331 protein-coding genes, 8 tRNA genes, 1 rRNA gene, 1 other RNA gene, 1 pseudogene and 1 riboswitch are annotated in these 453,008 nt (G+C 54.6%); of the genes and pseudogenes, 200 read left to right on the forward strand and 142 right to left on the reverse strand.

Going from position 1 to position 453,008, the window contains the following annotated elements:
* Positions 1-50: 50 nt before the first annotated feature.
* From IEX77_RS01845 to IEX77_RS01865, 5 genes are all read right to left on the reverse strand, one after another.
* Complete coding sequence (locus IEX77_RS01845; RefSeq protein ID WP_188807448.1) at positions 51-1,373, reverse strand: V-type ATP synthase subunit B; 1,323 nt, start codon at positions 1,371-1,373, stop codon at positions 51-53.
* 7 nt (positions 1,374-1,380) lie between these two features.
* Positions 1,381-3,138, reverse strand: a complete 1,758-nt coding sequence (locus tag IEX77_RS01850) for a V-type ATP synthase subunit A (protein ID WP_188807449.1) — start codon at positions 3,136-3,138, stop codon at positions 1,381-1,383.
* Positions 3,139-3,221: 83 nt separating this feature from the next.
* Positions 3,222-4,202: a DUF2764 family protein gene (locus IEX77_RS01855; protein WP_188807450.1), complete on the reverse strand. Its 981-nt coding sequence runs from the start codon at positions 4,200-4,202 to the stop codon at positions 3,222-3,224.
* Positions 4,203-4,230: 28 nt separating this feature from the next.
* Positions 4,231-4,821, reverse strand: a complete 591-nt coding sequence (locus IEX77_RS01860) for a hypothetical protein (RefSeq protein ID WP_009433042.1) — start codon at positions 4,819-4,821, stop codon at positions 4,231-4,233.
* 315 nt (positions 4,822-5,136) lie between these two features.
* Positions 5,137-7,293 (reverse strand): S46 family peptidase, encoded by a 2,157-nt coding sequence (locus IEX77_RS01865; protein ID WP_188807451.1) that lies wholly within the window; start codon positions 7,291-7,293, stop codon positions 5,137-5,139.
* An 895-nt stretch (positions 7,294-8,188) separates the two neighbouring features.
* Here IEX77_RS01865 and IEX77_RS01870 point away from each other — a divergent pair.
* The 11 genes from IEX77_RS01870 to tilS all read left to right on the forward strand — a co-directional run bounded on the left by IEX77_RS01870 (position 8,189) and on the right by tilS (position 21,149).
* Positions 8,189-10,246, forward strand: a complete 2,058-nt coding sequence (locus IEX77_RS01870; protein ID WP_188807452.1) for a M13 family metallopeptidase — start codon at positions 8,189-8,191, stop codon at positions 10,244-10,246.
* Between the two features lie 135 nt (positions 10,247-10,381).
* On the forward strand, positions 10,382-10,963 hold the full coding sequence (locus IEX77_RS01875; protein ID WP_188807453.1) for a chromate transporter: 582 nt from the start codon (positions 10,382-10,384) through the stop codon (positions 10,961-10,963).
* Between the two features lie 19 nt (positions 10,964-10,982).
* The gene (locus IEX77_RS01880) at positions 10,983-11,570 is read left to right on the forward strand and encodes a chromate transporter (RefSeq protein WP_188807454.1); all 588 of its coding nucleotides are present in this window, start codon (positions 10,983-10,985) and stop codon (positions 11,568-11,570) included.
* An 18-nt stretch (positions 11,571-11,588) separates the two neighbouring features.
* On the forward strand, positions 11,589-12,431 hold the full coding sequence (gene murI / locus IEX77_RS01885; RefSeq protein WP_188807455.1) for a glutamate racemase: 843 nt from the start codon (positions 11,589-11,591) through the stop codon (positions 12,429-12,431).
* Positions 12,432-13,625: an exo-beta-N-acetylmuramidase NamZ family protein gene (locus IEX77_RS01890; RefSeq protein WP_188807456.1), complete on the forward strand. Its 1,194-nt coding sequence runs from the start codon at positions 12,432-12,434 to the stop codon at positions 13,623-13,625.
* A gap of 422 nt (positions 13,626-14,047) precedes the next feature.
* Positions 14,048-15,043, forward strand: coding sequence for a D-alanine--D-alanine ligase (locus IEX77_RS01895; protein ID WP_188807457.1), 996 nt, complete (start codon positions 14,048-14,050; stop codon positions 15,041-15,043).
* A 24-nt stretch (positions 15,044-15,067) separates the two neighbouring features.
* The gene (locus tag IEX77_RS01900) at positions 15,068-16,249 is read left to right on the forward strand and encodes a 1-acyl-sn-glycerol-3-phosphate acyltransferase (protein ID WP_188807458.1); all 1,182 of its coding nucleotides are present in this window, start codon (positions 15,068-15,070) and stop codon (positions 16,247-16,249) included.
* Position 16,250: 1 nt separating this feature from the next.
* Positions 16,251-17,813, forward strand: a complete 1,563-nt coding sequence (locus IEX77_RS01905; RefSeq protein ID WP_188807459.1) for a PepSY-associated TM helix domain-containing protein — start codon at positions 16,251-16,253, stop codon at positions 17,811-17,813.
* Positions 17,810-18,916: a Nif3-like dinuclear metal center hexameric protein gene (locus IEX77_RS01910; RefSeq protein ID WP_188807460.1), complete on the forward strand. Its 1,107-nt coding sequence runs from the start codon at positions 17,810-17,812 to the stop codon at positions 18,914-18,916. Before IEX77_RS01905 ends, IEX77_RS01910 begins: the two co-directional genes overlap by 4 nt.
* Positions 18,916-19,779 carry a zinc ribbon domain-containing protein gene (locus tag IEX77_RS01915; protein WP_229770771.1) on the forward strand — a complete coding sequence of 288 codons (864 nt, stop codon included), beginning with the start codon at positions 18,916-18,918 and terminating at the stop codon, positions 19,777-19,779. Before IEX77_RS01910 ends, IEX77_RS01915 begins: the two co-directional genes overlap by 1 nt.
* 8 nt (positions 19,780-19,787) lie before the next feature.
* Positions 19,788-21,149: a tRNA lysidine(34) synthetase TilS gene (gene tilS / locus IEX77_RS01920; protein WP_188807461.1), complete on the forward strand. Its 1,362-nt coding sequence runs from the start codon at positions 19,788-19,790 to the stop codon at positions 21,147-21,149.
* A gap of 78 nt (positions 21,150-21,227) precedes the next feature.
* Here tilS and IEX77_RS01925 read toward each other — a convergent pair whose 3' ends face one another.
* Both IEX77_RS01925 and IEX77_RS01930 read right to left on the reverse strand, forming a co-directional pair.
* Positions 21,228-21,974 (reverse strand): WGR domain-containing protein, encoded by a 747-nt coding sequence (locus IEX77_RS01925; RefSeq protein WP_188807462.1) that lies wholly within the window; start codon positions 21,972-21,974, stop codon positions 21,228-21,230.
* A gap of 288 nt (positions 21,975-22,262) precedes the next feature.
* Positions 22,263-23,567: an acetyl-CoA hydrolase/transferase family protein gene (locus tag IEX77_RS01930; protein WP_188807463.1), complete on the reverse strand. Its 1,305-nt coding sequence runs from the start codon at positions 23,565-23,567 to the stop codon at positions 22,263-22,265.
* Between the two features lie 428 nt (positions 23,568-23,995).
* On the opposite strand from IEX77_RS01930, the gene IEX77_RS01935 reads away from it, so the two are divergent.
* The 8 genes from IEX77_RS01935 to IEX77_RS01970 all read left to right on the forward strand — a co-directional run bounded on the left by IEX77_RS01935 (position 23,996) and on the right by IEX77_RS01970 (position 35,922).
* Positions 23,996-24,709 carry a hypothetical protein gene (locus IEX77_RS01935; protein ID WP_188807464.1) on the forward strand — a complete coding sequence of 238 codons (714 nt, stop codon included), beginning with the start codon at positions 23,996-23,998 and terminating at the stop codon, positions 24,707-24,709.
* Entirely contained in the window at positions 24,706-27,021 is a 2,316-nt protein-coding gene (locus IEX77_RS01940; RefSeq protein WP_188807465.1) for a TonB-dependent receptor, read from the forward strand. Before IEX77_RS01935 ends, IEX77_RS01940 begins: the two co-directional genes overlap by 4 nt.
* A gap of 578 nt (positions 27,022-27,599) precedes the next feature.
* On the forward strand, positions 27,600-30,329 hold the full coding sequence (locus tag IEX77_RS01945; RefSeq protein ID WP_188807747.1) for a TonB-dependent receptor: 2,730 nt from the start codon (positions 27,600-27,602) through the stop codon (positions 30,327-30,329).
* Positions 30,330-30,518: 189 nt separating this feature from the next.
* Positions 30,519-30,971 carry a tRNA (adenosine(37)-N6)-threonylcarbamoyltransferase complex ATPase subunit type 1 TsaE gene (gene tsaE / locus IEX77_RS01950; RefSeq protein WP_188807466.1) on the forward strand — a complete coding sequence of 151 codons (453 nt, stop codon included), beginning with the start codon at positions 30,519-30,521 and terminating at the stop codon, positions 30,969-30,971.
* Positions 30,971-31,561, forward strand: a complete 591-nt coding sequence (locus IEX77_RS01955) for a thymidine kinase (RefSeq protein ID WP_188807467.1) — start codon at positions 30,971-30,973, stop codon at positions 31,559-31,561. The genes tsaE and IEX77_RS01955 overlap by 1 nt, the downstream gene beginning before the upstream one ends.
* A gap of 13 nt (positions 31,562-31,574) precedes the next feature.
* The gene (locus tag IEX77_RS01960) at positions 31,575-32,438 is read left to right on the forward strand and encodes a 5'-nucleotidase, lipoprotein e(P4) family (protein WP_188807468.1); all 864 of its coding nucleotides are present in this window, start codon (positions 31,575-31,577) and stop codon (positions 32,436-32,438) included.
* A 44-nt stretch (positions 32,439-32,482) separates the two neighbouring features.
* Positions 32,483-33,808, forward strand: coding sequence for an L-cysteine desulfidase family protein (locus IEX77_RS01965; protein WP_188807469.1), 1,326 nt, complete (start codon positions 32,483-32,485; stop codon positions 33,806-33,808).
* Positions 33,809-33,873: 65 nt separating this feature from the next.
* Positions 33,874-35,922: an Ig-like domain-containing domain gene (locus IEX77_RS01970; RefSeq protein ID WP_229770772.1), complete on the forward strand. Its 2,049-nt coding sequence runs from the start codon at positions 33,874-33,876 to the stop codon at positions 35,920-35,922.
* Positions 35,923-36,021: 99 nt separating this feature from the next.
* Here IEX77_RS01970 and IEX77_RS01975 read toward each other — a convergent pair whose 3' ends face one another.
* A complete protein-coding gene (locus IEX77_RS01975; RefSeq protein ID WP_188807470.1) occupies positions 36,022-37,044 on the reverse strand; it encodes an AbiH family protein in 1,023 nt (340 codons plus the stop codon).
* A 466-nt stretch (positions 37,045-37,510) separates the two neighbouring features.
* Here IEX77_RS01975 and msrB point away from each other — a divergent pair, with 466 nt between their 5' ends.
* The gene (gene msrB / locus IEX77_RS01980) at positions 37,511-38,521 is read left to right on the forward strand and encodes a peptide-methionine (R)-S-oxide reductase MsrB (RefSeq protein WP_229770785.1); all 1,011 of its coding nucleotides are present in this window, start codon (positions 37,511-37,513) and stop codon (positions 38,519-38,521) included.
* Positions 38,522-38,841: 320 nt separating this feature from the next.
* Here the strand turns inward: msrB and IEX77_RS01985 are convergent, their stop codons facing one another.
* Positions 38,842-39,339 carry a nucleotide-binding domain-containing protein gene (locus IEX77_RS01985; RefSeq protein ID WP_188807472.1) on the reverse strand — a complete coding sequence of 166 codons (498 nt, stop codon included), beginning with the start codon at positions 39,337-39,339 and terminating at the stop codon, positions 38,842-38,844.
* Positions 39,340-39,513: 174 nt separating this feature from the next.
* Between IEX77_RS01985 and IEX77_RS01990 the strand changes: the two are divergent.
* From IEX77_RS01990 to IEX77_RS02005, 4 genes and pseudogenes are all read left to right on the forward strand, one after another.
* Positions 39,514-40,614: pseudogene (locus IEX77_RS01990) on the forward strand (ISAs1 family transposase).
* Between the two features lie 400 nt (positions 40,615-41,014).
* Positions 41,015-44,968 (forward strand): NACHT domain-containing protein, encoded by a 3,954-nt coding sequence (locus tag IEX77_RS01995; RefSeq protein WP_188807473.1) that lies wholly within the window; start codon positions 41,015-41,017, stop codon positions 44,966-44,968.
* Positions 44,961-45,473 (forward strand): hypothetical protein, encoded by a 513-nt coding sequence (locus IEX77_RS02000; RefSeq protein WP_188807474.1) that lies wholly within the window; start codon positions 44,961-44,963, stop codon positions 45,471-45,473. Before IEX77_RS01995 ends, IEX77_RS02000 begins: the two co-directional genes overlap by 8 nt.
* A complete protein-coding gene (locus IEX77_RS02005; RefSeq protein WP_188807475.1) occupies positions 45,457-46,173 on the forward strand; it encodes a toll/interleukin-1 receptor domain-containing protein in 717 nt (238 codons plus the stop codon). Before IEX77_RS02000 ends, IEX77_RS02005 begins: the two co-directional genes overlap by 17 nt.
* A gap of 115 nt (positions 46,174-46,288) precedes the next feature.
* Here the strand turns inward: IEX77_RS02005 and IEX77_RS02010 are convergent, their stop codons facing one another.
* From IEX77_RS02010 to IEX77_RS02065, 12 genes are all read right to left on the reverse strand, one after another.
* Entirely contained in the window at positions 46,289-47,425 is a 1,137-nt protein-coding gene (locus IEX77_RS02010) for a phospholipase D family protein (RefSeq protein ID WP_188807476.1), read from the reverse strand.
* A gap of 292 nt (positions 47,426-47,717) precedes the next feature.
* Positions 47,718-48,584, reverse strand: a complete 867-nt coding sequence (locus IEX77_RS02015) for a hypothetical protein (protein WP_188807477.1) — start codon at positions 48,582-48,584, stop codon at positions 47,718-47,720.
* The gene (locus IEX77_RS02020) at positions 48,572-49,144 is read right to left on the reverse strand and encodes a KwaA family protein (protein WP_188807478.1); all 573 of its coding nucleotides are present in this window, start codon (positions 49,142-49,144) and stop codon (positions 48,572-48,574) included. Before IEX77_RS02020 ends, IEX77_RS02015 begins: the two co-directional genes overlap by 13 nt.
* 10 nt (positions 49,145-49,154) lie before the next feature.
* A complete protein-coding gene (locus IEX77_RS02025) occupies positions 49,155-49,640 on the reverse strand; it encodes an HU family DNA-binding protein (protein WP_188807479.1) in 486 nt (161 codons plus the stop codon).
* 354 nt (positions 49,641-49,994) lie between these two features.
* Entirely contained in the window at positions 49,995-50,837 is an 843-nt protein-coding gene (locus IEX77_RS02030; protein ID WP_188807480.1) for a TIR domain-containing protein, read from the reverse strand.
* Between the two features lie 89 nt (positions 50,838-50,926).
* Positions 50,927-52,363 (reverse strand): tRNA uridine-5-carboxymethylaminomethyl(34) synthesis GTPase MnmE, encoded by a 1,437-nt coding sequence (mnmE, locus tag IEX77_RS02035; RefSeq protein WP_188807481.1) that lies wholly within the window; start codon positions 52,361-52,363, stop codon positions 50,927-50,929.
* A 39-nt stretch (positions 52,364-52,402) separates the two neighbouring features.
* Positions 52,403-53,053: a uridine kinase gene (gene udk, locus IEX77_RS02040; protein WP_009432959.1), complete on the reverse strand. Its 651-nt coding sequence runs from the start codon at positions 53,051-53,053 to the stop codon at positions 52,403-52,405.
* A 29-nt stretch (positions 53,054-53,082) separates the two neighbouring features.
* Positions 53,083-54,486, reverse strand: coding sequence for a serine hydrolase domain-containing protein (locus tag IEX77_RS02045; RefSeq protein WP_188807482.1), 1,404 nt, complete (start codon positions 54,484-54,486; stop codon positions 53,083-53,085).
* A gap of 11 nt (positions 54,487-54,497) precedes the next feature.
* Positions 54,498-55,829: a glycoside hydrolase family 3 protein gene (locus IEX77_RS02050; RefSeq protein WP_188807483.1), complete on the reverse strand. Its 1,332-nt coding sequence runs from the start codon at positions 55,827-55,829 to the stop codon at positions 54,498-54,500.
* A gap of 21 nt (positions 55,830-55,850) precedes the next feature.
* The gene (locus tag IEX77_RS02055) at positions 55,851-56,270 is read right to left on the reverse strand and encodes a GtrA family protein (protein ID WP_188807484.1); all 420 of its coding nucleotides are present in this window, start codon (positions 56,268-56,270) and stop codon (positions 55,851-55,853) included.
* Between the two features lie 13 nt (positions 56,271-56,283).
* Positions 56,284-56,964, reverse strand: a complete 681-nt coding sequence (locus IEX77_RS02060) for a CDP-alcohol phosphatidyltransferase family protein (RefSeq protein ID WP_188807485.1) — start codon at positions 56,962-56,964, stop codon at positions 56,284-56,286.
* 394 nt (positions 56,965-57,358) lie between these two features.
* A tRNA-Val gene (locus tag IEX77_RS02065) sits at positions 57,359-57,433 on the reverse strand.
* A gap of 611 nt (positions 57,434-58,044) precedes the next feature.
* Between IEX77_RS02065 and IEX77_RS02070 the strand changes: the two genes are divergently transcribed.
* Positions 58,045-58,365 carry a hypothetical protein gene (locus IEX77_RS02070; RefSeq protein ID WP_188807486.1) on the forward strand — a complete coding sequence of 107 codons (321 nt, stop codon included), beginning with the start codon at positions 58,045-58,047 and terminating at the stop codon, positions 58,363-58,365.
* A 103-nt stretch (positions 58,366-58,468) separates the two neighbouring features.
* Here the strand turns inward: IEX77_RS02070 and IEX77_RS02075 are convergent, their stop codons facing one another.
* On the reverse strand, positions 58,469-60,415 hold the full coding sequence (locus IEX77_RS02075) for a DNA topoisomerase IV subunit B (RefSeq protein WP_188807487.1): 1,947 nt from the start codon (positions 60,413-60,415) through the stop codon (positions 58,469-58,471).
* An 849-nt stretch (positions 60,416-61,264) separates the two neighbouring features.
* On the opposite strand from IEX77_RS02075, the gene IEX77_RS02080 reads away from it, so the two are divergent.
* Positions 61,265-61,337: transfer RNA gene (locus IEX77_RS02080), tRNA-Lys, on the forward strand.
* Between the two features lie 105 nt (positions 61,338-61,442).
* Here IEX77_RS02080 and IEX77_RS02085 read toward each other — a convergent pair.
* The 13 genes from IEX77_RS02085 to pflB all read right to left on the reverse strand — a co-directional run bounded on the left by IEX77_RS02085 (position 61,443) and on the right by pflB (position 81,154).
* Positions 61,443-61,958, reverse strand: a complete 516-nt coding sequence (locus IEX77_RS02085; RefSeq protein WP_188807749.1) for a pyridoxamine 5'-phosphate oxidase family protein — start codon at positions 61,956-61,958, stop codon at positions 61,443-61,445.
* Positions 61,959-62,042: 84 nt separating this feature from the next.
* Positions 62,043-67,739, reverse strand: a complete 5,697-nt coding sequence (proA, locus tag IEX77_RS02090; RefSeq protein ID WP_188807488.1) for an anti-phage protein ProA — start codon at positions 67,737-67,739, stop codon at positions 62,043-62,045.
* Between the two features lie 526 nt (positions 67,740-68,265).
* Positions 68,266-69,987: a dihydrolipoyl dehydrogenase gene (gene lpdA, locus IEX77_RS02095; RefSeq protein WP_188807489.1), complete on the reverse strand. Its 1,722-nt coding sequence runs from the start codon at positions 69,985-69,987 to the stop codon at positions 68,266-68,268.
* 39 nt (positions 69,988-70,026) lie between these two features.
* The gene (locus IEX77_RS02100; RefSeq protein ID WP_188807490.1) at positions 70,027-71,154 is read right to left on the reverse strand and encodes a 2-oxo acid dehydrogenase subunit E2; all 1,128 of its coding nucleotides are present in this window, start codon (positions 71,152-71,154) and stop codon (positions 70,027-70,029) included.
* 84 nt (positions 71,155-71,238) lie between these two features.
* Positions 71,239-72,243: an alpha-ketoacid dehydrogenase subunit beta gene (locus IEX77_RS02105; RefSeq protein ID WP_188807491.1), complete on the reverse strand. Its 1,005-nt coding sequence runs from the start codon at positions 72,241-72,243 to the stop codon at positions 71,239-71,241.
* Positions 72,244-72,285: 42 nt separating this feature from the next.
* Positions 72,286-73,254, reverse strand: a complete 969-nt coding sequence (locus IEX77_RS02110) for a thiamine pyrophosphate-dependent dehydrogenase E1 component subunit alpha (protein WP_044114448.1) — start codon at positions 73,252-73,254, stop codon at positions 72,286-72,288.
* Positions 73,255-73,885: 631 nt separating this feature from the next.
* The gene (locus IEX77_RS02115) at positions 73,886-74,290 is read right to left on the reverse strand and encodes a DUF5606 family protein (protein ID WP_188807492.1); all 405 of its coding nucleotides are present in this window, start codon (positions 74,288-74,290) and stop codon (positions 73,886-73,888) included.
* 87 nt (positions 74,291-74,377) lie between these two features.
* Positions 74,378-75,022 carry a dephospho-CoA kinase gene (coaE, locus tag IEX77_RS02120; protein ID WP_188807493.1) on the reverse strand — a complete coding sequence of 215 codons (645 nt, stop codon included), beginning with the start codon at positions 75,020-75,022 and terminating at the stop codon, positions 74,378-74,380.
* Entirely contained in the window at positions 75,000-76,022 is a 1,023-nt protein-coding gene (locus IEX77_RS02125; RefSeq protein ID WP_188807494.1) for a CdaR family protein, read from the reverse strand. The genes coaE and IEX77_RS02125 overlap by 23 nt, the downstream gene beginning before the upstream one ends.
* Positions 76,023-76,128: 106 nt before the next feature.
* Positions 76,129-76,443: a preprotein translocase subunit YajC gene (gene yajC, locus IEX77_RS02130; protein WP_188807495.1), complete on the reverse strand. Its 315-nt coding sequence runs from the start codon at positions 76,441-76,443 to the stop codon at positions 76,129-76,131.
* Between the two features lie 57 nt (positions 76,444-76,500).
* Positions 76,501-77,553, reverse strand: a complete 1,053-nt coding sequence (nusB, locus tag IEX77_RS02135) for a transcription antitermination factor NusB (protein ID WP_188807496.1) — start codon at positions 77,551-77,553, stop codon at positions 76,501-76,503.
* A 552-nt stretch (positions 77,554-78,105) separates the two neighbouring features.
* Entirely contained in the window at positions 78,106-78,834 is a 729-nt protein-coding gene (pflA, locus tag IEX77_RS02140) for a pyruvate formate-lyase-activating protein (protein WP_188807497.1), read from the reverse strand.
* A gap of 85 nt (positions 78,835-78,919) precedes the next feature.
* Positions 78,920-81,154: a formate C-acetyltransferase gene (pflB, locus tag IEX77_RS02145; RefSeq protein WP_188807498.1), complete on the reverse strand. Its 2,235-nt coding sequence runs from the start codon at positions 81,152-81,154 to the stop codon at positions 78,920-78,922.
* Positions 81,155-81,888: 734 nt separating this feature from the next.
* Between pflB and feoB the strand changes: the two genes are divergently transcribed.
* From feoB to IEX77_RS02165, 4 genes are read left to right on the forward strand one after another with little or no spacing between them, the layout of a single operon-like run.
* Positions 81,889-84,423, forward strand: coding sequence for a ferrous iron transport protein B (gene feoB / locus IEX77_RS02150; RefSeq protein ID WP_188807499.1), 2,535 nt, complete (start codon positions 81,889-81,891; stop codon positions 84,421-84,423).
* A gap of 11 nt (positions 84,424-84,434) precedes the next feature.
* Positions 84,435-84,578: a FeoB-associated Cys-rich membrane protein gene (locus tag IEX77_RS02155; protein ID WP_044114456.1), complete on the forward strand. Its 144-nt coding sequence runs from the start codon at positions 84,435-84,437 to the stop codon at positions 84,576-84,578.
* Between the two features lie 44 nt (positions 84,579-84,622).
* The gene (locus tag IEX77_RS02160) at positions 84,623-85,597 is read left to right on the forward strand and encodes a calcium/sodium antiporter (RefSeq protein WP_188807500.1); all 975 of its coding nucleotides are present in this window, start codon (positions 84,623-84,625) and stop codon (positions 85,595-85,597) included.
* A gap of 29 nt (positions 85,598-85,626) precedes the next feature.
* Positions 85,627-87,906 (forward strand): RelA/SpoT family protein, encoded by a 2,280-nt coding sequence (locus tag IEX77_RS02165; RefSeq protein WP_188807501.1) that lies wholly within the window; start codon positions 85,627-85,629, stop codon positions 87,904-87,906.
* 110 nt (positions 87,907-88,016) lie between these two features.
* Here IEX77_RS02165 and IEX77_RS02170 read toward each other — a convergent pair whose 3' ends face one another.
* On the reverse strand, positions 88,017-88,940 hold the full coding sequence (locus IEX77_RS02170) for a magnesium transporter CorA family protein (RefSeq protein ID WP_060935812.1): 924 nt from the start codon (positions 88,938-88,940) through the stop codon (positions 88,017-88,019).
* A 1,515-nt stretch (positions 88,941-90,455) separates the two neighbouring features.
* Here IEX77_RS02170 and IEX77_RS02175 point away from each other — a divergent pair.
* The 20 genes from IEX77_RS02175 to IEX77_RS02270 all read left to right on the forward strand — a co-directional run bounded on the left by IEX77_RS02175 (position 90,456) and on the right by IEX77_RS02270 (position 116,917).
* Positions 90,456-91,355 carry a DUF4919 domain-containing protein gene (locus tag IEX77_RS02175; protein WP_188807502.1) on the forward strand — a complete coding sequence of 300 codons (900 nt, stop codon included), beginning with the start codon at positions 90,456-90,458 and terminating at the stop codon, positions 91,353-91,355.
* 24 nt (positions 91,356-91,379) lie between these two features.
* Positions 91,380-93,149: a single-stranded-DNA-specific exonuclease RecJ gene (gene recJ, locus IEX77_RS02180; RefSeq protein ID WP_188807503.1), complete on the forward strand. Its 1,770-nt coding sequence runs from the start codon at positions 91,380-91,382 to the stop codon at positions 93,147-93,149.
* An 18-nt stretch (positions 93,150-93,167) separates the two neighbouring features.
* The gene (locus IEX77_RS02185) at positions 93,168-95,252 is read left to right on the forward strand and encodes a RecQ family ATP-dependent DNA helicase (protein WP_188807504.1); all 2,085 of its coding nucleotides are present in this window, start codon (positions 93,168-93,170) and stop codon (positions 95,250-95,252) included.
* Positions 95,253-95,300: 48 nt separating this feature from the next.
* Positions 95,301-95,954, forward strand: coding sequence for an MBL fold metallo-hydrolase (locus IEX77_RS02190; RefSeq protein WP_188807505.1), 654 nt, complete (start codon positions 95,301-95,303; stop codon positions 95,952-95,954).
* A gap of 169 nt (positions 95,955-96,123) precedes the next feature.
* Entirely contained in the window at positions 96,124-97,338 is a 1,215-nt protein-coding gene (locus IEX77_RS02195; RefSeq protein ID WP_188807506.1) for a C1 family peptidase, read from the forward strand.
* A 423-nt stretch (positions 97,339-97,761) separates the two neighbouring features.
* The gene (locus tag IEX77_RS02200) at positions 97,762-98,655 is read left to right on the forward strand and encodes a sirohydrochlorin cobaltochelatase (protein ID WP_188807507.1); all 894 of its coding nucleotides are present in this window, start codon (positions 97,762-97,764) and stop codon (positions 98,653-98,655) included.
* A 109-nt stretch (positions 98,656-98,764) separates the two neighbouring features.
* The gene (locus tag IEX77_RS02205; protein WP_229770773.1) at positions 98,765-99,742 is read left to right on the forward strand and encodes an energy-coupling factor ABC transporter permease; all 978 of its coding nucleotides are present in this window, start codon (positions 98,765-98,767) and stop codon (positions 99,740-99,742) included.
* Positions 99,742-101,817, forward strand: a complete 2,076-nt coding sequence (locus tag IEX77_RS02210) for an ATP-binding cassette domain-containing protein (protein WP_188807508.1) — start codon at positions 99,742-99,744, stop codon at positions 101,815-101,817. The genes IEX77_RS02205 and IEX77_RS02210 overlap by 1 nt, the downstream gene beginning before the upstream one ends.
* Positions 101,801-103,072, forward strand: a complete 1,272-nt coding sequence (gene hemA, locus IEX77_RS02215; protein WP_188807509.1) for a glutamyl-tRNA reductase — start codon at positions 101,801-101,803, stop codon at positions 103,070-103,072. The genes IEX77_RS02210 and hemA overlap by 17 nt, the downstream gene beginning before the upstream one ends.
* The gene (gene hemC, locus IEX77_RS02220; protein ID WP_188807510.1) at positions 103,062-103,958 is read left to right on the forward strand and encodes a hydroxymethylbilane synthase; all 897 of its coding nucleotides are present in this window, start codon (positions 103,062-103,064) and stop codon (positions 103,956-103,958) included. The genes hemA and hemC overlap by 11 nt, the downstream gene beginning before the upstream one ends.
* A complete protein-coding gene (cobA, locus tag IEX77_RS02225) occupies positions 103,955-105,460 on the forward strand; it encodes a uroporphyrinogen-III C-methyltransferase (protein WP_188807511.1) in 1,506 nt (501 codons plus the stop codon). Before hemC ends, cobA begins: the two co-directional genes overlap by 4 nt.
* 579 nt (positions 105,461-106,039) lie before the next feature.
* Positions 106,040-107,332 (forward strand): adenylosuccinate synthase, encoded by a 1,293-nt coding sequence (locus IEX77_RS02230; RefSeq protein ID WP_188807512.1) that lies wholly within the window; start codon positions 106,040-106,042, stop codon positions 107,330-107,332.
* 10 nt (positions 107,333-107,342) lie between these two features.
* On the forward strand, positions 107,343-108,650 hold the full coding sequence (locus IEX77_RS02235) for a bifunctional folylpolyglutamate synthase/dihydrofolate synthase (RefSeq protein WP_188807513.1): 1,308 nt from the start codon (positions 107,343-107,345) through the stop codon (positions 108,648-108,650).
* A 17-nt stretch (positions 108,651-108,667) separates the two neighbouring features.
* Positions 108,668-110,080, forward strand: coding sequence for an MFS transporter (locus IEX77_RS02240; RefSeq protein ID WP_188807514.1), 1,413 nt, complete (start codon positions 108,668-108,670; stop codon positions 110,078-110,080).
* A gap of 674 nt (positions 110,081-110,754) precedes the next feature.
* Complete coding sequence (locus IEX77_RS02245) at positions 110,755-111,882, forward strand: GNAT family N-acetyltransferase (RefSeq protein ID WP_188807515.1); 1,128 nt, start codon at positions 110,755-110,757, stop codon at positions 111,880-111,882.
* A gap of 5 nt (positions 111,883-111,887) precedes the next feature.
* Entirely contained in the window at positions 111,888-112,238 is a 351-nt protein-coding gene (panD, locus tag IEX77_RS02250) for an aspartate 1-decarboxylase (RefSeq protein ID WP_009432887.1), read from the forward strand.
* 2 nt (positions 112,239-112,240) lie between these two features.
* Entirely contained in the window at positions 112,241-113,590 is a 1,350-nt protein-coding gene (ffh, locus tag IEX77_RS02255) for a signal recognition particle protein (protein WP_060935798.1), read from the forward strand.
* 152 nt (positions 113,591-113,742) lie between these two features.
* Positions 113,743-116,052: a GH92 family glycosyl hydrolase gene (locus IEX77_RS02260; protein ID WP_188807516.1), complete on the forward strand. Its 2,310-nt coding sequence runs from the start codon at positions 113,743-113,745 to the stop codon at positions 116,050-116,052.
* Between the two features lie 181 nt (positions 116,053-116,233).
* Positions 116,234-116,527, forward strand: coding sequence for an HU family DNA-binding protein (locus tag IEX77_RS02265; protein ID WP_009433000.1), 294 nt, complete (start codon positions 116,234-116,236; stop codon positions 116,525-116,527).
* 96 nt (positions 116,528-116,623) lie between these two features.
* Positions 116,624-116,917 (forward strand): GNAT family N-acetyltransferase, encoded by a 294-nt coding sequence (locus IEX77_RS02270; RefSeq protein WP_188807517.1) that lies wholly within the window; start codon positions 116,624-116,626, stop codon positions 116,915-116,917.
* A gap of 490 nt (positions 116,918-117,407) precedes the next feature.
* Here IEX77_RS02270 and IEX77_RS02275 read toward each other — a convergent pair whose 3' ends face one another.
* The 12 genes from IEX77_RS02275 to IEX77_RS02330 all read right to left on the reverse strand — a co-directional run bounded on the left by IEX77_RS02275 (position 117,408) and on the right by IEX77_RS02330 (position 129,096).
* Positions 117,408-118,079, reverse strand: coding sequence for a YceI family protein (locus IEX77_RS02275; RefSeq protein WP_229770774.1), 672 nt, complete (start codon positions 118,077-118,079; stop codon positions 117,408-117,410).
* A gap of 207 nt (positions 118,080-118,286) precedes the next feature.
* Positions 118,287-119,441, reverse strand: a complete 1,155-nt coding sequence (locus IEX77_RS02280) for a sodium ion-translocating decarboxylase subunit beta (protein WP_188807519.1) — start codon at positions 119,439-119,441, stop codon at positions 118,287-118,289.
* A gap of 4 nt (positions 119,442-119,445) precedes the next feature.
* Positions 119,446-119,931 carry an acyl-CoA carboxylase biotin carboxyl carrier protein subunit gene (locus IEX77_RS02285; protein ID WP_009433045.1) on the reverse strand — a complete coding sequence of 162 codons (486 nt, stop codon included), beginning with the start codon at positions 119,929-119,931 and terminating at the stop codon, positions 119,446-119,448.
* A 30-nt stretch (positions 119,932-119,961) separates the two neighbouring features.
* The gene (locus IEX77_RS02290) at positions 119,962-120,144 is read right to left on the reverse strand and encodes a hypothetical protein (RefSeq protein WP_009433217.1); all 183 of its coding nucleotides are present in this window, start codon (positions 120,142-120,144) and stop codon (positions 119,962-119,964) included.
* 22 nt (positions 120,145-120,166) lie between these two features.
* Positions 120,167-120,664, reverse strand: coding sequence for an OadG family protein (locus IEX77_RS02295; protein WP_229770775.1), 498 nt, complete (start codon positions 120,662-120,664; stop codon positions 120,167-120,169).
* A gap of 43 nt (positions 120,665-120,707) precedes the next feature.
* Entirely contained in the window at positions 120,708-122,261 is a 1,554-nt protein-coding gene (locus IEX77_RS02300) for an acyl-CoA carboxylase subunit beta (RefSeq protein WP_188807520.1), read from the reverse strand.
* Positions 122,262-122,387: 126 nt separating this feature from the next.
* A complete protein-coding gene (gene mce, locus IEX77_RS02305; RefSeq protein WP_188807521.1) occupies positions 122,388-122,801 on the reverse strand; it encodes a methylmalonyl-CoA epimerase in 414 nt (137 codons plus the stop codon).
* A gap of 599 nt (positions 122,802-123,400) precedes the next feature.
* On the reverse strand, positions 123,401-125,500 hold the full coding sequence (locus IEX77_RS02310; protein ID WP_188807522.1) for a S9 family peptidase: 2,100 nt from the start codon (positions 125,498-125,500) through the stop codon (positions 123,401-123,403).
* Between the two features lie 45 nt (positions 125,501-125,545).
* Complete coding sequence (locus tag IEX77_RS02315) at positions 125,546-126,208, reverse strand: WbqC family protein (protein WP_188807523.1); 663 nt, start codon at positions 126,206-126,208, stop codon at positions 125,546-125,548.
* Positions 126,205-126,873 carry a signal peptidase I gene (lepB, locus tag IEX77_RS02320; protein WP_188807524.1) on the reverse strand — a complete coding sequence of 223 codons (669 nt, stop codon included), beginning with the start codon at positions 126,871-126,873 and terminating at the stop codon, positions 126,205-126,207. Before lepB ends, IEX77_RS02315 begins: the two co-directional genes overlap by 4 nt.
* Positions 126,863-128,323 carry a S26 family signal peptidase gene (locus IEX77_RS02325; RefSeq protein ID WP_188807525.1) on the reverse strand — a complete coding sequence of 487 codons (1,461 nt, stop codon included), beginning with the start codon at positions 128,321-128,323 and terminating at the stop codon, positions 126,863-126,865. The genes lepB and IEX77_RS02325 overlap by 11 nt, the downstream gene beginning before the upstream one ends.
* Positions 128,324-128,376: 53 nt before the next feature.
* On the reverse strand, positions 128,377-129,096 hold the full coding sequence (locus IEX77_RS02330; RefSeq protein ID WP_188807752.1) for a 4-hydroxy-tetrahydrodipicolinate reductase: 720 nt from the start codon (positions 129,094-129,096) through the stop codon (positions 128,377-128,379).
* Between the two features lie 898 nt (positions 129,097-129,994).
* Between IEX77_RS02330 and leuS the strand changes: the two genes are divergently transcribed.
* The 6 genes from leuS (at position 129,995) to IEX77_RS02360 (ending at position 137,758) form a co-directional block, all read left to right on the forward strand.
* On the forward strand, positions 129,995-132,778 hold the full coding sequence (leuS, locus tag IEX77_RS02335) for a leucine--tRNA ligase (protein ID WP_188807526.1): 2,784 nt from the start codon (positions 129,995-129,997) through the stop codon (positions 132,776-132,778).
* Positions 132,779-132,823: 45 nt separating this feature from the next.
* Positions 132,824-133,822 (forward strand): YitT family protein, encoded by a 999-nt coding sequence (locus IEX77_RS02340; protein WP_188807527.1) that lies wholly within the window; start codon positions 132,824-132,826, stop codon positions 133,820-133,822.
* Positions 133,823-133,981: 159 nt separating this feature from the next.
* On the forward strand, positions 133,982-135,169 hold the full coding sequence (gene pncB / locus IEX77_RS02345) for a nicotinate phosphoribosyltransferase (protein WP_188807528.1): 1,188 nt from the start codon (positions 133,982-133,984) through the stop codon (positions 135,167-135,169).
* A gap of 5 nt (positions 135,170-135,174) precedes the next feature.
* Positions 135,175-135,786 carry a nicotinate-nicotinamide nucleotide adenylyltransferase gene (locus tag IEX77_RS02350; RefSeq protein ID WP_188807529.1) on the forward strand — a complete coding sequence of 204 codons (612 nt, stop codon included), beginning with the start codon at positions 135,175-135,177 and terminating at the stop codon, positions 135,784-135,786.
* An 11-nt stretch (positions 135,787-135,797) separates the two neighbouring features.
* Positions 135,798-136,862 (forward strand): agmatine deiminase family protein, encoded by a 1,065-nt coding sequence (locus IEX77_RS02355; RefSeq protein WP_188807530.1) that lies wholly within the window; start codon positions 135,798-135,800, stop codon positions 136,860-136,862.
* A gap of 5 nt (positions 136,863-136,867) precedes the next feature.
* Positions 136,868-137,758 (forward strand): carbon-nitrogen hydrolase, encoded by an 891-nt coding sequence (locus IEX77_RS02360; protein WP_188807531.1) that lies wholly within the window; start codon positions 136,868-136,870, stop codon positions 137,756-137,758.
* Positions 137,759-138,113: 355 nt separating this feature from the next.
* Here the strand turns inward: IEX77_RS02360 and IEX77_RS02365 are convergent, their stop codons facing one another.
* From IEX77_RS02365 to IEX77_RS02400, 8 genes are all read right to left on the reverse strand, one after another.
* Complete coding sequence (locus tag IEX77_RS02365; protein ID WP_188807532.1) at positions 138,114-139,715, reverse strand: sialidase family protein; 1,602 nt, start codon at positions 139,713-139,715, stop codon at positions 138,114-138,116.
* A 6-nt stretch (positions 139,716-139,721) separates the two neighbouring features.
* Positions 139,722-142,454, reverse strand: a complete 2,733-nt coding sequence (locus tag IEX77_RS02370) for a dipeptidyl-peptidase 3 family protein (RefSeq protein ID WP_188807533.1) — start codon at positions 142,452-142,454, stop codon at positions 139,722-139,724.
* A 502-nt stretch (positions 142,455-142,956) separates the two neighbouring features.
* Positions 142,957-143,478 (reverse strand): NAD(P)H-dependent oxidoreductase, encoded by a 522-nt coding sequence (locus IEX77_RS02375; protein ID WP_188807534.1) that lies wholly within the window; start codon positions 143,476-143,478, stop codon positions 142,957-142,959.
* A gap of 171 nt (positions 143,479-143,649) precedes the next feature.
* Entirely contained in the window at positions 143,650-145,047 is a 1,398-nt protein-coding gene (gene asnS / locus IEX77_RS02380) for an asparagine--tRNA ligase (RefSeq protein ID WP_188807535.1), read from the reverse strand.
* Positions 145,048-145,097: 50 nt separating this feature from the next.
* The gene (locus IEX77_RS02385) at positions 145,098-146,339 is read right to left on the reverse strand and encodes a pseudouridine synthase (RefSeq protein ID WP_188807536.1); all 1,242 of its coding nucleotides are present in this window, start codon (positions 146,337-146,339) and stop codon (positions 145,098-145,100) included.
* A gap of 275 nt (positions 146,340-146,614) precedes the next feature.
* Positions 146,615-147,613, reverse strand: a complete 999-nt coding sequence (locus IEX77_RS02390; protein ID WP_009433021.1) for a glycoside hydrolase family 130 protein — start codon at positions 147,611-147,613, stop codon at positions 146,615-146,617.
* Positions 147,614-147,648: 35 nt separating this feature from the next.
* Positions 147,649-148,953: an MFS transporter gene (locus IEX77_RS02395; RefSeq protein WP_188807537.1), complete on the reverse strand. Its 1,305-nt coding sequence runs from the start codon at positions 148,951-148,953 to the stop codon at positions 147,649-147,651.
* A 992-nt stretch (positions 148,954-149,945) separates the two neighbouring features.
* A complete protein-coding gene (locus IEX77_RS02400; protein ID WP_188807538.1) occupies positions 149,946-151,385 on the reverse strand; it encodes an ATP-dependent DNA helicase in 1,440 nt (479 codons plus the stop codon).
* A 116-nt stretch (positions 151,386-151,501) separates the two neighbouring features.
* On the opposite strand from IEX77_RS02400, the gene IEX77_RS02405 reads away from it, so the two are divergent.
* The 4 genes from IEX77_RS02405 to IEX77_RS02420 are packed head-to-tail and all read left to right on the forward strand — an operon-like array spanning position 151,502 to position 154,465.
* Complete coding sequence (locus IEX77_RS02405) at positions 151,502-152,140, forward strand: hypothetical protein (RefSeq protein ID WP_188807539.1); 639 nt, start codon at positions 151,502-151,504, stop codon at positions 152,138-152,140.
* Complete coding sequence (locus IEX77_RS02410; RefSeq protein WP_188807540.1) at positions 152,140-153,021, forward strand: DUF3822 family protein; 882 nt, start codon at positions 152,140-152,142, stop codon at positions 153,019-153,021. Before IEX77_RS02405 ends, IEX77_RS02410 begins: the two co-directional genes overlap by 1 nt.
* Before the next feature lie 6 nt (positions 153,022-153,027).
* Entirely contained in the window at positions 153,028-153,606 is a 579-nt protein-coding gene (gene rsmD, locus IEX77_RS02415) for a 16S rRNA (guanine(966)-N(2))-methyltransferase RsmD (RefSeq protein WP_044114490.1), read from the forward strand.
* A 7-nt stretch (positions 153,607-153,613) separates the two neighbouring features.
* Positions 153,614-154,465, forward strand: coding sequence for a DNA-processing protein DprA (locus IEX77_RS02420; RefSeq protein ID WP_188807541.1), 852 nt, complete (start codon positions 153,614-153,616; stop codon positions 154,463-154,465).
* A 317-nt stretch (positions 154,466-154,782) separates the two neighbouring features.
* Here IEX77_RS02420 and IEX77_RS02425 read toward each other — a convergent pair whose 3' ends face one another.
* Positions 154,783-156,039 carry a phosphoglycerate kinase gene (locus tag IEX77_RS02425; protein WP_188807542.1) on the reverse strand — a complete coding sequence of 419 codons (1,257 nt, stop codon included), beginning with the start codon at positions 156,037-156,039 and terminating at the stop codon, positions 154,783-154,785.
* Positions 156,040-156,152: 113 nt separating this feature from the next.
* Here IEX77_RS02425 and IEX77_RS02430 point away from each other — a divergent pair, with 113 nt between their 5' ends.
* The 3 genes from IEX77_RS02430 to IEX77_RS02440 all read left to right on the forward strand — a co-directional run bounded on the left by IEX77_RS02430 (position 156,153) and on the right by IEX77_RS02440 (position 159,590).
* Positions 156,153-157,109, forward strand: coding sequence for an HU domain-containing protein (locus tag IEX77_RS02430; protein ID WP_188807543.1), 957 nt, complete (start codon positions 156,153-156,155; stop codon positions 157,107-157,109).
* Positions 157,110-157,153: 44 nt separating this feature from the next.
* Positions 157,154-158,179: a tRNA epoxyqueuosine(34) reductase QueG gene (queG, locus tag IEX77_RS02435; protein WP_188807544.1), complete on the forward strand. Its 1,026-nt coding sequence runs from the start codon at positions 157,154-157,156 to the stop codon at positions 158,177-158,179.
* Between the two features lie 643 nt (positions 158,180-158,822).
* Complete coding sequence (locus IEX77_RS02440; protein WP_188807545.1) at positions 158,823-159,590, forward strand: DUF5020 family protein; 768 nt, start codon at positions 158,823-158,825, stop codon at positions 159,588-159,590.
* A 74-nt stretch (positions 159,591-159,664) separates the two neighbouring features.
* Here the strand turns inward: IEX77_RS02440 and dprA are convergent, their stop codons facing one another.
* The 5 genes from dprA to IEX77_RS02465 form a co-directional block, all read right to left on the reverse strand.
* A complete protein-coding gene (gene dprA / locus IEX77_RS02445) occupies positions 159,665-160,819 on the reverse strand; it encodes a DNA-processing protein DprA (protein ID WP_188807546.1) in 1,155 nt (384 codons plus the stop codon).
* Between the two features lie 108 nt (positions 160,820-160,927).
* Positions 160,928-163,336 carry a family 20 glycosylhydrolase gene (locus IEX77_RS02450; protein WP_188807547.1) on the reverse strand — a complete coding sequence of 803 codons (2,409 nt, stop codon included), beginning with the start codon at positions 163,334-163,336 and terminating at the stop codon, positions 160,928-160,930.
* 194 nt (positions 163,337-163,530) lie between these two features.
* A complete protein-coding gene (gene glyA / locus IEX77_RS02455) occupies positions 163,531-164,808 on the reverse strand; it encodes a serine hydroxymethyltransferase (protein WP_044114497.1) in 1,278 nt (425 codons plus the stop codon).
* Between the two features lie 519 nt (positions 164,809-165,327).
* A complete protein-coding gene (gcvP, locus tag IEX77_RS02460; protein WP_188807548.1) occupies positions 165,328-168,213 on the reverse strand; it encodes an aminomethyl-transferring glycine dehydrogenase in 2,886 nt (961 codons plus the stop codon).
* 291 nt (positions 168,214-168,504) lie between these two features.
* Positions 168,505-168,581 (reverse strand) — tRNA-Asp (locus IEX77_RS02465).
* Positions 168,582-169,482: 901 nt separating this feature from the next.
* Here IEX77_RS02465 and IEX77_RS02470 point away from each other — a divergent pair.
* The 11 genes from IEX77_RS02470 to dnaG all read left to right on the forward strand — a co-directional run bounded on the left by IEX77_RS02470 (position 169,483) and on the right by dnaG (position 186,966).
* Positions 169,483-172,164, forward strand: coding sequence for a calcium-translocating P-type ATPase, PMCA-type (locus IEX77_RS02470; protein WP_188807549.1), 2,682 nt, complete (start codon positions 169,483-169,485; stop codon positions 172,162-172,164).
* Between the two features lie 26 nt (positions 172,165-172,190).
* Positions 172,191-173,084, forward strand: coding sequence for a metal ABC transporter solute-binding protein, Zn/Mn family (locus tag IEX77_RS02475; RefSeq protein WP_188807550.1), 894 nt, complete (start codon positions 172,191-172,193; stop codon positions 173,082-173,084).
* An 8-nt stretch (positions 173,085-173,092) separates the two neighbouring features.
* On the forward strand, positions 173,093-173,728 hold the full coding sequence (locus IEX77_RS02480; RefSeq protein ID WP_188807551.1) for a metal ABC transporter ATP-binding protein: 636 nt from the start codon (positions 173,093-173,095) through the stop codon (positions 173,726-173,728).
* A gap of 5 nt (positions 173,729-173,733) precedes the next feature.
* Complete coding sequence (locus IEX77_RS02485; RefSeq protein ID WP_188807552.1) at positions 173,734-175,002, forward strand: phosphatase PAP2 family protein; 1,269 nt, start codon at positions 173,734-173,736, stop codon at positions 175,000-175,002.
* Positions 175,003-175,042: 40 nt separating this feature from the next.
* Positions 175,043-176,434: a sodium:proton antiporter NhaD gene (nhaD, locus tag IEX77_RS02490; RefSeq protein WP_188807553.1), complete on the forward strand. Its 1,392-nt coding sequence runs from the start codon at positions 175,043-175,045 to the stop codon at positions 176,432-176,434.
* 218 nt (positions 176,435-176,652) lie between these two features.
* Positions 176,653-177,069, forward strand: a complete 417-nt coding sequence (locus IEX77_RS02495) for a hypothetical protein (protein WP_188807554.1) — start codon at positions 176,653-176,655, stop codon at positions 177,067-177,069.
* A 669-nt stretch (positions 177,070-177,738) separates the two neighbouring features.
* Complete coding sequence (gene metK / locus IEX77_RS02500; protein ID WP_188807555.1) at positions 177,739-179,031, forward strand: methionine adenosyltransferase; 1,293 nt, start codon at positions 177,739-177,741, stop codon at positions 179,029-179,031.
* 282 nt (positions 179,032-179,313) lie between these two features.
* Positions 179,314-180,387 carry a glutamine-hydrolyzing carbamoyl-phosphate synthase small subunit gene (gene carA, locus IEX77_RS02505; protein WP_188807556.1) on the forward strand — a complete coding sequence of 358 codons (1,074 nt, stop codon included), beginning with the start codon at positions 179,314-179,316 and terminating at the stop codon, positions 180,385-180,387.
* A 25-nt stretch (positions 180,388-180,412) separates the two neighbouring features.
* Complete coding sequence (gene carB / locus IEX77_RS02510; protein ID WP_188807557.1) at positions 180,413-183,652, forward strand: carbamoyl-phosphate synthase (glutamine-hydrolyzing) large subunit; 3,240 nt, start codon at positions 180,413-180,415, stop codon at positions 183,650-183,652.
* Between the two features lie 435 nt (positions 183,653-184,087).
* The gene (gene kdsB, locus IEX77_RS02515) at positions 184,088-184,822 is read left to right on the forward strand and encodes a 3-deoxy-manno-octulosonate cytidylyltransferase (RefSeq protein ID WP_188807753.1); all 735 of its coding nucleotides are present in this window, start codon (positions 184,088-184,090) and stop codon (positions 184,820-184,822) included.
* 26 nt (positions 184,823-184,848) lie between these two features.
* Positions 184,849-186,966 carry a DNA primase gene (gene dnaG / locus IEX77_RS02520; RefSeq protein WP_188807558.1) on the forward strand — a complete coding sequence of 706 codons (2,118 nt, stop codon included), beginning with the start codon at positions 184,849-184,851 and terminating at the stop codon, positions 186,964-186,966.
* An 80-nt stretch (positions 186,967-187,046) separates the two neighbouring features.
* Here the strand turns inward: dnaG and priA are convergent, their stop codons facing one another.
* The 8 genes from priA to IEX77_RS02560 form a co-directional block, all read right to left on the reverse strand.
* Positions 187,047-189,548: a replication restart helicase PriA gene (gene priA / locus IEX77_RS02525; protein ID WP_188807559.1), complete on the reverse strand. Its 2,502-nt coding sequence runs from the start codon at positions 189,546-189,548 to the stop codon at positions 187,047-187,049.
* Entirely contained in the window at positions 189,545-190,585 is a 1,041-nt protein-coding gene (locus tag IEX77_RS02530; RefSeq protein WP_188807560.1) for an aminotransferase class I/II-fold pyridoxal phosphate-dependent enzyme, read from the reverse strand. The genes priA and IEX77_RS02530 overlap by 4 nt, the downstream gene beginning before the upstream one ends.
* Positions 190,582-192,081 carry a cobyric acid synthase gene (locus tag IEX77_RS02535; RefSeq protein ID WP_188807561.1) on the reverse strand — a complete coding sequence of 500 codons (1,500 nt, stop codon included), beginning with the start codon at positions 192,079-192,081 and terminating at the stop codon, positions 190,582-190,584. Before IEX77_RS02535 ends, IEX77_RS02530 begins: the two co-directional genes overlap by 4 nt.
* Entirely contained in the window at positions 192,081-192,671 is a 591-nt protein-coding gene (locus IEX77_RS02540) for a cob(I)yrinic acid a,c-diamide adenosyltransferase (RefSeq protein ID WP_188807562.1), read from the reverse strand. Before IEX77_RS02540 ends, IEX77_RS02535 begins: the two co-directional genes overlap by 1 nt.
* Before the next feature lie 602 nt (positions 192,672-193,273).
* Complete coding sequence (locus IEX77_RS02545) at positions 193,274-194,419, reverse strand: BT_3987 domain-containing protein (RefSeq protein ID WP_188807563.1); 1,146 nt, start codon at positions 194,417-194,419, stop codon at positions 193,274-193,276.
* A 26-nt stretch (positions 194,420-194,445) separates the two neighbouring features.
* Entirely contained in the window at positions 194,446-195,642 is a 1,197-nt protein-coding gene (locus tag IEX77_RS02550) for a glycoside hydrolase family 18 (protein WP_188807564.1), read from the reverse strand.
* Between the two features lie 18 nt (positions 195,643-195,660).
* Positions 195,661-197,313, reverse strand: coding sequence for a RagB/SusD family nutrient uptake outer membrane protein (locus IEX77_RS02555; protein ID WP_188807565.1), 1,653 nt, complete (start codon positions 197,311-197,313; stop codon positions 195,661-195,663).
* A gap of 37 nt (positions 197,314-197,350) precedes the next feature.
* The gene (locus tag IEX77_RS02560; protein WP_188807566.1) at positions 197,351-200,380 is read right to left on the reverse strand and encodes a SusC/RagA family TonB-linked outer membrane protein; all 3,030 of its coding nucleotides are present in this window, start codon (positions 200,378-200,380) and stop codon (positions 197,351-197,353) included.
* A 997-nt stretch (positions 200,381-201,377) separates the two neighbouring features.
* Here IEX77_RS02560 and IEX77_RS02565 point away from each other — a divergent pair.
* From IEX77_RS02565 to IEX77_RS02575, 3 genes are read left to right on the forward strand one after another with little or no spacing between them, the layout of a single operon-like run.
* Complete coding sequence (locus IEX77_RS02565) at positions 201,378-202,232, forward strand: ABC transporter ATP-binding protein (RefSeq protein WP_188807567.1); 855 nt, start codon at positions 201,378-201,380, stop codon at positions 202,230-202,232.
* 8 nt (positions 202,233-202,240) lie between these two features.
* A complete protein-coding gene (locus IEX77_RS02570; protein WP_188807568.1) occupies positions 202,241-203,029 on the forward strand; it encodes a hypothetical protein in 789 nt (262 codons plus the stop codon).
* A 5-nt stretch (positions 203,030-203,034) separates the two neighbouring features.
* Positions 203,035-203,379, forward strand: a complete 345-nt coding sequence (locus IEX77_RS02575; protein ID WP_060936025.1) for a GntR family transcriptional regulator — start codon at positions 203,035-203,037, stop codon at positions 203,377-203,379.
* A 340-nt stretch (positions 203,380-203,719) separates the two neighbouring features.
* Here IEX77_RS02575 and IEX77_RS02580 read toward each other — a convergent pair whose 3' ends face one another.
* From IEX77_RS02580 to lysS, 6 genes are all read right to left on the reverse strand, one after another.
* The gene (locus IEX77_RS02580; RefSeq protein WP_188807569.1) at positions 203,720-204,925 is read right to left on the reverse strand and encodes a glycosyltransferase family 87 protein; all 1,206 of its coding nucleotides are present in this window, start codon (positions 204,923-204,925) and stop codon (positions 203,720-203,722) included.
* Positions 204,918-205,868, reverse strand: a complete 951-nt coding sequence (locus IEX77_RS02585) for a glycosyltransferase family 2 protein (protein WP_188807754.1) — start codon at positions 205,866-205,868, stop codon at positions 204,918-204,920. The genes IEX77_RS02580 and IEX77_RS02585 overlap by 8 nt, the downstream gene beginning before the upstream one ends.
* 56 nt (positions 205,869-205,924) lie before the next feature.
* The gene (locus IEX77_RS02590) at positions 205,925-206,671 is read right to left on the reverse strand and encodes an SIMPL domain-containing protein (RefSeq protein WP_188807570.1); all 747 of its coding nucleotides are present in this window, start codon (positions 206,669-206,671) and stop codon (positions 205,925-205,927) included.
* A gap of 12 nt (positions 206,672-206,683) precedes the next feature.
* On the reverse strand, positions 206,684-207,484 hold the full coding sequence (locus tag IEX77_RS02595) for a polysaccharide deacetylase family protein (protein WP_188807571.1): 801 nt from the start codon (positions 207,482-207,484) through the stop codon (positions 206,684-206,686).
* Positions 207,485-207,500: 16 nt separating this feature from the next.
* Positions 207,501-208,523: an NAD(P)H-dependent glycerol-3-phosphate dehydrogenase gene (locus IEX77_RS02600; protein ID WP_009433078.1), complete on the reverse strand. Its 1,023-nt coding sequence runs from the start codon at positions 208,521-208,523 to the stop codon at positions 207,501-207,503.
* 69 nt (positions 208,524-208,592) lie between these two features.
* The gene (lysS, locus tag IEX77_RS02605; RefSeq protein ID WP_060936031.1) at positions 208,593-210,329 is read right to left on the reverse strand and encodes a lysine--tRNA ligase; all 1,737 of its coding nucleotides are present in this window, start codon (positions 210,327-210,329) and stop codon (positions 208,593-208,595) included.
* A 267-nt stretch (positions 210,330-210,596) separates the two neighbouring features.
* Here lysS and IEX77_RS02610 point away from each other — a divergent pair, with 267 nt between their 5' ends.
* The 4 genes from IEX77_RS02610 to IEX77_RS02625 all read left to right on the forward strand — a co-directional run bounded on the left by IEX77_RS02610 (position 210,597) and on the right by IEX77_RS02625 (position 212,959).
* Positions 210,597-211,184 carry an NAD(P)H-dependent oxidoreductase gene (locus tag IEX77_RS02610; RefSeq protein WP_188807572.1) on the forward strand — a complete coding sequence of 196 codons (588 nt, stop codon included), beginning with the start codon at positions 210,597-210,599 and terminating at the stop codon, positions 211,182-211,184.
* Between the two features lie 358 nt (positions 211,185-211,542).
* Positions 211,543-211,746 carry a winged helix-turn-helix domain-containing protein gene (locus IEX77_RS02615; protein WP_009432916.1) on the forward strand — a complete coding sequence of 68 codons (204 nt, stop codon included), beginning with the start codon at positions 211,543-211,545 and terminating at the stop codon, positions 211,744-211,746.
* Between the two features lie 99 nt (positions 211,747-211,845).
* Positions 211,846-212,364 (forward strand): acyltransferase family protein, encoded by a 519-nt coding sequence (locus tag IEX77_RS02620; RefSeq protein ID WP_188807573.1) that lies wholly within the window; start codon positions 211,846-211,848, stop codon positions 212,362-212,364.
* Positions 212,273-212,959: an acyltransferase family protein gene (locus tag IEX77_RS02625; protein WP_188807574.1), complete on the forward strand. Its 687-nt coding sequence runs from the start codon at positions 212,273-212,275 to the stop codon at positions 212,957-212,959. The genes IEX77_RS02620 and IEX77_RS02625 overlap by 92 nt, the downstream gene beginning before the upstream one ends.
* Here IEX77_RS02625 and xseA read toward each other — a convergent pair.
* From xseA to IEX77_RS02680, 11 genes are all read right to left on the reverse strand, one after another.
* On the reverse strand, positions 212,956-214,347 hold the full coding sequence (xseA, locus tag IEX77_RS02630) for an exodeoxyribonuclease VII large subunit (protein ID WP_188807575.1): 1,392 nt from the start codon (positions 214,345-214,347) through the stop codon (positions 212,956-212,958). The two genes, IEX77_RS02625 and xseA, sit on opposite strands and share 4 nt — an antisense overlap.
* 9 nt (positions 214,348-214,356) lie before the next feature.
* Positions 214,357-214,827 carry an Lrp/AsnC family transcriptional regulator gene (locus IEX77_RS02635; RefSeq protein ID WP_009433161.1) on the reverse strand — a complete coding sequence of 157 codons (471 nt, stop codon included), beginning with the start codon at positions 214,825-214,827 and terminating at the stop codon, positions 214,357-214,359.
* A gap of 103 nt (positions 214,828-214,930) precedes the next feature.
* Positions 214,931-215,677 (reverse strand): DNA repair protein RecO, encoded by a 747-nt coding sequence (gene recO, locus IEX77_RS02640; RefSeq protein ID WP_188807576.1) that lies wholly within the window; start codon positions 215,675-215,677, stop codon positions 214,931-214,933.
* Between the two features lie 126 nt (positions 215,678-215,803).
* Positions 215,804-216,658, reverse strand: coding sequence for a Cbp1 family collagen-binding glycoprotein adhesin (locus tag IEX77_RS02645; protein WP_009433110.1), 855 nt, complete (start codon positions 216,656-216,658; stop codon positions 215,804-215,806).
* Between the two features lie 13 nt (positions 216,659-216,671).
* Positions 216,672-217,439, reverse strand: coding sequence for a 16S rRNA (cytidine(1402)-2'-O)-methyltransferase (gene rsmI / locus IEX77_RS02650; protein ID WP_188807577.1), 768 nt, complete (start codon positions 217,437-217,439; stop codon positions 216,672-216,674).
* An 8-nt stretch (positions 217,440-217,447) separates the two neighbouring features.
* Positions 217,448-218,569 carry a glycosyltransferase family 4 protein gene (locus tag IEX77_RS02655; RefSeq protein ID WP_188807578.1) on the reverse strand — a complete coding sequence of 374 codons (1,122 nt, stop codon included), beginning with the start codon at positions 218,567-218,569 and terminating at the stop codon, positions 217,448-217,450.
* Positions 218,570-218,577: 8 nt separating this feature from the next.
* Positions 218,578-219,711: a glycosyltransferase family 4 protein gene (locus IEX77_RS02660; protein WP_188807579.1), complete on the reverse strand. Its 1,134-nt coding sequence runs from the start codon at positions 219,709-219,711 to the stop codon at positions 218,578-218,580.
* Positions 219,712-219,777: 66 nt separating this feature from the next.
* Positions 219,778-221,853 (reverse strand): tetratricopeptide repeat protein, encoded by a 2,076-nt coding sequence (locus IEX77_RS02665; RefSeq protein ID WP_188807580.1) that lies wholly within the window; start codon positions 221,851-221,853, stop codon positions 219,778-219,780.
* Positions 221,854-221,916: 63 nt separating this feature from the next.
* Entirely contained in the window at positions 221,917-222,483 is a 567-nt protein-coding gene (def, locus tag IEX77_RS02670) for a peptide deformylase (RefSeq protein ID WP_188807581.1), read from the reverse strand.
* 21 nt (positions 222,484-222,504) lie between these two features.
* Positions 222,505-222,951 (reverse strand): Holliday junction resolvase RuvX, encoded by a 447-nt coding sequence (gene ruvX / locus IEX77_RS02675; RefSeq protein ID WP_188807582.1) that lies wholly within the window; start codon positions 222,949-222,951, stop codon positions 222,505-222,507.
* 126 nt (positions 222,952-223,077) lie between these two features.
* The gene (locus IEX77_RS02680; RefSeq protein ID WP_188807583.1) at positions 223,078-225,477 is read right to left on the reverse strand and encodes a hypothetical protein; all 2,400 of its coding nucleotides are present in this window, start codon (positions 225,475-225,477) and stop codon (positions 223,078-223,080) included.
* A gap of 791 nt (positions 225,478-226,268) precedes the next feature.
* Here IEX77_RS02680 and IEX77_RS02685 point away from each other — a divergent pair.
* From IEX77_RS02685 to IEX77_RS02715, 7 genes are all read left to right on the forward strand, one after another.
* Complete coding sequence (locus tag IEX77_RS02685) at positions 226,269-226,895, forward strand: SIS domain-containing protein (protein ID WP_188807584.1); 627 nt, start codon at positions 226,269-226,271, stop codon at positions 226,893-226,895.
* Between the two features lie 196 nt (positions 226,896-227,091).
* Positions 227,092-228,912: a DEAD/DEAH box helicase gene (locus tag IEX77_RS02690; RefSeq protein WP_188807585.1), complete on the forward strand. Its 1,821-nt coding sequence runs from the start codon at positions 227,092-227,094 to the stop codon at positions 228,910-228,912.
* 94 nt (positions 228,913-229,006) lie between these two features.
* Positions 229,007-229,594, forward strand: coding sequence for an outer membrane beta-barrel protein (locus IEX77_RS02695; protein ID WP_188807586.1), 588 nt, complete (start codon positions 229,007-229,009; stop codon positions 229,592-229,594).
* 147 nt (positions 229,595-229,741) lie between these two features.
* Complete coding sequence (locus IEX77_RS02700; RefSeq protein ID WP_188807587.1) at positions 229,742-229,963, forward strand: hypothetical protein; 222 nt, start codon at positions 229,742-229,744, stop codon at positions 229,961-229,963.
* Positions 229,964-230,008: 45 nt separating this feature from the next.
* On the forward strand, positions 230,009-230,707 hold the full coding sequence (locus IEX77_RS02705; RefSeq protein WP_188807588.1) for a YjjG family noncanonical pyrimidine nucleotidase: 699 nt from the start codon (positions 230,009-230,011) through the stop codon (positions 230,705-230,707).
* Positions 230,708-230,950: 243 nt separating this feature from the next.
* Positions 230,951-231,024 (forward strand) — tRNA-Arg (locus tag IEX77_RS02710).
* A 106-nt stretch (positions 231,025-231,130) separates the two neighbouring features.
* Positions 231,131-231,215, forward strand: a tRNA-Ser gene (locus tag IEX77_RS02715).
* A gap of 68 nt (positions 231,216-231,283) precedes the next feature.
* Here the strand turns inward: IEX77_RS02715 and IEX77_RS02720 are convergent.
* The 4 genes from IEX77_RS02720 to IEX77_RS02735 all read right to left on the reverse strand — a co-directional run bounded on the left by IEX77_RS02720 (position 231,284) and on the right by IEX77_RS02735 (position 240,365).
* A complete protein-coding gene (locus tag IEX77_RS02720) occupies positions 231,284-231,877 on the reverse strand; it encodes a hypothetical protein (protein ID WP_188807589.1) in 594 nt (197 codons plus the stop codon).
* 198 nt (positions 231,878-232,075) lie between these two features.
* Positions 232,076-234,793 (reverse strand): DEAD/DEAH box helicase, encoded by a 2,718-nt coding sequence (locus tag IEX77_RS02725; protein WP_188807590.1) that lies wholly within the window; start codon positions 234,791-234,793, stop codon positions 232,076-232,078.
* A gap of 505 nt (positions 234,794-235,298) precedes the next feature.
* Positions 235,299-237,707 carry a TonB-dependent receptor gene (locus IEX77_RS02730; protein ID WP_229770776.1) on the reverse strand — a complete coding sequence of 803 codons (2,409 nt, stop codon included), beginning with the start codon at positions 237,705-237,707 and terminating at the stop codon, positions 235,299-235,301.
* 252 nt (positions 237,708-237,959) lie between these two features.
* Positions 237,960-240,365: a TonB-dependent receptor family protein gene (locus IEX77_RS02735; protein WP_229770777.1), complete on the reverse strand. Its 2,406-nt coding sequence runs from the start codon at positions 240,363-240,365 to the stop codon at positions 237,960-237,962.
* Positions 240,366-241,113: 748 nt separating this feature from the next.
* Here IEX77_RS02735 and IEX77_RS02740 point away from each other — a divergent pair.
* The 9 genes from IEX77_RS02740 (at position 241,114) to IEX77_RS02780 (ending at position 258,035) form a co-directional block, all read left to right on the forward strand.
* A complete protein-coding gene (locus IEX77_RS02740) occupies positions 241,114-242,421 on the forward strand; it encodes a lipoprotein N-acyltransferase Lnb domain-containing protein (RefSeq protein WP_188807591.1) in 1,308 nt (435 codons plus the stop codon).
* On the forward strand, positions 242,393-243,973 hold the full coding sequence (locus IEX77_RS02745; RefSeq protein WP_229770778.1) for an alkaline phosphatase family protein: 1,581 nt from the start codon (positions 242,393-242,395) through the stop codon (positions 243,971-243,973). The genes IEX77_RS02740 and IEX77_RS02745 overlap by 29 nt, the downstream gene beginning before the upstream one ends.
* 136 nt (positions 243,974-244,109) lie before the next feature.
* Entirely contained in the window at positions 244,110-247,412 is a 3,303-nt protein-coding gene (gene secA / locus IEX77_RS02750) for a preprotein translocase subunit SecA (RefSeq protein ID WP_188807592.1), read from the forward strand.
* 197 nt (positions 247,413-247,609) lie between these two features.
* Positions 247,610-248,968, forward strand: coding sequence for a dihydrolipoyl dehydrogenase (lpdA, locus tag IEX77_RS02755; protein ID WP_188807593.1), 1,359 nt, complete (start codon positions 247,610-247,612; stop codon positions 248,966-248,968).
* Between the two features lie 54 nt (positions 248,969-249,022).
* Complete coding sequence (locus tag IEX77_RS02760; RefSeq protein WP_188807594.1) at positions 249,023-250,330, forward strand: dihydrolipoamide acetyltransferase family protein; 1,308 nt, start codon at positions 249,023-249,025, stop codon at positions 250,328-250,330.
* 2 nt (positions 250,331-250,332) lie between these two features.
* Positions 250,333-252,378, forward strand: coding sequence for an alpha-ketoacid dehydrogenase subunit alpha/beta (locus IEX77_RS02765; protein WP_188807595.1), 2,046 nt, complete (start codon positions 250,333-250,335; stop codon positions 252,376-252,378).
* Between the two features lie 19 nt (positions 252,379-252,397).
* Entirely contained in the window at positions 252,398-252,907 is a 510-nt protein-coding gene (locus tag IEX77_RS02770; protein ID WP_188807596.1) for a flavodoxin, read from the forward strand.
* Positions 252,908-253,729: 822 nt separating this feature from the next.
* Positions 253,730-256,303 carry a hypothetical protein gene (locus IEX77_RS02775; protein ID WP_188807597.1) on the forward strand — a complete coding sequence of 858 codons (2,574 nt, stop codon included), beginning with the start codon at positions 253,730-253,732 and terminating at the stop codon, positions 256,301-256,303.
* Between the two features lie 28 nt (positions 256,304-256,331).
* Positions 256,332-258,035, forward strand: a complete 1,704-nt coding sequence (locus tag IEX77_RS02780; protein WP_188807598.1) for a tetratricopeptide repeat protein — start codon at positions 256,332-256,334, stop codon at positions 258,033-258,035.
* 123 nt (positions 258,036-258,158) lie between these two features.
* On the opposite strand, the gene fmt is transcribed toward IEX77_RS02780, so the two are convergent.
* Entirely contained in the window at positions 258,159-259,115 is a 957-nt protein-coding gene (gene fmt, locus IEX77_RS02785) for a methionyl-tRNA formyltransferase (protein WP_009433818.1), read from the reverse strand.
* Between the two features lie 256 nt (positions 259,116-259,371).
* Between fmt and IEX77_RS02790 the strand changes: the two genes are divergently transcribed.
* The 4 genes from IEX77_RS02790 to ispF all read left to right on the forward strand — a co-directional run bounded on the left by IEX77_RS02790 (position 259,372) and on the right by ispF (position 263,390).
* Positions 259,372-259,947 carry a 50S ribosomal protein L25/general stress protein Ctc gene (locus IEX77_RS02790; protein WP_188807599.1) on the forward strand — a complete coding sequence of 192 codons (576 nt, stop codon included), beginning with the start codon at positions 259,372-259,374 and terminating at the stop codon, positions 259,945-259,947.
* 141 nt (positions 259,948-260,088) lie between these two features.
* The gene (dacB, locus tag IEX77_RS02795; RefSeq protein ID WP_188807600.1) at positions 260,089-261,630 is read left to right on the forward strand and encodes a D-alanyl-D-alanine carboxypeptidase/D-alanyl-D-alanine endopeptidase; all 1,542 of its coding nucleotides are present in this window, start codon (positions 260,089-260,091) and stop codon (positions 261,628-261,630) included.
* A gap of 111 nt (positions 261,631-261,741) precedes the next feature.
* A complete protein-coding gene (porV, locus tag IEX77_RS02800) occupies positions 261,742-262,887 on the forward strand; it encodes a type IX secretion system outer membrane channel protein PorV (protein ID WP_188807601.1) in 1,146 nt (381 codons plus the stop codon).
* 5 nt (positions 262,888-262,892) lie between these two features.
* Positions 262,893-263,390 (forward strand): 2-C-methyl-D-erythritol 2,4-cyclodiphosphate synthase, encoded by a 498-nt coding sequence (gene ispF / locus IEX77_RS02805; RefSeq protein ID WP_188807602.1) that lies wholly within the window; start codon positions 262,893-262,895, stop codon positions 263,388-263,390.
* Between the two features lie 88 nt (positions 263,391-263,478).
* Here the strand turns inward: ispF and IEX77_RS02810 are convergent, their stop codons facing one another.
* The 6 genes from IEX77_RS02810 to IEX77_RS02835 form a co-directional block, all read right to left on the reverse strand.
* Positions 263,479-264,567: a mannose-1-phosphate guanylyltransferase gene (locus IEX77_RS02810; protein WP_188807603.1), complete on the reverse strand. Its 1,089-nt coding sequence runs from the start codon at positions 264,565-264,567 to the stop codon at positions 263,479-263,481.
* 379 nt (positions 264,568-264,946) lie between these two features.
* Positions 264,947-265,240, reverse strand: a complete 294-nt coding sequence (locus IEX77_RS02815) for a DUF1294 domain-containing protein (RefSeq protein WP_188807604.1) — start codon at positions 265,238-265,240, stop codon at positions 264,947-264,949.
* Positions 265,237-265,635, reverse strand: coding sequence for a BamJ family beta-barrel-assembly machinery protein (bamJ, locus tag IEX77_RS02820; RefSeq protein WP_188807605.1), 399 nt, complete (start codon positions 265,633-265,635; stop codon positions 265,237-265,239). Before bamJ ends, IEX77_RS02815 begins: the two co-directional genes overlap by 4 nt.
* Positions 265,636-265,738: 103 nt before the next feature.
* On the reverse strand, positions 265,739-266,683 hold the full coding sequence (locus IEX77_RS02825) for a ribose-phosphate pyrophosphokinase (RefSeq protein WP_188807606.1): 945 nt from the start codon (positions 266,681-266,683) through the stop codon (positions 265,739-265,741).
* Between the two features lie 43 nt (positions 266,684-266,726).
* Positions 266,727-268,754, reverse strand: a complete 2,028-nt coding sequence (locus IEX77_RS02830; protein ID WP_188807607.1) for an alpha amylase C-terminal domain-containing protein — start codon at positions 268,752-268,754, stop codon at positions 266,727-266,729.
* 51 nt (positions 268,755-268,805) lie between these two features.
* Positions 268,806-271,064 carry a cation:proton antiporter gene (locus IEX77_RS02835; RefSeq protein WP_188807608.1) on the reverse strand — a complete coding sequence of 753 codons (2,259 nt, stop codon included), beginning with the start codon at positions 271,062-271,064 and terminating at the stop codon, positions 268,806-268,808.
* A gap of 308 nt (positions 271,065-271,372) precedes the next feature.
* On the opposite strand from IEX77_RS02835, the gene mscL reads away from it, so the two are divergent.
* From mscL to purB, 14 genes are all read left to right on the forward strand, one after another.
* Complete coding sequence (mscL, locus tag IEX77_RS02840; RefSeq protein WP_188807609.1) at positions 271,373-271,795, forward strand: large-conductance mechanosensitive channel protein MscL; 423 nt, start codon at positions 271,373-271,375, stop codon at positions 271,793-271,795.
* A 1,085-nt stretch (positions 271,796-272,880) separates the two neighbouring features.
* Complete coding sequence (locus IEX77_RS02845; RefSeq protein WP_188807610.1) at positions 272,881-273,759, forward strand: nucleoside phosphorylase; 879 nt, start codon at positions 272,881-272,883, stop codon at positions 273,757-273,759.
* 19 nt (positions 273,760-273,778) lie between these two features.
* Positions 273,779-274,168: a fluoride efflux transporter CrcB gene (gene crcB / locus IEX77_RS02850; RefSeq protein ID WP_188807611.1), complete on the forward strand. Its 390-nt coding sequence runs from the start codon at positions 273,779-273,781 to the stop codon at positions 274,166-274,168.
* 20 nt (positions 274,169-274,188) lie between these two features.
* Positions 274,189-277,023, forward strand: coding sequence for a C10 family peptidase (locus IEX77_RS02855; protein ID WP_188807612.1), 2,835 nt, complete (start codon positions 274,189-274,191; stop codon positions 277,021-277,023).
* Between the two features lie 92 nt (positions 277,024-277,115).
* A tRNA-Leu gene (locus IEX77_RS02860) sits at positions 277,116-277,197 on the forward strand.
* 116 nt (positions 277,198-277,313) lie between these two features.
* Positions 277,314-277,416: riboswitch (TPP riboswitch) on the forward strand.
* A gap of 52 nt (positions 277,417-277,468) precedes the next feature.
* Positions 277,469-279,760, forward strand: coding sequence for a TonB-dependent receptor (locus tag IEX77_RS02865; RefSeq protein ID WP_229770779.1), 2,292 nt, complete (start codon positions 277,469-277,471; stop codon positions 279,758-279,760).
* An 18-nt stretch (positions 279,761-279,778) separates the two neighbouring features.
* Positions 279,779-280,390, forward strand: a complete 612-nt coding sequence (gene pnuC / locus IEX77_RS02870) for a nicotinamide riboside transporter PnuC (RefSeq protein WP_188807614.1) — start codon at positions 279,779-279,781, stop codon at positions 280,388-280,390.
* A gap of 16 nt (positions 280,391-280,406) precedes the next feature.
* Positions 280,407-281,078: a thiamine diphosphokinase gene (locus IEX77_RS02875; protein ID WP_188807615.1), complete on the forward strand. Its 672-nt coding sequence runs from the start codon at positions 280,407-280,409 to the stop codon at positions 281,076-281,078.
* On the forward strand, positions 281,071-281,835 hold the full coding sequence (locus IEX77_RS02880) for a methylated-DNA--[protein]-cysteine S-methyltransferase (protein ID WP_188807616.1): 765 nt from the start codon (positions 281,071-281,073) through the stop codon (positions 281,833-281,835). The genes IEX77_RS02875 and IEX77_RS02880 overlap by 8 nt, the downstream gene beginning before the upstream one ends.
* A gap of 176 nt (positions 281,836-282,011) precedes the next feature.
* On the forward strand, positions 282,012-283,346 hold the full coding sequence (locus IEX77_RS02885) for an NAD(P)/FAD-dependent oxidoreductase (RefSeq protein WP_188807617.1): 1,335 nt from the start codon (positions 282,012-282,014) through the stop codon (positions 283,344-283,346).
* Between the two features lie 740 nt (positions 283,347-284,086).
* Complete coding sequence (locus tag IEX77_RS02890; RefSeq protein ID WP_044123896.1) at positions 284,087-284,893, forward strand: outer membrane protein assembly factor BamD; 807 nt, start codon at positions 284,087-284,089, stop codon at positions 284,891-284,893.
* Between the two features lie 33 nt (positions 284,894-284,926).
* The gene (locus IEX77_RS02895; RefSeq protein ID WP_009432420.1) at positions 284,927-285,253 is read left to right on the forward strand and encodes a DNA-directed RNA polymerase subunit omega; all 327 of its coding nucleotides are present in this window, start codon (positions 284,927-284,929) and stop codon (positions 285,251-285,253) included.
* Between the two features lie 23 nt (positions 285,254-285,276).
* On the forward strand, positions 285,277-285,735 hold the full coding sequence (locus IEX77_RS02900) for a DUF4293 domain-containing protein (RefSeq protein WP_188807618.1): 459 nt from the start codon (positions 285,277-285,279) through the stop codon (positions 285,733-285,735).
* Between the two features lie 99 nt (positions 285,736-285,834).
* Positions 285,835-287,175 (forward strand): adenylosuccinate lyase, encoded by a 1,341-nt coding sequence (gene purB / locus IEX77_RS02905; RefSeq protein WP_188807619.1) that lies wholly within the window; start codon positions 285,835-285,837, stop codon positions 287,173-287,175.
* Between the two features lie 604 nt (positions 287,176-287,779).
* Here the strand turns inward: purB and IEX77_RS02910 are convergent.
* Positions 287,780-287,863 (reverse strand) — tRNA-Leu (locus tag IEX77_RS02910).
* Between the two features lie 428 nt (positions 287,864-288,291).
* On the opposite strand from IEX77_RS02910, the gene IEX77_RS02915 reads away from it, so the two are divergent.
* Positions 288,292-289,065, forward strand: coding sequence for a tetratricopeptide repeat protein (locus IEX77_RS02915; RefSeq protein ID WP_188807620.1), 774 nt, complete (start codon positions 288,292-288,294; stop codon positions 289,063-289,065).
* A gap of 116 nt (positions 289,066-289,181) precedes the next feature.
* Here IEX77_RS02915 and thiL read toward each other — a convergent pair whose 3' ends face one another.
* The 7 genes from thiL to IEX77_RS02950 form a co-directional block, all read right to left on the reverse strand.
* Complete coding sequence (gene thiL, locus IEX77_RS02920) at positions 289,182-290,237, reverse strand: thiamine-phosphate kinase (RefSeq protein WP_188807621.1); 1,056 nt, start codon at positions 290,235-290,237, stop codon at positions 289,182-289,184.
* A 66-nt stretch (positions 290,238-290,303) separates the two neighbouring features.
* Positions 290,304-291,407, reverse strand: a complete 1,104-nt coding sequence (lpxK, locus tag IEX77_RS02925; RefSeq protein ID WP_188807622.1) for a tetraacyldisaccharide 4'-kinase — start codon at positions 291,405-291,407, stop codon at positions 290,304-290,306.
* A 54-nt stretch (positions 291,408-291,461) separates the two neighbouring features.
* Positions 291,462-293,294: a signal peptide peptidase SppA gene (gene sppA / locus IEX77_RS02930; protein ID WP_188807623.1), complete on the reverse strand. Its 1,833-nt coding sequence runs from the start codon at positions 293,292-293,294 to the stop codon at positions 291,462-291,464.
* Between the two features lie 233 nt (positions 293,295-293,527).
* Positions 293,528-295,543 (reverse strand): lamin tail domain-containing protein, encoded by a 2,016-nt coding sequence (locus IEX77_RS02935; RefSeq protein WP_188807624.1) that lies wholly within the window; start codon positions 295,541-295,543, stop codon positions 293,528-293,530.
* A 26-nt stretch (positions 295,544-295,569) separates the two neighbouring features.
* On the reverse strand, positions 295,570-295,731 hold the full coding sequence (locus IEX77_RS02940; RefSeq protein ID WP_188807625.1) for a hypothetical protein: 162 nt from the start codon (positions 295,729-295,731) through the stop codon (positions 295,570-295,572).
* Between the two features lie 975 nt (positions 295,732-296,706).
* Complete coding sequence (locus IEX77_RS02945; RefSeq protein ID WP_188807626.1) at positions 296,707-298,719, reverse strand: hypothetical protein; 2,013 nt, start codon at positions 298,717-298,719, stop codon at positions 296,707-296,709.
* Positions 298,720-298,747: 28 nt separating this feature from the next.
* Entirely contained in the window at positions 298,748-298,909 is a 162-nt protein-coding gene (locus IEX77_RS02950; RefSeq protein ID WP_156429965.1) for a hypothetical protein, read from the reverse strand.
* 409 nt (positions 298,910-299,318) lie between these two features.
* Between IEX77_RS02950 and IEX77_RS02955 the strand changes: the two genes are divergently transcribed.
* The 9 genes from IEX77_RS02955 (at position 299,319) to IEX77_RS02995 (ending at position 311,106) form a co-directional block, all read left to right on the forward strand.
* On the forward strand, positions 299,319-301,004 hold the full coding sequence (locus tag IEX77_RS02955; RefSeq protein ID WP_188807627.1) for a putative transporter: 1,686 nt from the start codon (positions 299,319-299,321) through the stop codon (positions 301,002-301,004).
* Positions 301,005-301,014: 10 nt separating this feature from the next.
* A complete protein-coding gene (gene queC, locus IEX77_RS02960; protein ID WP_188807628.1) occupies positions 301,015-301,674 on the forward strand; it encodes a 7-cyano-7-deazaguanine synthase QueC in 660 nt (219 codons plus the stop codon).
* A 21-nt stretch (positions 301,675-301,695) separates the two neighbouring features.
* On the forward strand, positions 301,696-302,448 hold the full coding sequence (locus tag IEX77_RS02965) for an exodeoxyribonuclease III (RefSeq protein ID WP_188807629.1): 753 nt from the start codon (positions 301,696-301,698) through the stop codon (positions 302,446-302,448).
* Between the two features lie 29 nt (positions 302,449-302,477).
* Positions 302,478-303,176, forward strand: coding sequence for a tRNA (adenosine(37)-N6)-threonylcarbamoyltransferase complex dimerization subunit type 1 TsaB (gene tsaB / locus IEX77_RS02970; RefSeq protein ID WP_188807630.1), 699 nt, complete (start codon positions 302,478-302,480; stop codon positions 303,174-303,176).
* A gap of 6 nt (positions 303,177-303,182) precedes the next feature.
* A complete protein-coding gene (locus IEX77_RS02975) occupies positions 303,183-303,617 on the forward strand; it encodes a single-stranded DNA-binding protein (protein WP_188807631.1) in 435 nt (144 codons plus the stop codon).
* 610 nt (positions 303,618-304,227) lie between these two features.
* Entirely contained in the window at positions 304,228-307,302 is a 3,075-nt protein-coding gene (locus IEX77_RS02980; RefSeq protein ID WP_229770780.1) for a carboxypeptidase-like regulatory domain-containing protein, read from the forward strand.
* A 21-nt stretch (positions 307,303-307,323) separates the two neighbouring features.
* A complete protein-coding gene (locus IEX77_RS02985) occupies positions 307,324-308,910 on the forward strand; it encodes a RagB/SusD family nutrient uptake outer membrane protein (protein ID WP_060935296.1) in 1,587 nt (528 codons plus the stop codon).
* A gap of 13 nt (positions 308,911-308,923) precedes the next feature.
* A complete protein-coding gene (locus IEX77_RS02990; RefSeq protein ID WP_188807633.1) occupies positions 308,924-309,841 on the forward strand; it encodes a substrate import-associated zinc metallohydrolase lipoprotein in 918 nt (305 codons plus the stop codon).
* A 2-nt stretch (positions 309,842-309,843) separates the two neighbouring features.
* Positions 309,844-311,106 carry a DUF4302 domain-containing protein gene (locus IEX77_RS02995; protein ID WP_188807634.1) on the forward strand — a complete coding sequence of 421 codons (1,263 nt, stop codon included), beginning with the start codon at positions 309,844-309,846 and terminating at the stop codon, positions 311,104-311,106.
* Positions 311,107-311,193: 87 nt separating this feature from the next.
* On the opposite strand, the gene IEX77_RS03000 is transcribed toward IEX77_RS02995, so the two are convergent.
* From IEX77_RS03000 to IEX77_RS03010, 3 genes are all read right to left on the reverse strand, one after another.
* A complete protein-coding gene (locus tag IEX77_RS03000; protein ID WP_229770781.1) occupies positions 311,194-311,808 on the reverse strand; it encodes a DUF1266 domain-containing protein in 615 nt (204 codons plus the stop codon).
* 279 nt (positions 311,809-312,087) lie between these two features.
* On the reverse strand, positions 312,088-312,702 hold the full coding sequence (locus IEX77_RS03005) for a DUF1266 domain-containing protein (protein WP_188807636.1): 615 nt from the start codon (positions 312,700-312,702) through the stop codon (positions 312,088-312,090).
* Positions 312,703-312,935: 233 nt separating this feature from the next.
* On the reverse strand, positions 312,936-314,555 hold the full coding sequence (locus IEX77_RS03010) for an ABC-F family ATP-binding cassette domain-containing protein (RefSeq protein WP_188807637.1): 1,620 nt from the start codon (positions 314,553-314,555) through the stop codon (positions 312,936-312,938).
* Between the two features lie 804 nt (positions 314,556-315,359).
* Here IEX77_RS03010 and IEX77_RS03015 point away from each other — a divergent pair.
* From IEX77_RS03015 to IEX77_RS03025, 3 genes are all read left to right on the forward strand, one after another.
* Positions 315,360-319,850, forward strand: a complete 4,491-nt coding sequence (locus IEX77_RS03015; RefSeq protein ID WP_188807638.1) for a translocation/assembly module TamB domain-containing protein — start codon at positions 315,360-315,362, stop codon at positions 319,848-319,850.
* Between the two features lie 140 nt (positions 319,851-319,990).
* The gene (locus tag IEX77_RS03020; protein ID WP_188807639.1) at positions 319,991-320,992 is read left to right on the forward strand and encodes a malate dehydrogenase; all 1,002 of its coding nucleotides are present in this window, start codon (positions 319,991-319,993) and stop codon (positions 320,990-320,992) included.
* A gap of 109 nt (positions 320,993-321,101) precedes the next feature.
* Positions 321,102-322,169 carry an endonuclease/exonuclease/phosphatase family protein gene (locus IEX77_RS03025; RefSeq protein ID WP_188807640.1) on the forward strand — a complete coding sequence of 356 codons (1,068 nt, stop codon included), beginning with the start codon at positions 321,102-321,104 and terminating at the stop codon, positions 322,167-322,169.
* Positions 322,170-322,241: 72 nt separating this feature from the next.
* Here IEX77_RS03025 and IEX77_RS03030 read toward each other — a convergent pair.
* Positions 322,242-322,314 (reverse strand) — tRNA-Thr (locus IEX77_RS03030).
* A gap of 47 nt (positions 322,315-322,361) precedes the next feature.
* The gene (locus IEX77_RS03035) at positions 322,362-322,817 is read right to left on the reverse strand and encodes a hypothetical protein (RefSeq protein ID WP_009432506.1); all 456 of its coding nucleotides are present in this window, start codon (positions 322,815-322,817) and stop codon (positions 322,362-322,364) included.
* A 551-nt stretch (positions 322,818-323,368) separates the two neighbouring features.
* Between IEX77_RS03035 and IEX77_RS03040 the strand changes: the two genes are divergently transcribed.
* The 17 genes from IEX77_RS03040 (at position 323,369) to IEX77_RS03120 (ending at position 340,583) form a co-directional block, all read left to right on the forward strand.
* Positions 323,369-324,133 carry a hypothetical protein gene (locus tag IEX77_RS03040; protein ID WP_188807641.1) on the forward strand — a complete coding sequence of 255 codons (765 nt, stop codon included), beginning with the start codon at positions 323,369-323,371 and terminating at the stop codon, positions 324,131-324,133.
* Positions 324,134-324,260: 127 nt separating this feature from the next.
* Positions 324,261-324,992, forward strand: a complete 732-nt coding sequence (locus tag IEX77_RS03045; protein ID WP_188807642.1) for a hypothetical protein — start codon at positions 324,261-324,263, stop codon at positions 324,990-324,992.
* Positions 324,993-325,115: 123 nt separating this feature from the next.
* Positions 325,116-325,865, forward strand: a complete 750-nt coding sequence (locus IEX77_RS03050) for a hypothetical protein (protein ID WP_188807643.1) — start codon at positions 325,116-325,118, stop codon at positions 325,863-325,865.
* A 125-nt stretch (positions 325,866-325,990) separates the two neighbouring features.
* Positions 325,991-326,719: a hypothetical protein gene (locus tag IEX77_RS03055; RefSeq protein ID WP_188807644.1), complete on the forward strand. Its 729-nt coding sequence runs from the start codon at positions 325,991-325,993 to the stop codon at positions 326,717-326,719.
* Positions 326,720-326,864: 145 nt separating this feature from the next.
* Positions 326,865-327,617, forward strand: coding sequence for a hypothetical protein (locus tag IEX77_RS03060; protein ID WP_188807645.1), 753 nt, complete (start codon positions 326,865-326,867; stop codon positions 327,615-327,617).
* A 63-nt stretch (positions 327,618-327,680) separates the two neighbouring features.
* Positions 327,681-327,932: a YtxH domain-containing protein gene (locus IEX77_RS03065; RefSeq protein ID WP_188807646.1), complete on the forward strand. Its 252-nt coding sequence runs from the start codon at positions 327,681-327,683 to the stop codon at positions 327,930-327,932.
* 135 nt (positions 327,933-328,067) lie between these two features.
* The gene (locus IEX77_RS03070; RefSeq protein ID WP_188807647.1) at positions 328,068-328,919 is read left to right on the forward strand and encodes a hypothetical protein; all 852 of its coding nucleotides are present in this window, start codon (positions 328,068-328,070) and stop codon (positions 328,917-328,919) included.
* Between the two features lie 57 nt (positions 328,920-328,976).
* Complete coding sequence (locus tag IEX77_RS03075; RefSeq protein WP_188807648.1) at positions 328,977-329,858, forward strand: carbohydrate kinase family protein; 882 nt, start codon at positions 328,977-328,979, stop codon at positions 329,856-329,858.
* A gap of 291 nt (positions 329,859-330,149) precedes the next feature.
* The gene (locus tag IEX77_RS03080) at positions 330,150-330,869 is read left to right on the forward strand and encodes a hemerythrin domain-containing protein (RefSeq protein WP_060935311.1); all 720 of its coding nucleotides are present in this window, start codon (positions 330,150-330,152) and stop codon (positions 330,867-330,869) included.
* Between the two features lie 90 nt (positions 330,870-330,959).
* The gene (locus IEX77_RS03085) at positions 330,960-331,571 is read left to right on the forward strand and encodes a helix-turn-helix transcriptional regulator (RefSeq protein WP_188807649.1); all 612 of its coding nucleotides are present in this window, start codon (positions 330,960-330,962) and stop codon (positions 331,569-331,571) included.
* Between the two features lie 571 nt (positions 331,572-332,142).
* Entirely contained in the window at positions 332,143-333,282 is a 1,140-nt protein-coding gene (gene dnaN, locus IEX77_RS03090; protein ID WP_009432475.1) for a DNA polymerase III subunit beta, read from the forward strand.
* Between the two features lie 30 nt (positions 333,283-333,312).
* Positions 333,313-334,083 (forward strand): 3'-5' exonuclease, encoded by a 771-nt coding sequence (locus IEX77_RS03095; protein ID WP_188807650.1) that lies wholly within the window; start codon positions 333,313-333,315, stop codon positions 334,081-334,083.
* Positions 334,083-335,291, forward strand: a complete 1,209-nt coding sequence (coaBC, locus tag IEX77_RS03100) for a bifunctional phosphopantothenoylcysteine decarboxylase/phosphopantothenate--cysteine ligase CoaBC (RefSeq protein WP_188807651.1) — start codon at positions 334,083-334,085, stop codon at positions 335,289-335,291. The genes IEX77_RS03095 and coaBC overlap by 1 nt, the downstream gene beginning before the upstream one ends.
* Positions 335,292-335,326: 35 nt before the next feature.
* Positions 335,327-336,223, forward strand: coding sequence for a type IX secretion system protein PorD (gene porD, locus IEX77_RS03105; protein ID WP_188807652.1), 897 nt, complete (start codon positions 335,327-335,329; stop codon positions 336,221-336,223).
* An 18-nt stretch (positions 336,224-336,241) separates the two neighbouring features.
* Complete coding sequence (recN, locus tag IEX77_RS03110; protein WP_188807653.1) at positions 336,242-337,909, forward strand: DNA repair protein RecN; 1,668 nt, start codon at positions 336,242-336,244, stop codon at positions 337,907-337,909.
* A gap of 757 nt (positions 337,910-338,666) precedes the next feature.
* Entirely contained in the window at positions 338,667-339,263 is a 597-nt protein-coding gene (locus tag IEX77_RS03115) for a LemA family protein (protein WP_188807654.1), read from the forward strand.
* A gap of 18 nt (positions 339,264-339,281) precedes the next feature.
* Positions 339,282-340,583 carry a TPM domain-containing protein gene (locus IEX77_RS03120; RefSeq protein ID WP_188807655.1) on the forward strand — a complete coding sequence of 434 codons (1,302 nt, stop codon included), beginning with the start codon at positions 339,282-339,284 and terminating at the stop codon, positions 340,581-340,583.
* Between the two features lie 89 nt (positions 340,584-340,672).
* Here IEX77_RS03120 and IEX77_RS03125 read toward each other — a convergent pair whose 3' ends face one another.
* From IEX77_RS03125 to uvrA, 5 genes are all read right to left on the reverse strand, one after another.
* Complete coding sequence (locus tag IEX77_RS03125; protein ID WP_188807656.1) at positions 340,673-342,289, reverse strand: RagB/SusD family nutrient uptake outer membrane protein; 1,617 nt, start codon at positions 342,287-342,289, stop codon at positions 340,673-340,675.
* Between the two features lie 15 nt (positions 342,290-342,304).
* Positions 342,305-345,532, reverse strand: a complete 3,228-nt coding sequence (locus tag IEX77_RS03130; RefSeq protein ID WP_188807657.1) for a SusC/RagA family TonB-linked outer membrane protein — start codon at positions 345,530-345,532, stop codon at positions 342,305-342,307.
* Between the two features lie 471 nt (positions 345,533-346,003).
* Positions 346,004-347,374, reverse strand: a complete 1,371-nt coding sequence (gene tig / locus IEX77_RS03135; protein ID WP_188807658.1) for a trigger factor — start codon at positions 347,372-347,374, stop codon at positions 346,004-346,006.
* Between the two features lie 134 nt (positions 347,375-347,508).
* Positions 347,509-348,909: an SWIM zinc finger family protein gene (locus IEX77_RS03140; RefSeq protein WP_229770782.1), complete on the reverse strand. Its 1,401-nt coding sequence runs from the start codon at positions 348,907-348,909 to the stop codon at positions 347,509-347,511.
* Positions 348,910-348,959: 50 nt separating this feature from the next.
* Positions 348,960-351,809 carry an excinuclease ABC subunit UvrA gene (uvrA, locus tag IEX77_RS03145; RefSeq protein WP_188807659.1) on the reverse strand — a complete coding sequence of 950 codons (2,850 nt, stop codon included), beginning with the start codon at positions 351,807-351,809 and terminating at the stop codon, positions 348,960-348,962.
* 511 nt (positions 351,810-352,320) lie between these two features.
* Here uvrA and IEX77_RS03150 point away from each other — a divergent pair.
* The 8 genes from IEX77_RS03150 to galK all read left to right on the forward strand — a co-directional run bounded on the left by IEX77_RS03150 (position 352,321) and on the right by galK (position 363,270).
* The gene (locus IEX77_RS03150; protein WP_188807660.1) at positions 352,321-352,533 is read left to right on the forward strand and encodes a hypothetical protein; all 213 of its coding nucleotides are present in this window, start codon (positions 352,321-352,323) and stop codon (positions 352,531-352,533) included.
* A gap of 189 nt (positions 352,534-352,722) precedes the next feature.
* Complete coding sequence (locus IEX77_RS03155; RefSeq protein WP_188807661.1) at positions 352,723-355,041, forward strand: ATP-dependent helicase; 2,319 nt, start codon at positions 352,723-352,725, stop codon at positions 355,039-355,041.
* A gap of 189 nt (positions 355,042-355,230) precedes the next feature.
* Positions 355,231-357,504, forward strand: a complete 2,274-nt coding sequence (locus IEX77_RS03160; RefSeq protein ID WP_188807662.1) for a TonB-dependent receptor — start codon at positions 355,231-355,233, stop codon at positions 357,502-357,504.
* A 378-nt stretch (positions 357,505-357,882) separates the two neighbouring features.
* Complete coding sequence (locus IEX77_RS03165) at positions 357,883-358,755, forward strand: YitT family protein (protein ID WP_060935251.1); 873 nt, start codon at positions 357,883-357,885, stop codon at positions 358,753-358,755.
* Between the two features lie 20 nt (positions 358,756-358,775).
* The gene (locus tag IEX77_RS03170; protein WP_188807663.1) at positions 358,776-359,459 is read left to right on the forward strand and encodes a peptidylprolyl isomerase; all 684 of its coding nucleotides are present in this window, start codon (positions 358,776-358,778) and stop codon (positions 359,457-359,459) included.
* Between the two features lie 190 nt (positions 359,460-359,649).
* Entirely contained in the window at positions 359,650-360,717 is a 1,068-nt protein-coding gene (locus IEX77_RS03175; protein WP_188807664.1) for an aldose epimerase family protein, read from the forward strand.
* A 40-nt stretch (positions 360,718-360,757) separates the two neighbouring features.
* Positions 360,758-362,032, forward strand: coding sequence for an MFS transporter (locus IEX77_RS03180; protein ID WP_188807665.1), 1,275 nt, complete (start codon positions 360,758-360,760; stop codon positions 362,030-362,032).
* A 92-nt stretch (positions 362,033-362,124) separates the two neighbouring features.
* A complete protein-coding gene (gene galK / locus IEX77_RS03185; RefSeq protein ID WP_188807666.1) occupies positions 362,125-363,270 on the forward strand; it encodes a galactokinase in 1,146 nt (381 codons plus the stop codon).
* 105 nt (positions 363,271-363,375) lie between these two features.
* Here galK and IEX77_RS03190 read toward each other — a convergent pair whose 3' ends face one another.
* From IEX77_RS03190 to IEX77_RS03200, 3 genes are all read right to left on the reverse strand, one after another.
* On the reverse strand, positions 363,376-364,209 hold the full coding sequence (locus IEX77_RS03190; protein WP_188807667.1) for a DUF4595 domain-containing protein: 834 nt from the start codon (positions 364,207-364,209) through the stop codon (positions 363,376-363,378).
* A gap of 19 nt (positions 364,210-364,228) precedes the next feature.
* The gene (locus IEX77_RS03195; protein WP_188807668.1) at positions 364,229-365,440 is read right to left on the reverse strand and encodes a copper resistance protein NlpE N-terminal domain-containing protein; all 1,212 of its coding nucleotides are present in this window, start codon (positions 365,438-365,440) and stop codon (positions 364,229-364,231) included.
* Between the two features lie 197 nt (positions 365,441-365,637).
* Positions 365,638-366,537 (reverse strand): DUF4595 domain-containing protein, encoded by a 900-nt coding sequence (locus IEX77_RS03200; protein WP_188807669.1) that lies wholly within the window; start codon positions 366,535-366,537, stop codon positions 365,638-365,640.
* Positions 366,538-367,003: 466 nt separating this feature from the next.
* On the opposite strand from IEX77_RS03200, the gene IEX77_RS03205 reads away from it, so the two are divergent.
* The 15 genes from IEX77_RS03205 (at position 367,004) to IEX77_RS03275 (ending at position 385,181) form a co-directional block, all read left to right on the forward strand.
* Positions 367,004-367,423 carry an HU family DNA-binding protein gene (locus tag IEX77_RS03205; RefSeq protein ID WP_188807670.1) on the forward strand — a complete coding sequence of 140 codons (420 nt, stop codon included), beginning with the start codon at positions 367,004-367,006 and terminating at the stop codon, positions 367,421-367,423.
* A gap of 110 nt (positions 367,424-367,533) precedes the next feature.
* A complete protein-coding gene (locus IEX77_RS03210; protein ID WP_188807671.1) occupies positions 367,534-368,898 on the forward strand; it encodes a dipeptidase in 1,365 nt (454 codons plus the stop codon).
* 24 nt (positions 368,899-368,922) lie between these two features.
* The gene (locus IEX77_RS03215; RefSeq protein ID WP_188807672.1) at positions 368,923-370,194 is read left to right on the forward strand and encodes an amidohydrolase family protein; all 1,272 of its coding nucleotides are present in this window, start codon (positions 368,923-368,925) and stop codon (positions 370,192-370,194) included.
* Positions 370,195-371,979, forward strand: coding sequence for a phosphoethanolamine transferase family protein (locus IEX77_RS03220; protein WP_188807673.1), 1,785 nt, complete (start codon positions 370,195-370,197; stop codon positions 371,977-371,979).
* A gap of 164 nt (positions 371,980-372,143) precedes the next feature.
* Positions 372,144-372,926, forward strand: coding sequence for a DUF481 domain-containing protein (locus IEX77_RS03225; RefSeq protein WP_188807674.1), 783 nt, complete (start codon positions 372,144-372,146; stop codon positions 372,924-372,926).
* A 35-nt stretch (positions 372,927-372,961) separates the two neighbouring features.
* A complete protein-coding gene (locus IEX77_RS03230; RefSeq protein WP_060935241.1) occupies positions 372,962-373,645 on the forward strand; it encodes a DUF421 domain-containing protein in 684 nt (227 codons plus the stop codon).
* 95 nt (positions 373,646-373,740) lie between these two features.
* The gene (locus tag IEX77_RS03235) at positions 373,741-374,556 is read left to right on the forward strand and encodes a purine nucleoside phosphorylase I, inosine and guanosine-specific (protein ID WP_044114621.1); all 816 of its coding nucleotides are present in this window, start codon (positions 373,741-373,743) and stop codon (positions 374,554-374,556) included.
* A 364-nt stretch (positions 374,557-374,920) separates the two neighbouring features.
* Entirely contained in the window at positions 374,921-376,012 is a 1,092-nt protein-coding gene (locus tag IEX77_RS03240) for an acyltransferase family protein (RefSeq protein WP_188807675.1), read from the forward strand.
* A 208-nt stretch (positions 376,013-376,220) separates the two neighbouring features.
* Positions 376,221-377,330, forward strand: a complete 1,110-nt coding sequence (gene meaB / locus IEX77_RS03245) for a methylmalonyl Co-A mutase-associated GTPase MeaB (RefSeq protein ID WP_188807676.1) — start codon at positions 376,221-376,223, stop codon at positions 377,328-377,330.
* A gap of 157 nt (positions 377,331-377,487) precedes the next feature.
* The gene (locus IEX77_RS03250) at positions 377,488-377,760 is read left to right on the forward strand and encodes an HU family DNA-binding protein (protein ID WP_009432465.1); all 273 of its coding nucleotides are present in this window, start codon (positions 377,488-377,490) and stop codon (positions 377,758-377,760) included.
* Between the two features lie 243 nt (positions 377,761-378,003).
* Positions 378,004-379,566 (forward strand): Rne/Rng family ribonuclease, encoded by a 1,563-nt coding sequence (locus IEX77_RS03255; protein WP_009432449.1) that lies wholly within the window; start codon positions 378,004-378,006, stop codon positions 379,564-379,566.
* Between the two features lie 102 nt (positions 379,567-379,668).
* Positions 379,669-380,289 (forward strand): recombination mediator RecR, encoded by a 621-nt coding sequence (recR, locus tag IEX77_RS03260; protein ID WP_009432452.1) that lies wholly within the window; start codon positions 379,669-379,671, stop codon positions 380,287-380,289.
* A 4-nt stretch (positions 380,290-380,293) separates the two neighbouring features.
* Positions 380,294-380,830: a GNAT family N-acetyltransferase gene (locus IEX77_RS03265; protein ID WP_188807677.1), complete on the forward strand. Its 537-nt coding sequence runs from the start codon at positions 380,294-380,296 to the stop codon at positions 380,828-380,830.
* The gene (gene ligA, locus IEX77_RS03270; RefSeq protein WP_188807678.1) at positions 380,818-382,905 is read left to right on the forward strand and encodes an NAD-dependent DNA ligase LigA; all 2,088 of its coding nucleotides are present in this window, start codon (positions 380,818-380,820) and stop codon (positions 382,903-382,905) included. The genes IEX77_RS03265 and ligA overlap by 13 nt, the downstream gene beginning before the upstream one ends.
* Before the next feature lie 35 nt (positions 382,906-382,940).
* Positions 382,941-385,181: an inorganic phosphate transporter gene (locus IEX77_RS03275; RefSeq protein WP_188807679.1), complete on the forward strand. Its 2,241-nt coding sequence runs from the start codon at positions 382,941-382,943 to the stop codon at positions 385,179-385,181.
* 237 nt (positions 385,182-385,418) lie between these two features.
* Here the strand turns inward: IEX77_RS03275 and tyrS are convergent, their stop codons facing one another.
* Complete coding sequence (gene tyrS, locus IEX77_RS03280; RefSeq protein WP_188807759.1) at positions 385,419-386,711, reverse strand: tyrosine--tRNA ligase; 1,293 nt, start codon at positions 386,709-386,711, stop codon at positions 385,419-385,421.
* Positions 386,712-387,356: 645 nt separating this feature from the next.
* Between tyrS and IEX77_RS03285 the strand changes: the two genes are divergently transcribed.
* From IEX77_RS03285 to IEX77_RS03370, 18 genes are all read left to right on the forward strand, one after another.
* On the forward strand, positions 387,357-387,710 hold the full coding sequence (locus IEX77_RS03285) for a hypothetical protein (protein ID WP_188807680.1): 354 nt from the start codon (positions 387,357-387,359) through the stop codon (positions 387,708-387,710).
* A 128-nt stretch (positions 387,711-387,838) separates the two neighbouring features.
* Positions 387,839-388,297, forward strand: coding sequence for a hypothetical protein (locus tag IEX77_RS03290; RefSeq protein WP_188807681.1), 459 nt, complete (start codon positions 387,839-387,841; stop codon positions 388,295-388,297).
* Between the two features lie 39 nt (positions 388,298-388,336).
* Positions 388,337-389,218 carry a GLPGLI family protein gene (locus IEX77_RS03295; RefSeq protein ID WP_188807682.1) on the forward strand — a complete coding sequence of 294 codons (882 nt, stop codon included), beginning with the start codon at positions 388,337-388,339 and terminating at the stop codon, positions 389,216-389,218.
* Between the two features lie 17 nt (positions 389,219-389,235).
* Positions 389,236-390,117: a GLPGLI family protein gene (locus IEX77_RS03300; protein ID WP_188807683.1), complete on the forward strand. Its 882-nt coding sequence runs from the start codon at positions 389,236-389,238 to the stop codon at positions 390,115-390,117.
* Positions 390,118-390,145: 28 nt separating this feature from the next.
* A complete protein-coding gene (locus IEX77_RS03305; RefSeq protein ID WP_188807684.1) occupies positions 390,146-391,039 on the forward strand; it encodes a GLPGLI family protein in 894 nt (297 codons plus the stop codon).
* A 29-nt stretch (positions 391,040-391,068) separates the two neighbouring features.
* Positions 391,069-393,684 carry a carboxypeptidase regulatory-like domain-containing protein gene (locus IEX77_RS03310; protein ID WP_188807685.1) on the forward strand — a complete coding sequence of 872 codons (2,616 nt, stop codon included), beginning with the start codon at positions 391,069-391,071 and terminating at the stop codon, positions 393,682-393,684.
* A 250-nt stretch (positions 393,685-393,934) separates the two neighbouring features.
* Positions 393,935-395,215 carry a phosphopyruvate hydratase gene (gene eno, locus IEX77_RS03315; RefSeq protein ID WP_009432153.1) on the forward strand — a complete coding sequence of 427 codons (1,281 nt, stop codon included), beginning with the start codon at positions 393,935-393,937 and terminating at the stop codon, positions 395,213-395,215.
* Positions 395,216-395,443: 228 nt separating this feature from the next.
* The gene (locus IEX77_RS03320; RefSeq protein WP_044123807.1) at positions 395,444-396,133 is read left to right on the forward strand and encodes a rhomboid family intramembrane serine protease; all 690 of its coding nucleotides are present in this window, start codon (positions 395,444-395,446) and stop codon (positions 396,131-396,133) included.
* 7 nt (positions 396,134-396,140) lie between these two features.
* Complete coding sequence (locus IEX77_RS03325) at positions 396,141-396,920, forward strand: rhomboid family intramembrane serine protease (RefSeq protein WP_188807686.1); 780 nt, start codon at positions 396,141-396,143, stop codon at positions 396,918-396,920.
* A gap of 22 nt (positions 396,921-396,942) precedes the next feature.
* Positions 396,943-398,067, forward strand: coding sequence for an endonuclease/exonuclease/phosphatase family protein (locus IEX77_RS03330; RefSeq protein ID WP_188807687.1), 1,125 nt, complete (start codon positions 396,943-396,945; stop codon positions 398,065-398,067).
* Positions 398,068-398,077: 10 nt separating this feature from the next.
* Positions 398,078-399,451 carry a UDP-2,3-diacetamido-2,3-dideoxy-alpha-D-glucuronate deacetylase VimE gene (gene vimE / locus IEX77_RS03335; protein ID WP_188807688.1) on the forward strand — a complete coding sequence of 458 codons (1,374 nt, stop codon included), beginning with the start codon at positions 398,078-398,080 and terminating at the stop codon, positions 399,449-399,451.
* Between the two features lie 24 nt (positions 399,452-399,475).
* Positions 399,476-400,546, forward strand: a complete 1,071-nt coding sequence (locus tag IEX77_RS03340) for a bifunctional 3-deoxy-7-phosphoheptulonate synthase/chorismate mutase type II (RefSeq protein WP_188807689.1) — start codon at positions 399,476-399,478, stop codon at positions 400,544-400,546.
* Positions 400,547-400,548: 2 nt separating this feature from the next.
* Complete coding sequence (locus IEX77_RS03345) at positions 400,549-400,956, forward strand: 2-amino-4-hydroxy-6-hydroxymethyldihydropteridine diphosphokinase (RefSeq protein WP_188807690.1); 408 nt, start codon at positions 400,549-400,551, stop codon at positions 400,954-400,956.
* A 304-nt stretch (positions 400,957-401,260) separates the two neighbouring features.
* Positions 401,261-402,052 carry a hypothetical protein gene (locus IEX77_RS03350; protein ID WP_188807691.1) on the forward strand — a complete coding sequence of 264 codons (792 nt, stop codon included), beginning with the start codon at positions 401,261-401,263 and terminating at the stop codon, positions 402,050-402,052.
* A gap of 50 nt (positions 402,053-402,102) precedes the next feature.
* A complete protein-coding gene (locus IEX77_RS03355; protein WP_188807692.1) occupies positions 402,103-402,897 on the forward strand; it encodes a DUF3575 domain-containing protein in 795 nt (264 codons plus the stop codon).
* A 549-nt stretch (positions 402,898-403,446) separates the two neighbouring features.
* The gene (gene pyrG / locus IEX77_RS03360) at positions 403,447-405,069 is read left to right on the forward strand and encodes a CTP synthase (protein WP_188807760.1); all 1,623 of its coding nucleotides are present in this window, start codon (positions 403,447-403,449) and stop codon (positions 405,067-405,069) included.
* Between the two features lie 70 nt (positions 405,070-405,139).
* Positions 405,140-406,993, forward strand: a complete 1,854-nt coding sequence (gene yidC / locus IEX77_RS03365; protein WP_188807693.1) for a membrane protein insertase YidC — start codon at positions 405,140-405,142, stop codon at positions 406,991-406,993.
* Between the two features lie 123 nt (positions 406,994-407,116).
* Positions 407,117-409,000, forward strand: a complete 1,884-nt coding sequence (locus tag IEX77_RS03370) for an amidophosphoribosyltransferase (protein ID WP_188807694.1) — start codon at positions 407,117-407,119, stop codon at positions 408,998-409,000.
* 107 nt (positions 409,001-409,107) lie between these two features.
* Here IEX77_RS03370 and IEX77_RS03375 read toward each other — a convergent pair whose 3' ends face one another.
* The 3 genes from IEX77_RS03375 to IEX77_RS03385 form a co-directional block, all read right to left on the reverse strand.
* Positions 409,108-409,569, reverse strand: coding sequence for a MarR family winged helix-turn-helix transcriptional regulator (locus IEX77_RS03375; RefSeq protein WP_188807695.1), 462 nt, complete (start codon positions 409,567-409,569; stop codon positions 409,108-409,110).
* A gap of 104 nt (positions 409,570-409,673) precedes the next feature.
* A complete protein-coding gene (locus IEX77_RS03380; RefSeq protein ID WP_229770783.1) occupies positions 409,674-410,102 on the reverse strand; it encodes a DoxX family protein in 429 nt (142 codons plus the stop codon).
* Positions 410,099-410,518 carry an organic hydroperoxide resistance protein gene (locus tag IEX77_RS03385; RefSeq protein WP_188807696.1) on the reverse strand — a complete coding sequence of 140 codons (420 nt, stop codon included), beginning with the start codon at positions 410,516-410,518 and terminating at the stop codon, positions 410,099-410,101. Before IEX77_RS03385 ends, IEX77_RS03380 begins: the two co-directional genes overlap by 4 nt.
* Positions 410,519-411,618: 1,100 nt before the next feature.
* Between IEX77_RS03385 and IEX77_RS03390 the strand changes: the two genes are divergently transcribed.
* From IEX77_RS03390 to IEX77_RS03420, 7 genes are all read left to right on the forward strand, one after another.
* Complete coding sequence (locus IEX77_RS03390) at positions 411,619-412,014, forward strand: HU family DNA-binding protein (protein ID WP_009432149.1); 396 nt, start codon at positions 411,619-411,621, stop codon at positions 412,012-412,014.
* A 22-nt stretch (positions 412,015-412,036) separates the two neighbouring features.
* Positions 412,037-413,407, forward strand: a complete 1,371-nt coding sequence (locus IEX77_RS03395) for a TolC family protein (protein ID WP_188807697.1) — start codon at positions 412,037-412,039, stop codon at positions 413,405-413,407.
* A gap of 4 nt (positions 413,408-413,411) precedes the next feature.
* Positions 413,412-414,449: an HlyD family secretion protein gene (locus tag IEX77_RS03400; RefSeq protein WP_188807698.1), complete on the forward strand. Its 1,038-nt coding sequence runs from the start codon at positions 413,412-413,414 to the stop codon at positions 414,447-414,449.
* Position 414,450: 1 nt separating this feature from the next.
* Positions 414,451-415,623 (forward strand): ABC transporter permease, encoded by a 1,173-nt coding sequence (locus IEX77_RS03405; protein ID WP_188807699.1) that lies wholly within the window; start codon positions 414,451-414,453, stop codon positions 415,621-415,623.
* A 7-nt stretch (positions 415,624-415,630) separates the two neighbouring features.
* Entirely contained in the window at positions 415,631-416,815 is a 1,185-nt protein-coding gene (locus IEX77_RS03410; protein WP_188807700.1) for an ABC transporter permease, read from the forward strand.
* A 529-nt stretch (positions 416,816-417,344) separates the two neighbouring features.
* Entirely contained in the window at positions 417,345-417,989 is a 645-nt protein-coding gene (locus IEX77_RS03415) for an ATP-binding cassette domain-containing protein (protein ID WP_188807701.1), read from the forward strand.
* 4 nt (positions 417,990-417,993) lie between these two features.
* Positions 417,994-419,193, forward strand: coding sequence for a transporter (locus IEX77_RS03420; protein ID WP_188807702.1), 1,200 nt, complete (start codon positions 417,994-417,996; stop codon positions 419,191-419,193).
* A 100-nt stretch (positions 419,194-419,293) separates the two neighbouring features.
* On the opposite strand, the gene IEX77_RS03425 is transcribed toward IEX77_RS03420, so the two are convergent.
* The 3 genes from IEX77_RS03425 to dgt all read right to left on the reverse strand — a co-directional run bounded on the left by IEX77_RS03425 (position 419,294) and on the right by dgt (position 422,079).
* A complete protein-coding gene (locus IEX77_RS03425; RefSeq protein WP_060935211.1) occupies positions 419,294-419,614 on the reverse strand; it encodes a MerR family transcriptional regulator in 321 nt (106 codons plus the stop codon).
* A gap of 12 nt (positions 419,615-419,626) precedes the next feature.
* Positions 419,627-420,622: a type I phosphomannose isomerase catalytic subunit gene (locus IEX77_RS03430; protein WP_188807703.1), complete on the reverse strand. Its 996-nt coding sequence runs from the start codon at positions 420,620-420,622 to the stop codon at positions 419,627-419,629.
* A gap of 116 nt (positions 420,623-420,738) precedes the next feature.
* On the reverse strand, positions 420,739-422,079 hold the full coding sequence (gene dgt / locus IEX77_RS03435) for a dGTP triphosphohydrolase (RefSeq protein ID WP_188807704.1): 1,341 nt from the start codon (positions 422,077-422,079) through the stop codon (positions 420,739-420,741).
* Positions 422,080-422,931: 852 nt separating this feature from the next.
* On the opposite strand from dgt, the gene IEX77_RS03440 reads away from it, so the two are divergent.
* From IEX77_RS03440 to cobM, 5 genes are all read left to right on the forward strand, one after another.
* On the forward strand, positions 422,932-424,599 hold the full coding sequence (locus IEX77_RS03440) for a DUF4836 family protein (protein ID WP_188807705.1): 1,668 nt from the start codon (positions 422,932-422,934) through the stop codon (positions 424,597-424,599).
* A 187-nt stretch (positions 424,600-424,786) separates the two neighbouring features.
* A complete protein-coding gene (locus IEX77_RS03445) occupies positions 424,787-426,094 on the forward strand; it encodes a Na+/H+ antiporter NhaC family protein (protein ID WP_188807706.1) in 1,308 nt (435 codons plus the stop codon).
* Between the two features lie 6 nt (positions 426,095-426,100).
* The gene (locus IEX77_RS03450; RefSeq protein ID WP_188807707.1) at positions 426,101-426,646 is read left to right on the forward strand and encodes a GNAT family N-acetyltransferase; all 546 of its coding nucleotides are present in this window, start codon (positions 426,101-426,103) and stop codon (positions 426,644-426,646) included.
* Positions 426,647-426,670: 24 nt separating this feature from the next.
* The gene (locus IEX77_RS03455) at positions 426,671-427,819 is read left to right on the forward strand and encodes an iron-containing alcohol dehydrogenase (protein WP_188807708.1); all 1,149 of its coding nucleotides are present in this window, start codon (positions 426,671-426,673) and stop codon (positions 427,817-427,819) included.
* A gap of 30 nt (positions 427,820-427,849) precedes the next feature.
* A complete protein-coding gene (cobM, locus tag IEX77_RS03460) occupies positions 427,850-429,670 on the forward strand; it encodes a precorrin-4 C(11)-methyltransferase (protein WP_188807709.1) in 1,821 nt (606 codons plus the stop codon).
* Between the two features lie 563 nt (positions 429,671-430,233).
* Here the strand turns inward: cobM and IEX77_RS03465 are convergent.
* From IEX77_RS03465 to IEX77_RS03535, 15 genes are all read right to left on the reverse strand, one after another.
* A complete protein-coding gene (locus IEX77_RS03465; RefSeq protein WP_188807710.1) occupies positions 430,234-432,810 on the reverse strand; it encodes a TonB-dependent receptor in 2,577 nt (858 codons plus the stop codon).
* A 338-nt stretch (positions 432,811-433,148) separates the two neighbouring features.
* Positions 433,149-433,394 carry a hypothetical protein gene (locus IEX77_RS03470; protein WP_044114657.1) on the reverse strand — a complete coding sequence of 82 codons (246 nt, stop codon included), beginning with the start codon at positions 433,392-433,394 and terminating at the stop codon, positions 433,149-433,151.
* Between the two features lie 21 nt (positions 433,395-433,415).
* The gene (locus tag IEX77_RS03475; RefSeq protein ID WP_188807711.1) at positions 433,416-434,471 is read right to left on the reverse strand and encodes an SPFH domain-containing protein; all 1,056 of its coding nucleotides are present in this window, start codon (positions 434,469-434,471) and stop codon (positions 433,416-433,418) included.
* A gap of 49 nt (positions 434,472-434,520) precedes the next feature.
* Positions 434,521-435,909, reverse strand: a complete 1,389-nt coding sequence (locus tag IEX77_RS03480) for a hypothetical protein (protein WP_188807712.1) — start codon at positions 435,907-435,909, stop codon at positions 434,521-434,523.
* A gap of 119 nt (positions 435,910-436,028) precedes the next feature.
* The gene (locus tag IEX77_RS03485; protein WP_188807713.1) at positions 436,029-437,339 is read right to left on the reverse strand and encodes a hypothetical protein; all 1,311 of its coding nucleotides are present in this window, start codon (positions 437,337-437,339) and stop codon (positions 436,029-436,031) included.
* Between the two features lie 76 nt (positions 437,340-437,415).
* Entirely contained in the window at positions 437,416-438,717 is a 1,302-nt protein-coding gene (locus IEX77_RS03490) for a hypothetical protein (RefSeq protein WP_188807714.1), read from the reverse strand.
* Positions 438,718-438,855: 138 nt separating this feature from the next.
* Positions 438,856-439,491 (reverse strand): nitroreductase family protein, encoded by a 636-nt coding sequence (locus tag IEX77_RS03495; RefSeq protein ID WP_188807715.1) that lies wholly within the window; start codon positions 439,489-439,491, stop codon positions 438,856-438,858.
* A gap of 632 nt (positions 439,492-440,123) precedes the next feature.
* The gene (locus IEX77_RS03500; RefSeq protein ID WP_188807716.1) at positions 440,124-442,370 is read right to left on the reverse strand and encodes a nitric-oxide reductase large subunit; all 2,247 of its coding nucleotides are present in this window, start codon (positions 442,368-442,370) and stop codon (positions 440,124-440,126) included.
* Positions 442,371-442,647: 277 nt separating this feature from the next.
* On the reverse strand, positions 442,648-443,355 hold the full coding sequence (locus IEX77_RS03505; RefSeq protein ID WP_188807717.1) for an LrgB family protein: 708 nt from the start codon (positions 443,353-443,355) through the stop codon (positions 442,648-442,650).
* A gap of 2 nt (positions 443,356-443,357) precedes the next feature.
* Positions 443,358-443,705, reverse strand: coding sequence for a CidA/LrgA family protein (locus IEX77_RS03510; protein WP_188807718.1), 348 nt, complete (start codon positions 443,703-443,705; stop codon positions 443,358-443,360).
* Positions 443,706-443,767: 62 nt separating this feature from the next.
* Positions 443,768-445,117 (reverse strand): YihY/virulence factor BrkB family protein, encoded by a 1,350-nt coding sequence (locus IEX77_RS03515; protein WP_188807719.1) that lies wholly within the window; start codon positions 445,115-445,117, stop codon positions 443,768-443,770.
* A 108-nt stretch (positions 445,118-445,225) separates the two neighbouring features.
* Positions 445,226-445,620: RNase P RNA component class A (gene rnpB, locus IEX77_RS03520), an RNA gene on the reverse strand.
* 16 nt (positions 445,621-445,636) lie between these two features.
* On the reverse strand, positions 445,637-446,749 hold the full coding sequence (locus IEX77_RS03525) for an Mrp/NBP35 family ATP-binding protein (RefSeq protein WP_188807720.1): 1,113 nt from the start codon (positions 446,747-446,749) through the stop codon (positions 445,637-445,639).
* A gap of 10 nt (positions 446,750-446,759) precedes the next feature.
* Positions 446,760-447,506, reverse strand: coding sequence for a tRNA (guanosine(46)-N7)-methyltransferase TrmB (gene trmB / locus IEX77_RS03530; RefSeq protein WP_188807721.1), 747 nt, complete (start codon positions 447,504-447,506; stop codon positions 446,760-446,762).
* Positions 447,507-447,512: 6 nt separating this feature from the next.
* The gene (locus IEX77_RS03535) at positions 447,513-447,842 is read right to left on the reverse strand and encodes a hypothetical protein (RefSeq protein WP_188807722.1); all 330 of its coding nucleotides are present in this window, start codon (positions 447,840-447,842) and stop codon (positions 447,513-447,515) included.
* Positions 447,843-448,360: 518 nt separating this feature from the next.
* On the opposite strand from IEX77_RS03535, the gene IEX77_RS03540 reads away from it, so the two are divergent.
* Entirely contained in the window at positions 448,361-449,227 is an 867-nt protein-coding gene (locus IEX77_RS03540) for a tetratricopeptide repeat protein (RefSeq protein ID WP_188807723.1), read from the forward strand.
* The gene (locus tag IEX77_RS03545; protein WP_188807724.1) at positions 449,227-452,295 is read left to right on the forward strand and encodes a PD-(D/E)XK nuclease family protein; all 3,069 of its coding nucleotides are present in this window, start codon (positions 449,227-449,229) and stop codon (positions 452,293-452,295) included. The genes IEX77_RS03540 and IEX77_RS03545 overlap by 1 nt, the downstream gene beginning before the upstream one ends.
* 449 nt (positions 452,296-452,744) lie before the next feature.
* Here the strand turns inward: IEX77_RS03545 and rrf are convergent.
* Positions 452,745-452,854: ribosomal RNA gene (gene rrf, locus IEX77_RS03550) — 5S ribosomal RNA — on the reverse strand.
* Between the last annotated feature and the right edge of the window lie 154 nt (positions 452,855-453,008).

A 453,008-nucleotide genomic window follows, 5' to 3' on the forward strand; every position in this document is an offset into this window, starting at 1 on the left:
CCTATAGGGAGTGATGGCTCCCCATGGGCAAACATATTATCGCGAGCTTTTTAGGCTTTAGGCCAGTAAGTATCGATGAGTGATTGCTTGATATTGACTTCTGCAGGGCGGAAGTACTTACCGAAGAGTCCCCATGCAGTGTCGAGCATTCCTTCGATATCGACGTTGACGTCGATGGCAAGGAGCTCACGCGAATAGTCCGCAGCGAAGCGAAGTGTACGCTCGTCGTAGTCCGTTAGGTCGAAACCATTCTCCATCTTCGTCTGAGCACCTGCGGCATCGGAGAAAAGACGGACAGCGGCATTCATCACCTGTGGGTGATCCTCACGTGTCTTCTTCCCGATGACAAGCTGCTTGAGTCGAGAGAGCGAGCGGAAGGGGTCAATGATGACCTTACCCACATTGGAGTCACGACGCAGGTAGAGCTGACCTTCGGTAATGTACCCCGTATTGTCAGGTACAGCATGTGTGATATCACCTCCAGAGAGCGTCGTCACAGCAATGATTGTGATCGAACCTCCATCGGGGAACTGCACAGCCTTCTCATAAATCTTAGCAAGGTCTGAGTACAGCGAACCTGGCATTGAGTCCTTAGAGGGGATCTGGTCCATACGGTTGGAGACGATAGCCAAGGCGTCGGCATAGTTTGTCATGTCCGTCAGAAGTACCAGGACCTTCTCCTTCTTTTCAACCGAGAAGTACTCAGCAGCCGTCAGAGCCATATCTGGAATGAGGAGGCGCTCAACGGAGGGGTCTTCAGTCGTATTGATAAAGCTGATAATACGGTCCAAAGCACCTGCATTGCTGAAGGTATTCTTGAAGAAGAGGTAGTCGTCATTCGTCATACCCATCCCCCCGAGAATAATCTTATCGCTCTTAGCTCGGAGTGCCACCATCGCCATGACCTCATTAAAGGGCTGGTCAGGGTCAGCAAAGAAGGGGATCTTCTGACCGGTGACGAGAGTATTATTGAGGTCAATCCCTGCAATACCCGTAGCGATCAGCTCAGAGGGTTGCTCACGACGCACGGGGTTCACTGATGGACCACCAATTTCCACCTCACGCCCCGTGACTGCGGGACCACCATCAATAGGCTCACCATAGGCATTGAAGAAGCGTCCGATGAGCTGATCTCCGACCTGGAGCGAAGGGGCCTTCCCGAGGAAGATCACTTCAGCATTGGTAGGGATCCCTTCTGTACCACCGAAGACCTGCAGTGTTACCTCATCTCCCATGATGCGGACGACCTGTGCCAGACGGCCACCAATGGTAGCCAGCTCTTCATTACCTACTCCCGTAGCACGAAGCATACAGGTAGCCTTGGTGATGTTTTCTATCTTGGTATAAATCTTTTGAAATGCTTTTGCTGCCATAGCGCTGTTAGTTTTTAGCACGTTGGGATACCAGTTCATCGGCCTTAGCCTGCTGCTTGCGGAATTCGTCACTATCGAACTCTGCATAGTTCATCTGTCGGAAGGCATTGATCAGCTCCTTGAAGAAGTCACCAACCTCGACGAAGCCCTCGAATGAGAATTCAGTATGGCAGACCTGCATAACACGACGCACCATGAATTCCTGACGCTCGAGTGAGCAGTTGCAGTCAATGCTATCAAAAGCATCCTGCTGGCAGATGATGAAGTCGATAAGTTCAGACTTCCAGAAGGTCACGTGATAATCAAGAGGCACACCGTCGTCCCCAAGAATATTGATCTGCTCTGAGATCTCCTTACCGCGGATGAGCCACTGCTTGAGTTCGCTCACTTGATCAATCCATCCAGCCCCTACTCGCTCAGCGACATAGTCTGCGAACTCAGGGTATTCGAGATATTTTGAATAGCTATCGATTGGGTTGATAGCGGGATAGCGTTTGCGGTCGGCACGCTCCTGCTCTAGTGCATAGAAGCAGCGTGCTACCTTCTTAGTGTTTTCCGTCACAGGCTCCTTGAGGTTACCCCCTGCAGGAGAAACTGTACCGATGAAGGTTACGGACCCCGTCTGACCGTTCTTCAGATGAACGAAGCCTGCACGTGCATAGAAGTTTGCGACGATTGCCGAAAGGTCCATTGGGAAAGCGTCAGGACCAGGAAGTTCCTCGAGACGGTTGGACATTTCACGAAGAGCCTGTGCCCAGCGGGAAGTTGAGTCAGCCATCAGAAGGACCTTAAGCCCCATGCTACGATAATACTCTGCGATAGTCATCGCCGTGTATACCGAAGCTTCACGGGCTGCCACAGGCATATTAGAGGTATTAGCGATGATGATCGTACGCTCCATCAAAGGACGCCCTGTGTTGGGGTCAAGAAGCTCAGGGAACTCCTTGAAGACTTCTACAACCTCGTTAGCACGTTCACCACAAGCAGCGATGATCACGATGTCAGCTTCAGCCTGCTTACTGATGGCATGCTGTAGGACGGTCTTACCCGTACCGAAAGGACCAGGGATAAAGCCCGTACCACCTTCGACGATGGGGTTCATCGTATCGATCATTCGAACCCCTGTTTCGAGTAGCTTATGAGGACGTGGCTTGTCTGCGTAGCAGGTGATAGGACGCTTGACGGGCCACTTCTGCTTCATCGTGATGGGGTGCTCTACACCAGACTCATCGACGAGGACTGCGATATTGTCTTCGACAGTATACTTACCCGCAGGTTGTAGACTCTTAAGCGTGTAGATACCCTCAAAGGTAAAGGGTACCATGACCTTGATTGACTGGAAGTTCTCTTCGACTTCACCAAGCCAAGCTCCCGCAGTGACGCGATCACCAACCGTAGCTAAAGGCTTGAAGTCCCAGAGCTTCTCCTCATCCAAGGCGTAAGTATAGGAGCCTCGCTTGAGGAATACTCCATCCATCTTATCGAGGTCATTCTGCAGACCATCATAGTTCTTTGAGAGCATCCCTGGGCCGAGTGTAACCTCAAGCATGTGCCCCTCGAAGGTGACGGGGTCTCCGATGCGCATACCACGGGTCGACTCGAAGACCTGAGCATAAGCGTTCTTACCATTGACACGGATGACTTCGCTCATCAGTGGCACACCACCGACGGTGATGTAGCATATTTCGTTCTGGGCGACAGGACCGTCAGCCTCGATGGTCACGAGGTTCGAGACGATACCTTTTACACTACCTTTTGTTGCCATGTATCCCTTATTATTTTGCATGCGTCCCCTCACTGGTGAGGCAAGGCGCTTCATATGATTATTCTGTTTTCTGAGTATGTAGCTTAGCGTCTCTGAGCCTTCTTGAAGTCCTGGAGTACCTGAGCACTTTCACCCTTAAGCGAATGGACGATATTACGGAAAGTTGCTTCTCCCTTCGTCTCATTGAGGTTGGCCCAGCGCTCGAGGATTCCAAGTCGGAGATAGTAGCAGAGTACATTGTCAATATCAAAGACTCGTACAAAGGTCCACTCATCCATCCACTGCCACTTTAGTAGGTCGATCAAGCGTTCTCGGCGTGCGATATCTCGCTCTTCTGCGATCTGAAGGACCTTAGGCAGGTAGGGAAGTTTCTCTCCAAGATCAAAGTCCTTAGCCTTCGACTGCAAGAGCTGTGTTTCCACCTCACCCTTCCCGACTAGATAACGCTGAGGATCCCAGCCTAATCGGCGACAAGTGAAGACAGCTAAGATATTGCGGATATTCTTATTCAAGGCAAACCATTCTGTGAGGAAGGTGCTACTTGAATCAGCGATCGAATCATAGTAGTAGCTGGCGATCAAGTCTTCCAATGCTAAGCGATCACTACCGATCTCATCGAAGAGGCGTGGTGCTACAGCTTCAGAGCTATCTTGTTCATCGCTCTTCACCTCACGGTGATAGAGATCATAGACGAAGCGAGAGATATAGTCTGGGACCACCTTGGGGCGCGGATTACGCTTACCTTGGTTAGCCGCCGCAGACACAGACTGTAGAGCTTGCAGGCGAATTATCTCTGGGCTCAATGCCTCCGCGGACTCCCCTGAGTAGTCCACCTCATAGCTTTGCTCAGGCTCTTGCTCTGGTGGGGTAAGCTCTCCTGCGACGATCCAATTAAGAAGCTCTTTATTCAGTGCTTCTTGACGCAGGACTTCCAGCAACTGGAGATCTTGCTTCGTGAGGATAGGGAGGAGTTCTTCGTAGAAGCTTGCAGTAGTGAACGGAGGCTTGGGGCTATCTACCGTGATATTGGGTAGTCCAGCGATTAGTGCATAATACTTAGCCATGAATGCTCTCCTTAATTTATAGCGTAGGTTAGAAGAGCATCTGGTTCATCTCGGGGCGGAGGAAGCTCTTGAAAAGCTCAATAAATTCAGCCTCGCCAAACTGTACCTTGAAGCTACCATCCTTGGGAGCGATAGAGAAGTCTGTAGGCTTACCAGCTACAGAGCGAATCGAAACGCCCGACTCAAGCAGAGACTTAGCGTGGGAGGTGAAGTAGGAGCGGAGGCCTTCTGCATCAGCGGTGGAGATCTCTACGCCACGAGTGAGATCAAAGCGTTCTGCGATCTTAAGGATGAAGCTTCGGATGAAGGCGGGGTCAGATGACAGTGCCTGTACGCTACTCTTAGCGACCTCGCCTTGGATCTGATCGGAGATACTACTCTTGAGGGAATCGACGAGCTGTGCCGTATAGAGGCGAAGCTCTGACTCTGTGTTTTTCTTTAGCTCGCTGGCTCGGCGCTCAGCAGACTTGATGATTTCTTCGGCGCGGGCTGTGGCATCTGCCTCTATCTTTCCAGCGCGTGTCTCAGCCTCAGCGATAAGGCGATCTGCTTCGGCTTGGCCTTGCTTGACGCCTTCGTTGTAGATCTTCTCGGTCAGTTCTTGAATCTTAGCATCCATATCTGATTGTGTTTACTTTGTCTACTGGTGCTATGGGTGAAGGGTCCTTCACTCGTGCATAGCAAAGTTAAGGAATTTATTTAGATAACAAAGGCCTTTTAAAGCCCGTACAAAACAAAGATCAAACGCCCTAAATATGCGGGATCTCAACTCCATTTCTATACCGCTCTAATTACCACATTTTAGCCAATTAACCAGACATATTGCAAGGCTGCGAGATTAAAATGAGTTAAGTTCGCTAATACAGCAAAGAGGCGCCCCTACCAAGTGGTAAGAGGCGCCTCTTTTATATTTATAGTTGTAGTACCCGTGGGACTACTTGATCGTCATCTCATCGATCAGACGGGAGCACTTGCCCCACTTATCGATGGTGAAGAGGACGTAGCGAATGTCGACTACGATCGTACGCTGGAGGTTGGGCTCGAACTCGATATCACCGCTCATAGCTTCCCAGTTTCCGTCGAAGGCCAGACCGAATACGCGACCATTCTTGTCGAAGACAGGGCTACCGGAGTTACCGCCTGTGATGTCGTTCGTCGAGATAAAGGCTACGTGGAGCTTACCATCCTTCTTGTCTGCCCAACGGCCCCAATCACCCTTCTTAATCAGCTCAAGGAAGGAGGGGAAGACGTTGAACTCCGTAGACTCGGGGTTATTCTTCTCGAGGATACCACGGCTAGTGGTGAAGTAGTCATACTCTACAGCGTCAGCGGGACTATAACCCTTGATCGTACCATAGCTCATACGCATCGTAGAGTTAGCGTCACTGGGCATAGGCTTGGAGGGGTTCTGCTCACGACGGCCAGCGAAGTAGAGACGGTTGCCACGATCAATAGGTTCGTAGAGAGGCTTCAGCTCGTTAGAGAAGGCCGTATAGATCTCCCACACCTTATTCGAAAGCAGGACAGCGGGATCCTTGCTTAGGATTTCGGCTGCATTGGGCTGCTGAAGGGTCGCAAGAAGCTTATCCTTGTAGGGGACGACACTATTAGCGAAGAGCGCATCAGCATAAGCCTTCGTATCGCCACCATACTCCTTATTAATAAGGTCAAAGATCGGAGCTACGCGATTAGCATCGACGCGCTGACGTACGATGTCAAGCATAGCAGGCAGGACCTTCTGGTCAAGTGCAGGCACATAGTCCTTGTAGAGATCATTGATCATCTGAGCGAGCTGCTCCTTAGGCTGAGAAGCGAGCTTCTTGACCTTGGCGGGATCACCCAGACCACGTGCAGCAGAGACGATCTCCGTACCACCGATGAGGGCTTCGCGCAGATACATAGACTGGCGCTCGATGTTACCAAGCTTCTTGTATGCACCTTCCATTTCGGAGAGAATGCCCTTGTAGGCCTGAGCCTTCTTGCCCGAAGCAGCTACCCACTCTTCGAAGGAAGCTTCTTCAGCGCGCTTCTGATCGAGGACGCCAAGCTTGACGAGCGCCTTGTTCATCCCGATAGAGTTCTTCCAATAGTTGGAGCTACGGGCGTACTTAGAGGCATACTTGATGCGGGTAGCCTGATCAGCATTCATCGCTGCACGCCAGATATCCTGCTTGATGCCGCGTACCTCGATGCGAGGATCGTTCTGATCCCTCATACGGTTCTCTACAGCGAAGGAAGGGATGTAGCGCGAGGTCGAGCCAGGGAAGCCGATAGTCATCGCGTAGTCATTCTTCTCGTGGCCTTCGGTAGATACGGTAGCGTGGTACTTGGGCTTGTAGGGGACGTTATCCTTGCTGTAGTTGGCTGGAGCATTGTCCTTGTTCGCATAGACACGGAAGACAGAGAAGTCACCTGTGTGTCGGGGCCACATCCAGTTGTCCGTATCACCGCCGAACTTACCTACAGATCCTGGAGGAGCGAAGACGAGACGTACGTCGCTGAAGACATCGTAGGTAATGAGATAGTACTTGTTGTTAGCATAGTAGGGGCGTACCTGTACACGCTTATGCTCGCTCTTGAGGCGCTTGTTCTCAGCGGCCTCAAGGCTCTGACAGATCTTCTGGATCTGCGAGAGGCGCTCGATTTCATTCTTAGGCTTCTTGAGCTGAGCCAGGATCTCCTTCGTGACGTCACGGATAGAGGAGAGGTAGCTCACGGTGAGCCCTTCGATGGGGAGCTCTGCAGAGAAGCTCTGCGAGACAAAGCCGTCACGGAGATAGTCGTGGTCGACGGTGCTCTGCGACTGGATAGCGTCGAAGCCGCAGTGATGGTTGGTGAAGATAAGACCTTGGCTGGAGACAGTGACCCCGGTACAGCCACGACCGAAGATTACAACGGAGTTGGCCACGCTGGGCTTGTCCAGGTTGTAAAGGGAGTCAATGGGGAGGCGGAAGCCCAGTTCCTTCATCTGAGCGACGTTCTCTCGCGTGAGCTCGTTGAGCAGCCACATCCCCTTATCAGCCTTTGCTTGGTAGCCGATAGAGAGGGCGGCGGTCGCCAGCACGAGCCCCTTCTTTAGAAATTGATTCATAGACTTACGATCTGTAATATCTGTAGGACTTTAATACTGCACGCTACAGGTGTGCGGTGTAAAGATACAAATTATAATGGGCGACCCTACATAGAAAGGTGCTCTCACAGTATGATGTACGGCCTTCACAAGGTCCAAGGGAAGGACCTCCTCCCACCATAGGAAGAGCCGCAAGCGACCCACACGAAGGGCAGAAGCGAAGTTGCTCCTTCTCCTCTTCTATTCCGTTAAAGTAACGCGACTAAGCACCGTGGTCTGAGGAGGCGAATTCGGCACCTAACCAAGACGTATACGTTTCGTGCCTGAAACGTATACGTTCTGCTCCGAGAGCCCATACCGAGTCCTCCCTCCCCTTGCCCTAAGCCCCTCCAGCGAGATGCCGTGCAAAGGTCTCATATAGCTTTCTCTTCATTCCTATATAGCTTTGTTAAGTGACCTATGTTAAGATTGTTGCTCTGCGTAGGGATAAAAGTTGTGGCCGAGTGACAGATAAGTTTGGACTACGTACGTAGCTCTAATATCTACGTGCGTGGATATTTGGATTTACGTGCCTGGTCTTTAAGACTACGTACATAGATAGAAGAATACCACTGCGTGAAGACGCTTTTTCCTTCACGAGAATGGCACTTTTCCCTCCGCTGGATAAGAGGAATACTCGCGATAAGGCGAAGGGCTTGCGTGTCGCTTCGGAGAGGCGTATCGTGGGGCTGGGCGTGCGATGCCTTAGCACAATAATAAATAGAGAGCAAGGGCTCCGCGCAACATCCTCATACGAATACAACACCAAGCCCCGTATAACACGTAGCGAAAAGGTGTACCTTTGCAGAGGCACACAGCGGTGCTGCCCCTCACACACGGGGCTTCTCTCGCACGACCACTACAATTAATATCCATTATGCAGATCAAAAAGCAACTCATCACGCTTGGTCTCAGCGCACTCTTAGCACAGGGACTCCTTCCCGCCAGCCTCAGTGCTCAGCAGACCAAGACCGAGAAGGTCCCAGGCATCAACCTCTCCGACATGGACCGAAAGGTACGCCCTCAGGACAACTTCTACCTCTACAGCAACGGAGGCTGGATACGCAAGAATCCCCTCAAGCCTGCCTACAGCCGCTTCGGCACCTTCGACATTCTCCGCGACACGGCCACTTCGCAGATCCGCCACATCGTAGAGGAGCTGATCGCTAAGCCTCAGACTAAGGGCACGAACGACTATCGTGTCGCCGTCCTCTACAAGCAGTCTCTGGACAGCGCTGAGCGCAATCGTCAGGGCTACAAGCCCCTTATCCCCGAGCTCCAAGCCCTTCAGGGAATCCAAACCAAGGAAGACCTCCTCAAGCATATCGCTCAGCAGGATCAGGTCTATGGTCAAGGTTGCCTCTTCGGCACGGGCGTCGCAGCTGACGAGAAGAATAGTACCATGAACATCTTCCTCTTCACGCAGACGTCGCTTGGCCTCGGCTCGCGCGACTACTACGTCGAGTCTACCCCCGAAGCCAAGCAGATCCTCGCTGGCTACGAGGCCTACCTCATCCGCATCCTCAAGCTCTCGGGCTACTCTGACGCCGAAGCCAGCCGCATCGCCAAGGCTACCATCCGTATCGAGACGGAGCTGGCTCAGTTCTCTTACTCCAATACGGAGCTACGTGACTCACAGAAGAACTACAACATCGTGACGATCGCTGACTTCGCTCGTGACAATAAGGGCTTTGACTGGAGCGGCTACCTTCGTCTGCGTGGCCTTGACATCGCTACGGCGAACTTTATGCAGCTGAACTTCTTCAAGGCCTTCGACAAGTGGTACTCCTCAGCTAAGGTCGAGGATCTTCGTGACTTCCTCACAGGGCATACCATCAGCGGTGCTGCCAATTCGCTGAGTGATGACTTCGTCCAAGCTCACTTCGACTTCTTTGGCAAGCAGCTCAGCGGCCGCAAGGAGATGCACCCACGCTGGAGACGTAGCGTCGATGTCGTGCAGAACGTCCTCGGTGAAGCTCTCGGTGAAGTATACGTCAAGCGCTACTTCTCTCCCGAAGCTAAGGAGCGAATGATCGACCTTGTGCACAACCTGCAGAAGGCACTCGGCCAGCGCGTCGAAGCCCTCAGCTGGATGAGCCCTGAGACGAAAAAGCGCGCACAGGAGAAGCTAAGCAGCTTCGTCATCAAGATCGGTTACCCCGACAAGTGGATGGACTACAGCGCCCTCGACATCGATGAGAGCAAGACGTACTATCAGAACCTCGAAGCAGCTACACGCTTCATGCAGGCAGACAACCTCAAGGATCTCGGCAAGCCCGTTGACCGTACGAAGTGGCTCATGAGCCCTCAGGAGGTCAATGCCTACTACATGCCCACGACCAACGAGATCTGCTTCCCCGCAGGTATCCTGCAGCCTCCCTTCTTCAATATGGATGCGGATGACGCAGTGAACTACGGCGCGATCGGCGTCGTCATCGGTCACGAGATGACTCACGGCTTCGATGACGAAGGATCTAACTTTGATAAGGATGGGAACATGAACAACTGGTGGACACCCGAAGACCGTAAGAAGTTCGAAGCCACCACGCAGCGTCTCGCTAAGCAGTTCTCTGCTGTCACGGTTGCCCCAGGTCTCAAGGCCAATGGGGAGCTCACGCTCGGAGAGAACATCGCTGACCAGGGCGGTCTCACCATCGCTTACCTCGCTCTGCAGATGGCCAACGAAGGCAAGCAGGTCGCCAAGATCGACGGCTTCACTCCCGCTCAGCGCTTCTACATCGCCTATGCTCGCCTTTGGGGGCAGAACATCACGGAGGCCGAAATCCGTCGCCTCACGAAGCTTGACCCTCACAGCCTCGGTCTGCTTCGCGTGAACCAGGCCCTGAAGAATATTGATCCTTTCTACAAGGCATTCAATATCCGTCCAACGGACAAGATGTACATCGCTCCTAAGGATCGTGTCGTCGTCTGGTAGCAAGGCTTAGGGGAACTCGCTTCCCCACCCTACCTTGTATATAAATAGTGCCCTCGCACGAGAGTGAATCTCTCCTGCGGGGGCACTTGTCTTAACATCCTCTTCCGTCATAAGGTCGTATCTTTGTGCCGAAAAATGAGTACAACAAACAGACTGACCCGCCAAGAGCTATCGCAGCTCTTCAGCATCTTCTTCAAGATAGGCATCACGACTATCGGTGGAGGGTACGCTATGATCCCGATGATGGAGCACGAGATCGTCAAGCGTACAGGATGGCTCACACAAGAGGAGTTCCTCGACATCCTGGCAGTAGCACAGGCTACCCCAGGGATCTTCGCAGTCGACATGGCTGGACATATCGGGCATAAGCTCGGTGGGCTACGTGGCGCCATCATCGCATCGGTGGCTAACGTCCTCCCCTCGTTCGTCATCATCCTCATCCTCGCGACGGTCTTCCAGCAGTTCAAGGAGCTTCCACTCGTACAATATGCCTTCCGTGCGATACGACCCGTAGTGGTAGCACTCATTGCGGCTCCCGTCTTCTCGATGGCACGCTCCGCATCACTCTCCCGCTATACGATATGGATCCCTCTCGTAGCAGCCATCCTCATCTATTTCTTCGACGTCTCTCCAGTCTACATCATCCTCATCGCGGGGATCGCAGGGTGGATCTATGGTTACCTGCAGAGACGACGCTCTAACACAGATGCCCAATGAGCTCTAACACAGATGCCCAATGATCTTCCTCCAGCTCTTCCTCATCTTCTCTAAGATCGGTATCGTCGGCTTCGGTGGAGGGTATGCTATGCTCTCCCTCATCCAGGACGACGTCGTCACGAAAGAGGGTTGGCTAAGCGCAGCTGAGTTCACCGACATCGTCGCCGTGAGCCAGATGACCCCTGGGCCTCTAGGCATCAATATGGCCACCTACGTAGGCTACACCTCGGTACTCAACGCGGGGTATCCACCCGCCATGGCTTTCTTAGGCTCGCTCCTCGCGACCTTCTCCATCCTCTGGCTGCCCTTCATCCTGATGATGCTCGTCAGCCGCTTCCTTCTGAAGCATAAGGATAGTCCCTTGCTGAAGAGCGTCTTCGGTGCACTTCGTCCTACAGTCGTTGGGCTCGTCTCAGCAGCGGCTATGGTGCTGATGACAGCAGAGAACTTTGGTACACCCGACACATCGCTCACACAGTTCATCGTCAGTCTCTCGCTCTTCGCTATAGCCTTCATCGCCGTCTTCCGCTTCCGTGTCAGTCCCTTGCTCATCTTGGCATTGGCTGGATGCTTCGGCATGGTCTTCTATAGCTTCGTCCCAGCTTAACACCCGATACCTCTCTATATGTCTCATCCTACGACACCCGCTCCTATTGGAGTCTTTGACTCGGGCTACGGCGGGCTCACCATACTCTCTGAGATCTGCCGACAGCTCCCTCAGTACGACTACATCTACCTCGGGGACAATGCACGATCGCCCTACGGCACACGCTCCTTCGACGTCATCAATGACTTCACGCTCCAGGCCGTGAAGTATCTCTTCGACGCTGGCTGTCCGCTGGTCATCTTAGCTTGCAACACGGCTTCGGCCAAGGCACTTCGTGAGATCCAGCAGCACTACCTGCCCTACTCCGAAGATCCTACCCGTCGTGTCCTCGGCGTCATCCGCCCTACCGTAGAGGCGATCTCTCGCTTCACGAAGAGTCGTCATGTCGGTGTCGTCGCCACACCAGGTACGGTCTCCTCACACTCTTATGCGACCGAGATCGGGAAGCTCTTCCCCGAAGTCACCGTAGAGGAGCAAGCCTGCCCCATGTGGGTGCCCCTGGTCGAGTACGGAGAGAGCAATGCCCCTGGTGCAGACTACTTCGTAGAGAAGTACACCAATGAACTCATGCAGCGTGACCCGAAGATCGATACCATCATCTTAGGCTGCACGCACTACCCGCTCCTGCGTCCGAAGATCAGAGAAGCCCTTCCCGAGTCCGTCGAGCTCATCTCTCAGGGCGAACTCGTAGCCTCTTCGCTGGCAGACTACCTTCTCCGACATCCCGAGATGGAGCATCGCCTGAGCCAAGGGGGAGAGATATCCTACCGCACGACCGAGTGCCCCGAGAAGTTCGAAGAATTAGCCTCCATCTTCACGGGAACAGAGGTCCGTGCCACCCGTGTCAAGATCACTGGATAGATGATGACAAAGAAAACCTTTGCTCTCCTCCTTGCAGGTACCCTTTCTTGGGCAGCCTCTGCTCATGCACAAAAGCTCCCCACTCCTGTCACCGTGGGTGCTGAGCGCATGGAGCTCCTCCTCCCCACCCTCCAGGGTAAGCGCGTCGCGATGATGGTCAATCAGAGTTCGCTCGTCGGCAGCACGGGCACGCATCTTGTAGATACCCTCCTCTCCCAAGGCATCAATATCGTACGCCTCTTCGTCCCCGAGCATGGTCTTCGAGGCAAGGTCGATGCAGGGAAGAATGTACGTAGCGGCGTGGACGAGAAGACGGGACTTCCCGTGGTGAGCCTCTACGGACAGCGCAAGCGCCCTACCCCCGAGATGCTCGCCGATATTGACCTCCTTGTCTTCGACCTGCAGGATGTCGGTACGCGCTTCTATACCTATATCTCCTCGATGCACTACCTCATGGAGGCTTGTGCCGAGGAGGGGAAGACCTTCGTCGTATGTGATCGTCCCAACCCCAATGACTTCATTGATGGGCCGATACTGGAGCCCGACTGTCGCTCCTTCATTGGCGTAGATCCACTGCCTGTAGCCCATGGGATGACCGTCGGAGAGCTGGCTCTGATGATCGATGGGGAGCGTTGGCTAAGAGGAGGGAATACCTGCCACGTGAAGGTCATCCCCATGGCAGGCTGGTCTCATGGCGACCCTTACGAATTGCCCGTACGACCGAGTCCGAATCTCCCCAATAGTCGCTCCATCGAGCTCTACCCTTCGCTCTGCTTCTTCGAGGCAACTATCATGAGTGTGGGGCGTGGTACATCGAAGCCCTTCCAAGCCATCGGCTACCCCGACAAGCGCTTCGGGAGCATCGTCTATACCCCTCAGATCAAGATCGGTGAGGACAGCAACCCTCGGCACAAGGGCAAGCTATGCTATGGCACTGACTATACTTCGGTCAGCCTACCCAAGCGGCAGATCGCACTCAGCCCGCTCCTTGACTATTACCGCAAGGCTGATAGCCTGGGGCTTCAGCTGATCAATCAGCGCCAACTCTTCGACCTCTTAGCTGGGACAAAGAAGCTCCGACAGCAGCTAAGCTCTGGCCTTAGCGAAGAGGAAATACGTGCCTCATGGCAAGCAGGTCTCAAAGCTTTCCAAGCCAAGCGCGCTCGCTACCTTCTCTACACCGATTACCGCTAAGGCCTTTCTCCCTAAATAAATAGCCCCGACATACGTGCTGTGTGTCGGGGCTTTCTTATGAAGTAAAATGCCATCTACGAGCGATTTAGAGCAAGACGTATACCTTCCACAAGCGAGACGTATACGTTTCGCAGACAAAACGTATACGTCTTACGGTGAAAACGTATACGTTTCGAGCTTAAAACGTATACGTCTTGGGCATGAAACGTATACGCTTTGCCCAGACAAGGTATACGTATCACTCATCCCTATAGCCTCACGCATGCTTAAAGCCATACTGCTTCCCCGTAGAAACCCAGAGCATCATTATGCAGAGAAGAGCTACGTCACCACACCACGGGGTGGGTTTTCAGCTGTGAAAGCTGTATTTTTGTCTTTGCATAATTATTCATTCATATACGACCAAGTTGCCCATACACCCTATGGAACGATATAATATCGCCGTTATCGCTGGCGGTTTCTCTGGCGAATACGCCGTATCTCTGCGCAGTGCTGCAGGCCTTCTCTCGTGGATTGATCGCAGCCGATTTACCCCATACCTCATCGTCATCGAGCGCGATGGATGGTATGTACGACCCGATGGCGAAGAGACGAAGGAGCCTATCCTCGTCGATAAGTGCGACTTCAGCTTTACCCTCCGAGGTGAGCATATCAAGCTCGACTATGCTCTGATCACCGTACACGGCACGCCCGGAGAAAATGGGCTCCTGCAGGGTTACCTTGACCTCGTCGGCGTCCCCTACAATACGGGTGGCACGCTCACCGAAGCACTGACCTTCAATAAATACTACTGCAACCGCTACCTCTCCACCTACCCGAACCTGCGTGTAGCAGACTCCGTACGCCTGCTGCGCAATAGCGCTCGCCCCTCCTCTGAGGAGCTTATCAAGCGCCTCGGCCTTCCTCTCTTTGCGAAGCCCAATGCTGGAGGCTCCAGTGTAGCGACCTCTAAGGTTGAGAGCCTTGAGGCACTGGACAAGGCCGTTGCCCTCGCCTTTGACGAATGCGATGAGGTCCTCCTCGAGCGCTTCATTGCGGGCACAGAGGTGACCTGCGGATGCTACCGTATTGGTGACACCATCACGGCTCTCCCCGTGACAGAAGTCGTGCCCAAGAATAGCTTCTTTGACTTCGAGGCGAAGTACAACGGTGCAGTCGAGGAGATCACCCCCGCACGCATTAGCCCCGAGCTCACGGCGCTGATACAAGAGCTCACCCGTGAGATCTATCAGCACGTCGATGCCCGCGGTATCATCCGTGTCGACTACATCATCGAAGCCGATGGTCGCCCAACCCTCCTCGAGGTCAATACCACCCCAGGCATGACCCCCACGAGCTTCATCCCCCAGCAGGTCAAGGCTGCAGGACTAACGATGCAGGACCTGCTGACCGACCTTATCCAGGATCATCTCTCCTAACCCTCACCAAGCACACCATCCACTATGGATCTCAAGAAATACGAAAGCATCCGCCCGCTGGCACCCGAAGAGGTACAGATAGCGATCCAGCATCTGACGAGTCTCGAGCCTCTTCGTGCCGTCTACGAGAGTCTACAGCTCGAGCAGTCGTGGGATGAATTGGTCGATGTGCTCAGCGCCTGCCGTAGCGTCGAAGACTTCAAGCGTGCTGCGAGCTATCACTGGGTCAAGCATATTATGCGCAAGTGCTGTAGCTCTGTCGAGCTTACGGGTACCGACCACATCACGAAGGATGGCGCCTACACCTATATCTCCAATCACCGAGATATCATCCTCGACTCAGCTTTCCTCAATGTCCTTGTAGCAGATATCGATGCGAAGTTCCCCGAGATAGCTATCGGTGACAACCTCATGCTCTATCCTTGGATTGAGACCTTGGTTAAGCTCAATGGGAGCTTCCTCGTGCGACGCAACCTCCAAGGGCGCGAAGTCCTACTGGCTGCTCGCCTACTCTCCGAGTACATGCACGATGCCATCGCCGAAGGGAAGAGCCTTTGGATCGCACAGCGTGAAGGTCGCTCAAAGGACTCCACCGACAAGACGCAGCCTGCACTGCTGAAGATGCTTGCCCTCGGTGCAAAGAGCCGCCAGCCTCTTGAAGCCCTTGCGCCACTAAACATTGTCCCCGTGACCTGCAGCTATGAGTATGACCCTTGCGACTACCTCAAGGCGCAGGAGATGCAGCTCAAGCGCGACGTCGAGGGCTTCAAGAAGAGCCCAGCTGACGACGGCATCAATATGCGTACGGGAATCTTCGGCTGGAAGGGTGAGGTCTCCTTCCACATCGGCCGTCCTCTCAATGAGCTGATCGCCTCACGAGGCGAGACGGCAGAGCATTACAGCACTCCCGAAGCCATCGCTCTGCTCATTGACTCTGAGATCCACAGCCACTACAAGCTCTACCCCATCAACTACATCGCCCTCGATAGCCTCGAGGGCGGCAAGCGGGGCCTCTATGACTATAGTGCTGAGGACGAAGCCAAGGCCCTCAAGTACATTGAGAGCCGCATCGATCTGATCAAGCTCCCCGATGGGCTTGCCCTCGACCGCACCTTCCTCCGCCACTGCCTGCTCACCATGTACGCTAACCCCGTACGAAGCATGCTTCAGGCACGGCAGGGTGGCATAGCTAACTCAGGAGCATAGGATGAAGGCAAAGAAGATACACAAATATCTGGGGATCCCACTCTGCTTTCTACTCTTCTTGGCAGCCCTCTCTGGGATCATCCTCAACCACCGAGACCTACTACAGAGCATAGACATTCCCCGTGCAGTCCTCCCCAGCGACTATAAGTTCGAGAAGTGGAATAATGGGGCTGTGCGAGGTGTACTCCGCGCCGACAGCTTAGCCTATATCTATGGGAGCGTAGGCGTGTGGGTGACCGACAGTAGCCTACGACGCGAGGCACGACCACTGCATGCGGGCTTTGTCCGTGGCGGTGACGAAGCTAAGATCATGTCTATGGCGCGAGATACAACGGGCGGGATATGGGTCGCCTCGCAGTATCGCCTCTATCGCCTGGCTCCTCAGCGTGACCGATGGATCGAGCAACCCTTACCGAGCTCTGTACGTGGGCGCTTGGCTGATCTACAGATCACGGGCGACTCCGTGCTGCTCCTGAGCCGCTCCCTACTCTACCGCCGTTCGCTTAGTGATCCCAGCTGGACGACCTACGAGCTAAAGAAGCCCGATGGATATACGGGGAAGATCCTACTCTTCCAGATCCTGTGGATGCTCCATAGCGGAGAGTACTTCGGTCTCACGGGACGAATCATCGTCGACATCATAGGGCTCTTCGTCATACTCCTCTCCATCACGGGGATCTTCTACACTATCTTCAGCCACCGTCTGATGGCGAAGAAGAACAAGCACGGGACGAAGGAGGCCACCGAGAAGAAGCGACAACTCTCGCGCAAGCTCTCCATCCACTTCAAGTGGCATAAGGTCATCGGCCTTCACCTCTACTATATCCTCCTCTTCGTCTTCATCACGGGATGGGTACTCCGTCCTCCGCTGATGATTCCCTTCATCCTCACGAAGGCGCGTCCGAATACCTTCAGTACCCTCTATAGCGAGAACCCTTGGTTCGACCGTCTGCGTGGTATTCGCGAGGATCACAAAAATGGCGGGTGGCTACTCTCGACGAGCGAGGGATTCTTCAAGCTCCGAGACTTCTCGGCTAAGCCGGAGAAGTGGGAGCTCCAGCCCGAGGTCAGCCCGATGGGAGTCAATGGCTTTGCTCAGCGTCCTGATGGGAGCTGGCTCATCGGCTCCTTTGCTGGGCTCTTTGAGGTCTACCCTGGGGAGAAGGATCCTATACGCAACTACTTCACGGGTGAGGTCATCCGTGAGGTAAAGATGGGGCCTCCTATAAGTGACTACCTGGTCTCGGGACTTCTCGCAGGAGACACTCCCAGTGAGGACTACGTCTTCCTTCACTACCGAGGTGCCGTACGTAGAGCCTCTGACCACAAGACGGGAGCACAAGACCTCCCCTTCGTCCACCAGCCTGAGGCGCTCAATGAGATGCCTTATTCCCTCTGGCAGGCAGCTCTCGAGCTCCATGCTGGACGCCTCTATCGTCCTTTCCTCGGCAAGTGGGGGACGGATCTATTCATCTTCTTCTTCGGCCTCGTCTCTGTCATCGTCCTCATCACAGGACAGAGGAACCGACGTAAGAAAAAGAAACAAGCTAAGCACGACCGATGACACCTATATATAAGGTATGGGAAGCCCTCACAGAGAAGCTCCCTACAGCACTACAAGAGAGCTACGACAACTGTGGCTTACAAGTCGGCGATCCTTCGCAGATAGCTACGGGCGTACTCTGCTGCGTTGACATCACCGAGGCGGTCCTCCAAGAGGCTATCGCCAAGGGATGCAACATGATCATCGCCCACCACCCCCTCCTCTTCAAGGGGCTAAAGCAGGTCGGCACCTCCAGCTATATCGAGCGCTGCGTATGCCTGGCGATACGTCACGATCTCACGATCTATGCAGCTCACACCAATGCCGACAATGCGGACGGCGGGCTGAACGACCTCTTAGCCGAGGAGCTGGGACTGGAGTCCGTCACAGCCTTAGCACCAATGTCCGACACGCTCATGGAGCTAGTGACCTTCGTCCCAGCGAAGGAGCTGAACCAAGTAGCAGAAGCACTTTGGGCCGCAGGTGCAGGCTCGATCGGGGCATACGACAGCTGTAGCTATCGCTGCTCTGGGCAGGGGACGTTCCGTGCTCTTGACGGAGCTCATCCCTTCGTAGGCGAGGTCGGGCAGCTCCATGTAGAGCCTGAGGAGCGACTAAGCCTCACCTTCCCAGCCTACCGACAGCGTCAAGTGGAGCAAGCCTTGCTAGCCAGCCATCCTTACGAGACACCCGCCTACAGCATTACCCGACTGCAGAACGTCCATCCACGTATCGGTGCGGGCGTCATCGGAGAACTCCCCGAAGCAGAGCCCATAGAGAGCTTCCTACGCAGAGTAGCAGTCTATTTCAAGACTGAGCAGCTTCGCTACAGCGTGACTGAGAAGACCGTCATCAAGCGTGTCGCTATCTGTGGCGGAGCTGGTGCCTTTCTCTGGAAGCAGGCGAAGCAAGCAGGCGCCGATATCCTCATTACAGGCGAAGCCAAGTACAACGATTACTTTGACTGCGAAGGAGCTCTCATCCTCTGTACGGTGGGGCACTACGAGAGCGAAAGCATTGCGACTCAGCTCTTCGCACAGATCATCTCAGATAAAATGCCTAACTTTGCGGTCTATCAAAGCGAGTTAGACTCCAATCCTATAAAAGCGTTACAGCATCCATAATGGCGAAAGAAACAACGACAAAGAAGACGACCACCAAGAAGTCAACCAAGGCTAAGGAAGTAGCTACCCCAGAGGTGGCTACGACAGTAGCAAGCCCTGAAGCTAACGTTAGCTCTGCCGACCGGACGGTAGCAGACAAGCTCATCGCCCTGAGTCGCCTACAGGAGACCTTCACCAAGATCGACCATATCAAGACCCTCCGTGGTGAACTCCCCCTCGAAGTACAGGACCTCGAAGATGAGATCGAAGGTATGGAGACGCGCCTCAAGCACCTCGAAGAGGACAACAAGCGCCAGGTGCAGGCTGTAGCTACTGAGAAGGCTAAGATCCAGAAGGCTGAAGAGCGCATCGAGGAATATAAGGAGCAGCTCAATAACGTCAAGAACAACCGCGAGTACGACAACCTCTCCAAGGAAATCGAATTCCAAGGCCTCGAGATCGAGCTCTCCCAGAAGCGCATCGCTGAAGGGACGACCGAGATCCAGCACCGCAAGGAGCGTATCGCTACCCTCAAGGAAACTATCGGTGAGCGCCGTGTAGACCTGGAGGCTAAGCAGGAGGAGCTGGCACGTATCAAGGGGGAAACAAAGCAGGAAGAAGAATCTCTCCGTGCTGAGGCTATCCGTTTGGAAGAAGGTATCGAGGAGCGTCTTCTCCACGCCTTCACTCGTATCCGCGAAGGAGCCCGCAATGGCCTTGCTGTCGTACCCATCGATCGTGATGCTTGCGGTGGTTGCTTCAACAAGATCCCACCCCAGCGCCAGGTAGATCTGAAGCTTCATAAGAAGATCATCGTCTGCGAATACTGCGGTCGTATCCTCGTCGATCCCGAACTCGTAGAGGAAGCTCACCAGCACAACTAAGAAGGGAGATGCGCTCTCTTCTCGAAGCTCAGGTCGCCACGACCATCCAAGAGCATCGACTCATAGATAGCGCTACCCAGCGTATATACATAGCCATCAGCGGAGGGGCCGACTCGGTCGCTCTGCTGATGGCTATGCTTGCTTTAGACTATGGCGAAAGACTCGAAGCACTCCACTGCAACTTCACACTACGTGGCGAAGAGAGCGACTGCGATGAAGCCTTCGTGCGGGAGCTATGCACGAAGCTCAGCGTTCCCTTGCAAATCAAGCGCTTCGATACTCGAAGACATGCCGAGGAGAAGGGCATATCTATCGAGATGGCAGCACGTGAGCTACGCTACCAGTGGTTTTGCTCCTTTACTGAAGGTAGTGAAGGCAGGAAGGTCGTAGCCGTTGCCCACAATGCTGATGACCAAGTAGAGACCCTACTACTCAACCTCTCTATGGGTACAGGCATCCGTGGACTCAGTGGTATGCCGTTCATCAAGCAGGCAGAAGGTATCATCCGCCCCCTACAAGCAACTCCCCGTGCACTCATACTTGACTATCTGAGTGCCCTTGGGCAAAGCTATCGTGAGGATAGCTCAAATAGCGATACCCGCTATAAGCGCAATCTGATTCGCCATCAGCTCATCCCCCTCTTTGAGGAGCTTAATCCTTCCTTTCGAGCGACGACCTATCGCACGATAGAGCACCTGCGCTCGACGGAGGCCCTCTATATGGAGACGATCGAGTGCTACCGAGCCGAACTGCTATCCCCCAATGGCTTGGAGTATAAGCCCCTTGCCACTCATCCCGAGCGAACGACCATTCTCTTCGAGCTCTTACGCCCCTATGGCTTCCAGCGCCCCGTCGTCGAGGAACTCAGTAAGCATCTCGCAGAGGGGACGGCTGGAGCAAAGTTCTACTCCCCCACCCACCTACTCATCCATGGTGTACAGCTGCTGGAGTTACTCCCACGTGAGGAGGGAGCAGCAGTATCCCTATCCATTGACATCAGCCAAGACGGGCAGTGCGCACTTCCCTTCGGAGGAGAACTACACTGGGAGCTCCTTTCCCCTAGTGCTCTAAAGGGTGGCTACCGCACACCTCGAGAGGTCGCAGTCTTTGACTACGATAGGTTAGAGTCCCAAAGGCTTACCATCCGCTCACGGCGTGAGGGCGACACCCTCCGCCCCTTCGGTATGTCGGGGAAGAAGCTACTCAGACGCATACTCATTGACGGGAAGTTCTCTCACCGCGCACGCCGTGAAGCCCTTTTGTTATGTCGAGAGGAAGCCCCCATCTGGCTCATCGGTCATGTGGCTGACCGCACCTTCGCACTCTCAGATACGACGCAGACTGTACTACGCTTCACCTACCACAAGTAGCTTCCATACAAATGAAGTCGCCCGCTTGGCATGAGGACCAAGCGGGCGACTTCTTTATTTATGAACGATTATGAGCAACTAATTAAGACCGACTTCACGAGCATAGATCTCCAGATCATCACGCTCTTGCAGGAGGAGTTCGACTGAGCAGCGGACAGGTGCTCCGAGACTCTTGAGTTTGACGAGGCGATCGAGAGAGCGTAGTGCCAAAGCATAGAGTGCCTTGGAGAGGCTACCCGTGATCTTCACCTGCGCAAGAGCCAGCGCCACGATGACACGATCCGTACGGCGGAGCTGCTCCAGCAGTGGGCGTCCCTCCAGAGTGAGGTTGCGCTGGGCTTCCAGTTCCTCATAGGTCTCTCCCTTAGGCGGGCAAAAGGGTAGATGATAGAGCTTGGATATCAATGAGGCTGGGTAATGTGTAAGGTCGGCCTTTGGTCGACGACGTAGGAGGTCACTGAGCTCCCATAGGGCATCACTCCCCTCATCATTTCCGAAGGGTGCCGCATCTTGGATACTGGAGTAATAGACCTCTGAGCCGAAGTACTTGCGGAAGGTCGGGTGGCTGGTCAGGGGATGTAGCCCCATCTCATCATCGTCATAGTAGAAGGACTGCATCGGATCAAAGCCAGGGAAGTCCTGGAAGCCTGCCTTTAGCTTTGCGTCGACCAACTGCTGGGCGCGCTCTTCGCACTCCGCGGCGTCGGCAAACGACTTGACCTCATAGCGCCCTGATGTAGATACCTTACCCCAGTTCGTCATAAGGTCCCCCCCCAGCGTCTCTACACGCCAGTAGCGGTCGGCCTGATGATCTGACAAACGCATTACTCTATTCATACTCATGCGATCAATTGGTTGGTAGGAGCGCGCTGTATTGTGGGGTTACGATGGTAAGGCTTCCGGCGACGATGCTCCCTTATGTGGTAGACAAATGTAGTCATTTATAATACAAAAACCTATTTTACCACAAATTTGATCTCTCCTCTTAAAAAATATGGGTAGCCACACCCTCCCCCTCCTAAAGCGAGCGAGAGCAAGGAGACCCTTCGTAGGGCTATTCCTTGCTCTCTTCTATATTGTCTGGAGGTATTTCAGCCGACTTGATCAAACGGGCTACTCACCGAAGCGCTCACGGATGACCTCCATGAGTCCAGGGCGGAAGTCAGGGTGAGCGATACTCGCCAAAGCCAGGGCACGCTCACGAAGGGTCAGACCACGGAGACGCACCACGCCGTATTCGGTAGCGATGTAGTCTACCTCATTGCGCCCTGAGGTCACGGTGGCTCCCGATGGCAAGACTGGGACAATGCGCGAGCAAGTGCCATCCTTTGCCGTAGAGGTGAAGGCTAAGATGGAGCGACCGCCACGCGAGCGCTTTGCCCCACGCAGGTAGTCGACCTGCCCACCCGTGCCACTATATTGGTTGAGTCCGATAGCTTCGGATGCTACCTGCCCGTAGAGATCTATCTCCAGGCAGGAGTTGATAGAGACCATATTGTCATTCTGCCCGACCATATAGGGGTCATTCGTATGATCGACGGGGTACATCTCGATCATATCATTCTTATTGACGAAGTCATAAAGTGCCTTCGTACCCATGATGATGGAGCTGACGACCTTGCGTGGATGCAGGGTCTTCTTCTCGCCCGTCACATTACCAGAGTTGATCATATGCATGACGCCGTCGGTGAACATCTCCGTGTGCAAGCCCAGATCTTTCCGCTCTTGTAGGCTCTGAAGCACGGCATCGGGGATCGCCCCGATACCGATCTGAAGCGTATCTCCGTCGTGGATGAGTTCGGCACACAGCTCACCGATGCGCTCTTCGACAGGCCCGATAGGAGCAAGAGGGAGCTCCACCAAGGGGCGGTCAACGGGGACGATATAGTCCAGCTTCGTCACATGGATGAGGTTGTCCCCTCCGATGAAGGGCATCTGCTTATTGATTTCTGCGATGACGATCCGCGCAGCCTCTGCGGCGGGCTTGGTATAGTCACACGATACCCCGAAGGAGCAATAGCCCTCTTCATTGGGCTCGCTCACCGAGATCAATGCGACATCGACAGGATAGATACCATTCCTAAAGAAGTCTGGGAGTTCATGGAAGTGACAAGGGAGATAGTCGACTCGCTTATCCAGGTAAGCGGGGCGGCTATTCTTGTCAAGGAAGTTAAGGACGGGATGTACATGCCCCACCATCTCTGGGCGGAGGTGCCAAGGCTCGGCAAAGTACAGCATGTGGAAGGCTTTCACGTCCGTGAGGCGCTCGCGATCATCGTAGAGGGCTTTGGAGAGGCTGCTGGGGGCTGCCACAGCATGGCCAAAGACCAAGAAGTCCCCGCTCTTTACTGCCGATCGCACGGCTTCGAGGGCGGTCGTAGTATGGCGAGCAATGTGCTCTTTCCAGGTAGTGCTCATTGATTTAGCTCTTATATGAAAAAGGGCTCCTGTGTAGTATTAGGAGGGCCATCTTCCCAAGAGACGTAGGCTAACGACCCCAGCACCCTGAGGTACAAAGCTGCGACTCCGATGAAGAAGCCTATCAAAGGTAAGTATTCTACTTTTCCCCAACAATACCCCCCCCTTCCACTCTTCACCAAAGCTGGCACACAACCGCATACCTTAGTTGGAGTCGAGCGTGCTTCATCCGTCACATTTTGACGATAAGTTGAATACATCTAACTTTATCGCAGATATAAGCATTGTGCATTCCGTACATAAGTACTATAAGGAGCTTAACATCTCCAAGAGAAAACGCATCACCATCCACCCAACGCAGGGAAGCTACCCAAGGATCGCTTCAAAGAACGAACACAGATATCCCACCCATCTTAATTCAAATCAATATGAAATCACTAACGACCCTACTTATTGCCGTGAGCATGCTACTCTCGAGCTTCGCTCTGCATGCTCAGAGAACAACAGAGTTCTTTTATCTCGGCAACGTGTACTGCAAGGCTAAGTCCGGAGTCGAGCAACGCTTCCCCTATCTACCGGTCTACCTCTCCCTCCAAGATAAGCCCAATGACATCATCGCAGTCACGATGACGAATGCTAACGGAGAGGCTTCATTCAAGGGCGTCCCGATAGACCCCTACAAGTACCATATCCTCTCGGTACATCTACCGAGTGGTACGTACCGCTTTCTCCGAACCCCTATCGAAAAGAACCCAGGCTTCAAAGACTACATCAGCACGCATATCCAGCTTGATGCCATGGAGAAGTACCTCACAGTCTCTACGATTGTTCCCAAGAAGGAGGATAGTGATAAGCTGGCACTTGACCTGGCGACGAGCGCCATCAAGGGTGCCCATCGGAAGGGGGTGACGATCTCCGATGCAGAAGGGCTTAACTACAAGCTCTTCGTCTCAGGGCGCATAGTGCAGGACAAGAAGCTGGCTGATGTACTCCTCAAGATAACGGGAGAGATGCTCGATAAGATCGTCATCACACACCCGACACAGGCGAATGACTACTATGCGGGGTCTATAGACTTCATGATTCGAGACATACCCATTCAGAAGGTTGGTCCCACGACCTTTACCTTAGAGCGCCTATGAGCAGATCATTCCTAATCGCTCTCCTCTTATTGATTGCCCCCCTTCGTCTCCTCGCTCAGATCGAGGTGCGGGGGCAGGTGGAGGATGCAAAGACTAAGGAGCCTATCGCCCTTGCCTCCGTCACGCTCGTGAGTGAGCGAGACTCGACACTCGTCCTCAGAGGGGCTACAGACCTGCAAGGGGGCTATCTCTTTAATGAGGTCAAGGTCGGGCGCTATCTTCTACGTATTAGCTTCCTCGGCTACAAGCCTCTGGAGCGACGGCTTCGTATCGTGATGCCCAGCCAAGGCTTCACGGTGGAGCTTCTCGATCAGCTACAGCAAGATAGTCAGGTGCTGGAGGATGTGGTGGTACAGGCTAAGGCTACGCATCAGCGAGCCGACCGTAGGGTGATCACCTTTGCACCGAAGGATGTCCGAAAGGCCCTACACAGCTATGACCTGCTCAAGACCCTACCCTCAGTCAGCTTCGATGTGATGAACGACCGCCTCAAGGGGACTATGGGAGGGGAGGTACAGCTTCTGATCAATGGGATTCGCTCCACAAAGACGGATGTACTTATGCTGCCCAAAGAGAAGATCAAGCGAGTAGAGGTATATGATATCCCGCCTGCTCAATATCGAGCTGTAGAGTGTGTGATCAATATCATCGTCTCCGGACTAGACGACGGCTACATCGCAGGTGGCTCGCTCAATCATGCCTTCACTACAGGCTTCGGAAATGATGAGGCCTATGCCTCCCTGATCAGTGGACGGCATAAGCTGAGCCTTGAGTACACACTGAACTATCGTGACTATCGTGACCGAGAGTCACTTGCACAGTATAGCTATAGTCTCAATCAGCAGGCACTACAGCTCACCTACTCAGACCATGATGCTTTTGGCTATACGACACACAGCCCCGCCCTCAAGTACGCCTACGTAGTGGATGAACGCTACCTATGGGAGGCTCGTCTACAGCCGAGAGCTGAGCGACGCTTCTCTGACAATATCGGTGCGGGTCTCTACACTGTAGACGGCGTCGCTGGAGAGAAGCTGACTACCACGGGTAGGGATAGGACCCAGCAGTTCAACCCTTCGCTTGACCTCTACCATTGGCGTAAGCTTGGAGAGAAAGATGAGCTGAGCCTTAACCTTGTAGGGACGCTCTTCTCCACCAAGAGAGAGACCAAGACCCGAGAGCAAGGTGTCGCTACAGGACTCACAAGCTACGAGGACTTCATGAAGCTGGACAATAGTAAGCGCTCGCTCATCCTCGAGCTAGCACACACCCGAGAGACGGGACGCTTACGGATCAGTTCGGGCTACAGGGGAGAGGTCTCCTTCCTACATTCACAGGTAGACAATCACTTCGGTGCCCTTGACTATACCAGCCGTACGTGGCAGCACTATGGCTACAGTGAGATCTCGGGGCGTAAGGGGAGACTACTGTATCGTGTGAGCCTAGGCTTGACCCACACGCACAATCATTCAAGCTACCGCTCCTACAGTAGCCTCGCCTTCACCCCGAAGGTCGTACTCGGCTATACCCTCGGTGGAGGTAGTGACCTGCGCTTGATGTACGATGACAAGCCCATCCTGCCTAGTCTGGATCAGCTCAGTAGCAACCGAAGACGAGCTACCCGTGATATCACTAGCGTAGGTAATCCCCAGCTAGAGAATGCGCATATGCGCCAGCTGACCGCTATGTATACGTATGCTAAGGGGATCTTTGATATCAAGTTGGTAGGTCTCTATATCCACACACATCGCCCGCATATCCAGGCTATGAAGCGTGAGGGGGCAGGGATCACGTTCGCTCCGATCAATGGAGCATGGAGTGACGAACTTGTTACGGCTGCTAGGGTGGTCGTCAAGCCCTTTGGTGACAATACCCTGAGCCTAGATACGTACCTCATACCTACGTATAGTCGACTTCGCTCATCGGAGATTAGTTATGATCGTAGTTCGCTCTATGGTGAGTTTTCGCTGACGGCCCAGCATAAGGGGCTACAGCTCTACTACAAGTACGCCCTCCCGACTTATACCTATGATTCGGGCTATGCCTCTCGTATGGAGCCAGAGCATACGGCTTCGCTCTCCTATCGATTAGGGAATTGGAAGTTCTCTGCCTCCATGCTATTCATCGGGACGCCGGCCTATTATCATGACTATACGCTCGGAGAACGCCTCGTCCAGTGGAGTAGTGAGACGTGGATACACGATAATAAGAATATGATCCTGCTTGGGGTGGCCTATCACTTCTCGCGAGGCAAGGACAAGACCTACTCAAAGAACCTTCAGAACGAAGATACCTCATCTCCTACGCTATAAGTAGCCGAGATACCCTCACCCCTGCGGGCCCATCTCTATAGAGCCCCCCTGTATGCTCCTTTTAAGGCGTATGCAGGGGGCTTTCTTTTCGGCAAATGCTACGAAGCATAGAGAAAGCGCTCCCGATCCTATGCATACCACAAGATCAAATAGCTATTGTAAGTAGCTGGATACGCATACAGATAGAGTCGCAGATCTACAGAAAAGAAGTCCTGCACCAGTAGCTGTAATCCGCTATCTACGTGGGTAGTCCTAAAGTCTACGTGCATAGATGACAAGTTCTCTGTACATAGATTTTAAATCCACGTACGTAGATATAACTTTTCTCGTAGAGCTATGAAGGAAATGCTGCTTAAGGATGGAGGAAATGCACCTCGACTTGATATGCTTAATCAATGCTCCAGCACCCATTATTAGGTATATAATAGAGGTACTTACATCTACCCTATACCTACATCTATGTATTTTGCAAAGGAGTAAGAGGAGGGGGCTATGAATGGCGTATTTTTGCTCACGCGATATAGCAACTTTACTCACTATAAATCATAGTAATAACCATGCGTAAGCTTTACGCCTTCATGCTCTCACTGCAGATCCTTCTGGTCTCGGCCATCGGTCTCAGCGGTGAGCTGGCAGCACAAGAGCGGCCGACCGATGCCAACATTATTGGGCACGTCACAGATGCGAAGACTGGCGAACACCTCTCAGGTATCACCATCGCTATCAAGGGGACGACCTTCGGTACGGCTACCGATGCCACGGGGCACTACTTCCTCAAGAACCTTAAGCAGAAGAGCGTGACATTGGTCATGCGCGGTCTCGGCTACCTCAGCCAGGAGCGTGTCGTAGAGATCAATCCAGACAAGGTCGTCGAAGTGAACTTCGACGCAGAGCCAGACAACATCCGTATCGATGAGGTCGTCGTCTCCTCCAACCGTCAGGCTACCCTACGCCGTCTCGCTCCGACGCTCGTCACCGTGCTTGACACCAAGCTCTTCGAGAGTACCAATGCTACGAACCTCGCCCAAGGGCTGATCTTCCAGCCTGGTGTGCGTGTCGAGAATAACTGCCAGAACTGCGGCTTCAACCAAGTACGTATCAACGGCCTCGACGGTCGCTACTCACAGATCCTCATCGACAGCCGTCCCATCATGAGTGCGCTGGCAGGGGTCTATGGTCTGGAGCAGATCCCCACGAACATGATCGAGCGTGTCGAGGTCGTACGTGGCGGTGGCTCTGCCCTCTTCGGCTCCTCTGCTATCGCAGGGGTGATCAACATCATCACGAAGGAGCCTCAGCGCAATAGCTTCTCCTTCAATGAGAGCCTTGGCTTCTCGGGCTTCAAGGATCTGGACAATAACCTGAGCTTCAATGGCTCACTCGTCAGCGACGACAACCGCGCTGGAGCTATGGTCTTCGCACAGGCTCGCTACCGCAAGGAGCACGACGTCAATGGCGATGGCTACAGCGAGCTTGGTCGTCTTGACTCCCGCTCGCTCGGCTTCCGTGGCTACCTCCGCCCCACGGACTACACGCGTCTGACCGGCGAAGTCCATACCTTCAGCGAAGCCCGTCGCGGTGGTGACCACATCGACTGGCCCGAGCAGGTAGCTGGTGTAGCTGAGTCCATTCGCCACTCCGTATATAGCGGGAACCTGAAGTTCGACGGCTACAGCGAAGACTACAAGCACCACTTCCAGCTCTACGGCTCCGCTCAGCACGTCACCCGTAACAGCTACTACGGTGGTATCGGTGAGACGAAGCTCCGCAACAAGGCCGGCGACAAGTACATTGATAAGGATGGCAACGAGACCACAGATGAGGGCAAGGCAGTGAAGGCAGGCTCTATCGGTCGCCCCATCCACACCTCTGACTATGGGAAGAACTTCGGTATCACCCGTGGGATGACGTGGGTCGGTGGTGCACAGTACACCTATGACTTCGACCACTTCCTCTTCATGCCTGCTCAGCTCCTCGCTGGTGCTGAATACAGCTATGACCGCCTCGAGGACAAAATGCCTCTGAGAGAATGGGAGACCGAGAAGACCGTCAGTGATGGCTTCGACCTCAGCGCTAACCCCATCTCCCTCTCCCCTGCCCTGCGTCAGGTCATCCGCAACGCCAGCCAGTTCGCCCAGATCGAATGGAGGAACGACCGCTGGAGCGTCCTACTCGGCACGCGTCTCGATGAGAACTCCGCCGTCAAGAAGGCTATCTTCAGCCCCCGCGCTACCCTGCGCTACAACCCCACGAAGAATATCAACATCCGCGCTACCTATGCCAAGGGCTTCCGTGCACCTCAGGTCTTTGACGAAGACCTTCACGTCGGGGTCGTCGGTGGTGAGGCACAGCGTGTGACCAATGCTGAGGACCTTCGTCCTGAGATCTCCCACTCCTTCAGCCTGAGCAACGACATGTACTTCACCCTCGGTGGTGCACAGGTCAATGTCCTTGTCGAAGGCTTCTACACCCGTCTGCTTGACGTCTTCACGAACTATAAGGACAAGTCTGAGAACGGGATCTCCTACTACACGCGCCACAACTATGGGATCGATGACAATGGTCATCAGGTCTCCTCGGGCGCCAAGGTCCTCGGGCTGAACCTCGAGGGTAAGATCGCCTATCGCTGGCTCTCCCTCCAGGCTGGCCTCACGCTCACCAGCAACAAGTACGACGTCAACCAGGAATGGGGCGTACGTCAGAAGGTCCAGGGTGACCACGATGCGGCCTACTACGAGTCCTTCGTGCCTAAGGCTGACGGCTCTGACTTCGACAATGTCGCTGTAGACAATGAGCCTCAGACCATCTCGATGACCTCCAAGGAGATCACTCGCACGCCCTCTACCTACGGCTACTTCACGATCGGCATCAACCCCGTCCGCCCGCTGAACATTGCTCTCACGGGTACCTTCACGGGCTCAATGTACGTCCCTCACGTCGTCAAGTGGGGGCAGAACTCCGCAGTCACCGACCGTACGGCTATCGCTGCTGGTCTGCGCACCGAAGGCTATAAGCTCCCTCTCGTAGATGCTACAGGTGCTGCTATTCTCGAGGATGGCGCACAGAAGGAGGTAGATGTCGAGTGGAACGAGCTGGTCAAGACCAAGAGCTTCTTTGACCTCGGCGCTAAGATCACCTATGACCTGCGCCTCTTCTCTAAGAGCAACGTCCAGCTCTACTGTGGTATCAACAACCTCTTCAATGCCTTCCAGAGCGACTACGACTTCGGTCCAGACCGTGACAGCGGCTATATCTACGGCCCCACGATCCCTCGCTCAGGCTACTTCGGGGTGAAGTTCACCTTCTAATCCCGCCCCCATCGCCCGAGGACAAGACGTCCCGAGTGCGACACGATTTAGAGGCTGCCCCTACCTTCTCCTATAGAAGTGTAGGGGCAGCCTCTATATATAGGTATATAGACTATGCACCGAATATCTTAAATTTGCGGGTGAGTATATGCTGGGGCACGTACGCTCTGGCACAATCAAGACAAGCGAATGGACACTGAGACCACCTACCTCTTAGCCTCCCCAGACACACTGGAGCCCGTAGCGCTCCAGTTCATCGAGGAGGTCCTCCCCTGGGGGGATATCTTCGCCTTCTATGCCCCCATGGGGACTGGCAAGACGACCTTCATCAAGACCCTCTGCGAAGCCCTCGGCGTGCAGGATGTCATCAATAGCCCGACCTTCTCTATTATCAATGAATATCGCGCTGAGCCCTCGGGAGAACTCATCTACCACTTTGACTGCTACCGCCTGGAGAAGCTCAATGATGCGCTGAACCTCGGAGCCGAAGATTACCTCCAGAGTGGCGCACTCTGCTTCATTGAGTGGCCAGAGGTCATGGAGGACATCCTACCAGCTGACACGGTACGCGTTACTATAGAGGAGATCGAAGGCGGGGCACGACGCCTCACCGCACGCTATAATAAGACGGAGGACAAGTAATGCTTAATCCATTTGAGACGGGTCAGGCCCGTGTACGCGGTAGCATCGAGGTGATCTGCGGCTCGATGTTCAGCGGTAAGACAGAGGAGCTCCTTCGTCGCCTGCGCCGCGCCAAGATCGCGGGGCTACGCGTAGAGATCTTCAAGCCCTCAGTAGACACCCGCTATGATGAGACCGAGGTCGTCTCCCACGACCGCAATGCTATCGCCTCTACGCCGATAGATAATTCGTCGAACCTTCTCCTCTTAGCTTCGGACGTCGATGTCATCGGAATCGACGAGGCACAGTTCTTCGATGAGCACCTTCCCGAGGTCGTCGAGCAGCTGGCAGACCAGGGGATCCGCATCATCCTCGCTGGACTAGATATGGACTTCCGTCGCCAGCCTTTCGGCCCTATGGCGCAGCTCTGTGCTATAGCAGACTCGGTAGACAAGATCCACGCGATCTGCGTAGGCTGTGGGAGCTGGGCGAACTACTCCTACCGCCTCGTCTCTGGTGAGCAGCAGGTCATGCTCGGCGAAGCCAAGGAGTACAGCCCGCTATGCCGTACCTGCTACCTCAAGCACACACAAACCCACAAGGAATCCTAACCCCACGACGATAATGAATACCAATAAACTCCTCACTCTCGGAGCTTCTACCGCACTATCACTCACGCTCCTCTCGAGCTGCGTCATCGCTATTGGCTCAAACAAAGAGCAGAATACGACCTACTCTCCAAGTGGGAAGGTAGCTTATGCGATGAGCCCTACCCTCGGTGGTAAGCTCTTCTCGGCAGCCTGGATCCAGCGCTCTGCCGAGTACAAGGCACTCTGCCAGCAGGCCTACAATATCGCGACCGAGCGTCTCGTAGCAGCGACATCAACTCCCTTAGCCTCGGGCGAAAAGCGCTGGGCTATCGTCACCGACATCGATGAGACCATCGTCGACAACACAGCGAACTCCGTCTACCAAGCACTCAAGGGCGAGGACTACTCCCAGCCTTCGTGGGACCGCTGGTGCGATCAAGCTGATGCCGTAGCTCTGCAGGGCGCTGTCGAGTTCTTCCGCAAGGCCGATGCCCTCGGTGTGGACATCTACTACATCTCCAACCGTGATGAGGTCAATCGTGCTGGTACGAAGAAGAACCTACGTGATCTGGGCTTCCCACAGGTAGAGGATAGCCACTTCATGTTCAAGGACAAGTCCTCCGACAAGACCTCTCGTCGCAATGAAGTCCTCAAGACACACAACATCCTGATGCTCCTCGGTGACAACCTGGGTGACTTCGACCACTTCTTCGATGTACGTAACGAGGCCGTGCGTGATCAGGGCGTCTTACGCTTCGCCGCTGAGTTCGGCAAGCGCTTCATCGTCCTACCCAACCCCAACTACGGTGCTTGGGAGCCTGCGATGAACGGAGGCTATCCCGACCTCAAGACCAAGGACGGCAAGCTCACTACCATCCTTCGCACTCAGAGTAAATAACACACTCCCCTACTACACTACTTACCTTAGACCATCAGAACCCCATGCTTACACCCACACAGATACGACAGATCACTGCTCTCATGCACCGTGAAGTCGTACCCGCTACAGGCTGTACCGAACCTGCAGCCGTAGCCCTCGCCGTAGCCTATGCTGCGGCACAGACGACCGCTGAGCCCCGCTCGATAGAAGTCCTACTCAGCGGCAATATGCTCAAGAACGCTATGGGCGTCGGTATACCCGGCACGGGAACCTTTGGTATCCCCATCGCGATCGCTCTCGGTGCTATCTTAGCAGCACCCGAGAAGCAGCTGGAGCTCCTCGACACCTTCACTGATGAGGAGCTTCATCAGGCCCAGAAGCTTGTAGCAAGCGGCTGCATCCAGATCGGGCTGAAGGAAGGTGACGACGTCGACCGCCTCTACGTCGAAGTACTACTGACCGATACAGAGGGCCGTCTATCGACTGCCATCATCCAGGCTACTCATACAGGGCTCACAGCGCTCACCTATGATGGTGAAGACCGCTTCGTGCCACGTACCGCCGACACGCCCTGCACGAAGTGTCCCGAGAGTAAGGACGAAGAGGAGACGATCGCCTTGAACTTCGACCTCGTCTATGAGTATGCTCTGTATGGCCCGCTGGAGGAGCTTGACTTCATCTACGAGGCCGCACTGCAGAATAAGCGTGCCAGCGAGTTCTCCTTCACTCACAGCTATGGGCATAGCCTCGGCAAGCTCATCAATAGCGATATGGGACGTCGCTACCTCGGCAATACGCCCCTTACGCAGATGCTGGCCTATACCAGCTCTGCCTGCGACGCCCGTATGGATGGTGCACCCATCACGGTGATGAGCAACTCGGGTAGCGGCAATCAGGGGATCTCCTCAATGCTCCCCGTCCTGACCTTCGCCGAAGAGCAAGGCGCAAGTCGTGAGGTCGCCACTCGAGCTATCATGCTCAGTAGCCTCCTCGTTGTCTATATCAAGCAGCTCTTAGGTCGCCTCTCCTGCCTCTGCGGGATGGTTGTCTCAGGGATTGGCTCCGCCTGTGCTATCACCTACCTCATGGGTGGCACGAAGGAGCAGTCTATCGGAGCTGTGAAGAATATGATCGGCAACGTCTCGGGGATGATCTGTGACGGTGCTAAGCCCAGCTGTAGCCTCAAGGCTTCGACGGGCGTGAGTTCTGCACTCATCTCCGCTATGCTCTCTATGCAGGGACACGTCGTCACCGCTACCGAAGGTATCGTAGACGATGATATCGACGTCTGCATCCGCAACCTCGCAGACCTCGGTCGTGATGGCATGGCCCAGACCGACCTCAAGGTCCTCAAGATCATGACGAGCAAGGGCAAGCGTAATGCTTAGTCCCCGCTATTTGGGTTCACCGATAGTGTCCCGCTCGTCTCACATATGTAATCAGCTACTATTGGATGAACCCAAATAGAACGATGCACTTTGCGCTCAGCTTCCTGGCAGGATCCCTCCTGCTATGGGGCTGTGCGAACCAAGGTACACCCGAAGGTGGCCCCTTTGATACGGAGCCACCTCGCCTCCTCCAGGCCTCACCTGCGGTGAAGGCTACGGGAGTCAATACACGCCACTTCACCCTGACCTTCGATGAGAATGTCAAGCTCTCCAGCCAGACGGACAAGATCATCGTATCCCCACCCCAGCGTGAGGCAGCACGTATCACGGCCAACGGGCGGCACGTCTCCATCGTACTCTCCGACACCCTGCGCCCTAATACGACCTACAGCTTCTACTTCGATGATGTCATCGTAGACAACAACGAGGACAACCCACTTGAGGACTTCAGCTACCTCATCTCCACAGGTGGGCAGATTGACTCGATGCAGCTGGCTGGTCGCGTCATCGATGCCTTGACCTTCGAGCCTGTCGAAGGGCTCATCGTAGGGGCTTATCCCGCCACAGACATCAATGACAGTACGCTCCGTAAGCGCCCTTTCCCCTTTGTCAGTAAGACCAATAAGCTGGGCTTCTTCACCATGCGTGGACTTCCCAATAGTACCTACAAGGTCTTTGCGACGAAGGACAACGACGCCAACTATCAGTACAGCGACCGTAGCGAAGGTCTTGCCTTCTCTCGCGAGAACTTCCAGACGACGCTGCGTGACAGCATGCGTACTGACACGATACGCATCGACTCCATCGTGCGCCGTGACACGCTTCACCGCGACTCGCTCGTCACCTATCCCTTCACCTACTACTTCCCTCGCGACATCGCCCTACGCTATTCGGTAGCTAAGGTGCAGCAGTACGGCCTCGAGCGCCACAGCCGTCCCGATAGCTTGATCTGCCGACTGGAGTTCCTCGCTGAGCCCAAGAAGCTTCCTCGCCTTCGCTCGCTGGACAAGCCAACCGCACCAGCCGAATCCCTCTACTGGGCTACGGCTAAGGGCAAGGTCGTCGACCTATGGCTACGAGACAAGGAGCTCCTTGCACGCGACTCGGTGCGCTTCGCTCTCACCTACGAGAAGACCGACTCACTACTCCGTCTGCAAGAGAAGACCGACACGCTCGTCTTCATCAAGCCACAGGCACGAGCTAAGAAGCACGACAAGTCTGCTGAAAGAGAGAAGTCTCCTCTACAGATTACACTTACCGGAGCTTCGGGGGCTTTTGCTGGTACCCCAAGTGATAGCCTCTATGTGACGGCCTCACGTCCCCTTGCAGCCCTCCCCACCTCTGCGATTCGCCTGGAGGTACAGGAGGACTCACTCTACAAGCCTCTGGACTTCACCGTCGTACAGGACTCACTAGATCACCTGCGCTATACGCTCCGCTTCCCACGTGCCTATGGCAAGAGCTATCGGGCGCGCATTGATTCGGCTGCCGTACGTGACATCTATGGCGCTGCCTGCGACTCTGTCGCCTTCACGCAGCAGATACAGAAGGAGGACGAGTTCGGTCAGCTCACCATCACCCTCCAGGGTATCCGCTCTCACGCCCTCGTCCAACTCATAGACAAGAGCGATGCTGTCCTCCAGCAGTTCTATGGACATGAGGTCAAGGCGGACACGACGCAGAAAGCACAGCCCACAGCAGCATCTGCCGAAGGCGATAAGGTGCTCGCCGAGCTACTCTCTAAGCAAGCTCCTCAAGCCGCTAAGGCCGATAGCCTCCCCGAAGCAAAGACTCCCACAGAGTCCTGTCAAGTCTCCTTCCACGACCTGAAGCCTGGTGAGTACTTCGTCCGACTCATCGTCGATACGGACGACAACGCCGCCTTCACGCCTGGAGACTACCCTGATCGTGCCCCCGAGGAGGTCTATTACTACCCGCAGGAGATCTCCATCAAGAAGGGCTTCACCTCCGAAGAGCGCTGGGACATCCGCACGCAGTCACCTCTGGGCAGCAAGCCCGATGCCCTGCGCAAGGTCAAGCCTGACGAGGCGAAGAAGAAGCGCGAGGATAAGAACATCGAGTACTACAAGCGCTGGGGACGCAAGCGTCGCTAACCCCTCGCCTCTCCACCCAAAACAGAAGCGGTACAACTCCCATCGGGAGCTGTACCGCTTCTGCTATTATACCACTATACTATGGTAGGCTGTTTACATCTATCGCTTGGGGAACATATCCGAGTTAATCGCTACGAAGATCCGGTCATCATACTCCTTTTGATTTCCCTCCAAGCCAAGAGCTTTGATAAGGTGCTGACGCGCTCGTCTCTCCTTCCGCCTATCAAACTTCAATGCAGAATCGGCAGCTGGATCATAATGGAAGTAGAGCAAGATGACCTCTGGATTATCAAGAAAACGCTTCTTGATAGCCGTCCACCACATATGATCTGTAGGCCCAAGGGATAAGCCAAAGAGGCAAATCACATCAGCCCCAGCAATGAGACTAAGGCACTCCTCATCGACAAGCGTTCCACGACCCTCATTGGCTTGTGGCTTAAGTAAGAGGTCTGCAACATCATCACACCGCCTGCACTGCTCACTTCCGATTTGCTCGCCATGATCTACACCAAGCAGAATTCCACCCTGACCTAATGATCCATGCACATGCTTCACTCCTTGATATATCACGGGGTGACCTTCATGCCCTTCCGCATAGGTGTACTCTCCGACCAACAAAGCATCCTGGCAGAGGCATTCAAATGATGAAGTATAGTTGAAGGAGATGACGTCAATATACCATGCCTGAGCAATAGCCAGAGCACGAAGCTCTTTCTCCTCTCTCGGCTTGAAGTAGCGATAAGGGTAGGTCAGGTCTTCACGGAACTTCTCAACCTCCTCGGGAGTAGGCTCAAAACTATTGCACTGCGACAGATAGGCCTCTAAGGAGCGATTCATATCCTCGTAGAAGTCACAGAACCCATCAGCATCATCACCAAAGGCTGTAGTAAACTCACCAAGAGCTATCTCTAAGTCCTTCCACTGCTCTTCGCCACGCCCCTCTCGCTCCGCCATCTCGGCAAAGAAGCGCTCCTTATACTTTTTGATAGCCTCCTCTTGCTGTATGCGATCAGTATCAAGCTTCGGGGTTTGCCCCTTATAGAACTCTAAAAAGTCTGCATAGCGAGTAGGTAGCCCAAGTCTCAGGTCAAAGCCATTACCTATAAGGTAGAGGACATTCATAGCGATTCTATCTGTAGAGGGTCAGCGTGATGAGGTATACTGTGGTAGGCACCATCCCGAGGGAAATGTGCGCATAAAGGTACTAAGAATGTGTGCACGCATAGCGAAATGAGAGTGAACCAATAGTGGTAGGTGGTATAAACCTATATTGGTCACTGAGCGAACCTATATTGGTCACTGAGCGAACCTATATTGGTCGACGCGTGAACCTATATTGGTCTGTACGTGAACCAATAGTGGTCGGAGCACGAACCAATATAGGTTTGCACCCCTACCCGATATTGACTCAAACTATACCCCGATATTGGGCGGCTCATAACTATCGTCAGGCCTACGCTGTTAGTAAGTCGGTAAACTACCATCAACCTCTACACAGTCTAAAAGAACAGGCATTATGAAACGGAACAGTCTCCGTACACTGACCCTTCTGCTACTACTTGCAGCTGGAGCCTTAGGACTTCGAGCTATGCGCATGCAGACACACCCTTCACCCAACACTCCATCCACTTCACCTATGAAAGAGATCTATTTGGCCGGCGGTTGCTTCTGGGGCACCGAGCACTTCTTCAAGCAAGTACGTGGCGTCATCTCCACAGAGGTCGGCTACGCCAATGGCCATACCTCCCGCCCCAGCTACGAGGAAGTGTGTAGCCACACGACAGGCTTTGCCGAAGCTGTACACATCACCTACGCTCCCGATCAGGTAAGCCTCAGCAAGCTCCTTGAGCTCTACTTCCTGACGATTGACCCGACGTCGCTCAATAAGCAAGGCGGCGACGTGGGCGATCAGTACCGCACAGGCATCTATTACACCGACACCGCAGACCTACCGACGATCAAGAAGGCGATCGAGATGCTACAGCGTGAGCACACACAGCCCATCGTCATCGAGGTAGAGCCCCTCCGCAACTTCTACGATGCAGAGACTTACCATCAGGACTATTTGGACAAGAACCCATCGGGCTACTGCCATATCCGCCCCGAACTCTTCCAGATCGCTCGCGAGGCCAATGCCTATGTCAAGCCTTCGGACGAAGAGCTGCGCCGTCGGCTCACCCCCACTCAGTACGCTGTCACGCAGCATGCCGCCACGGAGCATCCCTTTGACAACGACTATTGGGACGAGAAGCGCGAAGGCATCTATGTCGATATCACGACGGGCGAACCGCTCTTCATCTCCACGGATAAGTTCGACTCGGGCTGCGGATGGCCCAGCTTCTCCCACCCAATTGACTCCACCCTCATCAGCGAGCATCAGGATGACTCCCACGGCATGAAGCGTATCGAGGTGCGTAGCAAGACGGGGAAGGCTCATCTCGGCCACGTCTTCGAAGACGGCCCGCAGGAGCTGGGTGGCCTACGCTACTGCATCAATAGCGCGGCCCTGCGCTTCATTCCCCGCGAAGAGATGAAGCAAGCCGGCTACGCCAAGTACCTCCCCCTCCTCGAGAAGAAGCAGAGCAAGAAGGGGAAGTAAGGTAAGCTACCACAACTCTACACACAACGATCCCATCGGAGAAGGCTCATTCACCTCCGATGGGATCGCTGTATCTACGGTCATTTATCTCTAAGCACAGCAAACGCCTCATATCCCATCGGGGGAAAGGTGCTTGCACAGTGCCGCACAAAAAAATATCAAGTGAAGGAGAGCGCATGGCCTCCTTCACTTGATAGATTACGGAGATATGGGATCGGGTACTAAGGGGATAAGATGACTCCTATCACTTCGCAGGCATCAGATCCCTACATGCCCGTCTCCGGAAATCAATGTGAGCAACGTTCCCTTGTTCAGATTGATTAAATGATTGGTACATCTATTCTGTCACGTGCAACTACAACATCATTTTTGATGATGTAGCACTCTACATGATGAGACCCTCTGAAGTTTGAGGTTTCATGCCGTTTATCATCAGCCTTATTTAATCTCAGTATTTCTCCGCGCAGACAGTTTCTCCGTTTTGCTTCATCTCCAACGTTTCTAACTTTCCAGAATACTTTATATGACTTTTCTACGGTAGTGCTCTCTATGAAAAAATCTAATGACCGTATCATATTGATTCTTTCAAACCTCCTCAATATGTCTCGCAAATAGGCAGATTTGAATCCATTGGCTGTAATCCAACAGTTGATTATAAGTTCTTCGGTGATGTTAATCAAAATACATGTCCTCAATAAACAGCTCTGAATCTTGATATAAAACAAAAAAACATTTACTTTCAAGTATACCCACTGACTCTCCTTTGGGAAAGGCATTGCCAAAGACATTACGCCAAATATCATGACGCTTTCTTTCATCCTTTTCTGCAATCGCAGCTCGGGCCCAAAAACAAGCGTTACTAGCTTTTGCCTTGAAAGGATACTTCACATACACATGCTGGTTGCTGCCCAAAGCGGCATAGTGTTCTTGTCAGGGCTCCCGTATCAAAATCGGCTTCAGTAGTATTCTCTTCACACAAATACCCACATACAATGGAAACCGCCCCTTACTTCTCATCCGTCCATGACCCTCGCGTCGTCGGACGTTGCAAGCACAAACTCAGCGACATCCTTATGGTCGCACTCATCACCTACCTTTGTGGAGGAGAGGATTATAGCGACATGTATCAGCTATGCCGCTTCCGTGGTAAAGAGTTCAAACCGCTACTTGAGCTACCCAATGGTTGCCCGAGCGAAGACACCTTTGAGCGCGTCATGCAAGCCGTGCACCCCGAAGAGATAGCTGCTTGTCTCGAGGTCTATACTTCGCAGATCATCAAGGATTTATCGGGCATACACATTGCCATAGACGGCAAGAAGATGCGCGGGACGAATCCTCGGGGACACGGCGAGAGTAGCTATATCCTCTCGGCTTGGGTCAACGAAGACTCTTTAAGCATTGCTCAAGAAGCAGTGGGAGAGAAGACGAACGAGATTACGTGTGTGCCCAAACTCCTTGATAAGCTTGCCCTTGAAGGAGCCATCGTCACGATGGATGCTATGGGTACGCAGGTAGAAATAGCCGAACAGGTGGTCAAGAAGAAGGCAGATTTTGTCCTCGCTCTCAAGGGAAATCAGCGCCATCTCTTCGAGGACACTACCGATGCTTTCTCCACGCGACAGCCACACAAGCGACACCTTGAGCAGGAGAAGGGGCATGGGCGTATAGACAAAAGGAGCTACAAAGTGCTCCCAGCAGAGGGCAATCTTACCGATGAAGTTGCTCGACGCTGACCGATGGTACGTAGCTTGGTGCGGGTCGAACATGAGATTACCAAGCCCACTGCATAACCAACGAAGGAAACGCGCTACTACATCTCAAGCTTGGACTTCAACAAGGCCTCTGCTAAGGAGATAGCCTACTATATAAGGGAGCATTGGGGAATTGAGAACCGCCTACATTGGCAGCTGGATGTGACCTTTCGGGAAGATGCTTACCGTGCACGAAAGAACTTTTCGGCGCGCAATCTGAATCTCATCCGCAAGTTCGCTTTAGCTATTCTGCGCCAGCAGCATGACACGCTCTCGCTTAAGGCCAGACGTTGGAAATGCAGCCTGCGCATCGACTACCTCAAGCAGGTACTCGGATTTTGATGCGGGAGCCTAGGAGAAAGGGGAAATACCTCCTATTCATTATATTTGCCACTGATAAGGTATATAATTGTATATATGGTGATATGCCTTGAGTATGTATCCCTAAAAGATAAAACGGCGGATACATATCCAGAGTGTGCGACTCCAAATAATTGACATAAGGTGATAGCGAGCCAATCATGGCACTGCACGTGAAAGAAATGCGCAAGAAATATAAACTGATACAGACAGACCTCTCTGAGAAAGCAGGGGAGGGCTACGCTTTGCGAGATTTAGGGATGATCAAGACTACAATTGGACTTGACCAATAAAGTCTTTGAACTTTTCACTTCATAGTGTGGTCCTATACCTATGAAACAAGAAGAATAAATAGACTCACTATTCAATCCAATAGCAATAAATGCAAGAGAATATTATCAATCAATTAGGAGACAGATCTCTTTATATAGAGAGAAATCACGGCAACATATATTTGGCGAATAACTATACGAGAGACCCAGCTTCGGCTTTCGCTAGAGGCTCAGATGAGTTGCTGGGATATACGCCTGCTATTTGTCCTGAGATTCCGCGTCAAGAGGTTGATTTGATTCAAGAGTGGATAGAAAGCAAGAGTGACACTACCGATAGCTCGGCTCGATTAGCCCTACTATATGGCAAGGCAGGCATAGGCAAGTCCATTGTGATGCACAAGCTCCTAGAGCATTTACAAGGACGAGAAGATTATCTAGTACTTGGAATTAAATCTGACCTTGTAGAGTTTGCAAATATGGATGATTTGCGGGGGAAGCTTCACTTGGCAAGACCTATAGAAGATGTCATTCGTGAAGAAGCATCAAAGTGCAAGAGGGTAGTGCTCCTTGTAGATCAAATTGATGCCCTATCACTATCTCTCTCAGCCAATCGTGCCCCATTACGCTCTCTACTCAGTCTAATCAGGAGGCTAGCAAACATCCCCCATGTCAGGGTCGTGATCTCTTGTCGCCCCTATGATTTGGAGTATGATCCTGAATTACAGAATCTGAAGATAAAGAATCGATGGGAACTAAAGGAGCTTAGTGAAGAGCAGGTTTTGCAGACCCTACGAAGTAATGGCCACAATGAAAGCATGGATGATAGGTTAATTAGCTTCTTAGCTAATCCGCTACATCTGTACCTATTCTTAAAAGTAAGGCCTGAAGAGCGATTGACAGATCCTCTGTCTACAAACTTACTCTATCATCAACTGTGGAGCAAGTGTATCAATAATGCGAGTACTTACCCAGTCAGCAAAGCTAGTCTTTTATCCCTGCTTGATACTCTCGTGGATACTATGTATCAGCGTCAAGAACTCTCTATTCATATAAGAGAGTTTGAGACTCAATATGAGCAAGAACTTAGGTATTTACTGACCAATGATTTATTGATTGAATCTAGAAATAGGCAGATCCAATTCTTTCATCAGACGCTTTTTGACTATGTATATGCTCGTAGATTTCTAGAAAAAGGCAAGAGCTTATTGGATGAGCTGAAAGGACAACATCAGGGATTATTTATCCGAGCCGCAGTAAAAAGCATATTGATGTTTTTGAGAGAGCAGAAACCGAAAGAGTATATATATACACTAGACCAATTATTATATAGCCAGGAGGACAATGGACGAAGTACATTTCGATTCCATCTAAAGTCCCTTGCTCTACAGACACTAGCCAACTTTGAAACGCCATTACGAAGTGAGTTAGATTTAATATCTCGAAAGATTTACCCCAATCCTGTGTATATGGAGCTAGTCTTTAACTCGGTCTATACCTTAAACTGGTTTCATGCTATCTGGGAGATTATAGACAACAAGGGAGGCTGGAAAGAACTATCTAAAACTTATCGAGAGCTAGCCATAACAATGTGCCGTAGGCTTCTTGGGAGGGATGTAGACTCTGTGCTTGATAAATTAAGCACAGAGCTAAACTTTGATGACGAAGAGGATCGCAAACATCTAGAGAATGTATTGAATTTCTATGAATTGGACTATAGCGGTGATAAGTTCGTAGAATTGTATTCGAAGCTTGTTGAGGGACGTAATCCTCTTCAATATATAAATCTACTGAACAGTAGTATCCAAGGAAATCCAACCTTCGTCTGTGCTGAGCTGAAAGAGAATATCAGACTGCAACTCCAAGAAAATAAAGAAACTTTCCTTCCCAATATCAGTGTATCTTATGATGTGGGTGAGCTTTATAAAAAGCTACTCAAGAAGCATTATAGCCTCGCTATTGATTTCTTGTTTGATGTACTTACTCTAATTTATGAAACCATCTCTTATGAGATAGGAGAAGCAGAAGCAGAAGATAATATACATCACTCCTATTCCTTTTGGAGTTTTCATAGAAGGATAAAGGGTGGCTTTGATTACAACTTCGTGGAGGATGTAACGAATATTCTTATAGATACCCTACTTGAGCATATTGATGACAAGGAGACCTGCCAATATCTACTTCAGTTAAGTAGAAGTAGATATGGAGGATTTGTATTTATAGCCTTATATATCTACACTTCACATCCAAAGGTATTCAAGGATAATCTTTGCGAACTCATCTGCCAGCGCGAAGTGTTAGCCAATGCTCCAAGCTGGGTGGAATACCAAGCTGTTGAAGCCTTGAAGGCTTCTTTTGTACATCTCGACGAAATGCAAAAGAGGTCTATCATTGATAGGATCCTTACTATTCATGACCAAAGCGAGTACAGACTAGACAAAGAGAAGGTGAAGTGGTGCAAAAAGTTTGGGCATCCTTTCCTCGATATAGATTTGCACCGAGGAATTGCACTGAAGTCTATCCCTCTAACGGAACTAAGAAGAATTTCATGGAAAGCTTACCAAGAACGTCAGAGGATTGAGCGCAAATTTAACCCTAAGCGATTGGAGAATTGTCAGCCAAGCAGAATATCAACTCGCTTGGGTGACCCCTCTCTGACTCAAGAGCAAGGGCAAAAGATGAGCCCAAAGGCTTGGCTAAACTCGATGCGTAAATATGTTAATGAGAGGGAGTCTGCTAACTGGGAGGTACCTACCTTGAGAGGACAATGTATTCTGTTTCGAGAGGTCGTGATTCAAGCCCCTGATAAGTTCACCGATTTGATTAAGCAAATAGCTTATGATGAGCTAATCCCTCTGGCATACGCACAAGCAGGGTTAGAAGGACTAATCCAGGCTGGCAGGATAGATGATGCAGTATGTGTCTTAGAGCATATGCTTATAGCAGTTAATCACGATATAAACTCAGACCACCGAGGATTCTGTATTCGCACCCTGCTTTTTGCTCTTGATAATATTGTTAAGCAAGACCACATACCCAAGCTAGTCGTTCAGTTGCTCTGCCAAGCCTTACTTGTGGCTGAAGAGTCAAAGTTAGAAGAGTATCAAAAAGATCAGGATACTCTTACGATTGGGATTAATCAGCCTCGTGGGCAAGCAGGGCACCTATTGGTAAGATGTGCTAGAGAAGATAGTGAATATAAAGAGGATATATTCAGTGCCATAGAAGCCGTCGCAGGTACCGCCTCTGTATATACTAGGGCTGCGATATTGGCAGAGATGGCTTATCTCAATTTCTTAGATCAAGATAGGAATGTGCGTTTATTTAAGAATTTGATGTGCGATTATGATCCAAGGCTTATGGCTTTGCCTATCCACAACTACAACCCCCTTGTATATTTTGTTAATTATGCTCTGGAGGAGCTTATGGAATTCTTTCGTCATGCAGTAGAATGCCCCAATTGCTATCCGCAACAGGTAATCATCTTATTTTTAGCATGGTCGCACAACAACCGGGATGAGCGTATCAAAGAGATGCTTGATACCATGTGTAATGCTAGTCAAGAGGCAAGACTGTCACTACTTCGCTTCCTCAGCTCTCTTGATGAAAGTATAAATGAAGATGCTCTACTCTACATCCAAAGCTTGATGAAGTCTCAGTTTGAATCTCTTGAACTAGGCAAAGCCTTTGACCAGATGTTCTATCACATAGATCAATGGCCACGAGAGTATCAGGAAAAGATTATAGATACGTACATGAATACTCTTTTCTTTAGATATGAAACTCGCGGACTTATTCACTTTTTGGCAGGCTACGCGATTAAATATCCAGAGCAGACTTTGAGATGGTTGGAGAAGATACTAGAGATCCCACCCTCTAGTAAAGCCTATGTATGGAACCAGATTATAGAAGTGATTATTCAGGCTTATAATGGCATCAAGGCATTTAATCAACCTGATTACCAAGATGCGTTGGAATATGCTATGGACTTGATAGATATGATTATGCAGCATCCGAGTAATAGGTATATGATTTCCGCCTTCATGAATAAACTCGACAATGAATAAGGAATATCAACTAGATCAGCTTATGAGGGTGTTGCAAAGCTCTCAGCTCCAGTCTGGTTTGTATTTACTCGACACAGATCTGAATGACGATGAGTTGGGAACTTTCTTGAAAAGTATCAACGATTGCCATTATATCAAAGAAGTCTTACCCCCCACGACAAAAGGTAATGAATTGGAGCTGTTTTTAGTAGGTCTATATTCTAGCTACGATAGAAACTGGGATGCTTTATTCAATCAACTCTTTACCCTAGAGGACGAAGGGAAAGATACTCTCCTTTATAAGCTCCTCTTTGATGTTTTGAAAGGAATTTGTCGTAAAAGTATAAATGTAATTCATATATGTGGAGAAGTAGATTTATCGTCTGTTTGTTCAGCAGACTTACACAAACTTCATGCAGCCCTATTTCATAACATCGAAACAACCCAGGTAATAGGTCGACAACAAAGTGAGATATTTGGGGTGCATACTTATTATAAAGAGAATATTAATGAAAGGAAAGATTAGAATGTCTATGGAATTAAGCAAGGTATATATATCGTACAAGCACGATAGTAAATACGACGGAGAACTAGATAGCATCAAGAAAGGGCTTCAGAATAATGGTATTGGGTTCTCAATTGACCAGACGAGTCTTGGATATAAAGACGATATTGAAGAGTACGAAAAGGAAATAGGTCAGGCTGACAGGGTTATTATGATTATAACTCCAGGTTACTTCAAGTCGCTAGCCTGTATGTTTGAAATGACCCAAATATTCAAACATGGAAGAGTGGAAGAGCGGGTTTTCCCAATTGTAGATATGGGATACATCCCAAGAAATGGAGATGGATTGAGCCAGATAAAAAAGTTTTGGCAAAGCGAAAAGAAGAAAAAAGCTCAGGAGCTAGCAAAAGAGTCTGGCAATTCAAGATTTCGGATAACCGAGATAAAGAAAATCGATAATATCATATGCCAGCTAGATGACTTATGGCAGTTTATCGTTCACGTTAATACGGGAAGTATAGATGAGCTAACAAAGGACGATGCTGCCATGCTGATCGTGGCTCTAAAAAAGTCTTTGCCTACGCCCTTAGTTGATAGAGAGATGAATGGATCATCACTTATGTCAGCAGATACAAAGCCAACTACTCCTCGAGCAGTTAGCCAATATGGAGATAAGTCTATCTATATAGAGAACAATTCAGGAGATATAATAATAAACTAATGGATCTATCCTCAAAGAGTGAAATCAACAGAGCAGGTACATAAGAGAAGAGGCTACCAAGCGAATCTCTCGCTTGATAGCCTCTCGAATGAATTAGGGCAAGACCGTGCCTCAACTAGATAGTGTATCCGAAGAATCTCATACCACTCTCAGAGTTGCGATTGATCATAGGATACTTCTCAGGGTAATACCAAGCAATGAGTTCGCAGGCAGAAGACCTTCCAAAGTACTTGATCTCCCCAATGACCTCTTCAATAAGTTGGGAATTGATAGAGGGGGCCTGGATAAGTCGATTCCATGCCTTAGCGATGGTTCGTGGATCGTTCTCAGCAAGGATGTTGGGCTTATTCCATCCATAGCTGTGTAGGCAGTGTAGACAATCTAAAACTTCCCTTATCTCCTTCTTTTTAGGCGACTGGATTTCAAAGGGAAGGATTTCTTGGATGCGATCCCTCCGCTCTAAGCGCCACATTCCACTTCCAGGCTCATAGGACATGATCTTAAAGTAGCGACGAATCTCTTGCTTCACCTCTCTTGAAGTTAATGATCGTACCACCTTATTATACCCTTTAGAGGGCATGTCAGGATGATCATGGTAGAGGAAGTTAAAGAAGTAGTCGACCTCTTCATACAGAGTGAACCCATCTCGGACCATCTGTTGATTACGTCCTGTGATGGATTCGTATAGAGAGGCAAACTCCTTAAACTGATCGCATTTTTTTAGGAACTGGTCACTTGCCCCAGAGGTGTACTTAGGTAGCTTATAGAGTACCTTATATTTGTTTGAGTCCTCTTTATCTGTAATAGTTTTGGAAGGAGACTTGGGCACCGATGAGACCGCCTGAGCCTTCCTCCACCATTGGTCAAAGAGCTTGACCACCTGCTCTAGACCAGACACCACCTGCCCGACTTCGTGCCTAGCACTGAACGCCATGCCTGTAAGATTCGCAGAGGTCAAGAGACACCAATCATCGATGAGGTAGATTTTTGCGTGCAAACTTAACAGACTGCGAATTTCGGTGTTGGGGCTTTCCTTAAACTGGGCATAAGTGTCACAACGAATAAAGCCAGATTCGACATCAGTTAGTACCCGAAAATCTATGTGGCTACGCATCCAGTTACCACCAATGATCTTCTGTACATCTTTGAAGGTCCCAATATAGGGAGAAGCTATCCAGATGCGTTCTTTCGCTTGGTCGCAATGCTCTCTAAGCATATCGACGAGGCTTTGACCTGATAGTATAGTATTCATTCTCTTATATTTAACAGTTGTGATCGCTTCGAGCAGCATAATCTTCCAGTTTTAGACTATGCACGAGATCGAAGCCACAGTGAAGGATAAGGCCATTCCCCATTGGTCTGATACTTACATTCAAGCACACGAGTCAAATTAGAGCCCCATCAACTCTCCTTAGCGGGGCTTAAGCATATCTCCCACATATAGCACCGCGAAGCATAAGTAGGCGCATATTGGCTAATGAAACTTGGAACACTAATCAAGGAGAATGGGTTCGTAAGAATAGTTTGCCTTCTTCTCCGTACACTCAAGCCTTTGTAAATGCTGTAATTTTTCGGCTCTCGCTGTATACCTCAGAGTGTACAAATCGCTGGTCAAGTAGAGCAAGGTAGCTACTAAGATCTTTGGGTTTAGCTATGATGATCTTCCCATCCTCTCCCTTGTGAAGCCCCGCTTCCGTTAGATGAGTATCTATGTAGGTTACAAGTGCGGCTTTTGCCTCACTGGATAATGTACTAATCTTGTCTCCCAGTCTTGCGATTTCTTTTCTATTTCTTATACCGATCTTATCTCTAGAGATCGAGATCGTAGTTTCCTCTCTGCTGGACAGGAAGTCTGTTATCTCTTCATCCGTTGCCTCTCTGTACAGATTAATCAGATCCTTATATATTTCCTTAGCTCTAGATAAGTCCCTAAAGAGAAGTCTGTCATCATGAGAATCATAAATGATGTCAGGGAATTCCCTACGCACTTCCACAGAGTTACTCATCTCCTTGATCTTTGGATCACCTACAACAAACATGAGTATAGTTCTATTCTCAATTCTACTTGAGGGCAACACTTTTTGAAAGTAGTAGCACTCTCCTTGTTGCGTTATCAGCCACTTTATACCAGGATAATCGGTCGACTGGAATTCAGTAAACTCAGTGAGTCGCTCAAATAGTTCTCCTATCTTCAAGTCTACCCCTCCAATCTTAGCTATGGGGGTATTGCGATCAGAGTTGCTAAAGTTCTCTATATAGAACCATTCGTTTTCATCTCGATCTAACTGATGCGTGGGTGTATACGGTATTTGGTTCTCTGTATTTGCATTGTAGACAGCTTCCTCTGTCGATAATACAAGCTTAATCGCTGTATCTCTTTTATAGGCTAAGATGTAGTTTAGTCTTTCCATTGAATGAATACATATTCGTTAATCTTTCTTACTTGTACGATCTCTCTCTTTTTCCCTCCATCTTCTTTCTGATCTTCTTTACTAGAAAACGGAAGTATATCTTCGGGCTTCTTTACTGTTTGTTTTGTAATAAGGACGATTCGTGTTTTAAGATTCGTGGTGATGATGTAGAACTTATATCCAAAGACCAAGAAGGCCGGATTGAAGTACGATACATTAGACTTGAAGACTAAGTAAAGTAGGAATAGGAAGACTAACACTAGGGTTACATAGTCATTCATATCTGTTGCAATAAGAAAAAAACCGATGTAATTGACTAGATAGTTGTCATTCGCCGTCTCAATGGATTCTATATTCTGAATATCTAATCTCATTGGCTTGAAATAAGAACATAAGAGTAATCCGATATATCCCAGCAGAAGAGCTGTTCCCATCAAGAGGAAGGCTCCTACGAACTGTTGCCAAGAAATATCTAGTGAAGGAGAACTCATAGCCTCCTTCACTAGATAAATGACTATGAAGTAGGATAGAGAGAAAAGGGTTAGGAAGAATCGCTTCACTTTCTAAGAATTATATTCCTACATACCCGCCTCCAGGGGTGTCATTCGAAGAGCCTCCTCCAGCATCTGGTTTGGCTTTCTTTGCCTTCTTCACGCGGGGAGTGACCCGCTCGAAGCTGACATCGTCCAGACGGAAGTACTCGGAATTGGGACGCAGGAGCACGCGAGCCTCGGTGATGTGCAGGCTCGCATTGAATTCCTGCCCCTTAGGCACGACCTTACTCTTGAAGCTGGGTTTCAGTTTGCCCAGACGCCCGAACTCGACCATATCGCCGTTAGCGACGAGCTTTCTCGCCATATCGGCAGCCAGATTGAGCACGGAAGCGACCTCCATATAGTTGAAAGTGGTTTGGTCAGCGACCATTTCGCAGAAGTGGTCGAAGGAAACGCTACGTCGGTCTGTGGGCGAAGCTACTTGTACGATCTGCCCTTTGAGCTTGCCGATGCTCATCTTTCTTTCGCGTAGCACATAGGCTAAAGGCTTGTTTTTTCCCATGGGATTCAAATGGTATTAAGCTGTTAGTAATAATGTGTTTATGTGTGTCACTTGGTACACATTGCGAAGTTAAGCATTTCTCTTCAAAATATTCCTATATAGCACACGTTACAAAGCTATATAGTAATCGAGCCAATACTATATAGTAATCACCCAAAAGCTATATAGTAATCAGATGAAAGCTATATAGTAATCACATCAATACTATATAGTAATCAGGTGAAAGCTATATAGGAATACGACGAAAGCTATATAGCAATCGGAGCGATCCTATATAGGAATCAGTCCAAAGCTATATAGCTTTCGCTGGGATACTTTGCTTGAGGCTCCTCGTTCTCTGAGTAGACTAGGGAGTTACTCCAGCAATTTGCTTGGGTCAAACTCGTAGCCACAAGCCTTCATTTCCTTGGCAACGTGATATTTCCAAGCCTCACTCTCGTCCATCTTGATGTAGACGACACCTGATATATCATTGGGGGTCTCGATGTTCCCTTTGACGAGAGCACAGACATTCTTTCGTCCAATCTTCCCGATGAGATAGCCGTGTTCGAAGACAACATTCTGTCTTGCTCGAGGTTTCAGCTGGTCTTTCTCCTCTTTGGATGCACCCACGTCACAAGCAGTATAGAGCACAATGGCAAAGCCTACATTAGAGTTCGCTTCGATCTTTTCGATGATGGTGTTCCCAGAACTCGCTTGCTCATGCAGGATAATAGCCTCAAGACCGATCTTCTCTACGAAGCGAGCAACCGCTTCCTTTGCAGCATTATCATGACCATGCACGATGAAGACTTTTGATTTGTCCATAGGGGCTTTAGGTTGGGTCACTATTGGTGCTTCTGATTCAGACGTAGCTTCCTGAATTTGGCGTTCACACGCCATGAGGACACGGTTAGTAATATTTCTGGTGTAGTCACTACTTTCAATAATATCTCTTGGTAAAATAGCCATGATAAGATTAGGGGGCAGCTCCTCTTGCTTTAGTTTAGCATATTCTTTTGATGAGCAATCTGACACTTTAATGAGGATACGTTTAATCTTCGTTTCATCAAGGACATATCCATCAAATGTAAATTGCTCCTTCTTTACGTAGGGAATAACTATCTCCTCTTCGATTTCAGATAGGTCCGTCTTGTCCAGTTCATAATACTTCTCGCTGGGATTTTTGGTCTCAATGAGTACGTGGAAGTATGGCATAAGCTCTTGTGCTATTTGAGTGTATTATCGGACAAAGATAAGAAATAGAAGTAAGGAGAGGGCGAAGTGAAGCGCTACGAAAAGCCGACTTATTTGCCGATGCAGAAGTGAGCGAAGATATTGTGCAGGACGGAGTCACTTGTGATGTCGGCTCCGGTGACTTCACCTATGGCCGTGATAGCACCACGAAGGTCGGGCGTCAAGAGGTCTGTGGGAAGGCCATCCGTTAGCCCCGTACGCACGGTCCTTAGGCTGTGGAGTGCCGTCGTGAGGAGTGCATGGTGGCGGGCATTACTTACCACAAGGTCGGTAGATTTGAGTTCGGGCAGCGCCAAGGCATTGATCAGTGCAGTACGAAGTTCATCCAAGCCGTCCCCTCGTTGGGCCGATATGGGTAGGATCGAAGGCGCTTCACCCGAAGGCAAATACTCGGTAAGTAGCGACGAAAGATCCGTTAGTACGGCTTGCGTGGTCTGAGGATCGATGGCATCGACCTTGTTGAGCAAGACGAGGAAGGGCTTATTCTCCAGGCGAGGAAGGAGCTGGAGGAGCGTCGCACGATAGTCTTCATCGGTGATGCGCAGGGCATCAACGAGGAGCAGGACAAGGCTCGCCTTATCGATCTTATCGTAGCTGCGGTCAATACCCAGCGCCTCGATCGTGTCATCCGTCGAGCGTAAGCCCGCCGTATCGATGAAGCGGAAGAGGACACCATCGATATTCAGCACGTCCTCGATGGTGTCACGGGTCGTACCATGGATATCACTGACGATAGCGCGCTCTTCGCCTAAGAGAGCATTGAGCAGGGTACTCTTCCCCACGTTCGTCGCACCAGCGATAGCCACTGGGATACCACGCTTGATCGCATTACCAAGGCGGAAGCTCTCGGTCAGACGCTCGATCTTCGCCGTTAGTTCGTCGAGAAGCTCAAGAAGCTGCGTACGGTCAGCGAAGGTCACATCCTCCTCGCTGAAGTCCAGCTCCAGCTCCATAAGGCTGGTCAGCTGTAGAAGTCGTTCACGTAGCTGGGCGAACTCCGCGCTATAGCCCCCACGCATCTGAGTAAGTGCCATGCGGTGCTGCGCCTCCGATTCGGATGCGATGAGGTCAGCGACGGCCTCAGCACGACTTAGATCCATCTTACCATGGAGATAAGCACGACGCGTGAACTCGCCCGGGGCTGCCATACGACAGCCCTGATCGGTGAGGGCTTCGAGGAGTGCCTGCTGGATGAATACCGAGCCGTGGCACGAGATCTCTACGACATCTTCACCCGTGTAGGAGCGTGGCGCACGGAAGCAAGTGACCAGACCTTCGTCGATCGTCTTGTCCTCGTGAGAGAAGCGACCAAAGTAAGCCATTCGATCCTTAGCACGCTCGAGCGTACGGACGTCACGACAGGAGAAGATCTGATCGACGATGCCGACGGCTTCAGAGCCCGACACACGGATAATAGCGATACCACCCGTACCAGGCGCAGTAGCCACAGCACAGATCGTATCACTGCCGATAAGCGATGATATCATGAGATAGTAGGAAGGTAAAGGTAGGAAGGAGAGAAGCGCTTATTCCTCAAGCTGACCACGCTTCAAGATTGAATGGATATTCTCAACGAGCAGCGAGAGTGCGACGGAGTTCATCCCCCCTTCTGGAATGATGATATCAGCGTAGCGCTTGGAGGGCTCGACGAAGTCACGATGCATGGGCTTCACCGTAGAGAAGTATTGCTTGAGCACCGAGTTCATATCACGTCCGCGCTCCTGGACATCACGCACGAGGCGACGAGCCAAGCGCACGTCATCATCGGTATCAACGAAGACCTTGACGTCCATCAGTTCGCGGAGTTCCTTATTCTCAAGGATCAAGATACCATCAAGGATCAGGACCTTCGCGGGCTGGACACATACCGTCTGGGGCAGGCGGTTGTGGTCGGTGAAGGAGTAGACGGGGCGCTGGATACTCTGCCCCTGCTTGAGCTGGCGGATATGCTCGATCATCATATCCGTGTCGAAGGAGTGCGGGTGGTCATAGTTGAGCTTGGAGCGCTCCTCGAGACTGAGATCATCGTGCGCCTTGTAGTAGAAGTCGTGGCAGAGCGTCGTGACGTGCTCATCGGCGAAGGCCTCCTGGAGCTTGCGCACGAGGGTTGACTTACCTGAGGCAGAGCCACCAGCGACGCCGATGATCGTGGTGGATGTAGTATTTGCTTGGCTCATAGCTGTAGCGAGATGATAAGGGGTCAAGTTTATCTGGGCGTGGTGGCTCCGACAGCCTCGTAGACCAAGTCCTGGAGGCGCTGACGGAGACGCTCACGTATGAGGGTCGTATTCTGACGTGTCGGGTAGGTGCGGTTGGAGAGGAAGATAAAGATGAGGTCATACTTGGGGTCTACCCAGAAGCACGTCCCCGTGAAGCCCTGGTGTCCGTAGGTCGCTGATGAGGCATAGATACCCGTAGGGCCACCCGAAGAGCGGGGCTTATCAAAGCCAAGAGCTCTGATGCCTGATGCACTCGTCGTCTCAGTGAAGAGACGAACGGTAGAGCTGGGAATGACCTGCTTCTTCCCCCATGCTCCGTGCTGGAGGAGGAGTTGGCAGACCTTAGCGAGCTCTTCAGCCGCACCGAAGAGTCCTGCATTACCCGATACACCACCGAGACAGGCTGCAGCTTCATCATCGACCGTACCACGCAAGATCTCCCCACGCAGGAAGGTATCATGCTGGGCGGGGGCGATCTGCTGAATCTTCACTCCATGCTCCAAGGGATTGAAGTACAGACGCGCTTGGATAGGGCGATAGATATGCTTCGTGACGAACTCATCTAAAGGCTCTCCAGAGACACGCTCGATGACCTGCTGGAGGAGGATGAAGTTCAGATCACTATAGCGGTAGCTCTTATCCGATGAGACACGAGCCGAGAGGAGGCGCTCCATCATCCGAGTCTTGAAAGAGGGCGATAGATACTTCTTTGAGCCAAAGCGCAAGGTATGCTCTTCGGTCGCCTTATCGGAGATATACTTATCGAGAAAGCGGAAGTTCGGGTTACCCCAAGCCTTTCCTACAAGAGGCACACCGCCAGCAAAGGACTTATAGCGAATGAGCGAGCCTTCATAACTCGTATCATCAATAAGGTCGGTATAGAAGTTGATCCCTGCAGGTAGCCCAGACTGATGGAGGAGGAGCTGACGAATGGTGACCATCCCAAGTAGCGTCTCCTTGGTCTCTGGGAGGTAGCTCAGCAATGGAGAGTTAAGATTGATCTTCTTCTCCCCGACGAGGAGCATCAGAGCAGGTGTCGTAGCAGCAGCCTTCGTGATAGAAGCCAAGTCATAGATACTCTGTGGCGTAGCAGGCTCCCCTTGTCGTCCCTTGAGACTCGTAAGCGATCCATAGGCTTTGTTCACAAGCACCTCACCTTGGTAGAAGGCAAAGATCTGACACCCAGGATAAGCTCCCATGCGAAGCCCAGCCTCAGCTAAGCTATCAATACGAGCTAAGGCTTTGGAGGATACAGATTCGGGAGCAAGGATATGCTCAGTAGCAGCTGGCAGGCTGTCTACCTGCAGACTATCAGGCTGCTGAGGCGTCTGCCCATAGAGCGTACCCAGCTGAAGAAGCGAGAGGAGAGCGACGAGAGGACGGGAGCGCATAGACGTATGGTTTAGCGACGAGTCTTCGAGGTAGACTGAATAGCCTTGGTCTTTGCCGTGGGATCTTCCCCTTCACCAGCAGATACATTAGCTTGCCAGAGGCGGCTGCGAAGCGCAGCTTCTTCGGGAGTCCAGATCTGCTTCTTGACCTCAGCGGCAGAGGCCTCGGGCGACTTCTTCTTGATGATCAGAGCATACTTGAAGGCTAAGATACGGCGGCACTTCTCTTCTACTTCGGCTTCACTCACCTCACCCGATCGAAGTGCTTGGATGATTGCATTACGAGCTTCTAAAGGCTGTGAGGGGCCGAGGAGGATATCATTACCTGCTTTCAGGGCTTCAACTGCTACCGAGCTCACGCCATTAGCCTGAGCACCTCGCATCTCCAGAGCATCCGTAATGACAAGTCCCTTGAAGCCCATATCGTGGCGTAGGAGATCCGTCGTGATCTTACGGCTAAGGGAGGCAGCACGTCCCGTGGCATCATAGGCAGGTACACGCAAGTGGGCAGTCATCACGCCCCCCAGTCCCGCATCACGATAGGCACGGAAGGGATAGAGCTCGACACGCTGCATACGCTCACATGAAGCTGATACCGTAGGAAGTGTCTTATGGGAGTCTTCGGAGGTGTCACCATGCCCAGGGAAGTGCTTAGCAACAGAGAGGACACCACCCTCTTCGAGCCCCTGACCATAGGCAACAGCACAGCGAGCTACGAGCTCAGGGCTATCGCCAAAGCTGCGCGTACCGATGACGGGATTTTTCGGATTGATATTCACATCCACCACGGGAGCGAAATTAATGTGGATCCCCATCAGCTGGCACTGACGAGCTACCTCAGCACCATAGGCTTTGATAAGCTCCATATCTCCCTTGATACCCAGCCCCTTACTACGAGGATAGCGTGGTGCATCCTTGAGACGCATATAGAGTCCCCACTCCCCATCGAGAGCAATGAGCATGGGCACAGTACTAGCCTCTTGCAGAGTCTGTGTCAAGTCTCGCTGATCGGCAAGGAAGCCCTTTTGGAAGAGTATCCCACCCCACTTCTCCTGCTTCATGCGCTTCAGCAAAGCAGACTTTTCCTCTGGACGTGGGTAGATAATCGGCATGATCAACTGCCCCACACGTCCTTCTAAGTCGAGATTCTTATAGACGCTATCGACCCAGCGCTGCTGTGCTGTAGGATCAATACCACGGAAGACGAGGAGGGCTTCTTGTCGTGGCTCTGTCTTCTTGGGAGTCTTGCTCTCCCGCGGTGCAGAGAAGGCATCAAAGCTAAGAGTACAGCACAGAGCAAGGCCCAGTAAATATCGAGAGGGTTGGAAGGTGATGGTAGCCATTGAGGTATATAAATAAAGCGCCTAGGGCTTCTGCTTACGGAAGACCCAAAAGCGCTGTAGCGTATAATTGAAGAGTACGGAGACAAAGAGGTCGCTGATAAGCTTCCCTATCTTATAGTCAATCCCAGCATAGTGCTCAAGAGCGTATGTGCCAAGATACTTTAGGAGGATACTACCTGCTACAGTCGTAGCAAACTTGAGGATCTGACCACCCAGACCACTATCATAAGCCACCCTCTTATCTCGGAAGGTCCAGTAGCGATTGAGGGAGAAGTTAACGACAGCCCCTACTACCCCACCACAAGCGAGTGCCCAGAAGAGTTCCCAGCCGAAGACTTCGACGCCAAGGATCATCAGTCCATAGTCCACGACAGAGCCAGCTCCAGCGGATATCTGGGCTTGGGTAAAGTTCAGGACAAGACGTCGAAGGCGCTGAAGCAAGGGAAAGATAGCCTTAGTTGGAAGCCTGCTGCTCGCGACGAAGGGCTATATCGCGCTCATCTGCTGCAGCCAGGAGCTTACGGAAGTCTGAGATGAAGGAGAAGAAGAGGATGATCGAGATCACGAGACCGAACCACTGCATGCTCCCAGGGAAGAAGAATTCCGAGCAGAAGAGCAAAGCTAAGATGATACGGACCTCCGTCGGACCGAGGATACCCGAGTCAATCGAATACTTATCGGTGACCTTATAGCGGAGCTGTGAGATAATCATCTCGGCACCATAGAGGACAACGAAAATGAACCCAACGACCTTCCATGCAGGCTGTACGTAGGCATAATAGCCCAAGCCGATAGCCACGATACCTATCCAGTCAACTACGATATCCAGGCAGAAGCCAAACCACTTACGGGGCTTCTTACGGTAGTAAGCAAGACGCCCATCAAGGGAATCTCCGAACCAGTTGATAAAGAATGCGATGGGAGTGAATAGCAGGAGCCAGGAGCCCCAAACTGTAGCTAAGCACATGAGCACCGCTACAAGTAGATTACCGCAAAGTCCCAGCGAGGTAAGCATATTAGACGTCACCCAGCGAGGCATACGCTCTACGAGGTAGGCGATGAGAGCAAGCTCCTGATCATGAAGGATATTCGTTCGCTTACGATCTTGACTTATCGCCTTTTTAGTTTCAGACATAACTCTGTATTATTCTATTGACTGGGTCCTCTGGGCTCAGCCTATCTACCGTTGTCAAATGAGAGACGGGACTTCCATCCTAATGTTTGGAGGTCATACCACCCGAGTACCGACAGCAAGTCGGTGTCTCTACCACAAAGTTAACCTATATTTTCATATAGTACTCCGCCTTGGCACATGGCCTTGCTTATCATTTTACACACCAAGTCGAAATCGCAGCTCAAGCACATTCTTCCCACCTCTGGATTGAGATGGAGAATAAGCTTATCACCCCGGCACATACAAAAAAAGAGGAGCTTTCGCTCCTCTTCTCTGTTGTCTCATAAGGACTCGAACCTTAACAAACAGGACCAGAATCTGTTGTGCTACCATTACACCATGAGACAATACTCGGTGAACCTTGGCGGACTCGAACCGCCGACCCCTACCCTGTCAAGGTAGTGCTCTAAACCAACTGAGCTAAAGATTCATGTCGTTTTTGACACTGCAAAGGTAGGCAAATATTCCGAACTACCAAACATTCGGCGAAAAAAAATCTCTCTACACCACCTATTGTATAGTGCCATTATATCAGGGGCTTCATTTCTATCGGGCAACATCATTCCCCTTTTGAGAGTCATTAAAAAGACTGTAGCTTAGGATGTAGGGTGAGTGAAACTATCGTGACAGAACTAAAGCAATAGCCATTCGTCCCCAGACCTGTAGTTGTCCCGTATGTGAACAACTATTCGTTCGCAGGTAGAACGAGTAGTAGATTAAACCCAAAACCAATAGTCGTTTGCGCATGGACCAGTAGGTGTTTTGAAATCGACTTAGCTTATCTCATCTACGAATAGCTATCAAATGAGAGCAGCAAGTGAGAAGCTACAAGGCACTTCAAGGAGAGAGATTCCTGAGCAAAGAATTAGCTTCGTGTTAATAGTTGCCGACTCAATATGATCCTGAGATCTTGAAAAAGAGAGCACGGCAAAGCGCTGGCAGTATGATTCCAATTACCTTTTATTACCTCTGCTCACAAGAAGTCGGTCCCGAGACCACTCCAATAGTCTTTATTTACTATCTCTAAACTGTAAAGCGAATATGAAGAAGTTCATCCTCGCCGCAGCGTGCCTCTTCGCGCTCGACACAAATATCTCGGCTCGGAACCCTGAAAAGAAGGAACCCGTAAAAAAGGAATGTTCCAAGAACGATGCTAAGTCCTGCGATAAGAAGGACGCCAAGACTTGCGATAAGAAAGATGGCAAGGCTTGCGACCAGAAGGCAGACAAGTCCGCTCAGGAAGCAGGCAAGAAGGACTGCTGTAAGAAGGATGCCAAGTCTAAGGACAGTGCAAAGAAGGACTGCTGCAAGAAGGACGCCAAGGATAAGCAGCAGGATTGCTGCAAGAAGCAGAAGAAATAATCCCTTCTCTAACCTATAGCAAAGGCCCCGCTACTCAATGATTGAGTAGCGGGGCCTTTGCATTTTATACAGCCGTATTACTAACGGCATCTATAGTGCGTGATCATTCATCGACGACGAGATTATCGATGATGAAGTTCTGACGCTCGGGAGTATTCTTACCCATATAGAACATGAGGAGGTTGCTTAGATTATCCTCCTTACGGATACGGATAGGATCCAGCTTGATATTCTCCTCGCTGATCCAGTCCTTGAACTGCTCTGGAGAGATCTCTCCAAGCCCCTTGAATCGCGTGACCAGTGCTCGCTTGCCCAGCTTCTTCAGTGCAGCCTGCTTCTGAGCCTCATTGTAGCAGTAGATGTTTGTCACAAGTTCTTCGGCAGGTGTCTCCTCTGCAGTCTTCTTGGTACGGCCCTTCTTCTTAGCAGGAGTGCTTGTCATAAAGTTGTCTGACTTCTTGTGCTCCTTGGGCAAGAAGACGCGGAAGAGCGGAGTCTCAAGGATGAAGACATGCCCACGACGCACCAGCTCGGGGAAGAACTGCAGGAAGAAAGTAATCAGCAGTAGACGGATATGCATCCCATCGTCATCAGCATCGGTCGCGATGATGATACGATTGTAGCGTAGCCCGTCGAGACCATCCTCGATATTGAGAGCAGCCTGAAGAAGGTTAAACTCCTCATTCTCATACACCACCTTCTTACTCTGGCCATAGCAGTTGAGGGGCTTACCTCGGAGGCTGAAGACAGCTTGATACTTGGGGTCACGACACGTGGTGATGGAGCCACTTGCAGAGTTACCCTCCGTGATGAAGAGGCTGGTACGCTCGGGCTCCTTGGCCTTAGGGTCATTGAAGTGAATGGTACAGTCGCGAAGCTTCTTGTTGTGCAGGCTGGCCTTCTTAGCTCGCTCGCGTGCAAGCTTCGCTACACCACTGAGAGACTTACGCTCACGCTCACTCTCCTGGATCTTCTGCAGCATGATGGCAGCATCCTCGGGATGGATATGGAGATAGTTATCAAGCTCCTTACCAAGGAAGTCATTGAGGAACTTCTGGATACTTCGCCCATCAGGCTCCATATCCTTTGACCCAAGCTTCGTCTTAGTCTGGCTCTCAAAGACGGGCTCCTCGATCTTAATGCTGATGGCAGCTGCCATTCCATAGCGGATGTCGCGGTAGTCGAAGTTCTTCCCAAAGAAGTCCTTGATGACACGAGCTACGGCTTCCTTGAAGGCCGAGAGGTGCGTACCACCCTGTGTAGTATTCTGTCCGTTGACAAAGCTATAGAAGTCCTCCCCTACCTGCGAGGTATGGGTCACGACGATCTCGACGTCATCCTCCTTGAGATGGATGATAGGATACAGGGGCTCCTCGGTAATGTTCTCCTCGAGGAGGTCTGCTAAGCCACGCTTCGAGAGATAGCGCTTGCCATTATAGATGAGAGCAAGACCAGCATTGAGGAAGGAGTAGTTCTTCACCATCGTCTCGACGAACTCATCCTTGTACTCGTAGTCACGGAAGAGGTCAGCATCGGGACGGAAGACGACTCGCGTGCCCGACGGCTCATCGGAGGGAACGGCCTCGGTCTCCTCTAAAAGCTTGGCATGGGAATAGCGAACAGTCTTCGTCAGACCTTCACGCCAGACGGTGATCTCACAGTGAATGGAGAGAGCATTAACAGCCTTGATACCGACACCATTAAGCCCGACAGACTTCTTGAAGGCCTTAGAATCAATCTTCCCTCCAGTGTTCATCTTGCTCGTAGCATCGATGAGCTTACCGAGAGGGATACCACGCCCGTAGTCACGCACAGTCACCTGACCGTCACGGATAGTGATCTCGACCTTCTTACCAGCCCCCATGACATACTCGTCGATCGAGTTGTCAAGGACTTCCTTCAACAGGACATAGATACCGTCATCGGAATGGGAGCCATCTCCAAGCTTCCCGATATACATCCCTGGACGGCGACGAATATGCTCGTCCCACTCCAGGGTCTTGATGTCACTGTCGTTGTAGTCTACTGTCGTCTGTTCTAAAAGAGTCATGTGGTTGTAACGTCCGTCGTTGTTTTGCAGGTCAAAGATAGCAAAAAGCCCGCAGGAAACCGCCTGCAAGCTTATATAATACCCTCTAATATAGCCCTATGTCAACATACTCTCCACGACCTTCCCATAGCCTACCCATTCAGGGGTAACTGCGCTACGTATAGCCTTGGAAGGCTGGTGCTGCTTCGCAGACCGACCGCACGCTCTATCCGATCTCCGCTGACGGCATCCAGGTGCTCCCCAACTACCTCACCCCACACGGGCGATCCATATAGAAGGCTTCCCTTGAGCTCCCACTGTGGAGCTCGAGGGCAAGCGGTTCTATATCATCTTCTTGCATGTCGATGTGTGGTTGCCTATGGAAGGGAGTGGTATGAACCTATATTGGTCATCGGGCTGACCTATATAGGTTGCCTTTCCGAGCAATATAGGTCACGACGCGAACCTATATAGGTTGACTCAGCGACCAATATAGGTCGGTAGCACCTCTCCTTTCTCGTATATGCCATACAGGGTAAGACTGCCCTCTCTTAGTGAAGCGGGATCCAAACGACTACTGGTCTGTATGCGAAACAACTATTCGTTTGGGGGGCAAACTACTATTGGTTCACTATCCAAACTACTATTGGTTCGAGCGCGGAGCACTACTGATTTGAGTGCGAACAACTATTGCTCTATGCTTGACATCTCTATTGCTTCGCGTCTTGGTCTTGAAAAAGTAAGGCTTGCGCCTTGGTGTGGGAGCGCTACACACCCACGGCATAGATATTGGATGTATCACCGATATTGCTTACCTTTGCAGCGCTTTAGAGTGCCTCCTGCAATATGGACACGCTAAAAGCTTAGGTAGAATCAGTAGCTCAGTCGGTAGAGCACATCCCTTTTAAGGATGGGGTCCTGGGTTCGAACCCCAGCTGATTCACGGTGGGGATGTCGCAAGGCATCCCCACACTCTTTTATAAAGCATGCGCCCCGCAAGACCTCTGTATAGGTCTTGCGGGGCGCATGCTTCATCGGAGAGAGAATATCAGTCTCCGGCATGTAAAGCTCCTGTCTGTGGGACGTACTTACGCTTACCACTATACTCCGTAATGTCAATACGAATGATCTCCGTCCGATGGAAGGACTTCTCTACATATGCCTTTCCCAGCTCCATATCATTAGGCGATAGCTTCTCCAAGAGAAGATGAAGCGCATGCCGGCGCTCCTCCTCGCTGAGATCAATATGTGCAGTCCCTCGGAGGATGACACTCTCATACTCGGTAGTAAACTTACTCGGAAGGAGATTCACACGCCCGACGATACAGAGGGAGACCTCAGCATGACCAGCACGTATAGCACGGAGCTTCTTCCCCTCGGGGGCACAGTGGACATAGATGCAGTCTCCACCATCCCAGATATGATTGATGGGGAAGCCGTAGGGCTTACCCTCTTCATCGATCATCGAGAGGACACAGTACTCGCTCTCACGGAGTAGCTCCAGAGCACGCTCTTCATCAAGCAGGCGATCACGACGCCGTACATCAGCATTATTATACTTCATCATCAGATATATAGTTGGGTACAGATTATAGAGACGACTGGAGAGTGGAGGCACCCTACTCTACCCTCTCAGATTTGCGAAAAACTATCTCGACAGTATCAGCTTCCCTTCATTCTCCAAGAGCAAACCTCTCTGTAGCAATTGCTCAAGAGCGTAGGAGAAGGCAGCATCAACATTAGCTCCACGGCGAGAGAATCCCATGCGCTTCGCAGCAATAAGGGTCGCTGCATCAGGGGCGATCGACACATTCTGCTTCACCACTTCGAGGAGGACCTCCATCAGTTCGACCGAAGGGATCTCTTCTATTGAACGCTTTGCGATCGCAGTATTGGGGCGGTAGCCCTTCCACTGCTCACCATCTTTCTGTGTAAGCCAAAGAGTCCGACCATCACGGTCAGAGACAGTGAAGAACATGGGCAGTAGGGCATCCACGATCCCCGTAATCGTCGAGCTCACTCGCGCAAAAGACTTGAAGGCCGCCACACGCTTTGAGAGGAGCGAATAGGTAATAGGCTGCTCTCTGGCTACGACCTCACGGACGAAGTCCTCCAGCGAAGTGCTGGTGTAGCTATCAGTAGCGGGGTACTCCAGCGCCTCAGAAGAGCTTATCGGCTCAGCGATCAGATCTGCCTCAGTGATAGCGAAGGGAGAAGATACAGCTGTAGACTGCGGCTTCAGAGGGCGCTCTGGGAGCGACTTCAGTCGGGCAAGGATGCGCTCTATGACGAGGTCAGGCTGGCGGAACCAGTCCGGACTCCATACACGCATCACCTCCCAGTCGAGGCTCCCGAGTACGCTCGGCTGCACGACCTCACGATCTCGAGTCGTCTGAGTACGTCGGTAGGCTTCTCCATCGATCAAGATCCCTAAGCGATAGCAATCTGGTGCACTGGGCAAGGCTACAGCAAGGTTGACCTTGAAGTTCGAGCGTCCCAGCTGAGTCATCGCAGGATAGCCAGCCTTCTGTAAGCGATTAGCTATCTGCTCGGCGATGATGCGGTCGGCAGAGTCCATATCTGGCTGAGGGCGACGTACGAGCGTCTGTCGCTCAGCATACTCAAGGAAGTGCTTCAAGCCCTCTACGCCCTTAGCCTTCGTGCGGCGCAGATCGATCTGATCACTGGTCATCGTCGAGAAGACCAGCATTTCACAGCGAGCGCGACTGACGGCTACATTGAGGCGACGCTCACCCCCTGCCTTATTCAACGGGCCAAAGTTCATACTGACCTGCCCCGTAGCATCTGCACCATAGCCGATAGAGAAGAGGATGACATCACGCTCATCACCCTGCACATTCTCAAGGTTCTTGATGAAGATAGGCTCATAGAGCTGGTCGGCCAACTCTTGTAGCAAGGTATCACGAGTCATACGCTCGGTCAGCGTATCTTCAATAAGATTCTGCTGTGCGGCACTGAAAGCCACTATACCCATACTCTCCCCTCTCAAGCTATCATCACGCAGACGACGGCATACCTCATGGACGATCGCCTCAGCTTCGGCCTTATTCTGTCGGGTCTTCCCCTTGTCATAGGTCCCCTTAATGTGAATGAATCGCACCTTCGTCGCTTGATCATCCACAGAGGGGAAGGTAATGAGCTCCCCATCATAGTACTCATGGTTACTGAAGGCGATAAGGCTCTCGTGGCGGGAGCGGTAGTGCCAATTCAGCTGTAGCGAAGGTAGACTGAGAGCCTGGCAGTCCTGCAGGATGCTCTCCAAGTCATCGATGCTCTCCTCCTCTTCCTCGACGGAGTTCGTACTGAAGAAACTCGTTGGAGGCATCTGCTTGGGGTCTCCTACCACGATGAGGGCATTCCCTCGAGCTATAGCTCCTACAGCTTCACTGGTCGGCATCTGAGAGGCTTCGTCAAAGACCACTAAGTCGAACTTCTCCGCCCCTAAGTCTATATACTGTGCCACCGACATTGGGCTCATCAGCATACAAGGGCAGAGGCGCGGTAGAAGGTTAGGGATATCATCCAGCAGCTGGCGAATTGAAGTACCTCGCCCTCCATTGGCTATATTACGATTGAGGCGCCCGATCTCCGAGCTATTATCTATGTCCTCGTAGACATGGGGAAGCTGATTGGACAAGCGAGCATAGAGCATCTTCTTCGACAGCTCTTGGAACTCTGCAGTCAACTCCTTGTAGCGCTGCACCTGCTGGTCAAAAAGCTCACCCTCAAACGTGCAAAGGAGCTCGCTCCGAGCTATCTTCTGCTCGGCTAAGGCGCGATAAAGTCCCTTAAAGAAGGCTTGCATAAGCTGCGCTGCATCTACTCGCTTCGCCTCCACTTCGCGAATGACGATATCAAGGCTCTGCGAAGAAAGTTCGCCTCGCAACTGTATCCAGCTATACCACTTCCCGACCAGCCCCTGATGAGTCTGCCAGCGAGAGAAGCACGAAGAAAGCGCCACAGAGAAGGAGCGATCGGAAGGGAACTGATACGACACCCAGGGCTCTGCCTCCTTTATATACTGCGACCACTCACCGGAGAGAGCATCGAGCCCTCGGAGCTGATGCTTTAGCTCTTCAGTGAAAGCAGGCTTAATGGACTCTCGGGTAGCGGAGACTGAGAGCTGTAGCCCCTCAGCAAAAGCCGCTACAGCCTTCACCAAACGAGGGAGGTAATCCAAGAGGCTTCCCAGCTCCGTAGTAGAGAGGCTACGTCCCAAAAGCTGGTGTATCCCTCCGCTCTCTCCCGCACAGTGCTTAACTTCCTTCTGATACTCAAGCACACGCTCCAGATACCCTGCTACTGTCTGAGCTTGTAGCTTCTCACTGTAGAAGCGCATCTTCTTGAGGTAGCTACGAGAGGCAAAGAAGCGAGGTAAGAACCAAGAGTCTTCAATTGCCTTCCACTCCTGCAGGAGGCTCAGTGCATCTATCTCTAAGAACTCCTCCCGGCAGTCAGCCGTGAGCGTGGCACGGAGTTCATCACGATGCTTCATATGCTCCCAGATCGAGCGCAACTGGGCTCCCTGATGCTCATCAAATGCAATAGCGGCGACAGATGAGTGCATCAGTGGAGAGGCTGAGATCTCTGAGAGGAGGTCTATACCAAGACGTAGACTTTGCTCACTATCCTCCAGATCTGCGCCAAAGATCTCCGTAAGGAGAATATGCGCACGCTGTATGCGTCCTGTAAGAGTCACACCTTCGTCAAGGAGACGTGCTAAGGTCTGCGGCTCTTGGATGCAGGCAAGTGTGGGCCATAGTCCGACCAGCGGATGCTCCGAGGGCTGCCCTACGACATTGAGTACTGCGGGCAGTTTGCTACCGAGTAGCTCTTCGCAGTGCGTGATAAATTCCCCATCAAGATGTGCCAGCTGCTCGTTCAATGCGACCTCAAGAGGCTCTACCTCATACGACTCATATCGCGATATACATTCGTAGAGGGAGAGCTTGGCTCCCTCGCGATCCTCATGAAGACTCTCCATATACTGGATCAGCAGCGTACGACGCTCGTAGAGCTTCTGGGCTATGGAGTCATATTCCTCTGGCTCTCGGATCTTCGCCGCATGTAGAGCTTTATCCAGCTGCTCCAAGACATGCTTCTTTGTCACCTTGTTGGAGTGAAGCTCAAGGCAGAAGGGATCAAGACCGATCTTCTCAAGTCGGCTCTGCACCACGCTGAGAGCAGCCATCTTCTCTGCGACGAAGAGCACTCGCCGCCCCTGGTAAAGTGCGTTGGCGATGAGGTTCGTGATCGTCTGTGACTTCCCCGTACCCGGAGGACCATAGAGTATGAAGGAGGAGCCACGCCCGGCCTCCAAGACAGCAGATAGCTGTGACGAGTCTACGGGGACAGGTAGAGCAATGCTCCCAGGAGTCAGATGCTTATCCTCCTCTGCCAAGTTCGTCTGCAGAGGCTGAGGTTGCCACTGGAGCGAACCACTGACGAGGCTGGCGACGACAGGATGCGAGAGAAGCTCCTCGCGATGATTATGAATATCGTGCCACATCAGGTACTTATTGAAGGAGAATGCCCCAAGGACACACTCCTCCTCGACATCCCACTTACTCTGCTCTCGGAGAGCGTCTCGGACTTGCGCAAAGATGAGAGGCACATCGACACCATGCTCATCACGGGGAAGGGGATCAATCCCCTTGATGCGTATGCCGTAGGTCTGGCGGATATATTCGATGAGGGTGATATTGAGTGAGATCTCCTCATCTCGCTTGCGGATATAGTAGCGCCCACGCTTGTAGATGAGATCCACGGGTAGGAGAAGAAGTGGAGCATAGCGTGCTCGAGGGCTATTCTTCTTCTCATACCAGCGAAGGAGACCAATCGCCAGATAGAGCGGATTAGCCCCCGTCTCTTCCCTCGTGGTACGAGCATGACGATAGATATTCTTGAGGATCAACTGTGTCTCATCCTCAGCGTAGTAGGTATGTAAGAGCTTCTGTCTCGTGATATCATTTAGGATAAGCGGCTCCAGAGAGCTAATCATACTGGAGCGAAGTAAGCGCTCTTCTCTATCTACTCGTACGACTCCCTCAGGAATAGGATGGATGCAGTACTCCGTATTCTCCTGCAAGTAGTCCTCTATGGAAGCGACATCGAAGGAGATGAACTGTATGGCACGGCTACGGACAGAGAGATTGAGGAAATTGTTGCGCAGAGAGAAGTCCAAGAGCTTTCGCTCCCAGATATCAAGCTTATTGACCTCCGTCTTATCGTCATAGGCACGATCCAAATCATATCGAGTGCGATGGGTAGCCTCGATGGCACAGGCCGTATGCTTAGGAGCTTCCTCTGGAGCCAACTTCCACTTACCACCCTCACTGAGGCGGGTTGGTAGCGAGATAATACCCTCCAAGCGACAGCGAGCTAGGTCAATGAACATCTGAAACTCATTATCCCTCTTGAGATGCTGCCGAGCGATCTCCTGTGCATGCTCAAAGGAAGCATAGTCCTTAGTAAGCTCCGTACACTCAAGTACAAGCATCTCGGAGATCCCCTCAGAGCATGCCTTCTCTAAGAAAGATGCATCATCACAGATGCTCTGACGGTAGCACACTTCGCTGAGCCACACACCGAGGAAGGCATGCCCACGCATGATCACTACCCCACTATTGATCCCAACCGCCTCCAGCACAGAGGCCATCAAGAGGGTCAGCTCAATACAGTTCCCCTGATGACTCTCAAGGACCTGATCTGCGAGCGTGATGCGCTGCCCGATAGCCTCATAGCTGGCCGGTACTGCGCGGTAGATAATCCCCTCTTGATGGAGTGCAGCAAAGATGGCACTAACTTGCTCAACGACCGTATTGGGGTCTCCATCTTGATACTCAACAAAGGCACTTGCCCCTGTCATCTGCTTGAGGAGAGCTGATGCCTTGACGACCATCCGCCCTACAGCAGGCTGATTGGGCACCACAAAAGAGGCCAGACACTGTGGAAGGATCTGCGTCCCCAGCCATTGATCAAATGCCATCAACTCCAGGTCATACTCCCGCGAAAGCAAGACTTCTTCCCCGCTATAGATCTGTACAGTGAAGGAGGAGATGACGCGCTCTGAGAGCTCAAGCAAAGCATCAGCCTTGGGGAGAACAGCGACATCAGAGATACGTACCGTGCTCCCACGATCAATGCGGCTATATATAGCAGAGCGCTGCTCTTGGACAAAGCGCCCCCCAATAGAGACACTGATATCCAGCAGATCTTCCTCACCGACATTCGCGAGCTCTATACTGCTGCAGACTGGGATATGGTTGTGTAGGAGTGCGTAATTGACATTCTTGATATAGTCAATATGTAGCTCTATCATCATTGTAGGGGTCGTTAGTCAGGTAGATATGGGAAGGCAAAAGATAATGCCTCTCACCGCTATAACACTCAAAGGTAGCTATATTTCAGAAGGTAGATGCATAGGGGAATCCCCGTCTTTCCTCCAAGAAGAAGCCTTCCCTAAGAAGTGCAGTAGCTGAGAGAAATACCTCAGCAGAAAGCACTACTATGAAGTCGGGAAAGTAACCAGTACTGGTCCGAGAGGTGACCAGTACTGCTCCACTCGCTGACCAGTACTGGTCGATATACCCAACCAGTACTGCTCACTTCAGCGACCAGTACTGGTCGCAAAAGGAACTAGCAGAGGGAGGGTCATCGCACTGCATCATACTCCCTATTTATCCATCAGATAATCAGCCAGCTATCTCCATAGCCCACTTCATAGCAGCACCTAAGAAAGATACTTTTCCCTACCCTCGAAAAAAAGAAGCCTCCCCACCGCTTCATATAAAAGCAGTGGGGAGGCTTGTCTTATCAGAGCATAGAGCTACAAAGAGCTCTACGAGAAGTTACTTCTTCTTAGCGGGAAGGTGAATAGCCAGACCCAGAGCGTCAGCTATAGCTTCATAGAGAGCTTCGGAGTAGGTGGGGTGCCCGTAGATCGTAGCGATGACTTCCTCAGCGGTAGCTTCCATCTCCATGATCAGCGAAGCCTGGCTGATCATTTCAGCAGCCATAGCACCGATGATGTGGATACCAAGGATCTCACCGTACTTATTATCGAGGACAACCTTGACGAAGCCTTCCGTTTCACCAGAAGCGAGTGCACGACCGTTAGCTGCGAAGGCGAACTTACCGATGCGGACATCTCCATACTTCTCACGTGCCTGGTCTTCGGTCAGACCGACCATAGCAACCTCGGGGCGCGTATAGACTACAGAAGGAGCGGAGAGCATCTTGAGTGCACGTTCGTTGCCCTGCAGAGCGTTCTCAGCAGCGACCTCACCCATACGGAATGCCGTGTGAGCAAGCATCTTCAGACCGTTGACATCACCAGGAGCATAGATGCCCTTGACGCTGGTCTCCATGAACTTGTCGACCTTGATGCGACCGCGCTCGATTTCGAATTCGATCTCACCGACCCCTTCGAGGTCAGGCACACGACCGATAGAGAGCAGAGCCTTTTCAGCTTCGATAGCCGTACCATCCTTGAGGATAGCAGCGAGCTTGCCCGAGCGGTCTTCGATCTTTTCGATAGCAGCACCAGTCAGGATCTTGATACCACGCTTTTCGAGTTCGCTACGGAGCGTCTTAGAGACTTCCTTATCAAGAGCAGGGATGATGTAGTCAGCCATCTCGATGATCGTCACCTTCGTACCGAGGGAGACGAGGGCTTCAGCCATTTCGACACCGATGACACCACCGCCGATGACGACGAGGCTTTCTGGACGTTCTTCGAGGCTGAGGATATCGTCACTGGTCAGGACTGCAGGATGATCGAGACCAGGGATAGGCAGACGACCTACCTTAGAGCCACCAGCGAGGATGATCTTGTCAGCCTTGATGATGTCCTTACCATCGACGACGACGTCCTTGTCACGGTTGATCTTACCGACACCGCGGAAGACTTCGACACCGTTGCTCTTGAGCAGCGAGTAGACACCGCCCGTGAGCTTCTTCACTACGCTGTTCTTGTAAGAGACAAGCTTCTTCATATCGACAGAGAAGCTGGTGTCAGCGAAGTTGATACCACGAGCTGCAGCCTGTGCTACACCGTCGAGGATCTCAGCGTTGCGGAGGAACGTCTTGGTAGGGATACAGCCCTTGTTGAGGCAGGTACCACCGAACTCAGCCTTCTCAACGATAGCGACCTTAGCACCGAGCTGTGCAGCACGGATAGCAGCTACGTAGCCAGCAGGGCCACCACCGATGACGCAGAGGTGGTAGGAGCCTTCGAGATGTACCAGAGGAAGTGCAGCACCTTCGTGCTTAGGACCTTCCTGCTTTTCAGGTACGATCTCATCCTTGGTGCGGACGGTCTCAAGGCTTTCGCCAGCTTCACCGATGTAACCAATAACTTCAGCGATGGGTACCGTCTCACCAGCCTGGTGAGTAATCTTGAGGAGCACACCCGAAGCTTCAGCTTCGAGCTCCATGCTCGTCTTGTCGGTCATGATTTCGAGGAGGACTTCACCAGCCTGTACGGGGTCTCCCTCGTTCTTGCGCCAGCTGACGATCTCACCTTCGGTCATATCTAAGCCCGTCTTGGGCATGATGATCTCTGTTGCCATATCTATTTAGGATCTTCTTTTGTGGTTCGAGTGGTTGATTTAAACGAGGAGAGGGAGTGGAGACTCCAGGGTAGCCTTCAGCTCCTGCATGAACTTAGCTGCGCCAAGACCATTGATGACACGGTGGTCGCTGGTCAAGCTCATCTTCATAATGGGACGGATGACGACCTCGCCGTTGCGTACGACGGGCATTTCCTTAGTCCCTGCTATGGAGAGGATAGCGGAGTTAGGCTGGTTGATGATCGAGGTGAAGGACTCGACACCATACATACCCAGGTTGGAGATGGTGAAGGTGCTACCTTCCTGATCCTGTGGGGTAAGCTTCTTGCCAACAGCACGCTCGGTGATGTCCTTGAGACGGAGCATCAAGTCTACGAGGCCAAGCTTCTCTGCCCCATGAACTACAGGCACCAGAAGGCCTTCATCCATACCGACTGCCATAGCGAGGTTCACATAGTTGTGAAGCTCGATCTGTGAGCCATCAGCAGAGAGTGAAGCATTGATATAGGGGTGATTCATCAGCGTGCGCACAACAGCGATGGAGATGATATCCGTGACAGTGAGCTTTTTGCCCGTCTTCTCCTTGATAGGCTCAAGGAGCTGCTTGCGTAGCTTCGTAGCTTCGTACATATCCACCTCATAGTTCAGGACGAAGGTAGGAGCAGAGAAGTAGCTATCGGCCATACGCTTAGCGATGACGCGACGCATCATGTTCATTGGTACGATCTCGACTTCACCTGGAGCTGCAGCAATTGAAGAGGCGGCAGATGCAGGAGCCTGAGCAGAAGCAGCGGGAGTGGCTGCAGGTGCAGCAGGTGCAGCAGCTGGAGCAGCGGCAGGAGCAGCAGGCTTATCCAGCGTAAAGGGATCGATGATCCCCTCGAGGTTGGGGTAATAGCGATCTCCAAGGACAGCAGCTACATCAGATCGCGTGATCTTCCCACGGAAGCCCGTCCCCTTAATCGTAGAGGTATCAATGCCAAAGGCATCAGCGATCTTCTTAGCCAGAGGAGTGATGCCACCTGCCTTCTCGTAGCTGAATTCAGCTACGTCCTCAGCGTGGATACGCCCCTTGTAGCCAGAGCCTGCGATCGCATTCAGGTCGACTCCCATGCGGTGAGCCAATGAGCGAGCTGCAGGTGTGGCTCTTAGTTTATCATTTCCCATATTCAGATTATTCTTATGACGTATAGCCCTCACCTGTGATTGGGGTAGAGGGCTATACGCGGATAGTATCTTCGTGTGCGACGATTAGCGCTTGTCGTAGAGGCGCTCGATATACTTCAGGATGCGATCAACATCGGGGAGCATAGCGACCTCGAGAGAGTGGTTGTAAGGCGTGGGGATATCCTCAGCAGCCAGACGCAGGATGCGGCTATCGAGATAGTCGAAGGCACCGCTCTCAGCGATAGAAGCTGCGATCTCACCGAGGAAACCACCCGTCTTGTGAGCATCGTTTACGAGGAGTACACGACCTGTCTTGCGGACAGACTCAATGATCGTCTCACGATCCAGCGGAGCCAGCGTCATGAGGTCAACCACTTCGACCTCGATACCCTTCTCAGCAGCCTTGTCAGCAGCCTTGAGGACGCGCTCCAGCATACGGCCATAGGTAACCACAGTGACATCCTTACCGACACGCTTGATATCAGCCTTGCCAATGGGCAGGACAAAGTCAGGAGAGGTAGGTACCTCACCCTTCATGTTGTACTGAGCCTTGTACTCAAGGAAGATCACAGGGTTGTTGTCACGGATAGCGGCCTTCAGCAGCCCCTTGACATCTGCAGGGGTACCTGGAGCTACGACCTTGAGACCAGGGATGTGGCAGAACCATGATTCGAGACTCTGAGAGTGCTGAGCAGCAGAGCCCAGACCCGAGCCAGCAGCGCAGCGGAAGACAACGGGCACTGAACCCTTACCACCATACATATAGCGGGTCTTAGCAGCCTGGTTCACGATGTTGTCCATCATATACACGACGAAGTCCATGAAGGTCACGTCGACGATAGGACGCATCCCCGTCAGAGCAGCACCGACAGCACAACCCGAGATAGCGTTCTCGGAGATAGGCGTGTCACGTACACGCTCACTGCCGAATTCCTCCAGCATACCTACTGAGGTACCGAAGTCACCACCATAGACGCCGACATCTTCACCCATAAGGAAGACGTTCTCATCGCGACGCATCTCTTCGCTCATCGCTTCGATGATGGCGTCACGCACGGACATCACCTTTGTTTCTTGTCCTTCTATCATAATAGTTTATTCTTTTTCTTAGGGTTAGTGAAGAGCAGTGGCCTATTCGGTGAAGATATCTTCGAAGGCCGACTCAGGAGAGGGCTCGGGACCCTTGCGACCGTACTCTACGGCAGCGTCAATGGCCTTGTGGCTTGCAGCTTCGATAGCATCGAGCTCCTCAGCCTTAGCAAGCTTCTTATCAAGCAGGTAGTTACGGAACTTGAGGATAGGATCCTTCTTCTTCCACTCGTCTACCTCTTCCTTCGTACGATACTTACCAGGGTCAGAGGTCGAGTGACCGTACCAGCGGTAGGAGATAGCTTCGACGAGGACAGGCCCCTTGCCAGCGCGCACATCCTTGATCACCTTGTCCATCGTCTCACGTACAGCTAAGAGGTCATTACCATCTTCGATGAAGACGCCAGGGACACCATAGGCTGCAGCACGCTCATAGACGTGCTTCGTACGCATCACAGAGCTGATAGGCGTAGAGATACCATAGCCGTTGTTGATACAATAGAAGATTACGGGGAGATTCCAGATGGCTGCCATGTTCAGCGTTTCATGGAAAGAACCTTCATTAGTAGCGCCGTCACCGAAGCAGCATACGACGATCTTACCCGTGTTCTTCATCTTCTGAGTGAGGGCTGCACCGATAGCGATACCCATACCGCCACCGACGATCCCATTGGCACCGAGGTTACCGGCATCGACATCTGCGATGTGCATCGAGCCACCCTTACCCTTACAGACACCATTTGCCTTACCCATGATCTCAGCCATCATACCATTCAGGTCAATGCCCATAGCAATACTCTGACCGTGGCCACGGTGGTTGGAGGTAATGAGGTCTCCCTTCTCCAGACCAGCGATAGCACCGACATTAGCGGCTTCTTCGCCCACGGAAAAGTGCGTCATACCAGGGACTTCCCCACGACGCACCAGCTGGTTGACCTTGTTGTCGAAGTTGCGGATGTCCTCCATCTTGCGGTACATCTCCAGCAGTTCTTCTTTCTTGAGTTTAGCCATAACTGTATTCTATTTAGATACTTATTTGATCTTCTATTTCTGCAATGCCTCGGCAGATACCTCCGTCTTAGCGTTCAAGAGGAGCACTACTACAGGCTCATACGTCGTGATTCAGGAGCATCTCTATGCTCTAATAAGGGAAAATAATCCGCATTAACCCTCTGTATTGTCATATTGACTATGCAAAGATATGCATTACGCATAAATCCCATCACACCGCAGCCCCTTCAGACGAGTTTTCACCGCTCCTCGGACCCTATTTTAAGAGAATTTGCATCTTATTTTGAGGCCCAAACGAGGCTTTTAGCAAGTCAATCAAGAGTCAGAAATGCGACTTTCAATTATAAAACATAAAGAGAATCAGATGGTTCACTCCTCCACCGCGCATTTTAATAACCTGGAGCTATCCCTTCATTTATCCTATCAATAGCTGCTACCTATAAACAGGTGATTTAGCGAGAATATCACTCTTTTGATAGGCAAAATGAATAGATCCACCCTACTCCATGTTATCTATCTTAGATATATCAAGTAGAGTATGATGTCGTTAAGGATGGATATAAAAAGCCACCGCACACAGCTGGGATAGCTGCGTGCGGTGACACAATGATTCTTTCAGATAGCCGAGAGCTTACTCTGCTTCGTCCTGGTCTGCAAAGTCCGTGATACCGGCCTCGATGAGGATGTTGTACCAAGTATAAAGCTTCTTGATGTCCGAGGTGTAGACACGCTCGCGGTCAAAGTTAGGAATCACTTCACCGAACGAGTTGCGTAGCGCATCGCTATCCTTGAGGAGTTCTTCAGACACTGCTACACCAGCCTGCTTCTCATGGAGACGCGTGAGGACTTCCGAGAGAGCAATATCTTCGCCGTCAGTGAACATGGAGATATCACCAAGCGATACCACACGGTCCTTGGGCAGAACGGGGATACGCTTCTTAGTCTGGAGAGACTCGACGATGAGCGTATTCTTGCCGGAGGAGAGGAGACGATAGAGTCCAGGCTTGCCTGAGATAGAGAGAATAGTCTTCAACATATAGGATCTTATTTGAGCGGAAGGCTGGCTGCCTCCCTTGATGGGTGCAAAAATAGGGATATTTGAGTGAATAGCCACTGAGAGAGTTCAGTCGAGGAGCTTATCAAAGAGACTATCAAGTTGGGGGATGAGAGGATGAGCCTCATCATTATATATCAGGTAGTCTGCACGCTGAGCTAATTCCTCCTGAGACATCTGATGCTGCATGCGAGCACGGACAGCTTCCTCACCTACACCATCACGCATCATAGCTCGCTGCAAACGAAGCGTATCATCAGCAAGGACAGCCAAGACACCATCGGTATAGGCATCAAGGCCAGCATCCAGAAGCAAGGCACTCTCTAAGGCACACAAGCGTTTCCCTTCTGCGCTGAGTCCTTCACGCCAAGCGACAAAGTCGCGACGCACAGCGGGATGTACGAGGGCATTGACTTGCTCCAGAAGAGAGCGATCGGTGAAGATCAGTGATGCTAGCGCCTTCCGATCCAGTAATCCCGAAGGAGCATAGATACCTGCACCGCAAAGGGCAATCATCGCGTCTCGGAGCTCTCCATCAGTATCGTAGAGGGCCTTAGCACGGCTATCGGTATCATAGACGGGGATGCCACGCTCCTCAAGTAGGCGAGCTATGTAACTTTTTCCGCTACCTATCCCCCCTGCGACCCCCAGCGTGTAGATGCCATGAGAGGTACGAGCTGAATGCAGAGGACTACTTGCGCTCTTCGATGACATACTGCACACGGTCAGGAGTCAAGCGATAGTGCTTGAGCCAATCAGGCTTCTGCACAAGGGAGATGGGGAGCTGACGAGGAGTTTCCCCAGAAGCATTGCCAGCCGTCACGAGATCGGGATAAGCTACAGCGATCTTCAGCTCCTCAGGCTTAATATCCTTGTAGCGAGAGCGAGGTAGCGTGAGCTGGATCGTAGCTACTCGAGGTAAGGGCAGAAGAACGAATCCCTCTGGAGCACCTGTCACCTCGACGGGGAGTGTGAAGGTCTGCTCCGTAAGTTGCTCTACGGGGACATGGACCTGCACTACATTGGTCGAGGCATATACTCCATCGGGGAGGAGAAGGCGTACCTTCGTCGTCGTCGTCGCCTTCAGCATATGCTCCTCAAAGGGAGCTGTAAGAATCGTTGTCAACGTGTCTAAGGCCTTCCCCGAAGCAAATACGGTGATCTCCGTTGGGGTAAGCTCAATATCACCGATGGCATAGCCCGTAGCGACCTGCGGCAAACTTCCCAACGTGATCGGAAGCACCTTACGATGACGACGGTAAGCCGTCGCATTAATTGAAGCGGGCGAGATGGAGATGACACGAGCTGATGTAGCGAGTCGGCTCCGCACTTCACCCGAGAGGGCAGAAGCCGAAAGCGAGAAGCCCGCGATGATCTGATGATCACGCTGCAGACGAAGGCGGATAGGCGCCAGTCCACGAGTCGTATACTCCAAGAGATGCCCCCCTTCATCCTCTAAGCTGACCTCAATGTACTCAGGTAGCTTCGTCTGCATACCCACCTCAGGTGGGATGGAATCATATACCACGGGGATATGCAGCGTATAGGTAAAGCGACGCTGAAGGCTCTGCACGAACCAGAAGGTAGCAGAGAGCAAGACAAAGACGAGGAAGATAAAGAGCTCCCTACTCCTACGACGCTTGGGCGGAGAGGAGTTCAGCTTTCGGGCTGATAATGGGACTCTCGGAGGGGAGTTCTTCAGATCTAATCGCATAGCTCGTAGACATTGGTCCGCACGATCACACGGCGGATATGAAGAGAGGCTGCCCGCACACTTGTAGCAGGCAGCCTCTTATATTTATGAGACCGTAGGCTGTAGGCTACTTGGCAGCTGCCTCGGGATCCCCTGCAGGGAAGACAGAGCCCTTATCGACACGGACACGTACTCCATCGGCGATCTCGACGACAAACTCGGTCTGCTTGATATCCTTGATCACCCCATAGAGGCCACCAGAGGTCACGATACGATCGTTGATGCCGAGTGCATCACGCTTCTGCTGCAGTTCCTTCTGACGCTTCTGCTGGGGACGGATCATAAAAAGCCAGAGAATCAAGCCGATCGCAACCACCATGATGACAGAAGAGAAGGGGCTGCCACCATTTTGTCCTGCGGCCTGGAGGAGAATCATTTCCATTCGTTATGTGTATTAAGTATTGGGTGAATATTCTGCGTTACTATGGAGGACTATATACTACTTGAGTATCTTCCCTTCCTCCTTCAGCTTTCGTGCCAAGGCGTCAAGGACACCATTGACGAAGGAGGCGCTATGGTTCGTCGAGTAGTGCTTTGCCAGCTCGACATACTCATTGATCGTGATCTGAGTAGGGATAAGAGGGAAGTAGAGGAACTCCGTCACAGCGAGATTGAGCAGCAGAGCATCAATATCTGCCAGACGCTCACTACTCCACCCTGCACTCAGCACAGGCTCGATGAGCTTCATCTGATCATTGTACTTCAGCAGGGTCTGACGGAAGAGCAGACGAGCAAAGCGCTCATCATCCTCATCCTTGAAGGCCGGACGGATATCATCGTCAATGGCAGTATCCTCTTCGCTCTTGCGCAGAGTCTTCTCGACGAAGTCCTTCACGACTTCTACAGGACCATTCTCCAAGCGAGCACTCTGATAAGCACCCGCCTCGCGAGCCTCATTGAGGGCAGCCTGTAGCGCTTCATCTTCCGTAGCGGGACGATCTTCGACCTCAGCCTTCTCGACTTCTCTCAAGTCATCCTGCCAGTAGATCGAATGCTGCTCCAGCCATTCGGCGAGCATCTCATCTGTCGTAATGATCTGTGTAAAGACATCGACCCAGAAGGCACGATCCTCTTCAAAGCCTACCTCAGTAGCCTTGAGATAATTTGCATAGATATCCGAAGCTTCGATGCGACGGAGGAGGTGGCGCAGGAGTGCTTCATCTTCCTCCCAGCGGAGGCTAAAGCCCTCATACCACGCATTCAGCTTCTCTGATACCGCAAGCTTAGCAGCCAAGCGATTCTCCAGAAGGCGCAGATTGGGGCTACGCTCTGCCTTAGTCGCAAGATGCTTATTCTTACGGATCTCAAGCACCTCACGGTAGAACTCCGTGAAGGAAGGGATAAGCTGTAGGAGGAAGAGGTAAAGGTCGTACGTGCGATGGAGACTGAGCAAGAGATCCTGCTCAGCAGCGGTCAGCTTCAGCTCACCACGATGCAGGTGAGCATAAGCCACCTGAAGTACACGGGTGCGTATTAGTACTCTATTGATCATAATTTCAAGTCGCTTACTCCTCTTCTGTGGCCTTACTCATAGCCCAGAGGACTCAGGGAAGTAGGACAAAGAACGCACAGATACTCAAGAAGTAGTACACAAAGATACGAGGATTTCACCAAATAGCCACTCCATACCTGCACAACGGCTCATGATCCCCCACATCCACAGACAAAGTCTTATAGAAAGGAATATAGTGCCGCCTTTCCATGCTGTAGTCCCCATCTAAGGAATCTCTTTCATCGCTTTCTCCTCTATGCCGAAAGCTACACCTCCCAAGAAGGCAAACCAGCCCCACAGATGAGGGAGATACCAACCTATATTGGTCGTTGGGTGAACCTATATTGGTCACGGCACTGACCTATATAGCTCGTCAGGACAACCTATATAGGTTCACCCAACGACCAATATAGGTTGATGAAGCTCCTACAAGAGGTCGCCCTTGAGGCGATCGTTTTCGCCCAATACCTAAACAGCAAATAGGGAGGATGAACCTCTATCGGCTCATCCTCCCTATCCTATTCTGATAACAATACCTATGGCCTGCTCCTGCTACTGAGTCCAGACTACTGGGAAGTACTGCTCAAGGATCTCCCGAGCAGCATACACCTCCCCTGGTGTAGGCTCATGGATATGCTCTAATGGGTACTCCCGTCCCAGCGTCTCATACTTATGCTTACCATAGGTATGGTAGGGCAAGAGCTCCAGACGCTCGATGTTCTCATAGCTACCGAAGCGCTCTCCAAGAGCATGGAGCGCCTCGGGCTGATCGCTATAGCCTGGTACAAGCACATAGCGCATACGCACGGGCTTCCCCATCTGTCGAAGCTGCTCCGCCGTAGCAAATGTATTCGTGTTGGACTGAGTCGTCAGGCGACGATGCCCTTCGGGTAAGACGTGCTTGCAGTCAAGCAAGACTATATCGACGATCGAGAGGAGCTCGTCCACATAAGCATTGCGGATGCTACCCTGAGTGTCGAGGCAGATATGTATCCCCTCTTCCTTGAGCTGGCGACAGAGAGGGATGAGTGCCTGCGCCTGCACGGTGGGTTCTCCTCCGCTGAAGGTAATCCCCCCACGCTTCCCAAAGAAAGGGCGCTCACTAATAGCCCGTCGTAGGACCTCAGCCTCCTCAATGAGCTTTCCTCCCTTCCCAATAGGGATGGTATCAGGATTGGCACAATAGAGGCACTGGAAGTTGCATCCCTGGAGGAATACCACTAAGCGAAGCCCTGGACCATCGAAGGTCCCCATGGATTCAAAGGAGTGGATACGTAGCATAGCGAGCTATAAAAAGAGCGGGCGAAGGGTCGACACTGATCCTTCGCCCGCTACTATTTAATAGGTAATCGGAGAACTCCCCGCCTTAGCGCATGCGCTTGTGGAAGGAGCGCGAAATGACCTCGAGCTGGTGCTCACGGCTGAGCTTGACGAAGTTCACAGCATAGCCAGAGACACGGATCGTCAGCTGAGGATAGTTCTCAGGGTGTACCATAGCATCCTCGAGCATCTCACGATTCAGGACGTTCACATTGAGGTGGTGTGCACCCTTGGTGAAGTAGCCGTCCATCATCGAGATGAGGTTCTCATTCTGCTCGCTCTTGCTGGAGCCGAGAGAGTGAGGGATGATGCTGAAGGTGTTACTAATACCGTCGGCAGCATCGGTGTAGTCGAGCTTAGCTACTGAGCTGAGCGAAGCGATAGCACCGTGGTTGTCACGACCGTGCATGGGGTTAGCACCTGGAGCGAAGGCAACACCCTTACCACGACCGTCAGGCGTAGCACCCGTCTTCTTACCGTACATCACGTTAGAGGTGATCGTCAGGACAGAGAGCGTAGGCTCAGCGTTCTTGTACACGGGAAGCTCCTTGAGGAGACCAGAGAAGATGTGGGTGATGTCGTAAGCGATCGTATCGGCACGATCGTCGTCGTTACCGTAGCAGGGGAACTCACCTTCGATCTTGAAGTCTTCGGTCAGACCCTGTTCGTTGCGGATAGGCGTCACCTTAGCATAACGGATAGCCGAGAGTGAGTCAGCTGCGATCGAGAGACCAGCGACACCATAAGCGAGGTTGATCTTAGGATCGGTATCGATGAATGCCATCTGTGCAGCCTCGTAGTAATACTTGTCGTGCATATAGTGGATGATATTCATCGAGTCGTTGTAGACGCGAGCGATGACCTTGAGGACCTTGAGGTAGTTATCCCAGACCTGGTTGAAGTCAAGGACGTCACCCTTGAGTTCGGGGATCCCTTCGACCATGAGCGTACCAGAGATTTCGCAGCGACCACCATTGACAGCCAGGAGCAGAGCCTTAGCGAGGTTGGTACGTGCACCGAAGAACTGGATCTGCTTACCGATCTCCTGATAAGATACGCAGCAAGCGATACCATAGTCATCAGAGTGGCGGGTAGAGCGCATCAGGTCGTCGTTCTCATACTGGATAGAAGACGTATCGATAGACACCTGAGCAGCGAACTCCTTGAAGCCTTCGGGGAGCGAGGGGCTCCAGAGGACCGTGAGGTTGGGCTCGGGGCTTGGGCCGAGGTTGTAGAGAGTCTGGAGGAAACGGAAGCTCGTCTTCGTGACCTTGTGACGGCCGTCGAAGAGGCGACCACCGATAGACTCAGTTACCCACGTGGGGTCACCAGCGAAGATCTCGTTGTATGAGTCCATACGCAGGTGGCGAACCATACGGAGCTTGATGACGAACTGGTCGATCAGCTCCTGAGCGAGCTCTTCGGTCAGCGTGCCGTGGTCGAGGTCATACTGGATGTAGATATCAAGGAAGCTCGATACGTTCCCGAGAGACATAGCAGCACCGTCCTGATCCTTGATAGCAGCGAGGTAAGCGAAGTAAACCCACTGTACAGCTTCAGCTGCGGTGTAAGCGGGACGACGAACATCGAAGCCATAGCCAGCGGCCATCTCTACGATCTTCTTCAGAGCGCGGATCTGCTCAGCGACTTCTTCGCGCAGACGGATCGTGTGCTCGGTCATAGGACCGTGGATGCCAGCGAGGTCTTCCTTCTTCCAAGCGATGAGACGATCAGCCCCATAGAGAGCCAGACGGCGGTAGTCACCGATGATACGGCCACGAGCATAGTTGTCAGGCAGCCCCGTGAGGAAGCTGTTACTACGGAAGGAGCGGATCTCGTCGGTATATACATCGAAGACACCATCATTGTGGGTCTTGCGGTAGTGGGTGAAGATATCGGTAACGCGGGGGTCCACTTCGAGACCATTCTCATGGACGGCCTTCTCGACGACCTTGTACCCACCGAAGGGCTTCATGGCACGACGAAGGACCTGGTCAGTCTGCAGACCAACGATAACTTCGTTATCCTTATCAATATAGCCTGGAGCGAACGCCGTGATACCAGAAACCGTGCTGGTATCGATAGAGCGTACACCATGTGGGTTTTCGCGCTCTTCCTTAAGAGCCTGGAGGCAGTGCTCCCAGACGCGCTTGGTCTTCTCCGTAGGGCCGGAGAGGAAGGAGGAGTCACCATCATAAGGGGTGACATTCTGAGAAACGAAGTCGCGGACGTTGAGTTCGACTTCCCACACGCCTGACTTAAATTGGGGCTGTTCTTGCATAACGCTAAAGAGGTTAGTTAAATGTAGTCTATACTACTATGGTGTAGGCTAAAGAGAGTGGTAGTGCATCGCCTTAGACCACTCATCTCATCGCTTTCGATGCAAAGATATAATAAACATTCGAATTGCAAACTACTAAGCGCAATATTCACACTTAGCACACTCTCCGCGCACCTGTGCAACCTTTAACATTCTCCACCAAGAGACACAAGCATCTCCTACATATATAATATAAGGTATAGGGGCGTCCCGTCATCACGTACCACACCTAAGAGAAGCAGCTCCCAGGAATCCACTCACCTCAGCCCAAGCATCAGGCTGATGATATCCAGACCTATATTATATAGGGTATCAGAGATACGTACATACAGTGACTTTCAGAAGTCACAAAAAGAACCAGTACTGGTCAGCGAAGCGAGCAGTACTGGTCGCACTGCGGACCAGTACTGGTAACTATCATCAACCAGTACTGGTCGGACGAGTGACCAGTACTGGTTCACATCATCCACCGATAGAACAATCCCCGCAAACCCTATATACATCTCACTATCGAAGAGCATACCAATCTCCCTTTCACTATACGATCAGGAGACGTAGCGACAAATTCTCCCCTCTCGAAAAGAAGGCCCCATAATTATAGTAAAGCTGAGGGGGGAGCAGAGAGCAAAAGCAAGACCTTTTCTTCAGCAGGTCCCTCTCGAGATGAGTACGGCTTTTTGCATAACTTTGTAGACATGAACTTAGCTCAACTACAGACCGGGCAGAAGGCGGTCATCCTACGAGTCGGTGGATCTGGTGCTTTCCGCAAGCGCATCCTTGAGATGGGCTTCGTGCAAGGCAAGGAGATTATGGCCGTGCACAATGCTCCCCTTCGAGATCCTATATACTACAAGATCCTGGACTATAATGTCTCGCTCCGACACTGCGATGCAGAGCGCATTGAGGTCCGTCTTCTCGAGCCTTTCGAGGAGCAGACTGATACCGTTGATGCCCCGCAAGAGCTACTTCCAGATCCCGAGCTGCACAGCCTCCACCGTATGGAGCTGGGACATATCAAGACCCGCGAGCTCCCCACCCTACGCATCGCCCTCCTCGGCAACCCCAACTGCGGGAAGACCTCCCTCTTCAACCAAGCCAGTGGTGCCCACGAGCACGTGGGGAACTACAGCGGTGTAACCATCGAGGCTAAGAGTGGGTACATATACTATGGAGGCTACCGTATCGAGCTCATCGACCTACCAGGTTCCTACTCCCTCTCCCCTTATAGCCCCGAAGAGGTCTACATCCGTAACTATCTTACGGGTAAGGAGCGCCCCGATCTGGTGCTCAACGTCGTAGATACCTGCAATATCGAGCGCAACCTCTACCTCACGCTTCAGATCAAGGAGCTTGGACTACCTGTCGTCGTCGCACTGAATATGTTCGACGAGTTCATGCAGCGCAAGGAGTACTTCGACTACCCTCGCCTCTCGCGTCTTCTCGGTGTCCCGATGATCCCGACGATCTGTCGCACGGGTCTGGGGCTGGAAGCTCTATTTGATGAGATTATTAGCTTGGCAAAGGGACTGAAGGAAGGTGATGAGCAGCTGGTCGACATAGAGACTGGTAAGCTCCGCCCCCTACGCATCCCCTATGGCTCACTCCTCGAGCCTCTCATCAGCGAGCTGGAGAAGAAGATCAGAGAGCATACCGATATCACTGATCCTATCGTCGCACGCTCCACTGCCGTCAAGCTCCTCGAGCGCGACAGCGAGGTCGAGAAGCAACTCCTCTCACGCTACCCTCGTGGGGGCTTCCTCCTATCCGCTCGTGACTTTGCCCTGCGCAAGCTCTATGAGCAGACAGAGGAAGAGGCTGAATCACTGATCACAGATGCCCGCTATGGCTTCATCTCGGGCGCACTCAAGGAGACCTACTTCCCTAAGCATACCGGCAAGCGAACACTCACCGACCGCATTGATGACATCGTCACCAGCCGTCTGTGGGGCTTCCCACTCTTCCTCCTACTGATGGGGCTGATGTTCTTCTTCACCTTCACCCTCGGGCAGTACCCGATGGACCTGATTGATGCTGGGGTAAATGCCCTCGGTGAATGGGTCGGTGGAGTAATGAGTGAAGGTCCGCTGCGCGATCTCATCGTCGATGGTATCATCGCTGGTGTCGGGGGCGTAATCGTCTTCCTCCCGCAGATCGTCATCCTCTACCTCTTCATCTCACTCCTAGAGGATAGTGGGTACATGGCCCGTGCTGCCTTCATCATGGACAAGCTTATGCACCGTATGGGCCTACATGGCAAGTCATTCATCCCGCTGATCATGGGCTTTGGCTGTAATGTACCAGCCGTGATGAGTACCCGTATGATCGAGAGTCGCAAGAGCAGACTGATCACGATGCTCGTCCTCCCATTCATGAGTTGCTCGGCACGCCTACCAGTCTATCTGCTCTTAGCTGGCGCCTTCTTCCCCATCCCTTGGCAGGCTACCTTGGTACTCTTCTCGCTCTACCTCATCGGTGTACTGATGGCGGTCATATCAGCCCGACTACTAAAGAGCGCTGTCTTCAAGGGAGAGGATATCCCCTTCGTCATGGAGCTTCCTCCCTACCGTCGCCCGACAGTGCGCTCGGTAGCCATCCACGTGTGGATGCGCTCCAAGCAGTACCTTCAGAAGATGGGTACGGTGATCTTGGCAGCCTCCATCATCGTGTGGTTCATGAGCTACTATCCTCGTCAGAATGAGCTACGCGAGCAGAAGGACCAGCAGGTCGAAGCACTCACCCAGTCTACCCTCCCCGAGGAGATCAAGCAGTCTCGCATTGATTCACTTGAGCATAGCTTCGCCACCTACCACCAAGAGCAGTCTATCATCGGGCGTATCGGGCACCTCAGTGAACCCGTGATCCGCCCCTTGGGCTTCGACTGGAAGATGGGCGTAAGCATCGTATCAGGTCTCATGGCTAAGGAGGTCGTCGTCAGCACAATGGGTGTCATCTATACGGGTAATGGAGAGGGTGGCGACGAAGCCCTCTCACAGCTCTCCACGCGTATGAAGCAGGAGGTCCGTGCTGATGGCTCGCCCTCCTTCACCCCCATCATCGCCTATACCTTCATGCTCTTTGTCCTGCTTTACTTCCCTTGTGTTGCGACCCTCATCGCAATCGGCCGTGAGGCTGGTCACTGGAAGTGGGGACTCTTCTCCGCGCTCTACTCCTGCGGGATAGCGTGGCTCATCTGCTTCATCGTCTATCAGACCGCTCACCTCTTAGGCTAAGCAATATCCCTATGGCTCAAGAAATAGCTGTACTCATCATCCTTGCTATCGTAGTCTTCTTCATCGGACGCGCACTCTACCGTATGCTTCGCCCGAAGAAGGAAGACGACAAGAACAATGGGGGCTGCTCGGGTTGCTCGGGCTGCTGTCACTAACTCCCCTATCTTCACGTCCACACCACTCTATCACCTCTGTATATATGCTTGTAGATATCCTACTCTTCCTACTTGGGATCGTCCTGATTATAGTCGGGGCTAACTACCTCACCGAAGGAGCTTCGACCTTAGCACGTCGCATGGGGCTCTCGCCTCTGGTCGTGGGCCTCACGATCGTAGCCTTCGGCACCTCTGCACCTGAGCTCATCGTCAGCCTCATGTCCGCACTCAAGGGCAATGCTGATATCGCTATGGGGAACGTCGTCGGCTCCAATATCTTCAACCTCCTCGCTATCGGTGGGGTGACAGCAGTAGTAGCTCCGATCACCATCACCCAGAGTACCATCCGACGTGAGATACCTCTGATGCTCCTCTCCTTCTTGGTGCTCTTCTTCCTCTCCTACGATACGATCTTTGCTGGTACGGGAGCGACGGAGAACATCCTCTCACGAGGAGAAGGGCTTACCCTGCTGGGCTTCTTCCTCATCTTCCTTACCTACACCTTCGCCATCGCCAAGGATAGCCCCAATGACCCCCACGCAGACAACACGCCCCTCAAGCCTTATCCCATCTTGCTCCTCATCGTCTTCATCGTCGGTGGGCTCGCTGCACTGGTCTATGGTGGTGACCTCTTCGTCACCTCAGCATCAAGCATTGCACGTACCTTCGGTATGAGCGAGAGCTTCATCGGCCTAACTATCGTAGCTGCTGGCACATCACTCCCCGAGCTGGCTACGTCCGTCGCAGCTGCCCTCAAGAAGCAGCCCGAGATAGCCGTAGGAAATATCGTCGGGTCAAATATCTTCAACGTCTTCCTTATCCTCGGTGTCAGCTCCAGCATCACCCCGATCCGCATCGGTGGCGTCACACCTCTGGACTTCCTCGTCATGATAGCTGCAGGCATCATGCTCTATATCTTCGCAGTCCTCTTCGGTCAGCGGGTAGTCAAGCGTGGCGAAGGTGCGATCCTTGCCCTTGGCTTCATAGCCTACACCGTCTACTTGATCATGCAGCTCTAATCCCCTAACCTTCCGGTATACCTCTACCCATGGCACAGATTAGCCTCAGCTTTTCCCCCGAGGAAGAAGCCCTCATCGACCAAGAGTATCAAGCCCTCATAGCGGACTATATAGCGTCGCCTCACCGACAGAAGACTGAGATCATCGACCAGGCCTTCCGCCTGGCTCGTCATGCCCATGGGCTGGTACGCCGGCGCAGCGGAGAGCCCTACATCCTCCACCCCATCGCAGTGGCTCGTATCGTATGCAAGGAGATCGGCCTCGGGTCTACCTCGATCTGCTGCGCCCTCCTGCACGATGTCGTAGAGGATACTGAGTACACCGTAGAGGATATTCGCCGAGGCTTCGGGGATAAGATCGCACAGATCGTAGAAGGCCTTACGAAGATCTCCACCGAGCAGGTACCGCAGAACATCGACAGCCTGCAGGCACAGAATATCCGAAAGCTCCTACTGACTATCGGCGATGATGCCCGTGTGATCCTCATCAAGATCGCCGACCGCCTGCACAACATGCGCACGCTCGGCTCGATGAAGCCCGACAAGCAGCTTAAGATCGCAGGCGAAACCTCCTTCTTCTACGCACCGCTGGCCGACCGCCTCGGGCTCTTCTCCATCAAAACCGAACTGGAGGACCTCAGCTTCCGCTACGAGCACCCTGAGGCCTACGCAGAGATCAAGCGCAAGGTCAAGGAGAGCGAAGCTGGTCGTGAGGATCTCTTCCATCGCTTCGCTGCACCACTGAAGGCACGCTTTGACTCTATGGGCCTCAGCTACGAGATGAAGACGCGTGTCAAGGGATGCTTCTCTATCTGGCGTAAGATGCAGATTAAGGGGATTCCCTTTGAGGAGGTCTATGACCTCTTTGCCGTGCGTATCATCTTTGATAGTCAAGATGGGTACCCAGAGAAGAACCGCTGCTGGGACATCTACACGGCTATTACAGAGATCTACCGCAATCGCCCCGACCGCCTGCGTGACTGGCTCTCCACACCTAAGGGGAATGGCTACCAAGCTCTACACCTAACCGTGCTGGGCCCTGATGCGCAGTGGGTCGAAGTACAGATCCGTAGTCGTCGGATGGATGAGATCGCCGAGCAGGGGCTCGCTGCCCACTGGCGCTACAAGAGAGATGTAGTCGAAGAAGACCACGAGCTGGAGATCTGGCTGGATACCATCCGCGAAGTCCTCAATCACCCCGACTCGAAGGGGATGGAGTTCCTCGACACGGTACATCTCAGTCTCTACGCCCACGACATCACCGTCTTCACCCCCAAGGGACGCCCCATCACCCTACCACTTGATGCCTCCGTCTTGGACTTCGCCTATGCTGTCCACACCGATCTCGGAGACACCTGTATCGGGGCGAAGGTCAATCACAAGGTGCTCCCTCTCTCCTACCGCCTCTCCAATGGAGATCAAGTCGAGATCTTGACGAGTAAGATGGTACAGCCCGAGCCTGGATGGCTCAACTTCGTGGCGACCGCTTATGCGAAGGTCAAGATCGAGACAGCACTTCGTAGACGCCAACGCGAAGCCATCGCACAGGGTGAAGCCCTCCTCGCAGAGCGCCTCAAGAGCCAGGGAGAGCAGCTTACCTCCTCGCTCCTCAACCGCCTCACCCACCTCTACCGCTACGACAAGCCTGATACCTTCCTCCGACACATCGGTGATGGGACCTTCGAGTTCCCCGAAGACTTTGATCGTGTCGTCCAAGGGAAGACACCCAAGAGTGGCGGTAATCGCGTCACGCGTGTCTTCTCTTCGCTCTTCTCCAGCAAGGAACGCGAAGGTCAGACCCTTAGCGGTACGATCGTACAACGCCCTACAATTGATAAGTCTCATCCCTATGAGCTCATCGAGCAAGACGGCTTACTCAACTATAAGATAGCGCCCTGCTGCCATCCCATCCCTGGCGATGACGCCCTCGGTATCATCAGCGACGAGGGCGAAGTCATCGTACATAAATGCTCCTGCCCCGAGGCGACACGATACAAGACAGTGCAGGGCGACCGCCTGCTCTCGGTACACTGGAGCACACATCACACTCCACTCTTCGAGACGACACTCGTCATCCGAGGGATCGACTCTAAAGGACTGCTCAACGCTATATCGCAGATCTTCTTAGAAGACTTCAAGGTCAGCATCACAGCTATTGACTTGAAGGCACACGATGGAGTGTTCCAGGGGACGATCTCTGTGAAGGTATTAGACACGCGCCAGATCGAAGCTATCTGCCAGATCCTACGCCGCAACCCTGCCATCCACGAGGTCTACCGCCTCTCGGAGCTGGATGCAGGGCGTAGCTAATCACCGCCTAGCACTCTCCCTCATACAAAGACAGCCGCCCCCTCGCACGATGAGATGCGAGGGGGCGGCTGTCTTTATTTCGAATTGTATCTACGTGTCTACGTGGACTCCTAGAACCACTTAATCTTACGGAAGAGATAGAAGGCTAAGCCTGAGATCGTCACTGACACGCCGAAGATCGCGAGGAATGCCCAGTACCATTCGCCAAGGTAGACGTTGACGTTCATCCCGAAGAAGCTCGAGATCATCGTCGGCACCGTCAGCACAATGGAGATACTCGTCATACGCTTCATGATCGTATTCACATTGTTGGAGATGATATTGGCCGAGGCATCCATCATACTCGTGACGATATCGGTGTAGATATTGATCGTATTGTAAGCCTGACGAAGCTCAATGCTCACGTCTTCGAAGAGATCTGGATCGACGCTCGAAGCACGTGAGGTTGTGCGCAGACGCCCAAGCATAGCTTCATTACCTCGTATAGAGGTACTGAAGTAAACGAGTGATCGCTGCAGACGCATGATGCGGAGGAGGTCCTCATTACGAATGCTAAGCTCCAGCTCTTTCTCCGCACGATTGATCTCGAGATACATCAGCTTCAGGTACTTCAGGAACCATACCGCTGACGAGTAAATCATACGCGTGACGAACTCGGTCTGGTTGGCAATACCGATATTCTTTCGTCGGATATGATTGATGAAGTCGGGTAAGAGCTGCGTACGTCTGTAGCAAACAGAGACCGTAGCGCGATGCCCTGTGATGATCCCCAGAGGGACGGTCTGATAAGGCATACCTGGTCCGCCTCCATCCATCGGAATGCGGAGAATGGTCAGGAGCCAATCATCCTCGCGCTCTGCACGTGGACGCTCATCAATATCGGCTATGTCGGATAGGAATTCTCTTGGTATCCCCAGCTCCTTCGTCAGGAACATGAAGTCATCTTCATCGGGGCACTCGACGTGCACCCAGCAGTGGGGGGCGAACTCTTCCAGCTCGGGTACACCCGGCTCGAAGGTGAGGTAGCTCTTCATTATATCGCTTAGCTGTATATGGTGGGACTATTGCACTCCGAGCACTTCAGTACTTACGGAGTGGATCCTGTCGGCTCACCTCATACAGCTTCCACCTCAGAGGCGGAGAAGTCCGTAGGGCAAGACGACGGAGCGAGAGGCGCTTACACAGCGCTCATTCGGCGGGAGGGAATCGTCCATCTGTCTTATCTTCCTTAGCGGTTATACTTAACTATAAAGCTCTCTATAGGGGCTATTCGCAGCACCTTCACAAAAAAGCTTCGTGCAAAGGTAAGAAAAAGCGCCCAGCTGAAGCGCCTGCCTAGCGAGAAAGCGAGGGAAACACACCAAAGGATAAGTAGCTGATGCTCAATATAACTCCACAATCCATTCCCCGTTTGAGGGCTATCGAGAGGATAATCGCTTAGTAATCAGGAGACCATTGCGCAAGGCCATCTCTTCACTGCTTGCACTTTCCTCCTTCGAACTTCTCAGCCTAAAGACTCCGATTTTCAAGGGAAGAAGGTATGAGTAATGAAGAGGTGGTCTTGCGCAATGGTCTCAATAGGTATATGGATGTGTGAGGTAGAGCTATATAGGATGGCGAAGAAAGCTATATAGCTTTGAATCGATTCCTATATAGCTTTGGACTGATTACTATATAGCTTTGCACTGATTCCTATATAGCTTTGCATCGATTACTATATAGCTTTGCACCGATTACTATATAGCTTTGCACTGATTACTATATAGCTTTGCACCGATTACTATATAGCTTTGCACTGATTACTATATAGCTTTGAGAAGTGACCTCTATTAGGTTATTGCTCCGCGTAGGGATAAAAATTGTGGACGAGTAGCAGATAAGTTTGGACTACGTACGTGGCTCTAATATCTACGTACGTGGATATTTGGATTTACGTGCCTGATCTTTAAGACTACGTGCATAGATGGGGGAAAACCACTACGTGAAGGCGCTTTTTTCTTCATGAGAACTATGCTTTACCCTCCGCTGGATAAGAAGAATACTCGCAATAAAGCGAAGTGCTTTCTGATGTGAGCGGTACTGGTTCATTTATCCCTCCTTATACGGATCCCAATGAATAGCCATTATAGGACCGCACCTTGTCACCCACAATAATCTAATTTACAAACAGATAACAAGCTACCCCATACGACCATCATAGGACTTCTAACATTCCACTCTTGTTGTGCTCCCCATCAAGGCTGTAGCAGGAGTACCCTATGCAACCCCCTGCACAAGGAAGTAGTCATTAATTATGAGTTAGCCCCTGAAATGTGGCTTTTTGTATACCTTTTCTTAGGAAAGAAGAGCGGATAGGCATAGGTAATCCGAGCCGTTTCCGTTATCTTTGTCTAAGTGACGGGGGCTCCCTCCTCTATACTGAGGCACAGATTGACCTCGTTCCTTCTAAGCGACACTCAGTGATCACCCTCCGAGCTTGCCGTGGGGCAGTAGCGAAGAGCTTCTCTCCTGCCTCAATGAGTATCGGAGACGACTAACAAGAAACAACTATGCGACCTATCCATTCGAAGATAACCCTCCTGCTGGCTGCCCTCAGCCTCTCCCTATCCGTCCCATCGATAGGAGAAGCACGTAGCCGCAAGAAGCCTACGACCTCTACGAGTAAGAAGGCCTCCTCTAAGTCATCCAAGAGTAAGAGCTCGGCGAAGAGCAGTCACAGCTCCTCACGTCGCGGCCGCCACTCCTATAATATACGTTCGCGCGCACGTGGCCGCTACTATGCAGCCCAAGCTCCCAGTGAGGAGCAACTTGAGATGATGCGTCAGGACAGCATTCGCCTGCGTACGGGGGGGACAGCACCTGTACAGAAGGTAAGCGAAAAGAGTGCACAGTCCAATGAGCTCTTGACGACACGCTTCCGTCGCGCAGACTCTACGCTCAGTCGCGCAGATATCAGAGAGCTATACTTCTCAGTAGATGGACGTGAAGACACAGCGCCCTTCCTCAGCAAGATAGAGGCTGAGGCCGATCGCCTTATCGAGGGGAAGAACTTCACTGAGGCACTCAAGACCGTCCAACAAGGGCTGTGGCGTACCCCCACGCATATTGGGCTCATCAAGCGCGCCTGCGACCTCTCGCTTCACCTCAAGAGCTCACGATTCAATACCTACATGTACCAGCTCGTCGAGCTTCTCAGCATGATCGCCCACACGGGTGATGGCTCGAGCTTTGATAAGGCCATTCAAGTGCGCTCACTTGACGATGCTCTTCTCTTTGAGCAGCATTGGAATGAAACACCTCGCGAGGAAATCCTCGCCAACCGTGAGCAAACGAACAAAGGCAAGGACTATGTCGTTGTAGAGATACAAGGCTCCGGGAAGGGTAAGACACAGCAACATTACTATCTGATCCAGCCTACCCTGACGCCCAGCGCCACCACAAAGAAGTAGTAGCAATAGCAAGGAGATATAAGCATGTCCCAAAGCTGGGAGATAAGACAATATACCACAGATGAGGAGACCCAAGCTTGTGAATTAGCCACACGCTTGGGGCTCTTCCCTGCTATGGGGCGCCTCCTGGTAGCAAGAGGTATACGTACTTATGAGGAGGCACAGAGCTTTTTCTCTCCACGCCTTGAGGAGCTACATGATCCCTTCGCTATGGAGGATATGCTGGTCGCTGTCGAGCGGCTGAATAGAGCTATTGAGCAGCGGGAGCATATCTTGATCTACGGAGACTATGATGTCGATGGCACCACAGCCGTAGCCCTACTCTACCGCTATCTGCGAGCACAATGCTTGCCCGAGGAATACCTCCACTACTATATTCCAGATCGCTATGACGATGGCTATGGTATCACGTTGCAGGGCATAGACTATGCACGGCAGTTAGGTGTCAGCCTCATCATATCGGTAGACACGGGGATCAAGGCGTTTGAGGAAATCACCTACGCTCGAGAGCATGGGATGGACTTCATCGTCTGCGACCACCACACGCCCGATGATAGCCTTCCTCCAGCTACTGCTATCCTCAACCCGAAGCGTCACGACAACCACTACCCCTTCACCGAGCTCTCGGGCTGTGGGGTAGCTTTCAAGCTTGTACAAGGGCTTGCCTCCCATCGAAACCTCCCTTTTGAATCTCTTTTTCCCTTGCTGGAGCTTCTCGTCCTAAGTATCGCTCAGGACCGTGTTTCTATACTTGGGGAGAACCGTATCTTCATATCTCACGGCCTGCAGCAGATCAATAGCCACCCCTCGGTAGCTATCACCTATCTCATGCGCTTAGGGAAGATCCAGCCTGGTCGCGTCGATATGGCGAGCATCTACTACGAGCTCGGACCACGTATCAATGCCGCAGGGCGTATGGCACACGGCGCTGAGTCTGTCAAGCTCCTCATTGCCGAGGATGCTGCTACAGCGGAGGTACAGAGCCAGATACTCGACGAATACAATCGCCAGCGTCAAGAGCTCGATCAGCAGGTCACACGTGAGGCCATTGCCCTCGTCGAGAGTGACCCACAGCTCCAGAAGCAGCGACTCATCATCCTCTACCGCCCAGAGTGGAACAAGGGAGTCATGGGCATCGTAGCAGCACGACTGGCCGATCGCTTCCACCGCCCTGTGCTCATCCTCTCCCATAGTACAGGTGACTTCCTCGCCGGATCAGGACGCTCTGCAGGAGGCTTTGACTTATACCAAGCCATCCAAGCTTGCAGTGACTGCTTGGAGAACTTCGGCGGACACATCTTTGCCGCAGGGCTGACAATCCGTGAGGACCGCCTCCCTGAGTTTATGCGACGCATACAGGAGTATGCTGATAGTGTGGAGCAAATCACCTCGCAACCATTCACTCCGACCCTCCAAATCGATGCAGAGCTCAAGCCTTCCGAGGTGTCACGCACGCTCCTCCGTCAGGTAGAGATGCTCTATCCCTTCGGCACGGACAACGAGCGTCCCATCTTCATGACTCGTAACATGCGAGATGCCGGTGGCACACGTGCTGTAGGCAAGGCACTTCAGCATCTGAGCCTACGTATGACCGACAGCTATCAGCGCATCCGTCCCCTTCATGGCTTCGCTCTGGGGCTGGCTCGCTATGCTCCCGAGATCACACGTCACAACGCCTTTGCCCTGTGCTTTGAGCTCGAGGAAAACAACTTCTATCCGCAAAGCTTCCTACAGCTACGTGTCAAGGATCTCTGCCTCGAAAGCGAGCTGCCAGAGCGACTCACCGACCGATAGATCACGCTGGATGCCACCATGAGACCGACCTCTACCGAAGACATTGAGGAGCTCTTAGGTCCAGATCCAAGTGCCGATGATCCGATCATTGAGCATCATGAACTCTGGCCTGAAGACCTATTCGATGAAGATCCCCTCTCCATCTCCCCCGTCACACCTGGGCATGATCCTCGACCAGGAGTAGCCGACAGCGACCTCTCCCCGGAAGAAGTCCTGGAGCGCTACTGGGGATACTCTACCTTCCGACCTCTACAGAGAGAGATCGTACAAGCAGCACTGGACGGACGAGATACCTTAGGTCTTATGCCGACTGGAGGGGGAAAGAGCATCACCTTCCAAGTACCAGGACTCATCCTCCCAGGGCTGACACTTGTCATCACGCCCCTCATCTCTCTGATGAAGGACCAGGTAGACCATCTGCGTGCCCGAGGGATACGTGCCACAGCGATCCACTCAGGCATGTCACAAGAGAAGGTACAGACGGCTCTGGATAATTGCCTCTTCGGAAAGTACAAGTTCCTCTATGTCTCTCCTGAGCGTGTAGGTAGTGAGCGCTTCCAAGCGTGGCTTCATGCCCTGACTGTCTCACTCATTGTCATCGACGAATGTCACTGCGTGTGTCAGTGGGGATATGACTTCCGCCCCTCCTACCTTGAGCTACCGAAGCTCCGTGAGCAGCTTCCCGAGGTACCCATCTTGGCTCTTACAGCAACAGCGACGAGTGAGGTCGTCGAGGATATCAAGCGTGTCCTTCACTTCCGCCCAGGCTATGCCTTCTATCAGAAGAGCTTCCTTCGCCCCAACATCTCCTATTCGATACGTCGTAGCGATGACAAGCCTGCGATGATGCGCTTCATACTCTCCCGAGTAGAAGGAGCTGCCATCATCTACTGCCGCAATAGACAGCTCTGTCAGACGGTCTCCGAAGCTCTCCTTGCCGAAGGAATTAGTGCAACCTACTATCATGCAGGGCTAACCTATACCGAGCGTGAGATGCGCCAAGGGCGATGGATGCGAGGAGAAGTGCGTGTCATGGTCGCAACGAATGCCTTCGGTATGGGCATCGATAAGCCCGATGTGCGCCTGGTCATCCATCTCACCATGCCCTCTTCCCTCGAGGAATACTATCAGGAGGCAGGGCGTGCAGGGCGTGATGGTGAGCACTCCTACGCTGTGGCTATCGTCGGTAGCCAGGACTCCAGGATGCTACATCGGCGCCTGCAGGATACTTTCCCCGAGAAGGAATACATCCGCGAAGTATATGATCAGATCTGCAACTTCCTCGCTATCGGAGAAGGAGAGGGGCTGGATCGCACGTATGACTTTGACATCGAGCTCTTCATACGACGCTTCCATATGCGTCCCGTGCAGACCCGTCACGCTATCGAGATCATGCAGCTGGCGAAGTGGCTGGAGTACCACGATGATGACAGCCGCTCAATGCTCCGCTTCCTTATCCCGAGTAAGGAGCTTTACCAACCCCATATCGGTCCCGACCGCCTCATCCGCACGATACTGCGTAGCTATACGGGGCTCTTCTCTGACTACGTGTGCATCAACGAGCGCGACCTATCTACCCTCTCGGGCTACAGCGAAGATGAGGTCTACACCTTCCTTGTAGTATTATCTCGCCAAGGCGTCCTGCACTACATCCCGAAGAAGGATATCCCTCGCCTACACTTCCTCATCCGACGTGAAGACAGCCAGTATCTCCGTATACCCTATGCCGCCTATCAGGAGCGTCGCGACAAGATGAGTGACCGCATCGGGGCTGTACGTACCTACATAGAAGAGGAAGAGACCTGCCGCTCTCGTATGCTTCTCGCTTACTTTGGAGAGACTGAGAGTACCCCCTGTGGAGCATGTGATGTTTGTCTTCGCAAGCATCCTTCGGGACTACATCAATATATCATCGATGCCGTAGGCGAGGAGCTTGAGCGCTCCTTCCTCGGTACCACCGCAGAGAGCTATCCCGTCGAAAAAATCATCGCAGCCCTCCCCTACCATCCTCTGGACACCATGGCTGCTATACGCTATTGGGCAGGAGAGCTCAGCGAAGGGCTGGAGATCGATGGCTCCCACCTACGACGCCAAATGCCTTAAAGGCTGATGGCACTATTTCCCCTCTAAGACTATCATCATTATCATCCTATGCTTAAGATTCACCAGTTTACCTTCGGGCCTGTACAAGAGAATACCTACGTCCTCTACGATGAAGAGAGCCATGAGGCTGCCATCGTTGACCCAGGCTGCATGCGCCACTCTGAGGAAGAGAAGCTTCGTGACTTCATCACGGAGCGAGGACTTACACCAACCCTTATGCTCTGTACCCATCAGCACTTCGATCATGTATGGGGAGCCGCGTACGTCCTCAAGGAATGGCCTCATATCACAGCCTATGCCAACGCTATTGACTTCGAGAAGCTACCCCTGCCCTCTGAGCAACTCAAGGGCTATGCTATTCCACTACCACTGGAAGATATCCCAGCAGAGCGCTATACGATGGTAGGGCAGGATGATCTCATTCGCCTCGGCAGTGAAGAGCTTCAAGTTCTCTTTGTCCCTGGACATGCACCAGGTCACCTCGCTTACTATGCACCTGAGTCCGGGATTCTACTCTCTGGGGATACCCTACTCCAGGGGACAATTGGTCGCACGGACTTCTGGTATGGGAGCTATGATCAGCTTGTTGAGTCAATACGCACACAGTATCTCCCGCTACCCGATGAGACGATTGTCTTCAGTGGTCACGGGCCAGAGACCACTATCGGATACGAGCGTCGTAAGAATCCCTTCCTCCAATAGTTTTGCCTCCCCTCCCAGAGGCAACCTACTCCCGAGCCACAGCTTTGCGGCTGTCTGACTACGAGCTGACGAAGCGAATTATTGTGTATCTTTGGATACCCTTGTGGCAAATACCCATGGGGAATAGGCACTTGATGTAACTCGTAACTATTACATATACCCATCAAAGATGAAGAAACTTATCGCTATCATGGCCATCGCAGGGATGACTTCTTCCCTGGCACTGGCACAAACACCCACTCAGTCTAAGGACGCTGGACAGCCTAACGTCTTCACGACCGTCAAGGACGCACGCATCACCTCGATCAAGAATCAGGCAAACTCAGGTACTTGCTGGGCTTACTCAGGTCAGAGCTTCCTGGAAGATGAGCTGATCCGCATCGGTAAGGGTGAGTATGACCTCTCTGAGATGTTCGTAGTCAGCCACTCCTACCGCGACAAGGGACGTAAGTATGTCCGTCTGCACGGCAAGCTGAACTTCGCACAGGGTGGATCTTTCTACGATGTACTCTATGTACTCAAGGAGTATGGTGCTGTTCCCCAGTCAGTCCTCCCTGGTCTTAACTATGGGACGACTAAGAATCAGCACGGAGAAATGGAAGCTGCCCTCAAGGGCTTCCTTGATGCTATCGTCAGCAACCCTAACGGCAAGCTCTCTCCAGCATGGTATCCCGCCTTTGAATCTATCATAGACCAATACCTCGGCAAGCTCCCCGAGAGCTTCACGTTCAATGGCAAGAAGTACACGCCTAAGAGCTACGCTCAGGAAATGGGTCTGAATGCTGACGACTATGTCTCACTGACCTCCTTCACTCATCACCCCTTCTATAGCAAGTTTGCCCTCGAAATCGAAGACAACTGGCGTTGGGCTGAGTCCTATAACCTCCCCATCGATGAATTCATGCGCACCATGGAGTATGCCATCGATAAGGGCTACACGATCGCTTGGGGCTCTGACGTGAGTGAAAAGGGCTTCACCCGTGACGGTATTGCTGTCCTCCCCGACGTGGAAGAAATCGAAACGAAGGGTTCTGACCAGGCTCGCTGGATCGGTCTGAACTCCTCAGATAAGCAGCGCCTGCTGAATCAGCTCATCCACACGGCTGATGTACCCGAAATCGAACCCACCCAGGAGTATCGTCAGAAGGGCTTCGACAACTACGAGCTCACCGACGACCATGGTATGGTGATCTACGGTATCGCAAAGAACCAGATTGGCCGCAAGTTCTTCATGGTAAAGAACTCATGGGGTGAAGCTGGGACCTACAAGGGACACTGGTATGCTTCTTACAACTTCGTAAAGGGTAAGACGATGAACATCGTACTTCATCGCTCAGCTATCCCTGAAGACATCGCCAAGAAGCTCGGCATCAAGACTAAGTAAGAGCTTCTGATCTCCAACATTAAATAGGCCCTCAGGATATCCTGAGGGCCTATTTTTTTATCCATCTATCAGCAGCAAACAGATATTTCCTCCCTTGTATGAAAGTTCTCACATCGCAGGAATACTCTATCCAACAGCGACATACGAATATAAAGTAAATAAAGATCAAGAAATATTTGGAGGACCTAAATTATTTAACGTATATTTGCAGTGTGTTTTTCATGGTATTAGATTTAAGGTTAACGAAGGGTGTTGGCTGTCGGGAGGCAGTCAACACTCGTTTTATAGCCCCTGCTCATCTGGTCGAATAGCATATCAATCTCCTCCTCTTCTTCCTTTAGAATCTGTTAGATAAAGAGTAACTTTGTGCAATCCTCATTAGGTGAAGTATCGCTATGAGGCCAATGCACAGGAGTAATCACTATGGAACAGAGCAACCAAAACCCACTGATCGCCCGTGTCTGCGCAGAGAAGCGACATGAGCGAGCCCTGCTATTAGTCACTTTTGGAAGTACCTACGAAGGGCCACACAAAACCTTTGCAACATTGCGCAATGCCTTTGCTGAGAGTTTCCCAGATAGAGATATCTATATGGCCTTCACCTCCAAGTTCTGCATCCGTAAATGGCTTGAGAAAACAGGCGAAGAATACTATACCACAGATAAGTGGCTCGAAGCCATTGGTGAAGCTGGCTATAAGGCTGTAAGTATCCAGTCTCTACACGTCATTCCTGGTCTGGAGTACTCATTCATTGATGACCGCTACGTTCCGCAGTTCCATCGTCTCTATCCTCAGATACCGACTACAGTCGGCGTACCCCTACTTTGGAGCCAAGCTGATATTGAGCGTGTAGGAGATTGTATCTATTCACTCTTCCGCGAGCGTCTGGAGAAAGGGGAAGCTCTCATCCTCATGGGACATGGTAACAATACAGATAAGCATCCCGAAGCCAATGGTCGCTATCGCCGCCTACATGACTACCTGCAGGGGCGCTGCTCGCGTATACTCATCGGGACGGTAGACTTTGAAGATATGCTCTTTGAGGACGTCGCTGAGCGATTAGCTGAGGTATGTCCTGTTGGCTCAATACTTAACCTCCTCCCCCTCATGTCTGTAGCGGGTGACCATGCTCTCAATGATATGGCGGGTGACGAAGAAGAGGATACCCCATTGGAAGAGCAAAGCTGGAAGATCCGCTTCAAGGCCCTTGGCTACAAGATTGAAGAAGAAAATTGCCACCTTCACGGGCTGGCAGACTACGCCTCCCTCCGTCAGGTATGGCTTGATCATCTGATGGCAGCAGAGCGTGAGCAGTAATTGCGATCGGCCCTACATATCCATATATACATCGACAACCTCAACTATGAATAAGCGTATCTATCTACTGCTCCTCATGCTCGCTTTGGGACTAGAGCCACTTGGAGCTATGCACATCATGGAAGGATTCATTCCCCTGAAGTGGTGCATCATTTGGTATCTCATAGCTCTCCCCTTTGTGGTCTTCAGCTATCGCTTTGTAGCCCGTCAGATCAAGGCTTCTCCTCGCATGAAGAGTTCCTTCGCCTTGGCAGCTGCTTATACGTTCATTCTCTCAGCTCTAAAGATGCCCTCTGTCGCGGGGAGTAGCTCCCACCTTACAGGGACCACATTAGGTACGCTTACGATTGGTCCCATGGCAATGCCCTTAGTCGGAGCTATTGTGCTTCTCTTCCAAGCTCTACTATTAGCTCACGGAGGTATCAGCACACTGGGGGCAAATATCTTCTCGCTATCTATTGCAGGCCCTTTTGTTGCCTACGCACTCTATCGCCTTCTAACCTCTGCTCGCTTACCAAAGAGTCTGGTCATCTTCATCGCAACCTTCTGCGGATCGATGGCAACCTATATCGTCACCTCTTTCCAGCTTGCTGTTGTCTACCCCGATACTGTCACAGGCGTTATGGGAGCTGCATGGAAGTTCCTCGGAATCTTTGCCATCACGCAAGTGCCACTCTCTATTATTGAAGGTATCTTGACAGTCATTGTACTTCGCCTCCTTGAAAAGAGCCAAGCTAAAACGACTACCAGCGTAGAAGCGTCCAGCACACAGTCCTCGACAAAGAGCAGCCTACGCCCACAATTCATTTGGCTCTCAATTCTCGCTGTAGTCTGCCTTGCATTACCCATCTTAGCAGGCCTATTTGACATCGGAGCAGGCACAGACGACCAAGCCGGAGAAATGATTGGGCAACTAACCCCGGGCTTCAATCCAACTCCATTCCTTGAGAGCTTCGAGCCATCAGAGTTTGCAGAGCCTCTCCTCTTCGCACTGCAGGTAGCTATTGGTATTGCTCTATTCGCCTGGGGATACTACCAGCTCATTTATAAGAGACATCAATCCAAGCAGAAGGAGCAAGAAGCCTAATGTCCCACACAAAGCACTGCTCTCGACGCCCTACGCTCCGTGAGGAGCAGGGGTACTTATTCTTGTGTCTACTTCTCCTTGGGGTAGCACTTGTACTGCAACATACAGCTCACCTCCTCATACTTGCAGCTGCTATCATTGGCTTGACTTTTGCTCGAAGCACGGGAAAAAGATGGCTTTTGACACGCAGACTCCTCATCCTCTCATTCTTCATTCTCCTCTCAATTCTACCGATTGCCTTAGGCCGCGGAGAAGGGAGCTCTCTATGGATAGACTTCGGAGGCTGGGGTATCACGAAGGGAGGCAGTGTAGTGGCTGTCAAGACGGGACTTCGCTGCTTAGCCTCCGCCTCCTCGATGATGCTCCTCCTACAGTTTCTTCCGCTCCATCGACTCTACACAGTGCTACGCAGCCTTGGTACCCCCAAGCTCTTCATTGAGCTCATTGAGCTCACCTACCGCTATATCTTCGTCCTGGAGGAAACGGCAGGGCAGATTCGTCTGGCACAGATAAGCCGTCTGGGTTACCAAGGGAGCTTGAGCGAGAAGTTCCAGCACTTCGGTATGCTCCTCTCGCGCACTTTCATATTGAGCCAAGTGGAATCAGACAAACTTTACCTTGGGCTCCAATCTCGAGGATATGAAGATGAAGGGCTAAGAAGTAGCTCACACAACAGCACTGAGAGTATGAATCACTTTCCTCTTCTGCAAGTCAAAGAGCTATCCTTCCACTATGAAGATGGATATGAGGCTCTCCGCGGTGTCACCTGCACCATACAGAGAGGAGAGCGTATAGCTCTCATCGGGCATAACGGCGCAGGGAAGTCTACCCTCTTCCTTCTACTCTCAGGACTCCAATCCTCATGGAGCGGAGAAGTCTATCTACATGGCCAACTAATTCATCCACAAGAGCGAGTCTCCCTAAGACAGCAAGTAGCACTCGTACTCCAAAACTCCAATTATCAGCTCTTCACTCCCTCTGTCGAGGATGAGATCGCCTTCGGGCTTAAGAATATGGGTCTGCGTGAGGAAGCCCTCCATAAGCGACTTGAGGAACTCTTGACTCGCTACAACCTTGCTAAGCTCCGCCACAAGCCTCCCCATGAACTGAGCGAAGGTCAAAAGAAGTGGGTAGCTCTGGTAGCTGTCCTCGCTACCGATCCTGAAGTTCTAATCCTTGACGAACCTACGGCGGCACTTGACACGTTGTACACGGAGCGTGTGTTGGACTTACTGGAGCAGCTACATCTTGCAGGGAAGACCATCATCATCTCCACCCACGATATGGAACTGGCCAGCCGCTTCGCCGATCGAGTATTACTGATGGAGGCAGGCAAACTGATTTGTGATCGCAAGGCTCCTGATCTTTGGTCCGATAGTATCCTGCTAAAGGATAAGCACCTTCCACAACCCTGGGCATGGCGAACTCGTACGCATCAGCAGGCGCCTCCCCGCCCAATCCGTACGGAGCTACAGCAGTATCACCTCCCGCTCTTCCTATCATCGGAGACTCTCCCCATACTCCTCGTGGGAGGAGGAAAGGGAATTTGGCGAAAAGCCCAAGGACTTATCGAGCGTCGCATCCCATTCAAAGTCATGGCACCAGCTCTCTGTGATGAGTTCACAGAAGCAGCACGACGAGGAGACTTCGAGTGGATTCCTCGTGCTTACACTGGGATCTCCGATGTAGGTGAGGCACGTATCGTCATCTTAGGAATAGGAGACGCTGGTGAAGAGCTTCGCTTTGCTCAAGAGCTTGAGGCTGCAGGCTACCTCTTCTCTCTACTCAGCGATGCGACGCGAGGGAACTTACAGTTTGGCGCTACCGCACACAAGGAAGGCATTACCCTATCAGTGCACAGCGACTACCGCCTCCCCGAGATCACACAGCAGCTTAAGACGGTATGGAGTGAAACACTTCCCGATGGCTTCGAAGCACGTCTACGAGCCCTCTCTCAATATCGTCAAGCACTACAAGAGGCTACCGATGAGGCTGAGCGTACTCGTCTGCGTCAGGCCTACGACAAACTAAAAGAATCACTACTACAGGATACGATCCATGATCGGACTCATTAGTATCAACCATAAGACAGCCTCCCTATCGAGACGTGAGCAGTTCGCCCTCGGAGAGGAAGAAGCAGTCCAACTTATCTCACAGTGGCAAGGGGAGCAAGGTCTACTTGGTGGCTTTGTTCTCTCTACTTGCAATCGCTTGGAGATCTATTACGAAGCACCCAACCAAGTAACACCGGAGCTTGAGTCTACACTCATCCGCAGTCTCTATCGCTTCAAGCGCATACGCCACTCTGGGGACGAATCGATCTTCACGACTCTACATCACACAGAGGCCATACGTCACCTCTTCCGCTTGGCATGTGGCCTGGAGTCGATGGTCCTTGGAGAAACCCAAATCCTCGGACAGCTGAAGGAAGCCTATCGTCGTGCTACGACGCACGAGCAGAGTACAGCCGTGATCTCTCGTCTCTGTCATCGAGCCTTTGAGACGGCAAAGAAAGTGCGCAGTGAGTACCTACTATCAGCTACTCCCATCTCTGCGGGCACAGCAGCCGTTGACTACCTCCGACAGCGTATAGCGAACTTCTCCGAGCTGCCCGTACTCATCCTCGGAGCGGGACAGATGGCAGAAGTCATTGTCCACCGCCTACAGGAGCTCCAGCATCCTATGGTGAGCATCTACAATCGCACCCGTGAACGAGCCATGGCCTTTGCAGAGAAGCATCAGATCTCCTCGGTGTACTCGGATGATCATCTTCCTCAGGCGCTCACGACCTCTCCTATCACCTTCGTCGCCACCTCTTCTCTTACTCCGATTATCACGGAGGAGCTCCTTGTATATATACCACAAGGGGAGCGCTACTTCTTTGACATGGCCGTACCACGCAATGTTGATCCATCGCTGGACGAAGTACCCCACCTCCACCTCTATACGATCGATGATCTGAGGAGTCAGCAGTATCTCTCGGGCGAAGAGCTTCATCAGCACGAGGAGATACGTAGCTACATCCAGTCAATGGTACAGGACTTCCTCCAGTGGTGCGATGCTGCAGAGGTGAGACAGACCATCGGTCTCATCCAGCAGGTATCCCATCAGCTCCTCGACAAGGAACTCTCTGCCCTTCCCCACGACTTAAGCGAAGAAGAACGTAAGCTCATCTCGCACTGGGACGAACATCTACGCACCACTTACACGACTGCGATCGTCTCCGCACTGCGAGAGCTAAGCGAGACGACAGGACTTAAGACCTACTCCAAGACACTCCTCCAGCTCTTCACCCATATACAAGGTAAGCTCCCATCACATGACTCCTAAGACCTTCATCCTCGGGACGCGAGGAAGTCAGCTCGCACTGCGCCAGAGCGAGATGGTACGCGATGCCCTCCTCCGGCACTTCCCTACCCTTCAGATCGAGCTCAAGATCATCAAGACTAAAGGGGACAAGCTCCAGCATCTCTCCCTTGATGCCTCGGGAGACAAGGGACTCTTCACGGGAGCTCTTGAGGAAGCACTGCGAGCTGGGGAGATAGACTTCGCCGTGCACAGCCTCAAGGATCTTCCCGTTGATCCTGCGCCTGGCACCCGCATAGCTGCTTATCTGCCTCGTGCCGTCACACACGACACGCTCATAGGTCCGATGCCTCTCGAGGCTTTGCCCGAAGGTGCTCTCATCGGGACATCAAGCCGGCGCCGCGCCTATCAGATAGCTCTCCACTATCCTCATCTGCGCACCGAACCTATCCGAGGGAATGTAGAGACCCGCATGGGGAAGGTCGGCGCTGGACTCTTCGATGCTACCCTCCTCGCTGAAGCTGGTCTCACTCGTCTGGATATGAAGGACGTCACCCGCTATCCCATCAGTGAGGAGATCATCGTACCTGCTCCTGGGCAAGCAGCTATTGCCGTCCAGACGCGAGACGAAGATGGTGAGCTGCAGACCCTACTTCAGCAGATCCATGACGCGAAGACCGAGCGAGAGGTTACCATTGAGCGAAGCCTCCTCAAGCGCTTAGGTGGCGGCTGTGCCCTCCCCTTGGGCTGCGTCTGCCATATCGAGGGCGAGACCGCAGAGCTTCGTGTCTTCTACGCGAACGCTTCGGGGACGGAGCACTATCTGGCTACGCATCACACCCCACTCTCTGATATTGACACCCTACTCTCGCAGCTCATCGAGCGCCTTCAGCATATCACCACAGCATGAGTACCGTATATCTCGTCGGAGCAGGTCCTGGTGACCCCAAGCTCCTTACCCGTCGTGCCTACGAACTGATTACCTCAGCGGAGATCGTCGTCTATGATGCTCTCGTCTCTCCCCGCATTATCGAGCTCATCCCCCCGACTACCCGCCTCTACAATGTAGGGAAGCGCTATGGCGCGCACTCTATGAAGCAGCCCGAGATCAATGCGCTGCTCGTCGAGCTGGCTTCTGAAGGGGCGAGCAAGATCGTACGTCTCAAGGGCGGCGATCCCTTTGTCTTTGCCCACGGGGGTGAAGAGATGAACGTACTCCGCGAAGCTGGTATCCACTATGAGATTGTGCCAGGGATCACGGCGGGGCTTGCTGCTCCCGCCTACTTCGATATTCCCGTGACGCACCGAGCAGTCAGTCGTTCGTTCACTTGCCTTACTGCCCACTCGGAGTCAGGAGAGCTCCCTGCCTTCGACTGGCAAGCTCTTGCCAAGCTCGGCGGTACGCTGATCTTCTACATGGGTGTTCGCCAAATCGCTTCGATTAGCCAAGCACTCATTGATGCCGGATGCTCGGCCACGACCCCAGCAGCTTTGGTTAGCCGAGGGACGACCCCACAGCAGGCACTCTTAGCACGTACCCTCGGAGAGTTCACTGACCCCGAAGAAGACTTCACAGCCTATACGCCCGCCCTCTTCGTCATCGGTGAGGTGATTCGTCTGAGTGAAGGTCGCACGTCACGCCCCTTGGCTGGGAAGAAGGTCATCGTCACGCGAGCACGTCATCAAGCCTCCTCACTGCAGGAAGCCCTCGAAAGTGAAGGCGCCGAGGCACTCCTTCTCCCGACCATCGAACTATCATCCAACGAAGCCATCAACGCAGAAGTCGCCACACACCTCGGTCAGCTGGCGCGCTACGGCTGGATCTTCTTCACCTCACCCAATGCCGTGGAGTTCTTCTTCGCAGCACTGCACCGAGCTGGACTTGATGCCCGCGCGCTCTCGCCCTGCCGTATTGCGTCGCTGGGACCGATGACCACGGCAGCGCTCGAAGCTCAAGGTATCAAGCCCGACTTCATGCCCAGTGAGTACCACGCTAAGGCCTTCGCTCGCGAATTTGTAGAGCAAGTCTCTGCCGCACACGATAAGTCCCTGCTTCTACCAGCTTCGGCACTGGCGCATGACGACCTTGCTCACCTCCTGCAGGAAGCAGGCTACCGCTGCGAGCGCCTTCCGCTCTACACCAATAGTCCGATTCATTACGAAGCGGAGGAACTTCGGGCGACGCTGGCATCAGCTGACTACCTGACGGCATGCAGCTCATCGGCGATCCATCACCTTGTAGAGCTACTGGAGCAATATCAGCTGACCGACCTGCTACGTGAGCTTCCCATCGCAGTCCTTGGAGAGCAAACGGCAGGTGCCGTACGAAGCTACGGACTTGAGCCCCAGCTCATCGCACCGCAGGCGACCATCCCATCGCTCGTCGGAGCCCTCATAGAGCGCCTCGGCTAAGGCATTCTTCATCATCCATCACCAAGTAGTAGCGGGGTGTAGGGCATCAGGTCCTGCGCCCCGCTTTCGTATGCTGTGGAGTGCCTTTCTGTAGGAAGCCGTAGCAAACATATAGGGAGGAGAGAAGAAGGTATATACCTCACCATCGCGAGGAATATACCTTACTGCCGCGAGGAATATACCTTACTGCCGTGAGGAATATACCTTTCTATCGTAGGGTATATACCTTTTGCTCGAAAGGTATATACTATTCAGCCGAAGGGTATATACTATTTGCTCCAAGGATATATACTATTTGACCAAAGGGTATATACCTTTTCATTCCACCTCAATAAAGCCAAGGACGAGAGGTCGGGAAGCCACCGCAAGCCCCCCAGGAGATTTGCGTCGCCCATAGCGGACAATATTGTCTTAAAACGGGGGGAAAAGAGTATATTTGTACGTGAGCAAGCCAAGGATTTCGCCCTCGATGACGCGACAAGCTACCACTGAGATGCCGATCCGCTAAGCACCGCTCATACGCTGGGCATAGAGCCACAGCGCAAGCTGACAACAAACAATACAGCAAATACACATACAATGGAACAAGTCGATGTGCTCCTCGGGCTGCAGTGGGGCGATGAAGGCAAAGGGAAGATCGTCGATGTACTGACGCCCTCCTATGATATTATTGCACGCTTCCAAGGCGGTCCCAACGCGGGGCATACGCTGGAATTCGAAGGAGAAAAGTACATCCTTCGCTCCATCCCCTCAGGTATCTTCCAGGGCGACAAGATCAACGTCATCGGTAATGGTGTGGTCCTTGACCCCATCCTCTTTGCTGAAGAAGCTCGCGCACTCTCCCGCAGCGGGCACGATCTGCGTAAGCGCCTCGTCATATCTCGCAAGGCACACCTGATCCTCCCCACGCACCGTATGATCGATGCTGCGCAAGAGGCAGCCAAGGGCGGTGCCAAGATCGGGACGACAGGGAAGGGCATTGGCCCTACCTATACCGACAAGGTCAGCCGCACAGGGCTACGCGTCGGGGACATTCACTCCGACTTCCTCCGCAAGTACCAAGAGGCGAAGGATCGTCACCTGACCCTTCTCCGCGCTTATCAGTACCCCACGGAGGGGCTCGAAGCTCTCGAAGCTCAGTGGATGGATGCGATCAAGTACCTCGAAGAGTTCACCTTCATCGATAGCGAAGAGTATATCAACGATGCACTTCGCTCCTCGCGCCGCGTCTTAGCAGAGGGTGCACAGGGCTCACTCTTAGATATCGACTTCGGCTCCTATCCCTTCGTCACCTCGAGCAACACAGTCTGCGCAGGCTGCTGTACGGGTCTCGGCGTTGCTCCTCGACAGATCGGCGAGGTCTACGGGATCTTCAAAGCTTACTGCACCCGTGTCGGTGCGGGTCCCTTCCCTACGGAGCTCTTTGACGAAACGGGTGAGCAGCTCTGCTCGCTGGGTCATGAGTTCGGCTCTGTGACAGGTCGCCGCCGCCGCTGCGGTTGGCTCGACCTCGTAGCTCTGCGCTATACGGTGATGCTCAATGGTGTCACCCGCCTGATCATAATGAAGAGCGACGTCCTCGATAGCTTCGCCACGATCCGCGTCTGCACAGACTACGAGATCGATGGTAAGAAGACGCGCAACTTCCCCTATGAGCTTACCGACGCGGTACGCCCTGTCTACGCCGAGCTCAAGGGTTGGCAGTGCGACACGACCAAGCTCACCTCTGCAGCGGAGTTCCCTCAGGAGCTCAAGGACTACATAGCCTTCGTAGAGCGTGAGATCGGTGTACCCATCACGATCATCTCCGTTGGGCCAGATAGAGATCAGACGATTACCCTCCATCCTGAGCTCCTGCCCCAGATACACTGAATAGACTTCGATGACCTATCAAGAAGCTATTGAGTATCTCTATGCGGCTACGCCCGTCTTCCAGCAGGTAGGCACCACGGCATACAAGCCTGGCTTAGAGACAACACATACCCTGGACACACACTACGGCCATCCCCACCGCTGCTACCGCACGATACATGTCGGTGGCACGAATGGTAAGGGGTCGACCTCCCACACGATAGCAGCCGTCTTACAAGCCTCTGGCTATCGTGTGGGTCTCTTCACATCCCCCCACCTCTTAGACTTCCGTGAGCGCATCCGAGTGAATGGAGAGATGGTGAGCGAAGACTTCGTTTGTCGCTTCGTAGAGGAGGCTAAGCCCCTCATCGAAGAGCGCTCGCCCTCCTTCTTCGAGATCACGACGCTCATGGCTTTCGACTACTTCCGCCAAGCACAGGTAGACTTCGCTGTCATCGAGGTTGGGCTGGGAGGACGACTTGACTGCACCAACATCATCTCCCCCATTGTCTCCGTCATCACCAGTATCAGCAAGGATCATACCCAGCTACTCGGAGATACGCTCGAGGCAATAGCTCGGGAGAAGGCGGGCATCATCAAGCCTCATACGCCTGTCATCATCGGGCGAGGCGAATCCCCTAAAGTGCGCGAGGTCTTCGTGAAGAAAGCAGCCGAAGAGGAGGCTCCCATCATCTTCGCCGAAGAAGCCGTACACATCAAGGCACAGACGCCTGAGTTCCCAGGGCAGAGCTTTACGCTCAAGGGTGAAGAAGCTCTCCCCTACTACTTCGGCTTAGGTGGACTCGTACAGCGGGATAACTTCCGAGCGATCTATGCTACGATACAAGAGCTACGTAGTCAGGGAATCGCTATCTCCGAAGAAGCATTCCGCGACGGGCTCCGCAACGTGGTCTCGCTCACAGGGCTACGCGGACGCTGGGAAGTACTATCTCAGCACCCCACACTCATCTGCGACACGGCACACAACGAAGATGGCGTCCGCTATATCGTAGAGCAACTCCGTAGCCTACAGCGTCCTCTGCACATCATCTTCGGCATGGTCAATGACAAGGATATCCGCGGAGTACTACAACGTCTACCAAAAGAAGCACGTTATTACTTCACCGCAGCCTCCGTGCCACGTGCTCTAGCACCAGAGGACTTACAAGCTCTCGCTGAGCAGTATGGACTACAAGGCGCTACTTATCCGAACGTCCATGAGGCACTCATCGCTGCTCGCAAGGCGGCAAACCCAGATACAGATGTCCTCTTCGTCGGGGGGAGCAACTTCCTCATCTCCGACCTCTTGGCGGACCTCTCTACCACAGATATCAACTAACTAATAATTCTATCAATATGGAACAAGCAAAGCTGTCACTGCGTGACAAGCCATCCGCCCGCTGGGGTGCGCTGGCACTCCTCTCGCTGACGATGTTCTTCGCCTACATGTTCGTAGACGTACTCTCTCCAGTGAAAACACTCGTCGAGACCGAGCTCGGCTGGGACTCTACTATCTTCGGGCTCTATGGCGGGAGTGAATTCTTCCTCAACGTCTTCATTGGGTTCCTCATCCTCGCAGGTATCATCCTCGATAAGATGGGTGTACGCTTCACTGCGCTACTCTCGGGTAGCTTCATGGTCATTGGAGCCCTTATCAAGGTCTATGCCCTGAGTGCAACCTTCCGCAATGGAGGCCCTGGCTATGATGCTATCAATAGCTTCAGCAGCTCCATCCATGACATCACGGGGTGGAACCTTCCTCCCACGGCTCTCTGCGCCTGCCTCGGCTTCACACTCTTCGGCTGTGGTACTGAGATGGCCGGTGTAACGGTATCCCGTGCTATCGTCAAGTGGTTCAAAGGCAGATCAATGGCACTCGCTATGGGCATCGAGATGGCTGTAGCACGTCTTGGGGTAGCTGGTGCCTTGTGGATCTCTCCTTGGCTATCTAAGAAGTTCGAAACAGTACAGGCTCCCGTAATCTTCTGCGCCCTGCTCCTTTGCATAGGTCTGATGCTGTATATCGTCTACTTCTTCATGGATAAGGCACTTGATAAGGATATCGAAGGTGAAGAAGAGGAAGAAGCAGAAGAACCCTTCAAGTTCTCTGACCTTGGTAAGGTCTTTGGCACAGGCGTCTTCTGGATTGTCGCTATCCTGTGTGCTCTCTACTACTCAGCCATTTTCCCCTTCCAGAAGTTCGCCACTGAGATGCTACAATACAAGGTAGGCTTTGATAACGAATTCGCATCGCGTATCTTCAGTGTCTTCCCATTTGGAGCTGCGCTCGTGACACCTTTACTAGGCTACTATCTTGACCGCAAGGGTAAGGGTGCAACGATGCTCATCGTTGGTTCTATTCTTATGATTGTCTGCCACCTGACCTTTGCTCTCTATCCCTTCGTATATGATAGTCTCGGCAGTGGGATTGTGGCTATGACTGCAATCGTCGTCCTTGGGATATCCTTCTCACTCGTACCAGCGACACTATGGCCCGCAGTTCCTAAGCTTATCGACAACAAGGTACTGGGATCCGCTTACTCAGCTATCTTCTGGATTCAGAATATAGGTTTGATGACTGTGCCCATCATCGTAGGTAGTGTCCTTGACTCGTCTAATAAGGGTATACCCGAAGGTCAGCCCAAGGACTATACGCTTGCCATGCTTGTCTTCGCCAGCTTCGGTGTCATCGCTCTACTAATGAGCCTCCTCCTCAAGGCTATCGACAAGAAGAAGCAGTACGGTCTCGAGCTGCCCAATGTGAAGTAGTAATCGACTCCTTCATCCTAATGCATCGCGAGGTGCCGCTCCCTTGGCTGGGGCGGCACCTCGCAGCTTTTAGATACGTCTCTATATAAGGCTATGCTCCAATGATATATGGGAGAGCAATATGAACCAGTACTGGTCGCCACTCCGACCAGTACTGGTCACTAAATGTACCTATACTGATTCGTGAGCTGACCAGTACTGGTCAAATCGTCGACCAGTACTGGTTCATTTTCCATCCTCCTTTGGCTTTCTGCTTTTAGAGCAAGACAGGACAACCGCTCCAAGGTACTCACAGCTGGCAGTCAATACTACTTTACACCGAACAACCTCGAGTAAGTGGAGCGAAATGATCGAGGTGCAAGACTACAACAATAGTCATACCCTCTCAAAGCCGCAGTTCTTCCAAGTACGAACCAATAGTCGTTCACATCCCAAACAAGTAGTCGCTTGAGTACAATGCCATAGTGGTTCGAGCAGAGAGCAGTAGTCATTTACGAAGTGACCTTCCACGAAGCACTATGATAATGGGACGACATACAACAAGGACAGCATCATGAGAGAAGCTATAAGAAGCCTTATCTCCACGAAGCTCATTCCTCGGCATCTTAGCTTTTTACCGTATCTTTGTGCACATTGTGTAAGCCTCACCGAGGCACAAGAGACAACGATAATATATGGCAGTCGAAATAAGACAGATCACGGAGAAAGCCGACCTGAGGAAGTTCGTCAAGTTCAACCTCAAGCTCTACAAGGGCAATCCGTATCACGTACCTGGGCTCATTGAGGACGAACTCCTCACGCTGGACCCAGCACGCAACCCCGCCTTTAAGTTCTGTGAAGCCGCATACTTCCTCGCCTATCGCGATGGGCGTATCGTCGGGCGTATCGCAGGGATCATCAATCACCGCGCCAACGAGACGTGGAACCAAAACAACGTACGCTTCGGCTTCGTCGACTTCATCAATGACAATGAAGTCGTCGATGCACTCTTCAAGGCTGTTGCTGACTGGGGTAAGGCCCGCGGCAAGGATATGCTCCAGGGTCCCATGGGCTTCTCTGACCTTGACCACGAAGGGATGCTCATCGAGGGCTTTGACCAGCTCGGTACGATGGCTACGATCTACAACTATGCCTACTACCCCAAGCACATGCAGCGCATGGGCTTTGTCAAGGATCAGGACTGGCAGGAGTATAAGATCATGATCCCCGAGGAGATCCCCGAGAAGCACAAGCGTATCGCCGAGATCGTCCGCAAGAAGTATGGACTCAAGACACTGAAGTTCAAGAATCAGCAGGAGATCCTCCCCTATGCACACCGCATCTTCGACACGCTGAACCAAGCCTACTCAGTCCTCTATGGGGTCTCTGAGCTGTCACGTGAGCAGATCGACTACTACGTGCGTATGTACATCCCCATGCTGCGCTACGACTTTGTGACTGTCATCATCCGCGAGGAAGATGATAAGGTCATTGGCTTCGGCATCACACTGCCCAACCTTAGCCGTGCGCTACAGAAAGCCAAGGGAAGCCTCTTCCCCTTCGGATGGATCCACCTCCTGAAGGCGCTGAAGATGAAGAACCCCATCGTCGACCTCTACCTCGTCGGGGTCATCCCAGAGTATCAGAACAAGGGCGTCAATGCACTTCTCTTCGACGACCTCATCCCTGTCTTCCAGAAGAACGGCGTACGCTATGCCGAGAGCAATCCAGAGCTTGAGACCAACGCTGCTGTACAGATGCAGTGGAACTACTTCGAGCGTAAGCACCACAAGACCCGTCGTGCCTGGATCAAAGAAATATAAGAGATATGCTTGTTGAATTACTGAAGTCCAAGATTCACCGCGTTACAGTCACCGAAGCTAACCTCTCCTACATCGGGAGTATCACTATCGATACCGACCTCATCGAGGCCGCTAATATCCTCCCAGGAGAGAAGGTACAGATCGTCAATAATAACAATGGGGCTCGCCTCGAGACCTACGTCATCGCTGGAGAGCGAGGATCAGGTGTCATCTGCCTCAACGGAGCTGCAGCCCGTCTGGTGCAGCCTGGCGATACCGTGATCATCATGGCCTATGCTTGGATGACCTACGAAGAAGCACAGGGCTTCAAGCCCGCAGTTATCTTCCCCGATACCGCAACTAATAGACTCGTATAGATATGTTCGAAAACCTGAGTGAGCGCCTCGAGCGGTCGTTTAAGATCCTCAAGGGCGAAGGTAAGATCACCGAACTCAATGTAGCTGAGACGCTCAAGGATGTGCGCCGAGCACTCCTCGAAGCGGACGTCAACTATAACGTAGCTAAGAAATTCACCGAAGACGTCAAGGAGAAGGCCTTAGGTCAGGATGTCCTCACCGCAGTCCGCCCAGGCGAACTGATGGTGAAGATCGTCCACGATGAGCTGGCTAACCTTATGGGAGGTAAGGCTGCTGAGCTGAACCTCACGGGTATGCCCGCCATCATCCTCATGTCGGGTCTTCAGGGTTCAGGGAAGACGACCTTCTCCGGGAAGCTGGCTAACCTCCTCAAGACCAAGCAAGGCAAGAAACCTATGCTCGTAGCTGGTGACGTCTATCGCCCCGCTGCTATCGAGCAGCTTCGCGTGCTGGCTGGTCAGCTCGATGTCCCCGTATTCTTTGACCTCGACAGCAAGGATCCCGTGAGCATCGCTCGCCGTGGTGTGGCAGAAGCTATGGGACAGGGATGCGATGTCGTGATCATCGACACCGCTGGTCGTCTGGCTGTCGACGAAGAGATGATGCGCGAGATCGAAGAGATCAAGCGTGCTATCCGCCCCTCAGAGACACTCTTCGTCGTTGACTCGATGACGGGTCAGGATGCTGTGAATACGGCCAAGACCTTCAACGAGCGTCTTGACTTCGACGGCGTCGTCCTCACCAAGCTTGACGGGGACACCCGCGGTGGTGCCGCCCTCTCCATCCGTACCGTCGTCGACAAACCAATCAAGTTCGTCGGGATGGGCGAGAAGATGGATGCACTCGATGTCTTCCATCCCGATCGTATGGCTGACCGTATCCTCGGCATGGGTGATATCGTCTCACTTGTCGAGCGTGCCCAGCAGCTCTACGATGAGCGCGAAGCTAAGCGCCTCGAGGAGCGTATCGCTAAGGATCAGTTTGACTTCAATGACTTCCTCGCCCAGATCCAGCAGATCAAGAAGATGGGTAACATCAAGGATCTTGCTGCGATGATCCCTGGTGTCGGGAAGGCACTGAAGGATATCGATATCAAGGACGATGCTTTCAAGAGCATCGAAGCTATCATCTACTCGATGACGCCCGAGGAGCGAGCTAAGCCTCATATCCTCGATGGTCATCGCCGTAAGCGCATCGCTCTCGGGAGTGGGACGAGCGTACAGGATGTCAATAAGCTCCTCACGCAGTTCACCCAGACCCGCAAGATGATGAAGACTCTGCAGGGCTTCAAGGGCGGTAAGATGCCCAAGATGCCGAAGATGCCATTTATGGGTGGTGGTAAGCTCCGCTAATCCTGCCCCATACTCTGCCTCATAAAGAAGAGGCCTATATGAGATCATCCCTTGGATAATCATCATCCTCGCTTCACTACGACAGCGTCCATGATCCTTATCCAAGGGATGAACTCTTTCTCCCCTACCTCTCTACTTATTATACGTACGATATGAAGCTAACAAAGCTACCACTGGTCGCTGCTCTATCGCTCCTCGTGCTCTCGAGCAATGTATGGGCGCAGAGCACCAAGCGACTCATCGATGAAGTCAATCCTTTCATAGGGACCTCTAACTTCGGTACGACTAACCCTGGAGCCGTCGTACCCAATGGCTTGATGAGTATCACGCCATTCAATGTATCGGGCTCCCCTGAGCTGAATAAGTTCGATAAGGACAAGCGCTGGTGGAGTACACCCTACACCGCTGACAACAAGTTCTTCTCGGGCTTCAGCCATGTCAATCTGAGCGGTGTCGGCTGCCCTGAGCTGGGGAGTATCATCGTATCGGCTTCTGCTGGCGATCTCGATGTAGACTATACGCACTACGGCTCAGCAATGAGCGAAGAGAAGGCACACCCTGGCTACTACAGCGTACAGCTCGATAAGCACAAGATCAAGGCTGAGGTGACGGCTACTCAGCGTACAGCCGTCTCTGCCTTCACCTTTGAGCGCGGTGGTAAGAGCAATATCCTCGTAAACCTAGGTCTGGGTCTGACGAATGAGAGTGGTGCGACCGTGCGCTTCCTCAATGACTCGACCATCGTAGGGAGCAAGCTCATGGGTACCTTCTGCTATGCCCCCCAGGCAGTCTTTAATCAGTACTTCGCTATCCGCATCAGCCGTCGTGCACCAGCCTCGGGCTACTGGAAGAAGCAGCCTCCTATGGAAGGCGTAGAAGCTGAATGGGACAAGGATCAAGGCAAGTACAAGATCTATCCTACCTACCGCAAGGAAATCAGTGGTAATGATATCGGGGTATGGTTCTCCTACGACACTAAGCCTGGTGAGACAATCTACGTCCAGACGGGCGTATCCTTCGTCAGCGAAGAGAATGCCCTGCTGAACCTCACTACGGAGCAGCCTAAGCTGGACTTCGCTGCTGTTCGTCGCGCAGCAGAGGATAGCTGGGAGAAGGCACTGCGTGTCGTCGAGGTCGAAGGCGGTACGACGGACCAGCGTAAGATCTTCTACACGGCACTCTATCATCTCTTGATCCACCCCAACATCCTGCAGGACGTCAACGGTCAGTATCCTATGATGGGATCACTCCAGACGGCTACGACGAAGCACGACAGATATACCGTCTATTCGCTGTGGGATACCTACCGCAATGTCCATCCGCTCCTCTCGATCCTCTATCCACGCAAGCAGCTGGCTATGGTAGAGACGATGCTGGATATGTATAAGGAAGGTGGCTGGCTCCCCAAGTGGGAGCTCTACGGGCAGGAGACCTTCACCATGGAAGGAGATCCCTCGATCATCGTGATCAATGACACGTGGCAGCGTGGTATCCGTGACTTTGACACGAAGCTCGCTTACGAAGCCATGCTCAAGGGCGCTACGACGCCTGGTAAGGACAATAAGCTCCGTCCTGACTTCGATGACTACGCTTCACGAGGCTACGTCCCCTTAAGAGAGAAGTTCGACAACTCCGTCTCTCACGCGCTGGAGTACTACATCGCAGACTGGAATCTCAGCCAGTTCGCCAGTGCTATGGGCAAGAAGAAGGATGCACAGCTTTTCGCTCGCCGAGCTTCTGGCTACAAGCACTACTATGACAAGGAGACGGGGCTACTTCGTCCTATCCTCCCCGATGGGAAGTTCCTCACGCCCTTCCACCCCACCCTCGGTCGCGACTTCGAGCCTAACCCAGGCTTCCACGAAGGGAACTCTTGGAACTATAGCTTCTACGTCCCCCACGATATCCGTGGCCTTGCGAAGCTCATGGGAGGTGAACGCAAGTTCGTCGACAAGCTCCAGAGCGTCTTCGATAAGGAGAACTATGATCCAGCTAATGAGCCCGACATCGCTTATCCCTATCTCTTCACCTACTTCCCCAAGGAAGCATGGCGCACACAGCGTATCACGAGCAAGCTCCTCGGGCTGTATTATCGCAACGACCCCAGCGGTATCCCAGGCAATGATGATACGGGTGCGATGAGCGCATGGGCTATCTTCTCGATGCTTGGCTTCTATCCCGACTGCCCCGGATCGATGAGCTACGGGCTTACTACGCCTACTTTTGACAAGGTCACCATACACCTTGACACGAAGTACTACAAGAATCCTACGCTGGTCATCGAGACGCGTCCTGTAGACGAACATACCAACCGTCAGCGCATCTATTTTGACGAGTTCCAGATAGGTAACAAGCTCTATAAGAACACCTACCGCATCAATCACGACGAACTGATGAATGCTGGCAAGATCACCTTCTTCACGAAGCTTGTAGGGGGTACGCCAGAGATTACGGTGGATTAATCAGAGTGAGGGTATCAATTTTTTTTGCAGGAAAGGCCGTAGAGCCTTTGTATAAGCAAAAAAATCTGTACATTTGGAACAGAATCAAGAGGGAGTTACGGCACACAATCCCACCAGGATACCTCCAGAAGCTCCCCCTCCTCAATGCAATTAACTTTGTACAACCCATACAACAGAACTTATGAACAAGACAGAATTTATCGCACGTGTGGCTGAAGTAGCTGAGCTGACCAAGGTAGATGCTCGCAAGGCCGTTGAAGCTTTCGCTTCTATTGTAGCTGCAGAACTCAAGAAGGGTGAGAAGATCACGCTTCTCGGCTTCGGTACCTTCTCTGTAAATGAAAAGCCTGCTCGTCAGGGTATCAATCCTCAGACGAAGAAGAAGATCCAGATCCCTGCTCGCAAGGCTGTGAAGTTCAAGGCTGGTGCAGCTCTCGACCTCAACGTAGCTCCTGCTAAGAAGGGCAAGAAGTAAGCAGCACGACACGTGTTTCACTAATGGCGTAAGGTCACTTCATCTATTTGATGGAGTGGCCTTGCTCTTTTCATCCCCCACCCACACAGATATCCGATGATCCAGCTTACTACAAGCGGCGAAGAGAGCCGCCTCACACTCCACGAAGGCAGCGAAGAGCTTGGCCACATTTCCTTTCGTGTGCTTCCCGAGACGTCCATTGCTGTAGCCGAACACACGCGTGTTTCGCCCGAGCATCAAGGCAAAGGCATCGCCGCAAAATTAGCCGCAAGCTTCTTCGAGCACTGCCAAAAGGAAGGCCTTCTTGTTCGTCCCGTCTGTTCCTACATAGTGGCTTATATGGAGCGCCATCCGGAGCTCGAGTCGCTTCGTGCTCCAGAGGAAGCATAGCCTTCAAGTACAAGCGACAAGAAGTACCTCTACTTCTCAGCAGAAGTTATATTACTTCTAACTGAATGTTATATTACTTTTCGTCAGAAGTAATATAACATCTGAACAAAGGGTATATACCCTTCTGGCGAATAGTATATACCCTTTGAGCAAAAGGTATATACCCTACGACCGAAAGGTATATTCCTCACGACCGAAAGGTATATTCCTCACGACCAAAAGGTATATTCCTCACGACCGAAAGGTATATTCCTCACGACCGAAAGGTATATTCCTCGTGACCGAAAGGTATATTCCTCACGACCGAAAGGTATATTCCTCGCGACCGAAAGGTATATTCCTTCTTACGGCAAGCTATTGAGCTTCGTCTGTGCGCTACGGAAGGTCGCCTTCAACAGCAGCCGATACGCCCCCCAAAAACGAGTCCCAGCTCTGCGGTAAATACTACCGCAGGGCTGGGACTTATTCCGTCGAAGAGACGGGAGAATGCTTACTTCGTGCGAAGGAGGAAGCTCAGCTCGATATCATCGTTGATGAAGTTGTCGCCGAGACCAGTGAAGAAACTCTTCGAGCCGTACTTGACATTCCAGTCAGCACGATTGATGTTGAAGGGCTTGCTCGCGATGGCGTAGGTGCCGTGCTCCTGATCATAGACGACGGAGGCGACGGGGATGGTGATGTTCTTAGTGACATCCTTCAGCGTGAGATTCCCCTTGAGCTCCGTGAGGTCCGTGATGCGGACGCCTTCGGCGGGGATATTCGTCAGCTCAAACTTTACTTCGGGGTACTTAGCAGAATCGAAGAAGTCTTCGCTCAGAAGGTGAGCCTTGAGCTTATCACCGCCTTCCTCGGGCTTGAGATCCTCTACAGTGAGGCTGTCAAGGCGAAGAGCGACGTAGCCACCACGAAGGATACCTTCGCGAAGATCAAGCTGCCCCGAGCTAACAGGAAGCTTGCCGTAGTGCGAACCCGTTGGCTTGAAGCCCTTCCACTGAACTTCAGAGGTGGCGAAATCAATCTGTACACCCTGTGCGCTATCAATAGCAGAGGCAGCCACAGAGTCAGAAGCCGCTACACTGCTCTGCCCATTCGAGCCCGAGCAGGAGGCAATAAAGGAGCCCGCAGCGAGAAGTCCCGCCAGAGCCCAAGTCATTTTCTTCATATATAATCGGATCAATAATTAGGGATTGTTATCAAGAAAACCACGAAGTAATAAAAAATGTTCACGACGCCTATTTGGAAAGCTCTGCGAAGTCAAGGCAGCTCCCAAGCGAAGAGCCTTCACATAAAAGAGCTTCGCGCCCCACATCCCCCAAGGGAGATCTGGAGCGCGAAGGCCTATAGCAGTGTGTAGTGTGTCGGTGATCCCTTAGCCAAGGAAGCTCAGGAGGATACCAGCTGCGACAGCTGACCCAATAACCCCGGCGACGTTAGGCCCCATGGCGTGCATGAGGAGGTAGTTCGTGGGGTCGTATTCCAGACCAAGCGTCTGAGAGATACGTGCAGAGTCAGGCACAGCAGAGACACCAGCATTCCCGATGAGAGGATTGATCTTGTTCTCCTTCTTGAGGAAGAGGTTGAAGAACTTGACGAAGAGGATCCCGCTCACCGTAGCTACGACGAAGGAGAATGCCCCGAGTCCGAAGATCAATATTGAGTTACCCGTGAGGAATTCCGTAGCCTGGGTCGAAGCACCTACCGTGACACCGAGGAGGATCGTGATCGTATCGATCAGCGGCCCCTTAGCTGTGTCAGCAAGACGCTTCGTGACACCACTCTCGCGAAGGAGATTACCAAAGAAGAGCATCCCTAAGAGAGGCAGTGCGGGCGGTACGAGCATCGTCGTCAAGAGAAGCCCTGCGATAGGGAAGATGATCTTCTCCGTCTGAGAGACCTGACGAGGGCGCTTCATGCGCATTACACGCTCCTTCTTCGTCGTCAGAAGACGCATGAAGGGAGGCTGGATCACGGGCACCAGAGCCATGTAGGAGTAAGCCGACACGGCGATAGCACCGAGGAGATGAGGAGCCAAGCGGTTCGAGAGGAAGATAGCTGTCGGGCCATCTGCTCCACCGATGATACCAATAGCCCCTGCTTCAGTTGGCGTAAAGCCCAGCTGTAGAGCTGTCATGTAAGCTGCAAAGATACCGAACTGTGCAGCCGCTCCGACGAGCATGAGCTTGGGGTTAGAGATAAGAGCCGTGAAGTCTGTCATCGCACCGATCCCGAGGAAGATCAAGGGCGGATACCACCCTTGACGCACCCCTTGGTATAGGATGTTCAGTACAGAGCCTTGTTCATAGATACCGACCTGCAGCCCGTTGAGCATAGGTATGTTCCCGATGAGCATACCGAAGCCAATAGGGATGAGCAGCATTGGCTCAAACTCATATCTGATAGCTAAGAAGATGAAGAGCAGACCGACCAGGATCATGATCAGGTGCCCAGGAGTGGCATTAGCTACCCCCGTGAAGGAGTAGAAGGTCTCCAGATTCTCAGCTAAGAAGCCCCAGAAGGAGGACATAAGACTATCCGATGATTACGATATCAGAGCCTTCGAGGATGTTATCCCCCTTAGAGACCTTGATGGCAGTGATGACACCATCGCACTCAGCGTTGATGTTGTTCTCCATCTTCATAGCCTCGAGGATAGCCACCGTCTGACCAGCCTTTACCTGATCGCCTACAGCGACCTTGATGTCGAGGATGACACCGGGCAGAGGAGACTGGACAGCCGTACCCTTACCTGCGGGAGCTGCGGGTTCGGCAGCAGGAGCAGCGGGTGCGATAGGCTGAGGAGCGGGTGCAGGAGCGGCGGGGGCTGCAGCAGGAGCAGGTGCGGGAGCCGCAGCAGGCTTAGCTGCTGGACGTGGAGCAGGTGCGGTGTAGCCTTCGGTGAGGATATCTACCTGGTAGGAGACACCATTTACTTCTACGGCAGCCTTGTCGCCTTCGAGATCGATGATAGCGACACTGTACTCGTTGCCATTGATCTTATACTTGTACTCTTTCATTGTGGATAGGGAGTTGAATGTGATTGCTTATTATAGTTGCGTGAGGATAGGAAGCTGGCGCATCGTCAGAGCCTTAGAGGCCCAGGGAGATGGAGCCGTACGCTTGTAGGTGAGCACCAGAGACTCTTGGTCGTGGAGGTGCTTACCCAGCTCTTCGTGCAGCGCATACGAGATGGCGACGAAGACTTCCTTGAGATTGGGTTCCTGCGACATATTTCTTGTGAGGATAGCTTGTTTATCGTTTGAGGGCCGGAGTCTGTCGGACATGCGCGTTCCACATCGTGGGACGGTGGCGTATCGTCAGGACGTAGCTTTCGTGATCGTGCTGCGTCTCGAGCTCAGAGCGAAGAGCCATCGCGATAACGGCGGCAACTTCATCAGGCTTCCCCACGGCACTCTGGAGAGCCAGTGAGATGGCTACCAGAGCTTCAGCGGAGGGCTTACCTGTAGAGCTCGCTGCGGGCGCCTTCTGAGTAGCGGGCTTCTCGACCTTCGGAGCATTTCTCCTCTGGAAGAATATCCCGATGCATCGGAAGATGAGCACCAGCATCAGCAGCGCGAGGAAGACGACGAGCACAGCCGTGAAGGTCATAATACCTCCAGCAGGGTCGCGCTCGGCGAGTCTTTGGACTTTCTCGGAGAGCTGAGGATGGTCTTGAGCCCATGCCACCATCGGTGCTGCCGCAAGCGACAGCCCGAGGGTTAGCTGGTATAGTTTGCGAGCGAGATTCATAGCGTGTAGCTTGATGGACTATGAATGGCCAAGACAAGCCTGCTTAGAGAGGCAGGTTGTCGTGCTTCTTCGCAGGATTGATCTGCTTCTTGGTGCGGAGCTGCTCAAGAGCGCGGATGATACGGAAGCGCGTGTTGCGAGGCTCGATGACGTCATCCATATAGCCATAAGAAGCGGCGTTGTATGGGTTGGCGAAGGCCTTGCGGTATTCTTCTTCCTTCTCAGCAGCAGCCTGTGCAGGATCTTCTGCTGCAGCGACCTCCTTAGCGAAGATAACTTCGACAGCACCCGTGGGACCCATAACAGCGATTTCTGCTGAAGGCCATGCGAGGTTGATGTCGGAGCGCAGATGCTTAGAGCTCATCACGATGTAAGCACCACCATAAGCCTTACGCAGCGTGACGGTGATCTTGGGCACCGTAGCTTCACCGAAGGCGTAGAGGAGCTTAGCACCATGGACGATAACCCCGTTGTATTCCTGCCCTGTACCTGGGAGGAAGCCTGGGACGTCTACGAGGGTGACGAGAGGGATGTTGAAGGCGTCACAGAAGCGGACGAAGCGAGCAGCCTTACGAGAAGCATTGCTGTCGAGGGCACCTGCCATGACCATAGGCTGGTTAGCGACGATACCGACGCTCTGACCATTGAAGCGAGCGAAGCCGATGATGATGTTCTTAGCCCAGTCACGGTGTACTTCGAGGAACTCACCATTGTCGACGATCGTACCGATGACATCGTACATGTTGTAGCCCTTGTTAGGCTGGTCAGGGATGATCGTGTTGAGGACATCGTCGACACGGTCTACTACGTCCGTAGGCTCTACGCAAGGAGCATCCTCCATGTTGTTCTGGGGGATGAAGGAGAGCAGGTGACGGATCAGGCGGATACCTTCCTCTTCATTGTCTACAGCGAAGTGAGCGACACCACTCTTGGAGGCGTGTACGCTGGCACCACCGAGCTGCTCCTGGGTAACGTCTTCACCCGTGACGGTCTTGACGACCTTGGGGCCCGTGAGGAACATGTAGCTCGTACCCTTGCTCATGATGTTGAAGTCAGTAAGAGCAGGTGAGTAAACGGCACCACCGGCGCAAGGACCGAAGATAGCAGAGATCTGGGGGATCACACCCGAAGCCAGGATGTTGTTCTGGAAGATGTCACCATAGCCGCTGAGAGCATTGATACCTTCCTGAATACGGGCACCACCCGAGTCGTTAAGGCCGATGACAGGAGCACCCATCTTCATAGCGAGCTCCATGACCTTACAGATCTTCGAAGCCAGCATTTCGGAGAGTGCACCACCGAAGACGGTGAAGTCCTGTGCAAAGACATAGACCAGACGACCGTCGATCGTACCGGCCCCGGTGACGACACCGTCACCGAGGAACTTCGTCTTGTCGATACCGAAGTTCGTCGAGCGGTGCAGGACGAAGGTGTCGATTTCGTCGAAGCTACCTTCGTCGAGGAGGAGGGCGATACGCTCGCGAGCGGTGAACTTACCCTTCTGGTGCTGGCTGTCGATACGCTTCTGACCGCCACCGATGTGGGCCTTAGCGCGGAGCTCAATAAGCTCCTTGATTTTCTCTAATTGGACACTCATATTGATTGCTGTTAGTAGATACTGTCGTTATTTAGGATAGAGAGATTATTAGAATGGGATAATAGAGGAGATCACGTAAGCGGGACTTCCGCTCTGGACTCTTCTATTATCCCATTCTTCGGTCAATTACTCGACGTCTCTGTGGTCACACAGCTCGGTGAGGACACCGATCGTGCTCTTGGGGTGGAGGAAGCCGATGTTCAGACCTTCAGCCCCCTTACGAGACTGCTTGTCGATCAGCTGGACACCCTTATCAGCGAGCTCTTGCAGCGCTTCGTCAGCGTTAGGCACAGCGAAAGCGATGTGGTGGATACCTTCCCCACGCTTCTCGATGAACTTTGCGATGGTGCTTTCGGGAGAGGTAGCTTCGAGCAGTTCGATCTTCGTCTGACCGACCTTGAAGAAGGCCGTCTTAACCTTCTGGTCTGCTACTTCTTCGATGTTGTAGCACTTCAGACCGAGGATGCCTTCATAATAAGGCAGTGATGCTTCGATACTCTTTACGGCGATGCCAAGATGCTCGATGTGTGAGAGGTTCATAGCTTTTCTATCTTGCTTTGAGTTGATATGATTAGGGCAGGAGGACGGTCCTCTACCCCGTAACTTCTGTACTGCAAATGTAACAATAATCGCCTTCATTCCCTAACTCTACGGCAACCTCTTAAATATTCGCAGATTAGGCCCATTAAATAAGGCGGATCATCCCCCTACAAGCCCCTCCTTTAGTCCCAGATCAGCCCTCCCGAATCCCATCAAACCACCAAGCATCAAGGAACTCTTGCGACGCACTATCAATCAACGGATTAGTCACCCTATCAAACGAAGTAGTACTGGTCACTCATCTGACCAGTACTGCTCCACTCGGCGACCAGTACTAGTCACTATATGCTACCAGTACTGGTTCGCTTAGTGACCAGTACTGGTCGATATTACCCCTTCTCAAGAGTCTGACACATAGATCTTCTGAGTGGGGAGCTAAAAGCACCCAGCAGTGAGCCGTAAGAGCATCCGATTAGGAACGCACATTACGACCCACTGCTGGGAACACTGTGAGGGAGGGAGGGAGGCGAGGATAACTATATTGTACATCCCCCACCCTATATACATATTACGGTATAGCTCTATCCGAAGATGAAGGATTACTTCATACCGAGCGTCAGTAAGAGGAAGGCGTACTCAAAGGCGGTATCTCGGATACCATCATAACGCCCCGTAGCTCCACCATGGCCCGAATCCATATTCATCTTCAAGAGAAGGAGATGGTCATCCGTCTTGAGACAGCGGAGCTTTGCTACATACTTCGTGGGCTCGTGGAAAAGCACCTGAGAGTCATTGAGTCCTCCTGTGACCAAGAGATGCGGATAGCTCTGTGCCGAGATGTTGTCATAGGGCGAATAGCTGAGTATGTAGTCGAAGTACTCAGGGTCATTGGGATTCCCCCACTCCTCGTACTCGCCCGTAGTGAGCGGGAGGGACTCATCAAGCATCGTCGTCGCGACATCAACGAATGGCACAGCTGCGATCATCGCATGGAAGAGATCGGGACGACTATTTGCCACTGCACCTATCAGCAGACCTCCAGCACTCCCCCCTTCGGCCATCAAGCGCTCAGCAGAGGTATAGCCCTCAGCGATGAGGGTCTCTGCACAAGCGATGAAGTCGGTGAAGGTATTCTTCTTCTTGAGGAACTTCCCATCTTCATACCACTGCTCCCCGAGGTCACTTCCCCCACGCACTTGAGCCTGTGCGTAGATGAAACCGCGGTCAACAAGGCTCAAGACCGAGACGCTGAAGTGTGCATCGAGCGTCACTCCATAGCTCCCATAGCCATAGAGCAAGGCGGGGGCCGAGCCATCACGCTGCAGTCCCTTGCGATAGAGCAGCGTCATCGGTACACGCACACCATCTGGAGCTGTAGCCCAAAGACGCTCTACGGTATAGTCCTCGGGGCTAAAGCCTCCACCGACCTCCTGCTGCTTGAGGAGGCGACTCTCCCGCTGCTCCATATCATATTCGTAGAGCGAAGCGGGGCGATTTGGGGATGAGTAGCTATAGCGTATCGTCGTAGCTTCGTAGGTGGAATTCCCCTTGAGGCTGATGGTATAGACAGGTTCGGGGAAGTGAATCGATCCGCACGGCTCCCCTTCAATAGAGAGGATACGAATCTGAGTGAGACCATCTTGACGCTCCTCCAGTGCGATATGGGAGGCATAGACACCGATACTATCGAGGCGTACCTCCGTGCGGTGAGGGACGAAGAGCTTCCAAGCGCTACGGTCCCGCACCTTATCCTTATCGGTGATGTAGACCATACCATTGAGAGAAGCCTTATCCTTGTAGTAGATGAAGAACTTCTCACGGTGACTGAGTATGGAGTAGCGCACATCTTGCTCACGAGGAAGAAAGAGCTTCGGCTCACGATCCGATCCGTCCGAGGTGAGGTAGTATTCCTCGGTCGTCGTACTGCTCCCTGCCGTCAGGAAGATGTACTCGCGGGTCTTCGTCTCACTCACACTGCAGGAGAAGCGGACGTCCTGCTCTTCGTAGATGAGCGTAGGCTCGGCATCCGTAAGGCGCTGGGCAAAAGCCTTCGTCGAGCGAAGGGTCTCATCAATCAAGGTATAGTAGATCGTCTCGCTGTCCTCCGCCCAAGCCAGTGACGAAACTCCCGAGAGCGTGAAGGCAAGGTCTTCGCCACGCTCGAGGTCGCGTATATGGAGGTCAAACTCCGCATACGATCCCGTCGTATTAGCAAAGTAGGCAGCAAGCTTATTATCGGGACTCACCGCATAGCCCGCGAAGATGTATGCATCATGTCCTTCGGCAAGGGCATTGACATCGAAGAGTAGTTCCCCACCCTCGATCGCCGTAGGGCACTGCCCATAGCACTCTACAAAGTCAGCCTCAGAGACGCGGTAATATGAAGGGTATTGCTTCCCCTTCTCAGTGCGAGCATAGTAATAGTAGCCGCGGCGCAGCGTCGGATAACTCTGATCATCCTCCTTGATTCGCCCTACGATCTCCTTAAATATCTGCTCCTCTATCTCACACATTGAGGCCATGACCTCTGTGGTATAGGCGTTCTCTGCACGGAGGTACTCAAGCACACGCGGATCTTCTTTATCCCGCATGTAGTAGAAGGGATCAATACGTTCGCGCCCCAAATGAGTCAAGCATTCGTTTTGGACTTCAGCACGTGGAGGGGTAAGTGTAGGCAAGGATGATTGAGTAAAATCCATCTGTTGGATAGCAATAAGTGATAGGAAATTGGGTAAATAAAAGAGCTAAGCCTGCAGGCTATCCCGCAGGACGAGTAGGGCTTCGGGCCCCATCTCAAAGAGAAGATCGAGGATACTCAGATCTTCTACAAAGCCCATGCGCTCCAGATGAAGCTGATAATATGGGCGTAGCTGAACTCCAGGCAATGGAGCAGCCTGCTTCGGACTCAGCGCATAGCGAAGGTCGCAGCACTCGGACGTAGCCTCAGCCGACTGAGGGGGCAGGAAGTCCATAGTCGTACACCAGTCGAGGTCAAGCTGTAGCTGAGCGAGGAGCGTCTGCAGTAGCTCCGCGTTGAAGTCCCACAGATAAGTATAGCGCCGCTCATAGAAGGGCATCAGCTCATCTGCATAGAATTCGAAGAAAGGACTTGCCCCATAAGCCGTGCGCAGTGCCTGCGCATGCAGGTGCCGCCACTCCCCATGATCCGAGATACGCACCTCGCGTATCGGAGTCTTCGTCCCAGCGGGAAGCTCGACTGGTATCGTGAGGGACTGCACGCCATTCGGACCAAGGATACGGCAGCGATTACGATAGCTCTGCTTGATGTAGTGCTCGCACCCCTCGAGTGCAATAGTGCCAGCTACATACTCATAGAGCTTCACAAAATAGCTGACAGGTGGCGCGTAGGCCGTAGCGAGGAGTAGCGTAGGTAGGCTCTCCATCATAGAGCAAAGAGGATAACGCCCTCGATAGCATCCGCAGGGAGGATACCCAGATGGCGGGAGTCAGGTGCTACGCTCGTATCATCGGTGAGTACCCAGTAGTAATCCCGACGGAAGGTGTGATAAGGGTTGGAGGCGAGGGCAGTGAGCCAATCCTTAGGAGCCAGTCTGTGCAGAGCAACCTCGCCACGCGCAGCAGCAAAGAGTCGCTGCTCCTCGATGAGGGCGGCACGATAGGCAACAAGATTGGTGGAGGTCAGGGGGTAGACGCCGCCCTCACGGGGTAAGCGTAGTGCATACTGCTCCCGAGCATCTCGTGGATGCCGGTAGTCAGACACCGCAACACCATTCACAAAGAGCTGACCAGAGCGCACCTCAAGGCTATCTCCAGGCAGGGCGACCACACGGGCCACCATCAGACTCTGAGCTGAGGTAGAGGTGCCCGCTCTCTCTATGTGAAAGAGGATGAGTGAGCCTCGATCGGGGCTCTGCGTACGACGAGCCAATGCCCATGCTCCAAGGCGCAAGGCAGGGGCTTGGGCGGTCGTCATCACACGATAAGGGGTAAAGAAGAAGATACGGAGCACTACCACTAGGGCGATAAGCCCCAGCGGTAGTGCTCCGTAGCGTACGAAGGATGAGCTGACGATCTGATCCTTACTTATCATGAATCAGACGCATCATCCGTGACCAGCGGATACCACCATTCGTCAGCGGGCGCTCGCTATTGATCGAGAGCCAGAGGAAGGCAGGCTTACCTACGATATGGTCTTCGGGAACGAAGCCCCAGTAGCGGCTGTCGGCCGACATATCGCGATTGTCTCCGAGCATAAAGTAGTAGTCCTGCTGGAAGGTGTAGGTCGTACTGGGCTTCCCGTCAATGAGTACCGTCCCGTCAGGCTGCACCTCGAGGCGGTGCCCTTCGTAGTTGCGGATACAGCGATGGTAGAGTGCCACAGCCGTAGCGTTAAGGACGATCTTCAGCCCACGGCGTGGAATGAGGAGCGGCCCATAGTTGTCCTTCGTCCAAGGCGTCTTGAAGTCCACAGGATATACACCCGTCGAGTTCTGAGGCTGGGCTATGTCGACAGCGATAGCACGGACATAAGGCTCAGCCTTGAGACGAGTCTTCATCTCCTCCGTCAGGGGGAGGTAGTAGATAGCGCCATAGTGCCCCTCCGCATCGGTGGGCTGGAAGGAAAGCCCCGCATAGCGCAGGTAGCCGTCAATAGTCCCCGTCTCAGAGGAAGGCTGATAGGTACGCTGGTCGTAGATCAGCTGCACATCACGGTCGTTGATCTCGAGATCATCTAAGATCTCCTGAGGCAGAGCTCTACCATCCGTCTGGAGGAAGTAGTTGTACTGCATCTTCTCGGGGTTAGCAATAGCCTTACCATCGATATAGACCTGCTTATTACGGATCTCGAAGCGCTCTCCAGGGAGACCGATACAGCGCTTGACATAGTGGTCACGACGATCCACGGGGCGATAGACGATCTCACCGAACTGAGCTCGATCACTCCACACGGCATCACGACCATAAGTAGCACACAGCGTGTAGTAGTCGGGGTTCGGCATATTAAGTGCCACCGTATCCCCTGCGGGGAAGTTGAAGACGACGAGATCATTACGCTCGACCTTCCCGAAGCCCTTGAGGCGGCGATAAGGGAGCGAAGGCTCATCGAGGTAGGACTTATGCCCGAGAATGGTATTGTGCGCTAAGGGGAAGGCCACGGGGGTCATCGGCACACGAGGGCCATAGCTCAGCTTATTGACGAAGAGATAATCACCGATGAGAAGCGTCTTCTCCAGCGAGGAGGAGGGGATGGCAAAGTTCTGGAAGAAGTAGGTGAAGATAATCGACACGGTGAAGACCACGAAGATGATATCCTCGACCAGACCGCCAAGGAGGCGCACGGTGGGGTTGGGGTGCTCACGCAGATAACGCCAGTTGATCCATCGCGTAAAGTAGAAGTCGATGAGGAGGGGCAGGAGAATCAGCCACCACCAGCTTGCCCAGCAAGCAAAGGCGATAAGAAGAAGAATCAGAATCCCGCCCTTGATATGGCGCCATGCGCGCTGTCCCGGAGTAAGGCCTGCTATCGGATGCGATTTCATTCGGTGCTCTATATATAATTATGGTGTATATGCATCGGGAGAGTAGTGACTACTTAGCGAAGCTGAAGGAGGTCATCCATCGTCAGCCAACCGCGGTGCGTGTAGGCGTATTCAGCTGCCAATACCGCCCCAAGAGCAAAGCCCTGACGGCCAAATGCCTCATGAGTCAGGACGATACGATCGACCTCTGAGGTATAGGTCACAGTATGTATCCCTGGGACTTCGCCCTCACGATGTGCGATGATAGGCAGGACACCTGGCTCAGGCTTATCCGTCAGCTCCCATCCATGGAGCTCAGGACGTCCAGCGAGGATAGTCTCAGCCAGCGTGATCGCCGTGCCACTGGGGGCATCAAGCTTATGGATATGGTGCGTCTCATCGAGGCTTAGGCGATAACCAGGAGCAGCCTGCATGAGCTCAGCTACACGGCGATTGATCTGTAGGAAGAGCTGGACGCCGATGCTGTAGTTGGAGGACCAAAAGAGCGTCCCCTCACCCGCCTCACAGCGCTCACGCAGCTCGGGCAACTTATCCGCCCACCCCGTTGTACCAGAGACTACGGGTACCCCGCGGTCGATAGCTCGGCGACAGTTGTCATAAGCCATCGCGGGAGCAGTGAACTCAATAGCGACATCAGCCGCAGCGAAGCGGGGATCATCGAAGAGGTGCTCCTCGTCGCGGTCAATGGTCAGCACGATCTCATGCCCTCGTGCACGGGCTATTTCTTCTATGACGTGCCCCATCTTGCCGTAGCCGATGAGTACGATCTTCAGTGCTTGCATTCGTTAGTCTCCTTTAATAAAAGCGTACAGTAGCGACTTTCACTACGGCACAATCCTTCACGCAAAGTTACAGAAAAGGGGGAATTAGCTCACTAGCTAGGACTTTCCCCCCAAGACCATAGAAGTCCCTCATGACTAATAGCACATTGATGGCGGCAGGTTGTCTTACCTAGTAGGAGGCTTATTTCACCGATTACGCGAGGAGCCGTATGAACCTATATTGGTCAGCGGGTGAACCTATATAGGATAGCGAAGAAAGCTATATAGCTTTGGATCGATTCCTATATAGCTTTGTGAAGTGACCTATATTAGGTTGTTGCTCCGCGTAGGGATAAAAGTTGTGGACGAGTAGCAGATAAGTTTGGGCTACGTACGTGGCTCTAATATCTACGTGCGTGGATATTTGGATTTACGTGCCTGGTCTTGAAGACCACGTGCATAGATACGAAAAAACCACTACGTGAAGGCGCTTTTTCCTTCGCAAGAACAGCACGTTTCCCTCCGCTGAATAAGAGGAATACTCACGATAAGGCGAAGGGCTTGTGTATCTCTTAGGTTCACCCAGCGACCAATACAGGATCGTAGTACCCATCCGAACTCTCTCATCTTCAACATCGAGGAAAAGCACAGATGTACAGTGATAAAACAGTCATTTCATCACCTCTTCTATTCCAACAATCCAATGGAGCTTTGCGCCCCCATATCACGATATGATAGGAGGCACCCCAACCATAGGTATATACCATTCACAAGGCATCCTTTACTCGTGTGAGAAAACCTTCGGTAAGAAAAGAGAGTGAGGGCATTAAAAACGGGGATGCAGTCGTAACATTTTGAAGCAAATAACGTACCTTTGCGTGTTCATTAAAGACAAGTCAACTACCTATAGATGGAATATAACTTTAGAGCTATCGAAGCACGCTGGCAAGCGTACTGGCGAGCAGAAGACGTATATCGTGTCACGGAAGACCCCAGCCGCCCCCCTTATTACGTCCTGGACATGTTCCCCTACCCCTCGGGAGCAGGCCTGCATGTCGGTCACCCATTAGGCTATATCGCCTCGGACATCTTCGCCCGCTACAAGCGACTTCGTGGCTTCAATGTACTCCATCCCATGGGTTACGATGCCTTCGGGCTTCCCGCTGAGCAGTATGCTATCCAGACAGGGCAGCACCCTGAGGTAACGACTACGGAGAACATCCGTCGCTATCGCGAACAGCTGGATCAGATTGGCTTCAGCTTTGACTGGTCGCGCGAGGTACGCACCTCCGACCCCGAATACTATAAGTGGACACAATGGGTCTTCATCCAGCTCTTCCACTCCTATTATAATAATGCTACAGACAAGGCTGCACCTATCTCCGAGCTCATCGCCCACTTCGAGGCCGAAGGGACTAAGGGGATCAATGTAGCCGAAAGCGAAGCACTCTCCTTCACCGCCGAAGAATGGCGAAGCTGGGATAAGAAAAAGCAGATGCAGACCCTGATGAACTATCGTCTGGCCTACCTCGGTGAGACAATGGTCAACTGGTGTGCTGCTCTCGGCACCGTACTGGCCAACGACGAAGTCCACGATGGAGTGAGCGAACGCGGAGGCCATCCCGTAGAGCAGAAGAAGATGCAGCAGTGGTGTCTGCGCGTCTCGGCCTATGCTGGCCGCCTACTCGACAGCCTCAACGACCTCGAATGGAGTGAATCCCTCAAGGAATCACAGCGCAACTGGATCGGTAAGAGCGAAGGTGCAGAGGTTCGCTTCCCTCTCGTGGGTGGCGATGGAGCAGAGCTCACCGTCTTCACTACGCGTGTCGATACGATCTATGGGGTTACCTTTATGGTCTTAGCCCCCGAGAGTGACTATGTACCCATGGTCACTACCGCCGAGCAGCAGGCTGCCGTAGACGAATACCTGGCAGCCACTCGCCGCCGCACTGAGCGCGATCGTCTCTCTGACCGTCGCGTCTCTGGGGTCTTCTCTGGCTCCTATGCTACTAATCCGCTGACAGGCGAAGCGATCCCCATCTGGATCAGTGACTATGTCTTAGCTGGCTATGGGACGGGAGCCGTAATGGCTGTCCCCGCTCACGACAGCCGTGACTTTGCCTTTGCTCGTCACTTCGGCCTGCCTATCATTCAGGTTGTCGTCCCCGAAGGTGAAGAAGCTACCGATCCTGCGACTTGGGAGGAATCCAAGGATAGCAAGAGCGGTGTACTCATCAACTCAGGTATCATCACTGGTCTCTCCGTCACGGATGCCATCGCCAAGATGAAGGCACACGTCACGAGCGAAGGGCTGGGACAGGTCAAGACGAACTATCGTCTACGCGACGCGATCTTCAGCCGTCAGCGCTACTGGGGTGAGCCCTTCCCCATCTATTATGATGCCGAGGGGACAGCCCATACCATCAGCGAAGATAAACTGCCCCTCTGCCTCCCCGAGGTAGATAAGTTCCTCCCCACCTCCGATGGTCAGCCCCCTCTTGGTCGTGCTAAGGGTTGGCACACCGCCGAAGGCTTCCCCTACGAGCTGAGCACAATGCCGGGCTTCGCTGGTAGCTCGGCCTATTACCTCCGCTATATGGATCCGCACAATGACAAGGCGCTTGTCGGTCGTGACAAGAATGCCTACTGGCGCCATGTAGACCTCTATGTAGGAGGTGCAGAGCATGCTACCGGCCACCTCATCTATAGCCGCTTCTGGAATAAGTTCGTCTATGACCTCGGCCTCGTCGTCGAAGACGAGCCCTTCCGTAAGCTGGTCAATCAGGGGATGATCCAGGGGCGCTCCAACTTCGTCTACCGCATCAAGGACACGAATACCTTCGTCTCCCTCGGGCTCAAGGATCAGTACGACACGACCCCCATCCACGTGGATGTGAATATCGTCTACAACGACCAGCTCGATCTCGAAGCCTTCCGTGCTTGGCGCCCCGAGTACGCTACGGCTGACTTCATCCTCGAGGATGGCAAGTACATCTGCGGATGGGCCGTCGAGAAGATGAGCAAGTCGATGTACAATGTCGTCAACCCCGATATGATCGTCGAGCGCTATGGTGCCGACACGCTCCGTCTGTATGAGATGTTCCTTGGTCCTCTTGAGCAGAGTAAGCCCTGGGACACCAATGGTATCGACGGCGTACACCGCTTCCTCCGCAAGCTGTGGGGGCTGTACTACTCTGCCGACGGCCTACGTGTCACTGACACACCCGCTACCAAGGAAGAACTCAAAAGCCTGCACAAGCTGATCCGTAAGGTGACGCAGGACGTCGAGCAGTTCTCCTTCAATACCTCCGTAGCTGCCTTCATGATCTGTATCAACGAGCTGCAGGGTCTGAAGACCGCTTCTCGCGAAGTACTCCAGCCTCTCCTCATCCTCCTCGCCCCCTTCGCTCCTCACATCGCCGAAGAGCTCTGGCATGCCATCGGTGAAGAGACGACCATCGTCGCTGCCCAGTGGCCCGAGTACGATGAGAAGCTCCTCGTCGAGGATAGCTTCAAGTACCCCGTGAGCTTCAATGGGAAGACACGCTTCACCATCGAGCTGCCACGTGAAGCGTCTCAGGATGAGATCCGCGAGGCCGTACTTTCAGCTGACGAAGCACAGAAGTGGCTCGAGGGCAAGACTCCTAAGAAGGTCATCATCGTCCCTGGCCGCATCATCAACATCGTATTATAGTAATCGCAATAGCTTAACCTCTACCAACCTCACTAACAAGTAGCAATGGCACAGAATCTCAATCTGCTGACGTTCCTCGGCCAGAAGTTCAAGGATCTCTTCCATGAACTCTCTCATCAAGCGGTCTCCAAGTACTTCTGGAAAGACCTCCTGATCGTGCTGATGGGTGTACTCCTCTACACTGTAGGCTTCAGCTTCCTCATCTATCCGCAGCGTGTCACCACCGGTGGGCTTATGGGGATCTGTAATATCATCACGATCATCACAGGGATCAAGGTCGACATCCCGTACAACATCATCAACATCAGCCTCCTTGTCATCGCCTTCCTCTTCCTGGACAAGAACTTCTTCATCAAGACCCTCATCGGGATTGGTCTCCTTGCTGTGCTCGTGCCCATCGCTACGCGTACCGCTATCCCCGACCCACGTGTCGAAGAGCTGTGGCATCTGATGGTCCTCAAGGATCAGCCTCTGCTTGCCCTCATCCTCGGGTCTATGATGTGTGGTCTCGGGCTGGGGCTCATCTTCTCTGTGAATGGTAGCTCTGGGGGGACGGATGTCATCGTCGCACTCATCAGCAAGTACCGCAATATGTCCTTCGGGCGCATCTTCGTTGCAGTAGACGGTACAGTGGTACTCTTCTCTTACTTTGCCAACGTCTATCTGGCAGACATCAAGATCGACCCGCTGGTGGCCTTTGACAAGCTCGTTATGTCCTTCATCGAAGTCGTACTCCTGGCGATGACGATGGATTGGTACACGAGTGGCAACCGCCAGTCGGTGCAGTTCATGATCTTCAGCTCGAAGTATCAAGAGATCAATGATGCGATCACCTCTCGTCTGCGTCGTGGCTGTACCCTACTCGAAGCTACAGGGGGCTACACGGGCCAGCCTCAGAAGGTCCTCCTCGTCGTAGTGCGCAAGCAGCAGTCTGTAGCTATCTCGCGCATCATCGAAGAGATTGACCCCAAGGCCTTCGTCTCCAATGGAGCTGTAAAGGGTGTCTATGGCGAAGGCTTCGAAAGCCTCAAGAAGATCAAGTAAGCCCGATCTCCCTATACCTTATAATATAAGCCCCACCCCATCAAGGCACAGAGCCGTAGGGGTGGGGCTTTATGTATCTGCCTATATCAGATAAGGTAGTGACACTATATATCCTTATCTTTGCGAGCATAACATAGTCACAAATAATACTACCACATCATGGCTATCATCCAAAGCGTATTAGATACAGACCTCTATAAGTTCACCACGAGCTATGCCTACTCCAAGCTCTATCCTCGAGCCTATGGGCAGTTCCGCTTCATAGACCGTGGGAAGACGACCTACCCTCATGGCTTTGCCGAAGAGCTAAAGAAGGAGATCCAAGAGATGTCTAAGCTCGCCCTGACTAAGGACGAGGCGAGCTTCCTATATCGCGAACTCCCCTACCTCCCCCCGACGTACATTGACTTTGTACGAGGCTTCCGCTTCGACCCCGAGGAAGTAAAGGTTGAGCAGGATGCTGAGGGGCACCTGTCTATCATCGCCGAAGGGCTGCTCTATCGCGTCACGCTGTGGGAGACGCCTATCCTTGCCCTCGTGAGCGAGCTTTACTACAAGATGCTCGGTGCCCAGCCCGATATGGAGTACACCGAGCGCACAATCATCAGCAAGGCTCGTAAGCTCGCTGAGCACGGCATCACGTTCTCAATGTTCGGTATGCGTCGTCGCTTCAGTGCTGCTATCGAAGACCGCGTGACGGAGCTTCTCAAGGAGCACGCTGCTGGTTACCTCTTCGGCACGAGCAACGTCTACTATGCTTATAAGCATGGCCTGCGTGTATCGGGGACGCATCCCCACGAGTGGATTCAGTTCCACGGCGCTATGTTCGGCTACAAGATGGCTAACTACATGGCTATGGAGGACTGGATCAATGTCTACGACGGAGACCTCGGTACGGTACTTACAGATACCTACACGACGGATGTCTTCATGCGCAACTTCAGTAAGAAGCACGCCATGCTCTTCACCAGCCTGCGCCACGACAGCGGGGATCCCCTCCAGTTCACAGAGAAAGTCATCGCTCGCTACCGTGAGCTGCGCGTAGACCCCACCATCAAGTACATCATCTTCTCTGATGGCCTCGATCCTGAGCGCGCTATCGAGATCGCCAACTATTGCAAGGGGCGTATCGGTGCCAGCTTCGGTATCGGCACGAACTTCTCCAATGACGTCGGCAATGGTGTGCGCCCTATGAACATCGTCATGAAGCTCTGGAAGTGCAAGATGACAGAGAAGGAGCGCTGGAATCCCTGCGTCAAGCTCAGCGACGTCGATGGTAAGCACACCGGTGAGCCCGAGGAGATCGAGCTCGCTCAGCGTACTCTCGGGCTGCCCGTACAGATATAGTACCTGTGGTTAGCTCACGGAGACGCGTCTGCCTTTACTTTGGCTCTTTCAATCCACTGCATCGTGCCCACCTACATCTGGCACAGTTTGCACTGGACAGCCTGCCGTGCGATGAAGTATGGCTTGTACTGAGCCCGCTCAACCCACTCAAGGATCGCGCATCACAACTCCCCTTCGCTTGGCGAGCAGACTATATACGCCGTGCCATCCAAGGTGAGCCACGCCTACGACTGATCACGCTGGAGGAGCTACTGCCGCTTCCCCACTATACGGTGCGGAGCATAAGAGCGCTACGCCTCCTCTATCCCGAATATGACTTCTCGCTCCTTATCGGGAGTGACAATCTCCGCCTCATAGACCGCTGGTATGACTACCAGCGGCTCTTGAGGATTATCCCCCTGCACGTCTATCCTCGCCCAGGCTATCCGTTGGAGGACATTGACCCTACAGCCCTTCCCGAAGCGATGCTACATCTCCACCCCGAGGCTCCACAAATGGACTTGGCTGCGACCGAGCTACGTGAAGCCGCGCTAAGTGGAGAAGACCGCAGCGCTGAGACAGCTGTCCCCGAGCTCTGGGAAGAGCTCCGAGCACAGCTTCTATCCCTACAATCCTAATAAGTATCCCTATGACCCCACGCCTAACTTTCCTCCCCGAGTGGGTGGAGCAAGACCTCGTCCTGATCTCTTGGCCCAATGAGACGATGGACTGGGCTTCGCGCTTGCCCCAAATAGAAGCTTGCTACAAGCAGATGGCTGAAAGCATCCTCGCCTACGAAGACCTCCTCATCCTCGCCAAGGATCCCGAGCACGTGCGCGGCCTCCTCTCTGACTGCGAGCACAAGCACGAGCTCTTCATCATGGAGATGGACTGCAATGATACCTGGTGCCGCGACTATGCTCCCCTCTCACTCTTACTCACGGACGAAGAGGGCAACGAGCGCCCCATGATCGTGGACTTCACCTTCAACGGCTGGGGAATGAAGTTCGCAGCCGACAAGGACAACTTGATTACGCGTGCCCTTTATCTCTCGCGTGCCTTCGTCCCCGAGACGGCATATACCAATGCCCTTAGCCTTGTCTTCGAAGGCGGCGGTATCGAAAGCGATGGCGCTGGGACGCTACTCTCGACCGAGAGCGTAATAGTCGAGCCCAACCGCAATGCGGGCGTCGATGACGAAGCGCTCCGTCAGTACCTCATTGAGATCCTTGGGGGCGAGCGTCTCCTTACGCTCACCAACGGCCAGATCGAGGGCGACGATACCGACGGGCATATCGATACGCTTGCTCGCTTCCTTACTCCGACGACCATCGCCTACGTCAGCTGCGAAGATCCTAAGGATAGCCACTACCACGAGCTGGAGCGCATGAAGAAGGAGCTCGAAGCACTGCGTACGAAGGACGGTGCTCCCTACGAGCTTATCCCTCTGCCCCTGCCTCCCGCACTGCATGATGAGGAAGGCCTGCGCATGCCCGCCACGTATGCCAACTTCCTCTTCGTCAATGGTGCGCTCCTCGTGCCCACCTACGACGTCGAGACCGATGCCGTAGCACTCGAGCGCCTGAAGGCTGCTGTACCCGACCGCGAGATCGTCGCCGTGCCCAGCCGTGCACTCATCTACCAGCATGGTAGCCTACACTGTGCCACGATGCAGTTCCCCCGTGGCTTTATGAACAAGAATAAGTGGAGATAAGACCTATGTCCGAAAAGAGAATACTTCGCGCCGGCCTCATTCAGCAGGCCAACACCGCCGACCACTCCGACAACAAGCGCCGCCTGAAGGAAGCCATCCGCTCGGCGGCAGCCCAAGGCGCTGAGTTGATCGTACTGCAAGAGCTTCACAACGGTCTTTACTTCTGCCAGACGGAGGACGTCAACGTCTTCGACCAAGCGGAGCCCATCCCTGGGCCAAGCACGGAGGAGTTCGGTGCGCTGGCTGCCGAGCTGGGGATCGTCTTAGTCCTCTCGCTCTTTGAGCGTCGTGCCGCAGGCCTGTACCACAATACCTCCGTGGTCTTGGAGCGCGACGGCTCCATCGCTGGGAAGTATCGCAAGATGCACATCCCCGATGACCCCGCCTACTACGAGAAGTTCTACTTCACCCCTGGGGATCTGGGCTTCGAGCCTATCGAGACCTCTGTCGGGACGCTCGGCATACTCGTCTGCTGGGACCAGTGGTATCCCGAAGCAGCCCGCCTCATGGCACTCTCTGGAGCCGAGATGCTCATCTACCCCACGGCTATCGGCTACGAAAGTAGCGACGTCGTGGAAGAGCAGAGCCGTCAGAGCGATGCCTGGCAGCTCGTCCAGCGCGGTCATGCCGTAGCCAATGGCCTCCCCGTGATCACGGTGAACCGTGTGGGCGAGGAAGAAGACCCATCAGGTCAGACCAAGGGTATCCGCTTCTGGGGGCGTAGCTTCGTTGCTGGCCCGCAGGGGGAATTGCTCTGCGAGCTGGGGCAGGAAGAAGCGATCCAGATCGTCGAAGTCAACCTCACCCGAAGCGAATCGGTACGCCGATGGTGGCCCTTCCTGCGCGACCGACGAATCGATTACTTCGAAGACCTTACAAAGCGCTACCGCAAGTAGTCGCCCTATCCCCTAAAAACCAAGGCGCCCCGCCCGCAGAAATACCTGCTGGCGGGGCGCTTTGCTATGCAAATGCCGAGGAAATATCACGCCATATATACGAGTATTTCACGGCGTATATACGGAGGGAAATTTCCGTATATACAGAAATATTTTTTCGTATATGCAGAAATTTATTTTCGCATATACGGAAATTTAGCGGCGCATATACGGAAGTTTTCCGCCCTATATATGGGCATTTTTGGGGCTGTATATTTGAGAAGGGCTGACTTCGCAGGCGCGAAGTCAGCCCTTTAACTCTAAGCCCATTTGCGAGAGCGAAGGAGCTTTCGTGAGTGCCTATGCCTGGGAGGCACTACTTCTTGCGAAGCGCATTACCCTTGCGGATCCAGTCAAGGCTCACACGCGTGAAGTAGATATCAAAGCAGGGGTTATCATCCTCTTCACTAATGATCCCGATCGTCCCGTCGGGGAAGATCATCAGTTCGCTATAGACCGACTCGCCACGGCAGACCTCACGCGAATAAGGCCAGGTCTTACCCTCGTCTTCGCTGAGGAAGATCTTCAGGTGGTCGCGCGTAGCGCTGGCGGGAAGGGTATGCAGAAGGAGGTTTGCATTCTTCTTGCTACCGACAGGTGCGTAGCGAGTGAAACCTCCATTGCAAGCATTACCCATCAGTTCATTCCACTGCTTGGGCTCAGACCACGTCTTGCCGCCGTCGCTGGAGTGGACGTAGGTACGCGCATTCAGGCCACTAGCACGATTGCGGCAGGAGACCAGCAGCGAGCCGTCGGAGAGCTCGACGATCTTCGACTCGTCGCCATTTACGCGAGCGGTCTCGGAGATCTGCCATGTCTTCCCCTGGTCGTCAGAGTAAGCCAAGACGTTATCAGCGCGTCCACCCCAAGCCTCCTCCGTACGGATAGCTGCGACGAAGATGATGCGGCCCGTGGAGGTAATGATCCCGTTGCCCGAAGCAAAGAAGCCTCCATACTTGAAGCGGTCACCATAGATAGACTTCGTGATATTGGTTACGGGCTCCCATGTGCGACCACCGTCGGTGCTCTTAGTAAAGTACATCTGGATAGGGAGCGGCGCATGCGAAGGATAGTGCCAAAGGCCAGCGCCACCGACCATCACCATGTAGATCGTATGTCCGTCAGTAGCCATAGCTGCGTCGCCGTAGCCATGCTCAGCCGTACCGCGAGCCACCGTGATAGGTGCACTCCACGTCTTACCATCATCTATCGAGCGCTTGATCTCCACGTCGATATCACCGGGCAGGTCATTGCCATTCTTCTTGCGGCGGTCAATGCTTGCCACGAGCGTACCATCGGAGAGACGGACGACACCGGGGATACGGTAGTGCAGTGAGCCACCTTCGCCTGGCGCCCAGACCAAGCTACGCTGCAGGACGATACCATGGCGGTGCTCCTTGGCATCGGGGAGCGTAGAGAGCTCATAGCTCGACGTCTTCAGCGCACTAAGGCGAGAGACGACCTCCCCACCCTCCTGAGCAGAAGGATCTACATCACAAACGACCCAGAAGGCATCATCGCTCGAGATCGTCGTACGTGGAGAGAGGTCGAGCTTGACGCGAGAAGCACGCTTGACGGGCGCAGTGGCTACGAGCTGCCCAGGCGTGCGGTGGTCAAAGCGATCCTTGTTCTTCGTACGGTAGAGCTTCAGCTGACGGACATCCTTAATTCGGGAGGTGCCTCTGAGATCGATCGTCACGGACTCCAGCGTAGAGCCGACAGCCACGGGGAGCGTAAACGTGAAGAGCGCTTGATCGAAGCCGCGCCCGATGAGGCTGGCATTCGTCCCATGCTCTTGATAGCGCACCAAGCTATCCGGACTGACACTCGCAAGGGCTACAGTGCTACTCGCTACTGCTGGAAGGGAAGCTCCCGAGGCAAGCAGCAGGCAAGCTGAGGCTAAGAGAAAGGTCTTCATAAAGGGCTATGATGGGTTAGTGATAAATTCTTCGAACTCAAACGTCAGGTCATCTGCGAACTCGCGCTGCACGGGAGCTTCTCCCTCGGCCCAAGCCTTGAGGAGCGGCGAGGCAAGGACTTCGCTACGTAGCTCCTCGTCCGAGCGTCCCCAGCGCTTGAGCATAAGCAAAGCCGTGCGCTGAAGAGGCGTGGGGAAAGGCACTTCGCTATCGGAGAGGATATCTAAGACTTCCGAGAGCAAGCGCTTGCGGTGCGCTTCATGCTCGATGCGGAAGCCCTGCGAGAGCCAGCGTGCTAAGATCGTAAAGGCCACGGGGAGCAAATCTTCCCAGCGCTGTGAATGCTCGGTGAAGATCCAGTCAAGCGCCCAATAGGGAGCTTCGGGTATGCGGTCAAAGAAGTGCTTCGCCAGATAGTCACGCAGCTCAGGGTTAGAGAAGGACGAGAGAGCCAGCTGCGTAGCCACTTCGTACGTCACGGCCTCCTCGGGATAGATAAGCTGCCCGATGATCTTCAGCTCACGCACATCTCGGCTGAGGATGTAGCGAGCCAGATCGGCTGACTTCGGCTGCTTCTCCGCCAGGCGAAGGATATAGTCCAGCGTAAGACCAAAGTTGATGCCGTAATAAAGCCCCTTCGAGCGCATAGACGAAGCGACCTGCCCGTCCATAGCATGTCGCAGACTTCCGCGCAGGGTCTTAGCCGCCTCCAGTGTAGCATCGGAGGGCTCGGGGTGACGAACCTGCTCAGCTGTCGTTGGGTCTTCGGGGAGCGTGGCATACTCACGGCTGTAGCGAAGCATCTGCTCGGCATAGCCTTCGGTATAGGATGCACGCACATCGATGATACCGCCCTCGGCATCGTAGACCAGCTCAAGGCGGGGATTGACAAAGCCCTTGTAGGGGGCGATATTAAGCGTAGCATAGCGACGCAGTACCTCGGTATGAAGCTCGGGATCTACGTCGATAGTGTAGCGCTCTACTAAGGCACGACCTGCAGGCTGATCTCCCTCGCTCTTGATACGCTGTACCTCGGACAGGAGTTCGGCGATGATGGGGCGAAGAGCTACATAGTCGTGGATGACGAGCTCAAGGCCGCGAAGCTCAGCAGCGCCCGAAGCAGCGGCACGCTCCAGTACGTAGCGAGCGATGAGAGCACGATTACGCATGTGGGCTTCCTCAAGGACGTGCCCTGGGCGAATACGTACAAGCTGCGTGACAAGCCCGTTGAGCAGGTAGCGATAGTAGCATGCCTTGTACGCCTCCGTATCGGGAAGAAGCCCCAACTCTACGAGACGCTCATCAGCCATATAGTATAGGGCAAAGAGGTCGGCACGTGCCTCCTCCAGCGTCGAATGGTAAGCGCCGAGGGCATCAGGCGAGACGCCGTCCAGGAGCTTTCCTGAGCCGTGGCCCAAGCATTCATGCAGGTCGGTATGTAGGTGCTCCGTCACGCCTTCGTACTTCTCGAGTAGGGCGCGGGTAGCAGGATCGGGGACGAAGGCTGCATCCATCCCGCTGTGACGAGCTGCCAAGCGGTAGGCTTCGTGGATATTGTCGATGGTGACGGACTTCGAGCCGTAGGTCGCACGTATCCAGTCAGCGTTCGGCAGGTTGATGCCGATGGGCGTGGCGGGATAAGAGTCACCGGCAAGCATAGCTACCGAGACGACTGTAGCGGATACACCGCGAGGATTCTCCTTCTTAAAGCGGGCATCGATGGGAGCATGCGCTTCGAACCACGCTGCCTCACTGCAGATCTTCGCCGTGCGCTCGCTCGCCTTCTCATCACGGATATGCACGAGCGACTCCCACATCCCCTTCATCCCGAGGGGGTCAGTATAGACTTCGGTGAAGCCATTGATAAAGTCCACGACAGGCTCCGTATCGCCGACCCAGTGGATAGAATAGCGGTTGTACTCTTCCAGATCACCCTTCTTGTAGTATTCGATGAGCGAAAGAATGGTCTTGCGCTGGGCTTCGCTCTCAGCATAAGCCGCAGCGGCCTTGAGGTGGGCGATGATTTGGCTCAAGGCCTCGCCGTAGAGTCCGTCCTGCTTGTAGACCTCTTCGTAGAGCTGGCCGTCTTCGGTCTTCGCTAAGCGGCTGTTCAGCCCCAGAGAAGGAGGCTCTTGGCGCTCCTCTTCGGTGAGGTAGTCATAAGCTGCACGGTAGAAGGCTTCGGCCTCGGCTTGCGTGACGTCGGGAGCATAGAAGTTCGCCGAAGAAGCTTGCACCAGGTCGCCTTCGCCACTCTGTACCGTGCGGCGTGGCTCACGCTCGGGGTCGAAGACCACCGCAAGGAGCTCGTCAAGCTCTCTTCCGCGGAAGCGAAGGAGCTGTCCTTTGCTTCTCTGAAGCTCTTCGATGCAGCTGCGGAGATAGGCTTCGGAGAAATGCGGCTCGAACTTCTCCGAGCCATAGTGGTGATGGATGCCTGAGGAGAACCACAGGCGGAAAAGATATTCCTCCACGCCACGGAAGTCCACACTCGTGCGATCGCCTTCGTAGCCGAGGTAGATGCCCTCGAAGAGCGCACGCAAGCGCAGGCCATAGCGCCCATTTTGGTCAAAGGTAATATCGCGGCCAGCAAGGGCAGCTTCACTTAAATGGTAAACAAAAAGCTTGCGCTCCAGTGGCAAGGCTTCGAAGCCTGGGATCTCATAGCGGAGGATCTCCACGTCGGCAAAGCGGGTCACAGAGGCCCCATGGGCACTCGTATAGGTATCTGTTTGCATCAATTCTAAGCGGATAAAGGTGTCCCCACGTCTGGGGCTTGCCTAAACAAAGATACCGAATAAGAGGGCATTCCCCGAATTTTCCCGCGGAGACAGGGGAAAAAGGCTTCGCTCCCCTTCCCACATAGGGAGCTTTCAGGAAAAAGGTATATACCTTTCGGGAAAAAGGTATATACCTTACGACAGCAAGGTATATTCCTCACGACAGCGAGGTATATTCCTCACGACAGCAAGGTATATTCCTCACGACGGCGAGGTATATTCCTCACGACAGCGAGGTATATTCCTCACGACAGCAAGGTATATTCCTCACGACAGCAAGGTATATTCCTCACGACGGCAAGGTATATTTCTCACGACGGCAAGGTATATTTCTCGCAAAGCACCCAGACTTTACTCTCTCCGCAAGTGACCTTACACAAAGCGTCGCTCCCCCACTGACGGGCTTCGTCAGTGAGGGAGCGGCGGGAGGCTTTCCCCGAAGGGAATAAAGGCAGAGATCTTAGAGCGAGCGAACGAATTCCACGACACGCTCAGCGTGTGCCTTCGCCTCAGCAGGCACGTTTGGATTCGTCAGAGCCAGCTGACCATAAAGCGGGAAGGCACCCTGATAGTCCATACCGCAGAAGCCAGCCGAAGCCTTCAGAGCAGCTGGCAGGATTTCACCAAGTTCGCCAGCGAAGGTCGCTGCGCCAGAGCCGGTCGTATAGGAGTGAATGAACTTCTTCCCACGAAGCTTGTCGCCCGTGCTACCGTAGGCGAAACCATACTGAAAGACTTCGTCCATATAGTGCTTGAGGCCTGCCGGCATGTTGAACCAGAAGATGGGATGGTGGAAGATGATGACGTCGGCTTCTACCAAGCGCTGCTGCTCAAGGGCGATATCGATCGGAGCACAGTTGGGGTAGATCTCTTCGAGATTACGAACCTCAAAGTCAGGCTGTGCCTTGAAGACGTCAAGGATAACCTTCCCAGCGTGGCTGGTGTCGTGATAAGAGTGCGAATAGATAACGAGGACTTTCATTGGGGCAAATATTTGGATGCGCTACGACGGCAGCGCAAAGAGATAATACGTGGGGGTGGACTTTAGTTCATAGCACAGTGCCCGACCAAATAGCAGTCGGGCCGACTCCCAAGGGAATCGGCCCGACTTGATTCTGTATGTGGCGCGAAGGAGCAGGTGCTCTACTGCGACTTAGAACTCAGCGTTGCGTGGCGTACGGGGGAAGGGAATGACGTCGCGGATGTTAGCCATACCCGTGACGAAGAGCAGCAGGCGCTCAAAGCCCAGCCCGAAGCCCGAGTGGGGAGCCGTACCGTAGCGACGCGAGTCGAGATACCACCAAAGGTCCTTCTCGGGAACACCAACTTCTGCAGCACGCTGTACGAGCTTGTCGTAGTCAGCTTCACGCTCGGAGCCGCCGATGATCTCCCCGATCTTGGGGAAGAGGACGTCCATACCGCGGACTGTATTGCCGTCGTCGTTGAGCTTCATATAGAAGCTCTTGATTTCCTTAGGATAGTCGGTGACGATGACAGGGCGCTGGAAGTGCTCTTCTACGAGATAGCGCTCATGTTCGCTCGCCAGGTCGGCCCCCCAGTAGATGGGGAACTCGAACTTACGACCAGCCTTGACCGCTGCCTCGAGGATCTCGATTCCCTCGGTATAGGTCATACGCTTGAAGGGCTTATCCAGTACGAAGCGCAGACGATCGATGAGCTCCTTATCAAAGTGCTCAGCAAGGAACGTCAGGTCATCCATACAGTGATCAAGAGCCCACTGCACGCAATACTTGATGAACTCCTCTGCCAGATCCATATTCTCCTGGATCTCGAGGAAAGCTACTTCGGGCTCGATCATCCAGAACTCTGCGAGGTGACGAGGCGTATTGGAGTTCTCCGCACGGAATGTTGGCCCGAAGGTGTAGATACCACCGAGTGCCAGCGCAGCCATCTCACCCTCGAGCTGACCCGAGACGGTGAGCGACGTGTGACGAGCGAAGAAGTCTTCCTTATAGTCGATCTGGCCGTCTTCGGTACGTGGGAGGTTGTCCAAGTCGAGTGTCGTGACCTGGAACATCTGCCCAGCACCTTCGGCATCACTCGCCGTGATCAGCGGCGTGTGCACATAGAAGAAGCCACGCTCGTGGAAGAATGTATGGATAGCGATCGACATGTGGTGACGCATGCGATAGATCGCCCCAAAGGTATTCGTGCGAGGACGCAGGTGGGCGATCTCACGGAGGAATTCCAGCGAGTGCCCCTTCTTCTGCAGGGGATAGGTAGCAGGATCTGCCGTCCCGAGGACTTCGAGTTCGTTTGCTTGTATTTCTACGCTTTGCCCCTGACCTTGAGAGGCGACGAGTTCGCCAACCACGCTGAGGCTTGCCCCCGTGGTGATCTTAGCGAGAAGATCAACGTCGAAGCGCGTGAGGTCGACGACGATCTGGATATTATGGATCGTCGAGCCGTCATTCAGTGCGATGAAGCTAATAGCCTTATTGCCACGGCGGGTACGGACCCAGCCCTTGACGTTCACTTGCTGTCCAACGAGTGAGCCCTGAAGAAGCTCGATGATTCTGGTACGTTTCATAGATGTATGATTGAGTGGTGTGTGCGAGGTGAGATGTCTACGAGCAGCTATTACTCAAAGGAACCCATACGCAGGTTGTTGACCTCCTGCTCGGTGAGGTAGCGCCAGCGACCTCGGGGCAGGTTCTTCTTTGTCAGGCCAGCGAAGTAGACGCGATCCAGCTTGACGACGTGGTAGCCCAGGTGCTCGAAGATACGACGGACGATACGATTACGACCTGAGTGGATCTCGATACCTACCTGGCTCAGGTCCTCTTCGCTGACGTAGCTGAGTGCGTCAGCATGGATCTCACCATCCTCGAGCTCGATACCCTCAGCGATGCGCTGCATATCCTCCACCGACACGGGCTTATCTAGCCATGCGTGGTAGATCTTCTTCTTCATGAAGGAGGGGTGCGTGAGCTTACTGGAGAGATCACCGTCATTCGTGATGAGGATGACGCCCGTCGTATTGCGGTCAAGACGACCGACAGGATAGATACGCTCTTCGCAAGCGCCCTTGACGAGATCCATCACCGTACGACGGCATTCGGGGTCGTCGCTCGTGGTTACACAGTTCTTAGGCTTATTAAGAAGGATATAGACCTTGCTCTGAGTAGAGACGCGCATACCCTTATATACGACCTCGTCAAGACGAGTAACACGTGAGCCCAGCTCCGTGACTACGACGCCATTGACCGTGATCTCACCTGCGGCGATGAGGGCATCCGCCTCGCGGCGTGAGCAGACCCCAGCGTTAGCGAGGAACTTATTGAGACGCAGATCCTGTGATGGATCAACGATCTCCTCGTACTTCACAGGCACGGGGAGCTGTGGCTGCTTCTTTTTCTTCTTTGCCTTAGGCGCTGCAGATGGACCGCCCTTCTTGGGGCCTTTGCCTGCATATTTCCCCTTATGAGGCTGACCCTCACCGGGCTGACCTGGGGCTGCAGAGCGATGGGGGCGCTCGGAGCGGTTGTAGTTGTAGCTATAGCGGCCATCAGCACGCTCTGCCTGATAGCGCTCGTCGTAGCGAGAGCGCTCTGCCGAGGAGGAGTAAGAGCCGTCGTAGTTGGAGTGCTCTGCACGCGAGGGGCGAGCAGCAGGACGTCCAGAGTGCATCTGCTGCTCCTCTTCGGAGACGATGAAGACGCGTCTGCGTCGTGTGGGGGTCCCTGAGTTAGGGGTGGATGAGATGTGCTGTCCATCGGTAGAGGCCGCAGGTACGCGTCGCGCGCGAGTAGCTGGGCGCTGGGTAGTCTCCTCGGAGCTACTGTGGTTTGGTCGAGGAGCGAACTCCTTTTCGTCTGCCATGTGGGGTCTTGTTTTGTATACTTATACTTGTCTGAGGGTGTTGAGGACAGCCTCTCGGCTCTCCACTGGTCTGTCGTCCAGATAAGCCCATCAGCCACTCACCCTCTTGGTGCAGGGCCGTATAGGGTCTGTGGGCTCCAAATATCTGTGGCAAAGATAATAAGATTATATGATATATAGAGCCCGTGAGAGCACGATAAATAAAGGCGAAGAGGCGCATAGGAGTGATATATCTATGCGCCTCTTCTTATAGGGGGAGTCTATGCTCGGAGAGCTTAGATGATCGAGTGCTTCTTCGTGAACTCGACGATCTCGTCGATATAGCCGAAGGCAAGACCCGTGACCGTATCTGCACAGCCGTAGTAGATGGCGATACGCCCCGTCTCAGCGTCGTGCAGAGCTGCACAGGGGAACGTCACGTTGGGGACATCACCCATGCACTCATACTGCTCACGAGGAGAGATGAGGTAAGGGCCTGAGCGGAACTTCACCTTCCAAGGCTCATCGAGATCAAGCAGCGCAGAGCCAAAGGCATAGACGAAGCCATTGCACGAAGCCAGTACGCCGTGGTAGATCAGGAGCCAGCCTTCGCTCGTCTCGATGGGGATAGGACCTGCACCGATCTTCGTGCACTGCCATGCGCTATCCTCGAAGGGAGCAGGAGACATGACGTGGCGGTGACGGCCCCAGTACTCGAGGTCGGGAGATTCGCTGTAGAAGATATCCCCGAAAGGCGTGTGACCATTGTCGCTGGGGCGGCTAAGCATAGCGAAGTTGCCATTCAGCTTACGAGGGAAAAGGACACCATTACGGTTGAAGGGAAGGAAGGCATTCTCCAGCTGATGGAAGGTCTTGAAGTCGAAGGTATAGGCGACACCGATCGTAGGACCGTGGTAGCCATTACACCAAGTGACATAGTAGCGGTCTTCGATGAAGACGACACGAGGGTCGTAGCCGTAGACCCACTCCCCGATCTCCTTGTCTTCGCATTCGAAGGTCAGAGGCTCAGGATTGATGTTCCAGTTGATCGCGTCATCGCTGAAACCGACGTGCAGACGCATACGGCGGTTCGTATCGTCGCAGCGGAATACCCCAGCATAGCCTTCGCCGAAGCGAACAACAGCGCTATTGAAGATGCTATTGGAGGTAGGCAGCAGGTCGCGTGGGATGATGGGATTGGCACTGTAGCGCCAGACGACATCCTTACAGCCTTCGGGACGATCTTCCCAAGGCATGTTGGGTAGGGCTTGCCCTACGATCTTAAGTTCACTCATTGTACGTACTATATAATTTTGGAGTAGTTGAGAATCTATTTTGAGTCGGACTTCTTAGCCTCTACTGCGTGAGCGAATGGCAGACGGATCGCCATGATGATAGCTGGCAGCGTGACTAAGAGGACGATGACGAAGAAGGTCTGGTAGCCAAAGGCCGTTGCGAGCTTACCACTGAGCATCCCAGGCACCATAACACTCAGGTTCATCAAGCTATTAGCAAAAGCATAGTGAGCCATCTGATACTTCCCTGGAGCGATCTGCTGCATCATGAAGAGCGTGATCCCGACGAACCCGAAGCCATAGCTGAAGTATTCGAAGACGATACCCGTACCGATCCACCAGAGGTTGGAAGGCTGGAAGATAGCCAAGAGCAGGTAGACAGCGAAGGGAATATTGAAGATACAGACCAGAGAGAAGAGCGTCTTCTTCAGACCAAAGTGCGAGATATAGTAGCCCGAGAGGATGGAGCCGAGGATGAAGGCAATCGTACCTGCCGTACCATAGATCAGACCATAGTTCTCATTGGAGAGTGCTATCCCGCCCTTAGCGATCTCATCCTTGAGGAAGATCGGAGCGATCTTCATCGCAAGCCCTTCGCCCAAGCGATAGAGGAAGATGAAGACCAGATAGAGATAGATATGCTTCTTCTCAAAGAATGAGATGAAGACCTGCACAAGCTCCTTCCAGCTCTCGTCTGCTGAGCGGCGTACGCGGGCAGCTTCGCGGGGAAGGCTACGCATATGATATAGCGCAAGTGCGAGCATCAGCACAGCACAGATCCCCATGATGACCATCCAAGCCTTCTCCAGCCCCATACTCTTCGAGAGGTAGCCAGCCAGGTAGACAAGCCCGCCATTAGTCAAGATCTTAGCGAGGTTATAGAAGGCTCCCTGCCAACCAGCGAACTGTCCCTGCTCTGCTGGGCTCAACTCTTGCATATACACCCCGTCCCCAGCGATATCGTGCATGGAGCCACTGATAGCCAGCACCCCCATCAAGGCAATAGAGATAGAGAAGAAGCTCGGCAGGGGAAGCGAGAAGCAAACTAAGCCAAACATCAGGGCTGAGATCGCTTCAGTGATATAGATGTACTGGCGCTTCGTCCCGAAGAGCTCCATGACGAGGGAGAAGAGGGGCTTCAGTGACCAAGGTAGGACTAAGAGCGAGGTCCAGAAAGTCACATCCTCCTTGTCAATACCGAGGTCGGTGAACATGAGGACGGAGACAAGCGAGAGAGCGACATACGGTAGCCCCATACCGAAGTAAACGCTGGGTACCCAAGCAATGGGGTTACGTCGCTTCGCGCGGGACACCTCTGTAGTAGGGGTTTGTTCTTCCATATAATAATAATGATGTGTAAGCGTGCTATTGTTCCAATTTCGAAGCGCCCAAAGATAGCAAAAAAGCGCCTACCCCCAGTGGATCTCTGCAGGCTTTGAAGGCAAGCCAAAGAGACGCTTTAGATAACCCCATCTGAAGTGCAGGCAGTCGTACCTTTTTCTGTTACGACGAGTGGAGTTTACCCCACGAGTGAACACATAACATATACAACTACAAATGAACAAGATAACAGGAATATCAAAGCAACCTCAGAAGGGAGGTAGTGTGAACCAGTACTGGTCACATATATGAGACCATTGCGCAAGGCCATCTCTTCACAGCTTGCACTTTTTTCCCTCGAACTTCTCAATCTAAAGCCTCCGATTTTCGAGGGAAGAAGGTACGAATAATGAAGAGGTCGGCTTGCACAATAGCCTCATATAGGCATATGGGTGCGCGGATAGAGCTATATAGGATGGCGAAGAAAGCTATATAGCTTTGGACTGATCCCTATATAGCTTTGTGAAGTGACCTATATTAGGTTGTTGCTCTGCGTAGGGATAAAAGTTGTGGACGAGTGGCAGATAAGTTTGGACTACGTACGTGGCTCTAATATCTCCGTGCGTGGATATTTGGATTTACGTGCCTGGTCTTTAAGACTATGTGCATAGATAGAAGAATACCACTACGTGAAGGCGCTTTTTTCTTCGCAAGAACAGCACTTTCCCCTCCGCTGGATAAGAGGAATACTCGCGATAAGGCGAAGGGCTTGTGTATCTCTTCGGAGAGGTATATCGGGGAGATGGGCGTGCGATGCCTTAGCACAATAAATAGAGGGCGGGACTCTTCCGCAACAGTCTCATATATGAAGTAGTACTGGTCACCGCTGCGACCAGTACTGGTCCGACCGCTGAGCAGTACTGGTTCTTTTTCACCCTTATACAGCTCCCGAAAGCGTACCATACTCAGGCAAGCTCAATCTTGGGATTAAGAACAAGAGAATAATGGGAATTTAGTCTACGAGACCTGCGGGATATCCCAAAAGGTAAACCCGCTTCGTAGCGCGTGTGATCGCCGTATAAATCCAGCGAACTAAATTGCGATCTTCGGGGAGGTAGCCGACGAAGCTTAGGTCAACAAAGACGCAAGCCCACTGCCCCCCCTGTGCCTTATGCGCCGTGACGGCATAGCCATACTTCACCTCCAGCGCCCCCCAGAAGGGATCACGGCGTATAGCCTTGCGACGATCCGTGATCGAAGGAATATCAGCATAGTCTGCTGCGATTAGCTCAAAGAGCCGCTGACGCTCAGCCTGACTGCGCTGAGGGGTGGGATCTTCAAGCGAAGTAAGCAGGAGGCGCACGTCAAGTGAATCATCTCGATCAGGGAGGTAAATGGTAGCATCGGCGAAGTGCAGGCCATACTCGTAGTAGTGGCGACCGATACGCTGCACCTCGATGATCTCACCGTTGGCAATGAAGTCAGATCGGTCGGGGCGCTTGGTGTAGTGGTAGTTGTTGCGAGCGACGATGAGGCGTTCACCTCGCACCACAGGCTCTTCCTCATAGAAGAGGACGGAGCTACGGATAGCATGGTTGCACTCCAGGGCGAGCTTATTTGATGGACAGATGACCAAGCATTCTTCCTCCCCATACTTGCGGTAAGCCTCATCCAGCGTCTCAATGAATGTACCGCCTTCGACGGGGAAGATTCCTCGCCACCCCTCTGTCTCCAGGTGAATTGGCAGGATCTCCTCGGGGTCTTCGTCGGCATATTCGTCCAGAAGCTCACGGAGCAGGGTAGCATTATGCAGGATCCCCCCACGCTTCTGACGCACGACTTCACGCAGCTCCATCCCGTAGACATGGAGCCCGTAGCGTGAGGTAAGGACCTCGGCATTGAGCGCATCGCTGAGAGGAGTACCCACAGGTGGGAGCTGAGCCGTATCACCGACAAAGATGAGCTTAGCCTCATCTGCAGACCAGACATAGGACAGGAGGTCATCAAGAAGATTGCCCGAGCCAAAGGGCGTCATCTCACCCGTATCCCCTGAGATCATCGATGCCTCATCGACGATGAAGAGTGTCGGAGTAGTTGTGCTTACTCGCCCCAGCTGAAAGCTACCGCCCTCCTCCTGCATCTGAGTAGAGGCTCGATAGATCGTGCGGTGAATCGTCGAAGCTGGGCGCCCCGTAGAGGCAGACAAGACCTTTGCTGCTCGGCCCGTCGAAGCCATGAGCTCCACGCGCAAACCCGCTCGCTGAGCCAGATCTGCTATTGTACGCAGAAGGAACGTCTTCCCCGTACCGGCATATCCTGTGAGGAGGAAGAGCGCATAGGGCGAGGACTCTTCTATATATTCGTAGAGGGTACCCAGTGCTTCCCGCTGGTCGCTGGTATAGCCATCCAGCGGAAGAGAGCTGAGGGCGCTAAGGAGCGCTGTATACGGCATGTAATAATAATTTCTATCTTTGTCCGTGTGAAGTTACGAATTATAGGCATAGGAATGGCCTTAGTAGCTCCACGCAATGAGACTCGTCTAACTCAAACTACTACATAGATCCAACAATGAAGAAAGTTATCCTCGCATTAGTAGCCTTGGCCGTAGTGGCACTTGCCTACATCACGATCCAGAGCGTGCTGGCACCAGTAAACTTCGACAAGAAGCAGGCTAAGATTGAGGTAGAGCTCCAGAAGCAGCTCAAGAAGATCGCAAGCCTTGAAGAAGCCTACAAGAGCGTCTACGACAAGTACGCCAACAAGGAAGAGCTGATCGACTTCGTACAAAATGGTCGTGTATTCTACATCCGTGCAGAGGGCGACTACACCAGCGCCATGCGTGACCAGGGCCTCACCGAAGAAGATGCAGCTCGTCGCGGGCTCATCCGTCGTGACACCGTCTGGGTCGCAGCTAAGGATACCCTGCTCAACGACGGCACGGATCTGGCTAAGCTCTTCATCATCCCCAACAACCCCGACTCTTCTATCCAGGTCGTAGCCAGCTCTATCGAGCAGGAAGTGGGCGAACTGAAGATCCAGATGCCCGTCTTCCAGGCATCAGCTTCTTACGAAAGCTACCTGAATCCTCTGAAGAACGAGCGTCGTGTACGTGAGAAGGTCGAAGCTGCTAAGGCTAAGACGAACGCCTTCCCCGGTCTTCGTGTCGGCTCTCTGACCGAAGCTAAGACGAACGGTAACTGGGAGTAATGACTCCGATCCCACAGATCACAGCAGCTGAGGCTGCTCACTACAGCTTGTCCATCCGAACCACTTCGGGTGGACTTGCTTTTTGTATCACCTCCGAAGGGACGGAAGGTGCCGCTACTCCCCGCTGCATCCATAGCGGGAGGCTCGAGGCTTCGGCTTCGGCTCACTCCGTCTACGAGGTACTGCAGGAGCTGTACTTCACGTATGAGTTCCTCGGCTATCCCTACCGCTCCGTCCAATTCTTCTACGAGCCTGAGCAGGCTGTACTTGTCCCCACGTCCCTTCTGCAAGAGGGAAGAGATGAGCTTTGGCTCCCCCACTCCGAGGACGCTGCAGGGTCACGACAAGGTGAGGCCTTGAGCGCCCTACGCTACACGCTCCCTGACGACACGAAGACCTTCGTACTCAGCTGGCAGCGCGAAGCCTATCAGTTCCTTCGCCGCACGCTCCTGCTTGTCAAGCCCGAGCCACACTTCGCTCCCATAGTAGAGGAAGAGCGGTCGAAGAGCAGAGCTACCCAAGGACGTGAACTCCTTCTCCTTCTTCGCCCCAGCGCAATGGATCTCTTCATCATCGCAGGCGGAGAAGTCGAGGCGTATAATAGTGCTCCCATCATCTCAGGGCACAATGAGGAGATCGTAGCAGGCGAAGTGGTCTTCTACACCTTTGCCTTCTGGCGCCACTTCGCTCTCGAGGGGAATGCAGACCGCCTCACGATCGCCTTCAGTGAGGAAGAGAAAGCCCCTGCACTCGCACAGCTCCAAGGAGCGACCCTCGAGGCGAGCGAACTACTTCGCCCCTACATCTCACAGATCACCATCCAAGGCTACCGTAGCCTCCCACACGCTGGGAGCGAGGCAGCCACATCCCCACAAGCTTAAGAGAACATGCGCATCATCGGAGGTAAGTACAAGCGCCGCCGCTTCGACGTACCCAAGAGCTTCAACGCTCGCCCCACGACAGACTTCGCCAAGGAGAACCTCTTCAACGTCCTTCAGTACTACATCGACTTTGAGGACGCCACAGCCCTTGACCTCTTCAGCGGGACGGGCAGCATATCGGCAGAGCTCATCTCCCGAGGCTGTAGCCGTGTGATCGCACTCGAGCAGAGACGGGAGCACGCGCTCTTCATTCGCTCCATCGCTCGCGAGCTGAAGGAGGAAGGGCGCCTGCAGGTCTTGCAGTCCGATGTCTTCCGCTACCTCCAGGCTTCGAAGGGCGGAAGGCCACAGTTCGACTTCATCTTCGCCGACCCACCTTACAAGCTGAAGGAGATCGCTACCCTCCCGCAGATGATCCTTAGCTCGGGGCTCCTCAAGAGCGACGGCGTCGTCGTCGTGGAGCATCCCGGCACGTATGACTTCTCCGAGCTCCCCCACTTCGCTGAGCATCGTGAATATGGCTCGGTCAACTTCTCCATCTTCACCCTCGCCGAAGACGAGGAGGAAGGTGAGGCCGAAGAATAGCCCAGCTATGCTCAACGAGGAAGGAGCGACCAGCGAAGCCCAGCTCTTGGAGCTCTTGGCGCTACGTGCAGCGGGCCTTCCGCCACGCAAGCTCCTTCGACTCTTCCTCTCGGACGAAGCTAAGCCTGCCGAACTTCCCTTAGATCTACCGAAAGACATCGATTGCTATCGCGAGATGATCGAGCGAGCCCTTCCTCTGGCCGAGGAGGAGCTCGCTCGTTGTCGTCAAGTGGGCATCACGCTACTCCCCTACTTCGCCAGCGACTACCCGAAGGCACTTCACGCCTTGGGTGGAGCGCGCCCCGTGCTGCTCTATGCTAAGGGTGACCTTGGTTTACTTCAAAGTCCCGCCTCCATCCTCGGTATAGTCGGCACACGCCAGCCAAGTCCCGAAGGTCTCGCCGCTGCCCATCGCATAGCCTACGAAGAGGCGGAGAAGGGGCGAGTCATCCTAAGCGGCCTGGCCTATGGGTGCGACGCCGCAGCCCACCACGGGGCACTCGAAGCGACAGGGCGTACCATCGCCGTCATCGCCACGGGCCTTGACCGCACACACCCCGAGGCACATCAAGCACTCCAAGATCGGATCATCGCCTCGGGTGGACTTATGCTCTCCGAATATCCGCTGGCTACGCCCGTCAACACGTACCGCCTCGTCGCTCGTGACCGCCTGCAAGCCGCCCTCAGCGCCGAGCTTCTCGTCATCGAATGCGGTGCCCAAAGCGGTACGATGCACACCGTGCGCTTCGCCGAAAGGTACCACCGCCCGATCTTCGCACTCCCTCCCCACACCGACTGCCTTCCCTCGCTGGAGGGAAATAGGCAGCTCCTCCTGTCAGGGCGCGCTAAGCCCTGGTAAGAGCGCCCTTTATATGGAGGAAAACTTCCGTATATGCGCAGAGAAATTTCCGTATATACGAAAATAAATTTCTGCATATGCGAAAAAAGATTTCTGCATATACGGAAATTTCCTTCCGCATATACTCAAGGAAATCGCTGTATATACGCTCATCTTTCACCTCCCTTTCAGCTCTACGACGAAGCCCCTTCGCCCTCACTCCGGCAGCTATGATCAGAGAGCTCGGACAAGCAAAACGAGCGCTCCCCGCATCCAGCTGAGACAGCCGAATGCGGGGAGCGCCTTGTGAAAAGAGGTAGCCGAAGCTACGTCTTCGCTTAGTCTTCGATAGCCGCGATACCGGGGAGCTTCTTGCCCTCGATAGCTTCGAGGAGAGCACCACCACCCGTGGAAACGTAGGAGACCTTGTCAGCGTAACCGAACTTGTTTACGCAAGCGACACTGTCACCACCACCGACGAGCGAGAAGGCACCATTAGCCGTAGCTTCAGCGATAGCAGCAGCTACAGCACGTGAGCCATCAGCGAAGTTGTCCATTTCGAAGACACCCGTAGGACCGTTCCAAAGGATGGTCTTCGAGCCAAGGATGACTTCGCGATAAGCCTTGATGCTGTCGGGGCCGATGTCCATACCGATCCAGCCAGCGGGGATATTGTCGTTCTGAGCGAAGGCCGTCTTAGCATCGTTGCTGAAAGCATCAGCGATCTTCGAGTCCGTAGAGAGGACGAGGTTCACACCGTTAGCCTTAGCCTTAGCGACGATCTCGCGAGCCAGATCCAGCTTATCATCTTCGCAGAGGGAAGCACCGATGTTGCCACCAGCAGCCTTAGCGAAGGTGTAGGTCATAGCACCCGTGAGGATGAGGTTGTCTACCTTGCCGAGGAGGTTCTCGATGATGTCGATCTTAGAAGAGACCTTCGAGCCACCCATGATAGCGGTGAAGGGACGCTGGATATCCTGCATGACCTTGTTCACAGCATCTACTTCCTTACCCATGAGGTAACCGAAGAGCTTGTGGTCAGCATCAAAGTAAGCAGCGATGAGCGCCGTAGAAGCGTGAGCGCGGTGGGCCGTACCGAAGGCGTCGTTGACATAGACATCAGCAAGAGCAGCGAGCTTCTTGGTGAATTCCTTCTGGCTTTCCTTGATCGCCTTCTTAGCAGCAGCCTTCTCTTCGTCAGAAGCATCTTCGGCCAAGCCGCGGGGCTTGCCTTCTTCTTCAGCGTAGAAGCGGAGGTTCTCGAGAAGGAGAGCTTCGCCGGGCTTGAGGTTAGCAGCGAGCTTACGAGCTTCTTCGCCTACGCAGTCGGGAGCGAACTTGACATCGACGCCAAGGCACTTAGAGACGTGAGGGAGGATGTGGCGAAGGGAGAACTTATCCTCGACCTTCTTAGGACGGCCAAGGTGAGAGCCGATGATGACCGAGCCACCGTCAGCAAGGATCTTCTTGAGGGTAGGGAGAGCAGCGCGGATACGCGTGTCGTCGGTGATGTTGAAGTCTGCGTCGAGGGGCACGTTGAAGTCCACACGGACGAAAGCCTTCTTACCAGCGAAGTTGAACTGATCAATCGTCATAGAGTAATTGAGCTAATAATACATTACTTGAATTGCCCACAAATGTACGTAATTATGAGCACTTATGGCTATTATCGTTATCTTTGTGACAGTATCTATAATGCACTAAGAGTATGAATAGTCGCCTCGCCGAGCAGATATCCTATCTCCTACTACGCCACGAGTACGTCGTCGTACCCCAGTTGGGTGGATTCATCAGAGAGAAGCTCCCCGCCAGCTATGACCGTAGCAAGCATCTGGCCTACCCTCCCTCTGCCGAGCTCCACTTCAATGCCGAGATGACCCACAGCGATGGGCTTCTCGAGGAGCGCTATGCCCTTCTCCTGGGGCTATCGCTTCGTCGTGCTCGCCTCGTACTCGAGGAGGAAGTAAGCCAGCTGCGTCACCAGCTTATCCAGCAGGGCACGTATCATCTCTCAGGCATCGGGGAGCTTCAGCTCTCCCGCGAAGGACACCTCAGCTTCACGCCAGATAGCGCCGCCCTCGCTACAAGTGCCAGCGCTTACGGCTATGCGCCCCTGTCTCTTCCCGCACTACCTCAGGCTACCAGCGGCAGACAAGCACTCTCAAGCGAGCAGGACAGCCGCTATATCTCCCTGCGACTCCCCAAGCGTGCGCTGGGCTATGCAGCTGCCGTCGTCATCGCGATCCTTGCACTCCTCCCCTGGGGGAACAAGGTCGAAACGGAGCAGCACTATCAAGCAGGCTTCACCCCTTCTGTCGAAGTGGCACGCCAGCTCTTCGGTGAAGAGAAGAAGGTAGCAGACACTTCTTCCGAAGCCACAGCCAAGGACGAACAAGGCAACCTCCGCTGGTCTACCCAGCAAGATGGCCGCTACTATATCATCATCGCTACCGAGCGTTCCGAGGAGCGCATCCAGACCTACGTAGAGCAGGCTCGCACTACCCTCCCCGAAGCCTCGCTCACAGCACTTCGCTCCCCCCGTGGTCGCACGATTCGTCTTGCTCTTACCTCCTTCGACTCCTCTGCTGAGGCCTACGCTTACCTCAACGAGCTGGTGAAGGAGCATCCCGCCCACCGCTCAGCGTGGGTCTTCCACAACAACTAAGCCTTAGCTGCTCCCCAAGACGACAGCAGCTCCTCCCCATACAAGTGGAGTCCATCTCCCTACACGACATCGTCACACAGATTAAAGCCGAGGCTCTTCGCTTCGGCTTCTCTGCTTGTGGCATCGCTCAAGCTGGCGCTGTCCCCGAAGCTATTCTGCAGGAATACGACTCATGGATCGAGACGGGCTACCATGGCGATATGGATTACTTAGCCCGCAATCGTGAGCTAAGAAGTGACCCGCGCGTGCTTCTCCCTGGGACAAAGACGCTCATCATGGTAGCGATGAACTACTATCCTGAGACAAAGCAAGCCCCCGAAGCCCCACAGTTCGCCTACTATGCCTACGGGCGAGACTACCATAAGGTCGTCAAGAAAAGGCTTGACCAGCTCTTAGCCTACATGCGCTCAGAGCTACAGCTCCCCGTCACGGGGCGCGCCTTCTCTGACTCCGCACCGATCATGGAGCGCTATTGGGCCGAGCAGGCAGGGCTTGGCTGGCGCGGAAAGAACAGCCTACTCATCATCCCACGTGCAGGGAGCTACTTCGTCTTGGGTGAGCTCCTCATCGACATAGAGCTACCGACGGATAGTCCGATGCGCAACCTCTGCGGACGCTGTGAGCGCTGCCAGACCTCCTGCCCGACAGAGGCTTTCCTCGAACCTGGGCGTATCGATGCACGCCGATGCATCAGCTACCTCACCATCGAGCAGAAGGGTGAGATCCCCCCCGAGCTCCGCGAACGCATGGGACGTCGGGTCTACGGATGTGATGCCTGCCAACAGTGCTGCCCATGGAACCGCTATGCTCGCCCCACGACCATCGCCGACTACACTCCACGCGAAGCCCTGCTCTCCCTCTCCCCCAAGGAACTCGAAGCTATGAGCGAAGAAGAGTACTTGGCCCTCTTTGCAGGTACAGCTGTCAAGCGAGCTGGGCTTGCGGGCCTACAGCGCACGATGCGAGATCTGCGAGGCAACTTCACCTTGCCCATAGACACCGCTTCTACTTCAAGCGCAGTCCGTCGCTTCATTCGCCCTACCACAGACGACACCACCTCCGAGGGCTAAGCCACACTCGACCAGATAGGATCAGCTCTCTCACCGACGAAAGAAGGGCTACCCATAGTAGTATAAGAATAAGACTATACTGATCAGTAAAGCAACCTATATTGGTCAGCGAGTCAACCTACTATTAGGTCGTTGCTCTGCGTAGGGATAAAAGTTGTGGACGAGTGGCAGATAAGTTTGGGCTACGTACGTGGCTCTAATATCTACGTACGTGGATATTTGGATTTACGTACCTGGTCTTTAAGACTACGTGCATAGACAGAGGAAAACCACTACGTGAAGGCGCTTTTTTCTTCGCGAGAACGACGCTTTTCCCTCCGCTGGATAAGAGGAATACTTACGATAAGGCGAAGGGCTTGTTTATCTCTTCGGAGGGGCATTATCGGGGAGCTGAGCGCACGATGCCTTAGCACAATTAGTAGGGGGAAGGACTCTGAGGCAACAGTCTCATGTTGGTTGAGCCAGTGACCAATATAGATTCACGGCCATCATCAATAAAAGAATGCCTAAAACTCTTCTTATAAGGGGATATATCCCTGGATGAATTATCACCCACCTTCTTCTAATCCATTCAGTTCTTGTACCTTTGCAGACGAATGCACGAGATGGCTACCACCCTTAGCTTAACACACTTAATCCGTAGATGAAACAAAGCCTTCGCCTCGGCCTTCGGGCTCTCGTCCTCACGAGTCTTTCCCTCCTCGCTGTACCCGCCATGGGGCAGAATATCCAGCTGCACTATGACCTCGGTCGCTACCTCTACCCCAAGGTACAGGCTGACCGTCCGCGCATGACGATGACCGTAGAGCAGCAGAGCCTTGACCGCTTCGGCGATACGTTCTACTTCGTCGATATGTCCTTCCTCCAGCAGGGAGCAGTGAGTGCCAACTGGAAGTTCATGCGCAACCTACGCTTTTGGCAGGGTCCACTCTCTTGGCACGTGCGCTATGACGGCGGCCTGCGCTTCATCAATGCCAATGCTCCCGAACCTGTGGGCTCACGTGCGATCTCGCTCAATGATGCTTTCATGACGGGGGTGACCTACACCTATCTCAGCCCCGAGCGTCGCACGATGCTCAGCCTCACCCCACTCTACAAGTATATACGTGGGATTGCCCAGCCACACAACTATGAGCTCTGCGGAGTATGGAAGTTTGCTCCTGGGAATGGTCTCATCACCGCCACGGGCTTCTTCAGCTGGTGGCACCAGAAAGATCCCCGAATAGGTTGGGACTCGGACTTCAAGTTCATGTCGCAGCCACAGGTGTGGTGCAACCTCAACAAGATCCCAGGTGTCGCACCAGACTTCAACCTCAGCATAGGTAGCGAAGTGCGTATATCAAAGAATGTCGATGCCCCTCAGTGGCTCGTAGCACCGACACTCGCCCTCAAATGGAGCTTCGGTAAATAGCCCCGAACGTATCAAATAAGCGAAGCCCTTAGGACTGATCAGAGTCCTAAGGGCTTCTTCTTATTTCATCGCCTTCAGCACAAGCTGTAGCAACCTCCCGCTCGGGCTTGTATCCAACCATCCAGCTCGAGATCAAAGAGCTCACTTCGGACGGTCATCAAGTCCATACCCGATAGGCGGGATAGCTCATCGACAGAAAGCACACCCTGCTCTATCAAGATAGCGAGCAAAGGATGAGGTGGGTACTCCCTCGCGGGAGAAGGGAGAGCTGGCTTTTCTACAAGGGAGGTAGAGAAGGGATGTGCTTCTGCTCCTTCATCCAAAGCCCCCCACCCCAGCTCTTTTATCATCGAGGACGCTCCAAGATAGAGATGGGCACGCTGCTCCTCGATGAGCTTATGACAGCCGATACTCTCAGGGTCCGTCAGGCGACCTGGGCAGGCGAAGACTTCGCGTCCCGATTCCAGAGCATAGCTTGCCGTCGAGAGTGACCCGCTATGCTCGCCCGCCTCGATGACGATAGTTGCGGCACTTAGCCCTGCGATGATACGGTTACGCGCAACGAAAGCCTGACGATAGGGCTTTACCCCTGGCGGATATTCGCTTACCCAAGCGCCTCCATCCCGCAAGATCTGCTCGGCGATCCGCCAGTGCGCACTCGGATAGAGCGTATCCAACCCATGGGCGAGCACAGCCACCGTTGGAAGACTCAGATTTAGCGCAGCCTCATGAGCCTGTATATCGACTCCGTAGGCCAGCCCACTGACAATCGTAGATGCAGGGCAAGTAGCCGACAGCTCTCTCACCACCTGCTGGGTAAGTACACGGCCATAGTCGGAGATACTTCGCGTACCGACGACACTCACATGCTTGCGCTCCTCCCAAGTTGCATACTCCCCGCGCACATACAAGACCATGGGTGGAACGGCAATCTCACGAAGGGCAGCAGGATAATCCTCACTAAGAAAGAAGATGGGGCGAATGCCTTCCTTCTCACAGCGCTCCTCGATACGCAGAGCCTCTTCAACCAAAGTAGGCGAAGCCAGCTGCTGCGCTATACGCTGAGGGAGGCGGGGAAGGATGCGAGCTCGGAGCTCCACATCAGTGAAGAGCGCCGTAGCAGAGCCAAGGGCTTCGATGAGTTCAATGGCAGAGCGAGGACCGACGTACTTGGTGAGGGAGAGTGCAATGGTGTAGGTCCGCTCGGTCGGAGTAAGACTGGATGGCATAGATGATAAGGTCAGAGGGAGAGAAAAGGCTGAGCCCCCGCCCTTCTCCAGCGGAAGGAGAGAGGCGAGGGCTCAGTCGAAAGGATTTGAAGAGGTGCGCGAAGCGGCTTAATGTGCCAGCATATCTTCGGTGATGTTGGTGAACTTGTTGTCCTTGATATTGCGATAGGCAACAGCAGCACCATCCCAATAGGTGGGGAAGCCTCCACGAACTGCTCCGATGAAGATCAGGCGGATCTTGTGCCAGCCAGCCTTCAGAGCTACGCTCTTGTCTCGGCGGCTCGACTTAGCTACTTCACCGCTATTGTCGATGAGGAGCTTGCCGTCGATATACATCTGATCAAGGTCCGTAGAGAAGACATAGACACCATCCTTGGGAATCTTCACATAGCCATCACCGATGACAGCCTTAGGCTTGATCTCTGCCATGTGATTCTTAACGACGTCAGGACGAAGGTCTTGAGGACGCTTAGCGAGACCCTTAGTCCAGTTCGTCACACCGATAAGATCAGTAGCCTGGTAGTAGTCTCCAATAGAGGTCTTCGTAGCCAGACCTGGCTTGAGGTTAGCAACGGTAGCTGCAGGAGCAAGAGTCTGCTTCTCAAAGGTAATCTCACGTACGGGGCTTGTCTTACCTGAGGGGAGGATAGAAGCTACACGGATGACTTCGCTCTTAGTGACCTTAATAGGCATAGTATAGCTCTCCGAGGACAGCGTGGGCGTGCTACCATCACGCGTATAGACGATACGGATAGGACGAGTCGTCTTGAGAGACAGCTCAGCGCTATCAGTGAAGGCTATGAAGTTGAGCGAAGCAACCGTCTTTTCGTAACTATCCTTAGGATTTACGTTAGGCAGAGGCTGCCCAGGCTGTGGGATATGATAGTTCGCACCGTGCATATCGAGGCGCACATACGCATTGTCGAGGCGACGGCTGAAGTCCTTGAAGTCACGACCGGAAATGGGTGTCCATACGGCTTCTGCAAGAGCGATCTCACGTGGGAAGGCACGGTACTGCATGATCTCTGGAGTATAGAGATACTCAGCCCAGAGGTTGGTCTGTGCACCCTTGATGTGGTGACGCTTATCGGGAGCGATAGCTTCGGGGATAGGATTATAGTTGTAGACCTTCTCAAGAGGAGCATAGCAGCAGATAGCTACGGGCTCGATCTTGGGGTCACCCTGATAGTGGTCAATATAGAGGCCACCGCTACCTGGGGTCATGATCACGTCGTGACCCATATTGGCAGACTGGATACCACCATCTTCACCACGCCAGCTCATGACAGTAGCTGTAGGAGCAAGGCCACCTTCGAGGATCTCATCCCAGCCGATAAGCTTCTTCCCATGCTTAGCGAGCATCTTCTCAGCACGGCGGATGACGTAGCTCTGGAGCTCGTGCTCATCCTTCAGACCTTCAGCCTTGATGCGCTTCTGACAGTTGGGACATTCCTTCCAGCGATCCTTAGGACACTCGTCCCCACCAATGTGGAAGTATTCACCAGGGAAGAGGGGTACGACTTCGTCGAGTACATTTTGGATGAACTCAAAGGTCGACTCCTTACCAGCGCAATAGACATCATCTTCGATACCCCAAATATTACGTACGATATACTTACGACGGTTGGGGAAGCAGGTAAGCTCAGGGTAAGAGGCGATAGCACCCATACCGTGACCTGGCATCTCAATCTCAGGGATGATCGTCACAAAGCGATCCTGAGCATAGCGGACGATCTCGCGGACCTGATCCTGCGTATAGAAGCCTCCATAGCGACTGCCATCACCTTCGATACGCCAAGCACCGACCTCAGTAAGGCGGGGATACTTCTTGATCTCAATACGCCAGCCCTGGTCTTCTGTGAGGTGCCAGTGGAGCTTATTGATCTTGAACATAGAGATGATATCGATGTGCTTCTTCATCTCGTCTACCGTGAGGAAGTGGCGGCATACATCGACCATCACACCGCGATACTCGAAGGCAGGCTCATCAGAAATACGAACGGCAGGGATCGTCCAAGCAGCCGTGGGAAGAGTCCCGACCTTGCCTGCAGACTCGACCTCCGCAGGGAGTAGCTGCATCAAGCTCTGGAAGCCCCAGAAAAGAGCCTTCGCCGAACGTCCAACGATCTCGACACCGCGAGAAGAAGAGTTCAGCGTATAGCCCTCATCGCCAAGGGCGAGCTTAGGATCAATGCGAACGAAGATAGCCTGCTGAGTGGCCTTAGCTCCAGGCACGACACGCAGAGAGAAACCTGTAGAGCGGTTAATCTTTTCGGTGAAGAAGCGAGCGATCGTCACAGCTGAATCACCAGAGGCAATGACAGGCGTAGTCGCTGTCAGGCGAAAAGCAGGGAGCTTGAGTTCCTGAAGTTGCTTAGGACGAGGGATAATGTTGATCCCCTTGTCATACGAAGGCACGGGGATAGACACTCGAGAGGGAGCGCTGGCAGCCCACGCAGTAGTCCCTCCTACACAGAGAGCCAGCGCACAGGCCATGCTTGTAAATAACTTCTTCATTGAGTCTATTTGAATGATATGATCGGCGCCGATGAGGCCTCAAGAGGAGGCTCGTCGAACGCTGTAATACAAATATATGGAAAAACGAGTAGCCCGAGGCTTGCGCAGGGGTAGCATACACTACTCTGGGCAATAGCCTCGGGTCACTTGTTAACTCAGGTTCACGCCGACTGGCCCAACCTGATCGGTAAGATCTACCAAGCGAAGATAGGATAGTTAGCCATCATTTCGTTGACTTCCTTGCGGACTGCAGCGATGACAGCTTCATCTTCGGGCGCAGAGAGGACGCGGTCGATAAGGGAGACAATGTACTCCATCTTATCTTCCTTGACACCACGAGTAGTGATAGCAGGTGTACCGACACGGATACCAGAGGTCTGGAAAGCCGAGCGGCTATCGAAGGGAACCATATTCTTGTTCACCGTGATGTCAGCTGCTACAAGAGCCTTTTCAGCCACCTTACCGGTGAGTTCGGGGAACTTACCACGCAGGTCAATGAGCATGCAGTGGTTGTCCGTGCCGCCAGATACGACACCGTAGCCACGGCGTACGAAGGCTTCAGCCATAGCCTGAGCGTTTTTCTTGACCTGACGACCGTATTCCTTGAATGAGGGCTGGAGAGCTTCGTAGAAGGCTACTGCCTTAGCTGCGATGACGTGCTCCAGAGGACCGCCCTGTACACCTGGGAAGACTGCAGAGTCGAGGAGTGCGGACATCTTCTTGATCTCACCCTTAGGCGTAGTCTTGCCCCAAGGATTATCGAAGTCCTTACCCATAAGGATGATACCACCACGAGGACCGCGCAGCGTCTTGTGCGTCGTTGAGGTGACGATATGAGCGAACTTGACAGGGTTGTCGAGGAGACCTGCAGCGATCAGCCCAGCTGGATGAGCCATATCGACGAGGAAGATAGCCCCGATCTTATCTGCAATCTCACGGATACGCTTGTAGTCCCATTCGCGAGAGTAAGCTGAGCCCCCTGCGATGATGAGCTTAGGCTTGTGCTCGAGAGCACGCTGCTCCATCTGATCGTAGTCTACGCGACCCGTTTCTTCGCTGACATTGTAGTCGATAGCATGGTAGAGAAGGCCTGAGCTATTGACAGCAGAGCCGTGGGAGAGGTGACCACCATGGGCAAGGTTCAGCCCCATAAAGGTATCGCCAGGGTTGAGACAGGCGAGGAGAACGGCCATATTTGCCTGAGCACCTGAGTGAGGCTGTACGTTTGCCCATTCAGCACCGAAGAGCTGCTTGATGCGATCGATAGCGAGCTGCTCAGACTTGTCTACTACTTCGCAACCACCATAGTAGCGCTTACCAGGATAGCCTTCTGCATACTTGTTGGTCATGCAGCTACCCATAGCCTTCATGACTTCTTCACTGACAAAGTTCTCAGAGGCAATGAGCTCAATACCCTTGAGTTGTCGTTGACGTTCCTCTTCAATCAGAGTGAAGATAGCGGAGTCGTTCATAGTTTCTTACGTGTTATTGTTTGGATGGATATAGTTGAGTGATGTACTCTTGTGCTTCGTGCTATTGTACTTACTGAGTGTATTCTTATCTCTACAAGGCAAAGATAAGAATTGTATCTATATATCAAAGCTTTCCCAAAGAGTTCTTTGGGGACGCTCCGAAGAAGCTCTTCAAAGGGCCTAAAGAGTCATCAAAAAGAGGGATACAATCTACTGAATCATAGCATATAGCACAGTAAGAAGGCTACTCTTATCCCTTCGCTCTCTCCTCCACTCTATACCACATCTATAGGTGCTAACATAGAGGCTGAATATCTAAAATATTTTGAGAAGGGGAAATACTACCAAGGATAGAGGCAGCGACCTCTCCCTCCATATAAAAGTAGCAAGCATGAGAGATAGTAGTCGACCAATGTCTAATTCGCAAGCTTACACCTTAAGTTCTGTGCAAAAAGAAGCCCCTCCCTTCATCTTGATAGGTATGAAGGGAGGGGCATTACTTACTTATGAGCTTAGTGCTTATTCTTCCGAAGTGGGAGCGATACAAGCACAGAAGGCGGGGATCAGATTGCGGTCGCCGAAGCCATTGTCTACGCGAGCGACATTGATCCAGAACTTATTCTCACGCAGGTAAGGCAGCGGATAGGCAGCCTTCTCACGGGGGTAGCTGTGTGACCAAGAGTCGGAGACCACTTCATACTCAGGGTGAGGAGCATTCTTCAGCACGTTGTCTTCGGCATCAGCACAGCCTTCCTTGATCTCCTGCATTTCGCCCCAGATGCACTGCATCACTTCGAGGAAGCGATCCAGCTCAGCCTTACTTTCACTTTCGGTGGGCTCGATCATAAGCGTGCCATGTACAGGGAAGGAAAGCGTAGGAGCATGGTAGCCGAAGTCCATGAGGCGCTTAGCGATATCGCTCTCATCGACGCCGTAGGTTTCCTTGAGCTTGCGGCAGTCGAGGATCAGCTCATGACCGACGCGACCCGTTGCACCCGTGTAGACGATGCCATAGGTATCCTTGAGGCGGACAGCCATGTAGTTGGCGTTGAGGATTGCCGTGCGAGTTGCACGCTCAAGCCCCTTCGTACCCAGCAGGCGGATGTAAGCGTAGGAGACGACATCGATACCAGCGCTACCAAGAGGAGATGCCGAGACGACGTTCCCTTCGATGGGCTCGTAGTCGACGCCATAGCCATGCGTAGGCTGGTAAGGAGCGAGAGCCTCAGTCATACAGATAGGACCACTACCAGGGCCACCACCACCGTGAGGGATAGCGAAGGTCTTATGCAGGTTGAGGTGGCAGACGTCTGCACCGATGAAGCCTGGGTTGGTAAGACCTACCTGAGCGTTCATATTCGCACCATCCATGTAGACGAGGGCTCCGCAATCATGGATGCGCTTACAGAGGTCAATGATATTCGTCTCGAAGATCCCGTGCGTACTGGGGTAGGTGATCATCATCGCAGCGAGGTCATCCTTATGCTCCTCGGTCTTCTTCATGAAGTCTTCCCAGTCGACATTACCATGCGCATCGCACGCTACGATGACACACTGGTAGCCACACTGCGAAGCCGAAGCAGGGTTCGTACCGTGAGCAGAAGCGGGCAGAAGGATCTTACTGCGGTGACCACCTCCATGAGCTTCGTGGTAAGAGCGGATCGTACGCAGACCTGCATATTCACCAGCAGCACCCGAGTTCGGCTGGAGCGATACAACGGGCAGCCCCGTGATCGTAGCTAAGAGCCCCTTGAGGTTCTCCAGCAGCTCGAGGGAGCCCTGTACCTGCTCAGCAGGAGCATAGGGATGGATGTTGCAGAAGGCTGGGTTGCTGAGAGGAATGACTTCCGTGGCAGCATTGAGCTTCATCGTACATGAGCCGAGAGAGATCATCGAGTGCGTCAGGGAGATATCCTTACGCTCGAGACGCTTGATATAGCGCATCATCTCGGTCTCCGTATGGTACTTGTTGAAGACTTCGTAGGAGAGGAAGGGCGAGGTACGTACGAACTTGCGATCAATGTGGATCGTGTGTTCGCCGACTTCGTCATTGAAGTTGCTCTCCTTGCCGAGGGCAGAAGCGAAGATGTAGCAGAGGACGCTGAGGTCTTCGGGCAGTGTCGTTTCGTCAATGCTCAGCAGAGCGACCGTACCGCAGGGAGCATAGAAGAGGTTCACACGACACTCCTCTGCGATCTCACGGAGCTTAGCAGCGAAGCCAGCTTCCTCGGGGAGGATGACGCAGAGTGTATCGAAGAAGTTCTCATGCAGGAGGCGATAGCCGAGATCCTGAAGCTTCTTTGCGAGGAAGCCCGTGTAAGAATGGACACGGCGTGCAATATTCTTCAGGCCTTCGGGACCATGGTAGACGGCATAGAAGCCACTCATCGAAGCCAGCAGAGCCTGAGCGGTACAGATATTACTCGTAGCACGCTCGCGCTTGATATGCTGCTCGCGAGTCTGCAGTGCGAGGCGATAGGACTCCTTGCCCAGGCGGTCCTTACTCAGACCGATGATACGACCTGGGAGCGTACGCTTGTACTCCATGCGACAAGCGATGTATCCAGCAGAGGGACCACCGAAGTACATGGGCACACCGAAGCGCTGAGCTGAGCCGAAGACGACGTCAGCACCCCATTCTCCTGGAGGCGTCAGCAGGACAAGACCGAGGAGATCAGCAGCGACCCCAACCTTGATATCGGCATCGTGAGCCTTAGTTACGAACTCAGAGTAGTCATTGACACCACCGAGTGAGCCTGGGTACTGTACGATTGCTCCGAAGAACTCGTCACCGAAGTCGAACTCGTTCCACTTGCCGAGGACAACCTCGATCCCCTGTGGGATACAGCGCGTGAGGATGACGTCACGAGTGGAAGCAAAGACGTCCTTGTCGACGAAGATCTTGCGTGCACCGAGCTTCACCTTAGCCTTAGAGCGCTCATTGAAGAGCAAGAAGGCGGTTTCAGCCCCAGCCGTTGCTTCGTCAAGGAGGGAGCAGTTACTCAAGGGGAGTGCCGTCAGGTCCGTGATGACCGACTGGAAGTTGAAGAGCGCTTCAAGGCGACCCTGAGAGATCTCTGCTTGATAGGGAGTATAGGATGTGTACCAGACGGGGTTCTCCAGTACATTACGCTGGATGACGGGAGGGAGTACGGTATCGTACCAGCCTTGGCCGATGTAGGAGGTATAGACTTCGTTCTTAGATGCAAGATCTGATATATGCTCAGCAAACTCCCGCTCAGTCATAGGCTCGGGGAGATCCAGAGGCTTGTCCAATCGGATGTTGGAGGGTAGAGTCTGGTTGATGAGCTCATCTAAGGTCTTCACCCCGATGGTACGAAGCATCTCATCGGCATCGTGCTGCCCCACGCCTATGTGGCGGATGGAAAAGTCATTGGTGTTCATTGGCGAACGTTAGCTTAAGTATTGTTATAGTAGTCGTACGCTGATCTATCTACAGCGTACCAAAGGTAGGTATTTTGCAGGCTCGTTGTACCTCAATGACTTACAAAAATATCTTACAAAGTCTACCGCCTTAGTGTTAGCTTGTTATCCCATCAAACGCCACCATCCCACACATCCCTTAGTGTGAATAGGAGGCTACTATATACTTGGAGTAGATGGTATCTAAGGTTATCAAGATGTGATAGGCATCTATACAAAAAGAGAGCACAGCTTTCGCTATGCTCTCTTCTCTGGCGGTATGGACGGGACTCGAACCCGCGACCCCCTGCGTGACAGGCAGGTATTCTAACCAGCTGAACTACCACACCGTGCTTGCTGATTTGCGTTGCAAAGATAGTATAAGTTTTCCAAGCCTCCAAATAATTCCCATTTTCACCAGCCGATAAGAGACCATTGCGCAAGACCATCTCTTCACAGCTTGCACTCTCCTCCTTCGAACTTCTCTGCCTAAAGACTCCGATTTTCGAGGCAAGAAGGTACGAGCAATGAAGAAGTGGGCTTGCGTGATGGCTCCGTATATATAGGTATATGGGTGTGTGGGTAGAGCTATATAGGATGGCGAAGAAAGCTATACAGATTTGAATCAATTCCTATATAGCTTTGTGACGTGACCTATATTAGATTGTTGCTCCGCGTAGGGAGAAAAGTTATGGACGAGTGGTAGATAAGTTTGGGCTACGTACGTGGCTCTAATATCTACGTACGTGGATATTTGGATTTACGTGCCTGGTCTTTAAGACTACGTACATAGACAGAGGAAAACCACTACGTGAAGGCGCTTTTTTCTTCACGAGAAGGACACTTTTCCCTCCGCTGGATAAGAGGAATACTTGCGATAAGGCAAAGGGCTTGTGTATCTCTTCGGAGAGGCACATCGGAGAGCTGGGCGTGCGATGCCTTAGCACTCTAAATAGAGGACAGGACTCTCGGCCACAGTCTCATGAGGAGGAAGACCTTTGTCTTGCCAGACACCCTATCCCTATCTGTCACTACATCCCCCTCTCCAAACCCCTTATAGAATAAACCTTTGCAGGAGAGTAAAATCAACCAGTACTGGTACATCTGAGGAGTATAAGAAAGCCTCTGAATCCAACTAAGAAGTGATAGGATGATTATGTGGTGGTCTTCCGCTAATTTTGCAGGCGAAGGAGATGGCAGGAGAGGTCCCTACTTCGATCTCTCACCCCTACCCCTATACATTAATATATAATGGACAAGATCCCTACTCCGCATATAGGACTAACCTCCGAGCAGGCACAAAAGAGCCGGCTACAACACGGCTGCAATGAGCTGACACCCCGCCCACGCACCTCGCGCTGGAAGCTTTTCCTCGAGAAATTCGAGGATCCCATCATCATCATCCTGCTCATCGCCATGGTCCTCTCCCTCCTCTCGGCCTGCTATGAGTATTTCATCACGAAGACTGATCTCACAGGAGCTGGATTCTTTGAGCCTGTCGGAGTCTTCTTAGCGATACTACTTTCCACAGGCATAGCTTTCTACTTCGAGCTGAAGAGCGAGAAGGAGTTCGAGCTTCTGAGCCAGGTAGGCGACGAGGTACGCTACAAGGTCATGCGCGATGGTGAGATCATACAGATCCCGAAGCGCGAGATCGTCGTCGGCGACCTGCTCTATCTGGAGATGGGAGAGGAGATCCCAGCCGATGCTGAGCTCCTTGAGGCTGTCACACTCTCGGTAGATGAGTCAACCCTCACTGGCGAGCCGATGACGATCAAGAGCGTACGCCCTGAAGATCAAGACAGCGAAGCCACTTACCCTACCAATTATATATGTCGTGGCACGACCATCCTCGAGGGACATGTCGTCTGTCGCGTACAGGTCGTCGGAGATGCTACCGAACAGGGGAAGATCTTCGAAGGCATCCAGATAGATACCTCCGTAGAGACTCCTCTGAATCGGCAGCTTGATCACCTCGGCAGTCTCATAGCTCGTATCAGCTATATCCTCGCAGCACTCGTCCTCGTAGGCAGCACCCTAATCTATGCTCTCGATGGGGGCTTTGCAGCTCCATGGGATACTACACTCTCCTACTTCCTCGGTAAGATCATACTCGCCGTGACGGTCATCGTCGTCGCTGTCCCCGAGGGGCTACCAATGAGTGTGAGTCTCTCACTTGCCTATAGCATGCGTAGTATGATGCGTAGCAACAACCTCGTTCGCCGTATGCACGCCTGCGAGACAATGGGTGCTATCACCGTCATCTGCACCGACAAGACGGGGACGCTCACGGAGAATCGAATGCGCGTCGAGAGCTTCTTCAGCGAAGCCTCGACTGAGGCACAAAGCCTTCTCCCCGAAGCCATAGCAGCCAACACGACGGCCTTCCTCAATACACACGACCGACAGCACCCCGAGGTCATGGGTAATCCTACCGAAGGAGCACTCCTTCTTTGGATACGAGGACAAGCGTACGACTACCTCACCCTTCGTGACTCCGCCCCTATCATCCGACAGCTCCCCTTCTCTACAGAGCGTAAGTATATGGCGACTTTAGTCCAGTCTGTAATGCTGGAAGGAAAGGCCGTACTCTATGTCAAGGGGGCACCAGAGATTCTGCTCAGCCTATGTAATCTTCCTACGGAGATACGTACTCGCTACGGAGCCCAACTGCATCAGTATCAGTCACGCGCTATGCGAACGCTCGCTCTTGCCTACCGTATAGTCGAGAGTCCGACAGAGCAAGAGAAGCCTCTTGATGAGCTGATCCAAGAAGGACTACAGCTACAAGGCATCTTCGGCATCATGGACCCCGTGCGCAGCGAAGTGCCCGCGGCTATCCAGCAGTGCCGAGAGGCTGGTATTGGCGTAAAGATCATCACAGGGGATACCTCTGGCACGGCTAAAGAGATCGCCCGACAGATCGGTCTCTGGGGAGAAAGCTCTACCGACGATGAGATCATCACGGGGGCAAAATTTGAGGCCCTCACAGACGACGAAGCCAAGGCTCGACTTACCCGTCTTAAGATTATGGCACGCGCACGTCCCATAGACAAGGAGCGCCTCGTACGCCTGCTCCAAGAGTTGGGCGAAGTCGTGGCCGTCACCGGAGATGGGACCAACGATGCCCCAGCCCTCAATAGAGCACATGTCGGGCTGTCAATGGGCGACGGTACGGCGGTAGCTAAGGAAGCCAGCGATATCACCATCCTCGACAGCTCGTTTGCCAGCATCGCGCAGGCCGTACTATGGGGGCGCTCACTGTACCTGAATATCCAGCGCTTCATCCTATTCCAGATGACGATCAATGTCGTGGCATGCCTCACCGTCCTTATAGGCGCCTTCCTCGGCAAGGAATCGCCCCTCACCGTGACACAGATGCTCTGGGTGAACCTCATCATGGATACCTTCGCGTCGCTGGCGCTGGCCTCCCTACCACCCAGCCCTCATCTCATGAAGGAGCGTCCACGCAAGGCCTCTGCTGGGATCATCACACCGCAGCTCGCACGACAGATATTCGGAGTCGGTGGCCTGTTCCTCCTTCTGCTCTTTGCTCTACATTATATATTGGAACACTTGGACCTCACGACGGGACAGTGGGTCGAAGGGAAGGAGCAACTTACGGCACTCGACCTATCCGTATTCTTCACCAGCTTTGTCTTTCTTCAGCTGTGGAATATGTTCAACGCAAAAGCATTCCACTCGGGTCGTAGTGCATTCGTGGGCATAGATCGGGCGCGCTACTTCCTGCTGATCACAGCTGTCATCCTCGTAGGGCAGTTCTTAATTACTACCTTTGCATACGATTTCTTCCAGATAGCTCCTCTTCCATTCAGCTACTGGATTGCACTTCTCATAGCCACTAGCCCAGTACTCTGGATCGGTGAGTTGGGGCGTCTCATCGCCCGCCTCACAGGACGGCTTCGTGCATAAGTAAGCAGATTGCAGTTCCTACTCCGATGATATGTAGTTCACTCCACCGCCCCCTGTGTACCCTTCTCTTGGGGATAGGGCTTCTCGCCACCTCTTGTCAGCAGGGCGAGCAGCGGTCTACCCGGCTCCAGATAGCCACGACGATAGCACCAGCAGCTCAGGTCATCACGGAGATCGCTGATAGCTTGGTCGCGGTGACGACACTACTCCCCCAGGGGAATAATCCAGAGAATTACGAGCCTACACCACAGGCCATCCAAGCACTCACCTCCAGCGCGGCCTACTTCTATATGGGTGATCTGGGCTTTGAGCGTAGTTGGGTGGGGCGTATCCATACGATGCAGCCAGCCCTGCAGCTCGTACGTCTTGATCAGGACTTGGTAGGGCCTGCACATCACCACAGCAGCACCTCCACTCATCTTCACGACCCACACTACTGGACAAGTGTACGCGGGCTTCAGTCTATGGGGAAGAGCATATACAGCTCTCTCTGCCGTATTGACACGACGCACCGAGCACAATATAATGCGGGTTACCAGCGCTTCATCCAGCGCCTGGAGCACGTAGAGCATACGATAAAAGAGCAACTCTCCGATATTCCCTCGCGTGCCTTCGTCATCTACCATCCATCCCTCTCTGAGTTTGCAGAGGAGTATGGTCTCAAGCAGCTCGTCATTGAGCAAGATGGCAAGGAGCCTACGCCTCAGCATATACAAGCACTCATCGAAGAGGCTAAGAAGCTGGGCGTACGCGTAGTCTTCATCCAGCAGGAGTTTGACTCCAAGCTCATCGAGAGCATTGCGAAAGAGCTCGGAGCCCGTATGGTCGTCATCAACCCACTGGGAGGAGACTGGGAGGAGCAACTTCTACTCATCACTCGTGCACTGAGCGATACCACCTCATCTATCCCAACACGATGACCTCCCCTATGCAACCACTCTTAGAGCTACATAATGCGACCCTCGGCTATCCCGACAAGGTCGTACTTGAGCACCTCAACTGGTGCGTGCGTCGTGGTGAGCGCTGGGCTATCACGGGACCGAATGGCAGTGGTAAGACCACCCTCATGCGTACTCTGCTGGGGCTCATCCCGCTACAAGCTGGACAGCTCCTCCGCTACGACCGCGAGGGCCATACTACCGACCAGCTGGTCGCCAGCTACCTTCCACAGATCAATCAGATTGATCGTCACTTCCCCATCCACGTCCACGAGGTTATTGACTCTGGCCTCCCCAAAGGCACCATGGGGCGCAGTGTGCGTAGAGAGCAGGTAGAGAAGCTCGCAGAAGCCATCGGGCTCACGCACCTCCTCCAGCAACCCATCGGTAAGCTCAGCGGTGGTCAACTCCAGCGAGCTCTGCTCGGTCGTGCGCTGGCCTCTAATCCCGAGCTTCTGATCCTCGACGAGCCACTCAGCTTCCTGGACAAGTCTTATAAGGAAAGCTTCGAGTCGCTACTGGAGCAAGTCATACGCCCCGAGACGACAATGCTCATGGTCACCCACGACCTCCACCTGGCCAAGTCCGAGTACTGGCAGACCCTTACCCTCGGACGCTTCGAATAGACTCTATGAATAAAAAAGCCTATCCACTCGCTCTACTATCCCTCCTCACGGCTCTCCCCTCTGAAGCGCAGAGTGTAGCCGATACGCTCAGCTACACGGCGACAACCGCATATCGCCCCGACACGCTGAGCAATGCACAGAAAACGAATCAACTCCTCCTACAGGGGGCGCTCAGTGCAGCGCCACTCGTAGGTATAGGAGTGATGCAGAATATTCACAACGAGCAGATACGCACGATACGCTACGGGCACTATCCTCACTTCCGTCATCACTACGATGACTACCTCCAGTTCGCTCAATTAGCAGCCCAACTTGGTCTACGCATTGCGGGTGTAGAGGGTACAAGTAAATCACCCTGGCAGGTGCTCACAGCTGATGTCGCTGCTACGGCTACGATGCTCGCTGTCACCTCGGCGATTAAGTACACCGCCCGTGTAAGACGCCCTGACGGCTCGTCTCGAAACTCCTTCCCCTCTGGGCATACCGCTATGGCCTTCACCTCAGCGACGCTACTGAGCTTGGAGTATGGCGATCGCTATCCATGGCTTCCTCCCGTAAGCTACGGACTCGCCTCTATCACGGGGCTGGGGCGAATCCTCAATAACCGCCACTGGATCGGTGATGTCGTCACGGGGGCTGGACTTGGTATCCTCTCAGGGCACATCGGCTACTGGATAAGCGATCGTCTCTTCGGTAGCACAGGACGTCAACTGAAGTACTACAATGAGGAGCCTACTCCTCACCTCCGTCTCTATGCCCCCATTACGCTAAGCGCTACCCCTTCGCAGGGTGAAGATACATGGAGCCTCCAAGGGCGACATGCAGCGCTGGGCGTCGAGTACACTCCCCCACAGTGGCCTCTATACCTAAAGGGAAATGTGGGGCTATCCACCTTCCGCGGTCAGGAAGGGGGCGATGGTCTGGGACGCAGTGCTCAGGACCGCTACCTATCCCTACGCTTAGGCCTCGGGCGTGACCTACGCCTATGGCGAGGCTTTCATATCTCGGCATCCGCCTCGGCTACACTTCGCAAGCACGTAGGGCGGGCTACTACATTCCCAGCCCATGAGCCTGCGCTGTATATGCCCGCAAGCTCGGTGGGCATGGGTATCGAATTGGCGCCTCGCTGGCGCTTCACGAAGGAGCTCGGTCTGCGCCTACCCCTCGGGCTGGACTACTACCCTTCGTCCTATCACCTGACTACCCCTCAGCGAACCTACGGACTCAGTCCCGTCTCGTTCTATGGGGGCACGGCGCTGGAGGTCTACCTCTGATCCCTCCTCGCCCTTTACCCACTTACAATCCTATTATTCTATGAGTTGGTATTACCTCATGCCCGTGATCTTTGTCTTAGGGATCATCGGTATTGCTCTGGAGGAGCAGATCAAGATCAACAAGACCGCGACGGCACTCCTTACCTCCGTCGTCCTCTGGGCGATCCTCCTCATCGACACGGATATCGCTGCAGTGACTGCAGGCTTCCGTCAGTTCGTTGCCTCCTTCCCTCATGCTCCAGCAGAGGACTTAGGCGTATCGGACTATCTATCCTTTAAGCTCACAGAGCACCTCGGTGACGTCTCGAGCACGCTCTTCTTCGTCCTCAGCTCAATGGTCCTTGTGAATACGATCGACACCTACGGGGGCTTCAAGTCCGTGGCTAAGATCGTCGCTACGACGAATAAGCGTGCGCTGCTGTGGCGTGTAGCTATTGCCTCGTTCTTCTTCTCGGCGTTCCTCGACAACCTCGCTGCCGCGATCGTCATCATCGCTATCCTGCGTCGTCTTGTCCCCGACACCACGGACCGAATGAAGTATGCCTGTATCAGCATCATCGCCTGTAATGCAGGGGGCTCTTGGTCTCCTATCGGTGACGTGACGACCCTCTTGCTGTGGAACAACAGTCGTATCACACCATACTACCAGATCTTCCACCTCGTCATCCCCGCCTTCGTGAATATGGTGGTCCCCACCCTCCTGGCGCACTACTTCCTCTTCAAGAAGAATGCTCAGCTACGTGCCCTACCAGATGTCCCCGAAGACTCACTGGATGATATCCTTCCTCAGCACGCGCGTATCATCGTCCTCGTCCTGGGGATCGTCTCGCTGATGCTCGTACCTATCTGGCAGACCTTCTTCGATGTACCCGCCTTCATGGGGGTTATCTTCGGTCTGGTCATCGTGTGGATCTACACTGAGCTGATGTTCTTCCGCTTCAAGAAGCGCCTTGAGAATGCAACTGAGCTCCGTGTCACAACCCTCCTTAATCATGCTGACCTCACTACGATCTTCTACTTCCTTGGCATCCTGATGTCCGTAGCAGCACTGATCGAAGGCGGACAACTCGCCGCAGCCTCTACTCGCGTCACAGCCCTCATCCCCAACACAGGCCTGCTCGCTGCTATCATCGGGGTACTCTCCTCTATGCTGGACAACGTCGCCCTCGTGGCTGCCGTCCTCGGTATGTATCCGCTGGAGACCTCGGGTGCGATCACACCCTTCGTCGTCAATGGCTCCTTCTGGGTCTTCCTCGCCTACTGTGCCGTCACAGGTGGTAGCCTGCTGATCATCGGTTCCGCTACTGGGGTCACAGTTATGGGCCTCGAAGGTATTAGCTTCGGCTACTACTTCAAGCGCTTCAGTCTGCTTGCTCTTGCCGGCTATATCTCTGGGGCTGTAGTCTACCAGCTCATCTCACTCATCTTTTAGCTTCAATTTGCGCTAAAAAACATACCATACACAGGGAGCGGGTGACCTTCTTCTCCGAGGGAAGAAGGTCACCCGCTCCCTCATTGGTTTTCATAGCATCATTATATATATAGCATCAATAGCTCCATTCACCATTAGTGATAACATGGTTTAGCTGTTTCACTACCTTTGCAGTTGAATAATCAATCACTCATTACCTTTAATACATTTCCTAGAAAATGAAGAAGTTCATTCTCGCTGCAGCGTGTATCTTCACGCTCGGCACCAGCCTCTCTGCCCAAAGCCCCGCCAAGACGGACTCAGTAAAGAAGGAAGCCGCTAAGTGCTGCTCTGGCAAGAGCAAGGAATGCGACTGCAAAGCAGGTGCAGCCTGCTCGACACCCGAAGGAGCTAAGGCATGCGAAGCACACCACGCTGCAGTACAAGACTCGACAAAGTCCTGCTGCAAAGCTGAAGGCAAGCACTCGAAGGACAGCAAAAAATCTTGCTGTAAGCGCCAAGATATGACGAAGCAAGACTCCACGAAGTCAACCTGCAAGAGTCAAGGCAACCACGCTAACTGCACCGATAAGGCGTGCTCTGTATGCCACCCTAAGACTCAAGACTCCACGAAGTCTTGCTGTAAGAAGAAGTAAATCACTTACACAGACCTTTCTCTTCTAAGAAGAAGACCACGCCCTACTCGTACAGATGTGCGGGCAGGGCGTTTCTTTTAGCAGGACAAGAGATTGGTATCAGCCCTCTCCTATAGGCTATTCTTAAGCACATCCCTGAAGGGGCAGTATCAACCTATATTGGTCGATGGGCTGACCAATATAGGTCAGCGTGCGAAGCTATATAGGTCACAGCGTCGACCTATATAGGTCGGAGCAGCAAGCAATATAGGTTCACACCACTACAGGTACAAGGGGTGAATATCAGAGAGGAACGACATTCAGCTTCTTAGGGGACTATCTCACCGAAGTATCTACTTTTTCGTGGTAGAAACAGACACGATATACCCCTCGTATTTTGATATGGAGCTGCTACACTCTTTACACTACGAAGTGAAATAACAAGAAAAAGGTTAACTTTGCAGGCGAAAATAGTGCCCCATCGGTGGGACGTGGATAGATTTGAGATGCTTGCAACCACGAGAAAAAAATGCTAAACCCGTCGTCCAGATAGAGCCAATACCTTAGCTCCCATCCCTTACGACAGACTTAGCGCCTCGACCTTGGTTGCCTCCCCAAAGCAGCTGAGGTCTTTTTGTATCCAACGAAGGGCACGGGACATATTTAACCAACCCATTCAATCAATATAAGATGAGTTATCTCTTCACCTCTGAGTCCGTCTCAGAAGGACATCCCGACAAAGTAGCCGACCAGATCTCGGACGCCATCCTTGACCACTTTATGGCGCTCGACCCGCACTCCAAGGTAGCGTGCGAGACGCTCGTCACGACGGGGCAAGTCGTGCTGGCAGGCGAAGTCAAGAGCGACGCCTACGTAGAGCTGCAGGACATCGCGCGTGACGTCATCCGCGAGATCGGATACAACAAGAGCGCTTACTGCTTCGATGCCGATAGCTGCGGTGTACTCTCAGCCATCCATGGTCAGAGTGCCGACATCAACCGCGGGGTCGAGCGCACCGCTCCCGAAGAGCAGGGTGCAGGGGACCAGGGTATCATGTTCGGCTATGCCTGCCGTGAGACCCCCTCTCTGATGCCTCTTACCCTCGACCTCTCCCACGCGCTTCTTGAGGAGCTCGCTCGCATTCGCAAGGAAGAGCTTCACCTCATGCCCTACCTCCGCCCCGATGCTAAGAGCCAAGTGACGGTAGAGTACTCTGAGGAAGGTAAGCCCCTGCGTATCGACACGATCGTCATCAGCACCCAGCACGACGACTTTATCCAGCCTGCTGATGCGACTGCCGAAGCACAGGCCATCGCTGATGCTGAGATGCAGGCACGCATCACGGAGGATATCCGTCGCGTGCTCCTGCCCCGTGTCTTCGCGCGCTATCCCGAGGATGTACAGCGTGCCTTCGACAGTGAGACGAAGCTCTTAGTCAACCCCACGGGTAAGTTCGTCATCGGTGGTCCCCACGGGGATACCGGACTCACAGGGCGTAAGATCATCGTCGACACCTATGGTGGTAAGGCTGCCCATGGTGGTGGCGCCTTCTCTGGCAAGGACCCCTCTAAGGTAGACCGATCTGCAGCCTATGCTGCTCGCCACATCGCGAAGAACCTCGTCGCTGCTGGTGTCGCTGACGAGGTCCTCGTACAGCTCGCCTACGCCATCGGGGTCGCTGAGCCTATCAGCATCTTCGTCAATACGAATGGGACGAGCCATGTCTCCCTCAGCGATGCAGAGATCGCTAAGCTCGTAGACGAAGTCTTTGATCTCCGCCCCTATGCTATCGAGCAGCGCCTTAAGCTCCGTGCTCCTATCTATCGTGAGACAGCCAGCTACGGGCACTTCGGCCGTGAGCCCCGCAAGGTCACGAAGTACTTCTCTACGAATAGCCGTGGCGATGTCGCCCACGAAGTCGAGCTCTTCACCTGGGAGAAACTGGACTACGTAGACACGCTCCGCCAGCGCTTCGGGCTCTAATCCCCCTATCGACACCGCCTCGCCCCTCTCGCTACCACTTCGATCATGGAGCAGGGGGCGAGGCGATTCCGCTTTTTTAGCTATCTTTGTGTGCAAAGCAGAGCTAAAGAAGCCCTGCGTAGCATCACTAATCACGTCAATGATACTGAGGTCTTCGCTCCCCACGAGCGACACAAGATATAAGAAAGCCGTATGTCAAGCTCTGCTTGGTAGACGGCTTTTCTCTTTATAAAAGCCTCGAGCAATCCCTTCTACACTCCATTCTCACAAAGTATCCATCCTATGCAAGACTACAAGAGAGCTACCCTAATCCTCGATGACGGCAGTCGCTTCGAGGGGTATTCCTTCGGCTACGAAGCCCCCGTAGCAGGCGAGGTTGTATTCAACACCGCTATGACGGGCTACACCGAGAGCTTTACGGACCCCAGCTACCGAGGGCAGATCCTCGTGATGACCTACCCTCTGGTGGGCAACTACGGCGTTCCCTCTCCCAAGCACGATGAAAATGGTATAGCCTTCTTCCGCGAGAGCGATGAGATACATCCCTTGGGGATCATCGTCTCCGACTACTCCGAGGAGCATAGCCACTGGAACTCCGAGGGCTCGCTCGGTGACTGGCTCCGCCGTGAGAAAGTCTTCGGTCTCACGGGCATTGATACGCGTGAGCTCGCTAAGACCCTTCGCGAAAAGGGCTCGATGAAGGGGAAGATTCTTCTCGAGGGCTGCGAAGATATCCCGTTTGATGACCCCAACGCGCGCAACCTTGTAGCTGAAGCTTCTCCCAAGGAGATCACGATCTATGGTAATGGGCCTAAGAAGGTCGTGCTCGTAGACTGCGGCGCGAAGAACAATATTGTCCGCAATCTCATCCGTCCAGAGATCACGCTCTACCGTGTACCCTGGGACTATGATTTCAATCAGATTGACTTTGACGGGCTCTTCTTATCAAATGGACCTGGCGACCCCAATAAGTGTAGTGTCACCGTCGAGCATATCCGCAAGGCCTTCGCTAAGGAGAAGCCCATCTGCGGGATCTGCATGGGCAATCAGCTCCTCGCCGCAGCTGCAGGAGCAAAGATCAGCAAGATGAAGTACGGACACCGTAGCCACAACCAGCCTGTACGCGAGGTAGGTACGAACCGCTGCTTTATCACCAGCCAAAATCACGGCTATGCCGTAGATGCCTCCACTCTCGGTGAGGGCTGGCGTGAGAAGTATGTCAATCTCAATGACGGCACGAACGAAGGGATCTGCCACGAGCGCCTGCCCTTCTTCTCTGCCCAGTTCCACCCCGAGGCCTGCAGTGGCCCGACCGATACGCTCTTCATCTTCGAGGAGTTCCTCAACCTGCTTTAATTACCCCTCCCAATAGCACGAGACAATGATCGACAAGAATAAGATACAGAAGGTACTGCTCCTCGGATCGGGAGCACTGAAGATCGGTGAAGCTGGCGAGTTTGACTACTCCGGCTCACAGGCACTCAAAGCCATGCGCGAAGAGGGGATACGCACCGTACTCGTCAACCCCAACATCGCCACGGTACAGACCTCCGAAGGCATCGCTGACGAGATCTACTTCCTCCCCGTCACCCCCTTCTTCATCGAGAAGGTCATCGAGAAGGAGCGCCCTCAGGGGATTCTCCTTGCCTTCGGTGGGCAGACAGCTCTCAACTGCGGTGTAGCGCTCCACCAGAGTGGCGTCCTCGAGAAGTACAATGTCGAGGTACTGGGTACTCCCGTCGAGGCCATCATGAATACCGAAGACCGTGACCTCTTCGCTCGCAAGCTCGATGAGATCAGCGTCAAGACGATCCAGAGCCACGCCGTAGAGACGACCGAAGATGCACGCCGTGCGGCCCAAGAGCTGGGCTACCCCGTCATCATCCGTGCCGCCTACGCTCTCGGTGGCTTGGGCAGCGGCTTCTGCGACAACGAAGCTGAGCTTGACGAGCTATGTAGTAAGGCCTTTGCCTTCTCTCCTCAGGTCCTCGTAGAGAAGAGCCTCAAGGGCTGGAAGGAAGTCGAGTACGAAGTCGTACGTGACTGCTACGACAACTGTATCACCGTCTGTAATATGGAGAACTTTGACCCGCTCGGTATCCATACCGGTGAGAGTATCGTCGTCGCTCCCTCGCAGACGCTGACAAATAATGAATACCACAAGCTCCGTGAGATCGCCATCCGCATCGTGCGCCACATCGGCATCGTCGGGGAATGTAATGTGCAGTACGCCCTCGACCCCGAGAGCGAAGACTATCGCGTCATCGAGGTCAATGCACGCCTATCGCGCTCCTCGGCCTTGGCCTCTAAGGCTACGGGCTATCCGCTGGCCTTCGTCGCTGCTAAGCTTGGCTTAGGCTACGGACTCTTTGAGCTGAAGAACTCCGTGACGCGCACTACCCCAGCCTTCTTCGAACCCGCACTGGACTATGTCGTGTGCAAGATCCCTCGCTGGGACTTAGGGAAGTTCCACGGCGTATCTCGCGAGCTCGGCAGTAGCATGAAGTCCGTCGGGGAAGTCATGGCTATCGGCCGCACCTTCGAGGAAGCGATGCAGAAGGGCCTGCGTATGATCGGCCAAGGCATGCACGGCTTCGTAGGCAACAACACGAAGGAGATCCCTGCTGACGAGCTGGATAAGGCTCTCAAGGCACCCACCGACACGCGTGTCTTCGCCATCAGTCAGGCACTGCACGCAGGATATACTATTGAGCAAATCCATACGCTGACGAAGATCGACTGCTGGTTCCTCGACAAGCTCCAGAGTATCGTCCGCACCTCCCAGCGCCTCGGTGAAGTAGCCGCTATCGATAAGCTCCCTTACGAACTCCTGCTTCGTGCCAAACGTCAGGGCTTCTCCGACTTCCAGATCGCACGCTTCGTCCTTACAGATAAGGGCGTAAAGGCTGGGGACAAGGAAGCCCTTGCCGTGCGCTCCCAGCGTAAGCAGCAGGGCATCATCCCCGTCGTCAAGCAGATCGACACGCTTGCCGCCGAATATCCCGCAGAGACGAACTACCTCTATCTCACCTATAGCGGCACGCACAGCGATATCAACTATGAGGGAGACGGACGCTCCGTCGTCGTCCTTGGCTCAGGTGCCTATCGCATCGGGAGCTCGGTAGAATTTGACTGGTGTGGCGTCAACGCTCTGCAGACGATCCGCGAGCAAGGCTACCGCTCAGTGATGATCAACTATAATCCCGAGACCGTCAGCACGGACTACGATATCACCGACCGTCTGTACTTCGATGAGCTGACCTTCGAGCGCGTACTTGACATCCTCGATCTGGAGACGCCACGCGGTGTCATCCTCTCTACGGGCGGACAGATCCCCAATAACCTCGCTCTCAAGCTCCACTCGCAGCGCATCCCCATCCTCGGGACGCAGGCCGAAGACATCGATAATGCAGAGGACCGCCACAAGTTCTCCGCCATGCTCGACGAGCTCGGTATCGACCAGCCCCGCTGGCAGGAGCTGACGAGCCTCTCGGATATCGACCAGTTCATCTCCGAGGTTGGCTTCCCCGTGCTGGTGCGTCCCAGCTACGTCCTCTCGGGGGCAGCGATGAATGTCTGCTCCAACCAAGAAGAGCTCTACCGCTTCCTCGAGCTGGCTGCTGATGTCTCCAAGGAGCACCCCGTCGTAGTGAGCCAGTTCATTGAGCATGCTAAGGAAGTCGAGATCGACGCCGTAGCCCAGCGCGGCGAGATCGTCGCCTACGCCATCAGTGAGCATATCGAGTTCGCAGGGGTGCATTCGGGCGACGCGACGATTCAGTTCCCAGGTCAGAAGCTCTACGTCGAGACGGTACGCCGCATCAAGCGCATCAGCCGCCAGATCGCCGAAGCGCTACACATCTCAGGGCCATTCAATATCCAGTTCCTCGCTAAGGGCAACGAGATCAAGGTCATCGAATGTAACCTCCGAGCCTCACGCAGCTTCCCCTTCGTGAGCAAGGTGCTGAAGATTAACTTCATCGAGCTGGCGACACGCATCATGCTCGGGCAGCGAGTCGAGAAGCCGAATAAGAGCGCCTTCGACCTCGACTATGTAGGGATCAAGGCATCACAGTTCTCCTTCGCTCGCCTGCAGAAGGCCGACCCTGTGCTCGGCGTCGACATGATGAGTACGGGTGAAGTCGGTTGCCTCGGTGACGACACCAACGAGGCTGTACTGAAGTCCATGCTCTCCGTCGGCTACCGCATCCCCGAGCGCTCCGTCCTGCTCTCCACGGGTGGCTACAAGCAGAAGGTTGACATGCTCGACGCAGCCCAGCTCCTGCACAACAAGGGCTACACGCTCTACGCTACGCAGGGCACGCACGACATGCTGGCTGAGAACGGCATCCCCTCTACGCTGGTCTTCTGGCCTACCGACGAAGGGAAGCAGCCCCAAGCCCTCGATCTACTGCATGAGCACAAGATCGACATGGTGGTGAACATTAATAAGAACCTCACCGCTGGTGAGCTCACCAACGGGTACCGTCTGCGTCGCGCAGCCATTGACCTCAATATCCCGCTGCTGACCAACGCTCGTCTGGCATCGGCCTTCATCACCGCCTTCTGCACGCTCCCCATCGAGGATCTGCAGATCAAGAGCTGGGCCGAGTATAAGTAAGCGCAAGGCTCTCCCTAATAGCTCATCCCCCTGGAGGCTCCTCGGAGCGCTTCAGGGGGATGGTCTTTCTGACTGGAAAGAGGAAGGCTAAAAAGCCTCGGGTATACCCGCAGAGAAGGCGCTGAATATACGGCGATAAATTTCTGTGCGCACGGCGATAAATTTTCGCATATGCAGAAATTCATTTTCGTATATACAGAAATTTCCCTGCGTATATAAGGAAATTTCTTTGCGCATATAGAGCGGGCGATCTCCAAGCTTTGGGCACTCCGATTCACCTTCTCTCTCGCGATAAAGAGACGGGTATGCGCTCGCTTCGCACTCGCCTCGGCACGACATCAGCCCGCACTGCGAGATGCTCCGCGAATGGTAGTATCTTTGCACAGTGAGTCCGCAGAGGCTTCACCTAACAAGACAATAATGCAACTTCAAGCTATGCGCATCCTGACCATCATACCCGCCCGCTACGCCTCGACCCGATTCCCAGGCAAGCCCCTCGTAGATATCGGGGGTAAGCCTATGATCATCCGTGTCGTAGAGCGCGCCCTCGCTGTGTGCCCCGATGTCGTCGTCGCCACCGACGATGAGCGGATCTTCACCACGGTCACCGATCGAGGCTATCGCGCCGTGATGACTTCGCCCGACCACCAGTCGGGCACCGAGCGCTGCCTCGAAGCCTACCAACTCCTCGGAGAACCCGCAGATGTCTTGATCAACTTGCAGGGAGATGAGCCCTTCATCGCCGACGAGCAGATCCGCCTTCTTATCTCGGCCTTCGACGATCCCTCGGTAGATCTGGCGACCTTAGCCCAGCCCTTCCCCTCCACGGCGACCAACGAAGAGCTGGCTAACCCGAACGCCGTCAAGCTCGTGCGTAGCACCTCCACGGGCTATGCACTCTACTTCAGTCGCTCCGTCATCCCCTATCTCCGCTCAGTCGAAGGGCCTTGGGCGAAGGAACATACCTTCCTCAAGCACATCGGGCTCTACGCCTTCCGCACCCACGTCCTCCCGACGATACAGAGCCTTCCCGCCTCCCCGCTGGAGGAGAGCGAGCGTCTCGAGCAGCTCCGTTGGCTCGAGGCTGGTCTGCGCATCCGTGTCATGCTCTCTGACCAAGAGTCCATCGGCATCGATACGCCCGAAGACCTCAAGCGCCTTCCTCTCTAATCCCTCCCCATAGCCTCCTCCCGACCGTGATCGATCAGCAGACCCGACAGCGCATCCTCGACTCCGCACAGATCCTTGATGTCGTCAGCGACTTCATCAGCCTACGCCGCCAAGGTGTGAGCTACGTCGGGCTATGTCCCTTCCATAGCGATAGGAATCCCTCCTTCTACGTCAATCCCGCTAAGAATATCTGCAAGTGCTTCTCCTGTGGCGAAGGCGGTACGCCGCTGAACTTCATCATGAAGCACGAGCAGCTCTCCTATTCGGATGCGCTCAAGTACCTGGCGAAGAAGTACAATATCGAGGTCGTCGAGCGCGAAGAAAGTGAAGAGGAGAAGCAGCGCAATAGCGAGCGTGAGAGCCTCTTCATCATCAATGACTACGCAGCAAAGTACTTCCAGACGCAGCTTACCGAGACCGAGGAAGGGCGTACGGTGGGTCTTGCCTACTTCCGCGAGCGTGGCATCCGCCCTGAGACCATTGAGCGCTTCGGCCTCGGCTACGCCCCTGAGTCGAAGACTGCCTTCACGGAGCAAGCCATCAAGTCAGGCTATCCGCTGAAGCGCCTCGCCGAAGTCGGGCTATCCATCGAATACGAAGATCACCCCGGCAAGGCTATAGACCGCTTCCGTGGGCGCGTGATCTTCCCTGTGCGCAACCTCAGCGGGCGCTATGTAGCCTTCGGTGGGCGCGTGATGAGTAAGACGGCTAAGACAGCCAAGTACGTCAACTCCCCCGAGAGCCTCATCTACTCAAAGAGCCGTGAGCTCTACGGCCTCTATTGGGCGAAGAGCGCGATCTCCAAACTCGGCAAGTGCTACCTCGTCGAAGGCTACACCGACGTCCTATCCATGTATCAGGCGGGGATTGAGAACGTCGTCTCTTCTTCGGGTACAGCCCTCACGATCGATCAGATACGCCTTATCCGTCGCTTCACCACGACCATCACCGTGCTCTACGACGGCGATGCGGCGGGGATCAAGGCCGCTCTACGCGGTATTGACCTTCTGCTGGAGGAAGGCTTCCGCATCAAGGTCGTACTCCTGCCCGATGGCGAAGACCCCGACTCCTTCGCACGTAGCCACAGCAATACCGAGCTGCAAGCCTATTTGGATGAGCACGAGACGGACTTCATCCACTTCAAGATCGACCTCTATCACGAGGAGATGGAGCGAGATCCCTTGCGCCGAGCCGAGCTGATATCCGACATTATGCGCAGCATCGCACTCATCCCTGACACCATCCAGCGTGCTGTGCTGATACAAAGCTCTTCGACAGCTCTGAGGATGAGCGAAGAACTCCTGCAGTCCGAGGTCAATAAGCTCCGACGTCAAGGTGTGACAGCTCAGGGCTTCACCTCCCCGCAGCGGACAGCGCCAGTCGCTCCCCCGCCTCCATCAGCACCTATCCCTCCGCCCTTCACGGAGCCGACACCCTCCGAGCCAACTCCATCATCTGACGAATATCTCAGTCCGCTGGTCGTCGAGGAAAGTATCAAGCCCTTCGAGCGTGAACTCATGCAGCTGCTCCTACTCTACAGCGACCGTGAGATCATCATCCCCCAGGGCTTAGGCACTCCAGAGTTTGAAGACGAGATTTATCCTGAGCAGGACTCTACTTTTATCCTGAGCTACTTCATCGAGCGCGAGCTCATCATGGTCGGCGCAGACCAAGAGTATTCTCCACTCTTTGCTCGCTTCATGACTGAGCTTCGCAGTGAGTGCCTCGAGAAGCAGATCTCCCCTGCGACCTACTTTGCCAACCACCCTGAGGCGCCACTCCGAGAGATCACGACAGCCCTCCTTGCCGAGAGCGATCTCTTAGAATATCGTCCTGACCAAGATCTCCACATCGGTGGAGCTGGTAGTTCCTTCTCCTCCCGTATCCTCAGCGAAGAGGAAGAGCGCGAAGAAGAAGCACGCAAGGAGGCTCGCTACTTGGGCTCACTTGCCCTACGCGCTTGCAACAGCTATAAGATGGCACTCTTAGTGCGATTCATTGACGGGCTACATCAGGAGATCAAGCAAGCCCAGCGAGCAGGAGACAGCACAAAGATCCTCGAATGCATGACCGAGATCACGCGCCTCAATGTCCAGAAGCGTCGCCTCTCCGATCTCCTCGGTGAGCGCACGATCATAGGATAACTAACCCACATTGAAGCAACAAGGGCGAAGGCTTATCATAAGCCTTCGCCCTTGTTGTATAGGAGCATTTCGTAAGGGAGTTAGAGAGGATCTACATCGAAGTAGATCTGCAGGCGCTTGCTCTCGGGCATAGAGAGCCGTAGCTGCTGTAGTGCTGAAGCAAAGGCTGCGCGCTCCTCTCGGTAGGACTGCTGGAAAGGACGGCGTATGACGATCTGCCTCTGATAGTAGCCTTCCAAGCGAGCTAAATCAGGAATCTGGGGATCCGTTACGCGCTCGCCAGGGAGCAATCCCTTGAGATACTGTGAGAGGACTAAGGCCGCAGAGGCCAGTAAGCGCTCATCCTTTCCTCGTAGCCAAAGGTGTGTTAGGCGGGTGAATGGAGGGAAGTTCGTCGCTTCACGCTCTGCGAGAACCTCGTTGATGAAGATATCGTAGTCACCGACTTGCAGCGCCTTGATGAAGGCTTGCTCCGTACTACTCGTTTGGATCAAGTAGCGAGGGCAGTCTTCCCGAGGAGCACGGGAGCGAAGTCTAAGCTGATAGAGCAGCTGATAGGCACGTTCCTCCGAGCGAAAGTCAGGAACACCCAAGACGGCATCGAGCTGTACAACGGCAATTAAGCCAATACCCTCCCATATCGGTTGGTTGCGTATAAGCTGGGTACCCAAGAGGATCTCAGCACTTCCCGACTCGATCTGCTCAAGTAGCTCCATACGCTTCTTCTGCGATGAAAAGGTATCGCTGTCGATACGTAGCACTTCATAGGCGGGAAGCTTCTCCTTGAGTTCCTCTTCCACTCGCTCGATACCATAGCCTACTTGACGCAGCGCGGGACGAAGCCCAGACTTCGTCGTGACTTCAATGGCTCCACAGCTCGGGCAAGCCTCGGGTAGCGCAGCTGTGTAACCACAGTAATGGCAGAGAAGGGCTGCTCGAGTGCGGTGATAAGTAAGACTCACATCACAGTTAGGGCACAGCAGGCGGGTTTGGCAGGCATCACACGTCACATAAGGAGCATAGCCACGACGATTCTGCAGGAGCAGGACCTTCTTTCCTCGAGCTATCGTGGAGCGAATCTCTTCAAGGAGGTAGGGCGTCAGCGTATGTCCCCACTCAACCTCACGTAGCTGCCGTAGGCGCTTAAGATCAATGAGCTCTATGGTGGGTAATACCTGCTGGGATTGCGAACTAGTCTCCGCTGGGAAAGACTCGGGACGTAGTAGCTGATACTTTCCGCGCAAGGCATGGAAGAGTACTTCTGCCGAAGGTGTTAGGGAAGTAAGGAGCACTTGAGCCCCTGATTGGTGCGCTCGCCAAAGAGCAACATCGCGAGCATGATAGCGTGGAGCTACGAGCTGTTGCTTATAAAGATACTCCTGCTCCTCGTCAATGATAACCAGAGATAAGCGAGGAAGCGGCACATATATAGCCGAACGTGTCCCCACGACAAGGGCTGGGCCATCGAGCTTAGAGAGCCGAAGATACGTCTCCACTCGCACAGCCTCACCGATGAGACTATGATAGGGATAGTAATTGGCTCCTGCGATCTCGGCAAGTCGCTGCATAAAGCCAGCTGCCGAAGGGACCGAATGCACCGAAGAAGTTAGATAGAGCACCTGACCACCACGAGCCAGTGTCGCAGCGATCTGCCCCAAGACATAGCGTTCTTTATCCTCTGCCGTATGCCCGTAATAGAGTGTCACGGGATGGGTCAATGGTTCTACATCAGCAATAGAGGATTCTCTGCTTGAAGGCTCCACGGCTCGCAGTCGGCTTACAGGCTCTAAGACCTGCTCCAAGACACCTTTCTCAATGAGAGCACGTAGTTGTGCTTCGCTCTTTGGCACGGCTTTGAGCAAGACGGAGCGGTGTAAGGCTCCTGAATGATCTTGTCCCGTCTCTCGAAGCGCCTCAAGGAAGGCCATCAATAGCTCAGCTTGCCGTGGCGCACGAGAGAGTCCATCGAAGAGAGTTGATAGAGCTCCCTCATCTTCTTGATATTCGGGAGCAAGACGAAGATAGCGGGCGAGCTTCGGACGATAGCGTGGCTGGAGCGCTTCCTCTGTATGTACCGCTCCCAACTCTATGAGATGGAGGAGCGGGCGAGTAAGTCTTCGTCCGACAAGTCGCTCCAGTTGCTCCGTCGTCATCGCCCCCTTCTCGGCAAGTGTATCTAAGATCAGTAGCTCCGCATGAGGAAGTGCGTCTTCTGCCTCAAAGCCTTCCACAAGCGAAAGCATCGTCTTGCTCTCGGGAAGTAGTCCTGAGGGGAGTGCATCTCGAAGGATGGAGCCCAGCGGACAGGCATAATAGTATGCCATCCATTCCCATTGCTTCAGCGTAGCTTCGGGGATGATCGGAGCAGAATCAAGGATTTGCTCGACCTCCTTATATGCCGATATCTCCGCCTCCTTATCCATAGAGAAGACCACCCCCGTATAGTATCGCTTGCCTCCAAAGGACACAACGACACGACAACCCACGCTGAATCCAGGCACTTCACTAATAAGCGCCTCGGGAACAGCATAGCTAAAGAGCCCGTCTAAGGCTAAGGGGATGATGACCTCTACTCGGATCATAAAGGGAGCTTAAGTGAAGAGGAGAGCTCGGTAAGTGCAGCGATGAGCAGATCATTCTCCTCAGGGCGCTGCGCTGCAATACGTATCGTGGGGGAAGAGTAGCCAAAGTTCGTCGCATCACGAACCAAAAGCCCGTAGCGCTGCGCTAAGATCTCTTTCAGTTCAGCGCCACTTCCTATCGCTGGATGAGTACAACGCACAAGGAAGAAGTGCGTATCCGTCGGCTGAGGATCGAAGTATGGGAGCGACTTGATGGCATTCCATAGACGCTCACTCTCTACAAAGAGCTGACGTCGATCCAGTAGGTGCGGGAAGTCATTACGGACGATCCATTCTCCTGCTGAGATGGCGAGCGATCCTACCGACCACGGCGCAGCGTATTCGCTTAGTCGGTCGATGACCTCACTGTGCGCCATCACGTATCCCAAGCGCAATCCTGGCATAGCATAGCGCTTCGTGAGCGAAGCGACAAAGATGACGTTGGGGAAACGCCGTATAGTTTCTTGGGGATCAGGAAGAGTAGCCTCCGTGAAGTAGCTGTAGGAGCTATCGATGACGAAGTAGATCTGCGGGTAGCGACTCCAAAGTGACTCTAAGAAGTCCTGCGAATAGACCTGCCCCGTAGGGTTATTCGGCGAGCAAAGCCAATAGACTCCCGCAGGGGCATCTTGACCAGGCTCGAAAGTCTCCAGCTCACGCTGCTCACGTGCAAAGAGTCTTCCCGCATCTCTATATTCACTGAAGGTCGGATCAGGGCTATAATAATGTACAAGCTCTCGATAAGCCTGTGCGATGAGGTAGATCCCTTCGGTCGCACCACTTGTCACGAGCACCTCGCCATCAGCTAAGTCGTGATGCTTCGCAAGCGATTTCCCAAGTAAAGCTGCCGTAGGCTCAGGGTACGAACCAATACGATCGATCTCTCCTCTGAGGTATTCCCGCAGCGAAGTGGGGTCCGTGAGGCTCGTTACATTTGAGCTGAAGTTCGCACGTATCCGCTCATAGCGGTGGAGGTCATCGCCGTGTCCGTCTCTCATCGCCCAAGTAGCTGATAGATTCGCTCCAGATCGACGTGCTTGCGGAGATGTTCGGCGAGCTTGTCGTACTGAGTTTCCTTGAAGGTGGCATAGTCTTGCCCCGCAGCTTGCTTATGAAGACGCTCAGCGAAGGGCTGAAGTAGCCGCTCGATAAAGATCTCATTGTCGAGAATACCATGCAGGTAGGTACCCATGCAATGATCTCCGACGCAGTAGCCCTCAAGACGGCCATCAGACATCTTGACTAAGGGCGAGGCATCGAAGCCATCTACGACACGGCTTCTCCCCATATGGATCTCGTAGCCACTGCAGGGGACGTCACTATCCATAAGAGTGAAGGTCGCTTGTGTAGTTACCTTCTCGGCAGCCATCTCCGTTGCGATCGGGAGCAAGCCTAAGCCGGGTAGACGAGTCAAGTCACCCTCTACCCCATCTGGGTCGTAAACCTCTTGGCCTAAGATCTGATACCCACCACAAATACCGAGGATTGTCTTCCCTGCACGATGAGCGCGGATGATAGCTTGAGCTACTCCGTTGCGGCGCAGCTCGTAGAGGTCCGAGAGGGTGCTCTTGCTCCCAGGCACAATGATGATATCTGCCTGCTGCAGCTCCTCTACATTGTTCGTATAGAAGAGATGGACGCGCTCATCTTGCTCGAGGCGCGCGAAGTCGGTGTAGTTGGATATGTAGCGAAGTAGCACGACTGCCACGTTGACCTTCCCCTGCTGAGCGGAGAAAGCACGCTTCGAGAGCGCGACGGAGTCCTCTTCTTCGATGTGCACGTCATTCATGTACGGGACGACTCCAAGTACAGGCACGCCGCAAAGTGACTCCAGAAGCTGGCGTCCTTCGTCGAAGAGACGCAGATCACCGCGGAACTTATTGATGATGACTCCTACGATCAGCTCCCGCCACTCAGGCTTCTGCAGCATGATCGAGCCATAGACTGAGGCGAAGACTCCTCCACGATCGATGTCGGCGACAAGGATTACCCGAGCGCCAGCATACGCAGCCATCGGCATATTCACAATGTCCGAGTCCTGGAGATTCAGCTCAGAGATGCTCCCTGCACCTTCGAGTACGATGGGATTGTAGCGAGAGGCCAAGCGATCAAAGGCTGCATGCACTTCGCCACGAAGCTCACCACGCCCTACGGTACGGAAGTATTGGTATGCATCTTTATTACCGATGGGTCGCCCATGCAGGATGACCTGGGACGTCTTATCTGAGCTGGGCTTGAGAAGTACAGGATTCATATCCGTGTGGCAAGGGATACCTGCGGCCTCAGCTTGCACAGCTTGCGCACGGCCCAACTCTAATCCCTCGGGCGTAACGAAGGAGTTTAGAGCCATGTTCTGCGCTTTGAACGGCGCAGGTCTGTAGCCATCTTGCTTGAAGATGCGACAAAATCCCGCCGTGAGGATGCTCTTCCCCACGTCACTTCCTGTGCCGACGAGCATCAGCGGTGCCAGTCGTTTGCTCTCGATCTTATCCATTATTCGGCCGGAGTTGGCTGCTTTTTCTTGCGCTTATAGCTGAAGGCCTGCCAGCGATCTTCTGGCCAGCCCTGCTGGTGCATCTCCCATTTGGCCGAGACAAAGAGCCAGTCGCTCATTCGATTGACCCAAGGGATCAGCCCCTCAGGAAGTGGATCCAGTCGCTCCAAGGTCCATAAGCGGCGCTCGGCACGTCGTGCGACGGTACGCGCCAGCTGCATTTCGGCCGAGAGGATCGTGCCGCCAGGGAGGATGAAGAAGCCATTCTCTGGGATCTCAGCCATCAGGCGCGCCGTCTCAACCTCCAACTCCTCGACCCACTGCAGGTCGAAGTGGTTGGGATTCTCTTCGCGGCGCTCGCTACGTGTAGCGATAAGGCTCATGGCTTGCATGATGCGCATCTGCACTTCGCCGAAGAAGCGGTGACGGGGATCTTCCGTAGGGATGTGGGCTCTTATCAATCCAAGGTGGGCATTGAGTTCGTCCATCGCACCATTGGCTTCGATACGTGGATCATCTTTGGGGACTCGCTCGCCACCGAATATTCCGGTGGTTCCCTTGTCTCCGGTTTTGGTCATTATTCTTGCCATTACTTGTCGTGTAAGCTTGAGGTTGGGCGGATATCGCCCCGACAAAAATAGCGCAATTCCACCGTATAGCACGTGTGCGAAGGCATTCATCAAGCGGGCAGAAGAAGTACTACTCGTGCCCGCTCTTCGAAGTACCTTGTGAGCGAAGCAAAAGCAGGTCATTCGCCCTTCCATTACCCCTTCTCTCCCCTCTTCAATGACCCGCCGAAAAAACACCTCTACTTTTCAATGAAAATACCTCTACTTTCTCTCAGAAATACCTCTACTTCTTGGAGGAAGTAGAGTAATATTCGGAGAGAAGTAATATAACTTCCGTCGGAAAGTAATATAACATTCGACTGAAAGTAATATAACATTCAGTGAGAAGTAATATAACATTTGGAAGGAGGGTATATACCTTTTCTTCGAAGGGTATATACTATTTGCTCCAAGGGTATATACCCTTTGGAAGCATACACCTCATCGCACTCGGAGAAGTAGCTTGGAGAGGCTTTGCTTTCCCCTACTCTTCTGCCCCCTTTCTCCTCCCAGCAAAAAGAATCCGCCCCTCGAAGGACGGACCTTCGAGGGGCGGATCATAAGGGAAGTATTACCGAAGAGGCTTACTCCGTGACGGGGAAGCGGAAGGGCTTACCTGCATTGTCAACGAAGGTTGCACCCTGGAGGTTCAAGAAGTGACGGCCATTGCTTGACCAGTCCCAGATCTGAGTCTCATCATCCGTGATCGCACCGGTAGCAGGATCATACTTCTTCCCGTTCATAGGATAGTATGCTACGAGGTTCGTATCCTTAGGATCAGCCATCTTCCAGACGTTTGCAGCGATCTGAGCTGGGGTACGTGCGACCTTGTAGAATCGCAGTTCGCGCATCAGACCACGTGTCGTGCTGAGCCAGAAGCCACCAAGCTTGTAGTCTCCATCACGTACAGGCTGCGAAAGCACCTGACGACCGTTGCAGTAGACTGAGACGTTCGCCCCGTCATAGACAAAGGAGAACATGTACCACTTGTTGTCTTCGAGAGGCATGATATCCTTCGAGAGCGAGAGGTCAGTACCACCCGTGCGGAAGAATGAACCATCCTTACCGACGACAGGGTAGATTTCGCTCTTGTCATCCGACCCACCGACGAACTTCGTACCAGCAAGTGCACCATTGATATTGCTGCGCTTGACCATGACTTCCATCGTCCACTGGGGAACAAGGATGTCTTCTGCGAAGTAAACAGCGATCTCATTGCCGGTGTTGATGCTGAGAGCCTTCGTCTCGGTAGCTTGGTCGACGACGATGATCGCTTCACTTTGACCGCCGATAGCGTGAGGATTGCTCCCCTGCAGCTGGATGGGCAGAGCGAAGACTTCGCCACCTGAGAAGGTAACTGCCTTCAGCTTGACAGGGATCGAAGCTGAGGTCTGCCCTGCAGGAATAGTCACCGAAGCAGGAAGCTCATACATCGTCGAAGGAAGGAGCTTGTAGCTCGTCCCGTTCTTAGCGTTATAAGCGTCGAGCTGTGCCTGTGAGCCGACGGAGAAGTTCACCGTGACGGTAGACGTAGCAGGCTTAACCAGGCTGACACGAGGGCCACTTGCATCCTGAGAAGCACCACTAAGGAGGAAGATCTGCGTCTGCTCCTGACCGTGGATATAGATCCCCTGCTCGCTCTGATGCTCCTTTGCGGGATCGTTGTAAAGCTCATTCTGACAGCTACCAAGGAGGCTTGCTGCGAGGAGCGCATATACTATTCTTTTCATCAAACTCTTGTTTTCTCTGTTAGCCATTATTGGAAGTCTGCCTTCTGGGTATCGCTGACACGATTACCGGCATTGAGAGCCTGGCGAAGGAAGCGATAGCTACCACCCTCCGTATCAAGCTCCATGTGATAAGTACCGATACCAGCGATACGCTTGCCATTAGGCATGAGCATCGTAGCATAGTCCATGATCTGACGACCGGCATCAAGCTTCTGAATCTCAGGATTAGAGCTCGTATAACGAGGGAAACCACCCGTCTTAGAGTACTTCTGGAACTCCAGCGTGAGGAAGGTCTTACCCTCCCAGTTATCGAGCTTCGAGCCCTGACGGACCTTATTCAGAGCTGCGTAAGTCGTAGACTCATCGTAAGCCTGATAGACATAGAAGTTGATCATCTTAGAGGCTTCGGTAGAGAGCTTATAAGGCTCACCGTCGAAGAGAATGATTCGGCCCTTGGGGTGAAGACGATCATAGAGCGTCTTGACAAAGGTGTACATCCCGATATTGCGCTCCGAAGAGGCATCGATGATATCTGCCTCTGCACCTACATAGTCAGCAGCGGGATACTTCTTCCAGTCATAGTGATAGGTCTCACCGCCATCTTCATAAGACTGAAGAGCAGTAGCCAGATTACCAGAACCACCATAATAGGGTTCGTAGTCGATATCGAAGCCGTCGAGGTTGTACTTCTCGATGGTGTCACAGATAGCATTAGCATAAGCCTTGACACCTTCGAGGAAGTCGCCACCACCCTTCTCCGTGATCCAATAGTCCGTAGCTTTCTTACCCTTAGGAGTAAGCTGGTCACCGACGCTGGAGACGATCCAGCAAAGGAGGACCTTACCACCCTTGACGTCCTGGAAGAGCTTGAGGTCAGTCTTCTGATCCTCGGTCAGCTCGCCATGCGTACCCCAGAGAGATACGATGTCGACACTATCGGGAAGCATACGGAGGTACTTCTGTGGATCCGTACCCTTAGCCGTCCAGCCACCGAACCAGCCGAAGCCACGTACGTGAGGCGTCTGCTTCCATGCACGGAGCTCGCTGTAATACTTCTGCTGCTCCGCGGTGAGCTGATCGGCACTCGTCAACTCAATGAAGGGAATGGCTCGCTTGAGGTCCTTCTGATTATCGAAGGTCAAGCGCTCATCATCAGTCCACTTGCTACAAGCGACAGAGGCGAGGGCCATAGCTGCGACAAGCGCATATTTAAGCATCTTCATAGATGATTTGTTTTAGAGTTACTGATTAGGACGATTGTCACGCACCCACCACAGCGGAGTCTTACCGAGGTCTACACCGCCGAGGAGAGAGGGGATGACTTTGAGGTTGGGGTTGCTATCGTAAGCCGATGCAGGGAAGGAGAAGCGCTCAGGAGCACGCATGCTGGCATCTCCACCGATACGCGAAGGAGCTCCGGTATCAGCTGGCTTCATGATGAAGGGATAGCCCGTACGACGATATTCCGTCCATGCTTCATAAGCATTGGGGAAGAGAGCAAGGTACTTCTGCGTGATGATCTTCTGGAGCTGTACTTCCTGCAGGTTACGAGTAGCATCTACATCATTCCAGTTAGGAGAGACATTGCCAGAGGAGATGTTATCGCTATATCTGCTCGAAAGGTAAGGGTTGTAAGCTACAGTAGTTGCAGCGGGCAATACCCCCGTCTGAGCCAGATAAGCCGTAGCATCTCCTGCACCAGCTTCGGCGAAGGACTGGCGGACACCCTGCTCATAGTAAGACTGCGCCGTCCCCGTAGAGATCAGACCGTAAAGAGCAGCCTCAGCCTTGAGGAAGAATGTCTCCGAAGCACGGAACCAGTAGAGAGGCGTTTCCGTAGAGAAGTTAGGCTTCGAAGCATACTGTGCGGTATTAGCCCCTTCCTTCTTCGGCTCGTTGTTGGTCGGAGGGAGGAAGTAGTAACCCGGTATATTGCGGTAAGTACCCTTCGTGAAGTACTTCTCAAGACGTGGGTCATTATAGCCCTGGAGATAAGACCAGATGGTAGCTCCCATACGCGTCTCATTGTACTGATCTACAGAGATGAGTGCTGGGTGTGCCAGAGGCTGCTTATCGGAGTTACCGATCTTAGCCTCGTCAGCCGTAGTCTCAATAACGCCACCATTGGAAGCATCCAAAGCCTTTGCGATGTATTCCTTAGCCAGTGCGGCATCCTTGAAGTGGACACGGACAGCCATACGCAGCATCAGGGAGTTCGCAAGCTTAACCCACTTGCTGGCATCACCGTTATAGACGAGGTCATTACGAGAGAGGACGGACTCACGAGCTTCGCGCAGGACTGCTGCACTCTTCTCCAGATCCGCAAGCATACCCTTATAGACCTCCTGCTGAGAGTCAGGAGTAGGCGTGATGTCACCGCTACCAGCCTTCGTATATACGATAGGACCAAAGGCATCGGTAGCACGTAGCCAACCCACAACCTTCACGATATTGGCCATCGCCAGGACCTGCTGAGCCTGGAGGTTATCCTTAGCACGACTTGCCTGGATGTGGATGGGGAGCCAAGACTTCGCTACATCCCCGTAGAGGAGACCGTAGAGGATGCTCATACGTCCATTGGTGAACGTCCAGGTACCTTCCGTGTTAAAGTTCCAGTTGTTATTATTCCCGTAGTAGCCTACATAGTTACCCGTAGAGATAAGCTCGAGGACCTGCATGCTATTCCCAGGACCCGTTTCGCCAGCGACGCCGATAGGCATGACCGAGCGCTGAAGGCTCATCATAGCCAGGCCATAGGCAAGACCACCCTGGTTGAGCTCCTCATCGGTGACACCGACACGGCTGGTATTGATATCTTCCTGATTGCAGGAGGCGAAGACCAGCGCTGAGGCCATCGCCAAAGCGGGAAGGACTAATTTCTTGAAGTTCTTCATTTCGTTTCTTCTTTATCTGATAAGATAAGTACTCGACTTAGATACCGACCTTGATGCTGGCACCGATAGTGCGCTGGCTGGGGAGCATGAAGTAGTCATAGCCCTGACCAAACGTACCCGTAGACCCCGTGAGTTCAGGATCGTAAGGAGCCTTATTATAGATCATCCAAAGGTTCGTAGCGTAGACAGAGAGAGCTACATTCTTAAAGGTCTTGCCAAGGAAGTTCTTAGGCAGGCTGTAAGAGAGGCTCAGCTCCTGCAGACGAACGTTCGTAGCCGAGTAGACGTAGTAGGAGTCGAGGTTGTAGACAGCATCGTAGAACTGCTGTGGTGCGATGGTAAGACCTTCGCCGATGTTGATACCACCAGCATCACGTGCATCAGCAGAAGCCTGAGAAACCCCAAACTTGTCGAGAGCAGCCTGCGTCTTCGAGATGACGATACCACCAAGACGAGCCGTGAAGAGCATATTCAGGTCGAAGCCCTTATAAGAGAAGCCGTGCTTCCAGCCGAGGTTCCACTTAGCATTGACAGAACCGAGCTTATAAGGAGTCGTTGGCTCCGTGACCAGAGACTGACCTGGGGTATAGTCTACATAGCCATTAGCATCACGCTTGATGCGCTCGCTAGCGTAGACGTCACCGAGCTCACCACCTTCACGCAGACGGAAGCGACCCTTGACGATATCCTTCAGGTCAAAGACCTCGTGCGTGATAGGATTCGTGACACCAGAAGCCAGCTTGAGGATCTTATTGCGGTTAGCCGTAGCCGTAACACTTGAGTTGTACTCAAAGCCACCAAACTTCTTATTGAAGCCAAGCGTCATTTCGATACCACGGTTACGAACATTACCAGCCTGTACATAGAGCTTCTTATAGCCCGTACCTGGATCGAGGTCAGTCTCAAGGAGCTGGTTGAGCGTATTTGACTGATAGACCGTAGCACCAAACGTCAGAGCACCACCGAACCAACGGGAGTCGACCCCGAGCTCGATAGAGCGCGTACGCTCAGCCTTCAGGTCAGGCAAAGGATAGTAGTCGAAGGGCTCGACCTTACCGCTGCTCATCGAGTGCGTGATAGTACCTGGGGTCAGACCAGTGAAGGGGATAGGAGAACCCACCTCCGTATAAGAGGTACGTACCTTCAGATAAGAGAGCGTAGGACGGAGCTTAGCGCGCAGGTCCTCAGAGATAAGGTCGGTGACGACAGCAGAGAGACCGATCGAGGGATAGAAGATCCAGGGATCTACGCTACCGACGAGCTGCGAAGGCTTGTCCGTACGCCCCGTAAGCGTCAGATAGAGTGCGTTGCGCCAAGCAAGTTCAGCAGAAGCGAAGACTGCGAAATTACTCTTACGCGTAGAGGACTGCGAGCCACCGCTCTGGAGCTGATTGGTATTGGGGAAGATGAACTTATTAGGGATAAGGAAGAGGTGTCCACCAAAGCCCTGACCCTTATTGTCATACTCTTCATACGACGTACCGAGGGTAGCCGTCAGATTGATGTCCTGAGCAATAGGGGAATTGTAGTTCGCCATGAAGTCTACATACTTCTGCTTGAAGTAGCTGACATCAGAGGAGAAGTAACCAAGAGGCTTAGAGAAGACGCTGGAGGTAGAAGCATAGAGCTTCGTCTCACGCTCAGTGAAGGTGTTATCCAAACGAGCACGACCCGTGAAGTTGATCTTCTTATTCAGCTCATACTTCAGAGAGCCGAAGAGCATATAGCGGTCATTGACCTCGGGGTGCAGGTTGCGGTATGCCACCCAGTAAGGGTTCTGCACGTCCATACCCATGCTACCGGGCTTCCACTGCTGTACATTGTACCCCAGCTCAGCATCGTAGCGCTCGAAGTACTTCTCTTGGTCGAAGTTCTCACCACGAGGATAGAGATAAGCACCTACGATAGGATTGAAGTATGCCCCGTAGGAGATCATGTTGTTCGCGTAGTCACGGATGTAGTTAGCCGAGACGTCCAGCGTCAGCTTATCATTGAGGAACTTCGACGTATTGCGAATCGAAGCATTATAGCGATGGTACTTATTGTTAGGTACGATCCCCTTAGCATTGATAGCAGAGGCAGAGAAGTAGGTCTGGTTCTTATCCGTACCAACCGAGAAGTTGAACGAGTTATTGAACGTCACACCACGGTTGTAGAAGTCGCGTACCTTATAGTCAGAAGGAGTAGCGAGCTTATCACCCCATGAGGTGTACTGACCAGCCTGATTGCCATAGGTATTCTGGAACTTAGGCAGGATGAAGGGCGAAGCCGTCTCTACAGAAGAAGAGAAGTTCACGCGCAGCTGACCTGCAGCACCCTTCTTCGTATTGATGAGGATAACCCCATTAGCAGCACTTGCACCATAGAGAGCAGCAGCCGAAGGACCCGTCAGGACGCTAATTGATTCGATATCATCAGGGTTGATATTTGAGATACCTTCACCCGAAGCACGACCTGCACCGAAGCCAGAGCCGTCACCACCACGGTCAGCGCTGTTACCGACAGGAACCCCGTCGATCACGTAGAGCACATTATTATCCCCTGAGATCGACTTGTTACCACGCATGACGACACGCGTGCTACCACCGACACCCGAGGCACTACGCTGGATGTTCACACCAGCGACCTTACCGTTGAGGCTATTCATGAAGTTGGCATCCTTCACCGTCGTCAGAGCATCGTTCTTGATCTCCTGGACATTATAGCTCAGAGCCTTCTGAGAGCGCTTGATACCGAGAGCGGTGACGACGACCCCTTGGAGCTGGTTGTCTTCACCGGAGAGCTCGATCTTCAGCTCCGTCTGGTTACCGACAGGGACCTCCTTCTTCGTGTAGCCGATAGACGACACGACGAGGACGGCACCTGACTTCACGTTCTTCAAGGTAAACTTCCCGTTGATGTCCGTGGAAGCACCTTGACCTTGTACGCCCTTGAGCAGGACTGAAGCCCCGATCACAGGCTCATGATTCGTGGCATCGAGGACGACACCACTGATACTCTTGCCTTGTGCCATCGCGGTAGCGACGGTAAGGAAGAGGATCATGAGGATAGATAGTACTTTCTTCATATTTAAAACTAAAAAATAAGCGGTGGGTGATCTTAGCCTCTATGCTTTCTCTGTAGGATTAGAGAGAAAAGGCTGCGAAGCTCTCCTGTGCAGCACCCTGTGGGGCAAGCGGCAGCAGTGAGCAAACGGCTGATTGAGGGAAAGACGGTACGGGGACCAATGCATATACATAAGCCGTATCAATAGCCCCGTCTTGGAGTAGATAAGGTATAGCAACGGAAGAAAGCCCCCAACCATTCTGGTTGAGAGTAGCACAAAGCTCCGAGGAGCGATTAGTCTGTTGCACGAAGGCACGAGCAGTAATCATATTCCATTGTAAGTGCGAGCAAAAGTAATAATTAAATTCTTTCGGAAGTTGCAAGAAGACAAATACTTACTTCCTAAAATATTTAAGTATATAATAGCACCTATAACTCCCTGTTATATTGCCAGATACAACCACAAGATGGCGCCACGCAACTTGGCTGTTAGAAGCACCATTCTACAACAAATACGATGCAATCATTCAGGGAAAGCAAAAGACAGCTCAAAAAGTAGACCTTCAGCGCACCTATTACAGGGATCAGAAGCACCCTGCGCTCTTGATCAGTCCACTACAGGAAGACAGTTGGAACAGTCGCACCTCAACGAGAGAAATAGCAGACCACCAATCAGACTATATACCAGCCTATTACGAGAGGGCTATAAGGGAGGTAAAACGAACCAGTACTGGTCACTCATCGGAGCAGTACTGGTTCGTGGTATGTACCAGTACTGGTCTAAGCTCCGACCAGTACTGGTCAACTCGCCGACCAGTAGTGGTTCGCATAGCTACCTTATATAAGGGTATTCCACCTACTTCCCCTACCCTATTCCCTTTCGCTCGGAGCCGCATGATATATACGCACCGGAGAAAAAGTTGAGAGAAATATCAGACAGGTGATACACCTTATGAAAAGTTTGCTACCTTTGCAGTGTTACAGACAAGCAGTACACCACATATAAATATTACTGTCCTATGATCACAACTAAGCAACTTTCCTTCGGCTACAAGTCAGGGCGCCCTGTCTTCAGTGGCCTCGACCTGAGCCTACCTCAGGGTAGCGTCGTAGGGCTCCTCGGTAAAAACGGCGAGGGCAAGACTACACTCCTGAAGAATCTCTGTGGCCAGCTCTTCTCTAAGCAAGGTGAGATCAACGTCCTTGGCTTCACGCCACGCGAACGTAAGGTCGCCTTCCTCCAGCAGGTCTACCTCCTCCCCGAAGAGATCCACGTACCTCAGGTCACCATCCGACGCTACTTCGACCTCTGCGCTCCCTTCTACCCCAACTACGATGAAGCTATTGCCCGCGAACTCATCGAGACCTTCTCACTCGACTGGAATATGAACCTGGGCAAGGTATCACAGGGGCAGAAGAAGAAGGCACTGATTGCCTTCGCTCTCTCACTCCGTGTGCCCCTGCTTCTCCTCGATGAGCCGACGAACGGGCTGGATATTCCTTCGAAGGGAGAATTCCGCCGCGCCGTAGCTCGCCACCTCAGCGAAGAGCAGACGGTCATCATCAGCACGCACCAAGTACGAGATCTTGAGCAGCTCATCGACCGCATCGTCATCCTCGAGCGTGGTAGCATCTACTGCAATGAGTCCATCGCTGATCTCTCCGAGCGTCTTTACTTCGGTCTCATCAGTCCCGACGAAGAAGCTCGCGCACTCTATACAGAGCCTTCGCTGGGTGGTACCGTCGGCATCCTGCCACTTCAAGGCGAAGCCGTGACGGATACCTTCAGCATGGAGCTCTTCTTCAATGCTGTCGTCAGCCGAGGCGAAGAACTCATGCATCACCTTCACACTCCATCTGAAACCTCTAAATAAGCGCTACGATGAATACCTCCACGCTACATCGCTCCTCATTTGGGCGCATCTACCTCCTCACTGTAGAAGGCTTCTTCAGCTCCCTGCGCCCACTGCTCATCTTCCATGCCATTATGGCGGTGGCATTCTTCGGCTTCCCGTTCCTGACCCTTTTTCTCACGAAGGGATTTAATATCCAAGACGCCTTCATTGAACTGGCTGACGTCTATGGTAGTGGCGGAGTCATCGGCCCCTACCTGTTCGGGACGATCATCTATATCTTGATCTGGATCAATAAGTGCGTACATAAGCCTTCGCCTGGTGCTTATACCCAGATCCCCGCTTCGGCTGGAGAGAAGATGATAAGTATTGCCCTACTCAGCTTGGGCTATTACCTCATCTCGCTTCTATCTACGCTGATTATCTCTGGTATCTTTGGGATCTTCGTCCCTGGGGGATTCAGCAATGTTTTGGAATGGGCACTCCCGATACAGTTCTTTTATGGTAAGCTCTATCTAAAAGATTTAGCAGCTCTTCTCTCTTTGGGACTACAGTTGCCACTACTCGCGGCGCTCTGCATGATCCACTTCCGCAAGGCGATCTTCGGGCTGTGTGCTGCGGCGTTCGTAGAGTTCAGTGGCTTCCTCATCTTCCTCACCGTCGTCCTCAACTACGAAGAGGAGATATACCATTACACGGTAGAGTATCCCCTCACCGATGGTGATTATGCTTGGATCATCCTGATCTCCTTCGGGCTCATCGACCTCTTCCTCACCTGGGCTATCTACCATCGCCTCAAGACCATCCAAATCAAGTAATCTCTATGGCATTCTCCAATGTGGGCTTTGCCCATATCATCGACTACATCAACGAAGGCGTACTGACGGGGCGATTCACCGAAGGCGAGCGTATCCCCTCTGTGCGCGACATGGCCGAACTGATGCAGGTCGCCCCCAACACCGTCGTTCACGCCTATGATAAGTTGGCTCTCCGTGGTCTGGTATATCCTATGCGTGGCCTTGGCTACTATATCAGCGAAGGGGCGGTAGAAACCATCCGCGCTGAGAAGCGTAGGGCCTTCCACGAAGAGTCTATCCCTCGCTTCCGCCGTGATGCAGAGCTTCTCGGCATCACCAGCGAAGAGCTCCGCAAGGCACTCGATCTCTAAGCCCCCTACACCACTACTTTCAGCGTGCCCCGCATACCTTTCCCATCGGGATTAGGTATGCGGGGCACGGCTATTTATTGGGCTTAGGAGGAAAGGGTATATACCCTTGGGGCAAATAGTATATACCCTTCGAGCAAATAGTATATACCTTCTGAGCAGAGGGTATATACCTTTCAAATGGAAGTTATATTACTTCCGTCCCAATGTTATATTACTTTCAGGCAAATGTTATATTACTTTCAGGCAAATGTTATATTACTTTCGAGTGAAAGTTATATTACTTTTCCTCAGAAGTTATATTACTTTTCTCCGAAGCCTATTGGAGCCACTGACGAAGGCACTATAGAGCCGTCTTAGAAGGGGCGTAGTCGCGCGTCAGAAGTTCGTAGCTCAGGCGCAGCCAAATGAGCGTGGGAGGAAGTGCCTTCAAGGCATAAGGCAAGACATACGCCTCACGCAGGCTTCGGGGGAAGAGGTCCGAAGGCGAGAGACTACTTAGCACGAAGGCGAAGACCAGAAGAGCTACGTCCCACCCCGAGCGCTTCCACGGGCTCGTCGTGTACCACAGCGCGATCCCAGCGAAAGGTATAATGTAGGTGCTTGACTCGCTACCCGTACTGAAAAGTACTACAAAGAGAAGCACCGAGCTAAGTATCGCATAGCGGAATGCCAAGTGGCGGTACTGCCCGAAGCGAAGGTAAGGCAAGCCAAAGAGCACCAGCCCGGGAAGGATAACCAGAAGATCGGAGTAAGAAGCCGAGCCCGATACCTTGCGAATCATCCCGAGAAGCGAGATGTTCTGCATTAGGGAGAAGGTGTTCTCTCCGTTCTTCGCCGCAAGTCGTTCGTACCACTCGACGTATTGCCCTACGACATATTCGGGGCTACTGATCAGCATCGGCGCGACAAAGCACACGACTGACCAGCCGATGAGAGCCAGGATGAAGCGGGGCTTGCGCTTGACGAAGAAGAAGAATGCCAAGCCGACGACGCCATAGAGCTTGACGAACGTCCCCAAGACAATGAGGAAGGCGGCCGTGACTTCTCTCCCCTTCTCGATAGCTGCAAAGGAGCCGATGATGATGGCAGCGATGGCGATATTGAACTGCTGCATCTGCAGCGCCGTAAGTAGCTCATGCGCGCAGAACCAGTAGAGGAAGATCTGTCGCCCTTCTTCCAAGGGCAGGCGACGCACTGCATAATACATGCCGAGCGCGAGCACTACGAGCCAGAGGAGAAGACCAATAGCATCGGGCACCACCGCAAAGGGAGCGATGACGAGACTGAAGATCGGGCCGTAGTGATTGTGGTCGTTGTACTCCGTCGGATAGAAGTCATACAGCGACAACTTCTGGATGGTGTGCCAGAAGACTCCTCGGAAGATGAGGAAATTATTATGGCGATGCGGCGCTATCTTCGTCAGCCCTGCGACCACAGCCAAGAGCGTCCACAAGCCAAAGAGCGTGCGGGGATTCGAGAAGAAAGGCTTGTGGAAGAAGGCCTGCAGCTTAGCGCACAGGCGAAGTAAGGGTTGGTCCTTAGTCATGATGCTTGAGGTGCTGAGCTATGTGATAGCGTGGGCGCTGCTTGATCTCGATATAGATCTTCCCGATATACTGCCCGATGACGCCGAGCGACAGCAGGACAATGCTCCCGATGAACCATAAGGAGAGCATCAGCGAAGCCCAACCCGGCACGGACAAGTGCTCGATGTAAGAGACCAGCACATACACCGCCATGCAAATACTGATCAGCAGGCACAGCAGTCCCATACCGATGATCCAGCTGATAGGGCGCGTCGTGAAGGAAGTGATACCATCTACCGCCAGCAGGAGCATCTTGCGCAGCGTGTACTTCGATTCCCCAGCGACGCGCTCACTGATGACGTCGTCGACGGTCGTAGAAGCATAGCCCAGCTGAGGGATGATCCCACGCAGATAGAGATTGCGCTCAGGGTAGCAAGCCAAAGCATCCAGCGCACGACGACTCATCAGACGGAAGTCCGCATGATTGTAAATCGCACGAATCCCCATAGCACTCTGCAGGCGATAGAATGCCAGTGCCGAGGTGCGCTTGAGGAGAGGATCCGCCGTGCGTGAGACCTTCACCCCATAGACAATATCATAGCCCTCCAGATAGCGATCGATCATTTCCTCGAGCGCGCCTAAGTCATCCTGCAGATCGGCATCAATCGTGACGACGGCATCAGCGAAGTCTCGCGCCGTCATCATCCCCGCCATGATCGCTGACTGATGGCCCACATTGCCCGCCAGACAAAGTCCATCGATGAAGTGATTCTCTCGGTGAAGCTCTTCTATCAGCTCCCAGGTGCGGTCACGACTGCCATCATTGACGTAGAGGACGTGACTTGTGGGAAGGATCTTACCTGCTGCGATGAGGCGCTCAAGGAGAGTCGTGAGTTCGCGAGCGGAATAAGCAAGGATCGCCTCCTCGTTGTAGCACGGGGAGACGATCACTAAGCGGGGAATGGGGATAGAGATCATGTGATGATCAGAGGAATGAATGCTTTGGGGGCAAACACACTTTACTTAATGTTGTAGGTAGAGCTGACCGTGATGCTGGCGGTCTTCTCCTTAGAAGAAGTATTGAAGGAGCCACCCCAGCTGTAATCTTCGTCGCTATTCTGACCGACGATCTGGAAGACACCCATGTTGGACTTCGTCAGGCCACCGAGACTGCTCTTACTGCCCTCAGCGATGACGGAGGCACGATTGCGAGCATCTTCAGAGGCTTCCTTGAGCATCTCGATCTTGAGGTCATTGAGCTTCGTGTAGTAGTAGCGAGGATTACCCGACTCGATCTCAATACCATTATTGATCAGCTCAGAGATCTGGCGAGAGACTGCTTCGATAGCCTCGATATTGCGCGAGGTGATCGTCACCGTCTGCGTCAGTGAGTAGCCCTTGAAGCGATAGAAGGTACGCCCAGAGCTCTCATCGTAGGAGCTTTCATTCTCACGAGAGATGCTGACGCTGCTATAAGCAATAGCTTCGCTGGGGATACTCTTGCTCTTGAGGTAAGAAGCTACTGCCTGCTGCTTCCCCTTAAGCTCGGAGTAAGCATCCTGCAGATCTGTCGACTCAGAGGTGAAGGTCGCAGACCAGACAATAAGGTCAGAGGTGAAGTTACGCTCAGCCTTCCCCGTGACGGAGATCGTCTTGGGCGAATTGCTACGGAAGCCCTTCAGACCGCCAGCGAGTACGAAGACGGAGACAAGCAATGCGACAGCTCCGATGAGCGTGAGCGTAAGAGCGGACTTGTTAATGTTCATTGAGAAAAGAGATTAGATAGTTATTGTAGAATCAGTGAACTCAGAATAGGTGATGAACTCAGCTCCCTCCTGCTTGAAGTAACTGATCCAGCGATCCAGTCGATCGACCATCGCACGGCCAGAGTTATTACGCACGATGAAGGGGAGGTTAAGCTCGGGGTGCTCATTCAGCTCGTAGAACTCCCACGGATGGAAGTAGGTCACCAGATAGCCATCATGACGGAGCGTGCGACGGCAGAGCCAGCGATAGAGTCCGAAGGGAAGGTTGTGACACGAGAGCCAGAAGAGCGGGAAGCGAATAAGAGGCGTCACCGAAGCTGGGATCTGCAGTACACCCTCCTTCATGAAGTGCGTGCGTGGTGCACTCAGATGCATGTAGCGCCCAGGGATGAAGGTTGGGTTAAGAGAGGTATTGTAGCTATAGCCTGCCTTATAGACCTCCGCCTCAGGGACGGGCATCATGCGAGCCTGACGATAGCCTCGCACAGGGACTCCTGCAAGGGCCTCGAGAGCATCCTTAGACTTCTTCAGGTCGGCAGGCTCAAAGGTCCAGTGGTAGTAACCATGCGAAGCGAGCTCGTGCCCCTCAGAGAGGATACGCTGGATGATCTCGGGAGCGTGCTGAGCGAAGTTCGCCGTACAGAAAAGAGTAGCACGTACCTTATGCTTCTTGAGTACATCGAGGAGGGCATGTGATCCTGCGACAGAGATACGCACCTGCTCCGCCATAGGAAGCTCGACTCCGTGCTCACGAGGCACGTCGAACTCCTCTATATCGAAGCTCAATAGGATACGATGGGGGCGTGTAGCCATTGGGGAAGGAAGGGGACTACTTGAAGAGAGTAGATAGACGCTCGATACTTTGCTCGACGGGAGCACCCTCATAGAGGATATTGTAGACGGCGCTACAGATAGGCATCGTCACTTGGTAGCGCTGGTTGATCTCATGGATACACTTAGCGCCGTAGTACCCTTCGGCGATCATGTTCATCTCCATCTGAGCAGCACGGACGCTGTAGCCCTTACCGATCATATTACCGAAGGTACGATTGCGGCTATAGCTGGAGTAGGCCGTGACGAGGAGGTCACCGAGGTAGACGGACTCCGTGACGTCACGACTGACGAGGTGCACAGTACTAACGAAGTTGCTCATCTCCGCGATAGCATTCGATATCAGCACGGACTGGAAGTTATCTCCCTTATTCATCCCGTGGCAGATACCAGCAGCGATAGCATAGATATTCTTCAGTACCGCTGCGTACTCGATACCGACGACGTCACGGCTGACAGCGCAGTGGACGTAGTCGTTGCTGAAGATCTCTTCGCTCAGCACCTTGGCCTTAGCCATATCGAAGCAACCGACCGTCAGGTAGGACATGCGATCCTTGGCGATCTCCTCGGCGTGACAAGGGCCTGCGATGACCCCGATCTGACCAGGACGCAGCTCCTTATACTCCTGTAGATAGTCCGAGATGAGGACGTTCTCCTCGGGCACCATCCCCTTGATCGCATTGATGACGAGCTTATTTCGGATGACCGAGTTACGCACACGCTTGAGGTAATAGCGTATGTAGGGGGAGGGGGTAGCCAGGATCACGGTATCACAGGCTCGGAAGAAGTCATTGACATCCGAGTCGGTGAAAAAGGTGATACGATCCGTATCGAAGGTAACCGACGTCAGGTAACCAGGATTGTGGCGCAGGCGCTTGAAGTCCTTGACGTGTGTCGAGGTGCGCAGCAGCCAGTTAAGTTTGGGTTGCCGTGAGAGGACGATCTTCGCCAAGGCTGTAGCCCAGCTACCGCCACCGAGGATACCTACTCTACCGGGGAAGCTGGAAGTCTGTTCGGGCATGATACGTGTACTTACTTAGCCGACTTCCCCGATGAAGGGGAGTGGCTCGTGAGAGTGAGCGGGGTGCGCTTACTGAGCGCCCCCGATGGTGGTCCAAGCTGTGACGATCTCGAGCGTCAGAGGCTCCAGATCCAGCTGATACTTCTTCTTGATGTCCTGGAGCTGCTGCAGCAGGCGACCGGGCTTCTCTTCGGCGCGTACAGCATCCAGTGTCAGATAGCCAGCCTTGTGCAGGACGGGTACCCATGCTTCGGGGATACCAGCAGCGACGAAGACCTCCTTCTTGTCGCGAGGAGCGACCTTCTCGGGGCGCATCTGAGGGAAGAAGAGTACTTCCTGGATGCTTTCCTGACCTGTCAGGAGCATCACAAGGCGATCCATACCGATACCCATACCGCTCGTCGGGGGCATACCATACTCAAGGGCACGGAGGAAGTCGGCATCGATGAACATCGCTTCATCGTCCCCCTTCTCTGAGAGACGGAGCTGCTCCTCGAAGCGCTCACGCTGATCGATGGGGTCATTGAGCTCGGAGTAAGCATTGGCCAGCTCCTTACCATTGACCATCAGCTCGAAGCGCTCGGTGAGGCGGGGATTAGAGCGGTGCTCCTTCGTCAGGGGCGACATTTCCTTGGGATAGTCGGTGATGAAGGTAGGCTGGATATAGCTGCCTTCGCACTTCTCGCCGAAGATCTCATCGATCATCTTACCGACACCCATGGATTCGTCGACCTCGACACCGAGCTTCTTGCAGGTAGCACGAAGCTCGTCCTCGCCCATCTGACTGATATCTATACCCGTATGCTCCTGGATCGCATCAAGCATAGTGATACGCTTGAAGGGAGCCTTGAAGTCAATCTCGCGATCCCCTACTCTGACCTTCGTCGTGCCTAAGACCTCGAGGCAGATGAACTCCAGCATACGCTCGGTGAACTCCATCATCCAGTTGTAGTCCTTGTAGGAGACATAGATCTCCATAGCGGTGAACTCGGGGTTGTGCGTGCGGTCCATACCTTCGTTGCGGAAGTTACGGCTGAACTCGTACACACCCTCGAAGCCCCCGACGATGAGACGCTTCAGATAAAGCTCGTTGGCGATACGCAGATAGAGCGGGATATCCAGCGCGTTGTGATGCGTGATGAAGGGGCGCGCAGCAGCACCGCCAGGGATAGGCTGCAGTACGGGCGTATCGACCTCGATGTAGCCACGTTCGTTGAAGAACTGGCGCATCGCATTGAAGATCTTCGTACGCTTGAGGAAGATATCCTTGACATGACTATTGACGACGAGGTCAACATAGCGCTGGCGGAAGCGGAGCTCAGGATCAGTGAAGCTGTCGAAGGTCTGACCATCCTTCTCCTTGACCACGGGCAGGGGACGCAGTGCCTTCGAGAGGAAGGTCAGCGAAGAGGCATGTACCGAGATCTCCCCCATCTGTGTGCGAAAGACTTCGCCCTCGACACCGATGAAGTCGCCGATATCCATGAGCTTCTTCACTACATTATTATATAGGGTCTTGTCTTCGCCTGGGCAGATCTCATCACGCGTGATGTAGATCTGGATACGGCCAGTAGAGTCCTGGAGCTCGAGGAAGGAAGCCTTACCCATGATACGACGGCCCATGACACGGCCAGCGACACGTACCTCACGACGAGGTGCATCATCCTGGAAGGTATCGAGGATCTCACGGGCATACCCCGTGACGACATATTCGTCTGCTGGATAAGGATTGATACCGAGGGCACGAAGCTCCTCAAGACTACGGCGACGGAAGATCTCCTGTTCGCTCAGCTCTAAGATATTCATTCTGCTATATGCTGATTCTGATATTTACTTCTTTACTAATCTACGCAAAGATAAGGCATTTCTACGATAGGACTAGACCGTTACACCCATGGCTATCCCCTATTGTAGCTAGTCCTATCACCACCTCCCACTATAGAGAAGATAGCAGAACGGTAATCCAAGCCTTCTCAACATTCTTTCACAGGCCGAGGTTGATAGATAAAAGTATAGTCATCGACTTGAGAGTCGTACCCTACTGCCTACAACTCAATAAGTATCATATGTAGAATGGAAATACTCGATATCCTTCGCTCCCGCTACACGACCAAGACCTACGACAGCACCTTCCACCTCAGCGACAAGCAGCTGGAGGACATCAAGGAGATGCTCCGCCTCTGTCCCAGCTCCATAAATAGCCAGCCCTGGGCCTTCGAGCTCATCGGCGATCGTGAGACAAAGAGCCTGCTTGCCCAGCACTCGTACTCCAACAAAGACCGTATCGAGCAAGCCAGTCATCTCCTCGTCATCTATAACTATCGTGACGTAGCGACCTTCGAAGCAGAGCGTATCGCCACGCTCAGCGAAGGGGCGCAGGAGTTCTATCGCAATAAGATCGCTTCTCAGGGCGAGGCCTCCGTCCTGGGCTGGATGCATAGTCAAGCCTATATCGCTCTCGGAATCGCCTTGACGGGGCTTGCGAGCATGGAGCTGGACAGCACTCCCATGGAAGGCATCGACCTCGAGGCCTACGACCAGATACTCCATCACGACAAGTATCGCCCCGTCCTCGCTATCGCGATCGGTAAGCGTAGCGGCGACGACATCAACCAACCAACGATCACTCCCAAGCAGCGCCGCAGCGAGGTCTTCCTGTAGTCCTCTCTTATAGAGTATACTACGATGCATCATACAAGTGGCATTTCTCGACCAGTACTGGTCAGCGAACGAACCAGTACTGGTCGCGAAGTGAACCAGTATAAGTCAATATTAGTGACCAGTACTGCTCCGATCTGTGACCAGTACTGGTTGCAAAACGCCCTTCTTATCTAACACCATTCCAATCATATAGAACACACTGCCGGAAGGCCACATGTGCAACCTCCGATCCAATCAGTTCATGCACCCTACTGGGCGTTTGCTTTATCAGAAAAGAGTTGGTAATTTTACCGCAAAGCCAGTGCTATTGCAGAGCTGGTGGCACTATGGGTCTAACAATTAATCTATTCGAACGCACATGATCGAACGTATCGGCACCAATGCTGGCCTCGTATGGAATGCCCTTAACAGCCTGGGCAAGATGGACATTAAGGCTCTTCGTAAAGCAACCAAGCTCCGCTCTGACAAGGAGCTCTTTGCAGCCATCGGTTGGCTCGCAAAGGAAGGGAAGCTCCTCTTTGATGAATCTGGTGAAGAATTGCTCGTTGAGCTCACCTACTAATGCTACATGGGGAGCACCACTCCCCTACTCACACCCTCAAGCTATCCCTTCGCCCCGACGGAGGGATAGCTTTCTTTCATCCCTATAGCTCTTATCCCCGTGGGCACCCCAACCTCTGCCACAGCTCGAGCCTCCAACTTCGAGCTACTCCGCATCTTGGCTATGCTGCTCATCCTTGTGCTGCATGCCAACTTCCTCGCTTTCCGCTTCCCAACCAATGAAGCGATCCATTCGCAGCCACTCACATCTCTGGGCCAAGTATGGAGCGAAGCACTTGCCATCGTCGGAGTCAATGTCTTCATACTCATCTCGGGATATTTCGGGATAAAGGCGCGCGTCAAGGGGATCGTGAGCCTGCTCTTCCAAGCCTTCTTCTATACCGTCGGAGTGTACAGCATCCTCGTACTCCTCGGACTTGAGCCATTCAACCTATCAGAATTCGTGGGGAGCCTCATGCCCCTGAATCGAAAGGCAGAGTGGTTCCTCCCGACTTACCTGAGCCTTATGATCTTCTCCCCACTCCTCAATGCCCCTCGCCCAGCGAACGAGCGAAGAGGAGCTAAGACGCTACCTTCTCCTCTTCTTCTTAGTGGAGTTCGTCTTAGGCTTCATAAATGATCAGCTGGAGGTCAAGGATGGCTATTCACTCTTCGCCTTCGCTGGCATCTACCTCATCGGGCGCTATCTACGCCTCTACCCTCAGCACCTCGAGCGCTGGAGCGGACGGAGCTTCCTCCTTGGCTACTTGGGACTCACCTTTGCCCAATCTCTCGCACTCTTCCTCTTTGCCTATGGGACGGGGCAGTCAATCGTAGCAAGCCCGCTTGCCTACAAGTTCATGAGCTACGTCTCCCCGATCAACATCCTCGCTGCCATACTGCTCTTCCTCGCCTTCTCTCGGATGAAGCTACAGAGTGCCGCAGTAAACTGGATAGGCTCATCGACTCTCGCCGTCTACCTCATCCACTGCAATGCACGGCTCATCGGGCGCTATACGGGTTTTGTTCGGGAGCTGAGCGAGCAGCACCCGACGGGACTTTTCATCGTATCAGTGGTGGGATTTATGTTGCTGGTCTTTGCGGGGAGCATCCTCATTGACAAGCTCCGCCTGCTGCTGTGGCGCTGGGTCATCTCGCCACTCTATGATGGGATCGCCCGCCTATGGGTGCGTGTTGGGCTACCTATCTTTCAGTTCCCCGAGCTGAGGAACTAAGGCTTTTCCTTCTTCGTCACAGCCTCCACTTCACCATCAGCAAAGCGTACCGAGATCTCTGCTCCCGAAGGGATCTGGCTACTACGTGTGACGATACGTCCGCCGACAGAGACCAAGCTAAAGCCTCGACGCAGGATCTGATCAGGATGCGCCAAGCGAATCGCCTGCTCCTGACGTAGGAGATCAGCCTCCATACGCTCTCTCAAGCGCGACACATGCAGTGGCAGGGGAGAGAGTCGCTCACGAAGCGCCTGACGATGCTGACGCAAAGCATAGGACGCTACTGTCGGAAGGCGGCGGAGTGCCAGCTCAAGACGATGCTCAGACCGCTGAAGGTAATGACGAGCTGAGAGGGTGATCTGTGAGCGCTGCGTGAGAAGCTTACGCTCAGCCTGCTCCAAGCGGCCACGCACCAAGAGCGGCAGGCGTGAGACCTGCGTATGGAGCCAATTACTTCGCCCCATGGATAGGGCTTGTAGCAAAGAGGGAAGTCGGCGCAGCTGCTCCCGCAGCTCTGCCAGCTCACTTGCCAATCCCTCAACTAAGAAGGCAGCCACTGCCGTCGGGGTCTTCAGCGTAGTATGGGCGATCAGGTCAAGCACCGAGACATCACGCTCATGGCCTATGCCTGCAATGATAGGTAAGGGGAACTGTGCGGCAGCCTCGCACAAGGTGTAGTCATCGAAAGCTCTTAGCTCACTCACGGCACCCCCACCACGGATGATTACCACGGCATCAAAGTGCTCCTCCACCTCGGCGATACGCCCCAGTGCAGCGAGTATGGATGCTGTCGTATCATTCCCCTGCATCTGCGCCGTGAAGAGCGCCGTATAGAGCACGACTCCATAGGGATTCTCATGGAGCTGACGCATGAAGTCCCCATAGCCTGCTGCCGTGGGAGACGAGATGATAGCGATACGCTGTAGGGGGAAGGGAAGATCAAGCTCTTTATTCATCGTGAAGAGCCCATTGCGCTTGAGACGCTGTATGGTCTCCAAGCGCAGACGAGCGATCTCACCGAGAGAATAATTGGGGTCAATATCGATGATATTCAAGCTCAGCCCATATTGCGGATGGAAGGCAATCCCGACAAGAGCCAAGATACTCATCCCCGAAGAGAGCTTTCCCACACCGCTTCTCTCGAAGCGCTGCTCAATCAACGTATAGGTCGATGACCAAATAGTAGCACGCACCTTCGCCACGACATCCCCTTCCTCACCCTTCTCCAAGAGCTCCAAGTAGCCATGACCTTGGCCACCAGCACGACGCAGGTCACTCACCTCTGCCCGCACCCAATAGCGGTCGGGGAAGGAGTGCTCTAAACAGCGTCTGACCGAACCCAAGAGCTCGGTCAGACTAAATGAACGGACAGTCGTGGCTTGCTGCACGGAGACCGCCTATTGGGGGATATGATCTGGGATATGGATGCTACGCTCAAAGCTTACATCCAGCGAGATCAAGGTCTCAGTAGCGACGACCCCTGGGATGCTCTGAATGATCCCGTTGAGGATGCGCATGAGGTCATTATTATCAATCGCATAGAGCTTGATGAGCATCGTATAAGGCCCCGTAGTGAAGTGGCACTCAACGATCTCGGGGATCTCACGCATTCGCTCAGCGACCTCCTTGTAGAGAGAGCCACGCTCCAGTCGCACCCCAACGTAGGTACACGTGTTGTAGCCTATCTTCTTGGGGTTCACATGATACTTTAGCGAGGTCAGTACCCCATTCTCAATCATACGGGTAAGACGCTGATTGACGGAGGAGCGCGAGCTATTCTCTCCTTCAGCTACGTCACGCAAGGGGACGCGAGCATTCGTAGTCAGTCGTCTAAGGATCTTCAGATCCAGCTCATTCAGTTTCTTCATACAAGGGTGGGTCGGCGTGCCACTAATTGCACTCCTTATGATACAAATGTAGTAAATATCCCATGATTAGTCGCCATATCGTGCTCTTATCATGGCAATTTACCTAGTTTCTCTCTGCAGACAGCCCAAGTTGGCGCAGAATAGGGAGGCACTTGAGCTGAGGGAAGGAGTGTAAGTGTAGGCGGTAATAGTCAAGGAGGTAATCAAGAATCACCCCGCGCTGCTGCCGACTATAGGCAAAGCCATGCATTGTGTCATAGCTCATCCGAAGGAAAAGCGGCAGATGCTGTGTCTCCTCCGGTGACAAGCAATAAGCCTCTCGATGTGGTAGGTAGCACTGCTCTTGCAGGCTGAAGCAATATCCACATCCTCGAGCCTCCTCATCAGGAAGATCTGGAGCGATACCGAAGTAAGGGAGGAGTGTCAGTAGGAAGCAGAGGTGGAAATTCGCAACACCGCGACTAAGCCCTTCCCATAGGACAAGCGATGAGGAGATATAGTCATAGAGCTCCTCATCGGGTGTCTGCGTCGTCGACAAGATACGATAGAGGAACTCACTCAGGAAAATCGCCTGAGCTCCCTTAGCAGGATCTGTATGGAGTGCGTGACGAGGATGCAAGCTATGCACCTCATGAATACGCGCCAAATCACGCTGAGGACTAAGCGACAGCGTGATCTCCACTTCTGCCAAAGGGCGCAAGTGCTCCCGCACAGCATTCTTTCGGCTGGAGGTCTCGGGGACAAGCGTACCGACATAGCCTATCCCCCGACTATAGAGGTGTACGATGCTATAGCGGTCACTATAGCGAGTACGATGGAGCACAAGAGCAGGAGTAGTCGTATAACCCATCAGCAGTCTACTTAGGAAGTACCAATAAAGAAGAAGACGAGTCTACAGCTACGCCCCACGATGTGGGCACGTGCTATAGACTCGTCTTCGTAAGTGAGATTAGACTCTCATGCCTCAGGGACTGGCTTAGTCTACCTGGACAACGAGGATCTTTGAGTTACTCCAGAAGGCCTGAGCATTCTTGATGTAGAGGACAAGCTGCTTATCAGAGCCTGGAACGAGCTCATAAGAAGAAGCAGGATGCACCGTCAAGAGGCGAGCCTTGCGGCTGAAGAGGGGGATCTGCGAGAGCTCGCGGAGGTCCGTCTTCGTGAAGTAGCTCATGTTAGCGTTCTCCGTGACGACGCGACCGCTCTTGATGAGGTTCATCTCCTTGAGGTCAGAGCTGGTGCCGACGCAGTAGCGGACGGTGTTCAGTTCCTTCTCCTGAGCAGCCAGAGCTTCGGCCTGCTGTGCCGTAGCGACATTCAGACGATCAACGTCCCCATTACGCTGAGTAAGCATAGAGTCCAGTACGCCGATAGCGAGGTTCTTACGCTCAAGCTCTTCGGAGAGAGCGAGGACACGCTGCTTCTGGTTTTCAAGTTCCTTACGCAGAGCAGCGATCGTGCCGTGCAGGCGCTTGTTTTCCTTACCACTTGACTCCAGCTTCTTAGTCAGCTGGTCAAGAGCTTCACTGCTGGCACGGAGCTTATCGTTGATCAGGAGCATGTTGTCCTTGATACGATCACGCTCAGAGCGCTGGAGGTCGCCACTACGAGGATTGACATTGATCATCCCTTCGACGGAGGAGATCTCCTGGAAGTTCGTCAGGACACTGGCTACGAGGGAGTCTGTTTCATGGAGTTCGGCCTCATAGTTCTGGTTGATCAGGGCGAGTGAATCATACTGCTGCTTGAGCGTCTGATATTCGCCAGAGTTCTTCCCGCAGGAAGCGAGAGTAAGCAGCATCGCTGCACCCAAGACAAGTCTCTTTGTCATACGTTTATTCGATTTACTTATTCCACTTCTTCGATCGCTTCATCTTGCGTCGATCCTCTTCGTCGGACGAGCTGTGGATGGGATCTATTATATTTTGTTTCTTATCACTTACAGTGCCTTTACCCACTATGAGAACGAACTCTCCTCGGGGCTCATGCTCCGTGAAGTGCTGGATGACCTCCGCGAGGCTTCCACGAACCACTTCCTCATAGAGCTTAGAGATCTCTCGGACTGCAGCGACCTTAGTCTCTGCTCCCATGTGTTCGGAGAGTTGCTCTAATGTCTTAACGATTCTATGCGGAGATTCGTACAGTATGGTAGTATAGTCTGAAGATGCTATAGCCTGCAGTTTCGTCTGTCTTCCCTTCTTCACAGGGAGGAACCCCTCAAAAACGAAGCGATCAGAAGGTAGCCCCGAGATAACCAAGGCTGGGACGAAGGCGGTTGCTCCAGGAAGACACTCCACTTCGATACCTCGCTCAATACAAGCATGCACCAAGAGATACCCAGGATCCGAGATGGCTGGTGTACCAGCATCTGTGATCAAAGCCACCTCACTCTCTTGCTCGATACGCTCACACAGGCGCTCGAGGGCCTGATGCTCATTATACTTGTGGTAGCTCTGCATCGGGCACTTAATCTCATAGTGCTGCAGAAGTAGCCCTGAGGTACGAGTGTCTTCGGCCAATATGAGCGATACCCTCCTTAGGACATTGAGAGCCCGCAGGGTGATATCCTCAAGGTTTCCAATCGGAGTCGGTACGAGTATGAGCTTTGGCATCGTGGAGGCTAATGCTTTTTCTTCTTAGCGATGAGCTCAGTGAATAGCTTTGTCCAGCGCTGCATGACGGACTCTTCTGAGAAGCGTACAGAGAGTTCTTTCGCTCGCTTACCCATCTTCTTACGTAGCTCATCATCTTGAATCAGACGAATGATCCCCTCCGCCAGCTTATGATAATCCTCAAGCTCTTCTACGAGGATACCAGTCTCTCCATTGATGATGATATCACGGGGGCCACAAGGGCAGGCGTAAGAGACGTTAGGCACACCGCAAGCATTCGCTTCAGCAAGAGCAAGCGAGAAGCCTTCATGTCTCGAGCTCACTACAGAGATAGAGGAGTCCATATACTCCTTCTGCATATCCGAAGACTCTAGACGATCAATGCTATCTCTAAGCTGAAGCTTATCAATGATAGGATCAAGCTTCTCCAGTCCTTGGCCACAGATCTTCAAGCGCCAGTCGGGACAAGCTGCATGTACGATTGCCCAAGCCTCAACCAAGTTCTCGAAATTCTTCTGTACACCATGGCGTCCAGAGGAGATCACCTTCTTTACATCAAGAGTGGCACTCTCAACTGGAGCAAATGTATTCCCATTAGGTATACAGATCGTATTGGGGACATCCCAGTTCGGTATATCCTCCTGGGTCAAGACTACGAACTGATCAAAGCGTCGAACCAGCTTAATATCGAGCCAATTCTGGAGTTTACCTAAGAGGCCCTTTCGAGAGAAGATCCAAGTATAGCGGGCACCATGTGCCTCTAAGACCTTAGCACTTCCATCCTTGATGAAAGGTAAGAAGAAGATTTCCTTACCATACATAGAGACCACTATATCAGGACGAATCTCCATCAGAGTTCGCTTCATACGGACATAATGACGGATCAGGAAGCCGGGCAGCTTCATCGCCTTCTGTAGCATGCTAAGCTGGTCTGCTCCAATGTACCCAATGGCATAGTCCACCGTCTTTACCCTCGGATCCATTTCATAGTAGGGAGAATTCCCAATCTGATCTGACGTTAAGATATATACTTCGTGACCCTGCTTAACCCAGTAGTTCACCTTATTGATCAGCACGCGAGTCTGGCCTCCAGCGTACCAAGTATTATTTAAAACGTAGGCAATCTTCATAAGAGAGGTTACTTTACGAGTTCATTAAATAGCGAGAGCCACTGGGGCATGATAACATCAAGGTCATAGCGGTGCGAGGCTACCTCTGCGGCTTGCCCCATACGACGCCTGAGTTCTTCATCACGCATTAGCGTTCGAAGACGCTCTGCAAAAGTCTCCTGATCATAGAGGGGGACCAAGAAACCATCCTTACCATCCGTGATTATATCGCGAGGTCCACTAGGACACATATAGGAGACAGCAGGCAAGCCTACTGACTGAGCTTCGAGAAGCACCATAGGGAGTCCTTCATAATGTGAGGTCATTAGATAGACCGAGGAGGAAGCATAAGCCGTCTCCATATCGCTCACAGCTCCCTCAAAGGAGACTTGAGAGGCAATCCCCAACTCTTTTGCCTGACGCTTCAAGCCATCAAGCATCCAGCCACTACCATATAGATGCAGTTGCCATTCGGGGAAGTCAGGTGCGACACGTGACCAGATCTGAAGGAGCTCAGGAAAATTCTTCTGATACTCCATACGCCCCACAGCGATGAGATGCTTAGCTGACACATCGGCTCGCTTTTGGGGAGAGAAAGGAAGAGCATTGGGAATAACACTCAGGTTAGAAAAGCCCTTCCAAAGAGGCTTTTCTTCATGAGTAAGGATAACGAAGCGATCATAGCGAGCAGCGACCCGCTCCTGCTGGGCTACGCGAAGACGCCCAATGAAGCGCCTCAACTTACTCCCCGCAGGATGCATAAGCTCTGCTGTAGCCTTGGCTGAATGTAACTCGAGGATCTTTCGACTGCCATCCTTCAGGTCGGGAAGGAAGCTAGCTTCCTGACGCCAGACAGAGACGGTGATATCAGCATGCAATCGCTTGAGCTCAGCCTCCAAGCGAGCCTTGTGCTGGGAGCGTAACTGATACGTCTTCCAGTATCGCTTCCACGGGGAGAGCTCATCAAACTGATCGTAATTCAGACCCAGATCAACTCGCTCTACACGCTCATCGATAGGGAAGAAGTCAGGGCGACCAGCCTGATCCGTAGTGATGATACAAGCTTCATAGCCATGGTTCACAAGGTAGTTCACCTTATTGGCGATGACTCGCTCGATCCCTCCGGACTTAAACATCGCAGAGATACAGTAGACGATCTTCATTGGCTTATGCTTTTGATACGTTGATGCACAAAGTTAGCTCTTTCCATGTACTCCCCTACTGCACTTCTATTTATTCATTCGCTTGATGAGGCTGTAGGCCTTGTAGAGCCCCAATTCACCGGCACGACTTAGGTCGCGAGTACCCTCCTTCACCTTCCCTTCGGAATAGTAGAGAAGACCTCGATTGAAATAGCTTTCGGCAAAGAGCGGATTGAGCTCAATCGCCTTGGTATAGTCTTGCTTAGCACGCTCTACATCGCCCGTCTTAGCATATAGGTTCGCCCGATTATAGTAAGCAAAGGCGAATGTCGGAGCCTGAGTGATGACCTGATTAAGGTCAGTCAAGGGGGAGTATTCGACGACTCTCGCTGGGGTAGGTGCGGGGAGGGGGAGCTCTGCTGGTGTCGTACCCTTAGCCCCCGTAGCAGCAGCTCGCACTTGAGGTATAGAAGGTGTAGACTGCTCGACAGGGCGCCCACGCTCAGCCTCACTCCGACGAAGTGACGCGATGGAGCGAGCAAAGTAGGCTAAAGTAAATGATGGGTCACGCTCTATAGCCTCGGTAAGAGCTGATATCGCAGCACCGAGATCCTGCAGGAGGAGATGATCAATGCCCTTAAGGAAGGAGAGCTGCGCTGTCTTCTCGGTCTGGGCATTCAGCTGGCTGAGATGCTTCTGCACCTCTTCTACCTCTGCCAGACTTAGGCTACTCCCCTGCTCACGGAGCACAAGGCGGGGGGCACGCTTATCCTGATGCAAGCGCTGTGTATTGAGGCGATCCAAGAGCGGAGCAAAGTAGACCTGTCCTTGGTTCCCATCCTTATCTATCTCAGTGAAGTATGAGAGCGTCAGATCACGACGAGGCGTCATCTGTATCTCCTGATCCTGGATACGACCACGGATCTGGCTGGTGTATTTGGGCTTGTCCTTGACGGGCTCTGGAGCCGTCTCGACAAGCATATTGTACTTCTCGATCGCCTCATCCTCTCGGCTACGCGTCTCCTTACCATCCTTAGCGGGACGAGAAGCAGAGGCAGCACGATTGCGATAGCTCTTGCTATTCTGCAGGTCAAAGAGATGGAGCTCGTCGCGTGTAGCCCCCTTAACATCGCCCATCTTACGACGCACCTCTGCACGAGCCATGAAGCCTTCGGCAAAGATGGGGTAGCGCTTGAGGACGATATTGAGATCCTCGAGAGAGGAGCGAAGATTCCCTAAGCGAAGATGTAGGAGCGCACGATTATAGCGTGCGATATAGTGATCGGGCTCGAGCTGCAGGAGCTTATCCCAGTCCTGAATAGCCAAGCTATACTCCCCTACTTGCGTACGCAGTAGCGCACGATTATTGAGAGCCGCACGGTCATTCGGCTCAAGGCGTAGCCCTTCGGAATAGTCACTCATGGCCCCTCGCAGGTCATTGAGGTGATAGCGCATGATCGCTCTATTGACATAGAGGTTCGCATCACCTGCATCCTGAGCTAATACCCGATCCAGTGCACGGATGCTCGTCTTATAGTCCTTGCGCTCAGCGGCTATCTGAGCACGGAGGAGGTGAGCTGGCAGATAGGTCGAGTCCTTCGCCAGCAGGTAGTCCACCTGCCGTGTAGCACTAACTGTATCCTTGCGCTCAAGGGCTGACTGTGCTAAGATGCGATAAGCATCCTTGTTCTTAGGGTCGATCTCCAGCAGGCGCTGGGCAGCACTATCTGCCGCTGCGTACCGCTTATCCTGCAGTAGGGCTATGGACAAGTTGTACTGAAGTCCCACATCTCGCGGGGAGAGCTCGAGTCCTCGACGGAAGTCCTCGACTGCAGGAGTATACTCCTTCTGCGAGAAGCGAGCGATACCACGCAGGAGGTAGGCACGAGGGAAGATCGGGTTACGCTCAAGAGCCAGCGAAGCATCAGCCTCAGCACCAGCGTAGTCATCGAGGTTGATCTTCGCCACAGCCCTATAAAAGTAGGGCTCAGCCATCCAGGGGCGCAAGCCGATGATCTGATTGAAGTACCCCATCGAGACGATATAGTCATTGAAGTAGATCGCATTGCGTCCGATCGAAAGCGCCTGCTCAACATCGATCTGCGCACGGAGCGTAGAGGCGGATAGGAGGAGGCCAAGGGCCGCAAGTGTGTACTTCTTCATATAGCGTCTATCTCGTAGTATGGGAGTGAAGGCTGAGGCACGAGGAGCCCAACAGCCTAAGGATTACTTACGCTTCTGTGGAGCGGTGACGACACGATAGTGTGCCGACACCTTACCCTTCTGCATATTGGCAAGCTTGCCCTTGATGAGCTGCTTGCGGATGGTCGCGATCTTATCGATGAAGAGGACGCCCTCGATGTGGTCATACTCGTGCTGGATCACACGAGCGGCAAAGCCCGTGTAAGTCTCACGATGGGGCTGGAAGTCTGCATCCAGATACTCAATGGTGATCGTCGCTGGGCGCGTGACCTTTTCATTGATACCAGGGATGCTGAGGCAACCCTCATTCTCGGCGAGGGTCTCTTCACTACTCTCAACGATACGAGCATTGATGAAGGTCTGCTTGAGCCCCTTGCACTCGGGGAAGGTCTCTGCCATAGGATCGGCATCGATGACGAAGAGGCGGATAGCACGCCCGATCTGAGGGGCAGCCAAGCCGATACCATCAGAGAAATACATGGTCTCCCACATATCTTCAATGAGGGTACTCAGGCCTTCGTAGTCGGCAGTAATATCTTGCCCGACCTCACGCAGGACGGGATGTCCATATATATATATAGGTAGCTTCATCGTAGGGATGATTAGGTGATACTATTTGAATGGCAGGTGAATTTGCCCGAGACCATCACGGCTCTCAAGGTAGCTCTGTAGGATAATGACAGCGCTGACCTCATCGACGAGCCCTTTATCCTGCTCACGGCGCTTCTTACCAATCCCCGCTTCACGTATAGCACGCTGCGCTAGGGTCGAGGTGAAGCGCTCATCTTGATACTCAATAGGGACAGAGGGCAAGGCCTTACGGAGCTTCTCTACAAAGGGGCGGATATACTTCATCGAGGCAGACTCCTCATTGTTCATCTGTCGGGGATAGCCGATGATGATGCGCTCCACAGACTCACGCTGCACGTAGTCCGTGACGAAGGCGAGGAGCTGATGCGTCGGGTGCGTCCCGAGCCCCCCCGGGGTGATCTGGAGGGGATCAGTGACTGCGACACCGCAGCGCTTCTGTCCGTAGTCAATAGCGAGTATTCGTCCCATAGGTTCAGGCAAAGATACGGAAAACTACCTGCTCTGCTCCTCACAAGCTCATCACCGGCGTAAAGCAAACTGGCTCCCCCACCCATAAGAGGTGAGGGAGCCAGTCGATGAGTTAGCCGAAGTAGATTACTTGATGGCCTTCTTTGAGAAGAGGCGGATATAAGCCTTCAGCTTGCTTTGGTCTGCGGCAGAGTAAGGCTCGCCCTTCGCGTTAGCGACGACACCTACACCCAGAGGACCTCGGTTAGCTGAGACATCCTCACCGTAGAAGTACATCCAAGTAGGCTCAGTAGCACCAGCGACCCAGTAGAAGAGTGAGTTTCGAGACCCATTCACCGAGCTATTGTTTGTATCCTGTACACCATCATACTGGTATCCAGCAAGTGACAGCTCACGCACGGTATCGTCAACCTCAGCCGTATAAACGAAGGGTTTGGCTGCTGAAGCATTCCAAACTAACCAAGTGATATCCCAAGAGTAGTTGACACTCCACCCACCTCTATAGGGTCGATGGAAGGCTGGTCCCAAATAGCGCGAATAGATGGTGAGTTTCTGATGGGTGGGATCAAAGTCATAGGCATTAGCAGTGAGGAACTGCTGTCCCTGCCCCCAACCTATAATGGAATAGTTCCCCGCTATAGATCTCCCAGCACCACCAACAGGGAAGAAATAGGTAGAGAAGTAGAGATCCTTATTAGGGGCATCCGTAGCGTACAGCAGAGGCTTCTTCGTATCACCGACGATATAGGGAATCTGCATTTCCTCTGGGATGCTGATAGAAGCAAAGTTACGAGACTTACCAGAGAGGGCAGGATCGAGACCAGCTCTAGCTGCCGGGGTATAGGACTCCTCTCCACTCAAGACTAATGGGTACGTTCGAATAAATTCTCCGCCCGGAATATACCCATACTTTGGTGAGTTGAATGACTTTGCAGGCGAATTAGCCGAAGAACGCGTGTAGAGGTAATGCTTAAAGGTGAAGCCTCCCTCTAAATAAGGATTGTCGGGCTGCTTACCAGGGAAGATGGACGCCCAATTGTGCAGAGCAGGTAATACCTGATCACCACTGATACTGGTCGTAGCTACTTCATCATAGGCATGATAGCCCGCCTTATCCTCCTTCTCCATAAAGTCGAGGAAGGTATAAATCTTCGTCTGGTAGCCGACCAAACGCAATGTCTGACCGCTAAGGGCCGTAGAAGAGAGGCGGAAGGCACCTGCAGGGAAATTACGCGTCAGAAGAGGCTTACGAATGAGCGCCTTAGGGAGGACAACAGCTCCAGCAGCAGTATTAGGCTGATTGTACTCAAGCCCCGTACGGTTAGCATCATAGAGGAGGACGTGCATGATACCACCACGACTCTGCTCCGTAGTACGCCCTACATTGGCCGTAGCATTCGTAGCTGTGACCGTCTCAGGCATAGCCCAGATGAGGTAGTACTTAGAGGACTTAGCACCTGTAGCAATATCCTCCTTATCCTTGACCCAGAAGTCAGTATAGTTAGGGAAAGGGAGTGACCAGCCAAAGCCCTGATTCGTATTTGCTGAATCGAGGAGAGCCGAACCATCGGCACGAAGACCTGTCCAAGTAGATGCGAGATCCTCCGATGAGCGGACGTTGGCATCAGAGAAGTCATACTTACCACGGAAGGCAAGCATATTCGTGAGGATACGGAGCCCCGCCAGCTTGATGTCGGTGAAGTTCTCATTCTTGATCTCAAGTCGGAGAAGCGTCCCCTGAGGGCGAAGGGTGAAGCGGCTACCGAAGATGATAGCATTGTTGCCACCTGCCTTATTGACGAAGTCTCCATCCGCGAGCGTGATCCACTGTGAGAAGAAGGGTACGTCGAGCGTCACCTTCTCTTCATCCGTATAGCTATCTCCCTTAGTAGACTTAGTGATCCCCTTGAGGTTCCATTTATTCTGGGCACTAAAGCGATCAATACCCTGGTCTGACTGCGAATCATCGGAGTACTTCACAGACTCGAGGTTATTGGGGTCGAAGGCCAATGTGCTACCACTGCGCTTACCACCGATGACCAGAGCTACGCTCCAAGTACCCTTAGTAAAGTCAGTACCAGCCTTTGCATTCACAGGCGAGCCACCAGCCTTTGTGTGTAGATACACACGGTCGGCGGGGACAGCAGAGCCATCAGGATAAGAGGTACGACGCTCCATCGTGATCTCGCCAACCGTGACAGGCTGAGAAGAATCCGTTGAGCGAAGAATGACCGTAGCCTTAATGTCTCCCTTTACCGAGGAGAGGTCAAGGTGAGAGGAAGTCGTCGTAGTACCCCCGTTCGTCTCATCGTAGACGACGTAGTCAAAGGCACGACCTGACTGGGTCTTCTGCCCCTGCTCCAAAGAGGTATCACGGAACTGTTCGGCCCCGAAGTTCAGCATGACCTCTACACCTGGGCCCTCGGGTGTAGTGGCTTCATGAGCTAGTCGATCGCTATCATCCTGGCTACAGGAAGCGAGGAGAGTGCCGAAGAGACCAGCAAGTAAGAGAAGTTTTTTCAACATAAAGTCGTGATAAATTTCAAAAATTGTGTTCAGGATATCGTGCTGAGCTGCTTGAGTGAAGATTGACGCTCAGCACACTCAGCACTACAACTATTTATAGATCCATGCGGGCGTAGTGCGATCGTGGCTTCTGGGTCTAAAAGGCTCAGATGCACAAGAATCCAATTCACCTGCAAAGATAATATATTATAAAAATATACTCCAATAGACTCCGACTATTAAGTAATAAACACGATACGTTAAACATCATTAAAAAGGCGAATATACAGGCCTGAAATAAGCACCAGTCTCCAGCTTAGTCCACACCCGAATGCGTGCCGAGGAAACGATAGCAAGCCAAGATGCAGCAGGCTCCCATTAGTGGGTTCTTTTCTCCGTGATAGAGCGAAGGGCTCGTCCTATCACAGATATTTTTCTTATCCCCCAAAGGGGAAAGCAGTATTCTCGTGAGGCAAAAGCTGCTTCCCGCAGTGGTGCTTCCTCATCCATGCACGTAGTCTTAAAGACCTAGCACATAAACCCTAAAATCCACGTACGTAGATCTAAGATCCACGCACGTAGATCGAGTTTATCTGCCATTCGTCCGACACTTTTACTCGTGATCGGAGGAAGGCATTCTACTACTGCCCCCAGATTTTTCTCCGAAGAAACGAACCGCCTAATAGCACGGCTACGCGACGTAACACCTACCGAATAGAATGCCCACTATATCAAAAGCCTTAAAGAGACCCTTCTTCTCTCGGGGGAAAGACGTATCTTTGTGGAAGAGAAAAAGTTTTGCCACGAGCGACATGTCTAAGCAATATACTATCCCTGAGATCCTCAGCGCTGAGATCGAAGCGCTACGTACCATCCCACAAGAAAATGACTACGAAGCAGCTATCCGCCTGATCCTGGAGCACGTGCATCAGGGTGGCGGTCGCCTCATCACCTCGGGTATGGGGAAGGCTGGACAGATCGCTCACAACATCGCGACGACCTTCAGCTCTACGGGGACGCCCGCTTACTTCCTCCATCCGAGCGAAGCACAGCATGGCGACCTGGGGATGGTCTGTGAGAGTGATGTGATGCTCTTGATCAGCAATTCAGGCAAGACACGCGAGGTACTGGAGCTTGTCGCCCTCACACGGCGCATGTACCCCCGCCTACCCTTCATCCTCATCACGGGTAATAGCGAGAGTCCACTCTCTCAGCTCGTCGACGTCACCCTCTCCACGGGCAACCCTGCAGAGGTATGCCCTCTGGGGCTGACGCCGACGACGAGTACCACAGTGATGACGGTGCTCGGTGACCTCTTGGTAGTGAGCGTGATGCAGCGCATCGGCTTCACCTACCACGACTACTCACTGCGCCACCATGGTGGCTACCTCGGGGACAAGAGCCGCGAGCTCGTCTCTCCCGAGACAGAGAAGAAGTAGTCTCCGCCGCAGGGCGCCCACGCACAGCTCGGGAGAGCTGGACGCATTCCGATGGGCCTCCCGCACTCTATTTTTTATAATTAATTTATGTATGCACTCATCGAGGTCAGGCTGATGGACTTCACCGCAGAGCATACGTCCACGATCCCTCTACCCCTCACGGGGCGGACGGATGCTTACTTATCAGTTACATTAGATGACATTCGAAGAATTAGGGGTAAGTGCCCCTATCTGCCAAGCCGTTCGTGAGCTTGGCTATGAACAGCCCATGCCTGTGCAAGAGGCTGTGATCCCTTACCTCTTAGGTGCCCCCATTGACCTCATCGCCCTAGCCCAGACGGGGACGGGGAAGACGGCAGCCTTTGGCCTACCCCTCCTGCAGAACGTGGAGCGAAGCCTTCAGGCTCAGCCCAACGATGGCGTCGCTACACCGCGCGCCCTCGTCCTCTGCCCTACCCGCGAGCTCTGTCTGCAGATCGCTGACGACCTCACGGCCTATAGCAAGTACCTCCCCTCGGTACGCATCCTCCCCGTCTATGGTGGCTCCTCTATCGAGGCACAGATACGCACGCTTCGCCGTGGTGTAGAGGTCATCGTCGCCACCCCAGGTCGTCTCATCGACCTCATGGAGCGTGGAGCAGCCAGCCTTGACAGCATCGAGACGGTCGTCCTCGACGAAGCTGACGAGATGCTGACGATGGGCTTCTCTGAGAGCCTCCAGACGATCCTCGCTGAAGTACCCAAGGAGCGTCACCTCCTACTCTTCTCTGCCACGATGCCCCGTGAGATCAGCTCTATCGCCGCCTCCTACATGCACCAGCCCAAGGAGATCATCGTCGGGACGAAGAACGAGGGGAACAAGAATATCCGCCACTACTACTACGTCGTATCGGCACGTCACAAGTACCTTGCTCTGAAGCGTATCGCCGACTACTATCCCGATATCTACGGCATCATCTTCTGCCGCACGCGTCGTGAGACTCAGGAGATCGCTGACCAGCTCATCCGTGATGGGTACAATGCTGATGCCCTACACGGCGAACTCTCGCAGGCTCAGCGTGACTACGTGATGCAGAAGTTCCGCATCCGCAATCTTCAGCTCCTCGTCGCTACCGACGTAGCAGCTCGCGGGCTGGACGTGAACGACCTCACGCACGTCATCCACTACGGCCTGCCCGATGATATAGAGAGCTATACCCACCGCAGTGGTCGTACAGCACGTGCCGGTAAGATGGGTATCTCCATCGCTATCTGCCACAGCCGTGAGCGTGGTCGCCTGCGTGACATCGAGCGCATCTCGCATGCCACCATCGAGCGCAAGCACCTCCCTACGGGTCAAGCCATCTGCGAGAAGCAGCTCTTCCATCTGGCCGATCGCATCGAGCGTGTCGAGCTCACCGAGGACACGACGCTTGACACTGTCCTCCCTGAGCTGGTCCGTAAGCTCGACTGGATCGACCGCGAGGAGCTTGTACGCCGACTGATGCTCCTCGAGCACCGCCGCCTACTCGACTATTACGAGAGCGAAGAGACGATCGAGGAGGCTGATGACAAGGGCCGCCTCTCGGGCGAAGCCAAGGAAGGTAAGAAGCGTGATAAGCGCAATGCCGTAGCTGAGGAAGGGATGAAACGCCTCTTCATCAACTTCGGTAAGCTCGACCGTATGTTCCCCAACAAGCTCATTGAGCTGATCAACAAGTGCGTCCCAGGACGCGTGAAGATCGGCAAGATCGACCTGCTCCCACGCTTTGCCTTCTTCGAGGTAGAGGAAGCTGATGCTCAGGAGGTCATCCGCTCGATGAGTAGCTACGAGGTCGATGGTCGCCGCATCGCCGTCGACTATGCCGATGCCATGGGCAGTGGCGATGGCAAGAAGGAGCGTCGTAGCCGTCGCAATCAAGACTTTGCTCCCGAGCGCAAGTCCTACCGCAAGGGTAGTAAGAGTAGCGAGGGTGCCTTCGACAAGTATAAGGGTGGTAAGTCCTCGAAGGGTGGTAAGAAGAAAAACCGCTGGTAAGCGGTGTATATCATCTATAGTCCTTCTCTCCGTTATAGATACATCATGGTAGAGAGCATTCTACCGCTGTATATTTAATGCACACGAACGAATTATGAAGAAGATGATCATCGCAGCCGTTGCGCTGCTCGCCAGCACCTTTGCAGTGCAAGCTCAGGAAGTCCATCCCCGTCTCGAAGTCGCGGGGAACTTCTCCACGAATATTGCAAAGGACGCTAGTGGCTACTCTGTCAAGGACTACAAGACTCGTCCAGGCTTCCGCGTCGCTGGGGCTGTCGAAGTCGGTCTCCTTGGCCCACTCTATATAGCTCCTGGTGTTGCCTTCCAGCAGAACGGGAGTAAGCTGGGCGACCAGACGACCACGCTGAACTACCTGAGCGTACCCGTCAACCTCGGTCTACGCCTGGGCCTCGGTGGGCTTGCAGTATCTATCGAAGGGGGACCATCGTTCTCCTATGGTGTCTCCTCCAGCTCCACCGCTAAGGATGTCCTCCTCGACTTCCAGAATGGTGGTCTCAAGCGCTTCGATACGGGCGTCAATGCTTCGGTCGCTGTTCACCTCAGCAGCCTGTACTTCCGACTGGGTTCGGACATCGGTCTGACGAACATCTACAAGCAGAAGGCCAGTGAAGAGAGCCTCAAGAACGCATCCTTCTACCTCGGTGTCGGTCTGCGCTTCTAAGAAGCACACCATACTCTATTACTATTATTAGAGCAAGCAGGCCCTCCTGCCTCCTTCATCGGGGCGGGAGGGCCTGCACTCTTATCTCCTCCTATTATATAAAGTATAAGAGTGAACCGCACGAGTTGCATCCGGTTTACATGATATATGAATACAAGCTCCTCCCGCCCTAAGAAGGGTGACCGTATTGACTTCATCCTCCAGCTGTGGTTCTTCGTACTGGCCATCGGCTCTATCATCGCTTTCTTTGCCTGCCGCAGTACCTATCCCCTACTCTTTCAGAGCCTCGGGATGGCAGCTATCGTCATACGCGTCATCTACTATGTGAAGCTCCTCCTGCTCTCACGCCGTGACGACAAGCGAAAGTAAGTAGCCCCACGAAGTCCCCAGCCTATATTATATACCTTTACTCACATGCATAAGACTGCTATGGAGCGCCCGTACAAGGCGCTCTTCATTGATGTTGACAATACGCTTCTGACCTTCCGTCCCTCAGCTGAGATAGCTTTTCGGAAGACCTTCGAAGCTATGGGCGTGACCTACGAGCCTAGCTACTACGAAGTCTATTATTGGATCGGCGATGTACTCTGGACGCAGCAGCAGCGCCAAGAGATAACCGTACAGGAGATCCACGACACGATCTTCCACCGTCTCTTAGCGGCACTCGCCATCGACGCGGATGCCGATGCCTTCGGGAAGTTCTTCCATCAGCAGCTCCACGAAGAAGCCATCTTAGAGCCAGAAGCCGCTGAAGCACTCAGCTATCTCAGCGAGCGCTACAAGCTCTATGTGGCCTCCAATGGTATGCTCGAGATGCAGCGCTCACGCCTGCAGGTCGCAGGGATCCTACACTACTTCTCCGACCTCTTTGTCTCGGATGATATCGGGGCAGAGAAGCCTTCCGAGGCCTTCTTTGAGGAAGCCATGCGCCGAAGCGGTGTAGCCCCCAATGAAGTCCTCTTTATCGGAGACAGCCTTCAAGCCGATATGATGGGTGCCCTTCGCAGTGGTATCGACCGCTGCTGGTACAATAGCCACGCAGCTCCAGTACCCGAGAGCCTTCCCTTGAACCACGTCATCCAGCGCCTAAGCGAAGTAAAGACCTTCCTGTAAGCCCTGGTCCCCACTCAAATGTTATATTACTTTTCGATGAATGTTATATTACTTTTCGGCGAAGGTTATATTACTTTCTGATGGAGGTCGTAATACCGCCTTCTGAAAGCCCTCCCATGTAGCCCCCGAAGTCTCCCACTTTCCCACAAGGAAGGAGTCCAAAGAATTCGTATCTTTGCGCTGGCTACGCCACTATGGAAGCGGAATTTCACGTATTCTTGATAGTGACGCTGTCAGCAAAATGGCTCAGTAGCTTAGTTGAATAGAGCGTCAGATTCCGGTTCTGAAGGTCGAGGGTTTGAGTCCCTCCTGGGTCACATCCGCATAGCTCCTTGAGTTTGTTTCTGCAAACCGAGAAGAATGCGTATCTTTGCAGCGATTTCGGAGGATGGAGAGAGTCTCCTCTTCTCGTGATCGACCATCGGAGAGATGGCAGAGTGGTCGAATGTGGCGGTCTCGAAATCCGTTGTACCGCAAGGTACCGGGGGTTCGAATCCCTCTCTCTCCGCGGTAAAGGGTGCAAATCGCTTGCGATTTGCACCCTTTTTCTATACCTAAGGAAATGAGGGTAAGCCCCTACCCTTCTTCGCTGAGATGGGTAAGGGCTTCGGTGAGGGTGTAGTGCTGAGCGGTAGCTTGGGGCTTTCGGTAGCGGCGGATCAAGCCTCGGAGGGGGCGCCACAGCGAACTAAAGTCCCGCACACTACGCGTGCTGACTTCGCCCTCCTCGCTTACCAGCGTGCAGCGATTGCTCCCAGAGAGCGGGCTACCAGCCACACGCGTCACGAAGTGCTGGCCCCCACGCTTGTCCATGATGAGCGCAGCATCACACAGCGTCCAGAGCTCAATGTACGCACCCAGTGTCGCCTCGGGGAAGGCGCCCAGATACGCCAAGCCATTCAGCTCGGCTATGGGAGTGAGGAACATTCGGCTATCCGAAAGAATGCGCTCACGATACCGCCACAAGAGGGGCACGCTTTGGCGAAAGAGCTCCGTAGCCTCGGTACGTGCTTCGGGCGTCAGTGGTGCGGGGAGAGATGTAGCGGGATAGAGACGTAGCAGGGTACCATCCATACGACGCAGCTGCCCCTCGGGGTGGTCAGTCGAATAGATAGTGTGGGAGCGGGATGCGAGCTCCTCTGTCAAAGTAGATGTAGCTTGGGTAGTCATACCTTTTATTTTTAGATGAGACGATACGTCCTCTCGTGTCAGGCAGGGAGTCTGCCTCTCGCACCTTGCCCCGTATGCGGATAGGTTGCGGACGGCTCGTAGCCGTTCTCTGGACACTTCTGATGAAAGACACTTCCCTTCCTGGGAAGCACCACGAAGATAGGCTTTTTCTAATAATCGCAGTGCCTTACTGCAGGCCTACAATAAAGTAGTCAATCGCTCTCTCAGCATATCGACCGTCACCATATCTGTCGTAGAGATGCGATAGGGAGGGAGATCATACTTGGAGAGAAGACGGTCTTTGAGTGCATCTCGGGCCTGCTGCGTGGCACTCCCCTTATGGAAGCTCCAGCCATCGACCTCGATGACGAGTAGCGGACGCTTCGTCAGCGAATTATAGACGAGGAAGTCCACGTGCGAGAGAGGACTCTTGACGAAAGCTCGCTCCTCAGCATCCAGTAGCGACGTATCAGCGATGAGTCTCTCAAGGGGATAGTGACAGAGTACGGAAAGCTCGCTACGCCCCACCTCATTGAGAGCCTTGAGTAGCGTATCATAGAAGAGCGTCTCAGATAGTTGGTCTGAGACCTGATGCTTGGACTGATAAGCCAGGCGCTCCGTAGTGTACTGCGTATATAGCAGGTCAAAGACCGAGCGCAGCTTGCTCTCCTTTACCTCGAAGTTGTTGTACTGAATGTAGCTGATGAGCTGAGATAGGATACTCCCCTCAGGCAGATCATTCCCTGTCGCCACGATACAGAGATGAGTCTTGGCACGAGAGATAGCTACGTTGAGGAGGTTCGGATCGTCAGAGAACTCCGTCGGACTATTGTCCACCATGCTCATGATGATCGTGTCGCACTCTCGCCCCTGATACTTGTGCACCGTACTTGCGATATCCATGCCCAGCATCTGGTTGATAGCCTGCGCCTGATCTTTATAGGGGGTGATGATACCGATACTCCCCTGATCCTGAAACTCTGGTAGCACTTCCTGCGTGATGACGTCTATCTCACGCTGGTTGAAGTGTCCTCGGGCATGATTCCCCTTCACGGTGCGTAGGACTTGAAGCACCTTCTCCTCACCCTTATCCGTCGTCATGGAGATTAGCTCACCGTCATAGAAGCGCTGATTGCAGAACTCAATGATCTTGGGGTGGCAACGATAGTGCTCACGTAGCAGCGTCACGGGGGCATCCTTGAAGGTCTCTAAGCAAGACTTCAGGAAGCTATGCGTCACAGCATCATATCGGTCATCGACCTGGTAGGTCTCTCTTATCGCTTTGAGAGCAAGGGTCTCCTCTCGGCTTACTACATTAGGTAGCTGCTTGTCATCCCCTACGATCACAGCATTCATAGCACACGATAGGGTCAATGCTCCCGTCTTGATATCGATCTGCGAAGCCTCGTCCATGATGACATAGTCAAAGACATAATCGGGATTGATATTCCCATTCGATCGGTATGTACTACTCAGCACCACGGGATATTCCTTGAGGAAAGCCTCCGTCTTGAGCTTGAAGTCTCTGATAGTGAACTGGCATCGGACACCGCCACTATCATAGCGCTTGCTTACCTTGCTTTTGAGAAGCTGGAGCGACGAGGTCGTAAGCTCCTTGACGCTCTGCTTTAAGTCGATGGACTGAAGACGCTGTGCGACTACTGAAAGCTCCTTCTCTATCTTAGACTGAGAAGCCTCATAGTAGGCATCTTCCAGGCAAGCGATGACCTCCGCAAACTCTCTCTTGAGGAACGAGAAGGCCTGCGGTCCTAAAGTGAATGCACTCTTCAAGCGAAACCAAAAGCTGGGTCGCTCCGACCGCTCTGCGAGCTGCTGAAAACGCGTAAGTAAGGCCATCAACCCTGCAGGAGACTTATCCTTCAGCCAGCTGACGTCTTGCCCGATAGTCTCATTAAGGAGATCATTATACTGACGCTCCGTCTGCAAGGCATTGAGCTCGGCCCGTAGCTGAGCCTGCTTCGTCTGGTCATCAAAGCCCTGAGACACCTTCCGCAGAGCCTCCTTGGCGACCTTCTTGACCGCCGAAGCATCCTCGAGCGCCCATCCCTCCATATCGGGGTAATAGGGCTGCTGCTGTTGGATGAAGGCCTCCTTGTTCTCGGAGTTCCCCAGCTGTGCCACGAGGAAGTCCAAGCCTTCACGCTGGAGCTTCTCGGCAATATTCTCTACGGCAGAATTATTGTTTGAGACCACCAATATAGTCTTGCCTGCGAGGAGCAAGTTCGCGATGATATTGAGGATCGTCTGCGTCTTCCCCGTACCTGGAGGCCCCTGCACGATACTCACCTGATGGCACAGGGCTGCCTCCACCGCGGCCTTTTGGCTGGCATTGCAACCAAAGGGATAGTAGACCTGCCGTGGCATAGAGCGCATAGCCAGCTTCCTCTTATCACCAAGGTACTGAGCAAGGGGCACGTTATCTCGCTTCACATCCACCAGACGGTAGGACTTCGCTAAGATATTTGTCCCGTCGCTGGCGCATAGTCCCGTCTCAGCTGCGAGCTTCTTCAGATAGTCCCACGTAGAGCCCCCCGTCAGGTCTATCGGCGTGCGGGTAATATAGACCTCCCGACCATCAAGGCACTCTACATAGCCATTCGTATGGGTCACTCGATAGAAATTGTACGTGGAGTAGGCGAAGCACAGGAGCTCTGCAATGTCGGAGATGCGCTTATTCCGGACGTAGAGCCCCCTATGCACGACGTTGATTGGCTTGGGATCTTTCAGATAAAGGAGGCGAGCTTTATTGTACTGGAAGACACGAGGAGAGGTATTGAAGCGCACCAACCATCCTCCATGCTCACTGACATCTATGGACTCGACCTGCTCGGTGATAAACATTCGTTTGTCCCCCTGCCGCTCCAAGTCTATGATCATACACCGCCTTGCATCCATATCTCTGAGTAAAAATCAACCAATTACTATAAGTCTCTGCAGCTATCTTCCACTGCGAAGAAGCCCCTTATGAGGCATCTAAATTACCAAGAATAGTAGATAGTTCTGCGGGGGCTGAGGGCGGCGTAGCAGGGCGTTTGTTCGGGACGGGAGGAGGCTATGGCGGGAGGACGTATACCTTGCGGGGGCAAAACGTATACGTTTCATGCCCAAGACGTATACGTTTCACACTCGAAACGTATACGTTTTCACCGCCAAACGTATACGTTGTGCTCGCGATACGTATACGTTCTGATGAGAAGAGGTATACGTTCGGGCCGTGCAACCGATGAAGCAGGCACTTTGAGCGAAGGAGAAAGCAGAGTGAAGGCGCAAGCTTTGGGTGAAGGAAGTAGCGGCCTGCATACAATCGAGGGATACAGCAAGCCCCCAGCAGGCGCCACGAGGACGGCTGCTGGGGGCTTTGCTTTAGCGGGAGTGACCCAAGAGCGGGAGCGGCAGGACGCTACATACGCGAGCGAAGATCCTTGGCACTCTGGCGCTCATCCTTACCCTCGATCGAGGCACCGAAGGAGTAGGTCATGCTCAGCGTGCAGAAGGTGTTATTCGACTCGTTCTTGACACGCATCTGGTAGGCGGGGGTATTGATATTGATGTAGGGCTCGGTCCAGATGAGGTTGTAGGCATCTGCAGCGATACGGAGCTTCCCATCGAGGAGCGTATAGGATAGGCCTGCATTAGCCGTGAAGGAATGCGAGTGCCTCAGACCTCCGTCATCGTAGCGTGGGCTCGCGTAGTAGATGGAGCAGGTACCTTGGAGCGTCTTACTGCGATTGAAGAAGAAGGTATTGTTCATGCTGAAGCTATAGTTTAGACCTGAGCCTCCATAGAGCGAGGACACATGGGCATCAAGCTTCGTTTCATTATACCAAAGGCGCTGGGAGATGTAGGTCTGGAAGAAGCTGACTTTATTGAAGAAGTAGCTATTCTCCAGCCCAACGAGCCAAGTCTTCTCGGCATTTTCATAGGTGTAGCTCCCGCGGTTCGTCGCAGGATCCAGGCGTATCACCTGCGTAATCCCGTCCCATAGGTAACCCCCATTGAGCTGGAAGTTCAGCGCACCGAGGAAGGTATATCCGAGGGCAAGCCGTGCGCGCTTCGCAGCACGTAGGTCCTCCTTCCCTCGCATGATGGTGTACTGATTCTCGTAATTAGCGAAGGGAGAGAGCAGACTGAAATCCGGACGGTTGAGACGGATGGTACTGCTGAGGCTGAAGGCATGGCGATCATTGGGATTGTAGCCTAAGAAGAGCGTGGGGAAGAGGTTGATATAGCTCCTCAAGTTCTCCAGACGACGGCCGTTATTCTCCCCTGCCGTATGGGTGTACTCCATACGAAGCCCCGTGCGAAGACTCCACGTCTCAGAGAGGGGATGTTTGAAGTCCGCATAGAGCGCATAGACCTGCTCATCGAAGCGAATCTTATCGTGGTGCTCACCCATCGTACTCGCTGCATCATAGTCACTACTATTGCTGATGCGCGTCCAAGACCCCTTTGCTCCGAAGCCCAGCGTCCCCTTACCGAGGGGCTCGACATAGTCCAGGCTGGCGATGTAGGAGTCGATATGCTGATCGGTCAGCGCATTGAAGCGGAAGTCCGAGCCCGCGATAGGAGTACCCTGAGGGGTTAGGCCCGAGGAGGTAAAGCTACGATCCTCCCGATTGCGGTAGCCGACATAGTCCACGTCCCACGATAGGCGGCGCTTAGGCACCCCCTTGAAGGTCTTCTCCATGTGGGCGTTCGCCGAGATGTACCTCCCATGATTGATGTTCACCGCAAGCCCTGGAAGGGAGCGAAGGAGCTGGTACGAGCCATCGGAAGTGATGCTATAGTCGCGAGAGTCATTCTCACGATGCGCACTATCCTGCTGTGGCGTATAGGAGGCGCTGAAGCCGAGTGTGAGCTCTGGAGTGAAGGCGTAGTCCAGCGCTCCACGTACGTTGAAGTACTTATCCCGCCCAGTGTAGTAGGTATCACTGACATAGTAGGTCTTCTGCTGAGGATAGGTACGATAGGTACGTGGGTCACCATCAAACAGCCCCGTACCGGCACCGAGGTCAAGGGAGGCTGTGACCTTGCCCTGATTATAGTTGAAGCTCGTACTGAGATCATAGCGAGGCCGCAACTTTTTGATCCCAAAGCCTGGCGTGACACTTCCCCCGAAGAAGTCATTCTTAGCTTTCTTCAAGACGAGGTTCAAGACGCCCGCATCTCCTTCGGCTTCGTACTTAGCAGGTGGTGTGGTCAAGATCTGAATCTCCTGAAGGTCGGACTGTGGATAGGAGCGCAGGAGACTAAGGAGAGCGGTACCTGAGAGGCGCACGCGCTTATCGTTGACGAGGACGATGACCCCACCCTTGCCGATAAGACTAATGCCACTATTCGTGACATTCACCCCAGGGGTCTGCCGTAGGACATCCAGTGCCGAGGCGGCGGCAGGCGCTATCTGGGTCGCATCGAAGACCAGACGGTCAGCCTTACGCAGCATGATCGGGCGGCGCCCTGTGACTTGGACAGCAGAGAGCTGCTTCGTCTCCTCAGTGAGGAGGAGTTCGCCGAGGTCAAGAGCACCAGCGATGGTGAGCGTCTGATGATAGGGTCGGTAGCCCAGCGCACGTACCTCAAGGAGGAAGGTGCCCTCAGGAGCCTCCAAGCGGAAAGCCCCATGCTCGTCGCTGGTCGTCCCCACGACGAGGCTACTATCAGCAGGATGGCGCAGGAGGACGTTAGCAAAGTCCACGGGCGTGCGGTCGGTCGTCTTCTTTAAGGTGCCCTGTACAGCGACGGTCGTCTGCGCAAGAAGGCTACCAGAAGATAGCGCAAAGGCGACTAAGAGCAAGTGAATGTGTTTCATACCAAGAGGTGCGTGCTAATGGAAATCGTCCCGAAAGGTAGCGACTTTATAGAAAAAAAAAAAAAAAAAATAGCCCCCTTAAACACCTGTGAAACACCGCTATTACATAGTCCTCTCCTCACCCTCCTGCAGTAGACGAATGAGCGAAAGCGGAGCTGCGATAGACTACAGCAAGCCCCCAGCAGCCACCACGAGGACGGCTGCTGGGGGCTTTGCTTTAGCGGGTGTGACCCAAGAGCGGGAGGCGGGGCACTACATACGGGAGCGGAGCTCTTGGGCACTCTTGCGCTCGGACTTGCCTCGGATAGGAGCACCGAAGGAGTAGGTCACACCGAGGTTGAGGGTGAGTGCACTATTCTCGTTGTTGGCATACATCTCATAGTCGGGAGTCGTGATATTCAGACGGAGATTATTGCGGAGGAGGTTGTAGGCGTCGAGAGCGAAGCGAAGCTTCCCTTGGAGGAGCGTGTAGGATAGGCCCGCTCCGCCAGAGATGACGTGCCCCATATGGAAGCCTCCATCGTAGCCAGGTGTCCGATAGTAGAAGGAACAGGTCCCCTGGAAGGTCTTACTGCGGTTGAAGAAGAAGGTATTGTTGAGGCTGACATGATAGCTCAAGCCTGCTCCCCCGTAGAGCGAAGTGGACTCAGGGCCGATCTTCATATCAGAGTACCAGAGACGCTGGGAGATGTAGGTCTGGAAGAAGCTGACCTTATTGAAGAAGAAGCTATTCTCCAGGCCGAAGGTCCAGGTCTTCTCGGCATTGTCATGCGTGATGCTCCCTTGATTCGTCACGGGATCGAGGCGGATGACCTGTGTGATACCATCCCAGAGATAGCCACCGTCGAGCTGGAAGTTCAGTGCCCCAAGGAAGGTGTAGCCGAGAGCAAGCTGGGCACGCTTAGCAGCACGCAGATCTTCTTTCCCTCGCATGATGCTGTACTGGTTCTCATAGCTGGCAAACGGCGAGAGTTGGCCGAAGTGGGGGCGATTGAGGCGGACAGTACCATTGAGGCTGAAGGCATGGCGGTCGTTGGGGTTGTAGCCTAAGAAGAGCGTGGGGAAGACGTTGAGATAGCTCTTGAGGTGCTCCAGACGACGGCCGTTGTTTTCGCCTGCCGTATGGGTGTACTCCATACGAAGACCCGTGCGGAGATCCCACTTGTCGGAGAGCGGATGCTTGAAGTCAGCATAGAGCGCATAGACATGTTCGTCGAAGGTGATCTTGTCGTGACGCTCACCCATGGAGCTCTTGGCATCGTAGTCGCTTCGGTTGGTGGTGCGGGTCCACGTCCCCTTAGCCCCAAAGCCCAGCGTCCCCTTACCAAGCGGCTCAGTATAGTCCAGGCTCGTGATGTAGGAGTCGGTGTGCTGATCGGTCAGAGCATCGAAGTGGAAGTCCGACCCTGGGATGGAAGTACCATTAGGCATCAAGCCACGGGAGGTGAAGTTGCGCCCCTCTTGGCTTCGATAGCCTACATAGTCGGCATCCCACGAGAGACGACGCTTGGGAGCGGACTTGAAGCTCTTCTCAAGGTGAACATTCGCCGTAGTGTATTGGCTCTTGTCCGTCTCGTCGGCCACACCAGGGAGCAGGCGTAGGAGTTCACGCTCACCACTGGGGAGGATGCGATAGTCTCGGCTATCATTCTCCCGTCGAGAATTTTCCTTCTCTGGGCTGTAGGATATGCTCGCCCCCATAGAGAGCTCTGGGGTGAAGGCATAGTCTAGCCCCGCACGAAAGTTGAAGTAAGGGCCCTGCCCCGAGTAGGCGGTCTCACTCGAATGGAAAGTACCCTGCTTGGGATAGGTGCGGTAGGAATCTAGGCGACCATCATAGCCTGAAGAGCCTCCTCCGAGCTGGAGAGAAGCGGTGACCTTGTCCTTCTTGTAGTTGAGGTTGGAAGTGAGGCTATACAGGACCTTATCCTTACGAAGTCTGAAGCGAGGAGCGATACTTCCTCCGAAGAAATCGTTCTTAGCCTTCTTGAGGATGATGTTCAGCACACCGGCATTCCCCTCGGCTTCGTACTTAGCGGGCGGGGTGGTGAGTATCTGGATCTCCTGGAGGTCAGACTGCGGATAGGAGCGGAGGAGGCTGATCAGAGCAGAGCCCGAGAGACGTACCCGCTTGTCGTTGATGAGGACGATCACCCCGCCCTTGCCGATGAGGCTGATGCCGCCGTCGGAGACGTTCACCCCAGGGGTCTGGCGCAGGACATCCAGAGCCGAGCTGGCAGCGGGAGCGATCTGCGTAGCGTCGAAGACCATACGGTCGGCCTTGCGGAGCATGATGGGGCGGCGCCCTGTGACTTGGACAGCGGAGAGCTGCTTCGTCTCCTCGGTGAGGAGGAGTTCGCCGAGGTCAAGTGCACCAGCGATGGTGAGCGTCTGATGATAGGGTCGGTAGCCCAGCGCACGCACCTCGAGGAGGAAGGTGCCCTCGGGAGCCTCCAAGCGGAAAGCCCCATGCTCGTCGCTGGTCGTCCCCACGACGAGGCTACTATCAGCGGGATGGCGCAGGAGGACGTTAGCAAAGTCCACGGGCGTGCGGTCGGTCGTCTTCTTTAAGGTGCCCTGTACAGCGACGGTCGTCTGCGCAAGAAGGCTACCAGAAGATAGCGCAAAGGCGACTAAGAGCAAGTGAATGTGTTTCATTTCAAGGAGTGCGGTGCTAATGGAAGTGGTACCGAAAGGTAGTGATTTTTCAGAAAAACAGCACCATGAATGCCTGCGACACACCGCAATTATACAGTCCTCTCCCCTCCCTCCTGCAGTAGACGAGCGGGCGACAGTAGAGCTGCCTGAGCGAGGGAGATCCCATGGGTGAGATCGCATAGGATAGCCCAGCTCCCCGATATACCCCTCCGAAGTGACCGAGCAAGTCCTTTGACTTATCGCAAGTATTCCTCTTATCCAGCGCAGGGAAAAGTGTCCTTCTCGTGAAGAAAAAAGCGCTTTCACGTAGTGGTTTTTCTCTATCTATGTACGTAGTCTTAAAGACCAGGCACGCAAATCCAAATATCCACGTACGTAGATATTAGGGCCACGTACGTAGCCCAAACTTTTCTACCACTCGTCCGCAACTTTTATCCCTACACGGAGCAACAACCTAATACAGGAATCAAGAGAAAGCTATATAGCTCTACCCACGTACTCATATAGGTCAGCCCTTCGACCAATATAGGCTCACACCATCCCTCCGACAAGGAGCATATCCACCCATACCTCCTCCCCCGAGAAATCACAGCGAAGACGAGGCGCTTACGAAGGGAAAAAGCCCCCGTCTGCTCTGTGGGGAAGGCCTGACCCAAGAGAGCATACAGACTTTTAGTATCTTTGTCCTATCTGATCAGATTCGATGCAAGCTATAGGCCAGCTACACCATATATATAAGACCCTTGGTATGACCTACCGCCTCCTCCTCGTGGCGGTAGTGTGTCTGTGTGCCTATATGACGGGTGTCGCTGAGACGCCTCAGCCCCAGCAAGACAAGACCTTCGGCCTCCCCCTCACCCTCTCACAGAGCGCTCAGATTAGCTATCTGGCAGCCCAGCCCAGCGCCGAAGACTCCTACACCCTCTACGGCCATGCAGGCCTACGCGTATGGGATGCAGAGCAGGGGATCGATGTGACCTTCAACTACGGTATCTTCAACTTTACCGACGACTTCTCTCTGCGCTTCACTCAGGGCAAGACCGACTACATCGTCCTGCCCATAGCGACCAGTGACTACATGAGCGAGTATCAGAGCCGTGGTGTCATCCGCGAGCTGGTGCTCAATACCGACAGCGCGCAGCGTGCCCATCTCTGGCGACTCCTCATCGAGAATGCACAGCCCGAGAACCGCACGTACCGATACAATGCCTTCCGCAACAACTGCAGTACGCGCCCGCTGGATCTCTACTTCGCGACCTTGACGGACTTCGGCAAGCTCGACGAGCGCGGGAGTCAGCTGACCTTCGTGCTGGACAGCGTGCCTGGCATCACGCCACTCCCCGACAAGACTTGGCGTGAGGCGATCAACGAGCTGGAGGCCTCCTCCCCCTGGCTGGTACTGGGGACAGATCTCGCGATGGGCCCCGAGCTGGATGAGAAGATGAGCATCCGCGACCGCTTCTTCATCCCCATGGAGGCCGCACGCCTGCTCCCCCACCTCGCTATGGGCATCGTCACCCCTGACCAAGAGATCTGGGGACGCCCCGTCCAGCAGACGCTGGAGTATGGCGAGCCCCGCCCTATCGCACCCGCAGGCCTCAGCGTGACCCATCCCCTCGTCATCTTCTCCCTCATCCTCCTGCTCTCTATCGGGGTCTTCATCTGGCGCTGGCTCAGAAAGCCCGTCGCTGGAGTCATCGAATTCAGCCTCTATCTCGCAGCAGGCCTCGGGGGGACACTCCTCTGCTACCTCAGCTTCATCTCTGAGCACCCGATGGTATCGCCGAACTTCAATCTCCTCGCGCTCCATCCGCTCTACCTCATCATAGCACTCCTGATGCCCGCTGGGCAGCGTACACGCCGTGTGCGCACCGTCCTGCATGCCGTCTGTCTCGTGCTACTCATCGCCTTCCCCATCGCGAGCCTCATCGCAGGGCAGGTGATCAACCCGAGCGTCTATCTGATCGCTCTCAGCCTCGGCCTCCTTTCGCTGGGGCGTCTCCTTCACAAGCCTATATCTCATAAGTATGTCCAAGAGCCCACTGGAGCAGCGTAGCATGCGCTACCTACTGACCTCACTGCTGGCCCTTGTGGCACTCCAGCAGCCGCTACAGGCGGGGGACCTCCCTCGTGTAGTCGTCTATATCACCATCGAGGATCTCCGTGGTGACTACCTCGAGCAGCTACGCCCCCTCTTTACTGAGGACGGCTTAGGCCGAATGCTCTCCGAGGGGAAGATCTACCCACATGTCCGCTTCCCTCTGGCGGAGCTGGACCGCGCCTCTGCCACGGCCACCCTGCATACGGGAGCCTATCCCCAGACGCATGGCATCGAGCGCACGACACTCTGGAGCAAGAAAGAGCATGCCTGGCGCTCGGTCTTCCATGATCCCAGCGTCACGGGGAGCTATACCCGCGACACCTATTCTCCCAAGGCACTCTTAGTCAATACCCTTGGCGACCGAATCAAAGAGGCCTCCTCGGGAGCAGGCTTGGTCTATGCCATCGCCTCGGACGCCGAGACCGCTATCGCCTCGGGCGGGTGGTTTGCCAACGGGGCCTTCTGGCTCGACAGCAAGATCGCCTCATGGGCCAGCTCGAGCTACTACGAGGGGATGCCCAAGAGCCTCGAGGCCTACAACCGCTCCGCCGAAGGGCCTAATAAGCGCCTCGTCGGTGGGCAGATGGCATGGAGTCCACTCCGTAGCTATAGCTCACCCTCTCGCACCTGGTCCGACTGGGGTGGTCGCTTCACGCACCGCTATCAGGGACATCAAGCAGCGGACTTCAAGCGCAGCGCTCTGGCCAACGAAGAGGTCACGAGCCTTGCACTACGTCTACTCGACCAAGGGGGCTATGCCGAGAGCAAGTCGCCTGGCATGCTGGCCCTCTCCTACAGCCTTGACGTCGCACCACGCGAAGCTCAGGGTGAGCTGACCAGCGAAGAGGTAGACGCCTACGTACGACTTGACAAGAATATCCAAGCCCTCCTGCAGGAGCTACGTCGTAAGTTCGGCGAAGGCAACTACCTGCTCGCCCTCTCGGGTACGGGCTATACCCACTATCGCCGTCCACGCCTTCGTGGTGCTGAGGCCCGCTACGGGCAGTTCAGTGCGAAGAAAGGTGCAGCACTGCTCAACCTCTATCTCTCCGCCCTCTACGGTCAGGGGAGCTGGGTAGAGCGCCTCGCCGATGGACGCGTGTACCTCAATAGGAAGCTCGCTGAGACGAAGCGTATCGCACTCTCCGAGCTCCAGGATAAGTCGGCCGCCTTCCTCGAGGAGATGGAGGGCATCGGTATGGCTGTCGCTGGCGAGCGTCTGGTCACCCAGTCCTCTCTGAGCGATGCGGCCCGAGCGCTTCGCCGCTCGATCCACGTCCGCCATATGGCCGACGTCTACTGGACCCTCACACCCGGATGGGAGGTCGAGGATCCTGCAGACAGCCCCAACCTGTGGCTTCACTCCACAGCCATCAGCAGTCCCTGCATCCTCCTCGGAGCAGGTATCACGGCACGCGACTTCGACTACCCTATCGTCGAAGCCTCCGACGTAGCCAAGGCCATCGCCTACGTCCTCCGCATCCGCCCACCGAACGCCGCACGATAGCGCACCCCGAGTATAGGGTCTCCGATGCCACATCGCCCTATACATTATTATATATGTAGGGAGTACCCTTCCCCGCTATCACAGCACTAAGGAAGCCCTCCCACTCCATCATACAAGAAGAAATAAAACAAGATATATGGGATTCATAGACCTATTGTCGAAGCTATTCGGCAACAAATCACAGCGTGACCTCAAGGAGATCACGCCTTGGGTAGAGCGCGTCAAGGCCGTCTACCCCGAGATCGATGCACTGTCTGACGACGACCTGCGTGCCCGCACCGCCTCGCTCCGTCAGCGTATCAGCGACTACGTAGCCAGCGAACGTGCTGAGGTAGAAGAGCTCAAGGCCAGCGTCGAAGGCAAGGAGCTCGATGAGCGTGAAGCTATCTGGGCCAAGGTAGACAAGCTCGAGAAGGAGATCCTCGACAAGCTCGAGATCGTCCTCGACGAAGTCCACCCCGAGGCCTTCGCTATCGTCAAGAGCACGGGTCGCCGCTTCGCAGAGAACGCCGAGATCCGCGTCAAGGCTACGGACTTCGACCGCGACCTCAGCGTCAGCCACGACTTCGTCCGCATCGAGGATGATATGGCTATCTATCAGAACCACTGGCTCGCTGGTGGCAATGAGATCACCTGGGACATGGTGCACTACGACGTGCAGCTCTTCGGGGGTACCGTCCTGCACAAGGGTAAGATCGCCGAGATGGCTACGGGGGAAGGTAAGACCCTCGTCGCTACGCTCCCTGTCTTCCTCAATGCCCTCACGGGTAATGGTGTCCACGTCGTCACGGTGAATGACTACCTCTCCAAGCGTGACTCGGAGTGGATGGGCCCACTGTACATGTTCCACGGCCTCAGCGTAGACTGTATCGACAAGCACCGCCCCAATACCCCTGAGCGTCGTGCAGCATACAACGCTGACATCACCTTCGGGACGAACAATGAGTTCGGCTTCGACTACCTGCGCGATAATATGGCTACCAGCCCCGAAGACCTCGTGCAGCGCCGTCACAACTATGCTATCGTCGACGAAGTGGACTCCGTCCTCATCGACGATGCCCGTACGCCTCTCATCATCTCAGGCCCTGTGCCCAAGGGTGACGATCAGCTCTTCGAGCAGTTCCTCCCCAACGTAGAGACCGTCGTCGATGCGCAGCGCAAGCTCTGCCAGCAGCTCCTCATCGACGCGAAGAAAAAGATCTCTTCGTCAGACAAGAAGGAGCAGGAAGAAGGCTTCTTCCTCCTCTTCCGCACCTACAAGGGTATGCCTAAGAGCAAGCCCCTCATCAAGTACCTCAGCGAACCTGGTATCAAGGCCGGTATGCTCAAGGTCGAGGAAGAGTATATGGCCGACAACATGCGCCAGATGCACCTCGTCACCGATGAGCTTTACTTCGTCATCGACGAGAAGCACAATAGCATAGAGCTCTCCGACAAGGGTATCGACCTCCTGACGCGCGGTACGGATGACCCCACCTTCTTCATCCTCCCCGATATCGCCAGCCTCCTGGCTGACCTGTCGAACCAAGGTCTCTCCCCCGAGGAGCTCGCCGAGCGCAAGGAAGCCCTCCTCTCTGACTATGCCATCAAGAGCGAGCGCGTGCACACCGTGAACCAGCTCCTCAAGGCCTATGCCCTCTTCGAGAAGGATGACCAGTATGTCGTCATGGACAACAAGGTCATGATCGTCGACGAGCAGACAGGGCGTATCATGGACGGTCGCCGCTACTCCGACGGCCTGCACCAGGCTATCGAAGCTAAGGAGCGCGTCCACGTCGAGGCTGCTACCCAGACCTTCGCCACCATCACACTGCAGAACTACTTCCGTATGTACCACAAGCTCTCTGGTATGACGGGTACGGCAGAGACCGAGGCAGGCGAACTCTGGGACATCTACAAGCTCGACGTCGTCGTCATCCCCACAAACCGCCCCATCGCTCGCCATGACCTCAACGACCGTATCTACAAGACGGCCCGTGAGAAGTATGCAGCAGTCATCGAGGAGATCGTACGCCTCGTAGGCGAAGGCCGCCCCGTACTCGTCGGGACGACCTCAGTGGAGATCTCGCAGCTCCTAAGCAAGATGCTTGACCTGCGCAAGATCCCCCACAACGTCCTCAACGCTAAGCTCCACCAGAAGGAAGCTGAGATCGTAGCTCAGGCAGGTAAGCCCGGCGTCGTCACCATCGCCACCAACATGGCTGGTCGTGGTACCGACATCAAGCTGACGCCCGAGGTCAAGGCAGCCGGTGGTCTCGCGATCCTCGGTACCGAGCGTCACGAGTCTCGCCGTGTCGACCGCCAGCTCCGTGGTCGTGCAGGTCGTCAGGGTGACCCAGGTTCATCCGTCTTCTTCGTATCGCTCGAAGACCACCTGATGCGCCTCTTCGCCTCAGACCGCCTTGCCGCTATGATGGACAAGATGGGCTTCGAGGAAGGTGAAGTACTCGAGCACAGCATGCTCAACAAGGCCGTCGAGCGTGCCCAGAAGAAGGTCGAGGAAAACAACTTCGGTATCCGTAAGCGCCTCCTCGAGTACGATGACGTGATGAACTCCCAGCGTGAGGTCATCTACAAGCGCCGTCGCCACGCCCTCATGGGTGAGCGTATCGAGATGGACGTCATGAACACGCTCTACGATGCAGGGCGCCTGCTCATCGACACGCACCAGCCTGCCGAAGACTTCGAGGGCTTCACGACGGACATTATGCGTACTTTCGCTATGGAGTCTCCCTTCGACGAGCAGACCTTCCGCCGCACCAAGGCTGATGACCTCGCCGACCAGCTCTACGAAGCGGTAGAATCGACCTTCATGGCTCGTGCTAAGCAGATCGCCGATATCGCTTATCCTACGCTTCATCAGGTCTTCACCGAGCAGGGTCACGTCTATGAGCGCATCATGATCCCTCTGACCGACGGACGTATGGCCTACAACGTCAGCTGCAACCTCCGCGAAGCAGATGAGAGTGAAGGTCGCACGATCATGCGTGAGTTTGAGAAGGCTATCGTCCTGCACATCATCGACGAAGCTTGGAAGGAGCACCTGCGTGAGATGGATGAGCTGCGTAACTCTGTGCAGAACGCCAGCTACGAAAACAAGGACCCTCTCCTCGTCTACAAGCTCGAGTCCTACGAGCTCTTCCGTGCGATGATCGAAGACATGAACCGCAAGACGGCCTCCGTCCTCATGCGTGTCCGACTCAACATCGCTCCTCCCGAGGAAGAAGCTCCCCGTCAGGTAGAGATCCGCGAAGCCGCCCCTGAGGTACAGCGCCCTGCGCCCCAGTACCACGAGCAGCGTCACGAAGTCGGTAGCCCCGAGGACCGCGAAGAGCAGCGCCGTACGCCTGCTCAGGCAGCCCACACGATCGGCCGCAACGACCTCTGTCCCTGCGGTAGCGGTAAGAAGTTCAAGCACTGCCACGGCAAGGGCTTCTAAGCACTAAGGTCCCTACACCTTATATATAAGCTCGCCCCCAGCTCCCGATCGGGAGTTGTGGGCGAGCTTCTTTTTTGAGGCATTCCCCACTCATCTCTAAGTGCTATTCGTGCCTTGTGAGTAAAGCTTGTTGATAGTGTACGACGAAAAAACGTATCTTTGGAATGCTTTGTACACACACAAAAAGGACAATTAGAATGAAGAACTTCGACATAGCCATCATCGGTGGCGGTCCTGCTGGCTACAATGCCGCAGCGAATGCTTCAGCCAACGGCCTTCAAGTAGTACTCTTTGAACACACAGCCCTCGGAGGCGTCTGCCTCAATGAAGGGTGCATACCAACGAAGACCCTACTCCACTCGGCCAACCTCCTCGACGAAATGCGCGAAAGCGCTGCTTATGGTATCCATGTAGAGGGAGCTATCTCCGCCAACTATGCAGAGATCGTTGCCCGCAAGGATAAGATCGTCAAGACCCTTACCGGAGGTGTCTCCTACAAGCTCAAGGGTGCTGGTGTCACGGTCGTCTCCAAGACTGCTCGCCTCACGGGCGAAGAGGGAGATCGTATCTTAGTCGCTACAGACGACGAGACCTATGCCGTGAGCTACGTCCTCCTTGCTACTGGTAGTGAGACTGCCATCCCTCCCATCCCTGGCCTCAGCGAAGTCGGCTACTGGACGAGCCGCGAGGCCCTCAGTGCCACGACACTCCCCAAGGACATCACGATCATCGGTGGTGGTGTCATCGGTATGGAGTTCGCTGGTATCTATACCTCCCTCGGTGTACCCGTACGTGTCATCGAGATGGCTCCCGAGATCCTCGGCGCTATGGACAGCGAGACCTCGGGCATGCTTCGCAAGGAGTATGCACGACGTGGTATTCAGTTCTACCTCGAGACGAAGGTCACAGCAGTATCTGCTGAGGGCGTAAGCATCGAGACGAAGGACGGGAAGACCGAAGTCCTCCCCACCTCGCAGATCCTTCTGAGCGTCGGCCGTCGTCCCGTGACGGATGGCTTAGGCCTTGAGACACTCTCTATCCAGATGAACCGCGCAGCCGTAGTGGTGAACGAGTACATGCAGACCTCCCACCCCCGCGTCTATGCCGCTGGTGATATCACAGGCTTCTCTATGCTCGCTCATACCGCTATCCGTGAGGGTGAGGTCGCTATCAACCATATCGTAGGTGGTAGTGATGACCGTATGCGCTACGACTCTGTACCTGCTGTCGTCTACATGCACCCCGAGATCGCTGGTGTCGGAGCTACCGAAGAGAAGCTCCGTGCCGAAGGCCGCTACTACCGCGTGCTCAAGCTCCCCATGGCCTATGCAGGACGCTACGTCGTAGAGAACGAGCAAGCCCCTGGGCTGTGTAAGGTCCTGGTCGACGAGAATGACACCATCCTCGGCTGCCACATCTTAGGGAATCCCGCATCGGAGCTCATCCTCCTGGCTGGTATTGCCGTCACCGACCGCTCCAGCATCGAGGACTTCCGACGCCACATCTTCCCTCACCCCACAGCAGGGGAGATCCTCCACGAGGTCCTCTTCTCCTAAGAGCTACCTACCCACTCCATAGATATAATAGACACATCATATAAGCTAAATCTCATGGCGACATTCGATATCAAAATGCCCAAGATGGGCGAGAGCGTAACCGAGTGTACGATCACCGTCCTCAACGTGAAGGTAGGGGACTACATCGAGGAGGACACAGACCTCTTCGAGATCACTTCTGCCAAGACGGCCGCTACGATCCCCTCCCCCGTAGCTGGTACGATCGTCAAGATCAACTATGCCGAAGGCGACACCGTCGCTGTCGGTGAGCCCGTCATCATCGTCGACACTTCGGGTCAGGCAGTAGCTCCTGCCACCCCAGCACCCGCAGCTGAGAAGGAAGCACCTGCTCCTGCCGCTGCCCCCACCCCATCCATTCCCGTCACCGATGTTCATCGTGGCACGGTAGAGCGCTGGTACTCACCAGTCGTCCTCGAGCGTGCTAAGGCCGCTAAGGTAAGTCAGGAAGAGCTGGACAAGATCCAAGGCACAGGCTTTGGCGGTCGCGTCAGCAAGGCCGACATCGTCCGCTACATCGAGCAGAAGAAGGGTGCACCCGCTCCTACTCCACGTGCAGAGCGCGCTGCAGCTCCTGCTCCCGCATCCGCATCCGCCGCTCGTCCTCAGGTCGCAGCTCCCGCTGTGCCCGTAGGTCCCGATGACCGCGTGATCCCTATGGATCCTATCCGCCGTATCATCGCTGACCGCATGGTACAGTCGGTACAGGTAGCTCCTCACGTGACAAGCTTCCTCAAGGCCGATATCACAGATCTGGTAAAGTGGCGCGAAGCAGAGAAGGACAACTTCAAGAAGCGCGAAGGCTACTCACTGACGTACATGTCTCCCATCATCGAAGCGGTAGCCCGTGCACTGAAGGACTTCCCCCGCATCAATGCAGCTGTCGATGGGTACAACATCATCGAGCGTAAGCACGTCAACGTCGGTATGGCTGTAGCCCTGCCCGATGGCAATCTCGTCGTACCCGTCATCCGTGATGCCGACAAGCTGAGCCTTGCAGGTATCGCTGAGCAGGTAGCTCGCCTTGCAGACAAGAGCCGCAAGGGCCAGCTCACGCCAGACGAAATGTCCGGCGGCACGTTCACGATCTCGAACTACGGCTCCTCGGGCACGCTCTTCGGTACGCCGATCATCAACCAGCCTGAGTCCGCTATCCTCGGTATCGGGGCTATCGAAAAGGAACCCACGATCCTCGAGACACCTGCTGGTGACGTCATCGCCGTCCGCCACAAGATCTATCTCTCCTTCTCCTATGACCACCGTATCATCGATGGTATGCTCGGCGGCGCCTTCCTGCAGGCTGTAGCACGCTACCTCGAAGAATGGAAGACTAACAACGCATAACCATGAGCTCAGTAAAGAAGATATATGGGATCAAGACCACCGACAAGGAGACCCTTCGTCGCTGGTACTACCTCCTCTACCTCGGCCGCTGCCTTGATGAAAAGGCGCCCAGCTACCTGCTACAGTCTATCGGGTGGCAGTTCCACGCCTCCAACGCTGGCCACGATGGTATCCAGCTCGCTATCGGACAGATCTTCCAGCGAGGCAAGGACCATCTCTTCCTCTACTACCGTGACCTGCTGGCAGCCCTGTCGGCTGGTATGACGGTCGAGGAGATGATCCTCAATGGTATCTCTAAGGCTACCGACCCCACGAGTGGTGGCCGACACATGTCTGACCACTACGCTAAGGTCGAATGGGGTATCCACAACATCTCCTCCTGCGTCGCTGCACATGACTCTCAGGCTGTAGGTCTGGCACGTGCTCTCGACTACTATGGCGTAGACGGTGTGGCTATCGCTTCGCACGGGGAATCCTCCGCTTCCGAAGGCTACGTCTTCGAAGCCATCAACGGTGCAGCACGTGAGCGCCTCCCAGTCATCTTCGTCCTCCAGGGCAATGGCTATGGCATCTCCGTGCCTACGCACGAGCAGACGGCTAACCCACGCGTCGGGCAGAACTACGCTGGTATCCGCCATCTCAAGGTCCTCTTCTGCAATGGTAAGGACGTCTTCGACTCCATGAACACCATGGAGGCTGCACGTGAGTACGCTGTCAAGCACCGCACGCCTGTCGTCGTCACGGCAGACTGCGTACGTATCGGCGCACACTCCAACTCGGATAAGCACACGCTCTACCGCAGCGAAGAAGAGCTGCAGCGCGCTCAGGCAGCAGACCCGCTGCCTAAGTTCCGCCGTATGCTCCTGCGCTACCATCGCTTCACCGAAGAAGAGCTACAGGCTATCGAAGCAGAAGCACGCGAAGAGCTGAAGGTCGCTAACCGCAATGCCCTCAAGGCACCAGATCCCACGGCTGATACAGTCATGGAGTACGTCATCGGCGAGGCTTACCCTGGCGACAAGTACGGCACGGGTATCCCCGATGGTTCGGGCGAACAGCTGACGCTCGTGCAGGCTATCAACAAGACCCTCAAGCAGGAGTTCCGTCACAATCCCGACACCTTCCTCTGGGGTCAGGACGTCGCTAACAAGGATAAGGGTGGCGTCTTCAACGTGACGAAGGGCATGCTTCAGGAGTTCGGCAACAAGCGTATCTTCAACGCTCCTATCGCTGAAGACTACATCGTAGGTACGGCGAACGGTATGAGCCGCTTCAGCGACAAGATCCGTATCGTCATCGAAGGGGCTGAGTTCTCCGACTACTTCTGGCCTGCTATGGAGCAGTTCGTGAACTCCACGCACGACTTCTGGCGCAGCAATGGGCAGTACTCTCCCAATATCACCATCCGCCTCTCTACGGGTGGCTATATCCAAGGTGGTCTGTACCACTCACAGAGTGTCGAAGGTGTCCTGACAACCTTCCCTGGTGCTCGCGTAGTTTATCCTTGCTTCTCGGACGACGCTGCTGGGCTTCTCCGTACGGCGATGCGCTCACGCGGTGTCACGGTCTTCCTCGAGCCCAAGGCACAGTACAATAGTGCTGAGTCTGCCTCCGTCATCCCCGAAGACTTCGAAGTTCCCTTCGGCAAGGCACGTATCCGCCGCGAAGGGACGGATGCTACGCTCATCACCTACGGAAATACGCTCCACTTCGCTCTCAATGTCGCTGAGCGCATCCAGAAAGACCTCGGCAAGAGCATCGAAGTCATCGACCTTCGCTCGCTCGTACCCTGGGATGAAGAGACCGTCTATGCCTCTATCCGCAAGACGTCCAAGGCGCTCATCGTACACGAAGACCGCGTCTTCGGTGGCTTCGGTGCAGAGCTCGCGGCTTCGATCGCCAAGAAGGCCTTCCGTGATCTGGATGCCCCCATCTTCCGTGTCGGGGCACTCTCCACGCCCGTAGGCTTCCACAAGTGCTTTGAGCTGACGACCCTGCCCAGCGAAGACAAGATCTACGCCGCAGCTAAGGAGCTCATCGAATACTAACCCCAAAAGCAACGACAATATGAAGACTATAGGACTGCTCTACAGCAAGAGCACAGCCTACACCGCCGAGCTGGGAGAGCGTATCGCTGCAGCCTGGGGGAAAGGGATCGAATATGTAGACATCGACACGGCGCATCTGGCTGACGTCGAGAAGCACGCAGCTCTCATCCTCGGTACGCCTACCTACTTCAACGGCGAGCTACCTTCGGCTTGGGACGAATTCCTTCCCGAGATCGAGGACGCTGACTTCTCCGGCAAGCTCGTAGCTATCTACGGCCCCGGCAATCAGGTAGAGACCCCCGTCAGCTTTGCTGATGGCGTGGGTATCCTCGCCAGGTACTTCGAAGAGCTGGGTGCTGAAGTCGTCGGCCGCACGTCGCGCGAAGGCTACGAGTACGAGCATTCACTCGCCGAGTGCGGTGATCAGTTCGTCGGCCTCATCGTCGATCCCACGAATCAGCCTGAGCTTACCGACGCCCGCCTCACCGCTTGGATCAAGCAGGTCAAGAAGGAATTTGGCGTAAAGTAAGGCGCACGTAGAGGCCACGCCTCTATTTGCTATCCATCGCAAGTCCGCCCCCTCAGCGCGCCCACGACAGTGGTGCAGCGTCTGAGGGGGCGGACTTTTCTATTCGGACCTATTGAGCTCAGCGAGCGAAGGGGCTTGTTGCACGGCGAAAAGTAGCCGTGCCGAGCGAGCAAAAGGAACGTGATCCCTCCTCTCACCATCGCTACTGCACGGACGGAACTACTGAAGTCGGCGAGAAAAGGTGCTTGACTTCGTGCGCTTTCCTCCTTGAGTTCGCAGCAGAAAATACGGTTAACTTCAAAAAATCAACCGTATGAATGTGCACATTTATACGTATCAACCTACGAATTTATACGTATTAATCTTCAGATTTATACGTATTAATCGCCGAAATAATACGTATTAATTCCCACATTAATACGTATAAATTGCCACAAAGCTACTTAAGAATCGTCGGCTTCTTCCTTATGAAGATGCACGAACTTCAGGAAGAAACTTCACCCACGTAAGCTGGTTCCCTCGGCATCTTCCTTATGAATGCACACGAACTTCAAGAAGTGACTTCGCCCACGTAAGCTGCTTTCCTCGGTTAGTTGAGGTGTTTCGGTTAAGACAGCACCGCAGTCAAGGCACCTTCCACCCCATGGGAGGCGCTGCGCGAGATCGTCGTCCATGCCCATGCGCAGTGACTTTCGATGACGAGCCATTAGCATCCTCCGCTCGGAAGCCCTTTCCTGAGGGCATCACTCACGGTGCATGGGGGCTTTTTAGTACCTTTGGGGCGAGATATGTTTGTTTGGTTCGTAATTAATTAGATCATACGTGGAAGCCAAAGTCCCCTCCTCTACCTCGCACTACCTCCGCTCTTCGGTCCCAGTGATTGGGGTCGTCATCTTCTTCCTCTTCCTTGCGTTAGCTTACTTCGCGCCCGCTGTCTTTGAGGGCCGTGAGCTCTTCCAGCAGGACGTCGCTGGTGCCAGCGGCAATGCTTCGGATGTCTACAAGCACATGGAGGCTACGGGGGAAGGCTTCTCCTACTGGACCAACAGCCTCTTCGGGGGGATGCCGATGTATCAGATCGCACCCTCCTACCCCTCGGTAGGCGTCATCCGCACGATACAAGATGTGCTCACGCTGCAGTGGCCCTTCACGCTCCTACCAGGATATAGCTGGCTGCTCTTCGCCATGCTCGGTGGCTTCTATCTCTTCATGCGTGCCCTACGTATGGAGCGCCTACCATCGGTGCTCGGGGCGATCATGTGGACCTTCTCCAGCTACTTCATCATCCTCATCACGGCAGGACATATATGGAAGCTGATGACTCTCTGCTTCATCCCGCCGACGATCGCAGGGATCATACACACTTATCGCGGGCGCTACCTCCTCGGTGGCGCCATGACGGCTCTCTTCGCAGCGCTTCAGATCCTATCGAACCACGTGCAGATGAGCTATTACTTCGCCTTCCTCATTGTCTTCCTCCTCATCGGCTACTTCGTCGAAGCGCTGCGAGGGAAGGCTCTGCGTAGCTTCATCATCGCCACCTGCGTCACCCTCTTTGCAGGCGCTATCGCTATCGGCATCAACGGCTCGAACCTCTATCACACCTATGAATATGGGCAGGAGACGATCCGTGGTGGTAGCGAACTCACGCCCGAAGCTACCGAAGGCAACCAACAGCAAGTACAGGCTACCGCTAAGGGCCTCGACAAGGAATATATCACCGCCTGGAGCTACGGCAAGGGCGAGACCTTCACGCTCCTTATCCCCAACCTCTACGGTGGTGCTTCGGGTGCGCTCAGCGAAGGCTCAGCAAATATGGAGGATGTACCTGCCGAATTCCAGCAGATCATCGGAGGTATGAACCACTACTGGGGTGATCAGCCCTTCACGGCGGGTCCCGTCTATGTCGGTGCCTTCGTCTTCTTCCTCTTCCTCCTCGGTATCTTCATCGTGCGTGGACCGCTGAAGTGGGCACTCCTTGCCGGTACGGCACTCTCTATTGCACTGGCGTGGGGTCACAATATGATGTGGCTCACCGACCTCTTCATCGACTACATGCCACTGTACAATAAGTTCCGTACGGTGTCATCGATCCTCGTCGTCGCTGAATTTACCATCCCCGCACTCGCCGTGCTGGCACTGGTCGAATTCGCACGCCACCCGAAGGAAGTCCTCCAAGACAAGATCGCCGTATATGCGAGCCTTGCCCTGACACTGCTGCCCTGCCTCGTGCTATGGCTTGTACCTCAGACCTTCCTCGGGCTGATGAGTGACGCTGAGCATGAGATGTTCCGTCAGGCGATGGGTAATAGCCAGCTCCCCGTCTCCTCGATCATGAGTAGTCTGAAGGAAGTCCGTGCCGGTATCGTCTCGGCCGACGCAATCCGCTCAGCCATCGTCATCATCCTCTCCCTCGTCCCCTGCGTACTTTATGCTCAGGGGAAGATCAAGAAGTCCCTCCTCTTCGCCTCTATCGGCGTCATCACCCTCTGCGACCTCTGGCTCGTCGACAAGCGCTATCTGAATGATGATCTCTTCATCCCCAAGGAAAGCGTCGAAGCACAGGCTCGTCCTGTGACCGCCGTCGACAAGGCTATCGCCGAGGATAAGGATCCTCACTACCGTGTGATGAACCTCGCGGTCAATAGCTTCAACGACGCTACGACCAGCGCCAATCACCGTAGCGTAGGTGGCTACCACGCTGCTAAGCTCCGTCGCTATCAGGACCTCATCGAGCGTCAGCTCGCCAAGCAGAACATGGAGGTCTACAACATGCTCGACACGCGCTACTTCATCTTCGCTGACCAAGAGCATGGCCTGCAGTATCAGAAGAACCCCGAGGCCTTCGGTCCCGCATGGTTCGTCAATGATATCCGCTGGGTCACGACAGCTGACGAAGAGATGTCCGCGCTGGATGATACGCCCCTGCGCACTACGGCGGTCGTCGACAAGCGCTTCGAAGGCGAACTCTCGAGCTACAAGGCTGCTCCTGCCGCTGCTACTACAGATAGCCTCGCCACGGATAGCCTAAAGCCCGCACCCGCTATCGGTCAGGTCGAGCTCCTCTCCTACGCTCCCAGCCAGGCGAAGTACCGTGTCACGACCGATGTACCTCGTCTCCTCGTCTTCTCTGAGATCTACTATCCTCACGGATGGCACCTCACGCTTGACGGCAAGGAAGAGCTCCCTCTGGTACGTGCCGACTACACGCTTCGTGCAGCCTACATCCCTGCAGGGACACACGAGCTGATGATGACCTTCGACCCCGCTTCGATTCATCGTACCGAGCTGGTCGCTAAGATCTGCACCGCCCTGCTCGCCCTACTCCTCCTCGCCTCCCTCGTCCAGCCCTTCCTCAAGCGCAAGGACAAGAAGGCTACGACTCCGCAACATTAACCCTTCATCATATTTATCCCAAGCAGCAATGATCAAGCAAGTGATCACAGGCGCCCTCGTATCGGCGACTGTCTTACTCACCGCAAGCAGCTGTAGCCAAAAGCTACGCCCCATGACGGCCGATCAAGTCAAGGCCGAACCTCAGCCCCTCGAAGTCGTCGGGGGCAAAGTACCTGTAGCCGTCCACCTCACCTTCCCCGCGAAGTGGTTCCCCAAGGATGCTACGCTGACCATCGTCCCTATCCTCCGCTATCAGGGCGGTGAGAAGTGGGGCAACGGCACCACCTTCCAGGGCGAAAAGGTCTACGGCAACGACCGTATCGTGTACCATGCTAATGGCTCCAACGCCACCGTCAACTTCGTCCTGCCCTACGTCCCCGCTATGGCAAAGAGCGAGCTCTACCTCAACTTCAAGGGTAAGCAGGGTAGCCGCACGGTCAAGCTCCCCGACCTCAAGGTCGCTGATGGCGTGATCGCAACCGAAGCCCTCGCTACGCTCGCAGGTGTGACGCCCGTCATCTCTCCCGACGGCTTCCAGCGCGTCATCAAGGAGGCATATGATGCCAACATTATGTTCCTCATCCAGCAGTCCAACGTCCGTAGCTCCGAGCTGAATAAGGACGAGGTGCAGGAGTGGAAGTACACCGTACAGAACGCTAAGGAAACTCCCAACCAGGAGGTATCTGTCGAAGTCCAGGCCTACGCCTCCCCCGATGGAGGTAAGGAGCTGAACGAAAAGCTCAGTGCTTCGCGTGAGAAGAACACCACGGCACAGCTCAAAACAGCCTTCAAGCAGCAGAAGATGTCTGACGTCGCTATCGACGCTCACTACACCGCTCAGGACTGGGAAGGCTTCAAGAAGCTCGTCGAGCAGAGCGACTTCCAGGACAAGGAACTCGTACTTCGCGTACTGAGCATGTACCCCGACCCCGAGCAGCGTGAGCATGAGATCCGCAATATCTCGGCTGTCTTCAGCAAGCTCGCAGATGAGGTCCTCCCCAAGCTCCGTCGCTCTCGCCTCATCGCTAACGTCAAGATCATTGGCAAGAGCGATGCTGAGATCCAGAGCCTGCTGGAGAAGTTCCCCAGCGCACTTACTGTCGAAGAGCTCCTCTACTCGGCTACCCTCACCGATGACGTAGCTCAGAAGGAGAACATCTACAAGCTCGTCATGCAGAAGTACCCCAAGGACTACCGCCCATACAACAACGTCGGCTCACTCTGCCTGCAGCGTGGTGACTATGAGGCTGCCCTCGTATGGTTCGACCGTGCGCTCAAGCGTAAGGACAACCCCGAGACGAAGGTCAACCTCGGCCTGCTGGCTCTGAAGGATGGCGACCTCAACAAGGCCACCTCACTCATCGCTGAAGGTAGCTCTATGCCCGGCGTAGGTGACGCTCTCGGCTTCCTCTATCTGCGTCAGGGCGACTACGCCAAGGCTGAGACGGCCTATGGTGATGTCACGACGAACAATGCTGCCGTAGCACAGATCCTCAACCGCAACTACAGCAAGGCTATCAAGACGCTCGAAGCTATCGCTAAGCCCGATGCTACGACCGACTACCTCCGCGCTATCGTAGCTGCTCGCATGGGTGACTCAGCTAAGGCTATCTCTTCACTCCAGAAGGCTCTGCAGAAGGATCCCAGCCTCACCTCTCGCATCGATGCTGACCTCGAGTTTGCTTCACTGCGAGGTCTGAAGGACTTCGCTCAGCTGACGCGCCTCTACTAAGCAGGATCGCTCCTTAGACGAGCGACCACAAATACGTCACCGGGCGGCTACCTCACGATGGAGGTGGCCGCCCGGTGGCATATAAGGAGATAGCTCTCTCGGGAGCTAATCTATGAGAAAGGCTTACTTCAGATGGAGTCCATTGAGGAAGGCTGAGGCAGGCATCGCCTTCTTCCCCGCTGGCTGTAGGGTCTTGATAGCAAGACGCCCCGCAGAGGTCTGAATCTCCAGACTACGTCGGCCCGTGATGATGACAGAGCCGATGGGGTGCTCCTCCGTGGGGAGCTCTTCACCGCTGACAGCCGTCTCCAGGATCTTAAAGGGCTGAGCTTCTTCACCAGCAAAGGAAAGGAGGCACCATGCTGCAGGGTAAGGAGACAGACCACGCACGAGATTATTCAGCTCTACCGCTGGGCGATCCCAGTGTAGCTGGGTATTCTCCTTCGTCAGCTTAGGCGCATGCGTGGGATTCGCCTCATAGAGGCTCTGGGGCTTAGCCTTGGGCTCTTCATCTGCGAGGAAGAGGTCGACACTGCGCTGGAGCGTCTCTGCTCCGAGGAGCATCAGCTCATCGTGGATCTTCCCCACACAATCCTCTGGCCCGATAGGTAGGCTCGCTTGCAAGAGGATATCCCCGGTGTCGAGCTCATGGCGCAGGCGGAAGGTCGTGACCCCCGTCTCCGTCTCGCCATTGATGATCGACCAATGGATGGGAGCTGCACCACGGTACTTAGGCAGGAGTGAGCCGTGGAGGTTGATCGTCCCGAAGCGGGGGAGTGACCAGACGACCTCGGGGAGCATACGGAAGGCGACCACGATACCGAGATCGGGGCGTAGTTCCTTCAGGCGACCGACGAAGGCTTCATCCTTGAGTCGCTCAGGCTGGAGGACCTCGAGTCCTACCGATTCGGCGTAGATCTTGATGCTGCTCTGCTTGAGCTTATGCCCACGACCTGCGGGCTTATCAGGCATCGTGACGACTGCCACGATGTTGTATCCACCTTCGACGAGGCGCTGGAGGGACGGCAGGGCAAAGTCCGCCGTCGCCATATATACGATACGTAGATCTTCTTTCTTCATCTGTTTATAGGGGCTATGGTGGAGCAAAGCTACAAAGAATTGCCCTATCGGCTGGAGGGAGAGGAAGCTGAGGCCTTGGAAGCACCAGCTATTCGCAGAGGATATGTCGGGATGTCGATGAAAATCACTACCTTTGCGCCGTTCGACGATTGTCTCGAAAGACGAGAAGCCCTCCTTCCTCCGCGGACAGAGAGGACTCGTGTGATGGGAAATTAGAAGACACTAATTTTGAGTAACACAATTTAAAACAAAGAGAATGAAGACTTTCCAACTCTCAGGCCAGCTCCGCAACGAGCTCGGTAAGAAGGCCGCTAAGGGCCTCCGCGCTGGTGATCAGATCCCCGCAGTCCTCTACGGAGGCAACGAAGTACTCCACTTCACCGTAAGCCAGGATGGCGTACGTAACCTCGTCTACTCTCCAGACATCTTCGCTATCGACATCGACATCGAAGGCCGTCAGGTCAAGGCTGTCCTCAAGGACCTCCAGTTCCACCCCGTCACTGACGCTATCCTCCACCTCGACTTCCTTCAGGTAGAAGCTAACAAGCCTATCGTCATGGAAGTTCCCGTCGTCCTCACTGGTCACGCTGAAGGTGTGAAGGCAGGGGGTAAGCTCAGCCTCGAAATGCGTAAGCTCAAGGTACGCGCTCCTTACACGGAGATCCCCGAGAAGCTCTTCATCGACGTTACGGAGCTTGGTCTTGGTAAGACCATCCAGGTCGGTGCCCTCAGCTTCGAAGGTCTCGAAGTCATCAACGCTAAGAACGCTGTCGTCTGCGCCGTTAAGCTCACCCGTGCTGCACGTGGTGCTATGGCTAAGGGCAACAAGTAAGCCACAGCTCAGCCTAAGCGATAGAGCACCTCTGCGTGCTCCCATCGCCCAACCTACAGAGGCTATCCCTACCACATGTAGGGGTAGCCTCTCTTCTTCTCCCTCCTTCCCTCTCCCAGCTTATGTAGTCCCGACCATCAGATGTCCCTTCGCGCTCACCTATTCCTTCTCCTCAGCCTTTTTGCTCTCACCGCACCAGTCTACTCGCAGCCTTACCCCGAAGCTATCGAGATACTGCGCCACTATGAGCAGCGTCCTGGGGTACGTGTCACAGCTCTCGTACGCGACCTCCAGACGGGAGAGCCCGTACTTGCTCACCGCACGTCCGAAGCCTTCCGCCCCGCCTCGCTGGTGAAGATCCCCACGACGGGAGCCTTCCTCGCACTACGTGGGCACGACTACCGCTTCCATATCCCCGTGATGATCCGCGGGCAGGTCGATGGCGAGACACTGCACGGGGACTTGGTACTGAAGGCCTCTGCAGATCCATCACTCGGCTCACACTACATCCCCAATCAGAAGCGCCTCATCAGCGAAGTCAAGGCGCTGCTTGAGGAGCGTGGGATCAGCCGTATCACGGGACGTCTAATCATTGATCTCAAGGGCTTCCCCCGTCCGTTCTTCAATGAGACTTGGGCCGACGAAGACCTTGACGAGTACTATGGTGCTCCCATCTCAGGATTTAACATCGCAGACAACTACGCCGACCTCTACCTCTTCTCCAGCGATGGGGAGCAGCCAGTCGTGGAGCCAAATGTCGCCTCACTCCTCGTCCCCACACGTCAGGAGCTACTTCTCGGTGGTTCAACACGACTGGACCTCACCCCGATGCGTAGAGCCGACACCCTCCTCATCTCGGGGACCGTACGCGAAGGCCTCTCGGGTCGGCACCTACGCTGGACGATGCCTGACCCTCCCAGCTACGCCACGATGTGGCTCAATGAAGGCCTGCGCCTCGAGGGTATTGACCTACAAGATCGCCCAGAGCTCAACTATGACGAGCTCATCACGGGTCTCGATACGCTCGGCTACTACACTTCACTCCCTGCAGATACCCTCGCGAAGATCACGAACGTCCGCAGCTCCAATATCTATGCTGAAGGCCTTGCCTATGCACTCAATAGCTACGAGCAGCGCAAGACAGGTCAGCCTACGGTGATGCGCTCCTACTGGCGAGAGCGTCTGGGACTTACTCCGACCGAATTCTACCCTATGGATGGCTCTGGGCTCAGCCCCGAGGGACACCTCTCCTCCGGTGCACTCAGCCTCATCCTCTCAGAGCTCTGGCGTGACCAAGCACTGCACAAGCCTTTCTTAGCCTCACTCCCCGAGGCGGGCGTTGAGGGCACAGTGCGCAGTCTCTCCATCCCGAGCGAAGTGACCGCCTACCTCAAGAGTGGCTCTATGCGCGGCGTACGTGGCTATGCAGGCTACCTCCTTCATGAGGACAAGTGGTACAGCATCGTCTACATCGCCAACGGAGCCATCAATAGTGCCGAGGCGCGTGCGACCTTCACCCGCCTCTTGACAGGGCTCTTCACCCAGCAGCCTCTTCCTCCGCTCCCTGCCCCCACGAAGAAGGTAGCAACCAAGGGGAAGAAGCATAGTGAGCACAGCAAGAGTAGCAAGAAGGCTTTGCACAAAGCCTCCTCTAAGTCCTCACGCAAGGGAAAGAAGCGTTAGCCAAAGAGGCTAATAGCGTGCTACATGGGTGGATAGTCGTATATTTGCGCCATGGTACAACTCGGTATCCTTCTCTAATCCCCCCTTCCATAGGGAGCATACCCCAGGAATATGACCCAAAAGACAACCCTTACGGCACTCGCTCTCTGCACTCTCGCATGCTTCGGAAGTGCCAAGGCCCAGGAAGCCCGTTACTTCAATCCCGTAACGGCTGCGGTACCATCGCTGCAGATTAGCCCCGATGCACGGGCCTCTGGTATGGGCGATGTCGGTGTATCGACCATAGCCGACCCCTACTCTCAGTATTGGAATCCCGCTAAGTTTGCCTTCATAGATAGTAAGGCCGGCTTATCTCTCGGCTATACTCCTTGGCTATCGCGACTGGTGAGTGACATTGCACTGATGCATGCTGGCGGTTACTTCCGTATCGGGAGTGACAGTACCCAGACCATCGGTGCTTCGCTCCGCTACTTCACCATGGGTAAGCTCACGACATGGGATGCTTCGGGGAAGAGCCTCGGAGTATCGCACCCCAATGAGTTTGCCATCGATGCGAGCTACGCCCGTAAGCTCTCTCCCAACTTCTCCCTCGCTGTAGCCCTGCGCTACATCCATTCGGATCAGGGAAGCCGTGAGCAAGGTGACCGCCCTGGGTCGGCCTTCGCCGCCGACATCGCGGGCTACCACCAGAAGTACATCACGATCGGTGGGGCTGAGTGCCTGTGGACAAAGGGCTTCAACATCCGCAATATCGGCACGAAGATCTCCTTCGACGGAGGGATGACTTCCTCCTTCATCCCCACGAATCTCGGTCTGGGTACGGGACTTCTCTACCCCATCGACAAGGAGAACATGATCTCCGTAAACCTCGAGGCTAATAAGCTCCTCGTCCCCACACCACCCACGGGAGATGTACAGAAGATCGCTGACTACCGGAAGACCTCTGCCATCGCTGGGATCTTCAAGAGCCTCGGCGATGCACCTGGTGGCTTCGGTGAAGAGCTCAAAGAAATCCGTTGGAGCCTCGGTGCCGAGTACAACTACTGCGATAAGTTCTTCGTGCGTGCTGGCTACAGCTATCTCCATCCCAACAAGGGGAACCTACAAGCCCTCACCGCTGGGGCAGGCTTCCGCATGAGCGCCTTCCGCATCGATGCCTCCTACCTCATCTCTACGATCTCCGACAATCCACTCGATCAGACTCTCCGCTTCACGCTGGCCTTCGATATGGACGGCATCCGCGGACTACTCAAGTAAAATATATGCCACAGATACCTTTCCGGACGGGCTTCGGCTATGACGTCCACCGCCTCAGTGACGGCTACGAGCTTTGGCTCGGCGGCGTGAAGATCCCCTTTGAGCAGGGCCTCGAAGGACACTCCGATGCTGACGTCCTCCTCCACGCTGTATGTGACGCCCTCCTCGGAGCGGCTGCCCTCGGTGATATCGGGGTGCACTTCCCCCCATCCGACATGGCCTACAAGGGCATTGACAGCAAGATCCTCCTCAGCCGTAGCTGCGCCCTCGTGCGTGAAGCAGGCTATGAGATCGGCAACATTGATGCGACAGTAGCTGCAGAAGCACCGAAGATCAACCCGCACATCCCCGAGATGCGTCGTGTGATGGCCGAGGTTATGGGCATCCCTGAGAGTGCCATCTCGCTAAAGGCTACGACAGCCGAGCGTATGGGCTTCGTCGGTCGCCGCGAAGGGATGGAAGCCTTTGCCACCGCACTCATCGCCGTCAAGGGAGCCTTCTAACGAAGCCCCTATCGGAGTAAACAAAAGCAAGCGCGGGCGAATCACCAATGGTGATTCGCCCGCGCTTGCTTTATATAGGACTAAATGATTAGTCGAACTTCTTATCAAATTGGACGGATGCTTCGCCCATGAATTCCTTGATGCGCTGCTCTTCATCGCGCTTACAGATCAAGAGGACTCCCTTGCTCTGAGCTACGATACAGTCATTGATCCCCTGGACGACGACCAGCTGCTTCTCTGGATCTCCATCGAGCGAAACGATATTGCCCTCAGCCTCATAGAAGAGAGCCTTGGTGTGGAGAGCCACATTCGCACGAGGCTCCTCACGCTTGAGCTCATAGAGCGAGCCCCAGGTACCGAGGTCTGCCCAGCCAAAGTCGACGGGAAGCACCATGACGTTGTCCGCCTTCTCCAAGACAGCGTAGTCAATCGAGATATTGGGGCACTCAGAGAAGACTTGGCTGACACGGCTCTGCTCCTCATCGGTAGCATAAGCACCCTTCACCTCGTCGAGGATAGAAGTCAGCGAGGGCAGGTACTGATGGAAGGCATCGAGGATCGTCTGCACGTTCCATGCGAACATCCCACTATTCCAGAGGAATTCCCCACTCTCGTAGAAGACCTTCGCCATCTCGATATTGGGCTTCTCCGTAAAGGTCTTCACCTTCACAAAGTGCTCATCCTCACAGTCTGTGAACTGGATGTAGCCATAGCCCGTCTCAGGACGTGAGGGGCGTACACCAAGAGTAACCAGCTTGGGATGCGCCTTCACATAGTCCAGCGAGCGGCGGATAGCTTCGTCGAAAGCATCCTCCTGCAGGATCAGGTGGTCAGCAGGTGTGACCAAGACATTAGCGTTGGGATTCTTTGCGTAGATGTGATATGTCGCCCAGCCGATACAAGGAGCTGTATTGCGGCGCATAGGCTCTAGGAGGATCTGCCCTGGGGTCAGCTCGGGGAGCTGCTCCAGCACAAGGTCTCGGTAGATAGCGTTGGTGACGACGACAAAGTTCTCCTTAGGGATTACCTTAGAGAAGCGATCATAAGTCATCTGAAGAAGGGTGCGACCTGTGGCGAAGATATCGAGGAACTGCTTCGGCTTGGCCTCACGGCTATATGGCCAAAAGCGGCTGCCTACGCCTCCGCCCATGATGACACAATAGTTGTCTGTGTGCATAGTCTTTTTTACTACCGGGGTTAGTATTACTACACAAATATAAGCATTAATACCATACGAGACGATAGACTACTGGAGTAAAAAACACCAAGTAGCACCTACTACAGGACTGCCTCCCAAGCTATCAAAAGCAGATGCGACTTCCCCTACATATTGCACGAAAGAGAGGTCATCCAGCAAAGCCTATCTACCTACTAGATAAAGCAACCAGTACTGGTCACCAAGCAAAGCAGTACTGGTAAGATATATTGACCAGTACTGGTTCACACTTCGAGCAGTACTGGTCACTTCACCGACCAGTACTGGTTCGTTTCGCCTCTCCATAGGGCCTCTATCTATAAGGCTATTAAAGGAGCTGGTTGATGCGAAAGAAGCAGGCTCAATAGAGGCGCAGGAAATAGGATGCCAGCAGCCCTTGGAGCAGGACGAAGACAGGGACGAGATAACGAAAACGCTTGTGTGAAGTCTTATGATTCCACACGACCATCCCAAGGCAGGCACCTAAGGCTCCACCGAAGGCAGCCAAGAGAAGGAGCGTCCGCTCGGGGATGCGCCAGCGTCCTCCTCGAGCACGCCACTTATCGACGCCATAGACGACAAAGGTCAGGGCATTGAGCAGGAGTAGGAGTACTAAGACGAGATCAGCGGGCTGTAGTCCGAAAAGCTGCATCATGCGATACTGACGAGCTCCAGCTCGAAGATTAGGGTTGAGCCTGCGGGGATGCCAGGCTGCGCATAGCGACCATAGGCCAGCTCTGCAGGGAGATAGACTTCCCAGCGGTCACCGATACACATCTGCTGTAGGGCAATGATCCAGCCCTCGATGAGATCACTCAGGCGGAAGGCTGCAGGCACATCACCCTCCGTACTATCAAAGACCTGCCCATCAATCGTCCGCCCCGTATAGTGAGCCGTGACGATGCTACGAGGCGACGGATGCTTACCATCTGCACGTCCTTCGGTAATTACCTTGTAATAGGCACCTTTGGGCAAGGACTTAATACCAGCTTCTTGAGACTTCGCTTTGAGCCAAGCCTTATTAGCCTCGATGTATTCACGCTTCTTCATACACATTCATTTATAGGCCTTCGCGACGAAGGCAAAGTAAACCCCGCCTCCACAAGTGTGGGGGCGGGGCTGTGATAGGGCTCCTCTACGAAGAGGGTTGCCTTTAGATAGAGTAAAGGATGCTGATCGACTCGTGATTGATCACACGATTGATAGCCTCAGCGAAGATATTGGCTACCGACACGATGTGGATCTTATCCGAGTGCTTACGCAGGGGGATGGAGTCAGTGAAGATCATTTCCTTGAGTGCCGAAGCATTGATACGCTCGGTAGCAGGATCACTCAGTACTGCGTGGCTGGCTACAGCACGGACACTACGAGCGCCATTCTGTATCATCAGGTCAGCAGCCTTACAGATCGTCCCTGCCGTATCAACGATATCGTCCACGAGGATGACGTCCTTATCCGTGACATCCCCAATGATCGTCATCTCAGCGACTTCGTTGGCCTTAGCACGGCTCTTGTGGCAGATGACCATGGGCACGCCGAGGAATTTTGCATAGGAGTTAGCTCGCTTAGCACCACCGACGTCTGGCGTAGCGATGACCGTGCGCTCGAGGTCTGAGGTCTGGCGCAGGTAGTCGATGAAGACCATAGAGGCGTAGAGGTGATCCACAGGCACGTTGAAGAAGCCCTGGATCTGGTCAGCGTGCAGGTCCATAGTGATGACGCGTGTGACCCCTGCCGTGCTCAGCAGGTCTGCCATGAGCTTCGCCCCGATAGATACACGGGGCTTGTCCTTACGGTCCTGACGAGCCCATCCGAAGTAAGGGATGACCGCAGCGATGTAGTGTGCGGAAGCACGCTTAGCAGCATCGACCATCAGGAGAAGCTCCATGATGTTGTCCGAAGAGGGATAGGTGGACTGTACGAGGAAGACATCCTTACCACGGATACTGTCCTTGTAGTAGACAGAGAATTCGCCGTCAGCGAAATGCTCTACCTGCATATCACCGAGGTTAATACCCAGGGCTTCGGCGATCTTTCCAGCCAGTTCCAGCGAAGCAGAGCCTGCGAAGATGGCAATGTTCTTTGTGTTGATACTCATTTGACGTGTAAGTTGATTGGGGCTCACCACTATGGAGAGTCATTTAATTGTTTGTGTTACGCTTGAGCACTAGAGCCGTACGTGCGGGGAGGTAGAGGCGCAGCGGTGCCAGAGCTGAGCAGGCTGCAGTCTCAGCCTTCTCGGCAGGCTGCGTGGCATAGATGAGACTGTCGTCGATAAGGCCATAGCCACCAAAGGCCTTACTGTCGGTATCGATGACGACGGTATATTCGCCCTCAGGGACATTGATAGGATAGTCGACGTGAGAGCGTGTGGGGTGGAAATTGAAGACGAAGAGGTAGTCCCCACGCCCGAAAGCCAGAGTCTTATCCTCCTCGTGGATGTGATATTGCTCAATAGGGAGTGAGGGGAAGGTCTTCACCGAGTCGATGAAGCGAACCATCGCACGGTCGAATTCCTGCAGGTCATGGTAGAGGAGATCTGCATTATCTGCGAGGCTCCACTGACGGCGTGCATAGTGGTAGGACCAGCCATTACCTTCGCGTGGGAAGTCAATCCATTCGGGGTGACCGAACTCATTTCCCATGAAGTTGAGGTAGCCCCCATTCATCGTCGTAGCGGTCACAAGGCGAATGAGCTTATTGAGAGCGATAGCGCGGTCGGTGACAAGTGTGCGGCTTGAGTGGCTCATGTGCCAGTACATATCGGCATCGGCCAAGCGGAAGATGAGCGTCTTGTCGCCCACTAGTGCCTGGTCATGACTCTCAGCATAGCTGATGGTCTTCTCATCTTCACGACGATTCGTGAGCTCATACCAGATCGCACCTGGGCTCCATTCTTCGTCGGGGTGATCCGTGATGAGCTTCGTCCAGAAGTCGGGGATATTCATCGAGAGGCGGTAGTCAAAGCCAAAGCCTCCGTCCTCAATGGGAGCAGCGAGACCAGGCATACCGCTTACCTCTTCGGCGATCGTGATCGCGTCGGGGTAGACGCTATGGATCAGCTTATTGGCCAGCGTGAGGTACGCCATAGCATCGGCATCCTGATGACCATTGAAGTAGTCGGAGTACGAGGTAAAGCACTCACCGAGGCCGTGGTTGTAGTACAGCATCGAGGAGACGCCGTCAAAGCGGAAGCCGTCGAACTGGAAGACCTCCAGCCAGTATTTACAGTTGGAGAGGAGGAAGTGGATGACGTTGTTGCGCCCATAGTCGAAGCACAGCGAGTCCCAAGCGGGATGATCACCACGAGGACCTTCGTGGAAGAAGAGTGTGCGGGAGCCGTCATAGCATGCCAGCCCCTCGACCTCATTGCGCACGGCATGGCTGTGCACGAGGTCCATGATGACCTTGAGACCAGCTGCGTGAGCTGCGTCGATGAGCGCCTTCAGTTCGTCGGGCGTACCGAAGCGGCTGCTAGGTGCGAAGAAGCTCGATACATGGTAGCCAAAGGAGCCATAGTAAGGATGCTCTTGGATAGCCATGATCTGAATGGCGTTGTATCCGAGGTCAATGATACGGGGAAGGACCTTCTCTTGGAACTCACGGTAGCTACTTACCTTGCCCTCCTCTGACGACATACCGATGTGACACTCGTAGATCATGAGAGGCTCTTCGGTGCGAGCTGGACGTGCGTGACGGAAGGTATAGCTATCCTCAGGTGCCCAGACCTGAGCGCTGAAGATACCCGTCGAGGGGTCTTGCACTACACGAGTAGCCCAGGCGGGGATACGCTCACCACTCCCATAGCCCCAGTGGACAAAGAGGCGATAGAAGTCACCGTGATGCATTGCCTTGTCTGAGATGCAGATCTCCCAGTTGCCATAGTCATCGACACGCTTGAGCTTCCACACCGACATCGTCTGCCAGTTGTTGAATGAGCCAATGAGATGCACACTCTGAGCTCCAGGGAGGAACTCACGGAGGATCCAGCATCCCTTCTCCTTATCATGGTGTAGGCCATAGTGAAGGTAGCCGTCGGCAAACTGCTCCAAGGGAATATCTCCACCTTGAGTGATCGAGCGCTCACGGGCATGAGTGAACTCCATGCGACGGCGGATACGCTCTTCGTAGGGCTTAAGCCATGGGTCATTTGCTGCTAACTTCGTCATAGTCTTTGTGCGTTGAGGCCAGTTGCTGGCGTGAAGTGATGAGGAGTGGACCTATTTGAGATTGAGTATCAAGGTGGAGGGAAGCTGTGCAAGAAGCTCTTCACAAGAATCAAAGGACTCCTGCCAATAGGTGTAGCTGACGACCACGAGGTCACACTCGGTGGGGACAGAGCAGAGCTTATCTGTCGCGATAATCTCTTCTCCAGGATGAGAATTGAGGCTCTCACGTACGACTCCTGTGGAGAGGACAATACGCAGTGTAGCCTGATTATTTTCGGCCATCGTGCGGGCATAGGGCAAGAGACGCAGGTCGCTGGCGCTACGCACATACACGAGGATATGCTTAGGTGAATCAAAGGAACGGCTCAGCAGGATACCTACCGAGCAGGGGGCACGGTGCACGAAGAAGGCCATCTTGTCGCGCAGCATGCTGTGGATGGAGAGGAGGCTCTCCGTGGTGCGCATCGGCAGTGAGCCCATGAAGCGGCTCATCTGCTGACGCATCGAGCTGGCCTCACGGTCATCTTCATCCGAGGAGAGACGTACGCCAGCCCCTACGATCAGGAGGTTGTAGCGCTCCGAAGTGAGCTTATTCAGCACCGCACTCTCTACCTCATCAGCTACGATATAGTCGGTCTCGAGAGGCTGCTCCAGCTCTTCGGCAGCACGAAGGATGGGGCGGAAGCTGTCTTGGTAGAACTTATCCGCCTCGATGGGATTGATATCCTTGTCAGTAGTGATGTGCAGGGCCGTCACATTGGGGTGAGCGCCACCACGACGCAGGAGCTGATTCGTCAGATGCAGCAGCGTAGCCCCCGAGGAAGGACGACCAAAGGAGAGGAGCACCTTAGCTCCAGCCTGCTTATCAATAGTCTCGATGCGGTCACGCTTACGCTCCTTCATGCGGATGAAGACATTGATCAGATGCACCATCGGCATCGTCATCACCGTTGTGATCACCGTCATCAGCACCAGCACCGCATAGATCGTCGGAGGCAGGATCTTCATCTCATAGCCGATACCCAAGACGACGAGCTCCATCAGCCCACGCGTATTCATGAAGGCACCGAGATAGATGCTGCTCTTAGGGCTCTCGCCAGAGAAGCGTGCAGAGACATAGGTGCCACCGACCTTCCCAACGACAGCGACAAGAGTGAAGAGCCCGAGGAGCACCCATGTAGCAGGGCTATCAATCAGCCCCAGCTCGGTCTGCAAGCCGCTCGACACGAAGAAGAGCGGAAGGAAGAGCATCAGCGAGACATCCTCGATCTTGTCGGTGAGAATCTTGCGGAAGGAGAGATCCTCTGGCATGACGAGCCCGAGCATAAAGGCTCCGAAGAGGGCGTGCATACTCAGCAGCTCGGTGATGTAGGAGGAGAGCAGGAGGAGGATGAAGATCACCCCGACCATACCATGGCTGATGACCTCCGTATTGTTGTACACCTTCCCCGCTACACGGAAGAGCGGACGGATGATGCCAAACATCACCAGCAGGTAGGCGATGAGGAAGAGTAGATTGTAGCCTGTGCTCAAGATACTCCCACTCTGCGAGATCGCGATGATCGCAGCGAGCATGAGCCAAGCGGTGATATCACCAGCAGCAGCCGTAGAGAGGGAGAGCTTCCCGAGGTGCGTGCGCTGTAGATGGTTCTCCTGGATGATACGTGCCAGTACAGGGAAGGCCGTGATACTCATGGAGATCCCGATAAAGAGAGCAAAGGGCGTGAAGTTCGTTAGGCTCGAGGCATACTCCGTATATATAGCGTAGCTGAGTGGTAGGGAGAGTGCAAATGGGATGAAGATCCCAGCATGGCTGATGATAAGGCTACTCTTGAGCTGACGGCGGATATCCCCTAAGCGGAGCTCCATACCGATGGCAAACATAAAGAGGATCAGCCCAAAGTTGCTGAGCAACTGGATATTAGGAAGGCTCTCCGTAGGGAAGAGTGCACCAAAGAGCTCTGGAGACACATGGCCAAAGAGCGATGGCCCTAAGAGAATCCCTGCGACGATCTCCCCGATGACGGCAGGCTGACGCATCTTGCGGAAGACCCATCCCATAAGACGGGCGGCAAGGAGGATAATAAGGATCTGGAGGAGGAGCACTCCGATGGTGGAGTGTACATGGTGTCTGACGCTGGCACTGAAGTCTCCAAAGGCCGTGGAGAGCGTCGCGACTTCTTCTGTGGGACGTAATGCCGTAGGGGTAAGTGCCTCACCTAACTGGAGCGTCCCCCAAAGGGCAGCCACAGAGGCAAGCAGTATCACGATGTAGAAGACATAGGGAAGGGCTCCCCGCTCTTTAGGCATGCTGTTCCGTTGTGTTGTAAGCGCGGGCTGCGGCAGATGGAGGGTACTCGTCCTCATCAGCCAAGCCCATACGCACCGCCAAAGATACAAATTCTTTAGGAGGTAGGCAGTAGGTCACACACACCTCCAGAGGGGATCTTACCTACGGTACATCCTCCTACTCAGCCGCTCATAGCACATATATCTCAGCACGCCTCCATATACATTATACATGCACCCATAGAAAGTGCTAATATTTGAGGTTGCATTTTATGATTATCTTTGCAAGAGATTACAATTAATACTTAAAACGTAAAGCAAAACAAGCAATGGGAAAGTTCATCCAAGAGTTTAAGGAGTTCGCCCTCAAGGGTAATGTCATGGATATGGCTGTGGGTATCATCATCGGTGGTGCCTTCGGTAAGATCATCACTTCGCTGGTCAATGACATCATCATGCCTCCTATCGGCCTCATCACGGGCAGCAGCTTCTCTGACGCTAAGTACGTCCTGCGTCCCGCAGAACTCGATGCAGCTGGTGAGACTGTCAAGGAAGCAATTGAGCTGAACTGGGGTAACTTCGTCCAGACGACTGTGGACTTCTTCATCATCGCCTTCTGTATCTTCCTTATGATTAAGGCCATGAACGCCTTCCGCAAGAAGGAAGAAGCAGCTCCCGAAGCACCTGCAGCTACGCCCGAAGATATCGAGCTCCTGCGCGAAATCCGCGACGAGCTGAAGCGCCGCGGCTAAGCTTCCCCCCCCCACCCTCTGTGGCTGGTACAGCATCAAGCCCTTCTCTGAGCACCTCGCTCGGAGAAGGGCTTTTCACTTTCCTCCCCTAAGCTGGCAAGTTAGCGACTAAGAGTAGAGCATACACGAGGTAAAATAAGTGAAGGATGTAAACCACTATTCGTTTGGAGGGCGAACCAATAGTCGTACAGCATACGAACCAGTAGTGGTCGACGAGTGAACCAGTAGTGGTATAGCATGCGAACCAATAGTGGTCACGACGTCGACCAGTATTGGTCCGAAAGCGAACTTATATTGGTCGGAGCGGAGACCAATATGAGACTATTCCGAGAGTCCTGTCCTTTATTTAGAGTGCTAAGGCATCGCACGCCCAGCTCCCCGATATACCTCTCCGAAGTGATACGAAAGCCCTGCGCCTTATCGCGAGTATTTTTCTTATTCAGCAGCGGGAAAAGCATCGTTCTCGTGAAGAAAAAAGCATCTTCCCGTAGTGCTCTTCCTCTGTCTATATACGTAGTCTTAAAGACCAGGCACGTCAATCCAAATATCCACGTACGTAGATATTAGAGCCACGTACGTAGCCCAAACTTATCTACCACTCGTCCACAACTTTTATCCCTATGCGGAGCAACAACCCAATATAGGTCACTTCACAAAGCTATATAGGAATCAATCCAAAGCTATATAGCTTTCTTCGCCATCCTATATAGCTCGCCTCACATACTCATATACCTATTATGAGACCATTGTGCAAGCCCACCTCTTCATTACTCGGACCTTCTTTCCTCGAAAATCGGGGTCTTTAGGCTGAGAAGTTCGAAGGAGGAAAGTGCAAGCTCTGAAGAGATGGCCTTGCGCAATGGTCTTAATATAGGTTAACCTCCCTCCCCTCGGGAGACTGCTCCATAATCCTACCCAAATGGAAGTCTCCTGGATCACAACTCGAGGAGCGAACAACCTGAGGATAACTTCCCAATCAACAGAGTCCAAAAAAGTTGGCGTATCTTTGGTAATCCACTCCTCTCCTTATGGGGAGAGGTACTCATCTGGAGGCATCTCGCCTCCCTACCCTATCAAGAATACTTATGAGTAATAAGCGTACCATCCCCACCTCTGAGCTCATCATCAATGGTGACGGCTCTGTCTTCCACCTTCATCTGCGTCCCGAGCAGCTCGCTGACCGCGTCTTCCTCGTCGGGGACCCCGCACGAGTTGATATGGTCGCTTCACGCTTCGACTCCATCGAGTGCAATGTATCGAGCCGCGAGTTCCACACCATCACGGGCTCTTACAAGGGCAAGCGCATCTCCATCGTCAGCCACGGCATCGGCACGGACAATATCGACATCGTCCTCAATGAGCTGGATGCCCTGGCAAACATTGACTTTGAGACCCGCCAAGAGAAGGACACCTTCCGTCAGCTGACCCTCGTACGCGTCGGTACCTCGGGCGGCCTGCAGGACGAGACTCCTATCGGCACCTACGTTGCAGCCGAGCACTCCATCGGCTTCGACGGTGTGATCTACTTCTACTCTGATACGGCACGCATCCGCAATCGCGCCTTCGAAGAAGCTCTCATCAGTCAGCTCGAGTGGAAGATCGAAGGCCTGCGCCCCTACGTCGTCGCTGCAGACAAGAGCCTCATCCAGCAGATCTGCCAGGATGACATCCTGCGTGGGAACACCATCGCTGCTAATGGCTTCTACGGTCCCCAAGGTCGTCAGCTGCGCCTCCCTCTGCAGGACCCCAAGCTCAATGAGAAGATTCAGGGCTTCAACTTCGAGGGCTACCGTCTGACAAACTACGAGATGGAGAGCTCCTCTCTCGCTGGGCTTGCTGCTCTCATGGGGCACCGTGCTATGACCGTCTGCTGTATCATCGCTGGGCGTAAGGCACAGAATATGAATACCGACTACAAGGGTAGCATCGAGGGGCTTATTGACCTCGTCCTCGAGCGTATCTAAGCCCCCTCCACAGCTAAATATGGAGGCACTTTCGCTCAAGGCCCTATTATACATCTTCATCGGAGGAGGCTCAGGGAGCCTCCTCCGATACCTTATTGGCTGGGGGACAGCACAGCTCCTCGGACGGCCGACCCCATGGGCGACCTGGGGCATCAACCTCTTGGGCTCCCTTCTCATCGGGCTGCTCTTGGGGGTGATGATGCGCCCTACAGGACTCAGCTCCGACTACCGCCCGCTGCTCATCATCGGATTCTGCGGTGGCTTCACTACCTTCTCCACCCTCTCGGCTGACCTCGTGAACTACCTACGTAGTGGGGAGCTTCTTATGGCTCTGGCCTACCTCAGCCTTAGCCTCATCGGGGGCGTCCTGCTGGCTTACCTCGGCCTTCGCTGGGGACGCACCCTCTGATAGTATCCTAATCCTACGCTATGCATAGACCTCTACGCTTTCTCACCCTACTCCTTTCCCTCACAGCTCTCTCAGAGAGTGCCCTTGCTAAGCCGATTGACCAAGCGACAGCGTCGCAGCTGGCACGCCAAGTCCTCCGCGTCGGCAAGACCTCCGCACGTAGCCTCCAGCACCTTCAGCTCACCGAGCGCCCTACCTACTATATATATAATGTAGGGGCAAGCGGGGGCTTTGCACTCATCGCCAAGGACGATACAGGGGGAGCTATCATCGGCTACAGCGACCGTGGGAGCTTTGACCTGGAGCGCATGCCCCAGGAGCTCAGAGCACTTTTCTCTACTCTTGACCAGCCTCAGCCCGCCGCACAAGGTAAGAGCGAAGCACGCGCCTTTGCCTATCCACCAAAGCACGGGAAGGTAATAGCCCCCTTAGTTAGCTCGCGCTGGGGGCAAGGCCACCCCTATAGCCTCGGCACCCCGACCTATACCGACAGCGATGGCGACCAGCAGCACATGTATGCTGGGTGCGTAGCCGTGGCTATGGCTCAGGTGATGTACTATCATCAGTGGCCTACTCAAGGCACTGGATCCAAGACGCACAATCAGCTCGGCTATCGTGACTTCTCCACAAGCCACTACCGCTGGAGCGATATGCGCCCCGTCTATGGGAACAATGAGCGCTACATCGGCTCGGGGAATAACCGTCGTGTACGCCCCGATGATGATCCGATCTTCACCTCGGTAGCCCAACTTATGTCCGACCTCGGTGTCGCCGTATCTATGGGCTACACCCAGTACGCCAGTAGCACCTCCTCCGAGCAGGCTGCCGCAGCCCTCTCGATCTACTTCAGCTATGATGCTACGCCTGCTCTATCGGCCTCGGTCCTTGGGATAAGCACCATCGAGCGCCTTCTGAAAGAAGAGCTTGAAGCGGGCTTCCCCATCTACGTCAGTGGGATGAATCGGAGTGGAGGCAAGCTCTATGGACACGCTTGGGTCGTGGACGGAGTAGATGCCGACGGGCTCTTTCACATGAACTTTGGCTGGGACGGACAAAGCGATGGTTACTATTCCCTCCGACGCATTGCCCCCGGGCAAGCAGGGAATGAGTTTGGTGGTCGCAAGGTCGACTTCTCCCAAGGGATACAAATCATCTTAGCCCATCCCAAACGCACGGGTACAGCTCCGCTCTCTGATGAAGTGAAGGGTATGGGGTCAGGGTTAGCAAGTCACTACTCAGCCTTCCTCCGCCTGCATGGAGCTGGAGGCATGAAGCGTGCACGCAAGAAAAGCATTGATGTAGACCTCGCTGGCTTCATCAACAAGGGTCTTCCCTTCAAGGGCGACTACGGCTATGGACTCTACGATAGCGAAGGGCATCTCCTGCGTATCTATCCCTCCAAGTACCACAGTGCAGGGGGCTTCACCAAGGTCAAGCTCTATGGACAGATGGTCGATGGGCAGTACATCAGTGAGGAGATGGCCGAGACCGACCGCTTAGCTATCGAGGGCCTCGCAGCAGGGATCTATGCCCTGCGTCCTATGAGTTCGCGCCTCCAAGAGGATGGAAGCTGGACTCCCTGGCAGCTCATCCTGGATGCCCCCACCCTGGGTCTTCGTCTCACAGAGAGTGAGGTGGAGGTCATCGAGGAGGATGGCTTCGACCGAGGCTTCCAGATCATAGAGCCCCTGCAGCAGCCCGCACTCTATCCTGGTGATGAAGTCCGTCTTCCCCTTGTCATCAAGCATCTCGCTGCCACCAGCCGCGACACCCAGCTCGTCCTTCGCCTCTATGACGAAGCAGGCAAGCTCGTCGAGGGCTTCCAAGAAGCAGCACCGCTTGAGCTGGAGTTCACGCCTATGGAGACACGTCTTGTCCACCTACCTCTCACCCTCCCTACAGGGATACAAGCAGGGCGCTATCGCCTCTCACTTGAGGTAAAGCACGGTGATGGGAGCAGCACCTATCCGACACAGCGCTACCAGCTTCGAGAAGAGACCTATCTCACGATATCAGCTCCTATCACAGGACGCGTACAGGCCGTAGGCGCTCAGATCACGGATGCCGCAGGGCAAGAACTCAAGAGCTACCCCGTAGACCTCACTACGGGTAGTAGCCCATACCTTGCTGTCAGCGTGAAGACTCCTTCATCCAATACGTCTCTCGGCACGATACGCCTCTACCTCGAGGATCCATCCACGGGGAGCCGTACACTCTGTGCAACACGTACCCTCACCCACTCGAGCTTCTACACGATGACCAACATCATCAAGAGCGATGCCCTCACCCAGCAGCTTCTCGGCAACCTCATCACAGGTAGAGCCTACCGTGTCGTGGCAGAGGTCACACAGGGTGAGACGGTGTACAGCGCTTGGGCACCTAACGAGCCTGCCGTCTACGTGACCTTCATCACAGGACGAAGCCCAGAGACGCCACCGACAGCTGTGGTCCATCCAGCCGAGCCTGCAACTGAGGAGCTGCCTGAGCCTGAGCCAGTACCTACCCCTACACCTCAGCCGCAGCCTACGCCCCAGCCGACTCCGACACCTCAGCCCACACCAGTGCCCGTGCCTGATCCCAAGCCAGAGCCTAAGCCGACACCTACTCCGACTCCTAAGGAAGAAGCGCAGCAGGAAGGGCAACTTCGCTACTTCCCCAGCGAAAGCCGTGTCGAGGTCTTCGGCAAGCAGCTCCTTCGTCTGGAGGTCTTTGACCTGACGGGCAAGCGTCTTATCCTCCATACCCTCACGGGTACGACACAGGCAAACCTTTCGCTCAGCACCCTGCCACGCGGGCTCTACCTCGTACGCGTGCTGGATGGGTCGAGCTACTCGACGCACCGTATCGCCCGATGATCAGGTGAGCGGTATTGGCTACAACGGATATTATCACTACCTTTGCCTCGCAATTACAGAAGCCTTGCCCACGGGCAACGCACTTCACACAGGCGGCTGTGGTGTAATTGGTAGCCACGTCAGACTTAGGATCTGATGCCGCGAGGCGTGGGGGTTCGAGTCCCTTCAGCCGCACTGAAAGCAGGCGATCTACTCTATCGATGAGTAAGACCGCCTGCTTCTCTTTTATACGTGGGACGCTATTTGTTTGGTAAATGCCCTACCTTGGCTTACCTTTGCGCCCGAAAGAACTAAGGACAAAGGGGTGCTCACCGCACATAATGGTGAGCTGAGATGATACCCTCAAGACCTGACCCAGATCATGCTGGCGTAGGGATTGTTCATCGACCATTATCTACCCTTTCCCCTTCAGCTCTGCATTACTATGCCAATGAATAAGTATTGTATGATGAAGAGAAAAACAACGCTCCTCTCCACCGTGGTCCTCTCGGCCACAGCTACCTTCCTAGCCTCTCCCTCCGTAGCTACAGCTACACAGCTCGCAGATAGTCTCAGCACGCACCGCCTCGAGGAAGTGCAGGTAACCGCTACACGCGCTTCAGCAAAGACACCTATGTCTTTCTCCAACGTCTCGAAAGGCCAGCTCCTGAAGTCAAACCTTGGGCAAGACGTCCCCTACCTCCTTCTGCAGACACCTTCCGTCGTAGCGACGAGCGAGCCTGGTATCGGTATCGGCTACACCTACCTGCGAGTACGTGGGGTTGATGCAGCCGGCATCAATATCATGACCAATGGCGTGCCACTCAATGACTCCGAGAGCCAAGGGGTCTTCTGGGCAAATATGCCGAACTTCTCCTCCAGCATCCAGGATGCTCAGCTCCAGCGTGGCGTCGGGACATCATCTAATGGCTCTGCTGCCTTCGGTGCCAGCCTCAACCTCCGCACCGACCACTTCTCCATGACACCGACCGCCTCCCTCACCCTCCTCGGTGGGTCTTACAATACCTTCCGACGTGACGTCCATGCCTCTACAGGGCGCATCGCAGGGCATTGGGCCTTAGAAGCTCGCCTTGGGAAGACGACCACGGATGGCTACATCGACCGCAGTGGTACGGAGGGCACCTCCTACTTCATTCAGGGAGGCTACTTCGGGGAGAACACCATCCTCAAGCTCCTCTCCTTCGGCGGGAAGCAGCGCACAGGTATCGCTTGGAACGGACTTAGCCCCGAGGAAGAAGCCGTCTACGGCCGACGCTACAACTCCGCTGGGCACATGAATCCCGGCAGCACACCTCAAGATGCTCGCTACCGATATAATACAGACAACTATGAGCAGTACCACTATCAAGCACAGCTCACCCAGCGTCTGAGTGAGGGCTTGATACTCAATCTCACCGCGCACTACACCAAGGGCTACGGCTTCACCGACGAGTACCGCACGGGGCGTAAGCTCAAGGAATACGGGCTGAAGGAATTCATCCTCCGTGATGAGAGTGGCGCTGCTATCCTCGACAAGGATGGCAAGGAGCAGAAGGTCAAGAAGATCACGCTGCTTCGCACCAAGTACCTTGACAATGATTTCGCAGGGGGTATCGCGACGCTCGACTATAAGTCCGATCGCCTGGAGCTCACTGCTGGGCTGTCTGCTAACCACTATGCGGGCGATCACTACGGTGAGCGCATTCCCGTCACGCCCTACCCTTACCTCGTAGAGCCCAATGAGCGCTACTACGAAGACAAGGCCAATAAGACCGACCTCTCAGGCTTCGTGAAGGCGAACTATGAGGTAGTGACTGGACTCAACCTCTTTGCCGACCTCCAGTACCGCTTCATCGACTACCGCATCGCTGGTACGATCGACCACTTCATCAAGAATAGCCAGGGAGCTATGGTAGCACAAGAGATCGACCTCAAGAAGACCTTCAGCTTCCTCAATCCGAAGGCGGGGCTCTTCTATCAGTTCGCTCCCCAGCATCACGTCTATGGCTCGGTCGCAGTAGCTCACCGAGAGCCCAATCGTAAGAACTACACCGAGGTCAGCCCTAAGGACTACCCTCGTGCTGAGCGCCTCACGGACTACGAAGTCGGCTACGGTTTCCGCAGTCGCTCCTTCACCGCTGGGCTCAACCTATATTATATGGACTACCACGATCAGCTCGTGCTCAATGGTAAGCAGAGCGATGTCGGCGGTAAGCTCAGCGAGAACGTAGCCAGCAGCCACCGTATGGGTGCCGAGCTCAATGCTTCATGGAAGATCTGCCCCATGCTTCGCTGGGATCTGGCAGGTGCCGTCAGTAAGAACCAAATCAAGCGGTACCACCTCTATGCTTGGAGCGATAAGGCTGGTGACGAAGTGCTGACGACCTATGACCGCACTCCTATTGCTTACTCACCCCAGCTTGTCCTAAGCAATACGCTGACCTTTACGCATCGTGCCTTCGAAGCTGCCCTTACCTCGCAGTACGTCGGTATGCAGTACCTCGATAATACGGGGAGCCGTGAGCGTAGTCTCCCCGCCTACCACGTAGCGAGCCTACGCCTCGGCTATGAGCTACCCGTACACTTCGTGCGTAGCTGGAGCATCAGTCTGCAGATCAACAATCTCTTCGATGCACGCTACTCGAGCAATGGCGGAGCTGGCTACACCTTCGACAAGAAGGGTGCGATCAGCAGCTACACCTGGACCTATCCTCAGGCTGGTATCCACGCCTTCCTCGGCACGACCATCACGATATAATCTCTACCTTTACGGTCTATGGATCTGACCACTCTCCTCTCCTTCCTCTCCTCGCACGTCCTGGAGCTCGTCACGCTCGTCGTGTCACTCATCTGGCTGTACCTCGAGTACCGCGCCAGTATCTGGCTCTGGCCCGTAGGTATCATCCTACCCTTGCTATGGATACCGATCTGCTATCAGAGTCATCTCTACGGCATGCTCGCTATCAATATCTACTACCTCGTGACCAGCATCATCGGCTGGATAGCGTGGCTACGTAAGGGCAATGCCGAGGGAGAAGAAGTCCCCATCTCTAATATTCCGGCGAAGGCTGGGGCGATCTACCTCGCCCTGGCCTTCGTGGGTTACGTCGCTCTGCTCTTCCTCCATCCCTTCATCCCCGAGTGGAAGCTCCCTTGGGCGGATGGACTCATGACGATAGCCTCGGTCATCGGCATGCTCTGGATGGCACGAAAGTGGCGTCAGCACTGGCTCTGCTGGATCATCGCGAATGCTGCTGGCTTCATCGCACTCTACGGAGCGGAGGACTACATCTCCTCCTTCGTCTACGTCGTGAACTTCGTCACCGCCTTCTTCGGCTACCGCAAGTGGGGGCAGCTGATGAAGCAGCCCGACAAGCACACCGTCTAAGTAGTCCCCCGACACCATGCGCACCTACCCTCGCTTCACTCAGGAGACCCTCCCGCAGACACTCGTCCTCGCGAACGGGGCCTTCCCCACCGCCCCCACGCCCCTTGCGCTCATCGACCACTGGATACTGGGCAAGGAGGGCTACAGCCTCACCTGCTGTGACGGAGCCGTCAATAAGCTCCGTCGCTATACCGACCGCCTGCCCGATGCGGTCATCGGGGACCTCGACTCGGTATCTCCTGCACTCAAGGATCTCCTGGCGGGACGCATCCAGCTCTTCTCAGATCAGGAAACCAACGACCTGACGAAGACCTTAACCTATCTCCATTCGCGCTACGGGAAGCAGGCCATTACTCTTCTTGGTGCCAGTGGCGGACGCGAAGACCACCTCCTTGCCAACCTCGCACTACTCCCAACCTACGCCCCCCTTGTCGAGGATCTCGTGATGCTCACCGACGAAGGCTACTTTCTCCTCATCACCGAGCCCTCCACGATCGAGGTCTTGATCGGGCAGCAGATATCGATCTTCAACTTCCAGCGGACGCCCATCAGCCTCGGCGGTGTGCGCTGGCCCCTCGTGGAGGCTACGCTCCCAGCACTATGGTGTGGCTCACTGAACTGCGCCATCGAGAATCAGATCACCGTCCACACCACCGCCCCCATCCTCATCTATCTGGCCAATGTCTGAGCAGGAAGCCCTCACCATCGTCCTCGGTGCACTGGATCAGCTCACGCCACGGCGCACCGATCCACCCACACTGATGGAGCTGACTCTATGCCTTGGTTATAGCGAGGCTGAGCTGGACGAAGCCTTCACAACCCTCTTCGCTTGCCCCGCAGACGAAGCTCTCGCGCTCTTCTCTCAAGAAGCACTTCGCCTGCGCCCTGCGGAGTTCCTATCCGACTACCCCACACGACTGACCCTCGACAGCAGCTACACAGGGCCCGTCTCCTACTGCTTCTTTCCCTACCGCTTCGGTGAGCTGCTTTTAGCCACTACGCCACTGGGGCTGTGCTACAGCAGTTTCACTCTCAGCGACTGGCAGGGGACTTACGCTGAGCTACGCCAGCTCTATCCCCAAGCCTCACACGACCTCAAAGTCGAGCACGAATACCTCCAGCAGGCTATTCGCTACCTCAAATCCCCGACGACGGAGGCTCTTCCCCCACTCCACCTCATCGGCACGCTCTTCCAGCGGAGCGTCTGGATGAGTATGCTCCTCATCCCAGAGGGGAGCCACACCAGCTACCAAGGCCTCGGCGAGACCTTCGGTATGCCTCAGGCAGCCCATGCTGTCGGGTCAGCCGTAGGAGCCAATCCCTTAGCTCCCTTCATTCCCTGCCACCGCGTCCTGCCGAAGGAGCACACCATCGGCCACTATCACTGGGGTGTAGCGCGCAAGGCCCTACTCCTCTTACCCGAGCTTCTCACACCGCAGGCATAGTCCTCTGCACCCTTATCACACCAAGCCCCCGCATCGGTTGCCCAAGATGAGCACGATGCGGGGGCTAACTATTTATATCCAGTCCACGAACAAGGAAATCGCACATGGTAAACTATCTGATGCTTAGACGTGTTCTCCTATTGCCTATTTATTTAAGTATTTAATAATATACCCCGATGAGTATCAATCTACCTCCTTCTTCTCTCCCCCGCGTCGTCATCGCAGGCGGAGGCTTTGCTGGTCTCAAGCTGGCACAAGCTCTCGATTCTTCGCTCTTCCAGATCATTCTCATAGATCACCACAACTACCACCAGTTCCCCCCACTCATCTATCAGGTAGCCTCATCGGGTCTGGAGCCCAGCTCCATCGCCTTCCCCTTCCGTGCTGCCTTCAAGCGCAAGAAGAACTTCATCTTCCGCCTGGCGAACGTCATCGGCGTCGAGCCTGAGCAGAAGCAGCTCATCACCTCGGTGGGCGAAGTGCCCTACGACTACCTCGTCTTGGCATGCGGCGGTACGACGAACTACTTCGGCAATGAGCAGGTCGCCAAGCATAGCCTACCGATGAAGACCCTCTACGAATCGATGAACCTGCGCAACGTCCTGCTGCAGAACATTGAGAAGGCACTCGTCTCCGACAATCCCGAGACTCGCGAAGCCCTCCTCACGGTAGTGATCGTCGGTGGCGGTCCTTCGGGAGTTGAGATCGCAGGGGCACTGGCAGAGATGAAGCGCTATGTCCTGCCGAAGGACTACCCCGATATGGAGACGGACCAGTTCAAGATCCACCTCATTGACGCTTCGCCCCGCCTCCTGCAGGCGATGAGTGAGAAGAGCTCTCGCACCGCCGCCGAAGGCCTTACCTCTCTTGGCGTCGAGATCCACCACAACATGATGGTCACCGACTACGATGGCCGCGTGCTCACCCTCGGTGATGGGACGAAGATGAATACCCGCACGGTCATCTGGGTTAGCGGTATCATCGCCAACACCGTCGAAGGGATCCAGGCCGACTCCCTCGGTCGTGGCAAGCGTATCCTCGTCGATGGCTACAACGAAGTACAGGGCGTACCCGACGTCTTTGCCCTCGGGGACCAGTGCCTCATGACGGCTGACCCAGCCTACCCTCAGGGACATCCCCAGATGGCTCAGGTCGCTATCCAGCAGGCAGCCCTGCTGGCCAAGAACCTCAAGGCACGCCTCACGGGAGGAAAGCAGCAGACCTTCCGCTACAAAGACCTTGGCTCGATGGCTACCATTGGCCGAAACCGTGCCGTCGCAGAGATTGGCAAGGCCAAGTGGGGTGGCTTCACCGCCTGGCTCCTCTGGCTCGTCGTCCACCTGCGCTCCATCCTCTCGGTGCGCAACAAGGTCATCGTCCTCCTCAACTGGATCTGGAACTATGTGACCTACGACCGCTCGCTCCGCCTCATCCTCAAGCGCAACGTGCCTGTCGATCCCTACCAAGCTCGCCAAGAGCGTCTCGCCAACCGAGACACCCATGTAGAGTAGGTAGCTGGCATTCCCTCTTACTGATAAGGCCCACCCTGTACGATACAGGGTGGGCCTTATTGCAAGGTGCCGCATCGACCAATATAGGTCAGCGGGCGAAGCTATATAGGTCGCGAAGGCAAGCTATAGGAGACTGTTGCCGAGAGTCCTGTCCTCTATTTAGAGTACTAAGGCATCGCACGCCCAGCTCCCCGATATGCCTCTCCGGAGTGATACACAAGCCCTTCGCCTTATCGCGCGTATTCCTCTTATCCAGCGGAGGGAAAAGTGGCATTCTCGCGAAGAAAAAAGTGCCTTCACGTAGTGGTCTTCCTCTGTCCACGCACGTAGTCTTAAAGACCAGGCACGTCAGTCCAAATATCCACGTACGTAGATATTAGAGCCACGTACGTAGTCCAAACTTATCTGCCACTCATCCACAACTTTTATCTATACACGGAGCAACAACCTGATATAGGTTCACACCTCACACCTCTACTCATTCACTCCACACACCGCTATTCGTTCTTGCTCTTCGCCTTCATCAGATGGTGGCACCTATGGCTACGCCTTGCATTTACCCCTCATAGAGCCACGCTCTCGAGCCCACGCTCGTTACCAGCTTGTCCCAAGCGTAGCGCGGACACTTACCCCATCAGGTATGGAGCGAAAAATATGGGGCGCATTCCCTTGGAAAGTCGTATCTTTGCCCGCGAGGCTCAATACATAAGAAGGAATTGGGCTGTGATGAGATATTACATATGATCAAAAGACTTTGTTTGGCTTGTGCGGGGCTCCTGCTCCTCTCTTCATGTGGTGAGTACTACCGCGTGCAGAAGTCCACGGACCTCGGGGAGCGCTACTCCTTCGCCAAGAAAAGCTATAATGAGAAGAAATATGGGCGTGTCGTGAGCCTCCTCGAAGACATCGTCCCTCAGCTCGTCGGTACGAACGAAGGCCCTCAGAGTACCTATCTCTTGGCCGACGCCTACCTCCAGCGGGGCGATGAGAGCGAAGCTTCACGCTACTTCCAGAACTACTATACGAGCTACCCCAAGGGACCTATGGTCGAGGAAGCTCGCTTCAAGGCTGGCTACTGCCTCTTCCAGGCATCGCCTGACCCACGACTGGATCAGAGCGCTACCATCGGGGCTATCAAGGAGCTCCAGTCCTACCTCGACTTCTACCCCAAGGGCAAGCATAGCTCAGAGGTCGAACTGATGCTCTTTGAGCTGCAGGACAAGCTCGCCTATAAGGAGTTCCTCGCTGCCAAGCTCTACTACAACCTTGGCCTCTACCTCGGCAACAACTACGAGTCCTGCATCATCACGGCGCAGAATGCTCTGAAGGATTACCCCTTCACCAAGCACAAGGAAGACCTGACCTTCCTCATCCTGCGAGCCAAGGCCGAGATGGCTGACCTCAGCGTCCCCGAGAAGTTGCAGGAACGTCTCCGCGACGTCATCGACACCTACTATGCCTACCTCAATGACTTCCCCAACGGGACGTACACGAAGCAGGCACAGAAGATCTTCGACCGCATGAACAGCAAGAAGGTCAGCGAATAACCCACCCACGAAGTATCATAGAGAATAAAGAATATGCCTAAGTACAAAAAGAATGTACCGACCAACACGATTAGCCGTGACATGGTCAGCCTCAGCAAGGACACGGAGAACATCTACGAGACCGTGATGATCATCGCCAAGCGTGCGAACCAGATCGCCCAGGAGACGAAGCAAGAGCTCGAAGCTAAGCTGCAGGAGTTCGCAGTCTACACCGACGATCAGCAGGAGATGGTTGAGAACGAAGAGCAGATAGAGATCTCCCGCCAGTATGAGCGCATGCCCAAGCCTACGCTCATCGCTGCTAAGGAGTACGAAGACGGCGAGCTCTACCACAACATCGCTGGGCGCACCAAGAAGTAAGTCCCGACAAGCTCTCTATCGCTATGTGGCAACGCATACAGACAGTATGGCTCCTCCTTGTGGGGCTCATTATGATCACCTTTGCCCTACAGGACGTCGCGGTCTTCACCCTCCCCGAGGGGCAGGCTTGTGTCCTCGACAACTGGCGCATCTATAGCGCCGTCGACAGCACGACGCTGCACAGCACCTGGGCCATCGGTGTACTCAGCATCCTGACGGGCTGCGCATCACTCGGACTGATCTTCCTCTACAAGCGAAGAATCCTGCAGATGCGCCTGACGATCCTGACGATGCTGGTCATCATCGGCGAACTCATCTACATCGCTTGGGCCAGCTCTCAGTTCTGCTCAGCGAACGGGGCGACCTTCGCCATCCGCTTCCCACTGGCTCTGCCGATCATCTGCCTGCCTCTGCTCTACTTCGCCTCCCGCCGTATGATCTACGACGAGACGCTTATCCGAGCCTCACAGCGCCTACGATAATCCCCATCTGCGAAGCACCTCCCTCTACACATGTGAGATGGGAGGTGCTTCGCTGCTTTCTCCCCCTTCCCCTCCTATCACATCTATTACTCTGCAATCATGCAATTCGATTCGCTACAAGCTATCTCCCCTATTGATGGGCGCTACCGCGGCCAAGTAGAGGCCCTCGCCTCTTACTTCTCTGAGGAAGCCCTCATCCGCTACCGCGTACGTGTAGAGATCCTCTACTTCATCGCCCTCTGCGAAGAGCTCCCACACCTCCGTGGTATCCTCAGCAAGGACCGAACGGATCGCCTCCACGATATCTATCTGAGCTTCACCACCGAGGATGCCCTCCGAATCAAGGAGATTGAGCGCGTGACGAATCACGACGTCAAGGCCGTCGAGTACTTCATCAAGGAGAAGTTCGACGACCTCGGCCTGAGCGATGAGAAGGAGTTTGTCCACTTCGGGCTCACCTCACAGGACATCAACAATACGTCCTTCCCTCTGATGATCCGCGAAGCTGTCGAGCACGTCTTCCTGCCTGAGTTCGGCGGACTGATCGATCAGCTCCAGTTCTACGCCACGGAGTGGGAGCACGTATCGATGCTGGCACGTACCCACGGGCAGCCAGCCTCCCCCACGCGCCTCGGTAAGGAAATCGAGGTCTACGTCTACCGCCTGCAGGAGCAGCTCAAGACGCTCGAAGCACTGCCTCACACAGCGAAGTTCGGCGGTGCCACAGGGAACTTCAACGCCCATGCTGTAGCTTACCCTCAGCATGACTGGAAGCGCTTTGCGGCAGACTTCGTCCGTAGCCTTGGCCTCGAGCGTGAAGCCTTCACCACGCAGATCTCTAACTACGACCAGATGGCTGCTCTCTTCGATGTGCTGACGCGTATCAACGTCATCCTCATCGACCTGGCGCGTGACTTCTGGATGTATATCTCGATGGACTACTTCAAGCAGCAGATCCGTGCTGGCGAAGTCGGCTCATCAGCTATGCCTCATAAGGTCAACCCCATCGACTTCGAGAATGCAGAGGGTAACCTTGGCATCGCGAACTCCGTCTATGGCTTCCTCGCTCGCAAGCTCCCCATCTCGCGCCTGCAGCGTGACCTCACCGACTCCACGGTACTGCGCAATGTCGGTGTACCCTTGGCACACAGCCTCATCGCACTGAAGAGCCTGCGCAAGGGCCTCGGGAAGGTACTCCTCAACAAGGATGCCCTCTACCAAGATCTTGAGCACAACTGGGCCGTCGTAGCCGAAGCACTCCAGACGATCCTCCGTCGCGAAGGCTATCCCAAGCCCTACGAAGCCCTCAAGGAGCTCACGCGTACCAACGCTGCCATCACGGAGAAGGCCATCTACGACTTTATCGAAGGCCTCGCTGTCAGCGACGCTATCAAGGAAGAGATGCACCGCATCTCCCCCCACAACTACACGGGGCTCTAAGCCATCCCACCCAGCTTCGCAGGCGACATTCCGCCCACTGAGTCCATAAGATAAGTGTGCCCCCGAGTAGCGATAGAGCTACTCGGGGGCACACTTTTATATAATATGGTGGGCCGTCTGCTACCCCAACCTACTAAAAACGAATAGGGACTGTCTCCCGACAGCCCCTACTCTCTGTTAACCTTAAATCTAATACCATGAAAAACACACTACAAAGGTACGACATTTTTTTATACTACCAAATAAATCTATAAAATTGATTAAACTTCTTCTACGAAGGGCTGCTATTACCGCATAGAAATAGCGCATTCTTCACGTGTACATATAGAGACTACGCTTTGTATATCAACAGATTGCATCAGAAGAATAAGGCAAACCCATCTCCATACGAGGAGATAATACCTTCACAAATGAGCACAGAAAATTTTTCTTGAGCAGCGAGAAAGAGTACCGAATCCCTCCCTTTTTCATCCGCTGCTCCCCCTATCGGCGGACGATTTTCTTCACTTTTGAGGTAATAGAACGTATAAAAGCACCATAGGCCTACGGCAAAAAGAGCGATCCCCACTATGGTCACCAGACCATAGTGGGGATCGCTTCATTGTACCCAGAGCCGGGATCGAACCGGCACGAACTTTCGTCCATTGGTGTTTGAGACCAACGCGTCTACCGATTCCGCCATCTGGGCTTATCGGATCGGCTGCAAAGATACGACAATTATTAGAAGTAGCCGATACAGATTCATTGCACTACACTATGCGGAGCATTCCACTACTACTCCATGCACGAAGCACTATTGCTTTCCCCTCGTAGCACTACTGGTTCACACCACATACCAATAGTGGTTCATACCGCATACCACTATTGGTATGAGTCTGTCTGTATGAATCTCTGACTAAGCCCTTGTAGCTTATCAAGATAAGTGCCTTCTACTTCACAAGATCTCCACAAGTAATGTGAGAGCCCTACAGATATTCCACCTCTGAGGCAGCACTCATACCAAAATATATATCCATTAGACAGACTATTTCCTTATATTTGCAGTTGTATATAAGCATTCATTTAACAAAGCAGGCCATAATACACGCCATCAAGTTTCAGAAAAGAACCTAATCAATGAGCAATATTTTCTCAAAAATCGCACAGCTCTTCTCCAGCAACAAGGAAGGACAGCGCCCCCAAAGCACCGAGGCACGGACATCAGCTTCTCAAGCAACGACCTCCCAAAGCACAGCCTCTTGCTCTCACCCTGCAATTAATTTGACACACATTGACCTACCCACCGCCCCCTCTTTCGGCACACGCAGCCTCGAAGAAGTACGGGCGGCGGCTGAGGGTGGCGACGCCGAAGCACAGTACCTCCTCTTTGACTACTATGCTTCGGGGCATGGGGAAGAAAGCGATCGTCCTGCCTTTGAATGGCTAACCAAGGCTGCAGAGCAGGGCTATCCCTTAGCGCTCTATACCAGCGCTCTTATCCAGATCGAAGAAAAGGAAGGAGCAGCCGTACCTCCACAGGCGCTCTTCTACCTCCAAGCCTCTGGAGAGCGAGGCTTCTCCGATGCCTATCTCCAGCTCTATCATCTCTATCGCGATGGGAAGGGCGTCGAGGCCAACGAAGACACAGCTATCAACTATCTCAGAAAGGCTATGGAGGCTGGTTCGGGTACGGCCTATCTGATCGTTGCCAAGGGCTTCCTCCCTGGCAATGGTGGGGGGCCCATTGACTACGATGCTGCCTACTACTATGCAGAGCAAGCAGCGCACCTTGGCTGTCCTGAGGCGGTGGAACTCATCATCCATCTGCTCGAAGAGAACCTTGCCTCTGGCGACCACACGGAGCTCCTGCGCTACTGGCGCCGTCAGCTTCGCCCCACGCATTCGCTATAACTCAAGCTCGATGAGCTGACACACTACAAGAACCCCTATACGTGCAAAGGGTACTCTCCACTTAAGGAGAGTACCCTTCTATTTTATTAGTCCCCTGTAGATAGAGGACAAGTAGGCTATATAGTAGACGGACTTTGTTCCTCTGCCTCATCAGGCCAGCCTTGAGCACGGAGACGAAGCTCTGCACCATCAGGGGTAACAAGGTAGCAGCCCTGCCCAGGACTGGTCACATGACCGATGATATGGATACCATCCAGTTCCTTCAGGCGATCCAACTCAGCAAGCGGAATGGTGAAGATGAGCTCGAAGTCTTCGCCACCATTCATCGCTACGGTCGTCGTCGACATATTCAGCTCCTCAGCCATGCGATGCGTCTCGATATCGATCGGCAGACGCTCCTCATAGATACGCACCCCTACACCACTCTCTGTAGCGAGATGGAGGAGTTCGGAGGCTAAGCCATCCGAGCTATCGATCATCGACGTGGGACGCAGCCCCTTCTCTCGAAGAGCAAGGATGATATCTTGGCGGGCTTCGGGACGAAGCTGACGCTCGAGGATGTATTCATGCTCGGCAAAGTCAGGCTCGAAGTCCCCCTTCTCCCCTGCGAAGACGCGCTTCTCACGCTCCAGAAGCTGGAGCCCCATATAGGCGGCACCGAGATTTCCGCTGACGCAGATGAGGTCGGTGGGCTGAGCACCACTACGGTAGACGATCTCCTCTTCGCGAGCAGCTCCCAGACAGGTGATGCTGATGCAGAGCCCCGTGAGGCTTGCCGAGGTATCTCCCCCAACTAAGTCTACCCCGTAACGGCTACATGCAAGGCGAATACCAGCATAGAGCTCCTCAAGATCCTCCACAGCGAAGCGAGCCGAGACACCAATAGAGCAGGTGAGTTGCTGTGGATGTCCATTCATCGCGTAGATATCGGAGAAGCTCCCGACAGCAGCCTTATAGCCTAAGTGCCTGAGCGGAGTATAAGTCAAGTCAAAGTGAATACCCTCAAGAAGGAGGTCAGTCGTCACGAGCGTCTGCAGTCCTTCGGGGTACGCGATGACGGCAGCATCATCACCCACACCACGACGGGTGCTCTCATGCTGTATGGGGAAGTCTCGGGTCAGGCACTTGATGAGCGCAAATTCGCCGAGCGAAGAGATCTCTGTTCGTTGCATATAGATATAGAATACTTGGGATAGGCACCGCAAGTGCAGCACCTTCGATGGGAGAAGAAAAGCCCCTTAGCGCAGCCCTTGTAGGGAGGGTGGCAGGGAATTAGCCGCCTTGCATATCATCTCACGAAACTCCTGTGGCTTGTAGAGTATCTGCGTCTCGATCGGGAGAAAGTACAGCTGCTTGACCAGCTCCTCGGGAAGTTCTCCAAGGCTATCGGTGAAGCGTACCGCATCCTTCTCCGTGCAGACGATGTAGACAGGATGCCCCGAGTGCTGCTCACACAGCTCCTGCCAGCGCTCACCGATCGCCGTAAAGTCCTTTCGGCGGAACTGATGATGGTCAGGATAGACGAGCTGGTCAATCAGCTCATATCGCTCGGCAAGGAAGGAGAAGAAGAGCCCAGGCGAGGCAATCCCCGAGAGAGCGATGACGAGTGCATCCTTAGGGAGCGGGCTACCAGCCTCGCCAAGGAGGGTGCGCACTGCACGTGGCTGCTGGTAGTGGATGCGTGAGAAGAAGATCTCCTGATGCGCGTAGAGATCAAGGTTGCGCTGCATGATACGCAGCTTGATCGGCTGCATATCATGTGGGCACTTCGTCAGGATGATACAGTCGGCACGATAGCGTGCCGTAGCAGGCTCGCGCAAGCCTCCAAGGGGGAGAAGCTCATCATCATGCAGCTCACGCTGGGCATCGATGAGCAGGATATTGAAGGAGGGCTGCACGTAGCGGTGCTGGAAGCCATCATCGAGGAGGACCACCTCGGGGCGCTCTTCCTCAGGGAGTGCGAGCAGGTAGCGCATAGCACGGCGACGATTGCCATCGACGACGAAGCGCACCTCGGGGTACTTCTGCTTGATTTGCTTAGGCTCATCTCCGACTTCTTCAGCTGTCGAGGTCAGGGTCACCTCCCTCAAGCCACGGCTCTTTCGCTTGTAGCCACGACTGATGACAGCGATACGATATTGCTTACGAAGGATCGAGATGAGTAGCTCGACATGGGGCGTCTTCCCCGTCCCACCGACGGTGATATTCCCGACACAGATCAAGGGAATGGGATAAGACTGCTGCTTGAGTATGCCTTGGTTGAAGAGAAAGTTGCGCAGGCCTACCCCCAGACCGTAGAGCCAGGAGAGCGGATAGAGGAGCGGATTATTACTTTTCTTCATTACACCGAGGTGAGGAGAGGGAGGGTGCGAGTGATGCTTGCGCCCTCCCTGTGATTAGTAGGATGTATATTCGTAGGGCAGACGTGCGAGGATCCCCGTATAGCGGTAGCCTTCGCGGAAGAACTCACGGATCTTCTTCTCTTCGTCTGTCATGAAGAAGTCACGTAGACGGGCAGTGAAGCGCTCAGTGGTCTTTGAGGCGAAGAGCTCTTCGAGGAAGCTCGTAGAAGTAGAGCCATAGTCTACGCTGTAGCCCTCATGAAGCCCAGCGAGGCGCGCAGCAAGGCGGATAGCCGTCTCCAGCCCCCCAAGCTCATCGACAAGCCCAAGCTCCTTCGCCTTAGCACCAAGCCACACGCGACCCTGACCGACGGAGTCTACTGCTTCGACAGACATATCACGGCCGATAGCGACGCGGGAGAGGAAGGTCTTATAGCCGCGCTCTACCTCCATCTGGATCAGCTGTCCCTTCTCAGGAGTCAACGGACGCAGAAGCATAGCCATCGGATCACTCATACTCATATCTGCATAGGGCGAAGTCTGCACGACATCAATGCTTACCCCGACCTTACGTCCAAGCTCAGATGCATCAGGCAGTATACCGAAGATCCCGATAGACCCTGTGAGCGTCACGGGACTGGCAACGATAGCATCAGCTGCCGAAGCAATGTAGTAGCCACCCGACGCCGCTACGTCCCCCATGGAGACGACGACCGTGCGCGACTGACTCAGCTCACGTACCTCATGCCAGATCTGCTCCGAGAGGAAGGCACTCCCCCCTGGCGAATTGATGCGCAGGACGACAGCCTTAGCCGTAGGATCCTCACGCAGCGCACGGAGGTCACGTGCCAAGTCGCTCGTAATACCATCGCTACTGAGCGGGCTCTCTGTGATCTCTCCTTCAGCAAAGAGTACCTTCACTACATTATCCTTATCAGTACGATCCTTGTCCAGCGGATCGGGCTCCGTAAGGAAGTCCGACAGCGTCACCACAGGGATATCATCAGCCGAGGCGACATCGAGACGCTGCGCCATGAGGTCTTCGACATCGAGACGATAAGCTAAGGTATCGACGAGGTGAGCACGCACGAAGGTCTCAGCCTCACCGAAAGCACGGCCGCTATCAGCGAAGGCGCGCAGGCTATCGACGGGCACCGAGCGCGAAGCCGAGATCTCACGAAGCATGAAGTCCCACAGCCCGTTGAGATAGACCGAGATCTGCTCACGATTGGGCTCACTGAGCTTATCGAGCATGAAGGGTTCTACAGCCCCCTTATAAGTGCCGACCTTAAAGATATGCGCCTTGACCCCGAGCTTATCCAAAGCCTGACGGTAGAAGGTAGGTGCCGAAGCCAGGCCGACAAGCCCCACCATACCCTGAGGGTTGAGGATGACCTTGTTCGCTACAGATGAGAGGTAATAGGCCTTCTGGTCATAGGAGTCAGCGTAGGAGATGATGAACTTCCCCGAGGAGCGGAAGTCCTTGAGTGCCTCACGCAGATCTGCCGTCGAAGCCATACCCCCACTATAGCCCTCCACATTGAGGTAGATACCTCGTATGCGAGAGTCCGCCTTCGCCTTACGGATGCTGGCGAGGGCCTGCGAGAGTGAGATCGGCTTCTCGTCCGAGCCCATCCCAGGGATGAAGCTCGAGAGTTCGTCCGTAGTGACGATCTCGGAGATCGAGCTAAGATCGATCTTCAGCACGCTCCCATCCTGGATCTCGGTCGGAGTAGAGCCTGAGGCCAAAGCACCTACGACGATGACGATGAATAGGAAAAAGGCGAAGATCGAGCAAAGGATATTTGCCGCGATGAAGCCAACGAAGGAGGCCAAGACGGTCTTCCAGAAGCCTAAGGGCTTTTTGGGTTGTAAGGGTTCTTCCATTGGGGTGTGAAGCCAGAGAGGGAGGTGATAGATAGTGCAGGGAGTGTACTTAGGCACTTATCCCTTTAGGACAAATATAGTGAATCCTCACTATTTATCTTTCGGAGCGCCCCTCCTGTAGAGCCGAGGCACAGCACTTTAGCAAGAGGAGCTCTCCTCAGATACGACTATCCCCCGTGCAGTGACTAGCACCACACGGGGGATATATTATTAGGTATAGGAGTGACTGACGACTAGCGGTCAGCAGCGAGAGCACGCTCCTTAGTCCACCACATGGGCGGGATATACTTATACAGCTTAGCTTGTGCCTTCAGCTCGTCGAAGCCCATCTTATCCTTGCTATAGTCAGGGGCAAAGATGGGGCGCTCATAGATGTAGCCATTCTTCGTTGAAGCCCCAGGGATCGTGCTACCCGTGCTGGTATCCTCCATCCAGTGGATACCCAGAGCAGGCGTCTTCACGCGATCGCGGTCGTAGTAGTAGCTGAAGCGATAGCCCCAGTCAAGAGCTTCGTAGCGGTGACGCATGACCCAGTCAGAGTTGTGGTTGATCTGCATCTCCTTACGAGGCAGGTCACGGCCTGGCTTACGGAAGTAAGTGGCCGTAGGATACTGCGCACGGATACCATTGGTGTACCAGAAGAAGGCATCGATCGTCTCGCAAGTGCAGCTACCACCCTTCGTCTTGCTACCACCCTTGCTGGAGGAAGTCTTACGTACGATACGATGGCGTGAGCGATACTGCTCACCCTTCACATCGAAGCGAGGAGCATAGAATGCCTGTGCATACTGGCGCTTATCTGCAGAGTAGTTGCTCAGGATACCCGTCTCAGCTGCGATATTGAAGAGGTAGACCAGACCATCACGGTTTCTGAACTGTGGCATCATCCCCTTATTCACGACAGCAGCCGTATAGAAGACTGCCGACTTATGAGGAGGTAGGATACCTCTTCTGATGCCGTAGTCCCCAGACTTGTCGATAGAGCTAGCTACGCCCAGACCATCGACGAAGAGGAGGTTAGGATCAGGCAGAAGTCTTGACTCGTAGGTAGGCTTATTGCTTGAGTACCATGTAGAGGGCGAGGTCCCCGTCTTGCAGTAGTCAAAGCGCTGGATATAGTAGTCCTTTAGGTCAATGGGCTTATTTGTGGGGTTGTAGAACTCCCATGCCGTAGCACCACCATAGGTACCACCTCCGATGAAGACCTCAGTGATGATGAGGTCGCCCTTAGGAGCGGGGAGCTCAAGGGGGAGGCGGTGGACCTTACTGGCAGCGAGCTGCTTGACGTGCCACTTCGTCGTGATATCACTCTCGGTAGCACCCAGCGTCTCGTCGTAGGCATCGGTGCGGAACTCCATCAGCATCTCGCGACGACCATCAAACTTCGTAGGCACAGCCCAGAAGTAGTACGTGTGTTTCTTACCGACAGCGACGTCACCCTGCTCGAAGTAGATGCGCTGCATCGTGCTGGCATTCTGAGTAGTCTTCCACTTGGGCACGGACTTATTGTTACTGTCCGTCTCATAGTCGAAGAGCTGGATAGTACCTTCGGTCGTGAGGGCATCGGTCTTGAGGGTGATCTCATGAGGGGAGTAGGTCATATTCCCATCGGTGTTATCAATCGTAGCACCTACCATCGCACCATAGAAATGGAAAGTCAGGTTGTCTGCATAGTACCCCTTCTGCTTCGTCTTAGGATCTTCCTTAGCACGGAGCTGCGTAGGAGCGAAGTACATGGGGAGGGTGTAGGCCTCACCGGTGCTATAGAAGGAGTGAGGATTAGGCACGATAGCACCACCCGTGGCATTGATACCCGTGACACCGATAGCACCAGCGATCATGATCTTTTCCTTGGTGGGATCAATACCATAGGGAGCATCGACATTGACGCGAGCTTTGTAGACTGAGCCCTCTTTCTTGAGGATTGTGAGCGAGCTCTTGTGGATCTGAAGCTTGCTGTCAGGAGCATCTGCTCTCTTGAAGGCCAGGTAGAGCGTCTCCTTGTCACCAGGATTCCAGACGAACTTCAGACCGGCATACTTGCCTCCCTGCATATTCTCCTGGATAAGCATTCGGAGGTCATCTGAGGGAAGCCCTGCAATATCAACATCAAACGAGATCTTTTCGCCGCTAGTGGCTGCCTCTGCTGTCGTAGGCGTAGTCACTGGGGCCTCTTCATTCTTACACGCGCTCATCCCAGCCGTCAAGGCAATGAGCAGGGTCGCGCCGTAGATACGTAGTAAGTTCATACTTTTCATCGGATAAATTTACGAGGTTAAGAGAAGGGGAGGAAGGTATCTTCATCACCCTCATCGATACCATCTGGCAGCGTACCACTACCAGAGATAAGGATACTCTGCCCGAAGATCATTTCAAGCAGTTCGGCTCGAGGAGCCTCATACGGGCCGTAGAGCCCACATGATTCATTCTGTTTCATCAGCTAAAAAAATTACAGTTACACCCCTCGGGAGACGACGTAACTCTCCCATAGAGGCTATTTAAATAATGCTTATGTTTCTTGATTTTAGGGCCGAAACACCCCAGGTCTACGCAACAAAAGGAGGAGGAATGTTAAAATTCATAAACAGAGAAAGCTCCCTGCCAAGACAATTGAATTCCGCCTCACACACTAATAACGGGGCATATACCCGCACAGTATATACCCCGATGAAATAATGAGAAATCTTCTCCGTTAATATACGCCACCACTAAGGTATTATACCATCAGAAGTCAGAAAATCACCAGTATATCCTCTACTTCACAACACCTCTAAGAGTCCATATATAATAGGGAGAAAAATGAACCAGTACTGGTTACTTCTTCGACCAGTACTGGTCACAACTCGGAGTAGTACTGGTCACTATTAGCGACCAGTATTGGTTCGCTCGCTGACCAGTACTAGTCTATTTTATCCATTCCAAGAGAGTCACACATCACCCTCAGTAAGAGCGCCATACCCAGACACAATTATCCCCGTGCGGCAACAAGCACCACACGGGGATAATCAATATAGAGGAGGAGCTAACGATTAGCGGTCTGCCCCCTCTGCACACGTTCTCGTCCAACACAACAGGACGGGGTACGATAGCAAAAGCATTTGTCTCATTATCCTCTATCTAATGATGCATCTCCCCCCTGTAATGGCGTAAAAGAAGGAGCTATATAGAGGTGAAGTATCAACCTATATTGGTCACTGGGTGAACCTATATTGGTCTACATCGCAACCTATATAGGTTTACTTCACGAGCAATATAGGTTCACCCAGCGACCAATATAGGTTCGCACAACCCAGTTGTAGGGAGGCGTGCTACGCCTTATGCAAGAAGGCTATATCTATATATAACTATCCCCCGTGCAGCGCCAAGCACTACACGGGGGATAGATGGATAATTAGGCGTGTGGGGCTAATGCCTACGGATTCTCGCCAGGTTTCATGTCAGCCTTCTGAGCACGCTCCTTCGTCCACCACATGGGGGGGACATACTTATATAGCTGAGCTTCCTTCTTCAGCTCTGTGAAGCTCATATCATCCTTGCTATAGTCAGGAGCAAAGATAGGACGCTCATAGATATACCCGTTCTTTTCAGAAAGAGTAGGCACCGTGCTACCTGTACTATTATCCTCCATCCAGTGAATACCCAGTGCAGGCGTATTCACACGGTTACGGTCATAATAGTAGCTGAAGCGATAGCCCCAGTCAAGAGCTTCATAACGTTGGCGCATGACCCAGTCTGAGTTGTGGTTGATCTGCATCTCCGTACGGGGCAGGTCACGACCTGGCTTACGGAAGAAGGATGCCGTAGGATACTGAGCGCGGATACCATTGTTGTACCAGAAGAAGGCGTCAACGGGGATGGCAGTACTTCCCCAAGCAGAAGACTTCCCTGCCACCTTACGCACGATGCGGTGGCGTGAGCGGTATTGCTTCCCTCCCGAATGGAAGCGAGGAGCAAAGAAGGCCTCGGCGTACATACGCTTATCGGCCGAGAAGTTGCTCAGAATACCCGTCTCAGCTGCGATATTAAAGAGGTAGACCAGACCTTTACGACCTCTGAACGTTGACATCATACGCTTGTTTTCGACAGCTGCCGTGTAGAAGACTGCAGACTTATGAGGAGGAAGAACTCCTCTCTTTACATTGTTTTCTGAGGACTTATCAATTGAGCTTTCTGCCAGAATATCATGGAAGAGCAGATTGGGGTCCGGTAGAAGTCTTGACTCATACGTGGGGGAAGATGGATACCAGGTAGACGCAGAGGTACCAGACTTATTATAGTCAAAGCGCTGAATGTAATATTCCTTCAGATCAATGTTTGCTTCCGTAGGGTTATAGAACTCCCATGCAGTAGCAGCTCCATAATTACCACCACCGATAAAGACCTCGGAGATGATCAGATCACCCTTAGGAGCAGGGATCTCTACCGAGAGGCGATGCACCTTAGCCGAAGCAAGCTGCTTGACCTTCCACTTCGTTGAGACATCAGACGCTGTAGCTCTAAGCTCCTTGTCATAAGCATCTGTACGTAACTCCAAGGACATCTCACGACGACCACTGAACTTTGAGGGTACAGCCCAGAAGTAGTACGTACGCTTCTTACCCACAGGGACATCACCCTGATCGAAGTAGACACGCTGTGCCGTGGTAGCATTCTGCTCCGTACTCCACTTAGGCACGGACTGACCATTGCTATCCGACTCGAGGTCGAAGAGGTTCAACGCCCCTTCGGTCGTAAGAGCAGCGGTCTGCATCGTTATCTCGTGAGGTGAGTAGGTCATATTCCCCTGCGTGTTATCGATCGTAGCACCGACCATCGCTCCATAGAAGTGGAAGGTCAGGTTGTCGGCATAGTACTCCTTTGACCCACCGACCGTCTTAGAGCGAAGTCGCGTCGGAGCAAAGTACATAGGCAGAGTATAGGGAAGCCCCTTATCGTAGAAGTAGCGAGGACCAGGGACCGAAGCAAGACCCGTCGTAGCATCGATACCACTTACACCAATAGCACCAGCTATAAGGATATTGTCCGCATCGGGATTGATACCAGCGGGGGCATCAACATTGATACGAGCCTTATAGCGGTTTCCCTCCTTCTTGAGAATCGTGAGTGAGCTCTCACGGACTGTGACTGCAGAAGATGCGCTACCCTCCCTCTTGAAAGCAATGTAGAGCTTCTCCGTGTCGTTAGTCTTCCAGACAAACTTCAGACCAGCGTGCTGGTTGCCGACGATATTCTCCTGGATCTCCATTGCACGAAGATCACTTGTGGAAAGCCCCTCAATATCTACATTGAGAGAGATCTTCTGACCACTGTTAGCCTCCGCACTTACAGCTGGAGCCGTCACAGGGGCATCTTCATTCTTACAAGCACTCATTCCCATCGTCAGAGCGACGAGTAGGGTAGCACCGTAGATACGTAGTAAATTCATTCCTTTTTAGATAAAGTAAATTAAGTGGTTAGGGTACAAACTCGAAGGTATCGTCATCGCCTTCGTCGATACCATCAGGCAGCGTACCGCTACCTGCGATAAGAATGCTTTGCCCGAGGGCAACGTTGAGGAACTCAGCTCGAGGAGCCTCATACTGGGCTTGGAGCCCACGCGATTCGTTCTGCTTCATAGACTAATAAATTACTTGATACATCCTCTTATAGTGGATGCAACCTCCTCCAAGAGGAGATATTGCAGCCACTATGTAGCCACGTGGAGAGGCGCATGCGCGCCTGAAATTGAGCAACAAAGGTAATAGAATTCCAACAAATGCAAATAAATACACTGTACACGATACCCTCGAATACCACACTCATCCGATTATCTTACAAGCACTTAATCAACACTTACATCCATCAAAATAAAGAGAAAGAACCAGCGTTTAATGGGCCACACATGGGACTACACCAGTGAGCAACCCAAAAACCATCAACATTTTAACAATACACACAGACTATGGATCACTATAAAAGTGGTACTTTTGCGCTGGCTAAGCCCTTGTGAATGGGCGAAGCTCCCCAAGACTTCAGTACTTTATAATGCAAGCTCTCAATTCGTGGCTACACGATGTCTTCATCGCCCCCTCGGTGCTGGAGACCCTTGTATGGCTCACCCTCGTCTCTGCCGTAGGCATCCTACTCGGCAAGCTACGCGTGGGTAAGATATCTCTCGGCATCACCTTTGTATTCTTCGTCGGGATCCTCTCTGCTCACTTCGGCGTGCGAGTCGACCCCGAGATGAATAGCTTTGCCCAGACCCTTGGCTTGGCACTTTTCGTCTACGCTCTCGGTGTCGAGGTGGGGCCGTCCTTCTTCCCTTCGCTCAAGAGTCAGGGTGTACTATATAATACGTTAGGCCTTATGGTCATCGGCCTCGGCCTCACCGTCGTGGTCGCCCTACATTATATATTCGGTATCTCGATGCCGAATATGCTCGGGATCATGGCCGGCGCTGTGACGAATACACCGATGCTCGCAGCCGTACAGAGCACGATGCAGGACGCTCTCGGCTCAGCTGGCGCCCGCCAAGTCGCTGACCTTGCGCTCGGCTGTGCCCTCACCTACCCTCTCGGTGTCGTCGGGATGATCCTCGCCGTGCTGACCCTCAACATCCTTGACCCGAAGCGCCACAAGCGCAATGAGCAGGACAACTCCCGCAATACCTATATCACCGAGCTGGAGCTCACGAACGAAGCTCTCTTCGGTAAGACCATCCTCGAAGCCGTACGCCTCGAGGAGAAGCACTTCATCATCTCGCGCATCTGGCGTGGTGATACGCTGATCATCCCCTCCTCACAGACGGTACTCCACGAGGGTGACCACCTCTTGGTCTTGGTACACCCTGAGGACGTCGAGGAGATGGAGCAGTTCTTCGGTCGCCGTGCTGAGAGCCGCGACTGGAACCGCCCCGACATCGACTGGGATGCTATCGACTCCCAGCTCGTCAGCAAGCGCATCATCATCACGAACTCCAAGGTCAATGGCGCTAAGCTCGGTGCTCTACGCCTGCGCAACCAGTACGGGATCAACATCACACGTATCGACCGTGCTGGTATCGAGATCCTCGCTACACCCGACCTACACCTGCAGCTCGGTGACCGCCTCTCGGTGGTAGGTGAAGCGCAGGAGATCGAGCGCGCCTCGAAGTTCCTCGGGGACTCGATCAACGTCCTCGACAAGCCGAAGCTCTTCAGCTTTTTCTTCGGCCTCGCCGTAGGCTGTATCCTCGGCTCGATCCCCTTAGCTATCCCTGGACTGAGCATGCCGATCAAGCTCGGGCTCGCTGGGGGGCCTATCATCGTGGGTATCCTGATGGGGGCCTTCGGTGCACGCCTGCGCATCGCTACCTATATGAGTAATAGTGCCACGCAGCTCATCAAGCAGCTCGGCATCATCATCTATCTCGCTGGGCTGGGTCTGGCCAGTGGTGAGCACTTCTTCGAGATGATCATCCACGGAGATGGCCTGCTCTGGATTGGCTTAGGCTTCCTCATCACCTACCTCCCGACGATGGCTGTCGGGCTTCTCTCGCTCTTCGGCTACAAGAAGACGCATGCCGAGACTGTCGGGATGCTCTGTGGCGTGATGGCGAACTCTATGGCGCTGGACTATGCGATGTCCATCAACGAGTCGCGCTCCAGCTCCGTAGCCTATGCTATCGTCTATCCCGTGGGGATGTTCGTACGTATCATATCTGCTCAGATCCTCCTGAGCTTCTTCCTCTAACTTCGACTATATGCCTCAGCAAGACGGACTCATCGTCCTCTCGGGAGGGATGGACAGCGTCACCCTCCTCTACGAATATCAGGCGAGTATCGCGCTGGCCATATCCTTCGACTACGGGTCAAAGCATAACGAACAGGAGATCCCCTACGCCCGCCTGCACTGCGAGCGCCTTGGTATCGAGCACCTGACGATCCCTCTCGGCTTCATGGGCCAGTACTTCCGCAGTGCTCTTCTTCAGGGTGGCGGTGAGATCCCCAAGGGGAGCTACGACGAGGAGAATATGGCTGCGACGGTCGTCCCCTTCCGCAACGGCATTATGCTCTCCATCGCTGCTGGTCTCGCTGAGAGCCGAGGCCTAAAGCACGTATATATCGCCAATCACTTCGGTGACCACGCTATCTACCCCGACTGCCGTGCCTCCTTCATCCGCCCGATGCACGAGGCTATCGCTGCCGGCACAGGCAATGGCGTCGAGGTCACAGCCCCCTATACCGATATTAGTAAGGGCGAGATCGCTCGCCATGGCAAGGAACTCGGCATCAACTATGCCGAGACCTGGAGCTGCTACGAAGGCGGAGCCGTGCAGTGTGGCCAGTGTGGCACCTGCATCGAGCGCCGTGAGGCCATGCTCGAGGCTGGCATCGAAGACCCCACCACCTACAAAGACTAATCACAAAGAACTCCTATCCGAATGAAGTTCATCTCCTGGAATGTCAACGGCCTACGTGCCGTCTTCACCAAGGGTTTTCCCGATATCATCAAAGAATTAGATGCTGACTTCGTCTGCCTACAAGAGACGAAGATGCAGGCGGGTCAGCTTGATGCCGATCTGCCCGGCTACATCAGCTACTGGAACTATGCCGTAAAGAAAGGCTATTCTGGTACCGCTATCTACACCCGCCACGAGCCTCTCAGCGTCAGCTACGGCATCGGTATCGAGGAGCACGACCAAGAGGGTCGCGTCATCACCCTCGAGTATCCCGACTTCTACCTCGTCACGGTCTACACGCCGAATTCGCAGGATGACCTCCGTCGCCTTGACTACCGCATGACCTGGGAAGACGCCTTCCGCTCATACCTCAAGGGGCTGGATGCGAAGAAGCCCGTCATCATCTGCGGTGACCTCAATGTAGCGCACAAGGAGATCGACCTGAAGAACCCCAAGTCCAACCGCCGCAATGCGGGCTTCACTGATGAAGAGCGCGGCAAGCTACAGGAGCTTTTGGATGCAGGCTTCATCGACACCTTCCGCCACTTCTACCCCAACCAAGCGGACATCTACTCGTGGTGGTCGTACCGCTTCAAGGCTCGTGAGCGCAACTCAGGCTGGCGTATCGACTACTTCGTCGCCTCCGAGCGCCTCGCTCCCCGCCTGCAGGGTGCCGCCATCCATACAGAGATCTACGGCTCTGACCACTGCCCCGTAGAGCTCATCCTCGACTAACCTACTCAGAGATCGATCCACTATCACCTATGATCCTTTGTATAGAGACCTCCACGACGAAGTGCAGTGCCGCTCTCGGTCGTGGTAAAGAAATACTCGCTTCACGCGAAGCTGAGTCCCCCGAAGGGGGGCACGCCGCGGCCCTTGCCCCTATGGTCGACGAGCTGCTCAAGGTACTCCGTAGTCACGAAGGGGCTACCCTCTCAGCTATCGCCGTGAGTGCAGGCCCTGGTAGCTACACAGGACTGCGCATCGGGGCTTCGCTTGCCAAGGGCCTCTGCCTTGGCTATCGCGTCCCCCTCATCGCTATTGACACACTGGAGCTGCTGGCACATCAAGCACAGTGCGCACTCCCCGAGGGGCGTACCGCTACGCTCTTCCCTCTGCTGGATGCCCGACGAATGGAGGTCTATGCTGCAGAGTTCACCCACACCGGTGAGCGCAAGCAGGATGACTTCGCAGCGATCCTCGATCCCGAAGCACCTATCTTCGGCGCTGCCTCAGACCCTATACTCATCGGTAATGGCGCGACGAAGGCTCGTGGTCTGTGGCCAGAGCACAGCTATGAAGTATGGGACGAAGGCTTTGCCCCTACGGCGGAGGCCATGGTCGCCCTTGCCACGGCATCCTTCGAGCGTGAGGAGTTTGTCGACACAGCCTACTGGACGCCCAACTACCTCAAGGACTACGTCGCTGTCATCGCGAAGAACAAGGTCCTCAACCGCTAAGCACTCATGCCCCAACTCCCCCCGACGAATCAAGTCATCCTCACAGGTGAGCTCACCGAAGAGCCGAGCGTGCACTATCTGGCGCCCGACTTCCCCGAGGTGCGCCTGCGCCTCAAGACTGAGGAGGAAGTCACGGGGCGCGAAGGTGGTCGTCCCTACCTCCAGCGGCTCTATCATCGCATCATCGCGCGCGGTCAAGCAGGGATAGCACTGGAGCATCTGCACACTGGAGCACTCATCTCCATCGCTGGCCGTATCGAGTACGTACGTGAGACCGACCGCGAAGGGCGAGTAAGCACCAGCACAGAGATCGTAGCGCTCAGGGTACGCATCCATCAGACGGCTCCCGCCACCGACCACCAGGGAGGAGCAAAACCAACCGCCCCCTCTTTCGACGCCCAGCGCTACAAGCCCGCCGAAGACGAGGATCCACTGAGCTAACCACTCCCACACAAGATAAGAGGCACACCAAGGTATAGGTCAGATGACCAGCCTTGGTGTGCCTCTATTATATCGGTAGATCAGAGCGCCTGAAGGGGAGTGATGCCCTCCTCAAACAAACGAGTTTGACACACAAATTATCGCCTTCATAAATCTCTACCATAGAGCTACTTCCCTGACACTACAGAAGAGAACAAAATGAACCAGTACTGGTCGGCGATCTGACCAGTACTGGTTACGACCGTGACTAGTACTGGTCACCTATACGAAGCAGTACTGGTCACTTCGTCGACCAGTACTGGTTGCCTTACCTACTTCTTTTGGGTCAGTTCTCCTCCTACCCCAAAGCACTCCGCACCCACACCTCGGAGGTAGGACGTCCCTTCCCTTTTCCGATGTCTATCCCTCCCTAATAGGTGGGCCGAATTCCCTAAATTAAAACCAGACAATGCACTCATTTCCTTAAATTATATAGGATATAAGTAGCTATTGAAAAGGAATACAACGTATTATCTTTTTATTTACATTTGCTCTTGCACCTCACCCCAGCCCTATTATTCAAGGGAGTGAGATGCACTGAAGCACTAACCTACCAATGTCTCTACAGATTATGGGAACCCAGCTACGTAACCTCATCGTGAGTCTGATGCTACTCATCGGCTCCGTGACGGCCGTTTGTGCCCAGACGATCCTTGTCCAAGGGAAGGTACTTGACTCCAGAGGTACGCCTCTGCCGAAGGTATCTGTCACGGTCAAGCTCGATAACTCCACGCACACGACGACCGACAAGGAAGGGAAGTTCTCCCTCCAAGTCCCGGAGAAATCCGTCCTCGTCTTCACCCTCACGGGCAAGAAGACCACCGAAGTCCCTGCGACAACTACCCCTATCGAGATTACCCTCGAGGATGGTGAAGAGCAGCAGAAGGGCTCTACGGTGACGACCATGCGTCAGACGACCTCTATCCAGACCAAGTACTATCCGCTCTGGGTCATCGATGGTGTCGTCTATAAGCAAGACAGCACGTTCAACACCGCTGACCTCGCCTCCACCGACGCCAAGCGCCTCATCGCCGCGGCTCTCCCTGGGCTCTCCGAGCGCGATATCGAGAGCTTCACTGTCATCACCGATGCCTCGGCGACGGCCCTCTATGGGAACCAAGCTACCGGTGGTGTGATCTCCGTGCGCACCCGCCATGCAGGCCAAGGCATCAACCGCTTCACCTATACCTCACAGCTTACCTACCGCTTTATCCCCTCCTACCGCGAGTTCAACATCCTCAACTCGCAGGACCAGATGTCGGTACTCAAGGAGCTTGAGGGCGGTGGCAGCCTCTCTCCCGAGACCGTGCTCTACCAGACGCGCTACGGGGTCTACGGGCTGATGTACGACAACGCGATCAAGTATAAGAATAAGGAGTACCTACAAGACAACACCCTCGAGGGCCGCACCCGCTACCTACAAGAAGCAGAGATGCGCAATACCGATTGGTTCAAGGAACTCTTCCAGCACAGCATCCGTCATCAGCACACCGTCTCGCTGGCATCTGGCGGACAGGTGTCTAACTTCTACGCCTCACTCGGAGCGACCATCGACCCAGGGTGGGCTAAGGTACAGTCGGAGAACACCTACTTCTTCAACCTCAACGCCACCTTCAAGCCCCACAAGTACTGGACCTTCGGGACGATCGTCAATGCATCCTACACCCGCGACCATGATGGTGGGGACTTCACACCCCTCTCGGTAGCACAGACGCTCTCCCGTACGATGGATCCCACGCAGTACTACCTCTATGAGTTCGCTCCCTACAACATCAAGGAGGAGATGAACCAGAACTACCGCGATGTGGATGCTGTGAACGTCCGTCTGCAGGCCTCGATAGCCTATCGCCCTTCGACGAAGTTCAACGCTTCGCTCCTCGGCTCGATCCAGTACTACAATGACCTGACGGAATTCATCCGCACCGAGAAGTCCAACGCCTCTGAGCGCTTCCGTGCGATGAACAAGCGTCTCATCCGCGACCGCAATAGCTACCTCTACAAGCCAGCCGATGACGTCTATGCCGTACCACGAGTCGTCATGCCTCATGGGGGCTACCGCACCATCCAGGAGTACGCTTCACGACGCTTCGACCTGCAGGCCCGTGCGACCTATACTGACACCTTCGCTGAGGGCAAGCATGCTCTGACGCTCGTCGGGGGTACAGACCTCTACGACTACCTCGAGCGTAATGGTTGGCACAATGAGTATGGGGTGAACTTCGAGATCGGTCAGTTGAGCACCTTCGACCCGATGCTCTTCCACTGGCTCCATGATCGTCGAAACAACTACTACTCGCGCTCGACGACGATCTATCGTAATGTCTCCTTCCTCGGGAACCTCTCGTATAGCTACCTCGGTCGCTATACCCTCGATGGCTCCTTCCGCTACGAAGGGACGAACCGCTTCGGGAAGTCTCGTCTGGTACGCTGGATCCCCACTTGGAACGTAGCCCTCGGCTGGGACGTCTCAAGCGAATCCTTCTTCCCCAGCCTCAGCCCCCTCTCCTCACTCTCCACACGCCTCTCCTACGGGATGACTGGGACACTCCCCTCCGTCTACAACTCCTACCAGCGTATCAAGGGCTACCTACCTTTCCGCCCAGGCGACCACAGCTCTCCTTCGCTCTATATCAGTGAACCCGCTAACCACGACCTCACCTATGAGAAGATGTATGAGCTGAACTGGAACCTCAACTTCGGACTCCTGAAGGACCGTATCGGCGTATCGCTCAGCCTCTTCTCGCGTCAGGGTCGCGATCTCGTAGATATCTCCTACAATCAGGGTACAGGTGGCTTCTTCAAGCCCTACGGCAACGTGGCCTCCATGGAAGCTAAGGGTGTCGAGCTCTCGCTGACGACGCAGAACGTCAAGACGCAGAACTTCTCTTGGACGACGTCCTTCTCCTACGCTCGCAATACGAATAAGGTGACGAAGCTCCTCTCGCAGTCAGACGTCTCCACGCTGGTAAGCTCCTCAAGTGGTGCTGCCCGCGAAGGCTATCCTCTGGCATCAGTCTTCTCTATCCCCTTCTACAAGCTGTCAAGCGAAGGCTTCCCCCTCTTCTACAATAGCAAGGGGCAGATCGAGCGTGACCACATCAACTTCAGCGCTACGGAGGATCTTGACTACCTCAAGTACTCGGGTACGCTCACACCTACCGACCAAGGGGGGCTCAATAATAGCTTCCGCATCGGCAACTTCACGCTGAGTGCCTATATCCTCTACTCCTTCGGTAGTATCAAGCGCCTGCCAGCTGAGTTCAGCACCACCTACTACGACTACGAGGTCCTCGGGCATGAGTTCAACCGCCGCTGGAAGGCCCCTGGTGATGAAGAGCACACCAACGTCCCCTCCATCCCCACGGCAGACCAGCGTAACCGCTACCCCAATCTCTCGCAGGCCTACACGACCTACGACTACTCCGACGTGCGTATCGCTCGCTGCGACTACATCCAGCTGCGTGACGTATCACTCGGCTACTCCATCCCCAAGAGCCTCCTCACGAAGAGCTTCCTCTCCTCTGTCGATCTGAAGCTGCAGGCCTCCAACCTCTTCCTCATCTACTCGGATAAGAAGCTCAACGGTGCGCTCCCCTACGCCTATACTCCACACTCGCTCATCTTCACCTGTACGGTGGGTATGTAGTCATCGAAATACTTAGAAGCTATGAAGCCAATCACGATTCTAAGCCTTGGTGTCACGCTCGTCCTGTCGATGACATCATGCAACAAGTTCCTCGATGAGAACCCCTACTCCTCGCTCGTCGAGCCCGACAATGCGAGCAAGATAGAGAAGCTCCTTGGTAGTGCTTACTCTACCTCTTCGATAGCCTACCTCACGGAGCTCTCCTCCGACAACATCCAGGATGACGGGGTGAATAACCCTTACACGAATCAGTTCTGTGAGAAAGCCGCCTACTGGGAAACCATTGTGAACTCCGATGGGCTCTATGATGCGCCCTACCTCATCTGGCAGAATACCTATAACTCCATAGCGCATGCCAACGAAGCGCTGGAGGATATAGAGGCTCTCGGTGGGGATAAAGAGGAGCTACAGGGTATCAAGGGGGAGGCCCTCTTGGCTCGTGCCTATGGACACTTCTGTCTGGCCAACCTCTTCTGCCTGCCCTACGACCCCTCGTCCAGCTCCACGGATCCTGGCATTCCCTACATCAAGAAGCGCGTAGTCAACCTCCAGCCCAACTACCCTCGCGGTACGATGGCGGAGACCTACGAGCAGATCGCTGCTGACCTCGAGGCAGGGATCCCACTTCTGGAGAAGTATTCGAACTATACGGACAAGGAGAAGAAGTTCCACTTCACCGCAGCCTCTGCCCATGCCTTCGCCGCACGCTTCTTCCTCTACTATCAGAAGTGGACGGAGGCGATAGCACATGCAGACAAGGTGCTGGGCTCCGATCCTAAGCTCGTCCTACGCAACTGGAAGGCCTTCTACAGCATCCCTCGTACCGATGCCTCCTTCGCACTGGCCTACTACGACATCAGCAACCCTGCGAACCTGCTTACCGTCCCCACCTACAGCTACTACCCATGGCTCGTGACGGGCGGGACGGCCTACTACAATACGCGCTTCACGCAGTCGCAGGAGCTGACGCTCACCGAGACCCTCTTCGCAAAGAACATCTGGGGCACTAAGGACCCCTACTGGTTCCAGCCCTTCATCTATACCGAGGGGAATATCAACAAGACGGTCCAGCCTAAGCTCCCCACCTTCCCCAGCAATAGCATCCAGACGATGGAGACACCCTTCACCACCGATGAGACGCTGCTGGTACGTGCCGAAGCTAAGCTCCATCTGGGTAGCAGTCAGTACGCCTCTGCTATCGAGGATATGAACCTCTGGACGACGAACTACCTCAACGACGGGGAGAACAACTCACGCCAGAAGACCTTCACCCAGCAGGAGATCGTCGCCTTCTACTCTGCTCTCCCCATCGACTCCGAAGGGAAGGCCTCGATCCGCAAGGCGTTCAATGCGCACTTCACCATCGCTTCGGATGAGGAGAATGCCCTCCTGCAGCACCTCCTGCAGTGCCGCCGCATCCTCACCATGCACGAAGGTCTGCGCTGGCAAGATATCAAGCGCTTCGGTATCCCCATCTACCGCCGCCTCAATAATGGCTACCGCTACATCGTCCAGGACAAGCTCCCTGGTCGTGATCCTCGCCACGCCATCCAGCTCCCCAGCCAAGCAACGAAGGGCGCTATCACTCCCAATCCGACTACCAACTAATTGACTACGCGCTATGAAGAAGCTATTTCTCCCCCTTGCAGCCCTCGCACTCACAGGGCTCACGGGTTGCGACGCTGATATAGACTCTGTACAACCCAGTCGGCAGGTCGTCGCGAGCACGACGGTCAGTAGCTTGCCTCGCCTCGACCGCTATATCCAGCAGGCCTTCGCGAAGAAGTACAATGTCGATATCGCCTACCGCTACGATGACAAGGTCACGGACCGCCGCTACCTCCTCGCCCCAGTCAAGGAAGAGAAGGCGCTGGAGTACCTCAACCTCATCGACTATATGTTCTTCCAGGTCTACGAAGCCTCTACTCCCGAGGGCTATCTACAGACCCACACGATCAAGTATCTGAATCTCTTCGGCTCCTCAGGCTACGCCATCGACCGCCGTATGGCTGGTGCAGCTCCACAGGGGATGATCTGGATCTACAACATCAATGAGCTGAATACGCAGTACACAGGTACCGTGCGCTCGGACTACATCAGCGTGCTCTTCCACGAGTCGGCTCACACGCTCCACGAAGAGCGAGCCTACCCACCTGAGTTCGACAAGCTCTCCGCTCTGGAGTATCAGAAGCAGGATGCCTTCAGCTACTGGTGGCGTACGGGGCAGAATGCGAGCTATGCGGGCTTCGTCAGTGACTATGCCAGCACCGATGCTGACGAAGACTTCGCCGAACTCTTCGCCTACTACATCCTCGACAGCGACAGCGAGTGGGCAGACCGTCTCAAGGGGGCCGAAGGCAAGAACCGCTCCGACGCCAAGTACACCGGTCGCGAGATCATCGAGAAGAAGGTGGCGATCATGAAGGAGTACCTCCGCTCCGAGTACTCCGCCGACCTCGACAAGATACGTGCCGAGGCCCAGAAGCGCCTCCCTCTGGTCGCATCAATGGACTTCACCAAATATCCTAACGGCTACTAACTATGCGCTACTACCATATCTTGGCCTTAGGCCTCTTCACGCTCTTCACATCCTGCCGGATGTACGAGGACATGCCCAGTGGTGATAACTACGTCTCGACAGCTATCGCCAAGGACACCCAGAGCCTACGTCAGCTCCTACGCTCCAGTGAGCATGGCTGGATGCTGACGCTCGTCCCTGGGACGGGGCAATACGGTGGGCTCAACCTCAGCCTCAAGTTCACCTCCGACAACGAGGTCACGATCTTCTCCGAAGAGTCGCAGACTCCTGCTACCTCCAGCTACCACTTCTCTCAGAATGGTGGGGTACGCTTGACCTTCGACACCTTCAATGAGGCTCTGCACCAGTATTCCAATCCTCAGTGGGGGATCCCTGTAGCTTACGATGGCGACTTCGACTTCACGGTCCTACGCGTCAGCGAAGATGGGCGGACGATCACCCTACGCGGTGGACATACGCAGGGAGAGATGCAGCTGACGCGCGTCGATGAGAATCCTAATAGCTACTTCACCAAGATCACCGAGAGCCAGCAGGCTCTGAAGGGCAAGGCACTTGCTCCTCTTCAGCTCGGTGGCAAGGAGGTCGCTGTATCGATCTTCGGCTTTGCACGCCAGCTCTGGGTACGCTATGACAATGAGCAGAAGCTGCTACCCTTCGCCTTCACAGACAAGGGGCTACGCCTGCTGACGCCCTTCACCATCGGCTCAGACACCCTCCGTACACTGGAGCTCAATGCCGACAAGACGGCTGTCACGACACAGGATGGTAAGCAGACCTCCAGCCTCTACACAGGGACGTATGACCTCTCGGAGCAGTACACCATCCTCTCCTATGCGAGCTCGGCGACGGCAGGTACTGATGCACTGAACCTCTTCACGCAAGTGCAGGAGACGCAGCAGGGTGACGTATACCCTGGTAGCTTCGGCACGGACGTGTACTTCGGTCGCACGAGTGCCATGATGCCGAAGATCTCGCTCTTCTTCCAGATCACCTACTGGCTGGATAAGAGCTGGGGTAGCTACTACATGGACTTCACGTCGATCTACGGACAGCCCTCGCAGTTCCACACGACGCGCATCATCCAGAAGGATATCTCTTGGCTCTTCGGTCACCGCGCCTTCGACTGGTACTTGCAGTCTGTCACGAGACACTCGCCCTATTCCATCGAGCCGATCTCGGGTGATGCAGACCATGTACGCATCAGCTCGGTAGCCTCACCCTCGACCTACTGGATGCAAGCAAGTATCCCCACGCCCCACTACTAATCAGTAGAGACGCATTCACATAAGAAGCTGAGGCGGTGCCCCATACATGGGGCACCGCCTCAGTGCTTTTAGAGAGTTGGGGACGGACTACTTGAAGGGCACAACCTTGTAGATCGAAGCTTTATTCTCAAGAAGGTCTTTAACCCCCTTCTCTATATCTTCTGCAGTACCATATGTATCTTCGGGATTCCAATCCTTACAGCCAGCGAGGAAGTCATCGAAGTAAGCATTCCAGTCTGCATACTTGGCCTGTGCCAGAGGTACGAGCGAAGAGATGTAAGCATCGACTTCTTCGCGGGTCGTGTAGCCAGCACGCAGACCTGCCCATGCGATATAGACGCCACGCCCCCAGTCCCAAGCCTTGTGTTCACCTTCTGAAGATTTAAGGGTATCCAGCAGCTCCTTAAGGCCTACGCTATCGGTGACCCCCCAATCTTTGCGTAGCATCGTGACGACAGAGTCGACACTTTGACCTTTATAGGGGTTGATAAAGTATTCCTTATAGCCTTCAAGCTTGCTGAGAGCCTCACTCTTAATCTGCGCATCGAAAGCATCTACACCATCGTGATCACTATAGAAGTACACACCGCCCAGCAGCGTGGGACGCAGTGCATCGTAATCAGCCGTGTTGTCAACGCATGAAGCGAGGGCACAGACTGCGGCTACAGCCAAGAGGGCTGCCCTGAAGAAATTCTTGAGCATATGCAAAATAGTATAAGTGTTGTTTTGTCTATCTCGACTATTGAAATAGTTCTATACGAAGGAACAAAGTTAATACTAACAACGGCACTTAGATATTTCTCTTCTCTGGAGGGCAGGCTTGAGGGCGAACACATAGAGTTCTATTCCTTGTGATCAAGGAGACGCCCAGCATCGGCCTGCTCCCTACTTGGATGAGTAGAGATGCATTCACATAAGAAGCTGAGGCGGTGCCCCTTGCGTGGGGCACCGCCTCAGTGCTTTTAGAGCGACAGGAAAGGACTACTTGAAGGGCACGACCTTGTAGATCGAAGCTTCATTATCGAGAAGATCCTTGACAATCTCTTCAAATTCTGCTGCGCCACCGTATTCATCCTGGGGATCCCAAGCCTTACGACCAGCGAGGAAGTCGTTGAAGTAAGCATTCCAGTCTGCATACTTCGCCTGTGCAAGGGGTACAAGAGAGGCGTTGTAAGCATCGACTTCTTCACGAGTAATAAAGCCTGCACGCAGACCAGCCCATGCGATGTTTACGCCACGAGCCCAGTCCCAAGCCTTGTGCTCACCTTCGCCAGACTTCAGCTTTTCGAGCTGTTCCTTGAGACCAGCACCATCGGTGATCTCCCAGTCGTTGCTCAGCATCGTGGTGACATTACCGACACTCTCGTTTTCGTAAGGATTGAGGAAAAGCTCCTTGTAGCCTTCGGTCTTGCTAACAGCAGCGCTCTTGAGCTGTGCATCTACAGCGTCTACACCACCGTAACCACGATAGAAGTAAACACCGCCCAGCAGCGTGGGACGCAGTGCATCGTAATCAGCCGTTTTGTCACCGCATGAAGCGAGACCACAGACAGCGGCTACAGCCAGGAGGGCTGCCTTGAAGAAATTCTTGAGCATATGAAAATGGTATAAGTGTTGTTCTGGCTATCTCCACTGTGGAAATAGCTCTATACAAAGGAACGAAATTAACACCAATAACGAGGCCTCATAGATAACATTTCCTAACGCCATCGTATGGAGGGGAAGTAGGAGAGGCACAATATGATGCCACCCACATACAGCGCAGCCGAGAAGCGCACTGATGGGCTTCTCGGCTGCATTGTTTAGTTAGTCCGGCTCTGTCTACGAGCTTACTCGCCGTAGTACTTAGTCTTGAGCTCAGCGACCGTAGGATCGACGATGTAGTCATCGTAGTCCATGATCTTGTCGATGATACCACCAGGAGTGAGCTCGATGATGCGGTTAGCTACCGTCTGGATGAACTCATGGTCATGGCTGGTGAAGAGGACGTTGCCCTTGAAGGTCTTGAGCGTATTATTGAACGCCTGGATCGACTCCAGGTCAAGGTGGTTCGTGGGGCTATCGAGGACGAGCACATTCGCATTCTTGAGCATCATGCGCGAGATCATACAGCGCATCTTCTCACCCCCAGAGAGGACTGAGGCGCTCTTGAGAATCTCCTCACCGGAGAAGAGCATACGCCCAAGGAAGCCCTTGAGGTAAACTTCATTGGTGTCAGCTGCGAACTGTGAGAGCCACTCGACGAGGTTCATATCCGTATTGAAGTACTCCGAGTTATCCAGTGGTAGGTAGGCTTCTGTGATGGTCTGTCCCCATTCATAGGTTCCTTCGCTGGCCTTCTCTACACCATTGATGATCTGGAAGAGAGCAGTCATCGCACGAGGGTCACGACTGATGAAGACGATCTTGTCATCCTTCTCTACGTTGAAGTTCAGATCGCGGAAGAGCAGAGTGCCATCATCAGCATAAGCTGTGAGCCCCTTGACTTCAAGGATCTTGTTCCCTGGGTCACGGTCTGGAGTGAAGATGATACCTGGGTAGCGACGGCTGCTGGCCTTGATCTCTTCGATGTTGAGCTTCTCGAGCATCTTCTTACGGCTCGTGGTTTGCTTACTCTTAGCGACGTTGGCACTGAAGCGACGGATGAACTCTTCGAGTTCCTTCTTCTTTTCCTCAGCCTTCTTATTCTGCTGCTGTTGCTGACGCAGAGCGAGCTGGCTGGACTCGTACCAGAAGCTGTAGTTACCAGCAAACTGCTGGACGCGACCGAAGTCAATATCCACCGTGTGCGTACAGACCGAGTCAAGGAAGTGACGGTCGTGGCTGACGACAAGCACCGTCTGCTCATACTCGGAGAGGTAGTTCTCCAACCAAGTCACCGTCTCAAGGTCAAGGTCATTGGTAGGCTCGTCGAGGAGGAGGTTGTCGGGCTTACCATAGAGCGCACGTGCCAGGAGGACACGCACCTTCTCCTTACCGCTAAGCTCCTTCATGAGCTTGTAGTGCTGGTCTTCCTTGATACCGAGACCACTCAGGAGCATGGCGGCATCGCTCTCAGCATTCCATCCCTCCATCTCTGCGAACTTATCTTCCAGCTCAGCGACGCGATTGCCATCCTCATCGTTGAAGTCGGGCTTAGCATACAGCGCGTTCTTCTCCTCCATGATTGCCCAGAGGACGCTGTGCCCCATCAGGACGGTATCCATGACTGTGAAGGCATCGAAGGCGTGGTGATCCTGGCTAAGGACCGAGAGACGCTCACCAGGACCGAGGGTGATACTACCGCGCGTAGGCTCAAGCGCCCCACTGATGATACGTAGGAGGGTTGACTTACCAGCACCGTTGGCACCGATGATGCCATAGCAGTTACCTGGGGTGAACTTGAGGTTGACGTCTTGGAAAAGGACACGCTTACCGAACTGTACGGCGAGGTCGCTGACTGTGATCATATTGCTTCTGGTTTATTTCTTCTTATCTGCTTTAGGAGAGGGGGCGCGAAGTAAATCAGGGGATTGGCTACGTAAACCCTACTATATAATGTAGCTACCGTAGGTTATTTATGCCATGGATGCCCCTCGTACTCCACTAATACGGGTACGCAAAGGTAATACTTTGCTTTTGAATAGCACGTATTTACGCTACGAGCTCCCGCATCAAAATCGCCTCCTCATCCGCAAGCCATATGGAGGCAGGATTGATTTGCAAACCATTATTCGTTTGGAGTACGAACGACTATTGCGTCGGGATAAGCCCTGCGCCTTATCGCGAGTATTTCTCTTATCCAGCGGAGAGAAAAGTGTCCTACTCATGAAGAAAAAAGCGCCTTCACGTAGTGGTATTCTTCTATCTATGCACGTAGTCTTAAAGACCAGGCACGTAAATCCAAATATCCACGTACGTAGATATTAGAGCCACGTACGTAGTCCAAACTTATCTGCTACTCGTCCACAACTTTTATCCATACGCGGAGCAACAACCCAATATAGGATGAGGGTATGAACCTATACTGATCTGTGCGACGACCATATAGATTGACTCAGCGAGCAATATAGGTTGGCCCCGCCCGTCACATACATCAGTATCCTCCCTGCTGTGAGGGGAGGCTATCAGTCGAAGGAGCACAGGCCACTCAGTGCTACATGATAATGTAGTACCTTTGCAGGCACGACCCGAAGTACGGGGAGCGTTATACGAAAGGAGGGCGCTGGGCGCTCCATCGACACAATATAAGAGCAAGTCAAGGATCGTAAGGCATGCGCCATTGGCAGGTCAATCGTCATTTCCTCAAGGTACTGAAGGTAGTAGCATGGATAGCTGCTACCCTCTTCGTCTTGCTCTATCTCCTCCCTCTCGGACTCTTCCGCATCCCTGCTGTACAGAAGGAAGCTGCCAGCCGTGTAGCAGGCCTGCTCACCGAAATCTTTGACAGCCCCGTACAGCTGGAGCGTGTCGAGCTTATGTCCTGGACGAATATCGAGGCGCATCGCGTCATCGTCCTTGACACCGCAGGGCGTCGTATGCTCACCGCAGACCGCCTCATCGGCGGGATCTCCCTGAGCGACCTCATCACTCAGCAGGAGGTACGCATCACCTCTGCCCGACTCTTCGAGGCGGATCTCCGGCTCATCCGTGACCCGAAGACAGGACGACTGAATATCCAGCACACCATCGACCACCTCTCCAAGCCCAAGAGCTCGAGCAAGTCGATCCCCGTAGACATCAATAGCATCATCATACGTGATATGCGTCTCTCCCTCAGCGAAGCCGAGCGAGAGCGTCTCGTCATCAACAAGCTCTCGACCCGTGTCCGCCGTCTGCGCTTCTCTAAGGGCTATATCGGTGGTGCCATCGACGAGCTGAGCTTCACCACCGATAAGGGCTTCACCCTCTCCTCGCTCACAGGACAAGGAGAGCTACAGGGCAGCCTCCTCACCCTATCCAATCTCCAGCTTCGCCTACCGAAGAGCTCGCTCTCCATCCCGCTGGCTCGTCTTGAGACGCAGCGCAAGGGGCTTGCACTCCTCGAGGAGCTGGAGCTGGGCGACACGCAGCTCACGCTCTCTGACCTCAGCATCCTCTCCCCCGCCCTCAAGGATCGCAACGAGCAGGCGACCCTGCAGGCGACCTATTGCCGCGAAGGGCTTGCAGCCGGACGTGCGAACTTCTCCCTACGCCTCCCCCGTCACATCATCCTCGAAGGTGGTGGTCGTGTCACATGGGACAGCGCAGGCGAGGTCACCAGCATCTCGACGGACATCACCGATGCCGAGGTAAGCTCTGCTGTCGTCGGCTTCATACGCCCTCACCTCCCCGCCTCTTCCCTCCCCCTCATTGAGCGTCTCAGCCGCCTGCAGAGCATCCGTCATGCGGGGAAGACGCAGTTCGTCCCTGGGAAGTCCTTCTCAGGAAAGGGCTACATCGCCTCAGCACAAGGACGCTGGGACTATGATCTCACGGGAAGCCTTGAAGGCAAGAGCCTGCGCAAGCTCACGGGGAAGGCCTCGACCCAAGGCTTCGACCTCACCCCTATCATCGGCGATCTGGCACCCGTAGGCTCGGTAGCTACGACTATTGACCTCGATGCTACGAGTAGCACCGGCACCCTTGAGGACTGGCAGGGCACGCTACAGATGGCACTCCCTTCGGTCACCTACCGCGGGCAGACCCTCCGTGGCACACAGCTCGCCGTCACCCCCGTCGGTGCACGTCGTCATAAGGTGCACCTCGAGGTCGATGACCCTGCGGCCTCCCTCGCTCTCGACGGGGTAGCGACTTTCTCGGGCCGTGCCCTGCATGCCGTAGAGGCAGATCTCCAGGTGCGCCACCTGCAGACCGACCTCTTCGGGCTCAATCCCAACAGCCCCCGTCAGACGCTCTCGCTCACGGGGCGCTTCAATATGGATGAGCTGAACATCGACCGCGGGCAGGGACGTCTCGCTATCGATCATATCTCGCTGACCTCACCACAGCGCACCCTCTCACTGGATGAGCTGAACATCCTCTTCTCGGGCAACCCCGAGGAGACGCGTATGATTTACCTCCGCTCGCCCTACCTCTCGGCGACCCTACGTGGGCACTATGTGCTGAGTGCGCTGATCCCTGACCTACGTCGCACGCTCTATCATCACTTCCCCTCGCTCGACCTCGCTCAAAGAGGAGGCGCGCGTAGCAGCGAGATCTCAGGTACAGACTTCGACCTCTCCCTCCAGCTGCACAAGATCCCCGAGGAGTGGCAGCAGGCTCTCAAGCTACCTATCGGCCTCGAGGAGGGTGCAGATGTACGTGCCTCCTATATCGGTGCGAGCCACTCGCTGGGTCTGCAAGCCTCCGTCCCCACCCTTCGTCTGCGTGGTCATGAGCTACGTGGAGCGGCTCTGAGCCTTGAGGACGGGGAATTCAAACTCACGGGTGAGGCACGTCTGGCAAGCGGCGCACAGATACAGGGCTTCGGCATGCTGACGAAGATCCTCACCGACAGCCTACACGTCCAGCTTGACCTGGGGCGTGAAGTCAAGAGTAAGCTCCACAATGGCGTCCTCAATATCGGTGCGTCCCTACACCAATACACACAGAGCGAGAACGGCCATCCAGCACTCGGCTTCGACGTCACGCTCGACCCCTCGACCATCCGTGTACACAGCGACACGTGGAGCGTCGCTCCCGCACACCTCTCCCTCCGAGGCAAGGAGCTTCGCGTCGAAGGTCTTGATCTGGCCTCCTCAGAGCGCCGCATCAGCATCAGCGGCGCACTCAGCCCCAATCCCGAGGAGCACCTCAATATCGCCCTCAAGAAGATCAACCTTCTCTACATCCTCGAGTCAGCAGGCGTGGGCTTCAATATGATCAACACCGACCTCACGGGCTCAGCTACGGCAAGCCTTCAGGGCGGGAAGATCATCGCTACGGCAGCTGTCACCTCGCCAGCACTTCATGTCAAGGGCGTCGACGTCGGCGCGCTGAAGGCTGACCTCACCTTCGACAGCGGTGTCGGAAATATCATGATCGATGGGGACGTCAACCAGAGCGAAGGTGGACACAGCTATGTCACGGGCTACATACGCCCAGCTGGTGGTGCAGGTATCGACCTTACGTTCGAGGCGGAGCGTCTGCGCGCCGACTTCATGGGTAAGTTCATGGACACGCTCTTCGACCATGTACAAGGCCGTGCCACGGGTAAGGTACGCCTCTTCGGGGTCTTCGAAGAGGGCGTCACCGTAGAGGGCGAAGCCGACGTCGAAGATGGTAATATCGGTGTGCGCCTCCTCGGCACGAGCTACAGCTTCTCGCACCGCCTGACCTTTACCCCCACCTCGATCATCTTCTCTAAGATCCCGATGCGAGATGATGAGGGTCACACGGGTATCGTCGATGGGGTGATACGTCACCGCTTCTTCGATAACTTTGATCTTGACCTCACCGCCTCGGAGATGCGTGGAGTGAAGGTCCTGCAGACCGCTACGAAGCAGGCACTGCCTATCTATGGCACGGCCTACGGCACGGGTACGGCCCAGATGAAGGGTAAGCTCCCCAAGCTCCTTCTGGATGTGAACCTCCGCAGTGCCCCTGGTACGGACGTCGTACTCGACTTCAACAAGACGGACGTACGCAAGGACGAGCGTCTCTTCACCTACCGTCCTCTACGTCCTCTCTCTACGCAGGATAGCCTCGCCTTCGCAGACACCGTCGCACGCCCAGCCGTCGCAGCCGAGACGGAGGTCACGATGCGTATGGCCCTTCACGTCACACCCGATGCACGTCTCTCACTGCGCCTCGGTAGTAGCCAGAGCATGCAGAACGATATCGTCACACGCTGCGAAGGGAACCTGACGATCGAGATGCCCCACTCGGGTTCGCCCACGACCTATGGTAGCCTGACACTACGCGAAGGGCAGTACACCTTCAACTTCGAGCAGTTCGCCCGTAAGCGCTTCACCCTCAAGGAAGGTGGACGCCTTGACTTCCGTGGCGACCCCATGGCAGCTATCATTGACCTCAAGGCCGCCTACGATCTGACGGCGAATATCGCCGACATTGACGCAGGCCTCTCTGCCCTCGCTCAGCGTACCAGCATCCCCGTGAGCTGTACCGTCCAGCTCGGTGGAGTCATCACACGCCCAGACATCAAGCTCGGCGTCGAGCTCCCTGGATCGGAGCCCGAGATCGAGCGCCGTATCCAGTCGCTCCTCACCTCGGAAGACGAGCGTAACCGCCAGTTCCTCTACCTGATGACTCTCGGGAAGTTCTACACCACCGACACGAAGCAGGGCACGACGGCGGTCTCCAACAACCTCACCTCCTTCGCGACGACGACACTCTCCGACCAGCTCTCTCGACTGCTCGGCAACTTCTCGAACGATATCCAGATCGGTGCAAACATCCGCACTGCCAATAGCGCGCTCGACAACACCGATATTGAGCTACTCTTCTCGGGTAGCTGGCTGGATGACCGCCTCCTCATCAATGGGAACGTCGGCTACCACGACAACCCCTTCCTCTCCGGGAAGTACATCGGCGAATTTGACCTCGAGTACAAGCTCAATGCTGCTGGTACACTCCGCCTCAAGGGCTACAGCCACTACAACAGTATGTACCAGTACGTGCGTCAGTCGCTGACGACACAGGGCCTTGGCTTTATGTTCCAGCGCCGCTTTGACTCGCTTCAGGAGCTCTTCTCACGTAGGAAGAAGAAGCCCCAGCCCGACAGCACGGCACGCCCTCAAGAGGCCGATAGTCTCCGCAAATAAGACCGCCGCCACCCTACTCCCAGCACACGCCGTGGGAGCAAGAGATGTATGCGCCCTTTCCCCCTTGGCAATCGCAGAGAAAAGGCGTACATTTGTGAGACAAGAGAAACCCTCAACCAAATCATAAATATCCAATAGTTATGAGCTTCCTCACACAAGACAAGCTGACGATCGTAGGTGCCGCTGGCATGATCGGCTCGAACATGGCCCAGACTGCAGCCATGATGTCTCTCACCCCCAACATCTGTCTCTATGACCCCTTCCCCACTGGCCTCGAAGGGGTAGCCGAAGAGATCCGCCACTGTGGCTTCGAAGGGCTCAACCTGACCTTCACCTCTGATATCAAGGAGGCACTCACTGGCGCTAAGTACATCGTATCCTCGGGTGGTGCTCCCCGTAAGGACGGCATGACTCGCGAAGACCTCCTCAAGGGTAACGCCGAGATCGCCGCTCAGCTCGGTAAGGACATCAAGGCTTACTGCCCCGATGTTCGTCACGTCGTCATCATCTTCAACCCTGCTGACATCACGGGTCTCGTGACGCTGATCCACTCTGGTCTCCGTCCCGAGCAGGTCACCACACTCGCTGCTCTTGACTCTACGCGTCTGCAGAGTGAGCTGGCTAAGCACTTCGGTGTAGCTCAGAGCGAAGTCGTCGGTGCACGCACCTACGGCGGTCACGGCGAAGCTATGGCTGTCTTCTCCAGCGGTGCTACTGTCGCTGGCGAGCCTCTCTCCTCGCTCATCGGTAGCGCCAAGCTCTCCACCGAAACGTGGGAAGACATCAAGCAGCGCGTCACCAAGGGTGGTGCCAACATCATCAAGCTCCGTGGTCGCTCTTCCTTCCAGAGCCCTGCATACGTCTCTATCGAGATGATCCGTGCTGCTATGGGTGGTGCTCCCTTCCGCTGGCCTGCTGGCTGCTACGTGAACATCCCAGGTCTCGACCACGTCGTCATGGGTATGGAGACCGTCATCGATAAGGATGGTGTACACTACAGCCACGAGATCAAGGGTAGCGAAGAGGAAAAGGCTGCTCTCAAGAAGAGCTACGAGCACCTCGTGAAGATGCGCGACGAAGTCATCTCTATGGGTGTCATCCCCGCAGTAGCTGACTGGAAGACCGTCAACCCTAACCTCTAAGTCGAAGCGCGCACGCCGCACACTCCGACTAACGGAATCTAAAGCGCAAGGCGACTACTACAGCTTCTCTCCTGAAGCATGTAGTAGTCGCCTTCTCTTTTGCCTTACCATGAAGCATCGCTACACAGCCTTATTTTCCCTTGCCTTTCTCCTCCTCACGCTACACATTTCCTCGCCCCAGCTATGGGCGCAGAGGAAGGTGCTGCGTGTGATGAGCTACAACGTGGAGAACTTCTTTGATACCGAAGATGATCCCACCCACGACGATGACAGCTTCCTTCCCACTGGAGAGCACCACTGGACACATGCACGCTACCAGACGAAGATCCAGCATATCGCTGAGGTCATCAGTGCCGTCGGGGGAGAAGCCTTCCCCGACCTCATCGCCCTCATGGAGGTAGAGAATGCCACTGTGCTCAGCGACCTCCTCCACCGCACTGTCCTCGGGGAGAAGGCAGGCTACCGCCATATCATCACGCACGGAGAGGATAAGCGCGGCATCAATGTAGCGCTCCTCTATTCCCCCGAGACCTTCCACCTCATCGCTTCCGAGGAGATCCCTATTCACTTCCCCTTTGATTCGCTGCGCCGAACGCGCTCCCTGCTTCGTGTCACGGGCGAGGTCCCCTCGGGCGACACACTCCACGTCTTCGTCTGTCACCTCCCTTCGCGCCGTGGCGGAGCACTGACTTCAGCTCGCTACCGCAGCTACTGCTGCACGCGCCTTCGAGAGCAGGTCGATAGCTTGATGGCGCAAGGCGGAGAAAGGACACACTGCCTACTCCTCGGTGACTTCAACGGCGATCCCGAAGAAGCCTCTACCCACGAAGCCCTACGCAGTCGCCCCTATACAGCAGATATGGCAGCGCAAGACCTCCCACCCGAGAGCCTTCTCGCCCTCCTTCATCGGAAGACAAAGCAAGAGCCACCAGGTAGCTACTGCTATCAGGGCGTATGGTCTCAGCTTGATCAAGCCCACCTCACCGCCTCACTCCTCCAGCAGCGGGGGCGCCTTCGCTATGTGGCAGAGAGTGCAGAGACCTTCTGCCGGCCGTTCTTCACGACGCAGCTCAGCGGGGGCGGCGCACCTGTACCTTGGCGCACCTACGGAGGCAACTTCTATCGGGGCGGGTATAGCGATCACTTCCCCATCCGCCTACTCCTTGAGTACGAGTAACAGAGGGAAGGCGAGGGGGAATAAGCAAAACGGCATTGCTTCACTTGAAGCAATGCCGTTTTCTATTTACTGAGCCGAAAGCCGGACTCGAACCGGCGACCTATTCATTACGAATGAATTGCTCTACCAACTGAGCTATTTCGGCGCACTATCCTGAGGGGCGTCCCTCAAATGCGTTGCAAAGGTAGGGAATTATTTTAGATCTTCCAAAAGTTCGTCCAAGAAACGATCCAGCTCTTCACCTACACCATCCAGCAGGGGGGGCTCGATCTTGATGAGGTCTTCATCCAGGAAGAGGAGGTCCTCGATGACGGAGAAGTCGGGGCGGATGAGCTCAATGGAGAAGGGACGTGCGAAGCAGGGACGATCCCAGAAGCCCTTTTGCTCGAGGCGTGTCACCAGCTCGCGGAGCGTCTCGATAGCGACCTCTGAGGGCTCGCTCTCTGTACCCGTCTCTGCCCAAGCGAAGACGGAGACGTGGCTGATCTCCTTATCCTCGTCATCATAGAGATGTAGCGTGCCCGTAGCACAATCGGCTAAGAGAAAGAGATCGGTGAGAGGGCGACTGATGATCGGCGACTCTTCGCTGACCAAGGAGAGGAAGTGCTTTCTCAGGAGCTGTAGCTCACGCTCGTTGCTTTGCGACATAATGCTTCGTGTTCGATTAGGAGAGGGTCCGCACTGCGGAAGCCCCCTCGTATTAATCACAAAGGTAAGCAGGAATCTCCATTCCCCCACATGCCACGCCCGTGCGCGCTGTGCTTTTCTCTCTCCAGCCTCTCACAAGGGCGCTATGAAGCTGCGCCCTGAGCGCACTAATACCGCCTTTATCAGAAGCTCCATAACAAGAGATAGCCCACACAAATAGAGGGATCTTCCCCACCCTCCTACAAGGATAGAACTACTGTCCTCTATAGCCCCATGGGCGAACCTATATTGGTCACTGAGTGAACCACTATTGGTCCACACACGAAGCAATAGTGGTCGAAGCGCGGACCAATAGTGGTTTTTCCGCATCTACGCACGTAGTCTTAAAGGCCAGGCACGTCAGTCCAAATATCCACGTACGTAGATATTAGAGCCACGTACGTAGCCCAAACTTATTTGCCACTCGTCCACAACTTTTATCCCTACGCGGAGCAACAACCTAATATAGGTCACTTCACAAAGCTATATAGGAATTTCCTTAGCTTTGCACCATGAACAAGATCACAACAGCCCTCCTTGGGCTACTCCTCATGATACTCGGCAGCTCCTGCCACTCCACCCAAGCGGTCAGCGAAAGCGACTACGACCTCATCGCTATCCTCAGCTTTGATCCGACAGTCGACTCAACAGCACAGCCAAAGTATCTTATCAAGAATCTCGATGGCACACCCTTCGACACGCTGGATATGAATGCCGAGTATAACTTCTTCAATGACGGCAGCCCAAAGCTCAGTGGAAAGATTGTATTCTTCTTCTCTGATCAGGGTTGCTACCACTTCTTCTGCAAGAAGCCCGAGGAGGGGAAGCCCTTACAGATCCTCATCGGTGATGAATGGAAGACGATCGAGCCTACCCCACAGATCAAGGTAGATAGTACCCGCCACTTCTTCACAAAAGAATTAGTCTTCTTCCCAATTGTAGACTACGGGCAGGAGCTACCTATAGCCTTCTATCCTACCCCCAAGGAAGACCCAGCCAAGCGCATCACCCTGAAGCAAGACAAGCTCAACGATGCAAAGGTGTTCTTCATACGCGATATCCAAGGCGAGTGGATGAAGCTCCAGCTATGCGTCGACCTCTCAACCAACGACCTCTTTCTGGAGCCAGATAGCGCATCTTACGATTGTCAATATGAAGACTGGGACCAGCTCAGCAAGGTGAGCAAGGATAATCCTACCTACTGGATCCGCTGGCGTGATGGGAGCAAGGTCCTGATCCCACAGGACTACCTGGAGTACAGAGACGTCGAATGCTAAGCATAAAGCATATCCCTTATGTCCGCAAGTCTTCCCCATCCCGCAGCTGTGAGATGGGGAAGACTTGCTTTATAGGCTATGGGAATGCTTTCAATATGGGGCAAGCGTTTTTCCTTAGCTTTGCGCTATGAAGAAGCTCACGACAGCCCTCCTTGGGCTACTCATCCTTTTCAGCTCCTCCTGCCGCCTCATCAAGCCAAGCAAAGACATGGGCTACGACTTCGTCGCCACGCTTTTCAATGGCAAGGTGGAAGCCGATGGCATGCACTATCTCATCAAGAACCTTGACGGCACGATCTACAATAGCAATGTAGTCCTTGTAGACGGTGGTCCCAGTGTAGACTCTGTCCTCGGCGAGAAAATATTTGTCTTCTACTGGGCAAATGAGGCCTACGGCTTCTTCTGCAAGAAGCCCCAAAAGGGGAAGCCCCTCCAGATCCTTGTCGGAGACGAGTGGAAGCTCCTAAACCATACCGAGTCCGTCCGTGTCGATAGCACCGTCAAGTTCTTCCAGCGCTACATGTATAGCCCGAAGATAGAGAAGGGGCAGGAATCGCGTCTGGTCAACGTCTACCTCGTCCCACGAGAAGACCCATCACAGCAGTTTGAGATACGACAAGATAGCTCTGAGATCAAGCACTTCTTCATACGCGAGATCCGTGGTGAATGGATGAAGCTCCAGCTATGTATCGACTACAGCTCCTACTTTACCCACTATGTCGGCGAGATCGGGTTAGAGAGTTGGGAAGAAATATCCCAGCGCAGCTCAACCTATCCGACCTACTGGATCCGATGGAGGCAGGGGACGAAGCTACTCACGCCACTCTCGGACTTCTACGACAAGTACGCCTATTGGTAGGATAGCTCAACCGCTATGAAGCTCCCCCTTGCGGTACTAAGCAGGCTACCTCGTCGCGCTTTCGAAAGGCACTGATAGGGCGGAGCTACGAGTGAACCATGGGTTTTTCCTTAGTTTTGTAGCATGAATAAGATTACGACTGCCCTGCTTGGGCTCCTTACACTCCTGTGTGTATCCTGCCGCTCTACGAAACAAGAGCAAAGCAATGACAGTGGCTATGACTTCATCGCCTCACTCTTTCATCCCTCGGAAACCGATACCACCAGCATATTCTACGTCCTCAAAAATCCTGATGGCACGGTCTATTGCAATATCGGCTACTCCTACGAAGAGGGCTTCTACGAAAAGGGCTTCAGCGACTCGCTGCTCTCCGAAAAGATCTTCATCTACTTCCCCGATAACGGGATCTATGGCTTCTTCTGCAAGAAGCCCGAGGAGGGGAAGCCTATCGAGGTACGAGTAGGCAATGAATGGAAGATCCTTGAGCGCACCCCCAGCATTCACGTTGATAGCACGTCGAAGTACCTGCAGGACTATATGTTCTCTCCCTTGGGTCTACAAAACGAGCCCTTTGACATCGACTTCTATCCCAGCCCGAAGGCCGACCCAGCAAAGAAGATCACCCTCATGCAAGACAGCGTCGGCATGAAGGACTTCTTCGTGCGTGAGATCCAAGGCGAGTGGATGAAGATCCAAGAGTGCATCGACTACGGCCCACTCTATGCCGAAGATGCTATCGTCGATGAAGAGGGCTGGGAGAAGATCTCCAAGCTCAGCGAAAAGAATCCCATCTACTGGATTCGCTGGAGAAAGGGAGACAAGATCCTCACACCCCAGACGGAGTTCTACTTCAAGTACGGCTGCAGCATATAGCTAACACATCAACACAAAAGCAAGGCTTCCCTATCCCTCAACGACGAGGCGGGGAAGCCTTCCTTATTTAGTTCCTCCCTCTACGAGATGATAGTGTGGTAGAGCTTTTTCCTTAGATTTGCAGCATGAATAAGATTACGACGGCCCTGCTTGGGCTCCTTACACTCCTGTGTGTATCCTGCCGCTCTACGAAGCAAGAGCAAAGCAATGACAGTGGCTATGACTTCATCGCCTCTCTCTTTCACCCCTCGGAAACCGATACCACCAGCATATTCTATACCCTCAAAAATCCTGATGGCACGGTCTATTGCAATATCGGCTACTCCGACGAGGAGGGCTTCAGCGACTCGCTACTCTCCGAAAAGATCTTCATCTACTTCCCCGATAGCGAGATCTATGCCTTCTTCTGCAAGAAGCCTGAGGAGGGGAAGCCTATCGAGGTACGAGTAGGCAATGAGTGGAAGATCCTTGAGCGCGCCCCCAGCATTCACGTTGATAGCACGTCGAAGTACCTGCAGGACTATATGTTCTCTCCCTTGGGTCTACAAAACGAGCCCTTTGACATCGACTTCTATCCCAGCCCGAAGGCCGACCCAGCAAAGAAGATCACCCTCATGCAAGACAGCGTCGGCATGAAGGACTTCTTCGTGCGTGAGATCCAAGGCGAGTGGATGAAGATCCAAGAGTGCATTGACTACGGCCCACTCTATGCCGAAGATGCTATCGTCGATGAAGAGGGCTGGGAGAAGATCTCCAAGCTCAGCGAAAAGAATCCTATCTACTGGATTCGCTGGAGAAAGGGAGACAAGATCCTCACACCACAGACGGAGTTCTACTTCAAGTACGGCTGCTAAGCGTAGCGCTAAAAGCAGCTCACCTCACACGAGTCATAAAGCAAGGCTTCCCCACCCTCGACCACGAGGCGGGGAAGCCTACCTTATTCAGTTCCTCCCTCTACGAGATGATAGTGTGGTAGAGCTTTTTCCTTAGATTTGCCACATGAATAAGATTACGACGACCCTACTATTGGGGCTTCTTACACTCCTGTATATATCCTGTAGCTCTACGAAGCAAGAGCAAAGCAATAGTCAACAGACTATGAATGAGGATGACGGCTACACATTCGTCGCTACGCTCTTCTGCTCCACGGATGGCCCCAACAGTAGCCCCGCACACTACTACCTCAAGAATGCTGACGGCACCCTCTACATGGATATCCATAACGAGGAAAACGACCTTTCGCGCGATCCCCTACTCGATGGTAAGATCTTCGTCTACTATTGGAATGGGCTGAGCTACGCCTTCTTCTGCAAGAGACCAGAGGCGGGCAAGCCTATCGAAGTACGCGTCGGAGATGAATGGAAGACCCTCGAGAGTAGTGCCCATATCCAGATCGACAGCACGGGGAAGTTCCTCCAGCAATATTATACGTACGTGCCGAGAGGAGAGGAAGGCGAACGTCTCCCTTTGGACTTCTACCCCAGCCCGAAGGCTGACCCAGCAAAGAAGATCACCCTCATACAAGACAGTTTCGGGAGAGGATTCTTCATCCGCGATGTCCAGGGCGAATGGATGAAGATACAGGGTATAGACTACAATGCACTCCCCGACAGCGAAGAGGTCATCGAAGAGGAAGAATGGGCGAAGGTCTCTAAGGCCTCCGAAAGCAATCCCATCTACTGGGTTCGCTGGAGAGAGGGTCGTAAGATACTTATCTACATTAGTGAGTTCGTCTACAAATACAGTGTATAGTCAAGAAATAATCTTACCTTTACACTGTTCATACATATATTAATCTCTAATCGAACAAGGATTATGTCTAAGTGCTCAAATGGAAACTTCTTCCTCGGTGTGCTCATCGGCGCAGCCGCAGGGGCAGCCGCAGCTTACTTCTCTGACCGTCGTAAGCGCGAAGCTTTCTCGGATAACTTCTCCAGCAGCGTAGAGCGCGCTCGCGACAGCATCGTCGAAGGGTACTACGAAGCGAAGGACCGCTATAATCGCTACCGCAACAAGCTCACCGAAGAGACTAACGATCTGCTCGATGAGATTGAAGACAACGATTAGTCTTCGCACGCGAAGTCAGTCCTAAAAGGCCGAGGCGAATACACGAGAGCAGCGCTCCCCACAGGGAGGTCTGTAGCTCCGTGTATTCGCCTCGCTTTCTTCTCCCTCCATATATTCTAAGTATACATAGCGCATATGAAGTCTAAGCAAAGTGGATTCTCACTACCTAAGTTTGTCTATCATCTCGGTCACCTCAGCCGTGAGCGTATCGATATCACGGCCCTATCACTGGGAGGATCGATAGCCCGTGGCACCGCGAAGATCGTCTTCTGGGTGCTGATTGCTTTCCTTTTCTTCTTCCTCTTCCTCGCGCTGAATATCGCTCTGGGCTTTGCGCTCGGCACATGGAGTGGCGAATCCACTGCGATAGGCTTCCTCTATCTGGCAGCTGGCTATGTCGGGCTCATCTTGCTGACAGTGCTCCTACGCCCCTTGATCGCCAAGATCGTACGTGATATCGTCGCCCGCCGCGCACTCGCTCAGATACAGCGTCTGAATGTGCGTCTCGACCTCATCCCCACCTTCCGCAAGCAGCGCTACAATAGTCCCTCCCGCGCTATGCACCAGCGTGGCTCGTACCTCGTCCTTGAGCAGGCTCGCTATCAGACGCTCCTACTACAGGATGAGACTTTCCCCGAGGTCGCACGTGGCTTGACTTATATCCGCGACCACGGCTCTCAGCTGGTCACCTCCTATGTCCGAGGTGAGGCGATCAACTATGCTACGACCATCCCCGTCGTCGGCACCATCCTCAACAAACTCGGCTATAAGTCCACTCGCCATCAGCGCTTCATCGGTACAGGTGGAGCTGACTCTACCCATGGGAAGCTCGGCAAGTACAGCAAGTACATCCCCTATGTACTCTCCATCTGGGAGATCTTCGCCCCCGCTCTCATCGGTGTGGCAGCATCTCAAGCACAAGGCTTCTTCGCACGACTCTTCGCCAAGAGAGCCACGAAAGTCACGAAGACCAAGAAGCCTTTCTGACGCCGATAGCCCCTCCTTCATCCGATCCATCCACACACCATCTATTGACTCTACCCAATGAAGAAGTATACTATCGTCGGCATCGGTGAGCTGCTCTTCGATGTCTTCCCCGACCGCAAGGCCCTTGGTGGCGCACCGACCAACTTTGCCTACCACTGCCAGCAGCTCGGGCACGAAGCTATCTCTGTCAGCGCTATCGGGTGTGATGCCTTAGGTGAAGAGATCAAGGCCGAGCTCCAGGCACGCCAGCTACCGGCCATTCTACAAGATACAGACTACCCCACCGGCACGGTACAGGTCACCCTCTCTGCTACGGGAAGCCCCACGTATGAGATCTCCGAGGGCGTCGCATGGGATCATATCGCCTTCACCGACGAGCTCCGAGCTTTGGCACAGCGCACTGATGCCGTCTGCTTCGGTTCGCTCGCTCAGCGCCACGAGGCATCTCGCACGACGATCCTCAGCTTCCTCAAGGCGATGCCCGAGGGAAGCCTGCGTATCTTCGACATCAACCTCCGCCTGCAGTACTATACTCGAGAGACGATCCACACTTCACTGGAGCACGCAGATATCCTGAAGCTCAACGACGAGGAGGTACCCATCGTCGCACGCCTCTTGGGGCTCAAGGGTGATATGGAGGCCGTCTGTCGTCAGGTGCTCACCGATTACAGTCTGCGCGCAGTTATCCTAACCCGCGGAGCAGACGGATGCTCGATCTATCATGAGAAGGGAAGTGTCTTCCATCCATCGGCCTGCATCGAGGTAGCCGATACGGTAGGTGCTGGCGACTCCTTCACCGCAGGCTTTGTCTCGGCCCTATTAGCCAGGAGAAGTCATCTGGAGGCTGTCGCACTGGCCACACGTGTCGCCGCCTTCGTCTGCAGCCATCACGGTGCTATGCCCACGCTACCGAGCGAGTTTCGCGTAGTCGAAGGATAGGTATAAAAGCTGACCTGGCCATCTCTCCCGAGATAGCCAGGTCATTCGATTTATCACTTAAACGGTTTACTATTTACAAGAGTCAATTGCTTGCTAAAGCCGTATCACTCTCACAATGCAAAGGTAGACCAACCCCAGAGAGGCCACAATACCCATTTGTAATGATTATCTGCGCCCCATCTACCTAATTAAGTGGATTGTACTCGGTAGGATAATGCTCTACCTTTGCCCTACATTCATCGGGCGAGCCTCCAAGCACAGCCTCCACAGTATCCCTCAACGACTTGATCAATGAACTCATACAGACACCTCCAAGGTCACACCTACGTCACGCCCTTCACGGCTCATACCCGCATCAGTGACGTCATCTTAGGCAGCGCCAGCGCACTGCTCATCATCTCGCGCTTCGGCATCCCCTTGGGCTTTGGTGACCAAAGCATCGGCCAGGTATGCCAAGAGCATGGTGTCGATGTCAAGACCTTGCTTCTCCTCCTCAATAGCTCGATCATCGATGGATACGAGCCCACGCCTGAGCTCATCGCCTCGGTACATCTGGATAGCCTGCTGAAGTACTTGATCAATTCACACTCTTACTTCCTCGACTTCCGCCTACCGCTGATCCGCCAGCGCCTCCTCTCGGCGATGTCGAACTGCCCCCAAGACCTAATGTATGTCATACGCCGCTTCTTCGATGAGTACGCCGAAGAGGTGCGTAAGCATATGAACTATGAGGACCGAGTCGTCTTCCCCTATGCCCGCAAGCTCATGGCGGGCGAGCGCGACAGCAACTACAACATCGGTATCTTCATCAAGCGTCACGATCAGATCGAGCTCAAGATCACCGAGCTTAAGAACCTCCTGATCAAGTACTACACCGCTCCGACGGGCTACGAGATGACCGCCGTGCTCAACGATATCTTCGCCGTCGAAGTCGACCTCGCGGGTCACAACTATATCGAGGACGCGATCTTCACGCCCTTCATCGAATATCTGGAGAGCCAGCAGGCCTAAGGTCACACCGCCTACTCTCACTTCCCACAGCGGGCATCACTATAGACCAAGGACCCGCTCTACTCTACCCCACCCAAGCTGATATATCCCATGGTCACGCCTATCAAGATAGCTGTCGCAGAGCCGTCCTCCATCGTCCGATCGGGGCTGGAGGCTCAGTTGCGCAAGCTCCTCCACTATAAAGCTCAGATCATCTACCTCCTCGATGACAACCGTCGTGAGTGGCAAGACATCGCCTCGGTCATCTCTGCGGATATCTTCATCATCAATCCCCTCCTGACGGGTCCCACCCCACGGGCTTGCCTCCCTCATCTCCCTGAGCACACGAAGCTCATCGCACTGTGCTACGGGCTATATGATACGGGCATCCTCAAGGAGTTCGACGCTGCGATTCACCTCGCCGACTCCCCTACGCAGATCTCCGACACCATTGACCAACTCCTGCAGAGCGAGCCTTCAGCAGCGCCCCTCGCCTCGGACTCACAGACCCTCACACCACGCGAACGTGAGATCATCATCTGCGTCGTCAAGGGCATGACGAACAAGGAGATCGCGGGGCAACTCTATCTCTCGACCCACACCGTCATCACCCACCGACGCAACATCTCGAAGAAGCTCCAGATCCACAGCCCCAGCGGCCTGACGATCTATGCGATCATGAATAAGCTCGTCGAGCTGGAGGACATCAAGCAAGACCTCTAAGCGCCACGCCCCTCCGAGCGTAAGCTCAACCCCATCTCAGCACTCCCCAATAGCGGTTCCTTCGATAAGGACGCTATTGGGGAGCGTTTGTTTATAGACACTTCGCCATACGAAATGGCACATCATTTCTCTTGAAGAAAAGCTCCGACTCACCTCGAAGAAAGCCGCATTTCAGCTCAGGAAAAGTAGCAGAGCAGTAGTAAAAAACCTTCGTCTTCGTGCGTAGTCATAAAGACCACGCAGGAGGATCATAAGATCTACGCACGTAGATTTAAAGACCAGGCACGTAGACCGAAGAATAGCCGTAGAGCTTCGGGGAAACATCTCCTTGAGAAGGAAAGAATAGGAGCTACTCGGACGACTTTTCTTTGGCGCATTGCTGAGCGCAAATAGGGCGGAAGCTTGAGGCATCGCTATGGTGCGGCGGTGGTGTCATAAGGCAGTAAAAGGAAGTCCCTTCGCACGGAGGCTCAAGGAGGGGGCGTGGCTGATGGCGCGCCTCTCGTAGCATAGCGCTGATCCAGCGGGAATTCCGTATATTTGTATACTACAAAAATTACATTCGCACAGCATGAAATTTACTGTCACCAGCAACGACCTGCTCCTGCAGCTCCAGGCTGTAGCCAAGGTCATCAATCAGAAAAGTGTAGCAGCAGTCCCCGTACTCGAAAACATCCTCTTCGAGCTTCAGGGCAACATACTTACCCTCACCGCCGCAGACCAGAGCAACCGCCTGACCTGCGCTCTCGAAGTCAACAACCTCGGGGAAGATGGCTCCTTCGCCGTACGAAGCAACATCATCCTCGACGCTATCAAGGAGCTCTCCGACCAGCCTATCGAAATCGACGTCGATAGCGAAGGCGGGAAGGCTACCATCACCTATAGCAACGGGCACTACAGCTTCCTCTCTACCTCTGCGGACATCTATCCTCAGGGCATCGAGCTTGACGAAGCTCGCACCATCGTCATGCCCGCTCAGAGCCTACTGAAGGGCCTCGAGCGTACCCTCTACGCTGCCAGCGATGACGACACGCGTCCCATCATGACGGGGGTCTATCTCGACTTCTTCCCCGAGAAGCTCATCACGGTAGCCTCCGACGGCCGCATCCTCGTGCGCTACACCGACTCCAACATCAAGTGTGGTGAGACGGCCTCCTTCTGCCTCCCCGCTCGTATCGCACAGCTCCTGACCCGCGGGATCCTCGCGAAGGAAGCAGGCGAGGTCACCATCAGCTTCGACGGGCGCAACGCCAGCTTCTCTATGCCCAGCGGCTCGCTCACGGCACGCCTCCTCGAAGGGAAGTTCCCCAACTACAACTCCGTCATCCCCACCAGCTCGGTGCACAATATCATCGTTGACAAGGATCAGCTCTTCTTCGCTTCGAAGCGCGTCTCGCTCTTCTCGAACCGCGCCAGCAGCCTCGTGATCCTCGACTTCGCTGATGACTCGATCCGCATCACCGGTCAGGACCTTGACCTCTCGATCGCTGCTGAGGAGACGATCTCTTGCTCTGGCCAGCAGGCTGGTACGCGTCTGCGTATCGGCTTCGACTTCAGCTACCTGCAGCGCCTCCTGCAGAACGTAGCGAGCGAGCAGATCCAGTTCAGCCTCAACGACCAGACGCGTGCTGGTGTCATCACCCCGCTCACCAGCGATGAAGGTATCGACATCACTGCCCTGATCATCCCCATGAAGCTCTTAGGCGAATAGTAGCCGAGGAGCACTACACCTATTGCATACATGAAGCTTAATCTAAAGCGCCCGATCGTCTTCTTTGACCTGGAGACGACGGGCGTACAGATCACTCGTGACCGCATCGTCGAGATCTCGATCCTCAAGATCAGCCCCGACGGCGAGCGTGAGACCAAGACCCGACGCATCAATCCCGAGATACCCATCCCCGCAGAGGCCTCTGCCGTGCATGGCATCACGGATGCCGATGTCGCTGACTGCCCCACCTTCGCGCAGGTAGCGCGCAGCCTCTATGCTTGGCTGGAGGGCTGTGATATCGCGGGCTTCAACTCCAATCGCTTTGACGTACCGATGCTCGTCGAGGAATTCCTCCGCGCTGGCGTCGCAGTGGACTTCGATGACCGCCACTTCGTCGACGTGCAGACGATCTTCCACAAGATGGAGCGCCGCACTCTCGAGGCTGCCTACAAGTTCTACTGCGACAAGACGCTGGAGAATGCCCACTCGGCTGAGGCGGACACGCTGGCCACCTTCGAAGTCCTCGAAGCCCAGCTCGACCGCTATCCCGAAGACCTCAAGAACGATATCCCCGCGCTGGCAGAATTCTCTACCCACGGGCGTCGTGTGGACTTCGCTGGGAGCCTGGCGTACAACGACAAGGACGAGATCGTCATCAACTTCGGTAAGTACAAGGGTGTCCCCGTCACGGAGGTCTTCCGTAAGGACTCTGGGTACTACAACTGGGTCATGGGCGCACAGTTCCCGCTCGAGACGAAGCGCTGGTTCTCCCGCCTCTACCAAGAGACACGTAAGCTATAATGGGCATCCTCAGCGGTAAGCACATCGTCCTCGGCATCTCGGGGAGTATCGCGGCATACAAGGCCGCCGTCTTGACGCGTCTTCTCGTGCGCAAGGGGGCGGAGGTACAGATCGTCATCACCCCCGCGGGGAAGGAGTTCATCACACCCATCACGCTCTCGGCACTGAGCTCACGCCCCGTCATCAGCGAGTTCTTCAGCGGACGTGACGGCACGTGGAATAGCCACGTCGACATCGGTCTGTGGGCAGATGCTATGGTCATCGCACCCGCTACCGCCGCCACCATCGGGAAGATGGCGCACGGTGTAGCGGACAACATGCTCCTGACAACCTACCTCTCGATGAAGGCTCCCGTCTTCGTCGCTCCTGCGATGGACCTGGATATGTTCGCCCACCCCTCGACGACGGACAACCTCGATCTACTGAGCCAGCGTGGCAACTTCATCATCGAGCCTCAGTCAGGCGAGCTTGCCAGCCACTTGGTCGGCAAGGGTCGCATGGAAGAGCCCGAAGGTATCGTCGCTGCACTCGAAGACTTCTTCTCCTCCACCCTCGACTATGAGGGGCGTCGCGTAGTCATCACGGCTGGGCCGACACACGAGCCTATCGATCCCGTGCGCTTCATCGGCAATCACTCTACGGGCCGTATGGGTATCGCTCTGGCGGAGGAGTTCGCACGCCGTGGAGCAGAGGTCGACCTCATCCTCGGCCCTTCGTCGCTCAAGCCCTCCGAAGCTGTCCGCACCACCCGTGTGACGACGGCCGAAGAGATGCTGCAGGCTACGGAGGAGGTCATCGAGGAGGCTGACATCGCGATCTTCTCGGCTGCCGTCGCCGACTACCGCCCACGCTATCACTACACGGAGAAGATCAAGCGTGAGGGGCAGGCGGAGATGGAGCTTGAGCTCGTCCGCAACCCCGATATCGCCGCTACGCTCGGCGCTCGCAAGCGCCCCGAGCAGTTCTTCGTCGGCTTCGCTCTCGAGAGCAATGCCGGTGTCGAGGAGGCTAAGCGTAAGATGCACGCCAAGCACTTCGATGCTATTGTGCTGAATAGCCTACAAGATGCTGGTGCTGGCTTCGCCCATGAGACGAATAAGGTCACGATCTTCGACCGTGAGGGCTCTATCGAAGCCTACGAGCTGAAGAGCAAGGATGCTGTAGCCCACGACATTGCGAGCTTCATCATCAAGCGCCTCGGCGAATAGCTCTCCCCTTCATCCGCCCCATAAAGTCAAGCCTGATGCGTCTACTCCACCTCGTCCTACTCGTCCTCACGCTGGGGCTTCTGCCACTACGAGCGCAGGAGCTGCGGGCGACGGTAGAGCTACGGACAGAGGCGCTGGGTAGCGAAGGGCAGATACACTACGAGGGCCTGCGTCGCCAGCTCACCGACCTCCTCGGTCGCACGCGCTGGACGGACCTTACCTACAAGGAGGGTGAGCGGATCGATGTCTCCTTCATCTTCACCCTGCACGAGCGCAGCGAAGCAGGTGAGTACAAAGGCGAGCTGGTCATCTCCGCCCGTCGCCCCGTCTACGGCACGGACTATATGAGCCCGACACTCCTCCTGCGCGATCCCAGCATCACCTTCACCTACCTACCAGGCGACCCACTCACCTATCAGGAGACGGAGCCCGAGCATCCGCTGGTGGCGCTCTGCTCCTTCTACGCGCTGTACGTCATCGCGAGCGATCTTGATAGCTTCTCTCCCCTCGGAGGTAGTCGCCTCCAGCCTCGCCTGAGCGCCCTCGTAGCCTCAGCTATGAGTCACCCCGGCTGGAAGGGCTGGAGCAGTACCGAGCGTGGTCTGTCACGTGCACGACGCTTGGAGTACCTGACCTCGCAGGAAGATGAGCGCTACCGCCAGTGCTGGTACCGCTACCACCGCGAGGGCTTAGACCGCCTCTCCTCCAGCCCTGAGGAGGCCCGTGAGGTCCTTCTCGAGGTCACCAAGGAGCTCGTAGAGCTTCGCAAGATCCGCTCCCGCTCGGTCGCACTCTCCGACCTCGAGCAGACCAAGCTCCCCGAGCTTATTCAGCTCTTCCGCTCCGCCCCCCAGAGCGAGCGTCTTCTTCTCTCTGAGCGCCTTCGCCAGCTCTTCCCCACTGCGGGAGACCAGCTGCAGGCACTCCGCTAATCCCCGCTTCTCTCAGTTATGCTTCAGAGTCTCAGCATTCGGAACTTCGTGCTCATCGACGAGCTCACCATCCAGTTCACCCCGCACTTCTCCGTCATCACGGGTGAGACGGGTGCTGGTAAGAGTATCCTCCTCGGTGCGATCGCCCTCCTGATGGGGCAGCGTGCCGATAGCTCCACGATCCGCCCTGGGGCTGAACGCTGCATCATCGAAGCCCGCTTCACCCACCTTGACACAGCCGTGGGGGCCATGCTCGAGGAGGAAGATATCGATAGCGACGAGGAAGAGTGCATCGTGCGCCGTGAGATCACGGCCAAGGGCAAGAGCCGCGCCTTCGTCAACGATACCCCCGCCTCACTCCAGCTCCTCAAGCGTCTGAGCGAATACCTCATCGACATCCATTCGCAGCACAAGAACCTCCTCCTCGGCGACGCAGGCTTCCAGCTCTCCGTCCTCGATCTGTACAGCGGTGAGCTACCCTTACTCAGCGAATATCAGGCGGCCTTCCGCTCCTTCCGCAGTGAGCAACGTGCCTACGAAGAGGCTTGTCAGGAGGCCGAAGAGCTGAGACGCGAGCAGGACTACCTACAGTTCCAATACGACCAGCTGGAGGAAGCCGAAGTGGAGTCGGGCGAACTCGAATCGCTCGAAGAGGAAGAGCGTCAGCTCTCCCATGCCCAAGAGATCCGTGAGGAGCTCAGTAGCGCCGCCTCTGCCCTCGAGGATGACGAGCACGGCGCCCTACCCGCCCTCTATCATGCCCTGCGCTCCGTCGAGAACATCCGCCGCTACCACACGCCCGCCGCTGAGTGGTGCGAGCGTCTGGAGAGCGCACGTATCGAGCTCCAGGACCTGGCGAGCTCGATGAGCGACGAGGCTGAGGAAGTGACCTTCAGCCCGAAGCGTCTGGCAAAGGTCGAGGCACGCCTGGACCTCATCCGTGGGCTCCTGCACAAGCACAGCCTCGCGAGCTGCGACGAACTCATCGCCCTCAGGGATGACCTCTCTGGCCGTCTTGAGCAAATCAACTCCTCTGACGAGCACCTCACCGCCCTCTCCGAAGCCCTCAAGAAGCGCGAAGCCGAGGTTCTCCGCCTCGGGAAAGCCCTCAGTAAGACCCGCACCAAGGCCGCTCGCACTATCGAAGGCGCCCTCATCACCACGCTCCACGAGCTGGGCATGCCTCATGTACGCTTCGTCATCCGTCAGGATATCTTAGACGCCCCCACCCTTCACGGGCTGGATCACGTCACCTTCCTCTTCTCCGCGAATAAGGAGATCGAGCCCGAGCCCGTAGCAGAGATCGCTTCGGGTGGGGAAATCTCCCGCCTTATGCTCGCTATCAAGGCCCTCATCGCTGACCGCCGTAGCCTCCCCACGATCATCTTCGATGAGATCGATACGGGCGTCTCGGGCGAGACAGCCGAGCGCATCGCCACGATCCTTCGCCGCATGGGCGAGAGCATGCAGGTCCTGGCGGTGACGCACCTCCCTCAGATAGCGGCTGCGGGTGAAGACCACTTCTACATCTACAAGGAGCACGGCGAGGCAAGCACCCGCAGCTACATCCGTCACCTCACTGCAGAGGAGCGCATCGATGAGATCGCACGTATGCAGAGCGGTAGCAAGCTCACCGACGTCACCCGTGCTGCAGCTAAGGCACTCTTAGAGAACGCACAGAGCTAAGCTCCCTCTCCGATACCATCCCCTTCACTTCATACGCCTCCCGCTGCGACTCTCATAGGCCTGCAGCGGGAGGCGTATCTTTTTGCTGTATAGAGAAGTAGAGGTAAGGGATATCGACCTATATTGAGACTGTGGCCGAGAGTCCTGCCCCCTACTTATTGTACTAAGGCATCGCACGCCCAGCTCCCCGATATACCTCTCCGAAGAGATACACAAGCCCTTCGCCTTGTCGCACGTATTCCTCTCATCCAGCGGAGGGAAAAGCATCATTCTCGCGAAGAAAAAAGCGCCTCCCCATAGTGGTTTTTCTCTATCTACGTACGTAGTCTTAAAGACCAGGTACGCAAATCCAAATATCCACGTACGTAGATATTAGAGCCACGTACGTAGTCCAAACTTATCTACCACTCGTCCACAACTTTTATCCCTACGCGGAGCAACAATCTAATAGAGCTCAGCGGAGCGACTTATATAGGTTCGCTCGCAGACCCATATAGGTTCATACGCCCCCACCTATGACATGCGAAGGAGCGGGCTATAGTAATAGTCGTTTGCCAATCAACTCGTCCCCAATGCGGGGGCGGAGATTTTGATGCGGAGGCTCTTTAGGCAAAGGACTGCAACGCAAGTAAGTCCGACAATTTGTGTACCTTGGCACAGTCTTTGTACATGGTACATCAAGAAGTAAGTATTCACTAACCTCCGTCGTCTTGTCCGGATTCACTCCCCTGAGACGGCCTAAAACAGTAAGCAAACAATGAAATTCCCTAAGTGGGCTATCGCAGTAGCTGTCATCGTCATCCTCGCCATCTGGGGGATCTCTAAGTACAACGGCCTCGTCACTATTGACCAGAATGTCAAGAACAAGTGGAGCCAGGTAGAGAACCAGTACCAGCGTCGTAGTGACCTCATCCCTAATCTGGTGAATGTCGTCAAGGGCTATACTTCTCACGAGCGTGAGACCCTCGAAGGCGTCATCAATGCCCGTAGCAAGGCTACCTCGACGACGATCAATGCCAACGATATGGACGAAGCTGCACTGAAGCGCTTCCAGCAGAACCAGGATGCTCTCTCCTCGGCCCTCTCTCGTCTGATGGTCGTCGTGGAGAAGTACCCCGATCTGAAGGCTAACGAGCAGTTCCGTGACCTCTCCTCACAGCTCGAAGGGACGGAAAACCGTATCACTACGGCTCGCCGCGACTTCAATGACGCTGCTCAGCAGTACAACACGCACCGCAACAAGTTCCCCACCGTCATCGTCGCTGGGCTCACGGGCTTCCGCGAACGCCCTTACTTCACGGCTCAGGCTGGTAGCGAAGTAGCCCCCACCGTCAACTTCTCTACGGAGAAGTAATTCCCCACTCAAACGACTATGCGCTACAGGATGGATAGAGCGCTCCGACATCTCCTCCTGCTCGCCCTCATTAGCCTCTTCCCACTCGGTCTCTGGGCCGAGGGGAAGGTCTATACGCCCGAGCTCGTACCGAATGTCTTCACGACCGACAGCACGCGTCTGCTCTCCGACCCCGAGGGCTACATCAGTGCTGAGGGGCGAGAGCGCATCGATGCGGCACTCTACGAGATCCGTCGCACGACGGGGGTAGAGTTCGCCACGGTCATACTCCCGAGTATCGGGGAGCGAGATATCGAGAGCTTCTCCACGGACCTCTTTAGGCTATGGGGGTTGGGCTCGAAGACTCGCAATGATGGGCTCCTGCTGCTGGTCGTCATGGACCAGCGTAAGGTGCGCTTCGAGACGGGCTACGGGATGGAGGGGATCTTGACCGACGTCCGTGCCAGCCGTATCCAGCGAGAGTACATCATCCCGCTGATGCGCGAAGGGGACTACGACGGAGCGATATATAATGGTGTCGTGGCCGTAGGTAAGGTACTCCAAGGAGAGGAGTACACCTCCGACCGCAGGACAGCACGTGGCGAAGGGGAGTCCTTCACCTTCATGCTGTGGCTCCTCTACGGTGTCTTGGTATTCTCTGCTGGATATAGCGCCTTCTCCAGCCTCTATGAGGAGAAGCTCCGTAGCCGCACACCGCGCTTAGCCAGAGAGCGCCTTCCTCTGATCGAAGCCCGAGCTAAGACCCACCCCATCCTACTCTACATCATTTGTCTGCCCGTAGGGCTACTCTATCACTTCTATGCACGTCGGGTGCTGAACGAAATACGCCGCCTCGCCAGCTCCTGCCCACAGTGTAGACAGGATAAGATGGCTCCCCTCGCTCCGGCTGAGGGCTGGCGCTATCTGACGCCTGCCGAGCAGAAGGAGATGGAGATCGGCTCACGCCTCTACACGGTCTATCAGTGTAGACACTGTCACTATGCCGAGACCGCTGGACGTGACGTCAGTGACGCATGGACCCGCTGCGAGCACTGTGGAGCCCGTACGGTAGCCCTTGAGCGTACAGAGCTTATCGATGGAGGGCGCTATGAGCGCCGGCACTACCGCTGTCGCAACTGCGGGCACGATTCGCATAGCGACCACCGCCGTCAGTCAGATAATGATGAGCTCTTGAGAGGTATGCTCCTCGGTGCCCTACTCAACTCAGGTCGCAATCGAGGCGGCTGGGGTGGTGGAGGCTTCGGCGGCGGAGGCGGATTTGGCGGAGGTAGCTTCGGTGGAGGCTCCTCGGGTGGTGGTGGTGCCACCGGTGGCTGGTAGCCTCAGCTCCATACCCCTTAGATACGAATTAGCCCCTACGACTCGCAGTGAGTCGTAGGGGCTAATTCATTTAGTCTGTGCGGAGAGCACTAAGGATTCTGCTGACAGAGAGGATTGGACTTAATCTCCGTGTAAGGGATCTTGAACTGCCAGTTCTTATCATCGGCTGTCTTAGGCATCGTCTCGTAGGACGACCCCTGGTTCTTCGTAATGGCCTCCAGGTACTTCGTCTCACCACCGCCATGACCAGCGAAGTCCTTAATGATCTGGAAATTCTTTGCTGCAAGGCGATTCGGCACGATACCCAGACGCTTCATATCGAAGAAGCGTACCCCCTCGAAGAGGAGATCCAGGCGCTTGTGCAGGAAGATCTTCTCGATCAGGGCATCACCCGTCTCCGTGGGCTGTACGAAGTCAGCATCACGCGTCTTCACTACCGTGTAGAGCGTCGTCTGAGCAGCGGCATCCTTCCCCTGGCGAGCTTCAGCCTCAGCCTGGATGTAGTACATTTCGCCGAGTCGCATGATGAGGACGTCCCCCTTACTGGAGGCGTGATTCTGTACACGATACTTCATGCACTGACCTGTGATCTCGAAGCCAGGTACTCCACTGATCAGAGGGAGGTAGCCAGCATCGACATCCTCAGGGATATTCTGATCCAGGTCATAGCAGTACCACCACTTGCGGCGTACGTCATTCGTCCCCAGCTGGTCGAAGATATTCCGATTCACTGCGAAGCGGAAGTGGTCCTCCCAGCCGTTATCGAAGTTCGTCGAGTACTGGGCGAGGAAGGTACCATAGCCTTGGTTCTGCGTCTCGGCATAGCGGTAGCCCCACATCCACTCATTGGCATTGTAGTCGTTGAAGCCATCGAGGAGCTCTTCACCCACCTGGAGCTTAGAGTTAGCGTTCGCTATGGCCTCCTTAGCATAGGTCTCCGCTGCAGCCCAGTCGGACTTACAGAGAGCCACGCGAGCAGCTATACCACAGACCGTCGAGTAGCGCAGGTGGTTGCGCGAATTATTCTGGTCCAGATCCTTGAGTGTCTCCATAGCCATCTTCAGATCTGACTCGATGAGCTCATAGGCTTCAGCGACCGTACCACGGCGAGCAGGCTCATAGAGCTGAGCATTAGTCGCATTTTCATCACGCATGACGACCCCAGGATCACTGGCTGCCGTCGAGGCATTGTAGCGCTTAGCGTAGAGCTGGACGAGCTGATGATAAGCATAGGCGCGGAAGGCGTAGGCTTCCCCTACGGAGTAGAGGATCTTCTTATCCTTACGCTCCTCTTCGGTCAGGGTTTTCTTGAAGCCTCGGATAGCGATATTCGTGTGCTGGATGAGGGTGTAGTAGAAGTCCCAAGCCAGGTAGTTGATGACTCCATCCCCACGCTCATTATGCGCACCCAGATAGGTGTACTCTCTGAGATAAGCTCGCTGCGTATTGATGACATCATCACTCATCAGGTCAAGGCGCAGGTTGAGCGAAGGTGCTCCAGCCCCGAAGGCCTGACCGAAGCTATAGGTGTACATCATGTGATGCAGCCCATTGACGATACCCTGGAGCCCTTCTTGGGTCCCTTCAGCTTGCTTATCCCCCAGCGAGGAGGTGGGAGAGGTTTCGAGGAAGTCCTTCTTGCATGCTGGGAGCGTAAGCAAGCTCACGCCTGCAGCTATGGCAAGGTATTTATGCAATCTCTTCATGATCGTAGGCAAAGATTAGAAGGTGACATTGAGAGTCGTAGTGAAGGTACGGGAGGCAGCATAGCCGACAGTGCCGTGGACGCCGCTATAGCCACTGAAGGGGTTGAGCCCTCTACGCTTGGAGAGGATAAAGAGATTCTCAGCAGCGAAGGTGAGGCCAACACCATCGACCCCGAGCTTCTTAGCGAAGCGCTTGGGGAGGTCGTAGCTCATCGAGATGCTCTTCAGTGCAAGGGCAGTCGAAGAGATGAGCCAGCGGTCAGAGGTCATCGTCGAGAAGTTCTGTGGGTCAGCATCGAGACGAGGAACATCGGTGACCTGCCCAGGCTTGCGCCATGCACGATAGAGGTCTGGGTGCATCGCTGTCCCGGAAGAGAGGTCGCGTGACATCATATCCTGATAGAGCCCATCATAGGACTTACCACCGATCTGGTAGGCAAAGACGAAGTTGAGACCGATATCCTTGTAGCGGAAGTTCGTAGAGAAGCCACCATAGACATCGGGGATAGAGGAGCCGGTGTAGTGCTTGCGGGCCTTTTCCCCATTCTTCGTATAGGTAGCGCGCTCGCCCGTAGCTTCGAGGCCAGGTTCATCAGGATACTTCTCCCGGTCGAGGCGATACATAGCCTTACCATCAGCTGGGTCTACCCCGAGGTATTCGTAGAGGTAGTAGTCAAAGAGACTACGACCTTCCAAATACTTCTTCGTCCCGACGATGATACCATCCTCACGATTGAGGTCAGGGAGCTTGACGATCTTATTCTTCAGCCATGTAGCGTTAGCGCGCATACTCCAAGAGAAGTCGCCTATACGCAGGATCTTAGCACCGAGCTCGAGCTCGAGACCATAGTTGCGGATCTTACCGATATTACGGTCGATACTCCCGACGCCACTCGAGGTAGGTAGCTCATATTCGAAGAGCAGATCCTTCGACTCCTTGTTGAAGACTTCGATCGTACCATCGATTCGGTCAAAGAGGCCGAATTCGAGTGCAACGTCAGAGGTAATTTGGGTTTCCCACGTCAGGTCGGTGTTCCCCACATTCGCTACACGCAGACCAGGCTCATCAAGGTTATTAGCACTGACATTGTAAGTCGTCTGGTAAGGATAATAACCCGAGAGACCGTCATTCCCCGTCTGCCCATAGGAGCCACGGAGCTTGAGTCGGTTGATCCAAGAGACATTCTTCATGAACTTCTCTGAGTTGATATTCCACCCAGCACCGACAGCCCAGAAGTTCCCCCAGCGGCTATTCTTATGGAAGCGGCTGGATCCATCTCGGCGGTAGGCCAGCGAGAGGTTGTAGCGGTCGCTATAGTTGTAGTTGAGACGACCGAAGTAACTCTCCTTACGATAGGTATCTGTATTGGAGTTGACTGAGCGTACCTTGGTATAGTTGGAGAGCTCATCGATGACGATGAACTTCAGGAACTCCTTCGAACCCGACATACCGAAGTTCTCGAGATCATAGCTCTCATGGCCCATGAGGACTTCGAAGTCATGATCCTTACCCACCTTCTTATTATAGTTGGCGAGCTGTGTGAAGGTCAGAGTCGTACCACGACCTACACTCATTTCCAGCAAGCCCTGAGGATTATCCCCCGTCTTGTTGTTGTAGCGGACCTTAGAGCGAGTGTTGCGCTGGTCATAGGCCACCTGGAGTGAGAACTTAAGCCCGTCAATAGGCTTAATATCGAGGTGTGCACGGCCCATCAAGGCATCACGCAGCGACTCAGAGCGGTCGAGGTAAGCCAGCTCGATCGTATTGTAGTTCTTGCGATAGGGACGGGTGACGCTGTGGTCGTAGATCCTATTCCCACGGTCATCGAGGACGTATGCTCCCGTCAGCGGGTCATGGACATGGACAGGATAGATAGGGGCGACAGTCTGGGAGAAGTGTGCACCATTGGCAGAAGTACCACCGAGTGAGCGAGGACCTTCGGAGCGTGTGTGCGTCAGCCCAATGTTCGTACCGAGCGTCAGCCAGGGGCGGATATCATACGAGAGGTTAGCACGGAGGTTGTAGCGCTTGTAGCCTGACTCGATCATGAAGCCACGCTCGTTGAGGTAGTTCAGCGAGAGGTAAGACTGGAGCTTATCGGTGCGGAGACCTCCGCTGAGCGTGTACTCACCACGATGACCCGTGCGGTAGAAGGCATTGTACCAGTCGAGGTCATCGCCATAGAGGAGGCCATTGATCTCGGGATTCAGCTCGCCCGTGGGAAGGAGGATACCAGGATAAGCACCCTTAGCAGGGCCACCCTTAGAGAGCTGATAGACCCCATTGGCGTCCTTACGATAGTAGGAGTCGATACCACTATAGGGATTGTACTTCAGCGCTTGATAAGTCTGGAGGGCTGCGATCGTACCGAGCTCTTCATCAGTCTTATTCTTATTGCGCTCGTCATAGCGGAGCGTGTTGTACCACTGCTGCCAGCGCACCTTGTAGTGGTCCATGGTACCGATCTTATCGTACTCAGGGAGCCCACGCACGGAGAAGCCTTGGCTCGTAGAGAAGGTGAAGTGAGGCTGACCAGCCTGCCCAGCATTACGCTTCGTGGTGATGAGGATGACCCCATTACCTGCACTGGAGCCGTAGAGGGCGGTGGCAGCAGCGTCCTTCAGCACAGAGATATCAGCGATATCCTGCTGAGCGATATCGGAGATACGCCCCGTATAGACAGCGCCATCGACGACGTACAGAGGGGCTGAGGAGGCATTGACCGAGCCGAAGCCACGGATACGGATATCGGCTTCGGAGCCAGGCTGACCCGATGAGGTCGTGACCTGTACCCCTGCGGCAGCACCGGCAAGTGCGTTCGAGGCATTAGAGATCGGTCGGGCAGCAAGCTGCTTGCCACTGATCGAGGCTTGTGCCCCAACGAGGCTCTGCTTCTTCTGCGTACCGTAGGCTACGATGACGACCTTGTCGATGGACTGCTCATCGTTGTCCAGGAGGATGCGAAGTTCTTTGCCCGTGATGGCGACGACCTTACTTGCATAGCCGACGCTCGACACACGTAGCGAGCGAGCTCCCTCGGGGAGGTGAAGGGTGAAGCGTCCCTTCGGGTCGGTCAGCGTACCGATGTTGGGATAGTCTACAGACTGGATTGAGGCCGGGACAATGGGCTCTTTGTCCTCCACAGAGAGGACGATCCCCTTGACGGTGATCTGCTTCTTTTGAGCCCATGCTACTCCTATCGAAAGAGTTAGGAATAGGAGTAAGAGTAAACTCTTCTTCATTTGCGTCTTTGGGTAACTAAGGTAAAACGGATGGGATCTGACGACGGGTGGAGTGGACCTCATCTGCCTCCTGCTGGAGGGTGATGAGATACACATCAAGGTGTGTGCTAAAGGCTCTCCCCTACTCGTGTAGATTGGTGTTCGCGGCGGGAAGGGAGGGTCTGAGAGAGGATGGTACGGCTGTGCGGGTCTACTCGGAGTGCCTACTCTCTTGAATGAAGAGGTACTCAGGGAATGCGTTTAAGACTTATCGCTCAGCCATAGGGAGGAGGTACGTCGGTGAGGGTAATGCGTTGGTCGGAGAGGATCGCTGAGGTGTGTCGGTGTGTCTCTCCTTATCTATCTTGATGGTAAAGGTAGCAAACTTCTTATTAAATATCAATCGCTCTATACCAGAGAATACAAGAAGCCCCGCCGCAGAGATCTGCGACGGGGCTTCTGTCTATATATCTGCTGGGAGAACAGCGAGGCTTAAGCCTTCGTGTCTTCGCTCATCAGCTTGTTGAACTCTTCGGGAGATACTTCCTTCTCCGTGACAGTGATCGCTTCCTTAGCGATAGCAGCGAGCTTGGAGTCAGCGACGCGGTCGATGAGGCTCTCCTTCGTGCGCTCGTCCTTGAGCATGCTCTGAGCGTAGTTCTCGAGCAGTTCGTCGGGCACAGAAGTCATGCCGTACATAGCGAACTGGTTCTTAGCTACGATGAGGGCGAACTTATTGAGGTCCTCATCAGAGATCTGCACACCAGCAGCTTCGAGGAGCTGACCCTTGATGCGGTCAAAGGTGATGTCATCAAGGATCTGTGGCATATCACGATCGAGATCTTCGACCTTAGCCTCAGCGTTGCGAGCGAGGAAGATGCGCTTGAGCAGAGCTTCGTCGTAAGCTACCTTGCCAGCCTTCTTCAGAAGGAGGGCACGCAGGTCACGCGTGAACTTGAAGTCGCTCTCGGTGGCGAACTGCTCAGCGAAGCTCTCCTGGATGTTCTTACGCAGAGCTTCTTCGCTACGGATGTCGCTACCTTCGCCGAAGGCTTCGGTGAAGAAGGCATCGTTGAGCTCAGCAGCTTCGCGGCGTGAGATCTTCGTGATCTGGTAGGAGAAGGCTACACCATCGAGGGCGGGGACAGCTTCCTTCTCGATCTGGAGGAGTGAAGCGATCTCAGGCACCTGACCATCGTAGAGTGCGAAGGGCTCGAAGGTGATCGTATCACCGAGCTTAGCACCGATGAGCTTAGCCTTCTCAGCTTCGCTCTTAGTGAAGCGAGGGAGGATCAGTGCCTGGGCAGCTTCGATACCGCCTTCCTTAGGCTGACCATCAGCGAGCTCGAGGGCACGGCCGTAGACGACGTCGTTGTCTTCTACAGTGTCAGCTTCGACCTGCTTACCAGCGTTCTCAAGCATACGCTTGATCTGCTCGTCTTCCATTTCCTTGGTAGCGACGATGCGGTAGTAGGTGAGCTTGTCCTTCTTCTCGAGCTTAGCTTCGATCTTAGGAGCGAGGGCTACGTCGTAGGAGAATTCGAAGTTCTCTTCCGTAGCGAAGTCGTACTCCTCAGCGTCCTCTACAGGCAGGGGATTGCCGAGGATCTGGAGCTTCTCTTCGTCGATATAGCCGAAGAGAGCGCTGACGACAGCACGGTTGATCTCCTCGACCTTGACCGAGGTGCCTACCTGCTTCTTGATGAGGCCGAGGGGCGCGTGGCCCTTACGGAAGCCAGGGATAGAAGCATTCTTCTGATAGTTCTTCAGTGCCTTATCTACTTGGGGTTGGTAGTCTGCTGCACTCACCTGGACGGTGATGACAGCTGCTACATCGGAGGTCTGCTTAATCGATACAGCCATTCGTCTTTTATTATTTTAATGTATACTATGCTTATTCGTAATATCTGTCGGGGCGGGCAAGGAGGTGAGATCTCCGCCCACAGCACCCTAACAAATTGAGTGCAAAGGTAATCTAAATAGACTACTTAGACAAGCTACCGCAAGCCTGCACCACGGGCGATCCGCTCACGAAGTATCTCGGTAGACTTCGGGTCGTCGAGGATCTCGCCGAGCAGGGAGAGGAACTTCGTCACACGCGTCTCAGGGGTCAGCATCTCCTCTACCGGCAAAGGAGCCGACGAAGGAGCGTCTCCCGAGGGGAGGACGAGCGCCGTCAAGAGCACCTGTGTCACGAAGAACGTGAAGGGCTGCATCTCGGGGGGGAGGAAGTCAGCACGCTCACGGAGGGGGAACATCGGGCGGTATGTGTGGATGAACTTGTAGAAGGGCCCGATGATGAAGGGATTGATGTGCTGCAGGATCGAGGAGAGCTGCACGGGAGTGAAGTGCTGGAGCGTCTCGACATGCATATAGAGATGCTTGATCTCAAGGCGCTTGATGGCGAGCGAGACGGGGTTCTTCCACTCCTTCAAGCAGTCGGCATCATTGACGTAGACGAAGGTCGCCTTCGCCCCCTGCTGTATGGGCTGCTTGAGGAAGGTCTGCTGCGAGACCACCTGCACAGGCAGATGGATGTACTCGCTGTACTGCAGGAGGATGGACTGCCAGAGCAGGACATCGGTCTCGTTCCCTACGATGATATAGCCCTTGTTACGCTCGACCTCCCCCTGATAGACCTCCTCGACGAGGCGGGCCAAGAGGTGCATATAGAAGGGATGCTTGAGGCCGACGATGAAGCCAAAGCCATTCAAGCAGAGGTCATAGAGCAGGTGCTCGACCTCGGAGTAAGCGGGATTGATCTGCTTCTTATCCCAGGGGATAGCCTTCTCGGGATAGGCGGAGCTGAGCTCGGTCTTCCACTGACTGAGTTGGGCACACTCCTCGGCGAACTCCTGCACATCCTCGTAGCAGCGGAAGGAGGATGAGATCGCCAGTGCCTCCTCACAGATCTGCTCAAGGAGGTGATAGTTGCTCTCGGGGAGGATCCCTTCGGGAGAGAAGTACTTCTCCTTCAGGCGCTCGTACTCGGCACGGTACGCATCGCCTACACGGAGGCGGATGCTACGCCCGCCTTTGTAGCTGACATAGATAGAGGAGTATTCGGCAGCATAGCTCAGGCCAGCCCAAGGGTAGCCTGGGACGTGCTCCTCGAGGAAGAGCGATACCGCCTCGAGGTGCTTACAGGTACCGAGGCCATTGGTACGGAAGTCCAGACAGGAGCAGAAGTTGCGATCGCTCTGTACGCCACGGAAGGCGACACGATAGCGGCCGGTGGTGCTACAGACGAGGTAGTCACCCCAGATGCGGTTCTTGTCGAGGTGCTCCACGGTGAAGTCACTCTCGCGTGCGTTCTCACGGCGGAGGGCTACCTGCCACTCCTCGATCGTCATGTTGTCGGGACAGATCTTGTTGGATAAACGGTTTCCAAGTTTCATGGGTGTGGTGGTTATAGTGTTAGGGGTAAGGATTTATTCAATACAACATACTATTTGTGTGAAGCCTTCTTACGGCCAGCAAGCTTGAGTTCGTCGGCGAGGAAAGGTGCCGTAGGGCTATCCTTGACCTTTGCCAAAGCCTCGGGAGTACCAGCGAAGAGCAGCTGTCCTCCGTCCTTCCCACCCTCGGGACCGATCTCGATGATATAGTCGGCACTCTTGAGGACATCAAGGTTATGCTCGATGATGATGACGGTATTCCCGCGATCGACGAGGCGATTGAGGATGCCGAGGAGGACGCGGATATCCTCGAAGTGCAGGCCCGTAGTCGGCTCGTCCAGGATATAGACGGTCTTACCCGTGTCGCGCTTAGCGAGCTCGGAGGCCAGCTTGATACGCTGGCTCTCTCCGCCAGAGAGGGTCGTCGAGGACTGCCCGAGCTTGATATAGCCGAGGCCTACATCCTGCAGGACCTGAAGCTTCTTGAGGATATGGGGGACGTGAGCAAAGAACTCCACCGCCGCATTGATCGTCATATCGAGGACGTCGGCGATGGACTTACCCTTGAAGCGCACCTCGAGGGTCTCTCTATTATAGCGACGCCCGTGACAAGCCTCGCAGGGAGCGAAGACGTCGGGGAGGAAGTTCATCTCGATGGTCTTGTAGCCATTCCCCGAGCAGGTCTCACAGCGTCCGCCCGAGACGTTGAAGGAGAAGCGTCCAGGCTTGTAGCCACGCATCTTGCTCTCGGGAAGCCCCACGAAGAGGTTACGGATATCGGTGAAGACACCCGTATAAGTCGCGGGATTACTGCGGGGCGTACGGCCGATAGGCGACTGGTCTACGGCGACGACCTTGTCGACGTACTCCAGCCCCTCGATGCTATCATAGGGCAGCGGATCCTTCAGCGAAGAATAGAGGTGCTGACTGAGGATAGGCAGCAGGGTCTCATTGATGAGCGTGCTCTTACCACTCCCCGATACCCCAGCGACACATATCATTGTCCCCAGTGGGAGGCTGACATCAATACCACGAAGGTTATTGCCACGTGCGCCTGTCAGGCGGAGCTGACGCTCGGTCATCGGGCGACGCTCGGGGGCGATCTCGATGGTCTCGACACCGCTGATATAGCGTGCCGTCAGCGTACCTGCTCGCATCATCGCCTCGGGCGAGCCCGAGAAGACGACCTCGCCACCGAGGCGGCCTGCCTTCGGCCCCATATCGATGATATGGTCTGCCTCGAGCATCATATCCTTGTCATGCTCGACGACGATGACGGTATTCCCCAGATCACGGAGCTTCTGCAGCGAATGGATGAGGCGCACATTGTCTCGCTGGTGGAGACCAATACTCGGCTCATCGAGGATATAGAGTACCTCGACCAGCTGGGTACCTATTTGTGTCGCCAGACGGATACGCTGGCTCTCGCCCCCTGAGAGGGAGGCGGTCATGCGGTTCATAGAGAGGTAGCCGAGACCCACATCCAGGAGGAAGGACAGACGGGTACGGATCTCCTTGAGTACCTCGGTAGCGATGGTACGCTGCTGATCCGTCAACTTATCCTCCAGCCCCTCAAGCCAAGAGGCCAGGTGCGTCAGCTCCATCGAAGCGACCTCACCGATATTCTTCCCGCCGATGAAGTAGTGCAGGGCTTCCTTGTTCAGGCGTCCACCATGGCACTCGGGGCAGACCTCTGCGCGGGTGAACTGTGCCATCCACTTCTCTGCGCCTCGGGGACTCTCCTCCTCTTCGCTCTGCGCCATAAGGTAGGCACCGAGGCCATCATAAGAGAGGGGTACGCCACGCAGCTCTGTGAAGCGGTCGTCCAGCAGGACTAAGTCCTCTTCACTGCCCTCGACGATCTCTGTGAGTAGGTCATCGGGCAGCTGGGAGATAGGATCCTTGATCGAGACCTCATACTTAGCGCAGAGGGCTTCGATCTGGGCGAAGACCAGCGTACGGCGGTACTTCCCCAAGGGGAGAATCCCCCCAGCATAGATGCTCTTCGTGCGGTCGGGCACGATGCTATCGAGGTCGATGACACGCACTTCGCCGAGGCCCTTACAGCGCGGACAGCTGCCGTTAGGCGAGTTGAAGGAGAAGTTGTGCGGTGCAGGCTCGTTGTATGATAGCCCCGTCTCGGGGTCCATCAGATGGCGGCTGAAGTAAGCGACCCCGCCCGTGGCGATCTCTTGGAGCATCATCACCCCGTCGCCCTCCTTGAGGGTCAGGCGGAGGCTGGCAAGTAGGCGGTCGCGGTTCTTCTCCGCTATGGTGAGTTTGTCGGTCTGTACCTCGACGCTATGGAGCTTGTAGCGGTCGAGCTTCATGCCGTAGGTGATCTCTCGTAGCTCCCCGTCGACGCGGACGGTGAGGAAGCTCTTCTTACGAAGCTGCTCGAAGAGCTCTTTATAATGCCCCTTACGCTGCTTGACGACGGGGGCCAAGAGGAGGACCTTCTTTCCCTCATAGCGCTCGAGGAGGAGCTCCAGGATCTGCTCCTCGGTATAGCGCACCATGGGCTTGCCCGAGAGGTACGATATAGCGGTACCTGCGCGTGCATAGAGGAGGCGGAAGAAGTCGTAGATCTCCGTGACGGTCCCGACGGTAGAGCGGGGATTGCGGTTCGTGGTCTTCTGCTCGATAGATATGACGGGGCCGAGACCTGTGATCTCATCGACGTCAGGGCGCTCGAGACCTCCACCAAGGAAGCCTCGGGCATAGGAGCTGAACGTCTCGATATAGCGACGCTGGCCCTCAGCGTAGATGGTGTCGAATGCCAAGGAGGACTTCCCGCTCCCACTCAGGCCGGTGAAGACCGTCAGCGAGTAGCGAGGGATGTGAGCATCCACGTCCTTAAGGTTGTGCACGCGGGCACCACGAATATCTAAGTCTTGCATCTAATAAATGAAAGGAAGACCCGAGCAGAGCCTACCATGAAAGAATGTATAGTACACAAAGTTACGAATAAATCGGCTCTCCTACTCGTGCAAGATCGTCGCCTCGCGCCCACCGGGAAGCGAGACTTCGCCACAGGGCTATCGCCCCCCACGCAGGGGGCTAAACCAACCACTACTGGTCAGTGCTCCGACCAGTAGTGGTTCGCAGCGTGACCAGTAGTGGTTCATATTAGTGACCAGTACTGGTTCGTTCACCGACCAGTACTGGTTAGTTTCCCCTCTCGTAGTAAAGACCTCTCCGAGCCCCCTTCTTAGCTTACTTCTCCGCCTACAAATATAGCTATGCACTCTATTCTCTATGAGGAGAATAGGAGCACCTTTGTGAAGCGCTCTTGGTATCATAAATATGTCGTACCTTTGCAACGAAGCCAAGGCAAAACTAATACAACACATCTGTCTTGCCCTCGGGCTTTCCCCACGCAACTCACGTGAATTCGTAATTATAATGCCTATGGAGCGAATCCTACTCACTATCCTTTACGCCTTCCTCGCTTGGCTACTCTATTATGCAGAGTCCGCTGGTGACAACTGGAAGGATCGTCTTCCCAGTCTCTTCCTCTTCATGCTCCTCGTCGGAGCTATCCCCGAAGGGGTACGCCTCACGCGTCGCCTCCTCCATCGCTTGCGTAGAGACTGGCACAGCCATCGTAGTATGCAGCACTAAGCTGTAGCTCGGAGACAGCGACGCCCTAAGAGCAGTGAGCCCCGCAATGCGACCGCATTGTGGGGCTCATACCTATATATTATGGAGAGATTCGCTGTACCTTTGCGGGGCAAAAGAAGCCCTTAGCTCTCGAAGCAAGAGCTCGGCATATCGGCATTCCCCTACATTATTATATATACCCCTCTCGTCATGAGTGCAAGTGATACCCTCGACCTTCCCTACCTCAGTGAGCTCAACGAAGCCCAGCGTGCCGCCGTCGTCTACAACGATGGCCCTGCACTGGTCATCGCTGGCGCAGGCAGCGGCAAGACCCGCGTCCTCGTCTACAAGCTCCTCTATCTCTTAGACTCGGGCTATCACCCCGCAGGTCTCATGGCGCTGACCTTCACCAACAAGGCCGCCCGTGAGATGCAGGCGCGTATCTCCCGCCACGTCGGCTCGGTAGCTCGGCAGATCCACATGGGCACCTTCCACTCGATCTTCGGGAAGATCCTCCGCCAACATGCTCCCCTACTCGGCTACACCTCGGACTACTCGATCTACAACACCTCCGACAGCCGTAGCCGTATCAAGGCCATCATCAAGCAGCTCGGTCTCGACGACAAGGTCTACAAGCCCAATGTCGTGCACAACCGCATCTCCTCGGCGAAGAACCGCCTCATCACCGCCAGTGCCTACGCCTCCTACACTGACTTCCTCAAGTACGATGCGAAGAGTGGCCTGCCGAAGCTCTACGAGATCTACCAGCACTACGAGGCTGAGCTCAAGCGCTCCAATGCGATGGACTTCGATGACCTCCTGCTACAGATCAATATCCTCTTCCGCCAGCATCCCGATGTACTGAAGCTCTGGCAGGACCGCATCGATTACCTCCTCATCGACGAGTATCAGGATACCAACTTCGCCCAGTACATGATCGCACGCCAGCTGATGCAGGACAAGGGTGCTATCTTCGTCGTCGGCGATGATGCCCAGAGTATCTACTCCTTCCGCGGAGCGAACTTGGACAATATCCTCAGCTTCGAGAAGACCTTCCCCAACGCCCGCACCTTCAAGCTCGAGCGCAACTACCGCTCCACGCAGACCATCGTCAAGGCCGCGGGACAGATCATCGCAAACAATGAATACCAGATCCCCAAGGATGTCTTCTCAGAGGAGTCTATCGGTGAGCCTATCACCGTACATGAGGCGCTCACGGGTGACCTCGAAGCTCTCTGGGTCTCCGACGAAGTGCAGCGTCTTCACCGCGATGGTGCTCCCTACAGCTCGATAGCCATCCTCTACCGCACCAATGCGCAGAGCCGTACCCTCGAGCAGGTCTTCCGCCGTGTTGGACTCCCCTTCCGTATCTATGGCGGACGCTCATTCTTTGACCACAAGGAGATCATGGACGTCGTCGCCTACTTCCGCGTCTTGGTCAATGAGCTGGATGAAGAGGCTCTCCTGCGTATCATCAACTATCCCAAGCGAAGTATCGGCGACACGACAGTACAGCGTGTGCGTCAGGCCGCCTCACAGCAGGGGCTGCCGATGATGCAGATCCTCCGTGAGCCCCTGGTCTATGGTGTCGAGGTCAATAAGCCCACCGCTGCCCGACTACAAGCCTTCGCTGCCCTTCTCGATGACCTACGCGCCTACAACCAGCAGGAGGATGACCTCTATGCGATCGCCGAGCGCGTGATCAATGAGACGGGTATCCTCACCGACCTCAAAAGCGACACCACCAGCGAAGGCAAGGGGCGTGTAGAGAATATCCAGGAGCTACTCGGCGGTATCGACGAATACATCCATGCCGCTCTCGAGGCCGACCAGACGCCCTCACTCGGCGTCTACCTCAGCGAGATCGCACTGATGACCGACCAAGACAAGACGGGCGACGATGAGGACTGCATCACGCTGATGACCGTCCACTCGGCAAAGGGACTGGAGTTCCCTCACGTATTTATCGTAGGGCTGGAGGAAGATCTCTTCCCCTCGATGATGAGCAATACGGGCAAGGAACTGGAGGAAGAGCGCCGACTCTTCTACGTCGCCCTGACGCGTGCTGAGAAGACTTGTCATATCGGCTATGCGAGAGAGCGCTTCCGCAACGGGCGCACGGAGTTCAGCCGTCCCAGCCGCTTCGTCCGTGAGCTCCCCAAGGAATTAGTGACCTTCGACTCAGGATTAAGCAGTCACGCCTCGCCCTGGGACCGACCCAAGGCAGTACGTCCCGCAGGTGGTGACCTCCCGACGGACTTCTCCGATCGCCCCGTCTTCCGTTCGGCTCCTCCCGCTCCTTCGCGCCGTGTCCTCATCGAGCGCCGAGAGGCGAGTGACACACCCGAGGAGAAGCACAAGCGTATCGGTGCGCTCGCTGTCGGCGGACGCGTCGTGCACAAGCGCTTCGGTGCGGGTGTCATCGACGAGCTCGAAGGTCGTGGCGACAATGCCAAGGCTACCGTCACCTTCGACACGGGCGAGACGAAGAAGCTCCTCCTGCGCTTCGCCCAACTCGAGGTGCTTTAGGGAGAGGCTATACCTATTATATAGGTGCGCAGGGCTGTCAGTTGACAGCCCTGCGCATTTATTTTCCTCTCACAGGAAAGCTATACCTTTGCTACTGCCTCACGGGAGGGAGCTCCCAGCACGTGAATGCGTGCACTCCTACCCCCAGCAGGCGCCAAACCTATTTATACAAACCAAAACCTGTACATCATGAAGCGATTTATCTGCCTCATGGCGCTGGCGTTACCTATGACGCTGGCAGGCCAGACTACAGACTCAGCCGACTCGGCTCAAGTCATCGGCGAAGTCGTAGTACGTGGTGCCCGTGTGATGGCACCGAGTACAGTCGTCAAGATCCCTGCTCCACGCCGTGAGATCCCCCTGACGACGAATATCCTTCCTCTTGAGAAGATCCGCCTCTTAGGCTACACCGATCCCGCACAAGCTATGCAGACCGTCCCTGGTGTAGGAGCATTCAAGGACTACGGTGGCTTCCACATGTTCTTCCTCCGAGGCTTCTACGAGTCCGTAGTCCTCAACGATGGGATGCGCGATGAGCGTCATGCGCTCTGGCAATCAGCACCTCTTACGGGGATGGCAGCGGTAGATCACATCGAGGTCCTCAAGGGGGCTGCCTCAATGAGCGTAGGTCACTCCGCTCTCGGTGGTGTCATCAACATCATCAATAAGCAACCTAAGGCCCGTCCAGCCTTCGACGCAAGCTATACCATCGGCTCGTACGGCACGCATCGTATCACAGCTGGTGGGACAAGTGCGATCTCAAGCAAGGCCAATGCACGTGCCGACGTGGAGTATTCGACCAGTGATGGCTGGCGTGGTAACTACACGAAGATCGCCAATGCACATGCCGCTGTCGACATTAAGCTTTCGCCCAAGCACAAGCTTGGCTTCGCAGCGATCATAAGCCACGACCAGTTCCGTGGTGATTATGGTCAGCCACACCTCAAGTGGGACGTCTACGATAGCACGACCGATGAGCTGGCTTACAAGCGAGGTACCTTCCCCAGCAGCGAACCTGCCTCGAGAGCTTACACCGACCCCAATGAGTTCCTGACGAATAAGACGGTCAAGTTCCACGCCAAGTACAACTACGCGATCGACGAGCGCTGGAGACTCTCCGAGCACGCTTTCTTCGCTTACGATAGCCTCAACTACTACTCCACCGACGGGCTGAACTATCTCACGGGAGCAAAAGCCACCGGTGCTAAGCACTATTACCTCGACGGCACGACGAAGGTACCTGTACTCATCGACCGCGTAGAGCGTGATGGCTTCGGCTTTGCCTATGGGACGCTGACGGCACAGAATCAGATCGAGCTGACGGGACGTCTACGTTGGGGCAATACCAGCCACGCGATCCTCGCTGCTCACAACTTCTCCTACATGGATCTTCGTCGCTCTGACCGCGCACTCTATACCGGTGCTGGCGTCGGGTCTATAGTGACGCTGAAGGATCCTATCCTCGATCAGGGCCCGATCTATATGAAGTACCGCCGCATGCAGGTCTTCAAGGACCTGGTCAATGGGGTATCTCTGCAGGACTTCATAACGTGGCAGAATCTGCGACTCCTTGCTGGGGTACGTATGGACTTCTTCCGTCGTGACTTCGGCATCTACAATACGGATGACCGCAAGCTCCTCGACCGCACCACCGACCAGATACTTACGAATGCCGCACTGACCTATCGCCTCGGCGCTGTGTACAACATCACGCCGAGCTTCAACATCTACGGCTCCGTGTCCTCCTTCTTCAAGCCCCAGCGCATCACCCTCTCACCCGAGGTAGTCTATATGGCTGCTGACGGACATGAGATGAGTGCCGAAGAGCTCAAGAGCTTCAAGCCGCTGACGGGTCGCCAGTGGGAAGCCGGTCTGCATCTGGATCTCGGCAACGAACTCTCGCTTCACGCCGCAGCCTACCATATCACGCTAAGCAATATGGTCCGCACCAACCTCGGTGTAGCTGCCGACGGCCGCAAGATCGGTGGCCCTATCGGGAAGTCCATCAGTAAGGGTGTCGAGCTGGAGATGAATTACGCGCCCTCTTCTGTCTTTGACTTCAACCTCGGCTATTCGCTCACCGACGCGCGTATCGCCGAATACACGTCGAGCAACTTCACGCAAAACGTCTCCGCGGGCAATCGCCTCAAGCGCGTTCCTCGTGATAAGGTCTCCGCTTGGGCCTTCTACAACGCTCCTTTCAGTAGCGAGACCGTCCTGAGACTGGGCTTCGGTGCGATCCACACGGGCAGCTTCTACTCCGACGAGACCAATATCTATAAGATCGATCCCAGTACGATCTTCAACACCGTCGTAAGCTTCTCGCCTATGAAGGCGCTGAGCCTGCAGCTGAATGTCAACAATCTCTTCGACACCGTCTACTACAGCACGACGATCAACAGCACGCAGTTCATCCCCGCCGAAGGGCGCAACGTCCAGTTCACCGCTTCACTTCACATCTAATTCAGCCCATCGCGCGGCTGAAAGAGCCCTTTTCCTTCCCCTTCCTTCGCCCAAGAGCGGAGGGAGGGGAAGGCGTTTTTCGTCGGGTCAGAAGGCAATTCCTGAGACCTCTACAAAGCCTGTCTACACAGGGTATTCGGAGGGACTGAGAAAAGCAATATAACTTTCACCGAAAAGTAATATAACATTCAGTGAAAAGTAATATAACTTCTGAGTGAAAGTAATATAACATTCGGGGCAAGGTAATATAACTTCAGAGGCGAAGTCATATCACTTTCAGTAGCTTCATCGGGTGGCTTCGGCGGGATCTCCCTTCGGGAGGCTGCAGAATCAACCAGAGGAATTATCTTTGTGAGAGAAACATCTACCTCATACACTATGCCTACCGCTCCGACAACGAAGAAGCAGCTCCTGCTCGATGCCTTTCTCATCGTCTTCGGCTCCTTTATTTTGGCCATTGGCTACAGTCTTTTCCTCGCCCCCGCACACATTAGCCCGGGCGGCGTCTATGGTTTGGCGCTCGTCATCCGCGAGGTCGCTCGCAGCCTCTTCGGGCTGGAATTGGGTCTCGGTACCATTGCTCTTGTCTTCAACATCCCGCTCTTCCTCCTGGCGATGAAGGGACTTGGGAAGATCACCGCAGTCAAGACCGTCGTGACCTTCGTCCTCGTCGCTCTCTTTTCTGACCTCATCGAGACGTGGTCAGGGGGTCGCCCGCTCGTCGAAGAGTCTATTCTGTGTAGCTTCTACGGCGGGGCTCTGCTCGGAGTAAGTGTATGGATGATCTTCACGGCACAAAGTACCTGCGCAGGTACCGATACCTTGGCACGCGTACTATCTCGTGCGTTCAACACGAAGGTCAGTACCCTGATCATGCTCATCGACTCGCTGATCGTCCTCTTGGGGCTGTGGGTCTTCCAAGACTGGCGTGTGCCCCTCTATTCGTGGATCGCTATCTTCGTCTACAGCAAGGTCGTCGACGCACTCCAGCCTCAGAATCCTCACAAGTCGGTCTTCATCATCTCGGACAAGACGCAGGAGCTTCGTGAGGTACTCATCGGACAAGTCGGCGTGCGTGGCACCTTCCTCCACGGCCAAGGGATGTACTCGGGTACGCCCCGTGAGGTGCTCTTCATCATCATCGAGCGTAAGCACTTCGCTATGCTGAAGAAACTCGTCAAGGATCTTGACCCCAAGGCCTTCATCACGACAGCTGATGCGTCCAACGACAGTATGCCGCTCCTCCCCTAATCTCACACATCACACACTCCATGCGACAGCTTTTCCGCCCCTTACTCGCGTTCTTCTGTGCCCTCAGCCTAAGCTCTATCGTCAGCGCACAGAGCGAGCAACGCCCCCAGATCCTCGTAGAGACGACGAAGGGTAACTTCATCATCGAGCTCTTCAACGAGACGCCCGTCCACCGTGACAACTATCTCAAGCTCGTCAGACAACATGCCTTTGACGGCGTACAGTTCCACCGCGTGATCAAGGACTTCATGATCCAAGCTGGGAACCTAAAGACCCGCGGTCTCTCCCGCGAGAAGTCCCTCCCTGGCGACTCCGACGAAGCGACGATAAAGGCAGAGATCATGCCCGAGAAGTTCGTCCACGTCCGCGGCTATATCGGTGCTGCCCGCGAGGGAGATGACACCAATCCGGAGAAGAAGTCCTCCTTCAGCCAGTTCTATATCGTCACGGGGAAGTACTATACCGATATGGATCTGGATGAGATGGAAGCTGGTCGCTCGTGGAAGTACACGCCCGAGCAGCGCGAAGCCTACAAGCTCCAGGGCGGTGCAGCACACCTGGATGGCGGATATACCGTCTTTGGCCGCCTACTCGATGGCTGGGGCACCGTGGATAAGATCCAGCGCGTCGAGACGGATGACAACAACCGCCCGCTGAAAAACGTCATCATCAAGCGCATGCGCCTCTACACCCCGAAGAAGTAGCCTGCACTCCCTACTAAATACAAGCCGACGCCCCGCACCAAGTACTTGATGCGGGGCGTCGGCTTATCTATTCATTCCGCTCCAAGACAAAGTACCGAGAGCCGTGGCTGTATGCGTACTTATTCGTATATTTGACCACGTTAAAGCTTCAATTGAGTGGCTTTCACAGCCAACTAACTACAAACTAACGATGCAGCAGAATAAAGCCGGGCTCTCCCATGAGGCCTTCCGTGGAGTCGTAGACGGTAAAGCCGTCCAGCTCTACACTCTGATCAATAAGGCAGGAGCCGAAGCGCACTTCATCAACCAAGGTGCTAAGCTCGTCTCTCTCGTAGTCCCCAGCCGCACAGGTTATACAGACGTCGTCCTCGGTCACGACAGTCTCGACGAATATATCCACAGCGAAGAAGCCTACTTCGGTGCTATCTGCGGGCGCTATGCGAATCGTATCGCCCGAGGTCACTTCACCATCAATGGCACAAGCTATGAGCTCCCCATCAATAATGGCCCCAACAGCCTACACGGTGGACTCAAGGGCTTCAATGCCGTCATCTGGGATGGCGAAGAGCTGGCTCCTAACAAGGTCGCCTTCACCTACACTTCCCCCGACGGCGAAGAAGGTTACCTTGGCGAACTCACTGTACGTGTCGTCTACACGCTCACCGATGAAGGCGAGCTCTGCATCGAATACGAGGCTACGACTACGCGTCCTACGGTAGTGAACCTCACCAATCACGCCTACTTCAACCTCTCAGGTGAAGGCGATCCTTCGGTACACGACCATACCTTAGAGATCTTCGCCAAGGAATACCTCCCCACCGACGAGACGGCTATCCCCTATGGTGCTCCCGCGGCAGTAGCAGGTACGCCTATGGACTTCTCTACGCCCCACCTCATAGGCGAGCGTATCGACACGGATACCGACCAACTTCGCTGGGCACGTGGCTATGACCACACCTATATATTGGACAAGGAGCTGGGCAAGCTCGCTATTGCCTCGCGCTGCTCTTCCCCCAAGACGGGCATCGTCATGGAGGTCTACACCGACCAGCCTGGGGTACAGCTCTACACGGGCAACTGGATGAGCGGCAACCTCCGCGGGAAGCACGATCACCGCTATCCGGCACGTGCCGCACTCTGCTTAGAGACGCAGCACTATCCCGACAGCCCCAACAAGCCCGAATACCCTTCGACGCGTCTGAATCCCGGAGAGACCTTCCGCTCGACGACGATCTTCCGCTTCACGCTCGAAGCTTAGCCAGCTAACAAACAAAATCCATTCACATAAACAGTAAGCAATGACACAACAGAAACAGACTCAGAGCTATCTGGTGCCGTTCATCATCATGGTCGTGCTCATGGCCCTCGTCGGTCTGATCACGAACCTGAACGGGCAGTTCCAAGCACCTATGCAGGCCGCTTTCCTGCAGAAATCGGGCTCGCTCACCAATGCGCTCACCACGCTGATCACCTTCGCTTTCTTCCTCGGCTACCTCGCTATGGGTATCCCCAGCGCCAAGTGCATCGAGAAGAAGGGCTATAAGAATACCCTCATCACGGGTCTCTTTGGGCTGATCGCTGCCTTCGGACTGTATGAGCTCTCTGCCTATGTCTTCGAGTCAGTAGACCTCGTAAAGTTCCAGGCTGCTACCGATCCTAACGTCGTCATCATCCCCGTGGCCTACTACATCTTCCTTCTGGCTGGCTTCGTAGCAGGCTCTGCTATGACCTTCCTGCAGGCAGTGCTGAACCCCTACATCGTCGCTTGTGACGTGAAGGGTACTACGGGTGTCACGCGTCAGTCTATCGCTGGTACGGCCAACTCTACGATGGCTACCATCGCTCCTATCCTCGTGGCTTCGGTCATCTTCGCAGGTAAGAGCGGTCTGGACATCGCACTGAGCTCGCTCTACATCCCCTTCCTCGTACTCATCGTCCTCGTCGGGGGTCTCATCGCAGCGCTCTCTAAGCTCCACCTCCCCGCGATCGCAAGCACGGAGAAGAAGGAAGGCGAAGTCCTCGAAAAGAGCGTATGGAGCTTCTCGCACCTCGCTCTCGGTGTCGTCGCTATCTTCATGTATGTTGGTGTCGAAGTCTGTATCGGGAACAACATCAACCTCTATGGTAAGAGCCTCAACTTCGAGCCTTCGGATGCAGCTCTTCTGGCTACCATCTACTGGGGTCTGATGCTCGTCGGCCGTCTCTGTGGTAGCTTCCTCAGCGGTATCAGCGCCAGCAAGCAGCTCCTCATCACCTCTCTGGGTGCAGGTATCCTCGTCCTCGGCGGTATGATCCTGAACAATCCTTACCTCCTCGCAGGTGCTGGTCTCTTCCACTCCGTCATGTGGGGTGCTATCTTCTCTCTGGCTATCGACAAGCTCGGTAAGTACACGTCCGCAGGCTCGGGTGCCCTGATGATGGGTATCGTCGGTGGTGCTATCCTGCCCCTCGTACAAGGCTTCCTCGCAGACAGCCTCGGTGGCTGGCAGTTCACTTGGATCATCGTCCTCATCGGTGAAGCTTACCTCCTCTACTACGCTCTCGTAGGTCACAAGGTTCGCCAGCTCCCTTAGTCTTCGGACTTCTTTAGATTCTCCACAGTCCCCCTCTCGTACGACTATACGTCAGGGGGACTGCTTTTCAAACAAATATCTTCAAACCTCAGATGAATACACAAGCTATCCGCGACAAGTTCGCATCTCTCTACGGCGAAGCCGGTACCCTCTACACGTCTCCTGGCCGTATCAACCTCATCGGTGAGCACACCGACTACAACGGCGCCTTCGTCTTCCCCGGCGCTATCGACAAGGCTATGGTCGCTGAGATCCGCCCCAACGGTACGGACCGCGTCCGTGCTTTCGCACTCGACCTCGGCGAATCGGCTGAGTTCGGTCTCAAGGAAGAGGATGCCCCCAGCCAGTCCTGGGCACGCTACATCTTCGGTGTATGCCGTGAGATCCAGAAGCGTGGCGGCAAGATCGCAGGCTTCGACACGGTCTTTGCTGGCAATGTACCGCTGGGCGCAGGGATGTCATCGTCAGCAGCGCTGGAGAGCACCTTCGCCTTCGCTCTTGATGACCTCTTCTCTCTCGGTCTCTCTAAGTGGGATATGGCGAAGATCGGTCAGGCTACCGAGCACAACTACTGCGGCGTGAAGTGCGGTATCATGGACCAGTTTGCTTCGGTCTTCGGTAAGGCTGGCAAGCTCCTTCGCCTCGACTGTAAGAGCTTCGAGTACGAAGAGCACCCCTTCAATCCTAAGGGCTATTGTCTACTGCTCGTCGACAGCTGCGTCAAGCACGAGCTGGCCAGCTCTGCCTACAACAAGCGTCGTGAGAGCTGCGAGAATGTCGTAGCCGTCCTCGCTAAGCGCTACCCCGAGATCAAGTTCCTCCGCGATGCTTCCTTCGCTCAGCTCGAAGAGGTGAAGAATGAAGTCAGCGAAGAGGACTACAAGCGTGCTGCCTACGTCATCGGCGAAGTCGAGCGTGTCCTGGCTGTCTGCGAAGCCCTCGACAAGGGTGACTACCAGACCGTCGGTGAGAAGATGTACGAGACGCACCACGGTATGAGCAAGCTCTACGAAGTGAGCTGCGAAGAGCTCGACTTCCTGAACGATCTCGCTCGTGAATTCGGTGTCACCGGCTCACGCGTCATGGGCGGTGGCTTCGGTGGCTGCACGATCAATCTCCTCAAGGAAGAGCTTCACGACAGCTTCATCGCCGAAGTCAAGAAGCGCTACGAAGCCAAGTACGGCATCCAGCCTAAGTTCTACGACGTCGTCATCTCCGACGGTGCTCGCCGCCTCTAAGGCTTAGCCTAACTCCATACATACGACACCCCGCAAGGGACTTACCTTCTCTGGAGGCAGTCACCCTGCGGGGTGTCGTCGTATAGATACGTGTGGGAGCGGTGCTTACTTCTCAAGGTAAGTGATGACGATACGAAGGACCTTGCCCGTATCATCCGCTCGATCCACCTCCTGGGGGCGGCCCTTGCTATCGTAGCGATACATGAAGCCACTATAGCTCGGGGGTATCGAGTCCCCCAGAGAGGCCGAGAAGCTTCGGGGTAAGTTCGCCGAACGCATCCCCATGTGATCTCCCCAGAGGAATTGCACGTCCGTCCGACCTCGGAGGTCTGCTAAGTAAAGGCAGAGGTCGGGGTAAGTTTTGTTCGCTTTGGAGGAGAATGTCCGCTGCTCGATCGGATGTCCTCCTTCGGCGGTGGTAGAGCGCATCGCATTACCATCCTGCCACGCGAGGATCATCTCCCCATAGCGGGAGGACTTATATCCCGTGAGATGCCCATCACCGTCGTAGACGTAGTCCGCTTCACTCCAGCGCACTGGTCTATTGGCAGTGTAGTAAGTCTCTTCCAGCTGGGAAGCTCGACCCGCGGTATCCAGTGACAAGCGATACTCCGAAGGCTTCACGATACCAGCCTCGAGCTTGTGATCATCGCACGTGACGCTGATGCCCTTGTCCGTGTAGGCGAGGTGCCAAGTCGTGACGGCCTCGGGCGTGCTACAATCATAGATCCTCCGCACCGAAGTCAGACGCATCTCATCGTCGTAGTCGAAGCTGATCTCAAACTCCTTGTTGGGACTCCCGTTGTAGTAGTATTCAATCTTGGAGATATAGTCGTAGGGCTTCTCAGTGGGCGATGAAGCGGCGGCAGTGGTACGACTTCCCTTCGTGCAAGCCGTGACGGCGCTGAGGGTAAATAAGAGCAGAGCTACTTTCTTCATCGGCTTATGGGCGGAGGGACTATTCCCACCACAGGATAAAGTTGCGGATGGGTGCCGAGCTGGGGATCTGCGAGCTATTGACGGTCTTCGTCTTCTCGTCCCACCAAGTAGCGGGGAGCTTCGACTTCGGGATAGAGAAGCTGGCACGCAGGTCATCTACCACGACGACGACATCCTTCATGTCGGGCTCGATACGCGTGATCGAATAGGCCTGCTTGATATCCCCAAAGGTAGAGGCTGTAGTGATGTCTTGCGCCGTATGGAAGAGCGGATTGAGGACGGTCACACGATTGACTCGCTGCTTCATATCTGCGCACTTCTTCGGGCTGATGCTGAGGAGGGGCTCGAAGTAGCGTGTATAGATCGTATAGACGTCGTACTTGTCATCGGCGAACTCTCCCTGCTCCTCCTTCAGCTCAATCTGGGCAGTAGGTACACGCTTGAGGATATCCTCGAGTGTCATCTCGCTCGTGATATCCCCGATGCTATTTTTCGTGACCGTGGACTTGTAGTAGGTCTCAGGCATAGGGACTCGGCCATCGCTGTACGCCACCCGAGAGGGGATCTCACCGTCCTTCTTCGTGAAGACCGTGACGCCCAGCTGATCGTGGCTGGGTGCGATACACATCGTGACACCCTCGGAGGGCTCACCCAGTGGGACGAAGATCGTGTCACGGCGAAGCGTCCCCAGCTCGGCCAGGTCACTATGCCCCTTGCCCAGCAGCTGAGAGCCAGAGATGGAGATCAGGTACTTATCTTCTTCGTGGAATATCATGAGCGTGCGATGGGAGCTGTCGCCTTCTTGGGGGGAAGCAAAAGTATACGTACCAAGGAAGTTGTAGGGCTGGCGCTTACGCAAGATATAGCGAGAGGACTGATCTCCCTCGATCTTATTTCCATTGACATCGAGGATGGTCAGGGTCCCATCACCGAGGGCAAAGCGCTCCGGAATGTCGAGGGAGTTAAGCGTCAAGATGCTATCCTTCACGGTATAGGTCACCTTCCTGATGTCGCGCACATGCCCAGCATATTCGCCCATATAGGTAGCGTGTATGGAGTCATCGAGGGTGATGGAGAGTTCGATGCCCTCGCAGTCGTCACATGGCACCGTCCCGAGATAGACGGGGGGAGCGGCGTGCGATGAAGTATCTTCGGACTGCTGCTTCCCTCCGCCTTGGCAGGAGAAGAGCCCGAGGGCGCAGAGGGCAATGATTAGACGTTCTTTGAGCATACCTTATTTGCTTGTGAAGTGATTATTCATAGTGAAGACGGGGCAAGGCAAACACCTTCGCCCAGCGCAGTAAAGGTAGCGTATTTACCGCTCACAGCTCTCGGGAAGCCTTGCCTCTCGGGAAGCCCTTATACAGACAGTGGGAGGAAGCTTATCTGCTCCTCCCACTGTCTCTATAAGGATATCTATGCCTGCACTTACTTCTCGAGGTAGGTAATCACATAGGTCGTAGAAGAACGAGGGCTTGTAATCTCCTTGACCTCAATAGGCCTTCCCTTAGCATCCAGCTTGTACTGGTAGCTGTAGGTCAGGTTTACTCTTGAGTTTGGATAAGTTTTATAATCTTGATGAATACGAGAGACGAGGTTCGCAGAGCGCAGACCTAATCTATCAGACCAGAGGTAGCCTACACGACTATTTAATAGTCCCAGGACCTTCTGAAAGATGTTGAGGTCAGGATAGATACGATTGGCGATGGTAGTATATTCTCTCTTTTCGATATCTGTATTCGAAGGTATGCTGTAGGCAAACGACGTCATATTACCATTCAGCCACGCTAAGGTCGCTCGTTGGCGGATGGCGGGCTTATACCCCGTGAGAGCCCCTTTACTATCATAGATATAGTCCTCTACGGTTTCGACAGATACACCGTCCGCGGATATATCTTTTTCTACGTATCTCTTCGTGACCAGCTTCTTAGCCCTCCCATTAGCATCAAGAGACAGGATATACTCCGTAGGCTTTTTCAGATTATCTTCGAGCTTATTCTCCTCTCGTACCATGGTAATCGTCTGAGCAGAATAGATCATCTTAGTATTCACGACTTTCGTAGCTGACGACCCAATATGCTTCTCCTCCATTGAGGTCAAACGCTTCTGACTATCATAGGTAAAGCTCACCTCATAGTAGATCCTGTAGGGTACCACAAACTCTTTGATCTTTGCTATGTAGTCCATTGGCTGCTGAGGTGCGGGAAGGGGAGGCGTTGGGACGACGGGAGTATCCTTACTCTTCGAGCAGGAGCTGAGAGCACTTACGGCTAATAATAGGGCGATGGCCTTCTTCATTATCATGCTTGAGTAAATTGTTAATTCCATTTGCAAAGGTAGAAGAATCAGGACATAAGCGTAGCGACTTGCTCAGCTTATAGCGTAGAGACAAGCCATCTCGAGAGCAAAGGAGAGGAGCTTGGTGAAGGAAGTAGAGGTGCTCGGCGGGCAAAATAGTAGAGCTTAACGACGAATGCAAAGGAGTTTCGCGAGCGAACTACCTTGAGTTCGCGTCCATTCAAGCGGTAGTAGCTGGAAGATTAACCGAATGAAGGCAAAGATTTATACGTATAAACTCGAGAATTAATACGTATTAAGTCGGGATTTTATACGTATTAATTTGCGGATTAATACGTATTAATCCGCAATCCCAAGCGATAAAAACACCGAACTTAACCGAAAGAGATTTCGCATTCTAACGATAGTAACTACCTTTGCTCAAGGAACAAACCTCGCGAAGTCAAGTACCTTATCTCAGGCACTTCAGCTCCTTCGCCCAACTACACAATGTACTATGACAAGCAAAACCCTTCAGTACGTCCTCTACCAGAGGAAAGTCACCTTCGGCAAGCACCGTGGTAAAAGCATGCAAGTCGCACGACTCACGGGCCGATACCAGGTGGACTTCGAGCGCTTCTGCTCGCTCGTCGCCCGCAATACTACCCTCAACTACATGGAGGTGCAGAGCGTCCTCAACCTCGCTGCAGACACCGCGCGCGACCTCGTCTCGGAGGGCGCCATCGTCGACTATGGTCGGCTGGGACACCTCATGCCCACCTTCAAGTGCCGCGCCGTAGAAGAGGGCGAGAAGTTCAACCCCACCGTCCACATCGAGGAGGTCAAGGTGCACCTGCGCCCCTCGAAGCGCTACTTCACGCTCGAGGATATCCACTTCCGCAAAGCCCCACGCAAGACGAAGAAAAGCAAGGCGTAGCGGAGACAAGACAGACTTTTTTCCTACCTTTATTAGGGCAAAGCGGGAGCCCTCCCATGCCTTTGCCCTACCCCATACAAATACATTCACCCCTTGGACCCATACCTATTATGAGCCAGATCAAGAATTATATCCGCGAGCACGAAGCTCGCTTCCTCGAGGACCTCTTCGAGCTCATCCGCATCCCATCGGTCAGCGCCAAGAGCGAGCACAAGCCCGACATGCAGCGCTGTGCAGAGTACTGGCGTGACCACCTCAAGAAGCTCGGCGTACAGACCGTAGAGATCTACCAGACGGCAGGTAACCCCATCGTCTTCGGGCACTATGAGAAGGACCCTTCCAAGCCCACGATCCTCGTCTACGGACACTATGACGTCATGCCCCCCGAGCCACTTGAGCTGTGGAAGAGCGAACCCTTCGAGCCCGAGGTACGTGACGGCCACATCTGGGCACGCGGTGCTGACGACGACAAGGGTCAGTCGATGATCCAGATCAAGGGCTTCGAGACGGCTCTGGCACTCGGTCTCGTCGAGTGCAATGTGAAGTTCCTCCTCGAGGGTGAAGAAGAGATCGGCTCGACGCACCTCGAGCAGTTCTGCCGTGAGCACCTCGAGATGCTCCGCGCAGAGAACATCATCGTCTCCGACACCAGCATGGTCAGCGCCGAGACGCCTTCGCTCACCACGGGCCTGCGCGGTCTGGCCTACTGGCAGATCGAGGTCACGGGTGCCAACCACGACCTGCACTCCGGCCACTTCGGCGGTGCTGTCGCTAACCCCATCAACGAGCTCTGTAAGCTCATCGCTCAGGTCCAGGACAAGGATGGGCGTATCACCATCCCCCACTTCTACGATGACGTCGTGCCCCTCTCGGATGAAGAGCGCGCGATGATCGCGAAGATCCCCTTCAGCGAAGAGGAGTACAAGAAGTTCCTCGACATCGATGACCTCTTCGGCGAAGTCGGCTACCACACGCTCGAGCGTAATAGCTGCCGTCCTTCCTTCGACGTCTGCGGCATCTGGGGCGGCTATCAAGGCGAAGGCTCGAAGACCGTCCTTCCCTCCAAGGCCTATGCTAAGGTCTCTTGCCGCCTCGTAGCCAACCAAGACCACCACAAGATCAGCCAGGCCTTCATCGACTACATCGAGAGCATCGCTCCGAAGTACGTCCGCGTCAAGGTCACGCCTATGCACGGCGGCGAAGCCTACCTCTGCCCCATCGACCTGCCCGCCTATCAGGCAGCCGAAGAGGCTGTCGCAGTAGCCTTCGGAAAGCGCCCTCTGGCGGTACGTCGTGGCGGTAGCATCCCCATCATCGCAGCCTTCGAGCGCGTCTTCGGCGTGAAGACCATCCTTATGGGCTTCGGTCTGGAGAGCAACGCCATCCACTCGCCCAACGAGAATATGCCCCTGGATATCTTCTACAAGGGTATCGAAGCCGTCGCCGAGTTCTACAAGATTTACCCCAAGCGATAGGCTCCTCACCCCGAATAGATATCTATGACCTCTATCCTAATAAAGAATGTCCTCCACGGGACGACGACTACCGACGTCCTCATTGAGGGAAACCTTATCACTCGTATCGCCCCAGGTATCTCCGCTCCCACAGGAGCGGAGGTGCTTGACGGCACCGACAAGGCGATCATCCCCGGCTTCATCAATACGCATACCCATGCGTCGATGACGCTCTTCCGTGGCTACGGCGATGACCTACCGCTGATGACGTGGCTCGAGGACTACATCTGGCCCGTCGAGGCACAGATGACCCCGCATGACGTCTATGTCGGCGCCAAGCTTGCCTGCCTCGAGATGCTACGCTCGGGCACGACCTGCTTCCTCGATATGTACATGCTCCCGCTGGAGACCGCCAAGGCTGTCGAAGAGATGGGGCTACGTGCACATCTCTCCTACACCCTCTTCGACCAAGGCAACCCCGAGCGTGCTGCACTGGATCGCAAGCGCAGCTATGAGTATATGGAGCGCTTCGGCGAGTTCAGCGACCGCATCACCTTCACCCTCGGCCCACACGCCATCTATACGGTGAGCGGTGAGCAGCTGCAGTTCTGCCATCAGTTTGCAGTCGAGCACGGTGTGAAGATCCACCTGCACCTCTCTGAGACCAAGGGCGAGGTAGAGGAATGTATCCGCCTGCATGGCCTCAGCCCTGTGCGCTACCTCGAGAAGCTCGGCATCCTCAGCGAGCATCTGGTACTGGCGCACGTCGTCTGGGTAGATGATGAGGAGATGGATCTGCTGGCCAAGCACAATGTCTCCGTCGTGCACAACCCAGCCTCCAACATGAAGCTCGCCAGCGGCTACACCTTCAAGTACGAGGAGATGAAGCGCCGTGGCATCCGCATCGGTATCGGTACGGACGGCTGCTCTTCGTCGAACAACCTCGATATGGTCGTAGCGATGAAGCTCGCTTCCTTCCTCGGGAAGGCTTGGCGCTTCGACAGCACGGCGTGCAAGGCTGATGACATCTTCGCCTCTGCTACGGCTGTCGGTGCAGACATCCTCGACCTCAACTCAGGGCGCATCGAAGAGGGCCGTCTGGCAGACGTCTGCCTTGTCGACCTCAATACGCCTGAGCTCGTGCCGCTGAATGACCTCACGTCGAACCTCGTCTATGCTACCTCGGGTAGCAGCTGCATCGACACCGTCATCGTCGATGGGCGTATCCTTATGCGCGACAAGCACGTGCCAGGGCAGGAAGCTATCATCGCGGAAGCTCGCGAGGTAGCCCAGCGTCTCTTCAGTAAGCACAGATAAATGCGGGGACTTCCCTCCATACTTCACCGAGTAGCACACGCAGCCCTCGGCAGGCGACTAAGCGAGCGTCTCTGGCTCTTCGTCTTAGTCTTCCTCGCCCAGCTGCGTGTGCTACTGGCTTATCTACCCTATCAGACCGAGGTCCCCTCGGGCGAAGTGCTCCCGCTGGTCCTCAGCCAGCTCCTTCGCATCGGGGGCTGGGCGAGCCTCCTGACCCTCCTCTTCGCCCTCTCTCCATGGAAGTGGCTGACCCGCACACTCGGGCTCCTCTTCTCCGTCGTCGTCCTCACCCTCTCCGCCTACGAGCTCTACCTCATCGGGCTCTACCATGTGACCTACAACATGGACTTGGCGCAGATCATGCTCTCGACCAACTGGCGCGAGGGCAGTGAATTCCTCGACAGCATCACCGCCGAGCAAGCACTCCGCGTGCTCTGCCAGCTCACGCCTGCCGTCGTCATCGCCTTCGTAGTATCCCTCGTCTTCAGGAAGAAGTATCCCTCCTGCATCACCCTGTGCTGCAGCCTTACGATTACACTTCTCTCCCTCTTCGTGGGTCTCGAAAACATCTATAGTAACCTCCGTCTATGTCGTCGGCATTACAACTTCGGAGGACTCGAATACGCTGGTATTGATCGCACGATCTTCAATACCCTTAGTGCTCACAAAGCGATGAAGCATATCGCTGCAGAGCTGGATATGATACGCCGCTCCCAGCACAAGCTCAATAGCGTCGTCATTAACCCCATATCTAAGGCTCCACTCAACATCATCCTCATCCTCGGAGAATCAGCCCGTCGTAGCAGTATGCACTGCTATGGCTATCCTCTGCAGAACACCCCCTATGCAGACAGTCTAATTCAGGCTCAGGAGCTTATACCATTCTCCAATGTTGTCTCGCCAGCCTCAGCAACGATCCTCTCCAATACGCGTTCACTGACCTTCTACACTCAGGAGCAAGGCGAAAAGCCCTGGTATAAGTTCCCTTCGATTATTAATGTGCTTCGCCAAGCAGGGTATGCTACAGCCTGGATCGCAAATCAAGAAATCACAGGTAAGTACTCGATGTCTAACCTGCTGGGTAGACAGGCAGATATCCTCACGGGCAATCCAGCCTTCTTCAAAGGACTGGGCGGAGAAGGTGTAGCAAATCGCCCCGACTTGTTTGATGAAGTCATACTCCCCTTTCTCCTTCATCATCGAGACCTATCAGATAGTCTCCGAATGAGCTCCCCCAGAGGACTCTTCCAGATCGTTCACCTTATGGGTTCGCACATGACCTACAAAGAGCGATACCCCCAAGCATTCAACAAGTTCACATCCGATAGCCTACCCATCCACAAGGGAGAAGCTAAGGATCTGGTCATATCAGCCTACATCAATAGCCTTCTCTATACCGACTACATCATCCACGAGATCATAGAGCGCTACCGCGAGGAGAACGCCCTCGTCATCTACCTCTCCGACCACGGCGATGCGCTCTTCGACGAAGACTACCCCGAGCTGATGGGCCATGCCCTTGTGCCCCGTGCGGTCGAGATCCCGCTCTTCGTCTACTTCTCCCCACAGCTCCGTGAGGAGCGCCCCGACCTCTGGCGCCAGATCAGCCGTCAGCGGGATAAGCGGATCCTCTCGGATCTGCTCACACACGCTCTCGTAGATCTCCTCGGCATCCATACCGAGTATACGCAGCCGCGCTTCAACTTCTTCGCGCCCACCTACGACGACCGTCGTACTCGCATCGTCGTCTCCCCCACGTCGAATAAGAAGATGGTGATGGAGTAGCCCGCTTCACACCAAGCCTCCCCACGTATATATTCATCAAGCGATCACGGCGATTTTTGACGCCAGCTATCTCCCTATATATTGGGTATATCGCTCCGCTAAATCCACATACACTTTTTTTCTACTTTTGCAGCGTCAAAAGACGAACGAACAATAGATCCTATATGAAGCGATTACTCTATCTACTGGCCATACTACTCGCACCCATCCACGTGTCGGCACAGATGCTTTTCTCTGAGAATATGACGATGAGCATCGATAGCACGAAGACACTCCAGGGGACGATCAGCCCTTCTCTCAACTTCCAGACCGAGAAGGAGGAGGTATTCACCTTACGCAATAGCGCCAATATCAACCTGCTCATCAAGCGTAGCCGAGTGATCAACCTCATAAATAAGTTTGAGTTCTCCACCTACGGTAAGAAAGTGACCCTCAGTGGTGGGTATATCCATGCTGAATTCCGCTACCTGCTGGACCATGCCTTTGAGGTCTACCCCTTTGCGGAATCCCAGTGGGCGGCCAGTAGAGGCATGGCCTTTAAGTTCTCTACGGGGATTCAGTCGCGCTATCGTCTGCTGAATTCCTCCACGACCCTTATGTTCGCTACACTGGGTTTATTCTACGAATACGAAGAGTGGGAGCGCCCGATGCCCGCTGCAAATGGCCCCAAGTATGCCTACAGCCACCGCATCAAGAGCCATCTCTCGCTCAGCATGCGGAATAAGATCGGCGAGCACTGGGAGCTCACGACGACCGCCATCCATCAAGCGACTCCCGACACGTACTTCAAGAAGGCCCGCTTCGGAGGTGCCGTCGACCTCAAGTACAACATCACGCCCACCATCGGGATACGAGGCGCCTACCGCCTGATCTATGATACAGACCCCATCGTAGACATACGTAAGGACTACAATGTAGTCGATGCCGGCCTCGACATCTCATTCTAACAGCAGTCTAATCAATCTCACCTCATTCATATAATATGACAGCACTTTCCTACCTCCAGTCGGATGACCTCTTCTATCTGAATGTCTTCCTGAAGCTACTCCTGGGCTTACTTGCCATTGTCCTCGTCATCAACAAGTCTGGCAAGGGCAATCTAGCACCAACCTCTGCGATAGACCAGGTGCAGAACTATGTCCTCGGGGGTATCATCGGTGGGATCATCTATAGCCCAGCCATCTCGATCCTCCAGTTTGCAGCCGTCCTCGCGATCTGGGCCTCCCTCATCATCGGCCTGCGACGACTCAAGACGAAGAACCATAGCATCAAGAGATTCATCGATGGCGCTCCTGTTGTCCTCATCAAGCACGGGGTCCTTGATGTAGAGGCCTGCCGCAAGGCTAAGATCACAGCGAACGAAGTAGCATTCAAGCTACGCCGCGAGGGGGTCTACCACATCCGCGACGTGAAGCGAGCTGTCTTCGAGCAGAATGGAGAGCTCATCATCGTCCTGAAAGGCGAGGAGAACCCCAAGTACCCTGTCATCACAGATGGCATCGTACAGACCAGCGTGCTGGATGACGTAGACCGCACCGAAGAGTGGCTCGCCGAGGAGCTGCAAAAGATGGGATATGAGTCTGCTGCAGATATATTCCTTGCCGAATACGAAAGCGGGGAGCTGAAGCTGGTACCCTACAACTCCACCGTGCAAGAAAAGGAGTAGGTAGCGCCGTCTCCCTTCCCCGATTATTGCTATATTTGTTTTGCCCTTGAGGCAAATACTATTCGCAATATTCGGCAAGATATATCCCTATTATTATGCTCGACCAACACTATCACGAGGCCGCCAACTACTTGGCATCACGCCTACCAAAGGATATCAAGACCGCCATCATCCTCGGTAGCGGCCTTGGCAAGCTCGGCGACATGCTCGAGAATCCCACCATCATCCCCTACACACAGATCCCCCACTTCTCACACTCTACGGCTATCGGCCATAAGGGGAATCTCATCGCTGGTACCCTCTCGGGCGTGACCGTGCTGTGCATGCAGGGGCGCTTCCACTACTACGAAGGCTACCCCATGGAGCAGGTCACCTTCCCTATCCGCGTGATGAAGCTCCTCGGTATCGAGAACCTCCTCGTCTCCAACGCCGCAGGTGGTATCAACCAGACCTTCCGCGTAGGTGATCTGATGATCATCCGCGACCACATCAACAACCTCCCCAACCCGCTCATCGGCCCCAACGTCGAGATGTTCGGGCCACGCTTCCCAGACATGACGCGCCCCTACGACCGCGAATTCATCACGAAGGCTAAGGCCATCGCTCAGGAGCTCGGTATCCACGTCCACGAAGGTGTGTACGTCGGCCTCACGGGTCCCTCCTACGAGACACCTGCCGAGTACACCTACTGGTCTCGCTCGGGTGGCGACGCTATCGGTATGAGCACCGTACCCGAAGTCATCGTCGCACGCCACGCTGGTATCCGCGTCTTCGGGATGTCGGTCATCACCAACGAAGGCTGGCACTTCGATGATGACTTCGTCAACGATGGTGACGATGTCGTACGCGCCGCCAACGCAGCCTCCGACCGTATGGGCCGCATCTTCAGCGAACTCGTACGCCAGCTGTAAGCATGACTCCATAGCACAAAGACATCAGCCTCAGTGTAAGTCCACCTCCTTACACTGGGGCTACTTTGTAGCGATCTCAAGGGAGGGGAGGCACAAAGCTCTTCTCCAATCACACAAATATTAGCGTGTCGCAACAATTCGCAGACCTGCGATGTTACTAAGGCAGTTCGCTGATATGGGATCCTCTTCGCAGCTTTGGCTCCGCTGAGAATCATATTTAGCCTTACATAGATCAAATAGCCGTGAGGCTACGTCCCCTTTATAGAGGTCGGTACATCTGAATTAGACCTATCGACTTCAGTCCTCCTCGGCATACACACTTACGCAGTGCTTCGCTATCATCACCCTTTACCTCAAGTAGTACATGTCTCATCAGTCGGCGGCATCTTCTGATTCGTCTCGATCCATCAATCTCAATAGTCAGGTCTTACGAGGCTTGGCCATCCTCTCGATCATCCTCCACAACTATACGCACTGGATGTATGGAGCGATCTTCGAGAATGAGTTTACATACCAAGAATGGCACGTCTCGAAACTCCTTGCCTACCTATCACACCCCGACGGACGCCTTCCACTACAGCTCTTCTCCTTCTTTGGACACTATGGAGTCGTGATCTTCGTCTTCCTCAGTGCCTATGGTCTTGAGAAGAAGTATGGACGCACTACCAGGGATGTTCGCCCCCTCCCCTTCATCTGGACGCACTACCTCAAGCTCCTCTCGATGTGTATCGTGGGCTATGCGGCATACCTCCTACTGAATGCTTTCTACGTAAGCTATCCCGCCTCTACGATCTTCGGTGTACTGAGCCAGCTCACGATGCTCTGCAACCTTGGGATATGCTCCTTTGCCACCTATGCTCCAGGACCCTACTGGTACTTCGGGCTCATGCTCCAGCTTTATGTAGTCTACCGTCTGCTCCTTTTCCGTCGCTCGTGGGGCATGATCGTCGGAGCAATCTTAGTGTGCAGCATCGCACAAGCCTTCGTCACCCCTGATGGAGCTACTATGGCATGGCTACGAAATAACTTCGTCGGGAGTATCCTTCCCTTCGGTCTTGGTCTCCTCTATGCGCGCTATGAAGAGGATATCCAGCTGAGCAAGACGGCATACGTAATCATTGCCCTGGTCTCGATCGCACTGATCTTCGTGACAAGCCTCTCTTTCCTCCCATGGATCACGACGCCGATCTTCGTCTGTGCTCTTGCCACCTCATGCACCCAACTCCTTCCGCAGAGCGTGAATAAACCTCTCGCGTGGGTCGGTAGCATCTCCGCAGCGATCTTTGTCAGCCACCCGATCGTACGCCAGCTGGGGCTTGCACTGGCAGAGAAGCTCCACTTCACCCCCTACCAGAGCGTCCTGACATTCCTCATCAGTGCTCTACTGCTTGGAGCGCTTTTCCAGCCCATCCTCAATCGCTCAACCAAGCTTTTCATGAAGCTGGCTAAGCACTAAGCAAGAGCAAGGCAAAAGATAAAGTACGCGGGGTGAACTATCATTGGTTCACCCCGCGTGCTTTATCCCCCCAACGACGTATAAGATGAGGGGTGTGGCACAGGCGAAATTGCGTACCTTTGACAAAGGAAAGCGCGAGCATGGGGACGACCTTATCCCGTGCCCCTTTACCACCGACACAAAACAAGCACTATTCAAAGCAAGCGATATGGATATCAACGAAGAGCTTCTACACCACCCAGAGAATGATCCAGCCTACCTCGGGCTCAAGGTCAATCAAGGCGTGGCAGCCCAGCCTATGGTCAATCCCAACCTACGACGCGTAGCTCGCCGCACCTATACGGTGGACGAATTCGTCGAAGGCATCCTCCGCTCCGACATCACCTGCCTCAGTCAGGCCGTGACACTCGTCGAGAGCAACCGCCCCGACCATCAGGCCATCGCCCAGCAGATCATCGAGCGCTGCCTCCCCTACGCTGGGAAGTCAATGCGTATCGGTATCACGGGGGTACCAGGTGCAGGGAAGAGTACCTCGATCGACACCTTCGGGATGCACCTCGTCAAGCAGGGGCGACGCCTGGCAGTCCTCGCTATCGACCCCAGCAGCGAGCGCTCTGGTGGTAGTATCCTCGGAGATAAGACCCGTATGGAGCAGCTCTCCCGCGAGAAGAATGCTTTCATCCGCCCCAGCCCTTCGGCTGGCTCACTCGGAGGTGTAGCCCGTAAGACGCGTGAGACGATCGTACTCTGCGAGGCTGCAGGCTTCGATACGATATTCGTCGAGACCGTCGGCGTCGGGCAGAGTGAGACGGCAGTACACTCTATGGTAGACTTCTTCCTCCTCATCCAGCTGGCTGGGACGGGTGACGAGCTACAGGGGATCAAGCGTGGTATCATGGAGATGGCTGATGCCATCGTCATCAACAAAGCCGATGGTGATAACATCGACAAGGCTAACCTTGCTGCCACCCACTTCCGCAATGCCCTCCACCTCTTCCCCCCTACGGAGTCAGGTTGGCGTCCCAAGGTCCTCACCTACTCAGGCTTCTACGGTCTTGGCATCAAGGAGATATGGGATATGGTCGATGAGTACCGACACTTCGCCACGGACTCGGGCTACTTCGAAGAGAAGCGCCAGCGCCAGACCAAGTGGTGGATGTACGAGAGCATCAATGAAGCTCTGAAGAACTCCTTCTACCAGAGTGATGCTATTCGAAGCCTACGCCCCGAGGTCGAGAGCGATATCCTCTCAGACCGCCTTTCCTCCTTCGTCGGAGCTCAGCGCCTCCTCGACGCCTACTTCAAGAGCCTCAAGTAAGCAAGTAGAAGGTAAAATAAAGTATAAGGGAGCGGGGTGGAAGTGCAGTCTCCACCCTGCTCTCTGATGCTAAGTACACCTTGCATATTCGAAGATTTACCGTATATTTGCAGGGCAAAAAGAATGATATTCATACAATTAAAATATTTCATCAACTATGACGAAAGCAGAAGTGGTGAGCGATATCGCCAAGAGCACGGGAGTAGATAAAGAGACTACTCTGGCAGTGGTAGAGGCGTTCATGGAGTCAGTCAAGGACTCTCTGGTACGTGGAGAAAACGTCTACCTCCGTGGCTTCGGTAGCTTCATCATCAAGGAGCGTGCAGAGAAGACTGCTCGCAATATCTCGAAGAAGACTACGATCATCATCCCCAAGCGCCGCATCCCTGCCTTCAAGCCCTCGAAGCTCTTCGCCTCCAAGGTCAAGTAGTGGATCGAAAGCCGAACTATAGTAAATAATCATATAATCAAAAGCAGCTATGCCAAGCGGAAAGAAAAGAAAGCGCCATAAGATGGCTACGCACAAGCGTAAGAAGAGACTCAAGAAGAACAGACATAAGAAGAAGTAATGTCACATGCGCGGGGGTAGGGCAGTTCACAAGACGTATGCCTTGCCCCCGTACACTTTATACTACTTCCTTTTTTACTCTACTATCATTAACGAATCCGCCAAGTGAACAGTGAACTGATCGTCGACGTCTCCGCCAAGGAGATCTCGATGGCTCTACTGGAAGACCAACGACTGGTAGAGCTCCAGCGCGAGCGTCGTGACCTGGCATTCGCCGTCGGAGACATCTATCTCGGACGCGTCAAGAAGGTGATGCCTGGCCTCAACGCAGCATTCGTCGATGTAGGATATAAGAAGGATGCTTTTCTTCATTACCTCGACCTGGGGATGATCTACCAAGCGCAGCAGCGCTTCCTCGAGCAAATTGAGAAGACCAAGGCAGTACCCTCCTTGAGCAAGATCCCCACCTTCCCTGACCTACCGAAGGACGGGAAGATCGCTGACTACCTGAAGGCTGGACAGAATGTCCTCGTCCAAGTCGTCAAGGAGCCTATCTCCACGAAGGGGCCACGCCTCTCGGCTGAGATATCCATCGCAGGGCGAAACCTCGTCCTCGTCCCCTTCTCTGACAAGGTATCCGTCAGCGCTAAGATCGAATCACACGAGGAGCGAGCACGCCTCAAGCAGCTCATCCTCAGCATGAAGCCTAAGAACTTCAGCGTGATCATCCGCACCTCGGCCGAGGGAAAGCGAGCCAGCGAGCTCGATCAGGAGCTCAGCCGTCTGCTCAGACGCTGGGAGGAGAGCATACAGAAGCTCCCCAAGATCACCAAGACCCCAAAGATCGTCTACGAAGAGTCCAGCCGTGCCTTAGGCATCCTGCGCGACACCTTCAACCCCTCCTTCCAGAGCATCCACGTCAACGACAAGGCCTACTACGAGGAGATACGCGAGTATGTCCGTCAGATAGCCCCTGGGCGTGAAGATATCGTCCGCCTCTATACGGGGAACCTCCCCATCTTCGATGAGAAGAATGTCACCAAGCAGATCAAGGCGTCCTTCGGGCGTACTGTCACCTGTAAGAGTGGTGCTTACCTGATCATCGAGCAGACCGAGGCTATGTACGTCGTGGACGTCAATAGTGGCAACCGCTCCCGTAAGAGCACCGAGCAGGAGGGCACAGCGATCGACGTCAATCTCATCGCAGCCGAAGAGCTCGCTCGTCAGCTCCGCCTGAGAGATATGGGTGGTATCATAGTCGTCGACTTCATCGACATGCATGACCAGAAGAATCGTCAGCTCCTCTATGAGCATATGGTCAAGCTGATGGAGAGCGACCGCACGCGACACAACATCCTACCGCTGAGTAAATTCGGCGTGATGCAGATCACCCGTCAGCGTGTGCGCCCCGCCACCCAGATCAATACGGATGAGACGTGCCCCACATGCCTTGGTACAGGGAAGATGAAGTCCTCTATCCTCTTCACCGATCAGCTCGAAGAAAAGCTCCGTGACTTAGCTCCACGCTTAGACACATCCTACATCAACGTCCACGTACATCCCTATGTGGCCGCCTACCTCACCAAGGGGTTCTTCATGTCCATCGCCCGCCGCTGGAAGCTCCAGATAGCTCGCGGTATACGTGTGACCCCCAATCAGAGCCTCGGCTTCCTCGACTACAAGTTCGTAGACAAGGAAGGCAACGAAATCGAGGCCCTCGAAGAATAACCTGCGATAAAGCCCGTAGAAGATCCCTCCCCTATCCCATAGCGATAGTACTCAGGGGTTCTTCTGCGGGCTTTATCTCTACTGAGAGCGAGACCCGATACGATGAACGCCTACCCGTCCAAGCTCGTCGAGCGAGCCGTAGAGCAGCTCTCTACCCTGCCAGGGGTAGGGCGCAAGACTGCTCTACGCTTGGCGCTACACCTGCTCTCACGCCCCCCGATCGATACCCATACCTTCGCTGATGCCCTCGTAGAGATGCGAGATGGCATCGTCTACTGCCGGCAGTGCTATAATATCAGTGACACCGAGCTCTGCCCGATCTGCTCCAGCCCCCAGCGTGATAGCTCCACCGTCTGCGTCGTACAGCACGTAGGCGATGTGATGGCTATCGAGAATACCGGTCAGTACCGTGGTGTCTACCATGTCCTCGGCGGGGTCATCTCCCCTATTGACGGCATTGGTCCCGATGATCTGAAGATCCCCGAGCTCATCGAGCGGGTACGCAGTGGCAGTGTCCGTGAGGTCATCTTGGCGCTGGGTACGACGATGGAGGGGGACACGACGAACTTCTTCATCTACCGCAGCCTCGCGGGGCTGGACGTACGCCTCTCGGTCATCGCCCGCGGTGTAGCCATCGGAGATGAGATCGAGTATGCCGACGAAGTGACGCTCGGTCGCTCCATCCTCACCCGCACGGACTTCGATCAGTCGCTAAGCTTCTGACCCCATGCACACGCAGGCTATCGGCATCCCGGGCAAGCACATACAGCTCCGCGCCCTATCGCAGGAAGATCTCCCGCTGCTCCTCAGCTGGGAGAACGACCCCGAGGGCTGGTACTCCAGCGGCACGATCAATCCTCTCTCCCCCGACTTCATCCAGCGCTACATCACCGCCTCGGGCACGCATATCCTCGAGACAGGCTCGATGAGCCTCATCATCGAGGGGCTCAAGACTCACGCGGCACTGGGGCATCTCGTCCTCTACGACTACAGTCCCATCCATCGCCGTCTGGGCGTCGGTATCTACATCGACCGTGAGGCTCGCAAGACGGGGATAGGCTCCGAAGCCATCCGCTTAGCGCTACGCTACGCCTTCGACAAGCTCCGCTGTGAGCAAGTCTATGCCGAGGTCTTGGCTTCCAACGAAGCCTCTCAGCAGATGCTCCGCAGCATCGGCTTCGAGTATACCGCCACGCTCCCCCGCTGGCACTGGCAAGACAACCACTACGAGGACCTCCATTACTATCAGATATGGCACCCATAGCCACAGAGATCCAGCGTCTAAGAGAGGAGATCGAGGCGCACAACTACGCCTACTACGTCCTCTCAGCTCCCACCATCTCGGACTACGACTTCGACCAACTGCTTAAGCAGCTGGAGCGACTGGAGGCGGAGCATCCCGAGCTCATCACACCCGACTCGCCTACGCAGCGTGTCGGCCGTGACCGCACCGAGGGCTTCACGCAGGTAGCGCACCGCTACCCTATGCTCTCGCTGGGCAATACCTACAGCTACGACGATGTACGGGAGTTCTACGAGCGCGTCTCGAAGGACTTGGGCGGTAAGCCCTTCACCATCATTGCGGAGCTGAAGTACGACGGGCTCTCGATCTCCCTGACCTATGAGAAGGGACTACTGACCCGTGCCGTCACTCGTGGCGACGGACAGATGGGCGATGATGTGACGGCTAATGTACGCACGATACGCTCCATCCCCCTCCGCCTGCGTGGCACGGGCTATCCCGAGAGCCTCGAGGTACGTGGGGAGATCCTCCTGCCCTTCGTGGAGTTCGACCGACTGAATGCCGAGCGTCATCGTGCCGACCTCCCCCTCTTCGCTAATCCTCGCAATGCCGCCAGCGGTACGCTCAAGCAGCTTGATCCCGCTATCGTAGCCGAGCGCCGCCTCGATGCCTACCTCTACTACGTGCCCGGGCAGCCCAGTCTCCCCGACAGTCACTACGAGCGTCTGCAACTCTGTAAGAGCTGGGGGCTGAAGATCTCGGAGGCTACCCGCCGCTGCCATTCGCTGGAGGAGGTCCTATCCTTCCTCGACTACTGGGAGCAGGCACGTGCCGAAGCCCCCGTCGCCACCGATGGCGTCGTGCTCAAGGTCGACTCCATCACCGAGCAGGAGGAGCTGGGCTATACAGCGAAGACCCCACGCTGGGCTATCGCCTACAAGTATCAAGCCGAGCAGGCTAAGACGCGCCTCATCTCCGTAGACTTCCAGGTCGGGCGTACGGGTGCTGTCACACCTGTGGCCAATCTCGATGCCGTGGCACTCTCGGGCACGACCGTGCGCCGAGCCTCGCTTCACAACGCTGACTTCATCGAAGCCTTCGACCTACACCTCGATGATCAGGTCCTCGTAGAGAAGGGCGGTGAGATCATCCCAAAGATCGTCGGCGTCGTCACCGAGGAGCGTCCCAGCGACGCTCAGCCCGTCATCTTCCCCAGCCACTGCCCCGCCTGTGGCTCTCCCCTCGAGCGAAACGAAGGAGAAGCCGCCTACTACTGCACGAACCAAGCGACCTGCCCCCCGCAGCAGACGGCTCGTATCGAGCACTTCTCTGGGCGCAAGGCCGCTGACATACGCCTCGGAGCGGAGACCATTGACCTCCTCTTCACCCACGGCCTCGTGCGCAGCATCGCCGACCTCTACCGCCTGAAGCTGGAGGATCTCCTGCAGCTCCCCGGCTTCAAGGAGCGCAGTGCTACTCGCCTGCTGGAGAGCATCGAGGCCTCCAAGGAGCGCCCCTTCCGTGCCCTACTCTTCGGGCTCGGCATCCGCTTCGTGGGCGAGACGGTAGCTAAGACGCTCGTGCAGCGCTATGCTGATATCGATGCCTTAGGCGCAGCGACCTTCGAGGAGCTCACGGCTATCCCCGATATCGGTGCGGTCATCGCCGAGAGCCTCGTCCACTACTTCGCCTCACCCGAGAATAGGGAGTTCATCTCGGAGCTCCAGCGTCTGGGGCTTCCTCTGAGCCGTCGCCCGGAGGAAGAGCCGCTCCCGACGACCGATCATGCTGCGATCTCGGGCAAGGCCTTCGTCATCAGTGGCGTCTTCACCCATCACTCTCGCGAGGAATACAAGGCCCTCATCGAAAGCCTCGGGGGGAAGATCGCTTCATCCATCTCCAGCAAGACCAGCTACGTCTTGGCAGGTGCCAATATGGGCCCAGCAAAGCTGGCTAAGGCTACCGACCTCGGCATCACCATACTCTCCGAGGACGAATTCCTCGCCCTCATCGAGCCCCACGAAGGAGAGCAGCCCACCGTCTCCACCGACGAGGCGGACACTGCTGACCTCCCCCTCTTCTCTAATCCCGCCTAATTCCCTCTCCACGACGATCACGAATCCTCTCTGTAATGGACATTATCTTTATCTGTATCCTCGTCTTCTTGATCATCCTCGCCTGCTTCGACCTCGTAGCAGGGGTGAGCAATGACGCGGTGAACTTCCTCAACTCCGCTATTGGGGCGAAGGCTGCCCCATTCAAGGTCATCCTCAGCGTCGCTGCTGTGGGGATCTTCCTCGGAGCCTCCCTAAGTAATGGGATGATGGACGTAGCGCGCAATGGGATATACAATCCCGCCTACTTCACCTTCCAGGAGGTCATGACCATCTGCTTGACCGCGGTAGTCACCGACATCATCTTGATCAACATCTTCAATACACTCGGGCTACCGACCTCGACGACCGTCTCTATGGTCTTCGAGCTCCTCGGGGCTTCCTTCTGTATGTCAGTGCTCAAGGGCTTTGACGACCCCAGCCTCCAGATGCTGGAGATGCTGAATGCTTCCAAGGCCCTGCAGGTTATCATCGCCATCTTCCTCTCGGTAGCTGTGGCCTTCTTCTTTGGCTCGGTGGTGCAGTGGATCACGCGTGTGTGCTTCTCTTTCAACTATAAGAAGACTCTCCCCTACCTCGCTGGTATCTTCGGGGGTATCGCGCTGACCTCTATCGTCTACTTCATGCTCATCAAGGGGCTCCAGGAGTCGACCTTCGCCTACAAGGACTGGGTCAACGGCCACACGCTGGAGCTCGTCATCGGCTGCCTCATCGGCTTCTCGATCATCATGCAGGTCCTGCACTGGTGCGGTGTGAATATCCTCAAGATCATTATCCTCGCCGGTACGCTGGCCCTCTCGCTGGCCTTCGCTGGTAATGACTTGGTGAACTTCATCGGGGTACCTCTCTCGGGGCTCTCCGCCTATCAGGACTACATGGCCAACGGGAATGGGGCCTACGACACCTACCTCATGGGTGCGAATAACCTCCCCGCCAAGACGCCCTACATCTTCCTCCTCGGCTCGGGTATCATCATGACGCTGGCGCTCTTCTTCTCTAAGAGCGCGCAGAATGTCATCAAGACCTCGGTGAACCTCTCCCGCCAAGACGATGGTGAGGAGACCTTCGGCTCATCGCGTATCGCCCGTGGTCTGGTGCGTACCAGCAGTGCTATCGGCTCCTTCCTCGAGCGTGCCGTACCTCAGAAGGCTCGCACGTGGATCGACTCCCGCTTCAATAAGCAGGAGCTCACGATGGAGCCTGGTGCGGCCTTCGACCTCGTGCGTGCCTCGGTGAACCTCGTCCTGGCAGGGCTACTCATCGCACTCGGCACCTCGCTCAAGCTCCCTCTCTCCACGACGTACGTCACCTTTATGGTAGGTATGGGTACGTCGCTGGCTGACCGCGCTTGGGGTCGTGAGAGTGCTGTCGGTCGTGTGACGGGTGTGATGTCGGTCATCGGTGGCTGGTTCATCACAGCTGGTGCCGCCTTCATCATCGCGATCATCGTCGCTACGATCATGCGCTATGGTGGCTTCATCGCTATGATCATCCTCATCGCTGTAGCACTCTTCCTGCTCTTCAATAGCCATCTCATCCGTCGTAAGAAGGGTGATGCTGATGATGAGCTCTTCGTCGCTATCCTCAATGCCGAGGATCCTACGACGATGTGGAGCCTGCTCTCTGAGCACGTCCGTCAGAATCAGATCGGCTTGCTCGACCACGTCAGTCAGGACTACCTCGACCTGACCAACGGCCTCTTCAGCGAAGATCTGCGCCGTCTGAAAAAGACCATGCACCATCTCGACGAGCACAAGCGTGCCTTCAAGACGATGCGTCGTAAGGAGACTATCGGGCTGAGACGTATGGCCAGCGACGAAGACATGCTGGAGAAGAACATGTGGTTCCACCTCGGTGCCAATACCTGTCTGCAGATGATCTACGCCCTCGAGCGTGCTACGGAGGTAGCGGTAGAGCACGTAGACAACAACTACAACCCCATCCCCGAGGAGTACCGCGCTGAGTTCGCCCCCATCCGAGACCGCGTCATCGACTACATCGCACAGGTCCACCAGCTCATCTCCAGCAAGCGTATGGAGGATGCCAAGAAGGCGAAGAACATGGGTAAGGAGCTGCGCGAGATCGTCAAGGGTATGCGTAAGACCCAGATGAAGCGCGCCCACAAGGGCCGTCGTGAGGACCTGCGTGCCTCGATGGTCTACCTCAACGTCCTCATCGAGACCAACGAGCTCCTCGGCAACCTCCGCCACCTCGTCGGCTATAGCCAGAACCTCCTCGACGAAGAGGCCGAAGGCTAAGCCACACACCCTCCCCTTCGCCCTCCTGCAGGCGAAGACCAAGAAAGCCACGGGCGCGCTACTTCATCGTAGCGCGCCCGTAGCTTTTTATGCTCCCTCCGATACGGTACCGACCTGAATACGGAGGCGCGTGCTTCAGAGCTCCATTCGTACCCCCTCCGAGGTGGGACAAAAGAAGACGGCTCCCCCGCTACCGTTGCAGTAGTGGGGGAGCCGTCGTTATCGAGTGTCCGTGGCTTACTTAGCCAAGACGAGGTAGTAGTTCTTCTTACCGCGCTGTACAAGCAGATAGCGGTCAGCGATGAGCTGGGCAGAGGTGATGAGGCCATCGGGGCTGGTGACCTTCTCCTTGTTCACGCTCACACCACCCGAGGCGATGAGCTTACGCAGCTCGCCCTTCGAGGGGAAGACTGCCGCATCTTCGGTGAGGAGGTCGATGACCTTCACACCACCCTGCAGCTTATCCTTCGAGACTTCGAACTGGGGTACCCCCTCGAAGACGGAGAGGAGCGTAGCTTCGTCGAGCGACTGGAGCTGCTCGCGCGTGCCCTGCCCGAAGAGGATGCCCGAGGCAGCCACAGCGGCATCATAGCTCTCACGGCCGTGGACGAGGACGGTGATCTCCTCCGCCAGGCGCTTCTGCAGTGCGCGCTCGTGGGGAGCGGCAGCCTGCTGAGCCTCAAGGCCTGCGATCTCCTCCTGCGTCAGCGTCGTGAAGATCTTGATATAGCGTGCCGCATCGGCATCATTGACATTCAGCCAGAACTGGTAGAAGGCGTATGGGCTCGTGCGCTCGGGGTCAAGCCACACATTGCCGCTCTCGGTCTTACCGAACTTACCACCGTCGGCCTTCGTGATCAGCGGACATACCAGAGCATAGGCCTCGCCAGCATCCATACGGCGGATCAGCTCCGTACCCGTGGTGATATTCCCCCATTGGTCAGAGCCCCCCATCTGCAGACGGCAGCCGTAGTGGCGATAGAGATACAGATAATCGTAGCCCTGCAGGAGCTGGTAGCTGAATTCGGTGAAGGACATCCCGTTGGAGTTCTCGCCGCTGAGGCGCTTCTTCACCGAGTCCTTAGCCATCATATAGTTGACCGTGATATGCTTGCCGATGTCGCGGATGAAGCCGAGGAAGCTGTAGTCCTTCATCCAGTCGTAGTTGTTCACCAGCACGGCAGCGTTGGGGGCATCGCTATCGAAGTCGAGGAACTTAGACAGCTGCTTCTTGATGCAAGCTTGGTTGTGGCGGAGCGTCTCTTCGTCGAGGAGGTTACGCTCGGCGGACTTCATCGAGGGGTCACCAATCATCCCCGTAGCACCGCCGATGAGGGCGATGGGGCGATGGCCTGCCAGCTGGAGATGGCGCAGCATCATGACCCCGACGAGGTGGCCGATGTGAAGGGAGTCTGCCGTGGGGTCAATACCCAGATAGGCAGAGGTACGCTCCTTCTGTAGCTGCTCCTCAGTGCCTGGGAACATATCATGGATCATCCCACGCCAGCGCAGCTCTTCAATAAAGTTGATCATTTTGCTTCTTAAAAAGAGGTGATTATCTGTATGTATAGTGGTACAAAGATAGCTAAAGCCTCGTACCTGCGCCCCTATACGCGCGGGGATAGCCCGCTAACAGAGGGTAAGGGACTCGCCCTATCACGCCGATTTCTCTCATCCAGCGGAGGAAGAAGTGCTATCCCCGCGAAGAAAAAGCCGCCCTCTCGTAGTGGTCTTCCCCTATCCAGGCACGTAGTCTTAACGACCACGCACGTAAATCCTATGATCCACGTACGTAGACATTAGATCCACGTACGCAGACGCAACTTATCTACCACTCGTCCGCGACTTTTATTCGCGCTCGTAGGGATTCATTCCACTACTGCTTTCAGCTTTTCTCTCCGAAGCAGCGAGCCCCACATAGCACGGCTACGCGACGTGTATCGCAAGGTTCTCTTCTCTGGTATTGCTGATTACAAGTTTTTTTTTAGGTTTGCAGTGTGGAGAGAAGCCCTTCTCCACGCAATACAGAGACACAGGAGCGCAACGCAACGACACCACATTCATCTTATGCACTACACGTTTAGATACTCTACCCCCCTCAAGGTCTACACCGCCCTCTGCGTAATGGTTCTTGGGCTGATCTGCTACTATGCATTCAGATCAAGCCCTTGGTTTATGATTGTCCTATACAGCTGGATGATCTTTATATCGCTGCTCTATTCCGCCCTCTCTATACCCCGTTCGATAGAGGATGACGGAGAGACCGTAGCCCTGAGACGGCTCTTATGGTCGAAGCGGTATAGCCGTACGACCTACGATATCTCGGAGGTAAGTGATATGGAGCTAACGAAGAGCTACGCCATCGTTGGCTCGGCAGGTTACTTCTGCTATAGTGGCCTCTTCTACAGATCGAAGATGGGCTTCTTCAATCTCGTCGCTACGGAGGAGACGGGTCATTACCTACGCATCCAGCGCAAAGGTGGCAAACGCCCACTCTACATCGCCTACCAGCCTGCCCTATCCTACTAATCACATCTTCCCACACCACCCCCAGCACCACCCCTCCCACAAGACCCTCATTACTCCGCACCCTATTCCTCACCATCAGAATGGGGTATTAGCGCAAAGCAACACCATCACTTCCATCTAATCGCACTATGCACTACACGTTTAGGTACTCTAAATTCGTCAAGGTCATCACCTTCATTGGATTGTGGGCCCTTGCACTCATCCTTTACCTTCTGGTGATGGAAGACGGCTTATCATTGTTTGCCTTCCTCCTCTGGGCAGGCGCTTTGACCCTCATCTATCCTCCCCTCGCTATGCCCCGTTCGATAGAGGATGACGGAGAGACCGTGGTCTTGAAGCGGCTCTTATGGTCGAAGCGGTATAGCCGCACGACCTACGACATATCCGAGGTAAGTGGTATCAATTTAATGAATGGTCTCCGTGTCTTCGGCTCGGAAGCTTACTTCGGCTATAGTGGCTACTTCTACAAGACGAAGATTGGCCTCTTCAAGCTCCTCGCTACGGAGGACACAGGCCATTACCTACGCATCCAGCGCAAGGGCAGCAAACGCCCGCTCTACATCGCCTACCGCCCTACCCAATCCTAATCATCGCATCTTCCCACACCACCAAGCACCACACGACACATGAAACCCTTACTTCTCCGCACCCTATTCCTTGCTATCGGAATAGGGAGCCTGTGCTTCCACAGCACGACCGCTTCAGCCCAAGCTCCCCAAAAAACCGACAGGCACCATGCTCTGAGCGATACCATAGCGCTTACCATCTTCGACTATGCTCAATACCGAGCCTACTATCGAAAACAATACAGAGACACCCCCTCCGATCCTCGGGAATATCGCTGGCTTCAGCTCCTGCAAATCGGGGGCAAGTATCAGGGCTACGTCAACTATGGGGAGCTACGTGCCGACTCGATATGGAACGCCTCGATAAAGGCGGGCAAGAGTGATGCCGAACTGCATCCCGAATGGTCTGCAGCTAAAGATGAATCGCTTCCCGACGTGAAGCTCCTCTTTGACCGCAACAAGGGTGTCTTGGACGCATACGACAGAGTCTTTGTCTCGAAGTACCACTACAGCGAGCCCATCCCCCAGCAGCAGTGGACGATGGTGCGGGGCGATAGCACGATCTTGGGCTACACGTGCCATAAGGCCACGACCCGCTTCCGTGGACGAGACTACGTAGCTTGGTACACCGAGGAGATCCCCTACCCCTATGGGCCCTATAAGTTCGGGGGGCTTCCTGGCCTCATCACCTGCATCTATGACACCCAGCGCGAGCACATCTACACGCTTGTAGGCTTTGAGAAAGCCCCCGCCTTAGACTACATCTACTACGGCAACGGGCGACGCAAACCCACCGAGGGCACACGCGAGGAGGTCAATAAACTCCAGCGACAGTACCACGAGCAGCCCGACCTCTTCAAGTCCGACCTTATCACGCCAGCCCCTGGCACTAAGATCAACCGCAAGCCCCCTAAGCCCTACAACCCCATTGAGCTGGAATAACCCCACCCCACAGAACTATGATACGTTTGCTTCTCCGCACCCTATTCCTCACGATTGGGATGGGGTGCTTGAGCCTTCCCGCCATAGGTCAAAAGCCCAAGGTCTTCCCGGACTACACCTATGTATATGAGCCGAGTGACTCCCTGCAGATGACCATATTCGACTACGCACAGTATCGGGCCTACTATGAGAAGCAGTACCGAGACGACCCATCTACCCCCTCAGCTTATCACTGGATGCAGGTTCTGCAGATAGGCAGGAACTACCAAGCCTTCCTCGACTATGGCGAGCTACGTAGTGACTCGATATGGAATGCGTCGGTGAAGGCGAGGAAGAAATACGGGGAATTTGAGGCGGAGGATAAGGCTGCCTCAAGAGCTGCCTTATCTCATCTGAAGCTTATCTTCGACCGCTCCAAGGGGATGATCAATGCCCACGAGAAGATCTTCATCAACAAGTACCACTACACCGAGCCCATCCCCCAGCTCCAGTGGACGATGGTGCGGGGCGATAGTACGGTCTTAGGCTACCCATGCCACAAGGCCACGACGCACTTCCGTGGACGAGACTACATCGCTTGGTACACCGAGGAGATCCCCTTCCCCTATGGGCCCTTTAAGTTCGGAGGTCTCCCTGGCCTCATCACCTGCATCTACGACACCCAGCGCGAGCATATCTATACGCTTGTAGGCTTTGAGAAAGCTCCGTCAGAGGACTACATCTACGAGGAAGCGCGACGTATGTGGTGGTTCGAGACCAAGCGGGAAGTGGTGGCGAAGCTCCAGAGGAACTACCACGAGCAGCCCGACCTCTTCACCTCCGACATCGTCGTCCGTGACCCCAAGAACAAGCCCGTCAAGCATCATAGTAAGCCCTACAACCCGATCGAATTAGAATAAATCGCCCGTCCACTCCTCCCCGCCCTCTATGAAGACAGTAAGACTCCTCCGAGGCATCGCCTTATCCCTCAGTATGTGCATCCTCTCCGTAATGAGCGCTGAGGCACAAGAGACCAACATGGCCCCATTCATCGAGAGCTTGATACGTGCCTTCAAAACAATGAAGGCTGACACCGTAGGCAAGGACGTCATTGAGCCCAACCTCTATCGTGCATTCTATAAAGCAGAGTACCATCCTGTCGCGAAAAGCATGGCGCCAGCCTATGAATGGACGCAAGTATTGCAAATCGGTGAAACGGCCCAGCGCTATATAGACCATGGGACCTTGCTGGCTGACTCCATATTTGACGATGGAGTCAAGACGGGTAAGACCCCTGAAGAGTTCGTCCCAGGATACTATAAGGCAGGCAAGAGCTCCGTCATGGATAGCCATATACTTTTCCTTCAGAGAGAGGGGAAGATGGAGTACTTCGATCGGATCGTCACCGACCACTTCACCTACATAGATAGTATCCCCCAGCAGCAGTGGGAGCTGGTCGCAGGAGATAGTATCATCGCTGGATACACCTGCCACCGCGCCCAGACCCGCTACCGAGGGCGCGACTACACGGCTTGGTACACCGAGGAGATCCCGCTGAGCTATGGCCCGTATAAGTTCAGAGGACTCCCTGGACTCATCACCTGTATCTATGATAAGGACCGTGACCACGTCTTCACCTTGCAGGGCTTCGAGCGCGCTCCGCGCGGAGAGGTCATTTACCGCAAGAAGAAGTCCTACTTCAAGACGACCAGGGAGCGCCTCCAGCAGGCCATCCGCAACTACATGACGAACCCCTCGGGCTACAGCACACCGAAGATCAACGTCCAGGGGAAGAAGACCGCCAAGCCTCCTAAGCCCTACAACCCGATTGAGCTGGAGTAAAAGCCCCTCTCCCACTTCCCGATACCACTATGAGACACTACGACTACACGCCCCGACTCCTTTGGTGCCTCCTCATGCTGCTCCTCCTGCTCCCCATAGGGCAAGTGCATGGGCAGACGAGTGAGCGCCACGTGACCGCCCGTATCGTCAATGCTGAGACGGGTGCCCCCATCGTCGATGTCCTTTGCTCAGCATGGGACGGCGAACGGCACCGCACGGCCTTCACGCAGAGCGACGCCAAGGGCGAGGCACGCTTTCGCCTCACGCCCCAAGACCAGCTTCTCTCCTTCGTCCTCTTAGGCTATACGAAGCAAGAGCTACGCATCAGCGAGCTCTCGGGAGATAGCTTCACCGTGCGTCTCCAGCCCTCGACGACGCCGATACGTGAGGTACATATCAAGGCACGCCCCATCACCGTGCGGGGCGACACGCTCCGCTACCGCGTCAAGGCCTTTGCAGGCAAGCGAGACCGCTACCTCGAGGATGTCATCAAGAAGCTCCCCGGGGTAGAGGTCAAGGAGAATGGACGGATAGAGTATCAGGGTAAGCCTATCAATAAGTTCTACATCGAGGGGCAAGATCCCTTGGGCAGCAACTACACGCAGGCCTCGCGCAACATCCCCATCAATGCCGTCGATCAGGTCGATGTCATCGAGCACAACCAGCACAAGCGCGTCCTACAGGGCCTCGTCTCCAGCGACCAGGCAGCGCTGAACATCCGTCTGAGCAAGGCCGCACGCTTCCGTCCCTTCGGGGAGGTCACAGCAGGGACGGGCCTGCCTGCACCGCTCTGGGAGGGAAAAGCCTTCCTCATGCAGGCCTCACCGACGAACCAACTCATCACCTCACTCAAGGGGAATAATACGGGGGTAGACCTCTCGTCAGACTTCGAGCAGCAGCACGACGCAGGGAGTGGCCTTCCACAGATCTCCCTTCCCTCGACCGCCCTACAGACCTCCTCCCCACAGCGCCCACCCCTCGACATCGGGCGCTACCTCGATGACAGAGGCTTCAACTGGGGCATCAATGACCTGCAGAAGCTCGGGGAGTACAGTAACCTCCGCATCAACGTCTCGGGCTACCACGACCGCCGACGTCTCAGTTCCGAGAGCGAGACCCACTACCTCGGCACTACACCGCTCGACCTCTACGAGACATCACAGCTGACCCGAAGCCCCAACTACTACAATGCCGCCCTGCGCTACGAGCACAATGCGCCCAAGCGCTATCTCGTAGGTGAGCTAAGCTTCGGAGGTAGGCGCTCCGACCAAGCTGAGGGCCTTCGCTCCAATCGCCGTGAGTACACCTTGGGACTACGGCAGGAGCCGCTTTGGCTCCAAGCGGCCCTGCAGACGACCCTCCGCTTAGGCGGTACGGTCCTCGACTTCGTCTCCTCCACACGTGGCTACACCGCAGGAGAGACGCTCCGTGGCGAGTGGAACGAGGCGGCACTCCCCACGCAGACGCTCTACGAAGAGCGACGCATCACCCAGCTTCACACGACGCATCAAGCCTCGACGAGCTTCCAGTTCTCCCGCACCACCGCACTTCACACGGGGCTGGCAGCCACGGCCGACCTACGGAGCTTTGACACGCCCTACGCGAGCCTTGCCCGCTCCTGCAGCTACCGTGACCTCTCTCTGGCGCTGGATGCGTCCTTCAGCTACCGCCCCGAGGGCTTCTATCTCTCGGTGGGTACCCCTCTTACCCTCGAGCGGGAGATGCTTCAGGTAGGTACGCGCCACGATGAGGCGACACGCCTACGTATCGCCCCCTTCTTCAGCATGAGGGCGAGCCTCGGGCAGCACGGAGAGCTATGGCTACGTGGGAGCTACTCCGAGCGCCCCGACCTCGACGGCTACTACAGCCCCAGCACCCAGAGACGAGGCTACCGCCTCTACTACCAGAGTCTCGAGCACCTCTACAGTCAGCAGACCCTCTCCAGCTCGCTCCGCCTCACCTATCGCAACCCGCTGGAGCTCTTCTTCACCTACCTCCATCTGAGCTACAACTACACGACCCACGGCTACTACCGTGACTATACTTATAGTCTTGACCGCACGGTGAGCATCCCCATCGACAGCACGCACCACCGCCAGACCTTCTCCGCAGCGGGCGTCGTCGACAAGTCCATCGCACCACTCGGGCTGAGCCTACATGCCGAGCTACGATACAGCCACTCGAGCTACATCTCCTCACAAGCACATCGCGTCTATCAGATCCAGAGCGACCTCCTCGTGCCCAGCCTCACGATGACGTGCAACAAGCTCTCCCCGCTGGAACTGGCCTACACCTTCGAGCTCAGCAGTCTATGGATACATCACCCGCTGACGAAGCTACGCCCCGTCCTCTCCCTGCGTGAGAGCTTCGAGGCAGGCCTCCCCCTCGGTGATCGCTGGCTCCTCGGCCTGCAGGTCGTCCACTCAATGAATGAGGTCGCTCCAAGAGAGTACAAGCACACCCTCTTCGGTGACCTCGACGCTGCCTGGACCGTCAGCAAGCGTATCAAGCTCACCGCCCGCTTAGCGAACCTATGGGGTCAGACTGCCTACCAAGTGACCCGCCTCTCCGACACCGACATCTCGAGCTTCGCCGTACCGCTCCGCCCCCGCGAGCTCATCGTGACGGCTACGCTTCGCATCTAAGGCGCTCTCGTTTCAGCCCTTATATCCCCACCTTCGCCTCACAGCACACCTTTTCGTAGCGTGCTGTGGGGCGCTTTTTCTACTACCGAAGGAGGTGCTTTTGAGAAGCCTTAAATAGGGTGCAGAGGAGCGCCCTTATCCCCTTGTCCATTCTCTTGTAACTCGGGCAGTTGAATATCATATATTCGTTGTACCTTTGTAGGAGACAGAAAAGTCTATATAGACAGATTTGCTAATTCGAATTAGTTTTATGGAAATTATCAAGATCGTCGGGCGTGAGATCCTCGACTCCCGTGGGAACCCCACAGTAGAAGTAGACGTACACCTTGCGTGTGGTATCATCGGTCGTGCAGCTGTACCCAGCGGTGCATCCACGGGCGAAAACGAAGCTCTCGAGCTCCGTGACGGCGACAAGGGTCGCTACCTCGGTAAGGGTGTCCTCAAGGCAGTAGAGAACATCAACAACGTCATCGCACCTGAGCTCTACGGCATGAGTGCTCTGAACCAGCGTGAGATCGACCTGAAGATGATCGCCCTCGATGGCACCAAGACCAAGAGCAACCTCGGCGCTAACGCTATCCTCGGTGTATCTCTCGCCGTCGCTAAGGCTGCCGCTCAGTACCTCGACATCCCCCTCTACCGCTACATCGGTGGTACCAATACCTACGTGCTCCCCGTACCTATGATGAACATCATCAACGGTGGCTCGCACTCTGACGCTCCTATCGCCTTCCAGGAATTTATGATCCGCCCCGTCGGTGCATGCTGCTTCCGCGAAGGTCTCCGTATGGGTGCTGAAGTCTTCCACGCACTGAAGAAGGTCCTCCACGACCGTGGCCTCAGCACCGCTGTAGGTGACGAAGGTGGTTTCGCTCCTGCTCTCAACGGTACGGAAGACGCTATCGAGTCTATCCTCAAGGCTGTCGAAAAGGCTGGCTACGTCCCCGGTAAGGACATCACCATCGCTATGGACTGCGCTTCCTCTGAGTTCTTCAAGGATGGCATCTATGACTACACGAAGTTCGAAGGTGACCACGGTGTGAAGCGCACGATCGACGAGCAGGTTGAGTTCCTCAGCCAGCTGGTAGAGAAGTATCCTATCGACTCGATCGAAGACGGTATGGCTGAGAACGACTGGGAAGGTTGGAAGAAGCTTACCGACAAGCTCGGCAAGAAGATCCAGCTCGTCGGTGACGACCTCTTCGTCACGAATGTCGAGTACCTCCGTCGTGGTATCGCCGAAGGCTGCGGTAACTCGATCCTCATCAAGGTCAACCAGATCGGTACGCTCACCGAGACCCTCGACGCTATCGATATGGCTCACCGCCACGGCTTCACCTCCGTCACCTCACACCGCTCTGGTGAGACGGAAGATGCTACGATCGCTGACATCGCTGTAGCTACGAACTCTGGTCAGATCAAGACCGGTTCGCTCAGCCGTACCGACCGTATGGCTAAGTACAACCAGCTCCTCCGCATCGAAGAAGAGCTCGGTGACCTCGCTGTCTACGGCTACAAGCGTATCAAGTAGTCCACACCGTACGGCCCATCTGCGCTGAGGCAACCCTGCCCGCGCACCGAAGCCGTAGGACATAAATAGCCCCGCAGGATGACCTCCTGCGGGGCTATTTCGCTTCCTGCTGTGCAACAAAGAAGCGGGGAAGAATAGTTATCTTTGTGAGACGGGGCTTTTCAGGTGAGTACATCCCCGAGAGCCCCATATATTTAGATAGACTCCATCATCACTCCATAGCGCTGTATGCAACAGTCCTCCTCCGCCTGGACTCGCTGGGCTCCCCCAGTGACCCGCAACTTGATCGTCATCAACTTCATCATCTACTTCGCCTCAGTCTTGCTACTGCGTCGAGGCTTTGACCTTGCGGAGGTCGCTGGCCTACACTACTTCGAGTCCTCAGCCTTCCGAGTGTGGCAGCTCCTGACATATCAGTTCCTCCACAGCACCTCGTCCATCGAGCACGTGCTGTCGAATATGTTCGCACTCTATATGTTCGGCTCGAGCATCGAGTACTTCTGGGGCAGCAAGCGCTATCTGATCTACTATCTCCTCTGTGGTATTAGTGCAGGGCTGGTGCAGGAGCTGAGCTGGTACTATGAGCTACGCGAGGTCGTACAGTATGCGAGCGTACAGCTCCCATCGGGGATCGTCCCACTCGACACCTTCCTCAGCATGCTGAATACCGTGGGGGCATCGGGAGCTGTCTTCGGCATCCTCCTTGCCTCTGGCGTACTCTTCCCCAATTCATACGTCCTCATTGGCTTCGCCATACCGCTGAAGATGAAGTATTTCGTCTTCCTCTACGGCGCCTTCGAGCTCTTCGCTGGCATCCACAACACTTGGGGTCAGGTAGCCCACTTCGCTCACCTCGGTGGGATGATCGGCGGGGCTATCCTCATCTATCTCTGGCGTAAGAAGGGGGTTATCCGATAGCTCTTCGATGAACTGGCAGAAGCTATACAAAGAGTATTGGCAAGAGGGGAGCATCGTCATGCGCCTCCTCATCCTACATACCTTCGCCTACCTCCTTATCGGGCTGACCTCTTGGGCCTGCACGCTCATCACACCCTTACGCTGGTGGAATCTCGGGCTCTCACTCTCCTTCTACCCTGAGTGGGACAAGGTACTCTACCACCCTTGGTCGCTCGTCACGTATGCCCTCCCCCACCTAAACTTCTTCCATTTCTTTGGCAACATGTGTCTGGTCTATGCGCTCCTCCCCGTGATGGCGTATCGACTCGGGACGCGCAGATTCCTCTGGGCCTATATCGGAGGCATCATCGCAGGGGCATTGACCTACCTCTTAGGCTACCAGCTCCTCGGTGCACAGACTATCCCTCCCCTGTCGCTGCAAGGTGCTTCAGCTGCCATCCTCAGCGTATGCGCTGCGGCAGTCATGGTAGATCGCAAGATTCTCTCCTCGTTCACCCTGCGCTTTACGGGGAATCGCATCCCACCCATCGCACTCTGGGTCTTCCTATTCCTCGTCTTCCTCGGTGCTGGACGAGGAAACTTAGGCGGTCACTTGGCGCACCTCGGCGGGCTCCTCTTCGGTATCGCCTGCGGTCTCTACTACCGCAAGCAAGCCAAGCATCCCGCAAGCGTTTTTACCAGCGACCGAGAGGAACTGCTACGCAAGACCCGTCACTCGAGCTTCTCCAGCCTAAGCCCCGAGGAGCGTCGTCGCTTGATGAAGAACCTCCCCAAAGACAAGAACTAACCTCCCCCACGGCAACCCAATAATGAAGCTTCGCGCTCTCTTCACCTTCAGCTCACGTATCGCACGAGTCCTCCTCCTCGTGGGGACACTCCTCATCTCTGGGGTCTATCTCCTCGGGGCCTACTCGGGGTACATAGCACCGAAGACCTGGATCCTCCCGAGCTTCTTAGGCCTACTGTTCCCTGGGCTGATCTTAGCGCAGATCCTTGTGAGCCTCTTTTGGCTCATTGCACTCGACAAGAAGCACCTCATACTCGTAGGTGCCGTATGGCTCATCTCCCTGCCACAGCTCCTCACCTACTTCCCCATCAGCCGCTCGGCGAAGATCCTCGGCGACGAAGACGATGCGATACGCGTGCTCTCCTACAATGTCTGCGCCTTCGGCTTCAAGCCTCACAGCAAGACCAGCCCCAACGCGATCCTGCAGTATATCAAGAGCAGTGGTGCCGATTTGGTGTGCCTGCAGGAGGCGATGCTCAATCAGAATCCTTGGGCAGGTGTCGTCTCAAAGACCCTGCGTAGCTATCTCGATAAGGACTACCCCTACATCAGTGTTAATCGTGTGAATCGTGGTGGAAGTACCCTTGCGCTTCTCTCAAAATACCCAATCACCGAAGCAAAGGAAATCCCCCTCCCCTCGTGGGTCAATGGGGCTGTCGCCTACAAGGTACTAATCCGTGGCGAAGAGACACTCATCATCAACGTACACCTCGAGTCCTTCCACCTGCGTCGCACGGATGGAGAGGACTATCTGCGCTTAGCCTCCCAAGGGCAGGCACTCCGCTTGAAGGACGCGCTCAGCAGCAAGCTTGCGCCTACCTTCCGTGCCCATGGCGTACAGGCCAACATCATCCACCAGCTCATCCAGAGCTACGGCACCGAGCGTGTCATCGTCTGTGGCGACTTCAACGACACGCCCCTCTCCTATACCCGCCGTAAGATCGCCGATGGGCTGAAGGACGCCTTCGTCGAGCGTGGCAATGGCTTCGGCTTTACCTTCACGACGCGCCCCTTCATCGTGCGCATCGACCACATCCTCTACGGCTCTGCCTTCCGTGCTATCAGCTGTGAGGTCGACAAGACCGCCAGCGAGTCGGACCACCATCCTATCGAGGCCGTGCTCACCATGAGCTCAGCACAAGAGTAATCCCTGCCCCATGCTCAGCAAGAAGATACGCCAGTACCTCATTGACTTCCTCGTCGGCTCGCTCTGGGTACAGAGTGAAGGTGACGATCGCTTCCAGCGCCGCTTCGAAGCCATCGGCTATACCGACGATCCTGAGCAGATGAAGCTCTATCCCATCGTCATCATCCCCTCAGGCTTCTTCAAGATGGACGTCTACGGCACCGAGGAGTCGATGCCTACCCTCCCGCTGAAGACGTGGCGAGGGATACCACTACTCTTCGGCGAGCCCCGAGAGGAGTGGAGTGCTGACGGGAGTCAGCTCATCATCCATGCCGACCTCCTCGCCTCGACCTACTTCCTCATCTCCCGCTATGAGGAGATGTACCGACGTAGTGAGCGCGACTCCTATGGGCGCTTCCCTGGGAAGAGTTCGCTCCCCTATCGAGCAGGCTTCCTACACCGCCCCATCATCGACGAGTACGGCGAAGCCCTCAGACAGATCCTCCTCGAGACGGGTATCGCTGAGCGCCACAACCTACGCCTCGAGGAGCGTCCCCAGACCTTCAGCAGAGTCAACCTCACCCACGACCTCTCCCGCCCGTACAACTATCGTGGCTGGAGAAGCTTCCTGCGTGCATGGCTCAAGCAGAAGAAGAGTCCCTTAGAGGCAGCACGCCTAAGCTTCTCGGCAGATGTCGAGGACGACTACTTCACCTTCCCCAAGTTCTTCAAGTGGGATCGTAATACCTGCGATAGCTTGGGTAGGGATAGATCGGATATCTTCCTTTTCATCCGTATGCCCTCGCGCCACCCGCTGGATAAGCCTTACTATAGTCTCCACTCCCTCTACCTCCGTCGTATCCTCTCGATAGCCGCCAAGCACAAGGTGCTCTTAGCGCTCCAGTGCAGCTATGCCGCGGGGCACCAGTCGGAGCTCATCAGCAAGGAGCGCCATCAGTTTGAGAAGGCCTTCCGTCAGCGTCCCCGTGGCCTGCGACACAATAAGCTCACCTCCTGCGAGCCCGAGGACCTCTTTCAGGCCTACGTCTCGGGCTTCCGCAATGATTACTCGATGGGCTACGCCGATGTCGTCGGCTTCCGCCTCGGCACCTGCCGTCCGGTGAAGTTCATCAATCCCAATACCCGCCTTCTGACAGAGCTCATCCTCCACCCTCTCGTGCTGCGCGACCTGACGCTGAGTGATCAGCGCTACATGGCGCTGGAGCAAGATGAAGCCGAGCGCATCGCACACGACCTCATCCGCACGACAGCTCGATACAACGGCGAGCTCACGCTCCTCTGGCACAACGACCTGCTCTCGCAGAAGACCCACCCCTGGCACTCCGTCCTCTACCGCTCCATGCTCCGTCTCATCGAAGAGCTTGGCGCAGAGCCCCAAGCGTAGTCCCAGCCCCTCACTCGCTCGCCCATGCAAGCCTCCCCCTTCCGCCCACTCACCCTCCGTCATCCCTCTCCCTTCCCTTATATAGTCTTTGCTGGCCCTTGTAGTGCCGAGACCGAAGCACAGACCCTCGCGACAGCCGAGGCGCTGCGTGCCCGAGGTATCCGCCTCTTCCGTGCCAGCCTATGGAAGCCCCGCACACGCCCGGGCTCCTTCGAGGGGGTAGGTAGCGAAGGCCTGCCTTGGCTCCAGCGCGTCGAGCGTGAGCTGGGTATGCAGGTCGCCACCGAAGTGGCCTCCGCCAGCCATGTGGAGGAAGCACTCGCTGCTGGGCTGGATACCTTCTGGATCGGAGCGCGCACGACGACAAGCCCGTTTGCTATGGCAGAGCTTGCCGAAGCCCTCAGCGGAGAGCGCGTCACCGTGCTGGTGAAGAACCCACTTAACCCCGATATCGAGCTGTGGGAAGGTGCTCTCCTACGCCTCTACCAAGCAGGCATCCCCCAGATAGGGGCTATACACCGCGGCTTCAGCACCTACGCCAAGGGACTCTATCGCAATGCCCCCCTCTGGCAAATCCCCATTGAGCTACGCCGTCGCCATCCCGAGCTTACCATCCTCGTTGACCCCAGCCATATCGCTGGGCGCCGAGACCTCGTACCGCTGGTCAGCCGTATGGGGCTGGAGATGAACTTCTCCGGCCTGATGGTCGAGACGCACCCCGAGCCCGAGAGTGCTTGGAGCGATGCCGCACAGCAGCTCACCCCTACCGACCTCATCACGCTCCTCTCCCAGCTGGATCTCCGCCCAGCCCACCCGACCGATGACCGCATGCTCAGCGGACTACGTGAGAAGATAGACCACATCGATGCCGAACTCCTGCGCCTGCTGCGGGAGCGCATGATCGTCTCCGAAGAGATCGGGCATATCAAGGCCAGTGCCCACCTCCCTATCGTGCAGCCCGACCGCTACCGCAGTCTGCTGGAGGACCGCTTAGCGCAGGGCCGAGCCTTGGGACTGGATGAAGGCTTCCTCAGGGAGCTCTTCAGCTCGATCCACGAGGCCTCTGTACACACCCAGCACACCGACAGCAAGTGACCATGAAGCTCCATCGCTTTGTCTTGACCTTGGGCTCTAATAATGAGCCACAGAAACACCTCTCTCTGGCCCAAGCGGGGCTCCGCAGTCTCGAGCTGGAGCGCCTCACCTTCTCGCCAGCTCGCGAGTCTGCCCCCATCAGCTTCGGGCTCTCCGATGCGCTCTTCACCGACCAAGTAGCCGTAGGAGAGACAAGCATGGAGCTGGAGACCTTCGCCACACACCTCAAGGCTCTAGAGCGTCGTACAGGCCGTACCCCCGAGCAGCGCAAGAAGCACCCCGAAGCTATCCCCGTGGACATCGACCTCATCACCTGGGATCGGGAGATCCTCAAGCCACGGGACATCACTCGCCCCTACCTCATCGAAGGTCTACGTGACCTCGGTGAACCACTCCTCCCCGAGGAATAACCCCACCGCTTTCACTCGAGACTTCGCAGAGTGCTCACAGCCCTCTGCCAGCTCGCCGTATCTTGAGGTAAAAGCAACCAGTACTGGTCACCGAGCGAAGTAGTACTGGTCACCATTAGTTACCAGTACTGGTCCGAAGCGCGACCAGTACTGATCGGATCAGTGACCAGTACTGGTTCATTTTCCCCTCCCCGCAATGCTCTTTCCCCCTACGACTTACGCCACAGCAGCACACCAACAGAAAAATTCCCTGAATTCACTAATTTAGCGGTACGATACGACACGATCTATACCTCTATCCATTATGATCAAGAGACTTACTCCTCTGCTCTTTGCTCTCGGCACGCTACCCGTGCTGGCGCAGCAGACACCTAAGACAGACCCCACACAGGTCTATTCGCTCCTTGATGGGAAGACCATCATCAAGACCAATCCCTTCAGCGACATCTTCGGGAACCTCAACCTCAAGGTCGAGCGCATCCTGACCGATGGGCTTAGCGCACAGCTATCCATCTTCACCTCTCCTAAGGCCAATCAAGGGCGACAGTTCGGAGCCTTCAACGACATCACTTCGGTGACGAGTAGTATAGCCCTCTACTCCTTCCAGCCCAAGTATGTCGCCGTCGTGCCGCAAGTACGATGGTATCTCAATGATGGCTTGGGCTATGGCTTCTACATGCAGGCGTATTATCACTACCAGCACACTCAGTTTACCAACCAAGAGATCAGCTCGCACCGCACTCTAATTGGCAGTAATACACCTGAATTTACTCTGGTATATGATGGCCAAGCTACGATGCATGGCTTCGGCTTTGGCGTCGGGGCACAGTGGCTCTTTGGCCGGAGAAAGAATGTCGTCTTAGACTGGTACATCGCTGGGATCGGCCGTGGCTTCGTCCGAGGCAAGCTCACGGGGAGCTATACCCCAGGCATCGACCAGCAGAGCTTCACAGAGCGTATCCGCGAAGAGCTCCCTAACGAAGGAGAGGGCACTGAGTTCTCCTTTGATGCCACACAGCCGAAGGTCACGGTATCGAAGATCAAGTACCAGTCCTATATCCTTGATATGGGGCTCTCCATCGGCTTCCGTTTCTAACGATTCATTATTCGGCTGGGACGCAAAGCCCCAGCCCTATCTACATATTTATGCGAAAGATATTTACCATCCTTATGCTTGGCCTCGGCACACTCCCCGTGCTGGCACAAGAAGCACCCAAGCCCGACCCTACCCAGCTCTACTCGCTCCTTGATGGGAGGACCATCGTCAAGACCGATCCCTTGAGCGTGGTCGTTGGGAAGCTCAACCTTCAGGTCGAGCGCCTCCTCGCCCATGGAGTCAGTGCTCAGCTCGGTCTCTACTTCACCCCTCAGGGAGATGAAGGGACGCAGTCTGGAGCCTTCCACTACCGTAGCTATGCTCTCAGCAACTCCATCGTGTTCTCTCCCGAGCAGCCGAAGCATATAGCCTTCTCGCCCCAACTAAGATGGTATCTCAATGGAGGCTTAGGACACGGCTTCTACATACAGGGCTACTACAGATTCCAGCATAGCGACTTCACCCGCCAGCATATATATGCCCCACACAAGGTGGTAGACGACAAGATGCAGCATATCAGCGTTGACTACGACGGTCAGGCCACGACACACAGCTACGGCCTCAGCATCGGGGCACAATGGCTCTTCGGACGACGGAAGAACATCGTCTTAGACTGGCACATCCTCGGTGTAGGACGTGGCTTCACACGCGGGAGTCTTACAGGCACCTATACTCCTGCGGTTAGCCACGCAGAGGTCGAAAAGGCTCTTCGTCAAGATATCCCCAGAGATATGACGGATGCTGTGTTTACCTTCGATGCCACGCAGCCCCAAGTCAAGGTCTCAAAGATCAAGCAGGCATCTGACATCTTCGATATGGGCGTATCCATTGGCTTCCGCTTCTAAGGCGGACGGGAGGGATGCTGCACACCTCTTCGTGTAAAGCCCTCCCCATTCTCTCCATCATAGCAAAGGCTACATCCGAAGTCAGACTTCGGGTGTAGCCTTTGTTTTGCTCCTAAGCGGAGTATCTTATTCGGAAGGGATGAAGAGCACCCCCGAGCGAGGCAGTGCAAACCAATAGTGGTATGGGGCATGAACGAATAGTGGTCTGAGTGCAAACAACTACTCATTCACACCCCATACCAATAGTCCTTTGCACTTCATCGCCTTCTATAGAGAAGAGGAAGCACTCAGGGAAGCCCCCTCTTCCCTGCAGAAGACGGAGCTACGGAAGGCCAGCATCTCGAAGTTTTCTCTATCGTGGTAGGCAGGGGTAGTAATAGACGTCGGAGAAATTTGCAGCACACACTACGCGGGAAGGAGCATAGCGGGTAAAAAGCGTATCTTTGCAGGGTAACTTGGGTGGAGTACTTATCAGCTCGTCCCTACCCCCGCAAGGCAAGGGGTGTGTGGCCATAGCTGGAGTACGCTTCATCCGATATATAATAGCGCATAGTGGAAACAAAGTACATCTTCGTCACGGGGGGCGTCGTCTCTTCCTTAGGCAAGGGGATCGTAGCAGCCTCTCTTGGCAAGCTCCTACAGGCACGTGGCTACAGCGTCACGATACAGAAGTTCGACCCTTACATCAACATTGACCCAGGCACCCTCAATCCCTACGAGCACGGCGAATGCTATGTCACCGATGACGGGCACGAAGCCGACTTGGACCTCGGACACTATGAGCGCTTCCTCGACATAGCGACCTCACGAGCCAACAACATCACCACCGGGCGTATCTACCAAAACGTCATCCGCAAGGAGCGTAAGGGTGACTACCTCGGCAAGACCGTACAGGTCATACCCCATATCACCGACGAGATCAAGCGCAACGTCAAGCTCCTTGGCCTCAAGAAGCAGTACGACTTCGTCATCACCGAGATCGGTGGTACCGTCGGCGATATCGAATCCCTCCCCTTCCTCGAAAGTGTACGACAGCTCAAGTGGGAGCTCGGGCAGAACTGCCTGTGCGTCCACCTGACCTACGTCCCCTATATCGCTGCGGCTGGTGAAGTGAAGACCAAGCCTACCCAGCACTCCGTCAAGCAGCTCCAGGAGGTTGGTATCCAGCCCGATATCCTCGTCCTGCGCACCGAGCACACGCTCAGCAGCGACATCCTCCGCAAGGTCGCACTCTTCTGTAATGTCTCAGCAGAGTCCGTCGTGCAGAGCGTCGACGTCCCCACCATCTATCAGGTACCCTTGGCACTCGGCGAACAACATCTCGATGAGATCGTGCTCAAGAAGAGCGGTATCACGCCCGAGGCTAAGCCTGAGCTGAAGGAGTGGAAGAAGTTCCTCGCCCTGCGCGAAGAAGCCAAGGACGTCGTCACCATCGCCCTCGTCGGTAAGTACGTCGAGCTGCAGGATGCCTACAAGTCCATCGACGAAGCGCTCCTGCAGTCTGCTACCTACAGTGGCCGCAAGCTCCGCCTCATCTCCGTACACAGCGAGAAGGTCTCTGAGGAGAATGTAGCCGAACTGCTGGGGGATGTTGATGGTGTCGTCGTAGCTCCGGGCTTCGGCTCGCGCGGTGTCGACGGGAAGTTCGTCGCCCTGCGCTATACGCGCGAGCACGGCATCCCCACGCTGGGTATCTGCCTCGGTATGCAGTGCATGGTCATCGAGTTCGCCCGCAACGTCTTGGGCTGGAGCGATGCCCACACCACGGAGATTGACCCCTCGACCACACACAAGGTCGTCGACCTCATGGAAGAGCAGAAGAGCATCTCCGACCTCGGAGGCTCGATGCGTCTCGGTGGCTACGACTGCGTGCTGCGCCCAGGATCAAAGATCGCTGCCGCCTATGGCTCGGACTTCATCCGTGAGCGTCACCGCCACCGCTTCGAGTTCAACAGCCAGTATCGCGAGGCTTACGAAGCAGCTGGCATGATTTGTGCAGGGGAGAACCCTGACACGGGGCTCGTCGAGACGGTAGAGCTCAGCGGACATCCTTGGTATGTCGGCGTACAGTATCACCCTGAGTACCGCAGCACGGTACTCCACCCCAGCCCGCTCTTCCTCGCCTTCGTGAAGGAGGCGATCAAGTATGGTGGCGAGCGCCATCAGGCCTAAGAGAGCAACGCGACTGTATCACATCGTCTCCAGCGCCCCACTGGCGCGTGTGGAGGCATAGTATAGATTAATGGATAAGAATACACTCATCGGAGCCCTACTCATTGGGGCCGTACTCATCGGGTTCACCTGGTTCAGCAAGCCCGACCCGACTCAGCAGACACCGCCACCAGCGGATACCACCCACGTCGTAGCCCAGCAGCCCGCTGCCCCACAGGCCACGGCTGACACCGCTGCCCTCGACAGCACGGGTGCTCCCATCCTCCCCCCTTACCAGCAGGCTAAGGAAGAGAAGGTCATCGTACTGAAGAACGAGAAGCTCGCTCTCTCCATCTCCACCCGTGGTGGTGCCCCTGTCGAAGCTGTACTCGCAGACTACCTCGACCAGTCGAAGAAGCCCGTACACCTCTTCCGTAAGGGCGACACGCGTCTGGATCTCCCCCTGCGCACACTTGACAACCGTATGGTGAGCACGGCTGATGCCAACTTCGACATCATCGAAGCTACCGACTCCACTGCTACCCTGCGTATGCAGCTCGACGAGTCAGCTTACCTCGACTACGTATATAAGCTCCGCAGCTCCGACTACCGCGTGGACTTCACCATCCGCGGTCACGAGCTTCGTCGCTTCCTCCCCGTGAACATTGCGCTACAGGATATCGAGTGGCGTCAGCGCATCCCCCAGCAGGAGCAGTCCTGGAAGTTCGAGGGGCAGTATAGCGGTATCTACTACCACTACCCTCAGGGCGATGTAGACCGTCTCGAGACGACCAGCGAAGCCAACGAAGATATCCAAGAGACGCTGCGCTGGGTAGCCTTCAAGGACAAGTACTTCAGCTCCGTACTGATCGCTTCGGCTACGGGCTTCAAGGATAATAAGCTCACCCTCAAGACCGAGGGCGAAGGTAGCGGCTACGTCCGCTCCGGCGACTTCAAGGGGACCTTCCCCATCTCTGTCAAGGAGACGGAGACCGTCGTGCCCTTTATATTCTTCTTCGGCCCGAACGACTACGACCTCCTGAAGGGCTATGACGAAGGTGTCGACAAGGCAAACGCCCTGCACCTCGACCACCTCGTCTACCTCGGCATGAGCGTCTTCCGCTGGATCAACCAGTATCTGATCATCCCCGTGGTGACCTTCCTCTCTGGCTTCCTGTCGAACTGGGGTATCATCATCCTCTTGATGACGCTCTTCATCAAGATGCTTCTCTGGCCCTTCACCTACAAGAGCTACATGTCGCAGGCGAAGATGCGAGTACTGCGTCCTCAGATCGAGGCCATCAACGCTAAGTACCCCGGCAAGGAGCAGGATCAGATGATGAAGCGTCAGACCGAGACGATGAATCTCTATCGCTCTGCTGGTGCCAGCCCGATGAGCGGCTGTCTGCCTATGCTGCTGCAGATGCCCTTCCTCATCGCGCTGTACATGTACTTCCCTACCTCCATCCTACTGCGCGGACAGGGCTTCCTCTGGGCTGACGACCTCTCTACCTACGATGCCGTCATCTCGTGGCATGCAAACATCCCCCTCATCTCGTCCTTCCTGGGCAACCACCTGAGCCTCTTCTGCGTGCTGATGACGGTGACGAACATCCTCTACACGCGCTACACGATGAATCAGAGCCCCACGGGCGAAGGTATGGCCGGTATGAAGACCATGCCCTATATCATGGCGATCATGTTCTTCTTCATGTTCAACCAGAACGCCTCGGGTCTTAGCTACTACTACTTCGTCTCTACGCTCATCACCATCCTGCAGTACTTCGCCTTCCGCTGGACGCTCAACGAGGACAAGCTCCTCCGCCAGCTCGAAGAGAACAAGAAGAAGCCCCGCAAGAAGTCTAAGTGGATGCAACGCCTCGAGGAAGCTCAGCGCCTCCAGCAGGAGCAGCAGCGCAAAGCCCAGAAGCAAGGCAAGCGCTAATCCTCCGCACCCTCCTATGCACAAATAGATAAGTCAAAGATGCGCATACTCCCCGCTGCGGGAGGCATGCGCATCTTTACTTCTTTCCTCTATACCGACTCCATAGATTTATCCCTTCACTCAATGGAACCCCTCAAGCACGAATGTGGCGTGGCAATGATCCGCCTACGTAAGCCCCTCGCCTACTACCAAGAGAAGTATGGCACCTGGATGTATGGCCTCAATAAGCTCTATCTCCTCATGGAGAAGCAGCACAACCGTGGTCAGGAAGGTGCTGGGCTCGCTGTCGTCAAGCTCCACGCGGCTCCTGGTGACGAATATCTCTTCCGCGAGCGCGCCGAAGGTGCCTCTGCCATCCAAGAGATCTTCAACTCCGTCTACGCCTCCTTCGCTGACGTCCCCGTAGAGAAGCTCGCCGATGCAGCCTATGCCGAGCGCTATCTGCCCTTCGCTGGCTCCTGCCTCATGGGACACCTGCGCTATAGCACGACGGGCAAGAGTGGCCTGACCTACGTGCACCCCATGATCCGCCGCAGCAACTGGCGCGCCAAGTGCCTCTCCATCTGCGGTAACTTCAACCTCACGAACGTCACCGACGTCTTCGACGCCATTACCTCCGTTGGCCAGCATCCCCGCCACGTCTCCGATATGCATATCCTCCTGGAGCAGCTTGGGCACCGCCTTGACCGCGAGGTCGAGCGCCTCTTCAACGAGAGTCGTACCCACGGCCTCACGGGTATGGATATCACGCACTACATCGAGGAGCGCATCGATCTGGCGAACGTCCTGCGCCAGTGTGCCCCCCTCTGGGACGGAGGCTTCGTTATGTGCGGGGAGACGGGTAGCGGTGAGACCTACGCCATGCGCGACCCCCACGGCATCCGTCCAGCCTTCTACTATATCGATGATGAAGTCGTCGTCTTGGCCTCTGAGCGCCCCGTCATCCAGACGGTGATGAACGTCCCCGCCGAGCAGATCACCGAGCTTCGCCCAGGGCAAGCTATCCTCGTCAATCGTGCTGCCGAGGTCCGCACCGAGCAGATCATCCAGCCTAAGAGGGATCAGGCTTGTAGCTTCGAGCGCATCTACTTCTCCCGTGGTAGTGACGTCGACATCTACCGCGAGCGTAAGGCTCTCGGTGAGCAGCTCACGCCCGCTATACTCCGTGCTATCGGTGGCGACCTACGCCACTCGGTCTTCTCCTTCATCCCCAACACGGCCGAAGTCGCTTACTACGGTATGATCGAGGGTATGGACAAGCACCTCACCGAGGAGAAGCTCCGACAGATCAAGAGCACGCCTTCTCTCTCCGACGAAGCGCTGCGTGAGATCCTCTCCGCACGCGTCCGCACGGAGAAGGTCGCTATCAAGGACATCAAGCTCCGCACCTTCATCTCCGAGGGTAAGAGCCGCAATGAGCTCGCAGCGCACGTCTACGACATCACCTACGGCACCGTAGAGCGTGGCGTGGACAACCTCGTCGTCATCGACGACAGTATCGTGCGTGGGACGACCCTTCGCCAGAGTATCATCGGTATCCTCGACCGCCTCGGTCCGAAGAAGATCGTCATCGTCTCGAGCTGCCCACAGGTCCGCTACCCCGACTACTACGGCATCGATATGAGCAAGATGAAGGAGTTCATCGCCTTCCGCGCTGCCATCGCCCTCATCGAAGAGCGAGGCATACAGTACCTCCTCGAGGAGCAGTATCAGAAGGCACGTGAGCTGGAGAGCGTCTCGCACAACAAGCACGTGGAGAATGTCGTCAAGGCGATCTACGCTCCCTTCTCGCCCGAAGAGATCTCCCGCAAGATGGTCGAGCTCCTTCGTCCCATAGACACCAAGGCCGAGGTCGAGCTAGTCTTCCAGAGCCTGGAGGGTCTGCACACGGCGATCCCTGGGCACCCTGGTGACTGGTACTTCAGCGGCAACTACCCCACCGCTGGCGGTTCGCACCTGGTGAACAAGGCCTTCATCGACTACATCGAGCAGGACTACCGCAAGTAAGCGCGCCCCGCTCCGCCCTATAATCCATACAAAGCACCCCGCCCCACACCACGAGCCATCAGGCTTACGGTGTGGGGCGGGGTGCTTTATCCCTATTGAGAAGAGAGCTATACTCCGGCCGACTGAGTGAGAGTCTCCAAGCGTGAGATCAGATGATCGAGTTGCTCACGGAGTGCCGATAGTTCGCCCTCGGCACAGCCTGCATCTCGCAGCTTGGAGGAGAAGAGCGAGGGGATATCCTCAGCCTCCTCGCGCAAGGCCTTCGCCTGAGGTGTGAGACAAAGGATCACCTGCCGGCTATCGACCGTACCACGCATACGTGTGACGAAGCCTGCCGCCTCGAGGCGCTTCAGCAGAGGCGTGAGCGTATTCGTATTCAGCCCCAGACGATCTACGATGTGACTGAGGGGCACCCCGTCCTGCTCCCACAGGACGAGCAAGACCAGATACTGCGGATAGGTCAGCCCCAGACGGTCAAGATGAGGCTGGTAGAGGCGTGTGATCAGCCGGACGACCGTATAGAAGCGGAAGCACAGCTGATCCTCCAGAAGGAGTGAAGGTGAGGACATACGATGTATATATCTTCGAAGAACGCGCACCCCATAGGCACCGAGGGAGGCTACTCCTTCGGCACCTATGGGCTACGCCGTAGATTAGAGTTGAGAGATAGGGCTTAGCACTTCGAGCGCTGGCATAGTGCCTTGAGCGCCCCTGTGGACCACAGAGCCCAGAGGACCAGCAGTGGCTGGAAGAAGAGGCGCACCAAGCGCTTCGTATCCGTATCGAGCCCAAAGGCGCTGATCCCCTCCGTGTACTGATGAATGTTGCCAGGGAAGATCGCCACGAAGAAGATCGCTACGACCAGCCCGACCCACACGCGCTGACGATAGAGAGCTACGAGGGAGAGCCCTAAGAGCATCTCCACGACACCCGAGGCCAGCACGACGAAGTCCTTGCTCATCGTGAGCCAGTCGGGCACCTGCGCCACAAAGTCCGCACGGCGGAAGGTCATGTGGCTGATCCCCGCATAGAGGAGGAAGAGCCCGAGGAGGATACGAAAGGCGTGCTGCGTCTTGCTCGTCGGGAGCGTAGCGGGCATCATACGAGCTCGAGGGTCACGTCGATGTTACCGCGCGTCGCATTGGAGTAGGGGCATACCTGATGGGCACGCTCCATAGCCTGCTGTGCTGCCTCACGATCGATACCATCGACCTCGACACGGAGCTTGACAGCGAGGCCGAAGCCTCCTTCACCATTCTCGCCGAGGCTGACCTCTGCGGTGACGGCCGTCTTCGCATGGAGCTTGCTCTGGCGCAGGACGAGCCCAAGGGCGCTATCGAAGCAGGCGGCATAGCCAGCTGCAAAGAGTTGCTCGGGGTTGGTACCACCGCCCTGACCACCGAGTTCCTTGGGCGAACGGAGCTGTACATCGAGTACACCATCATTACTTACTGCGTGGCCTTCGCGGCGGCCACCTTCGACACGAGCCGAAGTCGTGTACAAAACCTTGATTGACATAGCTGAATCTATTTAATGTAAAGTACGACTGGGAGTAAGAGCATCAGGGCGCTCCTTAGAGCTACTTAGCGAGAAAGCAAGAGGTATCGAGCAGCTTGATAAGACCGCCCCGTTCATTAGAGTCTATTCCTTCCTTATAGCTGATGATCTGTTTCCTCTGCAAAGGTAATACAAATCTTACATATATCGCACACGACATAATTAATTCGAAGGGTAAAGCCTGCGAGAATAGCCTACTCTACTTGCCTTCGTCTCACCACTGATCTCCCACTTTCAAGCCACCCAACAGCCCTATTCAGAGCATTATCTCCCACCCAACTGAGTCGCGTCCACCTAAGTCGCGCAGTCCCTTCCTATACAGCTTCACCCCTCACACACGCTGAGAAAAAGCCCCATCGCAATAATCAAATAATAGACTTCGTATAGTGTATTTTGCTTATCTACGTAGGTAGATTTATCATCCACGCACGTAAACTTTAAGATCCATATGCGTAGATTTTAGATCCAGGCACGTAGACAGAAGTAATGCTATACTCGTTCGTGGCTCTACCACTACGCCGTGGAAGCTTTTCCTTCGGCTGCGTGGAACTTTCCCTGTATAGGAATGCCCTCGCAAGTCAATGAAGACACAAGGGACTCCCGCCCCAATGACGGTAGCTCTCCCCAGCTAATGAGACTCCGACGACGGCACAGGCGAAGGCACTCCATCCCCCCCTTCTCGGAGGTATGACACCAAAGCTCCAAGAGGAGACACAGCACAATTCCGGCAATTCTTCACCGAGTCGTTTGGCACATCTTGGATTTTCAATCTACACTATCACACAGCACATTAAGCATCAAAAAGGAAAATCCTGAGTGGTAGTCACGGCAAATCTTCCACGCTTCATCAAGGGGTAGAAGGTTCATTTATAAGAGCTGAGCATCGCCCATCCTCGGAGGGAGGAGCTGGTAGGCAAGGGAAAAGACAAGAGAAAAGCGGGGGAAAGCAATGAATATTTGGTTGATAACATTTTGTTACCTACCTTTGCATCGCAAATCACCTATGTAAGGTAATTCCATTTACCACACATAGGTCACTCCTAAAAACGATAAGAAATATGATGACTCTTGAGATAAAGAGTAAGGTATCTAAGCAGGGCCTTCGCGCCGGCAAGACGCTTTACTACGCCTACCCCACGAAGCGTGAGAAGCTAAGCATCGACCAAGTGATGGAGCAGATCAGCAGTATTTGCTCGCTCTCCCGCATCGATGTGGAGTCCGCTCTGCGTGCCTTCGCCGAGGTCGTATGTACGAGCTTCGAGCAAGGCGTCGGCGTCGACCTCGGAGAGATGGGTACACTGATGCCCTTCGTCCAAGGCAAGCTGATGAACACCCCCGAGGAGGTCACCGAAGCGACCCTCCAGCCTGCGAAGATCATCATGCACCCGAAGAAGAATATCCGCCAAGCGCTCGGCCGCATCACCTGCCAGATCAAGCGCGAGCCCTCCCAAGACTAAGTAAGAATAAGAAATAGCTATAATGGATCTACGTTTATCAGTACGCACCAAGCGTATAGCCCTCCTTCTCACAGGGCTCGTGGCCAGCACGTCGCTGCTCTCTGCCCAAGAGAAGCTCACCCTCGACGAGTGCCGCGAAATGGCCAAGACCCACAGCCGGGTGCTCCAGCAGAAGGACGCCGAGCGCGAAGCTGCCCACGCCCGCAAGCAAGAGGTCTTCACAAAGTTCTTCCCTCAGGTGACGGCTCGCGGAGCCTACCTGCATATGCAGAAGGAATTCCACCTCATCGACTGGGACAAGCCCCTGGGCTCCTTCAACTTCCTCATCCCCGATCGTCTGCGTCACCTCGGCACCGTCGACCTGCGCAACGTATGGGTAGCCAACGTCACCGCCATCCAGCCCATCTACCTCGGTGGTAAGATCACCACGGGCTATCAGATGGCCTCGCTCGCCGAGCAGCTCCAGGACAACCTCCGTGAGACAGCTGCCACGGAGATCGAGACGAAGGTCGATGAGACCTATTGGCAGATCATCTCCCTCGACAGCAAGTCCCGCCTACTTGACCAGCTCGTGACCCTACTGACGCAGACCGTGCGCGACGTAGATGCCTCTATCGCAGCTGGTGTAGCGACGAAGGCCGACGGCCTCTCCGTCCGCACGAAGCTCAGCGAAGCCGAGGTCAAGCGCAGTCAGGTACAGAATGGCCTCGAGCTCTCGAAGATGCTCTTGGCTGACCTCTGTGGGCTGGAGTCCTCTGCCGACATCCATCTGGCAGACGAAGGACAGATCGAGCTTGCCCTCCCCGCTCCTACTGAGCGCCTGCAGGCAGAGGACCTTCCCGCCGCCGTCGAGCGTCGTAGCGAAGTGCGCTCCCTGCGTATGGTCGACACCATCTATAGCAAGCGCGTGCGTATGGAGACGGCAGAGCTCCTACCTAAGGTCTACGGCTTCGCCAGCTATTCGGCTACGAACCCCAATAGCTTCAATGGTCCGAAGAAGGAATTTGGCGGACAGTATTACCTCGGTGCGATGCTTCAGGTACCCATCTCCGACCTCTTCTCAGGCTCCTTCCGCCGTCGTCAGGCTAAGGCCGAGCACCGTGTCAAGCAGCTCGAGCTCGCCGAAGCCCGCAGTAAGATCACCCTGCAGATGAAGCAGGCACTCCGTACAGCTGACGATGCTCGCCGTGCCTACCAGACGGCTCTCAAGGCGGTCGAGATGGCACGCGAGAACATGCGCTACGCCGAAGTCGGCTACAAGGAAGGCGTCATCCCCCTGCTCAACTACACTATGGCGCAGACCGCCTGGATGAGCGCACAAGACAGCCTCATCGACGCGCAGATCCGCGTCCTCCTCTCCGAAAGCAAACTGAAGAATATCCTTGCCCTATAAAACAATGAGTACTCAACCCACCCAGCAGCCCACGCAGAACGAGGCTGCCAATGCATCGTCCAAGAAAAGTATCATCTTCGGCGTCGGTATCGTCGTCGTAGCTATGGTCCTCTTAGCCCTCTCTGGCTTCATCTTCTTCGGTGAGAAGGAGGATATCATCACCGGCCAAGTAGAGGTCGATGAAGTACGCATCGCGGGCAAGGTCCCAGGTCGTATCACCGAGTTCCTCGTCAGCGAAGGCCAGAGCGTACATCGTGGCGACACCCTTGTACGCATCTATTCGCCCGAAGTCCTCGCTAAGCTCGAGCAAGCTCAGGCTGCTAAGTCCGCTGCCGAAGCCCAGAGCCAGAAGGCACAGGCTGGTGCTCGTAAGGAGCAGAAGGAAGGCGCCTACGAGATGTGGCAGAAGGCTAAGGCTGGCCTCGAGGTCGCAGAGAAGAGCTTCGAGCGCGTCGAGCGCCTCTACAAGGAAGGCGTCCTCCCCGCACAGAAGTACGACGAAGCCACCGCTCAGCTCAACGCCATGCGCGCTACCGAGCGTGCTGCTCGCAGCCAGTACGATATGGCGATGAACGGTGCTCAGCGTGAGGACAAGTGGGCTGCTCAGGCTCTCGTCGAGCGCGCTGCAGGTGCTATCACCGAGGTCGACGCTTACCTCAAGGAGGGTGCGCTCATCGCTCCCGTCGACGGTATCATCTCCGAGATCTACCCTCATCAGGGCGAGCTCGTCGGTACGGGCGCTCCTATCATGAGCATCTCCGACTACCGCGCCGTGCGTGTCCTCTTCGCTGTGCGCGAAGACAAGCTCGCCGGCCTACGTCAGGGCAGCAAGCTCCACGGCACTATCCCCGCCCTCGGTGGGAAGAAGGTCGAGCTAACTGTCTCGAAGATGAAGGACATGGGGAACTACGCCACGTGGAAGGCTACGAAGCCCCGCGACCAGCACGACCTGCGCACCTTCGAAGTAACTGCTCAGCCCACCCAGCCTGTCGAAGGTCTGCTGGCGGGTATGACGATCGTACTTGACAAGGGTCAGCTCTAAGATGTCAACCCCCAAGACAGGTCTGGGTGCCGTACTGAGGCGCGAACTCCGCTACCTCACGACGCGCCCTATCTACCTCTTCGCCATCTTCGGGGCACCGCTCTTGGTCACCCTTATGCTCCTCTACATGATGGGCGGAGGACTCCCGACCAATATGCCCGTAGCGGTCGTGGACGAAGACCACACCGCTACCTCGCGTGCCCTCACACGTAGCCTCGACGCCTTCCAGAGCTCTGAGGTAGTCCTCGAGGCAGCCTCGATGCCCGAGGCGCTCGAAGCGATGCGCCGTGGGGAGGTCTATGCGATCTTCCACATCCCCTCCGGCCTGCAGGCGGGTGCGGGATCGGCACGTCAGCCCAAGCTCCACTATTATACCAATAGCGCCTACCTGATGGCAGGGAGCTTCACCTTCCGCGATATGAAGATGCTCTCCGAGCTTGCTTCGGCCAAGGTCGGCCTTCAGACCGGCCAAGCCAAGGGTAAGACGATGGAGGAGATTATGGCTACCGTGCAGCCCATCGTCGTGCGCAATGAGGTGATGAGTAATCCCTGGCTGAACTATTCGGCCTACCTCACCACGACGATCCTCCCTGGTATCCTGCAGCTGATGATCCTACTCCTCACCTCGTACAGCATTGGTCTCGAGATCAAGCGCGGTACGGCGAGCGAATGGCTTCGTCTGGCTAAGGGCTCGATGAGCCGTGCGCTCATCGGCAAGCTCCTGCCGCAGACCATCCTCTTCGTCCTCTCGGGCTGGATCATCCAGGGTATCCTCTACGGCTGGATGGGCTACCCCCTGCAGTCGGGCTGGGCACCGATGGCGCTTGCCATGCTCTTCCTCGTGCTGGCAGCTCAGGCTCTCGGTATCTTCTTCATCTCGCTGATCCCCGTGCTCCGCATGGGGATGAGCCTCGGTAGCCTCCTCGGGATGCTGTCCTTCTCGATCTCAGGGATGAGTATCCCCGTGAGCTCGATGATCGCACCGATGCAGACGCTGGCCTATATCTTCCCCCTGCGCTACTACTTCCGCATAGGGATCAATCAGGCGCTCATCGGGGCCCCCTTCGCCGACTCGCTCCCCCAATATATCGGGCTACTCGCCTTCATATTCCTGCCGCTCATCATGCTGCCTCGTCTGAGGAAGTACCTCCTGAATGTCGGCTATATCGCTTGATGCTTCTATGAATATCATCCGATCTCTCAGACTCCGTATGAGTGACCTCTGGCAGGTCTGCCTCAGGGAGTTCCGTCATATCTTCGCCGACAGCGGGGCTATCCTCTTCTTCCTCGTCGTCCCCTTCGCCTATCCCTTCCTCTACTCCGCCCTCTATGGGAGCGAAGTCGTGCGGGAGGCACCACTGGTCGTCATCGACAAGAGCCACACGGCACACTCACGCGAATTCATTCGCCGTGTCGACGCTTCGCCCGATGTACGTGTGGTAGCTCATGTCGCAGGGGAGTCAGAGGCCTACCGCCTCATCGGGGAGGAGCGTGCCTACGGCATCTTGATTATCCCCGAGGACTTCGATCGTATGCTGATGAGCGGGCGCCAAGCGCACGTTGATCTGCATGCGACCTTCGTCTCCGCACTCTACTATAAGGCCTTCTCTCTGGCGACGACCGAGGTAGCGCTGACGATGGGGCGCGAAATCGAAGCGGAGCGCCACCACGGCCCCTCCAGCGAAGCCACACGTATCTCCGTCCGCCCCATCGAGAGCGAATGGGTCGTACCCTACAACCCGCAAGGGGGCTTCCAAGGCTTCCTCCTGCCTGGGGTGCTGGTGCTGATCATCCAGCAGACGCTCCTCATCGGCATTGCGATGATGTCGGGTACGCAGCGTGAGCATGGCGGGCTGAGCACGCCTGTGCAGTACGTCGGAGGGCACTACGTCAGCGTGATGCGCCTCCTCATAGGTCGTGCGATCTGCTACTTCACCCTCTACTCGGTGACGTCGCTCTTCACGCTGGTCGTCGCACCCTGGCTCTTCGGCCTGCCACAGCTGACGGACTTCACGACCTATGTGCTGCTCTTCCTGCCGATGATCCTGGCGATGATCTTCTTCTCTCTCGGCTGTAGTCTCCTGACGCGCCACCGTGAGAAGGCGATGATCCTCTGGGTCTTCACCTCGGTACCCTTCCTCTTCCTCACGGGGCTGTCGTGGCCTCTGTCGGCTATCCCTGGTCCCTTGCGCGCGCTGGGCTATCTCATCCCCTCGACGCCTGGCGTCCAAGCCTTCGTCGCCGTGAGCAGTATGGGCGCACAGCTCTCCGACATTCTACCGCAGTACATCACGCTGTGGGTACAGGCTCTGGTCTACTTCCTGATCACGTCCTTCGCCTACGCTCGCGTACTGCGCCGCTCTTAGCGCATCACTTAGTCGTATCAAACGTGCGAGGCCCGAAGCATCTCTGCTTCGGGCCTCGTACGTTTTACACCACCAAGATAAGACTATTTGCGCTCAAGCTTCATACGGTAGCGCAATTTCGGAGTCCGTCCCTTCGGAGAGAAAAGCTGAAAGTAGTAGTCAAATGATTTCCTCTGAGTACGAATAAAAGTTGCTGACGAATAGCTGATGAGTTTGATCTACGTGCGTGGCTCTAAAATCTACGTGCGTAGTCTTTGGGATTTACGTACATAGTCTTTAAGACTACGTGCGTAGACAAAGGAAAAGCACTATGGGAAGCTCCCTTTTCCTTCACGAGAATGTAGATTTTGCTCCGCTGGGCAAGAAAAAACCCCGTGATAGGGTTCCCACCACCCTCCCACAGCATTATTCTTGCATCATAAGCTGATAATCCATATCTTGCACGTTGATAATCACGGGGGTGCAGTCGCACAGACCCGCATTTTCCCTCCCCCAAGAATACAAGCGACTAAGCATAGTCCATCTCTCCATGCAGCAAATCACCCTCTCCCAAGTCCTACCCGAGGTCTTCCGTGAGCGTACCGATCTCATCTCCGAGGTCTGGCGACAGGAGCTCAGTCTCGAGCGGAGCAAGCACTATCTCATAGAAGCCTCTTCCGGCGCTGGTAAGTCGTCCTTCTGTAGCTTCGTCTACGGCTGGCGTGGCGACTACTCGGGGCGCATCGCCTTTGACGGACAAGATATCCGCGCACTCTCCGCCTCAGCCTGGGGGCGCATCCGACGTGAGTCCCTGAGCTTCCTCTTCCAGGATATGCGCCTCTTCGGCGAGCTAACGGCTTGGGACAACGTGTGGATCAAGAACCAACTCACAGGGCATAAGGACCGCCAGACTATCGAGAGCTACTTCGAGGCACTCGGTATTGCCGAGAAGCTCAAGAGCCCCGCACGCCTGCTGTCCCTCGGGCAGCAGCAGCGCCTTGCCGCTATCCGCTCGCTCTGTCAGCCCTTCGACTTCCTCCTCCTCGACGAGCCCATCAGCCACCTCGATGAGGCGAACGGCCGCACGCTCGCAGGGCTCATCACCACCGAAGCCACCGCCCAAGGCGCCTCCGTCATCGTCACCTCCGTAGGCAAGCACCTACCGCTGGAGTATCACCACACCTACCAGCTATAGCCCTATGAATAGACTTGTCATACGCCTGCTGAGCCGTCATATCAGCCCACTGCAGCTCTTCGGCTTCTTCGTCGCCAATCTCATCGGCATGGCTATCATCCTACTCGGATGCCAGTTCTACCAAGATGCGACGAGCGTCCTCGGTGCGAAGGATCGCTTCATGAAGGGCGACTACATCATCATCAGCAAGCAGGTACGCGGTGGCATCTTCGGCGGGAAGAAGAGCAACAGCTTCTCCGCCAGCGAAATCGAAGAGCTATCGAAGCAAGACTTTGCCCTGCGTGTCGGGCGCTTCCTCCCCTCGAAGTTCCGTGTGTCGGCTGGCCTGACGCTCGGCATCGGGATGTCGACGTATATGTTCTTCGAAGCCGTACCCGAAGAGTTCCTCGACGTGAAGGCCGAGGACTGGAAGTACGACCCGAATAGCGATGAGGTGCCTATCATCATCCCACGCAACTACCTCGGGCTGTACAACTCTGCCTTCGCGCAGAGCCAGGGCCTTCCGCTTCTCTCCGAGGCGACGATGAGTAGCCTTCCCCTCCAGCTTGACCTCTCGGGCGCTGGCGAAGAGGTCCAGCTACGTGGCCGTATCGTAGGCTTCTCCAACCGCCTCAATACGCTACTCGTCCCCCTACCCTTCCTCGAGGCGATGAACGAACGCTTGGCACCTGGTGCCGAAGCCCCCTCGACACGCCTCATCGTCGAGGTCAAGAGTCCTTCCGATCCAGCCATCACGCTCTACCTGCGTGACCACCACTATGAGAGCGAAGGCGAGCGCCTGGCGTCAGGCGAATCGATGTACCTCCTGCGACTCCTCGCGGGACTTGTCTTAGCTATCGGGGTACTCATCTCCGCCCTCTCGGTCTATCTGCTTCTCCTCTCGATATACCTGCTCCTGCAGAAGAATACGCGACAGATCGAGGATCTCCTACTGCTCGGCTACACGCGTAGTGCCGTCATCCGCCCCTACATCGCACTGACGCTCCTCGTACAGTGTGCTGTCCTCGGCCTTAGCCTCGTCGCTGTAGCCTATGCCCGCGGCTACTATATCGAGGCAGCTCAGCGCCTACTCTCTGACGAAGTGAGCGGAGGGCTTGGTACGACCGCCCTCATCGGTGTCGGCATCTTCCTCATCACAGCGCTCATCAATACGCTCTCCATCCGCCACAAGGTGCACAGCCTACGCCTCTTCGCTAAGGCATAGCCTCCACTAAGCGCCACAAAAGCATAAGCCCGTGCCCCCAGATATGGGAGCACGGGCTTATGCTTTTATCGGCTTTTCAGCTGACTACGGCGAGGGGCGATTAGCCGAGTGCCTTACGCAGCTCATCGAGCTGCTGACGGATCTGCCGTAGGCGGAGCAGCGTGTCGGCGCGCGACTCGAGGGAGGACTGACGGACGCGAAGCTGGGCATTCGCCCCCTCGATCGTCATCCCCTTCTCTCGCAGGAGGAGCTGTATGGTGCGTAGCGTCTCGATATCCCGCTCGGTGTACTGCCGCACGCCCTTAGGGGAGATGTGAGGCGATACCTGCGGGAAGACCGTCTCCCAGTAGCGGACGGTCGAGACGGGCTCACCGAGCTGGTGCGCCACCTCCTTGATGCGGTAGAAGAGTCGCTTAGCCATAGCTGCGAGAGCTTACTTTGCTGCGGGGATGTAGGTCTCGAGGAGCTTGACCTTGCCCACGGGTGTGAGGGTGAGCGAAGGATTGGAAGCAGGGACGAGTACGCTCTGACCCTGATGCAGCTCGACGACCGTGCCGTCAGCATCCGTCAGACGTACGCCACCCTCCATACAGATGTAGATGACGAAGCTATCCAGCTTAGACCAGTCGCGAGCAAGTGGGGCATCGAGGTCGAGGAGGTTCGTCTCGAAGTAGCGGCAAGATACCAGCTCTACGGGAGCATCTACCTGAGGCGTGTAAGCCGTGCGGTAGTCCTCCTCGAGGTGATAGTCGATGGCGTCCTTCGCCAGCTCGGTGTGGAGCTCACGCTTGTTGCCCGCAGCATCCGTACGATCATAGTCGTAGATACGGTAGGTGATATTAGAGGTCTGCTGGATCTCAGCGATGAAGCAGCCTGCACCGATAGCGTGGACACGGCCTGCGGGGAGGAAGAAGACGTCACCAGCATTCACTTCGTACTCGGCGAGAGCCTCGACGATGGTGCCTTCTTCGATACGGCGCACGTAGTCCTCGGGCGAAGACTGCACGGCGAAGCCACTATAGAGCTTAGCCCCTGGGGTCGCGTTGATGACGTACCACATCTCGGTCTTCCCGAAGGAATTGTGACGCTTGAGACCGAGGGCATCATCGGGATGCACCTGGATAGAGAGGTAGTCGCGGGCATCGATGAACTTGATGAGCAGGGGGAAGCGGCGACCAAAGCGCTCGAGGACGCTCTTACCGACGAGCTCTTCGCCGTAGGTATGGATCAGTTCGTCGAGGTTCTTCCCAGCGAGCGGGCCAGCTGCGACGACGGAGTAATTGTCGTCGACGTGAGAGATTTCCCAGCTCTCACCGACCTTCTTATCGTCGGGGGTAAGACCTTTGAATGGGCGGATAGCACTGCCGCCCCAGATGACTTCCTTCAAGAGAGGCTCGAAGGTCAGGGGATATAGTTTATTGATAGACATAATGGGATGTATGATATCGTGGAGATATACGTGGATTGTCGGATGACGGTGCAAAGGTAGTCATTATAGCCTCTACACCCTATTTATACATAGGTACAAAGAGAAGAAGCGAGCGCTTAGACCGCAGGGAGGTTCATCCCCGTGATGCGGCGATAGAGGTCGAGGGCATAGATATCCGTCATCCCCGAGATATAGTCCAGCGTGCTCTGGATGCGTCCGTACATCGAGGACTGCCCCATCTCATACTGGCTACTTACGCGACTGAGGAGCGTGCGGCTGTACTGGTAGTCGGGGTGAAGCTGTGCCTCGAGGAGCTGATCCAGCAGGGCGGTGAAGATACGATGCCCTGCGAGCTCGACGTCGACGACCTCGCGAGCCCGATAGATGCGGGCATAGGCCGTCTGGCTACATGCCTCGTAGGCAGCCTTCGTGCGTGGCTCGAGGTGATGGATGAGGCTACCAGAGAAGGTCCCCGCGAGGATCTCCCGCTCAGCATCGAGGAAGATACCTGCGGCCTCCTCGACCAAGAGGTTGATGACCTTGGAGCGCAGGTAAGCCGTCTGCTCGTTGGGATCAGTGATATGCCGAAGGCCCTGCTGCACCTCCCGAAGCTCCGCCTCGGAGAAGAAGGCCGAGAGCAACCCCTGTGCCTCCTCACGACTCAGGATGTGGAGCTTCGCGGCATCCTCGATGTCCATAATCTGATAGCATATATCGTCTGCGGCCTCCACGAGGTAGACCAGCGGATGGCGGGCATAGCTCAGCGCTGAGGCGGTGCGTCGCTCGAGACCCAGCTCTGTGGCGACCTCCTTCATCGTCTCCTCTTCGGTGGCGAAGAAGCCGAACTTACTCTTCCCCCCTGCCAAGAGACTGCTGTAGGGATACTTCACGATGCTCGCCACCGTGCTATACGTCAGGGCAAAGCCCCCAGGACGGCGACCACGGAACTGATGTGTCAGGAGGCGGAAGGCATTCGCATTCCCCTCGAAGTAGAGGAAGTCCTCCCAGCGTCCGCCCTCGGCACGTACCAAAGGCTCCCAGCGCTTCCCTGGGCCTTCACCGAAGTAAGCGCTGATCGCACGCTCTCCGCTGTGTCCGAAGGGCGGATTCCCCATATCGTGTGCCAGACACGCAGCGCTGACGATGGCACTGATCCCCGAGCGGAAGGGCGTCTCACGATCGGAGGGATAGCGCTCGGAGAGCACCTCCCCGACGATGTTGCCCAGCGAGCGCCCGAGGCAGCTCACCTCGAGGCTATGCGTCAGGCGGTTGTGCACGAAGATGTTCCCAGGGAGTGGGAAGACCTGCGTCTTATTCTGTAGGCGACGGAAGGCAGGCGAGAAGACTAAGCGGTCATAGTCCCGCTCGAAGTCGCTTCGTGCCCAGCCCCGCGACTGGGGGCGCTCTGCGCGGTCTGCACCCAGACGGCGGTCAGAGAGGAGTTGGGTCCAATGCATTGGCTTAGGATCGAGAGCGAGCAGGGAGACTCCCCGCTCGTAGTAAGGAGATGAATGATACCACAAAGGTAGTGCATCTAAGCGCTTTAACCCTCATCTCCCCCGAGATCAGGATACATGCCCCGAAGGAGGTGATGTGAACTAATATAGGTCGGCGCGCTGACCTATATTGAGATTGTTGCACAGAGTCCTGTTTCCTATTTAGAGTGCTAAGGCATCGTGCGCCCAGCTCCCCGATACACCTCTCCGAAGTGACCGAGCAAGCCCTACGCCTTATCACATATATTCCTCTTATCCTGCGAAGGAAAAAGTGTCCTTCTCATGAAGGAAAGAGCGCCTTCACATAGTGGTTTTTCAGTATCTATGCACGTAGTCTTAAAGACTAGGTACGTAAATCCAAATGTCCACGTACGTAGATATTAGAGCCACGTACGTAGCCCAAACTTATTTGCCACTCGTCCACAACTTTTATCCCTACGCGGAGCAACAGTCTCATATTGGTCGAGAAGCGAAGCTATATAGGTCGATATATGTGACCTATATTGGTTCGAGCAGTGACCTATATAGGTTCGTCCGGTGACCTATATAGGTCGCTATCCCCCTCCTCCACAGCTCGGAGCAGCGAAGCGATATACATCTGAATATCAATCACTAACGAAGCGCCTTTAGTCTCCCATTTCCCCGCTCTACTCTTCGGCACAGCGACATCCTTTGCTCCCAGGATAATAGGAGGAGCGAAATGCCCGTTTGAGCTAGTAGCTAAGTGATCACACGGAGCGGCCTCTTTTGTGGATATATCCCTATATTTGCAGTATATAGATGCCCCCAATTAACTACACATCATAGCGACTTATGAAACGAATCAAACATTACCTTCTCCTCTTAGCAGTCCTTGCCCTCGGGCTCTCCAGCTGTAGCAAGGACCAAGCTTACCAGCATGCCCTGCCGGCTGATGCCTTCTCGGTATGCTCCTTCGACCTCAAGTCCATGGCCAAGAAAGCCGGCGTCACCAACAGTAAGGATGGCGAGCTACAGAAGCGTCTCACCGAGATGCTGAGCGACAGCGAGGAGGCCGAAGCCTACTACAAGGAGCTCATCCAAAACCCCAGCAAGAGCGGTGTCGACCTCAAGAGCCCCGTCTTCCTCTTCTCCAATGAAAAGGTCAGCCTCGGCTACCTCCTGCGTGTAGATGACAAGAGCAAGCTCGAGGCCTGTGTGAACAAGCTCCGTAAGCTCCGCAACAAGGATGCTGCAGCTCTCAAGGCCGAGGACGGCATCTTCTTCGATATCGACGAAGACTCCACCGAACCCGAAGATGTCGAATACGATGAGAGTGAGTACGACACCATCGAAGAGACCAGCGACACGACAGCCCACCAGTCCCCGATCTCTACCTATCATGCCTCAGGGAATGTCACGGTCTACGCCTTCAATGACAAGGCTTTCATCTCCCTCAACACCAGCGAGTCGACCATCGAAGAGACGAAGCAGCTCGCTAAGCAGTACCTCAGCCAGACCAAGGACAAGAGCTATGTAGCTACCCCAGCCTTCCGTGACCTCGAGGACCAGAAGGGCGATATCCGCGGTGTCCTCTCGATGTCAAAGTTCCTGGACTCCAGCTATGGCAAATCAATGACTAAGAACATTGTAGGCCTTTCGGATGCCACCAACTTCGATGGCATCGATATGAAGAAGTGCTACATGCTCTACTCAGTCTCCTTCGAGACGGGCGAAGTCGTAGGTACCATGACCTATGGTAGCGAAGACAAGGAGATCCTTAAGAAGCTCAAGAAGATCGCCGAGGAAGTCTCTCCCAAGTCCGTACAGGATGACCTCGTGAAGTACCTCCCCAAGGATAGCTACATAACCGCTGCTGCTACGATCAGCGCACAGAAGCTCCTCGAGCACTACAGCAAGCTCCCTACCTTCAAGGAAGCACTCTCAAACCTCAAGGAGGAAGGTATCGATATCGAAGCTATTGCTCCCACCCTCGGAGAGGAGATCGCCTTCACCTTCCCCCACATCAACGCGGAGCAGTCGGAATTCGGCCTCGTAGGCTACCTCAAGACGAAGGATGCTACGCTCGTGGACATGCTCTACCAGCAGGCTGAGAAGGAGCACTCTGGCAGATACATCAAGGACGGTGGTGAGCACCGCTATCGCAATGCGGATGATCCCTTCTTCTTCGGCTACCAAGATGGTGTGACCTATATGGCCTACGGCGGTATGGGAAGAGAGCTGCTCTTCAAGACGTCGGGTGAGAACTTCACGAAGCACAGCGACTACAGCTCGCTCAAGAAGGGCAACAGCTTCTCCTACATCGACCTGAAGAAGCTCCTGACGACGGCTCCTACCTCTGATCTGCTCCAGATGTTTATCGGCGAGAAGGCCAAGGCCTTCCGCGTCCTCCAGTCCCTGAGCTTCACGGCCACCAATCTCGATGGTAAGATGAGCCTGAAGATCGACTCGAAGGAGAACTCGCTGAAGACGCTCGCAGACCTCTTCGCCGCCCTGCGATAATCCCTCACGATCAGCGCTCTGCACCGAGCGCCCCCCTTACGCAGTGCCTCGCCCCTCGATCTGAGGAGCGGGGCACTGCGCATTTAGCGGGCACTCACCCGCCAGATAGTCGGAATAGAATGCGTACCTTTGTGCCACTGTGCAAGGGATTTGCACGACGTACATTCCATCATTTACTCCCTCCCGCATGCAGCAAGATACCCCTACATTTTCGCCGAAGCGATGGGGCTGGTTCGGTCTGAGCCCTCTCATCGTCTTCCTCTCCGTCTATCTACTGACCTCGATTTGTGCAGGGGACTTCTATAAGATGCCCATCACGGTGGCCTTCACAGTAGCCTCGATCTATGCCGTCGCTATCACCCGCGGCATCAAGCTCGAGGAGCGTATCCGCCAGTACTCACGTGGTGCCTCCGACCCGAATATCCTCCTGATGATCTGGATCTTCGTCTTGGCTGGTGCCTTCGCTACAGGTGCTAAGAGTATGGGTGCCATTGACGCGACCGTGAACCTCATCCTCTCGCTCCTCCCCTCCTCGCTCCTCCTCCCTGGACTCTTCATCGCGGCGTGCTTCATCTCCCTCTCCATCGGCACGAGTGTCGGCACGGTCATCGCCCTCGTACCCATCGCCCTCGGGCTCGGTGAGAGCCTCGGGCTATCGAATGCCTATGTAGCTGCCGTCGTCACGGGGGGCGCCTTCTTCGGCGACAACCTCTCGTTCATCTCCGACACGACTATCGCTGCGACCCGCACACAGGGCTGTAGCATGAAGGATAAGTTCCGTGCGAACATCGCTATCGTCCTACCAGCCGCCATCATCGCTCTCGTCCTCTACTTCGTCGTCGGGCTGGAGCTCCCTGCCGTACGTCCCTCGGGCGAAGGCTCCTTCCTCCTCACCCTCCCCTACCTCCTTGTCCTCGTGGCGGCCGTCGCTGGAATGAACGTGCTGGGCGTCCTCACCCTCGGCATCATCGCCTGCGGTGCTGTCGGGCTGGGTACAGGTACGCTACCCGCCTGGGACTGGATAGCCGCTCTCGGCAGTGGTATCACGGGCATGGGCGAGCTAATCATCGTGACACTGATGGCAGGCGGTGTACTCGAGCTCATCCGCTACAACGGCGGTATCGATTACCTCCTCAGGCACCTCACGCGTGGCATCAGTGGCAAGCGCGGGGCTGAGCTGACTATCGCTATCCTAGTCTCTGTGGCCAACCTCTGCACAGCAAACAATACGATCGCTATCCTCACCACGGGCAAGGTATCCCGTGAGATCACGAAGCAGTACGGCCTCGATCCTCGCAAGACGGCAAGTATCCTCGATACCTTCTCCTGCTTCGTGCAGGGACTCATCCCCTATGGTGCACAGCTCCTCCTTGCTTCGAAGCTCGCAGGTGTGTCGCCCATGGACATCGTCCCCAACCTCTACTATCCCTTCATCATGGGTGGCTGCGCACTGCTCTCGATCCTCCTGCGCTTCCCACGCCGCTACTCCCGCTGACCCGTCATGCCTACCATCGAGCTATACCCTATACCTTGGGGACAAGAGCCCCCAGCACATCTGCGACAGATCTATGAGGAAGCCTTCCCTCCCGAAGAGCGTCGTCCGTGGACGCAGCTCTTCGGCCCAGAGCGCTGCGAACATATAGCTCAGCTCATCCTCTCCGATGACGAGGTCGTGGGCTTCGTCGTAGGCTGGGAGCTACCTTCATCACATTACTTTGAGTACCTTGTCATTGATCCCAATCGAAGAGGACAAGGCCTTGGTAGTAAGGTACTCCAGCTGCTGGGACAGCTCTACGATGACGAATATCCCATCGTCCTCGAAGCCGAACCAGCGGGCTACTCACCGATGGCGGAGCGACGCTTAGCCTTCTATGCACGCTTTGGGCTCATCGTACAGCCCTTCGACTACCGCCAGCCACCCTATGGAGCAGACCTCCCCTGGGTCGATCTACACTTACTCTCTAATCGCTCTCTGCAGGAAGCAGACTTCCTCCGCATCCAGCAGGAGATCCACCGCCAAGTCTACCGTATCTCTTCAGACAAGTAATGTCTATCCAACAAGTAAAGCCCTATGAATAACTTCACCTTCCGCAATCCCACCAAGCTCGTCTTCGGCAAAGACAGCATCCTGGAGCTCCCGAAGCTCCTTCCCTCAGATGCCAAGATCCTCCTCACCTTCGGCGGGGGTAGCGTCAAGCGTAATGGTGTCTACGAAGCCGTCATCAGTCAGCTCAGTGGCTTCCAGACCGTAGAGTTCTGGGGCATCGAACCTAACCCCAAGGTAGAGACCCTGCGTAAGGCTATCGCACTTGGGAAGCAGGAGGGAGTCACCTTCGTCCTCGCAGTGGGCGGAGGGAGTGTCCTCGATGCCAGCAAGCTTATCGTCAATGCTATCCCCTCGGAGCGTGATGCTTGGGATCTCGTACTACATGGGGCTGACCGAAGCGTCCAGACCCTTCCACTTGGCACCGTGCTGACGATCCCCGCTACGGGCTCAGAGATGAACCGTGGAGCCGTGATCTCCAGCGAAGCGACACATGAGAAGTTCGGCTTCTACAACGAATATCCTCTATTCTCGATCCTCGATCCGAGCTATACCTATTCCCTACCCGACTACCAGATAGCGTGCGGTATCGCCGATAGCTTCATCCACGTCGTAGAGCAGTACCTCACCCGTGTCGGGGAGAGTCCTCTCATGGATCGCTGGGCAGAAGGCATTCTACTCACCCTCATCGAGGAGGCAGACAAGATCAAGGCTCAGCCTGCAGACTACGATGCACGTGCCACCTTCATGCTCTCGGCGACGATGGCACTCAATGGCTTCATCTCTATGGGCGTGACACAAGACTGGGCGACCCATCGCATAGGGCATGAGATCACGGCTCTCACGGGGCTAACGCATGGTCACACACTGGTCATCGTCCTACCCGCCCTCCTCAGAGAGCAGGCTGGCAAGGGGAAGCATGCCAAGCTCCTGCAGTATGCCTCCCGTATCTGGGGTCTTACCGAGGGTAGTGAGGACGAACGCATCACTCAGGCTATCGACAAGACGGAAGCATTCTTCCGTTCGCTTGGTCTCGAGACGCGTCTCGCTGAGCGTGGCTTCGGAGATGACCTACGCGAAGAGGTCGTCCGTCGCTTCCGTGAGCGTGGCACCCTCCTCGGTGAAGATCAAGACATCGACCACGAAGCAGTAGCACGCATCCTTGCTCGCTGCTAATCCCCCCTTATCATACACAAAACCTCCTCTATGACTCTTGCCATCCTTGCCGTCTCACCCCAAGGGATCCAGACGGCTAAGCCAATCCTATCCAACTATCCCGATGCTCGCCTCTTCTCCACTCACCCTGGGGAAGGGGTCGAGCACATCGATCATATCCAGTCGTTCGTAGCCGAGCAGTTCACCGCATTCGAAGGGTGGATCTTCATCGGAGCTATGGGTATCTGTGTGCGTAGCATCGCTCCACTGATCGGGCACAAGTACACCGATCCAGCGGTGATCAACATCGACAGCACGGGGCGCCACGTCGTCTCCGTCCTCTCTGGACACATCGGCGGTGCCAACGAGCTGACACGTGACCTCGCCGCCCTCCTCAGTGCCGAGCCCGTCATCAGCACGCAGACTGACAATACAGGCCTGTGGGCTCTGGATCTCTTCTCTCGCCGCTATGGCTGGGTGACCAAGGCCAGCTCCGAGGGGCTGAACCGCCCCATCGCTCTCTATACAAATGGAGAGAAGACCGCCCTCCTCCTCGAGGTGCAGGACAAGGGTACAAGCGAGCTGGAGCGTACCAAGGCCGACCATGTCGACGTCTATTACTCACGTGAGGAGCTTATCCCTCGTCTCTCCGAGTACGCGCTGCTCCTCGTCGTCTCCTACCGAGCACTGGAGACCGACCTACTCCCCGTCGTGCACTTCATCCCGCCCGTATTGAGCCTCGGCCTCGGCTGCCGCTATCAGTGCGACCCCAAGGATATTGTCAGCTATATCCTCGGTGAGATACACCGTCACGGCTTCTTCCCCGAGGCCATCCACCATTTGGCGACCATCGATCTCAAGAAGGACGAGCCGCTCCTGCATGAGCTCGCCGCGACCCTCCAGCTCACTCCCGAGATCTACACCGCAGCCGACCTGGCAGACGTAGAGGTCGCTAATCCCTCGAAGAAGGTCCACGAGGTGACGGGCGTATGGGGCGTAGCTGAGAGCACGGCACGCTATGCTGCCTCCCTCGGCAGTCTTGTCCTCGAGAAGCAGAAGGGCATGCTCCACAATGGCAATGACTTCACCTTCGCTCTGGCTGTAGAGCGCAGTGCAGAGCGCCGCGGACATATCGAGATCGTCGGTGCAGGTCCTGGTGACCCCGACCTCATCTCCATCCGTGGTCGTCAGTGGCTGGAGATCGCTGACCTCATCCTCTATGCGGGAAGCCTCGTCCCTCGTGCTCTCACGCTATGCGCTAAGCCAGGTGCTACGGTGCGTAGCTCTGCTGACATGAACCTCGAGGAGCAGTTCGCTCTGATGAAGGAGTTCTACGACAAGGGTCTCATCGTCGCCCGCCTTCACACCGGTGACCCCTGTATCTACGGGGCTATCCAGGAGCAGATGGCCTTCTTCGATGCCTATGGGATGAGCTACCATATCACCCCAGGGATCTCGTCCTTCCAGGCGGCAGCTGCAGAGCTCCGCTCACAGTTCACCATCCCCGAGAAGACGCAGACCATCATCTTGACGCGTGGCGAAGGCCGCACGAAGATGCCCGAGACGGAGCAGCTTCACCTCTTGGCTCGCTCACAGAGCACGATGTGTATCTTCCTCAGCGCGGGTATCGTCGACGACGTACAGCGCCAGCTCCTTGAGCACTATCCCGAGGATACGCCCGTCGCGGCCTGCTACCACCTGACGTGGCCTGACCAGCGTATCTACCGTGGCGTACTGCGTGACCTCGCACAGATTGTCCACGAGAACAAGCTCACCCTGACGACGATGATCGTCGTCGGCGAAGCCATCGACAATCGCAAGGGGCTCTCTCGCCTCTATGCCGATGAGTTCAAGCACCTCTTCCGCAAGTAGTCTCTCGCGCTACCCAAGAGAGTAGCCAACGAGAGCAAAAGGTCACGGCCTCCATCCCTACCGAGTAGAGATGGAGGCCGTGACCTTTTATATGGGGAGCGTATATCTGCTTAGATGAGGCTGTAGCCGAGAGTCCAGCCCTCTATTTAGAGTGCTAAGGCATCGTGCGCCCAGCTCCCCGATATACCTCTCCGAAGTGATACGCAAGCCCTTCGCCTTATCGCGAGTATTCCTCTTATCCAGCGAAGGGAAAAGCATTGTTCTCGTGAAGAAAAAAGTGCCTTCACATAGTGGTTTTCTCTATCTACGTACGTAGTCTTAAAGACCAGGCACGTCAATCTAAATATCCACGTACGTAGATATTAGAGCCACGTACGTAGCCCAAACTTATCTGCCACTCGTCCACAACTTTTATCCCTACGCGGAGCAACAACCTAATATAGATCACTTCACAAAGCTATATAGGAAGCAGTCCAAAGCCATATAGCTTTGGACTGCTTCCTATATAGTTCTACCTACGCACCCATATACCTATATATGGGATCATTGCGCAAGGCTATCTCTTAGATATCGAAGGTCGCCGAGAGATAGAGGCGACGAGGACGGTTAGGCCCATAGATGTAGTCCGAAGCTCGTCCAGGACCCATATCGGTATCCTTCTGATAAGCATTGAGGAAGTTCTGTACCCCCGCATCCAGCGTGAGCTTCACCAGCGAAGTGAGGCTGATGGCATAGCTCACACGGAAGTCAAGATCAACAAAGGGCTTTGCCTTGTATAGGTAAGCTGACCCTGCATTCTGCCCACGATAGTGCGTCCCATCACGCACGACATCAAAGTGCCCCAGAGCATTCAGCTCATTAGCTTGGAGGTTGAGATCCCCCACTCCTTCGTAGGCGGCATGAGGTACCTTCATCGAGCCCGTATAGGTGCCCGAGAGGACGAAGCTCAGAGCAGAGGTAGGACGAAGCGTAGCGGTCAGATAGCCGTAGAGATTAGGGGTACGCTCGTAGTCTCGTGTGGTGACCTTGGCCTGCGTAGGATTGTCTTCATCAGCATCGAAGAGCACCTTGTCCTGCCCGTAGAGGCTGCGCTGTAGGGTCACGCCGCCCTGCAGGTCGAAGAGGCGCTGGTACGCCAGACGAGCCTCGAAGCTCAGGCCATAGACCTTGCTCATCCCGTCACGAGCGTTGATGATCGTGATGACCTTGCGCCCCGTCTTGGGGTCGAGGACACCATCCTCGTTGTCTGGAGTGAACTTGTCTCGGATCCAGGTAGCGAAGCCTTCACCCATGAGGTTGAGCTGCCAGCCCTTCCCCAGCGTGGTGTACCAGTCGAAGGAGGCGCTGAGACTGCGAGAGCGCTCTTCCTTCAGATCCTTCGCTAGGACACGCTCCTTGGGCTCACCACCCGCCAGCGTGACATGCATCTCCTCATCGAAGAACTGAGGAGCACGGAAGCCTTCGCTGTAAGAGAGGCGCAGACTGAGGTCCTTGGTAGGATTGAAGCGTACGTTTGCTCTGGGGCTGAAGATGAGGAGCGGGTCAATGCTCTTCTGCCCCCCTTGCGTCAGACGGACATAGTCGAAGCGCCCACCGAGGAGGAAGTTCCACCGGTCGGTCGAATACTCCAGCTGGTCGTACTGAGACCAAGTCGTTGTGACCTGATCGATCCCATGAGCACGGTAGCCACTCTTATCGTTGAGCGTCGAGTAAGCACCCTCAGCACCTACCGTAAGAGTAAGTGACTTGGGGAACTTGTGGACATAGGTACCGCCCCCCTGGAAGTCAAAGCCCTTGGTCTCGCCATAGGCTGTCAGTGCCTTGAGAGCATCGTCATAGGCCTTCTGATACACCTCGGCCTGCTTCTTCTCCTCGTCAGTGCCTTGGGCATTACCACGAGGGAGGTTGATCAGGGGCTTCAGAAGCTCATCGGCGTAGTTGCCCCCACCATAGTAGCTCTTACGCAGGACCTTCTGCCCCGAGGCATAGAGACTGAAGCTGTCGTTGCCCTCAGCAGTCGTCTGGTCGAAGCGTAGGCTTCCCCCATCGACGAAGTGCTGGAGGTACTCAGCGATACGAGCTTGGAAGGGTGCTTCGCTCAGGCGATCACCACCACGACGATACTCGTGCATGGAGCGGTATTCAGCCGTCAGCTTGCCATAGATGCCCGTCTTGTAGTAGGCACGGAAGCCGAGGGCTCTATTCTTCAGTTCGGGAATATCGGTGAAGTCATCCCCATCGACATCCACGATCCCTCGAGAGGAATGCTGACCGAAGATCATCGCAGCAGCACGGCGGTCTTCGCTGACCAGAGAACCGTTGAACGAGGTGGTAGGCATCAGCGAAGTGTATGCCCCCTTGTTCTGCTGGAAGGAAGTATAGCTCTGGCGAAGGCTAGCGGTATTGCGCAGAGGCTCTCTTGTGATCACATTGATCACCCCACCGACGGCATTAGCACCGAAGAGGGCTGATCCACCCCCACGTACCACCTCGACACGCTCGATCATAGAGGCAGGGATCTGCTCCAGACCATAAACGCCAGCAAGCGAGCTGAAGATAGGACGGCTATCGATGAGGATCTGAGAATAAGCCCCTTCAAGCCCGTTGATACGCACTTGGTTGAAGCCACAGTTCTGACAGTTGTCCTCGATGCGAAGACCTGGCTGGAAGCGGAGACCTTGGCTGAGGTTCTCCGAATTGGTCTTCTTGAAGATCTCCTGCGAGAGGACGGTGACAAGGCTCGGTGCATGACGGCGAAGCGTCTCCTGACGATTAGCCGAGACGACGACCCCATCGAGGTCAATACTCTGCTGCTGGAGGTAGAGATCGAGGTGGCGACTATTCCCAGCTTCGATACCGACACGGCTCTCCTCCACCCCATAGCCCACGAGACGTGCTTGGATGGTATAAGAGCCCGGAGCAAGGCCTTGGATGGAGAATGCTCCATGGACATCGGTCGTCGTACCAATAGTCGTCCCCTTGATGAGAACCTGGACATTAGGAAGGGCTTCGTGAGTCGAAGCATCGACGACGGTACCCACGATACTCCCCGTCGTCGCTGAGTGCTGTGCCTGAGCTTGCCCAAGGGCCACAAGGACAAGGCTCAGCAGTAGTGCCATACGGCAAATAATACTCTTCATGTATACTATAAGTTGATTATACGAATCGGACCAACAACAGAGCAAGACGTAGTCCTCCCAGCGCAACTCACCCGTCAAAGGATCCAGGGAAAGGGCTACATGTCGAGCGGAGAGAGAGGCTTTCTCGAGAGCGATTCCTCGGTAGAGCGAGGGATCTTGTTCTGTTTAGGTCTACACAAAGTTAAACACAGAAAGCACAACTATGGATCACCTACCCACAAAATACCTATTGCTGGGGATAGACTGATACCCGCTAATAAGCTAATAAATAGGTCACGGCCTCCATCTCTACTCGGTAGAGATGGAGGCCGTGACCTATTATTATTAAGGAATAGTCCTTAGTCCTTCTTGCGCTGAGCGATAGAGCCCGAAGACTTATCGTAGCGGTTGGAGCGACCGCCGAAGAAGAAGGGCAGGATGACCGTGAAGACCAAGAGAGCCCCCAGCACGACGAGGCCCGTGATCCAGGCCTTGGTCAAGTCGGCAGAGGTGATGGGGAGTTCGACACCCCACATCCCAAGGAGATAGAAGGCCAGCGTGGCCAGGAGAAGCAGCGTGATGATGCCGCCAAAGATGTACTTCATAAGTCAGATCTGTCTGAGGGGTTAGAGTTGATCAAGAATCTCTTGCTTCTTCTTGTCGTAGTCTTCCTGCGTGATGACGCCCTCGCTGAGGAGGAGCTTGAGCTGCGTGAGGCGACGAAGCAGTGGATCATCGGAGCCGAGGTCCTCGGTCTTTACCTGAGGAGCCTCGGGTGCAGGAGTTGCAGGAGCAGGCTCTTCGCCATTTATGGTCTGAGTGAGCTTCTTACCCAGCTCCAGACCAAGCCCCATCTGCAGACCTGCGGCACCGATACCACCTTCGTTACGAGCAGCATCGCGCAGAGCCTCGAGACGCTGCATCTCTTCGTAGCTGATACCGGCTTCACTGGCAGCAAGGCTCTCGGCCGTGATGTCTGCTACGCGAGCGATACGCTGGCTCGTAGCCTTATCATAGTGGGTACCTGTGATACGCACATCCGTCAGCTCAATACCCAGCTCGTTGAGGATGGGTGCCATCGTAGATTGGAGTTCGCGAGAGATCTCGGGCAGGCGGCCGTCGATCTCGGTGATGGGATACTGATGCGCATGGAGGATAGAGGCGATCTGCTGGTAGGCACGCTCGACGATGACACTCTGGAGTGCACTTACCTCATAGTTAGCGACACCGGCACCGATGAACTGCGTGAAGAAGTGGCTGGGATCAGCGACACGGAAGGCATAGACCCCATGTACACCGAGCTCTACAGGCACCTTGTAGATCGGGTCGACGATGAGGATAGGCGTAGCCGTTCCCCAAGGGATATTGACGATCTGCGTGGTACGGAAGAAGTAGATCTGGAGCTTGTGCTCGCTCTCAAAGCCCTGACGCAGACGCACCAGCGTAGTGAAGAAGGGATGGTTGTCCGTCTTCAGCTGGAAGGAGCCTGCCTCGGTCAAGACCTCGGCGACCTTGCCTTCGTAGACGAGGAGGGCACCCTGACCAGGGGCGACGATGAGCTTACTGCCATCCTTGATTTCATCAAGTGAGGAGGGGAAGCGATACCAGAGATCGCCTGGGCGTGGATCAGCCCACTGGATGACCTGCGCCAGCTGCCCCTTGAAAACATTGAATAGACCCATAGGAAGTATTGTATGTGTGGGGTTAGAGTTATCGTGTTATCTGCTTGTGTTAGTCTTCGCCCTCGACGACCTTGTGGAAGTCCGTGCCTTCCTTGAGCTTACCATCATTAGTAAGCACCCAGGCCTCAGAGGAGCTCGCCACGACATAGCCACCAGAGAAGCGAGTAGTCTTCAGCGTATAAGCGAAGTGATCTTCTTCATCAGAATAGCTCCACAGCACCTTGCCCGTCTGGGCATCCAGGCATCGGAGGATCCTTGTCGCATCAGAGGCTGCCGTGGGCTTGAAAGAAATGAGGACTCGGTCAGCTGCCTCATGAAGGACCGCAGGAGAGAAGTAGTAAGCCCCTGGGGTAAAGTCTTCGTAGCCCTGCAGGCGTGAGCGCTCTGCTGTATAAGGCAAGACGAAGACCTTGCGATAGGGCGAGGCATCAGTGAAGATCCCAGAGCCACCATAGTCTTTCTGCCAGCCGAAGTCTGGCTCATCGTACGGATAACCGACCTGCTCAAGCGTACGGTAGCGCACCAGCTGGATCTGCTGATCCTCATAGTCAGTAGTCTGACGTGAGAAGGTAAAGTGCGTGCCGACCTTAGGAGCGGGGAGCTTCTCCAGATAGCCCTTATAGGCCATCTTCTCGCCATAGAGCTTATTGGGGATAGGATAGTAGACAAAGCTCTTACCCAGATTTGTCATGACCTTCAGGCCATCACCATTGTCCCTATAGACGAACTCTACCGTCGCAAAGCCCTCGCTGAACTCAGCTACCTTATAGTCCTCGCCATGGATCTCCTTCATATCGAGCGTCGAGGGATCGATACGATAGAGGTGCTTCTTATTGAGGATAAGGTAAACTGACCCATCTCCGAACTGACGTAAGCCCGTCACATCGACGCTCCCCTTCAGATCAGGGAGCTGGATATCCTTGAGGACCTTCTTTGTCTCTCCATCATAGAGCCGCACAAAGCCTTGGGCATTCTTTGAGCTCGTATTCATCTGATAGGCAGAGCCACAGACCACCACGACGGGGCGCCCTGCTGCACTGGCAAAGAGCTCGATGGGCTCCAAGTCATAGGACATACGCTCCTTCAGAGTACCGGTATAGCCGTAGCCTCCCTGTGAGGCCGCGATACGCTCGGCCACACGGTCCATCGAGCGACTGGAGGTGAGATTACCGATGATGACCAGGAGGAAGAATGCAAACGATGCCCCTCCTGCGATGAGGAGGCTGCGCTTGGGGTGTGCTGAGAACTGCGACTGGATGAAGGAGAAGGGATTCGAGTTATCGGGTACCGTCTCATGCTTGTGATGGATGGTGATATCATCCGAGTCGAGGAAGAACTCCGTCGAGCAGCTATCACAGCGGTAGTGATCCTCGCGGATCAGCGTGGCGCGCGTGCTACCGCACTGGGGGCATTTCAGAGCTTTGATGTGCTTGGGCATACTGGGTATGAGCTATGCGAAGAGCTATAAATATGTGTAAGTTACGAACGTGATAAAGTCCTGTATTCGTATGGGGCAAAGCCTCTACAAGGACAAATTTAAGTAAGAAATACGAGTAGTTAAGAGCGGCCTTCGATGAGCTTACGATAATCCGTGCTGCTCACGAGCTTACCCTCGTTGGAGATGACGTAGGACGAACGGTTGTTCACCACGACATAGCCACCCGCGAAGCGTGATGCGACGGACCCACCATGGAGATTATTTTCATCATCGGAGTAGCTCCACAGCACCTTCCCGGTCTGGGCATCCAAGCATCGGAGCATTTGCTTAGCGTCATCGGCTGCTGTGGGCTTGAAGGTGATGAGGATCTGGTCTTCCGACTCATCAAGGACCCCAGGCGAGAAGTAATAAGCCCCAGGAGTCAGATCTTCATACCCCTGCAGACGCGCACGCTTCTCACTGGTGGAGCTGATCAAAAAGTCCTCACCATCCCAGCTCCGCCATTGGAACCTTGGGTATTCGCAAGGATAGCCGTCCTGCTCGAGTCTACGGTAGCGTATGAGCTGGAGCTGCTTATTGGGATAGTCTGAGGACTCAAGCGAAAAGGAGAAGTGTGTAGCTACCTGAGGAGCTGGGAGCGTCTCCAGAGGAGCAAAATAAGCCTCCCTCTCCGTATAGATCTTATCAGCAATGGGATAGTAGACGAAGCTCTCACCCAGATTTGTCTTGACCTCCAAGGCATCCCCAAACTGAGAGTAATAAAATACCACCTTTGCAAATCCCTGAGTGAGCTCAGGGCGCTTATAGTCCTCACCATGGACCTCCGTCATATCGAGCGTCGAGGGATCGAGCCTATAAAGGTGAGCCTCATTGAAGACAATGTAAAAAGCCCCATCCCCAAATCGGCGCATATCCATATTCTGGATTCGCCCCTTCACGTCAAGGAGCTCAATCTTCTTAACCAGCTTTTGAGTCTCCCCATCAAAGAAGGACACGAAGCTCTTAGCATCATCGACATTGCTTGAGCTGGCCGGACGAGCAGTGCCAAAGATCACGACGATCGGACGTCCCGCTGTAGTGGTAAAGGTAGCGAGCTCCTCAATACTGTAGGACATCCCCTCCTCTCCGCTACCCATCCCCGAGCTTCCTGCACGGGATCTTCCGAAGGTAATAAGCCCTATGATAATGAGTGAGAAGAAGACCGTCACCGCAAGGAGGACGAGGAAGAAGCGCTTGAACTTCGCTGCGAAGGTATTTCCGAGGGGAGATCCATTGCGCTCCGTCTCAAACTTGTGATGGATAGTGATATCATCCGAGTCGAGATAAAACTCTGTCGAGCAGCTGTCGCAGCGGTAGTGATCCTCGCGAAGCAGTGTGGCACGCGTACTACCACACTGCGGACATTTGATCGTTTTGATATGCGTGGGCATCCTGTATATGAGCTATGCAAAGAGGTATGTTTAGGTGAGAGGGCACATACTATGCAGGGGGAGGCTGGAGTTCGTGTTACCTAAAGCGGCTATGGATATCCACACAAGTCATCACCTTACCCTCACTGGAGATCAGCCAAGAGTGAGAGTAGTCTACCAATACATAGCCGCCAGAGAAGCGCGCTACGCCTAAGCAGAAGTCGAGGCCGTCCAGCCCCTCAGAGCAGCTCCACAGCACCTTACCCGTCTGAGCATCCAGACATCGGAGCATCTTCTTGGCATCAGCGGCTGCCGTGGGCTTGAAGGAAATGAGGATCTGGTCAGCCGACTCATAAAGGACGGTAGGCGAGAAGTAGTAGGACCCTGGAGTAAAGTCCTCGTAGCTCTGTAAGCGTGACTGCTCTACGACGTACTGGCTGACAAAGATCTTTTTCGGATAGTATGAATGCCTGTCATTCTCCCAGCCAAAAGATGGGATATAACGAGGATATCCGAGCTGCTCCAGTGCCTGATAGCGTACAAGCTGGATCTGCTCATCCTGGTAGTCAGATCCCGTCATCTGCTCTGAGAAGGTAAAGTGAGTCCTGAGCTGAGGCGCGGGAAGCTTATCCTCATAAGCCTTGAAAATTGACCGATCAGTGTAGAGCTTATTAGCTATGGGATAGTAGACAAACTTCTTTCCCAGATTCGTCTCGACCTCCAGGGCATCCCCATATTTGTAGAAGTAAAGCCCGACCTTACCAAAGCCCTCAGTGAACTCTGGTAGCTTATAGTCCTCACCATGGATCTCCTTCACATCAAGCGTCGAGCGATCAATCGCAAAGAGGCGCTTCTTATTGAGGACGACATAGTAAGTCCCGTCCTCGAACTGACGTGCATCCGTCACACTGACACTCCCCGTCACATCAGGGAGCTCAAGCTTCTTGATGATCTCATAAGTCTCTCCATCGAAGAAGTACATGAAGCCCTTAGCATGATCCCAGTCCCCACTGGAGTCGTCACGGCGCGCAGCACCACAGAGCACGACGATGGGGCGCCCTGCCGTACTGGAGAAGGCCATGAGCCGCTCACAGGCATAGGACATATGCTCCTCACCATCCCTCTCCCTCGAGGTCTCTTCTCGAGAGCTTCCCCAGACGATGAGCCCTATAGTAATGAGCGAGAAGAAGGCCGCCGGCGCAAGGATGATGAGGAGTAGACGCCTAAGGAAGGTATTGGGAGCTGGCTTCGTCTCTACCTTGTGATGGATGGTGATATCATCCGAGTCGAGATAGAACTCCGTCGAGCAGCTGTCGCAGCGGTAGTGGTCCTCGCTAATCTTTGTAGCGCGCGTGCTACCACACTGGGGACATTTCAGAGCTTTGATATGCGTGGGCATCCGAACGATTAAGCTAAGTGGTGAGCTGTGTAAGGGGGTGCTACAGCCCTTACATAACAAGAGGATACACCAAGAGAGCCCGCCTCTATATGGGCAGGCTCACTTGGTGCATACTATAGTGGGTGTGAAAATGCAGAGCTACTTGATGAAGGTCGCGAACTCTTCCATCGAGTTGCGCACCTTCTTCATCTTACCCAGCCAGTCGCGCTCGGGGTCAGCGTAGCCGAGGTAAAGGAGCGAGACGCTACGCAGGCCCTTCTCACGCAGACCGAGGAGCTCGTCGACGAGCTTGGGGTCGAAGCCACCGATAGGCGTGCTATCGATCTTCAGCTCAGCTGCCTGTGCCAGCGCCAGACCGAGGGCGATGAAGCTCTGGTTAGCAGCGTGCTGGAACTGCTCTTCCTTAGGCATCTTACCGAACGTCTCCTTCAGCATATCGGTGTAGCGCTTGAAGCGACCACGTACCAGACCACGCTCATCGGTCGTCAGGTCGTAGATCTCATCGATACGCTCGGGCGTGTACTCATCCCAAGCAGCGAAGACGATGACGTGTGAGCACTCGCGCATGCAGTCAGGGTTCAGAGCCCCTTCGACCATCTTCTCCTTCAGCTCTTGGTTGCCGACGACGATCAGACGGAACTGCTGCAGGCCCGATGACGTGGGAGCCAGACGTGCTGCCTCGACGATCTTCATCAGGTCTTCTTCACGGAGCTTCTTGGTGGGGTCGTAGGCCTTCGTGGCGTGGCGCCACACGAGGTCATCTAATAGTGCCATATTATTTGTCTTTATATTTAATTAATAGTGTCCTATACGTATGTAAAGATAATCACTCTCGGCGACCTAAGCTACACGGCCGGACGAAGTTCATCGTGACCGCAGAGAGAAGCCTTCATCACGCACTCGACACCAAGCCTATCAAGGCGCATGCCCCCCGCTATCAGCACGTCACCACAGCAGCTCTACGATAGGGGCAGTACGAACCTATATTGGTCAAGCAAACCCTTCTTATCGCGAGGATTCTTCTTATCCAGCGGAGGGAAAAGTGTCCTTCTCGTGAAGAAAAAAGCGCTTTCACGTAGTGGTTTTTCTCTGTCTATGCACGTAGTCTTAAAGACCAGGCACGCAAATCCAAATATCCACGTACGTAGATATTAGGACCACGTACGTAGCCCAAACTTATCTGCCACTCGTCCACAACTTTTTTATCCCGACGCGAAGCAACAACCTAATAGAGGTCACTTATCAATGCTATATAGCTTCGCCCGCTGACCCATATAGGTTCACACCACCCTCCCCTATTCGTACACCGAGCGCCCTCCCGTGAGCGGGGTATAAACATGAAGAGAGGCTACCACTGCTCCCATAGAAGCAGTGATAGCCTCTGCTATCGAAATAGAGTGAAGGGACTAACGCGTACCCTTACGTGACCAGCCGAACTGCAGGCCGAAGATGAAGACCACCAGCAGCAGCTCCCCGATACCGAGGAGGAGGTCACCTGGCATACGCATCCAGCGGATCAGCTGCATGTGATCCTGCTGCATAAACTCTGCCGAGCGAGCTGACCAGTAGGCATTCGTGATCGATTCGTGCGCCTGCAGGATACCAATGGGCAGGACGCTCACCGTCACCATCAGGAAGAGCCCGATATTGATCATCCAGAAGGCCGTACCGATAAGCTTGTCATTCCACTTGTAGTCGGGGTAGAGACCGCGCAGGCAGAAGAGCATCAGCCCGATACCCAGGATACCATAGACCCCGAAGAGCGCAGCGTGACCATGCACAGCCGTCGTATTCAGCCCCTGCAGGTAGTACAGTGCGATAGGAGGATTGATAGCGAAGCCGAAGATGCCTGCCCCGAGGAAGTTCCAGAAGCACATAGCGATGAAGCAGTAGATCGGCCACTTATAGGCTTCGATCCAGTCGGTAGACTTCGAGAGCTTATAGTTGTGGTAAGCCTCCATACCGATGAGCACCAGCGGCACGATCTCCAGCGCGCTGAAGGTAGCACCAAGTGCCAGCACCGCCGTCGGCGTAGCGCTGAAGTAGAGGTGGTGGAAGGTACCGAGGATCCCCCCCGAGAGGAAGATGATCGTCGAGAAGAGTACCGAGACCGTAGCCGACTGGATACGCAGCAGCCCAAGACGGCAGAAGAGGAAGGCGGCAACGACCGTAGCAAAGACTTCGAAGAAGCCTTCTACCCAGAGGTGCACGACCCACCAGCGCCAGTACTCGGCGATAGCCATGTGCGTCTGACGACCGTACATCAGCCCAGCAGCGTAGAAGAAGGCGATAGCCAGCGAGGCGATGATGAAAAGCGTCAGGAGGTGGCGATTCTCATCCTTGCGCTTGAGAGCGGGGATCAGTGCGCGGATCATGAGGAAGAGCCACAGCACAAGGCCAACCAGCAGCAGGATCTGCCACAGACGGCCAAGCTCTACGTACTCGTAGCCCTGATGGCCGAGCCAGAAGTTCTCGATGAGGCCGAGCTTCTGCATGACCCCGAACCACTGACCGACGAGTGAGCCGACGACGACAAAGAGGAGCGCACCGAAGAGCACATTCACCCCGAGGCGCTGGAACTTAGGCTCGACACCCGACACAGCAGGTGCGATGTAGAGCCCCGTAGCCAGCCAAGAGGTAGCGATCCAGAGGATAGCCAGCTGGACGTGCCAGCTACGTGATACCGCCTGAGGGAGGAAGTCCTGGATAGGCAGCCCGAAGAGTGCGTCACCCTCGACCCCATAGTGTGCCGTGATCGCCCCGAGGACCATCTGCACGAGGATGAGGATCGACACGATCCAGATGTACTTCGTCGTGGCGCGCATCGAGGGCGTCGGCTTCATACCACGCAGCGGATCAGAGGTGGGCAGGACGCCTACCTCGTCTTCCTTCGACTGAGCATAGTAGTAGACGAGGATACCGACGCAAGTCAGCAGCATCAGCACGCTGAAGCCCGACCAGAGGTGGAGCGAAGTGGGAGCGATATTGCCGATCGTGGGGTCGTGAGGCCAGTTGTTGGTATAGCTGACATCCGTACCTGGGCGGTTCGTGACGCAGACCCAAGAAGCCCAAGCGAAGAAGGCGTTCATCTGCTCCATCTTGCGGGGATCTTCGATGCTCTTATCGCGCAGGGCGTAGGCCGAGCGGAGCTTCACGAACTCAGGTGAAGCGTCGCCGAGGAAGAGCTTCGCGTAGTAGGCACCCAGCTCGCGAGCGACCTCAGCACGCAGCGGCGAGTACGTGATGACGCCCGTCGCTTCGTCGAAGGTATTCTTACGCACCTCCTCACGTAGGAGGACCTGATACTTAGCCTGCTCAGCGGCAGGGAGTGAGGCATAGTCCAGACCGTCACGCTCGGCGAGCTTCTTCAGCAGGAGCTCAGCCTCACGGTGCAGGTAGTCAGCGGACCAGTCGGGAGCGATATACGCCCCGTGGCCCCATACGCTACCTACGGTCTGACCACCGATGGACTGCCATACATTTTGGCCGTCCTTAATGTCTTGACCTTCGAAGAGCGTCGTGCCATCCGTCGTCACCACCTTCGTTGGGAAGGGTGGCATCGTGCGGAAGATCTCCAGCCCAAAGAAGCCAAGTACACCGAACGACAGCAGGATGACTGCCGCCAGTGCATACCATAGTTTCTTAGGAGTCATGGTTAGTTGTGAGAATAATTACGCTTATACTTAACTTTGCTTTACAACTACTTGCGCAATGCAAATAGAAACCATTCAAATATAAGTGTTATTTATTTATTCCCACTCATCAACTCGATGAAATTGGTGAAAACCATGCATACACCCCTACCGCACAGGGGGTAGCGATTTACATATTCGCCCCACGGAAATAGGAGGAGGGGGCTGCGGCTTGGTACAAAAAGCCCCGAAGACCTGAGGCCTTCGGGGCTTATGATAGCGAGTTGGGGATATGCGCTTAGCCGAACCAGCGAGCAAAGAGCGGCAGGAGGATGGAGGTCATCAGCCCCATGATCCCGATCGCCAGCCCACTCAGAGCACCTTCGATAGCGCCCATCTGGATAGCAGCAGCCGTACCGATACCATGCGACGAAGCACCCATCGCCAGCCCCTTCGCCACGGGGCTCTTGATCTTCATCAGCTTCATGATCGGAGGGCCGATGATACTACCGATGATACCCGCACAGACGACGATGACGGCCGTCAGCCCGGGGATACCACCGTTGTGACCTGCCAGCTCCATCGCGATAGGCGTCGTCACGGACTTCGGTGCAAGCGAAGCGATGAGCGAGCTCTTTACGCCGAGGAGATGACCGACACCGACGATAGAGCCGATACCCACCATAGCACCGATGGTGATAGCTACGATGATAGAGATCGCGTTCTTCTTCAGATGTGCCACCTGCTCATAGAGGATGTAGCCGAGAGCGACGACCGAAGGGCCGAGCATGAAGTGAATCATACGGCTCCCCTCGCGGAAGGTCTCGTAGGGTACCTTCAGTGCGGTGAGGATGAGGATCAGCTCGATGATCGTCACCAGCACGGGGTGCAGCAGCGAGTGCAGTACAGGTACTTGCACCCAGCGATGGATCTTGATATTGATGAGGTAGAGGCCGATGACGAACGTGATCGTGAAGACCTCGCTGTGGAAGAAGTGCTCGAGCATGATTACTTACGCCTCCTTTCCATTTGATCCTGTACATAGGCCACCGAAGCGATGACGAGGATAGAGCTGACGATGACCGCCACCAGGATGACCCACCAATTGGCCACCACGGTATCCAGCTGCGCCATCAGCCCCACACCGGCGGGGATGAAGAAGAGCCCCATGTTGTCCGTCAGAGCACGGGCAGGGGAGTCAATCTGATGCACCTTGACGAGCTTCAGCTGCAGCGCAAGGAAGAGAAGGAGCATCCCGAGGACGCTGCCAGGTACAAATCCCCTCATCAGATAGGAGAGAAATTCGCCTATCCAGTAGAAGAGGAAGATGAAGAATATCTTGATAAGTGTCTGCATAAGCAAGCGTAGTTTGCTACACCTCGCGGAGGATACAAAGCGGAGTGCAGCGAAGGAGTGGCCTATACGAGGTCACGCAGTAGGACGTCCGCACGCTCACGGACGGCAGCATAGGCACGGGTACGCGCCTGCCATGCAGCAGCATGCACGCCGCTGAGCTTGAGCGAAAGGAGTTCGCCACCGAAGCGATCGATATGATCGAGGAGCACACCGAGCGTGAGGCGGTCGGGCGCGATGTTGGGGCAGTAGTAGCCGCCCATGACTTCGTCCTTGCCGTAGTTCACCTCGATGAGTACGCCCATACGCGTCAGCTGGCTCAGCGCCTCCTGCGTCTGTCTCAGCGGAAGGTCGCAGGCAGCAGCCAAGGTCTCCGCACGGTAAGGCTCGGGATCCTCCGAGGTATAGCGCGCCGTGATACGTGCCGTGAGGGCGATGAAGACGGTATCGGCATAGCGGCGCGAGAGTGGACGGCTATTGGGAGGCGAGGTGAAGTGCCAGACGTGCTGTATGGAGTAGGAGATCTCAGCACCAAGCAGGATGATGATCCACGAGAGCTGGATCCAGAGGAGCGCCAGTGGCACGGCAGCGAAGCTCCCGTAGATCGCGTTGTAGCGTGAGATCCACAGCACCCCATTGATGTAGAGAGCCTGGAAGATCTGGAAGGCAATCCCCGCGATAAGCCCTGCGATGAGGGCGGGGATGAAGTGTACCCGCACGTTCGGCACGAAGAAGTACAGGCAGACGAAGCCGAGCGTCACGAGGACATAGGGCAGGAGACCGAGGATCTGTGTCGTGAGGGCTGAGATGATCCCCAGCTCACCGAGGTAGGTATTACTCAGGGTGGAGAGGAAGAGGGTCGTACCGCTGGAGATGGTGAGCAGTAGCGGGAAGAGGATGAAGGCGCCGAGGTAGTTGATCACACGGCGTGACCAAGGGCGGGCATAGGGTGCTTGCCAGAGGCGGTTGAAGGCATCTTCGATGGTCGAGATCAGCATCAGCACCGTGTAGAAGAGTACCGCCAGACCGACCCCGATGAAGAGGCCGCCCTGCACCTGCGATAGGTAGTTCTCGACGTAGGCAAAGGCCTTCCCGAACTCCACCTCATGCCCTGGGAGGGCACGCATCAAGGCATCACGCACCGTCTCCTGCAGTCCGAAGCCCTTAGCGATACCGATGATGATCGCCAGAATAGGCACCAGCGAAAGCACCGTACTGTAGGTAAGCGAACCCGCAAGCAAACCAATACCCTCCTCGATATAGGCCTGTACCGTCATGTAGAGCACACGCAGCGTCGCCACCCCGAGACGGGCAGGAGCAGCGAGCGAAGCACGCGTCAGGCGCCACATATCGAGCGTCACAAAGCGCCAAGCAGCGAGGGCTTGTGCCTCTATATGCCGCAGTACGTTAGGCATGGGGTGAGGGTAATGAGGATAGGATAAGTGATCTCGTCGGAAGGGAAGGAGGATGGGAGCGGGACACACCCGCTACCATGAGAGGGATATGAAGAAGAAGCGCGCAATAGAAGCAGTGGAGCTATAAGCCGAGTTCTGTACCCGTGGGCGGTCACCCACCCGATGGGTGTCTGTCATTTATCTGGGATGGTAGTCACCTACCACCTCGTGCGGTCTACCCTCCGACTGGGGCGAGCAACCCTCGTAGCGTCGGTTTACATGACCTTGCAACCCATAGGATGTACGGCAGCATGTATTGCTACACACTCCGGTGAGCTCTTACCTCACCTTTTCACCATCACCGCGGGGGAGCGAGTCCTCCGTGGCTGTCATTCTCTGTTACACCTACCTACCCTCACGGATAGCTTCCCGTTAGGAAGTATGGCGCTCTGCGTTGCCCGGACGTTCCTCACACGCCCTTCAGCCCAAGGGCCAAAGGGGTGCGCGACAGACCGCCCCACTGCTCTATAGCGTCTTCTTTTATTTCTGTAGCTCTACGCGCTGGGTCGGAGCTTGCTCAGCGTTGCGACGCTCGATCTGCTCGACGACATTGCGTGCCAGCGTGCGGAAGTAGATACCCATCAGGCTATCGCGCTGCGTGGCGATGGGCTCACCGCCGTCACCGCATTCGCAGATACTCTGGATGAGGGGGATCTGCCCAAGTAGAGGAATGTCCAGCTCTTCAGCCAGCTCCTTACCGCCATCACGCCCGAAGATATAGTATTTGTTCTGTGGGAGCTCGGCAGGAGTGAACCATGCCATATTCTCCACCAGCCCAAGGATGGGGACTTGTACGTGCTCGTCGAGGAACATCCCCACGCCCTTGATGGCATCAGCCAGGGCTACCTGCTGGGGCGTCGTGACGATGAGTGCGCCCGTCAGACCGAGCGTCTGCACCAGCGTCAGGTGAATATCGCTCGTCCCTGGAGGCAGGTCGATGAGCAGATAGTCCAGCTCACCCCAGTTCGTCTCCGTGAGGAGCTGCTTGAGGGCGTTGCTCGCCATGCTACCGCGCCAGAGCACGGGGCTCTCCTTGTTGACGAAGAAGCCGATAGAGAGCATGCGCACGCCGAAGCGCTCGACGGGTGCGATGAGCTCCTGCCCGTCGACGTCCTCGAGGACGGGACGCTCATCTTCGCAGCCGAACATCTTAGGCTGCGAAGGGCCGAAGATATCGGCATCCAGCAGCCCGACCTTATACCCTGCTTGGGCTAAGGCTACGGCGAGGTTGGCCGAGACAGTGCTCTTCCCGACGCCTCCTTTACCCGAGAAGATCGCCAGCGTATTCTTTACCTTCGGCAGCAGGGGTAGGCTATCCTGAGGCACGACCTCGGGGACCTTCACGCTGATATTCCCCTCGATCTGGACCTCAGGGCTGACGTAGGTGAGGATGGCTTTCTCAGCGGCCTTGACGACCGACTTGATGAAGGGGGAATTGGGCTTGTCGAAGATAAGCGAGAAGCTCACCTTCATACCCTCGATACGGATATCGTCCTCGACCATACCGGCCGTGACTAAGTCCTGACCCGTACCTGGGTAGCGGACACGGCGCAGGGCGTCGAGGATGAGGTTGGGATATAGTGTGATGGACATAGGAGTAGTGCTATTGGACTCTGCGTGAGCGGCTGAAGCTGCGGTAGCTATCGGGCTCGATCTCGATGTCGGGCTCGACGAAGCCACCAGCAGGCTCCTTGGGGACGAAGTGTAGGTACTTGATCGTCAGACCACGGCTCAGCCACTGACGCTCGTAGTACGTCCTGATCCCGAGGATCTTATCCTCGAAGGCACCGTCATAGAGATCGGCCGTATCGGTCAGGATCTCCTGATGGTTCAGCTCAACGAAAGCCTTAGTATAGGTGTAGAGGAAGGGGCTATCGGTCTTGAGATGGATCGAGCCACCAGGGCGCAGCACCTCGAGATAGCGACAGATGAAGCGCGAGGAGGTCAGGCGCTTCGTCACCTTCTTCATCTGAGGGTCGGGGAAGGTGATCCAGATCTCATCGACTTCTCCAGGAGCGAAGAAGCTCGTCAGGGACTCGATCTCCCCACGCAGGAAGGCGACATTCGTCATACCCGCCTCGTGCGAAGCCTTCGCACCCGTCCAGATGCGAGCGCCCTTGACGTCCACACCGATGAAGTTCTTCTCTGGATACAGCTCACCGAGACCTACGGTGTACTCGCCCTTACCACAGCCGAGCTCCAAGACGATGGGGCGGTCGTTGTGGAAGAAGTCCTCACGCCAGCGACCACGCAGGGGGAAGGCCTCCTGCTGCAGACGTGCGAAGGGATACTGGAGCACATGGGGGAAGGTCTCCATCTCGGCGAACTTCGCCAGCTTGTTCTTTCCCACAGGCGATTAGTCGAAGAGGTTAATGCTCTCGCAGTACCCGAGCTCACCCTGCACGACAAAGCGGATCTGGTCGGGATCGAACTTCCCTACCCCATCCTTCTGAGCGTTGCGCACGACATAGTCAACCAGCTCGTCCTCATCGATCTCGATGGGCTCTTCGTCATCGGCATCATCATCACTCAGATAGCCACGGCTCTCGTAGTAGTCATAGATGAGGTCTACGAAGTAAACGATATCATCATCGGAGAGGAGCTCCTTGAGCTCCTGGGGGATATAGTTGCGGATGAAGGCCACCGAAGCGGTATCATCATATCCAAGCAGTTCGTCTTCTACCATAATATTTATAGGGAGGGGCTTGCCCAGTGAGGCAAGGCTATAGTTACCCGTGCAAAGGTAATAAAAAGCCCCCACGGCTGGGGCGGAAGGGAGATATTCACACCCACTCCATAAGCCATCTATGGTAGGCGCAAAGGAGCCTACCCGATCAGCCACCCTCTGCGACCTCCCCCCACGCAGCTGTGCCCTACGGCATTTACTTCCTCGGAGGAAAAATCAAGGAATAGCAGTGGTATGACTTCTTATGAGGACGAATAAAAGTGGCGAACCTATAGCTGATAAGCTGAATCTATGTGCGTGGCTCTAAAATCCACGTACATAGTCGTTCGGATTTACGCACCTGGTCTTTAAGACTACGTACATAGACAGCAAAAAAGCACTGCGGGACGCTACTTTTTTCTTCACGGGAATAGCGTTTTCCCCTCTGCTGAATCAAGACGTATGCTATATCGTGAATGAGCAGTATCTTTGATAGATAGGGGAGGCTCATTCACTTAGCCCCTCCCCCACTCCATTCGATGACTCGCTCCAGACAGATAATTTCCTTTGCCCTCATAGCCCTCTGCATAGGTCTCTTCTTAGCACCACTCCGTGCCTCCGCCCAAGAGCAGACGACTCAGGCTATTGATAGCACCCGCTATACCCGTCTCATCGACTCCTGCTTCACAGCAGGCAACCGAGGTGACTACGCTGCAGCCGAGGCCTTCCTCGCAGAGGCTCTGCGACTCAATCCCCCTGCAGCCCTGCAGCCTATGCTCCTCAATAACCTCGGGGGGCTTCAGCTCCTGCAGGGCAAGGACGATGCCGCGCTCCTCTCCTTCTCCTCCGCTCTCAGTAAGGATCCCCACGAAGCGACGACACGCTTCAATCGTGCCAAGCTCTTCGTCCAGCGCAAGGAGTACAAGGCAGCCCTCACGGACTTCGCCCTCCTTCTCAGCGACCATCCGAAGAACGAGCTCTACCGCTACCAGCGCGCGATGGTCTACCTACTGACGAAGGAGTATGACCTGGCCGAGGCCGACCTCAAGACCATCATCGAGGAGAATGACGGCTCGCTCAAGGCACGCATAGGCTATGCCCTGCTGGAGACGATGCGCGGACGCTACGACGAGGCTGAGCGCCTCTATGCCTTCCTCACGGACAAGCTCCCGAAGAACGCCGAGGTCCTCGAGGGACGCGCACGTATGTATATGGCTAAGGGTATGCGTGGCTTCGCCCAGCGCGATATCCGTCAGGCCTTCGAGCTCCTCGGAGGTCGTGCACCAGCTACCCTCTACCGCCTGCGAGCCGAGCTGAATACCACCCTTGGCAACACCAAGGAGGCAGCCGAAGACCTGCGCCGTGCCGAAGAGCTGGAGAATCCCAAGAACACAGCCAAGCGCTAATGAATCATATCGATCCCTTCCTCAAGCAAGTCGCGGCCCACTACTATCAGCAAGGGGCCGAAGAGCTTGCCAAGCTGCGCTTCATCTTCCCCTCGAAGCGTGCCCTCTCCTTCTTCCGCCATCACCTGAGCCAGCTGGCTACGGCACGCCCCCTCTTCGCCCCACGGATGGAGACGGTGAGCGAATTCGTGCATAGCCTCCAGCCTCAGGTGCAGATCCTCGACAAGACAGCACTCCTCTTCAAGCTCTACCAGACCTACTGCGAGGTACGTACCGAGCGAGGCGAGATGACCGAGAGCTTCGATGAGTTCCTCTACTGGGGCAACATTATCCTCAAGGACTTCGAGACCTGCGACCGCTATCTGGTGCGCACCGACCACCTCTATCGCAATCTGAGAGACATCAAGGAGATCTCCGACGACTTCAGCTACCTCACCGAAGAAGCCCGCGAGATGATCCAGGGCTTCTGGGGTGACTTACCCAGCCTTCAGAGCATCAGCGAGGACGACGACAAGGGCTACAAGAAGCGCTTCCTCTCCTTCTGGGAGTGCCTCGCCCCGCTATATAAGCGGTTCACCACCAGCCTACAGGCAGAGGGCTACGTCTATGACGGGCTGCTCTATCGCCGTGCCGCCGAGGCGAAGGAAGAGGTACTTAATCAGCTGGCGGGGGATGAGAAGCTCATCTTCGTCGGGCTCTTCTATCTCACACCCTCCGAGGAGAAGCTCTTTAAGACCCTCACGAAGGCAGAGCGTGCTGAGTTCTGCTGGGATGCCGCCGTCGAGGTCGTGCACGACACCAACCACCCTGCGAGCAAGTACTTCCACAAGCTCTGTAAGGAGTTCGGTCAAGTCGATGGCCCGTGGACACAAGGAGGTAGCGCACAGCATCTCCCTCGCGAGGTACAGGTCATCGAGTGCTCCAGCCTCCTCTCACAAGCCAAGGGACTCCCGACGCTCCTCCAAGAGCTGAACATCGCCGAGGCGACGGAGAACCTCGAGGCAGCTATTATCCTGCCCGACGAAGGGCTCCTTCTGCCCACCGTCAGCTCGATACCTGACGACATCGGCAGTATCAACATCACCCTCGGCTATCCGCTGGATCGCACACCCATCGCCCTCATGCTGAAGCGATGGATCACGCTCATCTCCTTCAACCTCAAGCGCTCGGAGAGCTCGGCACGCTACCCCGCTGACCAGCTCCTCGGGCTACTGGGCCAAGGACTGATCACGGCACACGCCCCCGAGGCCACACGCCTCATGGAGCATATCCGCCAGAGCAAGCGCTTCTTTGTCCCCGCCAAGGATCTTTGGACGGATAAGACGGAAGCTGAGTTCCTGCACCTCCTCCTTGACCCGCTCTCCGAGACGAGCGACCCACTGCAGCGCATCGAGGCCGTACTGCTCCACCTCATCCAATCGGCCCAGCAGGAGATACGTACCAGTGAGCACCACGAAGAGGAGGGCGAAGAGCAAGACACAGTGCTCGTATATGAAGGGCTCTCGTCCTTCGACCTTGAGTTCATCCACCACTACCTGCGCCTCATCAACCGCCTGCAGGGGCTCATCCAGCAGCATCAGATGGTACTGGGCTTCGAGGCGATGATACATCTTTTAGAGGGCTTAGTGGGGACTGTGACCATTCCCTTCGAAGGCGACCCACTGCAAGGACTGCAGGTCATGGGGCTTCTCGAGACACGACTGCTCCACTTCCCCACGATGATCTACCTCTCCGCTCAGGAGGGCGCCCTTCCCACGAAGCGCTACAGCGATACGCTCGTCCCCTACACGCTCCGCCGAGGCTTCGGCCTTCCTACGGGGCGCGCCGAGGAAGATCCAGGGCAGGACTACACCTTCTTCCAGAGTATCGCACGTGCCGAGCGTCTGACCTTCGTCGTAGCGCCCGCCAGCGACGGCTACAACCTCGGCGAAGAGAGCCGCTACATCAGCCTACTCCAGTACATCTACGGCTGCGACATCAAGCGCCGCTCCCTCCGCCTTGAAGCCAAGGCCAAGGAGAGTGCCGATATCTCGAAGCGTAAAGAGGGGGAGCTATGGGAGCAGTTCGTCTACCGTACGACGACCGACCCCAAGGTGGATCCCGAGCGTAAGACCATCCGCCCACTCTCTCCAAGTAGCCTCTCGAAGTACGTCGCCTGTCCGCTACGCTTCTACTACGAGGCGATCTGCCGCTACCGCGAAGAGGATTCTCCCAGCCTCCTGTTGGCTTCGAATGAGTTCGGTACCGTACTGCACCGCGTCATGGAGGAGTTCTACTCGGACCTTACTAAGAGCCCAAGCACGGGAGAGCAACTTACCTTCACCACCATCACCAAGGAGATGATCGATAAGGAGCTCAGGGCTAAGGACAACATCAGGCAGCGTGTAGAGAAGGCCTATCGTGACGAGCTGAAGCTCAAGCCGGGTGCACCGCTCAGCGGACTCTCGCGCATCTATTGCCAGACCATCGAGCGCTACGCACGCGAGCTCCTCGAGTGGGACAGTGCGCATGCTGCATCCTTTAGCTACGCTGCGAGCGAGAGCGAGGTCTATGCCGCCTTCACGCTCCCCAGTGGCAAGACCGCCTATCTCGGTGGTATCATCGACCGCATCGATCAAGTCGATGGCAAGTATCGCGTCGTAGACTACAAGACAGGGAATGCTGCGCTTACGATCTCCACGCCCAAGAAGAAGCCCGTAGACTTCCGATGGGAAGAGCGGCTCAAGGATCCCAAGAACAAGGCGATCCTCCAGACGCTCATCTATTGCGCGGGCTTGGCTCAAACCTATAAGCTCGACGAGTCGCAGATCCACTCTGCTATCTTCCGCTTCAAAGGAAACGATGGCTTGGTGACGAAGCAAAAGAAGTACGATCCCCTCCTCACCTTCCCTATTGGTGAAAAGCAAAGCAAAGTAGCAGCCCCTTATGCGGAAGTCAAAGAGTCCTTCGAAGCGCTCCTCGTAGATGAGCTCTTAGCCGAACTCTACGATACAGACAAGCCCTTCACGCAGACCGAGGACGATGAGCAGTGCGCCTACTGTCCCTTCGCCCTTAGCTGCGGCCGCTAAGGATCGCTATCAATAAGTCGCAGCCCCCCCCCAAAAAATAAATACGCATCCCGCACCCTGTGGAAGTTCCACAGGATGCGGGATGCGTATTATATATATGTAGAGGAAAGCCTATCCGCCCTTGAAGATAGGGCTCCCATAGGGGGAACCGAGCCTATCCGTATCCGCTCCACGGCTATCCTACGAGCTACAAAAACGAACCTATACAGGGGCGCCGCTCCGACCAGTATTGGTCACGATACGAAGCAATATAGGTTACTTTCCTCTCCTCGCAGGTATGCGTCTGCAGTGAGCTGGTGGGATATGCTCGTTCTTCCGCGAGCTAGTGGGTGCGAGTTGGTGGAGTACTGATGCGAGTGCCGTGCGGAGGCTATGCGCTGCCCTCACGGCGGTAGGCATATAAACGGCGATAGGGTGACGAAGCTTGCACTCCATCACCCTACCTCTTAAAATGGCGGCTACCTACTCTTCCACGAAACGCAGTACCATCGGCACGATTGGGCTTAACTTCTCTGTTCGGAATGGGAAGAGGTGGAACCCCAACGTTATAACCACCTAAATATCTCTGTATTTAGACAATCATTGACTTGATAAAAACGCACAATACTCACTCACGTATCGCTAAGTCGGTATACAACCTCAAGCAAAAACTTTCGGGCAATTAGTACTACTCGGCTATGACGTCACCGCCTTTACACCTGTAGCCTATCAAG

The sequence above is a fragment of the Porphyromonas pasteri genome (genome assembly GCF_014647755.1).
Classification (GTDB): domain Bacteria; phylum Bacteroidota; class Bacteroidia; order Bacteroidales; family Porphyromonadaceae; genus Porphyromonas; species Porphyromonas pasteri.

Coding starts and splice junctions, on each gene's coding strand:
- IEX77_RS01845 (WP_188807448.1), bottom strand. CDS start 1,373: ATGGCAGCAAAAGCATTTCAAAAGATTTATACCAAGATAGAAAACATC.
- IEX77_RS01850 (WP_188807449.1), bottom strand. CDS start 3,138: ATGGCAACAAAAGGTAGTGTAAAAGGTATCGTCTCGAACCTCGTGACC.
- IEX77_RS01855 (WP_188807450.1), bottom strand. CDS start 4,202: ATGGCTAAGTATTATGCACTAATCGCTGGACTACCCAATATCACGGTA.
- IEX77_RS01860 (WP_009433042.1), bottom strand. CDS start 4,821: ATGGATGCTAAGATTCAAGAACTGACCGAGAAGATCTACAACGAAGGC.
- IEX77_RS01865 (WP_188807451.1), bottom strand. CDS start 7,293: ATGAATCAATTTCTAAAGAAGGGGCTCGTGCTGGCGACCGCCGCCCTC.
- IEX77_RS01870 (WP_188807452.1), top strand. CDS start 8,189: ATGCAGATCAAAAAGCAACTCATCACGCTTGGTCTCAGCGCACTCTTA.
- IEX77_RS01875 (WP_188807453.1), top strand. CDS start 10,382: ATGAGTACAACAAACAGACTGACCCGCCAAGAGCTATCGCAGCTCTTC.
- IEX77_RS01880 (WP_188807454.1), top strand. CDS start 10,983: ATGATCTTCCTCCAGCTCTTCCTCATCTTCTCTAAGATCGGTATCGTC.
- murI (WP_188807455.1), top strand. CDS start 11,589: ATGTCTCATCCTACGACACCCGCTCCTATTGGAGTCTTTGACTCGGGC.
- IEX77_RS01890 (WP_188807456.1), top strand. CDS start 12,432: ATGATGACAAAGAAAACCTTTGCTCTCCTCCTTGCAGGTACCCTTTCT.
- IEX77_RS01895 (WP_188807457.1), top strand. CDS start 14,048: ATGGAACGATATAATATCGCCGTTATCGCTGGCGGTTTCTCTGGCGAA.
- IEX77_RS01900 (WP_188807458.1), top strand. CDS start 15,068: ATGGATCTCAAGAAATACGAAAGCATCCGCCCGCTGGCACCCGAAGAG.
- IEX77_RS01905 (WP_188807459.1), top strand. CDS start 16,251: ATGAAGGCAAAGAAGATACACAAATATCTGGGGATCCCACTCTGCTTT.
- IEX77_RS01910 (WP_188807460.1), top strand. CDS start 17,810: ATGACACCTATATATAAGGTATGGGAAGCCCTCACAGAGAAGCTCCCT.
- IEX77_RS01915 (WP_229770771.1), top strand. CDS start 18,916: ATGGCGAAAGAAACAACGACAAAGAAGACGACCACCAAGAAGTCAACC.
- tilS (WP_188807461.1), top strand. CDS start 19,788: ATGCGCTCTCTTCTCGAAGCTCAGGTCGCCACGACCATCCAAGAGCAT.
- IEX77_RS01925 (WP_188807462.1), bottom strand. CDS start 21,974: ATGCGTTTGTCAGATCATCAGGCCGACCGCTACTGGCGTGTAGAGACG.
- IEX77_RS01930 (WP_188807463.1), bottom strand. CDS start 23,567: ATGAGCACTACCTGGAAAGAGCACATTGCTCGCCATACTACGACCGCC.
- IEX77_RS01935 (WP_188807464.1), top strand. CDS start 23,996: ATGAAATCACTAACGACCCTACTTATTGCCGTGAGCATGCTACTCTCG.
- IEX77_RS01940 (WP_188807465.1), top strand. CDS start 24,706: ATGAGCAGATCATTCCTAATCGCTCTCCTCTTATTGATTGCCCCCCTT.
- IEX77_RS01945 (WP_188807747.1), top strand. CDS start 27,600: ATGCTCTCACTGCAGATCCTTCTGGTCTCGGCCATCGGTCTCAGCGGT.
- tsaE (WP_188807466.1), top strand. CDS start 30,519: ATGGACACTGAGACCACCTACCTCTTAGCCTCCCCAGACACACTGGAG.
- IEX77_RS01955 (WP_188807467.1), top strand. CDS start 30,971: ATGCTTAATCCATTTGAGACGGGTCAGGCCCGTGTACGCGGTAGCATC.
- IEX77_RS01960 (WP_188807468.1), top strand. CDS start 31,575: ATGAATACCAATAAACTCCTCACTCTCGGAGCTTCTACCGCACTATCA.
- IEX77_RS01965 (WP_188807469.1), top strand. CDS start 32,483: ATGCTTACACCCACACAGATACGACAGATCACTGCTCTCATGCACCGT.
- IEX77_RS01970 (WP_229770772.1), top strand. CDS start 33,874: ATGAACCCAAATAGAACGATGCACTTTGCGCTCAGCTTCCTGGCAGGA.
- IEX77_RS01975 (WP_188807470.1), bottom strand. CDS start 37,044: ATGAATGTCCTCTACCTTATAGGTAATGGCTTTGACCTGAGACTTGGG.
- msrB (WP_229770785.1), top strand. CDS start 37,511: ATGCGCATGCAGACACACCCTTCACCCAACACTCCATCCACTTCACCT.
- IEX77_RS01985 (WP_188807472.1), bottom strand. CDS start 39,339: ATGAAAGAAAGCGTCATGATATTTGGCGTAATGTCTTTGGCAATGCCT.
- IEX77_RS01995 (WP_188807473.1), top strand. CDS start 41,015: ATGCAAGAGAATATTATCAATCAATTAGGAGACAGATCTCTTTATATA.
- IEX77_RS02000 (WP_188807474.1), top strand. CDS start 44,961: ATGAATAAGGAATATCAACTAGATCAGCTTATGAGGGTGTTGCAAAGC.
- IEX77_RS02005 (WP_188807475.1), top strand. CDS start 45,457: ATGAAAGGAAAGATTAGAATGTCTATGGAATTAAGCAAGGTATATATA.
- IEX77_RS02010 (WP_188807476.1), bottom strand. CDS start 47,425: ATGAATACTATACTATCAGGTCAAAGCCTCGTCGATATGCTTAGAGAG.
- IEX77_RS02015 (WP_188807477.1), bottom strand. CDS start 48,584: ATGGAAAGACTAAACTACATCTTAGCCTATAAAAGAGATACAGCGATT.
- IEX77_RS02025 (WP_188807479.1), bottom strand. CDS start 49,640: ATGGGAAAAAACAAGCCTTTAGCCTATGTGCTACGCGAAAGAAAGATG.
- IEX77_RS02030 (WP_188807480.1), bottom strand. CDS start 50,837: ATGCCATACTTCCACGTACTCATTGAGACCAAAAATCCCAGCGAGAAG.
- mnmE (WP_188807481.1), bottom strand. CDS start 52,363: ATGATATCATCGCTTATCGGCAGTGATACGATCTGTGCTGTGGCTACT.
- udk (WP_009432959.1), bottom strand. CDS start 53,053: ATGAGCCAAGCAAATACTACATCCACCACGATCATCGGCGTCGCTGGT.
- IEX77_RS02045 (WP_188807482.1), bottom strand. CDS start 54,486: ATGCGCTCCCGTCCTCTCGTCGCTCTCCTCTCGCTTCTTCAGCTGGGT.
- IEX77_RS02050 (WP_188807483.1), bottom strand. CDS start 55,829: ATGGCTACCATCACCTTCCAACCCTCTCGATATTTACTGGGCCTTGCT.
- IEX77_RS02060 (WP_188807485.1), bottom strand. CDS start 56,964: ATGTCTGAAACTAAAAAGGCGATAAGTCAAGATCGTAAGCGAACGAAT.
- IEX77_RS02070 (WP_188807486.1), top strand. CDS start 58,045: ATGAAGAAGTTCATCCTCGCCGCAGCGTGCCTCTTCGCGCTCGACACA.
- IEX77_RS02075 (WP_188807487.1), bottom strand. CDS start 60,415: ATGACTCTTTTAGAACAGACGACAGTAGACTACAACGACAGTGACATC.
- IEX77_RS02085 (WP_188807749.1), bottom strand. CDS start 61,958: ATGAAGTATAATAATGCTGATGTACGGCGTCGTGATCGCCTGCTTGAT.
- proA (WP_188807488.1), bottom strand. CDS start 67,739: ATGATGATAGAGCTACATATTGACTATATCAAGAATGTCAATTACGCA.
- lpdA (WP_188807489.1), bottom strand. CDS start 69,987: ATGGCAACAGAGATCATCATGCCCAAGACGGGCTTAGATATGACCGAA.
- IEX77_RS02100 (WP_188807490.1), bottom strand. CDS start 71,154: ATGGGAAATGATAAACTAAGAGCCACACCTGCAGCTCGCTCATTGGCT.
- IEX77_RS02105 (WP_188807491.1), bottom strand. CDS start 72,243: ATGATAGAAGGACAAGAAACAAAGGTGATGTCCGTGCGTGACGCCATC.
- IEX77_RS02110 (WP_044114448.1), bottom strand. CDS start 73,254: ATGGCTAAACTCAAGAAAGAAGAACTGCTGGAGATGTACCGCAAGATG.
- IEX77_RS02115 (WP_188807492.1), bottom strand. CDS start 74,290: ATGTTGAAGACTATTCTCTCTATCTCAGGCAAGCCTGGACTCTATCGT.
- coaE (WP_188807493.1), bottom strand. CDS start 75,022: ATGTCATCGAAGAGCGCAAGTAGTCCTCTGCATTCAGCTCGTACCTCT.
- IEX77_RS02125 (WP_188807494.1), bottom strand. CDS start 76,022: ATGCGATTAGATCTGAAGAACTCCCCTCCGAGAGTCCCATTATCAGCC.
- yajC (WP_188807495.1), bottom strand. CDS start 76,443: ATGGAAATGATTCTCCTCCAGGCCGCAGGACAAAATGGTGGCAGCCCC.
- nusB (WP_188807496.1), bottom strand. CDS start 77,553: ATGATCAATAGAGTACTAATACGCACCCGTGTACTTCAGGTGGCTTAT.
- pflA (WP_188807497.1), bottom strand. CDS start 78,834: ATGCTACGTATCCACTCCTTTGAATCCATGGGGACCTTCGATGGTCCA.
- pflB (WP_188807498.1), bottom strand. CDS start 81,154: ATGCAAGAACAGCCCCAATTTAAGTCAGGCGTGTGGGAAGTCGAACTC.
- feoB (WP_188807499.1), top strand. CDS start 81,889: ATGAACTTAGCTCAACTACAGACCGGGCAGAAGGCGGTCATCCTACGA.
- IEX77_RS02155 (WP_044114456.1), top strand. CDS start 84,435: ATGGCTCAAGAAATAGCTGTACTCATCATCCTTGCTATCGTAGTCTTC.
- IEX77_RS02160 (WP_188807500.1), top strand. CDS start 84,623: ATGCTTGTAGATATCCTACTCTTCCTACTTGGGATCGTCCTGATTATA.
- IEX77_RS02165 (WP_188807501.1), top strand. CDS start 85,627: ATGGCACAGATTAGCCTCAGCTTTTCCCCCGAGGAAGAAGCCCTCATC.
- IEX77_RS02170 (WP_060935812.1), bottom strand. CDS start 88,940: ATGAAGAGCTACCTCACCTTCGAGCCGGGTGTACCCGAGCTGGAAGAG.
- IEX77_RS02175 (WP_188807502.1), top strand. CDS start 90,456: ATGCGACCTATCCATTCGAAGATAACCCTCCTGCTGGCTGCCCTCAGC.
- recJ (WP_188807503.1), top strand. CDS start 91,380: ATGTCCCAAAGCTGGGAGATAAGACAATATACCACAGATGAGGAGACC.
- IEX77_RS02185 (WP_188807504.1), top strand. CDS start 93,168: ATGAGACCGACCTCTACCGAAGACATTGAGGAGCTCTTAGGTCCAGAT.
- IEX77_RS02190 (WP_188807505.1), top strand. CDS start 95,301: ATGCTTAAGATTCACCAGTTTACCTTCGGGCCTGTACAAGAGAATACC.
- IEX77_RS02195 (WP_188807506.1), top strand. CDS start 96,124: ATGAAGAAACTTATCGCTATCATGGCCATCGCAGGGATGACTTCTTCC.
- IEX77_RS02200 (WP_188807507.1), top strand. CDS start 97,762: ATGGAACAGAGCAACCAAAACCCACTGATCGCCCGTGTCTGCGCAGAG.
- IEX77_RS02205 (WP_229770773.1), top strand. CDS start 98,765: ATGCACATCATGGAAGGATTCATTCCCCTGAAGTGGTGCATCATTTGG.
- IEX77_RS02210 (WP_188807508.1), top strand. CDS start 99,742: ATGTCCCACACAAAGCACTGCTCTCGACGCCCTACGCTCCGTGAGGAG.
- hemA (WP_188807509.1), top strand. CDS start 101,801: ATGATCGGACTCATTAGTATCAACCATAAGACAGCCTCCCTATCGAGA.
- hemC (WP_188807510.1), top strand. CDS start 103,062: ATGACTCCTAAGACCTTCATCCTCGGGACGCGAGGAAGTCAGCTCGCA.
- cobA (WP_188807511.1), top strand. CDS start 103,955: ATGAGTACCGTATATCTCGTCGGAGCAGGTCCTGGTGACCCCAAGCTC.
- IEX77_RS02230 (WP_188807512.1), top strand. CDS start 106,040: ATGGAACAAGTCGATGTGCTCCTCGGGCTGCAGTGGGGCGATGAAGGC.
- IEX77_RS02235 (WP_188807513.1), top strand. CDS start 107,343: ATGACCTATCAAGAAGCTATTGAGTATCTCTATGCGGCTACGCCCGTC.
- IEX77_RS02240 (WP_188807514.1), top strand. CDS start 108,668: ATGGAACAAGCAAAGCTGTCACTGCGTGACAAGCCATCCGCCCGCTGG.
- IEX77_RS02245 (WP_188807515.1), top strand. CDS start 110,755: ATGGCAGTCGAAATAAGACAGATCACGGAGAAAGCCGACCTGAGGAAG.
- panD (WP_009432887.1), top strand. CDS start 111,888: ATGCTTGTTGAATTACTGAAGTCCAAGATTCACCGCGTTACAGTCACC.
- ffh (WP_060935798.1), top strand. CDS start 112,241: ATGTTCGAAAACCTGAGTGAGCGCCTCGAGCGGTCGTTTAAGATCCTC.
- IEX77_RS02260 (WP_188807516.1), top strand. CDS start 113,743: ATGAAGCTAACAAAGCTACCACTGGTCGCTGCTCTATCGCTCCTCGTG.
- IEX77_RS02265 (WP_009433000.1), top strand. CDS start 116,234: ATGAACAAGACAGAATTTATCGCACGTGTGGCTGAAGTAGCTGAGCTG.
- IEX77_RS02270 (WP_188807517.1), top strand. CDS start 116,624: ATGATCCAGCTTACTACAAGCGGCGAAGAGAGCCGCCTCACACTCCAC.
- IEX77_RS02275 (WP_229770774.1), bottom strand. CDS start 118,079: ATGAAGAAAATGACTTGGGCTCTGGCGGGACTTCTCGCTGCGGGCTCC.
- IEX77_RS02280 (WP_188807519.1), bottom strand. CDS start 119,441: ATGTCCTCCTTCTGGGGCTTCTTAGCTGAGAATCTGGAGACCTTCTAC.
- IEX77_RS02285 (WP_009433045.1), bottom strand. CDS start 119,931: ATGAAAGAGTACAAGTATAAGATCAATGGCAACGAGTACAGTGTCGCT.
- IEX77_RS02290 (WP_009433217.1), bottom strand. CDS start 120,144: ATGTCGCAGGAACCCAATCTCAAGGAAGTCTTCGTCGCCATCTCGTAT.
- IEX77_RS02295 (WP_229770775.1), bottom strand. CDS start 120,664: ATGAATCTCGCTCGCAAACTATACCAGCTAACCCTCGGGCTGTCGCTT.
- IEX77_RS02300 (WP_188807520.1), bottom strand. CDS start 122,261: ATGAGTGTCCAATTAGAGAAAATCAAGGAGCTTATTGAGCTCCGCGCT.
- mce (WP_188807521.1), bottom strand. CDS start 122,801: ATGAACCTCTCACACATCGAGCATCTTGGCATCGCCGTAAAGAGTATC.
- IEX77_RS02310 (WP_188807522.1), bottom strand. CDS start 125,500: ATGGATTTTACTCAATCATCCTTGCCTACACTTACCCCTCCACGTGCT.
- IEX77_RS02315 (WP_188807523.1), bottom strand. CDS start 126,208: ATGATGGAGAGCCTACCTACGCTACTCCTCGCTACGGCCTACGCGCCA.
- lepB (WP_188807524.1), bottom strand. CDS start 126,873: ATGATAAGTAAGGATCAGATCGTCAGCTCATCCTTCGTACGCTACGGA.
- IEX77_RS02325 (WP_188807525.1), bottom strand. CDS start 128,323: ATGAAATCGCATCCGATAGCAGGCCTTACTCCGGGACAGCGCGCATGG.
- leuS (WP_188807526.1), top strand. CDS start 129,995: ATGGAATATAACTTTAGAGCTATCGAAGCACGCTGGCAAGCGTACTGG.
- IEX77_RS02340 (WP_188807527.1), top strand. CDS start 132,824: ATGGCACAGAATCTCAATCTGCTGACGTTCCTCGGCCAGAAGTTCAAG.
- pncB (WP_188807528.1), top strand. CDS start 133,982: ATGGCTATCATCCAAAGCGTATTAGATACAGACCTCTATAAGTTCACC.
- IEX77_RS02355 (WP_188807530.1), top strand. CDS start 135,798: ATGACCCCACGCCTAACTTTCCTCCCCGAGTGGGTGGAGCAAGACCTC.
- IEX77_RS02360 (WP_188807531.1), top strand. CDS start 136,868: ATGTCCGAAAAGAGAATACTTCGCGCCGGCCTCATTCAGCAGGCCAAC.
- IEX77_RS02365 (WP_188807532.1), bottom strand. CDS start 139,715: ATGAAGACCTTTCTCTTAGCCTCAGCTTGCCTGCTGCTTGCCTCGGGA.
- IEX77_RS02370 (WP_188807533.1), bottom strand. CDS start 142,454: ATGCAAACAGATACCTATACGAGTGCCCATGGGGCCTCTGTGACCCGC.
- IEX77_RS02375 (WP_188807534.1), bottom strand. CDS start 143,478: ATGAAAGTCCTCGTTATCTATTCGCACTCTTATCACGACACCAGCCAC.
- asnS (WP_188807535.1), bottom strand. CDS start 145,047: ATGAAACGTACCAGAATCATCGAGCTTCTTCAGGGCTCACTCGTTGGA.
- IEX77_RS02385 (WP_188807536.1), bottom strand. CDS start 146,339: ATGGCAGACGAAAAGGAGTTCGCTCCTCGACCAAACCACAGTAGCTCC.
- IEX77_RS02390 (WP_009433021.1), bottom strand. CDS start 147,613: ATGAGTGAACTTAAGATCGTAGGGCAAGCCCTACCCAACATGCCTTGG.
- IEX77_RS02395 (WP_188807537.1), bottom strand. CDS start 148,953: ATGGAAGAACAAACCCCTACTACAGAGGTGTCCCGCGCGAAGCGACGT.
- IEX77_RS02400 (WP_188807538.1), bottom strand. CDS start 151,385: ATGCCGTATACAGCGCTCCTTAGCGCCCTCAGCTCTCTTCCGCTGGAT.
- IEX77_RS02405 (WP_188807539.1), top strand. CDS start 151,502: ATGAAGAAAGTTATCCTCGCATTAGTAGCCTTGGCCGTAGTGGCACTT.
- IEX77_RS02410 (WP_188807540.1), top strand. CDS start 152,140: ATGACTCCGATCCCACAGATCACAGCAGCTGAGGCTGCTCACTACAGC.
- rsmD (WP_044114490.1), top strand. CDS start 153,028: ATGCGCATCATCGGAGGTAAGTACAAGCGCCGCCGCTTCGACGTACCC.
- IEX77_RS02420 (WP_188807541.1), top strand. CDS start 153,614: ATGCTCAACGAGGAAGGAGCGACCAGCGAAGCCCAGCTCTTGGAGCTC.
- IEX77_RS02425 (WP_188807542.1), bottom strand. CDS start 156,039: ATGACGATTGATCAGTTCAACTTCGCTGGTAAGAAGGCTTTCGTCCGT.
- IEX77_RS02430 (WP_188807543.1), top strand. CDS start 156,153: ATGAATAGTCGCCTCGCCGAGCAGATATCCTATCTCCTACTACGCCAC.
- IEX77_RS02440 (WP_188807545.1), top strand. CDS start 158,823: ATGAAACAAAGCCTTCGCCTCGGCCTTCGGGCTCTCGTCCTCACGAGT.
- dprA (WP_188807546.1), bottom strand. CDS start 160,819: ATGCCATCCAGTCTTACTCCGACCGAGCGGACCTACACCATTGCACTC.
- IEX77_RS02450 (WP_188807547.1), bottom strand. CDS start 163,336: ATGAAGAAGTTATTTACAAGCATGGCCTGTGCGCTGGCTCTCTGTGTA.
- glyA (WP_044114497.1), bottom strand. CDS start 164,808: ATGAACGACTCCGCTATCTTCACTCTGATTGAAGAGGAACGTCAACGA.
- gcvP (WP_188807548.1), bottom strand. CDS start 168,213: ATGAACACCAATGACTTTTCCATCCGCCACATAGGCGTGGGGCAGCAC.
- IEX77_RS02470 (WP_188807549.1), top strand. CDS start 169,483: ATGGACAAGATCCCTACTCCGCATATAGGACTAACCTCCGAGCAGGCA.
- IEX77_RS02475 (WP_188807550.1), top strand. CDS start 172,191: ATGATATGTAGTTCACTCCACCGCCCCCTGTGTACCCTTCTCTTGGGG.
- IEX77_RS02480 (WP_188807551.1), top strand. CDS start 173,093: ATGCAACCACTCTTAGAGCTACATAATGCGACCCTCGGCTATCCCGAC.
- IEX77_RS02485 (WP_188807552.1), top strand. CDS start 173,734: ATGAATAAAAAAGCCTATCCACTCGCTCTACTATCCCTCCTCACGGCT.
- nhaD (WP_188807553.1), top strand. CDS start 175,043: ATGAGTTGGTATTACCTCATGCCCGTGATCTTTGTCTTAGGGATCATC.
- IEX77_RS02495 (WP_188807554.1), top strand. CDS start 176,653: ATGAAGAAGTTCATTCTCGCTGCAGCGTGTATCTTCACGCTCGGCACC.
- metK (WP_188807555.1), top strand. CDS start 177,739: ATGAGTTATCTCTTCACCTCTGAGTCCGTCTCAGAAGGACATCCCGAC.
- carA (WP_188807556.1), top strand. CDS start 179,314: ATGCAAGACTACAAGAGAGCTACCCTAATCCTCGATGACGGCAGTCGC.
- carB (WP_188807557.1), top strand. CDS start 180,413: ATGATCGACAAGAATAAGATACAGAAGGTACTGCTCCTCGGATCGGGA.
- kdsB (WP_188807753.1), top strand. CDS start 184,088: ATGCGCATCCTGACCATCATACCCGCCCGCTACGCCTCGACCCGATTC.
- priA (WP_188807559.1), bottom strand. CDS start 189,548: ATGATCCGAGTAGAGGTCATCATCCCCTTAGCCTTAGACGGGCTCTTT.
- IEX77_RS02530 (WP_188807560.1), bottom strand. CDS start 190,585: ATGAGAGACGGACACGGCGATGACCTCCACCGCTATGAGCGGATACGT.
- IEX77_RS02535 (WP_188807561.1), bottom strand. CDS start 192,081: ATGGATAAGATCGAGAGCAAACGACTGGCACCGCTGATGCTCGTCGGC.
- IEX77_RS02540 (WP_188807562.1), bottom strand. CDS start 192,671: ATGGCAAGAATAATGACCAAAACCGGAGACAAGGGAACCACCGGAATA.
- IEX77_RS02545 (WP_188807563.1), bottom strand. CDS start 194,419: ATGAAAAGAATAGTATATGCGCTCCTCGCAGCAAGCCTCCTTGGTAGC.
- IEX77_RS02550 (WP_188807564.1), bottom strand. CDS start 195,642: ATGAAGATGCTTAAATATGCGCTTGTCGCAGCTATGGCCCTCGCCTCT.
- IEX77_RS02555 (WP_188807565.1), bottom strand. CDS start 197,313: ATGAAGAACTTCAAGAAATTAGTCCTTCCCGCTTTGGCGATGGCCTCA.
- IEX77_RS02560 (WP_188807566.1), bottom strand. CDS start 200,380: ATGAAGAAAGTACTATCTATCCTCATGATCCTCTTCCTTACCGTCGCT.
- IEX77_RS02565 (WP_188807567.1), top strand. CDS start 201,378: ATGATCACAACTAAGCAACTTTCCTTCGGCTACAAGTCAGGGCGCCCT.
- IEX77_RS02570 (WP_188807568.1), top strand. CDS start 202,241: ATGAATACCTCCACGCTACATCGCTCCTCATTTGGGCGCATCTACCTC.
- IEX77_RS02575 (WP_060936025.1), top strand. CDS start 203,035: ATGGCATTCTCCAATGTGGGCTTTGCCCATATCATCGACTACATCAAC.
- IEX77_RS02580 (WP_188807569.1), bottom strand. CDS start 204,925: ATGACTAAGGACCAACCCTTACTTCGCCTGTGCGCTAAGCTGCAGGCC.
- IEX77_RS02590 (WP_188807570.1), bottom strand. CDS start 206,671: ATGAACATTAACAAGTCCGCTCTTACGCTCACGCTCATCGGAGCTGTC.
- IEX77_RS02595 (WP_188807571.1), bottom strand. CDS start 207,484: ATGGCTACACGCCCCCATCGTATCCTATTGAGCTTCGATATAGAGGAG.
- IEX77_RS02600 (WP_009433078.1), bottom strand. CDS start 208,523: ATGCCCGAACAGACTTCCAGCTTCCCCGGTAGAGTAGGTATCCTCGGT.
- lysS (WP_060936031.1), bottom strand. CDS start 210,329: ATGAATATCTTAGAGCTGAGCGAACAGGAGATCTTCCGTCGCCGTAGT.
- IEX77_RS02610 (WP_188807572.1), top strand. CDS start 210,597: ATGGAAATACTCGATATCCTTCGCTCCCGCTACACGACCAAGACCTAC.
- IEX77_RS02615 (WP_009432916.1), top strand. CDS start 211,543: ATGATCGAACGTATCGGCACCAATGCTGGCCTCGTATGGAATGCCCTT.
- IEX77_RS02625 (WP_188807574.1), top strand. CDS start 212,273: ATGCCCCTCGCCCAGCGAACGAGCGAAGAGGAGCTAAGACGCTACCTT.
- IEX77_RS02635 (WP_009433161.1), bottom strand. CDS start 214,827: ATGAAGAAACTGAATGAGCTGGATCTGAAGATCCTTAGACGACTGACT.
- recO (WP_188807576.1), bottom strand. CDS start 215,677: ATGGGTTATACGACTACTCCTGCTCTTGTGCTCCATCGTACTCGCTAT.
- IEX77_RS02645 (WP_009433110.1), bottom strand. CDS start 216,658: ATGACAAAGAGACTTGTCTTGGGTGCAGCGATGCTGCTTACTCTCGCT.
- rsmI (WP_188807577.1), bottom strand. CDS start 217,439: ATGCCAAAGCTCATACTCGTACCGACTCCGATTGGAAACCTTGAGGAT.
- IEX77_RS02655 (WP_188807578.1), bottom strand. CDS start 218,569: ATGAAGATTGCCTACGTTTTAAATAATACTTGGTACGCTGGAGGCCAG.
- IEX77_RS02660 (WP_188807579.1), bottom strand. CDS start 219,711: ATGAAGATCGTCTACTGTATCTCTGCGATGTTTAAGTCCGGAGGGATC.
- IEX77_RS02665 (WP_188807580.1), bottom strand. CDS start 221,853: ATGAAGAAGTACACACTTGCGGCCCTTGGCCTCCTCCTATCCGCCTCT.
- def (WP_188807581.1), bottom strand. CDS start 222,483: ATGAAGCTACCTATATATATATATGGACATCCCGTCCTGCGTGAGGTC.
- ruvX (WP_188807582.1), bottom strand. CDS start 222,951: ATGGGACGAATACTCGCTATTGACTACGGACAGAAGCGCTGCGGTGTC.
- IEX77_RS02680 (WP_188807583.1), bottom strand. CDS start 225,477: ATGTTGAAAAAACTTCTCTTACTTGCTGGTCTCTTCGGCACTCTCCTC.
- IEX77_RS02685 (WP_188807584.1), top strand. CDS start 226,269: ATGTCTAAGCAATATACTATCCCTGAGATCCTCAGCGCTGAGATCGAA.
- IEX77_RS02690 (WP_188807585.1), top strand. CDS start 227,092: ATGACATTCGAAGAATTAGGGGTAAGTGCCCCTATCTGCCAAGCCGTT.
- IEX77_RS02695 (WP_188807586.1), top strand. CDS start 229,007: ATGAAGAAGATGATCATCGCAGCCGTTGCGCTGCTCGCCAGCACCTTT.
- IEX77_RS02700 (WP_188807587.1), top strand. CDS start 229,742: ATGAATACAAGCTCCTCCCGCCCTAAGAAGGGTGACCGTATTGACTTC.
- IEX77_RS02705 (WP_188807588.1), top strand. CDS start 230,009: ATGCATAAGACTGCTATGGAGCGCCCGTACAAGGCGCTCTTCATTGAT.
- IEX77_RS02720 (WP_188807589.1), bottom strand. CDS start 231,877: ATGACTACCCAAGCTACATCTACTTTGACAGAGGAGCTCGCATCCCGC.
- IEX77_RS02725 (WP_188807590.1), bottom strand. CDS start 234,793: ATGGATGCAAGGCGGTGTATGATCATAGACTTGGAGCGGCAGGGGGAC.
- IEX77_RS02730 (WP_229770776.1), bottom strand. CDS start 237,707: ATGAAACACATTCACTTGCTCTTAGTCGCCTTTGCGCTATCTTCTGGT.
- IEX77_RS02735 (WP_229770777.1), bottom strand. CDS start 240,365: ATGAAACACATTCACTTGCTCTTAGTCGCCTTTGCGCTATCTTCTGGT.
- IEX77_RS02740 (WP_188807591.1), top strand. CDS start 241,114: ATGACCTACCGCCTCCTCCTCGTGGCGGTAGTGTGTCTGTGTGCCTAT.
- IEX77_RS02745 (WP_229770778.1), top strand. CDS start 242,393: ATGTCCAAGAGCCCACTGGAGCAGCGTAGCATGCGCTACCTACTGACC.
- secA (WP_188807592.1), top strand. CDS start 244,110: ATGGGATTCATAGACCTATTGTCGAAGCTATTCGGCAACAAATCACAG.
- lpdA (WP_188807593.1), top strand. CDS start 247,610: ATGAAGAACTTCGACATAGCCATCATCGGTGGCGGTCCTGCTGGCTAC.
- IEX77_RS02760 (WP_188807594.1), top strand. CDS start 249,023: ATGGCGACATTCGATATCAAAATGCCCAAGATGGGCGAGAGCGTAACC.
- IEX77_RS02765 (WP_188807595.1), top strand. CDS start 250,333: ATGAGCTCAGTAAAGAAGATATATGGGATCAAGACCACCGACAAGGAG.
- IEX77_RS02770 (WP_188807596.1), top strand. CDS start 252,398: ATGAAGACTATAGGACTGCTCTACAGCAAGAGCACAGCCTACACCGCC.
- IEX77_RS02780 (WP_188807598.1), top strand. CDS start 256,332: ATGATCAAGCAAGTGATCACAGGCGCCCTCGTATCGGCGACTGTCTTA.
- fmt (WP_009433818.1), bottom strand. CDS start 259,115: ATGAAGAAAGAAGATCTACGTATCGTATATATGGCGACGGCGGACTTT.
- IEX77_RS02790 (WP_188807599.1), top strand. CDS start 259,372: ATGAAGACTTTCCAACTCTCAGGCCAGCTCCGCAACGAGCTCGGTAAG.
- dacB (WP_188807600.1), top strand. CDS start 260,089: ATGTCCCTTCGCGCTCACCTATTCCTTCTCCTCAGCCTTTTTGCTCTC.
- porV (WP_188807601.1), top strand. CDS start 261,742: ATGACCCAAAAGACAACCCTTACGGCACTCGCTCTCTGCACTCTCGCA.
- ispF (WP_188807602.1), top strand. CDS start 262,893: ATGCCACAGATACCTTTCCGGACGGGCTTCGGCTATGACGTCCACCGC.
- IEX77_RS02810 (WP_188807603.1), bottom strand. CDS start 264,567: ATGCACACAGACAACTATTGTGTCATCATGGGCGGAGGCGTAGGCAGC.
- IEX77_RS02815 (WP_188807604.1), bottom strand. CDS start 265,240: ATGATGCAGCTTTTCGGACTACAGCCCGCTGATCTCGTCTTAGTACTC.
- bamJ (WP_188807605.1), bottom strand. CDS start 265,635: ATGAAGAAGCGTGAATACATCGAGGCTAATAAGGCTTGGCTCAAAGCG.
- IEX77_RS02825 (WP_188807606.1), bottom strand. CDS start 266,683: ATGAGTATCAACACAAAGAACATTGCCATCTTCGCAGGCTCTGCTTCG.
- IEX77_RS02830 (WP_188807607.1), bottom strand. CDS start 268,754: ATGACGAAGTTAGCAGCAAATGACCCATGGCTTAAGCCCTACGAAGAG.
- IEX77_RS02835 (WP_188807608.1), bottom strand. CDS start 271,064: ATGCCTAAAGAGCGGGGAGCCCTTCCCTATGTCTTCTACATCGTGATA.
- mscL (WP_188807609.1), top strand. CDS start 271,373: ATGGGAAAGTTCATCCAAGAGTTTAAGGAGTTCGCCCTCAAGGGTAAT.
- IEX77_RS02845 (WP_188807610.1), top strand. CDS start 272,881: ATGAGTAATAAGCGTACCATCCCCACCTCTGAGCTCATCATCAATGGT.
- crcB (WP_188807611.1), top strand. CDS start 273,779: ATGGAGGCACTTTCGCTCAAGGCCCTATTATACATCTTCATCGGAGGA.
- IEX77_RS02855 (WP_188807612.1), top strand. CDS start 274,189: ATGCATAGACCTCTACGCTTTCTCACCCTACTCCTTTCCCTCACAGCT.
- IEX77_RS02865 (WP_229770779.1), top strand. CDS start 277,469: ATGATGAAGAGAAAAACAACGCTCCTCTCCACCGTGGTCCTCTCGGCC.
- pnuC (WP_188807614.1), top strand. CDS start 279,779: ATGGATCTGACCACTCTCCTCTCCTTCCTCTCCTCGCACGTCCTGGAG.
- IEX77_RS02875 (WP_188807615.1), top strand. CDS start 280,407: ATGCGCACCTACCCTCGCTTCACTCAGGAGACCCTCCCGCAGACACTC.
- IEX77_RS02880 (WP_188807616.1), top strand. CDS start 281,071: ATGTCTGAGCAGGAAGCCCTCACCATCGTCCTCGGTGCACTGGATCAG.
- IEX77_RS02885 (WP_188807617.1), top strand. CDS start 282,012: ATGAGTATCAATCTACCTCCTTCTTCTCTCCCCCGCGTCGTCATCGCA.
- IEX77_RS02890 (WP_044123896.1), top strand. CDS start 284,087: ATGATCAAAAGACTTTGTTTGGCTTGTGCGGGGCTCCTGCTCCTCTCT.
- IEX77_RS02895 (WP_009432420.1), top strand. CDS start 284,927: ATGCCTAAGTACAAAAAGAATGTACCGACCAACACGATTAGCCGTGAC.
- IEX77_RS02900 (WP_188807618.1), top strand. CDS start 285,277: ATGTGGCAACGCATACAGACAGTATGGCTCCTCCTTGTGGGGCTCATT.
- purB (WP_188807619.1), top strand. CDS start 285,835: ATGCAATTCGATTCGCTACAAGCTATCTCCCCTATTGATGGGCGCTAC.
- IEX77_RS02915 (WP_188807620.1), top strand. CDS start 288,292: ATGAGCAATATTTTCTCAAAAATCGCACAGCTCTTCTCCAGCAACAAG.
- thiL (WP_188807621.1), bottom strand. CDS start 290,237: ATGCAACGAACAGAGATCTCTTCGCTCGGCGAATTTGCGCTCATCAAG.
- lpxK (WP_188807622.1), bottom strand. CDS start 291,407: ATGAAGAAAAGTAATAATCCGCTCCTCTATCCGCTCTCCTGGCTCTAC.
- sppA (WP_188807623.1), bottom strand. CDS start 293,294: ATGGAAGAACCCTTACAACCCAAAAAGCCCTTAGGCTTCTGGAAGACC.
- IEX77_RS02935 (WP_188807624.1), bottom strand. CDS start 295,543: ATGAACTTACTACGTATCTACGGCGCGACCCTGCTCATTGCCTTGACG.
- IEX77_RS02940 (WP_188807625.1), bottom strand. CDS start 295,731: ATGAAACAGAATGAATCATGTGGGCTCTACGGCCCGTATGAGGCTCCT.
- IEX77_RS02945 (WP_188807626.1), bottom strand. CDS start 298,719: ATGAATTTACTACGTATCTACGGTGCTACCCTACTCGTCGCTCTGACG.
- IEX77_RS02950 (WP_156429965.1), bottom strand. CDS start 298,909: ATGAAGCAGAACGAATCGCGTGGGCTCCAAGCCCAGTATGAGGCTCCT.
- IEX77_RS02955 (WP_188807627.1), top strand. CDS start 299,319: ATGCAAGCTCTCAATTCGTGGCTACACGATGTCTTCATCGCCCCCTCG.
- queC (WP_188807628.1), top strand. CDS start 301,015: ATGCCTCAGCAAGACGGACTCATCGTCCTCTCGGGAGGGATGGACAGC.
- IEX77_RS02965 (WP_188807629.1), top strand. CDS start 301,696: ATGAAGTTCATCTCCTGGAATGTCAACGGCCTACGTGCCGTCTTCACC.
- tsaB (WP_188807630.1), top strand. CDS start 302,478: ATGATCCTTTGTATAGAGACCTCCACGACGAAGTGCAGTGCCGCTCTC.
- IEX77_RS02975 (WP_188807631.1), top strand. CDS start 303,183: ATGCCCCAACTCCCCCCGACGAATCAAGTCATCCTCACAGGTGAGCTC.
- IEX77_RS02980 (WP_229770780.1), top strand. CDS start 304,228: ATGGGAACCCAGCTACGTAACCTCATCGTGAGTCTGATGCTACTCATC.
- IEX77_RS02985 (WP_060935296.1), top strand. CDS start 307,324: ATGAAGCCAATCACGATTCTAAGCCTTGGTGTCACGCTCGTCCTGTCG.
- IEX77_RS02990 (WP_188807633.1), top strand. CDS start 308,924: ATGAAGAAGCTATTTCTCCCCCTTGCAGCCCTCGCACTCACAGGGCTC.
- IEX77_RS02995 (WP_188807634.1), top strand. CDS start 309,844: ATGCGCTACTACCATATCTTGGCCTTAGGCCTCTTCACGCTCTTCACA.
- IEX77_RS03000 (WP_229770781.1), bottom strand. CDS start 311,808: ATGCTCAAGAATTTCTTCAGGGCAGCCCTCTTGGCTGTAGCCGCAGTC.
- IEX77_RS03005 (WP_188807636.1), bottom strand. CDS start 312,702: ATGCTCAAGAATTTCTTCAAGGCAGCCCTCCTGGCTGTAGCCGCTGTC.
- IEX77_RS03010 (WP_188807637.1), bottom strand. CDS start 314,555: ATGATCACAGTCAGCGACCTCGCCGTACAGTTCGGTAAGCGTGTCCTT.
- IEX77_RS03015 (WP_188807638.1), top strand. CDS start 315,360: ATGCGCCATTGGCAGGTCAATCGTCATTTCCTCAAGGTACTGAAGGTA.
- IEX77_RS03020 (WP_188807639.1), top strand. CDS start 319,991: ATGAGCTTCCTCACACAAGACAAGCTGACGATCGTAGGTGCCGCTGGC.
- IEX77_RS03025 (WP_188807640.1), top strand. CDS start 321,102: ATGAAGCATCGCTACACAGCCTTATTTTCCCTTGCCTTTCTCCTCCTC.
- IEX77_RS03035 (WP_009432506.1), bottom strand. CDS start 322,817: ATGTCGCAAAGCAACGAGCGTGAGCTACAGCTCCTGAGAAAGCACTTC.
- IEX77_RS03040 (WP_188807641.1), top strand. CDS start 323,369: ATGAACAAGATCACAACAGCCCTCCTTGGGCTACTCCTCATGATACTC.
- IEX77_RS03045 (WP_188807642.1), top strand. CDS start 324,261: ATGAAGAAGCTCACGACAGCCCTCCTTGGGCTACTCATCCTTTTCAGC.
- IEX77_RS03050 (WP_188807643.1), top strand. CDS start 325,116: ATGAATAAGATTACGACTGCCCTGCTTGGGCTCCTTACACTCCTGTGT.
- IEX77_RS03055 (WP_188807644.1), top strand. CDS start 325,991: ATGAATAAGATTACGACGGCCCTGCTTGGGCTCCTTACACTCCTGTGT.
- IEX77_RS03060 (WP_188807645.1), top strand. CDS start 326,865: ATGAATAAGATTACGACGACCCTACTATTGGGGCTTCTTACACTCCTG.
- IEX77_RS03065 (WP_188807646.1), top strand. CDS start 327,681: ATGTCTAAGTGCTCAAATGGAAACTTCTTCCTCGGTGTGCTCATCGGC.
- IEX77_RS03070 (WP_188807647.1), top strand. CDS start 328,068: ATGAAGTCTAAGCAAAGTGGATTCTCACTACCTAAGTTTGTCTATCAT.
- IEX77_RS03075 (WP_188807648.1), top strand. CDS start 328,977: ATGAAGAAGTATACTATCGTCGGCATCGGTGAGCTGCTCTTCGATGTC.
- IEX77_RS03080 (WP_060935311.1), top strand. CDS start 330,150: ATGAACTCATACAGACACCTCCAAGGTCACACCTACGTCACGCCCTTC.
- IEX77_RS03085 (WP_188807649.1), top strand. CDS start 330,960: ATGGTCACGCCTATCAAGATAGCTGTCGCAGAGCCGTCCTCCATCGTC.
- dnaN (WP_009432475.1), top strand. CDS start 332,143: ATGAAATTTACTGTCACCAGCAACGACCTGCTCCTGCAGCTCCAGGCT.
- IEX77_RS03095 (WP_188807650.1), top strand. CDS start 333,313: ATGAAGCTTAATCTAAAGCGCCCGATCGTCTTCTTTGACCTGGAGACG.
- coaBC (WP_188807651.1), top strand. CDS start 334,083: ATGGGCATCCTCAGCGGTAAGCACATCGTCCTCGGCATCTCGGGGAGT.
- porD (WP_188807652.1), top strand. CDS start 335,327: ATGCGTCTACTCCACCTCGTCCTACTCGTCCTCACGCTGGGGCTTCTG.
- recN (WP_188807653.1), top strand. CDS start 336,242: ATGCTTCAGAGTCTCAGCATTCGGAACTTCGTGCTCATCGACGAGCTC.
- IEX77_RS03115 (WP_188807654.1), top strand. CDS start 338,667: ATGAAATTCCCTAAGTGGGCTATCGCAGTAGCTGTCATCGTCATCCTC.
- IEX77_RS03120 (WP_188807655.1), top strand. CDS start 339,282: ATGCGCTACAGGATGGATAGAGCGCTCCGACATCTCCTCCTGCTCGCC.
- IEX77_RS03125 (WP_188807656.1), bottom strand. CDS start 342,289: ATGAAGAGATTGCATAAATACCTTGCCATAGCTGCAGGCGTGAGCTTG.
- IEX77_RS03130 (WP_188807657.1), bottom strand. CDS start 345,532: ATGAAGAAGAGTTTACTCTTACTCCTATTCCTAACTCTTTCGATAGGA.
- tig (WP_188807658.1), bottom strand. CDS start 347,374: ATGGCTGTATCGATTAAGCAGACCTCCGATGTAGCAGCTGTCATCACC.
- IEX77_RS03140 (WP_229770782.1), bottom strand. CDS start 348,909: ATGAAACTTGGAAACCGTTTATCCAACAAGATCTGTCCCGACAACATG.
- uvrA (WP_188807659.1), bottom strand. CDS start 351,809: ATGCAAGACTTAGATATTCGTGGTGCCCGCGTGCACAACCTTAAGGAC.
- IEX77_RS03150 (WP_188807660.1), top strand. CDS start 352,321: ATGGAGCGAATCCTACTCACTATCCTTTACGCCTTCCTCGCTTGGCTA.
- IEX77_RS03155 (WP_188807661.1), top strand. CDS start 352,723: ATGAGTGCAAGTGATACCCTCGACCTTCCCTACCTCAGTGAGCTCAAC.
- IEX77_RS03160 (WP_188807662.1), top strand. CDS start 355,231: ATGAAGCGATTTATCTGCCTCATGGCGCTGGCGTTACCTATGACGCTG.
- IEX77_RS03165 (WP_060935251.1), top strand. CDS start 357,883: ATGCCTACCGCTCCGACAACGAAGAAGCAGCTCCTGCTCGATGCCTTT.
- IEX77_RS03170 (WP_188807663.1), top strand. CDS start 358,776: ATGCGACAGCTTTTCCGCCCCTTACTCGCGTTCTTCTGTGCCCTCAGC.
- IEX77_RS03175 (WP_188807664.1), top strand. CDS start 359,650: ATGCAGCAGAATAAAGCCGGGCTCTCCCATGAGGCCTTCCGTGGAGTC.
- IEX77_RS03180 (WP_188807665.1), top strand. CDS start 360,758: ATGACACAACAGAAACAGACTCAGAGCTATCTGGTGCCGTTCATCATC.
- galK (WP_188807666.1), top strand. CDS start 362,125: ATGAATACACAAGCTATCCGCGACAAGTTCGCATCTCTCTACGGCGAA.
- IEX77_RS03190 (WP_188807667.1), bottom strand. CDS start 364,209: ATGAAGAAAGTAGCTCTGCTCTTATTTACCCTCAGCGCCGTCACGGCT.
- IEX77_RS03195 (WP_188807668.1), bottom strand. CDS start 365,440: ATGCTCAAAGAACGTCTAATCATTGCCCTCTGCGCCCTCGGGCTCTTC.
- IEX77_RS03200 (WP_188807669.1), bottom strand. CDS start 366,537: ATGGAATTAACAATTTACTCAAGCATGATAATGAAGAAGGCCATCGCC.
- IEX77_RS03205 (WP_188807670.1), top strand. CDS start 367,004: ATGACAAGCAAAACCCTTCAGTACGTCCTCTACCAGAGGAAAGTCACC.
- IEX77_RS03210 (WP_188807671.1), top strand. CDS start 367,534: ATGAGCCAGATCAAGAATTATATCCGCGAGCACGAAGCTCGCTTCCTC.
- IEX77_RS03215 (WP_188807672.1), top strand. CDS start 368,923: ATGACCTCTATCCTAATAAAGAATGTCCTCCACGGGACGACGACTACC.
- IEX77_RS03220 (WP_188807673.1), top strand. CDS start 370,195: ATGCGGGGACTTCCCTCCATACTTCACCGAGTAGCACACGCAGCCCTC.
- IEX77_RS03225 (WP_188807674.1), top strand. CDS start 372,144: ATGAAGCGATTACTCTATCTACTGGCCATACTACTCGCACCCATCCAC.
- IEX77_RS03230 (WP_060935241.1), top strand. CDS start 372,962: ATGACAGCACTTTCCTACCTCCAGTCGGATGACCTCTTCTATCTGAAT.
- IEX77_RS03235 (WP_044114621.1), top strand. CDS start 373,741: ATGCTCGACCAACACTATCACGAGGCCGCCAACTACTTGGCATCACGC.
- IEX77_RS03240 (WP_188807675.1), top strand. CDS start 374,921: ATGTCTCATCAGTCGGCGGCATCTTCTGATTCGTCTCGATCCATCAAT.
- meaB (WP_188807676.1), top strand. CDS start 376,221: ATGGATATCAACGAAGAGCTTCTACACCACCCAGAGAATGATCCAGCC.
- IEX77_RS03250 (WP_009432465.1), top strand. CDS start 377,488: ATGACGAAAGCAGAAGTGGTGAGCGATATCGCCAAGAGCACGGGAGTA.
- recR (WP_009432452.1), top strand. CDS start 379,669: ATGAACGCCTACCCGTCCAAGCTCGTCGAGCGAGCCGTAGAGCAGCTC.
- IEX77_RS03265 (WP_188807677.1), top strand. CDS start 380,294: ATGCACACGCAGGCTATCGGCATCCCGGGCAAGCACATACAGCTCCGC.
- ligA (WP_188807678.1), top strand. CDS start 380,818: ATGGCACCCATAGCCACAGAGATCCAGCGTCTAAGAGAGGAGATCGAG.
- IEX77_RS03275 (WP_188807679.1), top strand. CDS start 382,941: ATGGACATTATCTTTATCTGTATCCTCGTCTTCTTGATCATCCTCGCC.
- IEX77_RS03285 (WP_188807680.1), top strand. CDS start 387,357: ATGATTGTCCTATACAGCTGGATGATCTTTATATCGCTGCTCTATTCC.
- IEX77_RS03290 (WP_188807681.1), top strand. CDS start 387,839: ATGCACTACACGTTTAGGTACTCTAAATTCGTCAAGGTCATCACCTTC.
- IEX77_RS03295 (WP_188807682.1), top strand. CDS start 388,337: ATGAAACCCTTACTTCTCCGCACCCTATTCCTTGCTATCGGAATAGGG.
- IEX77_RS03300 (WP_188807683.1), top strand. CDS start 389,236: ATGATACGTTTGCTTCTCCGCACCCTATTCCTCACGATTGGGATGGGG.
- IEX77_RS03305 (WP_188807684.1), top strand. CDS start 390,146: ATGAAGACAGTAAGACTCCTCCGAGGCATCGCCTTATCCCTCAGTATG.
- IEX77_RS03310 (WP_188807685.1), top strand. CDS start 391,069: ATGAGACACTACGACTACACGCCCCGACTCCTTTGGTGCCTCCTCATG.
- eno (WP_009432153.1), top strand. CDS start 393,935: ATGGAAATTATCAAGATCGTCGGGCGTGAGATCCTCGACTCCCGTGGG.
- IEX77_RS03320 (WP_044123807.1), top strand. CDS start 395,444: ATGCAACAGTCCTCCTCCGCCTGGACTCGCTGGGCTCCCCCAGTGACC.
- IEX77_RS03325 (WP_188807686.1), top strand. CDS start 396,141: ATGAACTGGCAGAAGCTATACAAAGAGTATTGGCAAGAGGGGAGCATC.
- IEX77_RS03330 (WP_188807687.1), top strand. CDS start 396,943: ATGAAGCTTCGCGCTCTCTTCACCTTCAGCTCACGTATCGCACGAGTC.
- vimE (WP_188807688.1), top strand. CDS start 398,078: ATGCTCAGCAAGAAGATACGCCAGTACCTCATTGACTTCCTCGTCGGC.
- IEX77_RS03340 (WP_188807689.1), top strand. CDS start 399,476: ATGCAAGCCTCCCCCTTCCGCCCACTCACCCTCCGTCATCCCTCTCCC.
- IEX77_RS03345 (WP_188807690.1), top strand. CDS start 400,549: ATGAAGCTCCATCGCTTTGTCTTGACCTTGGGCTCTAATAATGAGCCA.
- IEX77_RS03350 (WP_188807691.1), top strand. CDS start 401,261: ATGATCAAGAGACTTACTCCTCTGCTCTTTGCTCTCGGCACGCTACCC.
- IEX77_RS03355 (WP_188807692.1), top strand. CDS start 402,103: ATGCGAAAGATATTTACCATCCTTATGCTTGGCCTCGGCACACTCCCC.
- yidC (WP_188807693.1), top strand. CDS start 405,140: ATGGATAAGAATACACTCATCGGAGCCCTACTCATTGGGGCCGTACTC.
- IEX77_RS03370 (WP_188807694.1), top strand. CDS start 407,117: ATGGAACCCCTCAAGCACGAATGTGGCGTGGCAATGATCCGCCTACGT.
- IEX77_RS03375 (WP_188807695.1), bottom strand. CDS start 409,569: ATGTCCTCACCTTCACTCCTTCTGGAGGATCAGCTGTGCTTCCGCTTC.
- IEX77_RS03380 (WP_229770783.1), bottom strand. CDS start 410,102: ATGATGCCCGCTACGCTCCCGACGAGCAAGACGCAGCACGCCTTTCGT.
- IEX77_RS03385 (WP_188807696.1), bottom strand. CDS start 410,518: ATGTCAATCAAGGTTTTGTACACGACTTCGGCTCGTGTCGAAGGTGGC.
- IEX77_RS03390 (WP_009432149.1), top strand. CDS start 411,619: ATGACTCTTGAGATAAAGAGTAAGGTATCTAAGCAGGGCCTTCGCGCC.
- IEX77_RS03395 (WP_188807697.1), top strand. CDS start 412,037: ATGGATCTACGTTTATCAGTACGCACCAAGCGTATAGCCCTCCTTCTC.
- IEX77_RS03400 (WP_188807698.1), top strand. CDS start 413,412: ATGAGTACTCAACCCACCCAGCAGCCCACGCAGAACGAGGCTGCCAAT.
- IEX77_RS03405 (WP_188807699.1), top strand. CDS start 414,451: ATGTCAACCCCCAAGACAGGTCTGGGTGCCGTACTGAGGCGCGAACTC.
- IEX77_RS03410 (WP_188807700.1), top strand. CDS start 415,631: ATGAATATCATCCGATCTCTCAGACTCCGTATGAGTGACCTCTGGCAG.
- IEX77_RS03415 (WP_188807701.1), top strand. CDS start 417,345: ATGCAGCAAATCACCCTCTCCCAAGTCCTACCCGAGGTCTTCCGTGAG.
- IEX77_RS03420 (WP_188807702.1), top strand. CDS start 417,994: ATGAATAGACTTGTCATACGCCTGCTGAGCCGTCATATCAGCCCACTG.
- IEX77_RS03425 (WP_060935211.1), bottom strand. CDS start 419,614: ATGGCTAAGCGACTCTTCTACCGCATCAAGGAGGTGGCGCACCAGCTC.
- IEX77_RS03430 (WP_188807703.1), bottom strand. CDS start 420,622: ATGTCTATCAATAAACTATATCCCCTGACCTTCGAGCCTCTCTTGAAG.
- dgt (WP_188807704.1), bottom strand. CDS start 422,079: ATGCATTGGACCCAACTCCTCTCTGACCGCCGTCTGGGTGCAGACCGC.
- IEX77_RS03440 (WP_188807705.1), top strand. CDS start 422,932: ATGAAACGAATCAAACATTACCTTCTCCTCTTAGCAGTCCTTGCCCTC.
- IEX77_RS03445 (WP_188807706.1), top strand. CDS start 424,787: ATGCAGCAAGATACCCCTACATTTTCGCCGAAGCGATGGGGCTGGTTC.
- IEX77_RS03450 (WP_188807707.1), top strand. CDS start 426,101: ATGCCTACCATCGAGCTATACCCTATACCTTGGGGACAAGAGCCCCCA.
- IEX77_RS03455 (WP_188807708.1), top strand. CDS start 426,671: ATGAATAACTTCACCTTCCGCAATCCCACCAAGCTCGTCTTCGGCAAA.
- cobM (WP_188807709.1), top strand. CDS start 427,850: ATGACTCTTGCCATCCTTGCCGTCTCACCCCAAGGGATCCAGACGGCT.
- IEX77_RS03465 (WP_188807710.1), bottom strand. CDS start 432,810: ATGAAGAGTATTATTTGCCGTATGGCACTACTGCTGAGCCTTGTCCTT.
- IEX77_RS03470 (WP_044114657.1), bottom strand. CDS start 433,394: ATGAAGTACATCTTTGGCGGCATCATCACGCTGCTTCTCCTGGCCACG.
- IEX77_RS03475 (WP_188807711.1), bottom strand. CDS start 434,471: ATGGGTCTATTCAATGTTTTCAAGGGGCAGCTGGCGCAGGTCATCCAG.
- IEX77_RS03480 (WP_188807712.1), bottom strand. CDS start 435,909: ATGCCCAAGCACATCAAAGCTCTGAAATGCCCCCAGTGCGGTAGCACG.
- IEX77_RS03485 (WP_188807713.1), bottom strand. CDS start 437,339: ATGCCCACGCATATCAAAACGATCAAATGTCCGCAGTGTGGTAGTACG.
- IEX77_RS03490 (WP_188807714.1), bottom strand. CDS start 438,717: ATGCCCACGCATATCAAAGCTCTGAAATGTCCCCAGTGTGGTAGCACG.
- IEX77_RS03495 (WP_188807715.1), bottom strand. CDS start 439,491: ATGGCACTATTAGATGACCTCGTGTGGCGCCACGCCACGAAGGCCTAC.
- IEX77_RS03500 (WP_188807716.1), bottom strand. CDS start 442,370: ATGACTCCTAAGAAACTATGGTATGCACTGGCGGCAGTCATCCTGCTG.
- IEX77_RS03505 (WP_188807717.1), bottom strand. CDS start 443,355: ATGCTCGAGCACTTCTTCCACAGCGAGGTCTTCACGATCACGTTCGTC.
- IEX77_RS03510 (WP_188807718.1), bottom strand. CDS start 443,705: ATGCAGACACTTATCAAGATATTCTTCATCTTCCTCTTCTACTGGATA.
- IEX77_RS03515 (WP_188807719.1), bottom strand. CDS start 445,117: ATGCCTAACGTACTGCGGCATATAGAGGCACAAGCCCTCGCTGCTTGG.
- IEX77_RS03525 (WP_188807720.1), bottom strand. CDS start 446,749: ATGTCCATCACACTATATCCCAACCTCATCCTCGACGCCCTGCGCCGT.
- IEX77_RS03535 (WP_188807722.1), bottom strand. CDS start 447,842: ATGGTAGAAGACGAACTGCTTGGATATGATGATACCGCTTCGGTGGCC.
- IEX77_RS03540 (WP_188807723.1), top strand. CDS start 448,361: ATGACTCGCTCCAGACAGATAATTTCCTTTGCCCTCATAGCCCTCTGC.
- IEX77_RS03545 (WP_188807724.1), top strand. CDS start 449,227: ATGAATCATATCGATCCCTTCCTCAAGCAAGTCGCGGCCCACTACTAT.